The sequence below is a fragment of the Devosia sp. MC521 genome, assembly GCF_014127105.1.
Classification (GTDB): domain Bacteria; phylum Pseudomonadota; class Alphaproteobacteria; order Rhizobiales; family Devosiaceae; genus Devosia.
In genome coordinates, this window is sequence record NZ_CP059902.1 from 1,490,144 (window position 1) to 1,951,516 (window position 461,373).

Sequence of the window (461,373 nt, forward strand, 5' to 3'; positions counted from 1 at the left end):
CACAGCGTTCCTCTTCATCACCCACGACATCGCCTTGGCACGCCACTTCTGCGACCGGCTCATAGTGTTGAGCGAAGGCCGTATCGTTGAGCACGGGGATGCGGACGCTGTCGTCCAAACCCCACAACATGACTACACGCGCAAGCTGATCGCAGCGGCCTGACGCACAGAAAGACAAAGATGAGCGGACGTTTTCTCTATTTGCAGAATAGTTACGGTGGCCCCCCGCCTGCGCTTTTGCGTGTCGCAGACCACACTCTTGATATCTACCAGCAGTACGACACAGACCGGCTCGATTGGTCAGTCTACGATGCAGTCATCATTTCCATGAGCGCCGATCAGCTTCACCTTGTGGAGATTACGGCGAAGCTGCAGGCCTACCTCAATGGCGGCGGCACGCTGGTCATCAATGGTCACGTGGCGCGCCCGTTCTTGCCCGAATTGCAGCGCTACGAGCCGATGGAAAAGCGCGGCAAAGCCGAGCTGGTCATTCATCGCGAAACCGAGCACCCAATGTTTGCCTCCGTCACTGCCGAACAGCTCACCCTGCGCAAGGGCGTTGCTGGCTTTTATGGACGAGGCACCAATCCTGCTCCCGCAGGCGCGACAGTCATTCACTCGGTTGGCCCTGATCATGTAGCCGTCGATTGGCTCTACGAGCGTCCCGAAGGCGGTCGCATCTTCGTCCACTCGGGCGTCGAGCTCTGGGCGGTTCTGATGCTGGAAGGTCCCGAGCAGGGCATACCTGTCATTCAAGCCATTTTCGATTGGTTGGCGCAAACCTCGCAGGTGGCAGCATGAGCACAGTTTTGAAGCCTATTGTTGCCGTTATCGACGGCGGCCAGCACTATCATCATGACGCGATCACCCGGGAGCCATTTGCCTCCTATTTCGACCACATCATCTATCTGCGCGATGTCGCCAAAACCGATCTCACCCAGTTCGATATCGTCATCATTCCTTGCCGCACCAATGCCTATTATCTGGCGCCTCTGAGCCGTCAGTTCCAGGCCTTCATGCGCAATGGTGGCACCCTTGTTGCCATGGGCGAGACCTTCCCCAATACATGGCTGCCCAATATTGGCCTGCGCGAAATGCCGACCAACTTCTGGTGGTGGCTGACCCCCGGTGCCGATCTTGGCTTGCGCATGAGTGATCCCGATCACGTGGTCTGCGATTACCTCAAAAAAGAAGACGTCACCTTCCATCTCCACGGCGCTTTCGAGCCGCTGCATGAAAACCAGAAATCTCTGGTCGAGACAGCCGAAGGTGAGTGCCAGATGTTCGAGGACGAGGTGTCCTATGCGCCAGGTCGCTTGATCGCCACGACGCTCGATCCATTCTTCCATCACGGCGCGTTCTTCATGCCTGCAACCACCCGCATGTTGGCCGGTATGTTGCCTTGGCTGATCGATACCGAAGCCGAGCGAAAGGCTGCTCTGGCCGAATGAGTACTGCAGATTTGGAGGCCGCTCCGGCGGCCGTTCCTCCGCGGCAGGCGTTCTTGAACGCCATGTCGCAATTCGCCAATTCGGTTTGCATCGTGGCCACGGACGGTTCCGCTGGCCGCGATGGCACCTGCGTTTCGTCCATGACATCAGTCGCCGCCGATGGCGACAAGCCGACACTCCTGATCTGTCTCAACGAAAAGAGCCGGGTGACGCCAAAACTACTCACCAATGGGCGGTTTAGCGTCAATCTCCTTACCGCGAGCGAGCAGGGGATTGCTGACCTCTTTGCCGGTCGCTGCGGCGGCGTTGCCGAGGGATGGTTTGACGATCCGCGCTGGATGCTGGGAGAGACCGGCTTGCCAGTCCTCAACCCAGCCCTCGCCAGCTTTGAGTGCTCGGTCTTCCAGACCAGTTTCGTGGGCACGCACCACATCATCATTGGCGCCGTTGAGGCGGTTTACACCACCCAGAGTGGCACACCGCTCATCCATTCGCAGCGCCTCTATCGCTACCTCGCTTAGGCGAAAACCTGTACGTTGAAGGGTACACAGAACGATGACTGAACCGACAAGCGGCAAACTGCTGCTGATCCATTCGCACTACGGCACACCGCCGGGCCTATTTGATTTGGCGATGCAGCGTGGCGACGCCATTATCGTGCGCGAGAAAGACCTCACACCTGAGCATTTCGCTCAGGCCAAGGGCTTGATCACCACCAGCCACATCGACCAGTTGAACTTCCTTGCTCTACGCCCGCATCTTGAGGCTTTCCTCGCGCGTGGCGGCAATTGGTTCTTCAATGGCCACATCCTGCGCGAACTGGTTGGCGGGCTCAAAATCTACCAGCCGATCATCAAAGCCAAGCGTGCTGATCTGGTGCTCACGCGCATTAACGAACACCCAATTTTCGAGGGCGTCGATCAGCCTTCTTTTGAAGAAAACAAGGGCGTCGCAGGCTTCTATGGTCGCGGCCACAACCCGCTTCCCGAAGGCGGTCTCGTGGTCAATGGCATTGGCCCAGACAACTTGCCGATCGATTGGGAATGGAGCCTCCCCACCGGTGGTCGCATCTTCAGCCACGCTGGCAATGACATTGGTGGCATGGGCGGACCGAACCCGAACCACGCCCTTGTCGCCCCCCGCATCATCGCTTGGACCATGGGAGAACTCTAATGGCCATTCTCGCCATCAATCCCGGCACTTACTACCACCTCGAAAGTTTTGAAGCGCCCCGTTACGCGCAGTATTTCGATCAGCTCGTGCGCCCCGAAGATCTGCCGAACGTCGACCTCAACGCCTTCAATGTCGTGCTGATCCCGTGCCGCACACCAGCCGACCGCATGGAGCCGCTCAAGCAGCAATTGCTCGATTATCTCGATAAGGGCGGCACCATCATCGCCACCGGCGAGAGCGACAGCGAACTCTTCCTGCCCAATATCAGGGTCACCCCACAGCCGACCAATTTCTGGTGGTGGCTCACCCCCGGCGCAGACCTTGGCGTGCGCATCGCCAAGCCTGAGCACAGCCTCTTCCAATATCTCACCCAGAAGGACATCACCTGGCATTTGCACGGCTGGTTCGATGTTCCCGAAGGCGCTGAAGTGCTCGCTGTCAACGAAAGCGGCAAGCCCATTCTCTATATCGACGAAGTGACCACCAAGGGCCGGATGATCATCACCTCGCTCGATCCCTTCTACCACCACGGCAGCCACTTCATGCCTGCCACCACCCGCTTCCTCGACGGCTTCTTGCCCTGGATGCGCGCTGAACTCGATCGGGACTGCCTCTAATGACTGCCACAACTCTCACCGTTCTCGAAAACGGCAAGCCACTGACCTACACCTATGCCGATCTCATGGCCTATCACGGTCACGGCTTTTCCGGCGGCGTCGCCCACGGGTTCAAGGTGCTGGAGCGCTCGCTGCCACTCTTGGCCGATGGAGCAATCCCTGAGCGCCGCGAAATCTCCTTCCGCACCTCGTTCGGTGGTCCGGGCGGTCGCGATGCTTTGGAAATGGTCACCCGTTGCCTGACCGAAAATCGCCTCTCGATTGAGCCCGATCTGGCGCAGACCGAGCGCGGCTACACCATGGCCCGCTACGTTTGGCTGGTGAGCTATCGCGGCACCACGGTCAGCGTTCGTATCCGCGAAGGCATTGTCCGGGACGAGTTCATCGCCTTGGGCAAAAAGGCCAATCGCACGGACGACGAAAATGCGCGTCTCGAATATCTAAAAAGCGAAATGGCGGAGCGGATTTTATCCCTCCGCGCCACCGAAGTTTACGAGACCTTCTAAGCCTAGCCGACCAACACGGTGATCATCAGGTGCAGTTCGCTCAAACGAACTGCACCTGTTTTGCTTACGCGGTGTGCGGCAACACGCGTTTGAGAATGTCGGCCATGGTGACGACACCCAGAATACGGTCTGCTGCGGTGACGATAGCGAGTTGCTCGCCGTCCTTACGCATACGGGCCAGAGCTTCGTAGACCGATGTGTGCTCTGGCAAAGCCAGAACGTCACGCGCGAATTTGTCGGCTGGCGCCGACCCACCCTCGAGGAGAGTGTCGCGAACGTGCACAACCTTGGGCCCGGATGCGCCCTCGTCGAGCAGCAAAATCCGCATGTGTCCCGAAGTTTCGGCAAGCTTGCGCACCTCGGCAACACTGGCTTTAGGGCCAACCGAGACGGGCTTGCGACCCGGAGCGATCAAATGGCTCACGGAAGCACTACCCAGATCGATCAGGCTCGAGAGCTGTTGTTGCACTTCCGTTTCCAGCACGCCCACTTTCGCCGAATGTTCAACGAGTTGACGGATGGTCGCCGCGTCCTGCCCACCGATAGCTGTGCTTTCGACAGGCTCAACGCCTGAGGCACGGACGAGAGAGTTGGCAATGCGGTTGATCACGCCGAGCACAGGGCGCAGCGGCCAGATGTAGCTTTCAGCGGCCAGACCAATTGCAACGGCCGCCTTTTCAGGATGCGCAATCGCCCAGGACTTTGGTGCCATTTCGCCAACAACCAGATGCAGGAAGGTGACGAAGAACAGCGACAGCAGGAATGCCGCGCTATCAGCCAGCCAGAATGGAGCACCGGCATTGAGCAGGATAGGGCCGAGCGCCGCGTCTACGGCTGGCTTGGTGATCGCACCCAATGCGAATGTGCACAGGGTAATCCCAAGCTGCGCGCCCGCAAGCATGAGGGTCAAGTCGTTCATGCCGCGCAGCGCTGCGCGGGCCGAAGCACTCTGCGGGGCCATTTCTTCGAGCTGACGACGACGTGCGCCGATCAGTGCAAATTCGATGATCACGAAGAAGGCGCTGAGAACGATGAGAGCGATAGTCGCTAGAATGACGAATGTTGGGTCTTTCATGGCCATCACTCCGCCTGCTCGATGAGCTGGACGCGCACTCTGGTGGGCACATGGCGCTCCACTTCGAGCACAGTCACAGACAGGCTACGGCTAATCAGAATACCCTCTGCGACTTCAGCTTGATCGGCAGGGAGCTGCACAACCACAATTTCATCAACAGTTGGCAGCTCACCTGTTTCCGCAATAAGCAGACCGGCAATGGTTTCGACGTCGCCTTTCTCAATCGGGCGACCAATCGTGCGTTCGACTTCGTCGAGGTGCACATCGCCTTCCATGATCCAGATACCGTCGCCATCAAAGGTCACGGCATCTTCTTCATCGCTGTCGTGCTCATCAGTGATTTCGCCGACGATCTCCATGGCGATATCTTCGAGCGTCAAAACGCCAGCAAAGCCACCATATTCGTCGATGACACAAGCCAGTTGGTTATTGGTCCCAACGAGCTTATCGAAGGCGTCGGGCAGGTCCATCAATGTCGGTACAACCAGTGCAGGGCGCATGATGGTGGTCACCGAGGCGTTCGGGTCCGCGGTTTCCAGTTGCGGGAGCAGGTCCGACAGATGCACCACGCCAATTGGCGCTTCTTCATCGTCGACCACTGGATAGCGCGTATGCGCACGCGCCATCATCTCACGCACTTCAGCGATAGTCGTTTCCGGGCCGATCCAATCCACCTGAGAGCGTGGCACCATGGCGTGCTCGACGTCGCGCTCTGGGAAGTCGACAATACGGTCCATCATCCAGGCCAGTTCGGCTGGCAGGTCGCCGCTGTTCCGAGAGTCCGCGATAATGCGTGGCAGATCCTCGCGCGAAGCGCTGACGTCGATGTCGTGAACAGGCTCGATCCGCAGCAGCTTGAGCAGCACGTTCGCAGACATGTCGAAGAAGCTGATGATCCAGCCCATCGCCTTGAGATAGAACAGCGTCGACGTCGCCAGCATTTTTGCGAGCGGCTCTGCATTCGAGATGGCGAGGTTCTTTGGATAGAGTTCGCCAAAAATCATTTGCACGACAGTCGCGAAGAGCAGCGCCAGAATGGTGCCGGTGGCAATACCGACTTCTGTGGGGATACCCACCCCGCCAAGCATGGTGCCGAGGGCACCGCCAACGAGTGGCTCAGCCACATAGCCAACCATAAGGCCGGTTACAGTGATGCCCAGCTGCGCGCCGGAGAGCATGAAGCTCGTTTGCTTGGTGACAAGCAAGGCACGCGCAGCGGCTTTGTCGCCCTGTGCCGCTTGCGCCGCGAGCTTGGTGCGGTCGACGGCCATATAGGCAAATTCTTGAGCGACGAAATAACCGCCAACAGCGATGATCATAATGATGATCGCTATGCCGAGCAGCAGATTCAATATTGGTTCGATCATTTGTGACACCTGATGCACGCTAAAAGAAGCGGCACATATTTCTCCTGTAAGGCTTCGTCAGTTGGATATTGGGTGCTGTCATTCATAAGAACGACAGATGATGTCGATCTGTTCATTTCAGATCGCCTGATTGGGTTGATGGCACTGGCTGCGGTCGTTTCAAAAGATTGCCGATATCGCCAGCCATGCAGCAAAGGCGAAGGCTGCGATAACGCCGGAGACAATCACGAGGGAAACAATGCCGGTCACTGTTCCGGCCAGAACCCAGATTCCGTCTTGCTGAATAAGACCCAGCGCGAGGATGCAAATGGCGATGGCGGGCAGCATATTGCCCAGCGGAATTGGCAGAAACAGTACGATAGCGAGAATGAGTGTGAGCGCGCCGACCAGATATTCTGCCGGTGGCTTTGTCAGTATGGAAAAGCGCGGGCGCATAAGCCGCTCGGCTTTCTCCAGCCATGGCCCAACCTTGGCCAGAATGCGGGCAAAGTCTGCGCGCGCAAAAGAGCGATCAGCGATGATGGCTGGTAGCCATGGAGTGCGTCCCAACATCAGCTGAGCCGCCAGAAATAGGAGCGGCGCTCCAAGCACGCCTGACACACCCGGCGGCACCGGGATGGTATTGGGCACGGCGAACACAAACAGCATGGCGGCGATAGCGCGCTGATCGAGCTCTAGCAGCAGGTCGCGAATATAAATGCGATCCCGGTCAACGCGCCCGGCAATCTGGCCCAGCTTGGCTGAAAGACTAAACGTTTCATCGTCGCCGCTTATCGCGGTCTCTTTTGTCGACATAAAATTCCCCCTCTCGGCAAAGGCGCGCCACCGACCATCGGTCGGCAGCGCCCCTCAGCTTTACTCGTCTTGTTGGCCTGTCAGGCTGAGCAGCAGCTGGAAGATATTGATGAAGCTCAGATAGAGCGACAGTGCGCCCATAACGGCGAGCTTCTGGTTGCCTTCAGCACCATTGTGCTCTGCGTACTGATCCTTGATCGACTGTGTGTCCCAAGCGGTCAGGCCGAGGAACACCAGAATGCCGATGATCGAGACCGCGAACTGCAGAACGCTGGAGCCGAGGAAGATATTGACGATCGAGGCAATAACGACGCCGATCAGGCCCATGATCAGGAACGAGCCAAACTTGGCGAGGTTCGCTTTGGTCGTATAACCGTAAAGGCTCATCACGCCGAACATTGCAGCGGAGATGAAGAACGTACGGGCGATGCTCGACCCGGTAAAGTTCAGGAAGATGGAGGCCATCGACAGGCCCATCACCGCACAGAATGCCCAGAACATGCCTTGCGCTGCAGCAGCGGAGAGGCTGTTGATCTTGAACGAGAAGAACATCACGAACGCCAGCGGCGCGAACATGACAACCCACTTCAATGGCGAGGAGAAGATCGGCACGTAGAGGGCTGGTGTCGAGCCGACGAAGAAGGCTACGAGGCCGGTGATGACCAGGCCAAGGCCCATGTAGTTGTAGACGCGCAGCATATGCTGGCGCAGGCCTTCGTCGTAGACGGCGGTGTTCTGCGAAGCGGTGGCCGAATTACCCCATCGCATGTTGGGCTGGGATGACATCTGTCTCGTCTCCATTAGTATAAGGTGTCAGCGAGCATGTGCGCTGCGTTCAGTATTTCTGTTTCATCGCTGGCGCCGACGAGCGCATAGGCGATTTCCCCGATTTGCCAGTGCGCGAGAACAGCATTGCCCTCGCTGATAGCGGTGGGGTTGTGCGCAGCGAAGTCGCCGGGGCGCGCTGCGAATATGGAAACCCGTCCCAAATCTGATGCACTGAGGGACATCTCGACACTGGGGCCAAACCGGGACGGATAAACCTGTACGTCTTCGACGGTCCAGCTCTCGGGCAGGGTCGGCATGACGATGGCTGTCGCCGCGAGCAGTTCCGCCGGATCGTATTCGGGAACCTCTGGCTGCGATGTCATGACCGCGCGCACCTGACTAACTTCGTGGGCGCGCAACGCTGCCTCAAGATAATCGGGCATCGGGGAGGGGCGCGAGAGTGCCGAAGTGGTCAGTGCGCCGATAGACGCTCCCACCATCACCAGACCGCAGGCCGCTGCGACGGGACGCAGGCGGTTGAAAAAGACCCGTCGACCAATTGAGTTTTGTAGACGCCGGGCGAGATCCTGCGAAGAAACGCGGATCGCCTCTGGCGCACCAACACTGCTCAAATAGAGCTCGTGGTTGACCCGCAGCTCATCAATAACCTGCGCTGCCAGCTCGGGATTGCGTGCGAGGTGCTGTTCGACGACCACACGCCGCAGCGGATCAATCTGGCCATCGATGTAGAGAGTTAGATCCTCGTCAGTGACGTGCTCAGTCATTGTCGGCACTCCCTACGATCTTGAGATGTCTTGGGGGATTGAGAAGCTCGCCAGAGCGCAGCGCCTTGCGGGCACGGGACACGCGCGACAGCAACGTGCCTTCCGGCACATTGAGAACCTGTGCCGCCTCGGGATAGGTCAGCCCTTCAATGGCAATCAGATGCAGCGCCTCGCGTTGCTCATCGGAGAGCAACAGAAAGCCGCGCCGGACTTCGCTCAATTGGACGGCATCGTCCTGATTGGGTGGGTAGCTTACGCTGCCAACACGCGCCTTGTCGGCACTCGTGCGAACAACGCTGCGACGATACCCATCGACGAAGCAATTGTGCATGATCGACATGAGCCAGGTTTTGAGAGAGCCACCAATTTTGAAGGACCGGCGCTTTTCATAGGCGCGGACCAGCGTTTCCTGCACCAAATCCTCGGCATTCTGCGGCTCGCGCGTTAGCGTCAGCGCGTACCGTCGCAGGTCTGGCAGGTGGTCAATCACTTTGGCGAGGCGGTTGCTCATCCAATATATACGCGCGACTTGCCCAACCCTTCCAATAGGTCATGAAAATAATTGAGCGATCGCAGGTGAGAAATGAGCGTCAGGTCTTCCATCCTGACGCCCACAAGGTTCTGGTCTATGCCGTATGGACTGTGCGAGGCAGGGACGAGAGGATTTCCGCCCCATCGGCGCGCAGAATGACGATGTCCTCAAGGCGAATGCCAAATCGGCCTGGCAGGTAGATACCCGGCTCGATGGAGAACACCATGCCTTCGGCCAGAACAGTGTCCGACGACGCGGTGATATAAGGGGGCTCGTGCCCGCCAATGCCCATGCCGTGACCGGTGCGGTGGACGAAATATTCGCCATAGCCCGCCTCGGTAATCACCCCGCGAGCCGCCGCATCAACGTCGCGCGCCAGTGCGCCGGGAACCGCGGCCTTCAACGCAGCCTGCACCGCACGTTCCACGATGTCGTGGATTTCCGCATACCCATCCGGACCCTGGCCGATGATGGCCATGCGCGTGATATCGCTTGGGAAACCATCCGTTCGCCCACCGATGTCGAGAACTACCGCGTCGCCATCGGTAAGCTTGCGCTCACCAGTGTGGTGGTGCGGGAATGCGCCATTGGGACCACTGCCGACCACGGCAAACTGCATGGGTGCGTTTTCAGCACTAAAGTGATCGCTGATGATCGCCATGAGTTCATTTTCGGTCATGCCGGGCCGAATAGCCTTGAACGCCGCCTGCATGGCACGGTCCGCGATCAGCGCATTCTTCTTGAGCGCCGCATATTCGCGCTCATCCTTGCGCATGCGCAAATAGCTCAAGGTCTCATCGGTAAAGCTGCGCTTGGCCGAGGGTAGGGCGTCGAGCAGCAGCATGGCAAAGTCGATGCGCATGGTTTCGTCAAAGCCAATGTGCTTTGCCGCAGTCGCACCAACATCGGCCAGCGCTGCCAGAAACGCCTCCTTCGGCCCAATATCATCGGACCAGACATGGAAGGCGATGTCCGTCTCTGCCCGCGAGCCTTCCGCATTCAGCGCCGGCATCACAAACGCTTCGCGCTCAGGGCCGATCAGCAACAGGCACGGGCGTTCACACAACATGGGGTGAAAACCCACCAGCCAGTCCATGTGGGAGCTTGGTGCAAGCGCAATCAGATCAACATTTTGCTCGGCCATACGCTCACGCAGGCGCGCGAACTTGGCCTTAGTATTTTCGGTCACAGAATGCCCCTATGGCTTTGAAATCGCGTCGAGAATGCGGATCCAGCCGCGAATGCCCTTCTCGAACGAGCTGAGGTTGTATTTCTCGTTTGGCGCGTGCCCGCGGTCGTCCGCCGTACCCCAGCCGACCAGTAATGCATCCATGCCCAGAATAGAGCGGAAATCGCCGACAATCGGGATCGACCCACCACCGCCGGTGACAATCGCCGGATTATCCCACTCGCCCTTCAACGCCTGCTTGGCCTTGTCGAGAATTGGCGCGTCGTAAGGCAGCTGCACCGCTGGCGCCGCGCCATGATCGCCGAACTCAACGCGGCAATCCGCCGGAACCTTCGAACGCACATAGTCTCGGAAAATCGCGCGGATTTTGTGCGGGTCCTGATCATGCACCAGGCGGAACGAAATTTTTGCGGTGGCTTCCGCCGGAATGACGGTCTTGAAGCCTTCACCCGCATAACCGCCGCTGATGCCGTTCACTTCCGCTGTTGGGCGCGCCCAATTCAGCTCCAGCATCGAGCGACCCTTTTCCCCGACCGGTATCGAGAGCCCAACCTGCTCGAGCATATGCGGGCGAGACGCTTCCAGCGCATCCCAGACCTTCTTCAGCTCCGGTGGCGTCTCGTGCACGCCATCATAGAAGCCGGGCAGGGTGATGCGGCCCGTTTCATCATGCAGTCCGGCGACAATCTTGCCGATAATGTGCAGCGGATTGGCGGCAATCGCCCCAAACCCGCCCGAGTGCAAATCGTGGCTTGCCGCGTAAATCTTGATTTCTTCGCCCACCAGCCCGCGCAACCCAGCGCAGATAGACGGCGTCTCGTCGTCCCACATGCCCGTGTCACAGACGAGGACATAATCGGCCTTAAGCTCGTCCTTATTGGCCTCAAGGAATGGCCGCGCCGATGGCGAACCGCATTCTTCTTCACCTTCAAAGATGATGGAAATCCGCGCTGGCAGCTTGCCATTGACCTCCTTATAGGCGCGCACCGCCTCCACAAAAGTCAGCAGCTGAGCCTTGTCATCGCAGGTGCCGCGACCGGAGATAATCTTCTGCCCCTTCGCCCCAATGCGGATCGCAGGTTCAAATGGCGGATGGTCCCACAGGTGCAACGGGTCGACCGGCTGCACGTCGTAGTGGCCATAGAACAGGTAATGCGGGCTCTCGTCGTCCGGGCCCGCATGATGGGCAACAACCATTGGGTGCCCGGTGGTGTCGCGGACCGAAGCGTCAAAACCGAGCTCAGTGAGATAGTCCGACAGCGCCTGCGCGGCCCGTCGACAGTCGGCGGCATGGGCCCGATCGGTTGAGATGGACGGTATGCGGACCAGATCAAACAGGGTCTGCAGGCTTGATTCGAGGTTAGCATCGGCCTGACGAAGGACCGGTTCGAGCTCAGACATGGGCACCGTATCGCTTTGCAATGTATAATTTTTTGAAGCCGCAAACACCGCCCGCCGTACTCAAGCAATACACTCTGTACCCTTGTATGTAAGCGGGCCTTAGCAACTTCCAGCATGACGATTTTAATTGTCTGACATCTCTTGGAAACCCATTTCTGATCGATGATGGCGCTTGTCTGGGCTTGACAGCGGACGGGACATGAATTTGTCTGACATATGTCTATTTCTGCTGAAATGGTCTTGGCTTAAGTTTTCCTGCGCCTTGTGCAAAGGGCAAACGCGGCGGGCCAATAGGGACAGCGGGATGCACGAATTTTACCGGGTGTTGCGGTTTGGCAGGGGGCCAACCGCACGCTCTCGGGTAATTTTGAGGGAGTTTAGTGGTGAGACGTATTATTCTTTTGGGCACGACTGCGCTTGCGATGGCAGCGTCGTCTGCAGGTGTGTCGCTCGGCTACGAAGGGCTGGAACTGGTCGCGCCAAACTGTGACGCTGGCAATAAGATCAGCGCCATCCGTGCTGTCGACGCACACACGGTCACGTTTGAGATGTGCGGCTCCGATCCGGCTTTTGAACCTAAGGCCGCTTTCGTGTCCTTCGGCATCCAGCCTTCGGAACACATCAACACTGTTGGTACCACTAAGGACATTCTGTCCAACCCAATCGGCACCGGCCCATACAAGCTTGAATCGTGGAACCGCGGTGACTCGATCATCCTCAAGCGCAACGACGCTTACTGGGGTGACAAGGCTAACGCCGAAACTCTGGTTTTCCGTTGGAGCACTTCGGGCGCCAGCCAGCTCAACGAACTCCGTTCCGGCACTGTTGATCAGATCAGCACGCTCAGCCCAGACGATTTTGACGCCGTAAAGAACGATCCAGATCTGCAGTTCCTGCCGATTTCTGGCCCAAACACCTTCTATGTCGGCATGAACAACAAGTTCGCGCCATTTGACAACGTCAAGGTCCGTCAGGCGATTGCCATGGGCATCGACCGTCAGCGTATCGTTGACAACTACCTGCCTGAAGGCTCGGACGTCGCCAAGTTTTTCACCCCATGCACCATTCCAAATGGTTGCGTAGGTGACGAATGGTATGGTTTTGACCCAGTGGCCGCTAAGGCTCTTCTGGCGGAAGCTGGCTTCCCAGAAGGCTTCAAGACCAAGATTTTCCTCCGCGACGTCTTCCGCACCTATCTGCCTGAACCAAACACCATGGCTGTTGAACTGCAGTCGCAGCTCAAGAACAACCTCGGCATTGAAGCTGAAGTTGTGGCTCTGGAATCCGGTGACTTCATCGGTCAGGCGAGCGCCGGTGATCTGGATGGCTTCCACCTGCTCGGCTGGGGTGCAGACTATCCGCACATCACCAACTTCCTCGATTACCACTTCGGTGCTGAGGTAAAGCAGTTCGGTAACTCCTTCCCAGAAATCTCTGGCCCACTGGCTGAAGGCGCGACCGTTGCGGACGTTGAAGCGGCTAAGCCACTCTACGAATCTGCCAACAACGCCATTCGTGATCTCGTTCCGATGATCCCGATCTCCCACGCGGCTGCGGCTTCGGCTGCGCGCTCCTATGTCGAGAATGCCGGCTATCGCCCATTCGGCGCTAAGCAGTTCAGCCTGGCAAACCCCGGCAAGGACACCATGGTCGTTATGCAGAACGCTGAGCCAATCAGCCTGTACTGCGGTGACGAGTCTGACGGCGAGTCGACCTTGGTCTGCACCCAGATCATCGAAACCCTGCTCGACTACGCTCAGGACAGTGGTTCCATCGTCGGTGGTCTCGCAACCAGCTGCGATGCGAACGCAGACGCCACTCTGTGGACCTGCAACCTGCGTGAAGGCGTAAAGTTCTCGGACGGTTCGGACTTCGACGCAAATGACGTCGTTGCTTCCTATGCTGCCGGTCTTGACGTGACCAACCCTGCGCACGTCGGCAACACTGGTACGTTCAACTACTACTCGTACCTCTGGGGCCTGATTAACGCTCCGGCCAAGTAAGCGATTATCGCTTCGAGCGAAGCGGGTGCTCCGGCACCCGCTTCATCAGACTTCTGCTCTTTTAGAAAAAGCCCGATGCTTGGATATGCGATAAAGCGTCTACTGAGCGCCATCCCTGTGCTGTTTGGCATTCTGCTGGTCACGTTCTCACTCTCTCGCCTGATACCCGGCGACCCCTGTAAAGCCATGCTGGGTGACAAGGTCAGCGAAGCGACCTGTATCGAGTTTGAGCGCAGTTTTGGGCTGGATCAGCCTATATGGGTGCAATTCTTCTATTATATCCGTGACGTCGCCCAGGGTGACTTCGGCAATTCCATTCGCTTTTCGCGTCCGGTAACCCAGATCATCATTGAGCGTCTGCCGATGACCATGGAGCTGGCACTGTCGGCTCTGGTGATCGCCACGATCTGCGGCATCGCTATCGGCATTTTCGCCGCTCGCCGTCACAACACCGCCGCTGACGTCGGCACCATGGCTATCGCCAATGTCGGTATTGCTATGCCGGTGTTCTGGCTTGGTCTGATGATGGCCTATGTCTTTGGCGTTATGCTCAAAGGTACCCCGTTCTGGCTTCCGCCCTCTGGGCGTTTGACGGCTGGTTTGGTGTCCGTGCCCTTCTATGAGGCATGGGGTTGGGAAATCACCAAGGGCACGTTCTTCGGCCAGATCGCCGAGTTCATCTCCAACTTCTTCATTTTCAACGCGCTGATCACCTTCAACTGGACCGTCTTCAATGACGCGGTCCGCCACATGATTTTGCCTGCAATGGCCGTGGCGACCATTCCAATGGCGGTTATCGCGCGTATGACCCGGTCCTCGCTCCTCGACGTCCTCGGTCGCGACTATGTCCGCACCGCGCGCGCCAAGGGTGTGCCCGACAATAAAGTCGTTCAGCGCCATGCGCTTGGCAACGCCATGCTGCCTGTCGTCACCATTCTGGGCCTGCAAATGGGCGCGCTTTTGAGCGGCGCCGTTCTCACCGAGACCGTTTTTGGCTTGGCTGGGGTAGGGCGCATGTTGATGGAGGCGATCTTCGCCCGCGACTACCCAATCGTACAGGGTTTCACCGTGCTCATCGCCACCATTTACGTGGTCGTGAACCTCATCGTGGACCTCTCCTATACCTACCTCGATCCGCGCGTACGGCCGCAATAGGACCCTGATATGAATAGCCTAAATACTGTAACTGCCAGGGCCGCTGAAATCGTGCTGGAAGAGGGCCTGCTCGGCGATCCAGTGCCGCTATGGAAGCAGACGTGGAAGCGTCTCCTGCGTAAGCGCTCGGCCCAAGTGGGCATGCTCTTCATCGGCTTTATGGTGTTGGTCGCAATCTTTGCGCCGCTCATTGCGCCCTATGATCCAAATCAGGTGCTGCTTGGCGTTGAGGATATCAAACGCCGCGAAGCGCCATGTATCCATATGTTCGGCTGCGATGTTGCCAAGCCCCAGCATTTGATGGGCATTGACGGCAACGCTCGCGACGTCTTTTCCCGTATTGTCTATGGCTCCCGCATCAGTCTGATGATCGGCATTGTCACCGTTTCTGCGGCTCTCGTTATGGGCGTGCTGCTCGGCGCAATCGCTGGCTACTTCGGTGGCTGGCTCGACAACATCATCATGCGCATCATGGACGTCATTCTCGGCTTCCCATCTCTGCTTCTGGCTATCGCCATTGTCGCCGTGCTGGGGCCTGGCATCGTCAACGCGCTATTGGCCATATCCGTGGTCTCTGTGCCCGGATACGCCCGTGTGACGCGGGCCAGCGTGTTGTCGGTAAAGTCACAAGACTTCGTTGCTGCCAGCCGCGTCCTTGGCGCGAGCAAGTGGCGCATTCTGTTCACCCGCGTTCTGCCGAACTCGCTCACCCCGATTGTGGTTCTTGCCACTATGGGCGTCGCTGGCGGCATTCTTGAAGCTGCGGGCTTGAGCTTCCTTGGTCTTGGCGCTCAGCCGCCAATGGCTGAATGGGGCACCATGCTCGGTAGCGAGAAAGACCAGATCTTCTCCGCACCGCACTTGGTCTTTTTCCCCGGCATCGCCATCGTCATCACCGTACTCGGCTTCAACCTGCTGGGTGATGGTCTGCGCGATGCGCTCGACCCACGTTTGAACTCGTGAGGCGGCGATGAGCGAACCAATCCTTCAGGTCCGAGACCTCAGCACTCTCTTCACCACGCGCAACGGCAATGCCCTTGCCGTCGATAAAGTCTCGTTTGATTTGAAAGCGGGGGAGACCCTGTGTGTCGTCGGCGAGAGCGGTTGCGGCAAGTCCATTACCGCCCTGAGCATTGCCGGCCTTGTCCCCTATCCGGGCAAGGTCGTCGGCGGCGAGGTCATGCTTGGCGGCATCGATCTGCGCCGTATGACCGCAGCGGAAACCTCAAGAATCCGCGGCAATCGCCTGTCGATGATCTTTCAGGACCCGTCGTCTGCGCTGAACCCGGTGCACACTGTCGGGAAACAGATCGCAGAGGTCTATCGCCTACACAAAGGCATGACCGAGGCCGAGGCCAAAGCGGCGGCCATCAAGCTTCTTGCCGCTGTCGGCATTCCTGATCCTGAGCGCCGCATGAAGGCCTATCCGCACGAAATGTCGGGCGGCATGGCACAGCGCATCATGATCGCCATGGCTCTGGCCTGTCAGCCTGAAGTGCTGATCGCCGACGAGCCAACCACAGCCCTCGACGTGACCATTCAGGCGCAAATCCTTGAGCTGATGCGCGAGCTGCAAAAGGATTTTGGCACTGCCATTATTCTGATCACCCACGATCTGGGCGTCGTTGCTGAAATGGCTGACCATGTAGCGGTCATGTATGCGGGGCAGGTGGTTGAATATGCCGACGTGCGGACCTTGTTCCGCTCGCCTCAGCATCCCTACACCAAAGCGCTTCTGCGCTCGATCCCGAGCATGGATGCCGGGCAGGAGATGCTCGAAGTCATCGAGGGCCGCGTCCCGCAACTGACGCACCTGCCGCAGGGCTGTCGTTTTGCGCCGCGTTGCACGGCGCGCCGCGAAGTCGATGAGCCGCGCTGCACAAGTCTCGTTCCGGACCTGCTGCCCGTTGCCCCCGATCACCATTCCCGGTGTTGGCTGACGGCGTCGTCCGCTACCGAAATGCATAAACAGGCTGAACTACTATGACCGCCTTGTTGGAATTGCGCGATGTGAAAAAAGAGTTCGCCGTCACCGGCGGTCTCTTCCAACGCGTCGTTGGCAAAGTCGCGGCGGTGAACTCCGTCAATCTCGCCATCGAAAAGGGCAAAACCCTTGGGGTGGTGGGCGAGAGTGGCTGCGGAAAGTCGACCCTTGCACGCGTTGTTGTCGGCCTTCATCCCGCCACCGGCGGCGAGGTCATCTTTGACGGCAAGCAGATCAACAAGGGCGACGCTGGCGTCAGCTTTGAAGCCAGCCGCCGCATCCAGATGGTCTTTCAGGACCCGTACTCATCGCTCGATCCGCGCCTGCCGATTGGTCGGTCAATCGCCGAAGGCCTGGCTGTCCACGGCATCGGCAATGAGGCGAGCCGCCGAAAGGCCGTCGGAGAGATCCTCCAGCGCGTCGGCTTGCCAGCGCAAGCGGCGGATCGTTATCCGCATGAGTTCTCTGGCGGTCAGCGTCAGCGCATCGGCATTGCCCGGGCGCTGATCCTCGAGCCCGAATTGCTGGTCTGTGACGAACCCACGTCTGCCCTCGACGTCTCGGTTCAGGCTCAGATCCTCAACCTGTTGCGCGTGCTCAAGAGCGAGTTGAACCTCACAATGATGTTCATCTCGCACAATCTCGCCGTCGTCCGTCACATCGCCGACGACGTCGTGGTGATGTATCTCGGTCACGTCGTCGAGATGGCGCCATCGGCCGAGCTCTTCGCTAATCCCCGCCACCCCTATGCGCAGGCATTATTGTCCGCGACCCCGGTGGCTGACCCAGACCGTCGGGGCACACGACTGCGTCTGACTGGCGAGCTCCCCTCGCCAATGAACCCGCCAGCCGGATGCCCCTTCAATCCGCGTTGCCCATTGGCCAACGATCGTTGCCGGAGCGAAGTGCCGACACTGGCGCAAGCCGGTGCCGCCCGCGTCGCCTGCCACGCCGTCCAAGAGGGGCGGGCCTCTAAGCTGGACTCCCTCATTCCAGCTTAAACCAGGGCCAAGCACCGCAAAAGCTCAAGGCGTCTCCATTGGAGGCGCCATTTTTTCGTGTTCTGGAGAGGGCATGCCCCTCGATAAAGCCCCCGTCAAGCCCTTCACGGCGCCCAAAAGTGCCAGCCAAGTGCCAATGATAGGCCCATCGACGCCACAGATGTTGAAAAGCTTTGAGAATTTTCTTGGGCCCGCTTTACAGGCGCAAATCACGCCCCTATACAGAGCCCACGTTGCGCCGAACGAGAGTTCGCAAGCGCTGCGGGAGTAGCTCAGTTGGTTAGAGCGCCGGCCTGTCACGCCGGAGGTCGCGGGTTCGAGCCCCGTCTCTCGCGCCATTTTCTTTCATGAAATTGCTGTTCTGAAGACAGGGTGCCCTTGCTATGTCCTTGCCCTTTAGTGGCTTTCGGGCAGTCGGAATGTTGACTGGAATGTCTGTCGCTTGAAGCCTGTAATTCGCACCGTTTTGGGCAGTGCGTCACCAAGACGAGTGCGATCCCTTACAGTCTCGTTTTACCTTGTGAAGAATGGTGCCTCCCAGATACTCGTCGGCCAACCGGGGAGGCTTGTTTGGTGTAGGCTCTCTAGTGACTGATCATCCAAGGTCTGGCGGCAGGGAAGCTCTTGGAGCCGTCGGCTCGGACCAAGGTGGAGCGCCCCTTCTTTCCGGTGCTGCTGCAACACGAGCAGCCTGGTCCATGCGCTGATCCACCCCGTTTGGGCTCGTGGCGCGCCCGCTCATTGGTGGCAAAAGCCTGCCGCTGTGAGGCCTCCATGCCCGCAATGTAGGGGACTGTAAGGAAAGCCCGCGGCGCGGGCCCTCCACAGCTTGGGCAGGCACAGGGCTCTGCCGATTGGGCCATGGGACGCACAGCCGAGAACGGGCCGCAGTCCTGACATTGATAGTCATAATTGGCCATGATGTTCCCCTAGAGGTCGCGCGCCAGCGGCATGTCCACCGAGCCATCGAGGAACTTCTTTGGCCCCTCGGAGCCGGGCATGATGTCGAACTCGAAGATGTCCGTCGGCAGCCATAGTGTGGCGCAGGCATTGGGAATGTCGACCACGCCAGAGATATGGCCCTGCACCGGCGCTGTGCCGAGGATCGAATAGGCCTGAGCGCCCGAGTATCCGAATTTCTTGAGATATTCTATGGCGTTGAGGCAGGCCTGGCGATAGGCCGTGGTGACATCGAGATAGTGCTGGGTGCCGCTCTCGTCGACAGAAATGCCTTCAAAGATGAGGTAGTCATCATATTTAGGGGTGATTGGAGAAGGGCGGAAGATCGGGTTTTTGATCCCATATTTGGCCATGCCGTCTTTGATCAGACTGACGCGAATATGCAGCCAGCCCGCCATCTCGATAGCGCCGCAGAAGGTAATTTCGCCGTCACCCTGACTGAAGTGCAAATCGCCCATCGAGAGGCCCGCACCCTCGGTATAGACGGGGAAATAGATCTTGGAGCCGCGGGAGAGGTCCTTGATATCGCAATTGCCGCCGTGTTCGCGCGGCGGCACCGTGCGTGCGGCCGTTTTAGCGGCGGCGTCAAAGGCATCGCCCTTCAGCGGGCCAAGATGGGCGGCATTGACCTCTGGGAGTTTGGCGAGCGAAGGGACGCGGGTTGGATCGGTATCGTTGAGCTTTTTCTCGCGCGTGTTCCACAGGTCGAGCATTTTATGATCGGGCAGGCAGCCGATCAGGCCGGGGTGTATGAGGCCTGCATATTTGACACCCGGAATGTGGCGGGACTCGGTGAACATGCCTTTGAAATCCCAGATGGATTTCTGAGCACTCGGAAAATGCTTGTCGAGAAAACCGCCGCCATTGTTGACGGAAAAGAAGCCGTTAAAGCCCCAAAGGGAGTCTTCAAAAGCGCCGATGTCGAGAATGTCGACGACGAGCAGATCGCCCGGCTGTGCGCCTTTAACTCCGATTGGACCTGAGAGAAAGTGGACCTGATTGAGATCGACATCGCGCACGTCGGCGGCGCTGTCGTCGTTTTTGATCTGGCCGCCAGTCCAGTCATAAGTTTCGACCTTGAAGTCATCGCCCGGCTCGACCCAACAGGCCATCGGAATGTCTGGATGCCAACGGTTGTGGATCTTCTCGTTGGTGTATGGGCTTTCGTTGAGATCGACCTTGATCAGTGTTTCGGTCATGTCTGCTCCTCTTTTAGGCGATGAATGGCAATGGCTAGACGGAAAGAAATGAGGAGACTTTCGCCTCATCGATGCCGGCGCGGGGGCTTTCGTGGACGATCTCGCCATTTTCGATGACCAGCACGCGGTCAGCGATATCGAGCGCAAAGCTCAGCACCTGTTCAGAAACGACGATGGAGAGGCCTTTGTCGTCGCGGATGCGGCGCAGGGTCCGGGCGATCTCTTTGATGATCGAGGGCTGAATGCCCTCGGTGGGTTCATCCAGCAGCAAAACTTTTGGACGCGAGGCCAGCGCTCTGGCGATTGCCAGCTGTTGCTGCTGGCCGCCCGAAAGATTGCCTCCGCGACGTCCCTTCATTTCGAGGAGCACGGGAAAAAGCTCATAGAGGTCGGGCGGCACCTCGCGGTCGTCGGTGACGGTGAGGCCGGTCTCGATGTTCTCTTTCACTGTCATGGTCGAAAAGATCATGCGGCCTTGTGGGACATAGGCGAGGCCAGAGCGGACGCGGTCGAAGCTTTCGGCGGTCTCCACCAGCTTGCCGTCAACGGCGATTGTGCCGCTCCGTGAGGGGACAATGCCCATGAGCGACTTCATAAGTGTGGTTTTGCCCATGCCGTTGCGGCCCATGATGGCGACAATCTCGCCGGGAGCGACATCGAGCGAGACGCCATGGATGACTTCACTCTGACCGTAGGAAACGCGCAGCTTGTCGATTGCGAGCATGATGGCCTCCTAATGACCGAGATAGACTTCGACGACTTTGGGATCGTTTTGGACATGATCCATGGTGCCCTCTGAAAGCACCTTGCCTTGGTGCAAGACCGTGACCCGGTGGGCGATGTCCTCGACGAACTTCATGTCGTGCTCGATGACGATCACGGAGTGCTGCTTGATGATGGTGTTGAGCAGCTCAGCGGTTTTGATGCGCTCGGCGACACTCATCCCGGCAACGGGTTCGTCCAGCATCAGCAGTTCGGGTTTCTGGATCAGCAGCATGCCGATTTCGAGCCATTGCTTTTGGCCGTGGCTGAGAATGGCGGCTTCCGTATCTAGGTGATCTTTGAGGAAGATCATCTCCGCGATCTCCTCGACCCGGTTGGTCACCTCATGATCGCGCCGAAAGGCCAAAGCACCCCAGACGGTTTTCCCGCGCGGAAACGAGAGTTCGAGGTTTACGAAAACCGTCAAATCCTCGTAGATGGATGGGTTCTGAAATTTCCGCCCAACCCCGGTGTGAACGATCTGGTGTTCCTTCATCATCGTCAGTTCCTTGCCGCGGAAACGGACGGAACCGGATGTTGCTTTCGTTCGACCGCAGATGAGGTCGAGAACGGTTGTTTTTCCCGCCCCATTGGGGCCGATGATGACGCGGATCTCGTTCTCATCGACGTAAAAGGACAGGTCGTTCACGGCCTTGAAACCATCGAAGGACACGGTGAGGCCTTCGACTGCGAGCAGGAAATCCTTCGGCGCTACGTCTGAAATGAACGTCATAGTTCGGGGTCCTATTCGGCTGCAGCTTGAGAGGGGATGGGAGCTATGGAGGCCACGGGCAGGGGCACAGGCGGCGCTGTGACGGGGGTAGTCGGAGCCGGGCGCGGCCGCTCCCGCAGGCGGGCCCAGATCGGCTCGACATAACTCTTCCAAATACCGGCCAAGCCGTTGGGGAAGGCCATGACAACGGCAATGAAGAGGCCGCCCATGGCAAAGAGCCAGAGTTCCGGAAAGCTCTCGGAAAACGTGGTCTTTGCCCAGTTCACCAGCAGAGCCCCGTAGACCGCGCCGAAGATCGACAGGCGTCCGCCGACAGCGCAAAAGATCACCATTTCGATGGATGGAACAATGCCGACAAAGGAGGGCGACATGAAGCCGACCTGGAGGGCGAACATGGCACCACCAATGGCGGAGAAGGCAGCAGCGAGGCAGAAGACGAAAATCTTGAAATTGGCGACGTCATAGCCCGAGAACCGCACCCGATCCTCCTTGTCGCGCATAGCGATCAGGAGGCGGCCGGCCTTGGAGCCTTTGACGTAAAGAGCGATCAGGATAACGCCCAGCAGCAGCGCTGCATTGACGAAATAGAGGATGAACTTGGCGCTGTCGGTGCGGATATCCCATCCGAGCAGGGTTCGCAGGTCGGTCATGCCGTTGATGCCGCCCGTATACCCCTGTTGCCCAACGATCAGAATGGTCAGAATGGCGGCGATGGCCTGGGTGATGATGGCGAAGTAGACCCCGCCGACCCGGCGTTTGAACATGGCCGCGCCGATGATGTAGGCAAACACTGTCGGGACGACGATGATCGCAAGGATCGCCACGGGGAAGGACTGGAACGGCACCCACCACCAGGGCAGCTCGGTCACCTGGTTCCAATCCATGAAATCGGGGATGCCCGGTGTCGACTGGATGGCCGTGTTTTCTGGCGATGACGCCTCGAGCTTGAGGAACATGGCCATGCAGTAGCCGCCAAGGCCAAAGAAGATGCCTTGGCCGAGGCTCAAAATGCCCCCTAAGCCCCAGCACAGAACGAGCCCTACGGCGACGAAGGCATAGGTCAGATATTTGCCCACGAGGTTGAGGCGGAAGAGATCGAGCGTTAGGGGCAAAACCAGCAGCAACAGCGCAGCGATGACTGCAAAGGCGAGGAGGTCTTTGTTTATCGGGCGTTTGGATGCAGAGGTCGCGAGTGACATAAGAGTGCTCCTTCAGCGACGAATTTTGAGAGTGAACAGCCCCTGCGGGCGCAGCATCAAAATGCCGACCACGGTCAGCAAGGTGAGGACCTTAGCCATGGAGCCCGACAGGAAAAACTCCATTGTCGATTGCGCCTGGCTGATGGCGAAAGCGGATGCAATGGTGCCGAGAAGGCTGGCAGCGCCGCCGAAAACAACGACAAGGAAGGTATCGACGATATAGAGTTGGCCTGAGGTTGGGCCCGTCGAGCCGATCATGGTGAAGGCCGATCCTGCGACCCCGGCAATCCCACACCCAAGACCAAAGGTCAGACGATCGACCCGCTTGGTGTCAATGCCAACAGCCCCCGCCATCACCCGGTTCTGGGTCACGGCACGCACCTGCTTGCCCCAACGGGATTTGAACATCAGCAGGAAAACGCTCGTGGCGATCAGTGTCGTCAGGCCCATGACGAAGAGGCCATTGATCGGCACTTCGATGATATCGGTGAGGGGAAGCGATCCCATCATCCAGTCGGGCAGGGTGACACCCACTTCGCGCGCACCAAACACGGTGCGATAGAGCTGTTGCAGAATGAGGCTGAGCCCCCAGGTTGCGAGCAGAGTGTCGAGTGGGCGTCGGTAGAGATGCCGGATCATCGACCATTCCACCAAAACCCCCAGCGTAAAGCTGGCGCAAAAGGCCAAGGCCATGGCGATAAAGAAATAGACTGGGAACAGTGCCGGGGCAAAACTGGTGACGAAAAGGCTGACGCCCCAAGTGGTATAGGCACCCAGGATCATGAATTCGCCATGCGCCATGTTGATGACGCCCATCTGTCCGAAGATGATGGCTAGGCCCAGCGCCATAAGCACGAAGACCGAAAACAAGCTCAGCCCGGCAAAGCCCTGCATCGCCAGGATCGAGAAAAACTGGTCATATGTGTAATCACCGATCATTTGCGCCTCGCTAATTGATGGAGAGTTTGGCGGCCCCTAAAGGGACCGCCGTTGGCGTCAGAAAATCGGCTTATTGGTAGCCTTCTGGGAACGGATCGGGTTCCATCAGGTCGGCGGTTTCGTAGACAACGTCATACTGCCCGTCGGTGCGGGCGTGTCCGATGCGCAACTTGCTCCAGAGGTGGTGGTTGTCGTGAACCTTGACGTAGCCTTCCGGGGCGGTGGTCAGTTCTATGCCCGGCGATGCTTCGCGCACTTTATCGATGTCAAAGCTGCCAGCACGCTCGACCGCGGCCTTCCAGAGCCAGGGGCCGAGGTAGGCCGCTTGCGTCACGTCGCCGATGACGATGCCGTCGCCCCAGCGCTCCTTGAACGCCTTGACGAAGGCGGCATTGTTGTCGTTCTCGATCGATTGGAAGTACTTCATCGCGGCATAGGCGCCGACGATGTTCTCGCCACCGATGCCGAGGATTTCGTCTTCCGTCACCGAAATGGTGAGCAGCAGTGGCGCTTCCTTGGTGAGGTCGATACCTGCGGCCTTGAGCTGCTTGTAGAAGGCCACATTTGAGCCCCCCACGACGATGGCATAGATGACGTCTGGCTTGGTCAGCTTGATCTTGTTGATGACCGAATTGAACTGGGTATGTTCGAGCGGGTAATATTCCTCGCCGACGACCTTGAGCCCCTTCATCTCGATATGCTTGCGGGCAATCTTGTTGGAGGTGCGCGGCCAGATATAGTCCGAGCCCAGCAGGTAGAAGCTCTTTGCGCCCTTGGTGTCGACCACCCAATCAATGCCCGCAAGGATCTGCTGGGTTGCTTCTTGGCCAGTGTAAATGACGTTCGGGCTCTCTTCGAGACCTTCGTAGAAGGTGGGGTAGTAGAGCATGCCGTTGTATTGCTCGAAGACGGGCAGCACTGCCTTGCGCGATGCCGAGGTCCAGCAGCCCATGACGGAGGCTACCTTGTCCTGTACGAGCAGCTTCTTGGCCTTCTCGGCAAATGTTGGCCAGTCGGAGGCGCCGTCTTCCTGAATATACTTGATCTGGCGTCCGAGGACGCCGCCAGCGGCGTTGATTTGCTCGATGGCAAGGATTTCCGCCTGCACCGAACCGGTCTCGGAAATCGCCATGGTTCCGGTCACTGAGTGGAGGATGCCCACAGTCACATCTGTATCGGTGACGGCGAGGCCGCTGGTGTTCACGGCGGCCGTCGATGTGTCGGCGAAAACGCGCGTTGTGCCCAGCACGCCCAGCGCTGGAATGGTTGCCATGGCCCCCAAGAGTTTGCGGCGGTTGAGTTTGAAGGGGCCTTGGCCCGTTGCATCAGTCATTGAAATGCCCTGTCCCTGTTCGCGGCTGCGGCGGGTTTCACCAGCAACTGAGTAAGGATTGGGCATTTTATTGCTTTGCCTCTCAACGGGGCATTTGACGTATTCCAGTGCGCGAGATTTCCCCCTAGTCTGCGTTATGTCGCGAGCGATCTGAGGGACGATACCCTCGCGACTACGATGAAATGCGAATGGCACGATACCCGAACGCGGTGGGGGCGCTCGGTTGGGAGAAACGATGACGGCGCATCCGAAAGTGACGCGGGTACGGCGGACCTATAATAAATGGGTCGCCAATCAGACGCTGGAAGACTTTGCCCTGCGCTTTACCGCACAGAAGGTGCGTCGCTGGTCGCCTGCACGCATCGCCAACACAGCGATAGGCGCCGCATCTTTTTTGGCCCTTGAAGCGATAGGCGGGGCACTGACGCTCAATTACGGCTTCCACACCACCGCTTGGGCCGTGCTCACAACCTGTCTCATCATTTTTCTGATGGGCATACCCATCGTCTATAACGCTGCCAAATACGGCGTCGACATCGATTTGCTGACCCGTGGCGCTGGCTTTGGCTATCTCGGCTCAACCATAACCTCGCTGATCTATGCCAGCTTCACCTTCATCTTCTTTGCCATTGAAGCGGCCATTATGGCGACGGCGCTGGAGCTCTGCTTTGGCCTGCCGCTGACCATTGGCTATTTTGTCAGCGCGCTCGTCGCTATTCCACTCGTGACCTATGGGATCACGCTGATCAACCGCTTCCAAATGTGGACCCAGCCCTTCTGGCTGGTTCTGCAAATCCTGCCCTTTGTCTTTATCGGCGCGCAAAGCATGCCGTCGGTGCGGGAGTGGACCGGCTATACCGGCCTGATGGGAGAGTTGGATGGGAGTTTTAATCTCTCGCTGTTCGGCGCGGCGTCGGCGGTCATGTTTGCGCTGGTCGCTCAAATTGGCGAGCAGGTGGACTATTTGCGGTTTCTCCCGCGCTCGACGCACAAAAACCGCCTGACGTGGTGGATTGCGCTCATCGGCGCCGGTCCGGGGTGGATCATCATCGGTGGCCTCAAGGTCATGGCTGGATCGTTCTTGGCCTACTACGCCTTCCGCCATGGCGTCGCCTTCGAGAGTGCTGCTGAGCCCACGCAAATGTATCTCGTGGTCTTTGGACAGATGCTGGCCAGTCCCGAACTGGCGCTGGCAGCGACAGGCATTTTCGTTGTCGTCTGCCAGCTCAAGATCAATGTCACCAATACCTATGCAGGTTCGATCGCGTGGTCGAACTTTTTCTCGCGCCTGACCCATAGCCATCCGGGCCGGGTGGTCTGGGTGGTCTTTAACGTCTTGATTGGCCTGATGCTAATGCAGTTCGGCATCTATCGAGCGCTTGAGCAAATCCTCGGGCTTTACGCCATTCTCGCCATTGCCTGGCTTGGGGCGATTGTCGCGGATCTCGTGATCTGCAAGCCGCTCGGACTGTCGCCCCGCCATATCGAGTTTAAGCGCGCCCACCTCTATGACATCAATCCAGTTGGCTTTGGCTCGATGCTGATTGCGGTGGCTTTGGCTGTCTTGTCCTATTTGGGCGTGTTCGGACACGTAGCGGCTGCGCTTTATTCCTATGTCGCTCTGGTGTCGGCCATGGTCTTTGTGCCGATCATCGCGCTGCTAACCGGTGGGCGGTATTATATCGCGCGCGAGAGTGAGCTTTCGGCACGCAGCGGTGAACCCATTCAGTGTCACGTCTGTGAGCATAGCTTTGAGCCCGAAGATATGGCTCGGTGCCCTGTTTACGGCGGCCCGATCTGCTCTTTGTGTTGCTCGCTCGATGCCCGGTGCGGCGACCGCTGCAAAGCCGATGCTCGAATTTCCGATCAACTCTCGAATGTGGTCACAAAACTCTTTCCCGCGCCCATCGCCCGCGCCCTCCGCAGCAGGCTGGGTCACTATCTGTTCCTCATGGCAATCGTTGGGGCGTTGATGGCGGCCGTTCTGATGGTGTTCGCCTATCAGGCCACGCTGGATGGGCTTTTGGCCCGCGCGGCCATCGATTCAATCCTGACAAAACTCTTTGTGGTCTTCTTCATAATCACGGGCATTGTTATCTGGCTTTTTGTCCTCAACCGCGAGAGCCGTGACTTCGCCGAGGAAGAGGCGCGGCGCCATACCGCCTTACTGGTGGAGGAGATCGAGGCGCATCAAGAAACCGACCGCAAGTTGCAGCGGGCGAAAGAAGCTGCTGAATCCGCCAATTTGGCAAAGTCGCGCTATGTAACGGGTCTGAGCCACGAGTTGCGCTCGCCGCTCAATTCCATCCTTGGCTACGCCCAATTGCTCGAACGGCAGCGCGAGGAGCAGCCCATGGTGACGCGAGCCGCCCGGACAATCCTGCGCTCGGGGGAGCATTTGTCGGGGCTCATTGAGGGGCTTCTCGATATTTCCAAGATTGAGGCAGGCAAGCTGTATCTGTTTCGCGACAAGACGGCATTGCCTGCCAATATCCACCAAATGGTCGAGATGTTTTCCCTGCAGGCACGGGAGAAGGGGATCGAATTCATCTTTGATCAGCAGACCCCGATCCCCGGTTATGTCTACACCGATGAGAAGCGTCTGAGACAAATCCTCATCAATCTCCTCTCCAATGCCATCAAGTTCACCCAGCAGGGGTCGGTGACCTTACGCATCAGCTACCGGAGCCAGATCGCGACTTTTGAAATTATCGATACCGGCATCGGCATAGCGGCCGACGAATTGGAGCAGGTTTTTCTTCCCTTCCAACGGGGCAGCTATCCTCCCGGCGCAGAGCCGCAGCCCGGAACGGGACTGGGTCTGACCATCACCAAATTGCTCGTCGAGATTATGGGCGGGGAACTGACTGTGCGCAGCGAGCCGGGCGTCGGCACGTGCTTTACAATGCGCATGTTATTGTCTTCGACTTGGATGCCAGACGAGCCCAAGCATTCTACTATTCGCATCACCGGGTACTACGGTCCGCGTCGTTCGATTCTAGTGGCTGACGATGATCCGGCCCAGCGCGAACTCCTCACCGACCTGCTCGGCGGGCTGGGGTTTGAGGTGTCAACCGTCGCCGATGGCATTGAGTGTTTGCGGGCGGTGCGAAAACATCGGCCAGACCTGCTTTTGCTGGATGTCTCCATGCCGGGGCAAAATGGGTGGCAAGTTGCGCGAAAACTGCGCGGCGATATCATGAAACGATTGCCAATCATCATGATTTCCGCCGATGCTGGAACGGACAGGCGTCAGTCCGAGCATAGCTCGCTTTACGACGGCTATCACATCAAGCCGTTCAAGATTGACGATCTCGTCCAGCAGATCGGCGCAACGCTGGCCCTGCAATGGATCGAAGCCGACGAAGCACTCCCGCCAAACATTGAGGATACGCTGATCAGATGATGACGCCGAGCGCGCCTAAAGTCCTGATTGTCGACGACCAGCCCGAAACGCTGTCCATGCTCTTTGATGCCTTGGAATTTGAGGGCATGGCCCCTCTGAAGGCGGTGGATGGGCGCGCCGCCTTGTCCTTGGTCGGTCAGGCCCGGCCGGACATCATCTTGCTCGATGCAATGATGCCGGGCATGGATGGGTTTGAGGTGTGCCGGGTGCTCAAGTCGGAAATGGGGTATGCGGACTTGCCCGTTGTCTTCATGACCGGTCGCAATGATAGCGAACATGTGGTCAAGGCTCTCGCCTGTGGCGGCGTTGATTTCGTCCCCAAACCTATCGTCTTGAACGAATTGTTCGCGCGCATGCGCGTTCACTTGGCAAATTCGCGCAAAACGCGCTCAGCGCGTGATGCTCTCGACGCCATCGGTCGGCCCATTGCTGCTGTTGGTCGCGATGGTGCCATCGCTTGGGCCACCCCGCAGGCGCAGGAATTGCTGACCCGTATCGGCCTGCGGTCGGATGAAGGCGCCGCGCTCCCCTGGGAATTGAAGCAGTGGCTGGTCGATAGCGAAGGCAGCGAGAGCGCGGCGCGGCTGTACCGGCGCTTTGACCGCGAAGTTGAATTCCGGATCATGGAGCGCGGCAACGAAGGGGCAGTGCTGCTCCGCCTGATCGATCGAGCCATTGGCACGGGCGAGGAGCGCCTTGCCGCTGCCTTCGGGATCAGCCTGCGCGAAGCGGAGGTGCTGCTCTGGCTGACCCATGGCAAATCCAACAAGGAAATCGCTGAAATCCTGCAGCTCTCCCCGCGAACGGTGAACAAGCACCTTGAGCAGATTTTCGAAAAGCTCGGCATTGAAAATCGCACGGCTGCCGCAACCATGTCGGTCCGCGTACTGTGGGATTGATCCGCGCCGCTAGAGCGGTTCAGTCATACTGCGGCAGGACCATGCCCGGGTCACGCGTGGTGTTGAATGCTGCACCCTCGAAGGCGAGCTCTTGGTTCGCCGCGGCATTGATGGCGATCTCCGCGCCGCGGTACCAAATAGTCCCAACCACCGTTCTGGCCGTAACGCCGATTACGCTGAGGAGCGCGCCGCTCCGATCAAGGCAAACGCGCAGCCCCGCTGGCGTACGGACGTGCAACGCGCCGTTCCGATAGATCTCGCTGCCCTGCGCTAGATTGATCAGCTCGTAGGTGACGCCGTCGATCACTCTGCTATAGGCAGTGTCCCAAGTCTGATGCTGATGCATGGTCGGTTTGGGGAGAAGGCTCGTGAACCAGACGGAGCCATCCGGTCTTGGCGCGATCCCGCACGTGCGCTCCAGAAAATCAAGAAGGCACAGAATGGCAGGGGAGTATTTTTCGGTAAAACCCGCCGCGCCTGTATAGGGATTGAGAGTCTGCGGGAAGCGCTCGGCATGGATCAGCGCGTCCAGCACAGGCTGCATGATCCACGTCAGCTCCGTGTGGTGCCCATGATGCTCGAAAGCATGCGGCGTGCGGATCAGCGTGAGGAAATTGGTGGGGCCATTCCAACTGTTTTGACCCGGATTGGGGTCAAAGCGCGGATCGTCGAGCGCTATGGATGTGAGCGGAAACCGCGCGAAGAATTTTCGCGTATTGAGCAAATAGCGCTTCAGCGACGTTCGGAAGAGGTCACCATCGCCGATCTCGCAGGCAAGGACACGCAGCAGCACATCCGATTGAATGCGAACGTGACGGTCATTGCGGTCCTTGTCGTAAAAGAGGGCATCCTCGTCATCAAAACACTCCCGGAACAACGCGTCAGTGCTGGCAGCGGCCTTGCTTGCCCATGCATCGGCATTTTCGCCCAATGTCGCCGCAATGGCCCCAAGGTAGTGCCGCTGGCTGGCAATATTGGCGGTCAGATCGGGGGCGACGAATGGCAAAATGGGGCTATCAGGATCAAAACGCGTTGGGTCGTTTTGAAACGGACTATCGTCCACGTGCCAGAAGCGCGAAGACAGGTCATGCCCTGTGTCGTAGGTCGAAAACGCCTCGACGCCGCCGGTCCCACGCGTATCGCGGTATTGCGCGATCCAAGAATCGTAACGTGCCATCGCCTCATAGATGGTGCGTAGCCATTCAGTATCGGTTTTATTGAGGCGCGCGTGGGTCCAAACACTGCGCGCCAGAGGCGACACCAGCTGGATCTGGCTAAATTTCGGGCCAGTCGCAGCAGTCATTTTATACGGAAAGAGCCCATCATCGCGCTGATGTCGGGCAAAGGCCGAAAAGGTTGCCTGCGCGATACTGGGCAGAAAGCGCGAGAGAATTTCGGCATTGATCGTGCCCGTGCTTTCGAGCCAGCAGCCGTGATAAATCCCGCCCTCGTGCAAAATAGGCGTGTCGTCGGCAGCGGGGCCAATGCAGTCAAACAGTTCGCGGACCGCTTGCTCATATCGCGCGTTGAGCCGCTCTGAAGACGAGACAAAATTGACGCCCGACTTTTGCCATTCCTCAAGCAGTTGCTGATGCTCGGCACGGGGCAGCGGCCCCAGCCGGTCGGCCAGTGGCGATGCTCGCAAAGTCTCAAGCAGAGATAGGCTCACGACACGCTCTCAATGCGCAGCCCGTCGGCATCAAAGAAATGCATGTCAGCGGGCGAGAATGAAATCGTCAGCTTTTCGCCGCGCTTGTGCGGCGCATTGCCGGGCGCTTGAACCAGAACACTATTGTTGCCTGGTAGGGAGAGGTGGAGAAAAACCTCGCTTCCGAGATATTCGACCAGCGTAATATCGCCCTCTACCGACAAGGCGCCGGTAGCGCCAATCTCGATATGCTCGGGACGAATGCCTACAGTGACAGCTCCGGCCTGCGGAAGTGTAACATTTACCTGACCAATCTTCTCCAGTTCTATCCCTGCAGCTCCAGCTAAGCCATTGAAAAAATTCATCTTTGGTGAGCCGATGAACCCAGCAACGAAGAGGTTTCTTGGCCTGTTGTAAAGCTCGTGCGGCGTTCCGATCTGCTCAAGATTGCCCTTGCTCAACACGGCGATGCGCGTCGCCATCGTCATCGCTTCGGTCTGATCATGGGTCACGTAGATCATGGTGGTGCGGAGGCGATTGTAGAGATTGGCCAGTTCGACACGCATCTGCACGCGCAGCTCAGCGTCGAGGTTGGAGAGCGGCTCGTCGAAGAGAAACAATTGCGGCTCGCGGACGATGGCCCGCCCGATGGCAACGCGCTGCTTTTGCCCGCCGGAGAGCTGGCGAGGCTTGCGCTCAAGCAATTCGTTGATCTGGAGAATTCTAGCCGCGTCCGCCACGCGCCGCTCGATCTCGTCCTTGGGCATCTTTAAATTGGATAGGCCGAAGGCAAGGTTCTTGCGCACGCTCATATGCGGATAGAGTGCATAGGACTGGAACACCATGGAGAGATTGCGCTGGCTGGCCGAGAGGTCGTTGACGATCCGATCGCCAATGGCGACCGTACCATCGGTAATTTCTTCCAGTCCCGCAATCATGCGCAGCAGAGTAGACTTGCCGCATCCAGAGGGACCGACCAGCACCAGAAACTCGCCATCTTCAATGGCCAGATCAATGCCGTGGATCACTTCCATATTGCCATAGGCTTTGCGGACTTCGCTGAGGGTGACAGAGGCCATGGTCAGACGCCTTATTTCAGTCCGCTCATCGCGATGCCGCGAATGATGAGACGCTGGAAGATAATGAAGAACAACAGGATGGGCAGGATGGAGAGGATCGACATGGCGAACATCGCGCCATATTGGCTGACCCCATCGGAGCTGATGAAACTGCGCAGCGCTAAGGGGACGGTATAGTCGGCCTGATCATTGAGATAGACCAGTGGTCCCAGGAAATCCTCCCAAGTCCAGATGAACGAGAAGATCGCCGCCGTCGCCATGGCAGGGAGCGAAAGGGGCATGATGATCGCCCAATAGATTTTGAAAGGCGAACAGCCGTCGATCATGGCCGCTTCGTCAAGTTCGCGCGGAAGCTGGCGGAAAAACTGGATCATCAGAAAGATGAAGAAGGCTTCGCCTGCGAGAAATTTCGGCACGATCAGCGGCAAATAGGTGTCGACCCATCCCAGCTGTAGGAAGAGGAGATACTGGGGGATGAGAACCACGTGATAGGGGATCATCAAGGTCATCATCATCAGGCCGAACCATATGGTTTTGCCGGAGAATTCGAGCCGGGCGAAAGCATAGGCAGCAAACGAGCACGAGATGACATTACCGATGACCGAGAGGACGGTCACGACGGTGGAGTTCCAGAAGAAGGTCGTAAAGCTGACGGGCAGGGCGTTCCAACCCTTGGTATAATTGTCCCAGCGGAACTCGCGCGGCCACAGACCCAGATCACCAAAGATCTGATTATCCGGCTTGAGTGAGGATGCGAGCATCCACAACAGCGGATAGATCATGATCAGCGAGGTTGCGATCAGGAAGGCGTGCTTGAGCAGCGCGGCGCGTTTCGCCCGTTTGGCCTTTTCGACGCGATAGGCGCGGGCGATTTCGGAAGTCGTGCTGGTCGATTGAGGCAGTGTCGCAGTCATGCTCATGGCTCAACCCCTCTCATTTTCGTAGTGGACCCAATATTTGGAGGTCCAGAAGGCAATGGCAGTGAAGAGCGCAATGATCAGCAGCAGAACCCAGGCCAGCGCCGAGGCATAGCCCATGCGAAGGAAACTGAAGGCTTCGTTGTAGAGATAGACCGTGAAGAACAAGAGGCTATCCAAAGGCGCACCGGTGCCGCCAGAAATGATGAAAGCTCCGGAAAAGCTCTTAAAAGCCTCAATCATCTGCAAGACGAGATTGAAGAAGATCACGGGGGCGAGGAGTGGCACGGTAATGGCGAAGAACTTCTTGCTTGGGCTGGCCGCGTCGATCTCTGCGGCTTCATAAAGCTCCTGCGGAATGGCGCGAAGGCCCGCCAAAAAAATCAGCATGGGGGAGCCGAACTGCCAAACGGCGAGGACCACCAGCGTCCAGAGCGAAAACTTTGGATCGGAGAGCCAATAGGGGCCGTCGATACCGATAAGGCTCAAGGCAGAGTTGATGACGCCATCATAGTTGAACAGCTGCCGCCATAGGATGGCCACGGCGATAGAGCCGCCGAGAATGGATGGTAGGTAAAACAGCGCCCGATACCAGCCTATGGCGCGAATGCCCTTATCGAGCGCCATTGCCACGCCGAGGGCGAAGATCAGCTTGAGCGGCACAGACACGACAACGAAGGTGAAGGTGACCTGCAGGGCTTTCCAGAACCGCTGATCAAATTGCAGCATATAGGCGTAGTTATCGAGGCCGATCCACTGCGGTGGACGCACCACATTGTACTTGGTGAAGCCGAGATAGAACGAGGCCAGAATGGGCCCGATCGACAGGAGGAAGAAGCCGATCAGCCAAGGCGTTAGGAAGGCGTAGCCAGCAAAGTTGCGGGCGAAGAATTTCTGCACCAGTTCAGTCCTCGATAGCGCTTCGTGCAAGGCTCAGGAAGGCTGCAGCACCTGCCCGTGACCAGTGGCAGAGCTGCAGCATCTCCCGGAGAAGCCGGCGCCACGGGAGAGAGGCGCCGGACGGGTTCAGGCGTCAGGCGCGCCGGAGAATGGCCTGAGCCTGGGAGACGAAGTCGGAAGCCACTTCTGAAATCGAGCGCTCTCCGAGCAAGACGCCGACGGCAAGGCGCTCAAAGGTCTGTTCGACTTCGCCCGAGCCACTCGGCGGTGGGGCGGTCAGCGCTGCGGTCTTGCCTTGGATTTTGTCAAAGAACTCGACCGAGCGGGCTTCAACTTCTGAAAGCTGCGGCTGCAATGCAGCGCGCACATCAGATTGGCTCGGAATACCGCGCTCCAAGCCAAGGATCTTGGTCATGTCGAGATCGTTGACGAAGGCACTCATATAGGCGGTGGCAGCTTCTGGGTTCTTGCTGTCGCGTGTCAGGCAGACGAACTGGCTGGGCTGCACGACAGACCCCGGACGCATTTCTGCCGTGTTCGGATACATGGCGCAGCCGAGTGCATCTTGCATCAGGCCCTGAATGCCGACCAATTGGTTGGACCACAAATAGGTCATGGCCGACTTGCCGGTGACCACGCCCTGGGCTGCGAGGTCAGAAACGCCCGACAGGCCTGCGCTTTCAGCACCTGCTGGCGTGCCACCCGCATTGCGGATTTTCTCCCAGGTCGCAAAGTATTCTTCGACGATTTCCTGCGTTGGGCCGTAGGAGCTGTCCTCATTATAGAGGTTGGCACCCTTTTGGACCGTGAAGTCGGAAAAATTCTGATAGTCGGCCGTGTTGTCGTCAGTGCCTGGAACGCCGGTTGCCTTCTTCACCTCGGCCGCGATCTCTGCGAGTTGGTCATAGGTGTAGCCATAAGGGTCGAAGTCTTCGCCCACCTTGATCCCAGCTTCTTCAAAGAGGCGGGTATTATAGACCGCCATATGGCTGTTGGCGCCGATGGAGAGGGCGTAGAATTTCCCATCCACAGTACCGGCGTCGATTGCGCTCTGGTCGATCTTGGAAATATCGAGGCTCTTGCCTACGAACTCATCCAGCGGAACCACCGCACCATTGGCGATGTATTCGAACAAAACCCCGTAACCTTGCTGTATCACGTCCGGCATGTTGCCGCCCGCAATCTGCGTGGTCAGCTTGGTGAAATAGTCCGCAAAACCAAGGGTCTCACCGGAGACCTTGATCGACGGATTCTTGCCATTGAATATGTCGATGACGGCTAAAGTGCGTTTGTCGCGCTCTGGATTGCCCCACCAGAAATGGCGGATGTCAGCGCTTTGCGCAAAGGCCGGACGGCCCATCGCCGCGAGCGCCAAAACTGAGCCCGAAGCGCCCAAGAATGTGCGTCTTGAAAGTCTGCTCATGTGTTCCTCCCTAGAACATTCTTCTGATCTCTGGGTGGTTCCTCCAAACCAGTCCCGGAAATCATGAGTTACGTACCTCTAAATTCCTCACGCCAGAATGCCCGAACGGTTCTGGCTCATTTTTAGTCTCGGGGAGAGGGAGGTGGGCTGATGCCGAACCGTTCTCTCGCTGTCTATCAGGGACAAACTGCGGTGCAGGGAACGGTAGTGCCCGCCAACCGCGACCGCACGGTTGTTACTTCGCAGGCAACTCAGAAGGTCGATACGAGCAGCTGTCCGTTACTCATCGGTCCGACAGCAGACGTACCGCGTAGCTCGCGCTTGACCACATACCCTGGCTGGACCCAAAAGGTCCATGACGCGTCTCCGGCCGATCCTGAGAGGAATATCCTGCTCAGATACCGCAACATTGCGCCGCCTTCCATACAAGTCAAGCGCAAAGATGGACGCCAAAACCCGGCCAAGTAAAATGGCGCTTTTTGCTAGTTCGCGTCGCGTGATGGGGCGCTCAGTGCCGCGGAAGGCGGCATGGTATGGGGGGCGGGGCGAAGCCGGGTGAGCCGGTCTTTCAGCATTTGGTTGCGGGGCACCAATTGGGCGGCTTTTGCATAGGTCAGATAGGCAGCATCCTCATGTCCCGTCTGCTCATATAATTGTCCGAGCCTATAGAGGATATTGACGGTATTGGGTGCCGATTGCAGGATTTGGGTATAGCCGGCGGCCGCTTGTTTGAAGCGCGATTTCTGGTGCGCGGCAGTTGCCAATACCGCGGCGCGATCAAGCACGGCTTGGGGCAATATCCCATTGGATTTGCGTCTCTTTACACGGACGCATTGGAGCTGTTCCAGCTTGGGGCCGAAGAGCAGTTTGTAGGGTTCGTCACCACGCAGGAAATTATACTCGCGGTAGCTGCGACTGATCATCTCCCTAATGGAAAAGGCGTGGAGCAAGAGGCCGGGCGAGGGGCCTTCATAGCTTTCGTCGCGACCTGTCATAAAGAAATTGGCGGTGCCGCGCACCGGGTCGAGAAAGGTGATGAGCCCAGCAACGAGCCGTCCGTCTACCGTGAGCAGCGGCATATAAAGCGACCCCGCCTGTAGGGCATTGAGGGTAATCCGCCGATTGGTCCGCAAGATGCTTTGAGAGCGTTCTGCTCCCTTCTTGTGGGACCATTTTTGCCACCAGAATTGGGCCAGTTGGTCATAGGCGGCGTTAAAAGTCTCGGCGGTCGGATAGGTGATTTCGACCGAATTCTGATCGTCGAGTGTGCGCAAGAGGCGGCGCAGCTTTTGCCTCATATTGGCGCTGAGCTGGCCGAGATGCTCGTCGAAGGTTGCTGGCAGGGAGACGACGGGACACAGGAGGTTGTTGGTGTGCTCTTCATTGGTCCGCACGCCTGCTGTTCGGTCAAATCGCCGAGCGGAAAACTCATCGAGCAGTTTTTCATAACGCGGGTCGGCGGCCTGGATGTAGTCGAAGTCTAGCTCTTGCCAGTCGAGGTGTCGGATTGCCTTGGCCAGCGCGGGGATAACATGACGCGTCTCCTGCGGACGGCAAATCAGCCCCGTATAATCAGCGCCATAGTTCCCGGCCATCAGCAGGGTGACATAGAATCTCCCCGAGGGCAGCGTGCGCAGGCGGAACCTCAAAGGAAGGAGGGCGACAATCTCGCCATCGGCCGTGTTTCGGGCAATTAAAACCTGCCAGCCGCCTTCAAGCGCCACCAGCCAATCGCGCATGAAACCATAGGAGAGGAAATAATGCGCATGGGGATCTTGCGCATAGAGCCTGTTCCACTGGCTCTCCAGCGCAGACAATTCAGTGGTGGTGGAAATGGCCGTGACGAGCATCGCGTTTCCCCTTGGGTTTAGGGAATATTACGTCGCAACCGATTTGCTGCTTAGTAGCTAGTCCGATGGGGGTATGCCCGCTGCGGGGTCAGTAGCTAATCCCTTTGGCTTGGATGAAGGCCAAGATCGCCTTGTTGACCGCCACAATTCTGGTTATGGCCGCGTCGATGCGCTTGAGCTCGGCGTCATCCAAAGCCTCTGTTTTCCCATAGCGAATATCGTCATGGAGATCGGAAATGCGCATCAGCTGCGTGGTGATCGCGCCATCTCGATCGAAAGAGTAGATGCAGTGGTTGAACTTGTTGCGAAGCGCGCTTTCTTTTCCCAGGCGATCTGTGATGGACAGCACAGCCTGCCGGTCATCCGGATCGACTGCGGGGAGTTTGGCCAAGCGCTGCAGGAGGTCGAGCCGCGCCCGCGTCGTGTTGAGTGTCAGAAAGACAATGATCGCACCGTCCTTCGATGCGCCAAGCAGATGGGCGATCAGGTAGATGAACAGGCTCTCGGTATTGGTCCAGACATAGTTCAGGCGACCGACGCGCTGTAAGGCACTCTCGAGAGTGCTCATGATGCAGTTTCCCTTCTGAGGTGATGCCTACTCTGGGTCGTCGGATCGGTTTCGGAACAGCCAAGCCACTTGGGTTCGGTTGTGAACGCCAAGCTTGCGGATGATGTTGTGGACGTGGATCTTGATCGTGTGTTCCGACAGGTCTAGGCGTGCGGCGATGATCTTGTTTTGAAATCCCTTCGATAAAAGCCGGAGGACTTCGCGTTCACGGATCGTCAGATTTTCGAGGTGGTTCGGGGCGATATTCAGGGCGGGGGAGAGAATTGAACTGGGCGCTTGCGTGAGCACCGGTGTGTCCAGTCCACTAAAGCTGGGTTCGGTTGCGTGCGTCCAAAGGCTGGGCGGAAGATAGCGCCCGCCGTTGAGCAGCAGCCAGACAGCGGCGAGCCAAACGCGCAGCGACAGGCTGATGGGCAAGACACCATGGGCGAGGTTTTGTGCCGCCGCTGCGCTCAGTACTTTTTCGTCGCAAGACTTGCCGTTTACAACCACGACTCCAATGATCGAGGCGGGATATTTCTCTTTGAGCGCGGCCAGCGTCGAAAGCAGATCATCGGATTTGTCGGCCGGCAAAAGAATAAGCGAGGGCGCGTGGGGAGCGTCCAATTTATCGTCAAAGCGCGCTGTGTAATTGGGGAATGCCAAGCTCATCGCATGGGCTAGTCCCTGAAATAGCGCATCCTCTTCTACCCCCAATATGATCGTGTTTTCGACCATGCCTGAGGTAGGCGCGGGGCCTAACGCCCCGACATTGGGAAAGACGTCTCCAAGCAGTGACACTGGTACCCTCCAATCCAGTCTTGCATGTCGCCCTGCACTAGGGAGATTTCCGTATCTAGACTTGGGGGTGACTATAGCTACAAGGATTTGCGAGGAATATAGTCTTATTGGGTAAAATATTTGCCCTGGCAGTCTTTGGGAAACAGTTTCGAAACCCAAGTCTTTGCGCCGTAATAGTTTCGTAAAAATCCGTATAGCCCGTTCTAGCTAGTCTTAAAGATCGTCTTAACTCTAGCCCGAAATCGATGCTCCAACGGTGATGTTCCGGGTGGGCCTCGGAATGGTGAGCTTGTCTTACCGACGCTCAGGATAGTTGTCCGAGATCGTCTTACTGCCCTCGGTTGAGTTCATGTACATAACGCTACGCCATCTGCGATCATTTCGCAGAGCCTATTGTGGTGTGCCTGATTCAGAGCCGGTCACCAACACCGTGACTATGGACCCTTTGGAAATGAGTTGGGTCTCGCCACAGTGTTATTCTCGTGGAGCGAGAAATGACTAGATCTAATAGAAACAACAACAATCACCACACTCCAAGCACCATCGACCCCTCCCAGGACCAGTCACAGGTGCAGGCCGAGTTGCAAGCCCAGCTGCAGGCGCAGCTAGAAGCCCAAGCTCAGGACCAAGATCAGAAACAGGATCAAGATCAGGATCAGAAACAAGACCAAGATCAAGACCAGAAGCAGGATCAGGACCAGGGCCAGTGGCAGCATTCGTCCAGTGAGAACCTTAACGGCAATCTCAATGGCAATGTGAACCTGAACGGCAGCAGCAACGAAAACGTCAACGTCAACGAAAACACATCGACCACTGATGTGAACGTCAATGTCGATGTGGACCTCGATCTGGACACACCACGTGTCCCTGACGACGCTGATTTTGCTGACATCGATATGAAGGACGTCGACTTCGACAATATCTTCATGACCAATGGTGGTGGCGATATCTCCTTCGATCCCGGTGACGATGTTAACTTCGAAAACATCTTCAACAATGCCTTCGGGACTGGTGACCACAACACCGCATTTGCGGTCAATCAGATCGCCGATCTGGTCGACAATGACAACCTGAGCAATGTGCAGCAGAATAACGGCGGCACCTTCGATATGACTTGGGATAGCGCCGGTGGTGACTCCAGCACAGGTGACGGCTTCGGTATCGGTGATGCAGACGGCAAAGACGGCTGGTCTATCGATGCTGGCGACGATATCGCAGCATCGGCAGCCTCCAGTGCTGCATCGTCGCTAAGCTCCACAGCATTCACGCAGGAAATCGTCCTTGGTGCGAACCTGCAGCAGAATGCGGTCGACGTCTCCGTAGTTGGTGGAAACAACAACTATACGAGCGTTGGTGGCGACGACGCCGAAGCGTAATTCACCCCGTTCAGTACTTACGACCTGCGCGCAAGCGCAGGTCGACCTGCGTTGAATGCCTGCGCAGGGAAGGGCCACGCTCATGTACGCTTACCTCCCGCCATACGACGAAATCATCGCGCACTTCATTGGTCACTGGGAATTCTCCGAGGAGACAGCACGCTTACGGCACGAGCTACTGACTTTTCGCTATCGCGAAAATGAAGTGCCGGATGAGGAGGCGCTACGCCTCCACGAGCTCGATGTCATCCAGCCCCATGCTATCAAGTATTTCCAACCTGGTGTTGAGCACACGCCGCACCCCTATGAGTTCTATGGTCATTCACCCATTGATCCCGCGCGGATCAAACTCGAGCCCAAGCCTGCCAAGCGTCCTGCGGAACAGGACGATAGTGAACCCTCACACAAATCCTTGCCCAGCGGGGTGATTGGCTATGTTCACCGGGAAGCGGGTCCAGACCTCGGTCCTGATCCGGGTGAAGTCCTCTTCGTCGTCAAGCAGCAGATTTTCCTCGAAGACAATGACGTCTTAGATCTCGGCGGCGCTGACCGTCCCTTGGTTGATCTGACCGTAACGCCACGACTTGCTGAAATGCTCGCGGACACAGTCGCTGTTAATCCGTTCAGCGCCCTCGATGTGCCGTCCGACGTCTCCTCGATGGGAGATTTTGTCATTGCCGTGCAGCAGACCATTGCTGCCGACGATTTTGCTCCGGATCACCTTGTTGCCTCTGGCGATACGCTCTCCGGCATCTACGTCAATGGCGAGATGGCCGAAGAGGCTCCGCTTCTTGATGATCTCTTGCCCGAACCGTTTCAGCCCCAAGATACGCCGGAGCCCGCAGAGGAAACCGTGCAGCACGAGGCTTCCTCCGGAGCGGAAGCGAGCCTTGATCTGATGGCGGGCGGCAACTTGCTCGTCAACGTCGCCCAGTTGAGCAATTCTGGCATGCTCACCGGTGTCATTGGTGTTCAGGGCGATGTTCGTCAGCTTGACGTCATCGTGCAATCCAATTGCGTGAGCGACCAAGACACCCTCGTGGGTGAAATTGCCGCCTCCGTGGCCCCGCCCACCATGGCGCTAAACGTCGCGACCTTCACCCATTCCCAACTCGACATTGCTAGCAGCACGCGCTCCGGCGACACTGAAGCAGGTCCTTCCAATTGGAGCGTGACGGTCGTCCAAGGTGATCTGGTTTTTGCCCAATGGCTGGTTCAAGCCACCTTCATCTACGACAACGATATCCACGTGCTCAACAGCACCGGCTCCCAGTCCAACTTCGTGACTGGTGCCGATCTGGCGCAGAACATCACCTCGTTCAGCGCGCTGGGGACGTATTACGATCTCATCATCATCGGTGGCACTCTCTACGACGCCAACTTTATCGTGCAATCCAATGTGCTGCTGGACGATGATTTTATCTCCGGTGATGGCTATGCGGGCTCGGTCAGCACCGGAGGAAACCTGCTCTACAATGGCGCGTCGATTTCCAACATCGGTGCGGGCGGGTGGGCCTTAGGCCTGCCGTCCCATTACCAACAAGCTCTTGAGGACGCTGAAGATGGCGACCGACCCGCCATGCCTTCAGGTTTTCTCAGTGATGCGGATTATGCCGGAATGTCCGGCCTATCGGTTCTGATCGTAACCGGGAGCATTTTTGATCTGCACTATGTGCGCCAGCTCAATGTGCTCGGCGATGCTGACCAAGTGGCCATCGCTCAGGCGGCGATATTGGATGATCAAACCGCCAATTGGCAGGTAACCACCGGCAGCAATGCTCTGATCAATCTGGCCGCAATTGTTGATGTGGATACCTTGGGAACCGGCGCCTATGTCGATGGTGTCGTCTATTCGGACGCGATCCTCATCCAGGCGGATATTCTCTCCGGTGGCGACGGCGGGCGTTTTGATCCTGACGTCTTGGTCACCGAGGCAATCGCATTCTTAGGCGCAGATGCGGGGGACGACTGTGGGGACAGCGACGGCGTAATCGCCGCACCGACACACCATGACGCCTCGCTCGACGCAATGCAGTCGATGCTGGTGTAAGGGAGACCTCTCGTGGGGGACGGCACAAACGACCGAGGCAATGGGCGTCCAGATCAATCTTATGGCCCTCAAACGAGGACGGCCGGAGATTTTCTCGATCAGGTCGATCGCGCTACACGCTCATTGGAAGGGATGATCACGGAAGGCGATCCACGCGCTGCTCGCGCGGGAGACGATATTGATACCAAGCTTTACGGTGCGGTATCCGGCGCTCTGGGCAACGGCAGCGCCCCGGTTCGTCCTACCGAAGAAATTGGCAGATCACGGCCGTTAGGGCCAACCATCGACATGGAGCGCGGGCCAATCCTCGCCGATCCTGAAACCGATGGCCAGGACGAGGACGAGCAGCGCCCGGTAACAATCGACAAGCCTGCAACCAATGACAATGGCGGCGGAAATTTCCATAAGCGCATGAAACCGATCAGCTTTGCTGACAGCTATCGGAGCGCCTTATCGACCATCAAACGCAATCTTGTGTTGGTTTTCGTCTTCACAATCTTCATCAACATCCTCGTTCTGGCGATCCCCATCTATCTCTTCCAGATGTCAGACCGCGTCCTCACAAGCCGCTCTCTCGACACGCTGGCGATGCTCACCATATTCGTGCTCGGGGCTGTCTTCTTACAAGTCTTTCTGGATGGCACCCGGCGCATCATCCTCATGCGAACGGCCGTAGAGGCTGAGGTGCAATTGGGCGCTCCGGTCTTGAGCGCTGCAGCGCGCGCCTCGCTCGGGGGTAATGGCCGGGAATATCAGGTGTTGTCAGATTTGCAGCAGGTTCGCTCGTTCATCACCTCAGGCACGCTGCTGGCGCTTCTCGACGCGCCGCTCGCGCCGCTCTTTATTGTGGTGGTCTATCTTATTCACCCAACGCTCGGGGTCATCATTGTGGGCGCCAGCTTGGTGCTGCTGGTGGTGGCCTTGCTCAACCAGCGCGCCACGGCCAAATCCTTTGGTGAGGCCAATGCCTTCCTCTATCGAGCCAATGCGCATCTCGACTCCATGTCTCGCAATGCTCAGATCATCAACGCTTTGGCGATGATCCCCGAGGCCGTGCGCATCTGGGGTAAAGACACTGCCGGGTCGCTTAAAGCGCAAGTGCGTGCGCAGGACATGAATACGTTTTTCTCTAGTATTTCCAAGCTCGTACGGCTGTGTACTCAAGTGGGACTTTTAGGGTGGGGCGCCTTCTTGGCGCTGGAGGGGCAGATGACCGGCGGCATGGTGATCGCCGCGTCGATCATCTCTGGACGCGCTCTCTCGCCGATTGAAGGGGCTATTGAAGGGTGGAACCACGTCGTCCATGTCCGCGCCGCTATCGGGCGCATCCGCGGCCTCCTGCAATCTTCGCCATTGAACTTCGCCCGCCTGCAGCTGCCCTCGCCAAGTGGCAAGCTTGATGTCGAGCGCGTGCTCTTCGTACCGCCGCCAAACAAGCGCGTTATTCTCAACGGCATCTCCTTTTCCCTGCAACCGGGCGAGTCTTTGGCGCTGATTGGAAGTTCGGGCGCAGGCAAGACGACGCTGGGAAAAATGCTCGTCGGCTCGATCCTTCCCACCTCGGGCAATGTCCGGCTGGACCTGATGGATCTGCGCAATTGGGATCAACGTCAGTTCGGTGAAAACGTCGGCTATCTGCCCCAGGACGTCCAACTCTTCCCCGGCTCCATCAAGGCCAATATCGGTCGAATGCGCGATGACGCGACCGACAAAGACATCTTCGATGCCGCTGTTCTGGCCAATGTTCACGAGCTGATTTCGAGCCTGCCGCAGGGCTACGAAACCTATGTCGCCGCCGATGGCGCGCCGCTTTCCGGTGGGCAAAAGCAGTTGATCGCGCTGGCTCGCGCCTTCTACGGCTCGCCAAAGCTCGTCGTTCTCGATGAGCCCAACTCCAACCTCGACACGCAGGGCGAAGTCGCGCTCGCCAAGGCGCTGACGGAGGCCAGAAAGCGCAAGATCACCGTCGTGACGATCACTCAGCGTCCATCTTTGCTCAGCGTCGTCGACAAGATCATGCTGCTCAACAACGGCAGCGTCGCCTTGTTCGGTAAGCGCGATGAGGTCATGGCGCAGATCAGCGCCAAGTCCAACGCCAATAAGAGTGTCTTGAACGGCAACACCGCCGTGCCGCTGGGAGACGCAGTATGAGCGTGAGCGAAGTCCGTTACCACGAAGTCGAATGGTATCGCGAAGTCCCGCGCTCCATCCGCAAACAGGTGCTGATTGGTGGCACGCTCATCCTTGTCACCTTTGGTGGCTTTGGGGCCTGGGGTGCCTTTGCTCCTTTGGCGGCGGCAGTCATTTCCCCCGGCACCTTTGTTGCCACGGGGGAGAACAAGGTTATCCAACATCTCGAAGGCGGGATCATCGCTAGTTTGAGCGTCCGCGATGGCGAAACCGTCGTTGAAAACCAGACCCTCATGACCTTGGATGACACAGCCGCTCTCACCAATATGCAGCAGTTGATGCAGCGCGAGATGCGGCTGCGCGCCATCCTCCAGCGCCTCAGCGATCAGGTTGCCGACAGTAAAGTCATGACGGAAATTCCGGTCGCGGCCTATGGCGAAGGGGCGACCGCCATGCAGGAGATACTGGTTGGCCAAAAAGCCCATTTCCAGGCTTGGCGGGAAAAACTCGACAATGATCTCACACTGCTGACGCGCAATGTCGAGGCATTGACCCATCGTCAGACCGGTGAGAGAGGGCAAATCTCATCGATGGAAGCCCAGCGAGACCTTCTCACCGCGGAATTGGAGACCAAAACAGTATTGCTCGATAAGGGCCTCATCACCCGTTCGGAAGTCCGCCAGATCCAGCGCGCCGTGGCCGATGCAGACGGCGACATTTCCCGTCTGATGGCCGAAGTGCAGGAGATCGACACCCAGATATCGCGCTATACTGGCGAGATGATCCAAGTTCGTGACGCCAATCGGCAAACCGCCCTTAGCGAAATCCAGAACGTGCAGATTGAGCTGGATAGTGTGCGCGAACAGATCCGGCAGGCGCGAAGCGTGCTGACACGCACTACCATACGCTCGCCCGTTTCCGGGGTCGTGGTGCGCACCTATTACCACACCACCGGTGGCGTGGTGGAAAGCGGTAAGCCGATCATGGAAATCCTGCCCAGCGGCGTGCCGCTCATCATCGAGACCTATATTCCGCGTCAGAAGATTGATGAAGTGAAACAGGGCGTTAAAGTCGCCGTGCGCCTGTCGGCGCTCAATCAGCGGACGACGCCAATTCTCGAAGGCACGCTCGACTACCTCTCAGCAGACTCCATGCTCGAAAACTCGACCCAAGGCGCTCAAGAAGTCTATGTGGCCCGTGTCAGCATCTCGCCTGAACAGTTTGCAGCGGTACCAAACTTCGTGCCCACTCCCGGCATGCCCGTCGAGGTTATGATCCAGACCGCCCAGCGGACCTTCTTTGAATATCTGTCACGGCCAATCGTCGACAGCATGAGCCGCGCATTCCGGGAAACCTAAACGCAGCCCGCCACATCGATGTGATGTCGCGGGCTGCAATATATCGACTTAGACGGCTTCGATCACCGCCGAAATGCCTTGGCCAACGCCAATGCACATGGTCGTCAACGCTCGCTTTTTACCGGCAAGGCCGAGTTCCAGCGCGGCGCTGCCGATGATCCGCGCTCCCGACATGCCGAGCGGATGACCCAGCGCAATCGCGCCGCCATTCGGATTGACGCGGTTATCGTCCGGCGAAATGCCAAGTTCGTTGAGAACAGCAATGGCCTGGCTCGCGAAGGCTTCATTGAGTTCGATCACATCGAGATCAGCGGCCTCGAGGCCCAAACGCTTCAGCAGCTTCTGGGTCGCTGGAGCTGGGCCAATGCCCATGACCCGTGGCGGAACACCAGCAGTGGCGCCGCCAACGATCCGCGCGATTGGCGTCAGTCCGTGCTTTTTGGCCGCGTCAGCCGAAGCGATGATCAGCGCTGCTGCGCCATCATTCACGCCCGAGGCATTGCCAGCGGTCACGCTGCCCGATGGGAACAGCGGGCGCAGCTTCTGCAGTGTCTCCATCGTTGTGTCTGCGCGCGGATGTTCGTCGCGGCTCACGACCGTATCGCCCTTGCGGCCCTTGATCGTCACCGGCACGATTTCGCGGTCAAAGCGACCATTCGCCTGTGCCGCCGCGGCCTTGGCCTGACTGGCCACAGCGAACTGGTCCTGTGCCTCACGGCTCACGCCGAAGTCGCGCGCAACATTTTCGCCGGTTTCCGGCATGCTGTCGGTGCCATATAGCTCTTTCATCAGCGGATTGATGAAGCGCCAGCCAATGGTGGTGTCATAGATTTCCGCCTGACGCGAAAACGCGGTCTCAGCCTTGGGCATGACGAAAGGCGCGCGGGACATGGATTCCGTGCCGCCCGCGATCATGAGATCGGCCTCGCCGCTGATGATAGCGCGCGCCGCCGTCAAAACCGCATCGAGCCCGGAACCGCACAACCGGTTGATGGTCGTGCCTGTCACCGCAAGCGGCATGCCCGCCAGCAGCAGGCTCATACGCGCCACGTTGCGGTTGTCTTCGCCGGCTTGATTGGCATTGCCAAAAATCACGTCGTCGACCGCTTCCCAGTCAACGCTTGTGTGCTCTTCCATCAATGCCTTGAGGAGGATAGCGCCAAGATCGTCGGGGCGCACTGCGGAGAGAGCGCCGCCAAAGCGGCCGATTGGGGTGCGCTTGTAAGCGCAGATATAAGCCTCACGCATTTATAGCTCCGGCACAGTCAGATCGAGAATGTCATCGGGCAGAACGAGTTCTGCGCCGGTGACGCTTTGCAGTTCTTCGACGCTCATCGAGGCAAGCTTTTCGCGCAGCACGAATCTCTCGTTCTCGATGTCGATCACCGCAAGGCTTGTGTACACGCGCGTGACGCACCCTAATCCCGTAACCGGCAAGGAGCAGCGTTTCACTAATTTGGGCTTGCCATCTTTGGTGACATGCTCGGTCAATACCGCAACGCGCTTGGCGCCATGCACGAGGTCCATTGCGCCACCAATGCCGGGAATGCCCTTACCGCCCGTGCTCCAATTGGCGAGGTCACCATTTTCGGCCACTTCATAAGTACCCAAAATCGCGACGTCCAAATGTCCGCCACGCACCATCGAGAAGCTGTCGGAGTGGTTGAAAAAGCTCGCGCCCGGCAGGAGGGTAACGGCCTTCTTACCGGCGTTGATCATGTCCCAATCTTCTTCGCCCTTGGCCGGGGCGCTGCCGAAGTTGAGAATGCCGTTTTCGGTGTGGAACACCGCCTGACGACCGGCAGGCTGGAATTGCGCCACCATTTCGGGAAAGCCAATGCCCAGATTGACATAAGCGCCGTCGGCAATGTCCTGCGCTGCGCGCCAAGCCATTTGTGCGTTTGTGAGCTTGCTCATACGTGTGACACTCCCTGCTGCATCAGCGTTTCTTCCTGCTGCGGGTCCGCCACTTCGACAACGCGTTGCACAAAGATGCCCGGGGTCACGACGATTTCAGGGTCAATCCCACCGGCGGGAACCACACGTGTCGCCTGCACAATGGTGACGCGGCCTGCGGTTGCCATCAGCGGCGAGAAGTTGCGCGCGGCAGCGCGATAGGTGAGGTTGCCGTGTGTGTCGGCCGTTTCCGCCTTGATCAGCGCAAAGTCAGCCTTCAGCCAACGTTCCTGCACATAGCACTTGCCGTCGAATTCGCCGACCGGCTTGCCTTCGGCAACGGTCGTGCCGTAGCTCGCGGGCGTATAAAATGCCGGAATGCCAGCGCCACCAGCGCGAATGCGCTCAGCCAGAGTTCCTTGCGGCACCAGTTCGAGTTCTATTTCACCAGCCAGATAGCGATCGGTGAAGGCTTTTGGGTCAGCAGAACGTGGGAAAGAGCAGATAAGTTTCTTCACCATCCCCAGAGCGATCATGGCAGCCAGGCCGATTTGTCCATTGCCCGCATTGTTATTGATGACGGTCAGTCCGGTCGGGTGCCCGGTTGCCTTAAAGCGTTGAATTAAAGCGTGGATCAGTTCGATTGGCGCGCCTGCGCCACCGAAACCACCAATCATCACTGTCATGCCATCCTCAATGTCCGCAACGGCGGCACTGAGGGCTGGGATAGTCTTATCCATGAACAGCTCCTTCCTGTTGCGCGGGAGAATGGTCATTCAGGGGATTTCCCGCAACTGCATTTGTGCGATATGTGTCCTTTGTTGAGTTATCGCACAAAAGGGGTTCGCGGTGCTGGAACGTGATATAATGGGGGGCTTGGCCAAAGGCTTGTTGGCTATAGAAACCTTCCGGGCGGATACGCCACGTCAGTCTATTTCTGAGGTTGCTGCGGCGAGCGGACTCGATCGCGCCACCGCGCGGCGCTGTCTGCTCACTTTAGCCCACTTGGGATACGCCACTTACGACGGCAAGTATTTCACCCTGACGCCGCGCGTCCTGCGCCTCGGTACAGCGTGCCTCGCCACCATGCCCATGCCGAGCATCATCCAGCCCATGCTTGATGATCTCTCCGAGCGTATTGGCGAAAGCAGCTCCGCCTCAATTCTGGATGGGTCCGAAATCGTCTATGTCGCTCGCGCCGCGCAGCGAAAGATCATGTCGATTTCGCTGATGGCTGGCTCGCGCCTTCCGGCTCACTGCACCTCGATGGGACGCGCCATGCTAGCGCAGCTTAAAGATCACGATCTCACAGCGCTGATCGGCGAAGGTCCGTTTGAGCCGCGCACGAAAAACACCATCACGACCCTTGAGGGTCTTCAGGCCGAATTCGCCAAAATCCGGGAGCAGGGGTACGCGCTCAACGATCAGGAAACAGAGATCGGCCTGCGCTCCATTGCCGTTCCGGTATACAATTCTCGCAAGGTCGTTATCGCCGCCATCAATATCGGCGTCTCGGCCTTCCACTACGAAAATGCTGAAGTCGTTGCGAAGTTCTTTCCGCAACTTGTTGAAATTCAAAATGAACTGTGCGGTCTGATCCACTAGCTCGCGCGCGATGAAGGGGAGGGCTTTGCTCTCCCTTGTGGGGCTTTATGCGCCGTATCCTTTTAAACTGGCTTTCCTTGCAATGATAGATATGTATACATCATAACAATTATACATCTGTTGTTTGCAGGGGAGGGCAATATGACGGCTCAAACATTTCCACTCAATGCGTGGTATGCCGCCGCTTGGGATGTTGAGGTCAAACGCGGACTTTTACCGCGCAAAATCTGCGACAAGTCAGTCGTTCTCTATCGCAAGCAAGACGGCACAGCTGTCGCGCTCGCTGACGCCTGCTGGCATCGCCTGCTGCCGCTCTCTTTGGGCGAACTGCACGGTGACAATGTCATCTGCGGCTATCACGGCCTTGAGTTCGACGATACCGGCCGCTGCGTATACATGCCCTCGCAGGATACGATTAACCCGTCCGCCTGCGTCAAATCCTATCCACTGGTTGAAAAGCACCGCTTCATCTGGCTCTGGATGGGCGATCCCGCTCTGGCTGATCCGGCTTTGGTCCCGGACCTCCACTGGAACGACGACCCGGATTGGGCTGCCGACGGCAAGCTCATACAGGTCAAATGCGACTATCGCCTCGTTATCGATAATCTCATGGATCTGACGCACGAGACCTATGTCCACGGATCGTCCATCGGTAATCGCGCCGTTGCCGAAGCGCCGTTTGAGGCGACCCATAGCGACACGACCGCCACGATCACCCGCTGGATGATCGACATTGACGCGCCGCCCTTCTGGCGCGGTCAGCTCGGCAAGCCGGGCAATGTCGATCGCTGGCAGATTATCAATTTCGAGGCTCCATCGACCATCGCCATCGACGTTGGCGTTGCACCAACGGGCACGGGCGCTCCCGAGGGTGACCGAAGCCAAGGCGTCAACGGTTTCGTGCTCAACACCATGACCCCGGAAACCGGTAAAACCTGCCACTATTTTTGGGCCTTTGCCCGTAACTATAAGCTTGGCGAACAATCGCGAACGCATAATCTGCGCGAAGGCGTGTCCTCCATTTTCCGCGAGGATGAGATCATTCTCGAAGCCCAGCAAAAGGCCATCGACGCCAATCCCGATCACGTCATTTACAACCTCAATATCGACGCCGGGTCGATGTGGGCGCGTAAGCTGATCGACCGCATGATTGCCAAAGAGAATGCGCTGGCGCAGGCCGCAGAATGAGCGAAACATCTGACCGTGCGATGCAATCACAGCGCGCCCTCATGGGCGTGCGCGATCTGATCATTCGCGGAGAAATCCAGTCGGGTGAGCGCTTATCCGAAGTCGCCTTAGCAGAGCGTCTGGGTATTTCGCGCACGCCTTTGCGGGCTGCTTTAGCGCGGCTGGAACAAGAAGGCTTGGTGGAGCTCAAGCCAACGGGTGGCTATGCCGTTCGCAGTTTTACCCGGGAGGACGTGGTCGACGCCATAGAACTGCGGGGCGTACTGGAGGGGACAGCCTTGCGCCGCGCGGCCGAGCGTGGTGTCGAGAGCGCAAAACTCGACGTGCTCCATAGCCTTCTCGCCAGCATTGATGCCGCGCTCAGCGCCAGCGTCGAGACGATGGAGTTTGAAGCCTATGTCGGGCTTAACGCCCAGCTGCACGCATTCTTCTGGAGCCTATCGAGCCAGACCATCCAGCGCGAGATAGCCCGCATCACCAGCCTGCCATTCGCGTCGCCGAGTGCATTTCTCGATAAGCAGGCTGATGTCCCGGCGTTTCGCCGTTCGCTGTTTGGCGCGCAAGATCAGCATCGGGCGATGGTGCAGGCAATCGCGCGGCGCGAAGGGGCTCGGGCCGAACATTTGGCGCGTGAGCACGCGCACTTGGCTCTGCAGAACCTTGAGTTCGTCCTCGATCAGGATCGGAGCCTGATCCGCCGCGTACCGGCGCTGTCATTGGTTGTGGGGTAGGGAATGCGCAACAAGATAGAGTGGCGCAACGCCAAGGTAAGCCAGGTCCGCCAGATCGCCGACGATGTGCGCTATATCGAATTTGCCGTCGACGGCGGGGTACCGCGCTTTGATCCGGGCTCTCACACCAACATCAAAATAATCATCAACGGGCAACACACCGTCCGCACCTATACGGTGGTCCCGTCACGTCCGGGCCACATCGCCGTGGCGGTCAAACTTCACCCGCAAAGCCGGGGCGGGTCCCGCTTTATGTGGAGTTTTAGCGAAGGCGATGCGGCGCGCCTCACCATTCCTGAGAACCGCTTTGAGCTCAGCTGGCGGGCAGGGCACTATCTCCTCATCGCCGGAGGCATTGGCATCACCCCGATCTACGGCATGGCCAAGGCGCTCGCCGCTCGAGCAGCCTCTCTTCGTGTGGTATTCAGCGCCCGTGAACAGGGTCTTATGGCATTCCGAGAGGAGATACTCTCCCTCCTCGGCGATCGGGTACAGTTCTGCGACAACAGTCGAGGAGAGCACGCCGACTTTGCCGAAGAGTTCGCTCAACTCCCGGCCGATGCCGAGTGTTACCTCTGCGGGCCCATCGGCATGCTGGAGGTCGCCAAACAGGCTTGGGCCGCGTCTGGTCGTCCGATTAGTCGTTTGCGCTACGAAGTTTTTGGCGACAGTGGGCTCTTCACCGAGCAAAGCTTTGAGGTCGACATTCTCAACCGCGATATGAGCGTCCAGGTTCGCCCCGATCAGACTCTCTTGGAGGCTTTGCTCGAAAGCGGCGTCGACATGATTTACGACTGCCAGCGTGGCGAATGCGGTCTCTGCGCTGTTCGAATTGTTGAGCACCAGAGCGAAGTTGACCATCGCGACGTGTTTTTCAGTGCCGAGGAAAAGTCGGAAGGGCATCGCATGTGCGCCTGCGTTTCCCGCTTCACCTCAGGTGGCGGCGTTATCGACGTCGGCTACCGGCCCTAAGCGCCACTTTGTGCCGCTGTGAAGCCAATGCTGGCGCCCCAAAGTGCCAGCATAGTGCCCACGATAGGCCAATCGGTGCCCCATCAAATCCCTCTTGAAACAATTTAGTTATGAAATATAACAATATGTATGAGGGAGGGACTCATGGACATTCAGGCAGCACCAATTCGCCATGTGCGATTGGGGTCTATGGCCGCTACGGCGCTGACCCGCGACGACGGCTCCATTGTCATTCGTTCGGCTGATCCGCTGGGGTCATACCCACGCTCGATCATCGACGCGCTCAAGCACTGGGCTGAAAAATCGCCGGATCGTGTGCTGATCGCTGATCGCGCCGGTGAGGGGTGGCGCAAGCTGACGTTCGCGCAAGTTGTCGATAAAATTCAACCGCTTGCCCAAGCTCTCCTCAATGCAAATCTCAGCCAAGAGCGGCCGCTGATCATCCTCTCCGGCAATGAAATCGAGCACTTTTTGCTCGGCATGGCCGCCTTGTGGGTGGGCATTCCCTATGCGCCGATTTCTCCGGCCTATTCCCTGATTTCGAGCGACTTTGGCAAGCTCAAGCATATCGCCAAAATCCTGACCCCCGGCATGATCTACGCCAGCGACGGCGCAGCCTTTAGCGCAGCAATCGACGCGACCGTTGATAGCCAAGTTCCTGTAGTTACGCGTATAAATCCAATCGGTTCACGCGCAGACTATTCGTTTGACGACCTGCTGAAGACGCCAGTTTCGCCTGCTGTCGCCGCAGCGAACCAAGCGATCACCCCAGACACGATTGCCAAATTCCTCTTCACCTCCGGCTCAACCGGCATGCCCAAAGGCGTCATCACGACCCACCGGATGATGGCCTGCAATCAGCAGATGATCTTGCAGGCATTAGCTTTTTTGGCAGACGAGCCGCCCATCTTGCTCGATTGGATGCCTTGGAACCACGTTGCCGGTGGGAGCCACAATGTCGGCATTGCCCTTTACAATGGCGGCACATTCTACATCGACGACGGTCAACCCACGCCGGCGCGCTTCGGGCGTACGCTCGAAAATCTCAGCATGGTGCAGCCGACGTTTTTCACCAATGTTCCAAAGGCTTACGAGGCGCTCGTTTCCGCGTTTAATGAGAACCCGTTGGCGCGCAAAAACCTCTTCGCTAATCTCAAGCTTATGCAATATGCCGGGGCGGGGCTCTCGCAAAACGTGTTTGATGGCCTCGCCAAAGCCTCGGTCGCTGAGACCGGTGAGCGGGTGTTGATGATCACCGGCTACGGCTCCACCGAAACAGCTCCTTTCGCATTTACAACGACTTGGCCGGTAGAGCAGGCCGGTCATATCGGGCTCCCAGCCGCTGGCATGGAGATCAAACTCGTCAGTAATGCCGAAAAGCTTGAGCTGCGGATCAAGGGGCCGAATGTCACCCCCGGCTATTGGCGCGATGATGAAAAGACCGCCGAAGCCTTTGACGATGAAGGGTATTATTGTATCGGCGATGCCGTCAAACTCGTCGATCCCCTGAACCTCGATCTGGGCCTCGTCTTCGACGGTCGCGTGACCGAGGATTTCAAATTGTCGACAGGCACTTGGGTGAATTTTGCTGCCGTTCGCAGTGCCGTTATCAGCGCCTGCCCCCCGCTCATTCGTGACGTGGTCGTCACCGGCCTGGATCGGAATTTCATCGGCGCCATGATCTTCCCAGACCTGCAAGCGTGTTGCCGCCATGCAGGCTTGGCCGAGGATACGGACGCTGCTCTCGTCGTCGGCCACGCCCGAGTTGTTGAGCGCTTTCAGACAGCGCTATCCGAGCTCGCGCTCAACGCCACTGGCAGTTCCAATCACGTCGCTCGGGCTATTCTACTGAGCGATCCCCCTGACATCGATAAGGGCGAGGTCACCGATAAAGGGTCGATAAATCAACGCGCTGTCCGCACCCACCGTGCCGAGCTAATGCAGCGTCTCTACGCCGAAGAGCCAGTGCAAGAAGTCATGATCTTTGACAGAAAGGGAGCCTAGGCATGTCCAAACCATTGGCCTTTACGTTTGAGGATGCCTGGCTGCTCGGCGGCGCGCGCACGCCCTTTGTGGACTATCGCGGGGCCTTCGCGGACATATCTCCAATCGATCTTGGTATTAAGGCCGCTCGCGCCGCTGTAGAGCGGGTTGGCGTTGACCCAAAGCATATCGGCCACACCATTGCTGGCTCAATGGCCCAAGCGTCCTACGATGCCTACTGCACACCGCGCCACATTGGCCTCTACGCGGGGGCGCCAATTGAAGCACCTGCCCACCTGGTCCAGCGCATCTGTGGCACGGGCCTGGAAGTCATTTCCCAAGCGGCGGACTCTGTCTCGCTGGGTCGGATGGATCTGACCCTGGCTGCCGGGTGTGAGTCCATGAGCCGCAACCCGATTGTGGCCTATACGCACCGCAATGGCTTCTCGCTCGGCAATGTCGAATTCCGCGATTTCCTCATGGAAGCCCTGTACGATCCTGCTGGCTTAGTGAACATGGGTGACACGGCCGAGAACCTGGCAAAGCAATACAATATCACCCGGCAAGACGTTGATTTGTTTGCGGAACGCAGTTTTAGTCGCGCGTTAGAGGCGCAGTCTGCTGGTGTGTTCTCTGAGGAAATTGTCTCGGTTGAAAATGAGATCTTCTCCGTTGAGGGCCTGGCAGATCGCGGCATTAAACTGCCGCGTGGCGTCACCACGGTGGCCGTCGATAGCCATATCCGCCCGTCGCCCTATGATGTTCTGGCCAAGCTCCGTCCTGCCTTTGGCGGAGTTCAAACTGGAGGCAATTCTTCGGCCATCGTCGACGGCGGCGCAGCCGTTCTGGTTGCCAATTCGGCCTATGCAAACGCCAACGGCCATAAGCCACTTGCCCGTATCCTTGCGAGTGCTGCTGTTGGCGTGCAGCCGCAATACATGGGCATTGGCCCAGCGCCAGCCATTCGCGCCGTTTTGGACAAGGCTGGCTTAACGCTCGAACAAATTGATCTCGTCGAGATCAACGAGGCTTTCGGTGCGCAAGTCATTGCTTGTGCGATAGAACTCGGTCTCGACATCGAAAAGCTCAACGTCAACGGCGGCTCAATTGCGCTTGGTCACCCCTTAGGTGTCACCGGTATCCGAATTGCGCTTACACTAGCCAATGAACTCAAGCGCAGTGGCAAACGCTATGGCATTGCCTCCGCTTGTATCGGAGGCGGGCAGGGCATGGCGCTGCTGATTGAGAATACGGAGTCTTAGGGGTGCAGGTTCACGGAAAGACGGTTTTTGTCACTGGCGCTGCCTCTGGCTTGGGCGAGGCAACAGCGCGCCACTTTGCGTCTCTTGGGGCTCGTGTCGCGGTCTTGGATCGTGATGCGGAAAAGGGTCTGGCCGTCGCCAAGGCAATTGACGGGGCGTTTTTCGCGCTCGATGTTGCCGATGCCGCCAGCGCGGAAGCGGCCGTCAATGCTGCAGTTGCAACGCTTGGCGCACCAAGTGTTTTGGTCAATTGCGCCGGTATTGGCACTGCAGCACGCATTGTGGGACGTGAAGGTCCTGCAGAACTTGCCGCCTTCCAGCGCGTTATCTCGGTCAACCTCGTCGGCTCGTTCAACATGATGCGCCTTTGCGCCCATGCGATGTCGACTGCGGAAGCTGATGAAAACCGTCAGCGCGGCGTAATCATCTCGACCGCCTCTGTGGCAGCCTTTGATGGTCAGATCGGACAGGCGGCCTATGCGGCCTCCAAGGGGGGCATTGTTTCCATGACCCTGCCTGCCGCGCGCGAATTGGCCCGCTTCGGAGTTCGGGTCATGGTCATCGCCCCCGGGCTATTTTTAACGCCGCTTCTGGCAGAATTGCCTCAAGAGGTGCAGGAGGGTCTTGCCGCCGCCATCCCCAACCCGCAACGCCTGGGAGCGCCCAAGGAGTTTGCCGATCTCGCTGCTGCCATTGTCGCAAACGACTACCTCAACGGCGAAGTCATTCGCCTTGATGGGTCGTTGCGCATGCAGGCTAAGTAGGGGCGAACTATGTTTTCCAACTCAACCCGCGTCTTTATCCAGTTCGGGGACTGTGATCCCGCCGGGATTGTCTATTACCCGAACTACTTTCGCATGTTCGACAATGCGACCGCTGCGCTCCTGTCTGCGGCGTTCGGCATGAACAAGCGCCAATGGGTCGCGCACTACGGTATCGCTGGCATCCCAATGGTCGACACCAGTTCGCGTTTTCTCATTCCTTCGCAATATGGCGACGAGATCGAGATCCGGACGTCGATTTCTGAGCTCGGACGCTCGAGCTTTGGTGTGCTGCACCACGTCTATCGTGACGACGCTCTTGCGATTGAAGCGCGTGAGAAACGCGTGTGGGTGCAGCGCGATGAGACCGGCGCGATCCGCTCTGCGGCCTTGCCCGATGACGTGCGCGAGCGTCTATCTTCCTGATTTGTTTGCGCGTCACGCGCAGTTCACTGCCACAGTGAAAGGTTGGTCTATGACCCAGTCTGACGTTTTAAAAATACAAAATCACGGGGCAATAGCGCATATTGCGTTGAACCGGCCCGAAAAGCGGAATGCCCTAAACGACGATCTGATTGCAGCGCTCGACGCATTCTTCTCCAGTCTTGGGGATGAAACGCGCGCGGTGATCGTTTCTGGTGAAGGCGGACATTTTTCATCTGGACTAGATCTGTCCCAACACGTCGCTCGGGCGCCGCTTGAAGTGATGGCGCATTCGCGCAATTGGCATCGGGTCATGGCTCTGGTTGCGCAATCTCCGCGTCCCGTGATTGCCGCAATGTCTGGAGCCGTCATGGGGGGCGGGCTGGAGTTTGCCGCGACCTGCCACGTTCGCGTGGCGGAGGAGTCGGTCCGTTTTCAAATGCCTGAAGGCCTGCGTGGGATTTTCGTTGGCGGCGGCGGTTCGGTGCGCATCTCTGGTCTAATTGGGGCCGACCGCATGACGGAGATGATGCTGACAGGGCGGAGCTACACAGGCGTTGAGGGGGAAAGGCTGGGGCTGGCCCATCATTGTGTGCCCGAGGGGCAGGCGTTGACCAAGGCCTTCGAATTGGCGGAGAGGATCGTAAAGAACTCACCGACGATCAATCAATTTATCATTCAAGCCATCGCTCAAATCGCAGCCATGCCGCCTGAAGCGGGTCTCTATGCCGAAAGCCTTGTGGCAGCACTAAGTCAGACAGGCCCAGATGCGGAGGAGGGGCTGCGCGCCTTCCTCGAAAAGCGTCAGCCGGTATTTGTCAGGTGATCTTCTTGAGCAGGCTCAGCAAGGTGTCACGTTGTTCCGTCCCGCCAAGCCTGGCGACGAGGTCATCCTCAAGCTTGGCGTGGACGTCGCGAGCGTCTGCCAAAAATCTGGTGCCCTGTTCAGTCAGATACAGAGCATTGGCGCGGCGATCATTGGCCACGACTTCGCGGCTGATCAATCCGCGTTTTTCGAGCCCGTCGACAAGGGCCACAAAATTGGCGCGCTTGATAGAGAGTGCCGCTGCAATCTCACTTTGTTTGCGCCCAGGGTTCTCTTCCATGAGCACAAGAACAGAATACTCGGCCGGCCGGAGGTTTAGCGTCTCGAAGAAGCTCAAGAATTGCTGGAATACGCTGAGCTGTGCCCGGCGCAGACGGTAACCAATCATACCCAGCGTCGCCTCTGTGCGGAGGTTTTCGTCGGATGTGTTGGTTAGAGCCTCATGCTCGTTCATTGCTGGCTCCGAAGATGCGGGCTGTGCTTGTGGCGAAGTCGGTCATTTGTTATGCTTGATAACATTGTTGACATCTGGTCCGTCAAGCTTAGCCTTTTATAGACCTGCAACTCGCTTATCAATCTGGTTGAAATAGTTATATATATCGCGCCGATGTTGGTGTTGTATCGATGTAAATTACATGCGGGGCGGTAAAGTAATAACTCTGTGGTTATAATGTGGGGATCTTATATCATTTTACACTACCGCGCCTGAGGCGTTTAATCGCTATCGTTGGAAGAGGGGGGAGCCGTGTTCCAAGATACTTCACTACTCGGCAGGTCCGCGCATGGGCTGGCGCGATGGACCGCTTTGCTCGGTGGCTTCGTGCTGCTGGCGATGATCGGTATCGTTGTTTTTAGTGTTATCGGTCGTGCCTTTATCTGGGCCGGAATGAAGCCCATTCTTGGCGATTACGAGCTCATATCGGTGGGGATGGGCTTTGCCGTTTTCGCGTTTTTGCCTTGGGCGCATCTAACTCGTGGTCACGCACTTGTTTCGCTCGTCACCGACAATTTCGGTGACCGCGCGAATATGTGGATCCTGGTGGTGACAGATCTTCTGATGCTGCTTGCATCGGCATTCATAGCCTGGCGCCTGTGGCTCGGCATGCTGGATAAATTCAACTATCGCGAAACGACCATTCTGCTCGGCCTTTCAATGGGCTGGGCCTATGCGGCAGCCGTCATCGGGGCCGTCGTTATGGTGATCGTTTCAGCATACGTACTGGGCCGATCGATTGGCGATGCGATTGCGGGACGTGCTGCGCCAAAGCACGCGGGGAGCGAACATTGAGCTTTAACGTCATGTTGGGGCTGCTTGGCATCCCCGTTGTTCTCATTCTCGTCTTTCTGCGTGTCCCCATCGGCTTGGCGATGATGATCGTCGGTATCTTTGGCTCCTGGATGGTGACCAAGACCTTCAATCCGGTGATGTCGCAGTTCAAGTCGCTCAGCTACAGCACTTTTGCGTCCCATAGCCTCTCGGTTGTGCCGCTGTTTTTGTTGATGGGGCAGTTTGCAACGCTGAGTGGGCTGTCGAGTAAAATCTTCACGGCTGCAACAGCTTGGCTCGGCCATCGCAAGGGCGGGGTCGCGATGGCTGCCATCGGTGCCAGCGCGGGCTTTGGCTCAATTGTTGGCTCATCCTTGGCGACGGCAGCCACGATGGGGCGCGTTGCGTTGCCAGAGCTAAAAAAGCATGGCTATTCCAACAGCCTTGCCACCGGCACGGTTGCTGCGGGAGGGACACTTGGGATTTTGATCCCGCCCTCGGTGATCTTGGTCATCTTCGCAGTGTTGACCGAGCAAAATATCGCCAAGCTCTTCATGGCCGCCTTTATCCCAGGGATCCTTGCTGCGATCGGCTATATTATTGTTATTGCGATCTATGTTCGCGTTAGGCCGGGCGCTGGCACCACTCTAGAGCGCAAGCCCTATGGTGAGCGCTTTAAGGCGCTGTTCGAGATTTGGCCCGTGCTTGCCGTCTTCACGCTGGTTATCGGCGGCATTTATACAGGCCTCTTCACGCCGACTGAGGCGGCCGCTATTGGCGCGGCGGGCACAGGGTTGATTGCTCTGGCAAACCGGAGCCTGACGTGGGCCAATGTGCGCGATGCACTGCTCTCGACCGCAGCCTCTACAGCGATGATCTTCTTGATTGTTTTTGGCGCGGCGGTCCTGAACAGCTTCCTGGCGTTGTCACAGCTGCCACAGATGTCTGCTAACTGGATTGGCGAACAGGCGTTCAACCCTTGGGTCGTGCTGGCGATTGTCCTCGTGTTCTATCTCATCCTGGGCTGCGTCATGGACTCCCTGTCCATGATCCTGCTGACCATTCCGATCCTCTACCCAATGATGATGGTTCTCGATTTCGGTATGACACCAGATGAGTTCGGTATCTGGTTCGGCATCATTGTTTTGATCGCGGTAGAGGTTGGCCTGATCACACCGCCGGTGGGCATGAACCTGTTCATCATCAACTCAATGTCCCCAGAGACCAAGCTCTCAGATACCTATGCTGGGGTTATTCCTTTTGTCATCAGCGACATAGTTCGAACCATAATCCTGGTGGCGTTCCCTGCCATAACCTTATGCTTGGTTTGGTGGGTGTATTAGCGATTTGCCTGCGTGGACTTGGAGGAAAGGGCACGCAGGCATTTAAGCCGGGACATTTCTCGGCCTTTTAAAGGGAGGAAGATTATGAAAAAGACCACTCTGCTTCTGGGCGCACTTGCGGCGCTGGCCATGTCATCCACGAGCTTTGCTCAGGAAGTGACACTGCGCATTCACCAGATGCTCCCGGCGCAGGCAACGATCCCTGCGCAAGCAATCGAACCTTGGACCAAGATTGTGAGCGAGGCCTCGGGCGGCCGTATCGCTTTTGAACTCTATCCTGCCATGCAGTTGGGTGGCGTTCCTGCCGACTTGTACGATCAGGCTAAGGACGGCGTCGTCGACATCATCTGGACTATTCTGGGCTACACACCAGGCCGTTTCCCCAAAGCCGAAGTCTTCGAGCTGCCGTTCATGCTGACGTCAGGTGAAGCGTCTTCTGCTGCGTTCTATAAATACGTGATGGAGAATGCTGCCGACGAAATCGCCGATACCCATGTTCTGGCGCTGCACACCCATGGTCCTGGCCTGTTCCACTCCAACGATCCGATCACTTCGTTGGAAGATTTGAAGGGTATGAAGGTCCGCGGCGGATCGCGTATTATCTCCAACATGTTGCGTCTCTTGGGGGCGGAGCCGGTCGGCATGCCGGTAACGCAGACTCCAGAAGCTCTTTCCAAAGGCGTGATCGAAGCGACCACGGTTCCGTGGGAAGTGACGCCATCGCTGCGCATCGCCGAGCTGGTCAAAAACCACACCGGTTTTACCAGTGACTATGGTCTCTACAGCCAGACATTTGGCATGTTCATGAACCATGACAGCTACAACAACCTCACCGATGATTTGAAGGCGATCATCGATGAGCACAGCGGTCTTGAACTGTCCCGCCAGTTCGGTCGTGTGATGGACAATGGCGATGCCACCGGTCTTTCTCTTGCGGTCAAGGCTGGCAACAATATCGTTCAGATCGATGCTGAGCAAACCGCCCAGTGGGTGGCCGCAGCTGAGCCAACCTACGCGGATTGGTACAAGGAAATGGAGGCCATCGGCGTTGATGGCCCCGCGCTGGTGGGAAAGGCCCGCGCGTATATCGCTGCTGAAGGCAAATAATCTGCCGCAATGAACTATGAAGCCCCGCCCGTGTTGGCGGGGCTTTTCTATGAGAAACTCTAAGATCTTAAGCCTGTATAGTTCTCAGCGAGCGAGCGTTGAGCATGAGTGGAGCTAATGAGATAGTCGAACTCCGCCCGCTGCATGTTCTGCTCAAACGCGGTGTGCTGTGGGAAGACATGGAGCAGGTTTGTCATCCACCAACTAAAACGTTCTGCCTTCCAGATATGGGCGAGTGCGCGGGGTGAATAGTGGTCGAGGCCTGCCGTGGATTTTCCGATAAGTGCCTCCGTCAGAGCTTCCGCCAACAGAGCCACATCGGACATGGCGAGGTTGAGGCCCTTCGCCCCTGTGGGTGGCACGATATGGGCTGCGTCGCCGGCCAAAAACAGCTTGCCGAAACGCAGCGGCTCTACAACAAAACTGCGCAGCTGCGCGATCGACTTCTCCAGTGAGGCGCCAGTGACCACCTGTTCGGCGATTTCTGGAGAGAGGCGCGAACGCAGTTCATCCCAGAAGCGATCGTCGCTCCAATTCGATACATCTTCCGAGGCGTCGACTTGGACATAATAGCGACTCCGGGTTGGCGAGCGCTGTGAGCACAGGGCAAAGCCTTGGTGGTGGTGCGCGTAGATCAATTCATGCGCGACAGGGGGCGTATCAGAGAGTAGGCCCAGCCAGCCAAAGGGGTAGACCTTCTCATAAACGTTGAGCGCTTTCGGCGGCACACTTGCTCGGCTTACGCCGTGATAGCCATCGCAGCCCGCGATGAAGTCGCACTCCACTGTCTTGCGCACGCCGTGTTCTGTCCACGAGACACTTGGGGTGTCATCTAGATCGTGAAGTTCAACGTCTTCCGCTTCATAGATTGTCGTTTCTCGCGGACGTAGTGCCATGAGATCGCGTGTGATTTCGGTCTGACCGTAAACAGTCACATGTCGTCCGACGAGCGCGGTGAAGTCGATGCGATGGTGGGTTTCGCCGTAGCTGAGCGTGGTGCCGTGATGGACTATGCCCTCTCTTTGTAGGCGGTCGGCCGCCCCGACTGTCTTGAGCAGATCGACAGAACTCTGCTCCAGCACGCCAGCCCGGATTCTCCCCAAAACATAATCAGCGGTCTTGCGCTCCAGAATAATATTGGCAATGCCCACTATGTCTAAAAGGCGCCCGAGCATGAGGCCAGCTGGGCCGGCGCCGATAATAACGACCTGCGTACGCATAGAACGATCCCCCTCGCTTGCAGGATGCGCTCCAAATATGGTCAGGTGAATGGATCAGAGCGACAAAAAGCTGGACGATCTGAACATGTCGCATATTCCGACTTACACGCTTTATGGTGAGCTGACCGACCCGCACGAGTTGCTGCATTGGGAGACTATCCAAGCCCGCAGCCGGCTACATGGCTTCCACATCGATAAGCATCGCCATGAGCAATTGCTGCAGGTCTTGGTGATCGATGGTGGCACGGCGACGGCGGTGTTGGACGGCGTTCAAGTCTCGTTGCACTCTGGTGATCTGGTGCTGATCCCGACAATGGTCGTGCACGAATATTGGTTTTCGGAGGATGTGGACGGACTTGTCCTCACGCTTTTCGAAACTGATATTCGCGCCTTAGGCTTCGCTTTTGACCAGGCTTTGGTCATTCACGGGGTGGTTGACGCGCGCTCATTGGTCGATCAGGTGCTTGGTGAACTGCGCAGTCCGGGTGCGAAGCATGAACTCGTACAAAACGCGCTTCTAACGCTGCTATTCGCTGCGATTGAGCGTGCTTCAGCAGCGTCCATCCAGTCCGATAACCCATTGCAACGCAATCAGCTTCTCTTCGATCGATTTCGAGGAATGGTCGAGCAAACCTATCGCAGCTCACGCAGTGTCTCGGTTTTGGCCCAACAGCTGGGGGTCAGTCATACCCACCTCAACAGGGTCTGCCACGCCATGCTTGGCGGTTCCGCGCAATCAGTGATCAATCGACGACTGGCGACGGAGGCACGGCGCTATCTCATGTTTTCAGATCTGTCCGTCAAACTTGTGGCGTCCGAACTCGGGTTTGATGATCCGGCCTATTTCGCGCGGTTCGTGACGCGACATTTGGGGAAGTCTCCACTGCAAGTGCGGGCGGATCGGCAAAACATCATTCGGCGTTAGGAGGCATTCGAATCTCCTCAGCGCGCTCGCGCACCATGTTCATCAGCGTCGTGACATCGATCGTCGGATCGACATCGGTGCGGGTGGTGAACCCTAAGGGCCCGACTGTTTCACTCAAATCGAAGGGGAGTTTGACGAGTTGATGTTCAGCCAGATCGTTGGCAACGACACCTTCGGATATAAACCAGATTGCGTCAGTGCTGCGCACATAGGCGCGCGCAAATGCATCTGATACGGTTTCGACCCGGCGCTTATGATCGATGACATTGTGTGCCAAAAACAGCCGCGACACCAACGGATAGATCAAAGCGTCTGGCGGCGGCAATAGGACTTCGTAGTCCGCCACGGCAGACAAATCGAGGTGGTCACGGGCGAGCAGCTCGTGATCTTTGCGCACGACCGCGACGGCGCACTCAGAGTAGAGATGCTCGAAGGAGAGGCCGAGCATATCAGCCGGATCCGCCATGCGGCCGATGACAAAATCCACATCGCCGGTACGCAGAAGCGAGAGCAAGTGTCCATTCGGACCGGTAATGATGCGGGTCACGACATCGGGCACGGCTTGGGCGAATTGCTGAACGGCTTTGGGCAAAATGCGCGCGGATACTGAGGGTAGGGCGCCGACCCGCAAAGTCGTCGCCTGGGATGAGCGGCGCGTGGCGTCGATCCCTTGCCGGAGCGCTGACATGCTGGTCGAGGTGTAGCGATAGAAGACTTCACCTAATCCTGTCAGCGCAAGCCGACGTTTACTGCGATCAAAGAGTGCTTCGCCCAAAATCTCTTCGAGGTCCTGAACGGTTTTCGTAACCGCCGGCTGACTTATGTTCAGAGCCTCAGCAGCCCCGACAATCGAGCGAAGGCGGACCACTTCGAGGAAGCAGACTAGGTGGCGAATTTTTATCCGTGGGTCTACCAAGCGGCCGCTCAAACTGTCCTCCTAGTTATAAAAGGCGGGTGTTTATTGAGGATCGCTGCGTTTCGCTCGCTCGTCAAATAATTTGAGGGTTATATTTAGGGCTGAAGTTATCATTTTACCTTCGCGCGTGTTTCTCTCTAATCTCAGGGTCGGGGGACGGTATGGCTTTCTTAGAACGATATTCAGGCGCGCTGTACTATCGCCTCTGTGGTCCAAAGCTCGGTCCAGCGCTGGTCTTGGTCAACTCGCTCGGCACCGATAGCCGAATTTGGGATGATGTGATCTCCCATCTTGCTCAGCGCTATCGTGTTTTGAGTTATGATCTCAGAGGTCATGGTTTGAGCGCGGTGCCGCGCGGACCATATACTCTTAACGATCAGGTCGACGATTTGCTGGCGCTGGTTGACCATGTTGGTTTCGACCGCTTTGCTCTGTGCGGCGTGTCGATTGGTGGGCTTATCTCGCAAGGCGTGGTGCAGCGCTGCGCTCAAAGGGTTGATGCGCTCATCCTCTGCAACACCGCGGCAAAGATCGGCACCGATGCCTTCTGGAATGAGCGGATGGAGACCGTATTGGCTTATGGGGTGGAGCCAATCGCTGATGCAATCATGACGCGCTGGTTCAGCCCTCGATTTGAGCGAGATAATACTGCAGCTTGGAGTGTTTGGCGTCGGCAGTTCTTGCAGAACAGCGCGCAAGGTTATGCTGCAACCTGCGCAACATTAAGGGACGCTGATCTGACATCGGCCCTTGATCATATCTCAGTGCCGACACTTGTTTTCGCGGGTTCTGACGATCAGGCAACCCCGCCTGTGCTGGTAAAAGCAAGTGCCGATCGCATCGCGGACGCCAGCTATATTCTGCTTGAACACGTGGGGCATCTTCCGAGCCTAGAGACGCCGGGCCAACTGTCTCGTCATATTCAATCTTTTTTGGAAGGGCATGGTCATGCCTAACTCAGCACCATTCGAGCAAGGTATGAAAACGCGTCGCGCCATTTTGGGCGACAAGCATGTGGATGCGGCAACAGCTCGAATTTCCGATCTGGATCGGGATTTTCAGACTTTTATCACCGAAACCGCGTGGGGCACGGTTTGGTCCAACCCTGATTTGACGCCACGTGAACGCTCTTTGATCACCTTGGCAATCCTCGCGGCATTGGGCCGCGAAGAAGAATTCGCCATGCATGTACGCGCAACAGCCAATACAGGCGCCACGCAAGAGGACTTGGCGCAAGTTCTGATGCATGTTGCAATCTACTCAGGAGTTCCGGCGGCGAACGCAGCGTTTCGCTTGGCTAAAGAAGAACTCAAAAAGGTCCAGGGGGAGGACAGATGAGCGGTATAATCTTACCCGGAGATGACGGGGTATTGTTTCAGCGAGATCGCGACTGGCATCCGCCAGCGGCGACACCGGGGTACAAGAGTTCCACCTTTCGCTCCCCTCAGCACAGCCTCATCGCTTTGGGGCCAACCAAGTCGGAGATGACTGGTCCGACTTTCGGTCATGAGCCAATCGGTGCGCTGGATAATGACCTCATCCGCAACTTTACTAAGGATGGGAATGAAGCCATTGGTCAGCGCATGATCGTCTATGGTCAGGTGTTGGACGAGAACGCGCGCGCGGTTCCGAACACTCTGGTTGAGTTCTGGCAGGCCAATGCCGGCGGGCGCTATCGTCACAAGAAGGAAGGCTATCTCGCCGCTCTTGATCCCAATTTTGGCGGGTTTGGCCGCGCTATTACGGACCAGAATGGCTTCTATAGTTTCCGCACAATCAAGCCCGGTGCATACCCTTGGCCCAATACCGGCAATGACTGGCGCCCGGCACATATCCACTTCTCGGTGTTTGGCCATGCCTTCGCGCAGCGGCTCATCACTCAGATGTATTTTGAGGGCGATCCGATGATCTGGCAGTGCCCGATTGTGGGCACGATTCCTGACAAGAGCGCGATTGATCAGTTGATCGCCCGATTGGACAGAATGAATACGACGCCGATGGACGCCTTGGCCTATCGTTTCGATATTGTCTTGAGAGGCCGCCGCTCCACCATGTTCGAAAACAAGTTGGAGGGGAACTGATGCTGCACCCAATCCCTGTTTTGAAAGAATCCCCCTCGCAGACCGCCGGCCCATATGTCCACATCGGCATGACGCCCAACTTCTGTGGCATTACCGGCGTTATCGCCGAAGACACCGGCAAGACTATGTTGGGTGAGGGCTATAACGGCCCGCGCATTGCTTTACGCGGTCGGGTTATCGATGGTTCCGGAGCGCCAGTGTCCGATGCTGTGCTCGAAATTTGGCAAGCTGATGCCGAAGGCAACTTTCCCCAGCAAGGAGACTCCCCACCGTTGTTTACCGGATGGGGTAGACAGCCTACCCAGGAGGACGGATCGTTTCTTTTCGACACGGTTAAGCCCGGTCGCGTAAAGGCGCCGGATGGCACTCTCATGGCTCCGCATATCAGCGTGTGGATCGTGGCGCGTGGCGTCAATATTGGTCTGCAGACCCGTGTCTATTTTGACGACGAGGCAGAAGCCAATGCTGCAGACTATGTCCTAAAGAAAATTATGGACCTACGCCGTCGGGCAACTCTTGTTGCAAAGCGAGATGACGCAGATGGCACGCTCGCGTATCATTTTGACATTCGCCTGCAAGGCGAAGGTGAAACCGTGTTCTTTGACATCTGATTTTTGGGTCACTGGCTATGAATAACCTGCTGTCGGCCTTTGCCAGTGACCCGGTAATCGAGGCGCTGCTCAGTAACGAAGCGCTCGTCAGCGGTTATTTGGCGTTTGAAGTCGCATTGGCGAAAGCTAGCGCCATTTCCGGCTTCATTCCTGAAGCCGCAGCGCAAGAAATTGAAACAGCGCTCGCACAGTTCTCGGTGGATTGGAACGACCTCAAACTCGGCATGGCCCGCGATGGCGTACCCATTCCCGCACTGATTAGGCAGCTCAAGCCTCGGCTTTCGCCGTCTGCCGCTGTGTATCTGCACAAGGGCGCGACGAGCCAAGATGCTGTCGACACCGCACTTATGTTGCAATTGGCGAAGGTGATTGCCATTTATGAGGAGCGGATCTCTCTGCTTCTGACCAGACTAGGCGAGATGAAGGCTGAATTCGGAAACAGGCCTTACCTGGCGCATACGCGTATGCAAATTGCCCTAGCGTCCACATGGAGCGCCAAACTCGCCACTTGGAGTGAACCGCTCGCGCGCATTTTGAAAGCCTTAGGCCCTTTGCGACAGTCGCTTTTGGTGCTCCAATTGGGTGGCCCAGTGGGTGATCGCGCCAGTTTTGACGGGTATGGCGATACTATTGCTCGGCACATGGCGGAAATGCTGGACCTCGGTCTCGCAGAGCCTTGGCATAGTCAGCGCGACCAAATCGTCAGCTTCGGCAATATCCTCGTGCAGATAACGGGCATTTTGGGGAAGATCGGCATGGATGTGGCCCTTCTTGCGCAGAATGAAATCGGCGCTGTCCGCCTGACTGGCGGCGGATCGTCATCTGCGATGGCCCATAAATCTAATCCGGTAACTGCCGAAGCTTTGGTGACCTTAGCCAAGCAGGTTGCGGGGCATGCTGGCACGCTCAATCTCGCGATGATCCATGAGAACGAGCGCTCAGGCGTTGCTTGGGCTCTGGAATGGCTGACACTACCCACAATGCTGATCTCAACCGGCGCAAGCCTCAATCACGCGGCTTCTCTGCTCGGGCGCTTGGAGGTTGTACCGAGCTAATGCTGCGCTCATGCAGGTGGATCGCAGGAACACAGGCCTTTGACGGAGTTTTCCACGTCTAAGGCACAGTGATCTCGATATATTTTTGTCAGCACCTTTCCTTTGGCCGAATAGTGCAGTAGATGAGTTTCACGTTGCGCCGAACGAGAGTTCGCAAGCGCTGCGGGAGTAGCTCAGTTGGTTAGAGCGCCGGCCTGTCACGCCGGAGGTCGCGGGTTCGAGCCCCGTCTCTCGCGCCATTTTCTTTCATGAAATTGTTGCGGTTATTAGTTCATCCCTCGTGGGATGTTGTGCCGCGTTAGTATTTTGCTCGGGCGCGAGCGGGCCACCTCGACCGGACCTCGCGGACCTCAGCCTCCATGGCCGTGAGCTTCTTATAAGACACCTCAAGCTCGATATTTCTATTATCTGGGTCCATCCTCGGTAGAGGCGGGACCCGAAGGTCGAGCGCGAGCTTAGGGTGCGGTGCGGTGTGCCGACTGTCGTTTGTCGAGATGATTGGTGATGTAAAGCGCCGATAGGATAATGGCGATGCCAATAGCGGTTGACGCGGATGGTATCTCACCAAAGGCAAGGAACCCTGCGGCGGTTGCGGCTATAATGGAAAGATAGTGAAAGGGCGCCAGTTGATTGGCTGGGGAGCTCTGATAGGCGCGGAGAAAGCAATATTGTCCAACTTGCGCGAGTACACCGATCGCTATCAGGACTGGCCAATCGCCAAGACGCACCGGTTCCCACATGATGATCGCTGGGGCGGATGTGAATACAGTCAGCCCAACGGTATAAAAGACCATCAATGTGGTTGTGTTCTCTCCTGCCAATGCACGGGTTTGCACCGTGGATAGCGAACCGAACACAACAGTGCCAAGAGCGGCTAATAGGCCTAGGTTCCATTCGACTTGATTGGGGCCAATCATGATCAGCACGCCAAAAAAACCGATCCCAGTGCCTATCCAGCGCCACGGCCCCGAGCGTTCTTGAAGGAGCCAGCTGGCCAGCGCCAGAGTGACGAGCGGCCTGGTAAAGCCGATGGCGTTTACGAGCGCCAAAGGCAGTGCCGTCAGCGCTGCGAAATTGCAGTTAAGGGCAAGCGTATTGCACAATACCCGAAAACTGTGTTGTCCCAGTCGCTTGGTGCTTTTGAGCGCAGTGCGGTGTTTCCATGCCAGAGGCAGCACGCTCACGAGACCGATGAGCGAGCGAATAAAAACAATCTGCACCGATGGGTAACTGGCCCCGCTCATTTTGACGAGGACGGTCATAACAGTGACCAGAACCATGTCGGAAAGAAGCCACGCTAGCCCAAGGGGCAGCGCACGCGCTTGGGCCATTTTAGGCTCTTTGCAAGAGGTTAGCCATGATGCGGAAGGCGCCCGGAACCAGCTTATCGAGCTGGTGGTGCAGCACGAGGCTCGTGTGGGTATGGCGCCCCTTACCGATCCTCCCTGAGACGAGAGAACCAAAGAGCGGATTTTCGCCGACATCGTTCATACTTAGGAGGGGCTCATAAGCTTCATCCCAGTGAGAGGCGAAATAGAGACCGCGCTCTTTATCCCAGCCGTCAAAGTCGGCGCGGGTGATGGTATTGGGGCCAGCAAAGAGCGGATGGTTGGGCTGCAGGATTTCGACTGTGCTTGATGGGTTGTTGACGCGCCAGCGAAGCGAAGGCGAGCCGATCGTCAGCGGGCGAGGGGGGGTAGCTTGCTTGTCCCAGCCGTCCGTTGGGCGATGGTAGAGGGTGACCAAGTGCCCGCCGTTCTCGACGAAAGTGTGTAGCTTGCTGGTTACCGCTTTCAAGTCTGGGCGCGTGCCGAAAGCAAAGAGGCCGACGATGATAGTGTCATAGACTGAGAGGTCGCCCGCAAGTGCTTCAGCGTCTAGGTCGATGACATTGGCGCCCATGCGTTTAAGCCAGAAGCTGACATTGTCGGCCCCGCCGTTGATGATGCCTACCTTGGTGTCAGGCACTTTCAGATCGAGCGCCAATATGTCGAGTGTGAGCGGGCGGACATAGCGCGATGTGCCGATATGCTCGTAGGCAATAGGGGTGACGACGTGAGCCGAAAGTCCGTCAACGCTCAGTGGCAGGTGGTATTTACCGGGAGTGAGGTCAGGAGTTGCTGTGAGCTGCAGCGCATCGCCCGCAAATTTGACGCTGAGCCCAGAGGGGGTATTCTCAACTGATACAGACGATGGAGCGCCGGTGCTTTTCACAGTGAAGCTGTGCTGGCCCTGTGCGGGAAGCGCTAGAATGAGCGCCTCGGGCGTGATTGCGGCCCTTTTCGCTGGGGCGATTTGGACGGCTTCTTCCGTATCGAGTGCAAAGCGAACCTTGGTCCCGCTGACCTCGGCTTCGACTTCGAGCCAGAGCGCGCCGTTGCCGCCTAGGCTGAACCATTTTGGGTAGTAGGGATTGCCGACGTCGGCATGCGGATCGGCCTCAACAGTCAGGATGGCCGTGCGGGCGCTAAAACTGACAGGAACGCCGGAAGCAAAAGCTTTTGGCGCTACTGGTGTCACGGTGACAGTGCTGTCCAGTGGATGTGCACTTTCGATAGTGATCGTTACACTCGATCCGGGAAGGACATCGCGGGAGGATACGGACGCAGTCAGGTCCAGACCAGCGGCCAGTACGATTGCAGCGTCGAGTTCGACAATTTTTCGAGTGATGCGGTGCGCGTGATGGTCAGCGATTGCGTCAATACTGCTGAGTGCCTGCTTGGCCTCAATTAGGGCGCTTAAAATTTCATCCGATTTTGGGAAGGCTGCAATAGCGCTCGCAATAGCCGCGTCAGCCCGGGCCAATTCAGGCTGGGACCCAAGATCCGACAGTTTTGTCGGGAGGGCGTCAAAGACACTAATTTCAGCGGTTCCGCCAACGAGGTGGAGGTCCCAACGCGAAGCGTCATAGCGCCAGTCGCCCATATTCTGGGTGGCGTGATAAGCCCGCGAGACTTCGCCGAGACGAGCAAAGCTCAAGCCCGTGACCGGGTCGCATGCGCCCGCAATAATCGTCGTGGTTGCGGGAGGTGGAGGAACTTCGTCGTCATAATAGTCGCCGCCGCCGGACCATGCGGGGAGATAATATTTGCTGACCTTCCAAGGGGTGAGGCCGGCGATTTTATACGTCGGATCGGCTGACAGAGCGAGTGCGGTTTCGGCTGCTTCAGTCATGGCACGGTGGTGACCGTGCTGGCCCGGAACGTCGAGGAAGGTTGGAATAACGATGTCAGGGCGGAATTCGCGATAGGCGCGAACGAGCCGATCGATTGTACGTTCCTTGCCCCAACGGGCGAGTGTGTCTGGGCCGGATTTGGAAAAGCCAAAGTCGTGAACGGGGTCATTCGGTCCGTGCCCGAGCCAAGCGATGTCGGCATCAATAACTCGGGCGGCCTCTTCAAGCTCGCGGCTGCGGACAACACCCAGGGCTCCCAAACGCTCTGGACCGAGCGTGTTCTGACCGCCTTCGCCACGTGTCGAGCAGGCGACAACAATGCGTGCGCCGTGTTCATGGCGCAAGGAGGCGAGCATGGAGTTGTGCTCATCGTCCGGATGGGCGCCGGTGTTCATAACGGTCACTGTGGACTTGAGCCGCGTGAGGGCACGGTACAGCGCGACGAAGCGTGGCGATTTTGCTCGGTTATGAAGACGGTCGCGGGAAGAAAGCATGATCGACTAGTCCTTGCGTCGAAGATGGGTCAGTTTGCAGGATCGGAAAGGCTGAGGTGTGGGGAGACGGTGTCGAGCAAAGGTAAAGCTGCAGCACCGAGGGCGGCCGTTAGTTGGCCGGTTTGCCCGCCTAGAACGCGCGGCAAGACGCGTTTGTCACGTGTGGCCACAGTAACGGGCAGAGGATTGATTGCTGAAATTACTGCTTCCAGAACGGCGTCAGGGAGGCCGCCACCAAAGATAATGGTTTCGGGATCGAAAATGTTTTCGAGTAGGGCCACGGTCGGCGCGAGATAATCTGCAGCGGTCTCAATCCAATCGAGCAGAGTTGGATTTTGCGCCTCGTGCAGGCGCTCGATATCTTCCACGGTTTTGGCATAGATGCCCGCCATGGCCAAACGCTCACGCAGAGCGAAAACGGATACGAACCGCTCGAGTGCGCCAGCCGGGCCTGCCTTGCCAGCGCCATTGCGCGGCACTAGGCCGATGTGACCGATTTCGCCAGCGTTGCCAAATGCACCGCGCAATGGGCGGCCATCGTGTATGACGCCGAGCCCAAGCCCAACGCCGAAATAAAGGTAACAGAAATTGGTAAGCTGGCGACCGGCGCCATAGAGGCGCTCGCCTACGACGGCGGCGGTCGCGTCGTTTTCGACAACTACATCGTGACCAGTGGCTTGGGCGAAGAGTTTTCTTGGGTCGTGGCCAGTCCAGCCTGGGAGGGTCGCCGGACCGACAGAACTCATACCCTCAATTTCAAACGGTCCGGGCATTACCACGCCGATGCCCAAAAGTTTGGGGGGCGGTGTTACGGAGAGTTCGGTTTGAAGACGGGCCACTTCATCTGCGACAAGTTTTGGCACGACCGCCGGGCCGGTATCCTCAAGTCGACTGATCGACTGCGCACGCACGCGACCAGAGAGATCGAGAAGAACGCACACCATATGGTCGGCGGCGATTTCGACGCCTGCGGTGAGTGGGCCGTCGGGATTGACTGCAAATTGGATCGGGGGCTGACCACGCCCAGAGCGAAGCCGTCCCAATTCTATCAGCATCCCCTCGGCGAGCAGCTCTTCAACGATATTGGTCACCGCTTGGGCGGTGATTTTGGCGTGGCGGGCAATTTCAGTGCGGCCCAAATGACCGTGTAATCTGATCACTTCAAGGACGACGCGGCGATTGTGCGCGCGGTTACGTTCTGGGTTGGAGCCGATAGCGACCATAGGCGGTACGGGTTTTTTGCTGCGGCTAGTCACGAGTGATCTCCGAAGGATGCGCTCAACTCATAGCACCAAAAGTCGAATGTCAAAACAATAACTCAAGTAGATTATGTTATTGACAATCGCTTGGATTCTGGGGGACGTTGAAGGCAAGCTTGGAAGGGGACTTTCAGGTCACATGGAGAGCTGTCGCTTAGGCCGACGGTCGTATGGAGGATATATACCAATGCTTCTCAAAGCAAAAATGGCCGGCCTCGCCGCTGGCATCAGCATGTTGGCACTCGGCTCCGCCCAGGCCGTTGAAATCGAATACTGGCAGTATGTGTTCGATAGCCGTGTTCAGGCTATGGACAAGCTGATCGAGAATTTCGAGGCGGCTAACCCAGGCATTACCGTCAAGCAGACCACCTTCCCTTATGCCGATTACCAGACGCGCGTTGTCGCTGCTAAGGTTGCAGGGCAGGGTCCGGATGTTGTGCAGCTCTTCTACGGTTGGACCGATCAGTTCGTGAACGGTGGCCTCATTCAGCCACTTGATCCGGCTGTGTTCCCGCACGATGAGATTGAATCAGAATTTTTCCCAATCGTCTCTGCGATGAAGCGTGGCGAAGACTATTATGGTCTGCCGACGGCGGTGCGTTCGCTTGCACTGTTCTACAACAAGGCGCACTTCGCTGAAGCTGGCATCGAGCCTCCAAACAATCTGGAAGAGCTCGTCGCTGCCGCTAAGGCCACCACCAAGGTTGATGGTAGTGGCAACATCACGTCCGCTGGTATCACACTCGATATGGCAGGGCAGGATCACCATTGGTGGCGCGAAGTACTCGTTCGTCAGTTCGGCGGCGTCCCATATGATGCAGAAGGCAACGTCGCTTATAACGACGAAGCTGGCGCAGCAGCGATGAAGTTCTATACGGACCTGCAGACCGAGCAGAAGGTTGGCCTGGTTGGTTTCATGGATGAAGGCCAGGCAGCATTCCGTGCAGGCCTTGCTGCTATGACCATCGACGGTACGTTCCGCCTCGGTGCGTTCGCTGCCAACCCATTTGAATGGGGTGTTGTCGAGCTGCCAGCCGATGCAAACGGTATGCGTTCGAACTACTCGTCCTACTTTGCTAACGGCATCGGCGCGACTGCTCAGGGTGAAGAGCTCGAAGCTGCGCAGAAGTTCCTGCAGTACATTTCCTCGGAAGAGGCAATGAACATCTGGCTGGAAACGGTTGGCGAACTGCCAGCGCGTCGCGACGCTGCACTGACCGAAGCCAATCTTGCTGACCCAATCCGCGCGCCGTTCTTGAAGGGCCTTGAATACGCGCACACCACCCGCTTCTACGACGAAGCTGGTCAGCGTACGACGGCGATCGATGCGGTTAATCGTATTCTGCTCGAAGGTCAGTCGCCAGCCGACTCCGTTGCCGCTGCAGCTGCTGCAGAGCAGGCGATCATCAACGACAACCGCTAATCGTCGGGCTTAGAGCTCGCGATTATCTCCAAAAAATCGGTCCATCCCGGTCCTTGTGATCGGGGTGGTTCGTCAGGCGGTGTGGATCTGTGGCTCTAGCGCCCGGGTGCCCCACAAGGAGCAAACATGGCGTCAACGAACGCACTTCCACAGTCAGGACCGGTTCGGCTTTGGGACCGACTGACTATCGGCCAAAAGCGTGTGATCTGGGCTTGGGTGTTTCTCATCATCCCGATCTCCTTCTACGCAGGCATTCGATTTTATCCAACGTTTCAGGCGTTTTGGCTATCGCTGACCAATTGGGACCTCTTGCGTCCGGCCAAGTTTATCGGCTTTGCGAACTATCAAAAAATGTTCGCCGATCCAGCTTTCTGGAAAGTGTTCAACAACACCTTCCTCTATCTCATCATCGGTACGCCACTGAGTTTGGTGATCTCTTTCTTGATCGCCTACTACCTCGACCGCGTCCGCTTCATGCATGGTTTCATCCGTGCGCTCTATTTTCTGCCCTTCCTAACCACGGCTGCCGCTATGGGTTGGGTATGGCGCTGGTTCTATCAGCCGGTTCCAATCGGCGTGATTAACTCCGTTCTGAGCAGTGTTGGGATCCCGCAGCAGCCATTCCTGCGCTCGGTCGATCAAGCGCTGTTCTCAATTCTCATTCCAGCCATTTGGGCAGGATTGGGCTTCCAGATCATCATTTTCATGGCAGGTCTGCGGGCTATTCCATCGACCTTTTATGAGGCCGCGCGCATCGACGGCTTGGGCGATGGTGCTATCTTGCGCAAGATCACCATTCCGCTGCTGAAGCCGACCACTGTGTTCCTCGTCGTCTTCTCGTCCATCGGTTTCCTCCGCATCTTTGATCAGGTCTACAACATGACCACCAATGATCCGGGTGGTCCGCTGAACTCGACTAAGCCACTGGTGTTGATGATTTATCAGACCGCGTTCTCGTCCTACCAGATGGGCTATGCCGCTGCGCAGACAGTGGTGCTGTTCACCATCCTGCTCATCGTCTCTCTGCTCCAGCTCTATGTGCTGAGGGAAAAGAAATGACCGCTACAACCGTTTCCTCTGAATTGGCGGCCAACCGCCGCGATATTCGTCCCGGTCGTTACATTGCATGGACGCTGCTGTTCATCGGTGGGCTGATCATGATCACGCCATTGCTGTTCATGTTCTCGACCTCGCTCAAGACGTCGGGCCAAGTCTATGACCTCAAGCTGATCCCATCCGCACCGACCTTTGACAATTATTTGAAGGTTCTGCAAGATGGCCGCTTCCTGCAGTGGTTCATCAACTCGACTTTCATTGCTGTCGTTGTGACCGCGTCGAACGTCTTCTTCGACAGTCTGGTTGGCTACACGCTGGCGAAGTTCCAATTCCGTGGCCGCTACTTCATCTTCCTCGCCATTCTGTCGACCTTGATGATCCCGACCGAAATGTTGGTGATCCCGTGGTATTTGATGTCGAGCCAGCTGGGTTGGCTGAACTCGTATTGGGGGATCATGTTCCCAGGCCTGATGACGGCATTTGGCACCTTCTTGATGAAGCAGTTCTTTGAAGGCGTGCCGAACGACTTCCTCGAGGCGGCGCGCGTTGATGGGCTGAACGAATTCACCATCTGGTGGAAGATCGCGATGCCGATGGTGGTTCCTGCCATCTCGGCTCTGGCCATCTTCTCCTTCCTCGGCAACTGGACTGCCTTCTTCTGGCCGCTGATCGTGACGACCTCCAAGGAGCTCTACACACTGCCTGTGGGTATCTCTTCGTTCTCGGCGGAAGCTGCGATCCAGTGGGAGTTGATTATGACTGGCGCGGCGATCGGCACAATTCCGACGCTGCTCGTCTTCCTTGCTCTCCAGCGCTACATCGTTCGCGGTGTTATGCTGGCCGGTCTGAAGGGCTAAGGCCATGACCGATCCACGTCTCACCGACACCTCGGTCTTTCCGGACCCAGTTTACATAGAAACCGTTCTTCGCCCCCTCTTTGATGGGGCGAAGGATCACCACGTCGAAGGTTTTCGCGCCATCGACCGTGCGCATTTGGTGATGCTGGTTGAAACCGGCATTCTCACCGAAGAGCAGGGAAGCGACATTGCTAAAGCGCTCGAGAGCATTGATGCCGAAATTGAGCCATCGTCCCTTGTTTACACCGGTGAGGTAGAAGACTTCTTCTTCCTGATCGAACGCGAATTGAAAAAGCGCGTTGGCCCGGACCTTGGTGGGCGTTTGCACACCTCCCGTTCGCGCAACGATATCGATCATACTTTGTTCAAGCTGGGTATCCGCGAGCGGTTGAACGTGTTGCTCGAGAAGGCACTGGCGCTGCATGCAGCGCTCATTGATGCGGCTGAACGGGAAAGGGCGACGCTGATAGTCGCCTATACTCATGGCCAGCCAGCGCAGCCAACCACCTTTGGTCACTACCTTTCTGCAGTCGTAGAGTTTGTTGGTCGTGACATCGAGCGGCTGTTCGAAGCATACCGCATTCTCGATTACTCGCCGATGGGTGCGGCTGCGATCACGACCTCGGGGTTCCCGATTGATCGTCACCGCGTTGCCGACCTTTTGGGCTTTTCAGAGCCTTTGCAGAATTCTTATTCCTGCATTGCGGGCGTGGATTACATCACCTCGACCTACTCAGCCATTGAACTGATGTTCCTCCATCTTGGTCGTGTCATTCAAGACTTCCAAGTGTGGACGAGCTTTGAGGTCGGGCAGATCTATGTGCCAAATAGCCTCGTGCAAATCTCCTCGATCATGCCGCAGAAGCGCAATCCGGTGCCGATTGAGCACTTGCGTCATCTTTCGAGCCAGACCGTTGGTCGCGCTCATGCCATGCTGACCGTGGTGCACAACACCCCGTTCACCGATATGAACGACAGCGAAGGGGAAACGCAGTCGATGGGCTATGGCGCTTTCGCCAGTGCCTATCGCGTGCTCGACCTGTTGGCCGCTCTGGTTGCACAAATCCGCATCAACCCTGATCGTGTGCGCGAAAACATCTCGCGCTCCTGCATCACCATCACCGAACTGGCGGACAGCCTAGTTCGGCGCGAGGGCTTGTCGTTCCGCGAGGGACACGAGATTGCGGCGGCAGTGGCCAAGTCGGTTGTCGCCCAAAAGGGCGATTTGGCCAAGGACGGCTACGCTTCATTCCGGGAGGCCTTCTTGTACGCAACCCAGCGCGAAACGGCACTGAACGAAGCCAGCTTCGCTGAAATCGTCTCGCCTGAATATTTCGTCGCTGTGCGGACACGCTACGGCGGTCCGGCACCTGAGCCGCTGAACGCGGCCATTGCTGGCTACAAAACCAAAGCAGCAGAACTTGCTGCAAAACACGAAACATTCTTGCGCCGACAGGCTGACGCCGCGCGCACGCTCAATGAGCGATTCAACGCATTAAAGGGAGCAGTCTGATGGCCAGTATCGAACTTCAGGGCTTGATCAAGGCTTACGGCAAAACCCAAGCCGTTCACGGTATTGACCTTAAGATCGAAGACGGCGAGTTCGTTGTCTTTGTCGGTCCATCGGGGTGCGGCAAATCAACGACACTGCGCATGATCGCAGGCTTGGAAGACATTTCCGGCGGCAAGCTGCTGATCGGTAATGAGGTCGTGAACCAGCGCGAACCAAAGCAGCGTAACATCGCTATGGTGTTCCAGAACTATGCGATTTACCCGCATATGACGGTGGGCCAGAACATCGGTTTTGGGCTTTATACCTCAAAGCTCTCGAAGGCTGAGAAGCAGCAGCGCATCGAAGAAACTGGCAAACTCTTGGGCCTGTCCCATCTGCTCGATCGCCGTCCTGCAGCTCTCTCTGGCGGTCAGCGTCAGCGCGTCGCTATCGGTCGCGCGATGGTACGCGACCCCGTTGCGTTCCTTTTCGACGAGCCGCTCTCGAACCTTGACGCGCAGCTGCGTTCGCAGATGCGCATGGAAATCAAAGCGCTACATCAGCGCCTTGGCACCACCATTGTTTACGTAACGCACGATCAGGTGGAAGCCATGACCATGGCCGACAAGATCGTGGTTATGCGTGATGGTCATATTCTGCAGGTGGGGTCGCCGACCGAGCTTTATGAGAATCCTCAGGATGTGTTCACCGCGCGCTTTATCGGTAGCCCTTCAATGAACATGATCGATGGCCAACTGACAGCGTCGGACCTCAGCGTCGCCGGTGCCGCCATTTCCGGGCTTACCCTTCCCGGCCATGACGCCAAGGTGCTGGTTGGCATCCGTCCGCATGATCTTGTGGTCGGTGAAAGCGACGGCAATGGTTTTGTCGCCAGCGGCCTGGTGGAGGCTGTTGAGCCGCTTGGTTCGGAAACTCTGGTGCACATTGGCCTGAATGGCAAAACCGTCATCGGTACGGCACCAGGCCGCGTTGTGCCTGCTGTGGGGGCGTCGGTGACAGTACGGGCTGAGCCCGGTTCGCTTTATCTCTTTGATGCCGTGACCGAAAAGGCTATTGGCCGCGCATGACATCGACTTCGAACAAAGCCGGGGCTGTTCTCAGCCTCGGCCGTATATATTGCGACATGGTGTTTCGCGGCCTCGACGGCATGCCGCAACTGGGGCGCGAAATCTTCGCTGATGATTTCGCTTTAACCCCAGGTGGTGGTGCGCTGATCACGGCTGCTCATGTTGCAGCGCATGGTCGGCCCTCAGCAGTCGTGGCACGCTTTGGCACGGATCCGCTTTCGCGCACCTTGGGTGGTGAGATCGAGACGCTTGGGCTGGAATTGCAGTTCCTTGATCGGCACGAAACTGCTGGTCCGCAGTTGACTGTGGTTATCGTCAATAGCGGTGATCGCGCCTTTCTCTCGCGTCGTGCGGGCTATGCACGCCCGGAAACCTTTGAGACCGCAATCGCCTGGGATCAGGCAGCGCATTTGCATATTGCCGAATATGCAACGCTTTACGAAATGCAGGATGCTGTCGCTCTGGCGAAGGCGCAGGGACTGACCGTGTCTCTCGACCCGAGTTGGGATGACACGCTTATCAAGGATCCATTGTTCTTTGAACGTGCAAAAGATGTGGATCTGTTTTTGCCAAATCTGGAAGAAGCGCAGGCCCTGACCGGGGATACAGATCCGGCCGCGGCACTGGCTAAGCTGGCATCGCATTTCCCCGTTGTTGCACTCAAGCTAGGGGGCGACGGGGCTATGCTGGCCTGCGAAGGTGAGGTGATCGCCCGCAGCAGTGCAAAGGTTGAGGTGGTCGATACGACCGGCGCTGGCGATGCCTTTAATGCCGGGTTTATCGACGCTTGGCTGAATGGCCAGCCGAAGGAGGTATGCCTCGAGGCGGCGATACTGGCGGGTACGCGTTCAGTCCAAGCGTCTGGCGGTACGGGAAGCCTGCGTGCGGCGTCCTAAAATCTGATTGCCTGGCGTTCGGCTAGCTCGTTTGGCCTTCGATGCCGGGCAGTATGAAATCTCTTGGCGTCGCTATTCTTCGGGATAGCGACGCATTCACTTGCGCAGCTGGGGCAGGGTACTACGACTTCGCCTGCTTCTGCAGCATGCGCACCAGTGGATCATAGTGAGCGATCACGGCATGGCGGTAGCCTTCATGGTCTCCGCGTTGTGCCGACCAATAGAGGTCGCTATGCGCTTGCGCTGTTTGGCGCATGTCGTCTGGAAGGGCCAGATCAAGTTTCGGCAAGACGGCCGTATGGATGTCCCAGAAAGCTGCGACGAGTTGAACGGCCAACGGATTGCCAACCGGTGACAGCATTTCAGAGTGGAAGAGCCTGTCGTCACTCAAAAAGGGTTCATTGTTATTGGAGCGCTCAACCATGTTCGTGACGAGCCGTTCGATGATCGGGTTCGCCTTGCCTTTGTGAGCGTCCACCACAGCGTCGGTGAATGCCAAGTCCAGCACTCGACGAAGTTCGATCACTTCACGCAGCGCCTCAAGATCATCGCCGGGTGTTAGCGCGCCGCGAAACACAAGTGTCTCGACAAGTGGGGTCAGGCTCATATTCCCCACGACTGTGCCATGACCATGCCTGACTTCCACGATGTCGAGTGTGGCCAAAGTGCGAATCGCCTCGCGCACCGATGAGCGGGAAACCCCAAGATCGTTACAGAGCTCCGCCTCGGTCGGGATGGCATCCCCTGGCCGCAAACCCCTTTGCATAATCAGGTGCTTGATCTGTTCGGCAGTGGTCGAGCGGCGCATCCGCAATGGGCTATTGGTGCTGTCAGTCGGTTCGCTCATTTTCCTACCATGCGTGTATTTTCGCCGTAGCGTGCCGCGATATTCCGCGTATTTCGCTTGGATACAAGGCTTGCGTGCAGCCATACATTAGGATAGAAGACGTCAGACGTCTGATGTCAACTGGAGGGAATAAGTGACTTCGCGTTCTCAAGGGATTTCTCGCCGCGCTCTCTGCCTTGCTGCAGGTGCTTTCGCCTCAATGTCGCTGTTTGGCGCATCGGCCAGCTTTGCGCAGGTAAATACTGATAATATCGACCTCGATGCCACCATTCAGGCCGGTATCGCTTACGGTCTCTCTGGCACTTTCGATCCGCTCAATGCGTCGGGTGCGGTCACTGTGGCTGCCAATTGGCACACCATGGAAGGCTTGGTTGATCTCGACCCGGTCACCCGTCAGCCTTACGCTGCCCTGGCTGCAGAAATGCCGACCAGTGCTGATGGTCTCGAGTACATCGTTAAGCTGCGTGAGGGCGCTGTTTTTCATGACGGCACCCCAGTCACTGCAGAAGACGTTGTCTTCTCGGCTCAGCGTGTGCTGGATCCAAACTCGAACTCGCTGTTCCGCTCATTCGTAGCGTTCATCGATAAGGTGGAAGTCGTTGATGCAACGACTGTAAAGTTCACCAACAAGTACCCATTCTCGCTTTTCAACGAGCGTATCGGTTCGATCAAGATCGTTCCGAAGGCACTGGTTGAGGCAGATCCGGAAGCGTTCGGTAAGCTCCCGACTGGTACGGGTCCTTACAAGCTGATTTCGGCAGTGCCGGAAGCGGAAATTGTGTTTGAACGTAATGAGGCTTACACCGGCAATCGTCCTGCGCTTGCAGCCGATATGGTTTGGAACCTCATCGCCGATCCTACTGCGCGTGTGAATGCTCTGTCGTCTGGCACAATTCAGGCGATGGAAGACGTTCCTTACATCGACGTTGACGCGGTAGCTGCGACTGCTGAGCTTGAAAAGGCCCAGTCGTTCGGTCTGCTCTTCGCGATGTTTGACACCACGAAGGCGCCGTTCAACGATGTTCGTGTTCGTCAGGCGTTTATGTATGCGATCGACATGGATAAGGTCATTGGCACTGGCATGCTCGACAACGCATCCGCTGCTAAGGGCTTCCTTCCAGAAACGCACCCGAACTTCCACGAAGCTTCGACGGTCTATTCGCTGAACCAAGAAAAGGCCAAGTCGCTTCTCGCTGAAGCGGGTGTTCCTTCGCTTGATATCACGCTGATGAGCACTGATCATGGTTGGGTGAAGGATGTTGCGCCAATCATCAAGGAAAGCCTTGATGCTGTTGGTATCAACACCACGCTCGACATCGGTCAGTCCGGCGGTCAGTACGTTAAGGTCGATGCTGGCGAAATGCAGGTCATGATCGCCCCTGGTGATCCATCTGTGTTCGGCAATGACCCAGACATTCTGATGCAGTGGTGGTTTGGCGACAACATCTGGCCAACCACGCGCTACCGTTGGGCTGAAAGCGAAGGCTACGCCGAGCTGACTCAGCTGCTTGCCGACGCACAGAAGCTGTCCGGTGAAGAGCAGACTGCAAAGTGGAACGAAGCCATGGATCTTCTTTCTGAAGAAGTCGTGCTCTATCCGCTGCTGCACCGCCAGCTGCCGACGGCTTGGAACCCAGACGAACTCGAGGGCTTTGCACCAGTTCCAACCACTGGTCTGTCCTTCCTCGATGTTGGCGTGAAGAAGTAATAGCCAGTCGCGCACATTGCGCCATTCGCAAATACGGACCTCGGGTTATCCCGGGGTCTACTTCCCCGTCACGCTTACCCAGAAGAGAGCCAAGGCGGAATGCTAAACGTGCTCAATCTGATCGGTCGCCGCTTACTGCAATTGCCGATCATGATCCTAGGGATCACCTTCCTCGTCTTTTTCGTCATGTCCTTTTCGGGCGTAGATCCAGCGATCACCGCGCTGGGCGAGGGCGCATCGATGGAGGCGCGCGCTGCCTATCGGTTGCAGCATGGGCTCGATGAGCCGTTATTGTCCCGCTACATCGATTTCCTTTTCGGCATGATCCAGGGTGATCTGGGCACGTACTCTGCGCGCCAGTTGCCAGTGATTGACGAAGTTGCTCGCGCCTTTCCAATCACGCTGCAGCTGACCTTCCTTGGGTTGATAACTGCAGTCTTCTTCTCGCTATTGCTCGGTGTGATCGCTGCGATTTATCGCGATCGTTGGCCTGACCAGCTTATCCGTGTCTTCTCGATTGCGTCGCTGTCCACCCCCAGCTTCTGGCTTGCTGTTCTTCTTATCCAAGCGCTTGGGCACAAAGTCGGTTTGATTTCTCTCCTTCCGACATCTGGCCGATTGCCAGACATGTTTGACAATTTCGGCGGTTGGTTCCTCCGCATGTTGCTGCCTTCTGTGGCGCTTGCTGTGCCTGTTGTCGGCCAGTTGTCACGTGTTGTCCGCACTGCCGTTGTTGAAGAGCTCGACAAGGACTACGTCCGCACAGCTCTCGGGGCTGGCATTCCGCGACATGTCGTTGTCGGTCGTAATGTTCTGCGCAACGCGCTTATTACACCGATCACCGTTTTGGGGCTCCGCATCGGCTATCTTATGGGCGGTGCCGTCATCATCGAGATCATCTTTAACATCAACGGCATGGGCATGCTGATCCTCAATGGTGTCAGCAACAATGAACCAAACTTGGTGCAGGGCGTGACCCTGACCGTGGCGGTCGCCTTCATCGTGATCAATGTCGTGGTCGATCTGCTTTACGTGCTGGTCAATCCGCGCATCCGGGATATCTGACGTGATCCGTACTGAAACCACCAAAAAGCTTTCTGTTCCGGGTTTAAGCCTGGTAGGCCTGAAGAACCTTCCGTTGACGTCCAAGATCGCGCTCTTTGTGCTGGCGCTCGTTGGTTTCGGCGCTGTTTTTGCGCCGCTTGTCTCGCCGTTTGATCCGCTCGCCACCGGGCTAACACGTGGCCCAGCCGGGCCGGACGCAACGCACTGGTTCGGCACTGACCGACAGGGACGCGATATCTTCTCTCGTCTTGCCTATGGCGCCCGCTATTCTCTGATTATCGGTATAGCTGCGACCTTCGTTGCGCTCATTGCCGCCTCTGTCTTGGGCGCAATTGCTGCAACCGCTAGTAAGCTCGTTTCCGAGACGCTTATGCGTGTCCTCGACATGGTCATGTCGTTCCCGGGCATTGCTCTGGCAGTTGTATTCGTCACCGTGTTTGGCCAGAACCTGCCAGTCTTGGTCTTCACCATTGCCTTCCTCTATGTGCCGCAGATGACCCGTGTCATTCGTGCAAATATCATTGGCCAATATGGCGATGACTATGTTGCTGCGGTGCGCGTTATGGGCGCCTCCACACCGCACATTCTGATCAAACACGTCGCTCGAAATTGCTTGGCACCAGTGTTGGTTTTCGCAACCATCCTTGTTGCCGATGCGATTGTGTTTGAAGCTTCGCTCTCCTTTATTCAGGCTGGTGTTCCCGACCCGGAGCCAAGTTGGGGTAATGTGATGGCCGCCGGTCGTCAGCTCGTCATGTCCGGCAGCTGGTGGTCGACTTTCTTCCCCGGCATGATGATTACGATTACAGTTTTGGCGCTCAATATTCTTGCCGAAGGCATGACGGACGCCATGGCGGCACCTCGTGCTCGCGCAGCGATCAACCAGAGCCAAGTTGCAGCCGCGATCGATCAGCTCACTGCGCCAAAGGCCCAGGGTAATGAGGCGGTAGCGGGTGACGCGGTCGTCCCACTCGAGGATCGTCTTGCCGAACTCCGACGCATTGAGTTGGCCCGAACGGATCGCCTCGTGGGTGACGACAGCAAGGCTCCACTTCTCGAAGTTAAGAACCTTTCGATAGCCTTCCCAAGACACGGCAATGTCAACGTCGTGGACGAGATCTCCTTCTCGGTTCGTCCGGGAGAGACCGTTGCGCTCGTTGGCGAAAGTGGTTGCGGCAAGTCCATCACGTCGCTTGCGGTTATGGGTCTTCTTGATCCGAGGGCGAAAATCACGGGCGAGATTCTGTTTGAAGGTAAGAACCTTCTCACCATGACCGAGAAGGAGCGCAATGCTCTGCGCGGTAAGGGCATCGCCATGATTTATCAGGACGCGCTGTCGTCGCTGAACCCGGCTATGTTGATCCGCAGCCAGATGGCCCAGCTCACCTCGCGTGGTGGGACCCGCACGGCTGAAGACCTGCTCACCATGGTTGGACTTGAGCCACAGCGTATCCTCAATTCGTATCCGCATGAGCTTTCGGGTGGACAGCGGCAACGCGTACTTATCGCCATGGCGCTTACCCGCAATCCGCGTCTGGTCATCGCCGACGAACCGACTACGGCACTCGACGTGACCGTACAGAAGCAAGTGGTTGAACTGCTCAATCGTCTGCGCGAAGAACTCGGCTTTGCAATGCTCTTCGTGTCTCACGATCTGGCCTTGGTTGCTGAAATCTCCCACCGCATTTCGGTGATGTATGCTGGCCAGATGGTTGAGCAGGGTAAAACCCGTGAGGTTCTGACTCAGCCGGTGCACGAATACACCCGTGGCTTGCTTGGTGCTGTTCTCAGCATCGAAGCGGGTGCTTCCCGACTTCACCAGGTGAAGGGCACAGTACCTTCTCCGCGTGAATTCCCGGAAGGCGATCGTTTCGCACCACGGTCATCTGACCCTGAGCGCAATGCGGGTGTGCGTCGGGTCTTCCGCCAAATACCAAACATGCAGCATTTTTATGCAGCTCATCCCGATGACGCCTTGGTTCAACCTTTGGAGCAAAACGCATGAGCACGGATGCATCCGAAAAGGGCGAGGCCCTTATTGAACTGCGCAACGTCTGCGTCGACTTCCGTATCCGGTCGTCCATTCTGAAGCCGGTTTCGCTTCGTGCACTCGATACTATTTCCCTTGCGGTTCATCGCGGCCGCACCTTGGGTGTAGTGGGCGAATCTGGTTCAGGAAAATCGACCGCTGCGAAAGTGTTGATTGGTCTTCTGGCACCGAGTTCGGGTCAGATTTTCTTTGGCGGCGAAGAGGTCAAGAAGTTCGACGCGAAGACGCGCAAGCGTATTGGTCGGGTGGTGTCGGTTGTGTTCCAAGATCCGGCTACCGCACTCAATTCGCGAATGCTTGTCAGGGATGCGCTGGTTGATCCATTGCAGGTCCACGGCATTGGCGACGACAGCTCGCGTCAGCGTCGCGTCTCTGAGTTGGTTTCTTTGGTCGGTCTGCCGCAATCCGTGCTTGACGCAATTCCAGCTCAACTCTCAGGCGGGCAACGCCAGCGTGTTGCGATTGCTCGCGCTCTCGCACTAGAGCCTCAGGTGATTGTTGCCGATGAGCCGACGTCGGCACTCGACGTTTCGGTTCGGGCGCAGATTCTCAATCTTCTCCAGGACCTCAAGCGCGAGCTTAATTTGGGGATGGTTTTCATTTCCCACGACATTCAGACCGTACGCCACATCTCGGACGATATCGCCGTGATGAACCGCGGCAAGGTCATCGAATATGGACCGGGCGCTCAGGTGCTCGGCTCTCCGTCCCAAAACTACACCCGTACTCTGCTCGCGGCAGCGCCAAGCCTGCTGCACGTTTAGTCGGATCCTCCTTAACCTCCTGACCCTTGGTCCTCTCATGTCTAAGCACGTTTATCACGGCATCGTTCCTCCAGTCGTCACACCGCTCAATGCGGACGGCACCGTCAATTTTGACGATCTCACCAACCTCGTCGAGTACCTGATTGCCTCCGGCGTGCACGGCCTATTCGCCCTCGGCTCGACCGGCCAGGTCTGCTATTTGTCTGAGGAAGATCGCGTCGCGATCGTTCGCCACATCGCCAAGGTCAACGCTGGTCGCGTTCCGATTATCGCTGGCGCGATGGAAGTCTCCCCGCAGACCGTCATTCGCACCGCCAATAAGATGATTGAAGCCGGCGCAGACTCCATCGTGACCACCGCGCCAATGTACACCATCAACGATGAAGCTGAAGTGGCTGACCACTTCCGCATCATCAAGGCGGGTATTTCGGTTCCACTGTTCGCCTACGACATTCCGGTGCGCGTTCACAAAAAGCTGTCGCCTAAGCTGCTCGTTCAGCTCGGTAAGGAAGGCGTCATTGCTGGCGTGAAGGACTCTTCGGGCGACGACGTGTCGTTCCGTCGCCTCATTGCCTACAACGAAGCTGCCGGTAAGCCATTGGTACTGTTCACCGGTCACGAAATGGTTGTTGATGCCATGGCTCTTATCGGTGCCGATGGTGCCGTTCCTGGCGCTGCGAACTACGAAGCAGCGGCGTACGTCCGTTTGTGGGACGCTGCTAAGGCTGGCGACTACGCGACTGCCGTCAAGGAACAGAAGTTCATCAACGATCTTTTCGAAGTCGTTTTTGTACCGGCTGGTCGCTCGGGTGACGCTACCGGTGTTGGCGCGTTCAAGGTCGTTATGGCCGCACGCGGCATTATTTCGTCGGCAACGATGACCGCGCCTCTGAAGGGTTTGGATGCGGAAACTACTGCCAAGATTGAAAAGATCGCCCGCGATCTCGGCGTGATCAGTTAATCTGAATACCGTTTCCGGCGGCGACACGTTCGCCCGTTGCCGCCGGTACTCTCGTTTAAAGGACTAGATCGTGGACATTTTGAGCCGCATCCGTGGGGGCCTGGTGGCCTCGTGTCAGCCAGTAGATGACGGTCCGATGGATCGCCCAGAGATTGTTGCGGCCATGGCGCAGGCCTGTGTCGCCGGTGGCGCTGTTGCTCTTCGCATTGAAGGTGTCGACAATCTCAAGGCGACCCGCCCGCTGGTCAATGTCCCGATCATTGCCATTGTAAAATCTGATCTCGAAGACAGCCCTGTTCGCATTACCGTGCGTGTTTCGGAAGCTATCGCTTTGGCAGAAGCCGGTGCCGACATAATAGCCTATGACGCGACTGACCGCGCGCGTCCTGACAGCAAGGAAGCAGTGCTGGCTGCTATTCTCGGAGCCGGGAAAATTGCGATGGCAGACAGTTCGACTCTTGCTGATGGCAAGCTAGCGCTCGCTGGTGGTGCGCAGATTTTGGGCACGACCATGTCCGGCTACACCGAGGCAACAGCCGGGAATAACGATGGACCGGATTTCCGGCTTATCCGCGACTTCAAAGCCTTAGGTGCATTTGTTATGGCTGAAGGCCGCCTTAATTCACCTGACTTGGCCGCAGCAGCCATGCAATCTGGTGCAGACGCGGTTACCGTTGGTAGTGCCTTGACGCGTCTCGAACATGTTACCTCTTGGTTCGCTGACGCCATTCGGAGCGCAAAATGAGCCTAAGCGGGTTCGCGGTTGATCTGGGCGGCACTAAGATCGCAGCAGCGCGCATTGAAGACGGTCGCGTGGCCGTAAAAGTGCAGGATATGACAGATCCCGCTGCGGGTCTGCACGCGCAAATAGATAAGATGGCGGACCTGTTGAGAGGCATCGGTCATTCAGAAGGTCAGCCTGTTGGTGTCGCTGTCGCAGGGCGCGTTGATCACCAAGGCAATTGGCACGCGGTTAATACCAAAACTCTCAGTGCAATTACGGCGGCGCCGTTGGGCGCCTTGCTCGGCGAGCGCTTTGGCCACAAAAGCTGCGCAATAAATGATGCGGCGGCGGCGGCAGTTGCTGAAGCGAAGTTGGGGGCTGGGCAGGGGGCGTACAATTTTGCTTATATCACAGTGTCTACTGGCGTTGGCGGCGGCCTTGTCCTCGGTGGGAAGCTTGTCGAAAGCTCTAACGGCCTTGCCGGCCACGTTGGTTTCGTCTCATCGCCGTATGGCTCAGCGCGTTGCGGTTCCGGGCGTGTAGGAACTGTTGAGAGCATTGCCGGTGGTAAGGCTTTAGCCGCGGCGGCTGGGCTTGCAGATGCGAAAGCGGTTTTTGAAAGTGGCGAGCATGAAGGCGTTATCGCGCTCGCCGCTGCTAGCGTCGGCACACTGATAACGGATCTCACTTCAATTTTGGGGTTGGACCGCGTTGCCATCGGCGGAAGCATCGGCTTGGCACCAGGATTTCTCGATCGGGTGAAAAGTCAGGTTGCCGCTGAGCCGGAGCTGTTCCGCACCGAGATTTGTGCTGCTGCACTAGGGCACGACAGTGGGCTGCTCGGAGCATTGATGCATTGCCAAGACAAGTCGTGAGCGGATTGCTCTAAGGGTCAGCTTTCGTCCTGCGCAAAGACTAAGGCGCGGCCGCGGGTACTGTTGATGGCGTAAGCCCGCAGTTCCTCGGCGGCGTCACGAGCCACAGCAATTGTCAGGTTCGCACCTGTCGCGGTGAAGTCTTGTGCCGAAATGCTGGCATAGGGAAACGTAGGGATGCGCGCTTGAAGGAGTGCTACGTCCTCGAATGGCACCGTAATCTTGACGGTGCTCATTGCGATCAACTGAGCTTTCTCGGCGTTTCGCAAGCATTGGGCGGCGGTTCCGCCATAAGCTCTGATTAGTCCGCCACTGCCGAGGAGTACGCCCCCAAACCATCGCGACACGTTGACGACGACGCCATCTAAATTCTGACCGTCAATGGCCTGCAGTATCGGCTTTCCTGCTGTGCCACTCGGTTCGCCGTCATCACTGAAGCGATAGGCTTGGCCGAGGCGCCATGCCCAACAATTATGCCCCGCATCAGTTGCGGCACTCTCCGTTAGAAATTGCTTCGCGTCCGCCTCTGATGCAATGGGAGCAGCCAGGGCGATGAAGCAACTCTTCTTAATGTCCTGCCGAAATGTTGCAGTGTTGATGAGCGTGAAACGGTCCGTCATTTACCAAGGGTACCATTCCTTGCTCAGGTGCGGAAATAGCATACCGTTTTCCGTTCACAGGCAGCGTTTTACGTTTTGCCTGCGAGTTCACGTTGGCGGTGAATGAATTTGATGGCTGTGGAATAGCGATTGTGCAGCTTTCGGTAGCTGACCAGTATGCCTTCGCTCACTTGCGCGTTTTCGAGCTGAACGTAGATCGCTTTGAATTCCTGCTCGATCTCGTGAGCATCCTCAAGCAAGCTTTGAATTTGTTTCTCAGTTAGTCGTACGACAGTCGCCATTGTTCGCCTCCATTGAATGGAAAAATGGGCGGGGCCGTTGTCGGTTCCAACGAGGGCGAGAGCGCAGAGGCTATTCAGGCAGCACGAAGCTCAAGCCAATCGATCCTTGCGCCTGCCAAATCACGCGACACGGTTCAAGTCGATGCGAGAAGAGTAGATAGCAGTCAGCGGCGACCTTAGTTTCTTCATCCAGGCGAACTCGAGCACCGCCGGATGATTGCTCGATAATCGTCCCGGCTGCGCGCAGAAGCCCGTCACCCCAGACGAGCGTCGCTGGCAATCGCACTCTATCTCGTTCTTGGTCGCGCCGGTCGTTTTTCATGGACGACTGATTTGGGCCGAGTCGGCGAACGAGAAGCTAAAGCAGTGACTAAAATTGTATCTTTATCGCTCTATCCACAGTGTTGAATTCTACTAAAGTGATGTTAAATATAAGGAATTATGCTCTTGTGTAAATCTTGCGCCGTTGATTGAGGATACCGATTGCATTCTAAGTAATTGGAACCGAACGCGCGCCACTTCGTTTTTCGACTGCAGGCACCTCCCTCCCTGCGACCTCCAGTAGTCCCCGGTTCATGCACACAAGGCCGGGGACTTTTTTTTGTCTTGAGGGCATGGAGACGATTTGGAACTCCGCCATCGCTGCTGAGTTAGAGGTATAGCAAGGGCCGCACCGCAGGGGGTGCCAGATGAAATCGCAAATTCGAATTCTCATTCTGATACTGAGCGCGGTGTCGAACACTGGCTTGGCTGGTGCTGCTGAGCCTATTGCGGTGCCCATATCCACCTCTGCTTCTTTGCCTATCTACGATGAAGCCGACTTTGATTGGTCTGGACTCTACGCCGGGATCAGTGCTGGCCCTGCGCTCGATAATGACGGTGGAGCGTTAGCGCTGGGTGCGCAGCTTGGCATTCAAACCCAGTTCGACTTTTACTTAGTTGGAGCGGAAGTTGCCGTCCGTGGGCTTCCTGGCACCACAGGTCATGACGCTATGGCCTATGGTGAGATCCTTGGCAGGGCAGGGGTTATCGCGACTGATAGCCTACTCGTGTACACAGCAGCCGGGTACGGGCTGGATTTGGGACCTCAGCCAAACCAACAAGTCCTATTAGGCGGCGGGCTCGAAATTCCGATTTCGGACTCGGTTTCCTTGGGTGCGCAATATCTCCGTGGTGTCCCGATCTCCGGTGGGGAGCCCACGAATCTGATCACTTTTGGCGCTAATTGGCATTTTTGATCAAAGTGATAACGAATCTTAAATGAATGCGCGCGGCGGCGTGCGTTCGAATGTTGCAAACAGGGCGGAAATGTGTCACTACTGTGATCTGCCGCCCTATTGTGCTGCGCCATCTGGCTGCAAGGGGTGTGGATGGACGCAAAAGCTAGGATTTGTCTCAAATTGGAGCGAATCCGTAGTTTCTTTGCAACACCATGGGCCAATTGGTCATGGATTCTTAGCCTCACTGGCTAAAATGCGCTTTGACGCACTTGTATCTTCCCTCTGTCTGAGTCATTTACAGGGCGACTACGGTTAACTCTATTGGGAGTGCAAGATATGTTTGTACGTTCTCTGGCTATCGGCGTTTCGGCCGCAGCTCTTATGGTTGGTGGCGCTCAGGCAGCTGACCTCATCATCCCAACCACCCCACAGCCAATCATCGAAACCTCTTCGGGTTTTGATTGGGAAGGTATCTATGCTGGTGCTCGCGTTGGCGGCCAGTGGGTTGGTACTCAGCAGTACGGTAACGCAGGTCGTATCGACACCACCAATGGTGTTCTCGGCGTTGCAGCTGGCGTGAACTTCATTCCAATGGACCCAGTTCTGGTTGGTCTTGAAGTGACCGGTGACTGGCTCTGGAACGACTCGTACTCGTCCGGTGAATTCTTCGCTAACCTCCGCGTTGGTGCTGTCGTAACCGACAACGCACTCGTATACGCAATCGGTGGCGTTGGCTTCCAGGCTCGTGAAGGCGTTGACAATGCTGGTATCTACCAGCTCGGCGCTGGCGTTGAATTCGCTGTAACCGACGCAGTAACCGTTCGCGGTGAAATCGTTGGTCAGGGCGCATTCGACAAGAATGGCTCGGACGACTTCTTCCGTGCGACCAAGGCAACCGTTGGTGCCTTCTACCACTTCTAAGCCAAGATAACGTATCGGGGCGCTTCGCGCGCTCCGATGCTTTACTTGCACCCAATTCGGCGGACCGCTCGCGCGGTTCGCCGTTTTGTTTTTTAGGGTGCCCTACACTAACGAGCGGTGCGTAAAACGCTCGCGAGAAAATTGGTACATGTGATCGATTCTCTTCGGCTTGAGATTTCGGCCTGTCGTTGCCCGTTTAGGGGCTGAATGGTGCTCGGCTAGTGCAATATAATGCAGTCGGCTGGGAGAGATTTGCCGGTCAATGCGACAAATTGCACTGGCTAATGCCAGAGAAACTGCACTAATTTCCAGTATTCGACAGCAGTCCGATTACATGATTGTGGTGGTCATGTTTTCTTTCCCTTGAAACAGGATGGGGGAAGGTCTAATCGGTTTCGCATCACCGGCGTGTCGGTACACTCGCCCCAATTGCGATGCTACCCGCATGCCAAACGGCCGCCCTGGCCGGAACACAGTTTTTAGGCTGCTCGCATGACTGATTTGCTCAGCGATTATTTGCCCATTGTTATCTTCATCGCCTTGTCGGGCCTTATCGGCGCGGCATTGCTGATTGCGCCATTCTTGATCGCCGTTAAACGTCCCGACCCTGAAAAGGTGTCGGCTTTCGAAGCTGGCTTCGAGGCGTTCAGCGACGCGCGCATGAAGGTTGATGTGCGTTTTTATCTGGTCGCGATTCTGTTCATCATTTTTGACCTCGAAGTCGCCTTCCTCTTTCCTTGGGCTGTAGCCTTCCGGGATGTCGGTTGGTTCGGTTTTTGGTCGATGATGGTTTTCCTCGCGGTGCTGACCATCGGGTTTATTTACGAATGGAGTAAGGGAGCTCTCGAATGGGATTGAGCCACGCAGATACCACGCTGGTTACGCCCCGTCCGACAGGTGCTCTGGACCCGGCGACGGGCAGGGCAGTTGGTGCTGACGATCCGTTCTTTGTCGGCGTGAACAACGAGCTGGCCGACAAGGGCTTCCTTGTGACCACGGTCTCTCAATTGATCACTTGGGCGCGCACTGGTTCGCTGATGTGGATGCAGACAGGTCTGGCTTGTTGCGCTGTCGAGATGATGCAGATGTCCATGCCGCGCTATGACGTGGAGCGCTTCGGTACGGCGCCCCGTGCGTCGCCGCGCCAGTCGGACGTTCTGATCGTCGCCGGTACGCTGACGAACAAAATGGCGCCCGCTCTGCGCAAGGTCTATGACCAGATGCCCGAGCCGCGCTACGTCATTTCCATGGGCAGTTGCGCCAATGGCGGCGGCTACTACCACTATTCCTATTCGGTCGTTCGCGGTTGCGATCGCATTCTGCCCGTAGACGTCTACGTTCCAGGCTGCCCGCCCACTGCTGAAGCGCTGCTCTACGGCATTCTTCTTTTGCAAAAGAAGATCCGCAGAGACGGCACGATCGAAAGATAAGGGCAGGGTCATGGACGAAACTGAAATTTTGGACACTGCCGTCGTTGTGGACCCGCAAGTCGCACTGGGGGAATATATCGCCGCATCTCTGGGAGACGCAGTGATTGGCTTTGACGTCGCTTTCGGGGATCTGACGGTTTCCATAGCGAAGGATGCCGTTGTAGATGTCGCGCGGTTTCTGCGCGATGACGCAAAATGTCGCTTCATCTCTTTTGTGGATGTCTGCGGCGCGGACTATCCAGAACGCGAACAGCGGTTTGACGTGGTTTACCACTTGCTGAGTCCGCACCTTAATCAGCGTATCCGGTTCAAGCTGCAGACGGACGAGAATAGCCTTGTGCCGTCGATTTGCGACGTGTTCGCCGGGGCAAACTGGTTCGAGCGCGAGGTCTATGACCTCTACGGCGTTTTGTTCTCAGATCACCCCGATTTGCGTCGCATCCTCACCGACTACGGTTTTGACGGCAATCCGCTGCGCAAGGACTTCCCGCTCACCGGCTTTGTAGAAGTTCGCTACGACGAAGAGCGTCGTCGCGTTGTCTATGAGCCGGTTAAGCTCGCGCAGGAATTTCGTGCGTTTGATTACCTGTCACCATGGGAAGGCACGGACTATGTGCTGCCCGGCGACGAAAAGGCGAAGAACTGATGAGCGAAGTAGACGTTCGCAACTTCACGCTAAACTTCGGCCCTGTGCACCCTTCGGCGCACGGTGTGCTGCGTATGATCTTGGAGCTCGACGGTGAAATCGTTGAGCGCGTTGATCCCCATATCGGCCTGCTGCACCGCGGAACTGAAAAGCTAATCGAGCACAAGACCTATCTGCAGGGACTGCCGTATTTCGATCGCCTGGACTATGTGGCGCCGATGAACCAGGAGCACGCCTATGTGCTGGCAGTTGAACGCATGCTCGGCATCGAAGTGCCTCGCCGTGGCCAGCTTATTCGTGTCCTGTTTGCCGAAATCGGCCGCTTGCTCGCGCATTTGATGAACGTGACCACGCAGGCCATGGACATTGGTGCGCTCACGCCCCCTGTTTGGGGGTTTGAACAGCGCGAAAAGCTGATGATTTTTTATGAGCGCGCATCGGGCGCTCGTATGCATGCCGCCTACTTCCGTCCTGGTGGTGTGCATCAGGATCTGCCGCAGGCGTTGGTCGATGATATCGGCCAATTCTGCAAGGATTTCATTCAGCCACTCGAAGACATTGACCGCCTTCTCACCAACAACCGCATCTTTAAGCAGCGTAACGTCGATATCGGTGTTGTCCCGCTCGAAGAAGCTTGGGGGCGTGGGTTCTCGGGGGTCATGGTTCGTGGTTCGGGCGCTGCTTGGGATTTGCGCAAGGCACAGCCTTACGACGCCTATGCCGAAATGGATTTCGACATCCCAACTGGCCAGAATGGGGACTGCTACGACCGCTATCTCGTCCGTATGGAAGAGATGCGTCAGTCGACCCGCATTATGGCGCAGTGCGTTGATAAGCTGAACGCTCCGGACGGGAAGGGGCCAGTGGCCTCTACTGATGGTAAGGTCGTTCCGCCTAAGCGCGGTGAGATGAAGCAATCGATGGAAGCGCTCATCCATCACTTCAAGCTCTACACCGAAGGGTTCAAGGTACCTGCCGGTGAAATCTATGCCGCCGTCGAAGCGCCAAAGGGCGAGTTCGGCGTTTATCTGGTGTCTGATGGCACCAACAAACCCTATCGTTGTCACATTCGTGCGCCGGGCTTTGCCCATCTAAGCGCCATGGATTACCTGTGCCGTCACCACATGCTGGCTGACGTTACGGCAATTCTCGGATCGATCGACGTTGTGTTCGGAGAGGTTGATCGCTGATGTCGGTGCGTCGCCTTGCGGAAGAGTCGGTACAGCCGGCAAGTTTCGCCTTTACTGCAGAAAATCAGGTCTGGGCTGAAAAGCGCATTGGCCTCTATCCCGCGGGACGCCAGCAATCAGCTGTGATCCCTCTGTTGATGCGTGCCCAAGAGCAGGATGGCTGGGTCACTCGCGCCACGATCGAAAAGATCGCTGAAATGCTTGGCATGCCCTATATCCGGGTGCTCGAAGTCGCCACCTTCTATACTCAGTTCCAGCTGCAGCCTGTGGGCACACGTGCTCATATTCAGGTCTGTGGCACCACGCCTTGCATGCTGCGCGGCGCAGAAGGACTGATCGAAGTTTGTAAGAACAAGATCCACCACGAACCGCACCACCTCAACGAAGACGGCACGCTGTCTTGGGAAGAAGTGGAATGCGCTGGCGCGTGTGTGAACGCACCAATGGTTGCGATCTTCCAAGACACCTACGAGGATTTGACGCCGGAACGCCTCGAAGAAATCATCGACGCTTTCCATGCTGGTCGTGCTGACACGATCAAGCCAGGCACCCAGATCGATCGTCTGAACGCTGCGCCTGCTTCAGGCTTGGTTGTTCTCACTGAGGAGCCAACTGCCAAGCGCGAAAAGTTCGTACCGCCTCCGGCTCCAGACGCTCCAGCAGCCGTGCCCGCCGCTGGTGCCGCGCCGCAAGCGCCGACTACGGCCGCGCAGCCCAAGAACATCGCGCCTGAGGCGGCACCTGCGCTCAAGGGTGCGCCTGTTGAGGCCAAAGTTTCGACCGCTCAGGCCGAAAAGGACCGTAAAGACGCTGCTGTCTCAGCAGGGGCAGACGGCAAGCCGAACACAGCAATGCGTGAAGGCGCCACCGGCGCTGAATCGTCAGCAGGCAAGGTCGACGGCGGCAAAGGCGTTGGAAGCGACAACGAGCCTGCTGTGGTTGCAGCCTCCGCTAACCCCAAAGAAGTCACTCCGAATGCTGAGAAGGGCGGCGTGATGCCACTCTTTGTGGCTCCCTCGGGCGCTGCGGATGATCTCAAGCTTATCTCCGGTGTCGGCCCCGTCATCGAAAGCAAGCTCAACGCGCTTGGCGTGACCCGTTATGATCAGGTTGCCGCTTTCAGCGACGAGGATTTTGCCAAGGTTGAAGCTGCACTGTCCTTCCCCGGCCGTGCCCAGCGCGACAATTGGAAAGGTCAGGCTGAGGCTTTGGCCAAGGGCGGGATTGAAGAATATCGGCGTGTCTTCGGGAAGGATCCCCGTTGATGGCTGATGGCAAAGTTGACCTAAGCAAGCTGACCATGGTCGAAATCCTCCTTCTGGTGGCATTCGCGATTATGGGGACAGCTATAGTCTCAGGTCTCGGGATCGTCGCAGGCATTCAGCTCGATGGGCTGGTTGCTGCGGTGATTGGGGCGGTCATCGGTATGACCGCCTGGTGGTTTTATGTAGTGAAGCGGAAAGCTGATCATCATGCTCGCTGACAAGGATCGCATTTTCACCAACCTCTACGGCCGCCACGACTGGCGTCTGGAAGGCGCGCGGAAACGTGGCGCTTGGGTTGGCACTAAGGAATTTATCGAGTCCGGGCGTGACTGGATCACCAATGAAGTGAAGGCCTCTGGCCTACGCGGTCGTGGTGGTGCAGGCTTCCCGACGGCACTCAAATGGACCTTCATGCCAAAGGTCAATGACGGCCGGCCACACTATCTTCTGGTGAACGCCGACGAATCCGAACCGGGCACATGTAAGGACCGCGAAATCCTGCGCCACGATCCGCACCACCTGATTGAAGGGTGTTTGTTGGCGGCGCGCGCCATGGATGCGCACCTCGCGTTTATCTATGTGCGCGGCGAGTTCATCCGTGAGCGTCAAAACCTCGAACATGCTGTGCAGGAGGCCTATGACGCCAAGCTGATCGGCAAGGATAATATCCACGGTTGGGACTTGGATATCATCGTCCACCACGGCGCAGGTGCTTACATCTGCGGCGAAGAAACGGCGTTGATGGAAAGCCTAGAGGGCAAGAAGGGGCAGCCACGCCTCAAGCCGCCATTCCCAGCGGGTATGGGCGTTTATGGCAACCCAACTACTGTCAATAACGTGGAATCCATCGCCGTAGTGCCGGAAATTCTCCGTCGTTCCGGCGCTTGGTTCGCCAATATCGGCCGCGCCAATAACACGGGCACCAAGCTCTTCATGGTTTCGGGGCACGTCAACAATCCCTGTACCTTTGAAGAAGCCTTGGGTGAGAACTTCAAGGACATCATCGAAAAGCACTGCGGCGGCATCCGCGGCGGTTGGGATAATTTCCTTGCAGTGATCCCGGGCGGTGCCTCGTGTCCGATCGTGCGGGCCGAAAACATGATGGACACCATCATGGACTTCGACGGTCTTCGTGAGAAGAAGTCGAGCTTCGGAACCGGCGGCATGATCATCATGGATAAGTCGACCGATGTGGTGAAAGCCATCTGGCGCATTTCGGCTTTCTTCAAGCACGAAAGCTGCGGCCAGTGCACGCCATGCCGAGAAGGCACAGGCTGGATGATGCGCGTTCTTGGCCGAATGGTTGAAGGCCGTGCACAAAAGCGCGAAATCGACATGCTGTTTGAAGTCACCAAGCAAATCGAAGGGCACACAATCTGTGCGCTCGGCGACGCTGCGGCCTGGCCTGTTCAGGGCTTGATCCGTAATTTCCGTGACGTCATCGAAGCGCGCATCGATCAATATACCTGGTCTTCGACCAGCGACGGCGCTGTGCCGTCGATTGCCGCGGAGTAAGCCGATGGCTCAGATCAAAGTCGACGGTACTCTCGTCGAAGTCCCTGACTACTTCACACTCATGCAAGCCGCTGAGGCAGCAGGCGCGGAAATTCCACGATTCTGCTTCCACGAACGTTTGTCTGTGGCCGGCAACTGCCGCATGTGTCTGGTCGAAGTTAAGGGTGGGCCGCCAAAGCCACAGGCCTCTTGCGCCATGGCGGTCAAGGACTTGCGTCCAGGCCCCAATGGTGAACCGCCAGAAATGTTCACCAACACGCCGATGGTCAAAAAGGCCCGCGAAGGCGTGATGGAATTCCTTCTGATCAACCACCCGCTAGATTGCCCGATTTGCGATCAGGGCGGCGAGTGCGATCTGCAGGATCAGGCCATGGCCTATGGTGTCTCTGGTTCGCGCTTCTTTGAGAACAAGCGCGCAGTCGAAGACAAGTACATGGGCCCGCTGATCAACACAGTGATGAACCGCTGCATTCACTGCACGCGCTGCGTTCGCTTCACCACAGAAGTGGCGGGCATTTCTGAACTCGGCCTCATCGGTCGTGGCGAAGACGCAGAAATCACTCCGTATCTGGAACGTGCACTAACCAGCGAAATGCAGGGCAATGTCATCGACCTTTGTCCTGTTGGTGCGCTCACCTCCAAGCCCTACGCTTTCCATGCGCGTCCTTGGGAACTGAACAAGACCGAGTCCATCGACGTGATGGACGCTGTCGGTTCGGCCATTCGCGTCGACTCTCGTGGTCGCGAAGTGATGCGCATTCTTCCGCGCATCAACGAAGCGATCAACGAGGAATGGATTTCGGACAAGACCCGTTTCATCTGGGATGGCCTCAAGAGCCAACGGCTTGATCGTCCTTATGTCCGCAAGAACGGCAAGCTCCAGCCCACAAGCTGGGACGAAGCGCTGTCGGCAGTTGCTGGCAAGATCAAAAAGGCCGGTAACAAGGTCGGTGCGATTGCGGGGGATCTCGCAGCGGTCGAAGAAATGTATGCCCTCAAGGGCCTGCTAGCTTCCATCGGCTCTGGCATGACCGACGTTCGTCCGGCCATGTCCGGCATTGATCCGTCCATGCCGCGCTCGGCCTATATCTTCAACCCGACCATCGCCGGGATCGAAGAGGCCGATGCTATTCTGATCATCGGCGCCAACCCGCGCCATGAAGCAGCTGTTCTGAATTCGCGTATTCGTAAGACTTGGCGCGCCAAGGGTCTTCCAATCGCCGTCATCGGTGATCAGCCAGACCTGAACTATGATTACACCTATCTCGGTGCTGGTTTTGAGACCTTGGCCGACCTCGCATCCGGTAACGGTGCGTTTGCCAATACCCTGGCTTCTGCCCAGCGTCCGCTTATTATTGTTGGCGAAGGTGCAGTGTCGAACGCTGAAGGTGGCAAACAAATCGGTCGCGATGTCATCGCACTAGCCGCCAAGTTGGCGACTGGCGCGAACGTCGCCGAAGGCTGGAATGGCTTTGCGCTTCTGCACAATGCGGCAAGCCGCGTTGGTGGTCTCGACATCGGCTTCGTGCCGCATGACGGCGGCGTTTGCTCAGCTGACCAGATCGCTCTGGCAGGCAAGGGCGAACTCGATGTGCTCTTCCTGCTGGGTGCAGACGAATACGACACTTCCGCCATGGGTAAGGCATTCGTGGTCTACATCGGCTCGCATGGTGACAAGGGGGCCCATCGCGCCGACGTCATTCTGCCGGGTGCGACCTATACCGAAAAGTCTGGTACTTATGTGAATACCGAAGGGCGCGTGCAGGTCACCACCCGTGCAGTGTTCCCGCCCGGCGATGCGAAGGAAGATTGGGCCATTATCCGTGCGCTCTCGGGCGCCATCGGGCAGGCTCTGCCGTATAATTCGCTGACCCAGCTGCGCGCGGCGATCTATGCTGAATTCCCGCATCTGGCCAAGATTGACCAGATCACTCCGGGCTCGGTGAAAGATGTCGCCAAGCTCGCCAAGGCCACTAAGACCAAGTCGGCACCGCTTTCGAGCATCAAGACCGACTTCTACCTCAGCAATCCGATCGCGCGGTCCTCCGCCGTCATGGGCGAATGCGCGGCGATGGCTGCTGGCCTGCGTCAGGCAGCGGAGTAGGGGAGCACAATGGACTTTATTCTTTCGGCCCTCGATTACCTGCTTGGCATCCCTGTCCTCGGATGGGGTGTGCACATCGGTTTCGTCTACAAGGCACTTCTGCTTCTCGTTGGTCTGCTGCTCTTCACGGCCTTTATCCTCTTGGGCGACCGTAAGGTCTGGGCTGCCGTTCAGCTGCGCCGTGGTCCCAATGTTGTTGGTCCCTTCGGTCTCTTCCAATCCTTTGCGGACTTGCTCAAGTTTGCGTTCAAGGAAGCCATTATTCCGGCGGGCGCAGACAAGGTACTGTTCATCGCCGCGCCCCTGATCACCGCCACTCTGGCTCTTGCGGGTTGGGCCGTTGTCCCCGTCGCTGACGGGTGGGCCATGGCCGACATCAACATCGGGATCCTGTACCTACTCGGTATTTCCTCCCTTGGTGTTTATGGCGTGATCATTGGTGGTTGGGCGTCCAACTCCAAATATCCATTCCTCGGTGCACTTCGTTCTGCAGCGCAGATGGTGTCCTACGAAGTCTCCATCGGCCTCGTTATCATCACCGTTCTGCTGTGCGTGGGCTCGCTCAACCTCAACGACATCGTCCAGGCGCAATCCGAGATGGGGATCGCCCATGCTCTAGGCGTGCCGTGGCTCTCGTTCCTGAATTGGTTCTGGATCCCGCTCTTCCCGATGTTCGTAGTGTTCTACATCTCGGCTCTAGCAGAAACCAACCGGCCGCCATTCGATATGGCCGAAGGTGAATCCGAACTCGTTGCCGGTTTTATGACCGAGTATTCCTCCACCCCGTACCTGCTGTTCATGTTGGGCGAATACATTTCGATCCTTCTGATGTGCGCCATGACCACCATCCTCTTCATGGGTGGCTGGGCATCACCGATCGATTTGCCACCGTTCACCTGGATTCCGGGTGTGGTGTGGTTCTTCCTCAAAGTGTCCTTTGTCTTCTTCTTCTTCGCCATGGCCAAGTCGATTGTGCCCCGCTATCGCTATGACCAGCTGATGCGGATCGGTTGGAAACTGTTCCTTCCGCTGTCACTGATCATGGTTGTTATCGTAGCTTTTGTACTTCAGCTCACCGGCTGGGGCTGGCACGGGGGAGCCGTCTAATGCGCGCCTCGCAGATCCTCAACACGCTTCTTCTGAGAGAGTTCGTCTCGGCCTTCTTCTTGGCCATGCGCTACTTCTTCTCGCCGAAGCCAACCATCAACTACCCCTTCGAGAAGGGTGCTGTGTCGCCTCGTTTCCGCGGTGAGCATGCGTTGCGCCGTTATCCCAATGGGGAAGAACGCTGCATCGCCTGCAAGCTGTGCGAAGCCATTTGCCCGGCACAGGCAATTACCATCGAAGCCGGTCCACGCCAGAACGACGGTACTCGCCGTACCGTTCGCTATGACATCGACATGGTGAAGTGCATCTACTGCGGCTTCTGTCAGGAAGCCTGCCCGGTGGACGCAATCGTGGAAGGCCCGAACTTCGAATTTGCAACTGAAACGCGTGAAGAGCTCTACTTTGACAAAGCGAAGCTCTTGGCCAATGGAGATCGTTGGGAGCGCGAAATCGCCGCCAACATCTCTGCTGACGCGCCGTATCGCTGAGAGGGAAGAGCATGACACTTCCATTGTTCTTCTTTTACCTGTTTGCGGCGGTGACCATCGCCTCCGCATTCATGGTGATTTCTGCCCGCAATCCGGTTCACGCCGTGCTGTTCCTCATTCTTGCTTTCGTGAACGCCGCAGGGCTGTTCATGCTGGCGGGGGCTGAATTCCTCGCGCTGATCCTCATCGTTGTCTATGTGGGCGCTGTCGCGGTTCTCTTCCTCTTCGTTGTGATGATGATCGACGTCGATTTCGCGCAGATGCGCCAGGGCATGCTTCAATACGCGCCTATTGGCGTGGTTGTTGGAGTGGTTCTGCTGCTCGAGCTTCTCCTAGTGGCGGGCAGCGCATTTATCGCTCCTGCTGTTGGGACGACCTCTGCGCTGCCAATTAACGACGCTATCGATAACACTCGTGCCATCGGGCAGGTGCTCTACACGCGCTATGTCTTCCTGTTCATGGGAGCAGCGGCTGTGCTGTTGGTTGCCATGATCGGCGCGATTGTACTGACACTGCGCCATCGTCCGGGCATCAAGCGTCAGAGCACTGCGGCGCAGCTGGCGCGTGACCCGAGCAACACGCTCAAGGTCAACAAAGTTAAAACTGGTCAGGGACTGTAGGGGGTTAACATGGGCTTGGGTATCGGGCTCGGTCATTTCCTGACCGTTGCAGCCATTCTCTTCACACTCGGCGTTTTCGGGATTTTCCTGAACCGCCGGAATATCATCACCATCCTGATGTCGGTCGAATTGATCCTTTTGGCCGTGAACCTGAATTTGGTGGCATTCAGCGCGCATCTGCATGACCTGCAGGGTCAGATTTTTGCGCTGATGATCCTCACCGTTGCCGCAGCCGAGTCTGCGATCGGTCTGGCAATCATCGTCATCTTCTACCGTAATCGCGGCACCGTTGCCGTCGAAGACGCTAACTTGATGAAGGGCTAAGAGCACCCGCTATGATCATTCAAGCGATTGTTTTTCTTCCCCTCATTGGGGCGCTGATCGCCGGACTACTCGGTCGACAGATAGGCCACAGGGTCAGTGAATATCTAACGACTGCACTGCTGCTGATCGCGGCCGTATTGAGTTGGATCGTCTTCATTCCGGTCGCCTTTGGCGACGGTTTGGTAGGCGCTGTGAGCGATGGCCACTCATCTGTGGTCAAGGTTGAGGTCATGCGTTGGATCCAGGTCGGTGACATGGATCTGCGTTGGATCCTGCGTGTCGACACGCTCACGGCCATTATGCTGGTCGTCGTGAACACCGTTTCGGCCCTCGTGCACCTGTACTCGATTGGTTACATGCACGAAGATCCGCATCGTTCGCGCTTCTTCGCCTATCTCTCATTGTTCACCTTCGCCATGTTGATGCTGGTGACAGCCGACAACTTCCTGCAGATGTTTTTTGGCTGGGAAGGCGTTGGTCTTGCGTCCTATTTGCTCATTGGTTTCTGGTACACTAAGCCAAGCGCAAATGCGGCCGCAATGAAGGCATTCGTGGTCAACCGTGTGGGTGACTTCGGCTTCGCGCTCGGCATTTTCGGTTCGTTCTTCGTGCTCGGTCACATCGATTTTGATGGTGCCTTCAACGCGGTCGGTGAGTTCGGAACTACCGGACTGCCAGTTTTCAACTTCTTGTCGTGGCAAGTCGACGCCATGACCGTGATCTGCCTGTTGCTCTTCGTTGGCGCGATGGGCAAGTCGGCGCAGTTCCTGCTTCACACCTGGTTGCCTGATGCGATGGAAGGTCCGACTCCTGTGTCGGCGCTTATCCACGCGGCAACCATGGTGACGGCTGGCGTGTTCATGGTCGCGCGTTTGTCGCCGATGTTTGAGACCTCGCCGACTGCGCTCACAGTGATCATCGTCGTCGGTGCCATTACTGCTTTCTTTGCGGCCACGGTTGGTCTCGTTCAGAACGACATCAAGCGCGTCATCGCTTACTCGACCTGTTCGCAGCTCGGTTACATGTTTGTGGCGCTTGGGGTAGGGGCCTACTCGGCCGGTGTTTATCACCTCTTCACCCACGCCTTCTTCAAGGCTCTGCTGTTCTTAGGGGCTGGTGCGGTCATTCATGCCATGCACCACGAGCAGGACATGCGCTACATGGGTGGACTGCGGAAGAAGATCCCCATCACCTATTGGATGATGATGATTGGTACTCTTGCGCTTACCGGTGTCGGCATTCCCGGCACAAACTTCGGCTTTGCAGGGTTCTTCTCGAAGGACGCCATCATCGAAAGCGCATACGCCTTCGGCGGCAACGTTGGGTCCTTTGCCTTCTGGATGCTCGTCATCGCGGCGCTGTTCACGAGCTTCTACTCGTGGCGCCTCGTTCACCTGACCTTCCATGGGTCGCCGCGTGAAAATCCACATGCGCACCACGACGATCATGCGCATGATGATCACCACGGCCACCATGGTTCCGCCTACGACAACGCCCATGAAGCGCCAACTGTTATGCTTGTTCCGCTTTACGTTCTTGCCGTGGGCGCGGTATTGGCTGGCTTTGTGTTCTACGGAATGTTCTTCCACGACGTGGAGCATATCCAGCACTTCTTCGCTGGCTCGATCTATGTCGATGAGCAGATTATTGACGATGCCCACCATGTTCCGACTTGGGTCAAGTGGAGCGCAACCATTGCAATGATCACCGGCTTCGTCGCCGCTTGGTACATGTACATCAAGCGCCCAGACATGCCGGGTCGTGTGGCTGCGACCAACCCAGGGCTTTACAAGTTCCTCTTGAACAAGTGGTACTTCGACGAGCTCTACAACTTCATTTTCGTACGACCGGCGGTTTGGATCGGTAACGCGGTCTGGAAGGGCTTTGACGATTGGCTGATCGACAGCAAACTCACCGAAGGCCTGGGTCGTCGCGTGCAGAATGTCACCAGCTGGGTCGTTAAGCTCCAGTCCGGCTATCTTTATCACTATGCATTCGCGATGCTGATTGGTGTTGCCTTGCTGCTGACCTGGGCCATTACGGCCGGGGGGCTACTCTGATGACCTTTGCCAATTCTATTCTCACGATACTGACTTGGCTGCCGGCACTTGGCGCAGCCCTGCTCCTGCTCACGCCAAAGACCTCGGTCAGTGCGATCCGTTGGATCGCCTTGACCGTAACTCTTCTGGTTCTCGTCGGGGCGCTCGCGCTCTGGCAGAGCTTTGATACGTCAAACGCTGGTTTCCAATTCGTGGTCAACACCCCGTGGATCGGAGACAGCATTGGCTATCGCGTCGGCGTTGACGGCATCTCGGTGCTGTTCGTCGTGCTAACCGCACTGCTTATGCCATTCGCCATTCTCGCGAGTTGGGAAGTAGATACCCGCGTCAAGGAATACATGCTTGTCTTCCTTGTGCTGGAAACGCTGATGATCGGGGTCTTCACGACCCTCGATCTGGCCATGTTCTACGTCTTCTTCGAAGGCACGCTGCTGCCGATGTTCCTGATCATCGGCATCTGGGGCGGTTCGGCTCGCATTCAGGCGGCGTATAAGTTCTTCTTCTACACCTTCGTAGGCTCGGTCTTCATGCTTGTGGCTATGATGGCCATGTATTGGGACGCAGGCACCACCGACATCATGGTTCTTCTGAACCACGGCTTCCCGTCGGAAATGCAGCCTTGGCTCTGGATTGCCTTCTTCGCATCCCTGGCTGTGAAAATGCCAATGTGGCCGTTCCACCGTTGGTTGCCGGAAGCGCACGTGCAGGCACCAACAGCCGGTTCTGTCATTCTGGCGGCAATCCTTCTGAAACTTGGCGGTTACGGCTTCCTCCGTTTCTCCCTCCCAATGTTCCCCGAGGCTTCGGCTCAGTTCGCGAATTTTGTCTTCATTCTCTCGGTTGCTGCAATCATCCTGACCTCACTGGTCGCATTGGTTCAGACCGACATTAAGAAACTGATCGCTTACTCTTCCGTGGCGCACATGGGCTTTGTCACCATGGGCATCTTTGCTGGCAACGCTCTGGGTATCCAAGGCGCCATGTTCCAGATGATTTCGCACGGCTTTGTTTCCGGCGCGCTCTTCCTCTGCGTAGGCGTCATTTATGATCGCATGCACACCCGGGAGATCTCAGCTTATGGTGGTCTCGTCGAACGCATGCCGCGTTACGCCTTTGCTTTCATGGTCTTCACCATGGCCAATGTTGGCCTCCCGGGTACTTCTGGTTTCGTCGGTGAATTCCTCACCATGGTCGGCGTGTTCCAGGTCAACACTTGGGTTGCTTTCGGTGCTGCAACTGGCGTCATCTTCTCGGCCGCCTATGGCCTGTGGCTCTATCGCCGGGTAATTTTCGGCGCGTTGACGAAGGATAGTCTCAAGGGAATCTTGGACCTCAACCTGCGCGAAAAGATCATGCTTTACCCCATGATCGTGCTCACGCTGGTGTTCGGTTTCTATCCTGCACCAATCCTCGACACGACCGCAGCGGCCGTGGACAAACTTGTGGCGCAGTATTCGACCGCCGTTGGCCGTGATGTGGCCGTGGATCAGGCCGATGCGCGTGTCACCCTGGACTATGTAGCACCCGCAGATGGTGCCGCTGAACCGGCTCCGGCCGCCTCAGCATCGCACTAGGAGACTGACGTGAACTCAGACATTACCGATTTCGCGAGCCTTGCTCCTGCCTACCCAGAGATGATCATCTCGGTCGGCGTGCTGGTGCTGTTGCTCTTGGGCGTGTTCGTCAACAAGGAGCGGTCCGCACTGGTCTCTTGGCTGGCAATTGCTTTGCTCGCCGGGACTGCGCTCTTAACAGCGTTCCAGAACGCCGATGGTATCGTCTTCAATGGCCTCTTCATGGCCGACAGTTTTGGTCGGTTCATGAAGGTTCTGGTGCTTGGCTCGTCCGCTTTGGCGCTGGTGTTGGCCGTGTCTAACGCCGAAGAGAACGGTGTCCATAAATACGAATATTCTATTCTGGCGGTTCTTGCGACGCTGGGCATGATGATCATGGTTTCAACCAATGATCTGATGTCGCTCTACATTGGTCTCGAGCTGCAGGCACTTTCCATCTACGTGATGGCAGCGATCAAGCGCGACGATCCACGTGCGTCCGAAGCGGGCCTGAAATATTTCGTTTTGGGCGCTCTGTCTTCGGGGATGCTGCTCTACGGCGCGTCGCTGATTTACGGCTTTACCGGCCATACCAATCTGCAGGAAATCGTCCGCGCCATAGCCATCGAAGGCCGTTCCATCGGTCTTATCTTTGGCGTTGTCTTTGTGCTGGCAGGCATTGCCTTCAAAATTTCGGCCGTGCCATTCCACATGTGGACCCCCGACGTCTACGAAGGTGCACCGACACCAGTTACCGCCTTCATGGCGATGGCGCCAAAGGTGGCAGCAATGTCGCTCATGATCCGCCTCGTCGTCGACGCATTCTCGCCCATCACTGCCGACTGGCAGCAGATCGTTATCTTCCTCTCGATCGCCTCGATGGTCCTCGCGGCTTTTGCAGCGATCGGCCAGAAGTCTCTTAAGCGCCTTATTGCATATTCTTCGATTGGCCACGTTGGCTTTGCCCTGGTTGGCCTTTCGTCGGGTTCGCAGGTCGGCGTTGAGGGTGTGGCAATTTACATGGCGATCTATGTGTTGATGTCTGTGGGTCTTTTTGCCTGCATTCTGTCACTGCGTACAGATAAGGGCTATGTCGAAAGCATCGAAGATCTCGCTGGTGCAGCACAGACGCGTCCCTATGTGGCGGCTGTAATGCTGATAATCATGTTCTCTCTGATCGGCCTCCCGCCGCTCGCAGGGTTCTTTGCCAAGTGGCATGTCTTCCTTGCTGCTGTTGAAGCAGGGTTCTTCGTCTTGGCCGTGGTCGGTGTTCTGGCTTCGGCCGTCAGCGCCTACTATTATCTTCGTGTGGTCAAGACGATGTATTTTGATGAGCCCAAGCACCAGTTCGCTGCCGTGCCTAATGAACTCAACATCATTCTCGGTGTCAGCGCCTTCCTGCTGGTGACGTACTACTTCATCCTTGGCAATCCGCTCACCTCTGCTGCGCAGACGGCCGCGGGCAGCCTGTTCTAGGTGGCTCAGTTCTATCTGGGCGAAAAGGCCCGTTCAGCCGGCTATCGGCTAACGGGCTTTGACACTATCGGGTCCACAAATTCGGAAGCGCTCGCAGCGGCAGCTGCGGGCGATTTTGGTGGACACTGGTTCGCTTCACTACATCAATCCGCAGGGCGCGGGCGTCGTGGGCGAGAATGGTTCAATCCCTCCGGCAACCTTGCCGCTAGCCTGCTCATTATTCCTGATGCTGAACCAGATCAGATCGCCACACTCGGCTTTGTCGCCGGCGTGGCTATCGCCAGCGCATTGGATGGAATTTTGCCTCAGGGTGTTGTGAAAACCGAGAGCCATAGCGAAAATTTTGGGGAGCAAGTCGCGCTGAAATGGCCAAATGATGTGTTGGCTGGCGGCTCCAAACTCTGCGGTATTCTTCTGGAGGCGTGTAAAACGCCGTCCGGTCAGACCGCTGTTGTCATTGGTTGCGGAGTAAATGTTGTCGCGGCACCCCAAGGTGTGCCATACGCTACAGCGTCTCTTGCAGGCTTGGGATATGTCCGTAGCGCCGAAGACGTGCTTGCGGCTCTATCCGATGCTTGGGTAGGGGCCTTTGCAATCTGGGATGATGGTCGCGGTACGGCGGCGGTTCTGGAAAAATGGCGTCAATCTGCTGCTGGAATCGGCGGCCCAATCACTGTCCAACAAGACGGCGCAGTGCGACGTGGAATATTTGAGACCATCGACTCCACAGGTCGATTGATCATGCGCGACGACGACGGCGCGCGGATCACCATCACTGCGGGCGATGTGCATTTTGGGGCAACGGCCAGCGCCCGAAGCTGACCATAACGAGGTGCGAAGCGACCGACGGCCAGAGTTCGTTCGGCGTCACAGCGCTCAATAAAGGAATAAGAACCCATGGCGAAGAACCAACGGGATGAACTCGTATTTGTGCCGCTCGGTGGCGTTGGCGAGATTGGTATGAATATGGCTGCTTATGGCTTCGGCCCTGAGCGCTCCCGGAAGTGGATCGTCGTGGACTGTGGCGTAAGCTTCGGTGGTCCGGAGTTGCCGGGCATTGAGCTGATTATGGCCAACCCGGAATTTCTGGAAGAGAACGCCGACGACGTTCTGGCTCTAATCCTCACCCATAGCCACGAAGATCACTACGGCGCGGTGCTTGATCTGTGGCCCGTCTTTGACAAGCCGGTTTATGCAACACCATTCACAGCGGCCATGCTGGCCGCCAAGCGGGCAGGGGATGGCATTGTCGAAAACGTCGACATCTCCATCATGCGCCCGGGCAAAGCGTTCCAAGTTGGCCCTTTCACCATTGAGCCGATCAACGTAGCGCACTCAATTCCAGAGTCGAACGCACTACTGATCACCACCCCAGTTGGTCGTGCCCTGCATACTGGTGACTGGAAGCTTGATCCAACCCCAGTGCTCTCTGCACCGACCGATTTTGATCGCCTGCAGTCACTCCGCAACGACAGCGAACTGCCGCTGGCGCTCGTCTGTGACTCGACCAATGCGATGAAGGAAGGCGAAAGCCCCTCCGAGCAGGAAATCGGCGAGAACCTCGAAAAGCTCATTCTCGACGCTCCCCATCGTGTGTGCGTCACCACTTTCGCGTCAAACGTTGGGCGTGTGGTTTCGATCGTGCGCGCGGCCCATAAGGCAGGCCGTGAAGTTGTCCTCTCGGGTCGTTCGCTCCACCGCATCATGGGTATTGCCCGTGAACTGGGAATGCTGGAAGGCATTCCGACGTTGCACGATCAGGACATGTATCGCTCGATCCCGCGCGACAAATGCGTTCTCATCTGCACGGGTTCACAGGGCGAGGCGCGCGCCGCTATTGCTCGCATTGCGCGTGGCGATCACCCGGTTATCGACCTCAACGCTGGCGACCGGATGATCTTCTCGTCTTGGGCCATTCCGGGCAATGAGCGCGAAGTCATCGACATTCAGAACCTGCTTATCGATAAGGGCGTGGAACTGATCACCGCCAATGACGCGCTTGTTCACGTTACAGGCCACCCGCGCCGTGGCGAACTCAAGAAGCTCTATTCTTGGGTCAAGCCGGAAGTGCTCGTTCCAGTTCACGGTGAAGCTATGCACTTGGCTGCGCATGCTAAGTTGGGTCGCGCCGAAGGCATTCCCAATGTTTGCGAAGCGCGCAATGGCGATATGGTGCGGCTCTTCCCTGACCCACTTACTATGCCGGCAGAAGTGCGCGTCGGCGAACTGTACCTCGATGGTCTAGTGCTCTGTACCCCTGACGAGTCGGGTGTCAAAGGGCGCCGCCGCTTGTCCTTCGGTGGTATGATCATCGTCAGCATGGCCGTGAACAACAACGGTCAGGTTGTCTCCGGACCCGACATTGTCATCGAAGGCCTGCCGGAAACTGACGAAGAGTCCATTGGCGAACTCGTGCACGACACCGTTCACGGCGTTATCAATTCAATGCCTCCAAAGCGTCGCCGGGATACAGAGATTTTGAACTCGGCCTTGTTCAAGGGTATACGCGGGGAAGTGAACGCGTTCTGGGGCCGTAAGCCAAACGTTTCGATCTTCGTACACCGCGTGTAACTTTATGTCGCTGCCCCGGCTCTGGGGCAGCGATCTGCTTTTGGGGTATGATATCTCCCACTAAGCCTTTCTTCTGCTCTCGGACACGGATATCTCGCCATGCAAATCGGCTCCTTACTCGCAATTTACTTCGTGGCATGGTGGATCATTTTCGTGGCGGTCGTGCCGATGGGCTCCACTAGCCTTCACGAGGTGGGCGCCAAGGTTGAGCCTGGGCATGAGCCAGGGTCGCCGGTGAAACTACAGCTGATTAAGAAGGGCTTGCTCACCACCGTAATCGCGGCTTTCGTGACCGCAGGCCTGATCTACTTGATGACCCAGACCATTGTTGCCGACTATTGGAACCGCTGAAGGCGTCACTTCGTCACTCGGCATCACAATCGTGTACTGCTTGGGGATTTCGCACACTACGTCCGGAATGATCCACGCAAAGTTATCGTAATTACAGAGCAGAAAATTGTAGCGCGTAACTGGAGCTTCCGGTGCGCGCTATTTTCTTTATCTCTGCCATCGGAATTGATCCCGCCTGCTGACTTCGCCATGCGATAGGGTATTGGCTGATTTAGCTTTTGTTAGGGAATTTCGGTGCGTGGCCGCTCGCCGCGCTAACGTCCCCTAGCATATATGCTGTCGATCATGAGAGAACGCTTTGGATGAGGTGTAGCAGCACACCGCGAACTGATGTGTCACATTAACTAAGCGTGATATCCTACTGTTCTGCAAACAAAAAAACAGGGCCAAAGGCCCTGTTGGAAAGAGTTTAATCGACAATACGTTGGTCTTAGGCACGCTAAAAAGCGGCGGCCAACGCTCCTCCCTTGACGCTGTCGACGTCCAGCGGTTTTATTCCGCCGTAATATTATTGTTACAGAGCCTAACAATAGAATTTCGTCCTGCCAAGTAAAATCTGCATAGCTTGCATGCTTGCATCGAATGGACGAACGGGGTTTGAGTGGGCATCAACAGAACCACGAGTCGAACAGCGTATTCGGAGTAGCTATGCGCCTTTCCCGTTATTTCCTTCCGGTGCTGCGCGATGTGCCGAAGGAAGCCGAAATTGTATCGCATCGCTTGATGCTACGTGCAGGCATGATCCGTCAGCAGGCTTCTGGACTCTATTCCTGGCTGCCCGCAGGCTACAAGGTCCTGATGAAGGTCCAGCGCATCATCGAAGAAGAACAGAACCGCTCGGGTGCTGTTGAGTTGCTGATGCCGACCATTCAGTCGGCCGACCTCTGGCGTGAGTCTGGTCGTTACGATGCGTATGGCAAAGAAATGCTGCGCATCGAAGACCGTCACGAGCGTGAATTCCTCTATGGGCCGACCAATGAGGAGATGGTCACGGACATTTTCCGTACCTATGTGAAGTCATACAAGGATCTGCCGCTGAACCTCTACCACATCCAGTGGAAGTTCCGCGACGAAGTGCGCCCGCGTTTCGGCACCATGCGTAGCCGCGAGTTCCTGATGAAGGACGCCTATTCCTTCGATCTCGACAAGGACGCAGCGGTTGCCGCTTACGAACGCATGTTCGTGGCTTACCTGCGCACCTATGCTCGCATGGGGCTGACCGCCATCCCGATGCGCGCCGACACCGGCCCAATTGGTGGCGATCTCTCGCACGAATGGATCATTTTGGCAGAAACTGGCGAAAGCCAGGTCTTCTGCCACGCCGACCTTCTGCAGAAGCCAATTCCGGGCAAGGACGTGGATTTCCGTGGCGACCTCAAGCCAATCTTCAACGATTGGACTTCGCTCTACGCCGCGACCGAAGAAATGGTTGATCACGCCGAATACGAAGCCACTGTGCCGGAAGACAAGCGTGTCTCTGCCCGTGGTATCGAAGTTGGTCACATCTTCTATTTCGGCACAAAATACTCGGCCCCGATGAAGGCAAATGTCACCGGCCCGGACGGCAAGGACGTTACTGTGCACATGGGCTCGTACGGCATCGGCCTGACCCGCGTCGTTCCGGCGATAATCGAAGCTAACCACGACGAGAACGGCATCATCTGGCCGGTTTCTGTCGCCCCATTTGAAGCTGTGCTCATCAACCTCAAAAAGGGTGACGCTGACACCGACGCCGCTTGCGACAAGCTTTATGAAGAGCTTAACGCTGCTGGCCTCGATATGCTCTATGATGATCGCGATCAGCCAGCCGGCTCGAAGTTCGCGACTGCCGACTTAGTCGGCATTCCGTACCAGATCATTCTTGGACCGCGTGGCCTTAAAACCGGCGAAGTTGAGATCAAGCATCGTAAGTCGGGCGAACGTGAGACGCTGCCAATCGCAGGAGCTGTTGAGCGCCTCGTTAGCCTTATTGTACCGCAGCGGATGACCGACATTTGACCACGAGAGCCGAGGACGCAGCGACAAGCCGGCACACACGCCCGTTTGCGCGTTTCGAATGGATGATTGCTGGGCGCTATTTGCGCGCCCGCCGCAAGGAAGCTTTCATCTCCGTTATTGCCTCCCTCACCATGGTGGGGGTGGCGATAGGCGTGGCGACATTGATTGTCGTCATGTCCGTCATGAACGGGTTTCGTGGGGAGCTTCTCGACAAAATCCTCGGCCTTAATGGGCATTTCACCGCCCATCCTATCGAAAGCCAGTTCACCGACTATCAGGAGACGGTGAGCAAGATTGAAGCTGTCAACGGGGTTTCCTATGCAGTGACTTTCGTAGAGGGTCAGGTTTTGGCCAGTGGTCGCGGCGCCTCTTCAGGCGTCGTGGTCCGTGGCATTGACGAAGCCAACCTCAAAAAGCTCAATCTGCTGTACAACTCGGCAGAGCAGGGCGGTTTTGACCAATGGGATGATAGCCGCGGAGTCGCTATCGGCTATCGCCTGGCCCAACAGCTGGGCGTCGGGCTTGGTGACGAAGTGCAGATCATTAATCCCGATGGATCAATGACGCCCTTTGGCTCCACGCCGCAGATCCGCTCTTACACGGTCAATGTCGTCTACAATGTCGGCATGGTCGAGTTTGACAGCCTCTACATGTACATGCCGCTCGAGCCCGCTCAGGACTATTTCAAAATGGTCGACGAGGTGCTCAAGCCCGGGCAGGAGCCACTCGACCCGCTGGCCAGCGACGAAGAAATCGACGCTGCCTATGAGCGTATTGGTCGCGTGTCAGCTATGGAAATTTTCATCGACGACCCCGACAACATTGCCGTGATGCGCGACCGTATCGCCGCCGTCGATGGACTGCGCCCGTTAATCCTCACTGATTGGCGTCAGCGCAACGAGACGTTCTTCTCTGCCTTGCAGGTCGAACGTGTGGTGATGTTCACCATTCTCTCGATGATCATCCTCGTTGCCGCTTTCAACATCATCTCCAGCCTCATCATGCTGGTGAAGGACAAGGGTGCCGATATCGCCGTGCTGCGCACAATGGGCGCAACACGGGGTTCGATCATGCGCATCTTCTGCATTACCGGCACAGCCATTGGTTTTATTGGCACCATCACTGGCTTTTTGCTGGGCTTGGTCATTGCGTCGAATGCCGAGAATATTCGCTTGTTTATCTCCAACACATTCGGTGTGACGCTCTTCCCACCAGACGTGTTTTTCCTCTCGAGCCTGCCAAGCCGCGTTGATTACACAGAAGTCACGGTAATCGTGGTTATGGCGCTGAGCCTGAGTTTCCTCGCGACGCTCTATCCAGCTTGGCGTGCGGCCCAGTATGACCCAGTGGAGGCTTTGCGCTATGAATAAGCCTCACCTAAAACTCTCTGCTGTTCACCGTCACTACGGCGAAGGGGAGCGTTTGGTTCGCGTACTCGACGCTGCCGATCTCACGGTCGAAAGCGGCGAGCTCGTCGCCTTGGTCGCCCCTTCTGGTGCCGGCAAGTCGACCCTGCTGCATCTCTGTGGTCTTCTCGAATCCCCGCAAGAAGGGGAAGTCGAAATCATTGGGGAGAAGACCAGCCAAATGGGGGACCGCGCCCGCACGCAGTTGCGCCGTACCACTGTTGGCTATGTCTATCAGTTCCATCATCTGTTGCCAGAATTCACCGCCTTGGAGAATGTAACTCTGCCACAGTTGATCGCTGGAGTGGATCAGAAGGCGGCCGAAACTCGGGCTATGGAACTGCTCAGCCTGCTCAATGTCGGCCATCGTGCGTCGCACCGTCCGGCAGAGCTTTCCGGGGGGGAACAGCAACGTGTCGCCATCGCCCGCGCCGCAGCGAACCGTCCTCGCGTTATCCTTGCCGATGAGCCGACCGGCAACCTAGACCCTGAGACCAGCGATCTGGTGTTTGAAGCCCTCAAAAGCCTCATACGCAACGAAGGTGCAGCCGCGCTGATCGCAACGCATAATTATGATCTCGCGCGACGTGCCGATCGTATCGTCACCATCCGGAACGGATTGGTCGTCCCGCACACGGTCTAACCCCGACACTCATTTGCGCAAAACTCGCCCCGGCATGGTTTCCTGCCGGGGCTTTTCTTTTGCCAATCCGTGTCGCCGAATCTTAACGGCCGTACGCGGTTCCTAACGATTTCCTAACCAGTTTCGCGGTGTTCCCGGTTTCACCAGTGTTCCCATCTGGACTAGAACATAAATGGAACATATAAGAACAAACAGTGAAACACGGAGTTCAAAAATGCTCGATTTCGTTAAAGACCTCGCTGCCTTTGTCACCCTTGGCGCTTTCACCGTCGCGTCCCTGACTTGGGTCGACATTCTCACCCATTTCGCGTGATCGGTTGTGGAAGTCGGTAAACCGTGGTTTGACCAAAGAGGCTGACTGTCTGAAGGTCAGACTCAGGAGAACCTCATGCGCGGCCCTGGCTTTATTCACCTTCACGTACACTCTGCCTTCTCTCTGCTCGAAGGCGCGATCCAGCTTGAGAACATTCTCAAGATGGCAGTCGAAGACGAGCAACCCGCCTTGGGGCTGGCAGACACAAGCAATCTTTTCGGTGCCTTGGAGTTCTCCGAGAAGGCCACGAAGAAGGGCATCCAGCCGCTGATCGGTATGGAAATGCAAATCGACTTCGCCGCTGCGGAAGAGCGCATAAGTGAGCGCGGACATGTGGCGTGGTCCGGAAAATCCAGCGTTGTGCTGATGGCGCAATCGGAGGAGGGGTTCGCCAATCTCTCTCGACTTGTGTCTAAAGCCTATATGGAAATGGACGGCGAAATTGGTCTGGCGCGGGCCCAGCTCGATTGGCTTAACTCCGACAGTCTTGCTGGCCTGATCTGTCTCTCTGGTGGCCCAGAGGGCGCCATTGATATGCCATTCGCCATGGGCCAGGACGCTAATGCAACGCGCCGCCTCGATCGGCTGGCCGATCTGTTTGGCGATCGTTTCTACATCGAAGTTCAGCGTCACGGCCGCACCAGCGAAGCTATTGTTGAACCGAAGCTCATCGATTACGCCTATCGTAAGGGCATTCCGCTCGTCGCGACGAATGAGCCTTTCTTCAAATCTGCCAAAGAATACGAGGCGCACGACGCTCTGCTGGCAATCGCCGGTAGTTCCGTTATCGCGCAAACCGAACGGCGCAAGCTGAACGACCAATATTATTTCAAGACTCGTGCGGAGATGATCGAGCTGTTCTCGGATCTTCCAGAGGCACTCGATAGCACGATTGAGATCGCCCAGCGCATGGCCTATCGCCCGCGCACACGTGGGCCCATTCTGCCTAAATTTGCTGCTGGATCGCATCAAACTGAAGATGAGGTTGTAGCGGCTGAAGGTGCGGTCCTCCGGGAGATGGCCGAAGCAGGGCTAAACATGCGTCTCCAGACGACGGGGATTGCGCCAGGTAAAACCGAGCAGGAGTATCGCGACCGGTTGGATTTCGAGCTCACCATTATCGAGCGCATGAAATTTCCGGGTTATTTCCTGATCGTGGCCGACTTTATCCAGTGGTCCAAAGCGCAGGATATCCCGGTGGGTCCTGGGCGTGGTTCAGGTGCTGGCTCCCTCGTCGCGTTCGCGCTGACGATTACCGACCTTGATCCCCTGCGTTACAATTTGCTGTTCGAGCGCTTCCTTAATCCGGAACGCGTGTCGATGCCCGACTTTGATATCGACTTCTGTCAGGATCGCCGTGAAGAGGTGATCCACTACGTTCAAGACAAATACGGCGCCGAACAGGTGGCGCAGATCATTACCTTCGGTACGCTGCAGGCTCGCGCTGTGTTGCGCGACGTCGGACGCGTATTGCAGATGCCTTACGGGCAAGTTGACCGTATCTGTAAGCTCGTACCGGCGAACCCTGCTGACCCTTGGTCTGTGGAGCGCACGCTCAAGGAAATCCCGCAGTTTAAGCAGATGGTCGACGAGGATGAGACCGTCGCCCAACTGGTTGAGATTGCGCAGTCACTCGAGGGCCTGTTCCGTCACGCATCGACCCACGCGGCCGGTATCGTGATTGGTGACCGTCCACTCCAAGAGTTGCTCCCGCTCTACCGAGACCCGCGCTCGGTCATGCCGGTCACCCAGTATAATTTGAAGTGGGTGGAGCCCGCGGGCCTAGTTAAGTTCGACTTCCTCGGCCTCAAAACGCTGACGACCATCCGTTACGCCGTCAACATGGTCAAAAATCGCGGCATTAACATCGATATCGACACGATACCGATCGATGACGCTGCAACCTACAATCTCTACTCTCGTGGCGACACCTACGGCATTTTCCAGTTTGAAAGTCCCGGCATGCGTCGCGCGTTGATGGACCTCAAGCCCGACCGTATTGAGGACTTGATCGCTATGAACGCGCTCTATCGTCCGGGTCCGATGGATAATATCCCGAGCTTCATTGATCGTAAGCACGGCAAGGAAGAGGTGAAGTATCCCCATCCGGCATTGAGTGAAGTGCTCGACGAAACCTATGGGATTATCGTCTATCAGGAGCAGGTGATGCAGATCGCCCAGCTTCTGTCCGGCTACTCTCTGGGTGAAGCAGACATGCTGCGCCGCGCGATGGGTAAGAAGATCAAAGCGGAAATGGATAACCAGCGTATCCGCTTCCGGGATGGTTCTGGTCCGCAAGGCGTAAGCGCAAAGCTTGCCGATGAAATCTTCGATCTTCTGGCCAAGTTTGCGAACTATGGTTTTAACAAGAGCCACGCGGCCGCTTACGCTTGGGTTTCCTACCAGACAGCCTATTTGAAAGAACACTTTCCGCACGAGTTCTACGCGGCGTCCATGACCCTCGATATGGCGCAGACCGATAAGCTTTCTGACTTCCGCCGTGAGGCAGGCAAGAAAAAGATTGAGGTCGTTTCTCCGTGCGTGAACCAATCTGAGGTGCTGTTTTCGGTGAAGAATGATCGCATCCATTACGGCCTTTCGGCCGTGAAGGGTGTTGGTCGTGCCATGGCAGAGCATATTGTTGAAGTTCGTGGTGATAAGCCTTTCAAAGACTTAGGTGATTTTGCTCGCAGAATAGATCCGAAAGCGTTGAATAAGCGCACGTTGGAAACTCTGGTGAGCGCGGGTGCCTTTGATGGCATATCGCCAAGCCGCGAGATCGCCTTTGCAGCAGTCGAAACCATCATTGGTACGGCACAGGCTCTCAATGCCGATCGTAACAGCGGCCAGGTTTCGATGTTCGACAGCGCCGAAGATCAGCAGTTCCGCCTGCCGACCAATGTTCCAATTTGGAACTCAACAGAGCGTGCCGACAAAGAGCGTGCTGCCATCGGTTTCCACCTTTCAGCACACCCGCTCGATGCCTACACAGACATGTTCGAAAAGCTCCGGGTACAGAAGTGGGCGGATTTTGAGCGCGCGGTAAAAGATGGCGCAGGGGCCGGGCGCTTGGCAGGTACAGTGGCGTCTCGACAGGATCGGCGGACCAAAAAAGGTACGCCGATGATGATTTTGTCGCTGTCCGACCAGACGGGGACCTTTGAATGCATTGCATTCTCAGAACAGATCAAGGACTTCGGTGAGCTTTTGCAGCCCGGAAGGTCCGTGGTCCTGCAGGTTGGAGCTGATGAGCGCGATGGCAACGTCAGTCTTCGTCTCGTGTCTGCGCAGCCTATCGAAGGCATGGCGGAGCGTATCGAGCGCCAGTTGACCATCTTTGTTGAAGATCGCGAGGCCCTTGGGCCGACAGCCGCACAGTTGAAGCGGGGCGGGAACGGCGCTGTGAATTTCGTTGTCATCAGGGATGGTGGAGCGCGTGAGTACGAGATCGAACTGCCTGGGAAATACCAAGTGACGGCTGAAGTGGCCGGCGGGATCAAGTCTCTGCCTGGTATTACGGATGTGCGCTTCGCATAAAACAACGCGGGGGAGGTGAGCCGATAGCCCCTCCTCCCCCACTTAGGGGTTTTCACCCTTGTCCCCGTGATCTCGCACGGGTCTATGTTTGAACAATGCCACGGCTGATGTTCTGTTCCCCTAATCAGTCGGGTGAAATTGAGATAAACTTGTCTCGGCACGTCGTAAGCAAGACGTGAGACGCTTGCCAAAATAGAGCTTCTAGCCTATATGGCGCACGCGTTCGGCCCAAGGTCGAGCGTGATCACACACACAAGGCAGGGCTTTTCTTTCGGGGGAAGCCAACCGGTGACAGTCCTAACAGACGGTCGCAATTGTCTTGTGGAGGAATCAACCGGTAAAAGGATAGCCCAATGGCACTCCCAGAATTCTCCATGCGTCAGCTGCTCGAAGCTGGCGTGCACTTCGGTCACCAGAAGCATCGCTGGAACCCGAAGATGGAACGCTTCATCTTTGGCGTACGTAACGACATTCATATTCTCGACCTGTCGCAGACCGTTCCGGCTCTGCAGCGCGCTCTTCAGCTGGTGTCTGACACCGTTGCTGATGGCGGTCGCGTTCTGTTCGTTGGTACCAAACGCCAGGCAGCTCCGCTCGTTGCAGACGCTGCAAAGCAGTCGGCTCAGTACTTCGTCAACTCGCGTTGGCTCGGTGGTACTCTGACCAACTGGCAGACGATCTCGAACTCCATCTCGCGCCTGCGCGAACTGGAATCGATGTCTGATGCTGACAAGGCGCTCCGCACCAAGAAGGAACGTCTGATGATGTCCCGTGAACAGGAGCGTCTTGAGCGCGACCTGGGCGGCATCAAGGACATGGGCAACCTGCCGAACCTCCTGTTCGTGATTGACACGAACAAGGAAGAGAACGCGATTAAGGAAGCTCGTCGTCTGGGCATTCCGGTTGTCGCAATCGTCGACACCAACTGCGATCCGGATATCGTTGATTACGCTATTCCGGGTAACGACGACGCAAGCCGCGCTCTGGAACTTTATGTTTCGCTGATCTCCCGTGCAGCTCTCGACGGCATCGCCCGTTCGTCCAGCGCACTGGGTGCAGACCTGGGCGCTTCGAGCGAAGCTCCGGCAGAAGACCTGTCGGAATAAGCTGCTAACTAATCGTCACAAGGCGTGCCTCCTTCGGGAGGCACGCTGACCCTTTAGGGTCTTCCAGATACACATTGCGGTTCCGCGAGGGGCCGCCAAGAGGTGAACCCCATGGAAATCACTGCTGCAATGGTCAAGCAGCTCCGCGACTCGACTGGCGTCGGGATGATGGACTGCAAGAAGGCACTCGCTGAAACCAACGGCGACATGGAAGCTGCAATCGATTGGCTGCGCACCCGTGGCCTCGCGAAGGCTGCAAAGAAGGCTGACCGCGTTGCTGCGGAAGGTCTCGTCGGTGTTGCGACTGCTGGCGCGAAGGCTGCTGTCGTTGAAGTGAACTCTGAAACCGACTTCGTTGCTCGCAACGATCAGTTCCAGAACATCGTGACTGCAATTGCTAAGCTTGCACTCGACGCCGATGGCGACGTTGCTAAGCTCGGCGAAATGCCATTCCCAGGCGCTGGCCACTCGGTTTCTGCTGAACTGACCGAAGCGATCGCTAAGATCGGTGAAAACATGAACCTGCGCCGCACCCAGACCGTTTCGGTCTCGGATGGCGTGGTCGAAAGCTACATCCACAATGCGGTCAAGCCAGGCATTGGCAAGATCGGTATTCTGGTTGCTCTCGAATCGACCGGTGACAAGGCAGTCCTGTCTGCACTCGGCAAGCAGCTTGCGATGCACATCGCAGCAGCCCAGCCACAGGCAATTGCTCCGGAAGAACTGGATCAGGAAGTTGTCGCTCGTGAGCGCGCGATCATTCTTGAACAGGTCAAGGAATCGGGCAAGTCCGCTGAGATCGCTGAAAAGATGGTCGAAGGCCGCATGCGTAAGTACTTCGAAGAAGTCACGCTGCTGAGCCAGACTTTCGTCATCGACGGCGAAACCAAGGTTGCAGACGCAATCAAGAACGCTGAGAAGGACGCTGGCGCCCCGATCAAGCTGACCAAGTTCGTGCGTTTCGCTCTCGGCGAAGGCATTGAAAAGGTTGAAACTGACTTTGCTGCTGAAGTCGCTGCAACTGCAGGCGTAAAGTAAGCCATAGTTACGGCGGGTGGACCTTCGGGCCCGCCCGCTGCTCTCCGGCTGCGGCTAAGCGTCGGATTGAGCCAGTCTATTGTCTCGTTAAATACCTTGCGCAAACTTTGCCTTCCTTTTTGAGGGCGATTTGCCATAGGGTCTGTCTGGTGTTTCGCAGACACCGGTTTTACAATTTTGAAAAAGGGTTCGCCGATGTCTTCTGCTTACAAGCGCATACTGCTCAAGGTTTCGGGCGAGGCGCTAGCGGGTGATAACTCATTCGGCATAGAGCCAAAGTTTCTCCATGGTGTTGCTGAGCAGATCGCGCAGGTTGCGCGCGATGGTGTTCAGGTGGCCATCGTCGTTGGTGGCGGTAACATTTTCCGCGGAATGTCTGGTGCTGCTGATGGCACTGACCGCGTCACTGCCGATGCTATGGGCATGTTGGGGACCATGATCAACGCTCTGGCACTGTCTAACGCGATCTCGCGGCAGGGCCTCAAGGCTAAGCCATTCAGCGCGGCGACCATGCCGTCGGTTGCAGATACATACACCGCCCGTGATGCCAAGCAGGCCCTTGAAGAGGGATTTGTCGTGGTGCTGGGTGGCGGTACGGGTAATCCCTTCTTCACAACTGATACGGCCTCGACGCTTCGCGCGATCGAGCTGGAATGCGATGTTGTTCTCAAGGGGACCAAGGTCGATGGCGTGTATTCCGCTGATCCGATGAAGGACCCTACAGCGACGCGTTACGACGCAATCAGCTTTGAAGAGGTGATTGCTCAGAATCTTAAGGTAATGGACACGTCTGCATTCGCTCTTGCGCGTGACAACGCCATGCCGATCATCGTATATGCGCTGGATGACGCCGCAGGTCTTACCGGCATCTTGGAAGGTAAGGGCCGTTCCACGATCGTTGGTAAGTCTGCATAAGCCAGCAGCAGAATCTGTCGATGTGCGCTATGATTTGCGCACTCGAGAATAGGACTGGAAGGATAACCGACCATGGCATCTGCCTATAACCTCAGCGATCTCAAGACGCGCATGCAGAAGTCGATCGCGTCGCTCAAGGACGAATTGAGCGGTCTTCGTACGGGTCGCGCAAGCGCCAGCCTCTTGGAGCCAGTTGTTGTTGAAGCCTATGGCTCGCGCATGCCGCTCACCCAGGTGGCGACCGTGACTGTCCCTGAGCCGCGTATGCTTTCGGTGCAGGTGTGGGACCGTTCAATGGCTAACGCCGTTGAAAAGGCCATTCGCGATAGCGGTCTCGGTCTGAACCCAATGGGTGAAGGTCAGGTGATCCGCGTTCCTCTTCCGGAGCTGAACGAACAGCGCCGTAAGGAACTCGCTAAGGTCGCTCACAACTATGCAGAAGCTGCGCGCGTTGCTGTGCGTCATATTCGACGTGACGGTATGGATGCCCTTAAAAAGGCTGAAAAAGACGGCGACATGAGCCAAGATGACTCGAAGAAGCAGTCTGAACTTGTTCAGAAGGCCACTGACGATGCTGTTGCAGAAATCGATACGGTCGTAGCAGCAAAAGAACAGGAAATTCTACAGGTTTAAGGCTTGTAGGTTCCGAGCCTGGAGGGGCTTATGGCTGGGGAACCCGCCGCAAAGATCAACGCTGTTTCAGGGTCGGGATGGAAAATTCCGGCCCATATTGGCGTTATTATGGACGGCAACGGACGCTGGGCTAAGCAGCGCGGAAAGATGCGAACGGAAGGACACGTCGAAGGCGTGAAGTCCCTGCGTAACTGCGTCGAGCTCTGCATTACGCACGGCGTGGATTACCTCACCGTTTTCAGTTTCTCATCGGAGAACTGGACGCGCCCTCCCGAAGAAGTGTCCTTTATATTCAATCTTCTACGCCGCTTTGTTGCGTCGGATTTGCAGAAGCTTATCCGGAACAACGTCCGTGTCCGGATCATTGGGTCGCGCCATCAGCTGGACGCGTCGATGGTTCGCTTGATCGAAGATGTTGAGGCAAAAACGTCTGCCAATACCGGGCTGACACTTGTCGTAGCTTTCAACTATGGCAGTAAAGCTGAATTGGTTGAGGCGACACGTCATCTCGCGGCAGAAGTCGCTGCCGGCCGGTTGAAGCCCGAGGACATCACAGAGCAACACGTCTCCAATGCTCTCTACACTGCGGGTATTCCGGATCCTGACGTCATCATTCGCACAAGCGGCGAGCAACGTCTTTCAAACTTTCTGCTGTGGCAGTCGGCATATGCTGAGTTCGTTTTTGTGGACGAACATTGGCCTGATTTCGACGAGCAGAGTTTTACCCGAGTACTAGAGATTTATACCAAGCGAGATCGACGCTTTGGCGGTATTGGAGCTGTGGCCAGTTGAGTAAATCAAAAGGCCCCGCGTCGAGCCAAAACACGCCTGTTCGTCGCTCTTGGGCAGATGTGGGACCGCGCCTTGTTTCTGCGTTGGTCCTTATCGCCTTGACCGTTGTGTCTCTCTATTTGGGTGGAATCTGGTTTGCGCTGGTGGTCAGCGCAGTCTTCGCCGGTTGCTATCGCGAGTGGGAGACTATGGTTTCTCGCCAGCCGATCACCCCTAGGGGCATTGCCATTGTGGCGCTTGTTGCTCTGTCGGGGGTGGTGTTTCCATTCTTCGGCTTTGTCTGGTCTCTCGCTGCTGTGGCGATTGCATGCTGTGTGGCGTTGACCATGGGGCGTGGGGAGATCCTGTGGCGTATAGTCGGCATTGTGCTGTTCAGCGCGCTCATCATCTCGGCGCTGTTAATGCGCGGTGTCGGCGATCTGGGTATCGTTGCTGGCGTGTTTCTGGGTACCTGCGTCTGGATGACGGACTCAGCGGCGTTTTTTACAGGTCGCCAGATCGGTGGCGAGAAATTGGCACCAGCCATTTCGCCGTCTAAGACTTGGTCAGGTGCTTTGGGTGGCTTGGCTCTAGGGACGATTGCGGGCCTTGCGGTCTGGATGGTTCTTACGCCATCGCCGTGGTGGATTGGTTTGATTGTCGCTGCTTCTATCAGTGTACTGGGGCAGGTGGGTGACCTCACCGAAAGCAGCATAAAGCGCTGGTTCCGCATTAAAGACACAGGCGACATCATTCCTGGCCACGGTGGTCTGATGGACCGCCTTGATAGCCTCACATTCGGCTTGTTCTTGGTGGTGATTATCGGTGCCACCCATCAGGGCTTTGGCTCGGTCGCTGAAGGCCTGCTGCACTGGTAGTTTGCCAGTGCCACTATAAGGAATACCATGTTCGACGCCTTTTTATGGCTCAATGCCATTTGGATCATCGCTGCGATCGTCTTCATCCACGAGATGGGGCATTATCTTGTCGCGCGTTGGAATGGCGTGGCTATCCAGGCATTTTCTGTCGGTTTTGGTCCTGAGATTATCGGGTGGAATGATAAGCACGGCACTCGTTGGAAGATTTCAGCGATCCCGCTCGGTGGTTATGTTCGCTTCCTTGGTGACATGAATGAGGCCAGCGCGCCCGATCCTGAGGTCATGAAGAATATTGACCCGGCTCTGGCGCCGCGCTTGTTCATGAATAAGAATGTTTGGCAGCGGATCTCCATCGTTCTCGCTGGTCCCGTCGCAAACATCATCCTGACATTCGTCATCCTCTATGTGCTGCTCATGAGCTATGGGCGCTACATTATTCCGCCCACGATCGGCGACGTGTTGCCAGCCTCTGTCGCGGCTGAAGCAGGTTTTGAGCCGGGCGATATGATCATCTCTGTGGACGGTTACAAAGTTCGCGGGTTTGACGACTTCCAGCGATTCATCGCGACCAGCCCTGAGCGCGAAGTCAGCGTTGTCTTGGAGCGGAACGGTGGCGAACGTGCTATTGCACTAACACCAGAGGCTGTTTCGGTTGAAGATCGTTTCGGCAACAATCAGCGTATCGGCCGGATCGGGGTAACGCGTGACGTTACTCAAGAGGAAGTTGCGCTGTACAAGCCGGGTCCAGTCGAAGCCATCGGCATGACCTTTGAGGAAATCCGCTTTATTATTCAGCGCACTGCGGCGTTCCTGGGTGACTTCTTTGTTGGCCGCGGAGACGTGGAGCAGCTTGGCGGTCCTGTCAAAGTTGCGAAGGTTTCCGGGGAAGTAGCGACCTTGGGATTCGTCGCGCTGATCAATCTGATGGCGCTGCTGTCCCTCAACATTGGCATATTCAATCTCCTGCCAGTTCCCATGCTTGATGGGGGGCACTTGCTCTATTACGCCGTTGAAGCGGTCAGGGGTAAACCTCTGAGTATGAGGGTGCAGGAGATCGGCTATCGCTTTGGATTTGCTTTGGTTGTCGGCCTTATGGTCTTTACGCTCTTTAATGATACACTTTTCGCATATTTCGGAATTCTGCGCTAACTGCGGGTTAACCTTAACTGGCAGTGTGTTGCGTGAATACAAGGGTTGAGACGAATAACTTGCGTTCTGCGTGGTACGGGGTTGTTCCAAATTCAAAAAACAGTAAAACACTTCAATGGAGTTTGCTTGGGGAGGCGCTGTGCATGGCGATTCCCCGGGCGGTCGCAGAAGGCAAAAACAATATGATCTACCCCACCAAGCTGATGCGTGGCGCGGTTTCCGCGATCGCCATACTCGGGGCTTCGTCCCTCGCTGCTGGTGTTCCTGTTGTCGGCGCTGTCGCTGCCTACGCTCAGGAACAGCTGGTTGCCTCGGTTCTATTTGAAGGCAACCGTGCAATTCAGGACAGCAAGCTGGTCGACATGGTTGACCTGTCGAGTTCTGGTATTTTCTCGCAAGCACGTCTTGCTGCCGACGTTGAGAGTATCCGTCGCGCTTATGATGCGCAGGGCTATCGCGGTGTTACCGTGACGGCGCGCACTGAAGCGACTGCTGATAGTCGTGTTCGTGTTATCTTCCAGATTAATGAAGGCAATCGCTCTGGCATTGCTGGGATTAATTTCACCGGTAACAACGCGATTGGTTCTGGCAACCTTAAGGGTGCCATGCTGACCAAGGAAACTGGTCTGCTGAGCTGGTTGGTTCGTGATGACTCCTACGATGAGCGTAAGCTTGCCGTGGATCGTGAACGCCTTCGTCTCTACTACGCAAACCGTGGTTACCCAGATGCTCAGGTGAACTCGGTTGTTGAATTTGACGCTGCGCGCAATGCGTACTTCATCAACGTCACTGTTAATGAAGGTCAGCGTTACAAGATTGGTAATGTTGGTATCGAAACCAGCATCAGTGGTCTGAATACTGACGCGCTGCGCGGTGCGGTTCGTACAGGCAAGGGTTCGACCTATTCGGCTGATGCGCTGCAGAAGTCCATCGAGACGATGGCGTATGAAGCGACGGCGCAGGGTTATTCCTTTGCTGACGTTCGTGCTCGCCTTGATCGTGACGTTGCGACCGGCACGTTTAACGTAACTTACCTGGTTGATGAGGGTGCGCGCATTTATGTTGAGCGCATCAACATCAGTGGCAACGTGAAGTCGCGTGACTTTGTTATTCGCCGTGAATTTGACTTCGCAGAAGGCGATGCGTTCAATCGCTCGATGGTCGTTCGCGGTCGTCAGAATCTCGAAAATCTTGGCTATTTCACTAAGGTCGATATCTCGACCGCGCAGGGTTCCTCTGCCGATAAGATCATCCTCAACATTAATGTTGAAGAAGGTCCGACTGGTGAATATGGCGCAACCGCAGGTTACTCCACTTCAGATGGTATCCTTGGTGAGCTGTCGCTGACCGAGCGCAACTTCCTTGGTCGTGGTCAGTACCTTCGTGCTGCAATCGGTGCATCGGAGTCGGGCCGTACGTTCGACTTCTCCTTCACCGAGCCGCGTTTCATGGGTACCCGGGTTTCGGCTGGTATTGATGCGTATCACCGCATTAGCGACGAAAACTCGAATAGCTTCTACGGTACGCAGGCAACCGGCGGGCAGGTTCGCTTCGGTGTTCCGATTACCAGTGCTCTGTCGAGCTCGGTATTCTTCGGTGGTGAGCATAAGGTTATCGCTGACGCGAAGGATCCGTACTCGGCTCTCGTGGATGATGGTCAGGTCTTCAACAAGGCATTTGTTGGCTACTCGCTGACTTGGAATTCTCTGAACGATCAGAAGAAGCCAAGTGAAGGTCTGCTTGCAACCTTCACACAGCAGTACATTGGCTGGGATCATAACCTGCTCAAGACCGAAGCACGCGGTCGCTACTTCATGCCTCTGATCCCAGATGCTGGTGTGGTCGGTAGTGTGCGCGCTCAGGCCGGTATCATCAATTCCATGGACGGTGGTGCCGTTCATGCGGTTGAGGCCTTCTCGGCTGGTTCGTCGCTTGTTCGTGGTTTCCAGGGTCGTGGTGTCGGTCCGCGCCTCGACAATGGCGAATACCTCGGCATGACCTACTATGCTGGTATTTCGGCTGAAGTTCAGTTCCCAATCCCTGGTCTGCCAGAGAGCTACGGTCTGAGCGGCGCAGTGTTCGCTGATGCGGCATATGTCGGTAGCGAACATCTTCCAGGTCTCGGCGGCGGCGCACTTGCTGCTGGCAGCGTTGATGAGCCTTGGAAGGCTTCGGTTGGCGCGTCCCTGATCTGGGATTCACCATTCGGCCCGCTCCGTGGTGACGTTGCTCACGTGTTGAACAAGGCCACAGACGATCGTACTCAGGTGTTCCAGTTTACGATCTCCAGCTTGCTCTAATCAGAGCAACGTGACAGATATTTTCGAGCCGCGGCGCGGTCGCCCGCGGCTCGTTTATTTTGAGTGACAGTATGGTTGATACGCGTTTCCACCGTTTTGCCGGGCCTGTCCAGTTGGGCGCGCTGCTTACTAGCATCGGTCGTGAGGATCTTGTTCCAGACCTTAGCCGGCCGGACTACCTTGTAACGGGCGTTTCAGAACTAGAACTTGCAGGGCCAGGCGAGATCGCATTTGCGGCTCATCCGAGCTACGCGAGTGAGTTACGCCAGTCGTCTGCTGGCATTGTGTTGGTTTCCCCAAATCTGGTTGATGACGCTCCTAAGGGAGCGATTGTCGTTGCGACCACGGGTACCCATAACGTTTTTGCAGACATTCTGGACGCGCTTTACCCATCCAACACGCGGTCGATCATTGCTGGTCTGCGTGACGATCTCGCAGAGCCGCTGATTGAGGCTGACGTCTATCTCGGCGCTAATGTCGCTGTTGGGCAAGGCGTTGAAATCGGTCGCGGAACGGTTATCGGCGCCAATGCCGTCATTGGGGCAGGGGTCACCATCGGGCGCAATTGCGTTATTGGCGCCAATGTCACTTTGGAATGCGCGCATCTGGGCAATGGCGTTGTGCTGCACCCCGGTGTGCGGATCGGCACGGAAGGCTTTGGCTGGTTGGATCATGGCCGGACGAACCGGAAGATCCCGCAGCTCGGTCGCGCCATTATTCAAGATCGCGTTGAAATTGGTGCGAATTCGACAATTGATCGTGGCGCGCTTGGGGATACCGTGATCGGCGAGGGCACAAAGGTCGACAACCTCGTGCAGATCGGTCACAACTGCAAAATTGGTCGCAATTGTCTGATTGCGGCGATGTCCGGGCTCTCTGGGTCTACTATCGTTGAAGACAGCGTGCTTCTTGGTGGTGGGGTCGGGACCTCAGGGCACCTGAGAATTGGTACTCGCTCCGTGGTTCATGGCCGCGCTGCGGTGACTAAGGATTGGCCAGCAGATTCGAAGCTAGCTGGTGCGCCAGCTCAGGATATTAGAGATTTCTGGCGAGAACTCGCCATCATGCGCAAACTAACAAAGGGTGAGAAGCGGGGATGACTGAAACTACCGCCGTGACCGAACTCGATGCGATGAGCATTGGTGAAATTCTGGAAGCCCTCCCACACCGTTACCCGTTCTTGATGATCGACAAGATCATCGAAATTGACGGTGACGAGAGTGCTGTTGGTGTGAAGAACGTCACCTACAACGAGCCTATTTTTACCGGCCACTTCCCCGGTAATCCGATTTTTCCTGGTGTGCTCATCATCGAAGGCATGGCCCAGACGGCCGGTGCTATCGTGATTAAGCACGATTCCAATGGCGGCAAGAAAAACGTCGTTCTGATGCTTGGCGTTGATAAGGCCAAGTTCCGCAAGCCAGCAGGTCCGGGCGACACGATTGAGTTTCATATCGCTAAGATCCAGCGTCGTCGCAACGTCGGGCGCTATGGCGCGCAAGCCAAGGTCAATGGTGTGGTGATTGCCGAAGCGGAAATCACTGCCATGATTGTTGGTGCCGACGAGTGAGCAGTTTGACTATCCATCCGACAGCAATCGTTGATAAAAACGCTCAGCTCGGTGCGGGCGTCCGTATTGGACCGTATTGCATTGTCGGACCTAACGTCAAACTGGGCGACAATGTGGAACTGGTGTCCCATGTCTCCATCGACGGCCGCACCACAATCGGTGCCGGTACAAAGATCTTCCCCTTCGCTTCGATTGGGCATCAACCTCAGGATTTGAAGTTCCACGGCGAAGAGTCCTATCTCGAGATCGGTGAGCGCAACACCATCCGTGAGTCCGTCACCATCAACCCGGGAACGGAAGGTGGCGGTCTATATACGCGGATTGGCAATGACTGTTTGCTGATGGCCTGTTCGCATGTGGCTCACGATTGCCAGGTTGGCAATAATGTGGTGCTGGCCAATTACGTTGGTCTGGCCGGCCATTCGATTGTCGGCGATCACGTCGGCTTTGGCGGCATATGTGCGGTACGCCAGTTCGTGCGTATTGGGCATCATGCCTTCATCGGCGCGCAGAGCATGATTGATGCTGACGTCATTCCTTATGGCTTGGCTGTCGGTAATCGTGCGCGACTGGGTGGGTTGAACCTCGTTGGTTTGAAGCGTCGCGGCTTTGATCGTGATGCAATTCATTCATTGCGAGCTGCCTATCGCATGATCTTCTCGCAAGAGGGGACGCTTCGTGAGCGCGTCGAAGACGCCGCTGAGATGTTTAAAGACAAGCCGCTGGTGCAGGATGTGGTGAACTTCATTACCGCTGAAGATCGCCCCCTTATTCAGCCGCGTGATCTAGACGAAGAGTAAGAGTAGAGAACATGACGAGCCCGCTTCGTCTCTTTATCCTTGCGGGCGAGCCATCTGGCGACCGCATTGCTGCAGATCTCGTTTCGCGATTGCAGGCGCGTGTGCCACTTGAATTTGCCGGGGTAGGGGGTGAAGCACTCTCTTCCCTAGGCCTCAAATCATTCTTTGATATGAATGAGCTATCGGTCATGGGCTGGGCTGACGTGTTACCACGCTTGCCCAAACTACTCTGGCGGTCGCGGCAGGTCGCACGGGCCATTGTTAAGGCTCGGCCCGATGTTGCGGTGTTGGTCGACTCTCAAGTTTTCAACGCCATTGTTGCCAAGCAGGTCCACAAGCTGGCTCCCGAAATACCAGTGGTGCTTTGTGTGGCTCCCGCCGTTTGGGCTTGGAAGCCTGAGCGGGCCAAGTCCCTGAGCCCGAAATTTCGCGAGATACTATCCGTCTTGCCTTTCGAACCAGCGTTTATGCGCGCGGCTGGCGGACCTGAAACGAATTATATCGGTCACCCGGCGACAAGCGTATTCAAACAGCGTTCAGAAGTGCCCCAGAGCGGGCCGCTGATGCTCTTACCAGGCAGCCGCGAGGGCGAGTTGCGTCGCCATCTGCCACTGATGGCCGAGGTCGCCAAGCAATTGGCCGACCATCCGCGTGTAACTGGTTTTGTGCTTCCGACACCGAGCCGTCTTAAAGCGCGCGTAGAGCGTGAAACCAGCCAGTGGCCGGTTGCCGTTGAGGTGATCACAGGAGATGAGCGCCGGGCTGCTGCACTGGATAGCGCCGTGGCGGCTGTCGCGGTGACTGGTACCGTCACGCTTGAGCTGGCGCTTTCTGGTGTTCCCATGGTCACGACCTATGTTGCCGATAAGGGGCAGGCCAAGCGTTGGGTGAAGTATAAGGTGAAGTACGCGTCACTCCCCAACGCGATCCTCGATCAGCCGCTGGTGCCCGAGGTTCTGCAACTCGAAGCCGATCCTGCAGCACTGGTCGCGAAGATCACTCAGCTTCTCGACGAACCGGCAAGCAGCCAAGCGCAGTTGGTTGGCTTTGCACGCATTCGCACTCTTATGGAACATGGAGAAGAGGGTGAGGCACGGGTTGATCCCGTTGAACGCATCCTTCGCTACTATAATCCGGAATGAAAAAAGGCCCCGCAATGCGGGGCCTAATTTTATGATGATCTGACCTGTGATTACCGGGTTTCGATCGGAGCGTAATCGCGTGCGGTCGCGCCTTGGTAGAGCTGGCGCGGACGGCCGATCTTCTTCTGAGGATCGCCGATCATTTCCTTCCACTGGCTGATCCAGCCAACGGTACGAGCCACCGCGAACAGAACGGTGAACATCGAGGTTGGGAAGCCGATCGCATCGAGGATCACGCCCGAATAGAAATCGACATTTGGATAGAGCTTGCGATCGATGAAGTACTGATCTTCCAGCGCAATGCGCTCGAGTTCCTGAGCAACCTGCAGGGTTGGATTGTTCTCAACGCCAAGGATGGCCAGAACTTCCTTCGCTGTCTGCTGCATGACCTTCGCACGAGGGTCGAAGTTTTTGTAGACGCGGTGACCAAAGCCCATCAGGCGGAACGGATCGTTCTTGTCTTTCGCACGAGCGATGAACTCGGGAATGCGATCAACAGTGCCGATTTCGCGGAGCATGTTCAGGCATGCTTCGTTGGCGCCGCCGTGAGCAGGTCCCCAGAGGCAAGCAACACCGGCAGCGATACAGGCGAATGGGTTCGCGTCCGACGAGCCGGACAGGCGCACGGTCGAGGTCGATGCGTTCTGTTCGTGGTCTGCGTGCAGGGTAAAGATCAGGTCCATCGCACGGGCGATTTTCGGATCGACCTTGTACTGTTCGGCAGGAACCGAGAAGCACATGTGCAGGAAATTCGCTGCGTAATCCAAGTCGTTACGTGGATAGACGAAGGGCTGACCGACCGAATATTTATACGCCATAGCTGCGAGCGTTGGGATCTTCGCGATCATACGGATCGAGGCGATCTCGCGCTGCTGTGGGTCATTGATGTCGGTGGAGTCGTGGTAGAACGCCGCCATAGCGCCCACGACACCGGTCATGATGGCCATAGGATGAGCGTCGCGACGGAAGCCGCGATAGAAATAGTGCATCTGCTCATGCACCATTGTGTGGCGGGTAACGACCTCGTCGAAGTCTTTCAGCTGAGCTGCGGTTGGCAGTTCGCCATAGAGGAGGAGGTAGGAAACTTCGAGAAAGCTGGAGTGCTCGGCCAGTTGTTCGATTGGGTAACCGCGATAGAGAAGCTCGCCTTTGTCACCATCGATATAGGTGATGGCGCTATCGCAGGCGGCTGTCGAGGTGAAACCGGGGTCGTATGTGAACAGACCGGTCTTGGCATAGAGTGAACGGATATCAACCACATCTGGTCCGACCGACCCGCTCAGGATCGGGAACTCATGGGTTTCATCTCCGATGACGAGTTTGGCGACTTTGTCGGTCATAGAGCACTCCTCGATTCATCGCAGGCACAAAAGCAAAGCTGGTGCATCGTGCCGGCACCGGCGCCTGACCGCGCCGTTTTCGAGGGTAGAGGTATCAGGTTCTAGGCCTGAGAGGCAACCGATAGGTATGCGCTGGTGCGGTATCGGCGCGGGTGAACCGCGCCGATATTTAAAGGTTTTAGTTGACGGTTACGTCGCCGAGTCGAGCCATGCTTTCTTCGCGGCCGATCAGCACCATTACCTCGAAAATCCCCGGAGAAACGGTGCGTCCGGTGAGTGCAGCACGCAGTGGCTGAGCAAGCTTGCCGAGCTTGAGACCCTTCTCTTCGGCCAGTTTGCGCATGACCGCATCGATCTCTGGCACTGACCAATCGGCAAGGCCCCCTAACGTATCAGCAACGCTTTTGAGCATCTCGCGATTTTCAGGGGTCAGCAATGCTGCAGCGGCCGAGTCAGGCGTGATCGGGCGGGTCGCGTAAATGAACTGCGCCAGGTCGATGAGCTCGAGGACAGTTTTCGCACGTGGCTGCAGTTCTGGCAGCGCGGCGAGCACCGAATTGTGGTTGGCAACCAGACCGGCGTGGTCTTCGGTGCGGCCGGTTTCAAGCGCGGTCGCGACCATGACCTCGTAGAGATACGCAGGCTCAGCAGCACGAATATAGATGCCGTTGATGTTCGCCAGCTTATCGAAGTCAAACCGTGCCGCGCCCTTGTTGAGGGCTTCTAGGCTGAACCACTCAACCATCTGCTCGGTCGAGAAGATTTCTTCGTCGCCGTGGCTCCAGCCTAGGCGCGAGAGATAGTTGCGCATGGCTGCGGGCAGGTAGCCCATCTGGCGGTATTGTTCAGCGCCGAGTGCACCGTGACGCTTGGAGAGCTTAGCGCCGTCAGGACCGTGGATCAGCGGAATATGCGCCATTTCCGGCACAGTCCAACCCATGGCGTTGTAAATGATGATTTGGCGGGCGGCATTGGTGAGGTGGTCGTCGCCACGGATAATGTGGGTGACGCCCATGTCATGGTCGTCGACAACCACGGCATGCATATAGGTCGGGGTGCCGTCCGAACGCAGGATGATGAAATCGTCGAGGTTTTCGGTCTTGAAGACGACATCGCCCTGGACATGGTCCTTGACGACGATTTCGCCAGACAGCGGAGCCTTGATGCGCACGACTGGCTTTACGCCTTCCGGCGCTTCGCTCACATCGCGGTCGCGCCAATAGCCATTGTAGCGCGGAGGCTTACCGGCAGCGCGCGCGTCTTCGCGCATCTTGTCGAGTTCTTCTGGCGAGCAGTAGCAATAGTAAGCGTGGCCCATCTTGACCAGCTCGTGAGCGACTTCCGCGTGGCGCGGTGCGCGTTCAAACTGGCTGATCGGTTCACCTTCCCAGTCGAGGCCCAGCCAAGTCAGGCCATCGATGAGCGCGACAACTGCAGCTTCGGTGGAACGCTCGCGGTCGGTGTCCTCGATACGCAGCAGCATCTTGCCGCCGGAGTGCTTTGCGAAAGCCCAGCTAAACAGGGCGGTACGAGCACCACCAATGTGCAGGTAACCGGTGGGGGATGGGGCGAAACGGGTTACGACCTGAGACATGGTTCCAAGGAATTTTGAGGAAGTGTGCGGCGTGTGTACCATAGCCTTGGGGCAGCGCAAGGGCGAGGGCGCGCGTGGGGAGCGAACGAGTACCGATTTGGTCTCGGTTTAGGCCGATAAATGCCGGACTTTCCGGTGTTTTCGGTCAGGTTTTCCTGCGCCAAATGATCGCTCACCCTTTGGCGACTGCGTATCAGAGACTTGTCGCGGAATTTGGCGCGGCCTTTGAGCAAAGGCGCGGTTTCGTGCTGCTGCCATTTTCGCTCATCGCGGGGATGATTGCCTATACCCTGCTGTTGGGGGAACCGCATTGGCTGGTTCTGGCGACCGGAGCGGTTGTTTGCGCTCTCGGTCTCGTCTGGGCAAGCTGGCGCGCGCCCATTGAGGGTATCCGGCTTATGGTGCAGCTATCAGCCCTGTGGGCCGGGTTTTGCCTCCTGCCGCTGCATGGAGCCCTCTTTGGTACAGATATGCTGCGCACGCCTTTCTACGGGACCTATGAGGCGCGCGTTGATGAGGTGCTCGGTAGTGACGGCGGGCGGGCGCGGGTCATCATTTCAGCCATCACCCCGGATGCAGAGGCGCGGGCGGTGCCGATCCGCCGGGCGCGGTTGATCTTGCCGGTGGATGTGCAGGTGGAGCCCGGCGACATCATTCGCGCCGCAATGCGCTTTGCGCCTATTCCGGGCCCCGTGTTGCCGGGGGCATTCGATGGTCAATTCCATTCGTATTTCAACGGCGTAGGTGCATATGGAAATGTAACGAGCCAGTTTCAGCTGGTACGGAGCGGCGACGGTTTCGCGCTGGATCGGCGCGTACTGGCGCTCCGCACAGCCATTGCGGATCGGATAGACATGCACCTTGATGACGCAACCGCAGCGATTGGCAAGGCCATGGTCGTGGGGGACCAGAGCGATATTGATGATGAAACACGGGAGGTTATGGCTGCATCGGGGCTTGCCCATATCTATTCGATTTCGGGCCTCCATCTCTCCATCGTCGCGGGAGGGATCTATTTCCTTGTGCGCCTGCTTCTTGCGTCTATTCCCCTCGCGGTCGGCTTGCCGGTAAAAAAGATTGCGGCGGTTGTCGGCTTGCTGTCCGCCTTTGCTTATCTGGCGCTCGCGGGTGGCATCGAAAATGTCCCGGCATTTCGCTCCACATTGATGCTGGCGCTGGTCTTTGGGGCGGTGTTGGCGGGGCGACAGGCCTTGACGATGCGTAACGTTGCGATTGCCGCTCTTGCCATTTTAGTCATTGATCCAGCGAGCATTTTCCGCCCGAGCTTTCAGCTGTCATTCGCCGCTGTCGTGGCATTGATCGGCGTTTATGAAATGCCGCTTGGCAAAATCCCCAAGTCCAGTGGGCGGTTCAGCCGGGTAGTGAGCCTTGTCTCGGCGACCGCTTGGACGAGCTTCATCGCCGGGGGCGCGACGATGCTTTTCTCGGCCTATCATTTTCAGCAAACAGCTCCATTGGGCGTGGTGGGCAATGTCTTGGCTTTGCCGTTTGTTAGCCTGATCATTATGCCGTTTGGCGTGGTGTCGGCCTTGGCCATTCCGCTCGGCCTTGATGCTGCGCCTTTTCAAATTATGGGCTGGGGCATCGACCGGATGGTCGATGTGGCAGAACTGGTCGCTGGCTGGAGTGAAGGGTTTACTGGTAACCCATTGCTTGCAGAATGGACCTTGGTCGCTAGTGTTATCGCATTGGCGTGGTTTGCTTTTCTGCAAACGCGATGGCGATTTTTGGGCCCTATTGTCCTCGTGCCTCTGGTGCTTTTTTATGGCTGGGTACCACGGCCGGATATTCTAATCGCCGACACCACCCAGGCCGTCGCAATCCGGGATGGTGACGGATATGGGCTCGTTACGGGACGCGCTGGGAGTTTTGCCGTGGAAGTCTGGGAGCAGCATTTTCAGACGGAAATCAGCGCGCAGCACAGCACCACAAGATGCGACGACCTTGCGTGTGTTTCCGATCAGAACGGCTATAGCGTCGCGACAATAAAGAACGCCGCCGCCTTTGCCGAAGACGGCGGGCGGCATGATCTCGTCATAACCCGCCTTAGAGCGCCCGTATTCTGCACTAGCGCAGGCCAGATCATCGACGCGGATCAGTTAGCCCGAGGTGGCGTACACAGTTTGGTTTGGAATGATGAGGCAGGCCGTTTTGATCTTCGGCCTGCGCTCACAAATCTCAACCGCCCGTGGAGAGCCTTGCAACGGTAACACCAGCGCTTTCGATTTCTGGTCCGCCCAAAGCATAACCGCTCTCATCTGGTGCGGGGATAAGTGTTTGGGTCGTGGTGCCGTAGTTGACGTAGATGCGGAACTTTCCACGGGTTCGGCAGCGCACGCCCGCAGGAATATTCAGCACCGGCACATCGGCCTCGGCGATCAGGTAATCGGCAATGCGCTGGACCAAAGCGCGGTCGCCGCTTGCGGTCTGGTAGAAGATCTTGCCCTGCGAGAGGAGAACCGGAACGCCTTCAACGTCCTCGATAATGACCTCGGCACCGCCTTCGGTTTTTTCCCGCCAAAGCTGTGTCTCGCCGCCACCGCGAACGGTAACCGAGACGCCACGCGGCAGGCTGTCGACCCGCGCAACTTTCACGTCGAGAAGGTTTTGCGGCAAGTCGGGCCCGAGACGCTTGGGCGTGATGTAGTTCTGATCCTTAGAGCCCGTGCGTGGCCCGATGAGGAGATGCCCCTCAAAGCTTTCTACAGCGGTGCGTAGCGCGTCGGTCCAAGCGAACAGGGCTGGCAGAGCGACGATGTCATAACCCTCAAAACTCGTGGTTTTGGGTGAAAGGACATCAACGTCGAGGCCGTGTTTGCGGAAAGCCGAATAGAGTTCGCGCACGTGATTGCCGTGCTTAAACCCTTGCGCTTGCGGCATGATCTCCCATGCCCATTCGCTCTGGTAATCATAGACCAGCGCGACGCGGCCCTTATTGGCGAGGCCATCCAAGCCGATGTCGCGTAACTCTTGAGCGACCTGTGTCGCCTCGTGATAGGCCGGGGCTGGTTCGCTATCGGGACGGAGCAGGCCCGCGTGCATCTGCTCTTGGGCCATGGGGGCCTGCCGCCAACGGAAGTAAGAAACCACTTCTGCGCCGTGTGCAAAGGCTTCCCACGCCCAAAGACGTGCCATGCCAGGCAAAGGGTCGGGATTAGCAAAAGCCCAGTTCACCGGGCCAGGTTGCTGCTCCATGATCCACCAGCGGCCATGCCCGACCGTGCGGTAGAGATCATGGTGGAAGGCAGCATTGTCCGGATCGCCTTGGCGCAGGTACTGGCGCTTGGTTTCCGCACTCTCATCGGACATCGCAAGGTGACCGATGGGATAGCTGTCCCACGAGGCGATATCGAGTGTTTCGGCCACATCATAGTGGTCGAACTCGGCATAACGGCTCATGAAATTATGGATGACCGGCAGGTCTGGGCGCTGGGCCTTGAGAATGTCGAATTGGACAGCATTGAAAGCCGCGACCTGATCGGAGGCATAGCGGCGGAAATCTAGCTCATGGCCCGGTGTGGCTTCGCAGACCAAAAGATTAGGCAGCTCGATCTGATCGAAGCGATTGTATTCCATCGACCAGAAGACATTGCCCCACGCCTGATTAAGCGCGTCGATCGTGCCGTATTTCTTTTCAAGCCAGAGGCGGAAACCAGCTTCAGCAGCAGGTGAATAGGAATAGGTCGTGCCGTGGCAGCCATATTCATTGTCGGTCTGCCAGCCAATGAGGGCAGGGTGATCGCCAACGCGTTCAGCGACGATCCTTGTGATCCGTGCAGCCTCTTCACGATAGCCAAGGTGAGAGAAATCGTAATGGCGGCGGGAGCCGAAGCCACGCCGCCGTCCCTGCGCATCCACTGCGAACATATCTGGGTGTTTGTCCGCCATCCAGCGCGGCGGGGTCGCCGTGGGTGTGCCGACAATGACCTTAAGGCCATGTTTGTGCAGTACGTCCATCGACCGAATAAGCCAATCGAACTGTAAATTGCCGGGCGTAGGCTCAAGGCGTGACCAGGCGAATTCGCCGATCCGCACGATTTTGATCCCGACTTCGGCCATGCGGCGGGCGTCTGCGTCCCACCAATCTTCTGGCCAATGTTCGGGATAGTAGCAAACGCCCAATGCAGGGTACATCTCGTCCTCAGAGCTCTATAGTTGGTTCCGGTAGTCCCGCCACGTCGAGGTCGATGTAGAAGAGGCCACCGGCAACTTTTTCTGCGGCCAGTTGGTCTTCCGACAACGTCTTATTGGCGGTCGTGATGAAGAGGCGCTTCAAGTCCTTGCCGCCAAATGCGGGGCAGGTGACCTGACTGACGGGCACTTCAATAATGCGGTCTATTGTGCCGTCTGGGGCATAACGGATGACACAGTTGCCGCCCCAGCGGGCGTTCCAGAGATATCCTTCGCTGTCGACAACAGCGCCATCGGGATAGCCGCGGTCGTTCGAGACGTCAGCGAAAGCTTCCCATTCGCCGACAGGCAGGCCTGTTTCCGGGTCTGTCGCGACGATGAGGATTTTCTGGGTTGGTGTGTCGGTCCAGTAGGCGCGCTTTCCGTCGGCGGTGAAGCAAGCAGCATTGGGAATGGCGGCCGCAGAACGGATTTGCGTCAGCTTCCCCTTACGGAAGTGATAGAGCGCGCCTTCGGCTGGGCCTTCATCCTTGACCATGGTGCCGATCCAATAGCCGCCTGATGGATGGAGGCGACAGTCATTGGAGCGGTTACCCGGCTTATCGGCTTCAATAGCGACGATGAGGCGGCTCTCACCGGTGACGAGATTGAAACGCTTTAGCCCCGTTTCCGTCGCCAAGGCGAGTTCATCCGCCGAGATGATTGCAGCGGCGGTGACGATCTCGTCAAATGCCCAGCTTTCCTGATCCTTGCCATTTTCGTCGACGGCAAAGAGGGTTTGATTATTGATATCAAACCAGAAGAGTTTTTCGCGGTGTGGGTGCCAGAATGGCCCTTCACCAAGGGCGCATTGGCTATCTAACAGTAACTGTGCGGTATCGCTCACGCCTTAGCTCCTTTGTCATAGGAGGCCACGGCTAGTTTGGCGCGTTCCGAAACCTCGGCGACACTCATGCCGGGCTTAAAGATGTAGGTGCCAAGGCCAAAGCCAGTGCAACCGACAGCGAAGAACTCGTGGAAGTTATCCGGGTTGGCGCCGCCCACAGCATAGGTTGGAACGGCAGGCGGCAGGACGGCCTTAACAGCCTTGATGCCTTTGGAGCCCAGAACTTCTGCCGGGAAGAATTTTAGGCCTGTCGCACCATTGCGAATGGCGGTGAACGCATCGGTGGGTGAGAAGACGCCGGGATAGGAGGCCATGCCTTGGGCTAGGGTTTCCTTGATCACCTCCGGATTGGTGTCAGGCGAGACGATGAAGACGCCACCGGCAGCCTTGACGTTACGGACGTCTTCAACGGAAAGCACCGTGCCTGCGCCAATGTCCGCACGGTCTGAAAGCGCCTCTGCCGCACGGCGAATGCTTTCGAGTGCGTTGGGCGAATTGAGCGGAACTTCAATCAGGGTAATGCCAGCATCCACGAGCGCGGTGCAGACGGCAACAGCTTCGTCGTTCTTGAGGCCACGCAGGATGGCGATGATGTGACGGTGGTTCATACTTATACTCCTGCGATGCCGGTGCGCGCGGCCTTAAGGCCTGCGAGCATGACGTCTGTAACATTTACGATACGGCTCGAAGCGCCGGTCATGCCCAGCACGCGGGCATAAAGCGCGCACAGAGTGTGTGAGCCGATGAGGGGGACGGGGTCGTAACCGATCTTGGAACGGTTGGCGGCGATCTCAGAGCCAATGAGGAGGCCCGAGAGATAGCCTGCGCACCATGCCGAGCTCCGACCGGAGAGAAGAGCGCTGGCGCGAGCGGCGAACAGCTGCCCGATCAAATTCTCGGGGTGTTCGAGGCCCTTGCTGGCGCCATAGACAAACCCGTCATCGCGATCCGCAGTGGTGAGGTCGCCCTGTAGGGAATGGCGAAGCACGGAATGGGTCTTGAGTAGATCAAACATCTCGCCGGTCATGGCCGTCGAGAAGCTCTCGATCTTGGTGCCGGAGAGCTTGGCCCACTTGGAGTGGGTGCCGGGCATGCAGACGAGACCGGAATAGTCGGGAGAGATTGCCGCGAGCCCAAGGAGCTGAGTCTCCTCGCCGCGCATGACGTCATCGCTACCGTGGCGCTGGCATACGCCGGGCAAAATGGAGACGCGCAAGCCGCCAGCCATTTCGGGATGGACCGCACCCGCGGCCAAGTCTTTAAGGTCGGTAGGGGCTTCAAGGTAAGGCGCTTCGAGCCAGCCTTGGCGGGCGCCTGCCATGCCACAGATCAACACTTCGTCTGGCGATGTCGCCAAGCCTAACTGGCCGATTGTTTCTGTTAGTGCGCCAGGGAAAGCATCGGGGGTCAACTTGCCCATGCCTTTGTCCGAGCTTGCTGTTCCGATTACGGAACCATCGCCGTCCAGCGCCCAAGCCCTTAAATTTGAGGTGCCCCAGTCAACAGTGACCCATGCTCCTGATTGCATCACTTCGTAGTCCCTCCAAGTCTGCGGCGCGAACGTAAAGCCGGAGACCGACACTGACTAGCCCGTTCTTGTATGGCTTAACCGCAACTGCCCGATTGCACCGCGCGCTGAGTAAGGTGGAATGCGCCGAAAATCAGATTCTCACGGTGTTTAGAGTCATTTGTATGATTTTAAGCTACGGCCCCGTTCCATTCCAGAATTGCCGTGCTAGAACAGGAGCAAACAGACCCCAGTGCTCCGCAGGGCGGAGAACCAAGGAATTGATCTATGACGGTAGATAACAGCGGCAATGGCGGCCGGAAGCTGCGCTCGCGTGCGTGGTTCGATAATCCCGACAATCCAGACATGACCGCGCTCTATCTTGAGCGCTACATGAACTATGGTGTGTCGCGCGAAGAGCTGCAGTCCGACAAGCCGATCATCGGCATCGCGCAGACCGGCTCCGACCTAAGCCCTTGTAACCGTCACCATATCGTTCTGGCTGAACGTCTGCGCGAAGGTATTCGCGAAGCAGGCGGTATCGCCATTGAGTTTCCGGTTCACCCGATTCAGGAAACCGGTAAGCGCCCGACGGCAGGTCTTGACCGTAACCTGGCCTATTTGGGCCTCGTGGAAGTTCTCTACGGCTATCCGCTGGACGGCGTGGTGCTGACCATTGGTTGCGACAAGACCACACCCGCCATGCTGATGGGCGCGGCGACGGTCAATATTCCGGCGATTGCTCTCTCGGTTGGCCCGATGTTGAACGGCTGGCATAAGGGCGAACGCACGGGTTCTGGCACCATCGTCTGGAAGGCCCGCCAGCTGCTCGCCGCTGGCGAGATCGACTATCCAAAGTTCATTGAACTGGTTGCGTCTTCGGCCCCGTCGACTGGCTATTGCAACACCATGGGAACAGCGACAACGATGAACTCGCTGGCTGAAGCTCTCGGAATGCAGTTGCCGGGTTCAGCAGCGATTCCAGCGCCTTATCGTGACCGTCAGGAAATGGCCTATCGCACTGGCAAGCGTGCGGTAGAGATGGTTCGTGAAGACCTCAAGCCATCGGACATTCTGACCAAGGAAAACTTCCTCAACGCTATCGTGGTCAATTCGGCCATCGGCGGCTCGACCAATGCGCCAATCCATATCAATGCGATTGCCAAGCATATTGGTGTCGACCTCAATATCGACGAGTGGCAGGAGCATGGGCACAAGGTGCCGCTCTTGGTGAACTTGCAGCCAGCGGGTGAATATCTCGGTGAGGACTATTACCACGCGGGCGGTGTGCCTGCGGTGGTGAATGAGCTGATGAAACAAAAGCTTATCCACGAGAACGCCCCAACCGTGAACGGCAAATCGATTGGCGAAAACTGCCGAAATCGTCCGATTGAAGACGACAAGGTCATCCGTCATTTCGACAATCCGATGAAGGCGGAAGCGGGCTTCCTCGTGTTGCGCGGGAACCTCTTCGACAACGCCATTATGAAGACTTCGGTGATCAGCCCCGAGTTCCGCGAGCGCTATCTCTCGGATCCGCAGCATCCGGGCATGTTTGAGGGCAAGGCGGTGGTGTTTGATGGTCCTGAAGACTATCACCACCGGATCGACGATCCCTCGCTCGCTATCGATGAACACACGCTGCTGTTCATGCGCGGTGCGGGGCCAATCGGCTATCCAGGCGCTGCGGAAGTCGTGAACATGCGTCCGCCTAGCTATCTGATTAAGAAGGGCATTTCGTCCCTTGCTTGTATCGGTGATGGTCGTCAGTCGGGCACGTCGGGTTCGCCTTCGATCCTCAACGCGTCGCCTGAAGCGGCGGCTGGTGGCAACCTCGCGATCCTGCGGACGGGCGACCGGGTGCGGATCGACCTCAATAAGGGGGAAGCTGACATCCTCATCTCGGACGAGGAAATCGCTGCTCGCCGTTTGGATCTGAATGCAGAGGGCGGATATAAATTCCCCAAGCATCAGACCCCTTGGCAGGAAATCCAACGCGGCCTGGTCGGCCAATTGGGCGACGGCGCCATTCTGCGTGGTGCCGACAAGTACCAGCGCATTGCCCAGACCGAAGGTCTGCCACGCGACAATCACTAAGCGCGATATGCGTGAGAAAGGGCCCGCGAAAGCGGGCCTTTTTATGCGTCCAGCCAGCGTGGCCGCGATTGGCCTATCTGTGGCTTTTGGCTGGCACTTATGGGCGTCAGCTTTGGCGCGGACATGGCCTTTTAGGGCGCGAAGGGGCGCGTTCTTTAGAGCGGGGATATATGAAAATGGAGGCGGCGCTCGGGCTTAGCCGTGAGCGCAATGCTCGGCTTTGCGCGTGTACTGGCTCAGCGCCTGTGATGTCGAAGGTCGGCGAGCGGGCGTTGGAAGAATATACGCCACTCCGGGGCGCGGGGAGTATCGTGGAGGCGTGTTACAAGAACCAACGCTGCGCAGAACAAAGGGGCAGAGTTTTTCAACTTGCCCCTCCGCCAATTCAGTACTTCCGCATCAGGCCGACCAGACGGCCTTGAACCCGGACCCGATCGGGCGGGAAGATACGGGTTTCATAGGCCGGGTTTGCCGCTTCCAGAGCGACCGTATCGCCCTTGCGGCGCAGACGCTTCAGGGTTGCTTCCTCATCGTCGACAAGGGCCACGATGATTTCGCCGTTTGAAGCCGTATCCTGCTTTTTGATGAGGACCGTGTCGCCATCAAAAATGCCTGCGTCGATCATCGAATCCCCGCGCACTTCCAATGCGTAGTGTTCGCCTGAGCCGAGCATTTCTGGCGGTACAGCGATGGTGTGCGAGTGGGTCTGGATTGCCTCAATGGGCGTGCCTGCTGCAATGCGGCCCATAACCGGAATGGAGATGGGGCGCGCATAATCGTCAGCGGCGGATGGAAGTGCACGCGCTGGGGGCGCGGCGACCTTGCCGAGAGTGCCTTCAATGACGCTGGGCTCGAACTTTGCCTTGCGGCCGCCCAAGGTCGGGTTCATCGAATCCGGTAGCTTCACCACTTCGAGCGCACGGGCGCGATTGGGAAGGCGGCGGATAAAGCCGCGCTCTTCGAGGGCAGTGATGAGACGATGAATGCCGGATTTGGACGCCAGATCAAGCGCATCCTTCATCTCGTCGAATGACGGAGGAATACCGCTCTCCTTCATCCGCTCATGGATGAACATCAGCAATTCGTGTTGTTTTTTCGTCAGCATCGGCCCCAGACCCCAGAATCGGAACATAGACGGAACGACTATATGTGTTCCTCAAATGTTCTGCAAGTGTTGCCATGTTCCTGTCAGAACTGCCAAACGGCTGTAATATGCGCATGCATAGATGTGTGATTTTGGCCGATCCAAGCCCGAGCCCCAAACATGCGTAAACGCGTCACAGGCACAGTGCGGCGTTGAGGAGCAAATGCGACTCGTCAGCAAGACGGAACAGATTTAAAAAACCTTAATTTTCAACTTGCCAACCAAGCGTGTTCGCTCGCTAGATAGGCAGGAGAGATTTTTGTTCGTTTTTTGCACACTCATTGGGGGTTAAAATGACCGCTCTAACGAAATTCGGTCGACGCGCCTTTCTTTCGGCGGCCGCACTCGGCGTCGCAGCTCTGTCGCTGACCGGGTCGGTATTGGCGCAGGATGTGACCAAGATTGCAGCTGTGTGGACCGTTCCGGTTGAGCAGCAGTGGGCATCGCGCCTCCATCTCGCGCTGATCGCAGCGCAGGAACGCGGCGAGATCGAATATGTGTATTCGGAAAACGTGTCGAACACCGACTATGAACGCGTCATGCGCGAATATTCGGAGCAGGGCGCTAAGCTGGTGATCGGTGAAGCCTTCGGCGTTGAACAGCCAGCGCGTGCCGTTGCGGAAGAATACCCAGAAGTGATGTACCTGATGGGGTCCTCGCTCCAGCCAGTTGAGCCAAACTTCGCCACCTTCGACAACTTCATCCAAGAACCAAGCTATTTGACCGGCATGGTTGCGGGCATGAAGACCGAAACCAATAAGATCGGCATGATCGGTGGTTACGCTATTCCAGAAGTGAACCGTCTGATGAATGCCTTCATGCAGGGCGCACTCTCGGTCAACCCAGAGGTGAAGTTCTCGGTGAGCTTCATCAACTCTTGGTACGATCCTCCGAAGGCCAAGGAATCGGCATTCGCTATGATCGATGCGGGCGCTGACATTCTTTACGCAGAGCGTTTTGGCGTGTCTGACGCTGCCAAGGAACGCGGCGTTCTGGCCATCGGCAACGTGATCGACACCGCAGCGGATTACCCAGGCACCATTCTGGCGTCGGCGCTGTGGCACGGCGAGCCAATGATCAACAAAGCAATTGCCGACATTAAGGCTGGCAGTTTCACCGCTTCGGATTACGGCATTTATGCCTTCCTCGAGCACGGTGGTTCGAGCGCAGTTTATGATGAAGCGCTTGCTGGTGCGGAAGCAGTAGCTGCCGCTAAGGCCAAGGAAGCTGAAATCCTTGCTGGTACTTTCAAGGTCGACATCAACGACGCTGAACCAAGCTCCAGCATGTAATCCTTTTTCTGGCCGGGTGTGGGTTTTCCCACGCCCGGCCTATTCTATTTTTTGGGGGCGGCAATGACCGACCAACAGGGGGATGTGGTGCTCTCACTTGAGGGTATCACCAAGCGCTTTGGCAAACTCACCGCGAATGACGGGATTAATCTCAGTCTCAAGCGGGGCGAAATCCTAGCCCTTCTGGGGGAAAATGGCGCCGGCAAGACGACATTGATGAACATTCTCTTCGGGCACTATGTGCAGGATGAGGGTGTGGTTCGTGTTGCGAGCGAGGCTGGCCTTCAAATTTTGCCTGCCGGTTCGCCTGGCGCGGCGTTGAAAGCCGGTATTGGCATGGTCCACCAGCATTTTACGCTGGCGGAAAACCTCGGCGGGCTCGACAATATTCGTCTTGGCACCGAGGGCATGTTTGCGCTTGGCGGCAAATCTACGGCGCGCAAGAAGGTGGAAGCCATTATTGCGGAGAGTGGGCTTGATGTGGACCTCGACCGTCCTGTCGCCAGCCTCACCGTAGGCGAAAAGCAGCGCGTTGAAATCTTGAAGGCGCTCTATCGCAATGTCCGCGTGCTTATTCTGGATGAACCCACCGCGGTTCTGACCCCACAAGAGTCCGAAGGGCTCTTCACCGTTCTGCGCCGCTTGGCTGCGAATGGGCTGGGCGTTATTTTTATCTCTCACAAGCTGGGAGAAGTGCTCTCCGTATCGAGCCGTATTCTGGTTCTGCGGGGCGGCCGCAAGGCGGGTGAGCTCGTCACTGCAAATTCTGATCGGCGCGATATTGCCGATTTGATGGTGGGCAAGGCTGTGGCTGAAGTGAAGCGCACGCCCGCAACGCCGCGCGAGCCGCTGATGAGCTTTGCCAATGTGTCGCTCAAGCAGGGCTCGACCCGTCAATCGCTGCGCAATGTCAGCTTTGAACTCAAGGCTGGCGAAATCATCGGTCTGGCCGGTGTGTCGGGCAATGGCCAATCGGGCATTGCGGCACTGATCTCGGGGCTTGCTGTTCCGGATGCTGGCGAAGTGCGTCTTTACGGCGAAGCGCTGACCAAGGCGGACCCGCGTGCGCTGGTTCAGGCTGGTGTGGCGCGTATGCCGGAAGACCGCCAGCATGACGGCGCTGTTGGCACGATGAGTGTTGCCGACAATATTGCCATTGAGGAAGTGCGCAGCGCGCCGTACTCGCGCTATGGCCTGCTCAATCGTAAAGCCATGCAGGAGCGGGCGACGGAAGCGATTGCGGCCTATGACGTGCGTTGCCCGGGGCCGGACGCCGAAGCGCGGCTGCTCTCTGGCGGCAATGTGCAGAAGCTGATTTTGGCGCGCGTTTTGGAGCGTTCGCCGCGCGTTATTCTGGCGAACCAGCCCACACGCGGCCTCGACGTTGGCGCGCAATCGGAAGTCCATCGCCGCATTATTGCAGCGCGTGACCGTGGCGCCGCCGTGATGGTGATTTCGGAAGACCTGGACGAATTGTTCGCGCTGGCGGATCGCTTCCTTGTGGTTCACGCCGGGGAGGTCAGCGACGCTGGCCCTAGCGAAAAGCTCGACCGCGGTACGATTGGTTTGTTGATGGCAGGGCAGGCAGCATGAGTTTGCGTCTTGAAAACCGCGCTGACGCTTCTGTCGCGCTCAAACTGCTGGTTTCGCTTGGCTCCGGCATTGCCGCGCTCTTGCTGGTGGCTATTCCTGTTCTGGCTGCGGGGCAAAACCCGATTACGGCCTATGGCCTGATGGTGCAGGGCGCGTTTGGCTCGATGTTCGCGTTTTCCGAAACGCTGAACCGGGCGACGCCGCTTATCCTGACCGGGCTCGCCTGCGCAGTCGCGTTCCGGGCGAAGCTTTGGAATATCGGCGCGGAAGGCCAGCTCTATATAGGCGCGCTCGCGGCGGTGCTCGTTGGGAGCGGCTTGCTGCAGATGCCGCCAGCGTTGATGATCCCAACGGTGATGATCGCGGGCTTTATCTGCGGCGGCATGATGATGGTGGTGCCAACCATGCTCAAGCAGCGCTTTGGCGCTGATGAGGTGGTAATTACGCTACTGCTGAACTTCGTCGTTATTCTCTTTGTGCAGATGCTGATCGAAGGGCCGTTGAAAGACCCTCTGGCGATGGGCTGGCCGCAATCCATCCCGCTCGACGCGGAAGCAAAATTCTCCAAGCTCATTCCCCGTCTGCGGATGCACTGGGGGCTGATCGTCGGTATTGGCGCGGCCATTGTTCTTTGGATTCTCGTGCGCAAGACCGTGCTCGGCTTCGAGATCAAGGCCGTGGGCGAGAACCGCGATGCGGCTAAGTTCGCAGGCATCCCGGTCAATGCGACCATGCTGAAAGTGGCGCTAATTTCGGGTGGTCTCGCCGGTCTTGCCGGTGTGTCCGAGGTTGCAGGCGTAAAGGGCTATCTCTCGGCTGATCTCTCGCCGGGCTTTGGCTATTCGGGGATTGTCGTGGCCATGCTTGCGGGGCTTTCGCCGATTGGCACCGTGTTTGCGGCGCTGTTCGTGGCCTCGGTCTTTGTGGGTGCGGACTCGATGAGCCGTGCGACCGGCATTTCGAACTATCTCGCTGACCTCGTTGTGGCGCTGTCGCTGCTCTGTGTGCTGGTCGGTACATTCTTCCTGCGCTTCCGCGTTCGCTTTGAACGCAAAGCCAAGTCTGGTGCGGAGGCGTAAGAATGGACGTCGTATTCGAAATCATCGGTTCGGCCAATTTCTGGGCTGCAGCAATCCGTATCGCCACGCCGCTGATCTTTGGCGTCTTGGGCGCGCTGATCTGTGAGCGGGCAGGGGTGCTCAATCTCGGGATTGAGGGCATTTTCGTTGCTGGCGCCATGGCCGGTTGGCTCGCCGTGTTCCTCGGAGCAGGGCTGTGGGGCGGCGTTATCGTTGCCATGCTGGTTGGTGCGATCTTCGGCCTGCTGCATGCTGGGCTGACCGTTGTGCTCGGCCTATCGCAGCACGTGTCGGGCATTGGCATTACGCTTTTGGCGACCAGCCTATCCTACTTCACCTATCGCACGGCGCTGCCGAATGTGACCTCGCCACCGCGTATTACCCCGTTCCAGCCGCTTGATATTCCGGTGCTTTCGGACCTGCCATTCATCGGCCCGGCGCTGTTCCAGCAGACTTCTCTGACCATGCTGGCGATTGCCTTCGTGATCCTTGTGGCCTTCGTGCTCTATCGCACCCCGCTTGGGCTGGCGATCCGCGCTGTGGGCGACAACCCGGCTTCGGTTGAAGCGCAGGGGCTTTCGGTGCAAGCGCTGCGCATTGGTGCGGTTGTTGCTGGCTCGGCGCTGATGGCGCTGGGTGGGGCGTTCCTCACCATGTCGGCCTTCGACGCCTTCTTCTTTGGCATGGTCAACGGCCGTGGCTGGATCTGTATCGCGCTCGTGGTGTTCGCCTCCTGGCAGCCGGGCAAGGCTTTGCTCGGGGCGCTGCTGTTCGGTGCTTTCGACGCCTTCCAAATCCGTCTGCAGGCCGAAATCGGCCAAGTTGTTCCCGGGCAGGTGTTCCTGATGCTGCCCTATTTGCTGTCCATCGTAGCCTTGGTTCTGGTTGCGCGACGTGCGGACTATCCGCGCGCGCTGTTGCAGCCATGGTTCAAAGGCCAGCGTCACTAATTTCCTGCGAGTACCCTTATGTTCGATCTCAAGATTATCAATGCCAACCTTCCTGATGGCCGCACGGGCGTGGACATTGGCGTGAAGGACGGCCGCATCACTGCCATTGAGAAGAACCTCGGTGGTGAAGCGGGCGAAATTATCGACGCCGGCAATCAGCTGGTGGCGCCGCCATTCGTCGACGTTCACTTCCATATGGATGCGACGCTATCGCTCGGCCTGCCGCGCATGAACGAAAGCGGGCTGCTGCTCGACGGGATCAAGATCTGGGGCGAGCTTAAGCCGCTTCTTACGCAGGAAGCCGTTATTGAGCGCGCGCTGGCCTATTGCGATCTTGCGGTTTCGCAGGGTCTGCTGGCGATCCGTACGCACGTTGATATTTGCGATGATCGCCTCTTGGGCGTGGAAGCGCTGTTGGAAGTGAAGCGCCTTGTCGCGCCCTATATTGATCTGCAGCTCGTCGCCTTCCCGCAGGACGGCTATTATCGCTATCCGGGCGCTGTGGAGCTGCTGAACCGCGCGCTCGACATGGGTGTTGAGATCGTGGGCGGTATTCCGCACTTCGAACGCACCATGGAAGACGGTGCTAAGAGCATGAAGGCGCTGTGCGAAATCGCTGAAAAGCGCGGGCTTCTCGTCGACATCCACTGCGACGAGACCGACGATCCAAACTCGCGCCACATCGAAGCGCTGACTTATGAAACCCAGCGTTTGGGCCTCAACGGTCGTGTGAATGCTTCGCACCTGACCTCGATGCACTCCATGGACAATTACTATGTGTCCAAGCTGCTGCCGATGATGGCTGAAGCGGGTGTTTCGGCGACGGCGAACCCACGCATCAACATCGTTATTCAGGGCCGTCACGACAGCTATCCAAAGCGTCGCGGCATGACCCGGTTCCCCGAACTCCTGAGCTACGGCATCAACAGCGCCTTTGGCCAGGACTGCGTGATGGACCCGTGGTATTCGCTCAACCATGCAGACATGCTCGAAGTCGCGGATATGGGGCTGCACGTGGCGCAGATGACCAGCCGCGCCGCGATGCGTCAGTGCTTTGAGGCGATCACCACCGCTCCGGCAAAGATCATGCATCTGGAAGGCTATGGCGTTGAAGTAGGCTGCAAGGCCGACATGGTCCTGCTGCAGGCCTCAGACAGCATTGAAGCGATCCGCCTCAAGGCAACGCGTCTGGCTGTAATCAAGGGCGGTAAGGTGATTTCCCGCACCGAACCGCGTATCGCCAAGCTCAACATCGCTGGCCGTCCAAGCCAGATTGATGCGAGCAAGGTTGTGCCGCAGATCTAAGCGGACGCACTTGTTGAATTGAAAAGGCCGGTCTCAATTTTGAGGCCGGCCTTTTCGTTTGCATTAGCCCTTAACGGCTCCGCCTGTGAGCCCTGAGATAACGTAGCGTTGGGCCGCGAGGAAGAAGATGATGGCGGGCAGAATAGAGAGGGATAGATAGGCCAGAACGCGTGGCCAGTCGGTTCCGTATTGTCCCTGATACTGCATGATGCCCAAGGGCCAAGTGTATTTGGCCTCTGAGTTCAACATGATTGTAAGGTGCAGGTACTGTCGGGTCAGCTCTGGGTGGGATTATAGCTTTTCGCGAAGCGGTTCGTAAGGTGTCTTGCTATTGAACGCGCCATGTGGCCTGGCGAAGTTATAAAAGCGCTCCCATTCATCTAGTTTGGCTTCTAGGTCGACGTCGCCCTTGTAGTCGAGCAGTTGGTAGAACTCCTGCTGATCGCATCGATGCGAACGCTCGACTTTGCCATTCAGCTGCGGCGTGCCGCGCTTGATATAGGCGTGGCGAATGCCGTGGTCCTCGACATGCCAGTGGAACTTCGCCTGGATTTCATGACCATTGTCGGTTCTGATCTCGCGGATGCGCAATGGGAAAGTCTTGATGATGTGGTCGGCAAAGTCGATTGCGTTGGCCTGGGTGTGCTTTTCATAGATCTTGAGCGCCCGTACGCGGGTTGCGTCATCGATGGCGGTAAATTGGAAGCGGCGGAATTTCTCTCCCTTTTCTCCTTTAAATGTCAGGAACTTGACGTCCATCTGGATATGGTGACCAGGTACCTGCTTGTTGTACCACTTGGTGTGTACCTTCCGTAAACGGGTACCTCGTGGAAGGCGGTTTACGCCGTTGCGCTTGAGTATCCGTGAGACCGTTGCGACTGAAATTTTGATGCCATCGTAGCGCGCCAGATACCAGACGATCCGAATGGGACCTAGGTGGTACTGGCTTCGAAGATGAAGCACCTTCTCCTTGATCTCGATCGGCGTCCGATTGGCGTGCCATTTCGGAAGCGGGGGCGGTTTACCAAACCTGAACCACCATGCTTTCGGTAGGCTGCTTGCCAGCGTTCGAAGCTGCTGCGGCCAATACCAAAATAACGACAGGTCTTGGAAACATCACCAGCCTGGTCCGCATGTTGAATAATGCGAAGCTTGCGCGCGATCTCGCGCTGATCCTTGTTCATGACCACCTCCTTGTCCCAAAATTGGGAGCTTATCGGAGATATTCCGCGAGTACCGGCATATTTACAGGAAAAGCAGTGCTTGGGCAAAAGGTAACAATTGGCATACGGCCCGAGCATTTCTGCGCGGTCGAGGAGAGTAGCGAACGCCTGACGGCAACTGCGCAGGTGGTCGAGCAGCTCGGCGGCGTTTCCTATGTTTATGCCGTCGGCAGTGACGGAGAGACGAAGCTGACCATTCAACAAAAGGGTCACGCACGGATTACCAATGGTGCGCACATAGATGTTGGCATAGAGGCTGGGGCCGCATTGGCTTTTGACACTGACGGGGCGCGATTGTGAGGTTGTAGCGCTAAGACCGCCGATAATATTGGCCGCCTAAGCATCCATCCTTGAGCCAGCTGCGTAGTGTCTCTGACACAGGAGATATTACGCGATGGCGAACATCCAAAAAGTTTGGATTATTGGTGGCAGTAGCGGGATCGGTGCAGCGCTTGCGCAGGCCTATGCCGACGATGGGGCCGAGGTTACCATCAGTGGGCGCAATGCCGAGGCGCTAGAGAAAGTGGTCGCTATTCTCGGGCCGCGGCATAGTTTTGCGGTTGCCGATGTGGTTGATCCGCAATCGCTTGAAGACGCGGCTAGGGCACATGGCCCATTCGACTGCATCATCACCACGGCGGCGATCTATGATCCTGGTCCAGTGCTGGCAGCCGACCAGAAAAAAGCTGAAGACATTATCGTCGCCAATCTGACCGGAACCTACAATGTTGCGCGTGTTGGCGCGAAGAACCTCAAGCCCGGCGGGCAGTTGGCGCTCTTTGGTTCGGCTGCAGCAATTTTTGGATTGCCCAATGGGCAGGTCTATTCAGCGACGAAGGCTGGGATCGTCAATCTGGCGCAGAGCCTGCGCGTTGAGCTGGAGCCCAATGTCGATGTGCGGTTGATTACGCCGGGCTTTGTTCGGACCCGTCTGACCGATCAGAATAACTTTGAGATGCCGTTTATTTTGGAGCCCGAAGCTGCGGCACAGCGGATCTTGAAGGGGCTCAAGGGTAAGCACTTTGAGATCGCTTTCCCGCGTCGGCTGATCTGGCCTTTGCGGGTTCTGGCATGGCTGCCAAAACCCATTTCGTTTGCCTTGACTAAGCGGCTCAAACAGTGAGCCGCGCGGCGAAGTAACCTGCAACGGCGGCGCCACCAGTGATTGCGCCGCCCCAAATCAGGTCGACAACGGTTACCTTCCAAGACCAATCTTTCAGTGTCGCCAGATTGGTGAAGTCGTATGTGCCATAGGCAATCAGACCCAGCGCAACGCCTGCGACCAAAGCCCAAACCCAAGAATTGGCGTTGAGGGCCGGCAAAATGGCGAAGCCGACAATCCCGATCACATAGAAGAGATAGAACACCACTGCTGCGGTCATGTTCGGCTTGTCGAGCAGGAGGTGGCCGATCTCGCTACGGTAAAAACCGATAGCGAGGAAGCCGAGCCAGATAAAATCAACCGCGAAGAATAACGCAGCCGCGCCGAAATAGGCCGCTAACAGCGTGCCGATAGAGAAACCAGCCATTTTGCACTCCTTAGATGCCGAGGTACGGTTGCATAAAGCGAACCAGTCGCGAGCTAAATTTGAGCGGTGCGTCAGTAACCGCTAGGCAGATACAGTCCATGTCCGTGCCAGCGATGGGCTGGTGCGTGAGGGAGCCGTCTGCTTCTTCAAGATCGCCGGGGCCGAAACGATCCACTTCATCGTGAAAACTGCCCTGGAGAACGAGTGTAAGCTCGCGCCCGCCATGGCTGTGTTCAGGGACAGGCTTGCCCGCAGGGATGCGGAGCAGGCGAACCATGGTTTCCCCATCATTGATGGGCAAAATGACCTGATGCGCATTGCCGATGCGCTTCCACTTGATCTGATCGAAACGCCCAACATAGTCGCGGAGAGGCTGCGGGATTTCGCCAACAGTAACCTGTTCGTCACGTACCGGTTTGGCAGCTCGTGGTGCGGGTTCGACTTCCAAGCGTTCGGCAAAGCTTTCCCATGCGTCAGCAGGACCGGCGACGGGCGCGATCTCGGCCAAAAGCGCGCCAGCAGTGGCTTCGATGATGTCGAGGCGCTGGCGGCACTCTGGGCACATGGCCAAGTGTGTGGCGATTGCCAATGACCAACCCTCGGCCAGATTGCCGGATGCGTAATCGAGCAGTAGCGCTTCGCTTGTGTGGTGATGAAGGCTCATTTCAGGTCCTCCAATGCCGTGCGAAGGCGCCCGAAGGCGAGGCGAATGCGGGATTTTACGGTGCCGATCGGCAAGCTCAATTGCTTGGCAATGGTGCTGTGCGACGCTTCTTCGAAAAACGAGAGCTTGATCAGGTCGATCTGTTCCTGTGGTAGAGTTTGCATGGCCTTTTGAACTGCGTCTTGTCGTTGCCTCTGAACTAAGATGTCCGTCGGCTCCGGTTCCGGGTCGGCCATGAGGGCAGGGTCATTCAGGTCGAATTCAGGACGCTTCTGGCGGCGCCAGGCGTCGATATAGGTGTTGCGCGCGATGGCGAAAATCCATGCACCAGCGGACCCGCGCATGGGGTCAAACTGCTCGGCTTTGCGCCATATGGCGAGCATGACCTCTTGCACCAAATCCTCGGCCGCCTGGACGTCCCGCGTATGCTTGATGAGATAGGCACGAATGCGAGGCGAATAGAGAGTGAATATCTTACGTAAGGCCGCCACGTCGCGGCTTTCGGCGACCGCTACCAGGCAACTGGTAACCAGCTCGTTCTCTGTCGCATCGCTCGTTTTCGGGATGTTACTCGTCACGCGGCCACGCCCATTTGCAGCGCGTAACATGTTGTTACGGCTAGGTGGAAAAGCAGCACTCTCGCACGGTCCCGTATCGGGGTAAATCGCAAGTGTCATGCCTCAATTACGGCATCACATAAAACTTGGATCACTCGCCGCTCAGGAAAAAAATGGCGGCAGCGAGAAAGCTCTGCGTCACCTTTGATGATCCAATCGCGTTGTATCTGCGTAGTGCTGATGACACTTCAAGGGACCTCTATATATGTATCACGAACCTGCACCGTTCTCTGGCGCTCAACCGCTCCGTCAAAGGATCGCTGTTGTGGGGAGTGGTATCTCCGGATTGTCGGCCGCCTGGCTCCTGAGCAAAACCAACGACGTCGTCTTGTATGAAGCGGCAGACCGTTTGGGTGGGCACTCCAACACCATTGACGTGCCAGGCACCGGGCCGGTGGACACAGGGTTCATCGTCTATAACAACAAGAATTACCCCAATCTCGAAGCCATGTTCGATCACCTTGGCGTTGCTAGTGAGCGGACGGTTATGTCGTTTGCGGCTTCGCTGGATAATGGCGAGTTTGAATATTGCGGCGAGGGGCTCAATGGCATGTTGGGTCAGCGCCGGAACATGTTCCGCAAGCGCTTCTGGCAATTGTTCCGCGATATTCTGCGTTTCTATCGCGAAGCGCCGCGCGATCTCTCGCGCAGTGAAATTCGCGGACTGACCGTGGACGAATATCTGCGACGCCAAAACTATTCGGACTCGTTCGTTGACGGTCACCTGTTGCCGATGGCGGCGGCGATCTGGTCCTCCAGCGCTGAAGACATACGCTCTTACCCGCTGCTGGCCTTCGTGCGTTTCTTTGAAAGCCACGGCCTGCTGACGTTGTTGCAGCGCCCCGATTGGCGCACGGTGACAGGCGGGAGCCGTAATTACGTGCAAACTCTTGCACGTGAATTTGCTGGCGAAATCCGGCTCAATACGCCAGTCGCCAAGGTGGTTCGTGACGGGCGTGGGGTGACCGTTATTGACGGGTCTGGGCACTCTGATCGTTTCGATAAGATTTTGATCGCCAGCCATGCGGATCAGGCTCTCGCAATGCTCGATGCGCCAGATGGTAGTGAGCAGGCTTTGCTCGGTGCGTTCCGCTACACCCACAATTTGGCTGTCGTCCATAAGGACAAAAGCTTTATGCCGCGCCGCCGTAATATCTGGTGCTGCTGGAATTATGTCGGCGAAAATGACGGCCACACCGAAAGCCTTTGCGTTACCTATTGGATGAACGCGCTGCAGAATTTCAAGGGTGACGATATTTTTGTGACCCTCAATCCGGCGCGCGAAGCGCAGGGGGAAATCGCCCGTTTCGATTACACCCATCCCTTGTTCGATTCCGCTGCTATTCACGCGCAGGAAAACCTCTGGCGCATTCAGGGCCTGCAGAACACGTTCTACGCAGGCGCGCATTTCGGCCGTGGCTTCCATGAAGATGGTTTACAGTCGGGCCTTGCGGCGGCGGAAGCCATGGGGTCGCTGCCACGGCCTTGGTCGGTCAAGAACCAGTCTGGCCGGATTACGCTGGCACCGGCGGAAGCTCTGGTGGCATGACGCAAATCGTCAATTCGGCGATCTATGTTGGGGAGGTGGTGCATCAGCGCCATCGCCCCAAGAAACACGCGCTGAAATACCGTGTTTTCTCTCTGCTCATCGATCTCGACGAGCTGCCATTGCTCAATACGCTCAAGCACTTTGGGCATAATCGGCGGGCTCTGTTCTCGTTTCTCGATGCGGACCATGGAGATGGTGGCAGTCTTCGGGACTGGGCAGAAGGGCGGCTGACGGAGGCAGGGTTTGCCAAGCCGAGCCGGATTCGCGTTCTATGCTATCCGCGCATTTTGGGTTACGTGTTTAATCCGCTGACCGTCTGGTATTGCGACGATGAAAATGGCGCGCCGATAGCCACCATTTATGAGGTCCATAATACATTTAAAGAGCGGCACACCTATGTGTTGGGCGCTAACGATATCGAACAGAGCGCCGAGAAGGGTTTTTACGTTTCGCCCTTCATCGATATGGATTGCGTCTATAATTTCCGTCTGGTTTTGCCGGGCGAGCGGGTGATGGTGGCCATCAACGAGACGCAAAATCGGGAACCACTGCTTTACGCGGCTTTCACCGGAACACGGCAGGATTTCTCCGATAAAGTTCTGAAGTCGCTATTCTTTTCGCACCCATTGATGACGCTCAAAGTTACGGGTGGGATCTATGTGGAGGCGCTAAAGTTGCTCTCCAAGGGGATCAAAATTCGTTGGCACACGGGACGGAAAAAGCCCGCAGCGGCGAGCCAGCGTATCTCTTAAATCGGCAGGGCGCGGACCAGCGCGCCTTCCGCTTGGCCAGGGTCGTGCTCGGGCTGAATGATCAGCATATCGGCTTGAGAGAGCGCCGATGTATGGCCGCTGTCGGTCTGGGAAATTGGTAACAATTTCGGACCCATAGCGGTGTGGATGAGCTTGGCGCGCATAAAATGGCGGCGGGCTGTGTTCGGTGGCGTTGGTGCCGCCAATGGTAACGTCCAGGCTTCGGCCTGAGCCTGTCCAAGCCAATGACGAAGCGCTGGCACGATGAACACGAGCGCGGTGACCATGGCCGAAACCGGATTGCCCGGAAGGCCGAAGACGAGTGTTCTGCCGCGTGTACCGAACATCAGCGGCTTGCCGGGACGCATGTTGATGCGCCAGAAATCCAGTTCGACACCGAGGTCTTTGAGCGCGCCTTGAACGAGGTCGTGTTCGCCGACCGAGGCACCACCGGTGGTGATGACAATGTCGGGTTCACTGGCAAAAACAACAGCAAGACGGTTACGCAACACATCGTCATCATCCGGGATGATGCCGAAATCGTCGACGCTCGAGGCGTAAGGCGTGAGCAGAGCGCTCAGGCCAAACGAGTTCGACGCGACGATCTGATCAGGGCCGAGTGGATTGCCGGGAAGAACGAGTTCGTCGCCGGTGGCGACCAGAGCGATCTTGGGTCGTTGGGCGAGGGTGAGCGTGGCGCAATTGGCGGCGGCCGCGACTGCGATCTGCATGGGCGTCAGCTGGGTTCCGGCTTCCAGCAACACTTGTCCGGTGTGAAAATCGTTCCCCTTGGGGCGAACGCTGTGGCCAAAGCGGGCAGGGGCGGTGAAGCGGACGAAATCCCCTTCGCGCACTGCTTCTTCCTGCATGATGACTGTATCGGCGCCGGGTGGAACGGGCGCGCCGGTGAAAATGCGCACGGCTTCGCCCGCGCCAACTGTACCCGAAAACCCCGCGCCCGCTTGCGACATGCCGATGACGCGCAACAAGGCGGTTTCGGTAACATCCGCAGCACGCATGGCGTAGCCGTCCATGGCGCTGGCGTCAAAAGGAGGCTGGTCATGCAGGGCCATAACTGGGCCCGCGAGCACACGACCAAGAGCGTCCTGTAAGGCGACTGTTTCCGATTGGACCGCAGGAACGCGGGCCAAAATAGCGGTTAGGGCGTCGTCGACAGGGAGAAGGCTCATGGTGTGCGCTGATAATCGCCGGATTTGCCGCCGGATTTTTCCACCAAGCAGAGGTCTGAGATGACCATAGCGCGGTCGATACCCTTTGCCATGTCGTAAAGGGTCAATGCTGTGGTCGACGCGGCGACCAAAGCTTCCATTTCGACGCCGGTCTGGCCCGTGGTCTCGGCGGTGACGCGGATGAGAATAGAGGTGTCGCTATCGCCCTCGATCTCGACGCTAACCTTGGTTAGCGGGATCGGGTGACAGAGAGGGATGACGTCGGCGGTCTTTTTCGCGGCCATGATGCCAGCCACGCGCGCAACGGCGAGGGCGTCGCCCTTTTTAAGGCCGCCACCGAGTATGGTCGTGATGGTGCTGGCTTCGCCATTGAGCCGCGCCTGTGCGACGGCACGGCGGCGTGTAACCGCTTTGTCACCAATGTCGACGATGTGGGCCTCGCCCTTGGCATTCAGGTGGGTAAGGCCCTTGGTCATCAAGCTGCGCTGCCGGTAAGAAGGGTGCGGGTTGCAGCGACGACGTCGGACTGACGCATAAGGCTCTCGCCCACGAGGAAGGTGGTAACGCCACAAGTCTGGTCGAGCATTTTGATGTGCTCGTGATTGACGATGCCGCTCTCGCTGACGAGGAGCACATCATCGGGGACGCCGGTGGCGAGTTTGACGGTGGTATCGAGGGTCGTCTCGAAAGTGCGCAGATTGCGGTTGTTGACGCCGATGAACTTGCCGTCCAGCGCCAGAGCGCGGTCGAGTTCAAGCTGGTCATGCACTTCGATCAGCGCGTCCATGCCCCACTCATTGGCGCTATCGAGAAGATAGCGCGCCGTGTCGTCGCCAACCGCCGCGAGAATGATGAGAATGCAGTCCGCGCCCCAAGCGCGGGCTTCGGCGACCTGATAGGTTTCAAAGAGGAAGTCTTTGCGCAGGGCCGGCAGATTTGTAGCGCCGCGCGCTTCAATCAAAAACTCTGGCTTGCCTTGAAAGCTCGGGCCGTCGGTGAGGACGGACAAACAGGCCGCGCCAGCGGCTTCGTAATCCCGGGCGTGTTGCGCTGGGTTGAAGTCGGGGCGAATGAGGCCCTTGGAGGGGCTCGCCTTTTTGACTTCTGCGATCAGGCCGTATTCGCCGGCGCGACGCTTGGCTTTGAGCGCATTGAGGAAGCCGCGAGGCTTGGGCTGATCGTGCGCTTGGGCCACGACCTCGTTCCAAGGACGAGCCGCTTTGGCGGCTTCAATTTCCTGGCGCTTATAATGCTCGATCTGCTTGAGAATATCAGTCATCACGCTCGTCCGTTCGATACCGCCACGAGGCGGGCGAGGGTTTGTTTTGCGTTCCCGCTGTCGATGGCATGTGCGGCCATTGCAGCGCCTTGTTCTAGGTCTTCGGCCTTGTCGGCCACAATCATCGCCGCAGCGACGTTGAGGAGGACGATGTCACGATATGCGCCGGGTGCACCGTCCAGCAAAGCGTGGATGGCCTGAGCGTTCTCTTCAGGAGTTCCTCCCAGAATCTCCTCCAGCGGATACTGCTTGAGCCCCGCTTGCTCAGGATAGACCTCAAAGCTGCGCAGGTCGCCATTGGCAATTTGGCCTACAAAACTCTTGCCGGTGATGGTGAGTTCGTCCAGCCCATCCGAGCCATAAACGACCCATGCCTTGGTGGCGCGATTGGCGAGAAGGGCTTGCGCGACCGGCTCGACCCATTCTTCAGCGAAGACGCCGAGAACGTAACGGCGCACATTGGCTGGGTTCGACTGTGGGCCCAAAAGGTTGAACATGGTGCGAACACCGAGTTCAGTGCGGGCCGGGCCAACGTGTTTCATCGATTGATGGTGATTGGGCGCAAACATGAAGCCGATCCCGGCTTCGGTGATGCAGCGGGTAATTTCGGCAGGTGCCAGATCGAGCTTGATTCCGAGGGCTTCAAGCGCTTGCGAGGAGCCGGATTTGGACGACAACGCGCGATTGCCATGCTTGGCGACAGGAACGCCGAGCGCAGCAGTGACGATGGCGGAAGCTGTCGAGATATTGAGGGTGCCGTGACCATCGCCGCCTGTGCCGACAATGTCGACGGCGTCTTCAGGGGCTTCGACTGGGATCATCTTTTCGCGAAGGATCGAGACCGCAGCGGCGATTTCGCCAGAGGTCTCGCCCTTGATGCGCATGCCCATGAGGAATGCGCCAGTCTGGGCGGCTGTCGCTTCGCCGGACATGATGATGCGCATCACTGAGCGCATTTCTTCGCCGGTGAGATCCTTACCGGAAGCGATTTTGCCGAGAGCTTGCTTGATATCCATCACGCAGCCTTTCGGGCGTTGAAATCACGGGCAAGGTTCAGGAAGTTTTGCAGCATGGCGTGGCCATTTTCGCTGGCGATGCTTTCCGGGTGGAACTGCACGCCGTGAATGGGCAGTGACTTGTGCTGCATGCCCATGATCAGGCCATCATCGGTGGTGGCGGTGACTTCAAGCTCATCAGGCAGCGTGTCGGCCTTGACGATGAGCGAGTGATAGCGCGTGGCGTCAAACCCAGCATTGAGGCCACGGAAAAGCCCCTTGCCGGTGTGATTGATCTTGCTAGTCTTGCCATGGAACAGGGTTGGGGCGCGGACAACATCGCCGCCGAGAGCCTGGCCAATGGCCTGATGGCCGAGGCAGACGCCGAGCATGGGGATTTCACCCTTGAAGCGCTCGATAACGTCGAGGCAGACGCCGGCTTCGGTGGGTGTGCAGGGGCCGGGCGAGAGCACGATGGCCTCGGGGGTCATTTCGGCGATCTCATCGAGCGTGATCTTGTCGTTGCGCTTGACGGTGATGTCAGCGCCGAGCTCGGCGAGATAGTGGACGAGGTTGTAGGTGAAGCTGTCGTAGTTATCGATAACGAGGGTCTTGGTCATTGCACTCAAGTCCTGAGGGTGTCTGAAAACGAAAACACCGGGCTCTCTCGCCAAAGCGAAACGCCCTGTTTCAGCACCAGCCTCGCCATCGAAAATCCATGTCAGACCTATCTCTTGCGTCTACAACCACGGAATGAGCCAGCATTATTGGCCCACTCTCGGTTCGCCTGCATATCGTAGCGCTTCTTCAGCAGCGCTGAAAAGGGCTCTTGCCTTATTCTGGCATTCTAGTTGTTCAAGTTCGGGCTTGCTGTCGGCAACAATGCCCGCGCCAGACTGAACGTAAAGCTTGCCGTCCTTCACGATGCCGGTGCGCAGGACGATACAGGTGTCCATTGTGCCATCGGCGCCGAAGTAGCCGACGCAACCGCCGTAAATGCCACGACGGGACTGTTCCAGCTCGTCGATGATTTCCATCGCACGGACCTTTGGCGCGCCAGATACCGTGCCAGCCGGGAAGCCAGCAGAGAGCGCATCAACGAAGTCGTTGACGGGGTCGAGTTCACCCACAACGTTGGAAACGATGTGCATGACGTGGGAATAATATTCGAGGAAGAACTTGTCCGTGACTTTTACCGTGCCCGGCTTGGCGACACGACCAACGTCGTTGCGGCCCAGATCGAGCAGCATGAGGTGCTCGGACAATTCCTTTGGATCGGAGAGCAGTTCTTCCGCCAATTCCTGATCGCGGATCGGCGTCGCGCCACGCTTACGCGTGCCTGCGATTGGACGAATGGTGACTTCGCCATCCTGCACGCGCACCAGAATTTCGGGGCTGGAGCCAGCGACTGCAAAACCACCGAAATCGAGGAAATACATATAGGGGCTTGGATTGGTTCGGCGCAGCGCCCGATAGAGCGCGGTCGGGGGCAGGGTGAACTCAGCCGAGAATCGCTGGCTGAGGACGACCTGGAAAATATCGCCAGCCGTGATGTAGTCCTTGGCCTTGGCGACCATGCCGAAGAATTCTTCCTCGGTGGTGTTGCTGGTGACCTCAATCGACTCAAGGTCAGCGACGGCGGGCGTGGCGGGGAGAGCGCGTGACAGGCGCGCTATTGCATCATCGATACGATCTTCGGCCGCTGCAAGCGCCTGCGCCGCCGAGACGCCGTCTTTCACATAGACGGGTGCGGTGAGGTAAAGTTCATCCTTGAGCGTGTCGAAAATCGCCAGCAGGGATGGGCGCATCAGCACGGCTTCAGGGGTGCCGAGCTCATCGGGATTGCTATTGGGCAGGCGCTCCATATAGCGCACCATTTCATAGCCCAAATAGCCGAAGACGCCTGCCGATTGGGGCGGCAACTGGCTCGGCATGTCGATGGCGCTTTCGGCCACGAGATCACGCAGAGCATCGAGCGGAAGTGCGTCGACAGGCACGAAGGCGTCGGGATCGGTTTGGGCGGAGCGATTGATCGAGGCGGTGCCGTTTTCGACCTTGAGCAGCAGATCTGGCTGAAGACCGATGATCGAATACCGACCACGCTTGGTGCCGTCCTGAACACTTTCCAAAAGGAAGGTGTGGGTGCGGTCGGCTGCCAGCTTCAGATAGGTGCCGATCGGCGTCTCAAGGTCTGCCACGATGCGACGCCAGACGATGCCAGACTTTCCTGCGTCGTATTGGGCGCTGAATGTCTGAGCAAAGTCGGGCGTCATTTTGTAGTTTCCGAGAGTTGAAAGGAACCGTTACTGGCCGAAGTTCTGGGTGATGATGTTGGTCATCGCCTGTTCGTTCACACGAACGCCAGCGTCATCACGTACGGCGCTGATAAAGTCACCGAAGAGATCGTTCTGGACTTCAGCGTTGAGATTATCAACGATTTCCGCCTGCAGAGGTTCTGCTGGTGTGGACCTGTCCATCACTTCGAAGACGATGAATTCGCCGTTCTGATTGATGACCGTACCGCGGTGCTCAGCGCCGCCAGCGAAGACGGCAGCGGCTGTGACCTGATCAATCGTGCCATCTTCCGAGCCAAAGCGCGTGAAGGGGGAGCTGATCTGCGGGAAGGTCGAAAGGCTCATCGCGATGTCGGAGAGTGTTTCGCCGGCGTCGAGACGCGCGACGATGTCTTCGCCAAGCGCAGTCATTGCCGCTTCAACGCGTTCCTGCGTGATGGCTGCAGTGATTTCTTCGCGCACTTCCTCAAACGTTTCGTCGCGGACCGGTGCGATGTTGAGCAGGTCGAACCAAACGTGGGCGTTGCCAGTGACCGGGATAGCTGGGGTCAGCTTGTCCATCTGAGCGGCAAAGATCGCCTGCGAAACGCGGTTGCGGTCGTCGTTTGCAAGGTTCGGCAAGACGGAGAGCTCAGCACCCGATGCGGTGAGATCAACTTCATAAACCGGCAGGTTGAAGCGTTCGGCAATTTGGTCGAGTGGCTGGAAGGCTGCACGCAGTTCTTCAACCTGATCGAGGATTTCGTTGACTTCGGTACGGGCCTTGGCCTGAGCCAGGCGGGTCTTGATCTGCTCGCTTGCTTCTTCCAGCGTTGGGCGGGCTTCAGCAATGATTTCTGATGCGAAGACGGCGCGTTCGCCACCAATGCCTGGGATGATCGCAAACTCACCCGCGTTGAGAGCGAAAGCCGCGTCGCCAAGGCGAGCGTCGTTGATGGCGCTGCGTGGCAGGGTGCCGAGAGTGGTTGGGGTTACACCCGCCTGGGCAACGAGGTCTTCAAACGTCGCGCCGCTGGCAAGGCCCTCTGCAAAGGCGGTCTGCAGTTCAGGAGTGTTGAGAACCAGCTGCTGAATAGTCCGCTGCTCTGGGGTCGTCAGGTTCGCGCTGGTCGCTTCGTACTCGGCCGCAATGTCAGCTTCCGGCACGTCGATCGTCGCGGCGAGCGCCGGAATCGACAGGTCGAACAAACGAACCTTACGGGTTTCGATGGTGCGGTATTCGTTCTGATGCTCGGCGAGATAAGCCTTCAGCTCTTCCTCGGTCGGCTCAGCTGGCGTTTCGATATTTGCATCGGTGAGCGCAAAGTAGTCGATAGCGCGGGTGGTGTTGGCGTAGCTGTTGATGAGGTCAGCGGCCACACTCGGCAGTTTGGTGTGGACAAACATAGCCTGGGTTAGTTGCTCGCGCTGCGCCATGCTCGTCGCGGAGTCAAAATATTCGGCTTCCGTCATGCCAGAGTTTTGCAACACGGCGCGGAAAACCTGCGGATCAAAATTGCCCAAGGTGCCGAAGAAGGATGGATCTTCACGCAGAAGCTGCGCGAGCTTGGCTTCAGTGACGCCCAGACCAAAGCTGTTAGAAAGAGAATCAATCGCAGCTTCGTTTGCCAGACGCATCAGCACCGAAGAAGGTACGCCCATTGCGCTTGCCTGACTGGTCGTCGGCATAGTGCCCATGGTCTGTGTCAGCTGGTTCAGCTGCTGCTGATAAGTGCGGAAAAAGTCTTTGCCGCTGATCTCTTCATCGCCCACTCGGCCTACGGTATTGCTACCAAGATCGAGGATAACATTGTTGATCCCGAAACCTGCGACGCCCACGAGCAAAAACGCGCCCATGATCTTACCAGGCCAAGATTTTGCAAAACCGCGCAAACCATCGAGCATTTCGTACGTTCCAGTTCCTTGCCCAGTCCCTTACCAAACGTGTAAGGGCAGATGAGTAGAGACAATCCGACTTGCGGGGTTATGGCAAACCCCTCGTCGGCGCAAGAGGTAGGAGCACTTCAATTGACCACCATTACACCGTTGATCGCGGGAAATTGGAAGATGAACGGGCTCAAGCAGTCCCTCTCAGAGATTAGTGAACTCGCACAATTATTGACAACAGGCGAGGCTCCACGCGCTTTGGTATGCATTTGCCCGCCCGCAACTTTGTTGCATGCAGTGGCGGAGCAGGGCGCTTCTAGTGGCATTTTGGCCGGTGGACAGGATTGTCACACGGCAAATGCTGGCGCGCACACGGGCGATATTTCAGTTTCGATGTTGGCTGACGCTGGTGCCCAATATGTGATCGTGGGCCATTCTGAGCGCCGTGCCGACCACGGCGAAAGCGATGACATGGTCCGCGCCAAGGCAGAAGCTGCAATTGGTGCAGGTTTGAAGCCGATCGTATGTGTTGGTGAAAGCGAAGCACAGCGCGATGCTGGGCAAGCCGTGACCGTTGTCGCTGCACAGTTGGCAGCGTCACTGCCGGATGCGGCCGGGCAGCACAGTGTTGTGGTGGCTTATGAGCCAATCTGGGCGATTGGAACGGGTCGCACTCCGAACTCGGCTGACATCGCAGAAATTCACGACGCTATCCGTGCGCAGCTGGTTGATCGCTTTGGTGAGACCGGCGCGACGATCCAGATTCTTTACGGTGGATCGCTGAAACCGCAGAACGCTCGCGAGATTTTGGCCATTGAAAATGTCAATGGTGGGCTCGTCGGGGGCGCAAGCCTCTTGGCAAAAGACTTCTATACTATTATCTCGGCGGTATAGATCAGGCGAAGCGCCACTCGGTTCCGTTGAAAATTCACGGACCGGCTGGCATTTGCCGTTCGACGGGTGTAAGAGCCCGACATCCTTTTCAACCTGAGCAGTGCCTTGGCATGCTCAGAATGACGCGAAGACAGAAGTTCAATGGCCAACGTCCTGCTAGTCGCCTATCTGCTGATCGTGCTGGCGCTGATCGTCGTTATCTTGATCCAGCGCTCAGAGGGCGGTGCCCTTGGTATTGGCGGTAGCAACTCCGGTGGGGGTCTCGTATCCGCGCGCGGATCGGCAAACCTGCTGACCCGCACGACCGCTATTCTGGCAACCCTGTTTTTTGTTTCTGCAATCGGCCTGACCATTCTGGCAGAGCTGGATCGCGGCACCTCAAGCATTCTCGATAATGCTGTCACCAACTCCGATGGCTCCCAGCCTTCGACCGTTCTTGACGCATTGAATGCTCTGCAAGGTGATCTTCCTGTTCCTGCGGCTCCGGCGCAGTCGGCCACAGACCTACCGGTCCCAGTGGCTCCGGCTGAAGCTCCGGCAGCACCTGCAACAGGTAACTGATCTGCCGAAAGGCTAGTTTGAACAAGGGGATGGAAACATCCCCTTGTTTCTTTTGTGTAGTGCACGAAAACGTGCTCTGCGAATCGTCAATATTATGCTTATGGTGATCGCCCATGGCTCGGTACGTTTTTATCACCGGAGGCGTGGTTTCCTCCCTTGGCAAAGGTCTCGCTTCAGCAGCACTCGGTGCTGTTCTGCAAGCACGCGGATATAAGGTCCGCTTGCGTAAGCTTGACCCCTATCTCAACATTGATCCCGGCACGATGTCGCCGACACAACACGGCGAAGTGTTTGTCACCGACGACGGCGCGGAGACCGATCTCGATCTCGGTCACTACGAACGCTTCACTGGCCGCGCGGCCAATAAGCGTGACAACATCACGTCAGGTCGAATTTATTCGGACCTGCTGAGCAAAGAACGCCGGGGCGAGTTCCTGGGCGCGACTGTTCAGGTGATCCCGCACGTTACGGACTCGATCAAGAATTTCGTTCTCGAAGGCAACGAAGACTTCGACTTCGTTCTGGTCGAAATCGGTGGCACTGTCGGTGACATTGAAGGCTTGCCCTTCTTTGAAGCGATCCGTCAGCTCGGCAATGATTTGCCGCGCGGTCACACCTGCTATCTGCATCTGACCCTGATGCCGTACATTCCGTCCGCAGGTGAACTCAAGACCAAGCCGACGCAGCACTCCGTCAAGGAACTGCGCTCGATTGGTATTGCGCCAGACGTTCTGCTGGTCCGTTGCGATCGTCCGATCCCAGAAGGCGAAAAGAAGAAGCTGTCGCTGTTCTGTAACGTGCGTGAAAGCGCCGTTATTCAGGGCCTCGATGTCGCCTCGATCTACGACGTTCCAATGGCCTATCACAACGAAGGTCTCGACCGCGAAGTGCTGGCCGCTCTGGGCATCTCCGATGCGCCAGAACCTGATCTGACGGCCTGGAACGAAGTCTCCAAGCGCTTCCACAATCCAGAAGGTGAAGTGAACATTGCCATCGTTGGCAAGTACACCGGCCTCAAGGATGCCTATAAGTCGCTCTCGGAAGCCCTGATCCATGGCGGTATCGCCAACAAGGTGAAGGTCAACCTGCAGTGGATCGACTCGGAAGTCTTCGAGCGTGATGATCCATCGCCATATCTCGAGCATGTTCACGGCATTATGGTGCCGGGCGGTTTCGGCGAACGTGGCGCGGCTGGCAAGATTGAAGCTGCACGCTTTGCGCGCACCAAGGATGTTCCGTACTTCGGTATCTGCTTTGGGATGCAAATGGCTTGCGTTGAAGCTGCGCGGAACACCGCTGGCATCAAGAACGCTTCGTCGACCGAATTCGGTCCGACCAAGGAACCTGTCGTCGGCATGATGACGGAATGGGTCCAGGGCAATGAGAAAGCCACCCGCGAGGAAAATGGCGATCTCGGCGGCACACTGCGTCTCGGCGCTTACCCAGCTCAGCTGGTTCGTGGCTCGCGCGTTGCGGACATTTATGGCACCACTCGCATTACCGAGCGCCATCGTCACCGCTACGAAGTGAACATGGACTACCGCAAGCTTCTGGAAAAGAACGGCCTGCTGTTCTCCGGCGTATCGCCAGATGGCACGCTACCGGAAATCGTTGAGCGCACGGATCACCCGTGGTTCATCGGCGTGCAGTTCCACCCAGAACTCAAGTCCAAGCCATTTGAGCCGCATCCGCTGTTCACCAGCTTTATCGCTGCGGCAATGGACCAGAGCCGTCTCGTTTAAGACGAAACGCACACTCCAAATTTTAAACGTCGGGCTTCTCACGAAGTCCGGCGTTTTTGTTTTGATCCAGTGACTTGTGGCTTTTCTCGCAACGTTTCGAGGCCTAAACTCGTCGTGCAATTCTTATTGGACGCGTCATGACCCACCCGCGCTTTATTCAGGCTCTCAACCTCGGCACCATTACCAAGCTTCCAGACTGGTCTGCGGGGCCGAAGGGGAGTGCCGCCGAGATCGCGCAAGTGCTGCTGGGGGCGGGGTACACAGGCGTGCAGGGGAGCGATGATCCTGCCTATGGCAAAGCTGGATTGATTACCTATGGATCGAGCCGTGTGGCAGCGCCTGGCGAGGCGTTGGAGGTGCTGCAGCGCCAAGTGGATGCTGGGCACGAGCAGACGACGTTGCATGTCGGTACTGGCTTTGAAACGAATGAACAAGCCTATGCGCTGATCGAGGATATTCTGAGCGCCAGCCAGAAGCTCAAGCACGCTGCGCACATTGAAACCCATCGCGCGACGATTACACAGGATATTTTCCGCACCCTTGGATGGGTCGAAAAATTCCCCGAAATGACGATCAACGCGGATCTCTCGCATTATTACACTGGGCTTGAGATGCAATATGGCTCGATCCCGGAAAAGCTCGAGATCATGAAGCCAATCTTTCGGCGCGTGCGCTTTGTGCATGGGCGGATCGGATCAAGTGGCTGCATCCAAGTGCCGATTGGTGTGGGGCTGCGCGACGAGCCGCATGTCACCCGCTTTGGCTGGATGTGGCAGTATTGCTTTGCGGGATTCTTGGAAACAGAGGCGGCGGGTGCCGCTATTCCGTTTGCGCCTGAAATCCTGCCCGAAACGGTCGACACGCCGGACGGACCGCTGCACATCGAGTATGCGTTCCCCAATTTGGGCGCCGATGGAACGCTCCGTGAGCTAGGCGACCGTTGGGATCAGGGATTTAGGCTAACCGATATTGCCAAAGCCGCGTTTGGGCGGGCTGTGGGGCAGGGGTATCGGCTCGATACCGCCTCGCTTTAAAACTCAATGCGGCGCCTCCACGGTGCGGACAGCGCGTGGAGGCTGCAAAGTGAGGCGGGTTGTGGCATAGTTTTGGTCCACCCTGTTTCGCTCCCTAATGTATTTTGGAGACTTTCCATGGCTGAGATTCTATCGCTCTCAAAGGCGCGCAAGGCTAAGGCGAAAGTCGAAAAAGAGACGACCGCCGAGGCGAACCGCTTAAAATTTGGGCGCACCAAGGCCGAGCGCGAGTTGGAAGAGGCAAAGAAATTGCTATCTGACAGACAGATAGACGCGCACAAACGTGACGAATGAACTTTGCTAAATCGTTGAACTAAAAGTGTAAAACTGTCGCAGTTGCTCTGGGGCGTACTCTGCGGTACTCCGGCCGTAACCGAGGGTTCGGGCGCGCTTATCGGGGGAAGGTGCTTTCGACCTCGTTCCGTTTCGATAGCAATCTGGATTTCAGATGACCTCCGTTAGTGCCTCGCCGAATGCAGCGCCGCAGAAGAACTCGCCCACGCGCGTTCTTGCAGCCAGCATGATCGGCACCACGATCGAATTTTTCGACTTCTACATCTACGCAACAGCTGCGGTTATCGTTTTCCCGCATCTGTTCTTCCCAGCAGGGGACGACACCACTGCGCTTCTGAGCTCGCTGGCGACCTTCGCGATTGCGTTCATCGCGCGTCCTGTGGGCGCTGCGTTCTTCGGCCACTATGGTGACCGTATCGGCCGTAAGGCAACGCTGGTTGCGGCGCTGCTGCTGATGGGCATTTCCACTGTCGTTATCGGCCTGCTGCCGACCTATGATCAGGTGGGTGTATGGGCCGCGCTGTTCCTTGCTCTGTGCCGTCTGGGTCAGGGTCTGGGTCTTGGCGGTGAATGGGGCGGCGCTGTTCTGCTCGCCACCGAAAACGCTCCGGAAGACAAGAAGGCCTGGTACGGCATGTTCCCACAGTTGGGCGCGCCGGTTGGCTTCTTCCTCGCGACGATGATCTTCATCGTTCTCGATAAGGTTCTGGGCAACGACGCCTTCATGGACTGGGGCTGGCGCGTGCCGTTCCTGCTCTCGTCGGTTCTCGTTATCGTTGGTCTGATGATCCGTCTCAAGATCACCGAAACGCCAGAATTCGCGAAGGCGATCGAAAAGGCTGAACGCGTTGAAGTGCCGTTCTTCGACGTCTTCAAGAAGCATAAGATGAGCCTTGTGCTCGGCACTATGGCAGCGCTGGCGACCTTCGTGCTGTTCTACATCATGACCGTGTTCTCGCTGAGCTACGGTACTGCGAACCTCGGCTATGCCCGCGAAGACTTCCTGCTCCTGCAGATGGTCGGCGTGGTGTTCTTTGGCCTGTTCATTCCGGTTTCGGCCGTGCTTGCTGACAAGTTCGGCATGCGCAAGGTGATGATCGGCGTTGCAATTGGTATTGCAGTCTTCGGTCTGGTTCTCGCGCCAATGTTCGGCTCGGGCAATGTCTGGGGCGTACTTGCATTCCTCTGCGTAGGCTTTGCGCTTATGGGCATGACCTACGGTCCGCTCGGCACCGCACTGGCAGCACCGTTCCCAACTTCGGTTCGCTACACCGGCGCATCGCTGACCTTCAACCTTGGTGGCATCTTTGGTGCGTCCTTCGCGCCTTACATCGCGACGCACCTGGCCAATACCTATGGCCTGCACACGGTTGGTTACTACATGATCATCGCAGCGGTGATCACCTTGGTCGCGTTCGGCTTTATCCGCCAGACGTCCGACTAGGCCTAAGCCAAGCTGACCTTTGCGAGCGGCCTGTCCTTAACTGGGTAGGCCGCTTTCTGTTTGGACCGTTAGTGCCCGCGTGGAGCCGAGCACGTATTTGAGATAGGCCATGTTCTGCTCTGCGGTACTGGAAACCACGTGCCCCCCGTTTTTGAGAGGGAGTACGGGGGAACCGGCAATCACTTCTGACCCATCCGCTGCGGTAAGCTTTGTTCCTGCCGCCGCCAATTCGGGATTGTCGGAGAGGTCGAATCCAACAAAGTGCGCCAAAACATGGATGCGCATCTTGCCGTGACTCCCATAGACATCGACGTGATGATGTCGGCTCGTGCCGTAATGGGAGGGCGAGGTGTGCTCCCAAGCGATTTGATGGGCATGGCTCAGCGCACCATAAGGCATGGCCTCGGCGGCGGTGAAATGATCTTCGCCCTCATGCATGCCACTGCCTTCGGCAGCCAGCGCCCGATCATGGGCAGCATTTGCCTGAATCCGGTTATAGGTCGCGGCATCGTCAAGCCAGCGCGTCATCCGCGTGCAGGTGATCCGGAATTGGACGAGCCCATAAAGACTATTGGGAAAGGCTTGCGACCATTCAGAATTGGTGACAAGCCACTCAACCAAATAGCGCGACTTGTCCGGCCCCAAAACCTGCGGCTCAACCTTTGCTGTCGCCTCGGTCAGAATACTTAGGCCACAACCAGGAAGGTCCAGAGTGGTGCCCGGCATGCTGAACGCCGACGCGGCCAAGTTCACGGGCTCAGCATGTCCCCAGCTGGTCCCATACATGAATAGACAAAGCGCTGCCGTTGAAACTCGCAAGTCGCGACTCCAGCTTGATGTAGCTATTAACTTAGGGCGAAAATCTTTCGCGATTATGCGCTCTCATGGTGCGTTTTTATCTTTCCAGCGGGTAGGATGCCTACCAATCCACCTGACAGACGACCCCAGATGGTCCGAACTGCATCGACTTTTCGGTGTATTGGAAAATCTCGATTTTGACACCGCTCGGGTCCGCCAACCAGCACTGCCATGTGTGGTCTACGCCGAGCTTCTTTGGCGTGACGGCGACGCCATGCCGAGCGGCATTGGCCATGAAGGCATCAATATCGTCGGTCTCGAAACAGATGTGGTTGATCTGATTGCGATCCTCGAATGCCGAATCGCCGCGCAGAAAGACTTCAACGAAGGTGCGATTGCCGAAATCGAGGTAAAACCCGATGCGCTCTTCACCACGCTTGAAGTCAAACTTGGGGCTTACACCAAGAATGTCTCGATAGAATGCCTCTACGGCGCGCAAATCCCGAGCAAATACGCAGGTATGGGCGACCTGTTTTACGAGTGGCTTAGTCAAAACTGTTTCCTCCGCGCCGTTCATCCTCCACAGCACTGTGACATGTTAGTATGCTCTTTGCGGTTATGACAACGTTTCAATCCGGCAGATTTGGCTTTTTTCGTCTGTCCCCCTTCCTTCTGTCACACACTGGGTCTAGAGAGGCACACATCACCAGCGCAACTTCTGGAAGGGCACTCATGGCATCGATTATCCACGTCAATGGCCGTCAAATCTTTGACAGCCGCGGCAATCCCACTGTTGAAGTCGATGTGGTTCTGGACGACGGCAGTTTCGGCCGCGCCGCAGTGCCATCAGGCGCTTCTACCGGTGCCCATGAAGCCGTAGAACTGCGCGACGGCGGCAAGCTCTTTTCCGGCAAGGGCGTGACCCAGGCCGTTGAAAACGTGAACTCCGCGCTGTCCGAAGAAATCCTCGGCATGGACGCTTTCGATCAGCTGGCAATCGACCAGGCAATGATCGATCTCGACGGCACCCACAACAAGGGCCGTCTTGGCGCTAACGCCATTCTGGGCGTGTCGCTCGCTGTTGCGAAGGCCGCTGCTGAATCGGCTACCCAGCCACTCTACCGTTACATCGGTGGGCCAAACGCCCATGTTCTGCCTGTGCCGATGATGAACATCATCAATGGCGGCGAGCACGCTGACAATCCAATCGACATGCAGGAATTCATGATCCTGCCAGCTGGCGCAGATTCCATCGCCGACGCTGTCCGTATCGGTTCGGAAATCTTCCACACCCTCAAGAAGGGTCTGTCGGCTGAAGGCCACAACACCAACGTGGGTGACGAAGGCGGTTTCGCACCAAACCTTGGTTCGGCTGACGAAGCGCTCGGCTTCATCATGCGCTCGATCGAAAAGGCAGGCTATCGTCCAGGCGAAGACGTCTTCATCGGTCTCGATTGCGCGTCGACCGAATATTTCAAGAACGGCAAGTACGAGATGGTCGGCGAGGGCAAGTCGCTGTCGTCCGACGACAACGTACGTTTCCTCGAAGACCTCGTGAACCGCTTCCCAATCATCACCATCGAAGACGGCATGGCCGAAGACGATTGGGATGGCTGGAAGGCGCTGACCGATGCAATCGGCAAGAAGGTTCAGCTGGTCGGCGACGATCTGTTCGTGACCAACACCGAACGCCTCGTATCGGGCATCAAGATGGGCGTCGCGAACTCGATCCTGGTCAAGGTGAACCAGATCGGTTCGCTGTCCGAAACGCTGAACGCGGTCGATACCGCTCACCGCGCAGGCTACACCTCGGTCATGTCGCACCGCTCGGGTGAAACCGAAGACGCGACCATCGCTGACCTCGCAGTTGCGCTCAACTGCGGTCAGATCAAGACCGGCTCGCTCTCGCGTTCGGACCGTCTGGCGAAGTACAACCAGCTCATCCGTATCGAAGAAGAACTCGGCACGGCAGCGAAGTATGCTGGCTACTCGGTGGTCAAGGGCCGCTAAGCGCTCTTATCGAGTTTTGTAGAATTGAGGCTGGGCAGAAATGCCCGGCTTTTTTTTGTTTTGGGTGGTGGAGCGGTCTCAAGGTGCCGCTCGTGAGCGCTTGCGCTCCATGCTGTCTTCTGGGTGGGGGCAGAGGGCGTGAAAGGGGGAGGAACACCGCTGCGGATTTCGATCCTGAAGTCGCGCGATGTAAAACTCCGGCCCATCAGAGAATAGCGCTGCGCAAATTAGATCGTGTTTTATTTGTTTTGCTGATTTCGGAAATTTTAGACAGCATATCCAAAGCAGAATCACCTGCTTGGAGTGAGAAGGCCATGATTAAGCGTCTTTCAGCTGAAGCATTCGGAACGTTTTGACTTGTCTTTGGAGGGTGTGGCTCAGCTGTTCTTGCGGCGGGCATTCCGGAACTTGGAATTGGCTATGCAGGTGTCTCGCTGGCCTTCGGTTTAACTGTGCTGACAATGGCTTACGCGGTCGGGCACATCTCCGGCGGGCATTTCAATCCTGCTGTTTCTCTCGGGCTCGCTGTCGCTGGTCGGTTCGATTACAAGGACCTCGTGCCTTATTGGGTCGCTCAGATCATCGGCGGTGCGCTCGGGGCACTGGTGCTCTTCGTCATTGCGTCGGGCGTGACTGGTTTTGTCGCTGGCGGCTTTGCTTCGAACGGCTATGACACGCTTTCTCCGCATGGCTATGGGTTGGTGTCCGTTATCGTAGCTGAAGTGGTGCTGACGGCGTTTTTCCTGATTATCATTTTGGGATCGACGCATAAGAATGCCGCGGCTGGTTTCGCGCCAATCGCTATCGGTTTGGGGCTGACCCTGATCCACTTGATCTCGATCCCGGTGAGCAACACTTCGGTCAATCCAGCACGCTCCATCGCGGCCGCCTTGTTTGCGGACAATGGGGCTTTGGGCCAAGTCTGGGTGTTTATCCTCGCCCCACTTGCAGGCGCCGCTATTGGCGGGATCATTTGGAAAGCACTGCTAGAGCGCGACTGAGGTCGTTGCGCTAGGTGCCTTCAGCGTCGTCGTCATCACCGGGCTTGTCCCGGTGATCCTGTTTTGTGCGAGGCCTGTCTGGATTGCTGGGACAGGTCCGGCAACGACGGTGGGGTGGATCGAATAAATGGTCTGAAGCACTATTGGCTCACGCCTATAGATCTTTACCGGCCCGCTACGCCCTGAAGGTAAAAGCGTTTGGCGACAGTGTGGTCGCGAAGGGCTTGGGCAGGCAGCTTGCCCGTTAAGGCGAACATGACCTGCAGGGGCTCAGGGATAGCGCTGGCATCCACGATAACGCGGGTGAAATTGTCAGTACCGTTGTCGCGGTCCAACAGCAGATTGTAGAGCAGGGCACGGACATCTGTCTGAGAGGAACAGGCCACGCAGCTGGCGCCATCGGCGTGACCGTGGCCGGAGTTGCGGGGTAAGCGCAGAAGCCTGTCGCCGGGTGCGAGTTGAGGCAGCGCGTCCGCTTGGGTCACAACCAGAACTGGAATTTGGGGAGCCAACATAGTGCTACCTGAGAGGGGGTTCTGAAGGAGACGTGTGAGGAGGCGAAGGGTTCCGAAGGGTGAAGAAATAAGGCTCCCGACAGCGCCGGGAGCCTGCTCCTATATCCTAAGTTACTTACCCGGAATGTAGTTCAGCACAGGGCCGAGCCAACGTTCCACTTCGGCAACCGCCATGCCCTTGCGTTCCGCATAGTCCAGAACCTGATCGCGTTCGACCTTGGCGACGCCAAAATAATAGGCGTCAGGATGGCTGAAATAGAGACCGGAAACGGACGAGCCTGGCCACATGGCATAGCTCTCAGTGAGTGTAACTCCGACTTGAGCTTCTGCATCTAGTAGATTGAAAAGAGTGGTCTTTTCAGTGTGGTCTGGCTGAGCTGGGTAGCCCGGAGCCGGGCGAATGCCGGCATAGGGTTCGCCAACCAACTCGTCTGGCGCAAACGTCTCGTCCTTGCCAAAGCCCCAGTGCTCCTTACGGACGCGCTCGTGCATATATTCGGCTAGGGCTTCGGCATAACGGTCCGCGAGGGCCTTAACGAGAATGGACGAATAATCGTCATTCGCCTTTTCGAAGCGCTCTGCAATGGCGACTTCTTCAAGGCCTGCGGTGACAACAAAACCACCAAGATAGTCGGGCGTGCCGACGGGAGCGACGAAGTCGGACAGGGCGACATTGGCGCTATCGGTGCGCTTGGACAGCTGCTGGCGCAGGGTGAAGAAGGTATTCAGCTCAGTGGCGCGATCTTCGCCGGTAAAGAGACGGATGTCGTCCTCGACGCGGTTTGCGGGCCAGAAGCCGATGACGGCCTTCAGGTTGAACCATTTTTCGCCAATGATCTGCTTGAGCATTTTCTGAGCGTCAGCCCAGAGCGCACGAGCGGCTTCGCCCTGTTTCTCGTCTTCAAGGATGGCCGGGTAGCGGCCCTTGAGTTCCCAGCTCTGGAAGAACGGGGTCCAATCGATGTAGCGGGCGATTTCGCCCAGGTCGAGATCGGTGATGGTCTTGGTGCCGAGGAAAGTCGGCTTTGGTGGCGTGTAGCCATCAAAGTTGGACTTGAACGCATTGGCGCGGGCAGTGGCCAGCGGCAGGCGCTTTTTGTCCAGTTCAGCACGTTCGTGCGCAGCCGCCGCCTTGGCGTATTCCGCGCGTGTGGTTTCGACGAATGCGGCGTTCTGATCGTCCGAGAGGAGCGCAGAGACAACACCCACAGCGCGGCTGGCGTCGTTGACGTAAACGGCCTGACCACGGTTGTAGCGCGGGTGGATCTTTACCGCCGTGTGAACGCGGCTGGTCGTAGCCCCACCAATCAGCAGCGGGATGTTAAATCCTTCGCGCTCCATTTCGGCGGCGACATGGACCATTTCGTCCAGCGAGGGGGTGATGAGACCCGAAAGGCCAATGATGTCGACGTTCTCGGCCTTGGCCACTTCCAAAATCTTCGCCGACGGGACCATAACGCCGAGGTCGATGATTTCGTAGTTGTTGCAAGCCAGAACCACGCCGACGATGTTTTTGCCGATGTCGTGGACGTCGCCCTTCACGGTTGCCATCAGAACCTTGCCCGCGCTGGAGCGGCCAGTGCCGCCATTGGCAGCCTTTTCCTCTTCCATATAGGGCAGGAGATAGGCAACGGCCTGCTTCATGACGCGGGCGGACTTTACCACCTGCGGCAGGAACATCTTGCCCGAGCCGAAGAGGTCGCCGACGACATTCATGCCGTCCATCAGCGGGCCTTCGATGACGTGCAGCGGGCGGTCATAAGCGAGGCGGGCTTCTTCGGTGTCTGCCTCGATGAATTCGGTGACGCCATTGACCAGCGCATGGGTAATGCGCTGACCGACGGGGAGTTCGCGCCAAGAGAGGTCCTTGGCCTTGCCCGCTGCGCCGCCCTGACCGCGATAGCGTTCCGCCAGCTCGAGCATACGATCCGTGGCATTTGGCGTGCGGTTGAGGATCACGTCCTCGCAGGCATCGCGCAGTTCGGCGTCGATGGTTTCGTAAACCGCCAGCTGACCGGCGTTGACGATGCCCATGTCCATGCCGACCTTGATGGCATGGTAGAGGAAGACCGCGTGCATGGCTTCACGCACCGGCTCATTGCCGCGGAACGAGAAGGAGAGGTTGGAAATACCGCCCGAGATGTGAACATGGGGCAGGGTCTCAACAATCTCCTTGGTCGCTTCGATGAAGTCGACGCCGTAATTGTTATGTTCTTCAATACCGGTCGCAACCGCGAACACGTTCGGGTCGAAGATGATGTCTTCTGGCGGGAAGCCGACCTGCTCGGTGAGGATCTTATACGCACGGGTACAGATTTCGACCTTACGCTGCTTGGTATCGGCCTGACCGCTTTCGTCAAAGGCCATCACCACAACCGCAGCGCCATAGGCGCGAACGAGCTTGGCGTGATGAATGAAGGCGTCTTCGCCTTCCTTGAGCGAGATCGAGTTGACCAGCGCCTTGCCCTGAACGCATTTCAGACCAGCTTCGATGACATCCCACTTGGAGCTGTCGATCATCAGCGGAACCTTGGCGATATCGGGTTCGGCGGCGAGCAGGTTGAGGTAGTCAACCATGACCTGCTTACTATCGATCAGGCCCTCGTCCATATTGATGTCGATGACCTGAGCGCCATTCGCGACTTGGTCCCGCGCAACGTCGAGCGCTGTGGTGTAGTCGCCAGCGGTGATCAGTTTTTTGAACTTGGCCGAGCCGGTGACATTGGTGCGCTCGCCAACGTTGACGAAAGGAATGTCCGCGGTGAGCGTGAACGGCTCTAGGCCCGCGAGACGCAGCAGGCGCTCGATCTCGGGAACTTTGCGTGGCTCATACTGCGCGACCATCTGGGCGATGGCGCGGATATGGTCTGGGGTCGAGCCGCAGCAGCCGCCGACGATATTGAGGAGGCCTTCGGAGGCAAAGCTTTGCAACTGACGCGCCATGTCGTCCGGCGTTTCGTCGTAAGCACCCATTTCATTGGGCAGGCCAGCGTTCGGATAGGCGCAGATAAAGGTATCGGCGACCTTGGAGAGTTCGGCGATGTGATCGCGCATCAGATCGGCGCCGAGCGCGCAGTTCAGCCCGATGGTGATCGGGTTGGCGTGGCGGATCGAGTACCAGAAGGCGGTCGGGGTCTGGCCCGAGAGCGTGCGGCCCGAACGATCGGTGATGGTGCCCGAAATCATGATCGGCACATCGATGCCGCGCTCGTCAAAAATCTTGCGAGCAGCGAACAGGCCGGCCTTGGTGTTGAGCGTGTCGGTGATGGTTTCAAAGAGCAGAAGGTCAGCGCCAGCGTCGATCAGGCCGCGCAGGGCTTCTTCATAGGCGATTGCCAGCTCGTCGAAGCTGATGGAGCGGTGACCGGGATTGTTGACGTCGGTCGACATGGAGGAGGTTTTTGTGGTCGGTCCGAGGGCGCCCGCAACATAACGGCGACGACCATCTTCTGCCTCAGCGCGCCGTGCAGCGCGGCGGGCAACGATCACGCCTTGGTAGTTGATGTCGTAGACAGCGCTTTCGCAGGCATAGTCGGCCTGCGCCACAGAGGTGCCAGAAAACGTGTTGGTTTCAACGATATCCGCACCCGCCATATAATAGTTGTAGTGGATGTCCTCGATCATTTTCGGTTCGGTGATGACGAGGAGGTCGTTATTGCCCTTGAGTGGGTGCGACCAATCCTTGAAGCGCTCGCCGCGGAAGTTTTCCTCCGTCAGGCCGAGACGCTGGATCATCGTCCCCATAGCGCCGTCGAGAACGAGGATACGCTCCTCCATAGCCTTTGAAAGTGCGGAGCGCACTTCGTTCCAATCCTGGGAAACTGGGCTTGAGATGTTCAGCTCGGAGGGGCTCATCTACCGTCCTCTATACACTTAGGAAGTCTGTGCCGCGTACCGGCTCGTACGCATATAAAGATATCTTTATATCTGAGCAAGCTTGATGCTCGCTTTGCCCATAATTGTGTTCATGCGCCGCAGGCGGATTGGTGGTGCGAGCGGGGGTTGGTGAGATTAGGGGTTTATAAACCATCAAAACTGTCTTCAATTTTATGCATCGGCGCAGGCGTGTAGGTTAACGCGCGATAGGCTCCATTTAAAAAGAAGCGCGAACAGTGACGAAACATTACCGCAAATACGCACGGTTTTTGGTTCTAACCTCTCTGCTCGTCCCGGCTATTGCCGCATGCAACATGGGGAATCTCGGGCCGACAGTGAAGCGTGGTGCCTTCACTTCGGCCAAGTACGGCGTCACCTCCTCGCCGCGCGTAACGACGAATCCTCATCCTCCGCGTGGTGGTGGTCGCTATCAGGTCGGAAAGCCCTATACGGTTGCGGGCAGGACTTATGTTCCGCAACACGATCCGGCCTATGTTGCTGCTGGTACTGGCTCTTGGTATGGCGCTGATTTCCATGGTCGCAAAACTGCGAACGGCGAAATCTTCTCCGCCAATGCTATCACGGCAGCGCATCCTACTCTGCCTTTGCCCTCCTATGTTCGTGTGACGAATAAGGATAACGGTCGCTCGCTCGTGGTGCGCGTCAACGATCGTGGTCCTTATGTTGCTGGTCGCGTGATCGACCTTAGCTATCGCTCGGCGGCCATGCTTGGCTATGTCGAGAATGGCTCTGCCAATGTCGAGATCGCTTATGTTGGCGAAGCGCCGCTCAATGGCGATGATACGCGCCAATTGATGGCGAGCTATAATGGTCCGCAGGAATTCGGGAAGCACACGCAAGTGGCGACCGGCAATTTCGGTGTGACGAACAATATTTTCGGCATGTTCGGCGGTCTGTTCGCTTATGCCGAGGCTGGTGCTGTTCCGGATAGTTCGGCGCAGGCTGCCACAAATGCAATGGCAGCAGGCGGGCTCGACCTCGCGGCCTTCGCAACGCCAGGCGCTGTGCCAGTCAATGTGGATCTCGGCGTTTTCTATGACGATGCGAGTGCGCAGTCTGTCTCGGAGCGCTTCGCTGTGCTCGGTGCTGTTACAGAAAGCGCTTTGCCGTTGAGCTCTGGTTCGGCTTTAAAACTGACGCTGACCAATTTAAAACCGGGCGTGACCGAAGAAGACGTTCGTAACCTCGCTGCCGAGGTTGGAATAGTGCTCTGACTTTGATTTAAATGCGAGCAACGGATTAATTTCCATCACGGAGGGGCGGACGTGAGAGTGTTGTTTGCTACGATCGCTATGCTGGGCCTGATTTCTCAGGCGAACGCTCAGGTGGCGTTTGACAGTAAGGCGAAGTTCGCCATTTTGACCGACCATGAATCTGGCACCGTCCTTTACCAGAAAAGCGCAGATGAGCGCCTAGAGCCAGCGAGCATGACCAAGCTCATGACGCTGGCAGTGGTGTTCACTGAGGTTCGGGCAGGGCGTTTGTCCCTGGACGATGAGTTCTGGGTTTCCGAAAATGCTTGGCGTACGGGCGGGGCTGCCTCTGGTGGCTCCACCATGTTCGCCGTTTTGAACTCACAAATTCGCGTCGAAGATTTGGTGCGTTCGGTCATTATCCAATCGGGTAATGATGCGGCAATCGTTCTGGCGGAAGGCATTGCTGGCTCCGAAGGCAGCTTTGCGGCGATGATGAACGAGTTGGGCGGGCAGATTGGTTTGTCCGGTTCGAATTTCGTGAACTCGACCGGCCTGCCTGATCCTGATGAGTATTCCACGGCGCGCGATCTTGCGGTGCTAGGGAGCTATCTCATCCGCGAGTTCCCCGAGTTTTATCACTACTTCTCTGAGCCGGAGATGGAGTGGAACAAGATCAAGCAGCCTAACCGAAACTCGCTCGTCGAAATGGGTATTGGCGTCGATGGTCTGAAGACTGGACATACGCAAGCGTCTGGCTACGGCTCTGTGACGTCGACCAGCCAAGGCGATCGTCGCCTCGTGGCCGTGGTTCACGGGCTGGAGTCGATGCGCGAGCGCACCGAAGAAGCGCGTAAGCTGCTGACCTGGGGCGCGCGCGCCTTTGAAAAGGTTACGCCTTATGCGGCGGGGCAGATTGTTGGCACCGCAGATGTGTATGGTGGCGAAGTCGCCAGTGTCGGCCTTGTCGGTAACGGCGAAGTTGCGCTTTACCTGCCGCGTGGGACGAAGCAGTGCCTCGCTGCAACCATCAATTATACCGCGCCGCTCATGCCGCCCGTGGAGCAAGGACAGAAACTTGCCGAACTGCGTGTGTTCTGCGACGATCAGCTCATTCAATCGACGCCGCTTTATGCTGCTGAATCAGTAGCGCAGGGTGATATTGTTCGTCGCGCAACCGATGCGCTCAAACAGCTCGCCCTTGGCTGGCTCTGACCGGAATGACACGAGACCATGCTAAAAGCGCCAAATCGAGGCACAGCACGATTTATCACCTTTGAAGGTGGAGAGGGCGTAGGAAAGTCTACGCAGGTCAAGCGCTTGCTGCAGAATTTGGCGCGCAATGACATTGAGGCGGTGCGCACACGCGAGCCCGGTGGCACGCCAAAGGCCGAAGCAATCCGCGCTTTCATTCTCCAGGGAAAGTCCGAGAGCTGGGGGCCGGGGGCAGAAGCGATTTTGTTCGCGGCAGCGCGCTATGACCACGTCCACCAACTTATCGCGCCCAATCTCGAGCGCGGCACCTGGGTGATTTCCGACCGTTTCTGTGACTCAACCCGCGCCTATCAGGGGCTGACGGGTGGTGTTGAAGACGGGCTTATTGATGCGCTGGAAAATCTCGCGCTCGATGGTCATACGCCCGATTTGACTCTTGTTCTCGACATGGACCCCAAACTGGCTTTCCAGCGCGTTGAACAGCGCGCCGTCGAGGATGGTTTGCAGCTCACAGGGGATCGCTTTGAGAAGGAAGATCTCGACTGGCACGAACGTCTGCGGGACAATTTCCTCGATATAGCGTCGCGGAATGCCGACCGTTGTGTCGTGCTGTCGGCGCATCAGAGCGAAGAGGCTCTCGAAATGGCCATTTGGTCCGTCGTGACCCAGCGTTTCCCCGAACTTCAGGGTAGGCCGCAGGCGTGATCGATCCAAACGCAATCGAAGATCTCCCGCTGCCAGAACAGCGGCAGCTTGCCGTTGGTCATGACAAGGCGCGACAAGCAATTTTGGCGCAATTGGCCGATCACCGCCTACCGGGCGCGATAATGATTCACGGGCCTGAGGGGATCGGAAAAGCCACGCTCGCTTTCGAGTTGGCTGCTGCGATATTTACCGCCACTGGCGATGAAAGCGCCGAGCGCGTACGCGAGCAAATCGCGGCTGGCTCGCATCCGAACCTGAGCGTGCTTCGACGCCGAATGAAGGAGGCTAAGGGGTTCTATACGGTGATCCGCGTCGAAGATGTGCGTGAGCTGCGCGAAACCTTGCAGCAGACGCGCGGTCGCTCGGGGCATCGTATCGCTGTTCTTGACTCGATCGACGACTGCAATCCATCCGCTGCCAATGCTCTGCTCAAGACACTCGAAGAGCCGCCAGCAGACACGACCTTCTTCCTGATTTCCCATCGCCCCGGTGGCCTGCTGCCGACGATCAAATCGCGCTGCCACAATATCGCTCTCCGTCCGCTGAGTGATCAGCTTGTGGCAGATGTGGTGATGAACAATCATCCTGAGCTTGATGCTTCAACCCTAGACCGCGCCGTGCAATTGGCAGGCGGTCGCCCGCGTCGGGCGTTTGAAACACTGGCTCTCGCTGAAACTTCCCCCGTTGGGGCGCTGATCACATGGCTGCAGAACCCGGCCGCCATGCCAACAGAAGCGCACCTAAAACTCGGTGACGCGCTTGGGAGTGATCCCAATGGCCCCGATATGTCCTTTGCGCGCGAGATCCTGAGTGATTGGCTGGCATCAGAAATGCGCGATGCGGCAATGCACGGGCCAGATCGTAGGCGACTTGCCTCCGCAACTGAGCTATGGGAGAAGGCAAACGCGCTTCTGTCCGAGGCCGATAGTGTCAATCTTGATTTCAAGCAGACACTGGTCGTGATCTTCGATTGGATCCGGAAGCATAGCGCCCTGTCCGCAAATTCCGCTGAGCAAGAATGACCAAGCCCTTTTACGTCACGACCGCGATTTCCTATCCCAATGGCGCCCCACACATCGGGCATGCCTATGAAATGATCGCGACTGACGCCATCGCGCGTTGGAAGCGTCTGGAAGGGCGCGATGTCTATTTCCTCACCGGCACGGACGAGCACGGCATCAAGATGGTGCAGACCGCTGCCGCCAAGGGTGTTTCTGTTCGCGAGCTGGCGGATGAGAACTCAGCGCAGTTCCAGAAGCTGGCAGGACTGCTCAACCTCTCTAACGACGATTTCATTCGCACCACCGAAGAGCGTCACCATAAGAGCGCGCAGGCCATCTGGAAGCAGATGGAAGCGAGCCACAATGGCGATATCTTCCAGTCCACCTATAAAGGCTGGTATTCGGTTCGCGACGAAGCTTATTTCGACGAAGCTGAGCTGACCGAAAAGGACGGCAAGCGCTTTGCTCCGTCGGGCGCGGAAGTGGAATGGGTCGAAGAGCCTACTTATTTCTTCCGTCTCTCGGCTTATCAGGATCGCCTCCTCAAGCTCTATGAAGAGAACCCAGACTTCATCGCGCCGAAGGAACGTCGCAATGAAATTATCTCCTTCGTAAAGGGCGGGTTACAGGACCTTTCGGTTTCGCGCACTACCTTTGATTGGGGTATTCCGGTTCCGGGCGCTGAAGGCCACGTGATGTATGTGTGGGTCGATGCGCTCACCAACTATATCACCGGCGTTGGCTATCCGGACGAGCAGAGCGAGCTGTTCAAAAAATTCTGGCCCGCTGACCTGCACGTCATCGGCAAGGACATCATTCGCTTCCACACCGTCTACTGGCCAGCTTTCCTGATGAGCGCCGGTCTGCCTGTGCAGCACCGCGTCTTCGCCCACGGCTTCCTGACCGTTGACGGCCAGAAGATGAGCAAGTCGCTCGGCAATGTGATCGACCCGTTCGAGCTGGTCGAAACCTTTGGTCCAGATGCTGTTCGCTACTTCTTCTTGCGCGAAGTGTCTTTCGGCAATGACGGCGACTACAGCCACGAAAAGCTGGTCAATCGCGTCAATGCAGATCTCGCCAACAACCTTGGCAACCTTGCCCAGCGTTCGCTGTCGATGATCAACAAAAACTGCGAAGCGAAGGTCCCTACGCCAGGGCCGTTGACTGCTGAGGATGAAGCTCTCATCACCGAAGTGAGCCAAGCGCTTGAGGTGGCACAAAAAGCGATGGATGAGCAGCTTGTGCATGAAGCAACTGGTGCGATCATCGCTGCACTTAGCTCCGCTAATAACTATTTTGCTGGCCAAGAGCCGTGGGCACTGAAGAAGACTGATTTCGCCCGCATGGAAACGGTTCTGTTTGTTACCGCAGATACTGTCCGTCGATTAGCAATCCCCATGCAGGCGTTCGTGCCTGCGTCGGCGACCCGCCTTCTTGATCAGTTGGGTGTGCCAAATGATCAGCGTTCTCTGGAGGCCGCTAAGACCCAGAATAGTCTTGTTTCGGGCACCGAACTGCCGGTTCCGCAGGGCGTCTTTGCGCGCGTCGAGAAGCCTGCTGAATAATGCTGATCGATAGTCACTGCCATCTCGACTTTGAGGCGCTGTCCAATGATTTGGACGGCGTTCTCGCCCGAGCCGAAGCCGCTGGCGTCACCGGAATGGTGACGATTTCCACACGTGTGGAAAAGTTTTCAACATACACAGACCTTGCCGAACGATACCAGAACATCTGGTGTTCCGTTGGGACACATCCGCATAACGCCCACGAAGAACTCCATATTCAAACGGAAGACCTTGTACGGCTAAGTACCCATCCGCGTTGCGTTGCTATCGGCGAAGCCGGTCTCGACTATTTTTACGACAATGCTCCGCGCGAAGCGCAGGCCATCGGATTGCGTCGGCACATTGCAGCAGCTCGGATCACCGGTCTTCCACTGGTTATCCACAGCCGCGCAGCCGATGAGGACATGGCCGCTATCCTGCGCGAAGAAACAGAGCAGGGGGATTTCCCATTCCTTCTGCATTGCTTCACGGCGGGTAAGGCTTTGGCTGAAACTGCGCTAGAGCTGGGCGGCTATATCTCGTTCTCGGGGATCATCACCTTCAAGAACGGCGAGGAAATCCGCGAGGTCGCCAGAATGGTGCCGGCGGATCGTTACCTCGTCGAAACCGACGCGCCTTATCTCGCGCCGATCCCGCATCGGGGCGAAAGCAATGAGCCAAGCTATGTCCGTCACACCGCGGCCAAGGTCGCCGAAGTGCGTGGCATCAGCCTTGAACAGTGCGGCGTGGAAAGCACGGCGAATTTTGCGCGTCTGTTTTCCAAGACCGGGCTCAAATAACTCATGGCCAAACCCGACCGGATCATCGCGACCATTCTGGGATGCGCATCATCCGGCGGCGTGCCGCGTTTAGGCAATATCTGGGGCGCGTGTGATCCACTCGAGCCCCGCAACCGCCGTACCCGTTGCGCCTTGCTGGTTGAGGCCTGGCAGAACGGCGTGGATGAACCGACGCGCGTGCTCATCGACACCGGCGCTGATATGCGCGAGCAATTGCTTGCTGCAAATGTGGGGCGTCTTGATGCCGTGCTGTATTCGCATGAGCATGCCGACCACACTCATGGGATCGACGACCTGCGCGTGCTGGCACTACAGAGCCGCAAGCGGGTCGCCGTTTATTACTCTGAGGCGTGCGGCGAACGCCTGAATCTTGCGTTCGGCTATTGCTTTAAAACTCCTGCAGGCAGTTCCTACCCGCCAATTCTCGACGCCCACGTCATTGCCGATGGTGACACCGTGAGCATTGACGGGCCGGGCGGCACAATCGACTTTCTCGCCTTTGACATGGTCCACGGCGATATTATGTGCTTCGGGTTCCGCGTCGAAGATTTTGCTTATTGCTGCGATCTCTCAGCACTGCCGCAAAGCTCCGAGGCTGGCATGACCGCGCTCAAGACGTTGATTATCGATGCTTTGCGACCGACACCCCACCCGAGCCATTTGAGCCTGCCCGAAGCCTTGGACATGATCGAGCGCTTTGCCCCGCAGCAAGGCATTCTCACCAATCTGCACATTGACCTCGACTATCACACGACGGACGACGAAACGCCGCCCAATGTGACGCCTGCCTTTGATGGCATGTGCATCGATGTGCTGACCGGCCACATTCTCAATCGCTGACAAAAAAAGGGCGCCTCGGATATCCGAAGCGCCCCATTCATTTGGCTATGCGCAGTGCTTACCAGCCTGCGAGTATCGAACCCTTGAATTCGGTTTCGATGAACGCCTTGATTTCATCGTTGTGGTAGGACGCGACCAGATCCTTGACCCACTGCAAGTCCTTGTCTTCCGAACGGACGGCAATGACGTTTACGTATGGGCCGGTTGGGCTTTCGCGCAGGATCGAACCGTTGACTGGGTCGAGACCAGCGTCTTCAGCGTAATTGGTGTTGATGCCAGCAGCATCCAGATCGGGCAGAGTGCGCGCGAGCTGAGCAGCGTCGATTTCGAGGAACTGCACGTTCTTCGGGTTTTCGATAACGTCGATCACCGAAGCCTTCGTACCAACGCCTTCCTTGAGCTTGATCAGGCCAGCGGATTCCAGAAGCAGCAGAACACGACCGCCATTGGTTGGGTCGTTCGGGAGGCCGATCTTTGCGCCTTCTGGCAGGTCTTCAAACTTCTCGAACTTGTCCGAGTAAACGGCGATCGGGAAGTTCACGGTGACAGCGACGGTTTCGATCTTGTAGCCGCGATCAGCGATCTGGTTGTCGAGGTATGGCTGGTGCTGGAACGAGTTGGCGGTGAGGTCGCCGGTCGACAGCGCTTCGTTCGGAATGACGTAATCCGAGAACTCCAGGATTTCCAAGGTGTGCCCCTTGGCTTCGAAGATCGGCTTAACCTGTTCCATGATCTGGGCGTGTGGGCCAGGGGTGACGCCAATCTTGACGTCTTCAGCAAAGGCTGGGGCTGCGATCAGCGATGCACCAGCGATCAGGGCAGCAGTAAAAGTCTTGAGGCTCATTTGAACAATCCGACTATTGGGAGAAAGATTAATGACGCGACCGCTTGTCGAAGCGGTTTGCGAGGAAGTCGCCCAGGCTTTGTACGCTCTGGACAATGACGATGAGCACCAGCACCACAGCCAACATGACGTCTGGCATAAAGCGCTGATAACCAAAACGAATACCCAGATCGCCCAAACCACCACCACCAACAGCGCCGACCATGGCCGAGAAGCCAATGAGGCTCACAATGGTCAGGGTCAGGCCGAGGGTGATGGCAGGAAGCGCCTCTGGGAGGAGGACCTTTTGCACGATCTGCAGAGGGCTTGCGCCCATTGAACGGGCCGCTTCGATCAGGCCGCGGTCAACGCCACGAATAGCGCCTTCGATGATGCGGGCGATAAAGGGCGCAGCTGCGATTGTGAGAGGGACAATCGCTGCCGTGGTGCCGATGGAGGTCCCCGCGATAAGTCGGGTCAGCGGCACGATGGCGACGACGAGAATGATAAATGGGGTCGAACGCGCGGCGTTGACGATAAGGCCAAGAATGGCGTTGAGGGCAGGGGCCGCAAACAGTTCGCCCTTTTGGCTGGTCGCCAGAAAGACGCCCAGCGGCAAACCGATAGCCGTCCCGACGATGCCGGACACCAAGACCATGTGGAACGTCTGGACAAGGCTATTCCAGAACAGGTTCAGCATTTGAGGCGAGAAGATCTCAAGCATAGCCAAGAACCTCCGTTTCGAGACCTAAGGTGCTGGCCTCTGTTTGCAGTGCAGCCAGCTTTTCCGGAGTTGCGTCGGCGCTGATGACCAGTGTGCCGAAAGGTTTGCCGTGGATATGGTCGACCTTGGCTTGAATAATACCGAAATCGAGACCTAGGCGGCGGGTTAGGACCGAAAGGAAGGGCTGCGCTGCGCCTTCACCCTTGAACGTGAGGGTGACATAGGCCTGCTTGCCAACCGCAGGAGCGGAAACGATCCGGTTGCGGATGTGCTCGGGCAGGGCGGTGCCTGTTAATTCGGACACGAACTTGCGCGTCGTCGCATTGGTTGGCTGGGTGAAGACGTCATAGGTCGGGCCTTGCTCGACGATATGACCGCCTTCGATGACCGCGACACGGTCTGCCACAGCCTTGATCACGCTCATTTCGTGGGTGATCAGGAGAACGGTGAGGTTAAACTCGGCATTGACCTGACGCAGGAGCGCCAGAATAGATTCCGTAGTTTCTGGGTCGAGCGCTGATGTGGCTTCGTCCGACAGCAGAACCTTGGGCTTGGTCGCCAAAGCGCGAGCGATACCGACACGTTGTTTTTGGCCGCCGGACAGTTCGGACGGATAGCGATCGGCCTTATCGGCCAGCCCGACCAGATCGAGCAGCGGCAGGACGCGCTTTTTGATCTCGGCGGCCGGAACGCCAGCGATTTCGAGAGGCAACGCAACATTGCCATAGGCCGTGCGTCGCGCCAGCAGGTTAAAGTGCTGGAAGATCATGCCGATTGAACGACGTTCATCGCGCAGCTGCTTTTCGGACAGCGCAGAAACCTCAACCCCATCAACGATGACCTTACCCGCGGTTGGCAGTTCAAGGCCATTGATGAGCCGGATCAGGGTCGACTTGCCGGCGCCGGACTTGCCGATGACACCGACAATGTTCCCACGCGGGATATCGAGATTGATGCCGCGCAGTGCGAAGACCTGATCATTCCCACCACGGGCAGCATAAGTCTTCTCTACGCCTTGCAGTCGGATCGCGATATCGGATGCCTCATGTGTGGGAGGCGATGTGTGGTCTAGATGGTCAGGCACAGTTATTCCTTTGCTCGACTAACTTTGTCGTCTTTATGCGCCAATCTGTCGAGCGAACGAAATTCAAATGAACCGTTCACCTCAGGATTTTTGTCTTTAGAAGACGCCTTCTGCGCAAATTTCCTCTCAACCCTTTGAATGGGCGGGGTTTATAGCCAAAACGACTATAGCAGATTGCGCGTAAAAGTGGCCAGCACAGTGACTGGCCACGCTCGGCTTCGTGAAGCTGTGCGGGGGAGGCGACGCTCGAGTTTTTGGCCTACCGAGATTCTTAGGAAGGGATATCACCGATGCGGTGACCACTGGTCGTATCGAAGAGTATCATCTTCGATACATCGGTGCGCACAGACATTGGTGAGCCAATTGATCCGAACAAGCGATCCCGTGTGAGTACGGTGAGATCATGCGCACCAGCGTGCACAACGAGATGGGTTTCCGCCCCGGTCGGTTCTATGCTCTGCAACGTGCCGGAGATTGGCCCGTCGCCAAGCGCGATGTGCTCGGGACGTATGCCTGCGGTAATGGATTTTCCGTGTAGGCCACGCGCGCTAGCTGGAAGCGGCCAACGAAGCCCATCTGCGTCAACCAAGACGGGTTCGTTCGTTGCATCAACCTGCCCAATGAGAAAGTTCATTGCAGGCGACCCAATGAAGCTGGCGACGAAACTATTGGCCGGTTGATCGTAGATATCTAAGGGCGAGCCAACTTGTTCAATGACGCCAGCGCGCATGACCACGATGCGGTCTGCCATCGTCATAGCTTCCATCTGGTCATGGGTGACATAGATCATTGTCGCGCCGAGGCGGCTATGCAGCGCTTTGATTTCACTTCGCATTTGAACGCGCAACTTGGCGTCGAGATTGGACAGGGGTTCGTCAAAAAGAAACACAGCAGGATTACGCACAATGGCGCGTCCCATCGCAACACGCTGCCTTTGGCCGCCGGACAATTGGCGCGGGTAGCGATCCAGCAGAGGTTGAAGGTGGAGGATTTCGGCGGCGCGGTTCACCTCTGACGCAATGTCAGTCTTGCTCTTTTTGGCGAGTTTTAGGGAAAACGCCATGTTGTCGTAAACGGTCATGTGCGGGTAGAGCGCGTAGCTCTGGAACACCATCGCGATGTCGCGCTCTTTGGGTTCGAGGTCATTGACCACGCGATCGCCTATGGCAATTTCGCCATCAGTGATGGTTTCGAGACCCGCGATCATACGCAGCAGGGTCGACTTTCCGCAGCCCGATGGTCCCACGAGCACCACGAACTCGCCATCCTCGGCGTTGACGGACACCCCATGCAATACCTGGGCAGCGCCGTAGGCCTTGACGACATTACGAATTGAAACACTGGCCATGATGACCTCCTGTTTTCGCGCCTATCGACCGCCCATGCCGGCATTGAGTGCGATGGACTTGTAGATGAGTTTTTGGAGCAGAATAGCGAGAGCAATGCCTGGCACCATGGACAGGGTCGCGCCCGCCATGATGAAGTTCCATTGCGTACCCGCTTGGGTTTGAAATTGGGTCAACCCCACAGGCAGCGTGGCATTCTCGGTGCCGGTCATGACGATCAGCGGCCAGAGGAAGTTGTTCCATTGACCAATGAAGGTGAAGAGCGACAGCAGGCCGATCGCTGGCATGGAGAGCGGCACGATAATGGAGATGAGGATACGCAAACGCGAGGCGCCATCTATGCGTGCAGCCTCCTCAAGCTCCATGGGTATGGAGAGGAAGAACTGCCGCATGAGAAACGCGCCGAAGGTGCCGAAGGCAACGGGTAGGATAACCCCTTGGAACGTGTTCACCATGCCCAGTGCGTTGACGATAAGAAACAGCGGAATGATCAGCATGATCCCCGGAACCATAAGCGTGCCAAGGTAGCCCATCAGCAAGAGGTCGCGCCCGGGGAAGTTCAGTCGGGCAAACGCGTAACCAGATAGGCACGAAACAATGACGGTGATGATGGTCACACTCACGGCGACAATCATGCTGTTGAGAAAAAACCGCCCGAACGGCAACTCGGTCCAAGCCCGCACGAAATTGTCCCATTCGAACTGATGGGGGATCAGGCGTACGGGTGTTGCCAGAACCTCCACATTGGAGCGCACGGCATTGGACACCATCCAGAAGAATGGGAAGAGGAAGATGAGTGCCACGATGATCAGCAACACATGGCTGACCAGTTCGGCCGGGGTAAAGTGCAGGTTTTCGCGCTTAGTTGTCATAGTGCACCCACTTGCGCTGTAGCCAGAATTGGAAGGCGGTGAGCGCCATGATCATGGCAAACATCACCCACGCGATCGTTGAGGCATAGCCCATCTGGAAGTTCTGGAAGCCACGCTGGTAGATGGCGTAGCCCAGGGTCGCCGTGGCATTGCCGGGACCGCCGCGGGTCATGACATAGATCTGATCAAACACCTGCAGCGAGGAAATCGCCGTCATCACCATGCCAAAAAACAGCGTAGGGGAAATCAAGGGGAGGCGGATCTTCCAGAACCGGTCCCAAGCGGTAGCTCCATCAATACGCGCTGCCTCAAGGTAGCTTTGAGGAACCATATCGAGCGCAGCATTGAACAAGACCGTGTTGTAGCCGACGCCAGCCCAAAGCGAGACGATGATCACGGCCTGCATGGCCAGACCTTGATTGGTCAGCATGTTTGGCATGGTGACGGAAATGGCCTGCATCACCCCATCAAAAAAACCGCCCGGCATGAAGATCAGCAGCCACACTATGGAGACAGCAATGCCGGGCGTGAAGGTGGGGAGAAAGAAGATGACCCGGAACCATTTCTGGCCGAACTTGGCGCTCGATATCCATGTCGCAAGGGCCAATGAAATCACGAGGTTGAGGATCAGATACTCGACCGTGAAGAACAAGGTGTTGCGCAGAACGGGCCAAAACTGCGGATCAGCAGTGAGCAGACGTTGATAATTGGCGAAACCAACGAACTCTGGCGTGCCAAGGAGCTTCCAATTGGTGAAACTCAGAACCACCGAGGCCAGAATGGGGAGCACAAGGAAGAGGATCATGCCGATGAGGCCGGGCAGCAGGAAGAACAATGCTGTGCGGGCTTCCCGCGCCGCAATGCGGCTCTTCTTGGGGTTCACTGGCACAACTATGCGCGTTGCGCCCGTTTCTATCGCTGTCATGGCTCCGTCCCTTGCTAAACTGAGGGTGACCCCGCGGAATTGCTCCCGCCGGATCGGGGGGAGAAGGTTTTAGAACGGCAGCTGGTTCTGAATGTCAGTCAGGACAGCTTCGGTCGTTGAGTCACCCTGCAAGGCCAGTGGCATGTACTGGGTGATCAGATTTTCAAAATCGTTGTACTTTTCGTTCAGACGGAACTTGGTCGAGTGCTCAAAAGCGTAGGTGAGCGCCTCGCGTGCGCCGACGACATCCTTTGCGGCCTCGTCGTACCAGAATTTTTGGGCGTCGAGACGGCCCGGCAGCGCCCGGCCAGCGGTTGCAAGGATTTCGGCAGCTTTCGGGCCGGTGAGAACGGCGAGAGCCTTAAAAGCCTCATCCTTGTGCTTGCTGGCGGCGGCAACACCCCAGCCAGAACCTGCAGTGATGAAACGAGACGGCCCATCGCCACGCGGCAGTGGCGCCACGCCGATTTTGAAATCAACGCTGTCTTTGGTCTGGACCAGCACCCAAGGACCATCGATGTACATCGCTGCTTCACCGGTCGCAAATCGACCACTCCCAGTGATTGCGCCTGCCCCTGAGGCGAAGACTGGCGACGTCTTGTCGACATTGACGAGATCAACATACTTTCCGACGGCCTCGACATAGCCAGGGTTAGCTGCGTCGAACTCATCGGCGTCATTAAGGTATTCGGCGCCCAAAGCGACCGGACCGGCAATGAAGTCAAATGCCTGAGTGGCGTAACCGTATTTGCCATCGCCGGTAAGCTTGAGCGCGGCATCGCGGAAGTCGTTGAAGGTCCAGTCTGGGGCTGGGGTCGGAATGCCCGCTTCTTCAAAACGGTCTATATTGTAGTAGACGACCCAAGGGCCAACGTCATAGGGCAGGGCGTATTGCGTATCGCCATGTGAAAGCCCCTCCATAATGGAGCTTTCGTAGAGATTGACGTCAAACCCTTCCTTCTCGAAGTATGGATCAAGCGGCTCAAGAATGCCGTAGAAGGTGGGCATGCGCATCGACTGCATGGCGACGATGTCAGCAATTTGCCCGGATGAAGCAAGAACGGGCAGGCGCGTCCAATAATCCGTCCAACCCGAGAACTGTGGCGTCACCGTAATATTCGGATACTGTTCGGTGACCAGTGCTGCAAGGCTTCCGAACAGGGCGCTGTCTTTTTCATCGCCCCACATTTGCCAGGTCAGATTGACCTGTTCCTGACTGTAACTTGGGGCAGCAAACAGGGATGCACTGGCTAAGGCCGTTGTGGCCAATAAAACAAGATGTCGTCTCACGATAGTCTCCTCAAGCCTACGAAAGATCTCCACGGGCCTCCGGCCGCAGCTCCACGACTGCGGATGGAAGTTTTCGACCGACCTCGGCCGATATCAGGGTCTCCACATCGTTGATCATGGAGACAATATTTTCGCGTTGGCGATGCCACCGATCCGGGGCGTTTCCCGGTTCGACAATTTCGACCATGCGTTCAACAAAATGCGGGGGCAGCTGTGGCAGTTCATGGGCCAAGACTAGGTTCCAGCCATCGCCCGGGAAGTATCGCCGGTTAAAGGCGAACACGACCTGCATGATGGCATTCACCAACTTGCAAGTGATGCCAGCGAGAAACACGAGGTCGAGCCGGATGACCTTACTGGTGTAATGGTAATCGCTCTTCCAATAATCCAAGATTTTGCGGTAATGCGTAAAGATCGCGCTACGCAATATCTCCGGAAACACCGCGAGCTCCATCCTCCAGGATTGCAGCTCTCCGCGGGGATCGTAAGCGATAAGCTGGGTACTGAGGTCTGTTGGGAGCTGATACCCCCAGATCGTCCACTCGAACTGCTTTTCGACCACTTGTCCGGCCAGCCAACCATTCAGATCACGCCGCACGCCTTGATAGCTGCGCATCCAAATGCCATCCATGCGGGCACCAAGCTTCTGAAAGCGCCGCTGCTCCAGCAAGAAACGCTGCCATTGTGGGGTTTGCTGCAAGTGCGGACGATAGGCGTCCGAATAGGCGCGGAAATCATAATCCGACAACGCATCGGCACGCCCTTTACCGTGCGAGCCGGCCAGCGCGACCGCTGCCGCACCGTCTTCCGCCAGATCGGCGATCAGCGGTACCATGACAGCGATAAGTTCGTCGCGCAGGCTCATTGTCTTATGCCTCGTCGTGGAGAATGAGTTCTACGACGGGCGACACCATGTCTGGCTTGAGAACCGGTAGCTCCAAAGTCAGCATATTGGCGCCGACAGCGACGCCGATATTGCTATCAACTTCCGCCTTAGGGTCCAGCCAGTGGATCTCGCTCGCATCGTGCAAGAGCTGGGCATAGCGCACCTTGCCGCCCAGATTGGCGATGTGAACATGACGGAACGGCCAAGTCTGCAAATGCAGATAGAGCCTGTTACCCTTTTGCGTGAATTTGCAGCCGTTCGGTGCCTGATATTTGGACGGCCCAGCGCCATAAATGGAGCGGCTATTATAATGCAACCACTCGCCATAGGTCTGAAGCGCAGTGACGGCGCGCTTGTCGAAGGTGCCACGACCTGTCGGGCCAACATTCATAAGTAGATTGCCGCCGAGAGCAACGGTGTCGACGAGGATATTGATGAGCTGATCAGCATCCTTCCACGTGCTTTCGTCGCGGTGATAGCCCCAAGAGCCCGAGAAGGTATGGCACACTTCCCAGCGCACCGGGCGGCCATTGATGGTTGGGGCTTCGCGCGGCGTATATTGCTCCGGGGTCGCCAGATCCTTCGGGAAATTCCCATCGGTTGGCAGGTCGAGACGGTCGCCGACAATAATGTCGGGCTGGAGCTGGCGCACGAGGCCAATGAGTTCCTCGCTTTCCCAATCAGTCCGACCTTTTCCGGGCATGCCGCGATAGTCGCGATTGGGATAAGAGAAGTCGAACCAGATGACCGAAATTTCACCGAACTCTGTCAGGAGCTCAGTCACCTGATTGCGCATGTATTCAGCGTATTTGCGGATGTCGCGGCTCTTGTTCATCTCGAGCGCATCAGGGTGATTGCGCAGCGCATGAATGCCGTCGATCGGGAATTCCGGATGATGCCAATCGATCAGCGAATAGTAGAAGCCGACCTTTAGGCCTTCGGCACGAAACGCTTCGACATATGGCTTCAAGAGGTCCTTGCCATATGGAGTGTTGGTCGCCTTGTAGTCCGTAAACTTACTGTCCCAAAGACAGAAGCCTTCGTGGTGCTTGGCAGTCAGCACCACATATTTCATCCCCGCTTCACGGGCATGACGTGCCCATTCCTTGGGGTCGTATAGGTCCGGATTAAAATTCTCAAAATACTTGGCGTAGTCTTCGGGCGATGTTTCCTCGCGGTTCATGACCCATTCGTGCCGAGCGGGCAGGGCGTATAGACCGAAGTGGATGAACATCCCAAAGCGATCTTCTGAAAACCAGGCCTTGCCACTTGCGCCATCATCGGCGCGGCTCAGCGTCAGCGAGCTATCCATCAATTCCTCCCAGAAGCATATCGAACCGGTTCGATATAATAGTTTGCCGAGATGTTAACTTTGTCAAGAAGGGTAAGATCAAAAATCGCACGTCACTGAAATGGGGCTTGAAGTCTGGCCGATTTTGCCTAGAAATGCGCAGGAAAGCGGTACGTATATCATTCGAAGTTCGCAGCGCTCTAGCAATTGAAACGGTTCGATAAAAGCATGGCCACGATACGTGACGTTGCCAAAATTGCAGAAGTTTCTGTTTCCACCGTGTCGCTTGCGTTCAGCAATCCGGGGCGGGTGAGTGCGGCTACCTTGGAGAAAATTCGTGCCGCTGCTGCGACCGTTGGTTATGCGGCTGATCCGCTGGCGCAGAGTCTGGCGCGCGGCCGTAGTCGTATGATTGGGTTCGTTGTCGGTAATGTCGGTAACCCGTTTTTTGGCGATATACGACGTGAGCTAGAGAACTACGCACTCACCCATGAGCACTTCGTTTTGGTCACGGATACCTCGGGCCAGCCGGAGCGGGAGCGGGCGCTCATTGAGCATCTTGTCGGGCTCAAAATTGCCGGTCTAGCCCTGGCGCCGGCCAGCTCGGGCAAGGATTACGTCGATTTTATCCAATCCCTGAACATTCCCGTGGTTTGTTTTGACCAGAAGATCGCCGGTCTGGAACGCGACTTTGTGGGCTCGGATAACTTTATGGCCGGCGCGATGCTCACTGAGCATCTTCTACAACTCGGTCACAAGCGCATCGCCTTCATAAAAGGACCGGACCATTTCAACACCGCTGCGGAACGCTATCGGGGCTTTGTGCAAACGATGGCCGGAGCGGGCGCTGATGTTAATCCCGCCTATGTGGTGGATGGCAAATTCACGCGATCTGGCGGCTATGCGGCTGCAATGAACCTCTTGGTGCAATCGCAGCGGCCCACAGCCATAATCGGCGCGAACAATACGGTTGCGCTGGCGGCCTTGCAGGCTATGCAGGAACTTGGCTTCCGATGCCCGGACGATATTTCGCTGGCAATGATCGACACCGTGCAATGGGCCGACGTAATCACGCCGAAGATCACCACCGTGGTTCAGGATTCCGTGCAGCTGGGCAATATCATCGCGCAACGGCTTGTGCATCGCATAACCAAACCAGAGTTTGCAGCAGAGCCTGCGCAGGACTTTACACTGACACCAAGATTTGTCGCTGGCGCTTCGTGTCGCAAGCTTTAGTGACGGCTCGGTGCAGCAGGCGTCACATGAGCCGTGACGGAGCAAGTTAGCCAACCAGTTCGCCTTAGCTTTCTGCGCTGTCATTTGCCAAATCGATGGGATGTCGATCAGAATTCACCAATCAGATTGTTCCATAATATATATTATGCGCTATTTTATATAATGTCCCCCTACGGCAATCAGTGTCCCCTGCAATGGAATCTGGCACTGGCTGTCATTCAAATCTGGCACTGAGCGTCTTCGACGGGTTCCCCGCATCGCTGAAGCTATCAGGCGGCGCTGGTGCCTCCCTCGGTTCTCTTCCTCGACACAATCGGAAACCCATCGGGTCGAACTTCATGTGTGTCCTCTGCTATGGAATTTTGGCACTGGCTCATGAGCTGCGCTAACGGCCCGTGCTCAGTGCTTGCGGTTAGGTCGGCGAGTCCTGCTTTTCCTTAGGCCACGGCTCTGTCGGTTACGTACACGTGCGGAACCCACGGCGCGGTGGTCTCCTCCACCGCCGACCGGCCAATCTCAATGGTAATGAGTCTGTCGTCCAGGAACGCCGGACTTAGCTCCAGGGCCAGGTAATCAAAAAGGTCCTTCTCGTGCACAGCAATGATGATTTGACGATTCAGCTGTTTGGAGAGCGTACGGAGCAACGCCGCAAACTGAGCGATATGAACCTCATCCATGCTCTGGACGGGATCGTCGATCACGAGCCACGGTAAGGTGGGATGGACCGACAGATGGAGTGACAAAAAGAGCGTCAGCGCAGCGGTATTGAGGTTACCAGCACTTAGCATTGCTCTTGGATTACCGCCCTCGCCACCATCACGATGGATCGTTTTCAACACTGCCTCAACTGGCCCTGTTGATTTAGGGATCGCAAAAGCAGGTATGAAAGGTTCATCGGGCGCCAACCGGACAAAAAGATCCTTCCAAACAGCGTTCAGGTCTTCGTTGAACACCCGGCGGACAAGGGAGGTGCGTGCGCTAATCGCACGGTTTGACAGTGATCTCGCTACATCAATTCTTCTATCGGCCTCCGCCTTGCGCCGCTTCAGTTCCGCTAGGCGCGTCCGGACCGCCTCGGCCTGTTTGCGGGCAATGGTAGCTTGGGACGAAGCGGACACCCACCGATCCAGGCTATCGGTAGCCCTCTTTCTTGCGGCCTGCTTGGCTTCGAGAATCGCCTCACGTGCGGCCAGCCCGTCCAGCAAACGTGCGAAAGCATCCGTCATTGATTCTTGCTCGGCCAGCGGAGGCGCCCCCAGCTTCTTTGACGTCTCTCGAAGTGTGTTTCGCAATGCATTGACGGTCTCACTCGCGCCCCGCGAGACACGAGTTTGTTCACGGACCTCCATGAAGCGCCGGTAGGTCGGGTCCACCTCCTCGCAACTGCCCCTGAGCTGGTCAAGGTGAATGGCTATTTCCAACAAACGAGGATGCTTCGTCTTTGCCCTGTTAAGGTCGTCTGGGGACAGTCGCCGCGATTTGACAAACTCACGCTCACGTTTGGCCTCGGATACCGCCGAAGTCGTGGTGCGTTTATCAACGACCAACGCCTGCAGTCGACCGGAAGCTTCTACCAGACGTGCAATCTTCAGGGAGACGTGCGCTGCCAGATCGCCCTGCCCGGTCCGGCCAAACGCCTGATCACACACCGGGCAAACATCGTCGTGTATGTGAGGCTGCAACGCCGCCAAAATATTGGCGAGGCTATCAGCGTCTCCGGCAGAGCTCGCTATCTGATCGTCGAGCGTGGCCAGTCGTGCTTCGCCCTTCAGTACGGCTTCATCCAACGCCGCTATCTGTAAGGCCTGGCCCGCGTCAGCCGCTAGCAGATCGGCTAAACGGCCCAGCTCCGTTGTCAATCTCAAGGCCGCTTCAGAACGGACTGTTTCTGGAGAGGCACTGTCCAGCAGTTTTAGCTCAGGGAAATCCTTCTTAAGCTCGGCGACCACGCTAGTGAGAACTACGCCAACACGGCTGTTCCACTCGACCAACGCCTTAGACAACTCGCTGTATTCTGCCTCAAGCACTGTCAGGTCGGATTCATGTCCGGATGCGGCGGCCCTACCCCACTGATCACGCATGGCAATGAGATTGCGACGCTCAGTAGCTATTAATTGCAGCTCACTCTGCTCATCAGTAGCGTAGAGATGGGACCTCAACGCGTCTGGATTATCTCCGTCAAACGTCAGATTTGCGCTGAGTGACTGGGCGTCGGCATGTAGCTGTGTGCTGACAGCCGTGAGGATGTCGCTTTGACTGCCGATCGCCACCTCTAGCCGCTCAAGTTCGTCTTCTAGGCGTGGGATGTCCTCTCGCGCCCCCCAAAACTCTGGGACGGGCTCACGCAGGCGCGTTACATTGCCTGCCGGGTAAAGGCCGTCGATTAGCGCGTCGAATTGGTCAAGCCCGAGCAGATCCTTCACAAATTTGGTGAGGGCGGAATCTGCTTTCTTCTCCTGAGCCTGATAAATATCGAGCAACCTGCCCATTGCGGACTGCGCTAGGTAGCACCGTTCCGAATAGAAATGGGCATGATCCGCCGAAAGCAGAGGTGTCCCAGAGATGCCCGAATTGGTGACAGCGATGTCGGACGTTCGAATGAGACCGGCGTCTTCGATTTGCAGGCTGATCTTGCCAGACGTCACGACGGAGCCTGACGACTGATGAAGCAGATTTTTTTCGTAGTCTTGATCAACCCTCGCCAACGCAGCGGAGCGGCCAAGAAGACCGATTTCGATAGCTGAAAGGAGGCTGGTCTTCCCTGCCCCGTTGGGGCCGTGAATAAGGATAACCGGTGCATCAAGGCCGACAGTGATGCTACCGTTGATGCTTCGGAAGTTCTCAATCGTTATGGATTTCAGTCGCATCAGACGTCCTCTTCATCATCAGGATCGTCTGAGAACGGTGCTGATACAAGGTCAAACAATAGCTGCTTGACCTCCTCAGTCCCATTCGCAGCCTCTTCTAGGAAACGGAGGGCCAAGGGGTCTTCATCGTCAGTCAGGTCCATCAAGCCGACGATATCGGTTATAGGTGATTTTAGAGGTGGAAGCTCCAGAGGAAGCAGCACTGCGATACGCTGTTTGATCTCGTCTTCCGATGCCCCCCCATCTGTAACCAACACCCTACAAACGCTCGCCATCGCATCCAACGTCTTGGTTGTCGGCCTTGTGCCCGTGAGAACCAGGGTCAAGGGCCGCACCGAGGAAACCGCATCTAGGGCCCTCGCCAAACCCTCGATCTGGCTCAAGATTTTAGCATCGCTCGTTTCGGTTGTGTCCGAGACGACGACCAAATCCGAGCTCCGATCGGTACCAACGACGGCGGCGGAGAAGTTGAACGAGATCCCTGCAACCGACAGGGGCATTCGCAAAGATTTGTAATCTGCCTTCTCAAGCACCTGAACGATGCGGTCTGTTGGGACGGTGAAGCTCACAGCACTGCCTCATGGCGAAACCTACTGATCAGGTCCTCAAGGGTGCCACTAGAGGCGACTAGATCAACAATGCTGAACTCTCGTAAGGACGGGCGCCCCTTTCGAATTGAGTTCGAGCGGGGTGATCGCTGTTTCGTTTCGGCCATAGGCTGACTATGCACCACAACCGCATCGTCTTCTCTTGAAACGAGACCGTCGGCTTTCAGGTTAAGGGCACTTGTTTGGTTCGCCGCGAAGAAAATTTCTGAAGCACGCGATGGAGAGGATACCCTTATGGCCCCTGGCCGAGCCCCCCCGCCCTGCTCAATCGTCCAGTCAAATTCGCCCGACCCGATGCCAATCACGCCGAGCGCCACCGATGCTTCGCCCAGCCCACTGGTGGAAATGAGCGGGTCGTTTACGGTGGAAGTTATAGGCACCTGAGACACCGGATGATAAACCGGGCCGTTGTGTGCAGGCGCCTTCCCGGTTCTGAAAAGGCTCATGCCGCGCCCCATAGCCGCAAGTGTATTGCGAGCGAAGTTTTCCTCGGCGTCCACAACGGATAGTTCGGCCGCCTGATTGCGCAGCGAGATGATGCCCGCCTTTATCTTGTCCAGCTCGGGGGCTGCAAATTTTGCAGCAGCCAATTCGGTCAACGAGGCAAGCTTCGCGCCCACGACATAAAGCCATAGTGCGGGCAGAAGCGCTTTGCCAAACGACCTAAGCAAGGCGGAATTTTCCACGTCAGCTTTGTTCGCAGGCGTGATCAGGCCGTTGTATACGTTTGCAAGCAGCCCTTTCTGATTGAGGCCAACTTTTTCTTCAGAAAATACGTAGGCGGGCGGATAGCTTGGTAGGGTCCAACTCATGCGTTGCTGGGCCGCAACGAAGATACCCTGGATGTTCGAATCCTGTGCCGAAAGACCTAGCATTAGCGTTGGCTTGGCAGTCACTATGTCCACCAGGCGGGCGCCGATGACCTTGTTCTCGCCCTTCTCTGTCCAGCCATCAATCTGTGTCTTGCGAGCTACGAGCCTAGGGCGGTACTTACTCTCGTCCTCGCCTGCCAGAATAGCACAGCCGTGAAATTTGTAGAGCTGGGCACGTCTTGCAGGTTTGCGAACGTCTTCGGGCAAGACAACGACATTAAGGATATCCCCTCCGCCAGACAGTTCGGCCACTGCGCTTTCGACTAAGCCGTCCCAGTTAGCGCTTACGACGTCAGCGACTACGCCCTCCATTATCAGAGCGGCAATCCCGAGATGTTCTCCTCCAGGTTTTTTGGTTGGGTCCGCATAGGTGGCAACGACATCGACTGCGTCCCACAGCAAGTAATCGGGCTCCTCTCCCGAGGGGGCCTGATCCATCATGCTGGCGTACTGATTTACTAGCCGTGTGGTGACGGAGGAGACGTCAAGCCAGGTGTCAAGAGGTTGTGCAAGATCGACCTTTGCCCATTCATCGTCAGAAAGAGCGGCAACGCCCAGTACGTCAGTCAGAGCATTCGCAAAGCGACAGTTCGGGTCATCAGGATCGCATTTCTGATGTAGGTGCCGCAGTACCTTTTCAGCGATCGTTTGCAGCTTCGGCACCTTTCCCATAGAGATGCCAGAGCCAAGCCAAAGAGCATATCCACCTTCAGTAAGGGCGTCGGCGGTGGGCTTGAAATCCCCATCCAACAAAGCGAGCGTCTCGACAACAGAAATCTCCCAGGCTGTAGGCATTGTGTTCTTTTTACTCACGTCCTGCAGATGTCAGAGAAGCAGTGCTGGGATCATATTGGACTGCAGAGATCGAACCGTCTTTTATTTTCTCTACAGCCTCATCGATAACATTGAGAGGCACAAGAAACCACTCCCGCGGAACCACGGGATTGCCGAAGCGGTCCTTGATAGAAATGTTCAGCTTCGCCGGGCCGAACACCCGATGGATGATGTTCTCGAGCTTGGACCGGTTGATGTTGTAAAGCCGGTAACTGGCGACGACCTCGACATCGGCGAGCAGGAAGGTCGGATCCAGCTTGGCATTCGAAATGCGGCGTTCGACACTACCACCGGTGACGCCGATCTTGTGCAGCACCATCCGGTTCGCGGCGACATCCGGATGGTCAGACTTGCTGCGGAGTACGTAGATCGTCCCGCTCTTTTCGTCTCCATCCTCGGCTTCACCGGAGAATAATGGCCCGGCGTGAGGCTCGATGATACGGCGCCCGTTCTCGTCCTGCTGCAGCGCCTTCTGGAGCGACCGCATGAGCAAGTTGCTTTCGGTGCCGTTGTCGAAGATCACCCGCAGGCGCGCGTCGCGCATGCCATGTTCGTTGGTCGTTGGCTCTTCCATCTCGGCGACGTAGGCCTTCTGGCCGGCCAGGATGTAGAACCTGCCCTTCTCGATCTCGGCCTTCCGCTCAAAGCGCCGGGTTTCGCGCAGTCCCGTATCGAGCTCCTGCTGCACCTTCTCGAACAGCGGCTTGAAGGTCGCGAAATCCTCGCACTTCTGCCGGTTGGCGATTTCCTCGGCTGCCTTCTTCTCGGCCGAGGAACGAACGTGTGTGAGATTGGTGATGGAGTCCGGGTCGGTGTCATCACCCGAGAGGCCAAGCTCCGCGAGCAAGGCGTCATCATCAAGGTCGTCGATGGTGGTGGTTGCCGGCGAAACGTTGGTCAGCAGCCCCTGGCGATCCAGGGGTTGGAGCAGGGAGACGCAGTCCTCTTGTTTCCGGAGCTGATCGAGCCGCACCGCGTACATCCGCTCGAAGATGTCACGCCCCTCCCCGTGCTGCGGGTGGCGGCCGTGGGCGTCGACGAACTTCTGGATGTCCTCAAAGCCGGCAATGATCCGCTCTTCACGGGGGGACCTGGAGGAAGCAGTCTGGGTTTCGGTGACGACGCCGAGCTCCTCGAGAAGGGCATCGTCTTCCTCGGTAAACTTACCCACGTTCCGCCTCCGCTTTCATGCGCTGCATGAACGCCACGCCTTCGGCCATCTTCACTTCCCATGGATCCTGCGAAGTTATGGACGGCAGGCGGCCACGCTCCTGCTTGAACTGCACGGCGCGCTTGGTCAGATCACGGGCCTCCTCGATCGAGAGCTTCACCTTCTTGCCGGCGATAATCGCCTTGATCTGCCGGAGGCGCTCCTCGCTCATGGTCTTCGACATGATGGAGTAGGCCTCGCCGAACGGGTTGATCCGGTCGATCAGATCAATGTCGAGATCCTTCACGTTCAGGAACTTGCGCACGCCATCCACGAATGCGGTGTTCGGGCCGCGATCTTCCTCGCCAGGAATTAGCTGTGGGCCGGACCTTTCCTCCTCAGCCGCCTTTTTCGCCTGCTGTACCAGGTTGAAGGCCGCCATGGCATGTTGCCTGATGGCTTCGAGATCCTCGGCGTCGGCCCCGGGATATGCATCCTTGATGATCTTGCCGAACCGGACCTGCGTCAGCTCTTCAGGAACTAATTCCTGGTCGAACAGGCCACGCTCGATCGCGGGCTTATCCTGCACAAAGCTGGCAATCAGCTCATTGAGGTCCTCGCGGCACACCCGCTTGGCCTCCTCGCTTTTCGGTTCCTGCAGCCCCTTGATCTCGACCTCGATCTTGCCCGTGTCCTCGTTGAAGCCGACGTTGCACTTCTCGGGGTCGTATCCGCCCTCGCCGTAGTCGAAGCCGGGAGTGGCCTCGTTCTGAGGTTTCTTGGGCTTGAACTCGAACCGAGGCGCCAGCACCTGCTCCATCAACAGGCTGGCCGCGATTGCCTTGAGGGTATCGTTGACGGCGTCGGAGACCTTCGCGCTCTCGACATCCGGCTCGGCGATGAGGTTGCTGAACCGCGCCCTGGTCTTGCCGGGGGCATCGCGCGTGGCGCGGCCAATAATCTGCACGATCTCGGTCAGGCTGGAGCGGTACCCGATGGTGAGGGCGTGCTCGCACCATATCCAGTCGAAGCCTTCCTTGGCCATGCCCAGCGCGATGATGATGTCGACATGGTCGCGGTTGTTCTTCTGCGCCGGATCCTTGAGCGAAGCCGACACCTTATCCCGGACACCGACGTCGTCGGTCACCAGATCGGCAATCCGGAGCAGTTTACCTTCGGGCGTGCGAACAAGCTGGAAACCGGTGGCCTGGTCGACGCCTTCCCAGTCACCCAGCGAGAACAGGATGTGCTCGACCTCCTTGATCTTGTCCTTGGTGCTCTCCCGCGAGTTGACGCTCGGGATATGCACGATGGTCTTTTCGTTGGGATCGAGGACCTTCAGGATGTCGTCCGCATAGGAGCCGGAATAGAAGTAGTACCCGATGTCGAGCTGCTTGAGGTGCTCATAGCCGTTGAGCTGCTCATAATAGGTGTAGGTGACAGACTCGAACTTCTGCTCGTCCTCCGGCGTCAGCACAGCCTCCGAGTCGCCGCGGAAGTACGATCCCGTCATGGCGACGATGTGGGCGCGATCCCGGGCCATGAACTGCACCAGGTGCGAGCCCAGCTTGTTGTCCGGGTTGGCGGAAACATGGTGGAACTCGTCAATGGCTATGAGGCGATCGTCGAAAGCCTCGACGCCGAACTTGTCTACCGCGAAGCGGAACGTGGCGTGGGTACAGACCAACACGCGGTCGCTGCTCGCGAGGAACGTACCCACAGCACCGACTTTGCCGTCGTCACCACCAGGCGCGTTGCACAGGTTCCACTTCGGCACGACCGTCCAGTCCGCCCAGAAGCCGTAGTCCGACAGCGGCTCGTCATTGAAGCTGGCACCGATGGACTTTTCGGGCACCACGATGATCGCCTGCTTCACGCCCTGGTTGTGCAGCTTGTCGAGCGCGATAAACATCAGCGCCCGGCTCTTGCCCGACGCCGGAGGCGACTTGATCAGCAGGTATTGTTCGCCCCGCTTCTCATAGGCGCGCTCCTGCATGGTGCGCATGCCGAGTTCGTTGGCCTTGGTTGACGCACCGGTGCGGCCATACGCGACGGAAACAGTGGGAACGGACTTGATGTTGATGGTCATGCACGTGCCCTCCTGGTTCGCCCGGCGGATGCCTGCGAGTTGGCGGTCATCTTGGTGTAGAGGTCGAAGAGCTTCTCGAGGCGCTCGGTATCGTTCCGGAAGCGCCGGCCGATGTAGATGCGCTCCAGCACCTCGTCATTGCGGTCATGAGCCGCGCGGAGGTCATCCGGCATCTGTTCCGGGTCGTACAGGTCGGCGATTGTCTTCGGGAAATGAGCCTCCCGCGCCAGCAAGATGTCCTCAGCGCATTTGGTCAGGTCGGCCTTGTTCTTCTCGGTGAGCTTTGGGAGCGGGAAGGTGTTCCAGCCCAGAGTGTTGGAGTACGAAAAATCCGTTCTCATGCGGACGCAAACTGTACCAACCCACACCCAGTGCAGACGCGAGGCGATCAACGCCAAGTTCCAGATCGGCCCGTCATAAATCGCGAAGTTCCGGTCTCCAATGATGGCGTCGCTATTCATCAGCCCAACTGGGAGATAGGGCCGATTCTCAGAGCTGACCCGTGGCGTAACGATTACGCTCGAGGCTGCTCGCCGTGGGCTCTTAAATTGATGGGACCGTACCGCCAAACTACGAGCGTATGCATCTTTGCTGCTTAAACGCGCTTCACGGACCTTGTCGATTTTGCTTGCTAAGTCTGGTTCTTCAAGGGCCGCGTCGACTTGATCGTCTTCGATCCAGATGCAGTGTCTGGTTTCACCATTGATGAACTCGCGAGATCCATAGAACTTCTTGATAAAGTTCGATTTCGCTTCAGGAGAGAGCTTCATAGCCTCGAGCTGAGCAGGCGTCAGCGTTAAGTGTCCGCCATCATCGGCTTTGTTGCCAAAGTCCATTGTGGCGAGTTCGTTCATCGGGCGCATTGCTTTTTCCACTATGATGTTGGGCGCCGAGACTAGATACGGGTTGATGTTCTGAGCTTCTTTCGCAGCAGTCTCACCATTGTCTGCGATAGTATAAAGGCGCTTGTCTGCCTTGTGAGTGGCGGAAATCCCCACAATCACTACGGTGACTCCCGCCTTGTTGCTGGCGAGATTCGACCACTTGAACGATGCATATGCGAAGCTGATCTCATTTCCAGTTTGGAAGATCAGTGGCCAAAGGAATGATACCTGCTGACCTTGACATATTGAGTTGGTCGCAACGAAGGCGGCGGCACTCTTAGTTCCGCTCGTGTAGTCGGCGGCTTTCATGAACCAACCGGAAACGTAGTCGAGAGACTTCCAGGTGCTGGTTCGGTGCGCGAAGATGCCTTGAAGATCAGATTTCTGTTCTGTGGTCTGCCATGTAGACCCTAAGTACGGCGGGTTGCCGCAGATGTACGTCTCCCCGCCCTCGTTCTCGAAGTCAATTTCCGGCTGATCCAGCGGCGTCTGTAGCAGGTCGTCCGACCTGTGCTTGACGACGCTACCGGTAGGCGGGCAGATGCTCAGCCAATCGAGCCGCAGCGCATTGCCGCAGGTGATCCAGTTGTCCGAGTCGAGCGGGAGGAACTCCTGTAGAGCCTCCTTCTGACCGCGGTACAGCACATCGCACTGGTACTCGGCGATGATGAGCGCCAGCCGGGCTATCTCTGCCGGGAATTCCCGCAGTTCAATGCCACGGAAGTTCGTCAGCCGGATATCGGTTCGTCGCTCTTGGTCGCCCAGCCGCCGGTTGATCTCGGCCTCGATCTGCCGAAGCTCCTTGTAGCTGATCACCAGGAAATTGCCTGATCCGCATGCCGGATCGAACACCCGGATCTTGGCGAGGCGCTTCCGCAGGTTCCGGAGCTTGGCAGGGCTGTCGCCGGCCGCTTCCAGCTGGGCGCGCAGATCGTCAAGGAACAGCGGGTTGAGGACCTTCAGGATGTTCGGCACGCTGGTGTAGTGCATGCCGAGGGCGCCACGTTCCTCATCGTCGGCAACAGCCTGGATCATCGACCCGAAGATGTCCGGATTGATCTTGCGCCAGTCGAGATTGCCGATGTGCATCAGGAAGCTTCGGGCAATCCGGCTGAACCTGGGCGTCCTGGTGTCGCCAGCGAAAAGGCCGCCGTTCACATACGGGAACGCTGCTGCCCAACGAGGCAGGTCAGCACCACGCTTGGTGTGGTGCGTGTTCATGGCGCGGAAGATTTCGCTGATCACCTCGTGAGTGTTCGTCGAGTCCCTGTCGCTCATCCTCTCAATGGTGGACGTGAACAGCTGGGTGCCCTGGAAAATATCGGTGTCTTCGGCGAAGAAGCAGAAGATGAGGCGCGCCATGAAGTGGTTCATGGCGGTTGGGTCTTGTGCCCAGTCCTTGTTGTCCTTGAGCAGCTCGACGTACAGGCGGTTCAGCCGGCTGGTTGCCCGGATGTCGAACGAGCTTTCGCGGATCTGCTTGACGGTGGTGATTCCAGCCAGAGGCAGGAAGAACCCGAAGTGATTGGGGAAATCCGCATAGTCACAGGCGATCGTTTCCCCGCTGACCAGGTCCTCGGCTTCCAGCGTGTCGCCATCGGTGGCGAGGATGAACTTGGCCTTCGCCTTGGTGGTCGCGGGGCTGTCGCGCAGCGTCTGCAGGACAGCACCCACCTGCCCCGCTGGGGCAACGGCGATATGGATATTGTTGGTCTGCAGCACGCCACCAACGTCGGACTTGTTGGTGTTGCCGGCGCGGAGCTTACGAAGGGTCGTTTCCTTGTTCCCGAAGGCCTGGAGGAAGGCATACGGGAATTCGGGACCGTCAAAAGGCGCCTCCGCGAGCTGTGATACAGCCTGTTCGATCTCTACGGCGTTCATACTACCCCTACCCCGCCCAATTCAGGCACGCGAACTTTGACTCAGCCCTGCTTCGCTGCAAGCTTCAACACCTTGGCGGTCTGCTTCTTCACGAAATCGTCTTCGTCTTCGAACTCGAACCCAAAATGACGGGCAAGATCGAAGAACCCCGGTCCCGGACGGGTGACCCCTGCCGTTTTCCGGTGAACCAGGACGGAGAGCATTACCCTGCCCGTTTCCATGGAGTTCTCGGAAACCCGGCCCAGGATTGCGCCAATGCGGTTGCGCTCGGCGGGCACACGAGGCGTCAGTCCGACTGTCGCCATGACCGGCTCATAGAAGATTGCCGTTACGCCGGCTTTCGCCTGTTTCCATAGATAGCGCTCCACTGCCCGGACGTCGGCAGCCATCTTGTCCTCATCGTTGAGGAGGCTCTGCAGCGCGACGAAGGAATGCCGGCCGATGCGCAACCCCTCCAGGGAGCCGCTGCGGACTCTGGCGGTCACCGCGGCCGGCGAAAGGCCGAGATGTTCAGCAACGACGGGCACCGGCAATCCAACGATCGACGGGTCTGCCCGGTATGCTGATATGTAGTCGGCTAGGGTCTCGAACTGCACGTTGCGATTCCTACGTTTTGGATTGGCATAATCAAGAAAACACTGAAGTGAGTGCCGGTCAACGTGAGAAAGTGGACCTGGACCGAATTTGGTGTTGACGGGACTTTCCAAGTTCTCTATCTGTTCTCGCCATGAGCCCGCAGAAGACTATATCCAAACGCGAGAACCTACAGGCGGCGCCGACCGGCAGCCGCACGGATCGCGTTGTCCTCCAGCGTTCCGGACTGCACCTCTAGCTGCAGTGTTCGGGAGGACCTCACCGGGTATCCTCCCATGTTCATTTCAACCATCATCGACGGCGAAGCTGATCCCGAGACGCGAAAGCGGCTCTCGACTGCTTGCGTCTCCGTGCGTCTGGTCCGTGGCCGGATAGACCACCGACTATGGGGCAAACGTCCCCTTTTCTGAGCATCCCATGAACATCTTTAATCCCGGGCGCAGATCGCGCCCCTGCAACCGGCCAGGAGAGGCGGGCGCGTAGTCGCTCGGCCATTTGCCTGCCGGAGAACGAGGCAGCAATGGCTGACAATGACGACTACGATGACATCTCCGTTGAAGAGATGGACGCGATCGATGCCGAGGTGATGCAGAGCAAGTCCTTGCATCGACCGGCCATCCACACTCTCCCCGAACTCATGATCCGCCTGGCATTGATGCCGGGTCATATCGCTCGCCTGAAGCGTGACCGCACCACCAGCATGATCATCGAGGCGCCCAGTGCCGAGTGGGTGCAACCGCTGATGCGCGCAGCCAAGCGGCTGGGTGAGTGGAAGTTTGCTCACGCGGTGAGCGAGCCGCCCCGCAAGTCCACGCATGGCATGACCACCTCTGATCAGGCTGTCTTCGCCATGGCGAACGGCGGCCGCATCATCGGCGTCACGCAGAACCTGGATTATCTGCCCAAGGCCATGACCGCCTCGGCCGACATCCGGATCAAGATCGATCATCCCGATGACGAGCTCCTGCGCCAGGCCATCAAGATGGCCACCGGTCGGTATCCCCGCTCCATGCCTGCTGGCGTCTCCCATGGCCTGGACTACTCGGACATCTGCGGCGCCATCCGCACCGGCAGCACCGCCAAGGCCTGCGTCGAGCGTCTGGTGGCCGCGTCCAAGGCGAAGTCGGAGGCCGCGCCCGGGCTCGAGGACGTACCTCCTGTCGAGGAGCTGTTCGGCTATGGCGAGGAACTGGAGGGGTGGGCCAAGGCGCTGATCACCGACCTGGACGCTTGGCGTGCCGGTAAGCTGGAGTTTTCGGCTATCCAGCGCACCGCGGTGCTGGCATCCGAGCCCGGCTTGGGCAAGACCACGTTCGCCCGCAGCCTCGCCAAGTCTGCCGGCATCCCGTTCTTTCCCACGTCGGTCAGCCAGTGGTTCGCCAACAGTCCCGGCTACCTCGACAGCATCATCAAGCAGATCGATGAGTTGTTCGCCGCGGCCGCAGCGGTAGCGCCGGCCATGATTTTCCTGGACGAATGCGAGGGGATTCCGAGTCGTGCGAATGCTGATCGGCATTCATCGTGGTGGATCCCGGTTGTCGGGCACATGCTGCTCAAGCTGGACAGCGCCACCTCGGGTGACAGCTCGAAGCTGATCGTCATCGGTGCCACCAACCATCCCGAGAAGCTCGACGCGGCTCTGGTTCGTCCGGGCCGATTGTCGAAGATCATCCACATCGAGAAGCCGGACGCCAAGGCACTTGAAGGCATCATTCGCCAGCATCTCGGCAAGGACCTGCCAGATGTTGACCTGAGCGTCGTTGCCAAGCTGGGCGTGGGCTCCAGCGGTGCCGATGTACATGACTGGGTGAAGTCGGCTCGCCTCGCGGCGCGCCAGCAGAACCGCCCCGTCGCCCTGCAGGACCTGTTCGCGCAGGTGGCGCCACCGGAGACACGGCCGCCGGGTTTGGTGCGGCGGATAGCTGTCCACGAAGCCGCCCATGCCGTGGCCAGTCATGTGCTGATGCCCGGTTCGGTGGACGGCGTCACCACCATCAGCCGTCAACCGTCGGAGGGCGGTCGCACCAGCATGTCGGTAGTGTTGGAAGACGCCATCGCACGGCGCGACATCGACCACCGTGCCATGGTGCTCCTGGCGGGCCGGTGTGGTGAAGAGGTGCTGCTCAACTCGGTCAGCAGTGGCGCCGGCGGCGACGAGACCAGCGACCTCGCGCAGGCCACCTACATGCTGGCCCTGGTGCACACCTCGCTTGGTCTCGGTGATCGGCTCCTGCACCGCTCCTCACCGCAGGAGGTCAAGCAGCTGCTGACCCTTGATCCGGTGCTGGCGAAGACCGTCGAAGAGGACCTGCAGCGGCTCTACGCCGCCAGCCTCGAGATCGTCCGTGACAATGCCACGCTCGTTCAGGCCGTCGCCGATGCCCTGGTCAAGCAGCGGCATCTCACCGGCGAACAGTTCGTGGCGACCTGCCGCCGCGCTCAGCGGACCGACGCTGTCAAGCTCCTGGGAGGCAGCAATGGATGAGTTGCTGATCCGGGTCCTGACCCGCCTCCTCCGTGTTCATGAGGAACTCGGTGACAAGAGTTTTGAGGAGGCTGCCCATCGCGCCCTGCTGGCGATTGCCATGACGGTGCGTGATGAAGCCGAGGCCCGCGCCGGGGACCGTCCCAAGCGGAACGCTGCTGTCGTCAACTTCCCGTTGGCGAAGGCGCTGGCCACCCGTTCGCAGGATCTGCCAGGAGGGGACAGATGAGCCGCTCGTTGGTTGACGAAAGAGCATTGTGCCTGCCCCTCCTGGTCGAGCACCTGGCTGATCGCCCCGCCTCGACGCGCGAGGGATATATCGGTGATCTCAGGCGCGTCGCCGAAACGATGGAGCAGATCAACGGGCGCGTGGCAATCGCCGCGGATATCCTGGAACTCGATACGTCCGCCCTGCAGCGTCTCGTTGAAATGTGGGAGCAGGATGGCGTTTCCGTCTCTACCATCCGGCGGCGGCTCGTTTCCTTGCGAACGCACGTCCGGCTCCTGGCTCGCGAGCTGAGAACCGGCGGCGCCATCCTGACGGCCGACTTTCCGCGCCCGCAGCCGCAGGGCGATTGGTTGCCCCCTGCCCCCGACCTGCTCGATCTCGAGCGCGCCGTGGCAGCCAGCCAAGAATGGCAATGGTCTCGGGATCTGGCTGTCACTGCCTTGGCGGCATATCTCGGGTTGTCCACCGGGGAGATGGCGCCACTCGACCACAAGGCTTTGGGTAGTGGCTTCCTGGTCGTTCAACGGCCTGGCGGCTGTTTCCGGATCGTCGACATGGAACATCCTGTCGCCAGCGCCATCGGCCGCTACCTCCAGCTCGTACCAACCTCGATTGGTCGCAATGAGCCGCTGTTCCTGAACCAGTACGGCGGCCGGATGTCGCCAAGGCTGTTGCAGATGGCGTTGCGGCGCGTCCGGCAGGAGCTGGGCTGGCCGAGCGATGCCGTCGCTGGCCTGTTCCGTCGGCATCGGATCCGCAGCCTAGCCGCGCAAGGCAAGACGGTGACCGAAATTTCGACGGTGATGGGCATCGGCATCGAGACCGTTGTCCATCATTTGCGACCTTAGCGGAAACTAAACAGAAACCACTCGGGCCAACGCCTCGCCAACCATCCCCGTGAACGCGTTGGCAACCAAAAAAGCAAGCAACTTCAACATACAGGAGCGAAGCAGCAAGTCATAAACCCTTGCCGCTGCAGAAGTCTCCGGAACGGGCCAGAAGAGCCCAGAGTAGCAGGTGCGTTATGGTACAGTTTGGCAAGTCATGGGAGGCAGAAAGTCTCGCACTTGCAGAACCACACTGGGAGCGACTGGTCCCGGGTGTGGAGCGGTTCAGGCTTCCCGGTAATGAGCCGGTGCGGCGTATCATTACTGGCCGTAAGCCTAACCGCGTTGGTGGTTTCTATAGCTGGAAGAACGCTGGCCACGTGGTTCACGAGTCGGTCGGCGAGGAGCGTGTCGCCCGCCTTCTCGAGGTACATCAGTCAGTGACCGAGTATTTCGGCCAACCGGAAACGCTTCGGGTAACGCCCGACGGTGAAGTCGAATACTTCGAGTACACGCCGGACTTCCTGGTGCTCATGGGGCATGCGGAAATCCGGGTGGAGTACAAGCGGCTCTGCGACATCCGGCCTGAGAAGCCTGCCCCTGGTGACGAGCGCGGACTGCGTCGATACCGCAAGGCCGCTCTGATGCGTCACAGGCTGCGCCTGGTGAGGGACGCCTATACCCGCTGTGGGCTTATCTGGGACCTTTGGACAGACGTCGACGTGGCGGGCATGGCTGACCCTGATGTCGTCGACGAAATCCTTGCGAACTCCGGTCGGCCGATCACGGCTGAGAATTTGGAGCGGCTGCTGAGCACCCTCCGCAATCGCCCCGAGCAAACCGCGACGATGGCAGAGTGCGAAGCGGCACTGGAGAACACCGACTTCGCCCGCGGTGACATTCTTTCGCGGATCACGGAGCGCCTGATCGCAATCGACCTGTTCGAGCCCATCGGCCCCGACACGCCGGTCAAGCTGACGAGGGTCCGGCCATGAACATTGTGCTGACCAAGAACTCGATGCAGCCTGACCCCGGGGCGTTTCCTTTGGGCAAGCTCGACGACCTCATGGCAGACGACCTCAAGCCGAATGACGTCGTCATGATCGACGAGGTAGCGCACAAGTTCCTTATGAAGGTACCGCACGGGCCGCACCTGTTCTGGAACGGCCACGAAGAAAAGCAGTGTTCCTTCACTACGACTGAGCTGTTCAAGCTGATGGACGAGCGGCGCTACTACCGGCCCGGCCGGGACGCGCCAACCTTCAAGTCAGATACCCATGAGGCCGAGCACCGGCAGCGCCTGGAGGTGGCCTACAACCTGTTCAGGAAGGGGCCAAAGCTCAAGGCGGAAGCTCGCTGGCTGTTCGTCTCTGAGTTCCTCAACCGCATCAAGCAGGCGGAGGAAAGCGGCGAGCAGTATGCCCGGAACGAGGACAATGCGAAGGCAGTGATTGAAGCCGTCGAGGCTGCGATCGAACGCCACAACCAGCAGGTATTGGCCGAGGACAAGATCGAGCTGCCGCGGAACCGCGCCCCGCGCACGGTTCTCCGCTGGGTGGCTCGCGAGTTCAACCTCCAGATTCAGGAAGCCGGGTTACTGCATGGAAATGCTGTCACGCCGCGCGCCAGAACCTTGCCGCCACGGGTGTTCGAGATCATCGGAGAACAGATCCGCGAGATGGTGGAATTCTCGCATGCGCTCGGGCCGCTGAAGATCCACACGCGGGTCGAGGACAAGATCAAGACGGAGAACGCCGAGCGCGGCACTTCGCTTCCTGTACCGTCCTATTCTACCGTGAATAACGAGTACCGCAGGTTCGATGCCTGGGTAAGGATGGCGAAGAAGGAGGGGGTCGCAAAAGCCGACCTCGAGTACGGATCTGTCGGCAAGAATCCGCGGCCAAAGCGTATCCTGGATCTGGTGGAGATCGATCACCACCTTTTCGACTTGCACCCGACCCCGGGTGCACTCGGCCAGACCACTCTGGGTCTGGAACTCGCCCAGAAGGGGCTGGACCGCTTTTGGGTGTGCCTGGCCCTCGACGTGCACTCAGGATACCCGCTCGGTTTCGCGATCACCTTCGAGCCTGGCGGGCTCACCCCTGCCCTGATGTGTATCGATCATGCCATCCGTCCCAAGACGTATGTCAGGGAGCGTTGGCCAGACATCAACGGCGACCTCATGGGGTTCGGCAAGCCGGTGAAGGTCCGCTACGACAATGCCAAGGAATTCGTGTCCTTGCAGTTGCAGCAGAACCTTGCTCGCATCCAGGTCGGTTTCGAGCTCTCGGTGCCGAAGAAGCCCAACAGCAAGCCGTATGTCGAGAGGCATTTCGGTACGATCGAGCAGGACTTCGTCCACTGGCTGAAGGGGTCGGTCGGTTCCGGACCGCATGATCGTGGTGACCGGCGCCCGCAGCATGAGGCAGCTATCGGTCTCGACGACTTCAACATGCTGTTTCACCAGTACCTGATCGAGGTCTATGCGCGACGTCCGCAGGAGGATCTGGACTACGAGACCCCGGAACAACGTTGGATCCGAGGGGCTAACAGTCCGTCGCATCGTCCCCGGCGCCTTGCTCAGCATGAGCTGGACAGATGGGACTTGGTGACCACCATCGAGGTGGACGCCGTTGCCACCGATGAGGGTGTCACATGGCGCAAGCTCAAGTACCGGTCTGACGAACTCCAGCAGCTTCGCCGAACTGGTGGCGCTCACGGTCATCGGGGCATGAAGCCAACCCCGGTGACGCTCCGCATTCCCCTGCTGGATGTCAGCAAGGCTTATGTGTCCCTGCGTTCGGATGAGCTGCCCGGTGGACGAGCGTTTCCTCCAGCCGAAATTCTCGTGCGGGCGGAAAACCCGCATGTGGAGGGGCGAACTATTTGGCAGCATGAGGCGGTATGCGATTTCCTTCGCCGGCAGAAGAAGGACGCCAGCAATGTTGCTGATTACAAGCAGGGCTTCCTGCGGCTCTTTGAGAATGCCTTGCGGGCCATGGGAGCCAAGCTCGATGATAAGAAGCCGAAGGTGAAGCTCACAGGTGGCCAGGCACCACGTATTGCAGGGCTGATGCTGGATGGCCCAGCCAGCGTGTCGACGGTTGGGGCCAGGAAAATCATCGACCGTTACGACTTGCTCAAGGAACACGACGAGGAAGCCAATGGCGGGCAAGTCGTCGCTGAGCCTGCCGAACGCAAGAAGCGCAGCGTGTTGGACGTGTCAGATGATGAAGATCTGTTCGAAAACTTCGCAAACAGAACGAACTGGACACACGATATTATTGAGGACGACTAATGAGCGGCGAGACTGTTGATGACGGAAAGGCTCGCATTGCGGCACTCAAGGGAGAGATGTCTACGTGGGACAAGGAGCGGCGCCGCACGAAAATCCAGCGCATTTTCGTGGCGCATGCCAACAACCTGACCGCCACGCTTGCGCTTGAGGATGCTTACGACAATGCAATTCGGATGCGTGAGTCTTCCCCTGCATTTCTCGTGGGCGACAGCCGGTGTGGGAAGAGCGAACTTATCAAGCGGTTTATGTCTGCCAAGACCTCGCAGCCCGTGCCGGATGTACCGTTTGGCTGCTCCAAGATTTTGGGCAGCCCGGCTCGTGCCGTCTACCTCAATTGCCAGAATGGGGCCACTCCTCGGCAAGCCTGTAACACAATGCTCGAGGAACTGTTCAAGCACTGGTTGTCAGCCCGAGGGCCGAGTCAGCAAGAGGCAAGCTTGCTGCTCATGAAGCATTTCCAGCGTGAAAAGATCGACATGCTCGTCATCGACGAAGCACAAAAGATGTATGACGGCCAGTCACCCAAGGACCTCGTCAACTGGATCGTTTCTATGCGAGATGCGGGTTTCTTCCGGATCTTTGTCACTGGTGATCGTAGCCTTCTGGAATTGATCGACACGCACAAGGTCCTGAGAGACAGCAAGCATTCGCTGGTTGAGTTGCGGCCCCTCGGGTACCAGACGGAAAAGCAAAAGGGGCAGTTTGCGGCATTCTTGAAGAAGTTCGACGAGGAAATGCCGTTTGTGTCTACGCCCCTTGCCGACGAGGGATTAGAGGAAGCTTTCTTTTTCGCCACCCGCGGACGACCGGGGGTACTTGCTAATCTTCTTGAGGGAGCCACGGTAGAGGCGTTCCGTCGATTGACCGACGACGACGGTAACCTCAAGGAGATGCCTCGAACGATGACGGTTGGGGACCTCGCTCGAGCTTTCAAGATCAAGATGGCGACCGAAACCCGCATGCTGAAGATCAACCCTTTCACCCATTCTGGGCCTTTCCCCAGCTATCCGAAGACGCTTGAGGGTGAGCTCGATGAACTTCAGCGAGCTCTCGCCGCCAAGGCGGCGCGTGGACGACAGCGTGCAAGCCGTCTCTACGATGACCCCAAGTGAATCATCTCAGCCGCCGACCGGACCGCTCTGGGACTTCCCAGAGCCCGCTCATGCTGATGAGGATCCGGCCTCCATCATCGTCCGTGTTGCAGAAGGTCACTTCTTCCGGACGAGCGACCTTTTTTCTCGGTATTTCCAGCTGCCGGCATACCGGTTAGCGGACGTAGGGAATCATCCGGGAATTCTGGACCAACTCGATGTTTTGGCGGGATGCGGTTCCGAATTTCTCCGCTCGCTGGGTTGGCAGCGCCAGGCGGGCAAGAAGGTCGTATTCCGGGGGCAGGCTCTCCCTTCCGATTGGATCGGGGAAGGGAGACGGGTAGCTCCAGGCGTTCTGGCGGCCGACGGTGATCAACCGTACATCCGGTTGGCTTGGCGATTCCCCGCCATTCCCTTCGATCTCAACACGAACGAGATGCTGATCGATCGCTGCCCATTGTGCTTTAACTTTCTCACGTGGACGCGAATCCGGTCCGTCTGCCATTGTCAGAACTGTCAGTTCGATTTGCGCGAAGCTCGTCCAGTTTATGCACGAGGCGAGTACGTTCAGCCTGCTTTGAAGCTGGCGGCTCATCTCGGTTTGCTGCCTGGCGAAAAGATTGCTCTCCCGCCCCCCTTCGCCACAGAAGATTCAGTGGTAGCTCTGAAAGTTCTGGAGTGGTGCGCGTGGTTCGCCGGACGGTGTGAGGTAGTGCCAGTCGCGCAGTCGGCTACGAATGCTCATCGAGGTGTTGCAGTTGCGGAAAGTTGGCCAGCAACGCTGGAACTCGCTGCTGACCTAGTCCTTCGCCAGGTACTCAAGAAAGAGCATGCGATGAGTACTCTTCAGGGGGCGTTCAGATCGTTGCCGAACATGGAGATGCGCAAAGGCGTATCGACGCAACTGGCCGAAATCATGCAGCGACTGAACGTTCAGAGGGTACAAGATTATCTGGTGGTAAACCGCTGGAAATACTTCCAGCGTGGATGGCTATAGCTATTCCAGCAGGGCCAGCCAGTCCTTGATGCGGCCCAGGGCCGGTCCGCCCAGCTCCCACCTTCCTCCCTGCCCTTTGACGAACCCCACAAGCTGAAGCTCTTTGAGGATAGTCCTCATGGAGTCATTGGGGATGCCAACGTGAGCGTTGAAATCTCGAAGGTCGCGTGGTGCCACGGCGAGAAGCTCGAGCACTCGACGGCTCGGCGGATTTGCGAGCGCGATGAACGCAGCATTGGTGTGAACAAACTCGGGATCGTCATCCTTCAAGATCGGTAGAGTGCCGTCGAACATGTGCCTGCCTGTGAAATGCAGCAGGATATTTGTATAAAACTGTCAGCATTCCGTTAAGCTTTGGGAAGCGTTGCTGACTCGCGTCTCCAATGCTCCGGCCAGTGCCAGATTCTGATGGCTGCTTTTGTCGGCCAGTGCCAATTTCTGGAACTTTGGTGCCAGAATTGGGGAATATTCCAACATTGTTTTTGTTGCTGAATTCCCGACGGCCAGTGTCAGATTGCGTTCCAGGGGACAATCAGACTGGCGATGGCTCCAAAACGGTGAAGGATTGTTGGCTGCGGCTAGTCGAGTGATGGCAGCTGATGGAATGCATCTTTGAGCGCAGCGCCCCAGCCTTCAGATATCGCCACGTAATATGGATCGTTCCGCTCAAACCGCCTTTGCGCCTCGAGGTCGAAGCTATCCTTGTTGTAGATCTGCAGATCGAGCGGCAGCCCCACCGAGAGATTGGATTTGAGCGTAGAGTCAAAGGAAACCAGCAAGAGCTTGATCGCCTGATCAACGCTCATTTCTCGCTCATAAGCGCGCACCAGGATTGGCTTTCCGTACTTATGCTCGCCGATTTGGAAGAACGGCGTGTCAGCGGAGGATTCAATAAAATTGCCCTCTGGGTAGATGTAGAACAGCCGCGGCTCTTCACCCTTGATCTGCCCACCGAGGATAAACGACGCCCCAAAAGCATCTGCATTCTGCCCACCCGGCGCGGCATCGCGGATGACTTCTTTGACCACTGAGCCGATGAGCTGTGCTGTCTGGAACACGCTTCCAGTGCTGTGCAGTGTCGGTTGCCCAGGTTTTGGCGTGCGAATACGCTCGTCCAAGAGGCTTGAAACAGCTTGCGTCGTCGCCAAATTTCCCGCTGACAGCAAGACGATAGCACGCTCTCCGGGAACGCTCCAGTTACGCATTTTCGAGAAGACAGAGATGTTGTCGAGCCCTGCATTGGTGCGGGTGTCGGACATGAAAATCAGCCCACGATCCAGCTTCATACCAACGCAATACGTCATGGGTCTTCGTCCTATTCCTACTGTTCGACGCTGATATGGACGTCTAGCGTCTCGCCAGCTGCCCCCATCCGCACGCCTGAGACAGGAGCGGCCGAACGATAGTCTAGGCCGACGGCGATTCGAACATAATTGTGGTTTGGACAGATATTGTTGGCGGCATCGAAGCCAACCCAGCCCAGACTGTCCACATAGGCCTCGGCCCAGGCATGGCTCGCTGTCTGGTCGGTTACGCCTTCCATGCGCAAATAGCCCGAAACATAGCGCGAAGGAATCCCGAGGAGCCGCGCCGCTGAGAGGAAGATATGGGAATGGTCTTGGCAGACCCCTGCTCCATTATCGAGCGCCACTTCAGCCTCAGTTGCGACGCTCGTTGTGCCGGGCGAATAGACTACGCGGGAATGGATCGTGTTCATTAGAGTGTGCAGTAAGGCGAGCTGATCGGCCTGTTCATCGCGAATGCCCTCTGCCAGCTCGCGAATATGCGGGCCTGCTTTGGTGAGGTCGGTCACGCGCTCATAAATCCAAAGTGGAGGGCCACCAGCACTCTTGCCAACGACCCCTGCCCGATCCTCCGTCTCGACTACACCATGGGCCTGCACGATGATGCTGTCGGCACTGCGCTCGTGCTTGAACAGCTCGACCTTGTTGCCAAAACCGTCGACATAGCTGACCTCCCGATCAGCTCCACTCACTTCGACGCTCCATTCACGCACAACCTGCCCCGCGATATTTTGCGGCCACAAGCGAAGCCGCTGCAGCGCAAAATTGACGGGCTGGTCATAGTCATAGCGAGAGGTGTGATTGATGGTGAGCAGCACTTTGGATCAATCGAAGTTGTAGACTTCGGCGATTTCCACGCCCAGCCGATTGTTGCATTCAATAAAGTCGGTGAGGAATTCGTGGAGACCGCCGTCGAAAATTGGCTCGATAGTGGTGTCGTTCAGCGTCGCCAACGTCCGTTCAGCAGAGCTGTGGCACACATGCCGCTCACCATAATCCTTCGCCAGAAAATTGAGATTTTCGACGATATTGCGATACGCAAAATTCAGCGATCGCGGCATGCGGCCATCAAGAATGAGATAGTCAGCAATCTGCGCCGGGCGATAATCCCCCGCATAGACCCAACGATAGGATCGGTGCGCCGAAACCGAGCGCAGGATCGACTCCCATTGATAATTATCAATGGTGGAGCCAACATAAGACACAGCCGGCAAGAGCACATAATACTTCACGTCAAGAATACGAGCCGTATTATCCGCTCGCTCGATGAAGGTGCCAATGCGGGCAAAATTGAAGATCTCATTGCGCAGCATGGTGCCGTGAAAAGCCCCGCGAATAAGCGAGGTCTGTCGCTTGATATGATCAAGCACCGGCGGAATGTCGCTCTGCGGTACTGGATCGCGCAGCACGTCATTGAGCGCCATCCACGCCTCGTTGACCGCTTCCCAAGCGTCGCGCGTTAGCGCAGTTCGTACCATGCGGGCATTAGCGCGAGCAGACTCGATTGTGGCGAGCACACTCGACGGATTATCCCGGTCCCGTAGGATGAAGTCCGAGACATTCGCCGCATCAAAACTCTTGTACTTATCGGCAAAACGCTGGTGCGCGCCCGCCGAGGACACCACGGAGGACCATTCCTCTGAGGCATTGTTCGTGCGCGTCAGCGCCATGCGCAGGCCGGCATCAATAATACGGGCTGCGTTTTCCGCTCGCTCAATATAGCGATGCATCCAAAATAGACCGCTCGCGGTGCGTCCAAGAAGCATTAGTCAGGTCCCCTCGCCCGCTTAATCGTCCAGTATCCAAGTGTCTTTGGTGCCGCCGCCCTGGCTGGAATTGACGACGAGCGAACCCTCTTTCAGAGCCACGCGCGTCAATCCACCGGGGGTAATGCGTACCCGATCAGACACCAATACAAAGGGGCGCAAATCCACGTGACGCGGGGCCAAACCCTTTTCGGTCAAGATGGGTGTCGTCGACAACGCAAGGGTCGGTTGAGCAATGTAGTTGCTGGGCCGCGCCTTGAGCTTTTCAGAGAAGGCTTCCAGCTCCTTCTTGGACGCTGCGGGACCGACCAGCATGCCGTAACCGCCCGAGCCGTGGACTTCTTTTACGACCAGCTCATGGAGGTGTTCGAGCACGTATTTCAGGCTATCTGCCTCCGCGCATCGGTAGGTCGGCACATTCTCCAAGATCGCTTTGCGTCCGGTATAAAACTCAATAATTTCGGGCATATAGCTGTAGATTGCTTTGTCATCGGCAATGCCAGTTCCGGGCGCATTGGCAATCGTGATGTTACCGGCGCGGTAGACATCCATAATACCCGGAACGCCCAGAGTGGAATCGGGCCGGAAGGTCAGCGGATCGAGATAGGCGTCGTCCACACGCCGATAGAGTACGTCGATTGGTTTGAAGCCCTGGGTCGTGCGCATTGCTATGCGCCCATCCATGACCTTGAGGTCTCGCCCCTCAACGAGCTCCACGCCCATTTGGTCGGCAAGGAAGGCGTGCTCATAATAGGCAGAATTATACATGCCGGGCGTTAGAACGGCGATGGTTGGGTTTTCGCGATTGCCGCCCCGCGGCGCCACTGCGGCCAGCGACTGTCGCAAAAACTGCGGGTAATTCTCGACCGGCAAGACCTTGTTCTGATGGAACAACTCCGGAAAGAGCTGCATCATGGTCTCGCGGTTCTCCAGCATATAGGAGACGCCAGATGGCGTGCGAGCATTGTCTTCCAGCACGAAAAACTGGTCTTCAGCGGTGCGCACAATGTCCACGCCAATAACGTGCGTGTAGACATTTCCCGGTGGCCGAAAACCGATCATTTCCGGCAAAAATGCCTCATTATTGGCGATGATCTCGCGCGGAATACGCCTCCGGCTTTGACGATCTCTTGGCGATGATAAATGTCATCGAGGAAAGCATTGAGCGCCATAACCCTTTGCTCGATCCCCTGAGAAAGCTTCCGCCATTCCCGTCCGGTTATGATGCGCGGGATGATGTCAAAAGGAATAAGTCTTTCAGCAGCTTGCTCGTCTCCGTAAACTGCAAAGGTAATGCCTGTTTTACGGAAGGCCCCCTCTGCATCGGAGACCTTGCGGCTCAGCTTCTCTGGCGTCTGCGTTTCATACCATTGCTGGAGACCCGCATAAGGCGCTCTGACTCCCTGACCTGCGGTCAGCATTTCGTCAAATGGGTTCACTCAATCCCTCCCAGTCCTTCGATATTCAAACGGGAAATTGGGAATGGCAAGTCTTTGTTTAAACGATAGGCACATAGCGGCCATGACTAACATCTGTGCAGTCACGCGCTGAAGGCGAGGCCCGAAGGGCTAAAGCCGCATGGGTTTCTTGGAAAATACTGCCATGGCAGGAAAAACTACATCCAAGGCTGCGGCCTACTAAGCGATGATTAGCGCAGTGGTCGGACGAGACACTCGCCATCCGTATCGGAGATTTTGCACTCAAAAACAGCGCCCCTGACTATGGTAGGCACGACGATTCCCTCCCGTTGGAGCATTCTATGCAGCCCTCCCGTGACCTTTCCCGCCTTATCGAAATCATGGCGCGGCTACGCGACCCCAATGGCGGCTGCCCCTGGGATCTGGAACAGGATTTTCGATCTATCCGGCACTACACGATCGAAGAAGCCTATGAAGTCGCTGACGCCATCGAACGCGAAGATTTCGCCGATCTGCGCGAAGAACTTGGCGATCTCATTCTTCAGCCGATCTACCACGCGCAAATGGCCAAGGAAGCCGGCCATTTCGATATTGGCGACGTCATCTTTGCCATCACCGAGAAATTGATCCGGCGCCATCCGCACGTGTTTGGCGATGTGGATGCGGATAGCGCGAGCGATGCGCAGGTCAAATGGGAAGCCATCAAAGCGCAGGAACGTGCCGCAAAGGCCGCGCGCAAGGGCGAGCAAACACCTTCGCTGCTTGACGATGTGCCGGAAGTTCTTCCCGCCCTAATGCGTGCAGAAAAGCTGACCAAGCGCGCCGCAAAGGTTGGATTTGATTGGGAAAATCTGGAACAGGTCCGCGCAAAAATTTCGGAGGAACTCGACGAAGTCGCCGAAGCAGAAGCGTCCGGAAATGCTGACGCGATCCGCGAGGAAATCGGTGACCTGTTGTTTGCTGTTTCCAATCTCGCGCGCAAGGCAGGGGTTGATCCTGAGGCTGCGCTGCGTGATGCCAATGCAAAGTTCACGCGTCGCTTCCACTATGTTGAAGCCCGCTGCCGTGAAGACGGGGTTTTGCCGGCCGACGCTGGGCTTGAGCGCATGGACGGGTATTGGAACGAAATCCGGGCGAAGGACAAGGGCAGCCTTTAAGCGAAAAAAACGGCTACAACGGAGGACAGCGGTATTCCATTTTCAACCACAAAGGGTGCCCCTCGCTGCCCGCCCCCATGTCTCCGAACGGAGTTCCGCGCCTCAACGTGGGCAACAAAAGCACCGCTTTCGTAAATCACACCATCTAATGTTCGCGTCAGGATGCACCGTAGGCCGTCTTAATTGTTTGACGGATTGGATAAGCCAAAATGCTGCATGCGCTGCCTACGTAGAGTACATAAGATATTGCGACTGCCACAGATAGTATGCGTGCCAAGACGCGGGGAGCACGGTGGAGAATGGACATCGTCGCCGCATAGCTGAGCACGACACTGGAAATACCAATTCCGACTAAGCTGACATCCTTAAAACTCTCGACTACGGTCTTTATGTAGGGTGCGTATTGATACCAAACTTTATCATATTTCACGATAGCAGATAGTGTCATTGCCACCACGCCACCAAATATGAGGACCATAGTAGTTGCCAGCGCCCTCACGAAGCCGCTTGCGATTATCTGTGCAGTTTTTCCCTTAGTCTCCGCCATTCCCGCCCCTGTAGATCTGGAATATTCTTTAGTGGCAGATATCTATCACCAGATAGGGCGTAAACGTCAATTTGTGGTGGGAGCACTCTGGTACATCCAAAAAAACCCCGAACTCTCGTCCGGGGTTCCTTGATTTCGCTTTCTTAGGCTTCTATCCGGCCATTGAACCGCTCGAGAAACTCATCACGGTGCCGGGCGTCAATGCGAACAACAAAATCCGTGCCTTTTTCGGTCGGGTCTTTTTGCTCGATCACTTCGCCGTTCTTGTGGAGCCAGCCGATATCAGCACCCGCCGCGTGCGGGACGAAGACCTGATAGGTCCGGCCTTGCTCGCCAAGCGTTTCTTCGATCTTGGTGAGAAGAGCATCAACGCCCTGCCCTGTATGCGCCGACACTGGAATGGATGCGAGAACGCGACCTGCCGGATGCGCGGCAGCCAGCTGCAAGGCCGGGTCTTCGAGAAGATCGACCTTATTCCAGATCTCGATGACCGGCTTTGTCTCCGACGACACGCCAAGCTCATCGAGCACGGTGAGAACGTCCTGGGCCTGTGCGGCGTGGTCTGGATTGGCGATGTCCCGAACGTGCAGAATAATGTCTGCGTCCGTGACCTCTTCCAGCGTGGCGCGGAAAGCGGCGACAAGATCGTGCGGAAGATCGGCAACGAAGCCTACAGTGTCTGACACCATGACCTCACGGCCATGCGGCAGAGCGATCTTGCGAACTGTCGTATCCAGTGTCGCAAACAGCAGGTTTTCTGCGAAAACGCCCGCATTTGTGAGGCGATTGAAGAGGCTGGATTTGCCGGCGTTGGTGTAACCCACCAAAGCCACAACCGGGATTTTGGCCTTGGTCCGCTGTGCGCGTTGCTGAACACGCGTCTTGCGCACCTTATTGAGGCGATCTTCCAGCAGGACGATACGCTCAGTGATCTGGCGGCGGTCGCTTTCGATCTGGGTTTCACCCGGGCCACCCATAAAGCCAGTGCCGCCCGAGCCGCGCTGACGTTCCAAGTGGGTCCAGGAGCGCACGAGGCGCCCCTTTTGGTAATTGAGATGCGCCAACTCAACCTGCAACACGCCTTCGCGCGTCGCAGCACGTTCCCCGAAAATCTCGAGGATGAGCGCAGTGCGATCCAGCACTTTGGTGCCTGTTTCGCGTTCCAGATTGCGTTGCTGAATAGGGGTCAGCGCTGCGTCGACGAGCAGAAGCTCAATCTTCTCAGCTTTGACCTTCTCGGCGATGGTTTCGACGTGACCTACGCCAAGATAGGTTGCGGGCCGAATTTCTCGGACCCGCATGACCTCAGCGAATATGATGTCGAGACGTATAGCACCAGCCAAGCCGACAAACTCGGCAAGGCGTGATTCAACATTGTGATATGTGGCGCGTCCCCGAACATCAGGAACGACCAAACCGGTGCGTGTCGGCTGTTCTTGCCGATCTATGTACGGCTTGGGACCGGTAGCCCAGCCGTCCTCCTCAAAATCATCCATATATGGTCAGTCGCTGTCTTGTGCCGTTTCCGGATCGAACAGCTGGATCGGCGCGCCTGGCATGATGGTCGAGATGGCGTGCTTGTAAACCAGTTGAGACTGGGAATCGCGACGAAGAAGAAGGCAGAAATTGTCAAACCAGGTGATCACACCTTGAAGTTTAACGCCGTTCACCAAGAATATAGTGACTGGTACTTTCTGTTTACGCACGTGGTTCAGGAATGAATCCTGTAAGTTCTGCTGCTTTTCGCTAGCCATTTTTGGCCTCTTTCGCGGCTTTATTGTCGCTGTTGTTTTCGCATTGTGTGCGCTGGACTTTGAAGGACTGCCGCACAGGCTTCAAAACCCTAGTCTTCAGTAGTCAGTTCAATATGACATAAATACCCGAACATGCCTACCCGCTCGCGCGCATGGCTGTCCGGCATTATCTGTCACAACCCCAACGACTTGATCTTACGGTGAAGCGCACTGCGCTCCATACCAACAAACTCTGCCGTCTTGGAAATGTTCCCGCCGAAACGCTCGATTTGCGCCAAGAGATATTGGCGTTCGAAAACTTCGCGAGCTTCTCGCAACGGCAGGCTCATCAGATGCGCCGACGAATCGGTGTCACCTACGGTCGGTAGGACTTCACCAATATCTGACGGCAACATAGTGGCAGTGATTATGCCATTCTCAGGTTGCTGATCTTTCATCAAGATCAGCAAGCGTTCGATCGAATTGCGCAGCTGGCGCGCATTGCCGGGCCACTCTTGTGTCTGCAGAACCGCCATCGCGTCATCGCCAATCGTGACGCGCTGCAAATTATGCATACGGCAAACTTGGTCGATAAAGACCTGCACCAGTGGTGGTACGTCCTCGCGGCGCTCCCGGAGCGGCGACAAAGGCAGAGGCACAATAGACAAACGATGGAAGAGATCGGAGCGGAATTCGCCAGCGTCGATCTGCGCAGCGACATTCTGGGACGAGGCCGCAATGATGCGAACGTCGATCGCCACCGATTGTGCACCACCAACGCGGCTGAACTTGTTCTCAACCAAGGTGCGCAGCAGCGTCTGTTGGACAGGTGCTGGGAGAGCGGTCACTTCCGAAAGATAGAGCGTCCCACCGTGCGCGCGCTCAAGGGCGCCCACTTCGACTTTCAGGAGACCGGACTTGTCGCGAGCCTCGCGCCCGAACAACACGACGGCAACTTCATCGGGCGCATAGAGCGAGGCGTTGATCTCGATGAACGGCGCATCAGAACGCGGGCTACGCGTGTGGATGGCGCGCGCAACGAGGCCCTTGCCTGAGCCAGACGGCCCGGAAATGAAGATGCGCGAATTGGTCGGGGCCGACTTTTCAATCAGTGCACGCACCTGCTGGAGCGCGTTAGAATTGCCGACCATTTCGGAGTTTTTGGACGGCGTACGTTCTTTGAGCTCCGCAACTTCTGTGCGCAGTCGCGTAGCCTCCAGAGCCCGTTGGGTGACATGCAGAAGGCGGTCAATCTTGAACGGCTTTTCGATGTAGTCGTAAGCGCCGCGCTTGATCGCCGAAACCGCGGTTTCAACATTGCCGTGACCCGAAATCATCACCACGGGCATGTCCGGGTGTTGGCTCTGGATCACATCCAAAAGCTGCAGACCGTCGAGGCGGGAGCCCTGCATCCAGATGTCCAAAAATACAAGGCTTGGGCGACGACGTGCGATTTCATTGAGCCCAGAGTCAGCGTCATGCGCCTGCCGGGCGTCGTAACCTTCGTCTTCGAGGATGCCTGCGATCAGATCGCGGATATCGTCTTCATCGTCGATAATGAGAATGTCGAGTGCCATCTACTTGTGAACAACCGCTGTATCCAGCGGTTCCTCCTTTTGGGGCGTCTGGTCAGCTGGGGTGTCTTCCCCTTCCGACGGGCCGCTAATTGCGGGGTTCTGCAAAGGCAGGGTGAAAGTGACACAGGCGCCAACACGACCGTTGACGTCTGGTTCTGCATCGACCAATTCGACGATACCGCCGTGTTGTTCGATAATTCTAGCGACGATCGCAAGGCCCAGGCCGGTGCCTTTTTCGCGGGTCGTCATATAAGGCTCAAGCAGGCGCTGGCGATTGTCCTTCGGCCAGCCCTTGCCGTTGTCCGACACAGAGACGCGCGCGTTACGTCCCTCGATATGCGCGTCCACTGTGATTGTTGGCTGCCATTCGGCTGTGAGGGGGATGCCCTCAAAGGCCTCGACGGCGTTCTTGATAAGATTGGTCAGCACCTGCGCCATAAGACGCGCATCAAACCAAGCCACGATGGTTTCATCTGGGAGTTGGGTGGTGATGTTGACCTCAGGCAAGCGCACGCTTTCGAGGAACACGGCTTGGCGAACGGTGTCCGTCAAATCGGAGCGCTCAGGCGCTGCCTCTGGCATACGCGCGAACGCAGAAAATTCGTCAACCATGCGGCCAATGTCGCCGACCTGCCGGACAATGGTGTTGATGCACTTGTCAAAGACTTCCCGATCATCATCAAGCTTGTTGCCATAGCGGCGGCGCAGTCGCTCTGCTGAAAGCTGGATCGGTGTCAGCGGGTTTTTAATTTCGTGGGCAATGCGTCGGGCTACGTCTGCCCAGGCCGAGGTACGCTGCGCCGATTCAAGATCGGTAATATCGTCGAAGGTAACGACATAGCCCTTGGACTCGGTGATGGTGCCCTCGCGCGTGAGCTGAACCTGATAAATACGGCGGTTGGTTTCATTACCGATTTGGATTTGGTCACGCACCTGCCCACGGCGCGCCGAACGCGCCTTCTCAAGTGTCGGTGCCATCTCGGGCAGGATGGCTTCGATGCGTTCGCCCATCAGCTCGATTTCCGAACGCCCCAGCATGTCGCACGCACGCGCGTTGACCAAAGTGACCGATCCGAATGCGTCCAAACCGATGATCCCTGCGGACACGCCTTCCACCACGGCCTCAGTAAACTGCCGGCGCTTTTCGTTGACGTCGTTCGCTTTGAGCAATTCCTCGCGTTGACTGCGCAACTGCTCGGTCATGCGGTTAAACCCAGAGGAAAGATCATGGAGATCTCCCCGCTCCTCTTTGACCGGCACCCGAATATCCAAATCACCCGCAGACACATGGCGCGATGCGATCATGAGATTACGAATTGGGTCGACGAACCGATTGGCCAGTGCAATCCCGATCCACAGAGCGCCGAGCAGAAGAACCACGGCCAGACCGATGTACATGATTGTAAAGGTGATCTGGAACACGAGGCGATTGGACGTGTACTGGCGGTACTCGGAGATATTTTCGTCGGTCAGACGCATATATTCGAGCACTTCAGGGTCAACCGGGCGCACCACAAAAAGGAACGCATCGGCATAGCCGCGCAATTTGACGACCGAGCCTACAAACTGCGTTGAGCCCGGTGCAATTGCCGTCGGCACACCTTCAATCACGCCATCCGTAACCCCCGGAGGCGGCTGCGGATACGACCCAGAGACATTGATCTGGGCGCGAGCTAACGTGTTGCCATCTTTGTCGATGAGCGAGGTGAATGGGAGCGAGCGTGTAACCGCGAGCGCAGTCAAAATGCGTTCAAATCGCTGCGGGTCGGCATCATAGGTCTGGACGGCTTGCTCAAGCTCCGTGGCAACCCAGATAATGTCATCGCGCAGCACCTGAGCATGCTCGAGCATGTAGGACCGCGCCACGAGGCGCGAGCTTTCCACCATCGCGCGCGTGCGTTCGGAGAACCATTGGTCGAGACCTTGGTTCAGCGAGATCGACGCCACAACAGCGACTAGCACCGCAGGCGCTGCCGCTACGAAGGCGAACATGGTGACCATGCTGACCTGGAGCCCCGCCCCTGGCGTGCGGCGGCGATGTGCTTGCACCAGCAGAACGGCCTCGGTGACCACAAGGGCAATGACGAGCAACACCAAAACGGCAGTGACGATCCAAATGATCGTCCACACCATCGGTGATGGCTCAATATTGGTAGCACCGGATAGAATGAGGAAGGAAATAGAGGCGAGGATGACCGATGCGGTGACGACCACAAAGCCCAGCACGCGCAGGCCGTTGTTCTGCTGCGTGAGCAAAAGAGTGCGGCGCTCCGGACGCAAAGCGTCCGAGGTCAATTCGCGTTTCTCTGTGGCCGAAATCCATTCGGTCATTAAGCGCCTAACACCCCTATCGTCGGCGCAAGAGGGCTGCGCCGCCAGTTGTCTCCCGCAGTCAATCAGTGACTTCTTATGGGAGATGGCAAAGCCTGACCCAATTCGAGCAACCCTTCAAGATAAATGTTGCCAAAATGTGACAGTGCCTGTGGGCGATCCGATCGGAGGCCTAAAGCCCCCGACGGCTGTGCTTAACAATCTCGATGGAATGGGTGCGGATCTTCTTGCGTAAAGTGTTGCGGTTGAGCCCTAAAAGGTCCGCGGCCTTAATCTGATTGCCACCACAGGCATTGAGGGCCATTGCGATCAACGGTGCTTCGACACGATCAATTACGCGCTGATACAATCCTGCTGGCGGCAGGTTCGGCTCATACTCACGCAAGACTTCGCCAACGTGAGTCTCAACCGCCATCGAGAGATCGACGGGGCCAGCAACCATCGTCGGTGCCGAGATGCGGTCAGCAATATTGAGCTCATTTTGGACGATTTCAGCCGAAATCTGCTCGTCGGCATAAAGCGCTGCAAGCCGACGCACGAGGTTTTCAAGCTCGCGGATATTACCCGGCCAAGAGTAGTTCTGCATGAGGCGGATGGCTTCAGGCGAGACGGTCTTTAAGGGCTCGCCTTCACGCTGCGCTGCACGGAGGAAATGTGCGACCAAATCCGCAATGTCATCGGTGCGCTCGCGCAGTGGTGGCAAGCGGATGGGCACGACGTTGAGGCGGTAGTACAGATCCTCACGGAAGAGACCCTGGCGGATCATCTGGCTAAGATCACGGTGCGTCGCAGCGACGATACGGACGTTGGTCTTGATCGGGGTGCGCCCGCCGACCATGGTGTATTCGCCCTCTTGCAAGACGCGCAGCAAACGGGTTTGCGCATCCATCGGCATATCGCCAATTTCGTCGAGGAACAGCGTGCCGCCTTCGGCTTGTTCAAAGCGCCCCGATGACCGGGCATTTGCGCCCGTAAAGGCACCCTTCTCGTGGCCGAACAATTCGGCTTCGATCAAGTCGCGCGGAATGGCGGCCATGTTAATGGCAACGAAGGGGCCATTGCGCCGCTTACCAAAGTCATGAAGCGCACGAGCGACCAGCTCCTTACCCGTCCCGCTTTCGCCCGTCACCATGACCGTGAGGTCGGTCTGCATCAGGCGTGCGAGCGCGCGATAAATGTCCTGCATGGCCGTGGAGCGACCAACCAAGGGCATGGATTCTGATGGCTCTTCCGCTTCGCGCTCAGCTTTGGCTGGCTTCTTAGCATCGGCCAAAGCGCGCGATACGACAGACAAAACCTCAGTAATATCAAAGGGCTTAGGAAGATATTCGTAAGCACCAACTTCAGACGCGCGGATCGCAGTCATGAAAGTATTCTGGGCGCTCATCACGATCATCGGAAGCTCGGGACGGAGCTTTTTGATTTTCGGCATGACGTCGAAAGCACTGCCGTCGGGCATGGCAACGTCGGTGATCAGAATATCCCCTTCGCCACGGCTCACCCAATTCCACATGGTCGAGATATTGCCTGTGGGGCGCACTTCATACCCTGCACGGGTCAACGCTTGGTTCAGCACCATACGGATCGCCGCATCGTCATCGGCAAGCAGAACGACATGGCTCATGAATTCGCGCCCTCTTCAGCTTCAACAGAGTCCTGCAAATCGCCTTTAGCGACCGGCAGAAGAATTCGGAAACGGGTACGACCCGGCCGGCTTTCGCAATCAATGACACCGCCATGATCGCCGATGATCTTTGCCACCAAAGGCAGACCTAAGCCTGAGCCGTTCATCTTCGTCGTGACGAAGGGGTCGAATAGGAATGGCATAATATCTGGCGGTACGCCGGGGCCGTTATCCTCAATCAAAATTTCAAGCGGCAGCGAAATGCGCTGCGCCACACCAGACACCGCTATGCGGATGCCGGGCCGGAAGGCTGTCGAAATTCGGATTTCAGGATTATGTGTTTTTTCAAGGGCTTCCGAGGCGTTCTTGATTAAATTCAAGAAGACTTGGATCAGCCGATCGCGGTTTCCCAGAACAGGCGGCAGCGAAGGATCATACTCTTCGTAGAAGGTAATGCCGCGAGAGACGCCATTTCGAGCGAGCAGTTTGACCCGGTCAAGAACGACGTGAATATTGATCGGCTCACGCTCCAGCGGGCGTTCATCGCCGAACACTTCAACGCGATCAATCAGATGAACAATACGATCGGTCTCATCCCGAATGAGACGCGCCAGCGGCATTTCCTCTGGCGGGATAGAGGATTCCAGCAACTGTGCTGCGCCGCGAATACCAGAGAGTGGGTTCTTAATTTCGTGTGCCAACATCGCCGCGAGGCCCGTCACCGATTTTGCCGCGCCGCGAGACACCATCTGGCGGTCGATCTTATCGGCCATGGTGCGCTCTTGGATAAGAATGGCGATGCGGTCGTCACTGTCGGTTAGCGGACTAGCGAAAACGTCAGCAACGCGTTCGTCGCCAAAACGGGACGAACCAACCAAGACGCGGTACTCAGTCATTGGTGCGCGACGCTGGATCACACTTTCGACCAGCGAGATGATGGGCGACCCAAACGCAATAAGATCGTCTAGCGTCTGGCGCGACAGCACGCTCATTGATGCGCCGAAGAAGGCCTCAGCGGCATAATTGGCAAAGCTGATGTGCCGCTCTGCGGTGAGAACCATGATCGGCTGTGGCAGAGCCTGAAGGACAGATCGGGCTGCGATCGAGTCAACATCAGAGATAGTCGCATTTGTCATGCAGCGGCACTCCAATGGCCGGAAAATACGTCACCAATCAGTGCTATAACTGCACTCGGATTGTCGTTGTCTAGCAAAGCCTTACGGGTCGGCTTATCAAGTTGAAGATTGGCTGCGTCAGCATACCAATCGAGATGCTTGCGCGCAGCGCGCAGACCAACTTCGATGCCATAATCGCTCAGCATATTCTCGTAATGCTCTCTGATGAGCGCAATAAGGGCGTCGCCGGTTGGCGCTTCTGGCCCCACCTGCCCCGCCAAGGCCGCCCCGATTTGCGCAACCTTCCACGGTTGCCCCTGCGCGCCACGCCCAAGCATCACTGCGGCTGCACCAGATTGCTCAAGTGCTGTTCGTGCGCTGGCTTCATCGACGATATCGCCGTTAACGACGACAGGAACCGAAACACTTTCGACAACTTCGCGCACCAGCGCCCAGCGGGCCGTGCCCTTGTAGAATTGCTGGCGAGTACGGCCGTGAACGGTGATCATTTGCGCCCCTGCACTCACAGCAAGGTTCGCAATCTGGGGTGCATTGAGGCTGTCATCATCCCAACCGAGGCGCATCTTGACGGTCACCGGCTTGGATGTCGCGGCCGAAACCGCCTCGACAATAGCCAAAGCCTGGTCTGGAACGCGCATCAACGCAGAGCCGGCGTAACCCGTGGTGACGCGCTTGGCAGGACAGCCGAAATTGATATCGATAATATCGGCACCCGCATCTTCGGCAATGCGCGCACCCTCAGACATCCAATGCGGGTCGCAGCCCGCCAACTGGACCATATGAGGCAAGGAGCCCGCTCGCCCGAGCTTTTGAACCATGCCGCTGTGGCCGGTGGTCAAGGCCGCGCTGGCGACCATTTCTGACACAACCAAGCCCGCGCCAAACCGCTCCGCAATCTCGCGGAAGGGTCGGTCCGTGATACCGGCCATCGGCGCCAATATTGCACGATTGCGCAATGCGTGGCCCCCGATGCTCAACGGGCGTGCATTTGAAGACAAGAATTGCACCAGTTTTGGTCAGGAGTAAGGAAGTGCCTGCACAATAATCATTTTCAGTCAGGGCGCAACACGTACTGGCTGTAAAACTTGAGCAAATCAGCCCTGCTCTTGCCGCATGTCGGGCGGAGGGCTAGACCTTTAACCAATAGCGGTTCTTGTGAGTGCCTACATCGACATGTCTTCAAAATCCATAGCCGTTATCGTCGTTGCGGCCGGAAAAGGCGAACGTGCCAATGCCAATGGGATCGCCGATCCCAAGCAATACCGAGAAATCGCCGGAAAATCGGTATTGTCCAGAACCATAGAAGCGTTTCTAGGCCACGAATCTGTGACCCTCGTATTGCCCGTAATCCACCCAGATCATGCGCAACGCTATGCCGATTTGGGCTTGCACCATGAACGGCTACACGACGCAGTGCCTGGTGGAGCGACTCGTCAAGCCTCTGTGCTGGAAGGCCTAAAAGCGCTTGCCAAACTCCGCATTGACCGCGTGCTGATCCAAGATGCCGCACGTCCATTCGTTTCGCATCGCATCATAGATGATGTCATTGAAGCCCTTAAGGAGCACGATGGCGCATTGCCGACACTTCCAACAACAGACACGATCAAGCGCAGCCTTGGTGACGGTCTGATTTCCAAAACTGAAGACAGAAATCTGCTGTTCGCCGCCCAAACACCTCAGGGTTTCCGGTTCGGTCCAATCTTTTCTGCCCACATGCGCACCGGCACTGTCCGTCGAGAATTTACCGATGATGCCGAAATCGCCGAATGGGCGGGTATGCGGGTCAAAATGGTCCCTGGCGACCGCGACAATTTCAAAATTACACACCCGGAAGACTTCGCTCGTGCAGAGCGATTGCTGGCAGGAGAAACCATGTTCGAAACGCGTGTTGGCACCGGCTATGACGTGCATTATTTCGAGCCCGGTGATGCCGTATGGCTTTGTGGCGTCAAAATTCCGCACCATTCGAAGCTCAATGGCCATTCCGATGCCGACGTTGCGCTCCATGCTTTGACTGACGCTATTCTCGGGGCAATTGGCGCGGGAGACATCGGCATCCACTTCCCACCAAGTGATGAGCAGTGGCGTGGTGCTGCTTCTACAATATTCCTCAAACATGCGGGCAAGCTTGTCGCTGAACGCAAGGCACGTATCGTAAATCTGGACGTGACAATTGTTGCAGAAGCGCCGAGGATTGCAAAACACGCACCAGCCATGTGTGCAGTTATTGCTGAAACTCTCGGGATCTCGCCTTCGCGTGTCAACGTTAAGGCGACAACCAATGAAAAGCTCGGTTTCATTGGGCGAGAGGAAGGCATGGTTGCCATGGCCAGCGCGAGCATTGAGGTACCCAGGGAGGACTAGTTGGCTTCTAAATCTGCACCACTCAGCACTGCAAAACGGGTTATTTCCGCCCTTTCGGACCGGAAGCTTTCGATTGTAACCGCTGAAAGCTGCACAGGCGGCATGATCGCCGCCGCGCTGACTGATGTTCCCGGCTCTTCAGCCGCTCTCTTCGGTGGTTTCATCACCTATTCCAACGAGGCTAAGGCGAGCATGATCCATGTTCAGCCTCGCCTCATTCAGGACTATGGCGCGGTCAGCAATCAAGTTGCCCGCGCTATGGCGGACGGCGCGCGGAACACGGCCAATGCCGATATTGCCGTGTCGAGCACGGGCATTGCCGGGCCGGATGGCGGTTCAGACAAAAAGCCCGTTGGCTTGGTCTATGTCGCGGTGTCGACAGAGCTCGCCACGGTCGTCATTGAACACCAATTCGGCGACATCGGCCGCGACGAGATCCGCAAAGCAACCGTAGAGGCCGCGCTGGAACTCGTCCTGCAGGTTGTAAGCAGCGACGACGATTGATCAAGGGCTTCGTCTGTCACGTCGGCGAAGACGGCAGCGCGGTTGTGAGGACGATGGTCCAGACCAATCCCCCGCCCCTCCCATCGACATCACCCGGCGCGACCGGGTGATCCGGCCTGCCCCCACACTGATCATAATAGTCTTAGAAGCGCACCAGCTGCGTATCGCCACGAAGATAGAGCGGGTGTTTTGGGGAGCCATCGCCGTTCTTGCCGAAGCAATAAAGCGGCACTTTGGCGGCTTCCAGCGCACTCACCAGCTGCTGCCCGGCAGGCGCGAGCGCCTTGTTGAGCTTGCCGTGGCAGAGCACGACCCGCCCCGCCTTCGTTGCCAGACCTAATATGGTCGGCAGATTGACTGGCGACACTGCTTCCACGCCGTCTTCGAGCAGCATTTTGGGGTGTGTCGCGCGATAATCGCCGACGTTGCACTTCACCATGCCCTCAAAGCCTTCGCGGCGGGAGAAGCCCCACTCGCGCGCGCAAGTTGGATCATCCACACTCGCGTCGGCGGTTGATGGGTTCATGCCAATAAACAGAATATAGCGCTCGGGAAATTGCTCCCCGAGCCAACGGCGCATGACTTGTCTATAGCGGCCATCCTCGGAGATCACCGCATCGCCATTGACCCCGGCACCAAGGCGCAACCGCACCTTACCGCCCGGATCATGCGCGTCCGGCTCATATCCGAAGAGATCACTCATGCCGTGAGATCGCTCGGTGGCACAAGGCCGTTAATCAGCGATGCCGTCGTGATCGTGTTCGCCAGAAGGCACGCGATGGTCATCGGACCAACGCCACCGGGAACCGGGGTAATCGCACCCGCGACTTCCGCCGCAGCGGCGGTATCCACGTCGCCAACGAGGCGGGTTTTGCCTTCGCCCTTTTCCGGCGCCGGAATGCGATTGATGCCAACGTCGATGACTACAGCGCCTGGCTTGATCCAATCGCCCTTGACCATGTGCGGACGGCCAACAGCGGCGACCACAATGTCAGCGGCGCGGACAACGTCGGCAAGGTTTTGGGTGCGCGAGTGCGCCACGGTGACAGTGCAATTGTCGCGCAGCAACAGCTGCATCATCGGCTTACCAACAAGGTTGGACCGACCAATGATGACAGCGTTCTTGCCTTCGAGCGAGCCGAGTTCATCGCGCAGCAGCATCAGGCAGCCAAGGGGCGTGCAGGACACGGGGCCCGGCAGGCCAATCTGCACCTTACCAACGTTTTCAGCGGTAAAGCTGTCGACGTCTTTAGCCGGTGAAATCGCCTCAATGACCTTATTGCCGTCGATGTGCTTTGGCACCGGCATTTGCACCAGAATGCCATGCACGGCCGGATCATTGTTCAGCTTATGAACCAGCGCGATGAGTTCGGCTTCCGAAGCGTCGGCTGGCAATTCGTGCTTGAACGAAGCCATGCCCACTTCAGCCGTCTGCTTGGCTTTGTTGGTGACATAGACTTGGCTTGCCGGATCTTCGCCGACAATCACCACAGCGAGGCCCGGCGTAATACCGTGTTCCGTCTTGAGGCGTTCGACGTGACCTGCGACCCGCTTGCGCAAGTTTTCGGCGAAGGTTTTGCCATCGATGATTTTTGCGGTCATTTTGGCCTCATTCTGGTTCAATAACGGAAGTACATCGCGAGTCCTGCGCGATGCGCACGACATAAGGGAAGAGAAATGATCCGTCCATTGCTTTGGCTGCCTTTGATAGCGCTTTCGGTCAGCGCTGCTGCCGCAAACGATATCGACCTCAGAGAAGCTGCAACCAAATTGCACCAAGCCGCGGGCGGCGAAGTCTGTTCAGAACCAGACGAGTATTTTCAGGACGACGCTTATGGGGCCTGGGAGATTTCCTATCAGCCCAGCTGGACAGACGACGAGGAGCAAAAGCAAAAAGTCACGCTCATCAGCATGTTCTGCATGGCCGGAGCCTATAATATAACGGACAGCTACTACCTCTACACCGACACCGAAGGCCTGCGCCCCATCGCTTTCGCCCAGCCGGATATCGATGTTCGCTATGTCAATGATGACTATGAGGGCGAAGTCGAAGACATCTCCGTCAAGGGCATGGGCACGACCCTAGGTTTGGTCAATTCTCACTTCGACGAAGAGACTTTGACCATCACCGAATATTCGAAGTGGCGCGGCCTTGGCGATGCCAGCTCTGCCGGTACCTGGGTGTTCAGCGACGGCACATTTTCGCTAAAGAAATACGACGTCGACGCGAGCTATGACGGCGAAATGAACCCCGTTACGATCGTTGACTACTCAGGCGAAAACTAAATCCAAGAAAAGGCCGTCCCGCATTACTGCCGGACGGCCTCTGGGATCTTGCCTGCCGCACTGTTGAGGGCTTGGGGGACAAGCGGCTGACTTCATCCCACTCATCGCTTGCATGGGTCGTTTGCCACTGCGATGAGATGCACCAGTAGATGGCTAAGAATTACGGCAAGAAAAGTAGTGCTCACGCAAGCGTGAAGGCCGGACTTATCTCCGCCTACCGTTGAGCCAATGTCATACGGCGACTATAGTTGTGGCGCAGTTCAGAGAAACACTCTGATGAGTCCAATGAGGTATCCATGACCACGCTGTCTCCGCCGCGTCTCGAAAAGCAATCTTTCACAGATCCGGAGGCCGCTTGGGCATGCCTAGCCCAACTCTATCACCGCAACTGCGCCTTCATCCGCAGCCATCTCGAGGCTCTCACCAAGGGCACGGTGCCCGCTGGCCGCGTCCGCGCCTACTACCCGCAGGTGGAAGTGCGTTCGACCAGCTATTCCAAGCACGAAAGTACCCTTCCCTACGGCTATCTGCATACGCCGGGCATCTATCGCACCACCGTTACGGCGCCTGACCTGTTCAAGGGCTATCTCATTGACCAGTTCTCGGTGATCCTCACCAATCACGGCGGCACCATCGACATCGTTGAAAGCGACACGCCGCTGCCCTTGCACTTCGCGCTCAACCCCAATGACCATCTCGATGGTCAGGCGATCAACGCGCTGAACGTACCGCTGCGCGATGTGTTTGACGTGCCCGACCTGGCCAATACTGACGATGAGATCGCCAACGGAACCTATGTCCCGCCACGCGGTGGCCCATACCCGCTGTCAGCCTTCACAGGCCCGCGCGTCGACTATTCGCTGCAACGCCTGTCGCACTACACAGGCACCAGCCCTGAGCATTTCCAGAACTTTGTGATCTTCACGAATTACCAGTTCTACATCGACGAGTTCTGCGCCATCGCCAAAAGCCATATGGCGAAAAATCACCCGGATTATCTGCGGTTTATCGAGCCAGGAAACGTCTCGACCGACAACATGCTGACCGGCGGCGCGGTCACTGGCTCGCCACCGATCCGCACACCGCAAATGCCGGCCTATCACTTGGTGGGTGAGCGCGGTCGCGGCATCACCATGGTCAATATCGGGGTTGGTCCGTCGAACGCCAAAACCATCACCGACCACATTGCGGTGCTGCGCCCACATGCCTGGATCATGCTGGGCCACTGCGCGGGGCTCCGCAACAGCCAGGAACTGGGCGACTATGTCCTCGCCCACGCCTATGTGCGTGAGGACCACGTGCTCGACGCTGACTTGCCGCTCTCCGTGCCAATCCCAGCCTTGGCCGAAATTCAGGTCGCGCTCGAGCAGGCCGTGCACGAGATCACCGACACAGAAGGCGTCGAAACCAAGAAGATCATGCGCACCGGCACGGTCGCGACGTTTGACAACCGCAATTGGGAACTCTGGGATCAGGCCCAGATCACGCGCCAGCTCAGCCAATCACGTGCTGTGGCCCTTGATATGGAAAGCGCCACCATCGCCGCCAACGGTTTTAGGTTCCGCGTTCCCTACGGCACCTTGCTCTGCGTCTCCGACAAGCCTTTGCATGGCGAGCTAAAGCTCCCTGGCATGGCCTCCGACTTTTACCGCACACAGGTCAATCGTCACTTGCAGGTTGGATTGCGGGCGATGGAAATTCTGCGCGACCAACCCGCCGAGCGCCTGCACTCGCGCAAGCTGCGTAGTTTTGCCGAAACCGCTTTCCAGTGAACGAAATGGGCTCCCTTCGGGGAGCCTAGAGTTTTTATGGCCCGACGAGCACGAAGACGTTTCCGTCTGGCGCTTTCATTACCGCAACATGGCCGCTCTCGGTCGCAAAAGGCTCCCGAATCCATTCGACACCCGCGGCACCATGAAGCTCGGCGAAGGTCTGGCGCACGTCATCGCACAACAGCTCCACCTCGACGAGCCGAACATCAGAATTATTGCTCAAGACCATTTCTGAACTCTGAGCTTCAGGAAATTTGAGGCCAACCAAGGTCCACATTTCGCCAACTGCGAGCGGACGCTCGATGCTCCAAGCGCGAGTCAGACCAAGTTTGAGATAGAACGCCTCCGAGGCAACGATATCGTCTGTCGGAATGCAGACGCATTCGAGTTTTCTAATCATGTCGCCCGCCGCGGATCAGTGGAGCGACGCTAGCGCATTTCGACGATTTTGTAATCGCGTTTGATATGAGCGCCCTCTTGGCCCCACTTGGACGCCCGCACACGAGCCTGATGAGCGTCGAAAGATGCTCGGTCCGAAAACTGCTCGAAAACGCTCCACACCAGGGGAACGTCAGTTTCCTTCACTTCAAACACCAAACAACCCGGCTCGGCCAGGGTCAGTTCTATGTGCAGGGGCAGCAGTGAGCGAACGAGGGCCGCTTCGGTTTCATTTGCGCAAATGAGGCTACCGGACAGCTCGATCATCACGCACCAAACCGTCGATCAGCTTCGTCAGAAAATGCCCGCATGATCTCTTCCTGCTTGGCAGCAAAAGCTGGCTCTGCAACGGTAGCAATAAATGGGTTGGAGATCTTAAAATCGATCTCAAATTTGACGCGCGTGCCCTGCCCTTCAGGCTCAAAGCTCCACACGCTATCGAGATAGGAAAACGGCCCATCAACCGCTTTGGCGCGAATGGTCAATGCCTCAGGGTCCATGGTCACTCGGCTGGTGTAGCCTTGCGTGATGGGACCGAAAGCAATGGTCATTTTGGCGAGAACGACGGTATCCGACTGTGCTGTCGGATCGGGGCGAACCTGCATGGCTGCGCAATTCGGGATAAAGCGCGGATAGTCGTTAAGGTCCGCCACGATCTCATACATGCGCTGGGGCAAATGAGGGACGTGGCGGTCATAAAAGCGTTTCATTCAGTGACCGAGCTTCTGCATGCGGTTGGCCTTGAGGCGCGCAAAGTCTTCGCCGGCGTGGTGAGACGAGCGGGTCAGCGGGCTGGACGATACCAACAAGAACCCCTTGGCCGTCGCAACTGTGGCAAACGACTTGAATTCTTCCGGCGTTACAAAGCGCTGCAGCGGATAGTGCTTCTTGGTCGGCTGCAGGTATTGCCCGATAGTCAAGAAGTCGACGTCGGCCGAACGCAGATCGTCCATCAGCTGCAAAACTTCGTTCCGCTCTTCGCCCAAGCCAACCATGATGCCAGACTTGGTGAAAATGGTTGGGTCGAGTTCCTTCACCCGATCCAGCAGACGGATCGAATGGAAGTAACGCGCACCCGGACGTACCTTCAAATATTTTGACGGCACGGTTTCAAGATTGTGGTTGAAGACGTCTGGCTTTGCCGCCACGACGATTTCCAAAGCCCCTTCCTTGCGGAGGAAGTCCGGGGTCAGAATTTCGATGGTGGTCTTCGGATTGAGCGCACGGATCGCCAAAATCACATCGGCAAAGTGCTGCGCACCGCCATCAGCGAGATCGTCACGGTCTACCGAGGTGATCACCACATGCTCAAGACCAAGTTTGTTGACGGCCTTAGCGACGTTTTCAGGCTCGAGCGGATCGAGTGGCCCAGGCATGCCGGTGCGGACGTTACAGAATGCGCAAGCACGGGTGCAGATTTCCCCCATGATCATCATGGTCGCGTGCTTCTTGCTCCAGCACTCACCGATATTAGGGCAACCCGCTTCTTCGCAAACCGTAACGAGATTGTTCTCGCGCACGATCTGCTGGGTTTCCTTATAGATTGGCGAGCCCGGCGCTTTCACGCGGATCCAGTCCGGCTTGCGCAAGACGATACTATCGGGGCGATTGGCCTTTTCCGGGTGACGCGGCTTGGCCGAATTGTCGATGAGCGTGACCATATCAGTCCTGACTGGGAAACTTCCCGTTATATCGCTCCCTTGAGCGGCGGGTTCAACCCCAACTCACTCAGCTATTGGGCTACCCCCGCCAAAAGCGGGAGCAGCAAAGCTTGTATCGAACTTAGATGTTCAGAGCCTTACCATAGGCATCGAGCACGGATTCCTTCATCGACTCCGACAGGGTCGGATGCGGGAAGATCGTGTGCATCAGGTCTTCTTCAGTGGTTTCGAGGTTCATCGCCACCACAAAGCCCTGGATCAGCTCGGTCACTTCCGCGCCGACCATGTGCGCGCCCAAAAGCTCGCCAGTCTTGGCGTCAAAAATGGTCTTCACAAGGCCATCAGGCTCGCCCAGAGCAATCGCCTTGCCATTGCCCACGAAGGGGAAACGACCAACACGGATCTCGCGACCAGCTTCCTTGGCCTTAGCTTCGGTCAGACCGACACTAGCCACCTGTGGCTCGCAATAGGTGCAGCCCGGGATTTTGCTCTTGTCGAGGCCATGCACTGGTAGGCCCGCGATCTTTTCGACCGTGATAACCGCTTCATGCTCGGCCTTGTGCGCCAGCATTGGTGGGCCAGCAACGTCGCCGATGGCCCAGATGCCCTCGATATTGGTCTTGCCATAACCGTCGGTGACAATGGCACCGCGATCGAGCTGCACACCAACGGTCTCGAGGCCGAGGCCCTCGGTGTTGCACTGCACGCCAACCGCCGAGATCAGCTTGTCGCCAGCGATCTGCTGGGTCTTGCCGTCCTTGGTTTCAACGTGAGCGATAACGCCCGTCGCGGTCTTTTCGACCTTGGCCACCTTGGCTTCAGTGATGATCTTGATGCCGCGTTTTTCCAAACGCTTGCGCACGAGACCGGAAATTTCAGCGTCTTCCACCGGCATGATCTGCGAAAGCAGTTCGATAACGGTCACTTCCGCGCCAAGCGAACGGTAGAAGGATGCGAACTCGATACCAATCGCGCCCGAGCCCATAACCACCAACGACTTCGGCATGGCGGCAGGCTTCAGCGCTTCAAAATAGGTCCAAATCTTATCGCCATCGGCTTCAATGCCCGGCAGCTGACGCGGACGTGCACCAGTGGCGATAATGATGTTCTTGGCCTTGTAGGTGCCCTCGCCCAGCGCATTCTTCGGCACAGGGCCCTGCGGCTGAACAATCGCCTTCTTGGTCGGGGAAACCTTGACTTCACCGGCCTTGGTGATGGTCGCTTCGCCCCAGATGATGTCGACCTTGTTCTTCTTCATCAGGAACTGCACGCCATTGTTCATCTGCGCAGCAATCGCGCGCGAACGGGCCACAATACCGTCGAGGTCAAAGCCGAACTTTTCAGCCGTAAGGCCATAGTCTTTGGCGTGGGTCATGTGACCGTAGATTTCGGCAGAGCGCAGCAGCGCCTTGGTCGGGATACAGCCCCAGTTGGAGCAGATGCCAGCCATATGCTCGCGCTCAATGATCCCCACCTTCATCCCGAGCTGCGCGCCACGAATGGCTGCGATGTAACCGCCGGGACCGGCGCCGATAACGAGAAGGTCGTATTGGTCAGCCATGAGGGCCTCCACGAATTTTTGAGTCAAAGACCCAGTGTCTGTTTAACAAGCGGCACAAGACCGAGACCAATCGCGCGTGTATTCGCTTCATCGAGGTGAACACCATCACGCGGGTCTGCCTGCGCAACTGTCGAAGCGTCGAAAAAGCCCGTGTTCAGCTCAGCCGCGCGACGCGCATAATGCTCGGCGAACAGCTGTGACTGGCTCGACGCATGCGCAAAGCCACCGAAATGGCCGATCATATCGGCATGGTCGGTGTCACAAATATGAGGTGGCGCGGCGATGATGATCGCAGGCGCAGCAATCGCCTTGCCTGCTGCATGCTCGCGAATGATCTGAACCAGCCGCCGGATACCAAAGGATGCCTGCAAGGCCGAGCCATTGATGGCTGGCTTGAGGTCATTGGTGCCGAGCATGATGATGACGAGATCGAGCGGGGAATGGCTTTCCAGCAAGGTCGGCAGAATGCGCCCACCATTGCGATCGCCCGGAGCAAACCAGTCGTCGCAAACGGTGGTGCGACCACCCATGCCCTCGGCAATCACCCGTGCAGCCCCGCCAAGCCCCTGTTCAAGCGCAGTCGGCCAGCGGTGTTCATAGGCGTGACGCGGGCCACCCGTTACCGGATTGGCCCCGTACGTCAGGCTGTCGCCAAAGGCGAGAATAGTCTTCATCGCCAAACCCCTTTACGCCAGCATCATCACCGGGTTTTCAATCAGGCTCTTGAACACGCCCAAGAGTTCCGCACCCAGCGCGCCGTCAACGGCACGGTGGTCACAGGAGAGCGTGACGGTCATGAACTGACCGATCTTGATCTGACCGTTTTCTGGGTAAACGCGCTCTTCGCCCGCACCCACAGCCAGGATCGTGCCATGCGGCGGGTTGATCACAGCCGAGAAGGTTTTGATGCCGAACATCCCGAGGTTCGACACAGAAGACGAACCGCCTTGATATTCCTGTGGCGCGAGCTTCTTGTTCTTCGCGCGGGTCGCCAGATCCTTCACCGCATCAGAGATTTCGCGCAGCGTCTTGGTATCTGCCGAACGCACCACTGGGGTGAAGAGACCACCTGGCACCGACACGGCAACCGCCACGTCCGAACGCTTGTGATAGAGGATCGCGTCACCTGCCCAAGTCGCATTGGCCATTGGCACGCGCTGCAGCGCCACAGCCCAAGCCTTCATGACGAAGTCATTGACCGAGAGCTTGAAGGCTGGCTTGCCGTCCTTGTTCTTCGGAGCCGAGGCATTGATCTGCTCGCGCGCGGCCATGAGCGCATCGATCTTGCAATCGAGCGTCAGGTAGAAGTGCGGAACCGACTGCTTGCTTTCGGTGAGGCGCGCCGCCACGACCTTGCGCATGCCATCGGCAGGAACCAGCTCGTAGGTGCCTTCTTCGTAAAGCGCCAAGACCTGAGCCTTGGTCATGCCTGCCGAAATCGTGCCAGCAGAAAATGGGGTCGAAGCTGGAGCAGAAGCCGCAGCCTTGAGCGGGGTCTTGCCCGACTTTGCCGCTTCAACGTCAGCCTTGATCACGCGGCCCTTTGGACCCGTGCCCGAAACCGAACCGATTTCGATGCCAGCTTCCTTGGCAAGGCGCTTTGCCAATGGCGAAGCGAAGACGCGACTACCTTCGGCCTTGGCCGGAGCCGGAGCTGCCGCCTTTGGTGCTTCTGCCATCGCAGCAGGCGCTGGCACAGGTGCAGCGGCTTTTGGCTGTTCAGCCTTTGGCGCTGGCGCTGCGGCCGGAGCCGCATCTGCCGCCGAAGCCTCTTCACCGTCCTGCAGGAGAACCGCGATAACCGCGTTCACCTTGACGTTGTCAGTGCCTTCGGCAACCAAGATCTTACCGATCTTGCCTTCATCGACAGCTTCCACTTCCATGGTCGCCTTGTCGGTTTCAATTTCCGCGATAACGTCGCCGGAGGAGACGCTGTCCCCTTCCTTAACGTGCCACTTGGCGAGCTTGCCCTCTTCCATCGTCGGAGAGAGCGCCGGCATGGTGATGTTAATTGGCATCCGGCTTCTCCTTAAGAGCGATAGGTCACAGCATTGACCGCTGCGATCACATCGTCAACGCTTGGCAGCGCCAGCTTTTCAAGGTTCGCAGCGTAAGGCATTGGCACGTCCTTGCCAGTCACGCGGGTCACCGGCGCGTCGAGATAATCGAACGCCTGTTCCATGACGACGGCAGCGATTTCCGCGCCGATACCACCCTGCGGCCAACCCTCTTCAACCGTCACCAAGCGCCCGGTCTTCTTGACCGATGCAATAATGGTATCGGTGTCCATTGGGCGGAGGGTACGCAGGTCAATCAGTTCAACGTCAACGCCAGCCGCGACCAGCTTTTCGGTTGCCAGAGTAGCGTAGCGCATGCCCATGGAGAACGACACGATGGTGACGTCCTTACCCTGACGGGCAACACGAGCCTTACCGATTGGCAGAACGAAATCATCCATCTTCGGCACGAGGCCAGTGGAGTTATAAAGGATTTCGTTTTCGAGGAAGATGATCGGGTTTGGCGACTTGATCGCAGCCTTCAACAGGCCCTTGGCGTCAGCGGCGCTGTAAGGCGCGATAACGGTCAGACCCGGAACATGGCTGTACCATGCCGAGTAGTCTTGGCTGTGCTGCGCGCCCACGCGTGCTGCCGCGCCGTTCGGGCCACGGAACACCATAGGTGCCGTCACCTGACCGCCGGACATATAGAGCTGCTTTGCAGCCGAGTTGATGATCTGGTCGATGGCCTGCATGCCAAAATTCCAGGTCATGAATTCAACGATTGGCTTCAGGCCAGCAAAGGCCGCACCAACCGCGAGACCGGCAAAACCGTGCTCGGTAATCGGGGTATCGATAACGCGCTGCGGCCCAAATTCCTGCAGCAGGCCCTGAGTGACCTTATAGGCGCCCTGATATTCAGCGACTTCTTCACCCATGATGAAGACGTTGCCATCAGCGCGCATTTCTTCGGCCATGGCTTCGTTCAGCGCCTGACGAACGGTGAGCTCCACCATTTCGACGCCTTCCGGCAGGTCCGGATCGTTCTGCGCGACAAACTTTGGCGCTTCCGTGGCTGGTGCCGCCGCAACGGGCGCATCAGCGGCAGGAGCCGCAGTGTCCGTAGTGGTCGCTTCAACGGCAGCCGGAGCCGCCTTTTCGCCGGCCACTTCGCCTTCAGCCAGAATGACGGCGATCGGGGTGTTGACCTTTACGCCTTCAGTGCCGTCGGCGATCAAGATTTCCGAAACAGTGCCTTCGTCGACCGCTTCAACTTCCATCGTCGCCTTATCGGTTTCGATTTCCGCCAGCACATCGCCAGACTTTACGACATCACCAACTTTTACCAGCCACTTGGCCAGCTTGCCTTCTTCCATAGTGGGAGACAGGGCGGGCATGAGGATTTGGGGCATATTTGCTCTCCAGAATTTCTAACGCCGGGCTTTTTGAAGCCGCACGGCGAAACTCAACTTGTTTGGGGGCTCGGCGCGCGGCCGAGCCGGCTCATGCCTCGATAGTGATATCGGTCCAGAGCTCCTTAGGATCGGGCTCTGCATCATTGGTCGCGAAGTCCGCCGCTTCAGTGACGACAGCGCGGATATCGGTTTCGATCTTCTTGAGATCATCTTCCGTCACAATACCGGCTTCCAGCAGACGCGCGCGGACCTGTTCGATCGGGTCACGTTCCTGGCGATACTTCGTCACTTCGTCCTTGGAGCGATATTTCGCCGGATCGGACATGGAGTGACCACGGTAACGATAGGTCAGCATTTCAAGAATGAACGGGCCCTTGCCCGAACGAGCATGCTCGATGGCGCGCTTGGCGGCATCATAGACCATGCGGACGTCCATGCCATCGACCTGCTCGCCGTCGATGCCGAAGGAAGCGCCGCGCATGGAGAAATCGGTTGTTGCAGCAGCACGCTCGATGGAGGTCCCCATGGCGTACTTGTTATTTTCGATCACATAAACGACCGGCAGGTTCCAGAGCTTGGCCATATTGAAGCTCTCATAGACCTGACCTTGGTTGGCCGCGCCGTCACCAAAATAGGCAATCGAAACACCGCCATCACCCTTGTACTTATTGGCAAAGCCCAGACCGGTGCCGAGCGCAACCTGCGCACCCACGATACCGTTGCCGCCGTAGAACTTGTGCTCGTTCGAGAACATGTGCATCGAGCCGCCCTTGCCGCGCGACAGGCCGCCCTGCCGACCGGTCAGTTCAGCCATGACGCCCTTAGGGTCGAGACCCATAACCAGCATGTGCCCGTGATCACGATAGCCGGTAATCTGCGCATCAAGGCCCTTTTCCGAGGCCATGGTGATGCCGGTCACAACAGCTTCCTGACCGATATAGAGGTGGCAGAAACCGCCGATCAGGCCCATGCCATACATCTGGCCGGCCTTTTCTTCGAAACGCCGAATAAGCAGCATTTCGCGGAACGCTTCGAGGTCCTGCTCGCTAGAAAACTGAGGGACGTTGGGCTGTGAGGCCGTTGCCTTGCGCGCCATGCTGCACTCCGCTTGGGTCGGGGTCGTATGCGATTGGCCCATCAGGCCATTTCACGCACCTTACCGCAAGCGTCTCTATAATAACATTCCGCAATGCGAATTTAAAAAACTCTATTAGAGCGTTGAATCCGCTTCAATAATAGACCTTAACTCAGAATCGATTAATTCTTGGAATTTACCGGAAACTGGTTTACCGTTATCTGGGTTCACCATGACCAAAATATCGTCGGTATGCGCCATGTTGAGCAATGCCCGCGCCCGCTCCGTGATAAGGTCTGGATCGAGATGTTTTGGGTTCATCAACTGAACGCGATGCTTAAAGGCGTCGATCTCGGCTTGCAGTGCAGAGGATTTATCCTCAAGCACCTGAATGTCCTCAATTATCTGAGCACGATTTTCGATCCCGAACTGCCCGGAAATAGCCGAATAACCAAGATACCCCTGCACGCCGAGCAGAGCCGCTGTCAAAGCAAGATGGCGCCAGAACGGCGGGCGTTTAAGACGTGTTGGCATGGCGAAACCTTATAGATACGCCATTATCCGCGACGAGCCTTAATGTCCGGTTAGGGACCACACAGCTTATAGCGCTGTGTAGTCGATCTCTTGGAACCCCAACACTTCGGGCACCCACCGATCCCGCACGAAAGCGACGTGATGCGGGTGGTCGTTATAGAATTGATAGGCCTCAGAATTTGCAAATTCCATTGAGAACCCAAAGGCGAAGTCCGCCTTGGGGCTGACCTGACGGAGCTGCTGGAAAGCTTCAACACCCGGAATGTCCGCAAGAATTTTCGCTGCAGTCAGGAAGTCGGCCTCTTCAGCAGAGCCCGACTCATGACGCAGAGTGAATACAACCGTATGACGGATCAAAGCCTTACCCCTGTACAGCTTCATTGGCCGCGATAGCAGCCATGTTGACGATACCACGACTGGTCACTGAGGGTGCCAGAATATGGGCTGGCGCTTTGGTCCCCATCAGGATCGGCCCAACAGCCAGAGCATTGGTCATCTCCTTGAGCAAGGTCGCCGACAGGTTTGCAGCGTCGAGATCTGGGAAGACCAGCAGATTGGCTTCGCCCTTTAGTACCGAATCCGGAATGTAGCGCTCGCGCAACTCTTCGTTCAGCGCCAAATCGCCCTGCATTTCGCCATCGACAATGAAGTCCGGCGCGACGCGTTTGAGCTTTTTGTAGACCTCGCGCATTTTGTAAGCGCTTTCGCCATCGCGCGACCCAAAGTTCGAATAGCTGAGCAAGGCAGCTCGCGCCTCAATGTTGAAGCGCTTGAGGTGCTGACGTGCCTGCAAAGCAATTGCGACGATTTCATCAGCACTTGGGTTCTGATTAACGTAGGTGTCCGTAAGGAAGAAGGCACCGCGCGGCATGATCAGCATCGAAAGCGCTGAAACCGTGTTCAGCCCGTCCTGCAAACCAATGACAGAGCCAATGTCGCGGGCATGTTTGATAAACCGCCCTTGCAAGCCACAGAGCATCGCATCAGCCTCGCCGCGCTTTACGGCCAGCGCGCCAATCACCGTCGTATTGGTGCGCACAATATGGCGCGCTGTGTCGGGCGTCACGCCATCCCGGCCAACCAGTGAATGGAAGAGACTGACGTAATCGCGGTAACGCGGATCGTCTTCGGGATTGATGACTTCAAAATCCCTGCCCGGCTTAATCGACAGACCGAAGCGCTCGATACGCGCTTCAAGAACCGCCGGACGTCCGATCAGAATTGGCCGCGCAATCCGCTCTTCGAGCAGCACTTGAGTGGCCCGCAGCACGCGCTCATCTTCACCATCGGCGAAGGCCACGCGCTTTTCCTGCCCCCGCGCCCGATCAATGATCGGCTTCATCACGAGGCCAGAGCGGAACACAAAGCGGTTGAGACCGTCGAGATAGGCAGCCCAATCTTCAATCGGCTTCTTGGCCACGCCGGTTTCCATCGCGGCGCGCGCCACAGCCGGCGCGATGCGCAAGATCAGGCGCTGATCGAAGGGATTTGGGATAATGTGCTCCGGCCCATAGACGGCAGGCGCACCGGAAGGCGAAACCTCTAATCCCGGTTCGTGCGCTAACTTGGCAATCGCCCGCACTGCAGCCAGCTTCATTTCTTCGTTGATCGTCGTGGCGTGCACATCCAGCGCGCCACGGAAAATGAAGGGGAAGCAGAGGACGTTATTGACCTGATTGGGATAGTCCGAGCGCCCAGTACACACCATGGCGTCTGGACGAATTTGCTTTGCAACTTCCGGCATAACTTCCGGCGTCGGATTAGCCAGAGCCAGAATGAGTGGATTAGACGCCATCTTGGCAATCATCTCTGGCGAGAGCACGCCGGGAGCGGAGAGCCCCAGAAAAACGTCTGCGCCGTCGATTACTTCCGCCAGCGTTGTCGCCTCAGAGGTCCGGCGGAATCGCGACCGCCATTTGTCATTCACGTCGTTGCGCTTGTGGGTGACGAGGCCGTCTTTGTCGGCCACCCAGATATTTTCGATTTTGGCGCCAAGACCAACCAGAACATTGAGGCATGCAATGGCCGCTGCCCCTGCCCCTGATGTGCAGATTTTGACGTCTTCAATACGCTTGCCCGCCAGCTCCAGGCCGTTGAGCACTGCGGCACCGACAATAATTGCCGTCCCGTGCTGATCGTCATGGAACACCGGGATTGGCATGCGCTCGCGCAGCTGCTCTTCAATTTCGAAGCAATCGGGCGCGCGAATATCTTCGAGATTAATGCCGCCAAATGTCGGCCAGAGCGGCGCTACCGCGTCAATGAACTTCTGTGGGTTTAGCTCGTCGATTTCGAGATCGAAGACGTCGATGCCTGCGAACTTCTTGAACAGAACCGCTTTGCCTTCCATCACAGGCTTAGATGCCAGCGCACCAATATTGCCTAGGCCGAGCACAGCAGTTCCGTTGGAAATCACTGCAACAAGGTTTTGCCGCGAGGTGTAGCGGGCCACGCTATCGGGATTGGCAGCGATCTCCTCGCAAGGCGCAGCAACGCCCGGGGAATAGGCGAGCGCCAGGTCGCGCTGATTGCCCAAAGGTTTTAGCGGCTGAATCTCGAGCTTGCCGGGTTTGGGAAACTCATGAAAATGCAACGCTGCATCACGCAGCGCTTTGCGCTGTTCATTCACATCCGAGGACACGACTTATCTCCCAAACTCTCGTCTGGGAGCGTACGTGCCACCGATTCACGGCAATGAAAAGACCAAGTGCGGCATTTTGTGTCGCACCAATGCAATCGGGTTAATTGGCTGTCGCAACCCGTGCGAGAACGTCACGCGCATTTCCACCCGAGCGATGGAGGGCCGTGGCCAATTCGATGAAGATTTTAGCCTTGAGTGCGGGTGCAAAAATATAGCCCTGAGCATGAACGACGCCATGCGCGCGAAGGTAGAGCGCTTGCTCTTCCGTTTCGACGCCTTCAGCAACAATCTCGCAATCAAGGTCTTTGCCCATGGCAATCAGGCCATCGAGCACTGGCACCTGGGTGGTGTCTTTCTTGATCATATCGACAAAGATGCGATCGATCTTAATCACGTCAACGCCAAGCGTCGCGAGGTACGCAAGGTTTGAATGCCCCGTACCGACGTCATCCATCGCCAGACGGCAACCCAGCGCGTGGAGACCTGAAATCACGCTCGTCGCGGCTAGTGTATTGCGCAGCGGACGGCGCTCAGTGATTTCAAAAACCAGCTGACGGTAGCTAATCGGCGAATTGCCAAAAATAGCCTGAACGTCCTCCACAATCCCGCCATCGCGGAAATGACCCTCAAACAGATTTATGGAGATCTTGAAGTTCGGAATCGTCTTGCAGAGTTCCGAGAGATCGCCTCGAACCTGCTGCATCAGCGAAACCGTCATCGGAATAGCGAGACCGGTATTCTCAGCGTATTCGATAAAACTGTTCGGCGGTACAACGCGGCCATTAGGCTTTTCCCAACGGCACAACACCTCACAACCAACCAGATCGCCCGTGCGAAGATTGATGACGGGCTGATAATACGGCTTGATTTCATTCCGCTCGATTGCACGTTCCAGATTGAAAGCTGGAACGCGGGAGCGACGGAAATAACTCAGGACCCCGAGCAAGAACGCGCCGCTGAGCAGTGCCGCAAGAACGGTAAAGACGAGGTCCAAATCGCGGTAATGCGAACGGGCAACGTCAAACGGGATCGCAAGCTCAACCTTAATCGGGAACTGAGAGGCGTAACCTGCAGCGAGAATAAAGTCGTCCGGCGCCTTGTCGGCCTCAAACTCACCGCTAGTCCCCAGCACCAAAACAGGTTGGTTATTGGTCAGCGAGAACCGCTTCATCGTTGAAGGCGCCATGGTCCGCAGATGCGATTCAATGCTCTGTGGCAGAAGCGGCACAAACACAGAGAGCTTGCGAGTTTCCCCGATCTCCTGTGTGATCTTCAAAACTGGCGCGTCCATCGCGCCATAGCGCACGACAGTCAGTGTCTCAGACTGGCCTGGAATTGGCAGCGCTGTCGAAAGCGGAGCATAGGTGACGCCTGTACCGAACGCGTCGCAATACTGGGTGCCATCACTATTCTCGACGACGAATTGAAGCACGCTGACATTGTTCTGAACCGCCGCCTGAGCGTTCTGGACAAAGGTCTGTGCGCACAAGGACGGGCTGTCGGACCATACTTTACGAAGCGCGGCTACACCCTCTGAAGCCGAGGACGCAACAGTGGAACTGTCCACGCTGACGTGCCGCTCGGCCACCGACTTTTCCCAATGCTCTACATAGGCGTCGATGACAAAATCGACGGCGACGATTGGCACCAGCGCTACGGCCGCGCCGAGTAACATCAGCAGGTGCGAGATGTTGAACTTCACGACCGAGAATCCGTTTCAGAGGAGAACGTTAGCTTTTTATGCCGTGTTGGCTTTCCGAGCAATTAACACATGGTCGGGGGGCCAACGTATGCACAAAACAAAAGACGCCCCGGAGGGCGTCTTTCAAAAAACACTTCGCGTGAAGCTTAGCTTTGTACGTTCAAGCGGATGCTGAGCTCGCGCAATTGCTTGTTGTCCGCGGGGCTTGGTGCGCCCATGAGAAGGTCTTCCGCCTGCTGGTTCATCGGGAAGGCCGTGATTTCACGCAGGTTTTGCGCGCCACACAGCAGCATCACGATACGGTCGATACCAAAGGCTGCACCGCCATGCGGAGGCGCACCGTACTGGAACGCACGATAGAGACCACCGAACTGCTCTTCGACTTCCTCCCGGCTCTTGCCGGTGATTTCGAAGGCCTTGACCATGGTTTCCGGCTCCTGATTACGGATCGAGCCAGAAGCAATTTCAAAGCCGTTGCAGACAGCGTCGTACTGGTAAGCCTTGAGCGAAAGCGGATCCGCCGAGTTCAGGGCATCAATGCCACCCTGCGGCATGGAGAACGGATTGTGCGCAAAGTCGACGCGCTTTTCTTCTTCGCTCCACTCGTAGAATGGGAAGTCGACGATCCAGCACAGTGCATACTGTTCGGTGTCGACGACGCCGAGATCGGTACCGACCTTGGTGCGGGCTTCACCTGCGAACTTGTAGAACTTCTCTGGACGACCAGCGACGAAGAACACAGCATCCCCATCGGTGAGGCCGAGCTGAGCCGCGATAGCTGCTGTGCGTTCTTCACCAATGTTCTTGGCGATCGGACCAGAACCAGCACCTTCTTTGAAGAAGATATAGCCAAGGCCTGGCTGACCTTCGCCCTGCGCCCATGCGTTCATACGATCGCAGAAAGCACGGCCGATTGGCTCAGCACCCGCCTTGTTCTTGGCCGGAACAGCCCAAACTTCAACCTTTGGATCAGCTTCGATCTGGTTTGCAAAAACCTTGAAGCCTGAACCAACGAAGTGCTCGGTAACGTTCTGCAATTCGATCGGGTTACGCAGGTCTGGCTTGTCCGAGCCATACTTACGGATCGCGGTATCGTAAGGAATACGCGGCCAGTTCTTGGTGACGCGCTTGCCCTCGGCGAACTTTTCGAACACGTCGGTGATGACGGGCTCAACAGTGTTCCAGACGTCTTCCTGAGTGACAAAGCTCATTTCTAGGTCGAGCTGGTAGAACTCGCCCGGCAGACGGTCTGCACGTGGATCTTCATCGCGGAAGCATGGTGCCACCTGGAAGTAGCGGTCAAAGCCAGCAACCATCAGCAGCTGTTTGTACTGCTGCGGAGCCTGCGGCAGCGCGAAGAACTTACCGGGGTGGATACGGCTTGGCACGAGGAAGTCGCGCGCGCCTTCTGGGGACGACGCGGTCAGAATCGGGGTCGAGAATTCGGTAAAGCCAGCGTCACCCATGCCCGAACGCATCGCCGAGATAACGCGGGTGCGCTTCAGGATGTTGTTGTGCAGCTTCTCGCGACGCAGGTCGAGGAAGCGGTAACGCAGGCGAATGTCTTCTGGGTATTCCGCGTCGCCGAAAACGGGCAGCGGCAATTCCTTGGCAACGGACAAAACTTCGATGTCGCGGATGAAAATCTCAATCGCGCCAGTCGAAATATTGGTGTTCACTGCCGATGGATCACGTGGCTTCACTTCGCCATCGATACGCAGAACCCATTCAGAGCGTACTTTTTCAGCGGTGCTGAATGCAGCAGAATCGGGGTCGATCACGCATTGGGTGATGCCATAGTTGTCGCGAAGGTCGATAAACAGCAGACCGCCGTGATCGCGAACACGGTGCACCCAGCCTGATAGGCGCACATTATTGCCAGCATCATTCGCTGTGAGGGCACCACAGGTGTGGGAACGATAGCGATGAAGTGTCATGTCAATGCTCGGAAATAGCTTACGGGAAGGCCGGAAAGGCAGTCGGGAAAAGCGCATGGCCACTCCCATCTGTCAAGCTCGGGGGATTAGCGGCTTTCCCCCGCTACAAGCAAGGAAAATCGACGGTGGAGCTATTGAGTAGACCCTGATAGGAAGAATATCGACCATAGTAAGACGGTAGACGCATGGACATTATAGTCTCCACAGAGGCGCTCGCCGCGTTTTGCGAGCGCGCTGCCCAGTATGAATTTGTCACCGTGGATACGGAATTCCTGCGCGAAACCACCTATTGGCCGCGCCTTTGCCTGATCCAAGTTGCCACAAATGACGAAGCGGTTCTCATCGACCCGCTTGCTCCCGATATCAAACTCGCGCCCTTTTTCACGCTTCTCGCGAATCCAGACGTGACCAAGGTTTTCCACGCCGCTCGGCAGGATGTGGAAATTTTTGTGAAGTTGACGGGCGCGGTACCCAATAACATTTTCGACACTCAGATAGCGGCCAGCGTCTGCGGGTTTGGCGATAGCGCCTCCTACGACAGTCTTGTGCGCGCCATCTGCAAGGTCGAACTCGACAAATCATCCCGCTTTACCGATTGGTCGGCTCGCCCGCTCAGCGATAAACAACTCACCTACGCGCTCGCTGACGTCACCTATCTGCGTGACATCTATCGCGAGCTCAAAAAGCAGGTCGAACAGACCCGCCGGTGGGATTGGGTCGAAGACGAACTGGGTGTTCTGCGTTCTATAGACACTTATGTCGTCCAGCCTGAAAATGCTTGGGAACGCCTCAAGATGAAGCTCAATCGCCCGCGCGATTTGGCTGCTATGAAGGCGCTTGCTCAATGGCGCGAACGACGCGCACAGGAATCAGACCAGCCGCGAAGCCGCATTCTCAAGGATGACGTGTTGAGCGAGTTGGCGACTCAACGTCCGCTGACCCCTGAAGCCTTTGACAAACTGCGTGCGGTACCGCGCGGCTATGGCCGCTCCAGTGCCGCCGCTGAAATCATCGCGCTGATGAAAGACGTGGAGGCTATTCCAAAGTCGGCTCTTCCGGCCATGCCTGAGCGCTATCGCGGACCATCCCCTAAAGGTGCTGTTGGCGATCTCATCCGTGTTCTGCTCAAGTCTGTCGCGGAACAGCACGGCGTTGCGGCAAGAATCATCGCCACATCGGACGAAATCGACGCCCTCGTGCTCGACGACGATGCAGACGTCCCTGCTCTCAAAGGCTGGCGTCGCAAGTTGTTTGGCGAAAAAGCGCTTGCCATCAAGCACGGCCGCGTTGGCCTCGTGGCCACCCGCAAGGGCGTTATCGAGTTTGATGTACCAGAAGAAGAATCGGCTGAGTAATCAGCCGACCTTCACTCTCCACGTTTCGAACCCGGCCTCATCGGCGAGCTGACGCAAGCGATTGCGTAAATGGTCGCCGTTGAGGAACGCGTAGTCGGTCGGCAAACTCAGCACCAAAGCCTCATCAACGACTGATAGTGACGTGCGCCCTAACACGCCCGGCATAGCCGCTGTCATTGGATAGGCAACGCGGAACAAAGCGCCGATCAAACGCGCGCGCGCCGTCATCTCAGATGACGTGAGGCCGGCAATCGCCAGAGCCGACTTGCTCTTGAGCCCATCATACCGAACCGCCATGGTCTGGGCTAAAAAGCTACGACCGACGTGATCAATCCCCGTCAATGAGCCATAGGCAAGCGCATTGACGCTTTGCTCGCCGCGATAGTCGGGATGTGAGCGCCAGCCTATATCGGCCAATAGACATGCGACGAGGCGCAAGCGACGCTGCTGGCCAGTTTCTTCAACGGCTGCCGAGCGGAAATAGTGCGTGGTGAAATCTATTAGATCCGTAGCGTGTTCAGGGGAGCGCGAGCGCAGAATTGAAAGCTCCTCGGCCCCTTGGATCAACGGATCGACCACACGTTCGGTATCGTCCAACATGCCGTAGAGATAGCCTTCGCGCACGCCGAGCGCCGAGAAGACCACCGATGCAAACCGACCGGCTTTAAGAACTTCCATCAAAACGGCCGCGCCAAAAGGCACGAGTTCTCGCCGCGAGTTCGACACCGAGTTCGAGCCTGGATAGTTTTTGAGGGAATCTGCTTTCACGATGTCGCTACAGAAAGCGATCATCTCATCTGCCGACACCACATAGTCTTGCACCATATGCAGCGGATAATTGCTGCGCGCTTGATGAAGCTTCGCCAATGAGCGCCAAGTGCCGCCAATGGCCGCGAAACGCTGTTCCTCGCCAGTGTTTTTCAACATGGAGCTACTAAGCTGTTTGCGCACGATTTCCGCAGCAGTCGCGGGAGAACCGTTCGAATCGTCCTGCAGGCGAATGACACCAAGCTCGAAGGACTGATTATTGCTGTCTGAACCGTTCTGGAGTGCTGAAAACTCGAGGCTACCGCCACCAAGGTCGCCGACAACGCCGACAAACCCGGGGATACCGGCAACGACCCCCAATGCCGCAAAGTGCGCCTCATCCTCGCCTGAGAGAACACGAACCTCGGTGTTCATAATCTCTTCGACTGCCGCGACGAACTCATCGCGGTTTGCGGCGTCGCGTACGGCAGAGGTCGCCAGCACAACCACAGTGCCAACGCGCATCATGCGCGCAACAAGGGCGAAACGCTTCATCGCCTCAAGCGCCGTCGCCATATTGGCTTCGGCCAAACGCCCAGTCTGGCCGACCCCACGTCCGAGGGCGCAGGAGGCCTTTTCGTTGTAGAGCGGTGTTAGTGAGCGGGCGTGCCGCTCATAAACGACCAAACGAACTGAGTTTGATCCGATATCAAGGACTGCGACAGGGCGCGCCCCCTTCAAACGACCTTGGGCAGTAGGATCGGCGTCGACGCCCCAGAATTGGGTCAAACTTAAGCCTCGTCGTTATCAACCATCCCGGCACTACCGCGCCCAGACAGGGAGGGATTAGTCATAAAATACTTATGAGCGCTGAAGGCTTCTTCACCCTCAGAGCGCTTTATGCGGTGTGAACTGCCATCCGGCAAGACTTCCCAGCTTTGTTCGTTGTCCTTGAGATAGGCACCAAGGATCTGATCCAGTATCTGCTTGTGCACGGTCTTGTTCAGGATCGGGACCATAACTTCCACACGTCCATCCAAGTTCCGGCCCATCAAATCTGCCGAGGAAATATACACTTTTGCCCGAGGGGACGGCATCATCTCCCCGTTGCCAAAACAGTAAATTCGGCTGTGTTCGAGGAACCGGCCGACCACAGATTTTACACGGATATTTTCTGAGAACCCGGGAATACCGGGGCGCAGACAGCAAATCCCACGAACAATCAAGTCAACTTTCACCCCTGCCCGACTCGCGTCATAGAGCGCGTCGATGACCTGCGGATCAACCAGCGAGTTCATCTTCAGCAGAATATGGGCCGGCTTACTCTCGCGCGCGAACTCGATCTCGCGTGCGATGCTCTCGACCAATGTCTGGCGCAAATTGACCGGCGAAACAGCGATGGTTTCGAGTTCGGTCGGCCGCGCATAACCCGTTATAAAATTGAACACGCGCGCAACGTCACGGGTGATCGAGGGATCAATCGTGAAATAGCTGAGGTCTGTATAAATCTTGGCTGTAATCGGGTGATAGTTGCCGGTGCCAATATGGCAGTAGCTAACCAGCTTGCCCTTCTCACGACGAACGACCTGGCTCAGCTTGGCGTGGGTTTTTAGCTCAATGAAACCGAACACAACCTGCGCCCCTGCACGTTCAAGGTCGCGGGCCCAGCGAATATTCGCCTCTTCGTCAAAACGCGCTTTCAGCTCCACGAGGCACGTAACGGACTTGCCCGCCTCTGCCGCCATAACCAGCGCTTTGACGATCGGGCTGTCTGAAGACGTCCGGTACAGCGTCTGCTTAATCGCCACCACGTCCGGGTCCCGCGCTGCCTGCATCAGGAACTGAGCGACGACGTCAAAACTCTCAAATGGATGGTGAACGAGGATGTCCTTAGCGCGGATAGCAGCAAAGCTATCCCCGTTATAGTCGCGGATACGTTCTGGGAAACGCGCGTGATACGGCGGGAATTTTAGGTCCGCACGATCAACGTCGCAGATTTTACGGGCATCGGCGAGGCCGAGGAACCCCTGTACCTCAAAGACATCCGCCTCTTTGACGCTGAGCTGTTCGCCAATCTGCCGCTTCAACGCACGGGGCATCGACCGCTCGATTTCTAGGCGGATGACCTGACCTCGGCGACGTTGCCGAAGTGCAGATTCGAACTCGACAACGAGATCGGCAGCTTCGTCGTCAATTTCAATTTCGCTGTCACGGATGATGCGGAATGCACCCGAACCAACAATCTCATGGCCAGGGAACATTTTGAGAAAGAACAGCTTCACCAGCGTGTCGATCGACACGACCTCAGTCCGGCCCTCAGAAACCAGAGCCGATGGCAGCGTGATAAAACGATCGAGATTACCCGGGATACGCACGAGCGCCGTCAGGTTTTGATCCCCGGTTGGACGCTTGAGTTCAAATGCGAGGGCTAGCCCGAGGTTCGGGATGAACGGGAATGGATGGGCTGGATCGACCGCGATTGGGGTCAGGACGGGGAAAATTTCTTCACGGAACAGCTTTTGCAGATAAGCAATTTGTTCCGGCGAGAGGTCGTCCTGCTCATGGATGACGACATTCTGCTCGACCAGCAATTCGCGCAAATCTTGCCAGTGGTCCTGCTGTTCCAACTGCAAGTGCTGAGCGAGCGTCGCAATTTCTTCCAGCTGCTCGCTCGGCGATAGTCCGTCGGCCGATTGCTTGGCCAAACCGGCCCGAATTTGGCCCTTCAGCCCCGCAACACGGACCATGTAGAATTCGTCGAGATTGTTCGCCGAAATAGACACGAAACGGAGGCGCTCTAACAGAGGATGAGCTTCGTTCCCGGCCTCCTCCAGAACCCGCATGTTGAATTGAAGCCAGCTGACTTCTCGATTAACGAAACGCGCCGGGCTTTTGCGCAGCGCCTCCACATCTGGGTTGGCACCATCCAGTTCGGCGATTTCGCTCATCTCATTCATCGTCGTCTGCGTCCCAGTCCAATTTCAGCGCCGAATCTGCGTCTTGCCGTACGGCAAGAGCTTCACCCGCTATCGCACGCGTAATGGCCGACCCTTTCGCAAGAGCCAGCTTGTCCATCAAATCAACCAGACGTTCGGCCTCTTCCGGGCTCCGCTCCATGCGCGGCACCACATAGCCGATTATCTTTGGGTCGACTGTGATCTGTCGATCACCGAACAACTTCACAAAAATCTGTGACAACGCGATGTCATCACTGATTTCTAATGTGAACACAGGCGCACGCCGAATGCGAGAGCGGACATCATCGGTCCGCAAATCCCATTTGGCAACGTCTTCGCGCGCCGTCAGCAACAGAGTTCTGTCGCCGCGCATGGCTTGGTTCAGCAGATGGAAAAGATCATCCTCATTATAATCAAGCCGATCAACGTCCTCTAGCACCAGAGGTTCATTGCCATGTGCGGAAGCAACCGCCGCTATCGTTTGGGGCGTTACCAGCACAGCTCCGCTGCGCTCAGCAAAAATGCGCGCGACATGAGATTTTCCCGACGAGGTGGGACCAATCAACATGGTCACCCCGTCAGGCCAATGTGGCCACGCTTCGATACGGGCATAGGCTAAGGCGTTTCCTGCACCAACGAGATAGTCATCTTCAGCGTGCGAGGGTTCGTGAACGAACTCCAGCGGAAGTTGCCGGGGTCCGTTCTCAGGCAAAGCCATTTAATTCTGGTCCTTGTGGTCGATTGGAGCTGGCGCATCTGTCCCAAGATAGAGCGCACTTTCCTTATATTTTCGCACGCCATACCGCACGAGTACCGAGGCAATGGCCGCCATTGGAACAGCCAGCAGGAGCCCGGTGAATCCGAACAGCGCACCCAGAGCGAGGAGCGCAAACATCATCCATACAGGGTTGATGTTGATCGATGAGCCCACGAGCTTTGGATAGAGAATATTGCCTTCGATGAACTGCCAGAACAGGAAGGCCGCGCACACGAGGCCTACCATCCACATGTTTGGCCAGAACTGCACGAGCGCAATGCCCACTGATAGCCCGAATCCGACGGCCGCACCGACGAATGGAATAAAGCTCAGCAGGCCGCCGATAATACCCACGGCCAAACCAAAGTTCAGCCCAATCAGCGATAGCGCGGTCGCATAGAACGCAGCATCGAGCAGGAGAACCGAGCCCTGCCCGCGGATAACGCCGGCCATGGAATCGTCAATCTCGCGCAGGATGCCTTTGATCTCGCCTTTATGCTGGCGTGGCAAAAGCCCTTCGACCCCATCAACCATCCCCTGCCAATCGAGCAGCAGATAGAACGCCACCACCGGCGCCACGACCAGAAACGCGACGACGGACGCGCCAGACATGCCGATATTGACCAATTCGGCAGGCAGTCGCGTAATCCAACCGAGCAAATTGCGCGCAATCTCGTTGATACCACGCTCAACTTCGGCGGCACGTTCAGGCCCGAGCCATGCGCTGACCTCAGGCGAATACTGATTTATGAGCCCCTGAAGGTCGCGATACAGACTCGGCGCGCGCTGAATAAGGCCAACAATCTGCTGTCCGATCATCGGAACCAGCATGAAGAACAAGCCGATGATCACGACGATAATCGCCGTCAACACCAATGCCGTCGCCCAAACGCGCTTAAATCGCCAGCGCTCAAGCTGGTTTACCACCGGATTGAGCAGATAGGCCAAGGCCGCCCCAACCACGAATGGAAGCAGGATGCCCCGGAAAATCCAGAGCGATAAAAGCAGGGCAGCCAAGAGGCCGATCCAGATGGTCACTTGATTTCGGAGCGTCATTGCTGCGTGTAGCCCTTGCTTATAGGAAATCGAGAAGCTATCAGCCGTCTAACGGCCAACACCGAAAGTTTCAACCAACCCCGGTGGCGCGCGGTTCACTCTGCCCGCTATCCTCAGCATTTGGCACCAGGCTCATGTCCGACACACCACACCTGCCACCTAATGGGCTTTCTTACAAGCAGGCAGGGGTCGATATCGACGCCGGCAATGCTCTGGTAGAGGCCATCAAGCCCGCAGTGAAGTCCACCCGACGCCCCGGCGCCGACGGCGAGATCGGCGGATTTGGTGGTCTTTTTGATTTAAGGGCCGCAGGTTTCAAAGATCCAGTTCTGGTTGCCGCCAATGATGGTGTCGGGACCAAGCTCAAGATCGCTATCGACACGGGCAAGCACAACACCATCGGCCAAGATCTGGTCGCCATGTGCGTCAACGACCTTGTCGTTCAGGGTGCCGAGCCCCTTTTCTTCCTCGACTATTTCGCCACCGGCAAACTTGACGTGGCTCAGGGCACGGCGATTGTCGAAGGCATTGCCCACGGTTGCCGCCTGGCCGGTTGCGCACTGATCGGCGGCGAAACCGCTGAAATGCCCGGCATGTATCATGGCAATGATTATGACCTCGCAGGCTTTGCCGTTGGCGCCGCCGAACGTGGCACCCTCCTTCCACGCGCCGATATCGCCGCTGGTGATACGCTGGTTGCCATCGCCTCGTCTGGCGTCCACTCCAACGGTTACTCGCTCGTTCGCAAGATCGTTGACCTCTCCGGCCTCGCCTGGGACGCACCAGCACCATTTGCTGAAGGCAAAACCCTCGCAGAAGCCCTGCTCGAGCCGACCCGCATCTATGTGAAGCCACTGCTGGCTGCGCTCAAGGAAGGTCTGGGTATTAAAGCCCTCGCGCACATCACCGGCGGCGGCTTCATCGACAATATCCCGCGCGTACTGCCTGACCACCTCGCCGCTGACGTCGATCTCGATGCGGTCACCGTTCCTGCCGTCTTTAGCTGGATGAGCAAGGTTGGCGGCATGGAAGAGCGCGAAATGCTCCGCACCTTCAATTGCGGCGTCGGCATGCTGGTTGCTGTCGCGCCGGCAGATGCTGAGAAGCTGGTCGCCTCGCTCACCGCTAATGGTGAAATCGCAGCTGTCGTCGGTCAGTTGACCGAGCGCACGGGCGAACCTGTGACCTTCCGCGGCAAGCTCGCTCTATGAGCAAGAAAAAGGTCGCCATTCTGATCTCGGGGCGCGGCTCAAACATGAGCGCGCTCATCGAGGCCGCAAAGGCTCCCGATTTTCCAGCCGAGATCGTCGGCGTGCTGTCCAACAAGGCAGCCGCGCCCGGTCTTGAGATCGCGGCGAGCCACGGCATTGCCACAGCCTCGCTGGCGCAGAGCAAGTTCCCCAGTCGGGAAATGTTCGAAGACACCATGACCCTCATGCTCGAAAGATGGGAGGTCGATATTGTCTGCCTCGCCGGTTTCATGCGCGTTCTGGGTGAGGACTTCGTCAACCGCTGGGAAGGTCGGATGATCAACATCCACCCCTCCCTGCTCCCAGCCTACAAAGGCCTCGACACCCATGCCCGCGTTCTCGCGGCGGGTGAAATGGAACACGGCTGCACCGTCCACTTTGTGACGCCCGGTCTCGACGAAGGCGACGCGATCCTGCAAGCCCGCGTCCCCGTTCTGCCCGACGACACAGAAGACACCCTCGCGGCTCGCGTTCTGGTGGAAGAACACCGCATCTACCCCGAGGCGTTGAAACAACTCGCCCTTGGCAAAATGTAAAATAGGCCGGAGCGATCCGGCCTTTTCTTTATCCATCACCAAAATCGATCGCCCCCATTGTCAAAATCGGTTCGACGCCACTCCAGCGCAGGCGTAGACCAACGCATCTATTGGAGTGGCGATAATGAGTCTGCGTGATTGGTGTTGGATTGTTCTCTTAGGATCTATCTGGGGCTGCTCATTTATTTTCAATGCCGTTCTCATTCGCGAACTCAGCCCGCTCTGGATCACAACCTTGCGGGTCGGCATTGGGGCCATCGGCTGTTGGGCAATCCTTTTCCTGCTGAAAAAACCCGTTCCGCGCGATCCTAAGCTCTGGGGGCAGTTGGCCCTTCTCGGCGTCATCGCCTATGCCATTCCTTTTGCGCTGTTTCCAACGGCACAAGCCCACCTCGCCAGTGGTGTTGCCGCCATCATCAATGCGCTCACCCCAATGATGACTGCGATCATGTCCCACTTCTGGCCCGGCGGTGAAAAATCCGGCCCCCGTAAATTCATCGGTGTAGGCATTGGCTTCGTTGGCGCTGCCATTCTGGTGTCACCCGCCCTGCAAAGCGACGGCAACACGGCACTATGGGCCGTCGGCGCCTGTCTCGCGGCAACGCTGTGCTATGCGCTCTCACTCAACATCACTCGCTCCTACAAGCATGTCGAGCCGACCGCCTTCGCCGCCATCGCGCTTACGGGCTCGGCCATATTGAGCCTGCCGGTGGCGTTAAGCCTCAACGGCCTGCCACAGATTACGCAGATTGAAACACTCGGCTCCTTACTCGGCCTGGGCCTCTTATCGACGGCCCTCACCTTTCTGATCATGTATCGAATTCTTCCGCGCGTTGGCGCGACCAATTTCGCCACCACAACCTTTATTGCGCCAATCTCCACGCTGATTTTGGGCACCTTCCTTTTGGGCGAGGCGATCTTGCCCATCCAAATCCTAGGCATGTTGGTGATCTTCTTCGGCCTGCTTTTCATTGACGGCCGCATCCAGACACTCCTGCGAAAACGCTAGGAACCCTTCGGGTTTGGACCCGTTCGCTTCCCAGCAAAGGAGCGCGCCATGCCAGACCCAATTCCAGTGCCAGAGCCAATCCCGGGTGTACCGCCGCAACCTGAACCGCCCCAACCCCAGCCCGTAGATCCTGTGCCTCCAGAGCCCCAGGAGGTGCCGCCACACCAGCCGCCGGTGGAAGACCCCATTCCGCCCACGCCGGGGCCCGACGTGCCGCCGCCGCCCTCTCCAGGCACTGTGCCGACGATGTAAAAACAAAAACCCGGCTCAGTGGCCGGGTTTTCCATTCATTCAACGTTCTGACTGGATCTGCATCCAGACCCGCGTTCTTACTCGATCCCGAGCTTCTGCTTCATGAGATCGTTGAGAGCCTGCGGATTGGCCTTGCCACCGGAAGCCTTCATCGCCTGACCGACAAACCAGCCCATCATGCTTGGCTTCGCCTTAACCTTCTCAACCTGTTCCGGGTTGGCGGCGATGATGTCGTCCACGATCTTTTCAATCGCGCCAAGATCGGTCACTTGCTTTAGGCCACGGGCTTCAACGATAGCTGCCGGATCACCGTCTTTCTCTTCCGAGATGATGATCTGCAGCACGTCCTTGCCGCCCTTCGACGAGATCGTGCCCGCAGCAATCAGGTCAACCACACCAGCAATCTGCGCTGGGGTGATGTGGGTTTCGTAAACTGCCTTGCCTTCGCTGTTTGCGAAAGCAGCCACGTCACCATTGAGGATATTCGCAACAGCCTTGCCGTCGCGCTTGCTGCCGCCGTGCGCCACGATGCTTTCGAAGAAGTCAGCGGTTTCGCGTTCGAGCGTCAGCACATGCGCGTCATACTTGGTGACACCAAAATCGCGCACAAAACGTGCCTGCTTTTCGTCTGGCAGTTCTGGCAGATTTTCAGCCAAAGCCGCGACGAAAGCATCGTCGAATTCAAGTGGCAGCAAGTCTGGATCTGGGAAGTAGCGATAATCGTGCGCTTCTTCCTTCGAACGCATAGCGCGCGTTTCACCGTTCTTCGGGTCAAACAGGCGCGTTTCCTGATCGATCGAGCCACCATCTTCCAGAATGTCGATCTGGCGACGGGCTTCATATTCAATCGCCTGACCCGCGAAACGGATCGAATTGACGTTCTTGATTTCGCAACGCGTACCGAATTCGCCACCCGGACGACGTACCGATACGTTCACGTCAGCACGCATGGAGCCCTGCTCCATATTGCCGTCGCAAGTACCGAGATAACGCAGGATAGCACGAAGCTTGGAGAGATACTCCTTGGCTTCTTCGGACGAACGCAGGTCGGGCTTGGAGACGATTTCCATCAGGGCGACGCCCGAACGGTTCAGGTCAACAAAGCTCATGTTTGGGTGCTGATCGTGGATCGACTTACCCGCGTCCTGCTCAAGGTGCAGACGTTCGACACCGATCTCAATGGTTTCCCCATCGACGTCGATGGTGATCACACCTTCGCCAACGATTGGGTCCTTGAACTGCGAAATCTGATAACCCTGCGGCAAGTCAGGGTAGAAATAGTTTTTGCGGTCAAAGACCGAGCGCTTGTTGATCTGAGCCTTCAGACCCAGACCTGTGCGCACAGCCTGACGCACGCATTCTTCGTTGATGGTCGGCAGCATGCCGGGCATGGCGGCATCAACAAAGCTGACGTTCGCATTAGGAGGATTACCGAAAGCGGTCGACGAGCCAGAGAACAGCTTGCTTTCGCTGGTCACTTGCGCGTGCACTTCCATACCAATGATCACTTCCCAATCGCCGGTCGAACCGGAGATCAGACGCTTTTTGTCGGGAGTACGGGTGTCAACGAGTGTCATGTTTCGGCAGTCCTATGCCGCTTCCGGCAATGCCTTGCGGAAGCGAATCTTGTCGAGTTCGTAGTTCAGGCTGGCGGAAAACTTCATACCGCGCCACACCGGAATATATCCGTTGCGCTCGTAGAAGCGTACCGCCCCGGTGTTGCCGGCCGAGGTTTCAAGCTCCACGAAAGTGTAGCCTGCGTTGGCGATAACCTCTTCCAGCGCTGCAAGCAAGGCCGCACCGATGCCTTGGCTTTGCGCAAATGGTGCGACCCACAGGTCAGAAATCACATTATCGGAAAATTCCCTTGCGCCCCAGCCCACTGGCACATCGCCGATTGTCGCAACATGCATGGTTTCCGACTTGTCGCGACAAAAGGTGCAAAACTCTGCAAACAGCTTTTCGCGATCACAGCGCCCAGCATCCTGCGCTCCAAATTCGCTTTGCTGCCAGGAGGCAAAAGCCAATGAGCCCAGTGCTTCCCAGTCAAGATCACGATCCGGCTGAGAGACACGCATGGAAATTTCCTATTTTGCCCGGCGACGGGCGGCAATAATGCCCTTTTCGAAATTGATGTTCCAATCGATCAGCGTCCGCCAAATCAGCTCGGCCTGATCTTCATCCAAGTCCTGCTCAACGCTGAGCGCGCGAACCTTAGAAATAATTGCTTCGATACGCACCGGGTCAAACGCTTCATGCGGATCGGTTTTAATCTCAGCCATGCGCGTGACATAAGCGTGGCGTTCCGCAAACAAATTCAACAGCGCCCGATCAATGCGGTCGATCTCGAAACGAACGTCTTCTTTTGTCTCGCATTGCGCGGGAAGTTTAGCGGCAGTCACAAGCGTATCCAGTCAAAAAAGCTCGGAAAATTGTGACATGTATTCCACCCGCTTTTCAATGCCACCAATGGCGGTTTCGGTACGCTCGGTCCGGCAGGGAACAGAAAAAGCCTAGCTTGCGGCCCCCATCCGCACAAAGCATCCCTTCATCTCTCCTCAGCGTTTACTTCTGAGGTAAAATAAGCCCCCGAGGCCCCTCTCGGCTGCCTGCCCAAGCTCCCCTCTTCAAGCACTTATTCCCATTACGCTTTCGCGTCCTATGGGCTTGGCTCGTGCGCGCAAAACGCCAAATAGAACGACAACGGTGCCCCTCCACAGGCCCATAAATGCCAGCCTAATGCCACTTTCAGGCCCCTGTGCCTTCGTCAAAAGAAATTGCCGCCCCCTGTTCCCAGAGAGCGGCAATTCAATCACGGGTTACGCGTGCACTTAGTGCTTGGTCACTTCGCTTAACGCAGCGGCCATGTGTTCCCATTCTGTGGAAACGCTCGCCGTCGCGCGGCGCTTACCGGCGCGGCGATACCAATAGTCGGCATTGGCGAGATCGGCTTCAATCCAATGCATCAAGGCATGGACCCAATCGAACGCCTGCACACCTTCCATCGACTGGACGATCGCGTGCGCGCGCTCCCATTCCATGCCAATACGGAACTCGCCTTTCTTGAGCCACCAGAGCGCCTGCAACGGCTTACTCATATCCTTCGGCGGCTCAGACCAGTCGAGCGTCGTAAAAATATCTGCGGCCATCGGTGATGTTCCTGTTGGCCCGGGCGCCTCGGCTGGAGGCGTCATTACCAGTTTCAACTTGTGCATGACCCGGAAATAATGCGGAAAGGCGGCACAATCAAGCGCCGCCACCTGATCTAGGGGTTTAGTGGGGTCTTACCACCACTGCTTGGGTGCAAAATCACCACCGGCGCTCTTCTCGATGACGCGCGCTGCGGCGAAGAGAGTCTCTTCGTCAAATGGCTTACCGATCAGCTGCAGACCGAGCGGCAGACCCTTGCCATCCTTACCGGCTGGCACAGCAATACCCGGCAGACCTGCCATGTTCACAGTCACGGTGAAGATGTCGTTGAGATACATCGCAACCGGATCAGCGGCCAGCTTTGCATCGCCAATAGCGAAGGCAGAAGATGGGGTCGCTGGGGTCAGGATCGCGTCAACGCCTGCGTTGAACGAATCCTCGAAGTCCTTCTTGATCAGCGTGCGAACCTTCTGCGCCTTGACGTAGTAGGCATCATAGTAGCCTGCCGACAGCACATAGGTGCCGATCATGATACGACGCTTCACTTCGCGACCGAAACCGGCAGCGCGGGTGAGTTCGTACATGTCGGTGATGTCCTTACCGGACACACGGAGACCATACTTCACGCCGTCATAACGCGCGAGGTTCGAGGAAGCTTCTGCTGGCGAAACAACGTAGTAGGCCGGGAGGGCATACTTGGTGTGTGGCAGCGAGATGTCCTTGACGGTTGCGCCTTCAGCCTTGAGCCATTCGAGGCCCTGCTTCCAGAGGTTTTCAATTTCCTCTGGCATGCCGTCCATGCGGTATTCGCGCGGAACACCAATGGTGATGCCCTTTACGCCACGCTCAACCGCAGCCGCGAAATCTGGAACCGGGATGTTGACCGAAGTCGAATCCTTGGCGTCAAAGCCGGACATCGAGGTCAGCAGCAGCGCTGCGTCTTCAACAGTGCGGGCAATTGGGCCAGCCTGATCGAGCGAAGACGCGTAAGCAACAGTGCCCCAACGCGATGCACGACCATAGGTCGGCTTAATGCCAACAGTGCCGGTGAAGGCAGCTGGCTGACGGATCGAGCCACCAGTGTCGGTTGCGGTCGCGCCAGCGCAGAGCCAGCCAGCAACAGCCGCTGCCGAACCGCCCGATGACCCACCGGCAACCAATTTTTCTTCCGAACCTTCAGCGCGGAAAGGATTGATCGCAGGACCGTAGTACGAGGTTTCGTTGGACGAACCCATGGCGAACTCGTCCATGTTGAGCTTGCCCAGCATCACGGCACCATCGCGCCACAGGTTTGCGGTGACGGTCGATTCGTATTCCGGCTTGAAGCCATCAAGGATGTGCGAAGCGGCCTGGGTGTGGACGCCCTTGGTCGCAAACAGATCCTTCACGCCCAGTGGAATGCCTTCAAGCGTGCCAGCCGTACCGGCAGCAATCTTGGCATCCGATGCTGCCGCCATTTCGCGCGCCTTATCCGGCGTCGTAACGACATAGGCATTCAGCGCCGCATTGCCTGCGTCGATAGCCGAGACATAGGCCTCAGTCAGCTCGGTCGCAGTAAACGTCTTTTCGGTGAGGCCCTTGCGGGCTTCGGCGATGCTCAGACGGGTAAGATCGGTCAATGGAGTTTCTTTCTCTTCAGCGTCGGCTGCGCTCAACCAGCGAAGGCGGGTGCCGTCAGCTTCAATTCAAAAAAGTTGGACCAGGGGCTTTCTGGATAGTCGAGAAACGGACCGCGACGGGAGAACCCGTAACGCCCATAAAGACGATGGGCGTCCGCCATGCCGTCTTCTGGTCCAGTTTCGAGCATGACGATGGGAAGATCCTTCTCCCGCGCCAAGCCGACGATTCGGTCGAGCAATAGAGTGCCAACACGCTGCCCGCGAACGGACGGCAGGGTGAACATGCGTTTGACTTCGCCAAGCTCGGGACCATGCACCTTGAGTGCCCCCATGCCGACAGCCACGCCGTTTTCGTCGCGAGCGACAAAAACCGTCGTGTCCTCACCCGCCATTTGTTCCACAGTCATCTTGAACTGGAATTCAACTGGCGAGGTGGGCAGCAGGAAAGCGTTGAGCTGAGCGACGAGCTCGCGCACGTCGTCCTGCAAAGGGGTCTCAATGGCGATGGAAACCGCCATATTATTCAACGACCTTGGGGACCATGAAGAAGTTATCTTCGGTCAATGGGGCGTTCTTGACGATCTTTTCGGCGATGTTGCCGTCGGTGACCGCGTCGTCACGGCGGCGCAGGGTCATCGGCATGACCGATGTCATTGGCTCAACACCATCGACGTTAATTTCAGACAACTGCTCGACAAAGCCGAGGATCGAATTGATTTCGGTCTGGTAGCCAGCGACTTCGTCTTCTTCGATGCGGATGCGGGCAAGGCGCCCGATGCGCTTGACGGTATTGGCGTCGACAGACATGGCAAACTCCAGCGAGAACGGCGTATTGGGGCGTTATTAGCAATGCCCGGTATCAAAAGACAATCGAAATGGCACCGTGGCGCGATTACGCTTCCACAGCAAGCCCATGTTCCAGCGCCACAACGCCGGTGCCATCCAGTTTAGATCTTAGAATTTCAAAGGCGGCGCCAATCTCTTCATCGCCTCCAGCTAGGGCGATCAGTCGCGGCGCGGCGGCATCCGTCAGCGTGTCGGCAAGCCCTGCCAAATCGCCCCCGGCAATAAGAACCACAGCCTTATCGGCCCATTTCCCGAGCTCGGGCACAGACTCGGAGAGAAGCAACAAGGGCGGCTCATCCTCTGAATCAAAGACAAACGCCCCCTGCCCGAGCTTTGCGACCACAACCTCACGGAGCGCCCCATCCGCATCGAGCAAGCGCTGCCGCGGCATCGGCTTCCAGCTGCTGCCAGAGATCACGTCGACCGGCGCGCTCGTCTGCAGCAGCACATCCGCTCCGGAACACAGTTCCTTATGGTCAACCCCAACTGCGCCTTGAGCATCAATGACGAGGATCTTCCCACCTGCATGTATGCGAAATGCCGTATTGCCGAACCAAGTGAGTTTCATAGGGAAGTCTTTTTCATCGCCATTTTGCCCCGCACCCTATAGGACAGACCCAATCAATCCAATGAGTACCCATTCAGTGACCGACGACAATAATCCGCTCTCCGACATTCCGCCTTCCGGCAAGATTTTGGGGTTGGACCTCGGCACGAAAACCATTGGTGTCGCGATCAGTGATGGCATGCGCTACTCCGCGACCCCGATTGAAACCATCAAACGAACCAAGTTCACTCAGGACGCTGAGCGCATCATCGAATTGATCGCACAGAATCAAATCGTTGCGATCATTTTGGGTCTCCCCCTCAATATGGACGGCTCGGAAGGCCCCCGCGTGCAATCGACACGCGCCTTCGCCCGCAACCTCGCCCCCAAGGTCAACTTGCCCATTGCTTATTGGGATGAGCGCCTCTCCACATCTGCCGTCACGCGCATGATGATCGACGCAGATATGCGCCGTGACCGTCGCGCCGAAGTGGTCGACAAACTGGCCGCCAGCTATATTCTGCAGGGGGCGCTGGACCGGCTCCGGCGGGGATAAATTCGTGAGGGGCTTGCTCATCGCGCCCCCAGCCGATAGACCGCACCAAATCGCTAGGGATGCGACATGCCGCAGGACACTTCTCCATCCGTCGCCGGGCAATCCGGTGACTTCCCGCCCTTCCGCCAGCGCCATCTGATTTCTATTGCCGACCTCAAGCAGCACGAGATTATCGAACTGCTTGATCGTGCCGAACGGATGATTGCTGTCAGCCGCCAAGAGCGTAAGTCGCTCAACACTTTGGCGGGGAAGACACAAATCAACCTCTTCTTCGAGCCGTCGACGCGGACCCAGTCCTCGTTCGAAATCGCGGGCAAGCGCCTCGGCGCTACGGTCGTGAACATGTCGGTGAAGACCAGCTCCGTCACTAAAGGCGAAACGCTGATCGACACCGCTGCCACGCTCAACGCCATGCGCCCCGATGTGCTGGTAGTGCGTCACGGTTCTTCCGGCGCGGTCGAACTGCTCAGCCAGAAGGTTGGCTGCTCGGTGGTCAACGCGGGCGACGGCGCGCACGAGCACCCGACCCAGGCTCTCCTCGACGCCCTCACCATTCGCAACCACAAGGGCACACTTGCGGGCCTGACCGTTGCAATCTGCGGCGACATCGCCAATTCGCGTGTTGCCCGCTCGAACTTACTGCTCCTCGGAGCGCTCCATGTTCGCACCCGGGTCATCGCACCAAAAACCCTCCTGCCCTCCGGCATAGAACACCTCGCGACTGAGGTTTATACCGATATGGAACAGGGCCTAAAGGGCGCGGACGTGGTGATGATGCTGCGCCTGCAGCATGAACGCGCTAGCGGCAAGATGATCCCCTCGGTGCGTGAATACTTCCACTTTTACGGCCTCGATGAACGCAAGCTCGGCTTCGCGAAGTCCGACGCGATCGTCATGCACCCCGGTCCAATGAACCGCGGCGTCGAAATCGACCCAGCGATCGCCGATAGCGCGCGCTCAGTCATCACCGATCAAGTGGAAATGGGCGTTGCCGCACGCATGGCCGTGCTCGATGCTCTGCTCAATAGGAACGACGCATGACCCGGCCCGTCCTCATCGAAAATGCCCGCATTGTTGATCCAGCCTCCGGCACCGATCATCCCGGCGCGGTTCTGATTGAAAACGGCGTCATCACAGACATCGCACTCAACGGTCCCGTTGGCGTGCCAGACGGCGCCGAAGTCATCAACGCAAATGGTCAGGTGCTTGCGCCCGGCCTTATCGACATGCGCGTCTTCGTCGGAGAACCCGGCAAAGAGTATCGCGAGACTTTGGCTTCGGCCGGTAAGGCCGCCGTCGCCGGTGGCGTCACCAGCTTCGTCATGATGCCCGACACCACGCCTGTGGTGGACGACAGTGCAATTGTCGACTTCCTCATCCGTCGCGCAGAAGCACAGTCTCTCGCTCGCGTGCTGCCCTCTGCAGCCATCACCCGGGGCCTTCAGGGCAAGGAAATCACCGAGTTCGGCCTTCTTAAGGAAGCTGGGGCTGTGTGCCTCACCGATGGCGCAAGTTCGATCCAGTCGAATTCGCTCCTCCGCAGCGCCATGAGTTACGCTGCCAACTACGACATGCCTTTCGTTCACCACGTTTTCGACGCCGATCTGGCTGGTGAAGGCGTAATGAACTCAGGACTCTTTGCCACCGTTCTGGGCTTGAAGGGCCTATCGCGCGAAGTGGAGACCGTGCCATTGGCGCGCGATCTTCAGCTCGCACTCGCGACCGGCGTTCGCTACCACGCAGCGCAAATCTCGACCGAGAACTCGCTTACGCTGCTGAAGTTTGCGAAGTCGCGCAATTCCAAGGCAACCGCGGGCGTTTCGATCAACAACCTCTGCCTGAACGAAAACGACATCGGTCGCTATCGCACCTATTTCAAGGTAAACCCTCCGTTGCGCAGCGAAGACGACCGCCGTGCGCTCATCGAAGGCCTGCGGTCTGGCGTCATTGACACCATCCATTCCGATCACGATCCGCAGGATAGTGAAGTGAAACGCCGTCCATTCGCTGAAGCCTCGAATGGCGCGATTGGTTTGGAGACACTCTTGGCCGCGGCGCTGCGCTTCGTTCACTCGGACGATCTGGACCTGCATACCGTTTTGAAAGCTATGACAATCCGCCCAGCCCAGATTCTCGGCCTTGAAAGCGGTCGCATTGCTAAAGGCGCGCCGGCAGACCTGGTCCTCATAGATCTCGACTACCCCTGGCAGGTGCAAGAGAGCGCTCTGGTTTCCAAGTCGCGCAACACCGCCTTTGAAGGCGCGCGCATGACCGGCAAGGTGATGCGCACTTTGGTGGGCGGTAAAACCGTCTTCACCCACCAAGACTGAGTTCAAGCTTTACATGAACACCGCCGCTTCCTTCGGGAGGCGGCGTTTCATTATTGAGCGTCCGTTACTCAACTTCACCACAAGAAGCGGCTACCGTCTTGGTCTGACGGAGACGATTCGATGACCATTCCCTTTTTCGACGGCCACAACGATACCCTGCTTCGCCTGGTAGACAGCTCGCGGCCCGACAAAATCGCAATGTTTGTCGACGGCACAATAGATGGCCAGCTCGATCTTCCCCGCGCCAATCAGGCCGGTATGACGGGTGGCTTCTTCGCCATTTTCCCGCCGCCGCTCAAGGCCGACGCGGCTTCAGTTGTCTCCAGCCCCACGAGTTCCGCTGGTCAACTCCCTCCCAATCTCTTTGTGCGCGATGCGCTTGCCTCGACCATCGAAATGGTTTCGCTGCTTTACAAACTCGAACGCGCTGGCGCCCTAGCCGTCTGCCGCACCGCAGGTGACGTGCAAAATGCCATTAAAAACAAAAAATTAGCGGCAATTTTTCATATCGAAGGCGCGGAGGCGATCGATGTGAAATTCGATAGCTTTGAGGTGCTCTACGCCGCAGGCCTACGCTCCATTGGCATTACCTGGAGCCGCGGCAATGTTTTTGGCACCGGCGTCCCCTTCCTACACAATGTCGATCCTGACATCGGCCCGGGCCTTACGGACGCGGGCAAGGACCTCATAAAACTCTGCGACAAGCGCGGGGTAATGATCGATCTCTCCCATCTTAACGCTGCTGGTTTCCGCGATGTAGCGCGCCTTTCCACCAAGCCTTTGGTCGCCACCCATTCCAACGTCCACGCCATTTCCCCCAGCGCTCGCAATCTGACCGCTTGGCAGCTAGCCGCGATCAAGGAGTCTGCGGGCGTTGTTGGCCTCAACTACGCCACTGGCTTCCTCCGTCCTGACGGCAAATGGGACACCAACACACCGCTTGAGATTATGGTCCGCCATATCGACGCCCTCGTTGACGCTTTGGGTGAAGACGGCGTGGCGCTCGGGAGTGACTTTGACGGCGCGCAAATGCCTAAGGAGTTGAAAGACGTTACCGGCGTCCCAAAACTTCTCAAAGCCCTCCTCGACAAAGGGTACGGCCAGACCCTGGTCAGAAAGATCGCCCAAGACAACTGGCTCTCGGTCATCGAACGCACCATGGGCTAGAGCTAACACCAGGCCCAAAACAAAAAAGCCGCCGAGAACCCCGGCGGCTTTTTCAATTTCGTTCGACCAAACCTCAGAACGGTACGTCTTCTGGATCGATTGCCTTTGGCGCGGCCTTCTTTGCCGGGGCCTTTTTCGCAGCAGTTTTCTTGACCGGAGGTTCCACCCCGTCTTCGGCAGCAGCGGCAGCCTTCTTGGTTACACGCTTCTTAGGCGCAGCCTTTTCGGCACCATCTTCAGCCGCAGCGGCTTTCTTGGTGGTCGCCTTCTTAGCGGCAGGCTTCTTAGCAGCCGCCTTCTTCGGCGCGGCCTTCTTCTTGGTACCTGCCACTTCAGCGCGCGCCGCAATCCAGGCAATCGCCTGATCAAGCGTTACGGCCTCTGGCGCAACATCCTTCGGAATGGTCGCGTTGATCTTGCCCTGGTTCACATAGGGGCCATAGCGACCCGCGCGAACCGTAATCGGCCCACCGTCGTGCTCAAATGTTTGAATGGCTGCCACAGCCGTGCCGCCACCACGCTTAAAGCCGCCAGCGGCCTTCTGCGCGATCAGATCAACCGCACGGTTGATGCCAACAGTGAACACTTCTTCTACGTCCGGCAAATTGGCGTATTTGCCGTCATGCAGAATGAACGGTCCATAGCGACCAAGACCAGCTTGGATTGGCAAGCCGCTTTCCGGGTGCAGACCAACTTCACGTGGCAGACTCAGCAATTGCAGAGCCTTTTCAAGCGTCAGAGATGGCGCATCCCACCCCTTCGGCAGCGATGAGCGCTTTGGCTCTTTGCCATCGCCGAGCTGCACATAAGGACCGAAACGACCGGTTTTGAGGAAGACGTCCTCGCCCGATTCTGGGTCCGTTCCCAACACGCCGTCGCCTGCCATGGCTTCCGAGCTCTGGCCATTGGCCGCGTCCGAGAGCTGCATAGTGTGCTTGCACTCAGGATAATTCGAGCAACCAATAAAGGCACCGAATTTACCGAGCTTCAGCGAAAGCTGGCCTTCACCACAAGTTGGGCAAACGCGCGGATCTGATCCGTCTTCCTTTGGCGGGAAAATGCGGCTTGCGAGCATGTCGTTGAGTGCGTCAAGCACCTCTGAAACGCGCAGATCCTTGATCTCTTCAGTGGCCGCTGTGAAATCCTTCCAGAAATCACGCAGCAGCACCTTGTATTCCAGCTCACCCGCCGAAACTTGGTCGAGCTGCTCTTCCAATCCGGCGGTGAAGCCATATTCGACATAGCGGTTGAAGAAGCTTTCGAGGAAAGCGGTAACAATGCGCCCGCGATCTTCCGGATGCAGTGCTTTGCCTTCGAGCCGCACATAATCGCGGTCCCTGAGTGTCGACAGCGTTGCAGCATAGGTGGAAGGACGGCCAATGCCGAGTTCTTCCATCTTCTTGATCAGGCTCGCCTCGGTGTAACGGCTCGGCGGCTGAGTGAAATGTTGTTCAATATCAACGGACTGAAGGCTTGGCTTATCACCAACTGCGAGTGGCGGCAGCTCGCGATCGTCTTCGTCTTCGTTGTCTTCGTCAGACTTCGCTTCAACGCCCCAGAGCTTTAGGAAGCCCGGGAAAGTGACAACAGAGCCAGTCGCACGAAGGCCAACGACACGGCCCGGCACGTTCACCGAAATATCGACCGTGGTGCGGTCAATTTCAGCCGATTTCATCTGCGAGGCCAGTGTACGACGCCAGATCAAACCATAAAGCTTGGCTTGATCCGCATCGAGATGCAGCTGTTCTGGGCGCTTGAACATATCCGTTGGGCGGATCGCTTCGTGCGCTTCCTGTGCGTTCTTGGCCTTGGTCTGATAAATGCGGGCCTTTTCCGGCAGGAATTCGTCGCCGAAATATTTGCCAATGACCGAGCGCGCCATGGCGATCCCCTCAGGGGCCATCTGCACGGCGTCGGTACGCATATAAGTGATTAGACCGTCTTCGTAGAGGCGCTGGGCAATCTGCATCGTCCGCGAGGGCGACAGCCCCAAACGCGATGACGCATCCTGCTGCAGAGAGGACGTCGTGAACGGCGCGTACGGATTGCGCTTGGTTGGCTTCTTTTCAACGTTGGAGACGTTGAACTGGCCAGCCTCGACGAGCTTTTTGAGCTCCGCAGCATTCTCGCCGGTCTTGATATCGAGCTTATCGGTTTTCTTGCCGTCAACCGACAAAAGGCGCGCCAAGAAGCTCTTACCCGATTGGGAAAGCTTGGCTTCCAGCGACCAATATTCTTCGGCCTTAAATTTTTCGATTTCGGCTTCGCGGTCCGACACGAGGCGCAAGGCCACAGACTGCACACGGCCCGCCGAACGCGAACCGGGCAGCTTGCGCCAGAGAATCGGGGAAAGCGTGAAGCCGACAAGATAGTCGAGTGCGCGTCGCGCCAGATAGGCGTCGACCAGTGGCATATCGATATCACGCGGCTTCGCCATAGCCGCCGTCACCGCGTCCTTGGTGATCGCGTTGAACACAACGCGCTGCACCGTCATATCTTTTTTCAGCGCCTTCTTCTGACGCAGAACATCGAGAACGTGCCAAGAGATGGCTTCGCCTTCGCGATCAGGGTCAGTCGCCAGAATAAGGCCATCGGCCCCCTTCAGCGCGGAAGAAATATCGCTCAACCGCTTTTTTGAAGCAGTGTCGACCTCCCAAGACATGGCAAAATCTTCGTCCGGACGTACCGAACCATCCTTCGCTGGCAGGTCACGAACGTGCCCGAAGGAGGCTAGAACTTCATAGTCCTTGCCTAAATATTTGTTGATTGTCTTGGCTTTAGCCGGACTTTCAACGACGACGACCTTCATGGGTAAGCGTTCCGCAAATGCCTAAGGGAAGAGGCCGCAACATGGTCAAGCCGCAATTAGAAGTCAACGTATCCTTATAGACATGGTCTTGCCCTCGGGGCCCGAACAATGATTTTTAGGCCCGCAATGACTGAAATTCATGACCGCTTGATTCCCAATTTCGACCTGACCCATCGCAACACTTTAGCGCTGCGCTCCAGCTCGAGTTTCGGCATCGAAATCACCGATATCGACGACTTGCCTGCGCTTTTTGCGCACGCCAACACATCGGGCATCGCTGTCCAAGTGCTTGGCGGCGGGTCCAATGTGGTACTCGCTCCGCGCTTTGAGGGCATCACCGCCGTCATTGCCCTTAAGGGGCGCCAGCTTGTTGAAGAAACAGAAACACACATCGTGGTTGAGGCGGCCGCCGGTGAAAATTGGCATGACTTCGTCGCATTCACCGTAGGCCTCGGTTTCGGCGGGCTTGAGAATCTAGCGGGCATTCCAGGCACCGCAGGCGCGGCTCCGGTCCAGAACATTGGTGCTTATGGCGCCGAACTGGCTGATAGTTTCCTCGAATTGTCGGCTTGGGATCGGCAAACCGGCACCACGCGCACCTTCTCAAAAGAAGAGTGCAAGTTCGCCTATCGCCATTCCGTCTTTAAAGAAGAGCCCAATCGTTATGTTGTGCTCGCAATTCGCTTGGGACTAGCCAAGGCTTGGCGCGCCAACCTCGGCTTCGCTGGGCTCTCGGATTTGTCCGAAACTCCGCTGGTGACGCCTGCAATCGTCATGGAACGGGTCGTTGCCCTACGCAACTCAAAGCTGCCCGACTACCGCACCGAACCCAATGCAGGCTCCTTTTTCCAAAACCCCATCGTTGGACGCGATGCCGCGGCTCCGGTTTTGGCCGAGTTTCCAACAGCACCGAACTTTCCGCAGTCCGATGGTCGCACAAAGTTATCAGCGGGCTGGTTGATCGAAAAAACGGGGCTTAAGGGCTACAAGCTCGGGCCGGTTGGTATTTCCGAGCGCCACGCATTGGTTGTGGTCAACCACGCCCATGGCGAACAGGCCGATGTGGCCAAATTGGCTGAACACGTCAAAACCGAAGTTAAAAACCGCTTTGGTATCCAGCTCCACGAAGAGCCGATTTTCACATAAAACGAAGAGCGACCAACTGGCCGCTCGACCATTCGATTTCGCCAGCAATGTCGAGTTCGAGCAGCAGCATTTGTAGCGCGGCGGGCGACACCTCGATCTGGGCCAGAATATCATCAACTGGGGTGGGCACGACGGATAGTGCCTGCCTCAGCCGTGCACGCACATCCTCGCCCGGTTCAACATCGTCTACCCCCGTAAAGTCAGGGTGCCATTCCGGCTCGAAGAGGGCTGTCCGGACCGGATCAAAGTCTTGCAGAACCTCGACAATGTCTTGCGCGCAACTGACCAGCCGCGCACCCTGTTGGATGAGCAAATTTCCGCCCTCAGCGCGCGGATCAAGCGGAGACCCCGGCACTGCAAAGACGTCACGGTTTTGCTCCAAGGCTAGGCGCGCGGTGATCAGCGAACCTGACCGCTTGGCGGCTTCGACAACGACGACGCCCAACGACAGCCCAGAAACCAAACGATTACGTCTCGGAAAATCCTGCGCCCTAGGCTCCCAACCCATTGGCATTTCGCTGACCAGCGCCCCGCCACCATCGACTATCTTTTCAGCCAACTGAAGGTGCTCGCGCGGATAGATCCGATCCAAGCCGCCCGCCAACACGCCGACTGTGCCGGTTTCAAGAGCCGCCCAATGTGCCGCCGCATCAATGCCTCGGGCCAGTCCAGAAACGACGGTGAAACCTGCCTGTCCTAAACCTTCCGTAAGCAGCCGCGTCATTTTTATGCCTGCCGACGAAGCGTTGCGCGCCCCAACAATGCCCGCTGTGCGTTGCCAATTAAGTTTCTCCCCACCGTGAACAGTGAGAACCGGCGGCGCACCGCCAATGTGGCTGAGGAGATTGGGATAGTCGCTATCCCCCTCAATCACCAAACGCGCCCTGAGCCGCTCTATATCGGCAAACTCGTCTTCGGCGCGCGCCAGCGTACACGCGACCATGGGCCGGCCGGCGCGCTTCGCAATTTGAGGGAGTGCTTTGAGGGCCGCTTCCGCTGAGCCAAATCGGCTAAGAAGCTGGAGAAACGTGATCGGGCCAATATTATCCGTACGGATAAGTCTGAGTATGGCCAGTCTTTGCGCCGGAGAGGGGTTTCTATCCCCTTCCCGGCGCCAAGTCATCAAGCAGGCTTTTTGCTTCCGCCGATCTTGGGCTCCGTGCCGTTAATCAGACGTGCGATGTTTTCACGATGCTGGAAGAACAAGAGCAGCGCCAAAATCAGCACCACAATCGCCAGCCCTGCGCCCACGAACAGATAGGCAAAGATCGGGGCTGTTGCAGCGGCGGTTAGCGCCGCCAGCGACGAGATTTTGCGAACATAGGCCAGCAGCAACCAAACAGCGCAGAAAATCAGCCCCACCGGCCACGCGAGAGCCAGAAGCGAGCCAATCATGACCGCAACGCCCTTGCCACCCTTAAAACCGAGCCAAACAGGAAAACAGTGCCCGAAGAAAGCACCAACAGCGGCAATGCGTGCAGCGTCTTCACCCCAAAAGTGGCGCGCAAGCAGAATAGGAACAACTGCCTTCAATGCGTCCAGAATGAGGGTCAGCGCGGCAATCTTCTTATTCCCGGTGCGCAACACATTCGTCGCGCCGATATTGCCAGAGCCGATCTGACGAATATCGCCAAGCCCCGCCGCACGGGTCAGGATCAGCCCAAATGGAATCGAGCCAAACAAATATCCCAAGCCGACGGCATAAAAGAGGGTGAGAATTTCAGCGGACATACACGCGCTCTCGCAGTTTCGTTAACCAACACCTAACCTTTGAAAGTCGCGGTTCACAAGGGGTAGAGGCCCGTTTTACCGGGACTGATAAGCGCTGCCGGGGTCGCACTCGGCACTTATTGCCCAGCAAATCACCCGTATGCGTTGGAAAACCACCCTTATTCGCCTACATAGGGAGCAACTCCCAAAGAATAGACCATGGCCAAGACACCAAAAGCAAAAAACACATCCGGCCCAAAGCGCTCCCGTCAGCCCGCCGCCGATGCCTTGCCGACCAAGGAACAGATCCTAGAAGCATTGGCGCAGGAAGACGATATTAAGGGCAAGCGCGATCTGGCCAAAGTTTTTGGCATTCGCGGCGACATGCGTCGGCCATTTAAAAGACTGCTCTCTGACCTTGAGGGTGAAGGCGTCATCACGCGCACCCGCAAGGCGCTGCGCCGTACCGCCGCCCTGCCCCATGTAACCGTCCTCGACATTCCGACGGACGCAGACCCAGACAACCTCCACGCCTTCCCAGCGCAGTGGAACCCGGAAGAAGGTGAAATCCCACGCGTTCGCGTGTTGGTGGATTCGCATTCTCGCGTTGCACCCGCTCCAGGCGACCGCATCTTGGCCCGCATTGACGCTGGCGAAGACATTGTGCCCGATTACACCGCTAAGCCGATGAAGGTGCTCGACAAGCCCCGTCGCGGCCACATCGGTATTGTCCGCATGGATGAGGAAGGCGCTCGTCTCATTCCGGTTGATCGCAAGCAGAAAGAAATGCGTATCCCGCTTGGCGACCTTGGCGATGCCTCAGACGGCGATCTCGTAGAGGTCGACGTTAAGCTCTCCGGGCGCCTGATGATCCCGCGTGCTCGCGTCACCACCGTCATCGGCAATCCAAAGTCCGAAGGCGCGGTGTCGCTGATTGCAATCCACAATCTCGATATTCCCAACAAGTGGCCCGCCTCTGTCACCCGCGAAGCAGAAGAGGCCGAGGAAGCAACGCTCAAGGGCCGTGAAGACTGGCGCGACTTGCCGCTGGTTACCATCGACCCACCAGACGCCAAGGACCATGATGACGCGGTTCACGCTGTGCTCGATACCGATCCAGCCAATCCTGGCGGCTATGTCGTCACTGTCGCGATTGCCGACGTTGCAGCTTATGTCCGCCCAGGGACCTCGCTCGATCGCGAAGCCTATCTGCGCGGCAATTCGGTCTATTTCCCGGATCGGGTCGTGCCCATGCTGCCCGAGCGCATCTCCAATGAGCTCTGCTCGCTCAAGCAAGGCGAGTCGCGCGCGGCCATGGCCGTTCGTATGGTCCTCGACGCTGGCGGTCGGAAGACGAGCCACAGCTTCCATCGCATTCTTATGCGCTCAGCAGCTAAACTCAGCTACCAGCGGGCACAGGCGGCCATTGACGGCAATCCGGACGATCAGACGGGGCCTTTGCTGGAGCCGATCCTCAAGCCTCTGTGGATGGCCTACGGCGCCATGTCAGAAGCACGCGATGCCCGTGGCCCCCTCGACCTTGACCTGCCCGAACGCAAAATCAAGCTCGACAAGACCGGCATGGTCGCGGACATTTTCATCCCTGAGCGTCTCGATGCGCATCGTCTCATCGAAGAGATGATGATTGCGGCCAACGTCGCTGCTGCCGAAACGCTGGAGCAGAAGCGCACTGAGCTGCTCTATCGCGTTCACGATGAACCATCGTCCGAAAAACTCCACGCGCTGCGCGAGTTCTTGGGCAGCCTCGATATCAGCGTCAAGAAGGCCGACAACATCCGCGCTGTCGATTTCAACCGCATCCTCGGCAAGGCCCGCGACATGGGCAATATCGAGCAAGTGTCGGAAATGGTGTTGCGCTCCCAGGCTCAGGCTGAGTACTCCAAGGAGAACTACGGCCACTTTGGGCTCAATCTCGACCGCTACGCCCACTTCACCTCGCCCATCCGCCGCTATGCCGATTTGATCGTGCACCGAGCGCTTATCCGCGCTTTGGGCCTTGGTGACGATGGGATGACGGATCAGGAGCAGACCAAGCTCAGTGGCATTGCTCAGCACATTTCGACGACTGAGCGCCGCGCCATGTTGGCGGAACGCGAAACTTCCGATCGTCTGCTTGCGCAATTTCTTTCGGAGCGGATCGGCGCACGCTTTGAGGGTCGTGTCTCCGGCATCACCCGCTCAGGCCTCTTCGTAAAATTGATCGAGACCGGTGCCGATGGCTTTATTCCTGCCTCGACACTTGGCAAGGACTACTATCGCTACGTCGAAGAACGCCAGGCGATGGTTGGCGAGCGCACAGGCGAAAGCTTCACGCTTGGCGACCGAGTCGAAGTTCGCCTCGTCGAAGCCTCCCCCGTGGCCGGCTCATTGCGCTTTGAGTTGCTTTCTGAGGGCAAGCGCGGCAATAAGCCGCCTACACGCCCCCTGCGTAAGGGCGCATCTAATAGCTTCGGCCCCAAGGGACGCAGAAAGAGGTAGTCATGACTGAAAACAGCGCAGTTCTTCCCGAACGTACCGTTGGTCAGGCCATGTGGCGTGGCGCGTTATGTCGTTGCCCGCACTGTGGCAAGGGCAAGATGTTCGCCGGCTATCTCAAAGTTGCAAACGAATGCAATGTTTGCGGCGAGGAACTCAGACATCACCGTGCTGACGACCTGCCTCCCTACGTCGCGATCACCATCGTGGGCCACATTATCGTCTTCCTGATGTTGCACCTCGACATGACCCATCAGATCCAGCCCATCACCTATGTGCTGACGATGATTCCGCTCGCAATCGTTCTTCCCCTGATTATGCTTCCCTCCATTAAGGGTGCAATTGTAGGCCTACAGTGGTCTTTGCGCATGTATGGCTTTGGAACAGGTCAGAAGGACTGACGCCAACACTTGACTTTCGACCGCAAATTAGTAGTTTGCGGCCAAATTCGGCGCTGCCCTGCTGCAGCGCTTTCGCTTTGTGAAGGACCACAATCATGGCTAAGGCCGCCACTATCAAGATCAAGCTCGTCTCGACGGCCGACACCGGCTTCTTCTACGTGACCAAGAAGAACGCACGTACCCAGACTGAAAAGCTCGCTTTCAAGAAGTACGATCCAGTTGTCCGCAAGCACGTGGAATTCAAGGAAGCCAAGATCAAGTAATCTGGCTATTCCTTATCGGAATAAACAAAGCCCCGCAGTTTCTGCGGGGCTTTTGTTTTGCGCTGTTGGATTAAAAAGAAGAGGTGGCTGGTTCGGGATACAACGACAACAAGGCCACTCTGTGCGTCACCGAACCAGCCGTCCCAGGGCGACTCAGGAGTTGCGGCGGACCTGAGATATGCCTAGGGAACTTCACGGGTATAGATGCGCTAAATCACGCCCTAACCGTCATGAAGACCCTAGCGCCTCACTGGCTGAGGGCCAATGAGTTCTTACCGTTAATTATAACAGCTAACCCTAACGGGACTTACGCCGCGTCGACCATGACGCGGTTGCGACCTGCGTGCTTGGCCCTATAGAGCGCCACGTCAGCCCGCTTGATGATGACCTCCGGCGTATCATCCATGTTCTCATAGAGCGCCATGCCGATGGATATGGTGATCGAGATAGGACGGCTCAGGCCAACCTCAAATGGACGGTCAGCAACCGCCTCACGCACGCGCTCTGCCACCAATTCCGCTACGCGAACGTCTGTGTCCGGCATCAGCACCAAGAACTCTTCACCGCCAAAACGGCACGCCATATCGACGCCACGAAGATTGCGGCGCAACCGCGCTGCGAATTCACGGATCACCGCATCGCCAACGTCATGACCATAGTTGTCGTTGACCGACTTGAAGTGATCGATGTCGAGGATCATCACCGCAACATCGCGCTCTTGCTCAAGCGACTTCGCCATCACGAGGCTCATGTGCCGATCAAAATAGCGACGATTGTAGAGGCCCGTCAGCTCATCGGTTATCGCAAGAGCGATGGTGGAATTGACACTGTCTCGAAGAACGTCCGCGTAGCGTTGGCGGCGGATCTGGGTGCGCACCCGCGCCATCAGTTCGCTGCGTTCAACAGGGCGCGATATATAGTCGTTGATCCCCAGATCCAGCCCACGCACGACCTTGGGCTTGTCCGCCTCATCGGCCATCAAAATAATGGGCAGGCCACGGGCTTGATCAACCGTACGAATTTGCGAGCACACACGGAGCGGATCGAAGTCCTTGAGGCTCATGCTGACCAAGGCCAGCTCATAACTGCCACCAGCGACTTGGAACACCGCGTCCATAGGCTCGGTGAGAATTTCGACACGATGCTCAGCTTGCAGATAGCCTGCAATGCGCTCCGCATGACGGCGATCGGTATCAACGATCAAGATCGAGCCATCTTTAGCGGAAATAGAGTTCATCGCCTGCAGCGCATCTTCGGCTGCAATCTGCTGGCTGGTTTGCGCCCGAGCCCGCAGCTCATCGGTCAGCGATTTGAGCCGCACCAGGCTCTTTACGCGCGCCAGAAGCTGCGTGTCATCCACAGGCTTTGACAGGAAATCATCAGCTCCGGCGTCGAGCCCCTGCACCCGATCCGAGGTCTGATCGAGTGCTGTGATCATCAGCACAGGCACGTGCTGCGTCTTAGGGTCAGCTTTCAGCCGACGGCAGACCTCAAAGCCATCCATCTCAGGCATCATCACGTCCAAAAGGACGATGTCGATATCTTGCTCTTGGCAGATGGCGAGCGCTTTCGCGCCCGAATTGGCCGTAACCACGTCGTAATATTCAGCCAGCAGCCGCGCTTCGAGCAGCTTCACATTCGTTGGAATGTCATCGACGATAAGTACGCGCGCGGTCAAACCACTACCCCAGATAAATGCGACCCACGAACAAGCTCCCCCCGTTCGTGTCGAGCCACTAAAACCTCGCTAGATTTCCCTGCAAGGAAAATCAGGCTGGCCCAATATAACCGGCAATGGTTTCCAGAAAGTGAGACACGGAGATTGGCTTAGAAATGTATCCCTCGCAGCCGCCCTGAAGAATTCGCTCTTCATCGCCCTTCATGGCGAAAGCAGTGACCGCGACAACTGGGATATGCGCCAGTTCTTCATCGTCCTTAAGCCACTTAGTGACAACAAGGCCCGAAACCTCTGGCAGTTGGATATCCATCAAGATCAGATCAGGCATATGCGCACGCGCCAAATCGAGCGCTTCGACGCCATTGCGAGTCTGGATGACCGTGTATCCACGCGACTCCAGAAGATCGTTGAAGAGCTTCATATTCAGCTCATTGTCTTCGACGATCATCACAGACTTAGGCATATTCCCTCACTTGGGTACAAACTACGCACCCCAAAAACGGTGGCTGAACGCTGCTCGGTTCTTCGCTTCGCCACGCACATCAGCTAGCATTGAAACCGTTACAAAAAACCAAATGAGGCCGGACGGTGCCGATTTCTGAGCGCGTTACCCCAGATTTGTCGAGCACAGCCGACGCCTGCCTAGCCTATCTGGCCGAGCATCCCGAAGAGCTTTTGGCATTTATGCAGCATGCAGGCATCGACCCACAGGCTTTACGCAATGCCGTCGGCACGAAAATGCTGCAACATGGGCTTATCGACTATTTTGCATCAAACGAAGCGATTCTGCTCGCCCTATGCGCGAACACCGGGATGACGCCGGAGAACTTCATGCGCATTTGGCACAAGCTTAATCCCGAGGGATAGATGAGCGCTTGGCTTTGTCGCGATTGCCTGAGCACCGGAGCGGCAGCAGCAGCCCCCAATCGCTGCCCTCGCTGCGGCTCGCCGCGCATTCGTAGCCACGCCGAGCTGTTTGACCTTTCCATCGCCCACGTCGACTGCGACGCATTTTATGCGTCAGTGGAGAAACGCGACGACCCCTCGCTGCGTGACAAGCCGCTGATCATCGGCGGGGGCACGCGCGGCGTCGTCTCCACATGCTGCTACATTGCCCGCCAGTCGGGGGTGCGCTCGGCTATGCCGATGTTCAAGGCCCTGCAGCTCTGCCCCGACGCCGTTGTCATAAAACCCAACATGGCCAAATATGTTGCCGTCAGCCGAGAAATTCGCACGCTGATGGATACAATGACGCCAGTGGTGGAGCCCTTGTCGATTGACGAAGCGTTTCTCGACCTCACCGGAACTACGGCGCTACACAAAGCGCCTCCAGCTGTCATGCTGGCCAAGTTCGCCAAAGCTGTTTCGGATCAGATGGGCGTCACCATCTCGGTCGGCCTAAGCCATAACAAATTCTTGGCTAAAATCGCATCCGACCTCGATAAACCGCGGGGCTTCGCTGTTATTGGGGCGGAGGAGACGCTAAGCTTTCTGCATGACAAGCCGATCAGCATTATCTTTGGCGTCGGCAAGGTTTTCGCGGAAACGCTTCAACGCGATGGCTATTACACCATCGGCCAGCTGCAGGCAGAAGACCCGCACCGGCTCATGCGGCTTTACGGAGAATCGGGCGCGCGCCTGTCGCGCCTTGCCCAAGGTCAGGATGCCCGAAAAGTCTCGACGGACCGCTCGATGAAGTCGGTGTCATCAGAATCCACCTTCCACCACGACCTCTCCGATATAGAGGCACTCTCAACAGAGCTTTTGCAGTGCTGTGAGCGACTTTCGGAACGGCTCAAAACCAAAAATCTGGTGGGTGATACCGTTACCCTAAAGCTCAAAACAGCTGGATTTAAGTTGCGAAGCCGCGCGCGACACCTGATGATGCCCACACAGCTGGCCAATGTCCTCTACGAGAACGGCCTGAGCCTGATGCAGAAGGAGGTGGATGGAACCGCATTCCGCCTCATTGGCATTGGCATTTCAGGGCTCGACGAGGCCACTGGCATCGACCCGATTGACCTCCTTGAGCCCCAAGTGGCGCGCAAGGCGGCAGCTGAAAGGGCCATGGATCGTGTTCGATCCAAATTTGGCCGAACCGCGGTTATGCGCGGAAAACTCTATAATGCTCGCACCGGCACGCCGCCGGAGGCGAGTTCGGAACAAGAAGCAGACGACTTGGAAGGCAAGATCAGATGACCACCCCCATCGAGAAGCTCCGCGAATATGGCTACGAACTTCCTGCCCCAAAGGCACCAGTGGCCAGCTATGCCCCTGTCGTTCGCACTGGCAATTTGCTGTTCATCTCCGGCCAAATTTCCAGCGACGCCAATGGCATCGTCCAGGGCCTGCTTGGCGACACGATGAATGTGGTTCAGGGCGGCAATGCTGCGGAGCTCTGCGCCGTCAATATTCTGGCCCACATCGTCCACTCGGCCGGCATTGCGCTGGAAGACGTCAAGCGCGTCGTCAAGCTGACCGTTCTGGTCGCTTCGACACCTGACTTCACCGAACAGCACCTCGTCGCCAATGGCGCGTCCAACCTCTTCGTCGGCGTGTTTGGCGAGAAAGTCAGCACCCATGCTCGTGCCGCCTTCGGCGTAACCTCGCTGCCGCTCGGCGCAGCTGTCGAAATCGACGCCGTAATCGAAGTCTAAATTTGCATTTCATTTAAGTTTCAAGGGGCTGGGTAGCGCGAGACGCACCTGGTCCTTTGCTTTCCCTTGAAGCTCCGGCCTGCAGATAGCATATTCAAACATAAGCAATTTGAGACGTGGAGTGCGGCGTGAGCTTGAACGAATTCTCGGCGCACATTCACCCCACGACAGCCAGCATTCCAGCCGATGTCTGGAACAGCCTTGTGCCCTCAACCAATGGCGTTGTGGACAATCCCTTTCTCGACCACGCTTTCTTTCTGGCGCTGGAGCAATCCAACTGCGCCACAGCGGAAACCGGCTGGTTACCGCAGCACATTGTGTTGCAGGACCAGAACAGCGCGCCAATCGGGCTTATGCCGTTGTTTTTAAAATCCCATTCCATGGGCGAATATGTCTTCGACCACGGCTGGGCTGACGCCTTGGAACGTGCTGGCGGGAAATATTATCCCAAGCTTCAGGGTTCTGTACCTTTCACGCCAGCAACAGCGCCTAAGCTATTGGTTCCGAATGGTGATTTGGATGCGCAGGCCGCCCTACTGCAAACCGCACAGCAGTTGACGCACCGCCTCAACGCCTCCTCCACCCACCTCACCTTCGTACCCGAGAGCGAAGCCGAATTGGCGGGCAATTTGGGCTGGCTCCGGCGCACTGACACGCAATTTCATTGGTTCAATCGCGGTTACGAGAGTTTCGACCACTTCTTGGAAACATTGGCGTCCCGTAAGCGCAAAACCATCCGCCGCGAACGCAACGATGCCCTAGCCGATGGCCTGACTGCCCGTTGGCTAACCGGCTCGGACATTAAAGAGCACCATTGGGACGCCTTCTACGATTTCTATGAAGACACTGGTGCGCGCAAATGGGGGCGGCCTTATCTCAATCGCGAGTTCTTCTCGCGTCTGGGCGAGACCATGGCCGACCGCATCCTGCTCATCTTCGCCTATGACGGCGATGAATCAATTGCCGGCGCGATCAACTTCATCGGCAAGGACACGCTTTACGGCCGCAACTGGGGCGCCACGCGTGACGTGCCCTTCCTGCACTTCGAGATCTGCTACTACCAAGCCATTGATTTCGCGATACAACACCGCCTCGCGGTGGTGGATGACTTCCTCATTCATGAGCGAAAAGCGGTGCTGCGATCTCAGATCGAGTTAGAAGAATACACCCCGTTTCGCAAAGGCGAGCGGCAGTAGTATCCCGCTCCTCCGAGCGATCCAGATCGCCCCGCATCGCGCTGGATTGCCCGATCATGTCGGGCAATGACGGAGGTGGAGGACAGAGGGAGGATGGGTAAGGGCGTGCGAACTGATCCTTGCCAGTCCCCTTTGCTAAAGCCCCTTCCCTCAAGCCGCAACGCCCGCCTACATAGAACCAAACGCTTCACTGCACAGAGTCTTCGTCATGACCTACGATCCAACCAATATTTTCGCCAAGATCCTCAAGGGCGAGATGCCGTGCCACAAGGTCTATGAGGATGAGACCGCGCTGGTGATGATGGATATTTTTCCGCAAGCCAAGGGTCACACGCTGGTCATCCCGAAGGCTCCAAGCCGTAACCTACTCGACGCCGATCCTGCTGCGCTCTCGGCCGTGATACCACTGGTTCAGCGCGTCGCCAATGCGGTGAAAACCGTGACCACTGCCGACGGTATTCGCCTTGCGCAGTTCAATGAGGCACCGGCTGGGCAAACCGTCTTCCACCTGCATTTCCACGTTATTCCAGCCTATGAAGGCCAAGCCCTAGGTGCCCATGCCTCGGGACGCGGCGATGATGTAGAACTGGCCGAATTGGCAAAAACCATCGGCGCAAGGCTCTCTGCGTAAACACCAATGACTCCGGCGAAACACCTCATCCTCGGAATGGTGCTGACCGGAGCCGCAGGATTAGTCGACATTGTCGGCTTTATCGAACTGGGCGGCTATTTTACGAGCTTCATGAGCGGCAACACCACGCAAGGGGCTGCCGCTCTCTTTAACGGCGAATATTCGGTCCTCGCCCTGACCTTGACGCTCATCGCGCTTTTCTTCTTGGGCAGCACCATTGCGACGTTTCTGGCCACAGCACAGACTCGATGGTCCTCAACTTTGGTTACCGGCTTCACCGCTTTAGCCGTCGCAGCGGCGCTCGGCCTCATGGTGGCAGGCATTCCACCCGAACAATCTCTTTTGCTGTTATCGCTGGCCGCTGGCGCGCAAAACGCCATTCTCCCCGCACGTGGCACGGTGCGCCTCGGTGCCACCTTCGTCACTGGAACGCTCTATGTGGCGGGCCAGGATTTGGCTCTTGCACTTCGCGGAAAAAGCCCCAAATGGCGCTGGCTGCAACACATCGCCATTTGGTTCGCCTTATTTGGCGGCGCAGCATTGGGGGCTTGGTTCTATAGCCACATGGGCATCCGAACCCTGTTCATCGCCCTAGCGGTCTATAGCGCCTTCTTCCTTGCCCAAACAATCCGCGCCAACCGGTCCCGACATTAGTTTTCGAGCAAAATGTCTGGATTTTTGGTGTGCTTCGCGCCCAACTCATCGACGATGGTCGCGCTGGCTTTATTCATCCCCGAGATTTGAACCTGCGTGCCAAGGGAACGGAATTTGGCCACGACCTTATCGATGCTGGCGACGCTGGAAATATCCCAGATATGAGCATGGGTGAGATCGATCACCACGCGTTCCAGTTTTTCGGTGAAATCAAAGGCCCCGACAAAACGCTCCGCTGAGGCAAAGAAGAGCTGGCCTTCGACGTGATAGACCCGCGTGGTCTGGTCGGCACTCAATTCCGAACGCACTCCAAAAATCTGCGCGATTTTCCAGGCGAAAAACACTCCCGATAACAAGACCCCAACCACGACGCCAATGGCGAGGTTATGGGTGTAAAGCACCACAGCAACCGTCGCGAGCATGACAATCGAGGAGGACCGCGGATGATCCTTCAAATTACGCACTGACCGCCAATCAAACGTCTCAATCGACACCATGATCATGATAGCCACAAGCGCAGGCATGGGGATAACTTTGAGCAAGTCCCCCGCAGCGACCAACAAAACCAGCAGGTAGAACCCTGCAAGGAATGTCGATAGGCGGCCACGGCCACCGGAGCGAACGTTAATCCCGGACTGACCAATCATGGCACATCCGGCCATGCCGCCGAAAAATGCCGACACAATGTTGGCAATGCCCTGTCCGAAAGTTTCCTGACGTTTTGAGGAATTCGTATCGGTTTCCTCATCGATAATCTGTGCCGTCATCAGGCTTTCGAGCAAGCCAACAGCCGCCACGCCCACCGAATAAGGCAGGATGATCAGGAGGGTTTCGAGGCTTAGCGGGACATCGGGAATGAGTATATTTGGCAAGGCATTAGGCAACTCACCAATGTCTCCGACATAGCGAATGTCGAAGCCCGCGAAATAGGCCACCACCCCAATGATGAGAATTGTTGCCAGCGGCGATGGGATCGCCGTGGTCAGGCGCGGGAACAGATAGATGATGACCAGCGATACCGCGATCAGCGGATAGGTGAGCCACGGCACACCCACGAGATGGGGCATTTGCGCCATAAAAATCATGATGGCGAGGGCATTTACAAAGCCGGACATGACCGACTTCGAAACGAACCTCATGACGTTTTGCAGGTTCAACCACCCGGCGACCAACTGCAGAACCCCTGCCAAAATAGTGGCCGCCAGCAGATAATTGAGCCCGTGATCGCGCACCAGCGACCCCATCAGGACCGCTGTCGCCGCCGTCGCTGCCGAGATCATCGCCGGACGCCCGCCTAAAAACGCGATGACGATGGAAATCACCACCGACGCGTATAGTCCGACCTTCGGATCAACGCCAGCAATCATCGAAAACGCAATGGCTTCAGGGACTAGCGCGAGCGCAACGACCAGACCAGACAAGAGGTCCGCCCGCACATCCCGCACCCATTCGGCGCGGTAGTTGGCAAAATTAAACATGCAAAAACCGGATTGGCCCGAGGGCAGAAGACGAGAATTTGCCCCGCTTATACGGTCGAGCCAGCGCCCACACAAACAAAAAAGCCGGAGCAGAGCCCCGGCTTTCCTAGCAAAATTAGTGCTGCGGAGCAGCGCCACCCTGCTTGTGCGGCGGGGCGAACTTGAATGCAATTTTGAACGCGATCGGGTTGATAATGCGGGTCCAGATGAATGCCAGCGGCCAAGCGATGAAAAACATTTTTGGCCAATGGCTTAGGAAGTCTGTTCCGGCAGTAATAAAGCCGAGCGAACCCGACATCACAAAGGCCATCATGAAGGTCATGCTCAGCTGCAGAACCAGAGTTGTCTTTTTCGGAAGCATGCGCCTCTCCAATACAAAATGCACCAGCCCGGACCTAGGCCCTTGCCGTGCAAACTAAAAATCTAATGGAGCCGTTGGGACGCAGTGCGACGAGTACTGCAAAAGCAGCGCCGGGATACCCAACCGGCGACCTCAATATCGGCAGAGGGCCGTTATACACCGTCCAACAGAGCGAGACACCCCGAGAGCCGTCAATGCTCTTATGCGCTGCCGGGGCTTCCCTTTTAGGCTGAATCAATAGCAATGCTTTGGAATAGCGGCCCTTTTCGCGTGCTTGGGGCTACGCGACCACAGTGGCACCAATTGGCCTCATATGGGCGTCTTGCTGGCCTTTAAGGGCCGCACGATGGGCGCTGTGTTGGCATCTGGAGTGGCGCAGACACCGCACTGTTGTGCAGCGCGACTGCCAATAAAGGCGGCTCAGCAGCAACATCAATTTCCTACGTTGCCCTGAAAAATTAGATTGATTTTCCAGCAAGCTACTGCTGATCTAGTAGGGTAGATCGGCCCTCGAAATTTCTGAATTGGAACAGACGACCAATGCAGTCGTATATATTGCAACGTCTGGGCATGATGGCGCTCACGCTTTGGGCCATTATAACTTTGACTTTCTTCCTCATGCATTCCGTTCCAGGTGGTCCGTTCGTTTCTGAGAAGATGCTTGCGCCGGAAATTGCCGCTGCGCTGAATGCCAAATATGGCCTCGACCAGCCGATCTGGCAGCAATATTTCAACTACCTCGGGGGAATGCTGCGGCTCGATTTCGGACCCTCGTTTAAATACCCCGGCGTTTCCGTGAACACGATGATTGCATCGGGCCTGCCGGTCACGCTGCAGACGGGCCTCTTGGCCGTTATCTGTGTTGTAGCATTGGGTGTGCCACTGGGGATTGTTGCGGCGCTGAACCGCAATCGCTGGCCGGACACGACGGTAATGTTCATCGCCACGCTCGGCGTTGCCATTCCCTCTTATGTGATTGCCACGGTATCGCTTTATGTCTTTGCGCTGCGCCTAGGCTGGGTCCCGACCTTTGGTCTGGATGACTGGCGCGGCTACATCCTGCCGGTCTTCGCGCTATCGGGCTTTTGGATTTCTTTTGTCTCGCGGCTGACGCGCTCGTCGCTGCTGGAGACGCTTGAACAGGACTATATGACCACGGCGCGCGCCAAAGGCCTGCGACCAGGTCAAATCCTGATCAAGCACGGTTTGCGCAATTCGTTGCTGCCTGTCGTCACTGTGCTCGGGCCAGTTGTCGCCAATCTGATCACCGGCTCTTTCGTCATCGAGCAGATTTTTGCCCTGCCCGGCATCGGTCGCCAGTTCGTGCTCTCGATTACCAATCGCGATTACACGGCGATCATGGGCATTACCATTTTCTACGCTGCCATTCTGATGGTCATGATCCTCATTGTCGACCTGCTCTACGTTTGGCTCGACCCACGCATCAAGTTGAGCAAGGCCAAAGCATGACCGAGATTTCTCCCGATATGTGGGCCAAGCTTCCGCCGGAAGCGCTGGCCGCGCCGGTTCAACCACCCGCGCCGACCTATGGTCAGGAAGTGCGCCGCCGCCTGCTCTCCAACAAGCTCGCCGTCGCCAGTATCGTCTTCATCATCGCTTTGGTCTTGGCCGCATTTTTTGGCCCGATGCTGTCGCCACACACCTATTACAAGCAGGACCTCAAGCTCGCGAATATTCCGCCCGCTTTTGAAACCTATACGCTGACCAATGCCGAAGGCGAAACTGCGCGCGTGTTCCTCAACGCATCGAACTTCAACATCTATGAGGTCGATGAGAGTGGGTTTGTGCTGGGCCTTGTGCGGGGCGAACGGCGCGACATGATCAAGAAGCAGCAGGCCTTCGAAATCGGCGGCCAGCCCATTACGCTTGATTATAGCAAGCTCCCTGCCCGCATTCTGCTTGAAGATGGCGCGGAGCTAAGACCATCCGGCTGGAGCTGGAACCGCACCTATCTCTTTGGCACGGATCAGCTTGGTCGCGATATTCTCGTGCGCCAGCTTTATGGCGCGCAGATCTCGCTGACCGTGGCCTTTGTGGCGACGCTGGTGAATTTCTTCATCGGCGTCTTTTACGGCGGCATAGCCGGTTATGTCGGTGGCAAGGTCGACGCCGTGATGATGCGTATTGTCGAAATCATCTCGACCATCCCGCTGACGCTCTATGTTGTCCTGCTGATGGTGGTGTTCAACTCCGGTCTGCTGTCGATCATTATCGCGATTGGTTCAGTGTTCTGGGTGGACATGGCGCGCATTGTGCGGGGCCAAATCCTCTCGCTCAAAAGCCTCGACTATGTGGCGGCGGCCCGCACCATGGGCGCGTCTCCGGCGCGGATTTTGACGCGCCACCTGCTCCCCAATGCGCTGGGGCCAATCATTGTCACGCTGACCATGCTGATCCCGTCGGCCATTTTCATTGAAAGCTTCATGAGTTTTATTGGCCTTGGCGTGACGCCGCCATTGGCTTCTTGGGGTTCGCTGACATCGGAAGCTGTCGAAACCTTGCGCGCCTATCCGCACCAATTGTTCTTCCCAGCAGCTGCCATTTCGCTGACGATGTTCGCCTTCAACTTCCTTGGCGATGGAATGCGCGATGCACTCGACCCGAGGTTGAGCGCATGACCCAGCCCATTTTATCAGTCAAAGACCTGACCACATCGTTCTTTACCCGCCGTGGCGAGGTGCAAGCAGTGCGTGGCGTCAGCTTTGACGTGCGCCCGGGAGAAATGCTCGGCTTTGTCGGCGAGAGCGGCTCGGGCAAGTCGATTACCTGCATGTCGGTGTTAAAACTGCTCAAGGCCGGTGGCCGGATCAAATCGGGCTCGGCCCATTTTGAGGGCCAAGACCTGCTCAAACTCGACGAAGCAGAGCTGGCCGATATTCGCGGCGACCGGGTCAGCGTTATTTTCCAAGACCCTATGACCTCGCTCAACCCCACACTCAGCGTGGGTGAGCAGGTGATGGAAACCATTCTGCGCCATCGAAAGGCGACCCGCGCCGAGGCCCGGGCACGCGCAATCGAACTCTTTGAATTGGTGCGCATCCCTTCGGCGGCCACTCGGCTCAAGTCTTATCCGCATGAGTTTTCAGGCGGAATGCGTCAGCGCGTGATGATCGCTATGGCGCTGGCCTGCGACCCGAAACTGCTGATCGCCGATGAGCCAACAACGGCTTTGGACGTGACTATCCAGCGGCAGATTTTGTCGCTGTTGAAAGACCTGCAAACGCGTTTGGGCATGTCCGTTATTCTGATCACGCATGATCTCGGTGTCATTGCAGAAGTGTGCGACCGGGTGCTGGTCCTCTACGGCGGCATGGTGATGGAAACCGCCAATGTTCGGGACCTGTTTGCGGCTCCAGCACACCCTTACACCCTCGGCCTAATCGGCGCGGTTCCGGACCTGCGCGATGATAGCCACCAGCGTTTGACGCCAATTCCAGGCAGCCCACCCAATATGCTCGCTCCGCCGCCCGGCTGCCCCTTCGCACCACGCTGCCCCCACGCCATGACCCAATGCGTCGCGGCCCTGCCCCCGCTGTTTGGCGACAGCCATCAATCCCGGTGCTGGATCCAGCACCCCGAGGCACCCAAGGTCGCAGGACTGCATGAGGTGGTCGCATGACCCAGCCTCTCCTCTCGCTGCGCAATCTCAAGAAGCATTTTCATCTCCCGGCTCCACCATTCACACAGGCCCCAATCCTGCGCGCGGTAGACGGCGTAGACTTGGATTTGATGAAGGGCGAAACCCTCGGCCTAGTCGGCGAATCCGGTTGCGGAAAATCCACATTGGCTCGGACGGTGATCCGTCTGCATGAGCCGACCTCTGGCAGTCTGATCTTTGACGGCCAGGACGTGGGCGCATTGCCAGAGCGTCGGTTGGCAAAGTTCCGGCGTCGCGTGCAGATGATTTTCCAAGACCCCTATGCCAGCCTTAATCCGAGGATGAGCGTTGGCGAGCTGATTGCCGAACCGCTGGAAATCGCGGGGGTCGGCACGCCGGCTGAACGAAGGGCTAAGGTCAGCAAACTGTTGGACCGTGTTGGCCTGCCTACCGACGCCGATGCGCGCTTTGCCCATGAATTCTCGGGCGGTCAGCGCCAGCGTATCGGCATTGCCCGCGCTATCGCGCTTGAGCCGGATCTCGTCATTTGCGACGAGCCGATCTCGGCGCTGGACGTTTCCGTTCAGGCGCAGGTGGTCAACATGCTTGAGGACCTGCAAGACGAACTCGGGCTGACCTATCTTTTCATCACCCATGACCTCTCGATGGTGCGCCACATCTCGGACCGCATCGGGGTTATGTATCTGGGCAAGATTGTTGAATTAGCGCCGAGCGCTGATCTCTATCATCGCCCGTCGCACCCTTATACGCGGGCGCTGCTCTCGGCCATTCCCGTGCCGGACCCATCAGTGACCCGCAAGGTTGAGCCGATGCAGGGCGAAATTCCGAGCCCACTCGACATTCCCACTGGCTGCCGCTTCCGCACCCGCTGCCCGCTCGCCACCGAGCTGTGCGCGAGGATCGAGCCGCCATTGGTTGATATTGGCGGAGGCCATGTCTCCGCCTGCCATTTCGCCAAGGAATTGGCGGACAGGCCAAACGAGGTCTTTGCGACCTCACAACAGGAGAGAACGTCATGAACAAGATGCTTCTGCCGATGATAACGGCAGCGCTGCTGGCGACGACTGGGGGAGTCTTCGCTGCTGGGGAATTGACCTATGTGGTCAACAACGAAAGCGCCAAATACGATCCCGGTACCACTGCGGAAACCTTCGCAGCACCGATCATCGGCAACACCTTTGAAGGCCTGATCCGCTACAGCCCAGAAGGCGAAGTCATTCCGGCACTGGCCGAAACCTGGGAAATTTCTGAGGACGGCCTCACCTATACCTTCAAGCTGCGCGACGCCAAGTGGTCGGACGGCGAGGCGGTAAAGGCTTCGGACTTCGTCTATGCGTGGAAGCGCGTGCTCGACCCAGCCTCCGGCGCGATGAACTCGCAGATGCTCTACCACATCGTTGGCGCTGAAGAGGCTTATAACGGTGGCGACGCTGGCGCAATTGCAGTCTCGGCTCCAGACGACAAGACCCTCACCTTCACGCTCAAGCAGCGCGTCCCCTATATGATGCAGCTCCTGAACTACCCGGCATTCTACCCGGTGCGTGAGGACGTTGTTTCGGCTGACCCTGAAGGCTGGACCCGCAACCCGGCGACCTTTATCGGCACCGGCCCATTCCGCGTGACCGCGTTCAATCAGGGCGAGTCCGTCGTCTTTGAGAAGAACCCGAACTATTACGACGCCGACGCTGTCAGCCTCGATAAGCTCACATTCCGCCTGATCCCAGACCCAGCAACCGCGCTTGCCGCTATGGAAGCTGGCGACGTTGACGGCATCGAAGCTGTGCCATCGCCAGAAATTCCACGCCTGTCGGTTGAATCGGACGCCTTCATGGTCGTTCCGGCGCTGGGCACCACCTATGCGTTCTTCAACCCGAACCAAGCACCACTCGACAATCTGAACGTGCGTAAGGCCCTCTCCATGGCCATCGACCGCTCGGAAATCATCGAATTCGTGCTGCAGTCGGCTGACACGCCAGCGCTAGGCCTCGTACCACCCGGCATGAGCCTTGGCGGCGAAGACTATACCGAAGGCCGCGACAATTTTGGTCTTTCGGAAACGGCAGACGTTGAAGGCGCGAAGGCCGCCCTTGCTGAGGCTGGCTATCCGAATGGCGAAGGCTTCCCTTCGACCGTCTTTGTGACCTACACCTCCCCACCAATCGAAAAGCTGCTCGAAGCTATTCAGCAGATGTGGAAGGAAAATCTCAACATCGACGTCGAGATCCAGGCCACCGAATGGCAGGTGTTCTATCCAGAAGTGCAGAAGGTCGAATACCAGATCGCACAGATGGGCTGGGGCGCTGACTATCCGCACCCAATGACCTTCCTCGACAATTTTGTCACCGGTTCGGCCAACAACCTCAACAACTGGTCGAATGCCGAATATGACGCTGAGATCGAAGCGGCAAAGCAGGCAACCGATGAAGCCACGTCACGCGACCATATGCGTGCGGCTGAGGCGATCCTGATGAACGACCACGCCATCCTGCCGCAATATCATCGTTACAATTACATGATGATGAGCCCGCAGGTGTCCGGCTTCTGGCGTTCGTCGCTGAACGTGCCGTACTTCCGCGACGCCACCATCGCTGAATAAGTGCTCAATGCCCTCGCCGCTCTTTCGGCGGGGGCACCCATTCTCTTGAAAGTCATCGCATATGATTATGGTCCGCGTCGAAACCGAGCTGGGCAATTTCACCCTAGGCCTAGAGCCGGAACGGGCTCCGATCACGACAGAGAATTTCCTCGCCTATGTCGACGGCGGGCACCTCGACACGGCGCGCGCCTATCGGGTTGTAACGCTGGGCAACCAAGCGCCGGAGCGTGACCCGAAAATCGAAGTCGTCCAGATGGGCATCGATCCCAAGGATGACCAGCCGCAAATCTTCCCACCCATCGCCCATGAGCCGACCTCTGTGACAGGAATAAAGCATCAGCACATGACGGTGTCGATGGCGCGCCTTGACCCGGGCACGGCGACATCGGAGTTCTTTATCTGCATTGGCGATCAGCCAGAGCTGGACTTTGGTGGCCGACGCAACCCGGATGGTCAGGGCTTCGCTGCCTTTGGCAAGGTGGTCGAGGGCGAAGACATTGTGATGAAGATTTTCGCGACCGCTGAGCCAACCGAATATCCGCAGACGCCGGTGTCAGCGCAAAAATTCACGCGGGTCTAGTCCACACCCCCGGTGTGTCTCAGACGAGGCACACCACATTGCCCGGCTGCTTTGGGGCTTCTACGGCTTCATGCGCATCGGCAATTTCGCGGAGGGCGAAGGTCGCAGCGATGGTTGGACGAAGCTGCCCCATCGAGAGCGCAAAGTTGATGTCCGCAAGCCCACGCAGACTGTCGCCCTCCGAAATCATAAAGATCGGCGCGAGCCGAATATGGGCATTGGTGAACTGTAGCGGATAGTAAGGGATGGCCGGGGTACGGTCGGATGGCGAGGAATAGCTGGCAATCTGACCGCCGAGTTTCAGCACGGCAGCGTCAATGGCAGCGTTCGCGCCGAAATCAACTTCAATAATGCGATCAACGCCTTGCGGGGCGATGCTGCGAACGCACTTCACCACATCTTCGGTCTTGCGGTTGATGATGTGGTGGGCTCCAGCCGCACGTGCGACCTCGGCTTTTTCTGGCGAAGAGACTGTCGTGATGACGGTCGCGCCAGCGGCTACGGCGAACTGAACGGCCAGCTCACCAACGGCCCCAGCCCCGCCTTGCACGAGGAGTGTTTTGCCGGCGACCGGACCATCGCAGAAGGTGACGTAATGCGCGGTACGGGCGGGAATGCCGAGGCAAGCTCCAACCTCAAACGAGACATTATCGGGCAGAGGCACGACATGGGACAGCGGCAGGCAGCTGTAGGTGGCAGCAGTGCCTGCTTCCGGGCCCGAACCACCATAGGAGGCGGCGCCCTGTGCGTTAAACACCCAGACGCGGCGACCGACCCAATGCTCTGGGACACCGGCACCGACGCATTCGACCACACCCGCGCCATCGCTGTGTGGGACAATGGGCTGAGCAGGAGGCATTGTGCTGCCCCAACCAGACCGCTTTTTGACGTCTGACGGATTGATGCCGGAGGCGTGGATGCGGACGACCACCTCACCCTTTTGAGGCGTTGGGCGGACTTGCTCGGAGAAAGAAAGCACCTCAGCGGCAGAACCGACGCTGGAATAGCTGGCGACAATTGAGGTGCTCATGTCGGAAAAATCTTTCATCAGCGGCCGATGGCATAGCCCTGGGAGGTGCGTGGGTCTGCACCGCCCTTGAGGATGCCGTCCTTTTGCGAGACCGCACAGAGGCGACCTTCGGACCAGACAGGACCAACAACCACGTCGTGACCGCGTTCACGCAATTTGGTGACAGTGGCTTCCGGCATCTGACCATCGACAACGACGGTGTTGGGCTTAGCGGCGCGTGGCCAGAACGAGCTTGGGAAGTGATCCGTGTGCCAGTTAGGCGCTTCGATGGACTGCTGCAGGTTGAGCCCCGAGACCGCGTGGCGGAGGAAGAGTTGCAACGACCACTGATCTTGCTGATCACCGCCCGGCGTGCCCCAAGCCATATACGGCTTGCCATCACGATGGGCGAGCGAAGCCGACAGTGTTGTGCGCGGGCGCTTATAGGGCGCAATCGTGCTCGGCAGACCGGGCTGGAGCCAGAACATTTGAGCGCGCGAGTTGAGCGGGAAGCCCAGCTCCGGAATGACCGGCGAGCTCTGCAGCCAACCGCCGCTTGGGGTCGCAGAAACCATATTGCCATGACGATCCACGACACAGATGTGGCAGGTGTCGCCACGCTCGGCTGGTGGCAGAGCGACTGTTGGCTCACCAACGCCGAGGACCGGAGCAACAGTGGGTTCGCCTGCGCCCGCCGCGGCCTTGGTCTCGCGTGTGTGAATGGCGGCGAGATGCGCCTCCCAAGCAGCGTCGGTTTCAATACCGGGCTGCAAATCCTGCGAAGCTGTCTCGCCCATCAGGCGGCGGCGCTCTTCGGAGTATGATTTGGAGAGCAGGTGTTCCATCGGAACATCGCTGAATTTCGGGTCGCCATAAGCGGCCTCGCGGTCGGCGAAGGCGAGCTTGCCGGCCTCGAGGATCAGGTGGATGTATTCATCCCCTGATGGGTCCATGTCTTCGAGGGCAAAACCATCGAGCAGCGACAATTGCTGCAGCATGACCGGCCCCTGGCTCCATGGGCCAGGCTTAAAGACTTCAAAGTCCCGGAACTTTAGCGACAGTGGCTTTTCGTAGCTGGCTTCCCAACGCCCCATATCGTCGGCGGTGAGAAGACCCTTGTGCGGGACGCCGTCGACATCGAGGACATCGCCGGATTGGCTGAAGCGATCCATCGCCTCAGCGACAAAGCCCTTGTACCAAGCGCGACGCGCGGCCTCGATCTGGCGATCACGATCGCCGCCGACAGCGTCGGCCTCAGACAGAATGCGCTCATACGTGTCGGCCATGACCGGATTGCGGTGCATAGTGCCCACTGGCGGCAGATCACCATTCTTGAGGTAGACATCGCGCGAACCATGCCAATGGTTCTCAAAGACGGTCCGCATCCCGGCCACAGCTGAATTGATGCGCGGCAAAACAGGAATGCCATTGCGGGCATAGTGAATAAGCGGCTCGAACACATCGCGCAGACGCATGGTGCCATGATCGCGCAGCATCACCAGCCAAGCGTCGAATGCGCCGGGAACAACGGCAGCAAGAAGGCCGGAGCCGGGAATAAGGTCAAGACCAAGATCGGTAAAACGCTCTGGCGTCGCTGCGCCGGGTGCTACCCCCTGCCCGCACAAAACTTCAGTCTGCTCGGTGCGCGCATTGTAAAAGACAATCGGAACTTCACCCGCCGGGCCATTCAAATGCGGCTCAACAGCTTGCAGGGTAAGACCACCGGCAACCGCAGCATCAAACGCGTTGCCGCCACGCTCAAGAATGGACATTGCCACGGCGCTGGCGATCCAGTGCGTGGACGAGACCACCCCGAAGCTACCAACAATTTCAGGACGCGAAACGAAACTCGGTTGGGTTGGAGACAACAGACAAAGCCTTGAGAAGTTGAAGTTCAGAACTAGTCCTGATCGGACTCGAGGTATTCAAACCAATCGCCCCAGGTCCAGGAGCTCTTGGTGACCTCAGCAATTTGGAAGGTGTCGGTGCTGGTCACTGCAGGGGCAACCTTGGGCACCACTTCCGACACGAACCGATGGAGATCTGCCACATCCTTATGGAGGGATTGTATCATCACATCGGCTGGGCCAAAGGAGAGACCAACAAAGCGAACATTGCTTTGCTGACCCAGAATTTCGGCTGTCTCGCGCGTGTGTCCGGGCTTTACCCGCAGCAATGTCATCGCTGACACCCCAACGCCCAAAGCAATAGGACTACCCACCAGGGTCACGCGAATAAGGTTTTCGTCTTGCAGGCGCGTGAATCGCAACCGCACCGTCCCCTCCGAGACGTTTAACTGTCGCGCGATTTCACGAAATGAAACCCGACCATCTTTCGCCAGCAAGGCGATGATGTCTTGATCAAGCTGATCCAAAACCACTTTTTGCATCCCGCATCCTCCCTGCAATAAAATTACGCATTTCGCATCATTCTGCAAACTCATTCTTGACTATGCGCAATTTTCGTATCGTATTTATACGAGATGCGCAGTGCGTGCCCCACGCGCCGCGCATTCAAAAGGGTCGGGAGACGTGAGTACACGTCCCCATACGGAGACTAAGTATGATACGTATTGCAGCGCTGACGGCAGCACTCCTTGGCGGCGTAGCCGTCGCTCCCGCCGTATTTGCCCAAGACAAGACTGAAATTACCTTCTTCATCTGGGCTGGTTCGAACCAGGGCGTTGTCCCTACTGAAATTATCGAGGCCTATCGCGCCGCGAACCCGAATGTGACCATCAACATTCTGGAATCGAACAACGCGATCACCTACCCGCAGATGGTCGCGGCACGCCGCACCACCCCGGACAATCCGCTGGTTCACTGCGGCTTCTTCAATGCTGACGCCATCACTAAGGGCGACGCAGAGGGCATGTGGGATGTTCTCGACGTTGCCTCTGTTCCAAACCTCACCAACGTCATGGAAAACTTCCGTCGCGCTGAAGATCGCGGTGTTGGCTACCAGATGAACGCTGTCGGCATCCTCTACAACAAGGATGCGGTTCCAACCCCACCGACCTCGTGGGCCGACCTTTGGAGCGAGGCCTATGAAGGCCGCGTGACCATGTTCGACTACGACACCCGCATGATGGCTGTTGCTGCAAAGCTCAACGGCGGTGACGAATTCAATATCGATCCGGGCTTCAAGGTCTGGGCCGAAAACGCCAAGAACTTCCGCGCGCTGGTTGATTCCAACGACGCTGTGAAGAACCTGCTGGTGAGCGGCGACGCCTGGGCTGCGCCATGGTTCTCCTCGATCTCCAACGTATGGATCGAAGAAGGTGGCCCATTTGCCTTCGCAGTTCCAAAGGAAGGCGCGATCGCGTTCCCGAGCTACCTCGCTATCGTTGACGGTTCGGACGAAGCTGAAAAGGCCGTCTGCGCGTCGCTGATCAACTCGCTGCTCGAAGCTGAAAACGCTGGCCGCTACGGCGATCTGACCTCGTCCATCCCGGTTGTGTCCAATGCTGTTCTTACCGAAAAGCAGAAGACCAACCCGATGCTGCAGCTCAGCCTGGCTGAGGAATCCATTGTGTTTGACTACGGCCACATCGGCGAAGTGACGCCTGATTGGCGTCAGCGCTGGGATCGTGAAGTCAAGGTTAACATGCGTTGATCATGAGAGGGGCGCTCTGCGCCCCTCCGCATGTTTGCCGTGCATTCCAAGCGAGTTACAAATGAATTTTGACGTCGAGTTCCAAAATGTCAGCAAAGTTTTCGCTGACTATCTTGCGGTAGACGACATCTCGTTTTCTGTGCCCAAGGGTAGCTTCTTCTCCCTTCTCGGCCCCTCCGGCTGCGGGAAGACAACAACTTTGCGCATGATGAGCGGGTTCGAATGGCCAGATAGCGGCCAGATCCGTATTGCGGGCAAAGACATGCACAATGTTGCAGCTTACTCGCGCCCCACCAATATGGTGTTCCAGCGCTGGGCGCTGTTCCCCCATATGACCGTCGCTCAGAACGTCGCCTTCGGCTTGGAAGTGGCAAAGCTCGAGCGCAACGAAATTCGTAAGCGCGTCGCCGATGCACTTGAAATGGTTAGCCTTTTGCCGATGGCAGAACGCAAGCCACGCCAGCTTTCGGGTGGCCAGATGCAGCGTGTGGCCCTTGCCCGCGCACTGGTCAACAAGCCTGAGGTTCTGCTGCTCGACGAGCCGCTCGGCGCGCTCGATCTGAAGCTGCGTCTGCAAATGCAGATGGAGCTCAAGCGCATCCAGCAAGAAGTCGGTACCACCTTCATCTACGTAACCCATGATCAGGGCGAGGCATTGACCATGTCCGACCAGATCGCCGTGATGAACAAGGGCAAAATCGACCAGCTTGCTTCGCCCCAAGAAATCTACGACCGCCCTTCGACCCGGTTCGTCGCCAGCTTCATTGGCAACACCAATTTGCTGCCGGTCGAAATCCTCGAAGTCTCCGGCCAAACCGCGATGGTCCGTGTCGGCGAAGCCAGCTTTGCCACGCCAATCGGCCAGATCGGCAATGGCAAGACCGGTGTCGTGTCCGTCCGTCACGAGCGCGTCCGCGTTGGCGATGCTGCTGCCAACGCGCAGGTGCGCCTCTCGGGCCTCGTCAAACAGACCGTGTTCTCAGGCTCTTCGATCCTCGTCACGGTTCAAATTCAGAACACCCCAATCGACCTAACGGTCGAACTCCACCACGATGGTACCAGCGCTGCCCCTGCGGTTGGGACCATCGTGGCCCTTGGCTGGGAGGGGGCGGCAACGACGCTTTTCGGCGATGACTGATGCCGTCTCCAACACCTCGGGCAAGCTGGCGATAACACCAGCAAAGCCGCCGTTCACCCGTCGCATCATGCCTTGGCTCCTGCTGTCACCGGTTATGACCGTGATGCTCGGCGCCTTCGTAATGCCGCTGCTGACCTTCTTTCAGTACAGCTTCTACCGCTTTGAGCGGGGTCGCCTGATTGAGGATTTCAGCTTCGACACCTATATCGAGTTCTTCACGGACTCCTATTACCACATGGTCATTCTCGACACGCTCAAGATGGCCTCAGTGACGACCTTTGTGTCGATCGTGATTGGCTATCCGCTGGCCTATGCGCTCTGGCGCATGCAAAAGCCGTGGATGCAGAAGTGGTTCGCTGTGATCATCTTCTCGCCGATCCTCGTTTCGGTCGTCGTGCGCACCTATGGCTGGACCGTGTTGCTGGCCGATCAGGGCCCGATTAACTGGTTCTTGCAGCAGATCCTGCAGTTCCCTGAGCCGGTCCGCCTCGTCTTCAATCTGACCGGCGTCGTCATCAGCTTGACGCATGTGTTCCTGCCGTTCGTTGTCTTCCCGATCTTCTCGGTGATGCAGCGTATCGACCCCAACCTGCGCGAAGCCGCAATGGACCTTGGTGCCGGTTGGTGGACCACATTCCGTCGCGTGACCTTCCCCCTCACCCTGCCCGGCCTGGTTTCTGGTGCGCAAATCGCCTTTACCCTGGCGCTTGGCGCTTTCGTGACGCCACAGATTTTGGGTGGCGGCCGCATCCTGATCCTGCCGCTGCAGGTCTACACCGCGACCACCGAAATCAACTGGCCACTTGCGGCTGTTGGCGGCATCGCACTGCTCGGCTTGGCTATGATCACCGTGATGATCTCCAACCGCTTGCTGCGCTTTAGTGAGGTATAGTGATGTCTGATAAAACTATCCCCCATTATCGTTATTTGCTGCTGGGCCTGTTCGCGGTGATGGGCGTGTTCTACGTGCTCGCGCCGCTGGCGATTGTGATCCTCAACTCGTTTTCGAGCGTGGCGCACAACGTCTTCCCGCCTGAGGGCTATTCGACCCGCTGGTATGAAAACCTGTTCGCACAGGACACGTTCTATCTCGCTGCAGGTCGCAGTGTGATGCTCGCGCTGTTGGCGACAGCGATTGCGATGGTCATTGGCACCATGGCGTCCTATGCCATCGTCCGCTACCAGCCCAAGCTGGCAAACCTGATCCGTGCCTTCCTGCTCTCGCCGATCGTTCTGCCGAACATCGTTTTGGGCGTTGCTGCGTTCATGTTCGTTGTTCGCATCGGCATGTTTGGCAATTACGCCAGCCTGCTGTTCGTGCACGTCGTTGTGGTTCTGCCCTTCATCGTGACCGTCATCACCGCCTCGCTCGCCAATTTCGATTGGTCGCTGCAGGAAGCGGCAATGGATCTGGGCGCCAAGCCAGTCCGCGCTTTCACAAAGGTGGTGATGCCGCAGATTTCGGTGAGCATGGTGGTCTCGGCGCTGTTTGCTTTCATGACCTCGTTCGACCAGGTGGAAACAACGCTGTTCCTCGTTCGCGCGGGCGCCAACACCCTGCCGATTGAAATGTTCCTCTACCTGCAGAAATGGCAGGACCCAACCATTGCTGCGCTGTCCAGTCTCTTGATTTTGTTCGCGATTATCATCGTCGCGATCCTGAGCCTGATCATGCGCAATAAAACTATTCCGCTTGCGTCGCTGCAGGCGAAGGAGGCATCAGAATGAAGGCGATCGTCCCCCAAGATCTGCTCAATTCCATCAACGGCCCATTGATGTGGGAACACCTCGTCGAGTTCTCAAAGTGGCGGAAAGAATCCGGCATCGATGAAGAGCTCAAGAGCTTGGCCTATATCCAAGCGCAGATGAACTCTTACGGTTTTAAGACCGATCTCATCCTGCACGACGCCTATATCAGCCTTCCTCAAAAGGCGCGCATCGTCACCCCAGACGGTGAACACCGTTGCATCACCCACTCCTTCTCGCAGTCCTCGCCTGCTGAAGGGATTACGGCGGGTCTCGTCGATGTGGGTTCGGGCTCTGCGGCTGAATTCGCTGGCAAGGACGTTCGCGGCAAGATCGTCATCGTTGATGGCGTTGCAGGCGCTGTCGTTTCACAGCGCGCGACTGAAGCTGGCGCACTTGGCCAGCTCCATGTCAGCCCACACGAGCACACGCACGAAATGTGCATTTCACCGGTTTGGGGCAGCCCGACCGAGCAAACTGTCGGCAATCTGCCACAGACCGTTGTCGTCAGCACGCCGCTCGAAAACGGCACGGCGATCCGGGCGAAGCTGGCTGAAAACCCAGACTACCAGGTCACATTGCACGCGGACGTCGATACCCGCTGGCGCAAGACCCCCATTCTGGTGGCCGACCTGCCAAGCGCGACGGGCGATGACGAAGAGCCATTCGTCTTCTTCACCGGCCACCACGACACTTGGTACTATGGCGTGATGGACAATGGCGGCGCCAATGCCACCATGATGGAAGTTGGTCGTGTTGCCGCTGAGCGCCGCGATCTGTGGCAGCGTGGCCTGCGCATCGTCTTCTGGTCTGGCCACTCGCAGGGTCGCTACTCCGGCTCCACCTGGTACGCTGAAGAGCATTGGGAAGAGTTGGAAAAGCGCGCGCTTGTGCACGTCAACGTCGACTCGACTGGCGGTAAGGGCAACATCATCGTGACCGACACGACTGCTGCGGCAGAACTGCGTGCATTGGCCGTTGAATCGATCTGGGACCAGGCTCAGCAAGAGTTCTCCAATCGCCGCATGGCCCGCGCTGGCGACCAGTCCTTCTGGGGCATCGGCGTTTCGGCCATTTACGGCAATATGAGCGAACAGCCAGCTGGCGCGGATGCGAACGCATCGGCAGCCGTTTTCGGCGGCGGCAACCGCAAGGGTGCTGGCACCGGTTGGTGGTGGCACACGCCCGATGATTTGCTCGACAAGATGGACGAAGAGATTTTGGTGCGCGACACCAAGATTTACTTCCACACGGTCTGGCGCCTCCTCGCCGACAAGGTTCTGCCGCTCGATTGGGCCGAACACGGTCGTTATCTCTCTGAAGAGCTGAACGCTATCCAGGCAGGCATTGTTGGCAAGTTCGACATGTCGGTGCTGATAGAGCGCGCTAACCGCCTGACCGAAATCGCGACGGCATTCAATGCACGCCTTGCCACTCTCTCGGACGAAGCCGGCTACGCCAGAGCAAACGCGGCGCTGATCGGTGTTTCTCGCCAATTGGTCATCCTCGACTACAGCGAGGCGGACCGCTTTGAGCAAGATGCGGCGATCATGACGCCGATCTATCCGTCGCTCCGTCCGCTTCGCGACATGGCGCAGGTTGAGGCCGGTACCGACGCGTTCAAGTTCCTAACCGTTGGCGCATCGCGTGCCCGCAATCGCGTGGCGTGGGGCCTGAAACAGGCCATCGAAATTCTCGAACAGGCTTCGGCCGAACTCGACTGCAAGCAGAACTGATCTCAAAAATGCTTCTTGAAAACAAAATCGCGCTGGTTACCGGCGCTGCAGGTCGCTTGGGCCGTGCGATCACCGAAGTTTACCTTCGCGAAGGCGCCATTGTGGTCATGGCCGACCTCGATGGTGGTCGCGTGAAGGCTGTTGCCGCAGAAATCGCTGAAACCTACCCCGGCAAAGTGTTCGCCGTACAGGGCGACCAGTCGCAGTTTGACGAAGTTCAGCGCATGGTGGCGGAAGCAGAAGCTTTCGCCGGCCTGCCAGACCTCTTGGCCAATGCGCATGGTATTTTCCCAAACTGCTCCATGCTCGATGTGACCGTTGAAGAATGGGACAGCGTGTTCAACGTCAACACGCGTGGCACCATGCTCACCTGTCAGGCGCTGTCCCGCAAGTGGATCGACGCCGGCGTCAAGGGTTCCATCATCAACATCTCCTCGGGCGCGGCGCGCTCGGGTCGTGCCGGTGGCGCGCATTACAGCGGCTCGAAGGCTGCGGTTGAACTGCTCACCCACATCTTCGCCATCGAGCTGGGCCAATATGGCATCCGCGTCAATGCCGTTGCTCCGGGCCTGATCCTCGACAATATCGTCACCGAAACCGACGATAGCCTGCACCCATATGTCAACCTGACCCTCGAAGGCACGCCAATCGGCCGGACCGGCGCGGCAATCGACGTTGCGGAAGCGGCAGCTTTCCTGACCTCGGACCGCTCGTCCTGGACCACAGGTGCGATCCTCGAAGTCACCGGGGGCACGCACACCGGCCGCACCCACATGCCCTTCTCGCGTCAGTTGCGCTAAATGGGTCAGTCTATTCTCGTTGTCGGCGCTGGCGCTATCGGCGCCATCGCTGGCGTGCATCTGATCGAACAAGGTCACACTGTTGATCTCGTTGACGCGAACGCGGCCCATGTGGCGGCGGTGCGTGCCAATGGGCTGCGTCTGAGCGGCGTGCGCGACGTGAGTGTGCCCGCAAACATCATACTGCCGGAGGACGTCTCTGGCACCTACGATATCATTCTGCTGGCCGTTAAGGCTCCGCACACGGCAAGCACGCTCGACATGGTCAAGCGCGTTCTCGCGGCGGACGGCTGCGTTGTCTCGCTGCAGAACGGGCTTGAAGAATACCGCGTCGCCGACGCTGTTGGCGCGGACCGCACCATCGGTGGGTACCTGACCTTTGGTGGCTTCTTTGTCGAACCGGGTCACATCAAGAACGGTGGCAGCGGCAGCTTCAAGATTGGCGAAGTTGACGGCCAGATCACTGACCGGATCAAGGAACTGGGCGAATTGCTCGCGCCGGTTCATAAGGTCGATATCACCGACAATATTTTTGGCTATCTCTGGGCCAAAATGGCACTTGGCGCGGTCTACTTCGGCACTGCAATCGCCGATATGGACGTCGTTGACGTTTACCAACGTCCAAAGGCGCGCGCGGTTCTGGCCAAGATCTGCGCGGAAGTCACGGCCGTTGCTGACGCCAAGGGCATTCGCATCGAAAACAGCGATGGGTTTGATCCAAAGGCGTTCCGCGCTGGCGGCACTGAAGCCGAGATGCAGGCCTCCTGGGACGCCCAGACGCGCTATTGGAACTCCCATGACAATCGCCGCACTGGCGTGTGGCGCGATCTAGCGACCTTCAAGCGTCCGACGGAAGTTGATTTCCAAGTTCTGCCAGTTATCGAGATTGGCGAACAGCTTGGCGTCCCAACCCCTTGGCTGCGAGCGCTGCGCAATGCAGTCAAGGCAGTGGAAGCGGGTGACGCCGAACTCGGCATCGCCCTGCTCGAAGCTCTGGAAGGCTAAGCACCACCATGGAATTTTTCGCAGATTACGGGCTCTTTGTCGTCGCGATGATCTTTGCCGGGCTCATGGGCGGGCTCGTTGCCGGCCTTTTGGGCGTCGGTGGTGGTATCATCATTGTCCCAGTGCTCTATTTCGTTCTGGGCGGCCTCGGGATCGATGAGGGCCTGCGTATGAAGATTGCGGTGGCGACTTCGCTCACCACGATCATTTTCACCTCGCTCTCCTCAGCGCGCTCTCACTACAAAAAGGGTGCCGTTGACTTCGATCTGATCAAGTCTTGGTCCCTGCCGATTGTGATTGGCGTGATCGCTGGCGCGATCTTCTCCGCCTATGTTTCGGGCATTGTGCTCACGGCGATCTTCGCCGTTGTGGCACTGCTCGTGGCGATCAATATGACGCTGCGCGCCAACAGCCCGGCTGTCGCAACCGACTTCCCGCATCCGGCTCTCAAAGCCGCATTCGGCACCGTTGTCGGTCTGATTTCGTCGCTGATGGGCATTGGTGGCGGCACGCTGAGCGTTCCGATCCTTACAACCTTCGGTTACGATATCCGCAAGGCTGTCGGCACGGCATCCGCTCTGGGCTTCGTCATCGCCATCCCTGGCACCATTGGTTACATCATCACCGGTTTTGGCGCTGAAGGCCTGCCAGCAGGATCTATCGGCTATCTGAACCTGATCGCACTGGTGGCTTTGATCCCGCTCACCATGCTGGTGGCTCCCTATGGTGCAAAGCTGGCGCACAGCATTCCCCGCAAAACGCTGTCCTACTCTTTTGCAGCCTTTCTGACCCTCACGGCCCTCCGTATGGGCTGGGACGTGATCCAGAATATCTGGCTGTAAACCAGTCATCCCGGCTCTGCCCCATTGAGCCGGGATACCTTTTTCGCGCCGAGGCGCGAACGCTGAGTTTTCTAGCGTTCAATACGGCGGCCGTCTTCAGCCGCAAACAGATGCGCCAGCTCACGCTGGAAACTGATACCAATGGACTGGCCGGGTTGCGCCTCGATGCGCTCGCGGAACACCCCGACAATATCCTTGCCCCCGAGGCGCAGCGTCACCTGCGTTTCCGATCCAGTCGGCTCAATGAGCACGACCTCGGCCTGAACCCCTTGGGGATCGAGGGTAAAATGCTCGGGTCGAACACCAAGGCTGATTGGTCCATTTACCACGCCACTCGGCAAGGCACCGAGGTCAACTCTTTTGCCGTCCGGGAAGATGAAACTGGTGCCATCCAACGCGCCCGAAATTATGTTCATGGCGGGTGAGCCAATGAAGCTGGCGACGAACAGGTTTGCCGGACGATCATAGAGCTCCAGTGGCGTGCCGATCTGCTCGATATTGCCCGAATGCATGACCACAATCCGATTGGCCATGGTCATGGCTTCAATCTGATCATGCGTCACATAGATGGTAGTGGTCTTAAGGCGCTGATGGTTCAGCTTGATCTCGCTGCGCATCTGCACGCGCAGCTTTGCATCGAGATTGCTTAAAGGCTCGTCGAATAGAAAAACCTTGGGGTTTCGGACAATCGCCCGGCCCATCGCAACGCGCTGGCGCTGCCCACCTGACAAGTGTCGCGGATAGCGCTCGAGATAATCTTGGAGCCCTAAAATCTGCGCGGCATTGAGCACGCGACGGCGGATTTCATCTTTGGGGACACGGCCCAGTTTGAGCGAGAACGCCATGTTCTCCTCGACCGTCATATGCGGGTAAAGCGCGTAGGACTGAAACACCATGGCGATATCGCGATCTTTGGGCTCCAGATCGTTGACCAGCTGTCCGCCGATCTCAATGTCGCCGCCAGTGATGTCTTCCAGCCCGGCAATCATGCGCAGCAGTGTCGACTTTCCGCACCCCGACGGGCCGACGAGAATGACGAATTCGCCATCCTCAATATCGATGGAAACGCCGTGCAGCACCTCGACTGCGCCATAGGCCTTGCGAACATTGCGGATCGTTACGGCACCCATCTAGTCCTCCCAGAACGATGATTTGCGGTTTTGTCAGCCCAAGAACGGCAAATTGTTCTTTAAATAGAACTGACAAGTTGTTCACGCCCGCCTCCTCAAACCGGCAAGAACAACATAGCTAATGCCAATTTGTTAAAGCGCGAACTTCCAAGCATCAAGTCTTTTGTGGGACAAATGTTGACTCAAACCCCATCCTGCGTCAGTCATAGTGCATATTCGGGCCTATTGATGGGACAAAAGCCTGCTTTTGGCGCGGATAGGTGAAGGCAAGGAGAGTCTTCACACGGGAGGTTAAAGCGCATCGCAGTATTCATCGCCGCCTTTACTGGCTCAGCGAGCGCGCAGTCATGTCCAAAAGGAGGAATAGGACGAATGACTTTTAAGAAGATCAATCGCCGTGACGTGCTAAAAAATGGTGGTGCTGCAGGCCTAGGCCTATGGGCAGCAAGCAATGGTATGCCGCTGCTGGCGCAGGAAGCTGAGCAAGCTCTGCCGGAAGGCGCAGCAGGCAAGCTCACCGTTATTCACCGCACAGAATACTTCGAAGCGGCCCAAAACCTTTTCCGCGACACCGTGACAAAATTTGCCACCACCAACGGTGCCCAACTCGACATTTCAACCACAAATCCGGAGTCTTTCGGCGACTTCTTAGGCAAAATGTCGGCCGCCGTACGTGCTGGAAACCCGCCAGATCTGGCTTACACCAGCACGATCTCGGTGCCTCAAATGCAGCTTCTGGGGCTGCTCGAAGACGTCACCGACGTGGTGGAAGAAGCCACAAAACGCTACGGCAATGTTATGCCGGGGATCAACGCAGAGCAGAACGGCAAGGTCGACGGCCGCTGGGCTGCGGTCCCGTTCATCGCCAATTCAACGGGCACCTTCTTCCGCAACGATAAATTGCTCGAAAAGGGCATTGATTGGCGCACGCTGGACACGTGGGGGAAGCGCCGCGACGCGGCTCTGGCCATCTCCGATCCGGCCAATGGCTTTTATGGTTGGGGCCTGACCGTCAACCAGTCCGGCGACGGCTGGGGCGTTGCCTCGGCAATTCTCAATGCCTTCAACGGCCACTTCACCGACGCCACTGGCACTAAGGTTGAATTCGACAACCCGAACACCGTGGCTGCGTTCGAGTTCGTCCGCGAAACCTATGATCGCAACGGCAAATATGCGGCCATGTTGCCGCCGGGCGTAGAAAGCTGGGGCGATATTTCCAACAACGAAGCCTATCTGGCGGGCAGTGTTGGCTATACCGCAAACGCCTTCTCGCTCTATGCGGCCGCCAAGCGCGACAACAATCCGGTGTTCCCCAACACGGTTCTTCTCCGTCAGCCCAATGGCAACGATGGCGGTAGCCGTGATGGCGGCGCAGTGGGCGGGTGGCTCACCATCTTCAAGGGCGCGCCCAATGTCGATTTGGCCAAGCAGCTTGCATTGGACCTGCTCGACCCGGCCAATTTCACGCAAATGTCTTCCGTCGCAGGCGGCCTCTTCATGCCAGCCTATGAAAACCTTTGGACACCAGAACTTATTGCCTCTGACCCGAACTTTGAGATCATCAAGAGCCAGGTCAGCGTCAAGGATCCATACATCGGCGCATCTTGGCCAGCCCAACCTGCCGCACAGATCGACGCGATCCGTGCTCAGGGCGTGCTCGAACAAGCCATGAGCAATGTCATCTCCGGCCGTATGACCTCGCAAGAAGCCGTGACTGACGGACACAACAAGATCGTCCAGATCTTCGAAGAAGGCGGCATCCTTTAAGCCAGCACAAGCGATCAGTGGCGGTCCTATCGGGTCGCCGCTGTCTCCCTTTCTTCCCGGAGCGGCGAGGCCCTGCCACCCAGGGTCTCGTTGCGCCATAGCGATCTGATGGAGCGCCTTTATGGACGACCGTATGAGCCTGACCACACAATTGCCCCGACCAAAGCTGACCAGCAAGAAGCAGCTCGAAGGGCTCTTGGGGCGTGACTGGAAGGTTGGTTACGCCTTCATCCTTCCACTCGTGATCATCATGGCCTTGCTCATATTCTGGCCATTTGTCAGCGCCATCTTCATCAGCACCACTTCGCTTAACTTTCTAACCGGTGAGACAACCCAGGTTGGCGTGCGCAATTACCAGCGCCTGTGGAGCAGCAGCGATTTTCTGCAGGCGATGCAGAACACCATCCAATTCACCTTCTGGTCGCTCAGCCTGAAATTCGTCATCGGCATGACCGTGGCGCTTATCCTCAATAGCCGCCTGCCCTTCCGCGCACTGCTCAGCGGCATCATGCTGCTGCCGTGGATTGTTCCAGAGATCGTCACCGCACTCGCCTGGAAAAGCATTTATGATCCGATGTTCGGCGGGCTTAATCCGATCCTGCAAGGGGTTGGCGTAATCGACCGGCCACTGGGTTGGCTGTCGGATCCGACCATGGCCATGGGCAGCATTATTTCGGTCAATGTGTGGAAGGGTATTCCCTTCTTTGTCCTCTTGCTCTTAGCCGGGCTGAAGGCGGTCGACCGCGAGCAGATTGAGGCCGCCCAGGTCGATGGTGCCAATGCTGTCCAAAGGTTCCGTAGCGTCACCCTGCCCAGCCTTCGCTATGTCGTCGTCGTAACGCTGCTCTTGTCCTTTATCTCGACCTTCAATCAGTTTGGCCTGCCCTTCCTGATGACCCAGGGGGGACCGGGCGGCGCGACAAAGCTCTATTCGATCCTCGCCTATGAGAAAGCTTTGGGCTCGCTCCAATATGGCCCCGGCATCGCCATAGCCTTCAGTGTTGCGCCCTTGATGGCGATCCTGATTTGGCTCTTGGCGCGGTTCATGCGCCACGACGATAAGCGCGATGGCGCCTCGGCAAAGCGCAGCGGCACCGGTCACAGTGTCATGAAAATTGCAGCGCGGGTGTTCACCGGCTTCATCGATCTGATCTTCCTGCCGATCAATCTGGCCTTTGCCGGTATCGAATGGTTGATCCGCCGGGTGCGCGTCGCGACGGGCCGCTCACCCGTCCAGCCGATTTTCCGGAAATCGGCGCGCTCCAATGCGGGGCCCATAGCGCGGGTGATCGTCCTCTTGCCGCTCCTCGCCTTTGTGCTCTTTCCCTTTTATTGGATCATCACCACCTCGCTCAAATCCACGGCGCAAATCAGCGAGCGTCGGTCGATCTTTTGGCCAGAGCCAGCGACCTTGGAGCAATATCGCTCACTCGTCGGCGACACGCCCTTCCTGACCTGGCTGCTGAACTCGGTCTTCGTTGCCGCTGTCAGCACGGTGATTTCGGTCGCGCTAGCGTCCCTTGCCGCCTATGCCCTCTCACGGCTGCGCTTCCGCGGCGCAGGGCTTCTGACAACGCTGCTGCTGATCACCTACCTTTTGCCCGGCACGCTTCTGTTCATCCCGCTGTATCAGACACTCACCACCATTGGCGTGATCAATTCACACATCGCGCTCATTATTACTTACCCTACCTTCCTTTTGCCCTTCGCGACTTGGGTATTAATGGGTTACTTTCGGTCCATCCCGGTCGAACTGGAAGAAGCGGCCCGTATTGATGGTGCAAGTCGTCTCTATATCTTCTGGCGCATTACGCTTCCTCTGGCAGCTCCGGCGATCCTTTCCGTCACCTTGTTTGCGTTCACCAACGCTTGGAACGAGTTTCTCTTTGCCTTCGTCTTCATCACCAGTGAATCTCTGCGCACGCTTCCCATCGGCCTGCAGTCGCTTGTGGTGGGCGATATTCTCCCTTGGGGTAAGCTGATGGCAGCATCCTTATTGACCGCCGTGCCGGTCGCAATTCTCTACGTCTATGCGCAACGCTTCTTGTCCGAAGGCCTCACCGTCGGGGCTGTTAAAGGATGAGCGACGCTACAACACGGTCGTCTGATGGGCAGTCGCTCAACGACACTATTGTTCGCAACTCAATCCCGTCCGCTGTGGATGCGATGGTTCAGAACATCAGGGGACTGATCACAGACGGCAGGCTGACCGTGGGCGATAGCCTGCCTACGGAGCGCGAGCTGTGCGAACGCTTTCAAGCCAGCCGCAATACTGTGCGCGAGGCCATGCGTATCATGAAGGCCTACGGCATGGTGTCCGTTCGACCCAAGATCGGGGCGATCATCATCGATGACCGCATGGAACGCGCACTGGACCTGTTTTCGTTCAACACGCTCGATATTTCGCGTCAGACATTCTCTGACGTGCAGGGCCTACGGCAATTGATCGAAATCAGCTCGGTCGACATCATCTTTGACCGGATTACCGCCACCGATATTGTCGAGTTGCGCGACATTAATGGCAAGCTGCGTGATGCAGCCACGATTGTTCAGGCGTCGGAGATGGACTTTCAGTTTCACCTCCGTCTGGTCGCCATTCTCAACAATCGCGCCGTTCTCGACGTCTATCGCATCATGAAGCCGGTGATGCTGCGGATTATGGAACGCGCCAAGGAACTCCGCGATTTCACCGGCGTCACTTTTGAGCAGCACGACAGCGTCATTGACGGCCTCGCCCTGCGCGATCGCATCCATTTTCAATATGCCCTGCAATCGCATTTGCAGATGGGCAAGAAGGCGTTCAACGACCGCGAAGAAGCGGAGAACACGCTGTCTGCCAACAGTCGCAAGGGCACATCCACACCATAACAAGACGAGGAGTGGCCGAGGGAGCCCACCTTCGGCAGAGGGGGAACAATGAAAATCACGTCGGTCAAAACAGCGGCCACCACCGGCCACTGCATGCACCTATGGGTGAAGATTGAAACGGACGCCGGTATTACCGGTATCGGCGAATGCGTTCATGGCGGGCATCAGGCCATCGCCATTATCCAGCATGAACTCACCGAAATGCTGATCGGGCGCGATCCCTTTGCCATCGACGCATTGTTTGAAGACCTGCGTCGCCGCCGCGTTTTCGAGGGCGGGTTCGCAGGCGCCCTCATCACCGCCCTGACGGGCATTGAAATCGCGCTATGGGATCTCAAAGGCAAAGCGCTCAACGTCCCAATTTATGAACTGCTGGGAGGCAAGTTCCGCGACGACATCCGTCTTTACTGCGATTGTGAAGTTTCTCCGGGCATGAATATGGCTGAAGTGCAGGCCGTGGTCGATGAAGTGCTCGAAGCAGGGTTTTCTGCCCTCAAAGTCGATCTCGACATTCGCGCCTATGGGCACACGGGCAGCGAAACCGGCTGGTACCAGAAAGACGCCTTCAACATGACTCCCAATAAGTGGGAGCACGAGCGCATGGTCGAGCTCGCCCATATGGTCGTCGCCGCAGCGGGCCCATCGGTAGATGTAGCGTGCGATCTGCACACGCGCCTCGACAAGCACAGCGCCATTCGCCTCGCCCGCGATCTCGAACCGCTCAAGCTCATGTGGCTTGAAGAACCAGTGCCGCCCGAGAATATCGACGTCATGGCCGAAATCACGCGCAGCACCTCAACCCCAATCTGCGCTGGCGAAAACCTCTATCTCCGGCACGGCTTCCGAAAACTGCTCGAACAGCAAGCGGTCGACATCATCATGCCCGATATTCCCAAATGCGGCGGGCTCTCGGAGTGTCGCAAAATCGCGGAAATGGCGGACCTCTATTCCATCCCCTTCGCGCCCCACAATGTCTCGTCGCCGATCGGCACCATGGCCTCGGCCCATGTGTGCGCGACCGTGCCGAACTTCCTCGTGCTCGAGTATCACTGGTTCCACCGGGACTATTGGTCGACGATCACCGACGGTGGCGAGATCATCAAGAACGGCAAAATCACCCTCTCCGACCGCCCCGGTATTGGGCTTGAGCTCAATGAAGAGGTCGCACGAGCGCATCAATATCCCGGCACGACTTGGTTCGCCTGATATTTCGCAAAACGGATTGCATAGGAGGGATTTGACATGATCGAGATTGCAAAAATCACCCGGCCACCACGCCACATTATTGAAGCACTGCGCAGCCTCGGTACAGCAACAATTGCAGGAACGCTGGGACACATGGGTTTCCGCAATCCGCATATGACCGGCATTCTACCGCAGACCAAGGGTAACGTGATCTGTGGGCCAGCCTTGACCCTGCAGTGTCTGCCGCAGCGCCCCGACCTCTACAACCATGGCGAGTATGCGGACCCGGAGACGCAATTGCATCGCCATGTCCTCTATCAGGTTGAAGAAGGCGACGTTGTCGTCGTCGACGCCCGCGGCGACATGCGCTCCGGCATTTTCGGCGATATGATGTCCACCTATTTCAAAGGTCGTGGCGGCGCCGGTATCGTGATCGATGGCGTAATGCGCGATAGGCCCAATGTCGAAAAGCTGGACTTGCCGCTGTGGCTAAAAGGCTGGTCGCCCAATTTCCACGTCCAGACAGATATTTACCCCAATGCGGTCAATGTCACTATCGCCTGTGGCGGGGTTACCGTCGTGCCCGGCGACATTATCGTTGCTGATGATGACGGCGTGGTCGTGGTCCCCCTTTCCATGGCTCAAGCTGTGATCGAAGACGGCCAGAAGCACGCCGAATGGGAAGAATTCTCACGCATGAAGCTGATGGCGGGCGAGTCCCTGCAGCGCTACTACCCGCTCCATCCCGACGCTGAGGAAGAATACCAAGCCTGGCGCAAGCTAAACAGTTAGGCAGCTCGGGCTGTGGTGCAAGACGGTCGTACCCTATTCATCGGCACCCATAACGCTTGCTGCTTGGCCCAGCTAAACTCCTAGAAATTAGCAATCATTTTTTCCTGCTCGATACGTCGAGCAGGGGTCTTTTCTGCCTGCTTAAACGACACACCAAAGCCGCTTCGTGACGACATTATTTGGCCCGGCGCCAAGGCCGATTCATCGGTCCTGGCCCGTTCGTCCAGACCTCGATTACCGCGAAAACGACACACCTTTGCATACAGTTTTGCGGCTGGTCGATTAACTCACCGCACATCGCCAACCGTTTGGTTGAGCTTATCAATTCACATTCGAGAGCCTGTTCTACGGGCTACCGACACCCCTAATCCTGGTATCCCAACGCCACGTCCCTATTGCTAATGCGTATAAGCGCTGATACGTATCAGCACATTGGAGAACTCGTATGGCAGCCCACAAGAGACTCACGCAAAAGGATATTGCCCAGCTCGCTGGCGTCAGCCAGGCGACTGTGTCTCTCGTTCTGAATGGTTCGCCTTCTGATGCGCGTCGCATTCCTGATGATACGCGTGAACGGGTTCTCAAAGTCATTCGCGACACAGGCTATGTGGCAGATCCTGTCGCGCGGCGCATGGTCAATGGGCTCAATCGCATTCTGGGTGTGTTCACCTACGAACCTGCCTTCCCGTCCGATCAGGCCGACTTCTTTCTCCCCTTCTTGCTGGGCATTGAAGATGCCGCGCAGGAGCTGGGTTATGACCTGCTGCTGCTGACCGGCGCTGGCAAGAAGCGCAAAATTTTTGGCGACAATGTCCGCCTGCGCTTGGCCGATGGCTGCATTGTTCTCGGACGCCAATTTGATCGCGATGAACTGGCGCGCCTCGTCGGTGGCGACTTCCCCTTCGTGGCTGTTGGCCGACGTGATGATGCGGGTGGGCCGGTGCCCTATGTCGGCAGTGATTATGCGGAAGCCACGGCGGAGCTCGTGGCGCGCACCAAGCGCATGGGCCACCAAAAACTTGGGTTTATCGGCTTCAAAGAAGGCGCTGAATCGAGTGCCGACCGTTGGACAGGCTTCCAGCAGGAAATGGCTGGGGCGGAACTCGCCTTTACCCATCACCATGTCGGCTCAGACGCCAATGCCCTGCTTGATGGCCTGCTGGCCGCTGGCGTGACCTGTGTGTTCTGCACCGAACTGGTCGACGCCATCGGGTTGGAAGCGGCCGCCCGTGCGCGCGGCGTCTTGGTGCCCAACGCGCTCTCTATCGTGGTGCTCGGCAACCACATTCGGACCGAAGAGCCGGGCCGCAAATTCACCTCTTTCGCCATCCCCCGTGAAGCCATGGGGCGCGGCGCTACTCAGATGTTGGTGCGACGCTTGGAGCAGAACGAAGACGTTCAGCAACAGCTTCTCACTTGCCAAATGCTTGAGGGTGACACCCTCGGCCCCGTTTCTCGCTAACTCGACCGGAAATTATGATCAAAGAGCTTCACGCAGATATTCTTATTGTTGGCGGCGGCCTCGGCGGTGTTGCAGCAGCGCTCGGCGCTCTGCGCGCGGGCCGCTCTGTTATCATGACAGAGGAATACGACTGGATTGGTGGTCAGCTGACCAGTCAGGCCGTTCCGCCCGACGAGCACTCCTGGGTTGAACAGTTCGGGATTACCCGTTCCTATCGCAAACTGCGTTCGGGTATCCGCCAGTACTATCGCGATCACTACCCGCTGACCGAAGCCAGCCGCGCTTGGGATGACCTTAACCCCGGTGCGGGCTATGTCAGCCGCCTGTGCGCAGAGCCACGCGTTGGCCTTGCCGTTCTCGAAAGCATGCTCGCGCCCTCTATTGGCGGCGGCAAGCTGACCATTTTAAAGCCCTACCTGCCTATTTCGGCTGAAGTTATCGGCGACGAAGTGAAGTCCGTAACGCTGCGCCATCGCGACAGCGACCGTGTCATCACCTGCTCGGCTCCGTATTTTGTCGACGCCACCGAACTGGGCGATCTGCTGCCACTGACCGGCACTGAATATGCTTCGGGCTTTGAAGCGCAGTCAGACACTGGCGAACCCAGCGCGCCTGCTGAAGCGCAGCCAGACAATGTTCAGGCCGTCTCGGTTTGCTTTGCCATGGACCATGTCGACGGCAATCACGTCATCGATAAGCCGGACAATTACGACTACTGGCGCACCTACGAGCCGCACTTCTGGGGCGGGCCTATGCTGGGCTTTACCGCGCCGCATCCGCGTACGCTCGAGCAGACCACGCGTACATTCACCCCGAATGTGGATGACAATCCGCTGCTAGTGGATGCCGATCAGCGCCGCAATGCTGGCGACGGCAACCTCTGGACCTTCCGCCGTATTGCAGCGCGTCGCAACTTCGTGCCGGGCGCTTACAATTCCGACATCTGCCTCGTGAACTGGCCGATGATCGACTATCTCGATGGCAATATCATCGATAAGTCGGTAGACGAAAAAGCGCGCATGCTCAAGGAAGCTGCCGATCTTTCCTATTCGGTCTTCTACTGGCTGCAGACCGAAGCGCCACGCACCGATGGTGGCTATGGCTTCCCGGGCCTGCGCCTGCGCGGTGACATCACCGGCACCGAACATGGCTTGGCCATGGCCCCTTACATTCGCGAGAGCCGCCGCATTCTGCCGGTGACCCGTATCGTCGAGCAGGACGTTTCCATGCTCGTCCACGGCAATAATCTCTCGAAAAACTATCGTGATAGCGTCGGTATCGGCATGTACCGCATCGACCTTCACCCCTCTACCGGCGGCGATAACTATGTGGACGTTGAATCCGCACCGTTCGAAATCCCGCTCGGCTCTCTGCTGCCACGTCGCGTGAAGAACCTCCTCGCGGGTGGCAAGAACATGGGCACCACGCACATCACCAACGGCTGCTATCGCTTGCATCCGGTGGAATGGAACGTTGGAGAAGTGGCGGGCATGCTTGCCGCTCATTGCCTCAATAATGGCCTCACCCCGCACCAGGTGCAGGCCGACGACGGAAAACTCCAGGACTTCCAAGCTCAGCTGTATCGCGAGGGGATCGAGATCCGCTGGCCGGACGTCCGTGGGTACTAAGAAACTTTCAAGGGAGAGAATTATGAACCGTATTGCTCAGCTCAAGGCCACTGCGGCCCTCGCCGGCATCATGCTGCCGCTCGCATTCAGCGGCGTCGCATGGGCTCAGGACGCAGTGAACCTGCGTATGACCACATGGAGCGCGAACGAAGCGCACATGGCGCTGTTCAACGAAATCGCGGCAGCTTACACCGCTGAAAATCCAGGCGTGACCGTAACCTTCGAACCTCTACCGTTCGACAACTACACCACGACCTTGACCACTCAGATCGCAGGCGGCAACGCACCGGATCTGGCTTGGATCTTCGAAACCAGCGCGCAGGACTTTGTTGCCTCTGGCGCACTGGCTCCGCTCACCGATCGCTTCAACGCCATCGAAGGCTACAATCTGGCCGACGTGACAGAAGGCGCACGTGCACTTTGGCAGCGCGATGGTCAGCTCCATGCTTACCCATTCTCGACCTCGCCATTCGCGATGTTCGTCAACACCGATCTGATCACCGCAGCTGGCGCTAAGACTCCAGCCGAAATGATCGCGGCTGGCGAATGGACTTGGGACAATGCCATGGCATCGGCCAAAGCTGTTGCTGACGCAGGTAAGGATGGCATCATCATCCGCGACTTCAACTATCAGAACTGGCAGAACCTGACCGCCTTCTTCCGTGGTTGGGGCGCCGATGCATGGTCTGCAGATGGCAAGACTTGCGGCTTCAACACGCCAGAAATGGTCGAAGCCATGACGGCCTTCCACACCGGCATCTTCAAGGATGGCTCCTTCCCAGGCCCAGGTGAAAACGTAGACTTCTTCACCGGCGACGCAGCAATGACCGTCACGCAGATCTCGCGTGCTTCGCTGCTGCCAAAGGAAGACGCCTTCGGTTGGGACCTCGTTCCGCTTCCAGCTGGTAAGGTTGGCACCTATTCGGTTGTCGGTCAGGCCGGTGTTGGTGCCCTTGCTTCGGGCAAGAATGTTGACGCTGCTGTCGACTTCCTCGCTTTCTGGACCAACGAAGCCAACAGCGCAAAGCTGGCGCAGTTCTTCCCACCAGCGCGTGCGGCTCTCCTGAACACCGAAACCTTCACCGCGACCAATCCGCTGCTCTCGGCTGAACAGATCGAAACCGTTGTGATCAACGGCATCTCCACCGGCAATGTTGTGGCTGGCCACACCAACTATGCTCAGATTCAGCAGACCATCCGCGCATCGCTTGACGCTCTCTGGGTTGCAGAAGCTGACGTTGGCGCAGTTCTCGACAACGTCTGCTCGAGCGTTAGCCCACTGTTGATGCGCTAAGCACCACTTGAGCTTCGGCTCCTTCTTCTCTCCCTCTCGCAGGGAGGGAAGCTGAACAGGACCTGGCACGCCAAGTCCGTCGTGAACCAAGGTGGGGGTATGCCCCCGCACACACTGTGCCCGTGGCTAACCCCCACCCTTGATCCCTCCCCGCAAGCGGGAGGGAGACGCAGGAACCTCAATGTCTCAGCCAGTACAAGCGCCGCATAAGCCGCCCTTCTGGACCATCGCTCGTCGCGATGCGGCCGCCGGCTATCTCTTCATCGCACCGCAGCTTGTGGGTACGATCGTCTTCGTTCTCATCCCACTTGCGCTGGTGTTCTATTATTCGCTGCACGAGTGGAACGTGCTGGCGAATACCTTCACCTTTGTGGGTGACGCCAACTATCAGATGCTGCTGCGCGACCCAAACCTCCCCCCGGTTTTGTGGGCGTCGGCCGTCTTTAGCTTGGGCCTCGTCGTTCTCAATATGAGCCTTGCGCTGCTCTTGGCCATTTTGATGGATCAGAAGCTCAAAGGCATTGTCGTTTTCCGCACGCTGTTCTTCTCGCCAGTTGTGGTTTCTCTCGTCGCATGGACGATCGTCTGGAGCTTCTTGCTGCAGGTGAACGGCGGCATCAACGGCCTGCTTGCCATGATTGGCATCGAGGGTCCGAACTGGCTGCGCCACCCCAACACGGCCATGATCTCGGTCGTCGTCGTTCAGGTTTTCAAGAACGTTGGCCTCAATATGATCCTGTTCCTCGCGGCCCTACAGGGCGTGCCGAAGGAACTCTATGAGGCAGCACGCGTCGATGGCGCAGGCCAGTTCAAGCAATTCCGCCGCATCACCTTGCCGATGATCTCGCCAACCATGCTGCTCACCTCGATCATCACGATTGTCGGTTCGCTGCAGGTCTTTGCGCAGATCGCAATCCTGACCAAGGGCGGGCCGGGCGTGTCGACCACGGTGCTGGTCTATTACCTCTACCAGCAGGCGTTCCAGTTCAATTTCTTCGGCTACGGCTCCACTCTCTCAATCCTACTCTTTGTCATCGTTGCGGTCCTCACCGTCGTTCAGTGGCAGATGCGCAAGCGGATCGTGTTCTATGAAAACTGATCTTTCTCCCCGCATGAAGGTGGCGCTCTACGGCTTGCTCTGCGTGCTGCTGGTGCCGTTCGTATTCCCGACCTGGTGGATGATTACCTCATCGGTCAAACCGATCAGCGACATCTTCGCTTTCCCGCCCGATATCTGGCCCCGTCGTTTTGACTGGACCACCTATCAGAAGGTGTTTGAGCTCCAGCCCTTCGCACGCCAATATTGGAACTCGGCCTATATTGCAGCCATCGTCACGGCAGGCACCATGGTCATCTCGTCCATGGCGGGCTACGCCTTTGCTCGGATCAAGTTTCCCTTCTCAAACGCGATCTTCATGATCGTGCTGCTGGGCCTGCTTATTCCGTCCGAAGTCACCATCGTTCCGCTGTTCCAGCTGTTCCTGAGCTGGGGCATGGTCAACACTCATTGGCCCCTCATTCTCGTGCCGATTTTTGGTGCGCCATCGGTTTTCGCGACCTTTGTCATGCGTCAGTTCTTCATCTCCCTGCCGGGCGAACTTGAAGAAGCCGCGCGTGTTGATGGTCTGGGCCGGTTTAAAATCTTCTGGAAGATCGCCCTGCCCCTGGCCAAGCCAGCGCTCGGCGCGGTCGCCATCTTCACCTTCCTCCACTCGTGGAACCTCTACCTCGAGCCTATTGTCTTCATTTCCTCGACGCACATGTTCACCCTGCCCCAGGCGCTGACCCAGTTCACGGACGCCTATGGTGGAGCCATGTGGAACATTCAGCTCGCTGCCGCGACCATGACCGCTATTCCGGTGCTCATCGTCTTCATCGTGGCGCAAAAGCAATTTGTCGAAGGTCTTGCCCATACCGGTCTGAAAGGCTGATCCATGGCCAAAGTTTCTCTCAACGATGTCCGCAAGTCTTACGGGGACACTCACATCCTGCACGGGATCAATGTCGACATCACCGATGGTGAGTTCATCGTGCTCGTCGGCCCTTCTGGTTGCGGTAAGTCGACCCTGCTGCGCATGATCGCGGGCCTTGAAACCATCAGTGGTGGCGACATTTCCATCGGCGACCGTGTCGTCAATGAACTTGAACCCAAGGACCGCGACATTGCCATGGTGTTCCAAAATTATGCGCTCTATCCGCATATGACGGTTGCCACCAACATGGGCTTTTCGCTTGAGCACCGTGGCGCGTCCAAGGCTGAAATCGCCGAACGTGTGAATTGGGCGGCCGACATTCTCGGGCTCACCCCGCTCCTTGAGCGCTATCCCCGTCAGCTCTCGGGCGGCCAGCGCCAGCGTGTTGCCATGGGCCGCGCTATCGTGCGCAACCCGCAGGTGTTTTTGTTTGACGAGCCGCTGTCCAATCTCGACGCCAAGCTGCGCGTCGTTATGCGCGGCGAAATCAAGGGCCTGCACCAGCGTCTCGGCGTGACCACGGTCTATGTGACCCACGACCAGATCGAAGCCATGACCATGGCCGATCGGATTGTCGTCATGAATGGCGGCAAGGTTGAGCAGATCGGCGCGCCGCTCGATCTCTATGATCGTCCGGAAAATGTCTTTGTCGCGGGCTTCATCGGCTCGCCCGCAATGAACATCATTTCGGGGACCATCGAGGGCGGCAATTTCGTCGGCAATGGCGTCACCCTGCCAATTCCTACAGGCGTCTCACCAACTGGTCCGGTCAAATACGGTATCCGCCCGGACCACCTCTCGCTGGCGTCGTCCGGCATTGCCGCAGTGGTCGGTCTCGTCGAGCCAATGGGCTCTGAAACGCAGGTCACAATGACAATGGGTGGCCAAACAATCGTCGGCGTGTTCCGCGAGCGGGTCGGCGCCAAGCCCGGCGAAACCATCCATATTGCCCCTGAACTCTCTGCGGTCCACCTATTCGACGCCGCACTCGGCAACCGGATTAACTAATGTACGCGACTACCCCCTTTTATGCCTCGCTCACCAACGGCGATTTCCCAGTGATCGTGTCTTTGGCGCGCCATGACATCGATCTCGCAAAAGCAGCGCTGGATGCCGGTGCGACGGCGATCAAGACCCATTTGAACGCCTATCACCGCGCAACCGACCGCACCTTCGGCACTTTTGCGCAAGAAAGACCGTTCTTTGAGGAACTGGCCAAACTTGGTTGCCCACTATTGGTAATGGCCGGGCAAGAAATCGTGCCAAGCGAAGCGGAGATGGACGCGCTGTACGACCTCGGCTTTCAGGGGTTCAACGTTTATGTCGACCACCTCCAGCCGCATCTGCTGAAATCCAAACTGCGCCCGATGCCTGCTTTGGCCTCAACCAGCACGCCCGAAGATCTTCAGCGCATCGCCGCTATTCCCGGCTGCATCATCGAAGCGTCAATCATGACCTTTGACCGCTACCGCACCGCGATGACGGAAGACGATTTGGCGCGATACAAAGCAATTGTTGATGCGGTCGATGTGCCGGTCATTCTGCCGAGCCAACTCGCGCTCACACCCGCTGACGCCCGTCGCCTCCGCGAAATCGGCATCGCCGCCCCCCTCCTCGGCGCCATCGTCACCGGCGACACAGCTGAAAGCATGTTCAAAGCCGTAAGCGGCATTGTCTCGGCGTAAGTGTCCAAACTGTCCGCCTTTGCCGATCGCTCAGTATGAGTCCTGGCCGAGGCGGACAGTTCAATTGATATGACGCTTAAAATATACTGCCAGCCCGTCCCAGAGGACCGTAACTATCTGCCTACCAATTAACCCGAACGCCCAAAACGCCTTGTGTTGAGGCTGACGTTTGCCCTTCACCGAGGGACCAACGGTGATCGACGTGCCCGTATACGCTCGCTGTACGGCTGATTTTTGCGGTGAACCCGACGCCAACATCGGCTGAGGTGCTGCCGAAGGGCGTCTCCATGGCGTGACTGGCAAATGAGGTTGTGTCGATGCCCCGGAAACCGTGCCAAAGGTTTGCCTTCACATAGGGTTGAAGCTTTTTATCGCTCGCTGAGGAGCCTTGCCGGAGGCGGAACCCCACTCGACCTGTGAGCGCATCTGTGCTGCCAAACGAGACCGGAGAAATATCGTCCTCCGTAGAACCTAATCGCATAGTCTGATAAATCAGTTGCGCTTGCGGCTCGATCGTCCAGTTTTGATCCAGCGCAATGGGCTGCCCCGCTTCGACCGAAGCCGTTAGACCCAGCCCTTCTGTATCGAGACGCATGCCATAGTCTGAGATCGCGGCGACCTGTGTCCAATGCGCCTGCGCGACACCATCGATGTAACCACCGTTGGGCTCGTAATGTGTCCAATAGGCGCCGACGGCCGTGGCACCCAATTCCACTACGCCCACAGGGAGTTACGATGCTCCAAGCGCGTATCCGCTAACTTGCGCCTTAGAAGCAGCGAGCGCGCCATAAACACCGATATGATCGCGACGACCATCTTCGTGTTCGCCGCGATAGATATCAACGCCCGTTTGTAGGCCCAGCAGATGAACATCTTCTGCGTTAACATTGAGTTCGCCACCCCACTGTGCGCGGCCCCCTTCGACGATGGCACGAGTCCACACAGCATTCATGAGCCTTGCATCTGAGCTAGGTCCCATGCCTGCCTGCTCACCAACGCGCTCATGCAATGTTCCGACCAACGTCATGCCCATGCGGCGGGAAAGATCCGTTATAGGCGCGTATAGAGGAACTTCCGGCCTATAAAGTGGGATGTCCGCTTGAGCGGCAATGGGCACATGCGATCTCAAGAACCAATCGTCGTCGTCACCACCGGTCAAACTGCCGCGCTGCAGAACATATTCATAAGCGCCAGCGGCGACCCGACCGCCAAGCGCGAAAGCGTCTCGGGCAGTCATTCCGCCTGCCCGTGTGTCGATCACCAGAATGCCGTCACCGATAGTCTGCTGACCGGAACCACCTGCATTGTTTATGGAGACTGTGGTTTTGCCCGTCGCTGTACCGCCGTCAATAACGAGTAGGTTTGACGGAGAACCGTCCCCATCCAGCTGCGTGTTCAGGCGCAAGCGCCCATCTCGACCGAAATAGTCCCTGGCAACGAGGATCGGAAAACCAGCGGCTGCTGGGTCAAATCTTAGCTCACCCGCGTTGTCGACATAGGCCGCATTGGAGTCCCCCGTAATTGTCCAGACGGAGGGGTTGAGAGAAACTGTGCTGGCGTTAGTTGCCATACCGGTCCAGCGTGCGCCCTTGAGGGCAATATTGGCTGTGTTGTTGCTGTCAGCGAAGAGATCGCCGATCCACTCCGAGCCATCAATGGTAGCGTTCAGCACATTTCCAGCCCCAGTGACATCGATATCGCCATGAACGCGAGTAACGTCGGTAAGCGTCACGTCGACATCACTGGACCCAACCGATGACTCTTTTACGGCAAGTAGGACGGAACGAGGAGTTGAGGTAGGCGCGACAATATCAATGGCGCCGTTTAGAGCGATTGTTCCTGTGCCCCCATCTACCAACATCACTGGTGCCGCGGAGGCAGAAAGACTGCCTCCATTGATGGTCACACTATTGGTATCCGCCGCTGATACATTCCAAATGGCAATGGCGGAGGCATCAGTTCCTGTTACCGCGATATCGACATTTGACGCCTCGACCACACCACCATCAAATGCCGCAATACCATGGGCAGAAGCACCCGACGTCGTGAAGGTGCCGCCGAAAGCTTGGATTTTCCCGGCGAGCTGCGCTTCAAGCGAATATGACGCCGACCCTTGCGTCTCAACCGTCACTGCTCTGAGGTCCACGAGTGACCCTGCGCCCCAAGCATAGACACCGACTGCTCCACCACCAGACGTGGTGATTGTAAAATGTTCCATGGAAAGTTCGGCACCAGCGCCTGCGCCCGCACCGTAGGAATTGCTGCCCTTGGTCTCAATAGTGCCAGAACCTAGCCCCCCCCCCCCCACGCGCCCGCACCATATACATCGACACCAGTAGCATTAGCGCCATCAGTCGCAATCTGGATACCGCTTGCGTCGAAGACGCTCGTGTCGACCAAAATCCCCCAAGAGTCACTGCCCAGAACGGAGATATCTGCGTCAACCAAGGTCATCTCGGAACCGTTTTCGACACGGATAGCTTCGGAAGCTCCGCTTCCCTCGGTAACAATAGCAATCTGTTCAGCACTGACGAACGCACCGTCCAACACCCGAATGCCGCGCGCCGAAGGACCTTGCGTTACAATATCTAAGTTGCGGAGCGTTATTTCAGTACCTGTGTTCTGAGCGAGAACGCCGTCAGCTCCGTCATCACTTGTGGTAATTCCCACTTTTTCGGCGACGAACTGTGCGCCCGAGGTAGCTGCAATTCCATAGCTATGGCTCCCGGCCGTGCTGATGGTACTGTCACTCAGCACTGCTGAACTCGTCGCTCCGTCCAGCTTTAATCCGATGGAGTGGGTACCCAGACTGCGCAGGACCACACCCTGCCCAGTATAATGACCACCTGTCACGTCGACGACGGCACCTGAGCCGGATGTTTTCTCCCGCGTGACATCCCGATCAGAACACGAACCAATGGTAATACTGAGCGATCCAGTTTGGGGTTGGCAGGCGGATTGCGCGTATCCCTGACTGGTCGAGACACAATAGGTCAGCATTGAAAGGATGCCGGTGGATGCAAGCCTACAAATGCGAATGAGCGTTCGGCTAGCGACGTGCATTGGTCATCTCCCAACCCTCCTGCGCCAACTTGGTAAAGCAAGGAGGAATTAACGGTAATGAAGGAGGAAGAACCAATAACGCAAATACAAAGTTAACTACAGGCATCGCCATAAAATATCATTTACAGAAGTACCGCGCGAATACTAATTATTTTTGCTTAATGACGACCCCTTAAGGCAAGCATTCAATCTCTGAAATAATATCACAGAGCCAAGGAATTGAGTAATTGCACAATTCTTTGACAAATACATTCTGATCGACACACACCAATAGTTCATCACAAACAGAAGCGACTCATGTTGCCGAATGTGATTTGGCGGCGGCCCGCTGTTTGCTCTGGCTCGTGTGCAACTCTCTCGGAACTAAGCTGCATGGTGCATAGCCAAACCAGATGCCTCGCTCCTAAACGCATATTGCATACCAAATACACTTAATGTTAGCTATTGTGACAAGCGGCGAGGAGGAGGAGCTCTGACGTCGCGATCTGGGAGGATCACATGACATTTCGTTTGAGCAGCCTTGTTGCTGCATCGCTGGTTGTCGCCACGGCTCTGATGCCAGTGGCTGGTTCGGCGTCCGATAATAAGATCGCTATCATTTCGGGCGGCCCGCACCCATACTTCACGCCATGGGAACAGGCAGCGGCCGATGCAGCCAAAGATTTTGGCATTGCCACTGTGGAATTCAAAGTTCCATCGGATTGGAAGCTGGAGCTGCAGACCGAGCTGCTCGAAAGCCTCGCCGCGCAGGGTTACACCGGGTTCGGTATTTTCCCCGGTGATGCGGTTGGGATCAATTCGACCGTTGCCGAACTCAAGGACAATGGCATCCCCTCGCTCGCCGTCGCGGGTTGCGCTCAGGACCCAACACAGGTCGAGTTCTGCTTCGGGACGGACGTGTATCAATCGGCTTACCTCGGCACTAAGGCATTGATTGAGGCCATGGGTGGCAAGGGCGCAATCGTGCATCTTGCAGGCCTGCTGGTCGACCCAAACACCACACTGCGCAGCGACGCGGTACAGAAGGCGGTTGATGAAACCAATGGCGCGGTGACGCTCCTGCAGACCGTTGCGGATACCGATGCGCAGGAAGCTGCGGACCAAAAAATCAACGCCCTACTGGCCGCGCAAAAGGATGAAATCGGTGGCATGATTGCGACCGCTTATATCCCGTCGGTCGTATCCTCAACGGCGCTGCGCAATCTCGGTGACAAGTGGATCAAATTCGTCGGTATTGATGATGACCCAATTGTTCTCGATGCGATCCGTGACGGCTTTGTTGCCGGAACCATGGCCCAGAACCCCTATGGTCAGGCCTATATCAGCGCCTATGTGCTCGACCTGTTGGCCTCGGGCAGCTGCACGGTTAAGGCCGATGCGCCGTTTGTGACAACACCACAGACAGCCAAGTTCATCGACTCCGGAACCCTGGTGATTTCGGCGGCCAATATTGACGCCTACCAGAACGACCTCAAGGCACTGACCACGGAAATCCAGTCGGGCTTCAAGGACAAGTATCTGACCTGCAACTAGGCCTTGACGCGATGCCGCTCCGTTGTTGGTGCGGCATCGCCTTTCCGGATTATTGCCATGACCGCCACTGATAGCGCGCTGACACCGCGCCGCTCGCTGCTGGACTTTTTGGGCAAAGGCTCGACACAACTGGGCCTGTTTGTCATCGTCGCTGCGTTTTGGATCATCTTTTCAAGTCTCGCGCCGGGATTTCTCTCGCGTTTCAATCTCAATTCGCTGGGGCGCTCCCTTGCGGTCGATATCGTCATTGGCTTTGCGCAAATGGCGGTGCTGGCCACAGGTGGAATGAACCTCTCGGTGGGAGCCATTGGTGTCTGCGCGGTGATGCTCACCGGCTTTCTGCTACAAACCCTCGGCCTGCCGATACCCATTGCTTTGGCAGGCGCCCTGCTCGGCGGAGCGGCGCTGGGTTGGCTCAACGGTTTTACGATTGTCAAAACCGGGGTGAACAGTTTCATCGTCACCCTTGCCAGCGCCAGCCTCTTTTCGGGCGGCATGCTGATCCTGACCAAGGCGGTGCCGTACAATGCCCTGCCCGTGAGCGTCGGCGAGTTTGGCAAGTCGAGCTTTCTCACCCTGCCCTCGCTCTTGTGGGTCGCCATCGGCATAGGCGCGCTGCTTTTCGTCCTTTATCGCTTCACCCGACTTGGCCGGGAAATCCTGGCGACGGGGGCCAATACGCGGGCGGCGCAGATGTCGGGGATCAATACCGGCCGGGCCATTATCATCTCACACGCACTCTCTGGCGTGCTGGCGGCCGCAGCGGGGATCATGCTGACCTCGCGCCTTGGCGCAGCCATGCCTTCGGTTGGCGGCGATGATTGGCTGCTGCCTTCGTTCCTCGCTCCGGTACTCGGCGGCACGGCCTTAGCTGGCGGCATGGTCTCGGTGATCGGCACCATGCTTGGTGCGGCGCTGGTCAGCACTATTCGCAGTGGGCTGCTGGTGCTGCAGGTGGGTAATTTCTGGCTGCAACTTTTCCTCGGTGTGATCCTGCTCTCGGCGGTGCTGCTCGAACGCTATCGCGCCAGCCAAGCGCTCAAACGACAGGTGCGCCGCGCATGACTTCTTTCAATCGCGTTTTGCAGGTGGAGTGGTCGGGCATTCTGCTCGCCATTCTGGTGGGCATGGTCGCGCTCGCCATCGCCGCACCGTCATTTCTGACGGAATTCAATCTTTTCGTTCTCCTGCGCAGTTTTTGCGTGGCGCTACTCGTTGCCTATGCGCAGATGGTGACGCTGGGTGTGGGCCAGATGAACTTGGCTATCGGGTCGCTCGGAGGCCTCGTCGCCATCACGGTCGGCGGGTTGATGGACGCGCTGGGCGTGCCCGTGGTCCTGGCAGTGCCGGCGGCGATTGCCGTTGGCGGCCTCGCCGGATTTATCAATGGTTGGCTGACCGTGCGGACCGGCATCAACGGCTTTATCGTTACTCTGGCCACCGGCTCGGCTTTCGCGGGCATCAATCTTGGCATTACCCGCTCAATTCCGTTCTACAATTTGCCTGCTGAATTCGTGTCTTTTGGTACTGGCCGTATTGGCATTTTGCCTCTGCTGCTGATTGTGCCGCTGATCGTCACCGGATTACTGGCGCTGTTCTTTTCGCGTGTACCAACGGGGCGACACATGTTGGCGGTTGGTGGCAATGCCAATGCCGCCCAGCTCTCGGGCATTTCGCTGCCGCGCACGATCATCAAGGCTCATACACTGTCGGGCCTCCTAGCAGCGGTGGCGGCCGTCTTGGCGGTTGCACAGCTTGGATCAGCGCAACCAACTATTGGCTCCAACTGGCTGATCATCTCCTTTGCCGCGCCGATCATCGGCGGTGCGTCGCTGTCGGGCGGGCATATCTCCATCATCGGCACTTTGCTCGCCGTAGTGCTGATTGCGCTGATCGAGAACGGCATGGTGCTGGTCAAGGTCGACCCATATTGGGTCCAGTTTATTCTCGGTGCGCTCATTCTCGGAGCGGTTGGGATCAATCGGCTCCGAGCCATTCGGACAGGGGGCGACTGAAATGGTGCTGTCAATTGAAGGCGCAACCAAAGCCTTTCCGGGTGTTAAAGCGCTCGACACCGTCTCACTCGACCTTCGTCCGGGCGAAATTCACGCCCTGATGGGCGAGAATGGCGCCGGCAAGTCAACGCTGATCAAAATCATCACGGGCGTTCACCGACCTGACAGTGGACGTGTGCTGCTCAACGGCAAGCCGATTGAGCTACACTCACCGCGAGACGCCATTGCCCACGGCATCTCGGCAGTGCACCAAGAGCGCAATCTGATCCCTCGGTTCAGCGTGGCCGAGAACATCGTGCTCGAGCATTTGCCGCGCAAAAACGGACTTGTCGATTACGCGGCGGCGCATGCCGAAGCGCGCAAGTATCTCGATCGCATTGGGTTACCAATCGACACCCATACGCAGGTGCGGAACCTCTCGGTAGCGCAGATGCAGATTGTCGAAATAGCGAAGGCACTGCGCCACGAAGCGCAGGTCTTGCTGCTCGATGAGCCAACAGCTTCAATCAGCGAAACCGAGGCCGACGCCCTGTTCGCCCTATTGCGGCAATTGCGAGATCGGGGCGCCGCTATCGTCTTTGTCAGTCACAAACTGGAAGAAGTTTTTGCCATTTGCGATCGTGTGACTGTCTTGCGGGACGGCAAGATTGCGGCCAGTGGCGAGCCCATGTCGGAGATGACACGAGGCAAGCTGGTGTCCCTGATGATTGGCCGCGAAGAGAAGGAGACGGACTATAAAAACCGTAACCTACCCGAGAACACGCCAACCAAGCTCTTACTGCAAAGCCTCTCAACGAGCCTAGGCCATAAGGACATTACGCTTTACGTCAAGAAAGGCGAGATAGTTGGCCTTTACGGCCTTGTTGGTGCGGGCAGATCGGAGCTGGCTCGAGCCTTGATTGGTGATGCAAAGATTACCAAAGGCGTCGTCAAAATTGATGGCAAGCCGGTGCGGATTTCATCCGTCGAGGAGGCCCTCACCCGGCATCGTATTGGCTATCTCAGCGAAGACAGGAAAAGCGAAGGACTGATCCTCTCGCACCCGATCCGCTCCAATATCGCTGTAACCATCTGGCGACGCTTGGCCAATGCCTTCGGTTTCCTTCATGCGGGTGCAGAAACGGCGGCGGCCAAACCACTAGCCGCGCGGCTAGAAATTCATACGCCAAGGTTAGAGCAATTGGTGGGCAATTTGTCCGGCGGCAATCAGCAAAAGGTGCAGCTGGCCAAATGGCTGGCGGCTGAGGTCGACATCCTGATTATTGATGAGCCCACCGTGGGCATCGACATCAAAACCAAGGCCTATATTCACGAGCTAATCGTGGAACTGGCCGATAGCGGCATGACCATAATCGTCATATCGAGCGATATGCCGGAAATGATCGCGCTGGCGGACCACATCGTGGTGATGAAGGATTTTGCCATCGCCGGTCAGTACAAGAACGACCACATCTACAAAAATATGAGCAGCCAAATCATTGCTGCCATCCACAATTCCGAAACATCGCCGGAGGAGATGCTCGCATGAGCAAAATCGATCGCATTGAGGTGCTGATGGTCGATCTGGTGCCGAAGGTGAAACGGACCGATGCCATTCAGAGTTTTGTGAGCCAAGAGACGCCCATTGTCCGGATCTATTCCGACGACGGCCAGGTTGGCACTGGATACAGCTACACCATCGGCACCGGCGGCCATGCCATCGTTGATCTGATTGCCCGGCACCTGGCGCCACAGCTCATTGGGCATGACCCGGAGATGATCGAAGAGATTTGGAAAAAGCTCTTTTTCCATACCCACGCGACTGCCGTGGGCGCGATTACCGCCTTGGCTTTGGCGGCAATCGATACCGCGCTGTGGGACATGCGCTGTCGCAGGGCAAACCGACCGCTCTACAAAGAGGCCGGGGGTGCGCAGCGCTCCGTGCCGCTTTACACCACCGAGGGCGGCTGGCTGCACATCGAGCCTTCTGAACTCATCGAAGACGCGCTGCGCGCTAAAGAGGCCGGTTTTGGCGGCTCGAAAATCAAGGTCGGGCGTCCGCCGCAAGAAGACGTCAAACGGTTGACGGCGGTGCGGGAAGCGCTGGGGCATGATTTTGAGATCATGGTCGATGGCAATCAAGGCGCCAGCGTTGACGAAGCCATTCGGCGCGCGCGGCTCTATGAGCCGCTGGATCTTGGCTGGTACGAAGAACCCCTGCCCGCCGAAGATCTCGACGGCCACCAGCGGCTTTCGGCCTCGACAACCTTGCCCATTGCTGTCGGAGAGTCGATCTATCACCCCTCCCATTTCCGCGAATATCTGCAGCGGCGGGCCTGTTCTATCGTGCAGGTCGATGTGGCTCGGATCGGCGGGATCACGCCCTGGCTGAAAGTGGCGCATCTGGCGGAGACGTTTAACGTCGCGGTCAGCCCGCACTTTTTGATGGAGCTCCATGTGTCGCTGTGCTCGGCTGTGCCGAATGGTCGGTGGGTCGAATATATTCCGCAGCTCGATGGCCTGACCCATATCGGCATGATGATCCGCAATGGGCGCGCCGTGCCCTCTGAGGAGCCGGGGCTGGGGATTGATTGGGATTGGGATGCCATCAAAAAGCAGACCAGCGAAGGCACGCATATCATTGTGCGTTAGGGGGCGGGAATGAACAGCCGCAGCATTGGCTCGACAGGGGTCGAAGTGAGCGAAATATCAATGGGCTGCGCATCAATCGGGAACCTAGCAGTTGCGATTAGCGATGAGCAGGCGCAACAGGTTTTGCAGCTCGCGTGGGATCGAGGCGTTCGTTATTTCGACACCGCACCGCGCTATGGCAGTGGGCGATCCGAGGCGCGCTTGGGACAGTTTTTGGCGGGCAAGCCGCGCGATCAGTTTGCGGTTTCGACCAAGGTGGGGCGGGTATTGACCCCCGGCCCACAGCGCGCCGAGGCCTATGGATTTATCGATCCACTGCCCAATGATGTGCACTACGACTATACGGCCGCCGGAATAGAAAAGAGCCTTCGAGGCAGTCGAGAGCGATTGGGGCTTGAGAAGATCGATATTGTGCTCGTGCATGATATCGGCACTTACATGCTCGGGGCGGAGCACAATCCGGCCCATATGCGGGACTTTTTAGAAAGCGGGCTACCCTATCTGGCGGAGCTGAAAGCCAAGGGCCTCGTCGGCGCCTATGGGCTGGGCGTCAATGAAACGGAAGTGTGCCTTGAACTGCTACAAGATCATGCGCTGGACGTGATCCTGCTGGCGGGCCGCTGGACTTTGCTCGACCGCAAAGCAGAGGCAGAACTGGTGCCGCTGTGCCGGGAAAAAGGCACAAAGCTGGTGCTGGGCGGCGTGTTCAATTCGGGGATTTTGGCCGTTGGGCCGAAACCGGGTGCTTGGTTTGACTACGCGCCAGCGTCGCCAGATCTATTGCAGCAGGTCGCAGAGCTCGAAAACCGATTTGCAGCCGCTGAGACGGGATTGGCCCATGCAGCGCTACAATTTGCGCTGACGCGGCCGCAGGATGTGGTGGCCAGCGTGCTGCTAGGCGGTGCAGAGCTTTCAAATCTCAAGAAGAATCTCGACTTGCTGGCCAAGCCGCTGTCTAATCCAGCACGCCATTTGCTCGGTTAGGAGGAACCATGCAGATCATCGATACCCATTTGCATCTGGTCTACCGCCCGCAATTTGATGTGCCCTGGCTGGCCAATTATCCGGCGATAGATCGTGCGTGGACGGCCGATGAGTATTTTGCGGCAGCGGAAAAGCTAGGCATCGTCGCGGCGCTGCATATGGAGGCGGATGTTGCCGAAGGGCAAATGCTCGCCGAAGCCGAGTTTATGGCGACCGCGCATCCGCGCGTGAGCGGGGCGATTGCCGCAGGACGGCCGGAACATGCGGATTTCTACCAACATGTTCAGGCACTACAATCCCTGCCCCACGTCAAAGGCGTGCGCCGAATTTTACACACCATGCCCGATGAGCTGAGCGAGAGTTCGCAGTTCGTGGAAAATGTGAGGCTGTTGGCAGAGGCAGACTTGAGTTTTGATCTCTGCGTGCGGGCCAACCAATTGCATCTCGCCTATGAACTCGCGGCCTCAGCTCCAAAAGTCCAGTTTGTTCTCGACCATTGTGGCAATCCCGATATCGCCAATGAGGGTTTTAAGAGCTGGAGCGTGGGGCTGAAGAAGATCGCCAGCCTGCCCAATGTTGCAGCGAAGGTTTCTGGCATTGCTGTCAACGCAGCGCCGGGATGGAGCACTGAGACGCTCAAGCCCTATGTTGAACACCTCATCGAAGTTTTTGGCTGGGATCGCGTTGTCTGGGGCTCGGACCACCCGGTGCTGCTGCTCAACGGCAGCCTGGAACGCTGGGTGGAGGCATCCCTCGCCATCACCGCCAGCGCGGCGGAAAGCGATCGCGCAAAACTGTTCAACGGCAATGCCAGGCGGATCTATCGTCTGGAGGCTGCGCGATGAAACGCGTGGGATCAGTGATCGGCGTCAAGCCCGAAGAGATTGCGGACTATAAGGCGCTCCATGCCGCGGTTTGGCCCGGTGTGCTGGCCAAAATTGAAGCCTGCAACATCACCAATTATTCGATTTTCCTGCGCGAGCCGGAGAATTTGATGTTCTCGTATTTTGAGTATGTTGGCTCAGACTTTGAGGCAGACATGGCCAAAATGGCGGAGGATCCAGAAACGCAGCGCTGGTGGGCGGTCTGCGGGCCAAAGCAGGAACCACTGACCACGCGCGAGCCGGGCGAATGGTGGGCATCGACGGAAGAAGTTTTTCACGTCGACTAAACCTCATCCTCGAAGAAGCAATCCATATCGCCCCACTCAAAGCTGAGGACCGTGGAAATCTCGTCACAGGTTGATAGCCGCCCAACGGCACCCGGAAAACGCTCCGATGCCATTTACGCTGTTCTGAACGATCACCTGACGCGCGGCATTTTTAGCCAAGGTCTGGTGCTGACAGAATCCGCGATTGCCCGAGCCTTCGGTGTCAGCCGCTCGCCTGCTGCAGCGGCTCTGGAAAAGCTGGCCCAAGACGGCTTGATCTGCAGCTTTGATGGTCGCGGATTTCTGGTCGGCTCAACGACCAATATCCCTTTACGCCTCGATCTCTTCGAAGCGGGGTTATCGCTTGAGGCCGACAAGCTCGACGAAATGCAGCAACGCGGCTGGCGTGACCGTCTCTATCCGCTTGTTGAGCGCGATGTGGCCGCCTCCATGGCCTATGGCCCCTTCCAAATCGTTGGCACCAGCTTAGCGGAAACTTTTGGCGTCAGCCGCACCGTGGCCCACGAAGTGCTGACACGCCTTGAGCGCGTCGGCCTCGTGCAGCAGGGCAACAATGGCCGCTGGTACGTGCCGCGGCTCACGGTCCGCGATGTTGAAGAACACTATGAAGTGCGCTCGGTGCTTGAGCCGCTCGCCTTGGTTCAGGGCGCTAGGTCACTGGAAAAAGAGGACATAAAGGTCCGCTTGGACAGAGCTCGGTCACTCGTCGCGCGTGGCACGGCATCAAGTGAGGCGGAAATCGTCCAGCTCGAAAACGATTTACACCGCGACATCGTCCTAGCGTGCTCAAACGCCCAATTCCGCCAAATCATTGAGCGCAGCCAACTGCCCCTGATCGCGACGCATCTCACTTTCGAGCGCTATCTCAACGACGAAGAAATACTGCCCTCGGCCGAACAGCACCTCAAAATCCTAGAGGCACTCTACAAAGGAGACGACGCGACCGCTGCGAAAGAAATGGTCCACCACCTCCAAGCAGCGCTCGTCAGCACCGTAAAAGTGCTCGAGGCATCCGTGACCACACCCACATCCCGCATTCCAAGCTACCTCATCCAGCCGCAACAGGGATGAGCAAGCTCGTCACAGAACAACGGCATATAGGTCCGAAGCGGAAACTGAATCAAAATCGGCAGCACTGACGCTCAGCATCCGGTCGCCGAAAGTCCATAACTCATGCCAAACACCCCTACCCGGCGGCACTATTGAGCTGGAATTGCGAAAGACAAGAACACTACAGACTGCGTCTGAGAGTGTCAAAATGCGACAATTTCAATGAAAGAAAATGGCGCGAGAGACGGGGCTCGAACCCGCGACCTCCGGCGTGACAGGCCGGCGCTCTAACCAACTGAGCTACTCCCGCAGCGCTTGCGAACTCTCGTTCAGCGCAACGTGGGCTCTGTATAGGGGCGTGATTTGCCCCTGTAAAGCGGCCTCTAGAAAATTCTCAAAGCTTTTCAACATCTGTGGCGCCGATGGGCATATCATTGGCACTTGGCTGGCACTTTTGGGCGCCACGCGTGGCCCGGCAAAGGCATGTCCGGCCCAAAAGGCGCAACAATAGGCTTGCCATATATTAGATATTGCGTATATACGAATGAAAATACTGCGCGAAAATGCCGGAAAATCGGGCCACACGCTCTGTAAGCAGACGTCGGCTTCCACTCGGCCCGCCAGCGCGCGAATATTTCTGCGGCCTCTGGGCCAGATTGAACAGCCAGGAGCCCGAGCGTGCGCCTCCAATCCTACCTCCCCATTCTTGACTGGGGTAGAAAATATAATCGCCAGACCCTGACCAGCGACATGCTCGCGGCGGTGATTGTCACGATCATGCTCATTCCGCAGTCGCTAGCCTATGCTCTGCTGGCGGGGCTGCCGCCGGAGGTTGGTCTCTACGCGTCAATTCTGCCGCTTATCGTCTATGCGATTTTCGGCACTTCCTCGGCGCTGGCGGTTGGGCCTGTCGCGGTGATCTCGCTGATGACGGCGACAGCGGTCGGTCGCGTGGCGGCCGAAGGCACGGCGGATTATGCCAGCGCCGCCATCATTCTGGCGCTGATGTCTGGCGCGATGCTGACGTTGATGGGCCTATTCCGCCTCGGTTTTCTGGCAAACTTTTTGTCCCATCCGGTGATCTCAGGCTTCATCACCGCCTCGGGCCTGATTATCGCGACGAGCCAATTGGGCGGACTTCTGGGCATTTCAACCAGTGGACACGCCCTGCCCGGCTTGTTCAGCTCCATCGCGAGCAGCATTGGCGCGATCAATCTCTATACCTTTGGCATCGGCGCGCTTTCGCTCGGCCTCTTGCTCTGGATCCGCTTCGATCTCAAAAACTGGTTGAAGCGGCTCCATGTGCCGAAGGGAGTGGCAAACGTCATCGTCCGCGCCGGTCCGGTGTTTGTCGTCTTTCTGACTATGGCGCTATCGGTGATTTTCGATCTCGGCGCTAAGGGCGTCGCCCTAGTCGGTGATGTGCCGCAAGGCCTACCCATGCTGTCACTGCCGAGTTTCTCGCTCGACACAGTGCAACAGCTGCTGGTTCCGGCGCTGATCATTTCCATCGTTGGGTTTGTCGAAACCATCTCAGTTGCCCAAACGCTGGCCGCCAAGCGCCGCGAGCGCATCTCGCCCAATCAAGAATTGATTGGCCTCGGCATTGCCAATGTGGCGGCAGGCATTGGTGGCGGCTATCCGGTGACCGGCGGCTTTGCTCGATCCGTTGTCAATTTTGATGCTGGCGCGGCCACCCCAGCGGCGGGTGCATTCACGGCCATCGGCATTGCTCTCGCAACGCTCCTGCTGACGCCCTTCCTCGCCGTTTTGCCCAAGGCAACACTGGCGGCGACCATTGTGATCGCGGTGCTGACGCTGGTCGATTTCTCAGTATTCAAACGCGCCTGGGCCTATTCCAAGGCCGATTTTGCGGCTGTCGCCATTACGCTGATCGGAACGCTTCTGCTCGGCGTTGAAACCGGCATCGCTCTGGGCGTCGGGACTTCAATCCTGATCTTTCTCTACCGTTCGTCAAAGCCCCACGCCGCTGTGGTCGGCCAAGTGCCCGGCACCGAGCATTTCCGCAATATCAAGCGTCACACGGTGGAAACGCATCCGGAAATCCTCTCCATCCGCGTCGATGAAAGCCTCTATTTTGCCAATGCGCGCTTCTTGGAGGATTTGGTCACCGATCAGGTCGCGGGGAATGATCGGGTGAAACATGTGGTGCTGATGTGTTCGGCGGTGAATTTCATCGACCTATCAGCCCTCGAAAGCCTCGAAGCGATCCAACATCGCCTCGACACTCAGGGCGTTAAACTGCACCTCTCTGAGGTGAAAGGCCCGGTTATGGACAAACTCAAATCCACCGACTTCCTGCGTGATTTGTCCGGCAAGGTTTTTCTCAGTCAGCACCAGGCAGTGTCTGCGCTGCGGAGCTAGCCGAGCCATTGCACAGCCGCGAATTTGGTGACTATCCTCCTTATAGGGCCGGAGAGTCCGGCCCGGAGGGAACGCAAATGGCATCACGCATTGCACTCGGCCTTGGCCTAGCCCTGCTGCTCACCAGCACCGCTTTCGCCGCGCCGGAAACTAAAAATGTTTCATATGAGGTCGACGGCATGAAAGTCGTCGGCACACTCGTCACCCCCGAGGGCGACCCAGCCCCTGTGGTTCTGCTGTTCCACGGCTTTGGCGGCTCCCGCGATGAGCTGGAAATCCCATCCGTGGGCAAGGGCATTTTCACCTAAACCGCCGACAAGCTCGCCGCCGAGGGGATCGCGAGCCTGCGCATCGACTTCCGCAATTCGGGCGAAAGCGATGGCGAATTCCCTGACACGACCTATTCCGGCCAGATCGCCGATGGCCTCGCCGCGCTGGATTTCGTCAAGACGCTCGACAGCGTCGACGCCGACAACATCGGCATCATCGGTTGGAGCCAAGGCGGCCTCGTCGCCTCTGCCGTTGCGGGCCGCAGCAATGTCCCAAAAGTCACAGCGCTCTGGGCCGCCGTCGCAGACCCGAAACAGACTTTTGACACCCTGCTCACCCCTGAAAAGGTGCAAGCGGGCCTGACGACCGGCGACACGCCGCTCGAACTCCCCATGCCATGGGGTTTCTCGCTGTTCCTGAAACAAAGCTATTTTGAAGAAATCGCAACCACCAAGCCGACCGAAGAAATCGCGGCCTACAAGGGTGCGCTCTTCGTGGCCGAAGGCACGAAAGACGAAGCCGTGGCCTTTGGTGGCGGTCAACTGTTCATCGACGCCCACGAGGGGGACGAAGAGCATTTCGTCCGCGATATGGACCACAGTTTTAATGTGTTCACCGACACCACGACGCTGGATGAAATGCTGGAAAGCACCGTGGCGTTCATGAAGCCGTTTTTGGGGAAGTAGGGTTTTGAGGAGGGTCGTTGCGGCCCTCCTTTCTAAGTACAGGGGACTAGCCGTTAATAGGCGGCAGCCCAAAAATATGCGCGCGCTCAGCCCATTTATATGCGCCGGCCATTGCCCGAACCACAAAATTGGCGATTAGCCAACTTTTCCTTCCGCAGCAAGCATTTAGCCTTTCGACCCACATGAAGAAAACGTTAGATTCGCCACCATGGATGATACATTAAACGCGAAACTGATGCGTATACTCAAGTGCGCACAGAGTCCGCCACACTACGGATTAGAAAGTAGTTTTCTCCACGCATACGTTGCATGCCTAACACCAGACGAACTATGCGATTCTATTTGGCGCACACTTGAGTCCGACGCAACGGTGAGAATGGCTCTTCGGAGCAGGCTATTGAGACTTTTGCGCGCGTCTGATGACCGACTTGCAGTGCAGGTTTCAGTTCTGGTGGATAAAGCATTAGCACTATCTACTGCGAGTCCTGCCTTGCGCACACGCGTAGATGCACTTCTTGCCGCGATTTACACGTGGCTGCCACTGCCTCATCGCCACGCAGTGCTTGAGCGATGGATTGATAGCGGCACGAAGACATCCGCGGCCAGATGGCTCAAAGCAATGGCGTCCGACCCGTCCTTGTTCGACGCAACAGCGATATTCGATTATTGGCTCGTCTCAAACAGTATCCCGGCGGCAAAGATATTGGCTTATCAGGCAGAGCCGGCTTTTTTGGATGAAGTACTCGCTCGACTGGTAGCCCGATGCTCTGAAGGATGGATCATCAGCAAAGCCGCGCTGAGAGCGACTTCGGTACCTCCTGATGTATGGCCTGTACTTCGCCAAAACCATCCTGCTACGTACGCCTACCTCTGTGCTGTACTAGGACGGAATATACCAGAAGAAGAAGCCATAGCTCTGTTTCAGGATACGAAATCCAGCATCCTTGATGAGCAACGAAGACTCGTGATCTGGTCTATTGGTCAGATGGGACTATTCTCTGTGCTTGACCATCTTGCAGACAACTTCCTCGGGAGTAGCCCAACACGTTGAACCGTTTCCTCTACCGCTCCCAAACACTGGGCGCTGCGTGATCCTGTTTGCAATCGATTGCATCAACATAGAGTGGATTAGTCAAGGGTAGCCCCCTCGGCTCAAGGCCGAGGGTGACCACTGGATATGGAAGGCTGGGGCATCGGTTTCGGTGGAGGTGTTTCTGGGCGGAGGATGATTGCCTGCGTCACGTCGCCCCTGCTTTACCGTCATTGCCCGACTTGATCGGGCAATCCAGTGGGATGCCGGACCGATCTGGATCACCCGGTCAAGCCGGGTGATGACGATGGGAAAGAATGCCTGCTCACGTTTACTGAGACAGTTCGGCCGGGCTCTCTACTACACTAGTCCCACAAAGGCCCCCTCACCCGGCCTTTGGTCGACCAAGCCATTCGAGCATAGCTCTCATGGCCTTCTCACCTAAAATCATCCCACAAGGATGGTTTTACCTCCGGCCGGCTCGAAGCCCCCAGAGGGAAAGGTAAAGAAGCGTGCGGGGAGGTGAAAGAGCGGGAGTGAAGTTTCCCCCACCCAACCTCCCCCTGAAAAGGGGGAGGAGTAAGAAAGTGTAGGCCGAGAGAACACGCTACGTCAGCCGACTGAACTCTAATGCGTGGACCGGTGAGAACTGTGCACGCCGAACGAACGCGGTCTGTCCCTCCCTCGCTTGCGGGGGAGGTTAGGTGGGGGATTGGCACTGGGCTGATCCTGCGGAGGCCCCCTCACCCGCCCGTCGGCCGACCAAGCCATTCGAGCATAGCTCTCATGGCCTTCTCACCTAAAATCATCCCACAGGGATGATTTTACCTCCGGCCAGCTGAAGACCCGCAAGAACTGGCTCGCTGAGCCTGCGGCTGCGATTGTGGTCGTCTGATTTCCGTGTTTGAGCAGATTTGGCGCGGCGTTTGGCGATCGGCGGTGCCCATTGACGGCGTTTCCCGGTCATCCGGGCAGACTCATGGCGCGGTTGCGCGCTTTTCGTGGAAGACGAGGCGGTCGGTTGTAGGTAGGCCAGATTGGCCAAGGTGAGTTTGGCCTCGGCCCGTGCAATGCCGATGGTGCGGATGAACAGACCGAACCGGTTCTTCTGATGAGCGAAGACATGCTCGACCCTGGCACGTATCGCGGACTTGGCCGCATTGGCCCGTGCGGTCGCGATCGGCATCGGCTTGCCCTTGGGCTTGCGTCGATGAATGCGGCTGGTCAGCATACGATCAGCCAGCCAGGCCTCATTGCTCTGTGATCTGTAGGCGCTGTCGGCCCAGACCTCGCTGCCGGTGTTTTCCCGATCGATCACATGGCGCAGCATCCGGCCGTCAGGATGGGAGGCGGAGGTCACCGCTGCAGCCCGGATGAAGCCATAGCGCCGGTCGATGCTGATGTGACTTTTATAGCCGAACACCGGAGTGGCGATCATGGGCAGGGGCGAGCCGTCTGGCCGGTAGCGCACCTTGCCGCCGATCTTGAGCGTCCAGCGGGCGTCGGTATCCTTCTGTGCGGCTTTAGCCGGCTCGTTCGGCCAGATCTCGTCAGCCGACTGGCCTGCCTTGATGGCCTCCCGCTCGCCATCGGTATTGCGCTGTTTGGGTGCCGGCACCAGCGAAGCATCCACGATCTGCCCCGACATCGGGATGTAACCCTTCTTGTGCAGTTGCCAGTCGAACGCCTTCATCACCCGCTTGAGCGTGCCGGTCTGGGTCATGCGGTTGCGGAAATGGCGGATCGTGTTCTCATCGGGCGTGCGATCGCCGAGCGAGAACCCCAGGAAGCGCATCCAACTCAGGCGGTCCCGGATCATGAACTCTGTGCGGGCATCGGACAGGTTGTGCTGTGCCTGCAGGATCAGGATCTTGAACATGGCCACCGGATCGAACGGCGGCCGACCGCCTTTGCTGCCGTCACTGTAGCCAAGCCCCTCCACCAGCCAGGACCGGAAATACTCGAAATCCACCGTCCGCTCCAAAACCTCGAGCGGATCGCCGTGTTGGCTCAAGGCTTCGAGGTGATCGTTCAGGCTGAAAAGCGAATGCGGGTCCATGATGACGCTCCATGATCGGGCGACATCAATGAATCATGACTGCATCAAAGCCGCCAAGGGTTTTTGCGGACGTCCAGCTCGAAGCCCCCAGAGGGAGAGGTAAAGAAGCGTGCGGGGGGGGGGGAAGAGCGGGAGTGAAATTACCCCCACCCAACCTCCCCCTTAAAAGGGGACTGTTCATTTGGGACTCCTTATGAGGTGTCTGTTGAAGAACAGATTGAGCGTAATCTCGAGCATCTGCACTGTTTTGGAGACGCGCTTTGTCCGCCGATTGAACCGCGCAAGATTGTCCCTGATTGAGGAATTGGAGGACTCAATCAGGTGGGTTTGCGCCTTTGTTTCCAGATGTGGCACGGTCACGCCATTGCGCTTGAAAGCGAGTGCGTAACAAGAGTTGGCATCGGTAAAGATGGCCCCGATCTCACCCACAGCCTGAAGGGCCAAGCGATAGGCCGTGATCGCACTTTCTACGCCTTTGTCACCGATGTGGTGGGCAACAACGCGGCGCTGTCTTCGGCTATAAACGGTCCAGATAACCGCTCGCTGCTGTTTTTTGGACGTAGGTATAGATCTCGTCCATCTCAATAATATCGGGCCCGCTCGCTGGCGTACCGCGCTGAGCCGCAATCCGCTCTTGCAAGATGTCGTGCTCCTTGCGGATCCATTTAAGGACCGCGGCTGGGGAGGCCGAAAGGACGCGCCCAATGGCCCGAATGCCGGTGCCGTTGAGATACATCTGAACGGCCTGCGCTTTTGTCTCAGCGCTGAATTTAGGGGCGCGATCAGTAAAGTACCGACCACACTGCTTACAGCTAAATCGCTGGTAACCCGCCTTGAGGCCGCGCTTGACCGTGGCAGTGCTAGAACAATCTGGACAATCCATCTCAAACCCTCCGGCAAATCACCCCCAAGCAATCAAACTAGAATCCCAAATGAGCAAGTTGTAAACAGTCCCCCTTAAAAGGGGGAGGAGTTAGAAAGTGTAGGCCGAGAGAACACGCTACGTCAGCCGACTGAACTCTAATGCGTGGACCACTGAGAACTGTGCACGCCGAACGAACGCGATGCGTCCCTCCCTCGCTTGCGGGGGAGGTTAGGTGGGGGATTGGCACTGGGCTGATCCTGCGGAGGCCCCCTCACCCGGCCTTTGGCCGACCAAGCCATTCGAGCATAGCTCTCATGGCCTTCTCACCTAAAATCATCCCACAGGGATGATTTTACCTCCGGCCGGCTCGAAGCCCCCTGAGGGAGAGGTGAAGTGGTATGCGGGGTTGTGATGGCAGAGTATGATCCAACGCGGAGCGTGCCCGGGCCGCGAAAGACCACCGACCTTCCCTACCCCTGCCAGATCGACTATATTTAACGCCGTTATCACCTTCCGATGGAGCGCGTGATGCCAGCAGTGACGATACAAAACCTCTCGGAAAACACGCATAAAGCTTTGCGCTTGCGTGCGGCGCAGAACGGCCGGAGCACCGAAGCAGAGATCCGTTCGATCCTTGACGCTGCCGTCGACGCGCCCAAAAGCGTGCCATTGAGTTCTGCACTCTATAAGCTGGGCCGTGATGCCGAGCTTGAGGACGGCGACGTCGACGCGTTAGAGCAAAAGGCCAAGACTGCCGCTGAGCCAATAAGCTTGCGATGATCGGACTGGATACGAATGTCGTTTCCGAAGCACTGCGTCCAACGCCATCATCACAAATCGTCAACTGGCTCGACAGGCAAGACCCACAATCAACCTTCATCACCAGCGTCACCTTAGCTGAACTCTTGTTCGGCGTTGCGGTCATGCCTGATGGTCGGCACAAGGCGGCGCTGACTGAGGCAGTCAACGGGATATCCGAATTGTTCGCTGGGCGGACGTTGGCTTTCGATGCGATTGCAGCCCAGCACTATGCCGATTTAGCCGTTTCTGCCCGACAGGCAGGCTTGGGTTTTCCAACGCCTGACGGCTATGTCGCAGCTATCGCAAATGCCCAAAACTGCTCTGTCGCCACTCGCGATAAGGCCGCGTTTCTAGCCGCAGGCCTCACTGTCATAGACCCTTGGCACGAAACCTGAGCTAGGGTTTGCACTAGACAAAAAGGCCCGGGTTGCCCCGGGCCTTTTGTTTGTTCGATCAGCTAAGAGCCAGCGGAAATTAGCTGTCCTTGCTCGCCGTTGCCTTTGGCTTTTTGGGCTTGGGCAGGGCTTTGGGCTTGGCGGGGCGTGGGGGCACGGCCACCAGCTCTAGCTTTGCTTCGCGGCCTTCACCAACAACGGCCACAGTGACAGAACCACCGTTCACCAACTCGCCGAACAGCAGTTGATCGGCGAGTGGCTTTTTGACGTGTTCCTGGATGACGCGACCCAGAGGACGCGCGCCCATGCGTTCGTCGTAGCCGTGTTCAGCCAGCCAATCGGCAGCTTCGGGTGTCAGATCGATGGTCACGCCGCGTTCGGCCAGCTGGCCTTCGAGTTGCAGCACGAACTTTTCGACCACACGACGCACGGTTTCGCGCGGCAGTGGCGCAAAGGAGATGATCGCGTCCAGACGGTTGCGGAATTCTGGCGAGAACTGGCGGTTGACCGCTTCCTCGTCGTCACCCACCTCGCGCTTGCGGCCAAAGCCGATCGGCGCACGAGCGAGTTCCGCCGCACCCACGTTGGAGGTCATGATCAGGATCACATTGCGGAAGTCGACCGACTTCCCGTTGTGGTCCGTGAGCTTGCCGTGGTCCATCACCTGCAACAGAATGTTGTAGAGGTCCTGATGGGCCTTTTCGATTTCGTCGAGCAGCACAACGCAATGCGGATGCTGATCAACGCCATCGGTGAGCAAGCCGCCCTGATCAAAGCCGACATAGCCCGGAGGGGCACCAATCAGGCGCGAGACCGTATGGCGCTCCATATATTCCGACATGTCGAACCGCAGGAGTTCGACGCCAAGCGTATCGGCGAGCTGTTTTGCGACTTCGGTCTTACCCACGCCGGTTGGACCGGTGAAGAGGTAAGAGCCGATTGGCTTTTCAGGTTCACGCAGGCCCGCACGCGCCAGCTTAATGGCGGACGAGAGCGCGGTAATGGCATTGTCTTGGCCAAAGACCACGGTCTTGAGGCTCTTTTCGAGACCCGAGAGCAGTTCCGCGTCAGACTTGGAAACGGTCTTAGGCGGAATGCGGGCGATGGTGGCGATGGTTGCTTCGATGTCTTCGACGTCGATGATTTCCTTGCGCTCGCCTTCGGGCAGCAGCTTTTGGCTTGCGCCGGTTTCGTCGATCACATCGATGGCCTTATCGGGCAGCTTGCGATCATTGATATAGCGCGCGCTCAGCTCGACGGCGGCCTTGAGGGCATCGTCGGTGTACTTGAGCTTGTGGAACTCTTCAAAGTAAGGGCGCAGGCCCTTCACGATTTCAATCGCATCGGGAACGGTTGGCTCGTTGACGTCGATCTTTTGGAAACGACGGACAAGTGCGCGGTCCTTTTCGAAGAACTGGCGATATTCCTTATAGGTGGTCGAGCCAATGCAGCGGATCGCCCCGGAAGCCAGAGCTGGCTTGAGGAGGTTCGACGCATCGAGCGCGCCGCCCGAAGTGGCGCCAGCGCCGATCATGGTGTGGATTTCGTCGATGAACAGCACGGCTTCCGGCTGCTTTTCGAGTTCCTTCATCACCTGCTTGAGGCGTTCTTCAAAGTCACCGCGATAGCGCGTGCCAGCGAGCAGTGCGCCCATGTCGAGCGAATAAACGATGGCGTCCTTGAGAACGTCAGGCACATCGCCTTCGACGATTTTGCGGGCCAGACCTTCGGCGATGGCGGTTTTACCAACCCCGGCATCACCCACATAAAGCGGGTTATTCTTGGAGCGGCGGCAGAGGACCTGAATGGTGCGGCGCAGCTCAGCGTCACGGCCGATCAGCGGGTCAATCTTGCCCTTCTTGGCCTTGTCATTGAGGTTGACGCAGAACTCAACGAGCGCAGAGGTCTTCTTGCCTTCCTGCGCATTGTTGATGCCACCTTCCCCATCTTCAGCGCCGTTGACGCGGCGATCTTCATTAGGGCCGGATTTGGTGATGCCGTGCGAGATGAAATTGACGGCATCGAGGCGGCTCATGTCCTGCTGCTCGAGGAAATAGGCAGCATGGCTTTCACGCTCGGCGAAGATCGCCACGAGCACGTTGGCACCGGTCACCTCTTCGCGGCCGGAGGATTGAACATGGATCACCGCGCGCTGAATAACGCGCTGAAAAGCAGCGGTCGGGCGCGCTTCCTGGCCGTTATGGACGACAAGGCTATCGAGTTCTTCGTTGATAAAATCTTCGAGGTCGCTTTTAAGCGCATCAATATCGACGTCGCAGCCGGTTAGCACGGCGATGGTTTCCCGATCGTCGGTCAACGCCAGCAGCAGATGCTCAAGCGTTGCGAACTCATGGTTGCGCTCACGGGCAAGGTTCATCGCCTGGTGCAGGGCCTTTTCGAGTCCGCGCGAAAATGAGGGCATATGATGTTCCTACTGTTTTTCCATCACGCATTGCAGCGGATGCTGGTTTTTGCGTGCCGTATCCATGACGCGAGTGACCTTGGTTTCAGCCACTTCGTATGGATATACGCCGCACTCACCGACCCCCTTTTGGTGAACATGCAGCATGATGGTCATGGCGTCTTCTCGTGACTTGTTGAAGACGTCCTGAAGCACCGAAACGACGAATTCCATCGGCGTGTAGTCGTCGTTGAGAAGCAGCACCCGATAGAGGTTCGGACGCTTGGTTTTGGGACGCGTTTTGGTCACCGTCCCGGTTTCGAAATCTGCGTCGTTTCCGCCCGATCGGTCATCCCCATCATCCTTCGGCCCGAGCCAAGGCCCATCGGGCCCAGCAGAGCGTTGGGAATAAAAGGAAACAGGGATCTGCGTAGAGAGTGTTTTCATAAAGTAGACTGTCGCCAGACAAAACGAAGCAGCGGGTTGGACCCATTATGTAGGTAAGAATGGACCCATGTTAAGGGCTCGGCCACCCCGAACTGGCGAGAGTGCAGAACCCAGCTCAAACTTGCCCATAGAATAGCTCAATTCGCCGCACATTGAAGCGACAAAACAGCAAAGCGACACGTCACCCATCACATTGCAGAAAAACTCTCGTGACATTGATTCAGCAGTGCCGGTGAAAAAGCTTTGCATTTTACGAAATCGTAACCGCCCCACCGTAGCTTACAAAAGGCTGCTCAGTCAGGTTTGGGGGACAAACCCCGATTGGACGGCCGCGTTAGTTGTGTTGCGTACGGGCATTTTTCGCCCGAGTGAGTAAACGGAGTACCGGGTGGCTTCCCTGGCAAAATCCCCTTGGCGCGGCATTATTGCCCGCGCAGCCGCTGCCTTTGTCGTTGCGCTAACTGTCAGCATCTCTGCTGCAGCGCCGACCTATGCAATTGAAAACCTACGCAAATATGCCGGTATCGTGGTCGACGCGAAATCGGGCAAAATCCTATATGAAGATCAGGCTGACTCTCGTCGCTATCCGGCATCTGTCGCGAAGGTGATGACGCTCTACGTCCTGTTCCAAGAATTGCAGGCGGGCAATCTCTCGCTCAATTCCAAGATGACTGTGTCCCGTCATGCTGCTGCGGCCGTTCCGACTAAGCTCGGCCTGCGCGCTGGCGCCACTATTTCGGTGGAAGACGCCATCAAGTCTCTCGTCACCCTGTCGGCCAATGACATGTCGCGCGTTATCGCGGAACATATCTCGGGAACTGAAGCCAAGTTCGCTGAGCGTATGACCGCAACTGCGCGTGCTCTGGGCATGGGTAGCACCACCTATCGCAACGCTTCGGGCCTTCCCGATGGCGGTCAGGTCACCACTGTGCGCGATCAGGCTATTCTGGCGATTGCTGTCTACCAGCACTTCCCGAACTATTACGAATTCTTCCAGACCCGCTCGTTCTCCTATGGCAAGCGCACCTACGGCAACCACAACCGCGTTCTCGGTTACATGGGCGCTGTGGACGGCATCAAGACCGGCTTCATCAATGCGGCTGGCTCGAACCTGATGACCGCAGCCCGCAAGGATGATCGCCACGTTGTCGTTATCGCTTTCGGCTTCAACTCTGCCGCATCGCGCGACGAGAAGGTCCGCCAGCTGGTCAACACCTATTTCAACAAGGGCCGTTCCGGCGGCTACTTGCAGACCGCTATGGTTCCAGTGCCTGGCCGTCAGGGCAGCACCCAGTTCGCACTGGCGCAGCCTAATCAGCAGCGTAAGGCAACCTTCGCCATGCCAACGCCAATGCCTGAGTTCCGCCTCGCTGCACTTGTTGCCGCCAATGGTGCACAGCCACAGGCAGCAGTTGCGGTCGCATCGGCCCCGGCTCCTGCGGTCTCAGTTGCGATGCCAGCGCCTGCCCCTGCAGACCTCGGCCTCGTGCCAGCCGCACAGGCAGCCAATGCTTTGGCAGCGCCAAGCGTGCCGGACTACAATTCGGACGTGATCGGCGCTTGGCTGAGCGACACCTATAAGCTGGGTGCGCCGCCATCGGCCCTTGGCCAGACTGCGCCATCGGCACCGCTCGGCATCGGCCCAACCAGCTCGAACACCCAGACGCCAAACGTCGACCCAATCAATACAGCTTCGGCACAGACGGGCTCTGCCCAAGTCGCTGGCTGGATCGTGCAGATCGGCGCTGGTCCATCGGAAGACGGTGCACGCACCATGCTTTCTGATGCCGCCCGCAAGGTTGGCTCTCTGGGCGACTTCCGCTCCTTCGTCGAACCGTTTGATCGGAACGGCAAGACCTTCTACCGCGCCCGCTTCGTCGGCTTTGGTGACCGCAGTGCCGCCAACGCCATGTGCGAGCGCCTAAAGGGCCAGGATATGCAGTGCCTGGCCATGCAAGGCTAATGAACGAACGACGTGGCGGCTTCCCGCCAAACCATACCACCGGGATGATCAGCTCATTTGAGCCCCATCCTATAGGAAACAAAATTGGTGCTTGTGTACGGAGTAGCCCAATGAGTGACCGTAAAGCTCTCGTCGAACTGGCCAGTTTCATTGGTCGCTCGCCGCTCGCCTCCCCTGATATGAAAGTGCGCAATAAGGCACTTTCGGGCATGACTGAACGCATGCTGCCCAAGAAGCGCTCGGTGAGCGACCTGCTTGGTGTGGTGATGACGCTCTCGGCTCGAACCCGCCGCATGGCGCAGGAGCCGGCCTTCGTCGAACTCGACGTGTTTGCCCCAGGCGGGAAGCGGGCCATCCGCCTCACGCTGGGCAACAAATCCTAAGCAGAAGTTTTGATGTGGCGCTCTAAACGAGCGCCACAATCTTTTTGCGCTTCCAGACGAACTGATACCAGGCCGCCTGCAAGATCAGCATGGCCGTAAAGCTGGCAGCGTAAGCAATCCAAATCCCACGCAGACCCAGTTCGGTGCCGCTGAGCCAGATCGCTCCGGGGATTTCGATCCCGATGATACAGAACAGCGAAATCACCATTGGCATATAGACGGTGCCGCTGGCGCGCATCACGCCCGAGAACACGACGCTGCCACCAAAGCAGATGATGCTCCACAGCACGACCCGGAGCAGGTCTTCCGTCAGCTGTACGACTTCAGGATCGGTCAGGAACAGCGCCACAACAGCTTCACTGAAGAGATAGGCCAGCACAACCAGCGTACCGGTAACGATCAAATTCATGATCAGCGCAGTACGGGTGATAGGGCCAAGCTGATCCTGTTTGCGGGCACCAATGGCCTGTGCCGCAAAGATCGAGGCCGCGATACCAATCGACATGGCCGGGAACTGCACATAGCTCATCACCTGCCCCAGTGCACCATAAGCGGCCGTTGCGTCAGAGCCGAAACGGTTGACCAGCCCTACGACCACAATCCCGGCAATGGAAGAGATGATCATCTGCAGACCTGCCGGAATGCCCAGCTTCAAGGTCAGGCGCAAGAGCTTCCAATCAGGACGCAGGATGGAGGCCAGCAAGTCACGGTCTGGAGCGAGCGGCATATTGCGCGCGCGCATATAGACGAAGAGGAAAATCAGGACGGTCACAAAGCCCGCAATGGTTGCCCACGCTGCAGCGGTGACACCCAATTGGGGTAAACCGCCCCAACCGAGGATCAGCGCTGGCGTCACCAGCAAGCTCACCACCATCGACATGATCAGCGAGAGCAGCGGCGTAATGGTGTCACCCACACCCCGCAGGATCGAGGTTGCCACAAGAAAGAGGAAGAATGCCGGCATGCCAAACAGCGAAATGCGCGCGTAGCTAATCGCCATATCCCGGATATTCTCGGGCGCACCCAGAGCCATCATGATCTGCTCAGCGAAGGTTCCGCCCAACACACCAACAATAAGACCGAAGACAATCGTCGCCGCAAAGGCAGAGCCCGCGATCACCTTGACCTTGGCAATATCCCTCGCGCCCCAAGCCTGACCGATAAGCGTGGTCGCGCCAGCGGAGAGACCGATCATGAAGCTCATCAGCAAGAAGATCAGCGGGAAGTAGGTCGCAATAGCCGCCAGCGCCTCCACCCCAATCATTTGCCCAACGTAGATCGAGTTCACGGTTCCTGACAGCGCCTGCAGGATATTCGACGCCATAAGCGGGACGAGAAAAATGGCGAACCTCTGCCAGAGAGGGCGCGCAGAAAAGGGATTCATGAAACGCTCCGAAGGGCCAAAGTGCGACTGGCCCGGCTCAGCAAACCGTAGAAACAGTCATTGAGTCGAAACAATCGCGCCCAATGACTACGTCGCGTCTCTACGCCCGGATTAACAAAGCGTCAATTCAGCCAAGGCCATCCACACCTAAGGCGTGCATCACTTTGCGAGCGGGGCATCTTTCCGTTCTCAACTACCATGCTAGACACATGAACGATGTCACACCTTGCCCAAGCCCCCGATTCCCTCAGCAATCAGTTCCTAGCCGGCGCCCGCGCCTGCGTGCCCGTCGCCATTTCTGTTGCGGCCTATGGCCTGGTGTGGGGCGTGCTCGCCCGCTCAACCGGTCTCAGCGCCCTCGAAGTGGTTTTGATGAGCACCATGGTCTTTGCCGGTGCCTCACAGTTTCTCGCTTTGGAATTGTGGAGCACACCGGCCTCAACCCTGCCCATAGGGGCAATGGTGTTGGCAGCGCTGATCGTCAACCTGCGCTATCTGCTGCTCACTGCCACCCTGCGCCCGCTCTACCCGCCCGGCCCTCTCGGCTTTAAAGCCCTGCAGATGTATCTCGTCACCGACGAGAACTGGGCGATGACAGTCTCGGCCATGGCCCATGGCAAGGGCTCGGTTGCCTTCCTTTTGGGCGGCGGCACTTTGGCTTGGCTCTCGTGGATGCTGACCAATCTCATTGGCTATGGCCTCGGCTCAGCCATTGATGACCCAGCGCAATGGGGCCTCGACTTCGCCTTCACAGCGACCTTCCTCGCCCTGCTCCTTGGCATGTGGAAGGGCAAGGCCGACCTCATTCCATGGATCGTCGGGGCACTCGTCGCCATCATCGCGTCAAAACTGATCGATGGCAGCTGGCACATTCTCATTGGCGGCATCGCCGGTTCGCTCGCGGGCGCATTTTTTGAGGTGCGCAAGCATGCACATCTCCCCTGAAGCTTTCCTCGCCATCCTCGGCATGGCCTTTGTCACCATTGCGGTGAAAGTCTCGGGCCTGCTCCTAGCGGACCGGCTCCCCCGCGACGGTTTTGCCGCCGCCTGGCTGAAACATATTCCCGGTGCCGTTCTCGCCGCACTGGTCGCGCCTGCCCTCGTCACCGGCAGCCCAGCGGAACTGGTGGCGGCTGTTGCAACGGCCTTGGTGTTCGTCGCCACAAAAAACCTGTTTGCGGCCATGGTTGCAGGGGTGGGCACGGTGTATTTGGTAAGGATGTGGATTGGGGCGTAACGCTTTTCGCGCCATAGCACGCTGCCCTACGAGGAGAGGCTAGCTGCGGGTCAAAGCTGACCGCACTTAAGGCCGCGGCATTGGCCAGCAAAAAACAAAGAAGCCGACCCGTTTCCGGATCGGCTTTCTTTTGATTTCAGTTCTAGCGATAACTGAATGGTGCCCCCCGCCGGACTCGAACCGGCACACCTCTCGATACTTGATTTTGAGTCAAGCGCGTCTACCATTCCGCCAGAGGGGCACGCTTAGGGTGTTACCGTAAGCCATTTTGCTACGCAACAGATTCTGTGCGTTTTTCCTGCGGTTCAACACCTACGCACAGATTTTGCACCCTCGCCTTACCAGCCGAACAACGTGCGGCGCGGTTGCGGCTCAGGCTCGGGCTGTGGAGAGACGATGCCGCCGTTATATTGCTGCTGCAGCATTTGATCGCGCACCAGCGCGTCGTTGGCGGCGTGTCCAACACCGATCACCGACGTCATCAGGTTCGGGCCCGTCCCGGGCTTAAAGGCTTCGGCAATGCCACTTTCGCCTTCATAGGCGGCCGTCCCGGTATCGGGATTGATGCGCACGCGATCCATGCCGGTCGGCACGTTAAACGGCGTGGCAGGCTTGCCTTCCAAGGCATTCGCCATAAAGCCAGCGAAGACGGGAACGGCCATGCCCGCGCCCGAGCCGGCCGAACCCATGGAGCGCGGCTTGTCATAGCCAATGTAAACGCCCACGGCCAATTCCGGCGTGAAGCCGACGAACCAGGCGTCCTTGTAATCATTGGTGGTACCGGTTTTACCCGCCACTGGACGATTGAGCCGCGCGGCGGCCGTACCGGTGCCGCGCAGGACCACGCCTTCCATCATGGACGTGATCTGATAGGCGGTCATCGGATCAAGCACCTGCTGACGCGTATCGATGATGCGGGGTTCGCCCTGCCCGTTCCACGCTTCGGCATTGCAGCCTTCGCATATGCGCTGATCATGTCGGTAGACGGTTTTGCCGTAGCGATCCTGAATACGGTCGATGAGTGTTGGCTGAATTTTGCGACCACCATTGGCCATGGTGGCATAGGCCGAGGTCATCCGCATCGCCGTGGTTTCGCCTGCGCCCAGGGCCATGGAGAGCACTGGCTGCATGGTGTCATAAACGCCGAATAGCTTGGCATAATCCGCAACCAGCGGCATGCCGATTTCACGCGCAAGACGTACTGTCATCACGTTTCGCGAGCGCTCAATGCCGCGACGCAGGGTCTGCGGGCCATAGAACTGCTGGGAGGCGTTTTCAGGCCGCCATACGGACCCGTCTGCCATGCGCATTTCAATCGGCGCATCGAGGACGATGGAGGCTGGCGTATAGCCGTTATCGAGCGCCGCTGCATAAACAATCGGCTTAAAGGAGGAGCCCGGCTGACGCAGGGCTTGGGTCGCGCGGTTAAACTCACTTTCGGAGAAGGAGAAGCCACCCACCATGGCCTGAACACGGCCCGTGCGCGGATCCATCGCCACCAATGCGCCTTCAATTTCAGGCACTTGCTGGAGGGTATAGGAGCCAGACTTACCGGCGACCGGCGACACATAGATCACGTCACCGACAGCCAAAATGCTGTCGAGGCGCTGCGAGACCCAGCGCACGTCGCCACCCGCCAGTGTCCCGGTCAAACGGTCAACACCGGGCTTGCCGTCCGCGTCGCTTTCGGGACGCAGGCCAATTGTCAGCTCATTGCCATTGGCTTCCAGCACAACTGCGAGCTGCCATTCCGGCACGTCACTGAGTGGCTTAATGGCCGAGACCGCCAAGCCCCAGTCCTCGCTGAGATCAACAGAGGCCACAGGCTCGCGGAACCCGCGCTGCTGGTCAAATTGGATGAGGCCATCCATCAAGGCGCGGCGCGCATATTCTTGCAGACGGGGCTCGAGCGTGGTGCGCACCGAGAGGCCACCACCATAGAGCTGGTCTTCGCCGTAAAGCTTGGCCAGTTCACGGCGCACATCCTCGGTAAAATACTCAGCCGAATAGAGCTGGCTGCCGGCGGCGCGCGGAATAACGTTGAGCGCTTCTTCCTTGGCCTGAGCAGCCTCGGCGGGCGCGACATAGCCGTTTTCGACCATACGATCGATCACCCAGTTGCGGCGCTCAATAGCGGCCTGCGGGCGACGGAAGGGGTGATAATTATTTGGGCCTTTGGGCAGCGCAGCAATGTATGCGGCTTCCGGCAGGGTCAGCTGATAAAGGGCCTTATCGAAATAATTGAGCGCCGCGGCGGCCACGCCATAGGAGTTCAAACCAAGGAAAATCTCGTTCAAGTAAAGCTCGAGGATTTTGTCCTTAGTGAAGGTGCTTTCGATACGAATGGCCAGCAAGGCTTCCTGCAGCTTGCGGTCCCAGGTCTGTTCCGAAGTCAGAAGGAAATTCTTCGCCACCTGTTGGGTGATCGAAGAGCCACCACCCTGAATGGAGCTATTGCCATCCATACGCGCCAGAACGTTGTCACGCAGCGCGCGGATAATGCCGTCGAGCGCGATGCCATTGTGGCTGTAGAAATCTTTATCTTCAGCGGAGAGGAAGGCTTCAATCAGCAACGGCGGGACGGTTTCAATCGGCTGGAACAACCGGCGCTCGCGCGCATACTCAGCCAAGAGCGTACCGTCGGCAGCATGAACGCGCGTCGTTACTGGCGGCTGGTAATCCTTGAGGACAGTGTAATCGGGCAGCTCGGCCGTCACAGTGGACAGATACACGGCCGCTGCGCCCACGCCACCGAGAGCGAGGAACATTCCAAAACCGAACAGCCAGCCGAGTAGACGAAACATCCCGTCAGACACTCCAAACGCGGATTACCCGCAAAACATTATCCCACACGCCCTGAGTCGGAAGGCGTCACAGGGCCTCTTCATCCAAACTATCGAAATAGGTCGAAATTCCGCGCGCAATGGCTTCTGCGGTGCGATCGCGCCAGCTCGATTGCGTCAGGTTTGTTACGTCTGCGGGGTTGGACATATAGCCCAATTCCACCAATACCGAAGGTACATCCGGGGCTTGCAACACAAAGAAGTCCGCCTGTCGCACAGGAAAACGTCGTAGTTGCACGCTTGGCTCCAGCGAATGCACGATGGCCTGTGCCGCCGCAAAGGACTGCGCCCGCATTTCGCGGCGCATGAGATCAACCAGAATGTCCACCACCTCCGGCGCCATCACCTGCGGCATGACAAAGCCCGCGATCACATCAGACGTGTTTTCATTGTCGGCGAGAACTTTGTCGAGAATGTCGGTCGCCCGCTCGTCGCGCGTGTAAATGCTCGCGCCGCGAATTTCAGGCTGCTGGAAACTATCGGCGTGGATCGAAACGAAGAGATCAGCCTTGTTGGCGCGCGCTAGGGCAACGCGCTCTTCGAGGCGCAAATAGCTGTCGTCCTGACGCGTAAGCGCCACGTCAAAGCGTCCCGATTGCACCAGCAATTCTTGCAGCTTGAGCGAAAACGCCAGGACAATGTCCTTTTCGCGGAAGCCGCCCGGGGCTTCGGCGCCGCTATCAATACCACCATGACCGGGGTCAATGACCACGAGAGGCCGCGTAGCGATGGGCAGCTCGGAGCCGCCTGCTGGGGTCGATTCGCTGGTGGCCGCGGAGATTTGCTTATCGCGCGCAACATTGGCGGCGAACTCTTCGGGTGTCGCAGGAATGATGTCGACGACAAGGCGAGCGGGTTGTCCGTCATAGGGTTCAAGGACATAGGCCTGCTGCACCTGTGCCGGAGCCGAGAGACTCAGCACTGTGCGAACACGGTCGCCTGCCGCCTGTTCAATGGCAAAACGAGTGACAAAACCCTCGCCCGCAGGCTCCCCTTCAGTCTCTTGAACCGTGAAGGTCCCTGCCCGTACGTCGACGGCCAAGCGATTTGGTTCATCGAGCGAAACGAATGCGAATTCGGTCTTTGCAGCCAGATCAATCACGAGGCGCGCCCGTTCGGGCGTGATCGTCACTCGTGCATCTATGACGTTTGGTAAGGCAGCACTTTGCGCCAAAGCAGGCCCGCACAGCCCACCCAAAACGACGATCAAACCTATGACACGCTTAAAAATAGCTCTGGTCAAAACTGGACCTTGCCTCGCACTGATTTGACACCCAAATGCACCGCGCTTGCGGCGATTCTTCGGCATAGAACGAGCCTTATGCGATGATTTGTGCGCTGCGCCAACCGATGCCCATGACAATGCCATGACGGAAGGGCGTTTCGACTTTCTTGTTGCTAATCGGTCCCAACTTTCTTACACGCTAAGGATGAAAGCGCGCGTGTTTCGTGACTAGTTCTGAGTGCCCTAGCACTCTCTGTGGTCCGAGACGGACGTTGCGGTTGCGCTTTCAGTTGAAGAATTTCGGCTTGTACCAATAGCCGGACGGCCTGCTGCACTGACGTAGCGGCCTAACAGGAAGAGGTCATATGGCCCTCAGGCGAGAACAGCGCGACGCGATCGAAGAAGTCGATTGCCGTCCCCTTTCGCCCAGTGAGCCAGCCTTTGCCATCAATACAACTGCGCCGAACGTGAGAGGTTCGCGCATTACCACACTCAACCCATTCGCCCCGCAACGCGCTACATGCAGACAGCCTATCTCACGGCGTGTCTCTGTCGGCGCGCGGGTGCGCGGAGCTTATTATGGCGACCAAGAGAATGCTGGTGGATGCCATCCACCCCGAAGAAACTCGGATTGTAGTCACTGAAGGAAACCGTCTCGAAGAGTTCGATTTCGAATCGGCAACCCGCCGCCAGCTGCGCGGCAATATTTATCTAGCCAAGGTTACTCGGGTTGAACCCAGCCTGCAGGCAGCCTTTGTTGAATATGGTGGCAATCGCCACGGCTTCCTCGCGTTCAGCGAAATCCACCCCGATTACTACCAGATCCCGGTAGCCGATCGCGAAGCCCTGCTGCTCGATGAAGAGACCAGCGAAGACGAACACTTCGAAGAAGCCGCGCCAGCGGCTAAAGCTGTTTCTGAAACAGAAACTTCGGCTGAAGCCGACGCAGACTCCGAAGGCGATGCCAGCCACATTGAGCAGGCACCAGCCAATACTGAGCCAGTCGAGTCCATCGGCGGCGCAGACGCGCTTGAAGAAGTGCCAGAGCGTCGTCGCTCCAGCCACCAGCGCCGTCATCAGTATAAGATTCAAGAAGTTATCAAGCGCCGCCAGGTCATGCTGGTTCAGGTGGTCAAGGAAGAGCGCGGCAATAAGGGCGCTGCTCTCACCACCTACCTCTCGCTTGCTGGCCGTTATTCGGTGCTGATGCCAAACACCGCCCGTGGTGGTGGTATTTCGCGCAAGATTACCAACGCTGCTGATCGCAAGCGCCTCAAGGAGATCACCTCCGATCTCGAGGTGCCACAGGGCATGGGCGTCATCCTTCGCACAGCCGGTGCTTCGCGCACCAAGGCTGAAGTGAAGCGCGACTTTGAATATTTGATGCGCCTTTGGGAAAGTGTCCGCACGCTGACCCTTGAGAGCGAAGCGCCATGCCTCGTTTACGAAGAAGGTTCGCTGATCAAGCGCACCATTCGTGACCTCTATAACAAGGAGATCGATGAAGTTCTCGTGGCTGGCGACGCTGCCTTCCGCGAAGCCAAGGACTTCATGGCAATGATCATGCCGAGCCACGCTAAGAACGTGATGCTCTACAAGGATGATCAGCCGCTGTTCTCCAAGTACGGCGTTGAAGCCCAGCTCGACCAGATGTTCTCTCCGGTCGTCACCCTGCCCTCCGGCGGCTACATCGTTATCAACCCAACCGAAGCGCTGGTCTCCATCGACGTGAACTCGGGTCGTTCGACCAAAGAGCACAACATCGAAGACACCGCTCTCCAGACCAATCTGGAAGCCTCCGACGAAGTGGCGCGCCAGCTGCGTCTGCGCGACCTTGCCGGTCTCATCGTTATCGACTTTATCGATATGATGGAAAACCGCTCGAACCGTGCTGTTGAGCGCCGTCTTAAGGACGCCCTCAAGGACGATCGCGCGCGCATTCAGGTTGGCCGCATTTCGCACTTTGGCCTCATGGAAATGAGCCGTCAGCGCATCCGCTTTGGTGTTGTTGAAAGCTCGACCCACAAGTGCCCAATCTGCGATGGCACGGGTCTGGTTCGTTCGACCGAAAGCCTAGCGCTGATGATCATGCGCCACATTGAAGAACACGTCATGCGCAAGCCTGGCCAGTCGATCAATGTCCGCGTTCCGGTCGAAGTCGCTCTCTACATTCTGAACTACAAGCGTGACACACTCACGCTGCTGGAAGCCCGCAACAATCTCTCCATCACCATTACGGCTGATGGCAAAATGACCGGCCACCAGTTCGCGATCGAAAAGGGCGAAACCCGCGTCGCGTCCTATGTTGATCAGCGCGCAGCAGCGCACGTGCGTGTCGACAGCGCCGTCATCGAAGACGCAGCGGACGAAGACGTCGCCGAAGCTGAAAGCGACGACGAAGAAGAAGAAATCCCGGCCAAGTCTGCCGACGCCGAAGAAGGCGAAGGCAATAATCGCCGTCGTCGTCGTCGCCGCCGTCGCGGTGAACGTGGCGAACGCAATGGCGACAGCAATCCTGCGGCGCAACAGGTTGCGGCCAATGACGATGGTGAAGAAAGCGAAGAGGCAAGCGCCTCCGAAGCGACCCCATCTGAAGCGGAAGCAGCCGATGACGCGGATAGCGAAACCCGCCGCCGCCGTCGCCGTGGCCGCCGTGGTGGTCGTCGCAACCGTCGTGACGGTGAAGCTGAAGCCGCACAGGCCATCGGCGAAGCTGTTGCTGCAGAGGTAAGCACGGTAGAAGCTGACATCGCACCAGAAGCAGATACCGCTTCTGAACCGACGCCAGTCCTCGAAGTCGCTGCCTCAGCACCACACGCTGAACCTGCGACACCTGCTGCTAGCGAAGCTCCGGCAAAGCCAAAGCGCACGCGCCGCAAGAAGGTCACCGAAACCGAAGAATCTGCACCAGCAGAAACCACTCCGGTCGATGCGACCCCAGCTGAGACAGCCGCTCCGGCCGCCGCCGAAGCAGAACCGGCTGAAAAGCCAAAGCGCAAATCTCGTGCGCGCAAGCCAAAGGCCGACGCCGCTGATGCTGCGCCAGCGGCCGATGCGAGTGCAGCCGCTCCTTCCGTCGCTGAGGCCGCGCCCGTTGTCGCCGCGTCCGCTACAGAGGCCCCAGCGGACTCTGACAAGCCGAAGCGCAAGCCACGCGTGAAGAAGGAACTGCCGCCAGAAGGTCTGGTCGTCACTTCGTCCGCGCCTTCTGAGGCAGCAGCGCCAGAAATTGAGAACGCCGAAGCGCCCGGCGAAAAGAAGAAGGTCGGTTGGTGGCAGCGCCGCCTTGGCCTGAACTAAAACACAAAGGGCGGTCTTCGGACCGCCCTTTCTTTATGCCCTCTGCCCAATCGGCGCGGCGGATAGGAAGACTTCGCGCCGGACAACCGCTATTCCCTCTTTCACAGAGCGATGAATCGTAAGCCGGCTATGATCGAAATTCCCCTGCCGCCGCCCGGAGTACTGGTGCCCACTGGGCTCCATTCGGCGCCGGTCCGGGCCGAGATAATTGGCCGTTTCGATATAGAGCTGATCATTGCCAATCTGCGAGGTTAGACGCGACTGCAGAATGTGCTGATTTTCCGGCAAGCTAATGACATCGTCAAAGCCCATTTCGATATGGGCGAGGACGTCTTCGCTCGGGCCGTCGGGAAGGAAGGTAATGATAGGGGCAAAGCGGACCTGGTCCAAGCTTGATACCCTCAATTGCGCCAAGAGGCGCTGTTTCGCCGCGACGCTAATGTTGTAGTGAACAAGGAAGAAGACCACCAAGGGCTCATCATCAGAGCCGCCATCGACAGTGTCGTGGGAAACAACTTGGCCGAAGCCCATTTTCCGCGCCAATTGCATAAGCTCAACGTGACCGTGGGCCTCATTGGCCACAATGATCGCCTTACAGTTTCCCAGCATCGTCGGCACCACTTGTAGCACTTTGGCTAGATCCTATGGGCTGTCGCAGATCCGATAGAGAAAGACTGTTGCGCTAAAAAAGTTCCAATCTCGCTAAAGCGACGTGAGGAGGCTCAGCCCGCCAGAATGTCGAAACATTCAGCGAGCTGTTTCATTTTAGGCCGTAAGGCCTTGATTATAATGGCGATAAACAACGTCCTCAGGATGTTGCCTTACGCAGTTATCGTCACGCACCGCCCCCATGCGCTCGGCGAGCTTAATCGAGCCCGCATTGCGGTCATCGATATAGCTCACGAGGTCCGGCAGCTTGAGGGCATCAAAGGCCCAAGAGCGGAACGCCAGCGCCGCCTCGAAGGCATAGCCCTGCCCCTCATGCCCGTCGTAAAGCATCCAGCCGAGCTCTTTTTCCGGATAAAACGGACCGGCATTAATCCCGAGTTCGCCGATGCATTGGCCGGTGGATTTGAGCTCGATCATCAACGAGCCATGCCCATACATCTGCCACAGCGCTAAGCCGTGACAGAACATGCCCCAAGCAGCCTTCTTGTCGAATGGTCCGCCCATGAACTCGGCCCGCTCCGACGCCATCAACTCGGCATAGGCCGGAAAATCCCCGGCCCGCGGCTCACGCAGGATCAGTCGTTCTGTTTCGATTGTGGGTATAGCCACGCGCCCCTCCTCACTTCAAATAGGTCCGCATCCGCACGAGTGCCTCCTCGACACTGGCGCGGGTGCCAGCAAAGCTGAACCGAACGAACCGATTGCCGTCGACACGGTCAAAATCGATCCCCGGCGTTGCCGCGACACCAATGGCGTCGAGCATTTTCTCGCAGAATTTCATCGAGTTATTGGAGAATTTCTCAATGCCCGCATAAGCGTAAAACGCGCCGTCGCTGTCATGCGGCAGCGAGAAGCCGATCTCGCGGAGCCCATTGAACAGGACATCGCGCGTTGCCGCGTAGCCCGCCTTTTGCTCTTCGGAATAGTCGACTTCGCCAAGGGCGACAGTTGCCGCAATCTGGCTGAGGGTCGGCGCGGAAATGAAGAGGTTCTGCTGCAAAATTTCAGCGCGACGCACCAAGGCTTCGGGCATGACCATCCAGCCAATGCGCCAACCCGTCATGCAATAGTATTTTGAGAAGCTATTGATAATAATGGCGTTCTGCGTGAGCTCCAAGGCACTGACGCATGGCCCGGTGTAGTCGAGACCGTGGTAGATCTCGTCTGAAATTAGGGTGACACCCAGCTTTTCGCAGGTGGCGATGATTTCGGCCAATTGCTCACGCGACACACACGCGCCTGTCGGATTGGCCGGGCTGGCGAACAGCAGTCCGTCAAATTTTTCGCGGGCGTAGGCGGCCTCAATATCGGCGCCAGTCAACCGCCAGCCGTTCTCGGCTGTGAGCGGGATTTCGGCAATGCCAAAGCCCAAGCCAAACAAGGTATTGATATAGGCCGGATAGCCGGGACGGGTGATGGCAATGCGTGCGCCGGGCTTGAAGGCCGTGTGGAAGGCCAGAATAAAACCTGCCGAAGAGCCCATGGTCGCCAGGATCAGTTCAGGATCAACGGCGACGCCGTGATTGCGCTGGTAATAGGCGGCAAGCCCTTCGCGCAGCTCAAGCAAGCCCTTAGCATTGGTATAGCCCTGCGGATTTTCGACGGCCTTGGCCACAGCCGCGCGCACGGCTGGCGCAGGGGCCGATCCCGGTTCGCCAACTTCCAAATGGCAGACTGTGCGTCCCTGCCCTTCAAGCAGCTTGGCCTGCTTGAGAATATCCATGGCGAAGAACGGCATTAGCCCGTCAGCAGCAGTCGAAGTCATGAGGCCTCCAGAAATTACACTGGTGCTAGCCCGCCCCGAACAGCGCTTCAACCGAAATGATCGACTTGACCTTCACTTCGCCATCATGGGTACGCATCACCATAGTCCTCTGCTAAAAGCAGTGAACTGAATCAGCGCCCTGAGGAACATCCATGGCTAGGACGACGATTACTCTCACCGCTCTCGCTGGTGTTTTGGCTGGAGCCTTGGGCTGGGCCGTCATTGATCGTCCCGCTGCGGCTCTTCCAGAGGCCGAGCTGCGCGCCGTGGTCGAGAGTGTTGTCACCGCAAAGCTGGCCGACGCCCTGCCAGCGCCACAAGTTCTCTCGCCGCCGCCACTCGACGCAGGTTTCCTCAATCCGATGATTGAAGACTATCTGATGCAAAACCCCACGGTTCTGCGCCGCATGGTGGCGAATTTGGAGGCCACAGAGCGCACCGAGGCCATGGCCAAGGCCGAAGAAGGTCTCGCAGCCAATGCGGACCTTATCTACAACGCCCCCAATCAAGTGGTGCTCGGCAATCCTGATGGCGACGTCACGCTGGTCGAGTTCTTCGACTACAATTGCGGCTACTGCCGCAAGGCGATGCCAGACCTCGTGACGCTGATGGCCGAAGACCCCAATTTGCGCGTCATCCTCAAAGAGCTTCCAATCCTTTCGGACGATTCCGTCGATGCGGCCCGAATTGGCGTTCTCGTTGCCGAGTCGGATGCCGACTACTGGACCTTCCACGAGGCGCTCTACACAGCCCGCGGTAAAGTGACCAAAGATACCGCCATTGCCGCAGCCCGTGGCCTTGGCTTGTCACCTGTCGATCTCGAACTTCGCATGAAGGACGAGAGCGTCGCCACAGTCCTTCAGGATTCCTATAAGGTTGCCCAAGCATTGGGTATTTCGGGAACACCTGCTTATATCATCGGCAATGAAATCATCCCTGGCGCCATAGGCGTCGATGCATTGCGGGAACGAATTGCAAACATGCGCGAATGCGGTAAGGCACAGTGTGTTTAAAACCGGCCAACGCCGTTTTCCTTGGCGTTTTCGGTGCATTTCGTATAACCGCCCTTGCAGCTACTATGAATGGCAATGCACAAGACTAAGATCATGACGAAACGCGTTCTTGTCCTCAATGGCCCGAACCTCAACCTGCTCGGCACGCGCGAGCCGGGGACCTATGGCTCGGAAACTCTCAAAGACATTGAGAACCTTTGTCTCGCGACTGCAAAAGACGCGGGCATAGCTATCGATTTTCGTCAGTCTAACCACGAAGGTGAGCTGGTCACCTGGATTCAAGATGCCCGGAAAACGGCCGACGGCATTTTGATAAACCCAGCCGCTTATTCCCACACCTCAGTCGCCATCCACGATGCCTTACGCGCCGTGGCCCTTCCGGTGGCTGAAGTTCACTTGAGCAATATCCATCAGCGCGAAAGTTTCCGACATCATTCCTATGTGTCGTCGGTGGCTTTCGGCGTTATTTGCGGCTTTGGCGCACTTGGATATAAACTGGCCCTCATGGCCTTGGCCGACAAACTCAAATAACGCTTCAACGCGAGAAGCGGGAGACCGACAAGAATGACCAAGTCATCGTCAGTGGATCAGGATCTGATCCGCGCCATCGCCGAACTCCTCAACAAGGAAAACCTTGCTGAGATCGAAATCGAACAGGACGAAATGCGCATCCGCGTAACCCGTTCCTATCCGAACGAAGCTCCCGTCTATGCTCAGGCGCCGATCCAGTACGCAGCGCCAGCTCCGGCCGCTGCTGCACCGGCAGCGCCTGCTGGCTCCGTCCCAGCCGCTGCGCCGAAGGCAGAAGATCTGGCATCGAACCCAGGTACGCTGACCTCCCCAATGGTTGGCACTGCTTACTTGGCTCCCGAGCCAGGCAAGCCAGCATTCGCTGCTATCGGCACCAAGGTTTCTGAAGGTCAGACCGTCCTCATCATCGAAGCGATGAAGACCATGAACCAGATCCCAGCACACCGCTCCGGCACCATCACCCGCATTCTGGTCGAGGATGCTCAGCCCGTTGAATATGGCGAGCCGCTCGTCGTCATCGAGTAAGGGGGCGACCATGTTCCAGAAAGTCCTGATCGCCAATCGCGGTGAAATCGCGCTGCGCATTCTGCGCGCGTGTAAGGAATTGGGTATTCAGACCGTGGCGGTTCACTCCACGGCTGACGCCAATGCCATGCACGTTCGCCTTGCGGACGAAAGCGTCTGTATAGGCCCGAACGCCGCCAAGGACAGCTATCTCAACATTCCAGCTATCATGGCTGCATGTGAGATCACTGGCGCCGACGCTGTGCACCCGGGCTATGGTTTCCTTTCGGAAAACGCGCGCTTCGCCAAGATCCTCTCCGAGCACAACGTCACCTTCATCGGCCCCTCGTCGCACCATATCGAAATCATGGGCGACAAGATCACCGCAAAGAAGACCGCTGTTGAGCTTGGCATTCCAGTTGTTCCGGGTTCTGCCGGTGCCGTGGAAACCGAAGAACAGGCCCTCGAAGATGCACGTCGCATCGGCTATCCGGTCCTGATCAAGGCAACCGCTGGTGGCGGTGGTCGTGGCATGAAGGTGGCGCAGACTGAAGCTGACCTGCTGGTCGCTTGGTCCACTGCCCGCTCGGAAGCCAAGGCCGCGTTTGGCAATGACTCTGTGTACATGGAAAAGTACCTGGGCAAGCCACGCCACATCGAAGTTCAGATCCTGGGCGACGGTCAGGGCAATGCCGTGCACCTCGGCGTGCGCGATTGCTCGCTCCAGCGTCGTCACCAGAAGGTCTGGGAAGAAGCTGGTGGCCCGACCATCAAGCCGGAAGAACGTGACGAGATCGGCGAAATTTGTGCTGCCGCTATGCGCAAGCTCAAGTACTCCGGCGCTGGCACGATCGAGTTCCTCTACGAAAACGGCGAGTTCTATTTCATTGAAATGAACACCCGCCTGCAGGTGGAGCATCCGGTCACCGAACGCATCACCGGCATCGACCTCGTGTACGAACAGATCCGCGTTGCTTCGGGCGAAAAGCTCTCGATGACGCAGGATCAGGTCAAGTTCACTGGCCATGCGATCGAAGTGCGTATCAACGCCGAAGATCCGCAGACCTTTGCGCCGTCACCCGGCACGATCACCTTCTACCACCCCGCTGGTGGCGTTGGTGTGCGCGTCGATAGCGCCGTCTACCAGGGCTACAAGATCCCGCCCTATTATGACTCGCTGATCGGAAAGCTGATCGTTTACGGTCGCACCCGCGAAGAATGCCTGCAACGTCTGCGCCGTGCGGTTGATGAATTCGTCATCGATGGCGTCAAGACCACCCTCCCGCTCTTCCAGCGCCTGATCAAGGAAGCCGATATTCAAAACGGCAACTACGACATCCATTGGCTGGAAAAGTTCTTGGCTGAGAACAAGGTCTAATCATTTGAGGGGCGCGCAAGCGCCCCTTATCATATTCCCATGACCGACCCTCAAGACCCGTTCGACATCGAACTCACTCCAGAACTGATCATCCGCGCCTATTGCTCGGGCATATTTCCGATGGCGGAAGATGCTACCGATGAGAACGTCTTTTGGGTGTCTCCAGAAGAGCGCGGCATCATTCCGCTCAAGAAGTTCCACGCCTCCAAATCCCTCCGTAAAACCATGCGGAAATCGGGCTGGACCATTCGCGTCGATAGTGATTGGGACGGCATTCTCGATGGCTGTTCCACTGTCGGCAAAGATCGACATTCGACTTGGATCAACTCGACCATTCGCTCCGTCTATGGCGAGCTATTTGAGCGCGGCATTGCCCATACGGTTGAGGTTTGGGACGGCGAGCAATTGGTTGGTGGACTTTATGGTCTCGCCATTGGCGGCGCCTTCTTCGGCGAGAGCATGTTCCATCGTCAAACTGACGCTTCAAAAGCGGCTATGGCCCATCTTGTGGAACGCCTCCGCGCGGGAAATTTCGTTCTCCTCGACACCCAATTCCTCACGCCACATCTAGCCTCGCTAGGCGGAATTGAGATACCACGCGAAGACTATGAGGAACGCTTGGCTAAATCTCTCGAACACATGGGAGATTGGTGGGCATGGGAAGAAATAGATGAGCAAACCGACCGACCTGCCTGAGAGCTTTGCGCCTCTCAAAGACCTCGAGTGGCAGAAGATTACCATCGGCAAGTCTGCCGCTGCGGTTTGGCAAATCGCGCTTCGCGACGGCAATTCTGTTTTCCTGAAATCGGAAGCCAACCACCCTCTCGCCGAACTCCCCGGCGAGATCGAGCGGCTGAACTGGCTCACCAAAATGGGCTTCAAATCCCCGCGCGTCATCGACGCCGAACAGAGCGCCGACCGTGTCTGGCTGCTGATGAGTGCCGTGCCCGGTTCAGACCTGACCCACCTGCGCGACAAACCCGAACTGTTCATCCGCGCCTATTCGCAGGGCCTCAAGCGCATGCATGCGCTCGACCCGCGCCAATGCCCCTTCGATCACTCCATCGAGGCTCGCATCGCTCTCGGCACCCAACGCGCTGCGGCAAAGCTGGTTGACGAAAGCGATTTCGATCAGGACTGGATCGGTTCCACGGCGGAGGACGTGATCGCTTGGCTCAACGTCAATAAGCCCACGGAGAGTGACCTGATCGTCACCCACGGCGATCCTTCAGCCCCAAATATTCTGAGCGACGACGAGCGCTTTTCCGGCATGGTCGATTGCACCCGCCTGGGAACGGCCGATGTGTGGCAAGACCTTTCAATTGCCTGCCGCTCCATCGCGTACAATGTCGGCCAAGAGCACGTCCGGCCCTTCCTCGACCTTTACGGGGTCGAGTGGAACGCAGAAAAGTTCCGATTTTACAACACACTAGACGAGCTTTACTGACTCAACGCATTAAGCGGAAAGCGATCTCGGTGACGGGCATTCCGCTGGGATGCTCGCCGGGGTCGAGGTGATAAATCTCAAGACGCGTGCTATCGCTCCACGAGCCCTGCCCGTCGCGCCGGCCATCAAGCTCCAAGCCTTCCCGTTCAACCCACTCGCCCAAGACGCGATTGGCATCATGCAACTGGTGATAGTCGACATTAGCGTGCAGGGAGGCGTAGCGCCCGGCGGGCAAGATTGCCGTGCTCACCTCCCCTGATGGTGTCATCATGGTGGTCGTCGGTACGCCAACGATCACTTCCATGCCGCCATCTGAATAGCAGCGCGGGTAATTGAAGAAGGATCGGCCGGCGACGGTCCCACCCATCTCTTCAATCCAAGCAATAAGCTGATCGACAAGCGGCGGCGCGACACGGCCAATCTCAGGCTGAGGTACAACCACGCGCATAAAGGCGAAGGTCTGCGCTTCGCGCGCGACAATTTTGGGTTCAGTCAGCATCTCACTCCCCGATCAAACGCTGATCGGGTCAGTATGCCTCCAAATGCGCGGCGAAATCCAGACTATCTATTCGCTGGTGGCGGAACGTCGGTCGAGGTCTTGCACTCAATCAGCCAGACGTCATAAACGGCATGATCGACTGCGTTGAGTGCCGGACTATCGGCAAACATCCAGCCCGTAAAAATTCGCTCTGCAGACCCGTCGAGGCTGCGCTGATCGACTTCCAAAAACGCTGAAGTGCGCTGCACCGTGTCCTTGCTCGACCGATTGTAGCAGGCACGCGGCGTCATCTCGAGGGCGCCGAACAACACCGTCTCATCAATATAGACGTCAAAACGGGTAACGCGCCCCGTAATTTTATCGAGCCCAGCAAAGGTCGCGATGGGGTTGGCAATCGGCTGCGCGAATGCGGGGGGCGAGAAAGCAAAAACGGTCGCTGCCAGCAGCGACCGAGAAATGAGACGACGGAGAAAGGGCAAGCCCAAAATCCTTATTCGGGCGACCACGCTTGGTAGTCGCCGGTAACCTGCGGACGTTCACCGGACTTCAGCAAGCTACCTTCAGGACGGTAGGCTGCGGCAGTGCCAGTGAGATTCTTCTCATGCGGCTTTTCCCACGCGCGAGGCTGGTAATTTGCGCCACTCGGCACGGTATCCGTGCGGTGATGCATCCAACCATGCCAACCAGGCGGAATCGCCGAGGCGTCAGCAAAGCCACCAGCATAGGTAACATAGCGACGGTTCGCTTTGCGATCCTGATAATAGCGATTGCCGAACTCATCGGAGCCCACATACTCGCCAAAGCGCTTGATCCAAAGGCGTGTCCCCCAGGTGTTGCCACCCCACCACGCAAAGATTTCACTCAGGAATTGCTTGATACCGGACTTGGCCACTTGTCGATTCCAGAAGAATTGGTCGTCAATACTCTGGGCGGTTTAGCATGGCCTGCCCCCTGATCCAATTCTTTCTTGCGGCAATCGGACCCACCAAAGGGCTTTTTCTATCCCCGGCCTATTACCGCAAGACCATTGACCAAATTGTTGCGCTTGACACCCCCGCGCCTGATTCAAGGCCGAAAGCCCAATCTGAATTCCGCAACTGGCGTCGCGCACTATGGGCAAAACCTCAGCCTTTACGCTGCATCCGCGCGCCCTCAATTAAGGAGTGCGAAGGCTTGTGAAGCGCGCTCCCTATATCCATATAAAATACTAGATTTTGACGTTGTATCAAAATTCACCACTAGGGATGGTGTGATCGCACTCGCAAAATAGCGTCTCGACTCTCACGCCATTCGGGCTTTTCATACCGTTCAATACTCCTGTGTGAGCCGTCCAACACCAGAGCCCAGAGACCGAAATGCGTATCACCCGCCGTTTTACGACCGCCACCTCTGATCGCTATGCGACCATCGACTTCCGCTCCGCCACTAGCGAAATTCGGAATCCCAATGGCTCGACCGTTTTCAAGCTCGAAGACATCGCCATCCCAGCGAGCTGGTCGCAGGTCGCCACCGACATCATCGCCCAAAAATACTTTCGCAAAGCGGGTGTTCCCGCAGCGCTCAAGCGTGTCGAAGAGAACGCGGTCCCCTCATGGCTCTGGCGTTCGGTTCCGGACGAAGCCGCCCTCGCCCTTATGCCTGCGGACCAGCGCTATGGCTCCGAGCGCGACAGCCGTCAGGTCTTTGATCGCCTCGCAGGCACATGGACCTATTGGGGTTTTAAAGGCGGCTATTTCGACACCGAAGACGACGCCCGCGCCTTTTATGACGAGCTGTGCTACATGCTCGCCACCCAGCGCGTTGCGCCGAACTCGCCGCAATGGTTCAACACGGGCCTCCACTGGGCCTATGGCATCGACGGCCCCGGTCAGGGCCACTATTACGTCGATCCCTTCACCCATGAACTGACGGCCTCCACATCGGCCTATGAGCACCCGCAGCCGCACGCCTGCTTTATCCAGTCGGTCGACGATGATCTCGTCAATGAAAACGGCATTATGGACCTTTGGGTCCGCGAAGCGCGCCTTTTCAAATACGGCTCCGGTACCGGCACTAATTTCTCCGCCCTGCGCGGCTCAGGCGAAAAACTCTCGGGCGGCGGTAAATCGTCCGGGCTGATGAGCTTTCTCAAAATCGGTGACCGCGCTGCGGGGGCGATCAAATCGGGCGGCACCACACGGCGCGCCGCCAAAATGGTGGTTGTCGATATCGACCACCCCGACATCGAAGAATTCATCAACTGGAAGGTCAAGGAGGAGCAAAAGGTCGCCGCTCTGGTGACCGGCTCCAAAACCGTTTCCAAGCATTTGAAGGCCGTCATGAAGGCTGCCATCAATTGCGAAGGCGGGGTGGGCGATGACTGCTTTGACGTCACCAAAAATCCCGCCCTCAAGCGTGAGGTCCGCGCCGCCAAAAAGGCGCTCGTCCCGGAAAACTACATTTTCCGCGTCATCCAATTCGCCCGCCAAGGTTTTACCGACATCGACTTCCCGGTCTACGACACCGATTGGGACAGCGAGGCCTATCTGACGGTTTCCGGTCAGAACTCGAACAATTCCGTTCGCGTCACCGACGCGTTTTTGCACGCCGTCGACGCCGACGCGGATTTTGCCCTCACCGGCCGCCGCGATGGCAGCACCTTCAAGACGCTCAAGGCGCGCGATCTCTGGGATCAGATCGGCCACGCCGCCTGGGCTTCGGCTGATCCGGGGCTGCAATTCCACACGACCATCAACGAGTGGCACACGTCCCCCGCTGCAGGCCCTATCACCGCTTCCAATCCGTGCTCGGAATACATGTTCCTCGACGACACGGCCTGCAATCTCTGCTCGGTCAACCTGCTGCCCTATCGTCAGGCCGACGGCAGCTTTGACACCGAAGCCTTTGAGCATACCGTCCGCCTCTGGACGATTGTGCTCGAAATCTCGGTGATGATGGCGCAATTCCCCTCGCGCGCCATTGCCACCCGCTCTTTCGAATACCGCACGCTCGGCATTGGCTACGCCAATATCGGCGGCTATCTCATGACCTCGGGCATTCCCTATGACAGCGCCACCGGCCGCGCCATCACTGGGGCCATCACCGCCGTCATGACCGGGGTCAGCTACGCCACCTCCGCCGAAATGGCCAAGGAACTCGGCCCCTTCGCCGATTATCCCCGCAATGCCGCGCATATGCTGCGCGTCATCCGCAATCACCGCCGCGCCGCCCATGGTCAAACCTCTGGATATGAAGGCCTTTCCATCGCGCCAGTCGCCCTCGACCACGCCAACCTCTCTGACGCCACGCTCGCCGCGCGCGCCAAGCAAGCCTGGGACGACGCGCTCGCCTTGGGCAGTGAGCACGGTTTCCGCAATGCGCAGGTCTCCGTTATCGCCCCCACGGGCACCATTGGCCTCGTCATGGATTGCGACACCACCGGCATTGAGCCCGATTTTGCGCTGGTAAAATTCAAAAAACTCGCGGGTGGCGGCTATTTTAAAATCATCAACCGCGCCGTGCCCCCGGCCCTGCGGACCCTAGGCTATTCCGAAAGCCAGATCGCGGAGATGGAGGCCTATGCCGTCGGCCACGGCAATCTCAACCAAGCCCCGGCCATCAATCCGTCCAGCCTGAACGCTAAGGGTTTTACTGAGGACAAGATTGAGGTCCTCAACGGCGCGCTCGAGTCGGCATTCGACATCAAGTTCGTCTTCAACCAATGGACGCTTGGGGTCGACTTCCTCAATACCCTTGGGGTTACAGACGCCCAGCTGGCCGATCCGGGCTTTGAGCTTCTGCCCTTCCTTGGCTTCTCCAAGGCCGAGATTGAAGCCTCCAACACCCATGTCTGCGGAGCCATGACGCTCGAAGGCGCGCCGCACATCAAGGCCGAACACCTGCCCGTCTTTGATTGCGCCACCCCCTGCGGAAAAATCGGCAAGCGCTACCTGTCCGTGGACAGCCACATATTGATGATGGCCGCCGCCCAGCCCTTCATTACCGGGGCGATTTCCAAGACCATCAACATGCCCAATGACGCGACGGTCGAGGACACGAAAAACGCCTATATGCAGTCCTGGCGCTTGGGGCTGAAAGCCAATGCGCTCTATCGCGACGGCTCCAAGCTGAGCCAGCCGCTCAATGCCTCGCTTCTCGCCAATGATAATGACGATGAAGACGACGTGGTGGAAACCTTTGCCGCCATGCCCGCCGCTGCGCGCACCGAAGTCATTGTCGAGAAAATTGTCGAGCGCCTGCGCGAACGCGAGAAAATGCCGGACCGCCGCAAGGGCTACACCCAAAAAGCGGTCGTCGGCGGCCACAAGGTCTATGTCCGCACGGGCGAATATGACGATGGTCGCTTGGGCGAAATTTTTATCGACATGCACAAGGAAGGCGCCGCCTTCCGCGCCATGATGAACAACTTTGCCATCGCCATTTCTCTGGGCCTGCAATATGGCGTGCCGCTCGATGAATATGTGGAGGCTTTCACCTTCACCCGCTTCGAGCCCGCCGGCATGGTCCAAGGCAACGACCGCATCAAGAACGCCACCTCCATCCTCGATTACGTCTTCCGCGAGCTGGCTGTGTCGTACCTCGACCGAGACGACCTCGCCCACGTCAACCCGGACACGCCCACGGCGCTGGGCAAAGGCGTCGCCGAAGACCACGACGCCCGCACGGCCCCAACACCCGTTCCTGCGGCACAATTTGTCTCGCGCGGCATGACCCGCGGCCGCACGGCGAACACGTCACTCATGCTCGTCCCGACAGCCGAAATTTCCCGACTGTCCCCCTCGGGCACCAACACCAGCACGGTGACGGCGCTCCGCTCCGGCACAGCCCTCAAAATTGAGCCGAGCCCAACAGCGCTCAACGCCGCCGAACTCTCCCCCCTCCCAGCCCCGCCGCCCTCAAAGGACACGGGGCTCCTCCGCGCCGAAGCTCAAATGAAAGGCTACACCGGCGACCAGTGCACCGAATGCCACAACTTTACGATGGTGAGAAACGGGACGTGTTTGAAGTGCGACACGTGCGGAACGACGACGGGGTGTAGTTGAGGGGAGTTTACGCAAGAATATAGATGTGACGCGACCGATAGAATTTCCATAATTCGGGCAGTCGTTTCCATCATCGAACCGATAGTCCTTCCATAAAAAGTAAAAGGCTGGTGAGAGACCCAAAGTTGTGAATTTGGCCTCAAAGTTCTGAACTGACCTGAACAGTCCAAGATGGTTGTTCGGATTATCTAAACGGCGGCGAGATTTTCTCGCCGCCTAATACCTGAGAGAACATTTAGTGAATCTGCGTTTTTGCCCGTGAGTTGAGGCTTGGAAACTGGTCGCTCACAACCAAAAGGATAACTCCTGTGAAGAGACTCGTTTTCTGTTTCGACGGTAGCTGGAACCGCATCGACGCCGCTCACCCCACCAATGTCCTGTTCACTGCGCAAAGTGTTTTGCCCCAAACGAGAGATGGCATCTCGCAGGTCATCTATTACGATGAGGGGGTCGGCACCGGTGACAACGACAAATTCCGTGGCGGCCTGTTTGGCCAGGGCTTGGTCAAAAACCTGTCGGATGCGTATCGCTTCCTGATCTTCAATCACACACCTGGCGACGAGATCTACGTCTTCGGTTTTTCCCGAGGCGCCTTCACAGCAAGATCGTTTGCAGGCCTGATCGGCACATGCGGTATCTTGCAGCGTCCATCGGCAGGCAGATCGAACGAGGCCGTTGAGCTTTATAAGAAGCGCGACGATACCGACGCCTTCCGTCAAAAGCTCCTTGAGTTCCGTCGAGACGTCGCGCCCCACATCAGCGTCTCAGATGCTGAAGACCAGTGGCGTGCTGCAAATGTGCCCGACTACCAACTTGGGCAAAGCCCGCTGCTGAAAATCACCTATCTCGGTGTCTGGGACACGGTGGGCGCCTTGGGCGTGCCTGACTACATTTGGAACGCTGATGGTTTCAACAAGGACCACCGGTTCCACGACACCAACCTCAGCCCAATGGTGAAGTCAGCACGACACGCTGTCGCCATCGATGAAAGCAAGGCGGACTTCAAGCCGACCCTTTGGGAAAACCTGGAAGAGCTGAACACCGGCCGCGGTAAAGATCCCAAGGCCGAGGATGCCCCCTATCAGCAGAAGTGGTTCCCCGGTGTTCATGGCGGTGTCGGTGGCGGCGGGCCCCGTCGTGGTCTGTCCGACCAAGCACTCGAGTGGATCTGGGATGGCGCCGGCAATGCTGGGCTTGTCCTCGATAGCTCGAAAGGCTCACCCATTTACGGGCTGTCTCCATCGCATCTCGAATATCTGGAGAACTCTCAGGAAGACGGGGGCTTCAGCATCATTGGCACGTTGATGAAGTACATGCCGAAAACGGTTCGCCAGCCAGGCCCCCAGGCATTGCACGAAGTCAGTGTTAGCGCTCAGCGCAGATGGCATGAGAAGGAAGAGAAGCTTCCGGAAAAGTCTCGTTATCGCCCTAAGCCGCTGGAGCATGTTCAAGCTGATCTCGATGGGCTAGACGTCGTCGCCTTGGGCATGGGCGAGGATGGCATCGAGCTGGCCCCAGACAATTTCACGGCTCATATCGTAGAGCCTGGAGATACCCTGTCTGGGCTAGCCAAGCGCTATCTGGGCGACGCCAAAAGGTGGCCAGAGATTGCTTCGGCCAACCGCTACAAGATCACAAACCCTGACCTGATCTATGTCGGCCAGGCTCTACGCATCCCGCTGGCCGCTAGTGGATCGGAACCGACTGTATGAGCGCGACACAGCAGAAATCCGTGTACGAAACCATTTTGGAGTGGGCGAAAACCCGCCCGCTTTGGCAACAAGACGCTCTTCGTCGGATCGTGGTTGGTGGCAAACTAAACGATGCTGACATCGGTGAGCTTCTGCTCATTTGCCTTGGGCGACCACGCTCGGACGGCAGTTATGTTCAGCCAACGCCCCTGGCGATGGAGCATCTTCCGTCAGCTCAGGGCAACGATTCATCTATTACCATCGCTTCCATCAGTGCAGTGACCGGAGCCAACCGGCTCGCGTCCGGGCAGACACTACCATTCGTGGAAGACGGACTCACAATCGTCTACGGCGATAACGGCGTCGGAAAATCCGGCTACACGCGTATTTAGAAGAAAGCTTGCAGAGCACGCGTCCGCACTGAAATACTGCCAGACGCCTTCGACATCACTGCCAACAAGGGAGCGAAAGCGACCCTCACGTATTCAATCGGAGGGCTGAGAGCGGCACCACTGGATTGGGTTGATGATGACATCCCTCATCACATGTTGTCGGCCATCAGCGTGTTGGACAGAGACTGTGCAGCAATTCATGTTCGCGGTGCCAATGAGGTCGCCTTTCGCCCTCTAGGCCTAGATGTGCCGGACGAACTTGCCGCTGCCTGCCAGTCCATAAAGGATGCGCTTACCTCCGAACAGGAGCATTGCCAGCAGTCTCAAGACAAAGTTTTTATCAAGCCAACTTTTAGTTTGGCGACCGCTGTGGGCCAGGTGATGACCAGTCTTACGGCCAAGACTGACCTCAGCACGATGCACCGTATAGCATCGCTGTCGGTCGATGAAGAGGCTCGCCTACAGCGTTTGGGCGAAGACCTTCTTCGAGACTCCGCGAAGGTGGCGAGCGAACAGAGGGGGCTGGCCCACTCTCTCCAACGCTTCTCACAACAGCTGGAGACCCTTCTTCAAAACTTCAATGATGTCGAGATATCGGCAACGAACTCATTGCGTGCCGACGCAGCCACAAAGCGCGGCGCCGCCAAAATGGCCACGCAAATGGCAATGTCAGGGTCGACCATTGCGGGCGTTGGCGAGGCTTCCTGGAAAGTTTTGTGGGAGGCAGCTCGGCAGTTTGCGGACCAACACTCTCACCCTGGCTACCACTTCCCAGATGGCCCTCCGGATCAGGCCTGCGTGCTATGCCAGCAAGAACTGTCTGGTGAGGCCAAATCTCGAATGAATGCATTCGAGGCTTTCGTTAAGGACAAGACTGAGGTGGATGCCGACAACGCTGACGCAGCGCTTAAACGCGCTTTGAAAGCCGTTAAAGACAGCACAGTGTGTTTGGCAGCCTTCCCAATGCATCATCAGTTGAAATCGATTGATCCAGCTCTAGCGAAGGTCGTGCGCCGTAGCCTTGCGGTCGCCCGATCGCGCCGTAGCGCACTTCTCTCAATCAATGGTCGGGACGTCCCTACTGTGCCGGGTTTCCCAGGAGGCGCCGTTGAAGGCATTCAATCGCTGATCGCCAAGGCACTCGCATATGCGAGCGAACTCGATGGAGCAGCCGACCAGGTTGGCCGGAAGAAACTGGAGGACGAACTTGCTGAGTTGCGAGATCGCAAAGCGCTGTCAGATCTGATTCCGAAAGCTGAGTTAGAGATAAGGCGGCTGGCAATGCTTGATCGCATCGAGACCTGCCTTGGGGAGACGGCAACCAGAGCGGTCACCACATTGGGAAATGCCATTGCAGATGACGTAATCACACCAAAGGTGAGAGATCGTTTTCAGCTGGAGATCCAGAAGCTGGCTTCCACCCGAGTGCGGGTCGATATCGTAAGATCTGGAGGAAGGTTTGGCTCTCCTCAGTATGCGGTCCAACTGTTCGCAAATCAAAAGGCGAAGGTCGCGGCGGTGCTGAGCGAGGGCGAGCAGACCTGCGTTGCAATCGCCGCTTTCATGACAGAGCTGGCAACAGCGCCCCATTCATCTGCCCTGGTGTTTGACGATCCAGTTTCCTCGCTGGATCATCGCTGGCGGCAGAAGGTGGCCGAGCGGTTGGTCGAAGAGGCGTCGGTACGGCAGGTCATCGTGTTCACACATGATCTGGTCTTCCTCAATGATCTTGAGACGGCCGCTGTGAGCGCAAATACTCCCCACGGCGTGGTTTCATTGAGCCAAGGTGTTGATGGCGCAGGGATAGTTGAAGAAGGCTTGCCTTGGGTAGGGGCTAAAATCCCCGAACGCATCGACACTCTTGAAAAGGAAGCTCGGGCCGCGGCAAAGCTGTTCAACGCAATGGATGACCAAGGCTACGCCGCAGCGGCCGCACAATTTTACTCGAAGCTGCGCAGTAGTTGGGAACGAGCCTTGGAGGATGTTGCCTTTTGTGGCGTCCTGAACCGCCACAGAGACTACATCAATGCCAAAAATCTTCGGAACGTGGTTGCCCTGACCGAAGACGATGTCACGGCATGGGCCGCCGGCTTCAAAATCTGTTGCGACCAGACAGACGCTCACGATCCGTCCAGAGGACGAAATGCTTCCCCACCACCACCTGAGGACCTTCTTAAACACGTCGGGGAATTGTCGGCCTGGGTTGCAGTGCTGAAGGGGCGTCAGAAAGATTTGACCAGCCCGAAGAGCAGGAATCCAGCGGATTCAGCAGCAGCGTGATGATCACGCACTACTTGGATGGTAAGACAATGGAACTTACCTACCGACACATGACCACAAATTTGAGGTTGCCGCCTGGGAGCCTGTTAGGTCGACCGTGACCTGATCTCGCCCTACTCTAAACACCAGCTGAGAGCTGGATTCGAAGGGTGGTTGGAAACCTTGTTCCTCGCCTGTACTGGAAAGGGTCAACACCTTCGAGTTACGGACTTCGATGCCGGTTAAAGGAAAGGGAACCCCGTCAAAGGGCGTCGATATCGAACCAGCTTATGACCCGGATGACTTTAAGGTCTGGATCTATGACCGCCATGCGATCGAGGACGTCTTGAGGGAGCGACCGAAATTCTGGAACTACGACAAGGAAAAGGCGCTGGCGGCCGCCAATTAGCAGAGTTCCGATACTGATTTGCATCGCAAAACTCCGTAGATACTTGCAATTTCGTCTCGATGCTCAGACGATATTCCTGTGAACATTGTCGGGAATAACCATGGCGACCCTCCGGTCAGTCTGTCGCAACGCACTTCTTGTTGGCCTGTGCTTCATCGGTCAGCCGATGGCCATGGAATTTCAAACTCATCCGAATGCAGCCAGCATGCCCGCCGTAACGGCTGTCCTTGCTACAGGCCAGATCGAAGAAGGTGATGTCTCCCGGCTAAACGCATTCCTGTCGAATGCAGAAATACGCAAGACAATTGCTGTCTACCTCGCGAGCCCCGGTGGCTCCCTTTATGAGGGTATGCGCCTGGGCCGGTTCTTCAAAGACCATCACATAAAAACGGTGGTTGAAGGCAATGAGGTGTGCGCCAGTGCATGTGCGCTCGCCTTTCTCGGTGGACGCGACAATGACGGCAAGCCGTGGCGGTCGAGTTCTTCGAACAGCTCTCTCGGCTTCCACGCCTTTGCATCTGCTGACAGCGCTTTCCAGGACGAGAACGAAACTCAGATGGTGGTGTCTCATGTGCTCGACTACGGCCGCGAAGTCCAAGCACCCCTCGAGCTTTTGATCCTGAATTTTGCCACCCCCTCCAGCTCTATTTACTGGCTCACACAAGATGAAATCTGCTCGCTCGGCATCAAGCTTTGGGACGTCCCGGGAAACAAGTTCACATGCTGATTGCTTCCCAATGAAGGTGTACACGGCGCTACTCACCGCAACCGGGCTAGCTATCGCTCTTGTTGCGGCATCCATGCCGGTCAGCCATGCGGCAGACATATCGCGGTCGCGAACGCCAGGGTGTGCCATTTAGCTCTCAGGCGAGATTGTTGAAGGCGATTTCCAACGACTTGCCGCCGTGGCTGAGACAGCCGGATTAACCGGTGAGATCGATAGCGGCGAACCGAAAAACAGCGCTGACATGGCCCTGTGTCTCGACAGCCCGGGCGGCAATTATATGACTGGCCGAGACATGGCTCAGTTCGTTCATCAGCATGGTATCGCGACCAGAATCCTTGCCGGCAGCGAATGTTTTTCGTCCTGTGCCTTTCTATTTATGGCCGGTCATTCACTTGGTGCCGAAGTTGACGGTCCTCGTAGAATTCTCACGATCGGCGGCGCACTTGGTTTTCACGCCCCCTATCTTGACCTCAAGCCAACCGAAACGTTCGACGGGGCAGAGACAAGTGAACTGGCAACCCTGACGCTGCAGTTGATCGCCGACTTCATTGACTTCTCCTCATACTCATCGGTCTTCGATCACCGGCCAATGTTTTCCATGTCATTGCTTGAAGATACGCTTCGAATGGGGCCCTCAGAAATGAGCGTGGTCGACACGGTCCAGGAGGTCGCACGCTGGAGCATAGAGCTTGATGGCCAGCGCGAAAATGCTGTCCTCAGCGACCAACAACTCGTTCAGGCATGCATGAACTTTCAAGCCTGGTCTTTCGACAGACCCTCCGAGCGGGTGACCGATTTTTCCTGGTATTTGCCGCTGCAGAAATCGACCCAGGTTGTATACGGCGACGAGACCGAATTCGGCCTGGTCGATACCGGAGGCATGGAAGTCCGCAACTGCTCGGTCGAGGTGAATACCGCCCCCCAGACTGGCTTTCTGATCTGCAGCAGAGATGACTTCACGGGGGTGCAATTAGGCCAATGCGACGGTGGCTACGGCTTTTGGCAGCCTTGGTATTACGCTTTGCCTCCGGCGACGCCGCTAATCGATCTCCGCTGACCACTTCACGCCGACGAAAGCAAAAATAAAAATTATGGCAAAGCTAAAACCGCATGCTGCCACCAATGATAACTTACTGACCCACGGCCTTGCGCCGGCCATGCGTTTTTTGATCGCTGTAGCCCTGGATGGCTCTGTCATAACTTACGGGGAACTGGGCGAAAAACTCGAGCGCCAAGCCGGATTTTCGCGCATTTTCGACACCCGCATTGGCTTTGTTGCGGGATCTCTCATGGGACTGATACACGATGTCGACCCCGATGCACCTTTGATCAATGTGCTGGTGGTCAACCAGAATGATAGGCAACCGAGCAAAGGGGCTGGACCCTTTATGGCCCGTCGGTTCGACGAAAAACGTCTTGGCCGAGAAGATGCAAAGACCAAATTTCCGTTGCTGTGGGAGCGCAGTTTCGATCGAGCTGCTGGAGAGGTCTACAAAGTGTCGGCCGAAGAGTGGGCATCACTTTATCATCATGCCTTCGGCGAGCCGCTCTCGCTTGATACGATCGATAAAACGCGCCAAAAACGACAGTCGGGTACAGAAAAAGACGGTATTCCAAGCGGTCGAAAATATGGAAATGGCGGCGAAGGTCCTGAGCACAAAGCGCTGCGACTTTGGGTGAAAGATAACCCCGGTTCTGTTGATAAGTCATTCGCCCAAGCTACCGCTGAGACGGAGGTAGACCTCGACTCGGGTGACCGGGTTGATGTGGTCTACAAACTGGTAGACCGCACCGTGGTGCTGGAGGTTAAATCCAAAATTTCAAACGAAATTGACCTCAACCGGGGTGTCTTCCAATGCATCAAATATCGCGCAGTGCGAGCGGCGATGGACGTTCGAAGCGATGCGCAGATCGAAGCCGTTCTTGTAACTGAGGAAGCACTGCCGACCCGAATTGCAAAATTGGTGAAGCTTCACGGGATCAGGCACATTCGTGTCCCGGCTGATAGATCGTGACCGAGGTCGCTGCTGACACAGGCGCCGGTATCGCGCCGTTTTCAATGCAGCCAATCTGTCGGCCTCAACTCACCATCGGTCGAGTGCGGCTGTAACGCAATTGCGGAAATAAGGGCTGACTCCTGGCCCACCAGGAAATACGTGTTCGACTACATGTCCTCCATGATGTTTGACCAATGGACGAACGGCCGGTGACGCCTCGTTCTTTGCGACCAAAAAAGGTTCAATGCCGGGGCAGTCTTGACCCAAACCGACGATCCCGCGGCCAATTCCCAGAGACAGATCGCTTTTGTGGAATTTAGCTTCAATATGGAAACGCACATCACTGAAGTCGGGCTGCGCATGGGCAGGTCGGCTTCGATAAGACTGGTCCAAACCCAAGACATCAAACTCATGAAGTGTCGCTGACACACCCATGACGCGAACTCCAATGTGCAGCTCGCCCGCCTTGCTTCCTTTGCTGATCAAAGCGTAGGTGTAAGTGCCATTTGTAATCAGGCCGGGCCCCATGCGAAACGTGAAATGGTCGTTCGAGGGGCCAGCATTGATGAATTTCACCGACCATAGATTCACTCGGGCAACGTCTATTGTCTCAGCCCACAAATAGGCTTCGTAATAGTCGTCGAGCTTCGGTTTCTTTCCAGGCCAGAACTGTGATGAGTGGCCCAGCACGGAGCTCAGCTGATTTTTCAGCGTCTGTAAATCAGACATCGAATGCTTTCCTGAGTTGAGAGATTGTCTCACGCGCTAAAGCTGCATCATCAGCCCACAGGCGAAGCGTTTCACGAGATATGGCCACTATGTCCCCGCTGTCGCGCTCCCGCCGAACTGCACGAGCATCTAATTGGCCATCTCCAGTGTCACTTATAAAAACGAGCTTCTCGGCTCCCAAGCTATCCATCGTGAACTTCAGGATGCTAGGGCCATCCACCAATATGCTCTCGAGCTCATCGAGTAACAGGGCAAGTTCACCGCGTGTATCAAGCGGGGGTGTGCTCTGTCGTGCGGCTCGGTCGACCGCAGCCACACGATCCAACCCACCGTGCTCAATCAAAAGCGCCCTGAGCCAGTTCAACTCCTCTTCCATATCCCCTCAATTCGGTATGGGCCAAAAACACTTCTAAAATACGATGATCGAGGATGACGTGCTTAGACGAACAAAGCCGATCACAATTACTCTCCTCTGAATTCTACAAAGACTCGCACATCCTCACACTTGCAATTTTTTCATATTGCTCTGAGCATTCATTAATAGGAACTTGACGAGGAAATCTCCTCTGCATGCACGGGTCTTGGGATAATCAATGTCAGCATCAGGTAGAATATTTGCCGCCACGACTTTACTGAGCTGCTTAGCTACATCGCTTCCGGTATTGGCTGACGACATTTGGAAGAGCGGCTTCGGGCAAGGTATCCATGAGGCTTCAGTGGATAAAGGCCCAGGCAACCAAATTTATGTCGCGTGCAGCGCAGGTGCAGCACGCCCGTCAACCTCTATAAGCTTCATGCTATTAGGCGACGGTCCGCCGGATCGATCTCTGGTCACGTTGACCTTCAACGACGACACGCCAATCGACGTTAGCGTTGGCGATGCAGGGCTACTGCGATCAGATTGCCATGCATGTGCGTCAACGTTCGACATGGTCTTGGAGAAGTTCAAGGTCAAACAATCGGTGCACGTTCGCTTTGCGGATGGGCTCAGCACGACATTTCCGCTGGCCGGCGCCGCTGATGCAATCGGCGGTGAATGTGTTGCAGACTTTTGGTCGACCTATTGAGCGCGACCGGGTCGATGGAGGAAATGCTTTGTCAGGCTCAACAGTCAACTACGTAATGGCTACGTTCGAGAGCGCCGTTGACGTCGATAACATTCGATCTCGACAGTGTTTCGCTTGCGGCGGGAAGCCTTCATCCGGCGTAGGTGAGCACGTTTTTCCGAAATGGCTTCAGACTCGGTTCGACCTCTTCGATGAACGACTGACCCTGCAAAACGGCACTCTCATCCCCTATAGAGCGCTGACAGTGTCGTGCTGTGCGAAATGCAACAATGGCTTTCTGTCCGGTATCGAAAGCAAGGTGCAAACGATCATCGAACGGGGAACTGTCGATGGAGACCCAGACGTCCTGAGCTTGGGCCGCTGGATGTCGAAGATCTTCGTGGGCATCTTGGTAAAAGAAACGGCTCTATTGCTCGATCGAAAAGATCCCTCGCTGGGCCACATAATGGCTGCCGATTTCATCGGTGAGTTCGCCAATTGCCAGCTCATTTTGCAAAGCGCTCGAAAGCCGACCCTGTTTTGCTCTCTTCATGGCAAATTCCCCTTTTCACTCTTTTGGTATCGCATCGATACAGAGCGCGGCTTTGACATCTCCACCGACATTGTCGGCCAATCAATCGCTATGCGCCTTGGGGCGCTGGGCATCATCTTCGTAAACGACGGAGGGCTCCAGTTGAACGCCGGCGTTGACGGCCCTTTTGGGCTTCAAGGGCTCACTGTGACGCCGCTGCAGTTCAATGAGTTAGCGGCTCGCGTGCACACAAAAGCATCTTTGCGGGACGCCACACATTCCTATGCAAATTCAGAAACGCCAGAGCACCTCACCATAGAACAACAGGACGTCCACCCCTACACCAGCACAATTCTTGCGGGCGGCGAAATGCAGGTGTTCGAGCCTTGGAACTCCGAGATGTTTGCAGTCAGAGCCTCTCGCATCACCCGCTTGGATGAGAGCGTTTTCCTTGATCCGGTTACAAGGCACGAAATGACGTTGCTCACCAATTTGATCACTTCAAAGCCAAGCGACTTTGAACAATGCGCATGACCAGGAAAGAGAGGCTGAAGCGCCGTCTGTCACTTATCTTCAACGGCCATTATGTGCACGGAAATGGTCTGCTTGAGCTTGATATCGATGAAAAGGCCGGCGTCGATCCCCTTTCCGAGGACGATCAGAAAAATGACCAGAAACCGAACAGGATCGAGATGTTCGACGTATTGTCGCTGATCTTCGCCCGCATGTCGTCAATCGCAAGCGACACCCTGGTTCCACGGTCCGATCCCAACTTAGAAGGGCAAAACAACATCCTCGAAAACGGTCAGGTGGATCCCACCGGAGGTCAAGGACACCGGATGTCTGCTCAAAATCGGCTTAGTGAGCTACACCCATTGCCGGCTGTTTACCCGGGCTATTCGGTGCAGTTCTTCGTTGCGGTCCACGACGATCCACCGCAAAGTTAAACGGGGATTTTGCCCGACCAAATAGAAGGTTAGGCGTCGAGGGGGATGGATGGAGCGCCTAAGACCGACACTAGAGGATGTCTCGCAGGAGTACGTCCTGATCCAGGCCTGGAAGAAGGCTTCGGCCTGGATCAGGTACCACAACTGGTTTTCCGACACTCTCGAGCTGGACTACGCCACGGCAAACCTGCCGGCGTTCCTGAAATCCATCGGCGACGAGCTGCGGACCGGGACATGGACTCCCCAGCCCCTTCGCCTGGTACCTGCACCCAAAAGTCAGAAATGGTACGTGGCCAAGGATGGCATCTGGAAGCCTGATGACCCCCGGGAGGTGAACCTGCGGCCATTGGCTCACGTCAGTCTGCGTGACCAGGTTGCTGCCACCGCCCTCATGCTCTGCCTTGCGGACCGAGTAGAGACGCTGCAAGGCGACCCCCGCCCGCCTGAAGACAAGGAGAAAGCCTGGAGCGCCGTCATATCCTACGGCAACCGGCTATTCTGCGATTCAGATGGGGTCGGCGGGCTCCATCACCGGTGGGGGTCGTCCAAGCTCTACCGTTCTTTCTCGATCGACTATCGCAGCTTCATCGGTCGACCGGAGGAGATCGCCCGGGCGCTGGACGCCGAGGGTCGCCGAGTTGTCATCGTCAGCTCCGACCTGAAGCAGTTCTACGATCGGGTTCGTCCGGCGATGCTCATCGAGCAGCTGGATGGCATAAGGTCCGAAGGAGACGACCCGGACTTCTATTCGCTCGCGGCCCAGGTACTGAACTGGCGGTGGCACCAGGACGATCAGGCAGATGTCGACGAATATGCCGAAAAGGGCATCAAGATACCGGACTTCGGAGAGATCTGTCTCCCTCAGGGTCTCGTTCCCGCGGGCTTCTTCGCGAACCTTGCTCTCCTAAACTTCGATCGGCGATTGGCAGCTTGCAGGAAGACACCGATCTTCGCCGGCGCCACGCTTCGCGACACGTCGCGTTATGTCGACGATGTTCGGCTGGTTCTGACTGTCCCAAAGGAAATGTCCCTCAAGGAGATCAAGGACGCGACTTTTGCCTGGCTTCAGGACGTCCTGACCGAAACTTCTCCTGGCCTGCTGGTATCCACGGATAAGACCGAGGCAGTTGATTTTCGAGGGGGCAATCGACCACTGCTTCGCCAGGGTCGAAAGATGGCCAGGATTCAGAGCGCTATATCCGGCGGGTTCGATGCTGCCGGAGGTGAGGAAATCATCGACGCTGTGCAGAGCCTCGTTCGGGCTCAGGAGCACTATACCCAAAGCCAGGAAACCGCCAAAGATCGATTGCTGCCGGTTCCTGACGTGCGCGATGCCACGGTCGCCAGATTTTCGGCCGCGCGCTTCAGGAGCACTTTCAGGTCTCTCCGACCGCTTCTGGAAGACGGCCAGGTAGCAGAAGCCGACGCCGATCCGCTCGCGGACGACACGCCGTTTCGCCGTGGAGGCATGACCCGTTCGGAGCTTGACGACGAAGCGCGCAACTTCGCATTCGCGCTTGTCCAGCAATGGATGGACGATCCATCGAATGTGCGCCTTCTCAGGATCGGGCTGGACATATGGCCGTCCCCGGACGTTCTGAAACAGGTTCTCGAGCTGCTGCGCCCCTACCTTAAACGTACGCAAGGCCAACCACGCCTCGTCGCCTTGTATTGCCTTTCTGAACTCTTCAAGGCCGGCGCGACGGAAACCGGCTTCGTCGAGGACGACGAGTGCCTCCCGAGTGCCGTCGACGTCGACGAGTACCGGGCAATCCTGGCTGACGAAGCCATCCTGGTGGTGTCGACGGCCACCCCAACGACCCCTTGGTAACTGCGTCAACAGGCGCTGCTGATGTTGGCGGTGACCCGGTCCCGGATAGCGACCCAGTTCGACGATCGCCTCCGTATGCCGGAAACTCGGCTTTATCTGGAATTCCTCTCGTTCCTGAACCGCGATCGGGAGGCATCCACCTACGACGATTTCGCCATTCTCGCGGTGATGGCACGGCGTTCGGTTCTCGACGAAAACGATGCTCGCCAATTGCTCGTCGGTAACGTTGACAGGGATGTCTTCGAGAATATCGCCATGCGCGACCCGGCATTCGCGGCGGAACTTCGCCCCACCTGGATCTTGGAGGAACCGGAAGGATCTCCGTCGGATGGGTGGGTACCCCTGGTACACTGCCTTTCGTCCCGAGGGTCGGGCGGGATCGACCTTCGTAACGAGATCGGCGTCCTCAGTTTCATGCACGCATTCGCGGCGCTGATCCTGAAGGGGGAGCTGCCCGATATCATCCCGCCATCGGTCATCGAGATGAGGGTATCGGACGACCCCCGACACCCGGAGGTGCTGGAGCTTCGGATCGCTGCGGAGGCAAACAGGTCGCGCCAAAGACGGTTCAGGCGCTCGTTGAATTCGCGTCGAATGATGTTGGAACGCACGGTATCGACGGTGTTCCGTATCTGAACCGCCTGGCTTCGCAAGTTCTGTGCCCGATCAAGGGCACGCCCTTTCCGCTCCCAGTGACTTTTGTGGTCGTTGATGTCCCGCTCTACCTTGGAGGCATGTTCCACTGCAAGCTTGATGGCGCTGATCAAATCCTCGGCAGCCACGCGATTTCTGACTCGCACCTCCAACCTGTTTCGCTCCTGGTCGAACGCCGCATCGAGCCGCTCTGCGAATACCTCTACCGTTTCGTCGGCCAGCCGGTGAATGCCGACCGAAATAGCGAGTTCGTCGAGTGACTGACCAATTGCCAGTCGACGCGTGTTGCTTTGTTGTGCACCGCTTAGGTTTCTTTGAGCCGTAACCTCAGCATCCAGAAACTTCTGGCCGTCTATCAACGCGGTTGCTGTCGCCTCCAGCGCCAAGAGAGCGGAGCTGACCGCGGCGGCCCTGCGACCTATCTCGGCTAAGGCCGCGTCGCTTACCTGGCGAGATTCGCGTCCAAATAGTTTGCTGGCACGCGGGCTGATCATCCTTCTGATGATCGTGACCCTGCTGCCGTTCCTGTCCATGCTCTCTGCGGCCCTTGCGCCGCAGGGAACTTATCCCAATGGCCTGCAATGGCCGGCCGAACCGCAGTGGGGCAATTTTGTGCGCGCTTTCGAAGTCGCCAAAATGGACCAGCTGCTGCTTTCGAGCGTTCTGATTGTGCTCGGCGTGGTTCCGATTTCGGTGCTGCTCGCCACCATGGCTGGCTATGGCTTGGCCAAGCTCACGACCAATCGTTACAAGTGGCTCTACCTGATCTTCGTTTTCGGGCTCACCCTGCCGTTTGAGGCGGTGATCACCCCACTCTACTACGAAATTCGGGCCTTGGGCCTGCTCAACACGCGCTTTGCAATCATTCTGCCGCTCATTGGTCTTTATATGCCCTTTGGCGTTTATTGGATGCGCGCGCACTTCCTCAACGTGCCAAACGATTTGACGGAAGCCGCACAGCTTGATGGTGCGACCCGCTGGAAAGAATTCTGGCATGTGCAGGTGCCGTTGGCGCGTCCGGCGATCATGTCGCTGACCATTCTGCTGTTCCTCTGGACCTGGAACCAGTTCTTGCTGCCTGTGGTCTTGGTTCAGGACCCAATGCAGCGCTCCATGGCCGGTGCACTCGGCGCCTTCCAAGGCCAGTGGGGCACGGACGTTCCGCTGCTTTGCGCAGGCGCACTGCTGATCCTGACGCCGACCATCCTCATCTTCCTCATATTCCAACGTCAATTCGTTGCTGCCCTGATGCAGGGCGCGGTGAAGGGCTAAAGGAGAGCACTCATGGCTGGCTTGACCATCCGTTCCGTCCATAAGAATTACGGCGATGTCCCGGTAATCAAGGGCGTTGACCTCGATATTTCGCATGGTGAGTTTGTCGTCTTCGTCGGCCCTTCGGGCTGCGGCAAGTCCACCCTATTGCGCATGATCGCAGGACTTGAAGACATTACCGATGGCACTATTGCCATTGGTGATCGCGTGGTGAACGACGTGGAGCCGCGCGACCGCGGCGTTGCCATGGTGTTCCAGTCCTACGCGCTCTACCCGCATATGAGCGTTTATGACAACGTCGGTTTCGGCTTGAAGCTGGCGGGGCACGCCCAAGGACGTCCGCGACGCGAAAATCCGGGAAGCGGCAAAGGTCCTGCAGATGGAACATCTGCTCGAGCGTAAGCCTGCACAGCTTTCGGGTGGTCAGCGCCAGCGCGTCGCCATCGGCCGCGCCATTGTGCGCAAGCCTGATGTGTTCCTCTTTGACGAGCCTTTGTCCAATCTAGACGCGGCCCTGCGCGGCGACATGCGCATGGAGCTGGCGCGTCTGCACAAAGACCTCAACGCAACCATGATCTATGTGACCCATGATCAGGTTGAGGCGATGACCTTGGCCGACAAGATTGTGGTGTTGGATGGTGGCGTGGTTCAGCAGGTCGGCTCGCCGCTCGAGCTTTACAACAAACCAGCCAACCTTTTCGTCGCGGGCTTCATCGGCGCGCCAAATATGAACCTGGTCGAGGGCAAGATTGCCGCAATCGATGCTGGTGTCGCTACGCTTGCACTAGGCGATACGCCAGTGTCGGTTTGCCTTGGACGGCTCTACCACCCTCAAGAGCAACGATACCGTCACGCTAGGCATTCGCCCACATGCGCTCGTTGCCGATCCGAACGGCCCACTCAAGGGCATCGTTCAGCTCATCGAGCAGCTCGGCAACGAAACCGTTGTGCGCGTTAAACTCTCTGGCGGCACCGAGATCACCGCTGTGCTCCCGGGCCAATCGGGTCACGCCGTTGGCGCGCCGATCACCCTGGCGTTTGATCCAAGCAATGCCCATCTATTCGACGCAGACCAGCGTCGCGTGAATTAACGACACGAGAAAGCCGCCCAAGTGCACACAATGCTTGGGTGGCTTTCCGCTATGCTCCGATGGGAAGATTAACCGTTTGCCGTCGCGGCAACAACTTGACGGAGCCACCCGCTCAGAGGCACGTCGACATCGGTTAGTGTCATCATCTAAAAAACGGCACGGTCGGGCGGAGTTAGCCGCACAAAGGACGGGCGCTCTGCTCTCATAAGCGCTAGACTCGTTGCGTGCGCTTCAAATGTCGTCGCCGCGCATATTACCAAGCATAAGTACACACCCGAGACCTCCTGTCCGGCATCAGCACTTGTGCCTCAGGATAGCGCTTAAAAGGTAGGGGCAGTTCTGGCCCAAAGCTCCATTACTTCGGATGGCACTGTGCAGCATGCCAACCATAGTAACAGACAACAAGGTGACGCAGTTAAAGACGCCGCCGCCGCTAGGCCTAAGGGCGTCAAACCGGGGCCCAGGGATGCGGCCGTTCAAGTAAGGAATGCCGCGCCTGTCTCGGCCAACCACGGGGTCGAGGGCTGGGACGAGGTCGATGAAGCGGTGAACGAGAGTTTTCGCGAGCGACCCAAGCGCCAAATACTCGGGCGCACGACGTTTGCCTGTAGACCGCACTTTCTCCTACCGTACCAGCGCCATTTGCAACTGAAAGATAACGCCAGCCACGTGGATCGGCTTGGTGAAAACCGGTGCTGTGAGGGGCTCTGGCAGATCCGCGTCTCTATAACCCGTCGTGAATAGATAAGGGATCCGATGGCGGTCCAGCTCTTCTGCAACGGGGAAAATCATTTCCCCGCCGACACTCACATCAAGAACCGCAGCAGCTATGTCGTTCGTGTGCGCTAGCGCGTCTTCGACGCTCAAAACGGGTCCGACTACGTCTGCGCCCAGCGCTTGGAGCTGATCAATTAAGTCGGCGACAAGGAGGACGTCGTCCTCAACGACCAACACACGTCGTCCGCCAAATGCATTGTTTTCATTCATACTTCAGTCTCCCGTTCATGAGCGCTAACGCGGAACGAAAAGAGCTGTTGCTTGGACGTGTGTTTCTCCACTTCGATCAAAGTTTATTCTGACGAGATAATCGGGACGACCTTGTGTCCGCCTAAGTCCGGCCACCTTGCAAGACATTCCCTGGGCCCTACTGGCAACTGCGCTTTGTCCCAATGCAGCCTGATCGCGGGCCATTTCACGTCAATATTGGCGATATCGTTCAAACATCTTCCGCTTGAATATTAACACAAGTCAATGAAGCTTTTTTAGGAACGCTTCTGAGGAAATCAGAGTATTAAACTGACACCGATGGAGAACACCCCAGCGCGTGCTGTGGCGTTGCCTCATGAGGAAGCATCGGAACGGTGGTTCAGCTAAGTGTTTGTTTAGTTGCAGGGCGGCATTCGGTGCCGCCCGACGATTCATAGAGACTTGGTGGACTAACGCACTGAACAAATAAGAAGACGACATATGCCGGGAGTATCTGAGTGCCGACGCCAGCAAACGCGCTAGAAAGTGTTTTCCCGGGTAACAGCGAGATGGCCAAGCTCATGCGGGCGACAGACTGGAGCCAGTCCGCTTTAGGCGCGCCTGCATCATGGCCAATTTCGCTCAGAGTGGCATTGGGTATCCTGCTAACGTCGCGCTTTGAGATGTGGCTCGGTTGGGGACCGGACGTCTCGTTTTTTTATAACGACGCCTATCGGCCGACACTGGGTATCAAGCATCCCAATTCCCTAGCGCAACCCACGGCAAAATTATGGGCGGAGATTTGGGACGACGTGGAGCCCCGCATACGTCAAGTTTACGACACCGGCCAAGCAACCTGGGACCGGGCGCTGCTCCTCATTTTAGAGCGCTCGGGCGAGCCAGAAGAGACCTATCATACCTTCTCTTACAGCCCAATTCTGGGAGAGAGCGGCAAAACCGAAGGCCTTCTGTGTGCCGTGACGGAGGATACACTCCAGGTCATTTCCGAACGCAGGATGGAAACGCTCCGCAATCTCTCCCTGCGCCTCGCGGGAGCGACCGATGCGCGTTCTGTGCTGAGTGCTGCCCATGAAGTCATAGGCACCAACGCGCACGACCTCCCCTTCACGCTCGCCTATCTCTTTAATGACGGTACGCCGGAACTCGCATTTACGACTGGGATCGCGGAAGACGAATTCCCCGCAGCGCTCTGTGAGATTGTCTCCCTCGACGTCAGGACGCCGCAGGATGTGCAGTCGCTAAGCGCCACCCTGCCCACTGGCGCATGGGACCGAGCTGCGCGCGAAGTTATTGCGGTGCCACTGGTTGGCCAAGGTGCGGAGGCCAACCTTGGGGTGATCCTGGTCGCGCTGAATCCGCTTCGCCCTTTCGACGAAGACTATGCAGGTTTCCTCAATCTTATTGCGGGCCAAGTGGCAGCGGGCCTCGCCGGCGCTGACGCCTATGAATCTGAGCGACGCAGAAGCCGCGCGCTGTCCGATGCGCTCCGTATGCGTCAAGACGCAGCCGAAGTTTTGGAGCGCGCCAATCTTCGCCTCGCGACGGAAATTGACAAGCGTACTGGCGAGCGAGACCGACTTCGCGCGCTGTTTCAGAACGCACCGAGTTTTATGTGCATTTTGAGCGGACCGGAACATACGTTCGAGTTTGCCAACCACGCCTATAGCGAATTGGTGGGACAACGAGACTTGGTTGGCATGACCATCCGGGAAGCACTGCCCGACGTCGAAGGCCAAGGCTATTTCGAGTTGTTGGACGAAGTCTACAACACGGCTACGCCTTTCGTTGGCCGAGAGATGGCCGTCACCATTTATCGTGATAGCAGATCTCTGCCTGAGGAGAGGTTTGTTAACCTGGTCTATCAGCCAATTTTTGACGAGAAAGGCGCGGTGACCGGCATCTTTGCCGAAGGCCACGACGTCACAGACCAAAAGCGTGCCGAGGAAAGCCTCCGGCAAATCAACGATAATTTGGCTGATCTCGTCACGGCTCGAACGCACGAGCGCGACATGACGTGGCGGGTGAGCGAGGATCTATTCATTGTCTGCGGCTTTGATTACGCCATTCGGAACGTCAATCCCGCTTGGTCGGCAGCCCTTGGCTACACTCAGGACGAGCTCACCCGGATGTCGTTCTATGACATTTTCCATCCTGACGACTTGATGAGTGTACGAGACCAAACGAAAGCTCTTTCAGAAGGACGTACGATCAAGGATCTCGATTGGCGTTTGCGCAGCAGCGATGGAAAATACCTCTGGTATTCGTGGTCCTGCGTTCCCGAGGGCGATCAATTCTATGGTGCAGGTCGCGACGTTACTTCCCGCAAAATACTTGAAGAGCAGCTCCGCCGCTCCCAGAAAATGGAGGCCTTGGGCCAACTGACCGGCGGCGTTGCTCATGATTTCAACAACCTCCTGCAGGTGATCAGCGGCAATTTACAGCTCCTGAACAAAGATGTTGCTGGAAACAGTCGCGCCGAAAGTCGCGTCCAAAACGCGCTTGCGGGGGTCACCCGCGGTTCAAAACTCGCCAGTCAGCTTCTCGCCTTTGGCCGCAGACAGCCGCTTGAGCCGCGAGTGGTCAACGTTGGTCGGTTCCTCAAGGGAATGGACGACATGCTACGGCGGACGCTGGGTGAAGAAATCGAGCTTGAAACAGTCGTTTCGGGCGGTCTTTGGAATACCATGATCGACCCGAACCAAATCGAAAATGCCGTCCTCAACCTAGCGATTAACGCTCGCGATGCGATGAACGGCCGAGGACGCCTCACCGTTGAGGCGAGCAATGCGGCCCTCGATGAAACCTATGCCCGCGCAAACGACGCTGAGCCCGGGCAATACGTGTTGATTGCAGTTACAGATACCGGAACCGGCATACCGGAAGATATGCTGGAGAAAGTTTTCGAGCCCTTCTTCTCGACAAAACCCGAAGGCAAAGGCACAGGCCTTGGACTTTCCATGGTCTATGGCCTTGTTAAGCAATCCAATGGTCACGTCAAAATTTACAGTGAGCTCGGCCACGGAACGACCGTTAAAATCTACCTGCCGCGCACTCAAGCCACTGAGGATATCTTGCTCGACCTGCGGGACGCACCCGTGCAAGGAGGGACTGAAACAGTCCTCGTCGTGGAAGATGATGATGAGGTCAGAGAAACGACGGTCGTCCTGCTGACCGACCTTGGCTATCGTACGCTTCGCGCCAGAGACGCAGCCAGCGCTCTAACAGTTATTGAGAGCGGCGTTCCGATCGATCTTTTGTTCACCGACGTGGTCATGCCAGGGCCACTGCGCAGCCCAGAGCTTGCTCGTAAGGCGGTCGAACGACTACCGCACCTCGCTGTCCTCTTCACCTCGGGTTACACCGAGAATGCCATCGTACACGGTGGCAGATTAGACGCTGGCGTTGAACTTCTCCCAAAGCCGTATTCCCGCGAAAACCTCGCGCGGAAAATTCGCCATGTTCTGGTCAATCAGCAACAACGTAACGCAGCCGCACAGGCACTCAATTCCGAGCAGGCGGATCGACCCACTTCTGTCACTAGCGTCTCGCTCAATATCTTGCTGGTGGAAGATGATCCTCTTATCCAGCTGAACACTGCTGATATGCTTGAAAGTCTGGGCCATGTGGTGCTGAGCGCCGCAACCGGAAGACAGGCTCTCGGCCTGATTGGCAGGGATATCGATTTGCTCATGACCGATTTGGGCCTGCCCGATATGCATGGCACTGACCTCGTCACAGCCTACCGCGAACAGCGGCCAAACCTGCCCGTTTTGATCGCGTCAGGCGATGTGGCCGCAGCCCGCACAATCGATAATGTCAGTATTCTTCTCAAGCCTTACAGTGCGACAGATATCGCCAAAGCCCTGCTTGCGCTTCCTTCTCAATCTGAACGCTAGGACGGGGTGTCATACCACAGACGGGAAGCGCAAACTTGGTCCCAGTTAAACTGCCCGCGAACTAGGCAAAGACCGACCGTGGGCGCGAGAAGAGAGCACGCTCAGACCGCGCCCCTTACAAAGGTAACTCATTGCGTCCAAGCGTAGATTTCGAGGTTTTTTAGCTTGGTGCGCACTGGACGATCGGCCCAGAGGTCAGTCATAAATAGCTCATGGTATTAATACGGTAACGCAATGTGATGGCGCATAACGAAGACAGCAGAGCCCGAGATTTCGCTGATCTGTCTTCGCGGATGAGCAGGCTCGAAAACCGCTATCGCACGCTAATCGACAATGTCGATGTGGGGATCTGCATCGCCAAGATGAAGTTCGACGACAATCTGCGCGCTGTCGACTATTTCATCCTAGACGGTAACTCAGCTTACGAGCGCCACACGGGGCTCTACGGCACCGTCGGTCGTTGGGTCTCTGACTTTGCTCCAGATCTGGAGCGGGCATGGTTCGACACCTATGGCCGTGTCGCCTTGACCGGTACACCTGCTCGTTTCGAGCTACAGGCCGCGCCCTTAGGAAACAGATGGTTTGAAGTTGAAGCCCATCGCGTTGGAAATCCAGTGGATTTCGAAGTCGCGATCCTCTTTACAGACATCACAGACAAGCGCGCTGAGCGTGAGAGCCAGCAAACGATTAATCGCGAACTCGCACACAGGATGAAGAATTTCGTCTCGATTGTGCAATCTATGATCTCTCAGACACTGCGCCGATCGATATCCACGCAAGAAGCGGAAAAGGCAATTGACGGCCGTCTGCTCGCCTTTGCGCGCGCGCAGGATCTTCTGGGCGACGAAATCCTCAACGGCGCTGACATCTTGCCGGTGGTTCTCTCGTCCATATCACCGCACCAGACGCATGATCGACGCATTAAAATCTCGGGTGAAGCCTTTGCTCTCAGCGCCAGGCGCGCCCTAGCCCTATCGCTTGCCCTACACGAGCTTGCGACCAACTCCATCAAGTACGGGGCCCTATCCAACGAGGTCGGACAGGTCAACTTAAACTGGAGTTTCGACGACAACCGCATCGATATTTTTTGGCGTGAAATCGGCGGCCCGCTCGTCGTGCCCCCGTCCTCCCAAGGGTTCGGATCGCGGCTGATCGAGATCGTCGGAGCCAATTTCGATGGCACGTCTCATTTGGAATTTGCACCAGACGGGGTGATTTTCTCTCTAAGCGCCCCTGCCCGTCCCAGCACCAGTTAAAAAGGTGCGGACTGAACTCGCTTCTATGCGGCTACTTACGCTGCTCAGTGGCGGCGAGCACGGCTTTCTCTAGTAGGCGTTTGAGTTCGTCGCGCTCCTGAGCGTCGAGCCCGCGTACGAGCTGGTCCTGCGCGTTGGCTACTGCGCGATGCGCAACCGACAAAGCAGCCTCGCCCTGCTCGGTCAAAGTCAACACTTTGGCCCGCCGGTCCTGCGCGTTGGTTTGTCGTGACACGAAGCCCTTATCGACCAAGCGATCAACGACGCCGCCAATTGTCGTTCGGTCGTAAGAGATAAGTACGGCCAATGTCGCTTGGTCAATTGTTGGCTGATCACCAATGGCACCCAGCGCGGAATATTGAACCGGCGTCATATCCAATCCCACACGCCGAAATTCCGCGTCGATCAACGCGGTGGAGATTTGGTTGAAGCGACGGGCCAGCTGCCCCGGGTAACTCGTGACCGACAAAAACCTCTCCAAAATTGACACGCATACTGATAATCAGTACGCTTACTAATAGCGCAAGAGCGTAACCTCTATGGCCGAGACGTTCGCCTTTATCATCTTGATCGCATTGGACCTCCCATGCAATTGCCGCCAAGAGTAAAACCTGCCCAAATCCCGGCCCATGAAACGGCTGACCCCGTTTCTATCGTCGGTCAACGAGCACAAACTTTGGCTGTTACACGCTGGCGTATCCAACTGCTCGTCTTGGCAATAGTCCTCGGTTTTCTCGTGATCGCGCTCCGGCTGTGGTCACTGGGCGCGGCTGAGGTGAATAGTCAGGCGCGGGGCAGCGCACTGAACGCCGCTCTGGCGTCGCGGCCGGTCGTCTACGATCGCAATGGCATCATCATGGCCATTGATATTCTCGTCCCCTCCTTGTTTGCAGAACCGCGCCGTATTGTGGATGTCGAAGAAGCCGCACAAGCGGTCCACACAGTGCTCCCCCAGCTCGAGTTAGCGTGGTTGCGAAAACGATTGAGCGGCGATAGCGGGTTTGCATGGATCGCCCGTGAACTTACGCCAAAAATCCAGACCGACTTAATGCGTCTTGGAATACCTGGCCTCGATTTTGTCACCGAGACCAAACGCTTTTACCCCGCGTACCGACAAGCGGCTCACGTGATGGGCGCGGCGAACATAGACAACATCGGCATTGCGGGCATCGAGCACTATATCGACCGATCTCGAGACGTCGTCCTCCTGCAAGAGCTTGGGCTGGCTCGTGCGGCGACCCTAGAGCCCGTATCGTTATCGCTAGACATGCGGGTTCAGAACATTCTGCACAATCAGCTCGCGGACGCCCTGATCCGGTATCAAGCGATCGCCGGTGCGGGGGCACTCATAGATGTCCAAAGCGGTGAGATAATCGCCCTCGTGTCACTCCCCGACTTCGACCCTAACCATCCCTCGCAAATGCTTGAATCAGGGCGATTTAACCGGATCACTGCGGCCAAATTCGAACCCGCCTCCATTTTCAAGCCCCTCACGATCGCTGCGGCTCTCGATGCCGGTGCCGTTACCTTGCACGACCAAGTTGATGCTCGAACCCCCGTGCGGTTCGGCCGACATTCCATTTCCGACTACTATGGAAAATACCGCCACCTGACGGTGCCGGAAGTGTTAGTGCATTCATCCAACATCGGCACGGTACGGATTGCAGAGCGCCTAGGAGCGGAGAATTTTCGGGAGTTCCTGACCCGCATCGGCATGGATGTCCCCCCTGTCATCGAACTGCCAGAAGTCACCGCCCCGGTCGTGCCTAAGGCATTTTCGGCCGTTACAGCGGCAACCGTCTCCTTCGGTCACGGCTTGAGCGTCACGCCACTTCAAATGCTCACGGCAACAGCAGCTTTAGTGAACGGGGGCCACCTGCCAACGCCAACATTGATCGCTAATGCGGGCGATAACACGAGCGAGATGAAGCGCGTCATCAAAGCTCATACGAGCCTTCAAATGCGCTACTTGCTGCGCCTGAATGCACTTGATGGCTCAGCGCGTCGGGCAAACAATCTTGCCGAAGGGTATCGCTTGGGCGGTAAAACAGGCACCGCCGAAAAAGTAGTAGCTGGCCGATATTCAAGCGAGAAAGTTACCACGTTTTTCTCATCTGCCTTTCCCCTTGATGCGCCTCGATATGCCATGCTCATCATGATCGACGAACCAAAGCGCGAGCAGCCCGGAAGTGGTCGCACAGCCGCCTACAATGCCGGCGATGTCACTGGCCGAGTCCTTCAAAGGATTGCTCCCATGTTAGGCATAGTCCCATCCGAGTGGACAAATGTGCCCGCGGCCCTCTTAGAGCGATAAGCGGCTTATCTGCTTTCCAACATTGTTTGGACATTTAGAAGGCGCGAAGGCTCTTCACAGGACTAAGTATTAGTCGTGGCAGATGTCGCGCCTTAGTGTCCCCTCAATCCGGACGGAACACCTTGTTCGTCCCATAACGACCGTTGCACCGGCGCGGCCATCTTGGAATACGCCGGTATCACAATATTCTTTTCCGTCAATGCGTTAAGGCGGTAGTCTTTCTTACCCCTGAACCAAGTAGGCAGGTCCTGAATATCGAATTCGACTCTGCCTTCCAAATTGCTGAGTAAGCCAGAGTATTTTTAGCGACTTCACGGCAGTACCGCTACATCTCGCGGATATCCGTGCGACCTGCGGTCGACACCCGACAAGAACGCACCACTGCGCCTGCAACACGCCATCACCATGGCTTTCTCCCCTCGGTGGAATGACCGTCTCAAGACCTTCACTGCGAGACTGCGCGTGAGCGCCTGGTTGTCGAGCGGATTGCGTGCAATGACGTCAACGCCCTCCAATCCAGTATTAACTGCGCAAGCTCTGTAGAGTACCTGCAGCACTTCAGCCCCGGCAGGACCCTTCCAATGTGATTGCGAAAATACAGGGCGGATAAGGCAGTTCCGTCGTCGCCAAGGCTTTCCTTCCAGCACTCAGCAGACCCGTGGTAAAACCACGATCAACGAAGAACATCTCGCAAACATTTGACCCATGTGACAGTCTAGAGCAATATTTTCCGCCTCCGATGTCACCCACGGAGCAACTTTCCCCTGCATGCGGAAAATGACTTAACTCTCTCGATCTGCACTTCCCCAAAAACTGACCAAAGTCTGCTGGGTATCTGGTTAATGCGTGCCGTATTGAGAATGAGGCATCCGCCATGTCCCGAGACAGCAGAGTTCACCGCGCTATTTCCAGCAGCATTCATCAATCTCAAGTTGAACGGCGTCATGATGTTCGCTGGCCCGCATACTATGCCGTGCGGTGTGCCGTCATTCTCTAGGGGCCGGGTGCCCACAAACCTCAAGCTAGTACGCCGGAGCCGAACTTAAAGCCCGGCTCCGGCGGATCGCTTATTGTGCAGCTGCGCGCGCGGCAGTCAGCCAAGTATCGACCAATTCGCGGTTTTCAGAAATCCACGCGGCCGCCTGCCCTACGACGTCGTCGTCACCAGCGTTCATCGCCGCATTTTGTGCATAGACGTCAGCGATAGGAATCTCGCCGTTTTCGAGCAGAGAGCGTACCGCTGGGTTGTCATCAAGGAACGCCTTATTGACGACAGCATCAATGCTGTTGGCCGGGAAGCCAAGCACGCAGGGATCACTGACACATCCCTCAACGCCGTCGCGGATCGCCGCGTCGGTGAGCTCAGCCAAATTGTCAGGAAGGTTCACTTCCGGAACGTTGATCCACACAACGTCTTCACCAGGAACGAGCTCGTTGACGGTCCAGTTCGGGGTCCAAGTGTAGAACAGGATTGGGCTGCCGGATTCATACGAAGCAACAGCGTCGGCCATTGCCGCAGGATAGCCTGCCTTGATCAGATTGACGTGGTCATTGAGCTCATAAGAATTCATGTGGTGCTCAATAACCAGCTCGCATCCCCAACCGGGTGGACACGCGACCAGATCAGCCTTGCCATCCCCGTCACGGTCAAATGCAGCTTTCACATCGTCGCGCTTGAAATCGTCAAGTGAGGTGATGCTCAGGGCTTCGGCACTAGCCTTGTCGACAAGATAGCCTTCGATAGCGCCTCCGCTAACGACCGACCCGATGATCTCGGCTGTACCCTCAATTGCGTCCTTGTATGGGTTGTGGATGGGGAACCACCCGTCGACCCAAAGCGTAACGTCGCCATAGCCAACAGACTGGTAGAACGCGGGGTTATCGAGGGTCAAAACAGAGCTGACAGAATATCCAAGCTCGCTCAGAAGTTGGCGGTAGATCTCGGTATAGAACCAGCCCGTGTCCCAGGTCGGCTGAGCCATAATGACTTCTGTGTCTTTCCCCGGCTGCTGCTCTTGAGACAGCGCGGGAGCGCTGAGGCTGGTGGTTACAAGCATGAGCATGGCTAGGGAAGGAATTGTCTTGAGACGGAACATCACTGTTTTTGTCTCCTTTGCTTTGCTTTTCGTGGATCCGCCGATCGAGCGGAGGCGAAAGGGGTTATGGTCCCCAGGGGGCGGCCGTTGGTCTTAGGCCGCTTTTCTGTCCGTGGGCATCGGCGCTATTGCGCGTGGCCGGAACATAGAAAACAGAGTTTGGCGAAGAGAGATGGCTGGCACATTGCTCTGCGCGCCGAACCCTTGAGTGATCCGGTCGAGCACGATGGCGAGAATGACAATACCAACGCCACCCGCTGTCGCCTGCCCAACATCAAGACGTCCCAGGCCGGTGTTCACCACCAGGCCAAGCCCGCCCGCACCGATCAGTGCAGCGATGACGACCATCGACAAGGCGAGCATCAGCGTCTGGTTGAGACCGGCCATGATGGTGCGCATTGCCAGAGGCAACTGCACTTCGACCAATGTCTGCAGCGAAGTTGCCCCAAACGCATCAGAGGCTTCGATCAGGTCGCCGCGCACGTTGCGGATGCCCAGATTGGTCAAACGCACGATTGGCGGCAGCGCGAAGATCACGGTGGCGATAATCCCAGGCGCCATGCCCACCCCAAACAGCATAACGATGGGCACCAGATAGACGAAACTCGGGATGGTTTGCATGACATCCAGCGAAGGTCGTAAGACCTTCCACGTCATATCGTTGCGCGCGGCCAGAATACCCAGCGGAATACCGATTAGAGCGCAGAACAGCACCGATGTGATAATCATCGCGAGCGTCGTCATAGTCTGCCCCCACAGCCCGATCATGTCGATAAAGACGAATCCCAGCACCGTGAATATAGCCATGCCACGCCCTGCGAATTTGAGCGCCAGAACGGCAAAAACCAGCGTCGTCGCGAGCATCGGCACAAAGGCCAAAAAGGCGTCGAGTGCATTCAGCACTTGTGAGATCGGCACCTGTAGGGCGCGGAAAAACGGACGGAAATTTGGGACCAGCCAGCCGCGAACAAAGCCGTTCACCCATTCATCGAACGGTATAATCATAAAATCGGATGGGCTCATCGAGCGCCTCCTTCTTGGGTGCCCATCTGCGCTTCGGCCTGGGCCGCTTCGGGCGTTTCTGCCTCAACCTGATCAGCAGAGATCTGTGCGAACACGGCCTCAGGCTCGACTACGCCAAGCAAGCGATTGTCGTCGTCGGTAATTGCAATCGGCAGGCCAGCACTGGCCGCGCCATAGAGCGCCGAGAGCTGCGTGTCGCGATCTGTCGTTGGGTAGTCCGTGACCATCACATCGGCGAGTTTTACGTCGTCATCGCCACTGTCTCGGTCTGCGACTGCCGCCTGCTGATAGGTAACGAGCCCGGCAAGGTCCTCCCCGTCCATAACGTAAACCGCATTGAGGTTCTCATCTTCCATACGCCTAACAGCGTCTCCCGCCGTATCTGTGTCGAGCTGCATAACCGAGGGGACGCTCGCCACCGTCTCGGCGGTGAATACCCTGCCGCGATCAATATCGGCAACAAACGCAGCGACGTAGTCATCAGCTGGGTTGGAGACGATGTCCTGCGCCGTACCGATCTGAACGACCCGACCATCTTTCATGATCGCAATTTTGTCGCCCAGCAGCAGCGCTTCGTTGAGATCGTGGGTAATGAAGATGATTGTCTTTTTCAGCGCGCTCTGCAGCGCCAACAACTCGTCCTGCATTTCTCGGCGGATCAGCGGATCGAGTGCGCCGAACGGTTCGTCCATGAGCAATATTTCGGGGTTGGTCGCAAGTCCGCGTGCCAGCCCGACGCGCTGCTGCATGCCGCCAGACAAATCAGCCGGCTTGCTGTTGGCCCACGACGCTAACCCAACTTGCTCCAGCGCCGCCATCGCCTGCGCCTGCCGTTCACTCTGAGGCACACCCTTCACCTTCAGGCCAAACGCTGCGTTTTCAAGAATTGTGCGGTGCGGAAACAGCGCGAAGTGCTGGAACACCATGGTAATCTTGTTGCGTCTGATGTCGCGCAGCTTAGCGGCTGAACACGATGCAACATCATCACCGTCAATGAGTATCTTGCCGCTCGTTGGCCGGATTAGCCCATTGAGCATCCGCACCATCGTCGACTTACCCGAACCTGAGAGCCCCATGATCACGAAGATCTGGCCCTCTAGGACGTCGAAGCTGGCGTCCTGAACGCCAATCGTCTGCCCCGTCGCCTGAAAGATGGCTTCTTTGCTTTCACCACGCTTCAAAAGATTGAGCGCTTCATTCGGTCGGCTACCGAAGATTTTGAAGACCTTTTCGACCCTCAACTTGATATTCATAAGACCTCGTATTCTAACACAGCAAGAATACAGATAAGCACTACCCCAATATTCTTACGAACTTCTCAAATACAAAATATATTCACCCCGAAAGGATGGTCCTTTCAGAGAGAAGTTCTAAACTCTGTCGCTTGTTTGTGCACATGGTAGGCCAGCACAGTTGTCACATCAACCATAAAACTGCCAAAATTTATCCTTGACACCGTTCCAAGAAACCACAACCACGCCAAAACTTCTGACAAAATACAAGGAAACCGCTAGTTATACTGAGACTTCACGCCCCCCCCTCCCATCACCAAAGGCAGGCAGTTCTGGTCAAAAAAAGTTCGTCGCCGGAGTGAATTTGAACCAGACCACCGCCGGACATGGCAGCAGCCACCTCATAATCAGGTGCGCACGCCCCCGAAGTCGAAGATCCCATTACGAAGCAGAAAGCACGGGGTGGAACCGCTCAATATTCGCCTCGAAGCAACCCTCGGGGCGCTGGCGACCATCCTGCCAAGCAAACGCCTCACATCGAAACCGTAGCTACGGTCGTGGCGAAGGGCATTCGTAGCCGCAAAGAGTTCGTTCTGGGTCTACGATGCTCGAGAAAATCAGCTCTCAGGGCCGATAGCCCGATGGAACAGCCGTCCTCATGGCGCGCGCAAATTGGCATCACATCGCGGCATCGATGATGTGTTGACCCAGTTCTGATGTCGTCAATGGCGTTGACAACTCAAGCCACCATTTCGGACCTTCAGTCAAAGACTTGCTGAAAGCTGTCATTAGGTTGGGCGACAGCTATGCGCCCTCGTTTCCGCCGTCGAGACGCACGCGTTACCATCCCAAAAGCGGACACCTGAGGCTCTGCCTGGTCGAAGGCCACGACTAACTGAAGCAGGCCCCAATTCGGTCGTTCGATCATCTATGGCCATTTAGCGAGGCAGCTGTTCGGCGTCGAAATTTTGATGGGATCTAGGCAGCCCTTCGTTCACCTGTAGCGGGGCAGCAATGATGGCCAGTTCGCCTTTGGCCACTTCCCCCTAGACCGCTGGACACTCGACCACGCAAACCAACAGGATACACCCAATAGAAAGAAAAGTCGTATCGCGGTGCCCCAAACCTTCCAGGTCGTACGTGCCGATTTTCTATTAATCATGTCCTTAATCGCGAGATCACCGATGTGCGTAATTCTGACCTGATCGACGCCCGTCCAAGATTGTCGACGCAGGAATTAAACCTTTTGTCGTTCGATATACCGCTGAAAGCGTTTACCTAGCTGGCCTTGCTAGCCCCCCTTTCCTTGCCCATATTCGGTGACATGGCACGCCATCAAGGAGCGGGATATGTCTTTTGAGCGTAAAGTTGCCTTGGTTACCGGGGCTGGTTCGGGCATCGGCGAAGCGATAGCAAAGGAACTCGCCTCGCTCGGCGCGCGGATTGTCGTCACCGACATCAATAAGGGTTCGGCGGAACGCGTTGTAGGCGAGATCAAAGCCAGCGGAAACGAGGCCGCGTCCTTTATCATGGATAGTGCTTCACCTGAACAGAACGAAGCTGCTGTCGCCTTCGCCGTCAAAACCTACGGCAAGCTGAACTATGCCGTGAACAATGCCGGCATTGGCGGTAAGGCCGCACCCTCGGGGGAAATCGACATTACCGACTGGCAGCGCGTTATCGACATCAACCTCAATGGCGTCCTCTACGGCATGCGCTATCAGATTCCGGCCATGCTGCAGGCCGGCGCGACCGAAAGCGCCATCGTCAACATGGCGTCGATCCATGGCGCGGTCGCGGCTATCAACAACTCTGCCTATACCGCCGCCAAGCATGGCGTCGTGGGGCTAACCAAGAACGCAGCTGCTGAGTATGGTCCGCAGGGCCTGCGCATCAACAGCGTTGGCCCCGCCTATATCAACACGCCGCTGCTCGCCAACCTGCCGGACGAGTTCCGCAGCGCGCTGATCGCCCGCCATCCGCTCGGTCGGTTGGGCAGGCCCGACGAGGTCGCCAAGCTCGTCCGCTTCCTGCTCTCGGATGACGCCTCCTTCATGACCGGCGGCTACTACTTGGTCGACGGCGGCTACACCACTGTCTAGCCATCAATACCTGCAGCCCGCATGCTATGTGTTTCGGGCTGCCCCCTCCAAAGACGACAGAATCCCGGCAACGCCAGCGTCGACCTTCAGCGATATTGATTTCGTAAGCCGGTTCAGGGTTAGATAAAATTCCAAAGGCTGCCGTCACTCCGCGGAAGTCAGGCCGGGGACAAGACGTCCAATGCAATTATCACTGCAAAGCCGATTGAATGTAGCGCTTCTGACAGTGGCATTGGTCGGGCTTGCTGCGGGCGTGGTTCTGATGCTGGCTGGCAATAACGAACTCGCGAGGATAGTCTGGACCGCGGGCGTCGTTCCCGTGCTTGCCGCCCTTTTGGTGGAGATCTCCCGCAGCCTTCTCAAGGGTGAGGTGGGTCTCGATATCGTCGCCGCCCTCTCTATGTCCGCCGCCCTGTTCTTTGGCGAGACGCTGGCGGCTGCCGTGGTAGCGCTGATGTATTCGGGCGGGACCTTCCTCGAAAGTTTTGCTGAAGGCCGTGCCCGTCGCGAGATGAGCCAATTGCTCTCGCGCGTGCCACGCACTGCTACAAGGCACGCGAATGGCAGACTTGAAGATGTGCCGCTCGATGCTATCGAGCCGGGGGACCTCCTACTGATCCGCCAGGGCGACGTTGCACCCGCCGACGGCGCCATTGCAAGTGATGGCGCCGTGCTGGACCAGTCGGCCCTGACCGGTGAATCCATGCCGGTGCGGCTCAGCCGCGGCCAGGATGTGATGAGCGGATCGACCAATGCCGGCGAGGCTTTTAATCTTCTTGTCTCGCGGCGCGCTTCGGACAGTACCTATGCCGGCATAGTGCGGCTGGTAGAGGCCGCACATACTTCAAAGGCGCCTATGGCGCGACTTGCAGACCACTACTCGCTGCTTTTCCTTTTGATCACAGTTGTTCTGGCCACATCTGCGTGGTGGTTCACTGGCGACCCCATCCGTGCAGTGGCCGTGCTTGTCGTCGCCACCCCCTGCCCTCTTATTTTAGCTGTCCCAGTTGCTCTGGTCGCCGGGCTGTCGCGCGCCGCGCAGTTTGGCGTGTTGATCAAGGGCGCACGGCCGCTAGAGGCCCTTGCCAGCATTCGGACATTGGTGCTCGATAAGACCGGGACCCTCACCGATGGCCGTCCGCAGATAGTTTCGCTCGAAACTCATGGAGACTTTACTCAGGGGGAACTCTTGTTCCTAGCAGCCTCACTCGAGCAGGCCTCCAAGCATCCTATGGCCAGAGCCATCGTGACTTCGGCCCGCGAACGCGGGGTTGAGTTGACGGTTCCAGACCAAGTCGTTGAAGTCCCCGGAGAGGGGCTTTCCGGCACCGTAGGCGGTCGCACGGTAGTGGCAGGCGGGGTGAGCTTCGTCGCAGCGCGGATCGGCGCCGTTGCCCCTGAAGAGAGCATCCTCGGCGTCGGCGCGGCCCTCGTTTCGGTGGCAATCGATGGCAAGCTAGCCGGTCGCCTTGTAATGGCAGACGCCTTGCGCTCCGGCACTCCACATCTACTTGCAGGGTTACGGAGTCTCGGTATCAACCGGATTATGCTCGCCACCGGAGACCGGCATGCAGTGGCCCAGCAAATTACCGCTGGACTCGACCTAGACGCCGTCCACGCCGATCTGACACCGAACATGAAAGTGCGGCTGGTCCAAGTCGAACGGGAAAGGCATCCACCAGTGATGATGGTGGGCGATGGCGTCAACGATGCGCCCGCGCTGGCTGCCTCCGATGTCGGTGTCGCCATGGGTGCGCGCGGCGCAGCTGCTTCTTCCGAAGCGGCCGATGTGGTCCTCCTTGTTGATCATCTTGACCGTCTGCTCCCCGGCATCGAGATTGCGCAGGGTGCCCGGCGGATAGCTCTTCAGAGCGTCGCGGCGGGCATCAGCCTCTCGGTCCTCGGCATGGTGGCCGCAGCATTCGGCTACCTTACGCCGGTACAAGGTGCTCTGTTGCAAGAGGCGATAGACGTGGCAGTCATACTCAATGCCTTACGCGCTTTGCGCATTAAGCCTCTCATGCCTTCTGCTACCAACACAGCCGCCACATCCTAGGAGCACCTGATGAGCCGCCTTTCGCATTCCGAGGTCCACATGGTGCACCGTATCGGCTGGCTCCGCGCTGCCGTTCTGGGCGCCAATGATGGACTCGTCTCCACCGCCAGCTTGGTCGTCGGCGTGGCAGCCGCCGGGTCCGGTCGTCCGGAAATCCTCATTGCCGGCCTTGCCGGTCTGGCTGCAGGCGCCATGTCCATGGCGGCAGGAGAATATGTGTCGGTCAGTTCCCAAACCGATGCCGAACAGGCCGACCTCGCCCGCGAGAGGACTGAATTGGCATCCATGCCCAACCACGAACTCGACGAGCTGACGCAGATCTATGTCAGTCGCGGTCTCGACGAGGAGCTCGCCCGCAAAGTGGCTGTTCAGCTGACCGAGCGTGATGCGCTTGCGGCACATGCCCGCGACGAACTGGGAATTTCCGAAACAGTCACTGCCCACCCAGTGCAGGCCGCGCTTGTCTCGGCGCTCACCTTCGCAGTCGGCGCAGTCATTCCGCTCATCGTGGTTTGGCTTTCCCCCGCCACCCAAATCCCGCTCACAGTGGCGGCCAGCACCATCGTAGCCCTGATGACCCTCGGTGCAATGGGCGCATCGGCAGGCGGCGCCGGGATCGTGAAGCCTGCCATACGCGTCACATTCTGGGGCGCATTGGCTATGGCCGTTACCGCCGGCGTGGGGTTAATTTTCGGGGTTAGCGCTGCCTAACGGGCTGGATGGAAGCGCAATCAACCGTCTCTGTCGAAACAGCGTTCTGTTGTGCGAGATACAAGCTCATGCGGCATGAATATTTTGGGACACTCTCAAGGGTGTCCTCCAAACTTCGTAATAAGAGTCGCCATATCAATAGGCCCAACATAGGGCGGGAAGTGTTGTCTCAGAGCCTACACCGCTGAAGCATAACCTTAGTCTATATTCGGATCGTTCCGCCGTGGCACTCATTGAGTGGCCAGTCCAAGGAGACTTTCCATGAAAAAACAGATTGTTCTTATCGCCTTTGCCGCGGTGGCTTCCGCCGGCTTCTCCGGTACCGCCCTAGCTCAGAGCACCACGGCCACTGCGACCACCGAACTCAACATCCGCTCGGGCCCGGGACCCCATTTCCCTTCGGTCGGCTTCATTGTGGCCGGCGGTTCAACTATGGTTGAGGGGTGCCTGCAGGGGAGCAAATGGTGCCGCGTTAATTATGACGGGGTTGTGGGCTGGTCCTATTCGGATTATTTGAGCGCCGACCTTTCCGGTCAGGCCATTGTGCTCACTGATCGCTATCCGGATGTCGGCGTGGCGACGGTCACCTACGAAGCCAGCGACGCTGCAGCAGGCGGCGCAGTTGCCGGAACCGTCGGCGGCGCCGTGGCCGGCGCTCTGATCGGGGGTCCCGTCGGCGCCGCGATTGGCGGAGTGATTGGTGCCACAGGCGGCGCGACCGCCGGTACTGTTATTGATCCGCCGGAAGTGGCCCGCACCTACGTCACATCCAATCCGCTCGATCCGGTCTATCTCGACGGCGAAGTGGTGGTTGGTGCCGGCCTTCCGGACACGGTGACGCTTCAGGCAATTCCCGACTACAACTACCAGTATGTTTATATCAATGGTCAGGCAGCGCTGGTCGACCCAGGCTCCCGCCGCATCGTTTACGTGGTGCGCTAAACCGGTCTAGGTCGGCCTTCGGGCCGGCCAATCGCTTTTAGCCCAGCTGGCCCGAGCTACAAGAAAAGGGCGCAGCTCAGTTATTTCATTACTGGCCGTTGCCGACATCCTCAGCCGCCGAAAACGTGGCGTTTAGTCAAAATAGCGCACTTGCTTGATGTGTCTGTTTTAGTGGCCACATCCACATCTTGAGCGTCGCGAATGCGGTCATTAACTGATCCCCCCTGTTTGTCAGGTAAGCGCCTGATTTCGGCCGCTCAGCACGTTCTACAGCTCTTCTAGAAGCTGCAGTTCTTTAAATATCACCAAATGTCTCTAGTGGGGTGGGTTGCGGACTGGCCGCTTTTGGACGGCGATACCAACTAGGCAGCCGCTCTATGACTTCGTCGACGCCGCACGCTACAGCAGCATTGTGGATGTCGCCGTCACTTGCATCCCTGACTCCACCATACCGAGCGGGGACTTTGGCGGAACCTTTCCGCGCAGCGACCTGAAACCAAACGCAGGTCGCAACCGGTGTCCGCCTTTCAAGCAACTATAAACTGGCCCGGAAACGCCCGGCTTAAGTTCTTGACCTCCTCGTCCATGGCCTGACGAAGGACGGCATACATTTCGACCTCATGCCGCTCCCACTCTGTTCGTAAGCGGTGTCCTACCTCCACCTTCCATGCTGGTGTCGGCCATGAGATTGCGCACTGATTGATGTCAGTGCGGGAGTTTCTCCATGGACGCTCCAATGGAGCTTCTCACAAACAGCGCGGGACGGCGTCGCAACCGGCAATGGCCCGATGAGGTGAAGGCGCGGATTGTCGCCGAAACGCTTCGGCCAGGGGCGACTGTCGGTCAAGTTGCGCAGCGACATGGGCTGAAGGCCAACCATCTGTCGTCGTGGCGGACCCTCGCCCGGAATGGGAAGCTGGTGCTGCCGGCTCCGGAAGGCCCTGTTGAGTTTGCGAGTCTAATGGTCGCTCCGGTTGAGGAGGTGACGGCCGAGGAGCCGTCGGCGTCGGCTGGGCCAGAGATTGTGTTGGGGGCGGTGTCCATCCGCTTGGAGCCGGGTGCTCCGGCGAGCCGGATTGCCTCGGTTGTACACGCCCTGATGGCGACCTCATGATCTTTCCTTCGAACCGGGTGCGGATCGTGGTGGCGACCAAACCCATCGACTTCCGCAAAGGCCACGACAGCCTGGCCGCTTTGGTGAAGAACGAGCTGCACAAGGACCCGTTCACGGGAACGGTCTTTGTGTTCCGTGCCAAAAAGACCGACCGATTGAAGCTGCTCTACTGGGATGGCACCGGACTGGTTATGGCCTACAAGCGACTGGAAGAGCACAGCTTCACTTGGCCTGCGGTTAAGGACGGACTGATGACACTCAGCCACGCGCAGTTCGAGGCCCTGTTCTCCGGACTCGACTGGCGGCGGGTTCGGGCCGTTGCAGCCAGGGCTCCAGAAGCCGTGGAATGACTGCGGCAGGATGACTCAGGGCTTGTCTTTTTGCGGGCATGCCGGCGCCTGATCTGCTAGGGTTCTGGTCATGCTCGAGACCGCCGAACTTCCCGACGATGTTACCGCCCTCAAGGCGATGCTCGTCGCGGCGGAGGCGCGCAATCAGCGCAAGGATGAGCGGATCGCACAGCTGGAAAAGCTGGTCGCAGCGTTCAGGCAAGCGGCCTTCGGGCGCAGGTCGGAAAAGAGCGATCCGGACCAGTTCGAGCTGGCGCTGGAGGATCTGGAAACAGCCATCGCGGCAGTCCACGCCGAGGAAGATGCAGAGGATCGCGCGGCCCGGCGGTCGGCCAAACCGCGCAGCACCAATCGTGGTTCGCTCCCCAAGCACCTGCCGCGGATCGAGGAGATCATTGAGCCCGATAGCCTGATCTGTGGCTGCGGCGGCGGTCTGCACTGCATTGGCGAGGACGTCTCCGAGAAGCTCGATGTGATCCCGGCCCAGTTCCGGGTGATCGTGACCCGTCGCCCCAAATATGCCTGCCGATCCTGCACGGACGGTGTGGTGCAGGCGCCGGCGCCCGTTCGACTAATCCCTGGCGGGCTCCCAACTGAGGCCATGGTCGCCCATGTTCTGGTCAGCAAATACGCCGACCACCTTCCGCTCTATCGCCAAGCGCAGATTTACAGCCGCCAGGGTATTGATCTGGACCGCTCAACACTGGCCGATTGGGTCGGTCGGGCCGCCTTCGAGCTGCGTCCGGTCTATGACGCCCTGCTGGCGGACCTCAAACGGTCCTCAAAGCTGTTCATGGACGAAACCCGCGCTCCGGTGCTTGATCCTGGAGCCAGAAAGACCAAAACCGGATACTTCTGGGCCCTGGCCAGAGACGAGCGTCCCTGGAATGGCACCGCACCACCCGGTGTTGCCTTCACCTATGCCCCTGGCCGAGGTGGTCTTCATGCCGAACAGATATTGCAGGGCTTCGGCGGCATCCTGCAGGTGGATGGCTATGCCGGCTACAACCGGCTGGTCTCGCCCAGCCGTGTCGGCGCGGGTATCCAGCTCGCCTATTGCTGGGCCCATGCGCGCCGCAAGCTGATTGATATCACCCGCACTGGTCCTGCGCCGATCGCCCAAGAGGGGGTGCGGCTCATCCGCGAACTCTACGCCATTGAGGCCGATATCCGAGGCCGGGGCCCGGATGACCGCCTCGCCGTGCGCCGGGAGCGGTCAGCTCCAGCCCTGGCGCGGATAAAAGATTGGCATGATCACCATCGCAGGCGCGTCTCGCCAAAAGCGCCGCTCGGGGAAGCATTGAGCTATATCGCCAAATACTGGGCTGGGCTCGAGTTGTTCCTGACCGATGGGCGCATTGAGCTCGACAACAATGCTGTCGAGCGGACCATCCGTCCCATCGCACTGAATCGGAAGAACGCGCTCTTTGCCGGTCATGATACCGGTGCTGAGAACTGGGCCGTCATCGCCTCGCTGATCGAAACCTGCAAGCTCAACAGCGTCGATCCCAACGCCTGGCTGGCCGCGACACTCCACGCCATCGTCACCAGACATAGGCAGAGCCGCATTAACGAACTGCTCCCGTGGAACTATCCTGCCATCGTGGGTGATTGACGCTGTTGGCTCTGGCGGCATAGTCAGAAAACCACCAGCAACGAGGCCCCTCCCATGAACGATCAAGACCACCCTAACCTGGTCACATCAGGAAAAAGCCAGCGGGTAGTGGTCGAAGGTTATGCCTTCTTGATCAATATCCATCGGCTCGAAACGGACGATACCTGGACCCTCGAGGTCGTGGACCACCACAACGACAGCCACGTCTGGGACAATCAGTTCCAGACCGACAGCGAGGCGCTTGACGCTGCCTTGAACGCACTGAACAGCGAGGGAGCCGGCGCCTTTATGCGCGGCAACAACGTCGTGCAGTTCCCGCGACCCTGAACCTAAGTGGCCGCAGAACACCGCTTACCTCTGTTCTGTCGGTTAGCTTGATGCTTCGCCCAGATGGCTGGCACAACGGCGAATAGACATATCCGGTACGCGCCTGGAGTAGGCATATGCCCCTCACCGGAATGTCGCTCTCCGAATGAGGCATCACCGACAACTGAAAATGTCCCTCACCGCAATAGACCTCTTCTACCGATTGATGCGTCTCCTCTCCCCACTTCAAGGCCGGGAATTTGAAGGTACAAAATCCCGAACAGCCAAGATATCGGTGTCCCTCCGAGCCGGCCTGCTACTTGCTAAACCGGGTTGCGCACAATGTATCTCCCGAGGTCGTTCAAAGCTGCCAACTCGGCCTGCTCTGACGCCCACTTCGCAAAATTGGTCATGGTCCCCCTGTGAACATGGTATCGCACGTGCTTGCCGTCACGCGTGGTTTCGAGCACCCCTGCATCGACTAGCAGCTTGAAGTGATGCGACATAGTCGATGCCGATTTTTCGCTTTTTCAGGTCAGAAGACGATAATCCGACCGCCTGCTGAACCTTTCGAAAAATATCGAAGCGTGTAGAATCGCCAAGCGCCGTAAGGACTTTTAGGGCTTCGTCATCGGTCGATTCGAAATCCTTCGACGCTTTTTCCGTTTTATCGCCCAGGTGCCATTAACCATTCTTAACGGTTTGCGATGACGGCCGGGATCGCTTGATGCATCCTGCTTTCAGGACTCCGCCCGGATTCCCGGTTGTCATCAAGGCAGCCGCCAGAGTTGCGTCAACAACTCCAGCGGCCTGACCAGACGACCTTACCTGCGCAAACAGGAGTGGCCGAATGGCTATGCTCATCTATCGCGGCGATTGGATTCGCTGCAACTCCCTCCCTGATATTTTCGATGACGGTAACAGCTGGCTTGCTCCTCGCAGCAACTCGGCGCGCGCTAAGCGCTAGCCCCCGCTTCCGTCGATCATGCTGCTGACCCTCGCGAGCCCTGCGCTCGCATGAACCCGGCTGCGTGGTCCGTCCCAAAACTCTGCCTGCTTGCCGTCCGCACCCTCGGACCGGCTTGCGCTGGAGTCTGTCGAAAATGTCCAAATCTGCAAAAAATGCGCTGCCACCGGCAACGCCACCTCTTGAGTTTGACGATCCTGCCGATCTTGGCGATGGCCCCAATCCCGTGGAACGCCTGCTCAATGACGCAGAGCTCGACACGCTCAACCGCACAGCAGTGGGGCGTCCTCGCATGCTTTGGGGATCGGATACGGCTTTTGTCCGTCTCAGTCCTGAACCGGACCCGTCCGCATATAGCGGAAAGCGCAGCGATCGCGGGCCCGATTTTCGCGCCATCGAGATCGCCCGCGCGCTGAGTGACCCTCTGGCTCTCAAAGGCCCGGCAAAGGCTCACGCCATCGACGAGCTGGTCGCAACCGTCTTCGAGGCGGCTCCAAATTTTGCCCGGCCGCTCGAAGCGATCCGGCAGAGTGCGCAGTCCATGGTGCGCCGGGGCGCACCCCACTTCCAGTTCAAGCCGATCCTGATCGAAGCACCACCTGGGTGTGGCAAGACTACGATGGCGATGCGCCTGGCTGCGGCCAGTGGGCTGCCGGCGCTTTATCTCGACGCCACCGCCATGACCACCGGCACGCCGATCGTCAGTGCAGACAGCGTCTGGAGCCATGCCCGGCCTTCCGAAGTTGTGCAGTTCCTGGCGAACGAGCAGGTGGCCAATCCAATCATCATCGTCGACGAGTTCGACAAGCTGCAAAACCTCTCGGCGCACGCCCGGTCCGATGCCACCGAGATCATGCTGCCGCTTTTGCAGCGCGACACCGCGGCCGCGCACGTCGACCATTTCCTGCAATCCAGAGTCGATCTCAGCTTCATCAACTGGATTCTGCTCTGCAATGACCTCAATCGCATCGCCAGGCCCGTCCGCGATCGCTGCACCGTCATTCGTCTCAATGCGCCGGACGTCGATGAGATTGCCGAAATCGCCCGGCGCGAAGTGCAGCGCCGCGGCCTGCCCGACGAGCTTGTCGCGCCGCTGATCCGCGCCGTCCGCACGGGCCGCCTCACCTCGCTTCGCAAACTCCACAAAGCCCTGGACCGCGCCGATGCGGCAGCGACCCGCCCTCTTCTCAACTGATTTCTTGATAAAACGCAAAAAAGGACGCAGACCATGAACAAGACCATCCAGCTTCGCGCCATCGAAACCGTCACCGACACCACGATGCCTCCGGGCCAGCAGGTCCGTCTGGCCCGAAATATCCTCGATCCTCTGACAGAAGTTGGGCTTAGCGAACTCCGGGCCGATGTGCGCACGGCTTATGTCGCCGGTCATCCGCGCTTTCGGTGCCCCGGCTGCAACGAGCCTTTGTTTGTTGCCCAGAATCCGGCATCCGCGAACACCCCGCGTGACGGCCGGGGTGCGCACTTCAAGCATCATGCCAACGTGGATGCCCCACCCTGCCGGAAACGCACCGCTGCAAATCTGCACGACATCGGTGCAGTCAAGTTCCCCGGGCTGGGCGAAGGCGCTGACCATTCCAATCTCAAGCACATGCTAGCCTTCTGCTTGTCGCAGGATCCCAACGTCACGGACATTGAGGTCGAACGCCAGATCAGGGCGCTCGACGGCTCCTGGCGCCAGCCTGACGTGAGCTTCGTGCTCGACGGCCAGGCCGTGGCGGTCGACGTGCAACTGGCGGCCGCGTCCCTCGCGACCATTCTCGAGCGGGGCACCTTTTACGCGGCCAACAAAATCCGTCACATCTGGGTTACGGATACCGCTGACCTCGACCGCCTGAGTCAGCTGGCCTTCCGCGACAGTTACCTCAATATGGGTGGCCGAATCTTTGCTCTCGACGCCGACGTCGTCGCCGCCTGCGTCGAGCAGAGCAGGTTCCAGCTCTGGGAACTGAGCATCATGCCCAGGCTTGCCCCGCCCCTGCCCCTGCACAACGTCTGGGAACGCGACGTGGTTGACCAGGAGACCATCCTCATGGATCCGGCAGCGCGCAAGGCGGAAGGGCAAAAGCGCTATCGCCGGTCTTTGGCCAGCCAGGTCGGCCAGCATTTTGGCCCTCAGCGGGCATCCATGCGCGCGGCTCTTGCCGAGGGCAAGCCGCTCGAATGGATGCGGCCGGAATGGACAACGATCGCGCGTCAGATCAAGGGCCGAGATATCGACACCGCGATCACTCAGGGCGTTGGTGCGGTTCTGGCTTGGTTGTATGCGGCGGAAGCCTATGCATCCTGCGCCGAACCCACGGCACGCCCCGTGGCCCTCGCCGCAATGCATCAGGCGACCGCAACCGTGCTGACCATTCGTAACGCCAAGGACTGGGCGCCGCTGGTGGAAACCGTGTGCACGATGTCGCCTCCGGTTCAGGCTGCGCTTACCCCCGATCACCGCGACCAGCTCAACACGTTGCTCACGACCGCCGAGCCCACAACATCGGTCATTCGCAACCACGCCCAGATGCTATCGGTGCTGTTTCCCTGGGTCGCCTTCAAGCTGCTGGTCAAGGCGCCAAAGTTCGGCCCCTCGATCAACCGCCGCAACTCTCACTAAAAGAGAAGAGAAGCAGCCCGGGACATTCCGATGTCGCAGGCTGCTGGCATCTGTTTACTCCGCTCGACAAGCTCGGGGTAAACAGATGCCAAAGAGGCCGCCAAAGGCGGCCTTCTCCGGGACAATAAGAAAGAAAAGAGAAGAAAGAGAAAGGGGGCGCCCGCGCGCGTCCTTGAGAAAGAGGCATACCAGCACAGAGGTTGACGCCAGATCAGGCCGCCTACCCTTCCCCCAACCAGCTCCATCGGAGCTGGTCTACGCCGAAGGCGATGAGCGGCCTGATCTGGGGTCAAGGCCAGCTCAAGGCTCCAGTTTCCAATGCATGCGCAGCATAGCGATAGCAGACCCCCTATCCCGTCCAAGCACTAGCTGGACGGGTCCATCCCTGCGGGCATTTGAAAGTGGAAGAGCTGGCCGTACTTCTGAGCGACACACGGTAAGGAAATACTCTTTCCAATCCAACGAGCAGAAAAAGACCATGTTATAACAAAGACTTCGCTTCAATTTGTGAAAAATCCACAAGGGCGAGAATCGCAAGTCTAAAATTGTGTCAGGAAGGCAATTTCTCGATGTTTCTACAGACTTTTCTGCAGGAGGGTCCTTGCTCGGGAAAAAAGAGCAAGTCCACCAGTGCATACCACCCTACAACTTCGCGACGTCGAGAAGACGAATTCTTTAACTACCTACCCCAAGGCAACTTGAAGCCATGGGGATCCGATTTCACGTTCAGCCCAGATGCGTGCCGCCGGCCAAGGCCGCGCACCGGATCGGCGTGACCGAGATGCGCTTTAAAGAGGTTTATGCAGAGCTACTTAAGTACGGCTTTCCGCTGCCCGACCCTGTGACAGGCAACTTCGATTTGGATGCCATTGATCGCTACATCGCGAAGCGAAACCCAAAGCTAATGGGGGAACAAGACGACGGAGAAGCGATCACGGACGAGGCAGAAATGCTTCGACGAATTAAGAAGCTGAGATGAAGCATGGGACGCGGCACGCCACGGCACTACAAGCTAAAACGAAATAATCGCGCGTTCTGGGAACCGACCGCGACTATGAAAGCGCATGGCTTTGTGTCGGTTCCTCTCGGCCCGCACGGACCGGACGCCTTTAGAACTGCTGAGGAGTGGAACCAGCGCTGGGATGATACCCGGACCGGCAAGCACCCATCGCCAGCTGCAAGTCGCGAACAGAATCTATCGCCGGAGCGGGCAGAAGAACTCACGGTCTATCCCTCCGGGAGCCTGGGCGAGGCATTCAAGGGTTTCCGCGGAACCGACGAATGGGCCAAAAAGGCTCCAAGAACACGCGAGGACTGGTGGCGTGCATGGAAGCAAATCAAGCCTGTCTTCGGCGATGTACGCCCCAGCCGTGTCACGCTTGTGACTATCAGCGCCTTTAGGTCCATGGTCGAGCGCAAAGTAAGCCTTCGAGAGGCTCATCGCGTAATCAAGATATGGCGTGCGCTATGGAAGGTTGCGGCCGCTATGGGCTACTGCGTCCGTGACGCTGATCCATCCATGGGCGTGCGTAACGACGCTGCAAAAGGCCGAAAGGAGACTTGGCAAGAGGGTGAGGCTGTTCGTCTGGCGAAGAGGGCATGGCGCATGGGCTTCTTTGGCCTTTCCGCCGTAATAGCTGCTGCCTGGGACACACAACTCAACCCTGGCGATATTCGTCTGCTGACAGCTTCTCAGCTAGCAACGGCTGGTCACGGAGAACTCTTCTTCACTGAGCGTGGGAAGACCGGCAAGCCCGTTGGAGGAGCTTTGAGCATCCGGTCAGTCTTCGTGCTTCAGTCATACCTAACCCAGCTAGGCGTGGAGCTCCACGGCGATGCGCCGGTCTTTCGGAATCGTTCGGGCCAGCCCTATAGCAAAGACACGTTGGGTGATGATTTCCGCGATGTTCGCCGCGCTGAATTTGGAAAAGAAGAACGTCGAACGCTTGGCCACGACTTCCGGCGCTCAGGAGCTGGCGAGGCCATTGTCGGTGGCGGAACAGCCGAGGCTCTGTCCCACGCTATGGGGAACACGCTGAGCGCATCTAACACGCTGTTCGCTACGTACGTTCCAGTAAACGCAGAGACGATCCGTTCCGTCTCCGGGGCCCGCAGGCGCGGCAGGGCCAAACTGCGGTAAGGAACGGACCACGATCAAAAGTGGGAACACGTCAGACGAAAAAGTGGGAACACGCTGCAGTCGCTAAAGGCGACAGTCAAAAAACGCAACGATTTCTATGAGAAAAAGTGGCGCGAGAGACGGGGCTCGAACCCGCGACCTCCGGCGTGACAGGCCGGCGCTCTAACCAACTGAGCTACTCCCGCAGCGCTTGGAGAACATCAGTTCCGCGCAACGTGGGCTCTGTATAGGGGGGTGATTTGCCCCTGTAAAGCGGGCCCAAGAAAATTCTCAAAGCTTTTCAACATCTGTGGCGCCGATGGGCATATCGTGGGCACTTGGCTGGCACTTTTGGGCGCCGTGAACGGCTTGGCCGAGGCCTTCTCGATGGCAGCGCCCGGCAGGAAACAAAAATGGCGCCGTCCGGTGGAGACGCCACACATTTTCTATGCAGCATCGGAATCGCTGAACGTGAATCAGATCACCGCCCTGCCCGTTGCGACGAGAATGACGCTGACAAGATTCTAGAACCGAGTTGAGCAGAGACCAAAAAACAAAAAACCGCCGAGGCGGTTTTGTTTGGTCGTTCAGGAGAAGTGAATGGTGGGCGATGACGGACTCGAACCGCCGACATTCTCGGTGTAAACGAGACGCTCTACCAACTGAGCTAATCGCCCGTGCCATTATCACGGAGTGCTTTTTCTAACGCTGACTTGGTGGTCAGAGCACTGGCACCAAGTAAAGAAGACCACTCTTCTTCGCCGCTGGTGAGCGGCAATGGTGGGCGATGACGGACTCGAACCGCCGACATTCTCGGTGTAAACGAGACGCTCTACCAACTGAGCTAATCGCCCGTGCCATTATCACGGAGTGCCTTTTCTAACGCTGACTTGGTGGTCAGAGCACTGGCGCCGCTTGCAGAACCGTTGTTCTTCAGCGACGAGCCACTGAATATGCGGACACGGGTTTCAGGTCAACACCCGAAAAAGTTCTCCACATAACAAAAAGGCCCCGGCTGTGAAGCGCGGGGCCAAATGCCGAGAGGCGAAGTCGCAATCAAGCGTTGATCGCGTCCTTCAGGCCCTTACCGGGCTTGAACTTGGCCTGGTTCGAGGCCGGAATCTGAATTTCAGCACCCGTTGCAGGGTTACGGCCGGTCGAAGCCTTACGCTGCGAAACGGCAAAGGTGCCGAAACCAACCAGACGAACTTCGTCGCCGGCCTTCAGGGCTTCGGTGATAGCTTCGAACACTGCGTCAACCGCTTCGGCGGCCTGTGCCTTGGTGATCGTTGCCTTGTCGGCGACAACGCCAACCAGATCGTTTTTGTTCATAGCGTTTCCTCACAGTGAATGCTCGCCGCCACAAGCGGCTCTTGATGCCTGATAGCTAGTCGCGATCACTCGCAAATCCAGACTATCCGGCCGATCAGTGCCCCGACGGTAGTAGCAGTTAATGGACCGGAAATATGGCTCTCGCAAGCCCCATAACCCCGAAAAGCCCGGTTTCCGGGGGAATATGGTCCCATTTCCACGCCGACATCGGTTTTGACCGACTTGCTCGCACCAAATGAATTCGCAGAATTACCAAGGAGATAGGATGCATGGAACGCAGTCCATCCGAGCGACGATTGCCAGTCATGCAGTCAAAAGCAGCCTCGATTTTACGGGCAATTTTTGAAAACAAAATCCATTGAGTCCCTTGGATTTTGGCAGTTTTCGCAGACTCAGCAACACTATTGGAGCAAGGCCAAGACGAGGCCGATGATTCTTGGATTTGAGCCCTATTCCAAAGCCTCAACTGCCGTCTTGGTGCTCGATAGGCTTACTCTTGATTGTCAGCATCAGCGGCAAGGCTGCGAGATAGATCACCATGGCAACCAGCCAGATTCCGCCCGGCCAAGTTCCACGGATGGAATGATAGATATTGCTGAACAGCAATGGCCCAAAGACCGCCGCCAAGCTGACCACGCTCGCCAACACGCCCTGGAGCTGTCCTTGGAGTTCAGAGCTGACTTGGCGGGTTGTCAGAGACTGTAGCGCGGGCATGCCAATGCCACCCAGTGCAAAGATCGGCGCCATAATAAAGAGGGCCGCTCCATGGGTGGCAAAAGCGAGAGTGAGCATCGCGCCAATTTCAAACGCCATGCCGACAACCAAGGCCCAGCGCTCGCCGAGCTTGGCGACTGCGGGACCGGTGACGAAGGCCTGCGCCAAGGCGTGGAAGAGCCCGAATGCCCCAAGGGACAGACCAATCAGCATGCCGTTAAACGCGTAGACGTCTTCAGAGAAGATGGCCCAGGTTGAGCCATAGACCGTGCCGACCAGATTCATAATCAGATAGATGGCGATCAGGGGCAGCAGGGCTTTGAAAGCAAAGGCCCATGCCAATGGCTTGAACGGATTGAGCGTATCCAAGGTAAAGCGCGTATCACGCTGGCCTTTGCGCGACTCGGGCAGGACGAAGAGTGCCATCGCGAAATTGACAGTGTTGAGCAGCGCTGCCAGCAAAAACGGCGAGCGCAGCCAGATATCGCCTAGGATGCCGCCAACCACAGGTCCGATGATAAACCCGATGCCGAACATAGCATGGAACAGACCAAAGCGCCTAGCGCGCTCCTCTTCGGTGGAAATGTCGGTGATATAGGCTGTGGCCACGGCCATGTTTGCGCTGGTGATCCCAGCGATGGCGCGACCGAGCACGAGCAACCACAGCTCTGGTGCAAAGGCCATCACCACATAATCAATCGCCGCGCCAGCAAGCGAGATCAGCAGCACCGGACGGCGCCCAAATCTATCACTCAGCACGCCCAAAATCGGTGAGAACAAGAACTGGCACGCTGAGTAAAGCGCCAGCATTACGCCCAATATTGTTGAGATATCAGAAGTATGCCCAACTTCACGCAGCAACGCTGGGAGAATGGGAAAGATGAGCCCAATCCCAATGGCGTCCAGCATGACTGTTAGCAAGATAACGAGAAGCGCTTTGTTCATCAGAAAGCTCCAGCTCTAGCGTCACCACTCAAACTGGAGTTAATGCAGCGCCAGATTTCTATGAGCTTCACAATTTCTGATCAAGCGGCTCCGCGCCCCTCAACTCTTCACTTTCTCAGCCAGGGCCTGAACCACATTGGGGATGAACCCCGGGAGATCTTCGCTGATCATGCCGGTGCCGCCAAAGGCACTTCCCGCAGCGCCGTGAATCCATGCGCCCGCGGCGGCGGCATCGAACCCGTTCATGCCTTGCGCCATCAGGCCCGCTATGATGCCAGCCAAAACATCACCTGAGCCCGCTGTCCCCAGCCACGCAGGCGCGTTGTCGTTGACGACGATTTTGCCATCGGGCTCGGCGATGAATGTGTTTGCGCCTTTCAGCACCACAACCGCACCCGAGACGCACGCTGCCTGATGTGCGCGCATGGCCTTGGACGCATCTTTCGCGTCAAACAGCCGTGCGAACTCTCCTTCATGCGGCGTCATAACGACATGCCCAGACGGTCTTGCCTTTATGGCTGCAAACAGAGTGTCGGGGTCTGATGCGAAAACGGTCAGCGCATCGGCATCCAGAACGATATTGGCCTTGGATTTTAAGCCCGCCAACACCCGCTCCCGAGTACCCTCGCCTACCCCAGCTGCCGGCCCAATCACCAAGGCGTTGATCCGCTCGTCTGCGAGCACCGTGGCAAAGTCTGCGGGAGTTTCAGCGACGTGCAACATAATTGCCGTGACATGGGCGGCGTGCACCCTCAGTGCCGCTTCGCTGCCGACCAATGTGACCAAGCCCGCCCCGGCGCGGAATGCACCATAGGCTGAAAGGCGCGAGGCTCCTGTTTGCAGTGGACTGCCGCTGAGGACGAGGACATGCCCACGGGTAAACTTGTGACCCTCTGAATCAATCTGCGGCAGTTGCCACAACGCCGGACTGTTCTGAACGGACTGAACATCAGCAGCGACGGAAGGCATAGAGTGTGCCAAGTGCGTTCTTCCCTATCATGCGGTCTGGTGCGTCGTGATGAGCACGGAACCCTACCAGCTTGGCAGTTTTACGCGGTCCTGTCCGTTCATTTCCCGCCGAGGGTCAGCACGAAGCGGAACTGAACCGTTCCGTCCCACCACATCGGGAAATTCGTGCCCCATTTATTGTTATAGAGATTGAACCGAAGGCCATGACTGAAATCAGGAATTTCCGGCTGGAAGGGAATGAAGTCGCTGCCTGCGGGGCAAACCAGTGCGCTATCAATGGGCTCAATTGTCAGATCGATCTGATCGAGCGTCGTGCGCGCCGCCTCGATGGCCTGCAATTGACCGCCACCGGCGCGAACAATATGCGCACTGTCCTTCCACGATGCCATTTTGCGCAGTGACCATGCCGCCGCGCCCGCAGGGGTGAACGCGAAAAATCCGGCTTCGGGTATGCGATTGGCCGGCTTTTCTCGCAGTGTCAGGGAGACCTCGACCGCCTTATGCGATATGCGCCGAATGGCGATGTCGTGACGCGCCGGGATGCCGACATGCGCTGCCTCATCCCGCGAAATGGCAGCAATGGCGACCTGCGCATTGGCATCGACACCGATATGAGTGGGCGCGAACGACGCGGTGCGCGCGGTTTTGGCATTCTGCAGACCCGGCTTGTCATGGTCGAGGATGGCCCATTCCTGCCGATGTTGAAGATAGCTATCGAGGTGCCTTTGTAGTTCAGCCCAATCATAGGTTTCGTGGCGGTAGCCAAAGAGCGCGCCTTGGCTGCCTGCGATCTCAATGCCCTCCGGCGACACCAGACGAGCAATGTCGCCCGTCGACGGATCAAGATCGGCCACCCAGCCGCCGTCGCTGATTTGATTGCCGGCCCGTGGCGCACGCTGTGCGATCGGAACCAGTTCGGCGAGCGCCTGCGAGGCTGCGGCGCGATCTTCGGCAGACAAGGCCGCGAGCGCATCCTGCATATAGTCGCGCTGTTCCTGCCAAGATTGCTCGGCATATTGGAATCGATAGTCAGTTTTGCGGGCGTGTTCGAACTGGGCCTGATCAAAGGCCTGGTCGTCGCGCAGATAGGTTTTGATATCCACGCCCCAAGTGTGTTCAGCCACCATGGCGAGCCGACGCGCGAACGTCTCGCGCCCCTCCGTCGACTGATCCAAATTCTCGTAAAATCTCTCTAGTGCTTTGTACTGGCTTAATTTTATCGGATCAGTTGCCGCGCCATGAATCCAGCTGTCGCCGATTTCTTTGTCGATAATTGGGAAGTCTTCGCGCCGATCCCACATCGCCTGGCCGAACGCATCAAGTGTAGAGGCTTTGATCAACGCCCCCGGATTCGCATGATGGAGCTCGCGCAGGGCCTCGACGGTCTGCCCGACGCTCTGCGGCCCGATATTGTCATTGGTGTGCGCAAAGCTGAGGCCCAAGTCCGGACCTGCGGGAAAGTCCGTAGCGCCATAGGAATTCTGATACATGACGACAATCTCGCTGCCGTCTTCGGCCCGCCAGCGGAAAATTGGCGGCACGTCTGGGACTGGGCTCGCGGTATTGACCCCAAGATGGAGGAAGCGAAGCCCTGCTTCGGCCATGAGTGGTACCATGCCCAGCGTGTGACCCGGCACGTCCGTCATTTTTGCGGCAATTGTCGTTTTGCCAAAACGCTTGTCGAGCTCGCGCGAAAAACTCAATGCCGCGCGGAACATTTTTGGGCTCATCAGTTCAGTATGCGAGGTAAATGGCAAGCCATGCCAAGCGATGAGGCCCTTCCTGATCGCGTCTTCTAGCCGTGCGACTTTTTCTGCGCTTTGGGTCTGGAGGTGATCCCAAATCAGCCAAGCGCCAGTGGTCCAGATGAATTTGGGGTTGGCAGGATCTTCGGCATAAAAATGCGCGCCGGTTGCGATCGCCTGCGGGATAAATTGCTCATGATACTGCTGGCGCACGCGCTTGGCGTGATCGGTGAAGCCAATGTCCAGATGGGTCTTGAAGATCAGATGGATCTGCTGCTCAGATGTTTGCGTCATGAAAATGCCCAGCTCAGCCCACCGTGCCACGCACGACGAGACGGGTGTTTAATGTTTCTTCTAAACTTGGCGCGTCCGGCGCATTGAGCCGCCGCAAAATCAGGCGAACGAGGCAGCGCACGCGCTCATCGAGGTCAAACTTGACCGTCGTGAGGTTGAAGCTTTTCCAGTGTGACTGGGCGATGTCGTCGAAGCCAACGACCTTCACATCCTCAGGGACGCGCAGGTTCAACTCGTGGCGCAAAGCGTCTAGAACGCCAAAGGCGCCGACGTCATTGGCCGCAAAAATTGCATCAGCACCCTGCCCGATGCGGAACAGATCGACAGTCGAGCGATAAGCGGTGTCGTAGGTGAAATCGCCTGGAATAATCTGCGGCTCGCCCATTCCGCGCTCACGCATAACGCGCCGGAGGGTCCGTTCGCGAGACACGTTAGCGCGCGACTTGCTCAGCCCAGAAAGATAGGCAATCCGCTTCGCCCCAAACCCCTGAAGCAGCGCTACGGCTTGATCAATGCCATTGTGCTGGAAGACGTTCAGGCGGTCGTACAATGGCTCGGCAACCGGCGTATCGTCTTCATTTTCAAAAGGGTAGTTGACGTAGATCGGCACCGCACGACCGAGGAAGCGCACGAGGGTTTTCGGCTTCACATTCTCGACGAAGGCGATCACCGAGTCTGGGTTGAAGCCGCGCATATAGGCGAGCAACTGCTCATCCATGGAGTAGTCAGTTCGGGTCTTAAACAGGAGCGTGGCAAAACCCTCGTTCTGGAGCGCCGTCGTCAAAGCGTCGATCTCTTGAGATTCCCAATGACTGCACACGTCTGGAACGATCACGCCAACAAGGTGCGAGCGGCCGCTCACCAGCGCTCGCGCTGCGCGATCGGGGGTGTAGTCCAGCTCTTTGGCGATCCGGAGGATGAGCTCGCGCTTTTCCGGCTTCAGCGAGGTGTGCGGATTGAACGCCCGTGAAACAGCCACCCGCGAGACGTTAGCCTTCGCAGCGACCATTTCGGCCGTCGCCCTACCCCGTCCCGGCTCGCCCGCAATACTCACAGACACACTCCACACAGATGAAATCGTGTTCATTTAAGAACAGAACCCAAGCGGAACTGTCAATGCAGACTATCGCGGGACCAAGTTCTCCACACCCCAAAGACGCGACAATGCAATGAAAACAGGGCTTTTCAGCAAGTGATCCGGCATCACAAAAGTTAACACGACCATGCCTGCCATTGACGAGCAGTGAAAACGTGTTCAATCTGACAGTGTCCGCAAGCCAAGGGAGGCGCGGGCCAACAGCGGCTACCGGAGAATCCGGAGCCACTACATGGGAGGAATCTGCGATGAGCAATCGCATACGCGCACTTGCGCTCGGCCTCGTCTCTGCCACCGCTATGGCAGTGCCGGCATTCGCCGTTGATCTAGAAATCACCTGCCGCTGCGTCATCGGCGGCGTTAATAGCGCCACCGCGCAATGGATCGAAGAGAGCGTTATTCCTGGCTTCACGGCTGCCAATCCGGGCATCAATGTGACGCTGAACCAGTTTGGTGGCGAAGACGCCCAGCTCACCCAGCAGCTAGCTCTCGACTTCTCGACCGGCGCAGGCCCAGACATCTCGGGCTTCGACGGCTTCCTGATCCCCTCATTTGCTGAAGGCGGCCTCCTAAAATCTCTCGATGAGCTGATTGGCGAAGATTACGCCAATTGGGAAGGCTGGGACCACATTTCGCCCGGCATTCGCTCCATCCTCTCCTATGGCGGCGAAACCTATGGCGTCGGCCTTGGGACTGACGTGCGCATGGTCTTTGTCCGCAAAGACCTTTTCGACAAGGCTGGCATCGACACCGCGACGTGGAACCCCACCTCTTGGGCCGATCTGATCGACGCTGCCAAGAAGCTCAAGGAAGCCGGTGTCGAAGCCCCACTGCAGCTGAACGCTGGTGTGGCCATGGGCGAAGCGACCACCATGCAGGGCTATTGGATGGCACTGCTGGGCACGGGCGAAGGCGTCACCAATGACGACGGCAAGTTCATCGTTGGCTCCCAAGCCATTCTCGACACGCTCAACCTCTACAAGACCATCTATGTTGATGACGGCCTAGGCGATCAGCGCGCGCAGCTTCTGGCAGACGGTCGCAACCGCACCTTTGCCAATTTCCGCGATGGCAAGACCGCCATGCTGGTGGAAGGCGACTGGTTCTATCGCTCTGTCACCGCGCCCGGTGCAGAGTTCGAAGTCAAAGACCGCGACAACGTCATGACTTGGAAGAAGATGCCCGCTCAAGAACCGGGTAAGGGCATTCGCGGACAAGATGCTGTCTCGATCTCCGGTGGTACGGGCTATGTGATCAACCCGAATACCGACAGCCCGAAGGAAGCCTGGCAGTTCTTGTCGTTCATGATGAGCCAAGAACAGATGACGGCGTTCCAAGGGTTCTCACCGGGCATTCGCTCGCGTGATGACGTGGCGATCCCGGACAATGCGTTCTTGACGGAAACCAGCCAGGCCCTGCTGCCAATCACCACCGCGCGTCCGAACAATGCGCACTACAACGCAGTCAGCCAAGAAATCCAGCGCATGACCGAAGCCGTGGTTTCGGGTGAACTATCGCCTGAAGATGCAATGGCTCAGTACCGCTCGGCAGTCATCGCCATTGTTGGCGAAGAGAACACTGTCTCCACGCTTTAGAACTCCCTAGTGCCCGGCGTCTTTCCTCGACGCCGGGCACACCAGCACATTTCACACTCCTCGCCTTGCCCCTAGGCGTTTTTATCCGTGCCTCGATCCATCGATGGCGGCCGTTTCTTGCCGTCCGCGCGAGGTATTTTACTTAGCCTCACTCACCTGAGTAGGACCTAAATGACCACCGACGTCAGCGCATCACCACCTAAATCGAAGGGCAAAAACTTCGCCCTACTTTCCAATAGAACCGGAGCGGCATTTTTCGTCCCGGCGGGCCTTTTGGTGTCGGTCTTCGTCATCATCCCGTTTTTTTGGGTGATATTTGTTTCCTTTACCAACCGGACCCTGCTGGGCAAAACCGCCCTCAGTCCAGAGTTCGTTGGCCTTGCCAATTATTTGACGCTGTTCGATCCGGCGTCCTTTTTCCAGCGTGGTCAGTTCGGCTTCTCGCTGATCCTGACCACGCAATTTGTTCTCTGCTCCGCCCTCCTCGGCCAAGCACTGATCGGCCTCATTCTGGCCTGGCTCATCCAGACCGTTCCTCCGGCCGTCAAGCGCATGGTCGAAACCTTTGTCATCGGCGCGTGGATCTTGCCTGAGGTTGTCATCGGCTTTGCTTGGTTTGCCTTTCTCGACTACGACAATGGCACGCTGAACATGATCCTCACGAACCTTGGCCTGCCCAAGGGCGACTTCCTGTTACAGCAGCCATTCTGGGTCATCGTCATCTTCAACACCTGGCGCGGCGCGGCATTCTCGATGATGCTGTTCAACTCGGCTTTTGCCTCTATCCCGCCCAGTTATTTCCAAGCTGCTGACGTTGCGGGTGCAAGTTCGTTCCAGAAATTCCGGGACATTGGCCTCCCGCTGATCAAGGGTCACATCGTCACCGATTTGATCCTGATCACTATGTGGACGTTCAACGTGTTCACGCCGTTCCTGCTGACCAATGGCGGGCTGAGCTACAAGACCGAACTTGTTTCCATCTACAATTACCGCGTTGCCTTCCAAGACTTCCAGTTCGGCAAGGGCGCGGCCGTTGGCGTGATCATGATGCTCATCAACCTTGCCTTTGCGCTGATCTATCTCAGCATCGGCAAGAAAAAGACGCCGAAGACGTGAGGAAAGCCACCATGAAAAACCTTCCGTTCCACGCAGTTCTGAGCCGTATCGCCTTCTCGGGCCTCGCCACGATCATCGGCATTGTCTTTGCTCTGCCGCTGGTCTGGTTCATCTTCTCGCCCTTCAACGCGAGGGCGGAACTGGGTCTCGAAATTCCAGATCCTTGGACGCTCTCGAACTTTTTCACCGTCTTTGGCAATGGCTTTGCCATGCAGGCGCTCTGGAACAGCTTTATTCAGGCCGTCGGTGGCGTGATCCTCGTCGGTTCCGCGGCAACGCTGGCTGCCTATGCGCTGTCGCGCTCCTCGATCCCCGGCAAGGGCGCAGTCACCTATATTCTGCTGCTGTTCTCGTCAGTCGTATCGGGAACCGCAGCCATGGTGCCGATCTTCCTGATCGTTTCGGCCGCTGGATTGATGGACACCCATCTTGCCGTGATCCTCACCTTCGCTGGTGGCCTGCTGCCAACGGCCATGTTCATCCTGCGCGACTTCATCGATGGCATTCCAAAATCCTATGAGGAAAGCGCCATGGTGGCCGGAGCCTCGCCCGTGCAGGCCTTCTTTGACGTGGCTTTGCCAGTCATTCGTCCGGGCATTGTGGTTGTGGTCGTCTGGGCCTTCGTCAACATCTGGGGCTCGTTCCTCATCCCCTTCATTCTGCTGCGTTCGAGCGAGAACATGCCTGCGTCTGTGGCCATCTATTCCTTCTACTCCGAAGCGGGCACGCCGGTCGTGACCCTGTTGGCGGCCTATTCGCTGATCTACTCGCTCCCCGTTATCGCGCTCTACCTCTTCGTCAGCTGGAAGTTCGGCTTCCGGTTCTTCGGCGGCATCAAGGCTTAACTCCCATGGCATCTGTACAATTCAAGAACATCTTCAAGAGCTTTGGCAGCTTCAGCGCGGTCGAAGACGTCAGCTTTGACATTGCCGATGGTGAGTTCGTCTGTCTCTTGGGCCCCTCGGGCTGCGGCAAGACCACATCGCTGCGCATGATCGCAGGACTCGAAACGCCGACCTCCGGCCAGATCTTTATCGACGGCAAAGAGGTGACCCACCTCCACCCGAAAGATCGCAACATCGCCATGGTGTTTCAGGACTATGCGCTCTACCCGCATATGAACCTAGCCGATAACATCGCCTACCCGCTCAAAGTGCGCGGCGAAGCGGTCGAAAAACGCCATGCCCGTGCCAAGGAAGTGGCCGATGTGCTCAAGATCGGTCATTTGATGAACCGCGTCCCGAGCCAGATTTCAGGCGGCCAGCAGCAGCGTACTTCGCTTGCTCGCGCCCTCGTCTATCCAGCCAAGGTTTATCTCTTTGACGAACCGCTCTCCAACCTCGACGCCAAGCTGCGACTTGAAGCGCGTGGCTTCCTCAACCACCTGCAACGCGACATGGGCATCACCGCCGTTTACGTGACACACGATCAGGCCGAAGCCATGGCGCTGGCCTCACGCATAGCTGTGATGGATGCGGGCAAGATCGTGCAGTTCGCCTCGCCCATCGAAATCTATCGTCGCCCAGCCACCACCTTTGTCGCGAACTTCGTCGGCAACCCGCCGATGAACCTTGTCGAAGTCGAAGGCGCGCAGGTCGATGGTCAATTGCGCCTCAAGGCCAGCGATCTCAAAATCGTCGATCTGCCAATGACCGACGCGATTGCCAGTGCCCTCAGCACCAGCCCCAAGCTTACCCTCGGCATCCGCCCTGAGCATCTCCACATCGCCAAGGCCGGTGACGAAAACACTGTGACGGCAAAGCTCTTTGCCAATGAGAACATGGGCCCCGAAAGCCTTGTGACCTTGGATCGCGGCGATAGCGCGCGCATCACTGCGCGCATTTTCATCGATGATCACCTCGAGCTGAGTGACACGGTGAGCCTGAGCTTTGGCGTAGAACACACCCATTTGTTCGACAGCAGCGGCAAGCGTATTCCGGCCGTTGGGGAATAAGATGCTGACGATCACGCACCACATCACCCGCGCCGACCAAGAGCGGAACCCCTATTACTACATCCCCTATGAGGTGCCCGCAGCCACCTCACGCATCGACGTCACTTTGGCTTACGCCAAGGCGGAAGATGCCATTATTGATCTGGGCGCTTTCGACCCACGCGACACGGGCTATCCCACCGCAGCAGGGTTTCGCGGCTGGAGCGGCGGCGCGCGAGACACGTATTTCATCGCTACGGACGATGCGACGCCCGGCTATATTCACGGGACCATCCAACCCGGCACTTGGACTGTCGTTCTCGGGCTCTATAAGGTTCCGCTTGCTGGCCTTGATGTGACTGTAACGATCACACTCGACAGCAGTGCCCGTCCGCACGCACCCCAACCGGCTCGCAGTTTCCCGGTGCGCCAAGGCGCTGGCTGGTATCGTGGCGATCTGCACTGCCACACATTTCATTCTGATGCGCGCGGCGCGCCAGAACTGCTGCATGCTGCGGCCAAGCAGGCGGGGCTCGATTTCCTCGCCATCGCCGACCACAACACCATTACCCAGCGCCGCTATTTCCACCCTCAGTCCTCACCGGAATTGGTGTTCATCCGCGGCATGGAGATCACCACGGCCGTCGGCCATGCCAATGTTTTTGGCGTCGACGAGTGGATCGACTTCCGGATGACCAAGCCAAGCGACGCCCATGTTCTGGCAAAGCTGGTGCATGACAAAGGCGGCCTGCTGTCCATCAATCACGACAAGCCGACAATCCCTTGGGACTATGATTTTCCGGCAGCCGACTGTCAGGAAGTTTGGCAATCCACCTGGCTGGCGTGGAATTGGGTCGCCCTCGAAAAGTACCAGAAGCGCCTCGCCTCCGGGCTAAAACTCTCGGCCATTGGCGGCTCGGATTTCCACCAGCCGGATCGTTTGATGCCGGAAGGCCCGCTGGTTTTGGCGCGCCCAACGACCGTGTTTTACCTGCCGGAACTCTCAGAAAATGCGGTTCTAGCGGCGATGAAGTCCGGATACGGATATGTTACCGAAAGCCCAACAGGCCCACATCTCGAACTTCGCGCTGGCGACAGCGTCATGGGCGGCACGTGCGATGCCATCTCGGAGATTGAGGTGACCATCCGCGGCGCGGCAGGCGACACTCTCTCGCTCATCGACGCCAGCGGCGAAATCGCTTCCGTCACCATTGAGAGCGACGCGTGGAACGCTACGCTGTCTGTCTCACCCAAGATGTTTATCCGTGCCGAAATCATCGCCAAGGCGAGCCGCGCCGATCTGATCGAGACTTTCAAAGCGGCGCTCGATGGCAAGGAATTGCCTTGGCAACTCAAGGGCACCGACCTTGAGAGCCAGCCCATTCGCCGCGCGCTCTCTAACCCCATTTATCTCGCCCGCTAATTCCGGACCCAATCCATGCTTATCGGCAACGCGCCCTGCTCTTGGGGCATCGCCTATCCAACGGGCAATTCATACACTTGGGCGACCTATCTCGATGAAGTGGCCGCCGCAGGCTATCGCGGCACCGAACTCGGCCCATTTGGCTTTCTACCCAAGGACGCCGATGTCTTGCGCGAAGAATTGGCCAAGCGCGATCTGACACTGATTGGCGCAACCCATGTTCATACGTTTGGCGACGCCAAGTCAGCTCCCCAACTTGTGGCGACTTTGCGTGAGCTGGCACCTCTGCTCAAAACCCTGGGCGCAAAACATCTCGTCATTATGGACGAGAGCAATTCTTATCCGGCGGGCCAGGAAGGCGTGCTGGATGAGGCAGGTTGGCAAGGGCTCGTGGGCATGGTGCGCGATGCTATTGCGGTGGTCGAGGGCGACTATGGCCTAAAACTCAGCTTCCATCCGCACATCGGCACTGCTGTCGAAAAAGAAGCCCAGATTGATCGCCTCTTGGATGAGACCAGTATCGACCTCTGTTTTGATACCGGCCACCACGCCTTTTGGGACCAAGATGCCCTCGCCTATATGGAGCGCCGGTTCGACCGTATCGCCTATATGCATCTCAAGAACGTCGACCCCAAAGTGCGCGCTCGCGTCCTTTCTGGCGAGCTCTCAATAGCGGCGTCTTATGGCGCTGGGGTCATGTGCCCCTTGCCGGATGGAGCCGTAGATATTCAGGCGGTGATGCGCCTGCTGCAAACGCGGGGCTTTACCGGCCCGATCGTCGTGGAACAGGACGTCGCCACCGACGCCAAAGAAACGCCGCTGCAGCTGGCAAGGCGCAACCTGATCTTTATGAACGAGATCAAGTGACGACCATGCCCCGCAACGGCCACGCGACGAGATCAGTGGCCCTTGACGGGGCGCAGCGACTTAGACCAAATCCTCCCCCTCGATAGGGTGGATGCGATGTCCGGCAAAAAGCGTAGCTTTGTGAGTGCTCAGATGGTTGCCGACCGTGCCGGGGTCTCGCGATCAGCCGTATCACGCACATTCACCGACGGCGCCAGCGTATCCGAACCAACGCGTCGGAAAGTTCTCGAGGCAGCGGCAACGCTCGGCTACCACGTCAACCATCTCGCCCGCGGATTGCGCGAAGACAGCAATATTGTCTGTCTTGTGGTCGCGGATATGACCACACCCATCCGCGCGCTGATGGTTGATGAACTGACACGAAAACTCCAAGCGGCCGGTAAGATCACCATGGTGATCAACACCGAGACGGATACTGCAAGCCTGACCAAGGCGCTGCATCAGACGCTGAACTATCGCGCCGACGCCACGGTGGTGTTGTCGGGAACACCCCCATCATCCTTGATTGAAACCTGTCTCAGCAACGGCCAGCAGGTCATCTTGATCAATCGCGACGAGCGGCTGTCCGGCTCGAGCAATCTGGGCGTCGACAACGCCTTTGCGGGGCGCGAGGCGCTGTTCCTGCTCCGCCGTGCCGGCTGCGAACGGATGGGACTGGTGACCTCGACGGCCCGCACGGCCAGCCTTGTCGAACGCGAACGCTTTTTCATAGCGGCAGCAGAGGACGCCGGTCTGGCTGTCACAGCCATTGCCGGCGGGCCAACCAGCTATGCTTCAGGGCAAGACGCTGCCCGCCGCATGTTCGGTCGATCCAACGCACCGGACGGCGTATTCTGCGTCACCGACTTGCTGGCGCTTGGGTTCATGGACGCTGCTCGGCGCGAGTTCGGGCTCGATATTCCGCGCGATCTTTGCGTCGTCGGTTTCGACAATATTGAGCAATCGAGTTGGGATTCGTACCAGCTGACCACTTTTGCACAGCCTCTGGACGAGTTGAGCACCAAAGTGGTGGAATTGCTCGGCGCTGCGACCCCAAGCAGCTCTGCACGCACCGTGATCGAGCCTATTCCCGTGTGGCGCAAGTCGGTCCGCCCCGGCAAAATCTAAGCTCTTTAAAAACAATACCTTAGCTCGCGAGAACTCTTAAACGCTGAAGACACCAGCGATTGCACAGCTGTGCACTAAAGAACTGTCATATGAGCGTTATGAAGCCACAATATCCCTATCCGCACTTCGTAAGCAAATATGCACTTGTGTGCATTGGCTATTAGGTGTTGTCTGTTCTGTGTGAAGAGTGCGCTCTTGGACAGACCCACCATCGAAGAGTGGGCGTCCTTCCGCAATTCACAAGGGAGGAGGCCCATGAGGCGCGTCGTTGAGAGCCGATCTCAACGACTGACCGACATTGATCGGACGCCGCCTCCGCACATCGGCAGTTTTTGCGCAATGACTTCGACAGTCATTTGGGATGGGAGATTTGAATGAAACGTCGTGCATTTATGCTTTCGGTCGCGGGTCTGGCGGCCGGCATTTCGATGTTGCCACAGGTCAGCTTGGCTGCTGAGGGGACCATTGATTGGTACACCAGCTCGGACAGCAATATTCTCGATTTCTGGACCAACACGGTTAAGCCCGCATTTGAAGCGGCGCATCCAGAATACAAGCTGAACCTTGTGGACGCCGGTGACGGCGCGGGCATCATCGCCATTGGTGAGCGCGCGGTAGCCGCTAAGGCGACCAATACTGATCCACAGGCAGACTTCTTTGAATCGGCTGACCCGCTGCTACCAGCTGGTGCAATCGAAGCTGGCATTTTCGTAAACATCAAGGAAGCTGGCCTATCGAACTACGACAAGGTCAATCCTGCCGGCATTCAGTCCGACTATTCCTTGCCTTATCGCGGCAGCCAAGTGCTCTTGGCCTATGATACCACCAAGCTTGACCCAGCCAACGCCCCGAAAACTTGGGATGAGCTAGTCACATGGATCAAGGCAAACCCCGGCCAGTTCGTTTACAACCGTCCTGACAAGGGCGGCTCAGGTGGCAACTTCGTCCGTCGCGCCATTCACCAAGCCAACGGCCTCGACCCATCCAAGTTCACCGTCGATAATTACGACGAGACTTTCGGCAATGAAGCGCTCGGCAATGCGTGGGCTATTCTGTCGGACATCGCACCGTCCCTTTATGACAACGGCGCGTATTCCTCGGGCAACACCCAGTCGATCCAGCTTCTGGCACAGGGCGTTGTGACCATGACCCCGGTTTGGTCGGATCAGATCCTGCAGGCAATCGATCAGGGCGTTCTGCCAGAAACGACCGGCCTCGTGCAGCTACAGGACCTTGCCCTGGTTGGTGGTTTCACGCGCTCCGTCGTACTTGAAACCGGTACCAACCGTGATGCAGCGCTCAAGCTCGCGGACTTCATGCTTTCCGAAGAAATCCAGAGCGCCATTCTGACCGAGCTCGGTGGCTTCCCGGGCGTAAGCTGGGACCATATCTCTCCAGAACTGCGCGAAAAGTTTGCTGACATCATTCCGCAGCAGATCCCAACCTTCCCGGGCGGCGCGTGGGAAGCAGCGATCAATGATGGCTGGTATCGTAACGTCGCTCCAAACGTCGATCGCACCCAGTGACCAACGTCGTGGAAGGGGGAGCACGCCCTCTCATGGAAAAGACCGACAGCAGGAGGCCAACTGGCCTTCTGCTCGTCGCCGTGCCTGTTCTTCTCATGGCTTGGCTGATTATTTGGCCGATCTTTAGCGCGATTGGGCGCACCATCTGGCGCCCTGACGCCAATGGCGAAACCGGATTTACGCTTTCAAGCTATGTGTTCTTTTTCTCAGATCAGTACAGCATCAACAATTTGATGATCACGCTGTGGACGACGGGCGTTTGCGCCCTGTTCCTGCTGCTCATTTGCTTGCCCATCGCCATATACCTGCGCTTCTCAACCGGCAAAATCCCGGCCTATGTGCAGGCCCTCGCGATTTTCCCGATGTTCGTCCCATCGATCATTCTGGCCTACGCGTTCATCCGCGTTTTGGGGCCGAATGGCATGGTCGACATTCTGCTCAATTCGGTTGGTCTTCCCAAAATCCGCACGCCATATCTGACCCCGTGGGGTCCGGTCATCGGCATGGTTTGGGATAATATTCCGCTCACCGTTCTGATCTTGCTTTCCGGCCTTGGCAGCGTTTCCAACCAGTCCATTGAAGCCGCGCGCGATGTTGGGGCCAAGCGCTTGCAAGTGCTTTGGTACATCATTCTGCCACGCATTTCGAATTCGGTCTTGGTCGCGATTTCCTTCGCAGTGCTAGGCATTTTCTCAAGCTTCACCCTGCCCTATTTGCTGGGTCCCGCTTCGCCAGAAATGATGGGCCCGTTCATGAACCGCACCTTCCGCGAAGTGAACGACCCCATCAACGCCATCACGCAGGCAGTCATCACCTTCTGCTTCTGTATCGCCTTCGGGCTGTTCTACGTGCGCTCCGTCGCGCGCAATCAGGGGAAGTGACATGACCACCATCGCTCCCACGCGCCCTCGCCTTGACTGGACCGGGATCGTTTTCGCGGCCGTTCTGTCGATTGCGATCATCTTTCCGCTGCTCGTTGTCGGCACCTGGGCTTTCACCGAGGTCTGGCGGTATCCGAACGTCATCCCGCAACAATTTGGTTTCCGTTTCTGGGGCCAGACGTTAGGGCGTCCCGACGTTTGGGCCGCGCTGACGCTGAGCCTACAGCTCTCGACAGTCGTCACCCTGTTGTCTGCCGCAATATGTCTACCCGCTGCCTATGCATTTGCGCGGCTGGACTTTCCGGGTCGCTCGATCCTGTTTTTCTCGTTTCTCGCCGGTCATGCCTTCCCAAAATTTGGTCTGCTGATCGCCATTGCAGCGATCTTCCTCCAACTTAATCTCATTGGCACCTTCTGGGGCGTGGTGCTGATCCAGCTCGTCGGCACATTGCTGTTCATGATCTGGATTCCGGTGGCGGCGTTCCAATCGGTAGACCGGCGCATGGAAGAAGCGGCACGCGACGTTGGCGCTGGCCCATTCCGCGTGTTCTGGTCCGTCACGCTCCCGCAGGCGGGTCCGACGATCGCCGCTGCGGTGCTGTTGAGTTTTGTCGGTACCTTCTACGAAACCGAAGGCGCTTGGCTCATCGGCGCACCAGGCATCCGAACCATGCCGGTTCTGATGATTTCCTTCATCAACAATCAGATGGTCATCCAGTTTGGCGCGGTACTGTCCGTGCTGCTGTGGGTACCCTCGTTTATCGCTCTTATCTTTGCCCGCCGGGTTATCGGCGGCGGCGCCTTCGCGCGCGGCTTCGGGGGCTAGGAAACCATATGTCCGTTCTCAAGATCACTGATGTCACCAAGCTCTTTGGCTCCTCCATTGTGGCGGTCGACAAATTTTCGCTCGATGTTGCCGATGGCGAACTGGTGTGTCTCCTCGGCCCTTCTGGGTCGGGTAAATCAACTCTGTTGCGCATGGTTGGCGGGTTCGAACGCGCCTCCTCAGGCGTCATCTCCATCGACGGCGAAGACATCACCTACCTCGCGCCTGAAAAGCGCCCGACAGGCATGGTATTCCAGAGCCACGCCCTGTGGACGCATATGAATGTGTTCAACAATCTCGCCTTTGGCCTCAAACTGCGCAAAACCCCTTCCAAAGAGATCAAAGAGCGCGTTGAAGGCATTTTGGAGCTCGTTGGCCTGCCGGGCTATGGCACGCGCGGCGTGGGCCAGCTTTCGGGTGGCCAACAGCAGCGCGTGGCGCTGGCGCGTTCGCTCGTCCTCGAGCCAAAGATCCTCTTGCTCGACGAACCGTTCGCCAGCCTCGACCAGCATCTGCGCGAGCGCCTTCGTGAAGAAGTGCGCGATATTCAGCAGCGCCTCAAAATCACAACGCTTTTCGTCACCCACGGCCAGGACGAAGCCCTTGCCATGGCGGATCGCATTGTCGTCATGCGCGATGGCCGGACTGAGCAGATTGATCGGCCAGAAACGGTCTATCGCGAGCCACTGACGCCTTTTGTGGCTGGCTTTATCGGCCAGATGAACCTCGTGGACGGCAGTGTAACCAACGGTCAATTTGAGCGCTCTGGCTTCACAGTCGCTCTGCCCATCCCCGATGGCGCGGCAACCCTGGCTATGCGTCCTGAAGCGCTGGATCTCGAAGTTTCAGAAACTGACTGCGCCGTCGTCCATCGCGTCACCGATTTTGGCACGCACGGGCTCGTTGACGTCCATTTGAGCGACAACACGCGGATCAAATCCATGGTCAACCATCCGGACCTCTTCAGCAACGGCCAACGCGTCACCCTCAAGCCCAAAGCCATCGCGGCCTATCGCGACAATGCGCGGGTGTATCGAAGCTAAATGACCTTCCCGCTTTACATCGAAACAAACGGCCACCGGACGTGGCTGAAATGGCACCGAGGGCGACGCAAGGCGGATGATCCCGTCTTTGGCGCGAGCCGCATCATCGAAGCCATGCGGATTGGGGCGAGTGTCGAAATCGACCTCGTCATCCACGCCGATCACGGCTGCGCTGTGTTGCACAATTTTGAACTATCGGAAGAAACCACGGGCCGCGGCTTAGTTCGCGAGACGTCAGCTGACGTTCTGCGCCAACTCAATCTGCGCGACAACAGCGGCGTGGTTCTGCCGGAAAAAGTGCTTTTGCTCGAAGACCTTTGCGCCCTCCTCGACACAGAGCCCGCTCACCCAGAGGCCTTACTGCAACTTGATTTCAAAGAAGGGCGTGCGGCGCTCGACGAGGAAACGGTGCGCAGCGTCGCCGCAACGATCAAAAATCATGTTGGAGCAATGATCCTCTCCGGCGGCGACTTTGCGGCGATCGATCTGCTCGCCAATGCAACTCCGGGTCTCAAGATTGGCTATGACCCCTGCCACGGCGACAGCCTTGAGCAACTTAAACAGAGCGGCGACTACGATGGCTTCATCCAGGATGCCCTCGCCACGGCACCCGACGCCGAATTGATCTATCTGCATCACGAAATCGTCCTTCAGGCCGACCGCGAAGGCTTCGACATGATCGCTGCTGTCCACGCTGACAACCGCCGTGTCGATGCTTGGACCCTCAACAAGGTCGACGCACCATCGCTCGAGAAGGCCCGTCTCCTCATCGCTCTTCGCGTTGACCAAATCACCACCGATGACCCGGAGGGGCTGCATTCAGCCCTCACATCATGACCCTCAACTACGACGCTATTTTGGACCGTATGGTCGACGCTGCCCGCGAAGCCGGCGTGCTTACCCAAGGTCATTTTAAGAATTTTCGCGATATTGAGATCGGTGTGAAGGGTCCTGGCGATTTCGTCTCCGACGCTGACCGCCAGTCCGAAACGCTTATTCGCGAACGACTTTTCGCTATCGATCCGAGTTGGAGTCTTACCGGGGAAGAGTTCGCACCCGTCGATGGCGCCGATCCTGAACACCGTTGGCTCGTCGACCCGATTGACGGCACAACGAACTTCCTCTTCGGCCAACACTACACCATCACAATCTCCCTGCGTCGCGGCAGTGAGACGGTATGCGGGCTCGTCTACAATCCCGTCTCCGACGAGATGTTTACGGCAATGAAGGGCGGCGGCGCCTTTCTCAACGGCGCAAAACTCGACGTCAGCAAACACGCCGATGTCGGCATGATGTGCATCGGCACGGGCCTCGCGCAACCGAGCCACAGCCTCTACCCCGGCGCCTATGAGCGCCTTGACCACGTCCGTAACCAAGTGGGCGCGGTTCGCGTCGTGGGGAGCGCTGCAAACTCCTGTGCCTATGTGGCTTGCGGACGGTTGACCGGCTATTACGAGGAGACCGGATTTGTCGATACCGCGGCGGGCATTCTACTGGTGCAAGAAGCGGGCGGGATCGTCACCGACTGGTGGGGCCGCGGGGAAGAGCACTATGCGAAAACAGGCGCTCTAATCGTCGCCAACCCCGCAACGCATGCCTTCCTGCTGAACGAATTCGCAGCAGTACCACCCAAAAACGCTTAAGCAAACCGCACCACCATAACCCAGCGCGCCTCCCATGGCCGCTGGGCAATTGGCGTATGGAGCACGCATTTGAAGTGCCCCGCATGGGCTCCAAAGCATCAAACCATCGTACGACCGAATACATTCAGTACGTACGAAGCGAACGTTTTCAAATCAGCGATGTCATGAAAGAAAATGGCGCGAGAGACGGGGCTCGAACCCGCGACCTCCGGCGTGACAGGCCGGCGCTCTAACCAACTGAGCTACTCCCGCAGCGCTTGCGAACTCTCGTTCGGCGCAACGTGGGGCTGTTTAGGGTGACCTGCTTGGGTGTCAAGCGAGCGAGTTTGAGGATGATGGTTTTACACAAACCCTTGGCAAACCATTAGAAACAAACCCCGCCCGTGTCCGAGTTCAAAACTGAACTCCAGACCCACGACGTGTAGTGGTGTCATGTCGAGAGACGCTTTTTGACCCGCAGGATAAGGCGTGGTCGGAGGCAGAGATTTCGATCCGCACCTGTCGGCCAGTTGTCCTGCGCCAGATTTTGTAGGTCTACAGGCAATTTAATTTATAGTGAGAGCCCTGCCTGCCGCGTCGAACAGATGTACTGCGTCAGGCGGGATTTTGGCCGAGAGTGTTTGGTGCAATTCCAGCTCTGGCGCGCCATCAATTTTGAGCGTGACCAGATCGCCGTTTGCAAGCTCGACATAAGCAAGAGCGTATTCGCCAAATTGCTCGATCACAGTCAACCTACCTGAGAGGTCTCCCTGCCCTTCGGCGGCGACCTGCAAATGCTCTGGCCGGATGCCAAATGTTTTGGCTTCGCCGAGCTTGGGATGATCGAGGCGTACCGTTCCGCCCCCCGGCAAGCTAAACCCGCCAGATGTCGGGGTGATCTCGATAAAATTCATTCGCTGGCTGGCGATAAAGCCGGCGACGAAAGTGTTGACCGGATGGCGATAGAGCTCAAGTGGCGAACCAACCTGTTCGATCTTTCCGGCATTAAGCACGACGATGCGATCGGCCAAGGTCATGGCCTCAACCTGATCATGGGTGACATAAATCATCGTCGCATCGAGCGCATCGTGCAGCTTGGCAATCTCAATGCGCGTTTGAGCGCGTAATGAAGCGTCGAGATTGCTCAGCGGCTCATCAAAGAGAAAGACCTTGGGGTTGCGGACAATGGCGCGCCCGATGGCCACACGTTGGCGTTGCCCACCGGACAGCGCTTTAGGCATACGATCGAGATAGGGCTCGATTTGCAGAATACGCGCCGCTTCGCGCACCCTTTGCTCGATCTCTGCCTTCGGCGTTTTGGCCAGTTTCAGGCCAAAAGCCATGTTGTCGAAGACGCTCATATGCGGATAGAGCGCGTAGGACTGGAACACCATGGAAATGCCACGCTGCGGCGATGGCACATCGTTGACGACTTTCCCACCAATAGAAATTTCGCCACCCGAAATCGGCTCGAGCCCCGCGATCATGCGCAACAGCGTGGACTTACCGCACCCAGAGGGGCCGACGAACACGACGAACTCACCGGACTTAATATCGAGATCGACGCCGTGGATGACCTCGAGACTCCCATAAGATTTCCGTACATTCCGTAGCGTAACGTCAGCCATATCGGCCTCCTTAAACTTCGATCAGCAGTGTTGCGATCTCGAAAGGTCGCAAGGCCAGTTTGACGCTATTGTTTGCGAGCGGCAGAGGCTTGGTGGGGCCTTCTTCCATAAGATTGACCGTGCGGACAGATTTCACCGGCAGGCCAAAACTGATGGTTGCATCGGCCCGGATATTGGCGTGCTCAAACAGCCGCAAGACCAAGCGATTAGACGCCTCGGCCTTTTTGACAGTTTCAAGCGCAACATTGGGCACGTCGACCGAGGCAAAACTAAAGCTGTCCAATCCCTGCGCCGGCGCAGACGCAATGGTTCGGGTGCCAACGACAGCCAGAGGATTGTTGAAGCGTTCGGCGGCGCGGTGGACTTCGTGCAAATCAGCCACGCCATCATGCACGAGAAGTCCATAGCGCAGGCGATGTTCGCCCAGATCCGCATCGGGCGCGGGGAAGGTTGACCCGCGCACCAGCGTCAGCCGCACCGATTGCTCGTGGCAATCATAGGCATATTTGCAGTCATTGATCAGCGCCACGCCGAAGTCGGTTTCGCTGATATCCACCCACCGGTGCATGGAGGCTTCAAAGCGCGCGCGGTCCCAAGTGGTGTTGCGATGGGTCGGGCGTTTAACGTGGCCGAACTGAATTTCCGAGCGAATTTCGGAGATATTGAGATCAAATGGGAACTGCGCCTTGAGAACCGTCTGCCGCTCCAGCCAATCGATATAAGTATCGAACTCGATCTGCCGCTCGCCGGCAACAAGGGAGATTACTTGCACAATGGTCGAGCTTTGATACTTGCGCTCGATGCGAAGGGCGGCGCGATGAGGACCGGTTTCCGCGACGGAAATCGTCGCAGCCGTATCGGCCAATGGCCAGAACTGCTCTTCAAAATAACGGTCTATGTCCCAAGCATCCCACTCCATCGGCTTGTCTTCATAGGCGATGAGGCGGTTGGCTTTTTCTCCAGCGGCCAGGGTTTCGCGCTGACGAGCCTTGTCGAAGATTGAAGTAATTTCGCCGGACTTGTCGAAAGTCACACGCAGAAGCTCATTTTCAAGGTGTGTCTTTGTGGCTGAAACAGCCGAACGGACAGCGCCTTGCTGAGCAACAAGCTGCGTCCGTGTCCAGCCAAGCGCAGCCACGTTCGAGACCGGTGCGGCAAAGCTGGATGTGCCATCGGCACGACTGATTTTCTGAAGAGGTGCGGAGCCAGAGGCTGAAGTGACAGCCGCACCGGCAAGCTGCGCATCGGAACCGAAATCAACGAGATCGTTACGGGTCTGCCCGGTAAAGTTGAAAATAGAGAGCGCACCGTCGCCCGACTTTGCAAGGGTTTTGGCAGCGGTGTGCCAAGGCCCATTCTGCGAATTGAGCGTCGAGAAAATCTCGGCATATTCGCGGTCGCTGTCGACATAGACTTCCGGGATCGAGGTGCCGGGCAGAATGTCGTGGAACTGATTGATCAACACCAGTTCCCAGAATTTGGCCAAAGTCTCGCTTGGATAGGCGTGGCCAGACTGACTGAGGGCCAACGCGCCCAAAAACTCCAGCTCGCGCAGCATGCGTTCGGCGCGGCGGTTGTTGGCCTTATTTTTGGCGACCGAGGTCAGCGTGCCCCGGTGGTATTGCAGGTAGAGTTCGCCATTCCAGGTCGGAAACTTGCTACCAGGCTTATCCATGGCCGCGCCGAGGCGGTCGAGATAGGGCACAATGCCTTCCAGCTTGACCCGTGGCGCACCCGGAATACCGCGTTCTAGGCGAATACCGCGCTCGATCATCGCCCGTGTCGGACCGCCACCACCATCGCCATAGCCATAGGACATAACGACTTCATTGTGCACCGCCTTGGGCTCGTAACGCTTCCACGCACCCATGGTCTCGCTCACGGACAGATCGCCATTATAGGTCGTGAAAATCTGCTCGCTTTCGTATTTTTGAGCGGTGATCAGCTGGGCTTTGGTGACAGTGCCGTCGATCCCGCGCCAATGGAAACTGTCGTAGGGGTGGCGATCTGTGTCGTTCCAGCTCAGCTTGGAAGTGACAAAATATTTGAGCCCGGATTTATCCATGATTTGCGGGAGGTTGGCCGAATAACCAAAGGTATCGGGTAACCAAACGGTTTTCGGATCGACGTCGAAATGATCGAGGTGGAAGCGCCGCCCGCGCATGATCTGGCGCACCAGACTTTCACCCGAAACAATATTGACGTCTGGCTCCACCCACATGGCGCCTTCGATCTCAAACTGGCCCGATTTCACGCGCTTGATCATTCGTGCCCAGAGCTCTGGATAATCCTGCTTGAGGAAATCGAAGAGCACGGACTGATTGTACATGAAGATGAACTCAGGATACTCCTCCATGAGGTTCAACACTGTCGCGAAAGACCGACCAGTCTTGTCCCGCGTGTGCATGACCCGCCAGAGCCAGCCCACATCAAGGTGGGTAGAGCCAACGGCCGTGATCTGGGGCTGTACCTCAGTGTCGACGAGCGCATAAATCTCGGCAGCAATCTTCTCGGCGGCGCCCAGCGACGCCTCAAATTCGGGGGTAAATCCGGCGCGGCGATCCAGTGCCCGCAAAGCCCTGTCGACAATGTTGAGAATGGCTTGGCGGCGCGCGTCGTTTTGATAGAGCCGAATGGCGACGTCGAGTGGTGTTTTTAGGTCCCAATAGAGTTTTTCGGCACGCTCGCTACGGGTAAAAAACTCGACGGTAAACCCAACGAGCGGGCGGTCGAAAAACGTAAAGGCATTGACCAGCAGCGTGTGCTTTTTACCCGGTTTGGCTTTGCGCTCGATAACCAGTTCTGTGTGGTTGCCGTCGAGCGCCTGCGCTATGTGGCCATCAATATAGGCGAGGCACTGCGGATCAGTGGACCCCGGCCGATCCTGCCACTGGCTCTTGAATTTGAGCACGAAGGTTTTCCCGGCCGCCGCCTCGGGCACAGTTACCTCAGCGGCGAACCACGTGTGGCCCTGCTTTTTCGCCCAGACGGAATGGGAGCCAAAGGTCTCCCATGATCGCCAATCTGCAGAAAGGGCGTCCCCCGCCGAAATATCTGCGCGCTGGATGTGCCACTGCCAACCGACATCGGAAACGGGCGTCAGAATTTTGGCTTCAAGATCTGCGCAGAGGCGGATGAGCTTGCCCTCCATTTTGAGGTCATCATCCAACAAGCCCAGCTTGGTCGATTGGGGATTGGAATAGGTCATCCTTTAACTCCGACACCGGCGAACCCTGTGTTCATGTTCCGCCTGAGAAGAAAATACACGCCGATCGCCGGCGCCGCGTAGATGATTGAAAACGCTGTAAGAAAACCGTAGTTGATCGCGCCCTGCTGGCCGAAGGCAGCGTAAAGGCCGACGGACATTGGGAAAGCATCCTGCACGCGAGCGAAGATGAGCGGCAGCAGGAACTCATTCCATGCACCTGTGAAACTATAGAACCAGACCACTGCAATGCCCGCGCGAGACATGGGCAGAACAATTTTGGTGACGATCTGGAGGAGGCTCGCGCCCTCGACATAGGCAGCTTCTTCCAATTCAATCGGCACTGTGTCGAAGAAGTTTTTGAGCAGCAGCAGCGTGAACGGTAAGTTCAAAATCGTCAGGGATATGATGACACCGAGCTGGTTGAGCAGGCCAGAGCGCTGAGCGGCAAAATAGAGCGGCACCAGCACGCCAACAGACGGCAACATGCGCAACAGCACGAGGGTCCACAAAAAGGCGTTGCGCCCCGGGATGCGGAGCCGCGACAGCGGATATGCCGCCGCAATGCCGACGAGAACGCTCAGCGTTGCAGTACCCGCAGCGATGATTAAGGAATTGAGGAACTGTCGTCCGGCGTCCCCACTCACCGCCTCTGCGAAATTATCGAGCCCAACGGACTTTGGAATTTCCAGAAGGCCGCTGGCATCCGGATTAAAAGCATTCAGGATTAGCCAGGAAAACGGGCTGACCCAGATGACCGCCATAAAGCTCAGTGCGATGGCCGTCATGCGCGAGGTTGTGGCGTTGGACTCCATTATTTCGGCTCCCGCAGCAGGCGCAGATAGAACAGCGAGAGCACGCCAACAATAATCAACATGGCGACAGAAATGGCGCTGCCGAAGCCCAAGTTCCCGCGCGAAAAACTCTGATTATAGAGGAATAGCGCAAGGGTCTGGGTCTGTGTGCCAGGCCCGCCTCCCGTCATCGCGTAGATGAGCGGGAAATAGGTGAAGGTCCAAATGGTGATGAACAGCATATTGGTCGCAATGTGCGGTCGGATAATCGGCAATTGCACAAGCAAGACACGCTGAAGCGGTGTCGCCCCATCGACTTTGGCCGCTTCCACCACTTCGCGGCTGACGCTATCGAGCGCGGCAGAAAAGAGCAGATAGGACCACGCCGTGCCTTTCCACACATTGGCGATAGTGACGATGGGCAGCGCGTATTCATTGATGAAATTGATCGGCTTAAAGCCAAGCGGCACGACGATCAGCTGATTGATGAGGCCAGTCTGACTTGTGGTGGCGGACCAGAGAAAGGCCGCCACAATGTCTGGCAGCAACCAGCCCAGCATGATCGACACTTCAATGATGGTGCGCAGTTGCGAACGCGTACCACGCAGGACGGCCGCCAGCATAAATCCGAGGACGGACTGCCCCACGATGGCTGAGAAAAACACAAAGACAACGGTGGTCCAGAGAGATTCAAGAAAGCCGCGACGGGTAAACAGCCGCTCAAAGTTTTGTAGACCAACCCAGCTCCACTCGACAGATTTGCGCCCGACGAGGGCCAGATCCGTGAAGCTGAAGGCGATGGCCCAAGCCGTAAAATAGAGCAAAGCGCCAATCAGGAGAGCGGCTGGTAATAGCGCTAGCCCGAGCACCCAAATATTGCTCGTCAGCCAGGGATTGGATTGGTTGGTCATGCAGACACCAGCCCATGTCTAGGACGGAACTAAAGGGAAGTGCGACGGCATCCGGAGGTCAGGTGGATGCCGTCGTCTCGGGAAAAGATTATTCGTAGGTAATCACATTCTCAGCGCCAAATTCATCGACGAGAGCATCATGATAGGTCGTGATCACCTCATCGACGCTTGCCCCATCGAGAATGTCAGATGTGGCCTGCTGGATAAGTGCGGATACGGTCTGATAACCCGGAATAGTGTCGCGACCTGTGGTGTCCGCTGCCAGCTTTGTGGCTTCGGCCAAGAACGGATCGGCTGTGTATTCGGGCGATTCAGACACGTCGGTTCGCACCGCCATACGGTGGGTCGTTAGCGTCCACGCCTTAAAGTTTGCCTGATCAAAGATGGTGGTCAGGAGCTTGAAGGCGAGTTCTTTGTCAGCGGCCTTAGAGCTGATGCCCATGGCCCAGCCACCGGAAATATTGGTAGTGGCTTTGGTGCCCGGCTCGCCAGAACCCGGCCATGGCGTCCAAGCCACGAGCGCATCACGTTCTTCGCGGCTAGGCGGATTGTTGCAGTCCCAGATACAGGCATCTTCCCAAGAACCAGAAGCCATAATGCCCATATTGCCGTCACGCAGTGCCTGACGCACGGCGACACCAATGTCGGTCGCGTAGTTCAAGTCTGCAGGCTGGAGTTGTTTTTCGACGAATATCTGATGGTAGAGATCGAATGTGCGGCGCAGGGCCGGACTATCGCCAATCCATTGATTAGTTTCCCGGTTCAGAAGTCGATTGCGATCCCCCTCGGGGACGTCGGCACCCAGTAGGGCCATATAGACGCCCTGCATAGTGGTGGCTTCGCCCTGCTTTATCCCTGCCGGTATCTGAAACGGATACTGTACGCCTGCGTCTTTGAGTTTTTGTGCTGCATCGAGAATGTCGGCCCAGCTCTTAGGCTGCCACGGCAGGGCAATGCCCGCCTTTTCGAAATTACCCTTGTGATACCAGAGCATGCGCACGTCGGTATCGGTCGGGAATGCGAATAGCTTGCCCTGGTAAGAAGAGACTTCCAACAGGCCGGGCATGTAATACTGATATTGGTCCCACGTCTTGGCGAGATCATCCAACGGTTCGAGATAGCCAGCTGCAGCCAATTCGGACACCATAAAGCTGTCCATCAGATTGACGTCAGCGGCGGTGCCAGCAGCAAGATCGAGCGCGATACGCTGATCATAACCCTGCCCCGGCAGTTTGATGGCGTTCACCGTCTCGCCGGTGGCCTCCTCAAATGCCTTGATGCCCGGCTCGACGAGTGCGCTGGTCCATTCTGCATACATGAAAGATACTTCCGCCTGTGCCGGCAAAACCGAGGCGGCCAGCAGTGACGCAGCGGCCACCGTGGTCAGAAACCTAGTCCTTAGCATCTACTCCTCCTCAGAAGCTGTCATCTCGTTGGACGACCGTGGACCAGGCCTCACCCAGCCACAGGCCCAGCAAAGCACAAGTATTGCAACGTTGCAATTTCTATTAACGATTTTTTAATTACACTCTATCGGGCGAGTTTTCCTCCTTTAACCTAAGGTCATTAGCGACACATCTTGAATGTATGTTTGGCATCAGCTCTGTTATATCGTTGCAAAACGCAGGTTGTTTTCAGGTCCCCTGCCCTAGACGTTTCGGATCTCACCTATGGCACCGCGCAAACCAACAACGCCCCCGCAGAGCGCCTCCCGCGTGACGCTCAAAACTATTGCCGAAATGACAGGATTAAGCCTGTCGACGGTGTCCCTGTCGCTGCGCGATGGCAGCAAACTCAAACAAGAGACGCGCGACAAGGTCGCGGAGGCAGCCAAGGCGCTCGGCTACGTGCCCGATCGCGCCGGGGTAAGACTGCGCACCGGCAAAACCAATGTCATAGCGCTGGTTCTTGATAGCGCTGAAGACTCAATCGATTTCGCCCGGCAAATGATCCAGGGCATCGGACAAGGCATTAGGGGTACTCGCTACCACCTGACCGTTATCCCTGAATTTGAGCGCTCGAACTCAGACGAAACCATACGCTATGTTCTGGAAAACAGAACAGCGGACGGCGTTATCATCACCCACACTCGGCCCCGCGACCGGCGCGTTCAAATGATGATGGACGCCAATTTTCCGTTTGTCAGCCACGGGCGGACGGAGTTTTATGCGCCTCATCCCTACCACGATTTTGACTCCCATAGCTTCACGGTGATGGCCGTCGAGCGGCTTGTCGCCAAGGGCTGCCGCTGCATTCGTCTGGCCATGGGGGATGATCGTACGACCTACTTTCACACCGTTCAGACGGCATTTTTGCAGGCAACGGCGAAGGCGGGCGTTGAAGCTTTCGTCCATGAAAGCCTCATGGGACGATCGCCGAACGAGACGCGCGCAATTGGCTCGGCTCTGGCCAAAGAATGCAAGACGCCCTTCGGGATTATCTGTGACAGCGAAATGCGCACAATTGCGCTTGTCGGGGGAATGCAGGAAGCCGGCGCTGTGATGGGCCGCGATTTCCACGTTGTCTATAAGCAGACATCGGGCATTTTACCTGCCTTTTTCCCGAATATGGACAGCCTACGCGAAGATGTTTTCAGCGCCGGCCAAGAGCTAACGCGCATCCTGCTTGAACGGATAAATGGCGAAAAACCGTCTCAGCTGCAAACTCTCGCAAGTCCTCAACCCCATTGGCGGCCACAGCCAGCAGAAGACCTCAGCACTCACGATCCATTGTGAGAGCATTTCTGCTGTACCGATCCCGATATGCGTCACAAGAATTGGTTTGCCCGTTCAACCTCTTACCGACGACCTAATTTCCCGAACACCGCCGCACTCCCACGCTGCAACTACGCTGCACTCTCCACACCGCGTTCAAAATCACAGAACGGAGTAATCGATTAAATAGCAGCGCCGCAACACACCCAAACCCAGTTCATACAAAGTTCAAAGATCAAAAATTCTATCGAAAATAATTATCAAGAATATAGGCACAACTAATACCGACCCCATGATCCGATATAAACTTACCGACGCAAATCGGACCGCTCATCTACTCAAATGAATACGCTCTGCATCGTTCATTTCCCAGATATTCCAGAGACTTGAACACGGCGCCAACCCACCATGCGGCAGGTTGACGCACTGCCATACAAGACTTAGGCTACTGCTGTTAGGACCGATTTTATTGCAAATATTCAAGCAGAATACGGACCGGTTCAGCAAACTGAGGAGGAGTGCTGATCATGAAGCGTGGTTTACGGCTTACTTTACTCGCGACACTAGCAACGACATTAACGTCGAGTTTCGCAATTCAGGCTGCAGTGGCGCAGTCCCCAATCGACTCCATCACCCCCGTCACGGACGAAATGCTGCTCAACCCGCCGGATGGCGACTGGCTGATGTGGCGCCGTACCTATGACGGCTGGGGCTATAGCCCGCTTGATGAAATTACCAAGGAAAACGTTGGTAAGCTGCAGCTGGCGTGGTCTTGGGGCATGTCTCCAGGTGGCCGCACCCAGGAAACACCATTGGTGCACGACGGCGTGATGTTCATCCAGAACTCCAATCACGTCATTCAGGCGCTCAATGCTGCGACCGGTGAATTGATCTGGGAATATGAGCATCCGCTGCCAGATGGCGTTGCCCCGAACGGCGAACGCAACAAGGCGATCTACGGCGACAAGCTGATCTTCGCGACCCGCGATGCCCATCTCGTTGCCGTCGACATCAAAACCGGCCAGCTCGCTTGGGATCAGCAGGTTGCTGACCACAAGAAGGGTTACGCATTCACCTCCGGCCCTCTCGTGGCTGAAGGCGTTGTCATCCAAGGCATGACCAACTGCTCGAACGCTCAGCCGGGCGGTTGCTTCTACACCGGTCACGATGCTGACACAGGTGAAGAGCTGTGGCGCTTCCAGACAATCGCCCGTGGCGATACACCTGAAGGCAACAGCTGGAACGGCCTGCCGCTCGAAAGCCGTCACGGCGGTTCGGCGTGGATTTCTGGTTCATACGATCCAGCACAGGGTCTGTTCTTTGCCGGCGTTGGTCAGCCTTATCCATGGCCAGCAGTGGTCAACGGCCTGCTGCCGAAGAGTGATGATCCAAACGTCACCAATGACGCTCTCTACACCAACGCCACCCTCGCGCTTGATCCTAAGACAGGCGATCTGAAGTGGCACTTCCAGCACATGCCAAATGACTCGCTGGATCTGGACTATGTCTATGAGCGCTTGATCATTGACGGCAATGTCGATGGCGAAGACCGCCAGATGGTCATCACCACCGGCAAGACTGGCATTATCGAAGCACTGGACCGCACCACCGGTGAATGGCTCTGGCACAAGGAAACGGTTCCACAGAACGTCGTTCTCGAAATCGATCCTGAAACCGGCAAGAAGACCATCAACCCAGACGTTATCCCGCAGATTGGTGAAACCACCTTCAACTGCCCGGCTGACCCTGGTGGCAAGGCATGGCAGGCAACGTCCTACAGCCCACGCACCGAAACCATCTATCTGCCGCTGGTTGAGTTCTGCTCGAACACCACCCCGCAGCCGATCGATCCAGGCACCATCTACACCAGCGGTGGCCGCGCGATCTTCTCGCGTGTTCCAACCCCTGAAAGCGATGGCAACTACGGTCGTCTGGACGCTGTGAAGGTCGCCGATCAGTCGACCACTTGGTCGCACCGTCGTTATGCTCCACTGACCACCTCGACCCTGCCAACCGCTGGCGGCCTGGTGTTCGCTGGTACGCTGGATCGTAAGATGATGGCGTTTGACGACGAAACCGGTGACGTGCTCTGGGAATCCAGCACTCTGAGCAACGCTCTTGAATCCTTCCCGATCTCCTATGAAGCCGATGGCAAGCAGTACATTGCCGTGGTCTCTAACTGGGCATCGGGTCTGGGCCGTCTGCAGTCGCTCACTCCAGACATCAAGCTGCCTGCGCACAACCCGGCCACCGTCTACGTCTTTGCTCTGCCAAACGAATAAGACCTGACGACACGATCTCCGTTTGGGCGGACTTGGCACACGCTAGGTCCGCCCAGACCACCTCAAGAGGTCCGGAACATGACTAAGACTAAATTGGCTTCGCACCTCGCATCAGCCGTCTCCAAACTCCCCCGCATCGCTGCGTTGCTTTTCGTATGCTGCACGCCTGTTGCCGCTCAACCCGAACCTGAGTTTTTTGATAGGCCTTACGTCTACGGCCAGTGGGAAATCGGCCGCAAAACCGATGAATCCAAACTGCGTTACTGCGTTGATCCACGAGACGGCGAATGGCAAGTCGCTGCGGCCATTGGCGAGGCTATCGCCAACGCGCTTCTGCTAGAACCCGTCGAAATCGTGGTCGAAAGCGATTTCGAAACCGAAGACATCACCCGCGTCTATCGCCATTTGCTGGAACAATGCAGCCTCTACATGGGCTTCAAACTCCTGCCCGAAGGCTATGATCCGTGGTCCATGCCAACGCGCGGCTTCTACGATGCAAAATATGCCTTCGTCACCGACGACCCGAACATAAAAAGCCTTCAAGATCTCGCGCCTAAGCAGATCATTGGCGCGGCCCTTGGCACAACGGGCCACGTCCGCTTAGCTAATTACAACAACGCGCAGGCCTCAGAGCGCCGCTGGCGAATTTTCCCAATCGGCACCAACCCTCTAGCGCTCGACGCTGTACTGTCTGGCTCCGTCGATGTCGCTCTCGTCTGGGAGCCATCCTTGTGGGCACTCCAGCACGCCGATGACAAATATAAAGCGCTCAGCGTACTCTCGTCTGCCCCCCTGCCCGAGACCTCACTGCCGGTCGGCGCACTCATGCTGTCGAACGAAACTTTCCTGCGCAATTCCATCGACGAAGCCGTAGCGGCCCTCGTCAGCGATGGGACAATCGATGCCATTTTGGCTGAGTTCAATTTCCCCGGTCAAGGTTCGCGCTAATGACATCATCTCAAGAGGGCATTCGCGTTGCCGACGTGAGCAAACGTTATGGCCGCACGCTGGCGCTTGACGGCGTCAGTTTCGAGGTGAAGCCACGCGAGCTCTTTGCGCTGCTTGGCCCCAATGGCGCTGGCAAAACCACGCTCATGCATATTTTAAGCACGGTTCTGCGCCCCGATAGCGGCACAGCGGAACTGGCAGGCCACAATGTGGTCACCGCACCGCTCGAAGCTCGCGACGCACTCGGCATCATCTTTCAGGAACCAAGCCTGGATGATCGCCTGACCCTGCGCGAAAACCTCAATTTGCACGGCTTGGTCTTTGGCATTCCCCGCCGACATAGGCTCAACCGCATCAACGAAATGCTCGCACTGGTGGAGCTGACAGAATGGGCCGACAAGCCCGCCCGTGCACTCTCATCAGGCATGAAGCGACGCTTGGAAATTGCGCGCGCACTCATGCATGATTCAAAAATCCTACTGCTGGACGAACCCACAGTGGGGCTTGATGCGCAAACGCGCGAGCGCATCTGGGGCTATATCCGCAAACTACAGGCCGATCGTGGCCTGACCGTTCTGGTTACAACCCACTATATTGAGGAAGTTGAGGCCTGCGACCGGGTCTGCATCATCGATCATGGCAAAGTGCTTGCGCTAGACACGCCCGATGCGCTGCGCGCGGCGCATGGCCAGCAAGTGCTGCATGTCACACCACGGTCCGAGGCGGATCGTGCCGCCATCCTGAGTCAATATGCGGACCGGTTGATCTCCCAAACCCCCGTCGACGTGACGCTGCGGTCCGACGAGGCCTTTGTTGAGACCTTCCTTGGCGCCTACGGCACGAGAGTGTCAAACTTCGTCAATGCCATCCCAAGCCTTGAAACAGTGTTTTTGACTCTCACCGGACGCGAGTTGCGCGACCGGGCGGCGACCGCGCGTGAGCGCACAGCCGCCTTTGGCAAACGCGGCGGGGAGCACACACGATGAGCATGCAAGAAAAGTCACTGCCAACACGCTACTCCTCGCGCTTCCTGATCCAGCTCAATGGGCTTTACGGCCTCTGGATGCGCGAGGTCATGCGCGCCTTTCGCGATAAGGGACAATTGATCGGTGGCGTCAGTCGCCCGATCTTGTGGGTGCTGATCCTCGGCATTGGCCTCAACCCCTATTTCCGCGGTGAAGTGTATGGCTCGGTTACGTTTGTCGTACCCTTCACCTATCTCCAATTTATCTTTCCTGCCGTGGTCGCATTGAACATCATGTTCACCTCGGTCCAATCAGCTGTCTCGGTCATTTGGGACCGGGAGTTCGGCTATCTTCGCGAAGTGATGGTGTCGCCACTCTCTCGTGCCACCGTGCTCTTGGGCAAAATCCTCGGTGGGGCAACGGTTGCCGTTCTTCATGGCTGCCTTGTGCTCATTCTCGCGCGCTTTGCCGACGTGACTCTTACCTTTCAGCAAACACTCCATGCCCTTGGTTTAATGTGTCTTTTAGCTTTCACATTAACAACACTTGGGGTTGTCATCGCCAATCGCATCCGCACCTTTGAAGGCTTCGGCATCTTCTCAAATGCGGTGATCTTGCCGCTGTATTTCCTCTCCAGCTCGATCTTCCCGCTCGACCCGGCCCTCTCCCAGGCACAAACCAAAATCACCTATCCTGAGTGGCTCGTGACCTTGGTGCAGTGGAACCCACTCACCTATGCGGTGGACGCTTTGCGTGGCGCGCTGATCAATTACAACCAGTTCGACCCGCTGATCGGCATTTCGATCCTTGTTGGCAGCGGCGCTGTGCTCTTCGCTATCGCACTCTATGACTTCAGCCGGAACTAGCCGCCATGTCTCGCTATAAGCGTGCGCTGCAAACATTCGGCCCAGTCACCGCAGTGGTCGCTCTTCTTGTCGGCGTATCAACGCTACCGCCAGACACCTCTCTGCGCGACATTCAAAACGTCGGCACCCTAAGAGCCTGCGTTCCCACCAACTATCCGCCGCTGGTCACGAATGATCCAGCTGCGCCCGGCGTCGATATTGAAATCCTCAGCGCCGTGTCGGCGAAGCTAAATGTAACGCTGGTCTTGAGTCCCAGCGCTGAGATGGGCCGTGACTTCAATCCACTGAATTGGAACCTCAACCGCGCGAAGTGCCAGATCGTAGCGGGCGGCGTGGTTGCGTCTAGCCAAACACGGTCCTTCCTCGAAACTTCGCCCTCTTATGCGCAAACCGGTTGGGCGATCGTTTCCAAGGAGCCACTGCCTACGCTTGAGGGCAAAACCCTTGGTGCCCTAACCCTGGTCTCTGGCCTCAACCGCATCGAGTTGGCAGGCTATCTCCGCAATCAGCAAAGCACTGTGCGCGTTGTTCCCACCGAGGCGGCCTTCGCGGACAACATCAATAGTGGCACTTTTGATGGCGGTGTCACTGAGGCACTTCTCGCCAGCCAACTGGCGACCGAAAACAATTGGCATGTGGCACCAGTCTCAGATGCGCTCGCCAGCTACCCGATCGTTCTCGGCTTGTGGAAGGGTGATCTCACGCTCAAGCATCAGGTCGATGCAGCGATCTTGGATATGAAGGCCGATGGCACGATGGATGCCATTTTGGCCAAATATGGCGTCAATCAACAAACCACCGGTGCGTCTCTCTAAAACGAGACGCTCCGGTCACGTCCCCACAACAAAACTGACGACGGCGTTCCACGCTGGAGACAGCAGAAAACGCGTCACCCCGAGGGCCGTGATAGCAAACAGCACCCAACTGCTGATCAGCGTCATGCGGTCAGAAAGCTGCGCCCCAAAAATCTGGAGGAGAAATCGCCCGGCCAAGCTCGGCAGCGGGAGAAGCGCCAGAACAGCCATCGCCAAATAAATCCGTGCCGCAGTGCGCAAAAACGCTGCAATCGTAATGCCGGCCGTGTGAGGCAATGAGAGCAAGACCGGGGTGATTAGCTGCATCGCCAGCCAAGCCAGCGCCACCATGGTCAGACTGCCGCACAGTGTCAGCAGGACCAAAGCAAACTTGCCGGATTTGAGCTCGTGCCCATTGACGACAACGGGCTTGGACCACCCAAACCCCGTCAAGACGAGCGCTAACAGGCCCGGCAAATCCGTATGCACAGCGGGGTTGAGCGTAGTACGCCCGTCATAGCGCGGACCCTTGTCGCCCAATTTGACGGCAAGATAGGCGACCGCAAATCCTTGGATTGGAAATGCGATCAGCGCAGCGATAATCCGCACAGCAATGAGCTGCAGGTTCAGTTCCCAAGCAATCATATTCTGGTCTGCCTACAGCCCAAGGATCGTCGCGGTCTTGGCTTACTTCTGCATCACCAGTTCATATAGCGCGTCGCTATTTGCTGGCAGGTCCATGCCATCCTTATAGCCATTCACCTTGAGGATATAGGCCATTAGATCAGCATAGATTGCTGGCGCATAACGCCCGGGCGAGCTTGGCGGCATCGTGCCGACCATGACGTCGAACAGTGCGCCGGCAGGACCGCCGTCCGCATATTTCTCGTCAAAGCTTGGGCCACGCAGGACCGGACCACCGAGGAGACCGCCCTTGAGATCGTCGCCGTGGCACTCGGCGCAATCTGCTTCATACTTCTTCTTACCGCGCGTTGCCTGCGCTTCAGAATAGCTAACGGGGCGCTCTGCTTGCGCAACGAGAATACGGTCAACGCTCACTTCGGTTGTAGCCGGGGCTGGCTTCAGGCTGGCGGGGGACCAGGCTGTAAGCAGTACGGCAGCGGAAGCGGCGATCCCAACGCCGACAACTCGACGCAAAATGCTTGATGATCCAATAGTCAAAACAACCTCCCTAGTCTGTGCAACCCGTCCTGACGAAGCGCTGCCCGGTTAGACTAGAATGGTAGTTTGCCTATGTCGAGCAATGTTTTAGCGAATTCTTTCTGCTGCGCCACAGGCATTTGAATTTATCACCCCCCCGTCCCGGCCGATTAATATGAACCCCATGGGCAAGGCCGATTGAACGAGGATCATCGATCCGAGTTAGGAGGTTCTTACTGCCGCGGGCGACCCGACCCAGCCCGAAATCGCCGCAACCGACCACTCGGCCTCCCTATCGCCCTGCCCCTATTCAATTACCGGGATCGATGACTTTATAAAGCCCGGAGTGGTCCTTTTCTCCCAGCCCTTGCGCAATGGCGCTGTTCATCAGCTGATGTAGGCTCGCGGAATGCGGCAGGAACAGATCAAGCGCTTTGGCGACGTCCAGAGCCAGGCCAATGTCCTTGCGATGCAGCCGAATACGGAAACCGGGGTCAAAGGCTTCCCTAATCATCCGGTCGCCATGCACCTCCAATATGCGCGACGAGGCAAACCCGCCCATGAGAGCGTCGCGGACCTTTGCGGGATCAGCCCCCGCAGCCTTTGCAAGCGCAAGCCCTTCTGCAACGGCCTCGATCGTGAGGCCAACAATGATTTGGTTGGCGACTTTAGCGGTCTGGCCGGAGCCGACGTCGCCGATATGGGTGATGTTTTTGCCCATAAGCTCAAACAAAGGACGGGCGCGCGCGAAATCGCTGGTCGTGCCACCGACCATGATCGTCAACGAAGCCGCCTTCGCGCCGACTTCGCCGCCTGACACTGGCGCATCAAGATAGCCTGCTCCAAGAGCGGCGATCCGTGAGGCAAATTCCTTGGTTGCCACCGGTGAAATCGAGCTCATATCAATGACGAGCTTGCCCGGCGACAGAGACGACGCCACGCCATCTTCGCCAAACAGAACCGCTTCAACATCTGGCGTATCCGGCAGCATCAGGATGACAGTGTCGGAAGCGGCAGCCACTGCTGAAGCGCTTTGCAAGGCGATTGCACCGGCCTCCACAAGATGCTCCGACACCTCTTTCACCCTATGGAGATAGAGCGTGTGACCCGCAGCAATGAGGTGCCCAGCCATGGGCCGCCCCATGACCCCAAGACCAATAAAACCGATCTTCATACTCTGCTGCTCCACTCTGTAAACCATCCCAAACCGGCGCTCGTACCTGCTTTGGGCTTGTATTCAGCACCAACCCAGCCGCTGTAACCTGCATCGTCTAGCGCTCTGAAAATATTGGGGTAATTGATCTCGCCCGTACCGGGTTCATGGCGGCCCGGATTGTCGGCTACCTGGACGTGAGCAATCCGGGACTGCAAGCGCTTAAAGCCCGGGATCAAATCCCCCTGCACGATCTGCATGTGATAGAAATCATACTGTAGATAGAGGTTGTCATGCCCAACGGCATTGGCGATCCTCTCATAGTCAACGGTGGAGTTGATGAGAAAACCGGGAATGTCGCGGGTATTGATCGGCTCGAGTAGGAGCTTGATACCGGCGGACGAAAGGCGCGGTGCTGCGTAGCGGAGATTGTCGATGAGCACGGCTTCCAGCTCGTCCCGCGCCATGCCAGTCGGCGCAATCCCAGCCAAGCAATTGAGCTGCGTGCAGCCCGTCGCCTGTGCGTAGATAATGGCCCGATCAACGCCCTCGCGGAACTCTGCAATTCGGTCTGGGTGGCAGCCGATACCGCGTTCGCCTCCGCCCCAATCGCCCGCTGGCAAATTGAACAGCGCCTGCGTTAAACCATGGGCTTCCAGCTGAGCCTTGATGTCTTCCGGCTTGTGCTCATAAGCCCCCACATATTCGACCGCTTCAAAGCCATCAGTCGCCGACGCCGCAAATCGCTCCATAAATGGCAATTCGCCATAGAGCATCGACAGGTTTGCAGAAAATCTTGGCATGTTAGGCGTCCTTCAACGGCCCTGGATAAGGGATAAACTCGCCGCCACGGCAAGATTTCAAATAGTTCAAAGCGTGGACCTGACCGACCATTTCCAACTCGTCGCGATAGACCGGATCGTGCCAACCTTCGATATCGATTGCGCCTGTGTAGCCCGCCAGACGCAGCTCGGAGATGACATCGCTCCAATTGGTGTCACCAAAGCCCGGCGTCCGCATCCAGACCGCTTTTTCTTTGCCGCCAAAGCCGTGCTTTTTGATCACATCCCAGCGAATGGTCGCGTCCTTGCCATGGACATGGAAGAACTTGTGGCCCCACTCGCGGATCTGCGGGATTGGATCAATGAGATAGGCCATCTGGTGGCACGGTTCCCATTCGAGCCCCAGATTGTCTTCCGGCAACTCATTGAACATCATCGACCAAGCATCGAGATTATGGGCGATGTTCCAATCCCCGGTCTGCCAATTGCCGCCATTCATAGCGCAGTTCTCAAAGGCAATCCGGACACCCTTGTCCGCAGCGCGTTTAGACAGCTCCCCCCAGACTTTCTTAAACTGAGGCAAGCTCTCCTCGATTGGTCTGCCGCGAACACGACCGGTGAAGCCTGCGATGCAGGTCGCGCCGAAATGGTGCGCGTTATCAATCAGCATTTCCCAGCCGCGCAGCGTTTCGACATCCTTCTCGCGATCTTCGAGCGGATTGCCGAACATGCCCAAGGTCGAAATGGTAACATCACGATCACCGATGACATCCTTGAGGCGCTTTGCCAGCTCCGGCAAATCCTTATTCACGGTCTGCCAGAAATAGGGCTCGATGCTCTCAAAACCATGCGGCAGGATTTTTTGCAGATAGCCAGCGGGATCGGGCTCATGGCCGCGGATCATGGTGCCGATACGAATTGCTTTGGGGTCAATAGCCATAGTGAATTCCTCTAAATATGTATTTCGACGCGACGGCCAAGCGTCGAGCTATCGATGGCACCGAGCACCATGGCGAGGCTTTTGATATTCTCGCTGCCGACGGTTTCGGGCAAAGGCCCGCCGCGGGTGGCGGCTAGGAAATCTGTAATGACCCCAAGGTGCCCACCGATACGATCCGCAGGATCAAGCGCCGGGATTTCAAGCATGGCCGTGTCTGGCAGCAACTGCCCACTCACATGCGCGTTCGAGCGTGCCGCGCGAATATCATCGGCACCATCCCAGACAATGCTGCCCTCGGTTCCGGTTATGCGCCAGTAGCTCTCCCAAGATGTCCTTAACCCCGGCGCCGCCCATGAGCCGCGATAGGTCATGACCGCCCCACCAGCGAAATGAAAACTGGCGAAGGCAGAGGCATCACGCTCATACCATGAGCCCGCCGGGTTCCACTCTTCGGCATAGGCCGAGGAGGCAATGTCACCGATGACGTAGCGCGCCGCATCAAATGTGTGGACCGCCATGTCGAGCAGCAGAACGTGAGGCATTTGCTCGCGGAAACCACCGAAATGGGGATCAAGGAAGAAGTCACAATGCACCCCCGTCACCTCCCCAATAGCCCCCGAAGCCACGAGGCGATGAATGCGGCGGAGCTGTGCGAGATAGCGGCGGTTTTGAATAACGACGTGCAGCCGATCTGCGGCCTTGGCGCGCGCCACCAGATCCCTCGCCTGCTCTAGCGTTTCAGCCATCGGCTTTTCAGACAAGACATGGGCCCCGGCGGCGAGCGCAGCACTGACGATGTCGTGACGAACCGCGGGAATGGCGACGTCAAAAACAATCTCCGGCGCCAATCTGGACAACATGGCGGGAAGATCCGTCCCGATTTCGGGATTGATATTGCGCTCTTTGGCACGCGCTTCCGCATTGGCGGGATTGATGTCGACAATGCCGACGATGTCAACACCGCCAACGGTTTTGATGGCTTCGAGCCACTTGCGGCTCATTGCGCCAGCGCCAGTAAGGACAGCGCGTTGATTGATGGTCATGAAACTAGCCAACTGCAGAGGGGGACAGAGACGACAGACGCGTGCGGTGCAACATGCGCTTGTCACGAGGATCCGGATTGGGCACCGCCGAAATCAGCGCGCGCGTGTATTCCTGGTCTGGCTGAGTGCATATCTTTTCTGCATCGCCCACTTCCACCAACCGTCCGCGATGCATCACGGCCACCCGGTCGCAGAAATAGCGAACCACGGAAATATCGTGGGAAATGAAGATGAAAGACAGATCAAGCCGCTCCTGAATCTCCAGCAGCAGATCCAGAATTTGGCTACGGATCGACACGTCCAGCGCTGACGTCGCCTCATCAGCGATAACAATGCGGGGGTCGAGCGCCAAAGCACGCGCAATGCCAATGCGCTGGCGCTGTCCGCCGGAAAAGGCGTGCGGATATCGCTCCATGACGTCCGGCGACAGCCCGACGAGGCGAAGGAGTTCGGCAGTTTTATGCTCAATCTCCTGAGCGCCCAACTTGCCCTCAACGATCAGCGGATCCGCAATGATCTGCCGGACCGTCATGCGGGGATTGAGGGAGGCAAAGGGGTCTTGGAAAATCAGACGTACATCTGCATGGAACTTGCGCAGCTCAGCCTTGGACAAGCTGGTGACGTCAATTTCAGAACCGTCGCGCTGGCGGTACAGCACTTGACCAGCGGTTGGCTCCACAACACGCAGAATGAGGCGTCCGAGCGTGGTTTTGCCCGATCCGCTCTCGCCAACTATGCCGAGGTTCTCGCCGGCATGGAGCACAAGATTGACGTCGTCGACGGCCTTTAGAGCAAAAGATTTGCTTCCCAAAAAACCCTTGGCCCCGCCATAGACCTTGGTGAGGCCATTGATGGTAAGGATGGGCTGAGGCGCAACGACCGCTTCGGCGCGCGCGGCGGCAGGCTGTTCAAGCTTCACGGTCGAAGCCAGTAGCCGCTTTGTATAGGGGTGTTGGGCCGCATGGAAAATGGCATCCACCGTCCCCTTTTCGACGATCCGCCCAAAACGCATCACGGCCACATCGTCCGCAACTTCCGCCACGACGCCCATGTCATGGGTAATCAGCAGCATGGCCATGCCACGCTCGATTTGCAGGCGTTTGATTAGGTCCAGGATTTCAGCCTGAGTGGTGACGTCTAGGGCAGTTGTCGGCTCGTCCGCGATTAGTACATCCGGATTGCAGGCCAGAGCCATGGCAATCATGGCGCGCTGACGCATTCCTCCAGAAAACTCAAACGTGTAACGGTCCGCCATCTCTGCGGGGTTTGGAATTTCCACCTGACGCAAGAGTTCAACGGTGCGGTCCCGCGCCGCGCGCTTACTGAGTTTGACGTGAAGGCGTAAAACCTCGTCGATTTGGCTGCCAATGGTGTGGACCGGCGACAGCGAAGACATTGGCTCCTGAAAAATCAGGCCAATGCGGGCGCCCCGAACGGCTCGCACTTCCTTGCTGCTCGATGACAGCTGAGCAAGATCGGTTTCTGTCCCATCAGAGCTCAAGATGATCTTACCACCAACCATCACTCCGGGCTTATCAACGATGCGCATGAGTGACCGCGCCGTTACCGATTTTCCGGACCCGCTCTCGCCAACGAGCGCCAGCGTGCGTCCCCGATAGAGATCAAAGCTTACGTCCCGCACCGCATGCAGAATGTGTGTTCGAAGGTGAAAATCGAGCGATAGGTTTTGAACGCTCAGAACAGGCTTTTCCATTCCGCGCTCCTCAGCTCTCATAGGGGTCGGCAGCATCGCGAAGTCCGTCACCGAAAAAGTTGAAGGATAGAACCGCAATCACCACCGCCAGACTGGGCCAGATCAGTAGCCAAGGTGCCGTCGAGATCGACCGGATGTTTTGCGCGTCTTGGAGCAGCACGCCCCAGCTCACGACCGGCGCCTTGAGCCCCACGCCCAAGAAGGACAGTGACGTTTCGGCGATAATCATCGAGGGGACCGCAAGCGTCGTCACCGCCAATATGTGGCTGGTGAGAGAGGGAAGAATATGCCGGAAAATGACGCGGGGCTCGCTCGATCCATCGAGCTTGGCTGCCGTGACAAAATCCTCATTGCGAAGCGAAAAGAAGCGTCCTCGGACCTCGCGGGCCAACCCGGTCCAGCCCAATAGTGATACGATGACCGTTATGACGAAATAGACATGCAGCGGCGACCAGGTGAGCGGGATTGCAGCCGCCAGGCCAAGCCAGAGCGGAATGGTCGGCATGGCGCTGACGACCTCAATGATGCGTTGGATCACAGTGTCGACGATGCCACCGAAATAGCCTGAGACCGAGCCAAGCACGACGCCCAGCACGAGCGACATGCACACCCCGATTAGCCCGATCGACATGGAAATACGCGTGCCATAGACCAGCCGGCTCAGCAAATCGCGCCCTAGGCGATCCGCCCCAAGCAAGTAGACGGTCTCGTTGGGATCAATAGGACCAAAAAAGTGTCGATTGGATTCAAATAGGTTCCAGAACTTGTAAGTTGGTCCCTCCACGAAGAAGCCAACGGGAACAATCACGCTGTCGTCGACAACGAAAGTGCGCCTGAGTGCCTCCTTGTCGATGGTGACCGAATAGCCCTTTGCATGGATCTGGAATTCACCTTCGGGAGTGAAGAGCGCCAAAGTTTGCGGGGGGGCATAAGTGTATTGAGCGCGACTGGTGTCCGGCAGGCCTGGCGCGAGAAACTCTGCCAGTGCACTGACCAGATAGAGGGCCAAGATCACGCCGCCGCAAAAAACGGCGACTTTCTGCGCGAGGAACTTGCGCCAGATCAGTGTCCATTGCCCAGCACCGGCATCCGAGATTGGTGCCATTCCCGGCGCGAGTCCGGAGATTGCCGGACCATCATCAACGCTTGTCGGATCGAAGACAGGTGTCATTGTCATGCCAGCACCTCAATTATACCGAATGCGCGGATCGAGAAGCGCGAGCAAGATGTCTGAAATGAGCATGCCCACGAGGGTCAGAACGCTCAACAACAAGATGAAACTGCCCGCCAAATACATGTCCTGTGCCACTAGCGCCCGCAGCAGCAGTGGCCCGGCGGTCGGCAAATTCAGAACAATCGCCGTGATGGTGACGCCTGACACCAATTCCGGTAGCACCCAGCCAATGGCGGAGATGAACGGGTTCAGCGCTATCCGCACGGGATATTTGACGATGACCTTGTATTCCGGCAGCCCTTTGGCGCGCGCTGTGGTGACATAGGGCTTGGAGAGCTCATCGGTCAGATTGGCCCGCAAAATGCGGATCATGGACGCCGTGCCTGAAAGGCCGATGACGAGTATGGGTATCCACAGGTGCAGGATGAGATCCCAGACCTTGCCCCAGCTCCAGGGCGCGTCAACATATTCGGGCGAGAACAAGCCACCAACAGACTGCCCAAACACCCTGAACGACACATACATCAGCGTCAGCGCCAAGATGAAATTTGGCACTGCCAAGCCGATGAAACCAAGGAAGGTGAAAACGTGATCGCCAATGGAATTGCGGCGCACTGCCGAATAGATCCCGATTGGCAATGAGATCGCCCACACCAGCAGGAGCGCCGCGAATGAAATGGCCAGCGTCGACCCCATCCG

At 57.4% G+C, this 461,373-nt stretch carries 407 protein-coding genes, 8 tRNA genes and 7 pseudogenes (2 of these 422 only partly in view); 247 read left to right on the forward strand and 175 right to left on the reverse strand.

The window, feature by feature from the left end; all coding sequences use genetic code 11:
* The 7 genes in view from nikE to H4N61_RS07185 are tightly spaced (at most 34 nt apart) and all read left to right on the forward strand, a layout consistent with a single transcriptional unit that may run on beyond the window.
* A protein-coding gene (nikE, locus tag H4N61_RS07155) for a nickel ABC transporter ATP-binding protein NikE (RefSeq protein WP_182395576.1) crosses the window boundary here: on the forward strand, positions 1-163 show its end. It extends 2,339 nt beyond the left edge of the window; only the last 163 of its 2,502 coding nucleotides appear in the window; its start codon lies beyond the left edge, outside the window; the stop codon is at positions 161-163.
* A gap of 17 nt (positions 164-180) precedes the next feature.
* Positions 181-801: a hypothetical protein gene (locus tag H4N61_RS07160; protein ID WP_182395578.1), complete on the forward strand. Its 621-nt coding sequence runs from the start codon at positions 181-183 to the stop codon at positions 799-801.
* Positions 798-1,451 carry a hypothetical protein gene (locus H4N61_RS07165; protein ID WP_182395580.1) on the forward strand — a complete coding sequence of 218 codons (654 nt, stop codon included), beginning with the start codon at positions 798-800 and terminating at the stop codon, positions 1,449-1,451. Before H4N61_RS07160 ends, H4N61_RS07165 begins: the two co-directional genes overlap by 4 nt.
* Positions 1,448-1,972 carry a flavin reductase family protein gene (locus H4N61_RS07170; RefSeq protein ID WP_182395582.1) on the forward strand — a complete coding sequence of 175 codons (525 nt, stop codon included), beginning with the start codon at positions 1,448-1,450 and terminating at the stop codon, positions 1,970-1,972. Before H4N61_RS07165 ends, H4N61_RS07170 begins: the two co-directional genes overlap by 4 nt.
* Positions 1,973-2,006: 34 nt before the next feature.
* Positions 2,007-2,624, forward strand: coding sequence for a hypothetical protein (locus tag H4N61_RS07175; protein WP_182395584.1), 618 nt, complete (start codon positions 2,007-2,009; stop codon positions 2,622-2,624).
* Complete coding sequence (locus tag H4N61_RS07180; protein ID WP_182395586.1) at positions 2,624-3,241, forward strand: hypothetical protein; 618 nt, start codon at positions 2,624-2,626, stop codon at positions 3,239-3,241. Before H4N61_RS07175 ends, H4N61_RS07180 begins: the two co-directional genes overlap by 1 nt.
* Positions 3,241-3,747, forward strand: a complete 507-nt coding sequence (locus tag H4N61_RS07185) for a hypothetical protein (protein WP_182395587.1) — start codon at positions 3,241-3,243, stop codon at positions 3,745-3,747. Before H4N61_RS07180 ends, H4N61_RS07185 begins: the two co-directional genes overlap by 1 nt.
* Before the next feature lie 64 nt (positions 3,748-3,811).
* Here H4N61_RS07185 and H4N61_RS07190 read toward each other — a convergent pair whose 3' ends face one another.
* From H4N61_RS07190 to H4N61_RS07225, 8 genes are all read right to left on the reverse strand, one after another.
* A complete protein-coding gene (locus H4N61_RS07190) occupies positions 3,812-4,822 on the reverse strand; it encodes a hemolysin family protein (RefSeq protein ID WP_182395589.1) in 1,011 nt (336 codons plus the stop codon).
* Between the two features lie 5 nt (positions 4,823-4,827).
* Positions 4,828-6,189, reverse strand: a complete 1,362-nt coding sequence (locus H4N61_RS07195) for a hemolysin family protein (protein WP_182395590.1) — start codon at positions 6,187-6,189, stop codon at positions 4,828-4,830.
* A 159-nt stretch (positions 6,190-6,348) separates the two neighbouring features.
* The gene (locus H4N61_RS07200; protein WP_182395592.1) at positions 6,349-6,984 is read right to left on the reverse strand and encodes an exopolysaccharide biosynthesis protein; all 636 of its coding nucleotides are present in this window, start codon (positions 6,982-6,984) and stop codon (positions 6,349-6,351) included.
* Between the two features lie 60 nt (positions 6,985-7,044).
* On the reverse strand, positions 7,045-7,770 hold the full coding sequence (locus H4N61_RS07205) for a Bax inhibitor-1/YccA family protein (protein WP_248305855.1): 726 nt from the start codon (positions 7,768-7,770) through the stop codon (positions 7,045-7,047).
* A 14-nt stretch (positions 7,771-7,784) separates the two neighbouring features.
* Complete coding sequence (locus H4N61_RS07210) at positions 7,785-8,537, reverse strand: anti-sigma factor (RefSeq protein WP_182395593.1); 753 nt, start codon at positions 8,535-8,537, stop codon at positions 7,785-7,787.
* The gene (locus tag H4N61_RS07215) at positions 8,530-9,048 is read right to left on the reverse strand and encodes a sigma-70 family RNA polymerase sigma factor (protein ID WP_182395595.1); all 519 of its coding nucleotides are present in this window, start codon (positions 9,046-9,048) and stop codon (positions 8,530-8,532) included. Before H4N61_RS07215 ends, H4N61_RS07210 begins: the two co-directional genes overlap by 8 nt.
* A 115-nt stretch (positions 9,049-9,163) precedes the next feature.
* Positions 9,164-10,258, reverse strand: coding sequence for a Xaa-Pro peptidase family protein (locus H4N61_RS07220; RefSeq protein ID WP_248306579.1), 1,095 nt, complete (start codon positions 10,256-10,258; stop codon positions 9,164-9,166).
* A gap of 9 nt (positions 10,259-10,267) precedes the next feature.
* Positions 10,268-11,659 carry a M20/M25/M40 family metallo-hydrolase gene (locus H4N61_RS07225; protein ID WP_182395597.1) on the reverse strand — a complete coding sequence of 464 codons (1,392 nt, stop codon included), beginning with the start codon at positions 11,657-11,659 and terminating at the stop codon, positions 10,268-10,270.
* A gap of 383 nt (positions 11,660-12,042) precedes the next feature.
* Between H4N61_RS07225 and H4N61_RS07230 the strand changes: the two genes are divergently transcribed.
* From H4N61_RS07230 to H4N61_RS07255, 6 genes are all read left to right on the forward strand, one after another.
* Positions 12,043-13,662 carry an ABC transporter substrate-binding protein gene (locus H4N61_RS07230; RefSeq protein ID WP_248306580.1) on the forward strand — a complete coding sequence of 540 codons (1,620 nt, stop codon included), beginning with the start codon at positions 12,043-12,045 and terminating at the stop codon, positions 13,660-13,662.
* 75 nt (positions 13,663-13,737) lie between these two features.
* On the forward strand, positions 13,738-14,817 hold the full coding sequence (locus H4N61_RS07235) for an ABC transporter permease (protein ID WP_169194043.1): 1,080 nt from the start codon (positions 13,738-13,740) through the stop codon (positions 14,815-14,817).
* 9 nt (positions 14,818-14,826) lie between these two features.
* Positions 14,827-15,780: an ABC transporter permease gene (locus H4N61_RS07240; protein WP_182395598.1), complete on the forward strand. Its 954-nt coding sequence runs from the start codon at positions 14,827-14,829 to the stop codon at positions 15,778-15,780.
* Between the two features lie 7 nt (positions 15,781-15,787).
* Positions 15,788-16,804: an ABC transporter ATP-binding protein gene (locus H4N61_RS07245; RefSeq protein ID WP_182395600.1), complete on the forward strand. Its 1,017-nt coding sequence runs from the start codon at positions 15,788-15,790 to the stop codon at positions 16,802-16,804.
* The gene (locus H4N61_RS07250; protein WP_182395602.1) at positions 16,801-17,802 is read left to right on the forward strand and encodes a dipeptide ABC transporter ATP-binding protein; all 1,002 of its coding nucleotides are present in this window, start codon (positions 16,801-16,803) and stop codon (positions 17,800-17,802) included. Before H4N61_RS07245 ends, H4N61_RS07250 begins: the two co-directional genes overlap by 4 nt.
* 261 nt (positions 17,803-18,063) lie before the next feature.
* Positions 18,064-18,140: transfer RNA gene (locus H4N61_RS07255), tRNA-Asp, on the forward strand.
* 246 nt (positions 18,141-18,386) lie between these two features.
* Here the strand turns inward: H4N61_RS07255 and H4N61_RS07260 are convergent.
* From H4N61_RS07260 to urtA, 7 genes are all read right to left on the reverse strand, one after another.
* Positions 18,387-18,722, reverse strand: coding sequence for an FmdB family zinc ribbon protein (locus tag H4N61_RS07260; protein WP_169194039.1), 336 nt, complete (start codon positions 18,720-18,722; stop codon positions 18,387-18,389).
* 9 nt (positions 18,723-18,731) lie between these two features.
* The gene (fmdA, locus tag H4N61_RS07265) at positions 18,732-19,961 is read right to left on the reverse strand and encodes a formamidase (RefSeq protein WP_182395604.1); all 1,230 of its coding nucleotides are present in this window, start codon (positions 19,959-19,961) and stop codon (positions 18,732-18,734) included.
* A 34-nt stretch (positions 19,962-19,995) separates the two neighbouring features.
* Entirely contained in the window at positions 19,996-20,685 is a 690-nt protein-coding gene (gene urtE / locus H4N61_RS07270; protein WP_182395605.1) for an urea ABC transporter ATP-binding subunit UrtE, read from the reverse strand.
* Between the two features lie 9 nt (positions 20,686-20,694).
* The gene (urtD, locus tag H4N61_RS07275; protein ID WP_182395607.1) at positions 20,695-21,456 is read right to left on the reverse strand and encodes an urea ABC transporter ATP-binding protein UrtD; all 762 of its coding nucleotides are present in this window, start codon (positions 21,454-21,456) and stop codon (positions 20,695-20,697) included.
* A gap of 11 nt (positions 21,457-21,467) precedes the next feature.
* Positions 21,468-22,655: an urea ABC transporter permease subunit UrtC gene (urtC, locus tag H4N61_RS07280; protein ID WP_182395609.1), complete on the reverse strand. Its 1,188-nt coding sequence runs from the start codon at positions 22,653-22,655 to the stop codon at positions 21,468-21,470.
* A gap of 12 nt (positions 22,656-22,667) precedes the next feature.
* The gene (gene urtB / locus H4N61_RS07285; RefSeq protein WP_169194034.1) at positions 22,668-23,594 is read right to left on the reverse strand and encodes an urea ABC transporter permease subunit UrtB; all 927 of its coding nucleotides are present in this window, start codon (positions 23,592-23,594) and stop codon (positions 22,668-22,670) included.
* Between the two features lie 70 nt (positions 23,595-23,664).
* Positions 23,665-24,927 (reverse strand): urea ABC transporter substrate-binding protein, encoded by a 1,263-nt coding sequence (gene urtA / locus H4N61_RS07290; RefSeq protein ID WP_182395611.1) that lies wholly within the window; start codon positions 24,925-24,927, stop codon positions 23,665-23,667.
* Positions 24,928-25,162: 235 nt separating this feature from the next.
* Here urtA and H4N61_RS07295 point away from each other — a divergent pair, with 235 nt between their 5' ends.
* Together H4N61_RS07295 and H4N61_RS07300 are read left to right on the forward strand one after the other, a co-directional pair.
* Complete coding sequence (locus H4N61_RS07295; RefSeq protein ID WP_182395613.1) at positions 25,163-28,333, forward strand: ATP-binding protein; 3,171 nt, start codon at positions 25,163-25,165, stop codon at positions 28,331-28,333.
* Positions 28,330-29,232 carry a response regulator gene (locus H4N61_RS07300; protein ID WP_182395614.1) on the forward strand — a complete coding sequence of 301 codons (903 nt, stop codon included), beginning with the start codon at positions 28,330-28,332 and terminating at the stop codon, positions 29,230-29,232. The genes H4N61_RS07295 and H4N61_RS07300 overlap by 4 nt, the downstream gene beginning before the upstream one ends.
* 19 nt (positions 29,233-29,251) lie before the next feature.
* On the opposite strand, the gene H4N61_RS07305 is transcribed toward H4N61_RS07300, so the two are convergent.
* The 8 genes from H4N61_RS07305 to H4N61_RS07340 form a co-directional block, all read right to left on the reverse strand.
* A complete protein-coding gene (locus H4N61_RS07305; protein ID WP_182395616.1) occupies positions 29,252-30,901 on the reverse strand; it encodes a hypothetical protein in 1,650 nt (549 codons plus the stop codon).
* Positions 30,898-31,959 (reverse strand): sn-glycerol-3-phosphate ABC transporter ATP-binding protein UgpC, encoded by a 1,062-nt coding sequence (ugpC, locus tag H4N61_RS07310; protein WP_182395618.1) that lies wholly within the window; start codon positions 31,957-31,959, stop codon positions 30,898-30,900. The genes H4N61_RS07305 and ugpC (H4N61_RS07310) overlap by 4 nt, the downstream gene beginning before the upstream one ends.
* Before the next feature lie 11 nt (positions 31,960-31,970).
* Positions 31,971-32,741 carry a carbohydrate ABC transporter permease gene (locus H4N61_RS07315; protein WP_248306599.1) on the reverse strand — a complete coding sequence of 257 codons (771 nt, stop codon included), beginning with the start codon at positions 32,739-32,741 and terminating at the stop codon, positions 31,971-31,973.
* Positions 32,742-32,882: 141 nt separating this feature from the next.
* A complete protein-coding gene (locus H4N61_RS07320; RefSeq protein WP_182395621.1) occupies positions 32,883-33,776 on the reverse strand; it encodes a sugar ABC transporter permease in 894 nt (297 codons plus the stop codon).
* A 133-nt stretch (positions 33,777-33,909) separates the two neighbouring features.
* The gene (locus H4N61_RS07325; RefSeq protein ID WP_169194026.1) at positions 33,910-35,199 is read right to left on the reverse strand and encodes an ABC transporter substrate-binding protein; all 1,290 of its coding nucleotides are present in this window, start codon (positions 35,197-35,199) and stop codon (positions 33,910-33,912) included.
* 482 nt (positions 35,200-35,681) lie between these two features.
* Positions 35,682-37,049, reverse strand: a complete 1,368-nt coding sequence (locus H4N61_RS07330) for a GNAT family N-acetyltransferase (protein WP_182395623.1) — start codon at positions 37,047-37,049, stop codon at positions 35,682-35,684.
* 88 nt (positions 37,050-37,137) lie between these two features.
* Positions 37,138-37,617 carry a hypothetical protein gene (locus tag H4N61_RS07335; RefSeq protein WP_182395625.1) on the reverse strand — a complete coding sequence of 160 codons (480 nt, stop codon included), beginning with the start codon at positions 37,615-37,617 and terminating at the stop codon, positions 37,138-37,140.
* Between the two features lie 27 nt (positions 37,618-37,644).
* The gene (locus H4N61_RS07340) at positions 37,645-38,397 is read right to left on the reverse strand and encodes a response regulator transcription factor (RefSeq protein ID WP_182395626.1); all 753 of its coding nucleotides are present in this window, start codon (positions 38,395-38,397) and stop codon (positions 37,645-37,647) included.
* Between the two features lie 494 nt (positions 38,398-38,891).
* On the opposite strand from H4N61_RS07340, the gene H4N61_RS07345 reads away from it, so the two are divergent.
* From H4N61_RS07345 to H4N61_RS07360, 4 genes are all read left to right on the forward strand, one after another.
* Positions 38,892-39,773 carry a hypothetical protein gene (locus H4N61_RS07345; RefSeq protein WP_182395628.1) on the forward strand — a complete coding sequence of 294 codons (882 nt, stop codon included), beginning with the start codon at positions 38,892-38,894 and terminating at the stop codon, positions 39,771-39,773.
* 82 nt (positions 39,774-39,855) lie between these two features.
* On the forward strand, positions 39,856-41,823 hold the full coding sequence (locus H4N61_RS07350; RefSeq protein WP_182395630.1) for a hypothetical protein: 1,968 nt from the start codon (positions 39,856-39,858) through the stop codon (positions 41,821-41,823).
* Between the two features lie 12 nt (positions 41,824-41,835).
* Positions 41,836-43,974, forward strand: a complete 2,139-nt coding sequence (locus H4N61_RS07355) for a type I secretion system permease/ATPase (protein WP_248306581.1) — start codon at positions 41,836-41,838, stop codon at positions 43,972-43,974.
* A complete protein-coding gene (locus tag H4N61_RS07360; protein ID WP_182395632.1) occupies positions 43,971-45,311 on the forward strand; it encodes an HlyD family type I secretion periplasmic adaptor subunit in 1,341 nt (446 codons plus the stop codon). The genes H4N61_RS07355 and H4N61_RS07360 overlap by 4 nt, the downstream gene beginning before the upstream one ends.
* A 48-nt stretch (positions 45,312-45,359) precedes the next feature.
* Here H4N61_RS07360 and pcaF read toward each other — a convergent pair whose 3' ends face one another.
* Genes pcaF through H4N61_RS07375 form a run of 3 tightly spaced genes read right to left on the reverse strand, consistent with a single transcriptional unit; the run spans position 45,360 to position 47,947 of the window.
* On the reverse strand, positions 45,360-46,559 hold the full coding sequence (pcaF, locus tag H4N61_RS07365) for a 3-oxoadipyl-CoA thiolase (RefSeq protein ID WP_182395634.1): 1,200 nt from the start codon (positions 46,557-46,559) through the stop codon (positions 45,360-45,362).
* Positions 46,560-47,228, reverse strand: a complete 669-nt coding sequence (locus tag H4N61_RS07370) for a 3-oxoacid CoA-transferase subunit B (RefSeq protein WP_182395636.1) — start codon at positions 47,226-47,228, stop codon at positions 46,560-46,562.
* On the reverse strand, positions 47,225-47,947 hold the full coding sequence (locus H4N61_RS07375; protein WP_182395637.1) for a 3-oxoacid CoA-transferase subunit A: 723 nt from the start codon (positions 47,945-47,947) through the stop codon (positions 47,225-47,227). Before H4N61_RS07375 ends, H4N61_RS07370 begins: the two co-directional genes overlap by 4 nt.
* 127 nt (positions 47,948-48,074) lie before the next feature.
* On the opposite strand from H4N61_RS07375, the gene H4N61_RS07380 reads away from it, so the two are divergent.
* From H4N61_RS07380 to H4N61_RS07420, 9 genes are all read left to right on the forward strand, one after another.
* Positions 48,075-48,812 (forward strand): IclR family transcriptional regulator C-terminal domain-containing protein, encoded by a 738-nt coding sequence (locus H4N61_RS07380; RefSeq protein WP_182395977.1) that lies wholly within the window; start codon positions 48,075-48,077, stop codon positions 48,810-48,812.
* Positions 48,813-48,953: 141 nt separating this feature from the next.
* Positions 48,954-50,000, forward strand: coding sequence for an aromatic ring-hydroxylating dioxygenase subunit alpha (locus tag H4N61_RS07385; RefSeq protein ID WP_182395639.1), 1,047 nt, complete (start codon positions 48,954-48,956; stop codon positions 49,998-50,000).
* Entirely contained in the window at positions 49,997-50,731 is a 735-nt protein-coding gene (locus tag H4N61_RS07390) for a GntR family transcriptional regulator (protein ID WP_182395641.1), read from the forward strand. The genes H4N61_RS07385 and H4N61_RS07390 overlap by 4 nt, the downstream gene beginning before the upstream one ends.
* Positions 50,732-50,734: 3 nt before the next feature.
* Complete coding sequence (locus tag H4N61_RS07395) at positions 50,735-51,703, forward strand: PDR/VanB family oxidoreductase (protein WP_182395643.1); 969 nt, start codon at positions 50,735-50,737, stop codon at positions 51,701-51,703.
* A 144-nt stretch (positions 51,704-51,847) separates the two neighbouring features.
* Positions 51,848-53,707, forward strand: a complete 1,860-nt coding sequence (locus H4N61_RS07400) for a feruloyl-CoA synthase (protein ID WP_182395645.1) — start codon at positions 51,848-51,850, stop codon at positions 53,705-53,707.
* 2 nt (positions 53,708-53,709) lie between these two features.
* Positions 53,710-54,948 carry a thiolase family protein gene (locus tag H4N61_RS07405; RefSeq protein ID WP_182395646.1) on the forward strand — a complete coding sequence of 413 codons (1,239 nt, stop codon included), beginning with the start codon at positions 53,710-53,712 and terminating at the stop codon, positions 54,946-54,948.
* 2 nt (positions 54,949-54,950) lie between these two features.
* Positions 54,951-55,712 carry an SDR family NAD(P)-dependent oxidoreductase gene (locus H4N61_RS07410; protein ID WP_182395648.1) on the forward strand — a complete coding sequence of 254 codons (762 nt, stop codon included), beginning with the start codon at positions 54,951-54,953 and terminating at the stop codon, positions 55,710-55,712.
* Positions 55,713-55,721: 9 nt separating this feature from the next.
* The gene (locus tag H4N61_RS07415) at positions 55,722-56,135 is read left to right on the forward strand and encodes a thioesterase family protein (RefSeq protein WP_182395650.1); all 414 of its coding nucleotides are present in this window, start codon (positions 55,722-55,724) and stop codon (positions 56,133-56,135) included.
* 49 nt (positions 56,136-56,184) lie between these two features.
* Positions 56,185-56,958, forward strand: a complete 774-nt coding sequence (locus H4N61_RS07420; RefSeq protein WP_182395652.1) for a crotonase/enoyl-CoA hydratase family protein — start codon at positions 56,185-56,187, stop codon at positions 56,956-56,958.
* Here the strand turns inward: H4N61_RS07420 and H4N61_RS07425 are convergent.
* On the reverse strand, positions 56,951-57,412 hold the full coding sequence (locus H4N61_RS07425) for a MarR family transcriptional regulator (protein WP_169194008.1): 462 nt from the start codon (positions 57,410-57,412) through the stop codon (positions 56,951-56,953). The two genes, H4N61_RS07420 and H4N61_RS07425, sit on opposite strands and share 8 nt — an antisense overlap.
* 291 nt (positions 57,413-57,703) lie before the next feature.
* Here H4N61_RS07425 and H4N61_RS07430 point away from each other — a divergent pair, with 291 nt between their 5' ends.
* The 3 genes from H4N61_RS07430 to H4N61_RS07440 all read left to right on the forward strand — a co-directional run bounded on the left by H4N61_RS07430 (position 57,704) and on the right by H4N61_RS07440 (position 60,675).
* Complete coding sequence (locus tag H4N61_RS07430) at positions 57,704-58,246, forward strand: TRAP transporter small permease (RefSeq protein WP_169194007.1); 543 nt, start codon at positions 57,704-57,706, stop codon at positions 58,244-58,246.
* Between the two features lie 11 nt (positions 58,247-58,257).
* Positions 58,258-59,568: a TRAP transporter large permease gene (locus tag H4N61_RS07435; protein ID WP_169194184.1), complete on the forward strand. Its 1,311-nt coding sequence runs from the start codon at positions 58,258-58,260 to the stop codon at positions 59,566-59,568.
* Between the two features lie 84 nt (positions 59,569-59,652).
* Positions 59,653-60,675 carry a TRAP transporter substrate-binding protein gene (locus H4N61_RS07440; RefSeq protein WP_182395654.1) on the forward strand — a complete coding sequence of 341 codons (1,023 nt, stop codon included), beginning with the start codon at positions 59,653-59,655 and terminating at the stop codon, positions 60,673-60,675.
* A 59-nt stretch (positions 60,676-60,734) separates the two neighbouring features.
* Here the strand turns inward: H4N61_RS07440 and pobA are convergent, their stop codons facing one another.
* Positions 60,735-61,895 (reverse strand): 4-hydroxybenzoate 3-monooxygenase, encoded by a 1,161-nt coding sequence (gene pobA / locus H4N61_RS07445; protein WP_169194005.1) that lies wholly within the window; start codon positions 61,893-61,895, stop codon positions 60,735-60,737.
* A 49-nt stretch (positions 61,896-61,944) separates the two neighbouring features.
* Here pobA and H4N61_RS07450 point away from each other — a divergent pair, with 49 nt between their 5' ends.
* Positions 61,945-62,820, forward strand: a complete 876-nt coding sequence (locus H4N61_RS07450; protein ID WP_182395656.1) for a helix-turn-helix domain-containing protein — start codon at positions 61,945-61,947, stop codon at positions 62,818-62,820.
* On the opposite strand, the gene pcaQ is transcribed toward H4N61_RS07450, so the two are convergent.
* On the reverse strand, positions 62,807-63,748 hold the full coding sequence (gene pcaQ / locus H4N61_RS07455) for a pca operon transcription factor PcaQ (RefSeq protein ID WP_169194003.1): 942 nt from the start codon (positions 63,746-63,748) through the stop codon (positions 62,807-62,809). The two genes, H4N61_RS07450 and pcaQ, sit on opposite strands and share 14 nt — an antisense overlap.
* A gap of 149 nt (positions 63,749-63,897) precedes the next feature.
* Between pcaQ and pcaD the strand changes: the two genes are divergently transcribed.
* From pcaD to H4N61_RS07485, 6 genes are all read left to right on the forward strand, one after another.
* Positions 63,898-64,692, forward strand: coding sequence for a 3-oxoadipate enol-lactonase (gene pcaD / locus H4N61_RS07460; protein WP_182395657.1), 795 nt, complete (start codon positions 63,898-63,900; stop codon positions 64,690-64,692).
* On the forward strand, positions 64,679-65,074 hold the full coding sequence (gene pcaC / locus H4N61_RS07465) for a 4-carboxymuconolactone decarboxylase (RefSeq protein WP_169194001.1): 396 nt from the start codon (positions 64,679-64,681) through the stop codon (positions 65,072-65,074). The genes pcaD and pcaC overlap by 14 nt, the downstream gene beginning before the upstream one ends.
* Positions 65,071-65,817, forward strand: a complete 747-nt coding sequence (gene pcaH, locus H4N61_RS07470; RefSeq protein WP_169194000.1) for a protocatechuate 3,4-dioxygenase subunit beta — start codon at positions 65,071-65,073, stop codon at positions 65,815-65,817. The genes pcaC and pcaH overlap by 4 nt, the downstream gene beginning before the upstream one ends.
* Positions 65,817-66,428, forward strand: coding sequence for a protocatechuate 3,4-dioxygenase subunit alpha (pcaG, locus tag H4N61_RS07475; protein ID WP_169193999.1), 612 nt, complete (start codon positions 65,817-65,819; stop codon positions 66,426-66,428). Before pcaH ends, pcaG begins: the two co-directional genes overlap by 1 nt.
* 17 nt (positions 66,429-66,445) lie before the next feature.
* Positions 66,446-67,483 carry a 3-carboxy-cis,cis-muconate cycloisomerase gene (locus H4N61_RS07480; protein WP_182395658.1) on the forward strand — a complete coding sequence of 346 codons (1,038 nt, stop codon included), beginning with the start codon at positions 66,446-66,448 and terminating at the stop codon, positions 67,481-67,483.
* 162 nt (positions 67,484-67,645) lie between these two features.
* A tRNA-Asp gene (locus H4N61_RS07485) sits at positions 67,646-67,722 on the forward strand.
* Positions 67,723-67,938: 216 nt separating this feature from the next.
* On the opposite strand, the gene H4N61_RS07490 is transcribed toward H4N61_RS07485, so the two are convergent.
* From H4N61_RS07490 to H4N61_RS07500, 3 genes are read right to left on the reverse strand one after another with little or no spacing between them, the layout of a single operon-like run.
* A complete protein-coding gene (locus H4N61_RS07490; protein WP_182395659.1) occupies positions 67,939-68,814 on the reverse strand; it encodes a DMT family transporter in 876 nt (291 codons plus the stop codon).
* Position 68,815: 1 nt separating this feature from the next.
* Positions 68,816-71,152 carry a PIG-L family deacetylase gene (locus tag H4N61_RS07495; protein WP_182395660.1) on the reverse strand — a complete coding sequence of 779 codons (2,337 nt, stop codon included), beginning with the start codon at positions 71,150-71,152 and terminating at the stop codon, positions 68,816-68,818.
* A gap of 29 nt (positions 71,153-71,181) precedes the next feature.
* Entirely contained in the window at positions 71,182-72,375 is a 1,194-nt protein-coding gene (locus H4N61_RS07500) for an ROK family protein (RefSeq protein ID WP_182395979.1), read from the reverse strand.
* 223 nt (positions 72,376-72,598) lie between these two features.
* Between H4N61_RS07500 and H4N61_RS07505 the strand changes: the two genes are divergently transcribed.
* The 6 genes from H4N61_RS07505 (at position 72,599) to H4N61_RS07530 (ending at position 79,223) form a co-directional block, all read left to right on the forward strand.
* Complete coding sequence (locus H4N61_RS07505) at positions 72,599-73,834, forward strand: extracellular solute-binding protein (RefSeq protein WP_182395661.1); 1,236 nt, start codon at positions 72,599-72,601, stop codon at positions 73,832-73,834.
* Positions 73,835-73,960: 126 nt separating this feature from the next.
* A complete protein-coding gene (locus H4N61_RS07510) occupies positions 73,961-74,893 on the forward strand; it encodes a sugar ABC transporter permease (RefSeq protein ID WP_182395662.1) in 933 nt (310 codons plus the stop codon).
* Complete coding sequence (locus tag H4N61_RS07515) at positions 74,890-75,747, forward strand: carbohydrate ABC transporter permease (RefSeq protein ID WP_182395663.1); 858 nt, start codon at positions 74,890-74,892, stop codon at positions 75,745-75,747. Before H4N61_RS07510 ends, H4N61_RS07515 begins: the two co-directional genes overlap by 4 nt.
* Positions 75,748-75,751: 4 nt before the next feature.
* The gene (gene argH, locus H4N61_RS07520; protein ID WP_169193992.1) at positions 75,752-77,260 is read left to right on the forward strand and encodes an argininosuccinate lyase; all 1,509 of its coding nucleotides are present in this window, start codon (positions 75,752-75,754) and stop codon (positions 77,258-77,260) included.
* Positions 77,260-78,327: a sn-glycerol-3-phosphate ABC transporter ATP-binding protein UgpC gene (gene ugpC / locus H4N61_RS07525; RefSeq protein WP_169193991.1), complete on the forward strand. Its 1,068-nt coding sequence runs from the start codon at positions 77,260-77,262 to the stop codon at positions 78,325-78,327. Before argH ends, ugpC (H4N61_RS07525) begins: the two co-directional genes overlap by 1 nt.
* On the forward strand, positions 78,324-79,223 hold the full coding sequence (locus H4N61_RS07530) for a sugar kinase (RefSeq protein ID WP_169193990.1): 900 nt from the start codon (positions 78,324-78,326) through the stop codon (positions 79,221-79,223). The genes ugpC (H4N61_RS07525) and H4N61_RS07530 overlap by 4 nt, the downstream gene beginning before the upstream one ends.
* A 121-nt stretch (positions 79,224-79,344) precedes the next feature.
* Here the strand turns inward: H4N61_RS07530 and H4N61_RS07535 are convergent, their stop codons facing one another.
* A complete protein-coding gene (locus H4N61_RS07535; RefSeq protein ID WP_199368487.1) occupies positions 79,345-80,070 on the reverse strand; it encodes a GntR family transcriptional regulator in 726 nt (241 codons plus the stop codon).
* A gap of 133 nt (positions 80,071-80,203) precedes the next feature.
* Here H4N61_RS07535 and H4N61_RS07540 point away from each other — a divergent pair, with 133 nt between their 5' ends.
* The 7 genes from H4N61_RS07540 (at position 80,204) to H4N61_RS07570 (ending at position 88,217) form a co-directional block, all read left to right on the forward strand.
* Positions 80,204-81,778 (forward strand): ABC transporter substrate-binding protein, encoded by a 1,575-nt coding sequence (locus H4N61_RS07540; protein WP_199368485.1) that lies wholly within the window; start codon positions 80,204-80,206, stop codon positions 81,776-81,778.
* Positions 81,779-81,877: 99 nt separating this feature from the next.
* Positions 81,878-82,843: an ABC transporter permease gene (locus H4N61_RS07545; RefSeq protein ID WP_182395665.1), complete on the forward strand. Its 966-nt coding sequence runs from the start codon at positions 81,878-81,880 to the stop codon at positions 82,841-82,843.
* A 1-nt stretch (position 82,844) separates the two neighbouring features.
* Positions 82,845-84,848, forward strand: coding sequence for a dipeptide/oligopeptide/nickel ABC transporter permease/ATP-binding protein (locus H4N61_RS07550; RefSeq protein WP_199368483.1), 2,004 nt, complete (start codon positions 82,845-82,847; stop codon positions 84,846-84,848).
* Positions 84,845-85,657 (forward strand): dipeptide/oligopeptide/nickel ABC transporter ATP-binding protein, encoded by an 813-nt coding sequence (locus H4N61_RS07555; protein ID WP_169193987.1) that lies wholly within the window; start codon positions 84,845-84,847, stop codon positions 85,655-85,657. The genes H4N61_RS07550 and H4N61_RS07555 overlap by 4 nt, the downstream gene beginning before the upstream one ends.
* Before the next feature lie 37 nt (positions 85,658-85,694).
* Positions 85,695-86,618: a dihydrodipicolinate synthase family protein gene (locus H4N61_RS07560; RefSeq protein WP_182395668.1), complete on the forward strand. Its 924-nt coding sequence runs from the start codon at positions 85,695-85,697 to the stop codon at positions 86,616-86,618.
* Between the two features lie 70 nt (positions 86,619-86,688).
* Positions 86,689-87,363, forward strand: a complete 675-nt coding sequence (locus H4N61_RS07565) for a putative N-acetylmannosamine-6-phosphate 2-epimerase (protein WP_169193985.1) — start codon at positions 86,689-86,691, stop codon at positions 87,361-87,363.
* The gene (locus tag H4N61_RS07570) at positions 87,360-88,217 is read left to right on the forward strand and encodes an ROK family protein (RefSeq protein WP_169193984.1); all 858 of its coding nucleotides are present in this window, start codon (positions 87,360-87,362) and stop codon (positions 88,215-88,217) included. The genes H4N61_RS07565 and H4N61_RS07570 overlap by 4 nt, the downstream gene beginning before the upstream one ends.
* Positions 88,218-88,234: 17 nt before the next feature.
* Here the strand turns inward: H4N61_RS07570 and H4N61_RS07575 are convergent, their stop codons facing one another.
* Both H4N61_RS07575 and H4N61_RS07580 read right to left on the reverse strand, forming a co-directional pair.
* Entirely contained in the window at positions 88,235-88,837 is a 603-nt protein-coding gene (locus H4N61_RS07575) for a YigZ family protein (protein WP_182395669.1), read from the reverse strand.
* Between the two features lie 68 nt (positions 88,838-88,905).
* A complete protein-coding gene (locus tag H4N61_RS07580; RefSeq protein WP_169193982.1) occupies positions 88,906-89,118 on the reverse strand; it encodes a hypothetical protein in 213 nt (70 codons plus the stop codon).
* Positions 89,119-89,807: 689 nt separating this feature from the next.
* Between H4N61_RS07580 and H4N61_RS07585 the strand changes: the two genes are divergently transcribed.
* The 36 genes from H4N61_RS07585 (at position 89,808) to H4N61_RS07760 (ending at position 130,158) form a co-directional block, all read left to right on the forward strand.
* Positions 89,808-90,356, forward strand: a complete 549-nt coding sequence (locus H4N61_RS07585) for a porin family protein (RefSeq protein ID WP_182395670.1) — start codon at positions 89,808-89,810, stop codon at positions 90,354-90,356.
* 318 nt (positions 90,357-90,674) lie between these two features.
* Positions 90,675-91,259 carry an outer membrane beta-barrel protein gene (locus tag H4N61_RS07590; RefSeq protein ID WP_169193980.1) on the forward strand — a complete coding sequence of 195 codons (585 nt, stop codon included), beginning with the start codon at positions 90,675-90,677 and terminating at the stop codon, positions 91,257-91,259.
* Between the two features lie 492 nt (positions 91,260-91,751).
* Entirely contained in the window at positions 91,752-92,117 is a 366-nt protein-coding gene (locus H4N61_RS07595; protein WP_169193979.1) for an NADH-quinone oxidoreductase subunit A, read from the forward strand.
* Positions 92,108-92,689 (forward strand): NADH-quinone oxidoreductase subunit B, encoded by a 582-nt coding sequence (locus tag H4N61_RS07600; RefSeq protein WP_169193978.1) that lies wholly within the window; start codon positions 92,108-92,110, stop codon positions 92,687-92,689. The genes H4N61_RS07595 and H4N61_RS07600 overlap by 10 nt, the downstream gene beginning before the upstream one ends.
* Positions 92,690-92,699: 10 nt before the next feature.
* Positions 92,700-93,335, forward strand: a complete 636-nt coding sequence (locus H4N61_RS07605; protein ID WP_169193977.1) for an NADH-quinone oxidoreductase subunit C — start codon at positions 92,700-92,702, stop codon at positions 93,333-93,335.
* Positions 93,335-94,525: an NADH-quinone oxidoreductase subunit D gene (locus H4N61_RS07610; protein WP_169193976.1), complete on the forward strand. Its 1,191-nt coding sequence runs from the start codon at positions 93,335-93,337 to the stop codon at positions 94,523-94,525. Before H4N61_RS07605 ends, H4N61_RS07610 begins: the two co-directional genes overlap by 1 nt.
* Positions 94,525-95,790 (forward strand): NADH-quinone oxidoreductase subunit NuoE, encoded by a 1,266-nt coding sequence (nuoE, locus tag H4N61_RS07615; RefSeq protein WP_169193975.1) that lies wholly within the window; start codon positions 94,525-94,527, stop codon positions 95,788-95,790. Before H4N61_RS07610 ends, nuoE begins: the two co-directional genes overlap by 1 nt.
* Positions 95,790-96,008 (forward strand): hypothetical protein, encoded by a 219-nt coding sequence (locus tag H4N61_RS07620; protein WP_169193974.1) that lies wholly within the window; start codon positions 95,790-95,792, stop codon positions 96,006-96,008. The genes nuoE and H4N61_RS07620 overlap by 1 nt, the downstream gene beginning before the upstream one ends.
* On the forward strand, positions 95,998-97,305 hold the full coding sequence (nuoF, locus tag H4N61_RS07625; protein WP_169193973.1) for an NADH-quinone oxidoreductase subunit NuoF: 1,308 nt from the start codon (positions 95,998-96,000) through the stop codon (positions 97,303-97,305). Before H4N61_RS07620 ends, nuoF begins: the two co-directional genes overlap by 11 nt.
* A 4-nt stretch (positions 97,306-97,309) precedes the next feature.
* The gene (gene nuoG / locus H4N61_RS07630; RefSeq protein WP_169193972.1) at positions 97,310-99,409 is read left to right on the forward strand and encodes an NADH-quinone oxidoreductase subunit NuoG; all 2,100 of its coding nucleotides are present in this window, start codon (positions 97,310-97,312) and stop codon (positions 99,407-99,409) included.
* Between the two features lie 9 nt (positions 99,410-99,418).
* Positions 99,419-100,516 (forward strand): NADH-quinone oxidoreductase subunit NuoH, encoded by a 1,098-nt coding sequence (gene nuoH, locus H4N61_RS07635; RefSeq protein WP_169193971.1) that lies wholly within the window; start codon positions 99,419-99,421, stop codon positions 100,514-100,516.
* On the forward strand, positions 100,516-101,004 hold the full coding sequence (gene nuoI, locus H4N61_RS07640; protein WP_169193970.1) for an NADH-quinone oxidoreductase subunit NuoI: 489 nt from the start codon (positions 100,516-100,518) through the stop codon (positions 101,002-101,004). The genes nuoH and nuoI overlap by 1 nt, the downstream gene beginning before the upstream one ends.
* Before the next feature lie 11 nt (positions 101,005-101,015).
* On the forward strand, positions 101,016-101,624 hold the full coding sequence (locus H4N61_RS07645; RefSeq protein WP_169193969.1) for an NADH-quinone oxidoreductase subunit J: 609 nt from the start codon (positions 101,016-101,018) through the stop codon (positions 101,622-101,624).
* A 15-nt stretch (positions 101,625-101,639) separates the two neighbouring features.
* The gene (gene nuoK / locus H4N61_RS07650; protein ID WP_169194180.1) at positions 101,640-101,948 is read left to right on the forward strand and encodes an NADH-quinone oxidoreductase subunit NuoK; all 309 of its coding nucleotides are present in this window, start codon (positions 101,640-101,642) and stop codon (positions 101,946-101,948) included.
* An 11-nt stretch (positions 101,949-101,959) separates the two neighbouring features.
* Positions 101,960-104,008 carry an NADH-quinone oxidoreductase subunit L gene (gene nuoL, locus H4N61_RS07655; protein WP_169193968.1) on the forward strand — a complete coding sequence of 683 codons (2,049 nt, stop codon included), beginning with the start codon at positions 101,960-101,962 and terminating at the stop codon, positions 104,006-104,008.
* Positions 104,008-105,582, forward strand: a complete 1,575-nt coding sequence (locus tag H4N61_RS07660) for an NADH-quinone oxidoreductase subunit M (RefSeq protein ID WP_169193967.1) — start codon at positions 104,008-104,010, stop codon at positions 105,580-105,582. The genes nuoL and H4N61_RS07660 overlap by 1 nt, the downstream gene beginning before the upstream one ends.
* A 9-nt stretch (positions 105,583-105,591) precedes the next feature.
* Positions 105,592-107,037 (forward strand): NADH-quinone oxidoreductase subunit NuoN, encoded by a 1,446-nt coding sequence (gene nuoN, locus H4N61_RS07665; protein ID WP_169193966.1) that lies wholly within the window; start codon positions 105,592-105,594, stop codon positions 107,035-107,037.
* Entirely contained in the window at positions 107,038-107,859 is an 822-nt protein-coding gene (locus tag H4N61_RS07670) for a biotin--[acetyl-CoA-carboxylase] ligase (RefSeq protein ID WP_248306582.1), read from the forward strand. It abuts the gene before it with no gap.
* Between the two features lie 75 nt (positions 107,860-107,934).
* Positions 107,935-109,608 (forward strand): ribonuclease J, encoded by a 1,674-nt coding sequence (locus tag H4N61_RS07675; protein WP_169193965.1) that lies wholly within the window; start codon positions 107,935-107,937, stop codon positions 109,606-109,608.
* A 99-nt stretch (positions 109,609-109,707) separates the two neighbouring features.
* Positions 109,708-109,959, forward strand: a complete 252-nt coding sequence (locus tag H4N61_RS07680) for a DUF1467 family protein (protein ID WP_169193964.1) — start codon at positions 109,708-109,710, stop codon at positions 109,957-109,959.
* A 648-nt stretch (positions 109,960-110,607) separates the two neighbouring features.
* Positions 110,608-111,957: a proline--tRNA ligase gene (gene proS, locus H4N61_RS07685; RefSeq protein ID WP_169193963.1), complete on the forward strand. Its 1,350-nt coding sequence runs from the start codon at positions 110,608-110,610 to the stop codon at positions 111,955-111,957.
* A gap of 62 nt (positions 111,958-112,019) precedes the next feature.
* Positions 112,020-113,327 carry an ABC transporter permease gene (locus tag H4N61_RS07690; protein WP_182395981.1) on the forward strand — a complete coding sequence of 436 codons (1,308 nt, stop codon included), beginning with the start codon at positions 112,020-112,022 and terminating at the stop codon, positions 113,325-113,327.
* Positions 113,320-114,006 (forward strand): ABC transporter ATP-binding protein, encoded by a 687-nt coding sequence (locus H4N61_RS07695; RefSeq protein ID WP_169193962.1) that lies wholly within the window; start codon positions 113,320-113,322, stop codon positions 114,004-114,006. The genes H4N61_RS07690 and H4N61_RS07695 overlap by 8 nt, the downstream gene beginning before the upstream one ends.
* A 388-nt stretch (positions 114,007-114,394) precedes the next feature.
* Positions 114,395-117,856, forward strand: a complete 3,462-nt coding sequence (gene dnaE / locus H4N61_RS07700; protein ID WP_169193961.1) for a DNA polymerase III subunit alpha — start codon at positions 114,395-114,397, stop codon at positions 117,854-117,856.
* Between the two features lie 353 nt (positions 117,857-118,209).
* Complete coding sequence (gene rpsB, locus H4N61_RS07705; protein ID WP_169193960.1) at positions 118,210-118,962, forward strand: 30S ribosomal protein S2; 753 nt, start codon at positions 118,210-118,212, stop codon at positions 118,960-118,962.
* Between the two features lie 111 nt (positions 118,963-119,073).
* Positions 119,074-120,000: a translation elongation factor Ts gene (tsf, locus tag H4N61_RS07710; protein ID WP_169193959.1), complete on the forward strand. Its 927-nt coding sequence runs from the start codon at positions 119,074-119,076 to the stop codon at positions 119,998-120,000.
* Between the two features lie 195 nt (positions 120,001-120,195).
* Positions 120,196-120,915, forward strand: coding sequence for a UMP kinase (pyrH, locus tag H4N61_RS07715; protein ID WP_169193958.1), 720 nt, complete (start codon positions 120,196-120,198; stop codon positions 120,913-120,915).
* Between the two features lie 72 nt (positions 120,916-120,987).
* On the forward strand, positions 120,988-121,548 hold the full coding sequence (gene frr, locus H4N61_RS07720; protein ID WP_169193957.1) for a ribosome recycling factor: 561 nt from the start codon (positions 120,988-120,990) through the stop codon (positions 121,546-121,548).
* A 30-nt stretch (positions 121,549-121,578) separates the two neighbouring features.
* Positions 121,579-122,340 carry an isoprenyl transferase gene (locus H4N61_RS07725; RefSeq protein ID WP_169193956.1) on the forward strand — a complete coding sequence of 254 codons (762 nt, stop codon included), beginning with the start codon at positions 121,579-121,581 and terminating at the stop codon, positions 122,338-122,340.
* The gene (locus tag H4N61_RS07730; protein WP_169193955.1) at positions 122,337-123,197 is read left to right on the forward strand and encodes a phosphatidate cytidylyltransferase; all 861 of its coding nucleotides are present in this window, start codon (positions 122,337-122,339) and stop codon (positions 123,195-123,197) included. The genes H4N61_RS07725 and H4N61_RS07730 overlap by 4 nt, the downstream gene beginning before the upstream one ends.
* Before the next feature lie 27 nt (positions 123,198-123,224).
* The gene (rseP, locus tag H4N61_RS07735; protein WP_169193954.1) at positions 123,225-124,346 is read left to right on the forward strand and encodes an RIP metalloprotease RseP; all 1,122 of its coding nucleotides are present in this window, start codon (positions 123,225-123,227) and stop codon (positions 124,344-124,346) included.
* 143 nt (positions 124,347-124,489) lie between these two features.
* Positions 124,490-126,646, forward strand: a complete 2,157-nt coding sequence (gene bamA, locus H4N61_RS07740) for an outer membrane protein assembly factor BamA (protein ID WP_169193953.1) — start codon at positions 124,490-124,492, stop codon at positions 126,644-126,646.
* Between the two features lie 71 nt (positions 126,647-126,717).
* Positions 126,718-127,746 (forward strand): UDP-3-O-(3-hydroxymyristoyl)glucosamine N-acyltransferase, encoded by a 1,029-nt coding sequence (gene lpxD, locus H4N61_RS07745; RefSeq protein ID WP_182395671.1) that lies wholly within the window; start codon positions 126,718-126,720, stop codon positions 127,744-127,746.
* Positions 127,743-128,216: a 3-hydroxyacyl-ACP dehydratase FabZ gene (gene fabZ / locus H4N61_RS07750; RefSeq protein WP_169193951.1), complete on the forward strand. Its 474-nt coding sequence runs from the start codon at positions 127,743-127,745 to the stop codon at positions 128,214-128,216. The genes lpxD and fabZ overlap by 4 nt, the downstream gene beginning before the upstream one ends.
* The gene (gene lpxA, locus H4N61_RS07755; RefSeq protein WP_169193950.1) at positions 128,213-129,016 is read left to right on the forward strand and encodes an acyl-ACP--UDP-N-acetylglucosamine O-acyltransferase; all 804 of its coding nucleotides are present in this window, start codon (positions 128,213-128,215) and stop codon (positions 129,014-129,016) included. Before fabZ ends, lpxA begins: the two co-directional genes overlap by 4 nt.
* Before the next feature lie 11 nt (positions 129,017-129,027).
* Entirely contained in the window at positions 129,028-130,158 is a 1,131-nt protein-coding gene (locus tag H4N61_RS07760; RefSeq protein ID WP_169193949.1) for a lipid-A-disaccharide synthase, read from the forward strand.
* Positions 130,159-130,208: 50 nt separating this feature from the next.
* Here H4N61_RS07760 and gltA read toward each other — a convergent pair whose 3' ends face one another.
* Positions 130,209-131,498, reverse strand: coding sequence for a citrate synthase (gene gltA, locus H4N61_RS07765; RefSeq protein ID WP_169193948.1), 1,290 nt, complete (start codon positions 131,496-131,498; stop codon positions 130,209-130,211).
* Between the two features lie 178 nt (positions 131,499-131,676).
* Positions 131,677-133,092 (reverse strand): glutamate--tRNA ligase, encoded by a 1,416-nt coding sequence (gene gltX / locus H4N61_RS07770; protein ID WP_169193947.1) that lies wholly within the window; start codon positions 133,090-133,092, stop codon positions 131,677-131,679.
* Positions 133,093-133,337: 245 nt separating this feature from the next.
* Here gltX and H4N61_RS07775 point away from each other — a divergent pair, with 245 nt between their 5' ends.
* Positions 133,338-135,323, forward strand: coding sequence for a ComEC/Rec2 family competence protein (locus H4N61_RS07775; RefSeq protein ID WP_182395672.1), 1,986 nt, complete (start codon positions 133,338-133,340; stop codon positions 135,321-135,323).
* On the opposite strand, the gene H4N61_RS07780 is transcribed toward H4N61_RS07775, so the two are convergent.
* The 4 genes from H4N61_RS07780 to H4N61_RS07795 are packed head-to-tail and all read right to left on the reverse strand — an operon-like array spanning position 135,292 to position 139,658.
* Positions 135,292-137,247 carry a beta-galactosidase gene (locus tag H4N61_RS07780; RefSeq protein WP_169193945.1) on the reverse strand — a complete coding sequence of 652 codons (1,956 nt, stop codon included), beginning with the start codon at positions 137,245-137,247 and terminating at the stop codon, positions 135,292-135,294. The genes H4N61_RS07775 and H4N61_RS07780 overlap by 32 nt on opposite strands.
* Positions 137,248-137,254: 7 nt before the next feature.
* A complete protein-coding gene (locus H4N61_RS07785; RefSeq protein ID WP_182395673.1) occupies positions 137,255-138,130 on the reverse strand; it encodes an SMP-30/gluconolactonase/LRE family protein in 876 nt (291 codons plus the stop codon).
* Complete coding sequence (locus H4N61_RS07790; protein ID WP_169193943.1) at positions 138,127-138,738, reverse strand: 2-dehydro-3-deoxy-6-phosphogalactonate aldolase; 612 nt, start codon at positions 138,736-138,738, stop codon at positions 138,127-138,129. Before H4N61_RS07790 ends, H4N61_RS07785 begins: the two co-directional genes overlap by 4 nt.
* A gap of 2 nt (positions 138,739-138,740) precedes the next feature.
* Positions 138,741-139,658 carry a 2-dehydro-3-deoxygalactonokinase gene (locus tag H4N61_RS07795; RefSeq protein WP_182395674.1) on the reverse strand — a complete coding sequence of 306 codons (918 nt, stop codon included), beginning with the start codon at positions 139,656-139,658 and terminating at the stop codon, positions 138,741-138,743.
* A gap of 267 nt (positions 139,659-139,925) precedes the next feature.
* On the opposite strand from H4N61_RS07795, the gene H4N61_RS07800 reads away from it, so the two are divergent.
* Positions 139,926-141,734, forward strand: a complete 1,809-nt coding sequence (locus H4N61_RS07800) for an IlvD/Edd family dehydratase (RefSeq protein ID WP_169193941.1) — start codon at positions 139,926-139,928, stop codon at positions 141,732-141,734.
* Positions 141,735-142,119: 385 nt separating this feature from the next.
* On the opposite strand, the gene lexA is transcribed toward H4N61_RS07800, so the two are convergent.
* Entirely contained in the window at positions 142,120-142,839 is a 720-nt protein-coding gene (gene lexA, locus H4N61_RS07805; protein ID WP_169193940.1) for a transcriptional repressor LexA, read from the reverse strand.
* Between the two features lie 332 nt (positions 142,840-143,171).
* Between lexA and H4N61_RS07810 the strand changes: the two genes are divergently transcribed.
* The 5 genes from H4N61_RS07810 to H4N61_RS07830 all read left to right on the forward strand — a co-directional run bounded on the left by H4N61_RS07810 (position 143,172) and on the right by H4N61_RS07830 (position 149,097).
* Positions 143,172-144,170: a BMP family protein gene (locus H4N61_RS07810; protein ID WP_169193939.1), complete on the forward strand. Its 999-nt coding sequence runs from the start codon at positions 143,172-143,174 to the stop codon at positions 144,168-144,170.
* A 63-nt stretch (positions 144,171-144,233) separates the two neighbouring features.
* Positions 144,234-145,763, forward strand: a complete 1,530-nt coding sequence (locus H4N61_RS07815; protein ID WP_182395675.1) for an ABC transporter ATP-binding protein — start codon at positions 144,234-144,236, stop codon at positions 145,761-145,763.
* Positions 145,760-146,842: an ABC transporter permease gene (locus tag H4N61_RS07820; protein WP_169193937.1), complete on the forward strand. Its 1,083-nt coding sequence runs from the start codon at positions 145,760-145,762 to the stop codon at positions 146,840-146,842. The genes H4N61_RS07815 and H4N61_RS07820 overlap by 4 nt, the downstream gene beginning before the upstream one ends.
* Before the next feature lie 2 nt (positions 146,843-146,844).
* The gene (locus H4N61_RS07825) at positions 146,845-147,792 is read left to right on the forward strand and encodes an ABC transporter permease (protein WP_169193936.1); all 948 of its coding nucleotides are present in this window, start codon (positions 146,845-146,847) and stop codon (positions 147,790-147,792) included.
* A gap of 18 nt (positions 147,793-147,810) precedes the next feature.
* A complete protein-coding gene (locus tag H4N61_RS07830; RefSeq protein WP_169193935.1) occupies positions 147,811-149,097 on the forward strand; it encodes an amidohydrolase family protein in 1,287 nt (428 codons plus the stop codon).
* Positions 149,098-149,160: 63 nt separating this feature from the next.
* Here the strand turns inward: H4N61_RS07830 and H4N61_RS07835 are convergent.
* The 3 genes and pseudogenes from H4N61_RS07835 to H4N61_RS07845 all read right to left on the reverse strand — a co-directional run.
* A pseudogene (locus H4N61_RS07835) lies at positions 149,161-149,349 on the reverse strand (carbohydrate ABC transporter permease); the annotation flags it as partial.
* A gap of 39 nt (positions 149,350-149,388) precedes the next feature.
* Positions 149,389-150,091 (reverse strand): annotated as a pseudogene (locus H4N61_RS07840) (integrase core domain-containing protein); the annotation flags it as partial.
* The gene (locus H4N61_RS07845; protein ID WP_248306600.1) at positions 150,030-150,260 is read right to left on the reverse strand and encodes a helix-turn-helix domain-containing protein; all 231 of its coding nucleotides are present in this window, start codon (positions 150,258-150,260) and stop codon (positions 150,030-150,032) included. The pseudogene H4N61_RS07840 and the gene H4N61_RS07845, both read right to left, overlap by 62 nt.
* Between H4N61_RS07845 and H4N61_RS18360 the strand changes: the two genes are divergently transcribed.
* Both H4N61_RS18360 and H4N61_RS07855 read left to right on the forward strand, forming a co-directional pair.
* Positions 150,156-150,620, forward strand: coding sequence for a TOBE domain-containing protein (locus H4N61_RS18360; RefSeq protein WP_248306583.1), 465 nt, complete (start codon positions 150,156-150,158; stop codon positions 150,618-150,620). The genes H4N61_RS07845 and H4N61_RS18360 overlap by 105 nt on opposite strands.
* A gap of 94 nt (positions 150,621-150,714) precedes the next feature.
* Positions 150,715-151,443, forward strand: coding sequence for an SDR family NAD(P)-dependent oxidoreductase (locus H4N61_RS07855; protein ID WP_169193932.1), 729 nt, complete (start codon positions 150,715-150,717; stop codon positions 151,441-151,443).
* Here H4N61_RS07855 and H4N61_RS07860 read toward each other — a convergent pair.
* The 3 genes from H4N61_RS07860 to H4N61_RS07870 are packed head-to-tail and all read right to left on the reverse strand — an operon-like array spanning position 151,433 to position 153,091.
* Positions 151,433-151,849: a DUF2177 family protein gene (locus tag H4N61_RS07860; protein WP_169193931.1), complete on the reverse strand. Its 417-nt coding sequence runs from the start codon at positions 151,847-151,849 to the stop codon at positions 151,433-151,435. The two genes, H4N61_RS07855 and H4N61_RS07860, sit on opposite strands and share 11 nt — an antisense overlap.
* 10 nt (positions 151,850-151,859) lie before the next feature.
* On the reverse strand, positions 151,860-152,513 hold the full coding sequence (locus H4N61_RS07865) for a ChrR family anti-sigma-E factor (RefSeq protein WP_182395678.1): 654 nt from the start codon (positions 152,511-152,513) through the stop codon (positions 151,860-151,862).
* Positions 152,510-153,091, reverse strand: coding sequence for a sigma-70 family RNA polymerase sigma factor (locus H4N61_RS07870; RefSeq protein WP_248306584.1), 582 nt, complete (start codon positions 153,089-153,091; stop codon positions 152,510-152,512). The genes H4N61_RS07865 and H4N61_RS07870 overlap by 4 nt, the downstream gene beginning before the upstream one ends.
* Before the next feature lie 244 nt (positions 153,092-153,335).
* On the opposite strand from H4N61_RS07870, the gene H4N61_RS07875 reads away from it, so the two are divergent.
* Positions 153,336-154,679 carry an FAD-dependent oxidoreductase gene (locus H4N61_RS07875; protein WP_169193928.1) on the forward strand — a complete coding sequence of 448 codons (1,344 nt, stop codon included), beginning with the start codon at positions 153,336-153,338 and terminating at the stop codon, positions 154,677-154,679.
* The gene (locus tag H4N61_RS07880) at positions 154,676-155,431 is read left to right on the forward strand and encodes a DUF1365 domain-containing protein (RefSeq protein WP_169193927.1); all 756 of its coding nucleotides are present in this window, start codon (positions 154,676-154,678) and stop codon (positions 155,429-155,431) included. The genes H4N61_RS07875 and H4N61_RS07880 overlap by 4 nt, the downstream gene beginning before the upstream one ends.
* On the opposite strand, the gene glp is transcribed toward H4N61_RS07880, so the two are convergent.
* The 7 genes from glp to H4N61_RS07915 all read right to left on the reverse strand — a co-directional run bounded on the left by glp (position 155,428) and on the right by H4N61_RS07915 (position 163,073).
* A complete protein-coding gene (gene glp / locus H4N61_RS07885; protein WP_182395682.1) occupies positions 155,428-156,621 on the reverse strand; it encodes a gephyrin-like molybdotransferase Glp in 1,194 nt (397 codons plus the stop codon). The genes H4N61_RS07880 and glp overlap by 4 nt on opposite strands.
* Entirely contained in the window at positions 156,618-157,097 is a 480-nt protein-coding gene (moaC, locus tag H4N61_RS07890; protein ID WP_169193925.1) for a cyclic pyranopterin monophosphate synthase MoaC, read from the reverse strand. Before moaC ends, glp begins: the two co-directional genes overlap by 4 nt.
* Positions 157,097-157,900, reverse strand: coding sequence for an indole-3-glycerol phosphate synthase TrpC (gene trpC / locus H4N61_RS07895; protein ID WP_169193924.1), 804 nt, complete (start codon positions 157,898-157,900; stop codon positions 157,097-157,099). Before trpC ends, moaC begins: the two co-directional genes overlap by 1 nt.
* Complete coding sequence (gene trpD / locus H4N61_RS07900) at positions 157,900-158,916, reverse strand: anthranilate phosphoribosyltransferase (RefSeq protein WP_182395684.1); 1,017 nt, start codon at positions 158,914-158,916, stop codon at positions 157,900-157,902. The genes trpC and trpD overlap by 1 nt, the downstream gene beginning before the upstream one ends.
* Positions 158,916-159,515, reverse strand: coding sequence for an aminodeoxychorismate/anthranilate synthase component II (locus tag H4N61_RS07905; RefSeq protein WP_169193922.1), 600 nt, complete (start codon positions 159,513-159,515; stop codon positions 158,916-158,918). The genes trpD and H4N61_RS07905 overlap by 1 nt, the downstream gene beginning before the upstream one ends.
* A 144-nt stretch (positions 159,516-159,659) precedes the next feature.
* Complete coding sequence (gene trpE, locus H4N61_RS07910; protein WP_182395685.1) at positions 159,660-161,168, reverse strand: anthranilate synthase component I; 1,509 nt, start codon at positions 161,166-161,168, stop codon at positions 159,660-159,662.
* Between the two features lie 30 nt (positions 161,169-161,198).
* A complete protein-coding gene (locus tag H4N61_RS07915) occupies positions 161,199-163,073 on the reverse strand; it encodes a peptidylprolyl isomerase (protein ID WP_182395686.1) in 1,875 nt (624 codons plus the stop codon).
* A 123-nt stretch (positions 163,074-163,196) separates the two neighbouring features.
* Here H4N61_RS07915 and tpiA point away from each other — a divergent pair, with 123 nt between their 5' ends.
* From tpiA to H4N61_RS07945, 6 genes are all read left to right on the forward strand, one after another.
* Positions 163,197-163,949 carry a triose-phosphate isomerase gene (gene tpiA / locus H4N61_RS07920; RefSeq protein ID WP_282567625.1) on the forward strand — a complete coding sequence of 251 codons (753 nt, stop codon included), beginning with the start codon at positions 163,197-163,199 and terminating at the stop codon, positions 163,947-163,949.
* Positions 163,950-164,090: 141 nt separating this feature from the next.
* Positions 164,091-164,510: a preprotein translocase subunit SecG gene (secG, locus tag H4N61_RS07925; protein WP_169193918.1), complete on the forward strand. Its 420-nt coding sequence runs from the start codon at positions 164,091-164,093 to the stop codon at positions 164,508-164,510.
* Positions 164,511-164,623: 113 nt separating this feature from the next.
* A complete protein-coding gene (locus H4N61_RS07930; protein ID WP_169193917.1) occupies positions 164,624-166,252 on the forward strand; it encodes a CTP synthase in 1,629 nt (542 codons plus the stop codon).
* 137 nt (positions 166,253-166,389) lie between these two features.
* Positions 166,390-167,286, forward strand: coding sequence for a hypothetical protein (locus H4N61_RS07935; protein ID WP_169193916.1), 897 nt, complete (start codon positions 166,390-166,392; stop codon positions 167,284-167,286).
* Positions 167,287-167,403: 117 nt separating this feature from the next.
* Positions 167,404-167,580: a DUF4169 family protein gene (locus tag H4N61_RS07940; RefSeq protein WP_169193915.1), complete on the forward strand. Its 177-nt coding sequence runs from the start codon at positions 167,404-167,406 to the stop codon at positions 167,578-167,580.
* A 154-nt stretch (positions 167,581-167,734) separates the two neighbouring features.
* Positions 167,735-169,024, forward strand: a complete 1,290-nt coding sequence (locus tag H4N61_RS07945) for an MFS transporter (protein WP_182395687.1) — start codon at positions 167,735-167,737, stop codon at positions 169,022-169,024.
* A 36-nt stretch (positions 169,025-169,060) separates the two neighbouring features.
* Here H4N61_RS07945 and H4N61_RS07950 read toward each other — a convergent pair whose 3' ends face one another.
* A complete protein-coding gene (locus H4N61_RS07950; RefSeq protein ID WP_182395688.1) occupies positions 169,061-169,777 on the reverse strand; it encodes a hypothetical protein in 717 nt (238 codons plus the stop codon).
* A 166-nt stretch (positions 169,778-169,943) separates the two neighbouring features.
* Positions 169,944-170,375 (reverse strand): VOC family protein, encoded by a 432-nt coding sequence (locus H4N61_RS07955; RefSeq protein WP_248305852.1) that lies wholly within the window; start codon positions 170,373-170,375, stop codon positions 169,944-169,946.
* Between the two features lie 179 nt (positions 170,376-170,554).
* Between H4N61_RS07955 and eno the strand changes: the two genes are divergently transcribed.
* Both eno and aqpZ read left to right on the forward strand, forming a co-directional pair.
* Positions 170,555-171,832, forward strand: coding sequence for a phosphopyruvate hydratase (gene eno, locus H4N61_RS07960; RefSeq protein WP_169193912.1), 1,278 nt, complete (start codon positions 170,555-170,557; stop codon positions 171,830-171,832).
* A 314-nt stretch (positions 171,833-172,146) separates the two neighbouring features.
* Positions 172,147-172,833 (forward strand): annotated as a pseudogene (gene aqpZ, locus H4N61_RS07965) (aquaporin Z).
* Here aqpZ and H4N61_RS07970 read toward each other — a convergent pair.
* From H4N61_RS07970 to metH, 3 genes are all read right to left on the reverse strand, one after another.
* A complete protein-coding gene (locus H4N61_RS07970; protein WP_169193910.1) occupies positions 172,819-172,974 on the reverse strand; it encodes a hypothetical protein in 156 nt (51 codons plus the stop codon). The pseudogene aqpZ and the gene H4N61_RS07970 overlap by 15 nt on opposite strands.
* Positions 172,975-172,997: 23 nt before the next feature.
* The gene (locus H4N61_RS07975; RefSeq protein ID WP_169193909.1) at positions 172,998-173,348 is read right to left on the reverse strand and encodes a hypothetical protein; all 351 of its coding nucleotides are present in this window, start codon (positions 173,346-173,348) and stop codon (positions 172,998-173,000) included.
* Positions 173,349-173,459: 111 nt separating this feature from the next.
* Positions 173,460-177,203 (reverse strand): methionine synthase, encoded by a 3,744-nt coding sequence (metH, locus tag H4N61_RS07980; RefSeq protein ID WP_182395689.1) that lies wholly within the window; start codon positions 177,201-177,203, stop codon positions 173,460-173,462.
* Positions 177,204-177,538: 335 nt separating this feature from the next.
* Between metH and H4N61_RS07985 the strand changes: the two genes are divergently transcribed.
* Genes H4N61_RS07985 through H4N61_RS08015 form a run of 7 tightly spaced genes read left to right on the forward strand, consistent with a single transcriptional unit; the run spans position 177,539 to position 184,543 of the window.
* Complete coding sequence (locus tag H4N61_RS07985) at positions 177,539-178,459, forward strand: septal ring lytic transglycosylase RlpA family protein (RefSeq protein ID WP_182395984.1); 921 nt, start codon at positions 177,539-177,541, stop codon at positions 178,457-178,459.
* 57 nt (positions 178,460-178,516) lie between these two features.
* A complete protein-coding gene (locus tag H4N61_RS07990; protein WP_248306585.1) occupies positions 178,517-179,653 on the forward strand; it encodes a D-alanyl-D-alanine carboxypeptidase family protein in 1,137 nt (378 codons plus the stop codon).
* Positions 179,654-179,671: 18 nt separating this feature from the next.
* On the forward strand, positions 179,672-180,358 hold the full coding sequence (tmk, locus tag H4N61_RS07995) for a dTMP kinase (protein ID WP_169193907.1): 687 nt from the start codon (positions 179,672-179,674) through the stop codon (positions 180,356-180,358).
* A complete protein-coding gene (locus H4N61_RS08000) occupies positions 180,355-181,380 on the forward strand; it encodes an AAA family ATPase (RefSeq protein WP_182395690.1) in 1,026 nt (341 codons plus the stop codon). Before tmk ends, H4N61_RS08000 begins: the two co-directional genes overlap by 4 nt.
* Positions 181,377-182,924 (forward strand): methionine--tRNA ligase, encoded by a 1,548-nt coding sequence (gene metG / locus H4N61_RS08005; protein ID WP_182395691.1) that lies wholly within the window; start codon positions 181,377-181,379, stop codon positions 182,922-182,924. Before H4N61_RS08000 ends, metG begins: the two co-directional genes overlap by 4 nt.
* Entirely contained in the window at positions 182,924-183,703 is a 780-nt protein-coding gene (locus H4N61_RS08010; RefSeq protein WP_182395692.1) for a TatD family hydrolase, read from the forward strand. Before metG ends, H4N61_RS08010 begins: the two co-directional genes overlap by 1 nt.
* A gap of 3 nt (positions 183,704-183,706) precedes the next feature.
* A complete protein-coding gene (locus H4N61_RS08015) occupies positions 183,707-184,543 on the forward strand; it encodes an MBL fold metallo-hydrolase (RefSeq protein WP_169193903.1) in 837 nt (278 codons plus the stop codon).
* A 58-nt stretch (positions 184,544-184,601) separates the two neighbouring features.
* Here the strand turns inward: H4N61_RS08015 and H4N61_RS08020 are convergent, their stop codons facing one another.
* From H4N61_RS08020 to H4N61_RS08060, 9 genes are all read right to left on the reverse strand, one after another.
* Positions 184,602-185,387 carry a MetQ/NlpA family ABC transporter substrate-binding protein gene (locus tag H4N61_RS08020; RefSeq protein ID WP_169193902.1) on the reverse strand — a complete coding sequence of 262 codons (786 nt, stop codon included), beginning with the start codon at positions 185,385-185,387 and terminating at the stop codon, positions 184,602-184,604.
* 28 nt (positions 185,388-185,415) lie between these two features.
* The gene (locus tag H4N61_RS08025) at positions 185,416-186,090 is read right to left on the reverse strand and encodes a methionine ABC transporter permease (RefSeq protein ID WP_169193901.1); all 675 of its coding nucleotides are present in this window, start codon (positions 186,088-186,090) and stop codon (positions 185,416-185,418) included.
* A complete protein-coding gene (locus H4N61_RS08030; RefSeq protein WP_248306602.1) occupies positions 186,083-187,123 on the reverse strand; it encodes a methionine ABC transporter ATP-binding protein in 1,041 nt (346 codons plus the stop codon). Before H4N61_RS08030 ends, H4N61_RS08025 begins: the two co-directional genes overlap by 8 nt.
* A gap of 322 nt (positions 187,124-187,445) precedes the next feature.
* Positions 187,446-188,522, reverse strand: a complete 1,077-nt coding sequence (gene ugpC / locus H4N61_RS08035; protein ID WP_169193900.1) for a sn-glycerol-3-phosphate ABC transporter ATP-binding protein UgpC — start codon at positions 188,520-188,522, stop codon at positions 187,446-187,448.
* 21 nt (positions 188,523-188,543) lie between these two features.
* Positions 188,544-189,392, reverse strand: a complete 849-nt coding sequence (locus H4N61_RS08040; protein ID WP_169193899.1) for a carbohydrate ABC transporter permease — start codon at positions 189,390-189,392, stop codon at positions 188,544-188,546.
* Complete coding sequence (locus H4N61_RS08045) at positions 189,382-190,317, reverse strand: sugar ABC transporter permease (protein WP_182395693.1); 936 nt, start codon at positions 190,315-190,317, stop codon at positions 189,382-189,384. The genes H4N61_RS08040 and H4N61_RS08045 overlap by 11 nt, the downstream gene beginning before the upstream one ends.
* 69 nt (positions 190,318-190,386) lie before the next feature.
* The gene (locus H4N61_RS08050) at positions 190,387-191,607 is read right to left on the reverse strand and encodes a sugar ABC transporter substrate-binding protein (protein ID WP_169193897.1); all 1,221 of its coding nucleotides are present in this window, start codon (positions 191,605-191,607) and stop codon (positions 190,387-190,389) included.
* Between the two features lie 16 nt (positions 191,608-191,623).
* Positions 191,624-192,472, reverse strand: coding sequence for a DUF4037 domain-containing protein (locus H4N61_RS08055; protein ID WP_182395695.1), 849 nt, complete (start codon positions 192,470-192,472; stop codon positions 191,624-191,626).
* Positions 192,473-192,476: 4 nt separating this feature from the next.
* The gene (locus tag H4N61_RS08060; RefSeq protein ID WP_169193895.1) at positions 192,477-193,805 is read right to left on the reverse strand and encodes an alpha-L-fucosidase; all 1,329 of its coding nucleotides are present in this window, start codon (positions 193,803-193,805) and stop codon (positions 192,477-192,479) included.
* A gap of 207 nt (positions 193,806-194,012) precedes the next feature.
* Here H4N61_RS08060 and H4N61_RS08065 point away from each other — a divergent pair, with 207 nt between their 5' ends.
* Positions 194,013-195,020 (forward strand): LacI family DNA-binding transcriptional regulator, encoded by a 1,008-nt coding sequence (locus H4N61_RS08065; RefSeq protein ID WP_169193894.1) that lies wholly within the window; start codon positions 194,013-194,015, stop codon positions 195,018-195,020.
* Between the two features lie 437 nt (positions 195,021-195,457).
* Here H4N61_RS08065 and H4N61_RS08070 read toward each other — a convergent pair whose 3' ends face one another.
* Genes H4N61_RS08070 through H4N61_RS08100 form a run of 7 tightly spaced genes read right to left on the reverse strand, consistent with a single transcriptional unit; the run spans position 195,458 to position 206,801 of the window.
* Positions 195,458-197,887 (reverse strand): AAA family ATPase, encoded by a 2,430-nt coding sequence (locus H4N61_RS08070; RefSeq protein ID WP_182395697.1) that lies wholly within the window; start codon positions 197,885-197,887, stop codon positions 195,458-195,460.
* Positions 197,887-198,456, reverse strand: a complete 570-nt coding sequence (locus H4N61_RS08075; RefSeq protein WP_182395699.1) for a hypothetical protein — start codon at positions 198,454-198,456, stop codon at positions 197,887-197,889. The genes H4N61_RS08070 and H4N61_RS08075 overlap by 1 nt, the downstream gene beginning before the upstream one ends.
* Positions 198,453-200,162, reverse strand: a complete 1,710-nt coding sequence (locus H4N61_RS08080; RefSeq protein ID WP_182395700.1) for an SIR2 family protein — start codon at positions 200,160-200,162, stop codon at positions 198,453-198,455. The genes H4N61_RS08075 and H4N61_RS08080 overlap by 4 nt, the downstream gene beginning before the upstream one ends.
* Before the next feature lie 10 nt (positions 200,163-200,172).
* Positions 200,173-201,372 (reverse strand): GIY-YIG nuclease family protein, encoded by a 1,200-nt coding sequence (locus H4N61_RS08085; protein ID WP_182395702.1) that lies wholly within the window; start codon positions 201,370-201,372, stop codon positions 200,173-200,175.
* Positions 201,365-203,440 (reverse strand): DEAD/DEAH box helicase, encoded by a 2,076-nt coding sequence (locus H4N61_RS08090; protein WP_182395703.1) that lies wholly within the window; start codon positions 203,438-203,440, stop codon positions 201,365-201,367. The genes H4N61_RS08085 and H4N61_RS08090 overlap by 8 nt, the downstream gene beginning before the upstream one ends.
* Positions 203,437-206,205 carry a class I SAM-dependent DNA methyltransferase gene (locus H4N61_RS08095; RefSeq protein ID WP_182395705.1) on the reverse strand — a complete coding sequence of 923 codons (2,769 nt, stop codon included), beginning with the start codon at positions 206,203-206,205 and terminating at the stop codon, positions 203,437-203,439. The genes H4N61_RS08090 and H4N61_RS08095 overlap by 4 nt, the downstream gene beginning before the upstream one ends.
* Before the next feature lie 41 nt (positions 206,206-206,246).
* The gene (locus tag H4N61_RS08100; RefSeq protein WP_182395707.1) at positions 206,247-206,801 is read right to left on the reverse strand and encodes a hypothetical protein; all 555 of its coding nucleotides are present in this window, start codon (positions 206,799-206,801) and stop codon (positions 206,247-206,249) included.
* Positions 206,802-207,319: 518 nt separating this feature from the next.
* Between H4N61_RS08100 and H4N61_RS08105 the strand changes: the two genes are divergently transcribed.
* From H4N61_RS08105 to H4N61_RS08135, 7 genes are all read left to right on the forward strand, one after another.
* Positions 207,320-209,284 (forward strand): AAA family ATPase, encoded by a 1,965-nt coding sequence (locus H4N61_RS08105; protein ID WP_182395709.1) that lies wholly within the window; start codon positions 207,320-207,322, stop codon positions 209,282-209,284.
* The gene (locus H4N61_RS08110; protein ID WP_182395711.1) at positions 209,277-209,513 is read left to right on the forward strand and encodes a hypothetical protein; all 237 of its coding nucleotides are present in this window, start codon (positions 209,277-209,279) and stop codon (positions 209,511-209,513) included. Before H4N61_RS08105 ends, H4N61_RS08110 begins: the two co-directional genes overlap by 8 nt.
* A complete protein-coding gene (locus tag H4N61_RS08115) occupies positions 209,510-210,361 on the forward strand; it encodes a hypothetical protein (RefSeq protein WP_182395713.1) in 852 nt (283 codons plus the stop codon). The genes H4N61_RS08110 and H4N61_RS08115 overlap by 4 nt, the downstream gene beginning before the upstream one ends.
* Before the next feature lie 176 nt (positions 210,362-210,537).
* Positions 210,538-211,335 (forward strand): hypothetical protein, encoded by a 798-nt coding sequence (locus tag H4N61_RS08120; RefSeq protein WP_182395714.1) that lies wholly within the window; start codon positions 210,538-210,540, stop codon positions 211,333-211,335.
* A complete protein-coding gene (locus H4N61_RS08125) occupies positions 211,332-213,638 on the forward strand; it encodes a DDE-type integrase/transposase/recombinase (protein ID WP_182395716.1) in 2,307 nt (768 codons plus the stop codon). The genes H4N61_RS08120 and H4N61_RS08125 overlap by 4 nt, the downstream gene beginning before the upstream one ends.
* Entirely contained in the window at positions 213,638-214,750 is a 1,113-nt protein-coding gene (locus tag H4N61_RS08130; RefSeq protein ID WP_182395718.1) for an ATP-binding protein, read from the forward strand. The genes H4N61_RS08125 and H4N61_RS08130 overlap by 1 nt, the downstream gene beginning before the upstream one ends.
* Positions 214,707-215,726, forward strand: a complete 1,020-nt coding sequence (locus H4N61_RS08135) for a hypothetical protein (protein WP_182395720.1) — start codon at positions 214,707-214,709, stop codon at positions 215,724-215,726. The genes H4N61_RS08130 and H4N61_RS08135 overlap by 44 nt, the downstream gene beginning before the upstream one ends.
* Here the strand turns inward: H4N61_RS08135 and H4N61_RS08140 are convergent, their stop codons facing one another.
* The 5 genes and pseudogenes from H4N61_RS08140 to H4N61_RS08160 all read right to left on the reverse strand — a co-directional run bounded on the left by H4N61_RS08140 (position 215,727) and on the right by H4N61_RS08160 (position 220,235).
* The gene (locus H4N61_RS08140) at positions 215,727-216,020 is read right to left on the reverse strand and encodes a hypothetical protein (protein ID WP_182395722.1); all 294 of its coding nucleotides are present in this window, start codon (positions 216,018-216,020) and stop codon (positions 215,727-215,729) included.
* Between the two features lie 284 nt (positions 216,021-216,304).
* On the reverse strand, positions 216,305-217,030 hold the full coding sequence (locus tag H4N61_RS08145; protein ID WP_169193893.1) for a proteasome-type protease: 726 nt from the start codon (positions 217,028-217,030) through the stop codon (positions 216,305-216,307).
* Positions 217,031-217,047: 17 nt separating this feature from the next.
* The gene (locus H4N61_RS08150; protein ID WP_169193892.1) at positions 217,048-217,848 is read right to left on the reverse strand and encodes a transglutaminase family protein; all 801 of its coding nucleotides are present in this window, start codon (positions 217,846-217,848) and stop codon (positions 217,048-217,050) included.
* Between the two features lie 6 nt (positions 217,849-217,854).
* A complete protein-coding gene (locus tag H4N61_RS08155) occupies positions 217,855-218,796 on the reverse strand; it encodes an alpha-E domain-containing protein (protein ID WP_169193891.1) in 942 nt (313 codons plus the stop codon).
* Between the two features lie 21 nt (positions 218,797-218,817).
* Positions 218,818-220,235 (reverse strand): annotated as a pseudogene (locus H4N61_RS08160) (circularly permuted type 2 ATP-grasp protein).
* A gap of 320 nt (positions 220,236-220,555) precedes the next feature.
* On the opposite strand from H4N61_RS08160, the gene mazG reads away from it, so the two are divergent.
* Complete coding sequence (gene mazG / locus H4N61_RS08165) at positions 220,556-221,371, forward strand: nucleoside triphosphate pyrophosphohydrolase (protein ID WP_169193889.1); 816 nt, start codon at positions 220,556-220,558, stop codon at positions 221,369-221,371.
* Between the two features lie 157 nt (positions 221,372-221,528).
* On the opposite strand, the gene H4N61_RS08170 is transcribed toward mazG, so the two are convergent.
* The 8 genes from H4N61_RS08170 to dusB all read right to left on the reverse strand — a co-directional run bounded on the left by H4N61_RS08170 (position 221,529) and on the right by dusB (position 231,326).
* Positions 221,529-221,918 (reverse strand): hypothetical protein, encoded by a 390-nt coding sequence (locus tag H4N61_RS08170; protein ID WP_169193888.1) that lies wholly within the window; start codon positions 221,916-221,918, stop codon positions 221,529-221,531.
* A 143-nt stretch (positions 221,919-222,061) separates the two neighbouring features.
* Positions 222,062-223,414: a GTPase HflX gene (gene hflX / locus H4N61_RS08175; RefSeq protein WP_182395724.1), complete on the reverse strand. Its 1,353-nt coding sequence runs from the start codon at positions 223,412-223,414 to the stop codon at positions 222,062-222,064.
* Between the two features lie 6 nt (positions 223,415-223,420).
* Positions 223,421-223,672, reverse strand: a complete 252-nt coding sequence (gene hfq / locus H4N61_RS08180) for an RNA chaperone Hfq (protein WP_169193886.1) — start codon at positions 223,670-223,672, stop codon at positions 223,421-223,423.
* 173 nt (positions 223,673-223,845) lie between these two features.
* Positions 223,846-225,228 carry a sigma-54 dependent transcriptional regulator gene (locus tag H4N61_RS08185; protein ID WP_169193885.1) on the reverse strand — a complete coding sequence of 461 codons (1,383 nt, stop codon included), beginning with the start codon at positions 225,226-225,228 and terminating at the stop codon, positions 223,846-223,848.
* Positions 225,229-227,559 carry a PAS domain-containing sensor histidine kinase gene (locus tag H4N61_RS08190; RefSeq protein ID WP_169193884.1) on the reverse strand — a complete coding sequence of 777 codons (2,331 nt, stop codon included), beginning with the start codon at positions 227,557-227,559 and terminating at the stop codon, positions 225,229-225,231. It lies immediately after the preceding gene.
* Between the two features lie 172 nt (positions 227,560-227,731).
* Positions 227,732-229,183 carry a nitrogen regulation protein NR(I) gene (gene ntrC / locus H4N61_RS08195; RefSeq protein ID WP_182395726.1) on the reverse strand — a complete coding sequence of 484 codons (1,452 nt, stop codon included), beginning with the start codon at positions 229,181-229,183 and terminating at the stop codon, positions 227,732-227,734.
* Positions 229,180-230,319 carry an ATP-binding protein gene (locus tag H4N61_RS08200; protein WP_169193882.1) on the reverse strand — a complete coding sequence of 380 codons (1,140 nt, stop codon included), beginning with the start codon at positions 230,317-230,319 and terminating at the stop codon, positions 229,180-229,182. Before H4N61_RS08200 ends, ntrC begins: the two co-directional genes overlap by 4 nt.
* Complete coding sequence (gene dusB, locus H4N61_RS08205; protein ID WP_199368481.1) at positions 230,316-231,326, reverse strand: tRNA dihydrouridine synthase DusB; 1,011 nt, start codon at positions 231,324-231,326, stop codon at positions 230,316-230,318. Before dusB ends, H4N61_RS08200 begins: the two co-directional genes overlap by 4 nt.
* A gap of 166 nt (positions 231,327-231,492) precedes the next feature.
* Here dusB and H4N61_RS08210 point away from each other — a divergent pair, with 166 nt between their 5' ends.
* Together H4N61_RS08210 and H4N61_RS08215 are read left to right on the forward strand one after the other, a co-directional pair.
* A complete protein-coding gene (locus H4N61_RS08210) occupies positions 231,493-232,683 on the forward strand; it encodes a bifunctional 2-C-methyl-D-erythritol 4-phosphate cytidylyltransferase/2-C-methyl-D-erythritol 2,4-cyclodiphosphate synthase (protein WP_169193881.1) in 1,191 nt (396 codons plus the stop codon).
* Positions 232,684-233,187 (forward strand): CinA family protein, encoded by a 504-nt coding sequence (locus H4N61_RS08215; protein ID WP_169193880.1) that lies wholly within the window; start codon positions 232,684-232,686, stop codon positions 233,185-233,187. It abuts the gene before it with no gap.
* Positions 233,188-233,329: 142 nt separating this feature from the next.
* Here the strand turns inward: H4N61_RS08215 and H4N61_RS08220 are convergent, their stop codons facing one another.
* Both H4N61_RS08220 and folD read right to left on the reverse strand, forming a co-directional pair.
* On the reverse strand, positions 233,330-233,890 hold the full coding sequence (locus tag H4N61_RS08220; protein WP_169193879.1) for a DUF1643 domain-containing protein: 561 nt from the start codon (positions 233,888-233,890) through the stop codon (positions 233,330-233,332).
* Positions 233,887-234,789 carry a bifunctional methylenetetrahydrofolate dehydrogenase/methenyltetrahydrofolate cyclohydrolase FolD gene (gene folD, locus H4N61_RS08225; protein WP_182395727.1) on the reverse strand — a complete coding sequence of 301 codons (903 nt, stop codon included), beginning with the start codon at positions 234,787-234,789 and terminating at the stop codon, positions 233,887-233,889. The genes H4N61_RS08220 and folD overlap by 4 nt, the downstream gene beginning before the upstream one ends.
* Positions 234,790-234,864: 75 nt before the next feature.
* On the opposite strand from folD, the gene H4N61_RS08230 reads away from it, so the two are divergent.
* Together H4N61_RS08230 and H4N61_RS08235 are read left to right on the forward strand one after the other, a co-directional pair.
* Positions 234,865-235,473, forward strand: a complete 609-nt coding sequence (locus H4N61_RS08230) for a DUF1176 domain-containing protein (RefSeq protein ID WP_169193877.1) — start codon at positions 234,865-234,867, stop codon at positions 235,471-235,473.
* 296 nt (positions 235,474-235,769) lie between these two features.
* The gene (locus H4N61_RS08235; protein ID WP_169193876.1) at positions 235,770-237,245 is read left to right on the forward strand and encodes an AMP nucleosidase; all 1,476 of its coding nucleotides are present in this window, start codon (positions 235,770-235,772) and stop codon (positions 237,243-237,245) included.
* 34 nt (positions 237,246-237,279) lie between these two features.
* Here H4N61_RS08235 and H4N61_RS08240 read toward each other — a convergent pair whose 3' ends face one another.
* The 14 genes from H4N61_RS08240 to aspS form a co-directional block, all read right to left on the reverse strand.
* Positions 237,280-237,645, reverse strand: coding sequence for a VOC family protein (locus H4N61_RS08240; RefSeq protein WP_169193875.1), 366 nt, complete (start codon positions 237,643-237,645; stop codon positions 237,280-237,282).
* A gap of 29 nt (positions 237,646-237,674) precedes the next feature.
* Entirely contained in the window at positions 237,675-237,950 is a 276-nt protein-coding gene (locus H4N61_RS08245; protein ID WP_169193874.1) for an antibiotic biosynthesis monooxygenase, read from the reverse strand.
* Positions 237,950-238,393, reverse strand: coding sequence for a type II toxin-antitoxin system RatA family toxin (locus H4N61_RS08250; protein WP_182395729.1), 444 nt, complete (start codon positions 238,391-238,393; stop codon positions 237,950-237,952). Before H4N61_RS08250 ends, H4N61_RS08245 begins: the two co-directional genes overlap by 1 nt.
* Entirely contained in the window at positions 238,394-239,344 is a 951-nt protein-coding gene (gene lipA / locus H4N61_RS08255) for a lipoyl synthase (RefSeq protein ID WP_169193872.1), read from the reverse strand.
* A gap of 121 nt (positions 239,345-239,465) precedes the next feature.
* A complete protein-coding gene (gene lpdA / locus H4N61_RS08260) occupies positions 239,466-240,905 on the reverse strand; it encodes a dihydrolipoyl dehydrogenase (protein WP_182395730.1) in 1,440 nt (479 codons plus the stop codon).
* Between the two features lie 23 nt (positions 240,906-240,928).
* Positions 240,929-241,579: a GDSL-type esterase/lipase family protein gene (locus H4N61_RS08265; RefSeq protein WP_169193870.1), complete on the reverse strand. Its 651-nt coding sequence runs from the start codon at positions 241,577-241,579 to the stop codon at positions 240,929-240,931.
* 12 nt (positions 241,580-241,591) lie between these two features.
* On the reverse strand, positions 241,592-242,923 hold the full coding sequence (locus H4N61_RS08270) for a pyruvate dehydrogenase complex dihydrolipoamide acetyltransferase (RefSeq protein ID WP_182395732.1): 1,332 nt from the start codon (positions 242,921-242,923) through the stop codon (positions 241,592-241,594).
* An 11-nt stretch (positions 242,924-242,934) separates the two neighbouring features.
* On the reverse strand, positions 242,935-244,314 hold the full coding sequence (locus H4N61_RS08275; protein ID WP_169193868.1) for a pyruvate dehydrogenase complex E1 component subunit beta: 1,380 nt from the start codon (positions 244,312-244,314) through the stop codon (positions 242,935-242,937).
* A gap of 91 nt (positions 244,315-244,405) precedes the next feature.
* On the reverse strand, positions 244,406-245,413 hold the full coding sequence (gene pdhA / locus H4N61_RS08280) for a pyruvate dehydrogenase (acetyl-transferring) E1 component subunit alpha (RefSeq protein ID WP_182395734.1): 1,008 nt from the start codon (positions 245,411-245,413) through the stop codon (positions 244,406-244,408).
* Between the two features lie 114 nt (positions 245,414-245,527).
* Positions 245,528-245,926, reverse strand: a complete 399-nt coding sequence (locus tag H4N61_RS08285) for a septum formation initiator family protein (protein ID WP_182395736.1) — start codon at positions 245,924-245,926, stop codon at positions 245,528-245,530.
* 66 nt (positions 245,927-245,992) lie between these two features.
* Positions 245,993-246,283: a Dabb family protein gene (locus H4N61_RS08290; RefSeq protein WP_182395738.1), complete on the reverse strand. Its 291-nt coding sequence runs from the start codon at positions 246,281-246,283 to the stop codon at positions 245,993-245,995.
* A 4-nt stretch (positions 246,284-246,287) separates the two neighbouring features.
* Positions 246,288-248,567, reverse strand: a complete 2,280-nt coding sequence (locus H4N61_RS08295) for an NADP-dependent malic enzyme (RefSeq protein WP_282567626.1) — start codon at positions 248,565-248,567, stop codon at positions 246,288-246,290.
* A gap of 100 nt (positions 248,568-248,667) precedes the next feature.
* Positions 248,668-250,269: an EAL domain-containing protein gene (locus H4N61_RS08300; RefSeq protein WP_182395740.1), complete on the reverse strand. Its 1,602-nt coding sequence runs from the start codon at positions 250,267-250,269 to the stop codon at positions 248,668-248,670.
* A gap of 146 nt (positions 250,270-250,415) precedes the next feature.
* A complete protein-coding gene (aspS, locus tag H4N61_RS08305; protein ID WP_169193863.1) occupies positions 250,416-252,206 on the reverse strand; it encodes an aspartate--tRNA ligase in 1,791 nt (596 codons plus the stop codon).
* Positions 252,207-252,391: 185 nt separating this feature from the next.
* Between aspS and rnd the strand changes: the two genes are divergently transcribed.
* Positions 252,392-253,561, forward strand: coding sequence for a ribonuclease D (rnd, locus tag H4N61_RS08310; protein WP_169193862.1), 1,170 nt, complete (start codon positions 252,392-252,394; stop codon positions 253,559-253,561).
* On the opposite strand, the gene H4N61_RS08315 is transcribed toward rnd, so the two are convergent.
* Genes H4N61_RS08315 through H4N61_RS08330 form a run of 4 tightly spaced genes read right to left on the reverse strand, consistent with a single transcriptional unit; the run spans position 253,562 to position 259,078 of the window.
* The gene (locus H4N61_RS08315; protein ID WP_169193861.1) at positions 253,562-255,097 is read right to left on the reverse strand and encodes a Ppx/GppA phosphatase family protein; all 1,536 of its coding nucleotides are present in this window, start codon (positions 255,095-255,097) and stop codon (positions 253,562-253,564) included. It abuts the gene before it with no gap.
* A gap of 2 nt (positions 255,098-255,099) precedes the next feature.
* Positions 255,100-257,265 (reverse strand): RNA degradosome polyphosphate kinase, encoded by a 2,166-nt coding sequence (locus H4N61_RS08320; protein ID WP_169193860.1) that lies wholly within the window; start codon positions 257,263-257,265, stop codon positions 255,100-255,102.
* Complete coding sequence (locus tag H4N61_RS08325; RefSeq protein WP_169193859.1) at positions 257,258-257,983, reverse strand: hypothetical protein; 726 nt, start codon at positions 257,981-257,983, stop codon at positions 257,258-257,260. Before H4N61_RS08325 ends, H4N61_RS08320 begins: the two co-directional genes overlap by 8 nt.
* On the reverse strand, positions 257,984-259,078 hold the full coding sequence (locus tag H4N61_RS08330) for an AI-2E family transporter (RefSeq protein ID WP_182395741.1): 1,095 nt from the start codon (positions 259,076-259,078) through the stop codon (positions 257,984-257,986).
* Positions 259,079-259,212: 134 nt separating this feature from the next.
* Here H4N61_RS08330 and purM point away from each other — a divergent pair, with 134 nt between their 5' ends.
* From purM to H4N61_RS08345, 3 genes are all read left to right on the forward strand, one after another.
* Positions 259,213-260,289, forward strand: a complete 1,077-nt coding sequence (gene purM / locus H4N61_RS08335) for a phosphoribosylformylglycinamidine cyclo-ligase (protein ID WP_169193857.1) — start codon at positions 259,213-259,215, stop codon at positions 260,287-260,289.
* The gene (purN, locus tag H4N61_RS08340) at positions 260,286-260,864 is read left to right on the forward strand and encodes a phosphoribosylglycinamide formyltransferase (protein ID WP_182395743.1); all 579 of its coding nucleotides are present in this window, start codon (positions 260,286-260,288) and stop codon (positions 260,862-260,864) included. Before purM ends, purN begins: the two co-directional genes overlap by 4 nt.
* Positions 260,865-260,988: 124 nt before the next feature.
* Complete coding sequence (locus H4N61_RS08345; RefSeq protein ID WP_182395745.1) at positions 260,989-261,873, forward strand: DMT family transporter; 885 nt, start codon at positions 260,989-260,991, stop codon at positions 261,871-261,873.
* Positions 261,874-262,202: 329 nt separating this feature from the next.
* Here the strand turns inward: H4N61_RS08345 and gatB are convergent, their stop codons facing one another.
* The 8 genes from gatB to H4N61_RS08385 all read right to left on the reverse strand — a co-directional run bounded on the left by gatB (position 262,203) and on the right by H4N61_RS08385 (position 268,308).
* Positions 262,203-263,702 carry an Asp-tRNA(Asn)/Glu-tRNA(Gln) amidotransferase subunit GatB gene (gene gatB / locus H4N61_RS08350; protein ID WP_169193854.1) on the reverse strand — a complete coding sequence of 500 codons (1,500 nt, stop codon included), beginning with the start codon at positions 263,700-263,702 and terminating at the stop codon, positions 262,203-262,205.
* 12 nt (positions 263,703-263,714) lie between these two features.
* Positions 263,715-264,203, reverse strand: coding sequence for a GNAT family N-acetyltransferase (locus H4N61_RS08355; protein WP_169193853.1), 489 nt, complete (start codon positions 264,201-264,203; stop codon positions 263,715-263,717).
* Between the two features lie 9 nt (positions 264,204-264,212).
* On the reverse strand, positions 264,213-264,527 hold the full coding sequence (locus H4N61_RS08360; protein WP_169193852.1) for a chorismate mutase: 315 nt from the start codon (positions 264,525-264,527) through the stop codon (positions 264,213-264,215).
* Positions 264,528-264,956: 429 nt separating this feature from the next.
* Positions 264,957-265,274 carry a hypothetical protein gene (locus H4N61_RS08365; protein ID WP_169193851.1) on the reverse strand — a complete coding sequence of 106 codons (318 nt, stop codon included), beginning with the start codon at positions 265,272-265,274 and terminating at the stop codon, positions 264,957-264,959.
* A gap of 135 nt (positions 265,275-265,409) precedes the next feature.
* Positions 265,410-266,894: an Asp-tRNA(Asn)/Glu-tRNA(Gln) amidotransferase subunit GatA gene (gene gatA, locus H4N61_RS08370; RefSeq protein ID WP_182395747.1), complete on the reverse strand. Its 1,485-nt coding sequence runs from the start codon at positions 266,892-266,894 to the stop codon at positions 265,410-265,412.
* Positions 266,895-266,926: 32 nt separating this feature from the next.
* On the reverse strand, positions 266,927-267,412 hold the full coding sequence (locus H4N61_RS08375) for a GNAT family N-acetyltransferase (protein WP_182395749.1): 486 nt from the start codon (positions 267,410-267,412) through the stop codon (positions 266,927-266,929).
* Between the two features lies 1 nt (position 267,413).
* Positions 267,414-267,701 carry an Asp-tRNA(Asn)/Glu-tRNA(Gln) amidotransferase subunit GatC gene (gene gatC / locus H4N61_RS08380; protein ID WP_169193848.1) on the reverse strand — a complete coding sequence of 96 codons (288 nt, stop codon included), beginning with the start codon at positions 267,699-267,701 and terminating at the stop codon, positions 267,414-267,416.
* 85 nt (positions 267,702-267,786) lie between these two features.
* The gene (locus H4N61_RS08385; protein WP_182395751.1) at positions 267,787-268,308 is read right to left on the reverse strand and encodes a hypothetical protein; all 522 of its coding nucleotides are present in this window, start codon (positions 268,306-268,308) and stop codon (positions 267,787-267,789) included.
* A gap of 61 nt (positions 268,309-268,369) precedes the next feature.
* On the opposite strand from H4N61_RS08385, the gene ruvX reads away from it, so the two are divergent.
* The 4 genes from ruvX to H4N61_RS08405 all read left to right on the forward strand — a co-directional run bounded on the left by ruvX (position 268,370) and on the right by H4N61_RS08405 (position 272,340).
* A complete protein-coding gene (ruvX, locus tag H4N61_RS08390) occupies positions 268,370-268,843 on the forward strand; it encodes a Holliday junction resolvase RuvX (protein WP_169193846.1) in 474 nt (157 codons plus the stop codon).
* A gap of 66 nt (positions 268,844-268,909) precedes the next feature.
* Positions 268,910-269,884 carry an aspartate carbamoyltransferase catalytic subunit gene (locus H4N61_RS08395; RefSeq protein WP_169193845.1) on the forward strand — a complete coding sequence of 325 codons (975 nt, stop codon included), beginning with the start codon at positions 268,910-268,912 and terminating at the stop codon, positions 269,882-269,884.
* Positions 269,881-271,173, forward strand: a complete 1,293-nt coding sequence (gene pyrC / locus H4N61_RS08400) for a dihydroorotase (RefSeq protein WP_182395752.1) — start codon at positions 269,881-269,883, stop codon at positions 271,171-271,173. The genes H4N61_RS08395 and pyrC overlap by 4 nt, the downstream gene beginning before the upstream one ends.
* A gap of 120 nt (positions 271,174-271,293) precedes the next feature.
* Positions 271,294-272,340 carry a dipeptidase gene (locus tag H4N61_RS08405; protein WP_182395754.1) on the forward strand — a complete coding sequence of 349 codons (1,047 nt, stop codon included), beginning with the start codon at positions 271,294-271,296 and terminating at the stop codon, positions 272,338-272,340.
* Between the two features lie 73 nt (positions 272,341-272,413).
* On the opposite strand, the gene topA is transcribed toward H4N61_RS08405, so the two are convergent.
* Positions 272,414-275,149, reverse strand: a complete 2,736-nt coding sequence (topA, locus tag H4N61_RS08410) for a type I DNA topoisomerase (RefSeq protein ID WP_169193842.1) — start codon at positions 275,147-275,149, stop codon at positions 272,414-272,416.
* 126 nt (positions 275,150-275,275) lie between these two features.
* On the opposite strand from topA, the gene murB reads away from it, so the two are divergent.
* A complete protein-coding gene (gene murB / locus H4N61_RS08415; protein WP_169193841.1) occupies positions 275,276-276,295 on the forward strand; it encodes a UDP-N-acetylmuramate dehydrogenase in 1,020 nt (339 codons plus the stop codon).
* Here the strand turns inward: murB and dprA are convergent.
* The gene (dprA, locus tag H4N61_RS08420; RefSeq protein ID WP_182395755.1) at positions 276,288-277,418 is read right to left on the reverse strand and encodes a DNA-processing protein DprA; all 1,131 of its coding nucleotides are present in this window, start codon (positions 277,416-277,418) and stop codon (positions 276,288-276,290) included. The two genes, murB and dprA, sit on opposite strands and share 8 nt — an antisense overlap.
* A complete protein-coding gene (gene plsY, locus H4N61_RS08425) occupies positions 277,418-278,026 on the reverse strand; it encodes a glycerol-3-phosphate 1-O-acyltransferase PlsY (protein ID WP_169193839.1) in 609 nt (202 codons plus the stop codon). The genes dprA and plsY overlap by 1 nt, the downstream gene beginning before the upstream one ends.
* A gap of 198 nt (positions 278,027-278,224) precedes the next feature.
* Here plsY and rnr point away from each other — a divergent pair, with 198 nt between their 5' ends.
* The 3 genes from rnr (at position 278,225) to rpmG (ending at position 281,165) form a co-directional block, all read left to right on the forward strand.
* Positions 278,225-280,504: a ribonuclease R gene (gene rnr, locus H4N61_RS08430; protein ID WP_182395757.1), complete on the forward strand. Its 2,280-nt coding sequence runs from the start codon at positions 278,225-278,227 to the stop codon at positions 280,502-280,504.
* A gap of 2 nt (positions 280,505-280,506) precedes the next feature.
* Entirely contained in the window at positions 280,507-280,902 is a 396-nt protein-coding gene (locus tag H4N61_RS08435) for a DUF983 domain-containing protein (protein ID WP_169193837.1), read from the forward strand.
* A gap of 95 nt (positions 280,903-280,997) precedes the next feature.
* The gene (rpmG, locus tag H4N61_RS08440; protein WP_046104197.1) at positions 280,998-281,165 is read left to right on the forward strand and encodes a 50S ribosomal protein L33; all 168 of its coding nucleotides are present in this window, start codon (positions 280,998-281,000) and stop codon (positions 281,163-281,165) included.
* A 307-nt stretch (positions 281,166-281,472) separates the two neighbouring features.
* On the opposite strand, the gene H4N61_RS08445 is transcribed toward rpmG, so the two are convergent.
* Together H4N61_RS08445 and H4N61_RS08450 are read right to left on the reverse strand one after the other, a co-directional pair.
* On the reverse strand, positions 281,473-282,843 hold the full coding sequence (locus H4N61_RS08445; protein WP_182395759.1) for a PleD family two-component system response regulator: 1,371 nt from the start codon (positions 282,841-282,843) through the stop codon (positions 281,473-281,475).
* Between the two features lie 91 nt (positions 282,844-282,934).
* Positions 282,935-283,306, reverse strand: coding sequence for a response regulator (locus H4N61_RS08450; RefSeq protein ID WP_169193835.1), 372 nt, complete (start codon positions 283,304-283,306; stop codon positions 282,935-282,937).
* A 125-nt stretch (positions 283,307-283,431) separates the two neighbouring features.
* On the opposite strand from H4N61_RS08450, the gene H4N61_RS08455 reads away from it, so the two are divergent.
* From H4N61_RS08455 to H4N61_RS08480, 6 genes are all read left to right on the forward strand, one after another.
* Complete coding sequence (locus H4N61_RS08455; RefSeq protein ID WP_182395761.1) at positions 283,432-283,710, forward strand: DUF3572 family protein; 279 nt, start codon at positions 283,432-283,434, stop codon at positions 283,708-283,710.
* Positions 283,711-285,042, forward strand: a complete 1,332-nt coding sequence (locus tag H4N61_RS08460) for a DNA polymerase IV (RefSeq protein WP_182395762.1) — start codon at positions 283,711-283,713, stop codon at positions 285,040-285,042.
* Positions 285,039-285,500, forward strand: a complete 462-nt coding sequence (locus H4N61_RS08465) for a RidA family protein (RefSeq protein WP_169193832.1) — start codon at positions 285,039-285,041, stop codon at positions 285,498-285,500. Before H4N61_RS08460 ends, H4N61_RS08465 begins: the two co-directional genes overlap by 4 nt.
* A gap of 176 nt (positions 285,501-285,676) precedes the next feature.
* Positions 285,677-286,696: a GNAT family N-acetyltransferase gene (locus H4N61_RS08470; protein ID WP_248306603.1), complete on the forward strand. Its 1,020-nt coding sequence runs from the start codon at positions 285,677-285,679 to the stop codon at positions 286,694-286,696.
* A gap of 208 nt (positions 286,697-286,904) precedes the next feature.
* Positions 286,905-287,327, forward strand: coding sequence for an HIT family protein (locus H4N61_RS08475; protein ID WP_182395766.1), 423 nt, complete (start codon positions 286,905-286,907; stop codon positions 287,325-287,327).
* 6 nt (positions 287,328-287,333) lie between these two features.
* The gene (locus tag H4N61_RS08480) at positions 287,334-287,981 is read left to right on the forward strand and encodes a YoaK family protein (RefSeq protein WP_182395768.1); all 648 of its coding nucleotides are present in this window, start codon (positions 287,334-287,336) and stop codon (positions 287,979-287,981) included.
* On the opposite strand, the gene H4N61_RS08485 is transcribed toward H4N61_RS08480, so the two are convergent.
* Positions 287,978-289,459 carry a SulP family inorganic anion transporter gene (locus tag H4N61_RS08485; protein ID WP_182395770.1) on the reverse strand — a complete coding sequence of 494 codons (1,482 nt, stop codon included), beginning with the start codon at positions 289,457-289,459 and terminating at the stop codon, positions 287,978-287,980. The two genes, H4N61_RS08480 and H4N61_RS08485, sit on opposite strands and share 4 nt — an antisense overlap.
* A gap of 115 nt (positions 289,460-289,574) precedes the next feature.
* Positions 289,575-289,820: a DUF2798 domain-containing protein gene (locus H4N61_RS08490; RefSeq protein WP_169193827.1), complete on the reverse strand. Its 246-nt coding sequence runs from the start codon at positions 289,818-289,820 to the stop codon at positions 289,575-289,577.
* Between the two features lie 540 nt (positions 289,821-290,360).
* On the opposite strand from H4N61_RS08490, the gene H4N61_RS08495 reads away from it, so the two are divergent.
* From H4N61_RS08495 to H4N61_RS08520, 6 genes are all read left to right on the forward strand, one after another.
* Complete coding sequence (locus H4N61_RS08495; RefSeq protein ID WP_182395772.1) at positions 290,361-291,290, forward strand: ABC transporter permease; 930 nt, start codon at positions 290,361-290,363, stop codon at positions 291,288-291,290.
* Positions 291,287-292,459, forward strand: coding sequence for an ABC transporter permease (locus tag H4N61_RS08500; protein WP_199368479.1), 1,173 nt, complete (start codon positions 291,287-291,289; stop codon positions 292,457-292,459). The genes H4N61_RS08495 and H4N61_RS08500 overlap by 4 nt, the downstream gene beginning before the upstream one ends.
* Complete coding sequence (locus tag H4N61_RS08505) at positions 292,456-293,460, forward strand: ABC transporter ATP-binding protein (protein WP_169193825.1); 1,005 nt, start codon at positions 292,456-292,458, stop codon at positions 293,458-293,460. The genes H4N61_RS08500 and H4N61_RS08505 overlap by 4 nt, the downstream gene beginning before the upstream one ends.
* A complete protein-coding gene (locus H4N61_RS08510; protein WP_182395774.1) occupies positions 293,457-294,479 on the forward strand; it encodes an oligopeptide/dipeptide ABC transporter ATP-binding protein in 1,023 nt (340 codons plus the stop codon). Before H4N61_RS08505 ends, H4N61_RS08510 begins: the two co-directional genes overlap by 4 nt.
* Positions 294,476-296,056, forward strand: a complete 1,581-nt coding sequence (locus tag H4N61_RS08515) for a peptide ABC transporter substrate-binding protein (protein ID WP_169193823.1) — start codon at positions 294,476-294,478, stop codon at positions 296,054-296,056. Before H4N61_RS08510 ends, H4N61_RS08515 begins: the two co-directional genes overlap by 4 nt.
* A gap of 61 nt (positions 296,057-296,117) precedes the next feature.
* On the forward strand, positions 296,118-296,636 hold the full coding sequence (locus tag H4N61_RS08520) for a peptidylprolyl isomerase (RefSeq protein WP_169193822.1): 519 nt from the start codon (positions 296,118-296,120) through the stop codon (positions 296,634-296,636).
* Positions 296,637-296,655: 19 nt separating this feature from the next.
* Here H4N61_RS08520 and H4N61_RS08525 read toward each other — a convergent pair whose 3' ends face one another.
* The 3 genes from H4N61_RS08525 to H4N61_RS08535 form a co-directional block, all read right to left on the reverse strand.
* Positions 296,656-297,666, reverse strand: coding sequence for an NADPH:quinone reductase (locus tag H4N61_RS08525; RefSeq protein ID WP_182395775.1), 1,011 nt, complete (start codon positions 297,664-297,666; stop codon positions 296,656-296,658).
* A gap of 17 nt (positions 297,667-297,683) precedes the next feature.
* Entirely contained in the window at positions 297,684-299,417 is a 1,734-nt protein-coding gene (locus H4N61_RS08530) for a gamma-glutamyltransferase family protein (protein WP_182395989.1), read from the reverse strand.
* A gap of 128 nt (positions 299,418-299,545) precedes the next feature.
* Positions 299,546-300,034 carry an Lrp/AsnC family transcriptional regulator gene (locus tag H4N61_RS08535; protein WP_169193820.1) on the reverse strand — a complete coding sequence of 163 codons (489 nt, stop codon included), beginning with the start codon at positions 300,032-300,034 and terminating at the stop codon, positions 299,546-299,548.
* Between the two features lie 173 nt (positions 300,035-300,207).
* Here H4N61_RS08535 and H4N61_RS08540 point away from each other — a divergent pair, with 173 nt between their 5' ends.
* From H4N61_RS08540 to H4N61_RS08575, 8 genes are all read left to right on the forward strand, one after another.
* Positions 300,208-301,260 (forward strand): extracellular solute-binding protein, encoded by a 1,053-nt coding sequence (locus H4N61_RS08540; protein WP_169193819.1) that lies wholly within the window; start codon positions 300,208-300,210, stop codon positions 301,258-301,260.
* 61 nt (positions 301,261-301,321) lie between these two features.
* Positions 301,322-302,398 carry an ABC transporter ATP-binding protein gene (locus H4N61_RS08545; protein ID WP_169193818.1) on the forward strand — a complete coding sequence of 359 codons (1,077 nt, stop codon included), beginning with the start codon at positions 301,322-301,324 and terminating at the stop codon, positions 302,396-302,398.
* On the forward strand, positions 302,391-303,290 hold the full coding sequence (locus tag H4N61_RS08550) for an ABC transporter permease (protein ID WP_169193817.1): 900 nt from the start codon (positions 302,391-302,393) through the stop codon (positions 303,288-303,290). The genes H4N61_RS08545 and H4N61_RS08550 overlap by 8 nt, the downstream gene beginning before the upstream one ends.
* A gap of 2 nt (positions 303,291-303,292) precedes the next feature.
* On the forward strand, positions 303,293-304,126 hold the full coding sequence (locus H4N61_RS08555; protein WP_182395777.1) for an ABC transporter permease: 834 nt from the start codon (positions 303,293-303,295) through the stop codon (positions 304,124-304,126).
* Complete coding sequence (locus tag H4N61_RS08560; protein WP_182395779.1) at positions 304,123-305,880, forward strand: M28 family peptidase; 1,758 nt, start codon at positions 304,123-304,125, stop codon at positions 305,878-305,880. Before H4N61_RS08555 ends, H4N61_RS08560 begins: the two co-directional genes overlap by 4 nt.
* An 8-nt stretch (positions 305,881-305,888) precedes the next feature.
* Positions 305,889-306,680, forward strand: a complete 792-nt coding sequence (locus tag H4N61_RS08565) for an SDR family oxidoreductase (RefSeq protein WP_182395781.1) — start codon at positions 305,889-305,891, stop codon at positions 306,678-306,680.
* Entirely contained in the window at positions 306,681-307,685 is a 1,005-nt protein-coding gene (locus H4N61_RS08570) for a 2-dehydropantoate 2-reductase (protein ID WP_182395782.1), read from the forward strand. It abuts the gene before it with no gap.
* Positions 307,686-307,693: 8 nt separating this feature from the next.
* The gene (locus H4N61_RS08575; RefSeq protein WP_169193812.1) at positions 307,694-308,527 is read left to right on the forward strand and encodes a sulfite exporter TauE/SafE family protein; all 834 of its coding nucleotides are present in this window, start codon (positions 307,694-307,696) and stop codon (positions 308,525-308,527) included.
* 71 nt (positions 308,528-308,598) lie between these two features.
* On the opposite strand, the gene ugpC (H4N61_RS08580) is transcribed toward H4N61_RS08575, so the two are convergent.
* Positions 308,599-309,657, reverse strand: a complete 1,059-nt coding sequence (gene ugpC, locus H4N61_RS08580; protein WP_169193811.1) for a sn-glycerol-3-phosphate ABC transporter ATP-binding protein UgpC — start codon at positions 309,655-309,657, stop codon at positions 308,599-308,601.
* A gap of 372 nt (positions 309,658-310,029) precedes the next feature.
* On the opposite strand from ugpC (H4N61_RS08580), the gene H4N61_RS08585 reads away from it, so the two are divergent.
* From H4N61_RS08585 to H4N61_RS08640, 12 genes are all read left to right on the forward strand, one after another.
* A complete protein-coding gene (locus H4N61_RS08585; protein ID WP_169193810.1) occupies positions 310,030-311,424 on the forward strand; it encodes an extracellular solute-binding protein in 1,395 nt (464 codons plus the stop codon).
* Positions 311,425-311,545: 121 nt separating this feature from the next.
* Entirely contained in the window at positions 311,546-313,507 is a 1,962-nt protein-coding gene (locus tag H4N61_RS08590) for an ABC transporter permease subunit (protein ID WP_182395784.1), read from the forward strand.
* A complete protein-coding gene (locus H4N61_RS08595; protein ID WP_169193808.1) occupies positions 313,504-314,292 on the forward strand; it encodes a GntR family transcriptional regulator in 789 nt (262 codons plus the stop codon). The genes H4N61_RS08590 and H4N61_RS08595 overlap by 4 nt, the downstream gene beginning before the upstream one ends.
* Positions 314,293-314,340: 48 nt before the next feature.
* Complete coding sequence (locus tag H4N61_RS08600) at positions 314,341-315,498, forward strand: mandelate racemase/muconate lactonizing enzyme family protein (protein WP_169193807.1); 1,158 nt, start codon at positions 314,341-314,343, stop codon at positions 315,496-315,498.
* Positions 315,499-315,534: 36 nt separating this feature from the next.
* Positions 315,535-316,269 (forward strand): ribonuclease activity regulator RraA, encoded by a 735-nt coding sequence (locus H4N61_RS08605; protein WP_182395786.1) that lies wholly within the window; start codon positions 315,535-315,537, stop codon positions 316,267-316,269.
* A 445-nt stretch (positions 316,270-316,714) separates the two neighbouring features.
* Positions 316,715-317,731, forward strand: a complete 1,017-nt coding sequence (locus H4N61_RS08610) for a LacI family DNA-binding transcriptional regulator (RefSeq protein ID WP_182395788.1) — start codon at positions 316,715-316,717, stop codon at positions 317,729-317,731.
* A 14-nt stretch (positions 317,732-317,745) separates the two neighbouring features.
* Positions 317,746-319,359 (forward strand): FAD-dependent oxidoreductase, encoded by a 1,614-nt coding sequence (locus H4N61_RS08615; protein ID WP_210337003.1) that lies wholly within the window; start codon positions 317,746-317,748, stop codon positions 319,357-319,359.
* Positions 319,360-319,381: 22 nt separating this feature from the next.
* Positions 319,382-320,653 (forward strand): sugar ABC transporter substrate-binding protein, encoded by a 1,272-nt coding sequence (locus H4N61_RS08620; protein ID WP_182395789.1) that lies wholly within the window; start codon positions 319,382-319,384, stop codon positions 320,651-320,653.
* Between the two features lie 181 nt (positions 320,654-320,834).
* Positions 320,835-321,752 (forward strand): sugar ABC transporter permease, encoded by a 918-nt coding sequence (locus tag H4N61_RS08625; protein WP_182395791.1) that lies wholly within the window; start codon positions 320,835-320,837, stop codon positions 321,750-321,752.
* A complete protein-coding gene (locus H4N61_RS08630; protein WP_169193801.1) occupies positions 321,742-322,584 on the forward strand; it encodes a carbohydrate ABC transporter permease in 843 nt (280 codons plus the stop codon). The genes H4N61_RS08625 and H4N61_RS08630 overlap by 11 nt, the downstream gene beginning before the upstream one ends.
* A 3-nt stretch (positions 322,585-322,587) precedes the next feature.
* Positions 322,588-323,634: a sn-glycerol-3-phosphate ABC transporter ATP-binding protein UgpC gene (gene ugpC, locus H4N61_RS08635; RefSeq protein WP_182395793.1), complete on the forward strand. Its 1,047-nt coding sequence runs from the start codon at positions 322,588-322,590 to the stop codon at positions 323,632-323,634.
* A complete protein-coding gene (locus H4N61_RS08640) occupies positions 323,634-324,311 on the forward strand; it encodes a hypothetical protein (RefSeq protein ID WP_169193799.1) in 678 nt (225 codons plus the stop codon). Before ugpC (H4N61_RS08635) ends, H4N61_RS08640 begins: the two co-directional genes overlap by 1 nt.
* 121 nt (positions 324,312-324,432) lie before the next feature.
* On the opposite strand, the gene H4N61_RS08645 is transcribed toward H4N61_RS08640, so the two are convergent.
* The 3 genes from H4N61_RS08645 to H4N61_RS08655 form a co-directional block, all read right to left on the reverse strand.
* On the reverse strand, positions 324,433-325,035 hold the full coding sequence (locus H4N61_RS08645; RefSeq protein WP_182395795.1) for an autotransporter outer membrane beta-barrel domain-containing protein: 603 nt from the start codon (positions 325,033-325,035) through the stop codon (positions 324,433-324,435).
* A 6-nt stretch (positions 325,036-325,041) separates the two neighbouring features.
* The gene (locus H4N61_RS08650; RefSeq protein WP_182395797.1) at positions 325,042-326,529 is read right to left on the reverse strand and encodes a pertactin-like passenger domain-containing protein; all 1,488 of its coding nucleotides are present in this window, start codon (positions 326,527-326,529) and stop codon (positions 325,042-325,044) included.
* 71 nt (positions 326,530-326,600) lie between these two features.
* Complete coding sequence (locus tag H4N61_RS08655; protein WP_182395799.1) at positions 326,601-327,068, reverse strand: hypothetical protein; 468 nt, start codon at positions 327,066-327,068, stop codon at positions 326,601-326,603.
* An 804-nt stretch (positions 327,069-327,872) separates the two neighbouring features.
* On the opposite strand from H4N61_RS08655, the gene H4N61_RS08660 reads away from it, so the two are divergent.
* Genes H4N61_RS08660 through H4N61_RS08700 form a run of 9 tightly spaced genes read left to right on the forward strand, consistent with a single transcriptional unit; the run spans position 327,873 to position 336,779 of the window.
* Positions 327,873-328,907: a sugar ABC transporter substrate-binding protein gene (locus tag H4N61_RS08660; protein ID WP_182395801.1), complete on the forward strand. Its 1,035-nt coding sequence runs from the start codon at positions 327,873-327,875 to the stop codon at positions 328,905-328,907.
* A 57-nt stretch (positions 328,908-328,964) separates the two neighbouring features.
* Positions 328,965-329,972, forward strand: a complete 1,008-nt coding sequence (locus tag H4N61_RS08665; RefSeq protein ID WP_182395803.1) for an ABC transporter permease — start codon at positions 328,965-328,967, stop codon at positions 329,970-329,972.
* Positions 329,969-330,922: an ABC transporter permease gene (locus H4N61_RS08670; RefSeq protein WP_182395804.1), complete on the forward strand. Its 954-nt coding sequence runs from the start codon at positions 329,969-329,971 to the stop codon at positions 330,920-330,922. The genes H4N61_RS08665 and H4N61_RS08670 overlap by 4 nt, the downstream gene beginning before the upstream one ends.
* Position 330,923: 1 nt before the next feature.
* Positions 330,924-332,450 carry a sugar ABC transporter ATP-binding protein gene (locus H4N61_RS08675; protein ID WP_182395806.1) on the forward strand — a complete coding sequence of 509 codons (1,527 nt, stop codon included), beginning with the start codon at positions 330,924-330,926 and terminating at the stop codon, positions 332,448-332,450.
* Positions 332,447-333,553, forward strand: coding sequence for a mandelate racemase/muconate lactonizing enzyme family protein (locus H4N61_RS08680; protein WP_182395808.1), 1,107 nt, complete (start codon positions 332,447-332,449; stop codon positions 333,551-333,553). Before H4N61_RS08675 ends, H4N61_RS08680 begins: the two co-directional genes overlap by 4 nt.
* 9 nt (positions 333,554-333,562) lie before the next feature.
* Entirely contained in the window at positions 333,563-334,537 is a 975-nt protein-coding gene (locus tag H4N61_RS08685) for an aldo/keto reductase (RefSeq protein ID WP_182395810.1), read from the forward strand.
* A gap of 8 nt (positions 334,538-334,545) precedes the next feature.
* The gene (locus H4N61_RS08690) at positions 334,546-335,382 is read left to right on the forward strand and encodes an amidohydrolase family protein (protein WP_182395811.1); all 837 of its coding nucleotides are present in this window, start codon (positions 334,546-334,548) and stop codon (positions 335,380-335,382) included.
* Positions 335,379-335,708: an L-rhamnose mutarotase gene (locus H4N61_RS08695; protein ID WP_182395812.1), complete on the forward strand. Its 330-nt coding sequence runs from the start codon at positions 335,379-335,381 to the stop codon at positions 335,706-335,708. The genes H4N61_RS08690 and H4N61_RS08695 overlap by 4 nt, the downstream gene beginning before the upstream one ends.
* Positions 335,709-335,759: 51 nt before the next feature.
* Positions 335,760-336,779 carry a GntR family transcriptional regulator gene (locus H4N61_RS08700; RefSeq protein ID WP_182395813.1) on the forward strand — a complete coding sequence of 340 codons (1,020 nt, stop codon included), beginning with the start codon at positions 335,760-335,762 and terminating at the stop codon, positions 336,777-336,779.
* A gap of 212 nt (positions 336,780-336,991) precedes the next feature.
* Here the strand turns inward: H4N61_RS08700 and H4N61_RS08705 are convergent.
* Positions 336,992-337,068, reverse strand: a tRNA-Asp gene (locus H4N61_RS08705).
* A 368-nt stretch (positions 337,069-337,436) separates the two neighbouring features.
* Between H4N61_RS08705 and sulP the strand changes: the two genes are divergently transcribed.
* From sulP to H4N61_RS08720, 4 genes and pseudogenes are all read left to right on the forward strand, one after another.
* A complete protein-coding gene (sulP, locus tag H4N61_RS08710) occupies positions 337,437-339,143 on the forward strand; it encodes a sulfate permease (protein ID WP_182395814.1) in 1,707 nt (568 codons plus the stop codon).
* A 77-nt stretch (positions 339,144-339,220) separates the two neighbouring features.
* The gene (locus tag H4N61_RS18365) at positions 339,221-339,451 is read left to right on the forward strand and encodes a hypothetical protein (RefSeq protein WP_248306586.1); all 231 of its coding nucleotides are present in this window, start codon (positions 339,221-339,223) and stop codon (positions 339,449-339,451) included.
* A gap of 21 nt (positions 339,452-339,472) precedes the next feature.
* Positions 339,473-340,099, forward strand: a pseudogene (locus tag H4N61_RS08715) (alpha/beta fold hydrolase); the annotation flags it as partial.
* A gap of 397 nt (positions 340,100-340,496) precedes the next feature.
* Positions 340,497-341,150 (forward strand): hypothetical protein, encoded by a 654-nt coding sequence (locus H4N61_RS08720; RefSeq protein WP_182395815.1) that lies wholly within the window; start codon positions 340,497-340,499, stop codon positions 341,148-341,150.
* A gap of 1,006 nt (positions 341,151-342,156) precedes the next feature.
* On the opposite strand, the pseudogene H4N61_RS08725 reads toward H4N61_RS08720, so the two are convergent.
* Positions 342,157-343,188: pseudogene (locus tag H4N61_RS08725) on the reverse strand (IS5 family transposase); the annotation flags it as partial.
* Between the two features lie 517 nt (positions 343,189-343,705).
* Positions 343,706-344,071: an IS1 family transposase gene (locus H4N61_RS08735; protein ID WP_182394575.1), complete on the reverse strand. Its 366-nt coding sequence runs from the start codon at positions 344,069-344,071 to the stop codon at positions 343,706-343,708.
* 510 nt (positions 344,072-344,581) lie between these two features.
* Here H4N61_RS08735 and H4N61_RS08740 point away from each other — a divergent pair.
* Both H4N61_RS08740 and H4N61_RS08745 read left to right on the forward strand, forming a co-directional pair.
* Entirely contained in the window at positions 344,582-344,833 is a 252-nt protein-coding gene (locus H4N61_RS08740) for a plasmid stabilization protein (RefSeq protein ID WP_182395816.1), read from the forward strand.
* Positions 344,830-345,249 (forward strand): type II toxin-antitoxin system VapC family toxin, encoded by a 420-nt coding sequence (locus H4N61_RS08745; protein ID WP_182395817.1) that lies wholly within the window; start codon positions 344,830-344,832, stop codon positions 345,247-345,249. Before H4N61_RS08740 ends, H4N61_RS08745 begins: the two co-directional genes overlap by 4 nt.
* Before the next feature lie 79 nt (positions 345,250-345,328).
* Here the strand turns inward: H4N61_RS08745 and clpA are convergent, their stop codons facing one another.
* Positions 345,329-347,671: an ATP-dependent Clp protease ATP-binding subunit ClpA gene (gene clpA / locus H4N61_RS08750; RefSeq protein WP_182395818.1), complete on the reverse strand. Its 2,343-nt coding sequence runs from the start codon at positions 347,669-347,671 to the stop codon at positions 345,329-345,331.
* A gap of 9 nt (positions 347,672-347,680) precedes the next feature.
* Positions 347,681-348,097, reverse strand: a complete 417-nt coding sequence (gene clpS / locus H4N61_RS08755; protein WP_169193783.1) for an ATP-dependent Clp protease adapter ClpS — start codon at positions 348,095-348,097, stop codon at positions 347,681-347,683.
* A 388-nt stretch (positions 348,098-348,485) separates the two neighbouring features.
* On the opposite strand from clpS, the gene H4N61_RS08760 reads away from it, so the two are divergent.
* Positions 348,486-350,060 (forward strand): SPOR domain-containing protein, encoded by a 1,575-nt coding sequence (locus H4N61_RS08760; protein WP_182395819.1) that lies wholly within the window; start codon positions 348,486-348,488, stop codon positions 350,058-350,060.
* Between the two features lie 110 nt (positions 350,061-350,170).
* Positions 350,171-350,443 carry a hypothetical protein gene (locus H4N61_RS08765; protein WP_169193781.1) on the forward strand — a complete coding sequence of 91 codons (273 nt, stop codon included), beginning with the start codon at positions 350,171-350,173 and terminating at the stop codon, positions 350,441-350,443.
* 22 nt (positions 350,444-350,465) lie between these two features.
* Here H4N61_RS08765 and H4N61_RS08770 read toward each other — a convergent pair whose 3' ends face one another.
* Positions 350,466-351,827 (reverse strand): MATE family efflux transporter, encoded by a 1,362-nt coding sequence (locus tag H4N61_RS08770; RefSeq protein ID WP_169193780.1) that lies wholly within the window; start codon positions 351,825-351,827, stop codon positions 350,466-350,468.
* A 216-nt stretch (positions 351,828-352,043) separates the two neighbouring features.
* Between H4N61_RS08770 and H4N61_RS08775 the strand changes: the two genes are divergently transcribed.
* Positions 352,044-352,772, forward strand: coding sequence for an AzlC family ABC transporter permease (locus tag H4N61_RS08775; protein ID WP_182395820.1), 729 nt, complete (start codon positions 352,044-352,046; stop codon positions 352,770-352,772).
* Positions 352,756-353,064 carry an AzlD domain-containing protein gene (locus H4N61_RS08780; RefSeq protein WP_182395822.1) on the forward strand — a complete coding sequence of 103 codons (309 nt, stop codon included), beginning with the start codon at positions 352,756-352,758 and terminating at the stop codon, positions 353,062-353,064. The genes H4N61_RS08775 and H4N61_RS08780 overlap by 17 nt, the downstream gene beginning before the upstream one ends.
* Positions 353,065-353,221: 157 nt before the next feature.
* On the opposite strand, the gene H4N61_RS08785 is transcribed toward H4N61_RS08780, so the two are convergent.
* The 3 genes from H4N61_RS08785 to H4N61_RS08795 form a co-directional block, all read right to left on the reverse strand.
* Positions 353,222-353,305: transfer RNA gene (locus tag H4N61_RS08785), tRNA-Leu, on the reverse strand.
* Between the two features lie 97 nt (positions 353,306-353,402).
* Positions 353,403-355,868, reverse strand: a complete 2,466-nt coding sequence (locus H4N61_RS08790; protein ID WP_182395824.1) for a penicillin-binding protein 1A — start codon at positions 355,866-355,868, stop codon at positions 353,403-353,405.
* 67 nt (positions 355,869-355,935) lie between these two features.
* Entirely contained in the window at positions 355,936-357,039 is a 1,104-nt protein-coding gene (locus tag H4N61_RS08795) for an N-acetylmuramoyl-L-alanine amidase (protein ID WP_182395826.1), read from the reverse strand.
* A gap of 672 nt (positions 357,040-357,711) precedes the next feature.
* Here H4N61_RS08795 and H4N61_RS08800 point away from each other — a divergent pair.
* A complete protein-coding gene (locus tag H4N61_RS08800; RefSeq protein ID WP_182395828.1) occupies positions 357,712-360,432 on the forward strand; it encodes a ribonuclease E/G in 2,721 nt (906 codons plus the stop codon).
* 33 nt (positions 360,433-360,465) lie between these two features.
* Here the strand turns inward: H4N61_RS08800 and H4N61_RS08805 are convergent, their stop codons facing one another.
* The 3 genes from H4N61_RS08805 to H4N61_RS08815 all read right to left on the reverse strand — a co-directional run bounded on the left by H4N61_RS08805 (position 360,466) and on the right by H4N61_RS08815 (position 362,866).
* Positions 360,466-361,041 carry a hypothetical protein gene (locus H4N61_RS08805; protein WP_182395829.1) on the reverse strand — a complete coding sequence of 192 codons (576 nt, stop codon included), beginning with the start codon at positions 361,039-361,041 and terminating at the stop codon, positions 360,466-360,468.
* Between the two features lie 156 nt (positions 361,042-361,197).
* Positions 361,198-361,710: a GNAT family N-acetyltransferase gene (locus tag H4N61_RS08810; RefSeq protein ID WP_182395831.1), complete on the reverse strand. Its 513-nt coding sequence runs from the start codon at positions 361,708-361,710 to the stop codon at positions 361,198-361,200.
* 10 nt (positions 361,711-361,720) lie between these two features.
* The gene (locus H4N61_RS08815; RefSeq protein WP_248306587.1) at positions 361,721-362,866 is read right to left on the reverse strand and encodes an aminotransferase class I/II-fold pyridoxal phosphate-dependent enzyme; all 1,146 of its coding nucleotides are present in this window, start codon (positions 362,864-362,866) and stop codon (positions 361,721-361,723) included.
* 152 nt (positions 362,867-363,018) lie between these two features.
* Between H4N61_RS08815 and H4N61_RS08820 the strand changes: the two genes are divergently transcribed.
* From H4N61_RS08820 to H4N61_RS08845, 6 genes are all read left to right on the forward strand, one after another.
* Positions 363,019-363,879: a DsbA family protein gene (locus tag H4N61_RS08820; protein WP_182395833.1), complete on the forward strand. Its 861-nt coding sequence runs from the start codon at positions 363,019-363,021 to the stop codon at positions 363,877-363,879.
* A gap of 93 nt (positions 363,880-363,972) precedes the next feature.
* Positions 363,973-364,410, forward strand: coding sequence for a type II 3-dehydroquinate dehydratase (gene aroQ, locus H4N61_RS08825; protein ID WP_182395835.1), 438 nt, complete (start codon positions 363,973-363,975; stop codon positions 364,408-364,410).
* Positions 364,411-364,443: 33 nt separating this feature from the next.
* Positions 364,444-364,935 (forward strand): acetyl-CoA carboxylase biotin carboxyl carrier protein, encoded by a 492-nt coding sequence (accB, locus tag H4N61_RS08830; protein ID WP_169193770.1) that lies wholly within the window; start codon positions 364,444-364,446, stop codon positions 364,933-364,935.
* Positions 364,936-364,945: 10 nt separating this feature from the next.
* Entirely contained in the window at positions 364,946-366,292 is a 1,347-nt protein-coding gene (gene accC / locus H4N61_RS08835) for an acetyl-CoA carboxylase biotin carboxylase subunit (protein ID WP_169193769.1), read from the forward strand.
* 39 nt (positions 366,293-366,331) lie between these two features.
* The gene (gene aat, locus H4N61_RS08840) at positions 366,332-366,988 is read left to right on the forward strand and encodes a leucyl/phenylalanyl-tRNA--protein transferase (RefSeq protein WP_182395837.1); all 657 of its coding nucleotides are present in this window, start codon (positions 366,332-366,334) and stop codon (positions 366,986-366,988) included.
* Positions 366,963-367,739, forward strand: a complete 777-nt coding sequence (locus H4N61_RS08845; RefSeq protein WP_182395839.1) for an APH(3') family aminoglycoside O-phosphotransferase — start codon at positions 366,963-366,965, stop codon at positions 367,737-367,739. Before aat ends, H4N61_RS08845 begins: the two co-directional genes overlap by 26 nt.
* Position 367,740: 1 nt before the next feature.
* Here H4N61_RS08845 and H4N61_RS08850 read toward each other — a convergent pair whose 3' ends face one another.
* The 3 genes from H4N61_RS08850 to H4N61_RS08860 all read right to left on the reverse strand — a co-directional run bounded on the left by H4N61_RS08850 (position 367,741) and on the right by H4N61_RS08860 (position 369,115).
* On the reverse strand, positions 367,741-368,238 hold the full coding sequence (locus tag H4N61_RS08850; protein WP_182395841.1) for a GyrI-like domain-containing protein: 498 nt from the start codon (positions 368,236-368,238) through the stop codon (positions 367,741-367,743).
* A gap of 62 nt (positions 368,239-368,300) precedes the next feature.
* Positions 368,301-368,684: a DUF2155 domain-containing protein gene (locus H4N61_RS08855; protein WP_248306605.1), complete on the reverse strand. Its 384-nt coding sequence runs from the start codon at positions 368,682-368,684 to the stop codon at positions 368,301-368,303.
* A gap of 44 nt (positions 368,685-368,728) precedes the next feature.
* Positions 368,729-369,115 carry an NADH:ubiquinone oxidoreductase subunit NDUFA12 gene (locus H4N61_RS08860; RefSeq protein ID WP_182395992.1) on the reverse strand — a complete coding sequence of 129 codons (387 nt, stop codon included), beginning with the start codon at positions 369,113-369,115 and terminating at the stop codon, positions 368,729-368,731.
* A 478-nt stretch (positions 369,116-369,593) separates the two neighbouring features.
* On the opposite strand from H4N61_RS08860, the gene H4N61_RS08865 reads away from it, so the two are divergent.
* From H4N61_RS08865 to H4N61_RS08900, 8 genes are all read left to right on the forward strand, one after another.
* The gene (locus H4N61_RS08865; RefSeq protein WP_182395844.1) at positions 369,594-373,280 is read left to right on the forward strand and encodes a vitamin B12-dependent ribonucleotide reductase; all 3,687 of its coding nucleotides are present in this window, start codon (positions 369,594-369,596) and stop codon (positions 373,278-373,280) included.
* 308 nt (positions 373,281-373,588) lie between these two features.
* On the forward strand, positions 373,589-374,992 hold the full coding sequence (locus H4N61_RS08870; RefSeq protein WP_182395846.1) for a DUF2235 domain-containing protein: 1,404 nt from the start codon (positions 373,589-373,591) through the stop codon (positions 374,990-374,992).
* Positions 374,989-375,363, forward strand: coding sequence for a hypothetical protein (locus H4N61_RS08875; protein WP_182395847.1), 375 nt, complete (start codon positions 374,989-374,991; stop codon positions 375,361-375,363). Before H4N61_RS08870 ends, H4N61_RS08875 begins: the two co-directional genes overlap by 4 nt.
* A gap of 153 nt (positions 375,364-375,516) precedes the next feature.
* Complete coding sequence (locus H4N61_RS08880; protein ID WP_182395848.1) at positions 375,517-377,643, forward strand: AAA family ATPase; 2,127 nt, start codon at positions 375,517-375,519, stop codon at positions 377,641-377,643.
* Positions 377,644-377,857: 214 nt separating this feature from the next.
* Positions 377,858-378,031 carry a hypothetical protein gene (locus H4N61_RS08885; protein WP_182395849.1) on the forward strand — a complete coding sequence of 58 codons (174 nt, stop codon included), beginning with the start codon at positions 377,858-377,860 and terminating at the stop codon, positions 378,029-378,031.
* Between the two features lie 166 nt (positions 378,032-378,197).
* Positions 378,198-378,758: a hypothetical protein gene (locus tag H4N61_RS08890; protein ID WP_182395850.1), complete on the forward strand. Its 561-nt coding sequence runs from the start codon at positions 378,198-378,200 to the stop codon at positions 378,756-378,758.
* Between the two features lie 178 nt (positions 378,759-378,936).
* Entirely contained in the window at positions 378,937-379,815 is an 879-nt protein-coding gene (locus H4N61_RS08895; RefSeq protein ID WP_182395851.1) for a hypothetical protein, read from the forward strand.
* A gap of 34 nt (positions 379,816-379,849) precedes the next feature.
* The gene (locus tag H4N61_RS08900) at positions 379,850-380,773 is read left to right on the forward strand and encodes a hypothetical protein (protein WP_182395852.1); all 924 of its coding nucleotides are present in this window, start codon (positions 379,850-379,852) and stop codon (positions 380,771-380,773) included.
* A gap of 69 nt (positions 380,774-380,842) precedes the next feature.
* Here H4N61_RS08900 and H4N61_RS08905 read toward each other — a convergent pair whose 3' ends face one another.
* Positions 380,843-381,484 carry a hypothetical protein gene (locus H4N61_RS08905; protein ID WP_182395853.1) on the reverse strand — a complete coding sequence of 214 codons (642 nt, stop codon included), beginning with the start codon at positions 381,482-381,484 and terminating at the stop codon, positions 380,843-380,845.
* A 716-nt stretch (positions 381,485-382,200) separates the two neighbouring features.
* Here H4N61_RS08905 and H4N61_RS08910 point away from each other — a divergent pair.
* The 8 genes and pseudogenes from H4N61_RS08910 to ugpC (H4N61_RS08945) all read left to right on the forward strand — a co-directional run bounded on the left by H4N61_RS08910 (position 382,201) and on the right by ugpC (H4N61_RS08945) (position 388,857).
* Complete coding sequence (locus H4N61_RS08910) at positions 382,201-382,551, forward strand: hypothetical protein (RefSeq protein ID WP_182395854.1); 351 nt, start codon at positions 382,201-382,203, stop codon at positions 382,549-382,551.
* A complete protein-coding gene (locus H4N61_RS08915) occupies positions 382,505-383,596 on the forward strand; it encodes a hypothetical protein (RefSeq protein ID WP_182395855.1) in 1,092 nt (363 codons plus the stop codon). The genes H4N61_RS08910 and H4N61_RS08915 overlap by 47 nt, the downstream gene beginning before the upstream one ends.
* On the forward strand, positions 383,593-384,009 hold the full coding sequence (locus tag H4N61_RS08920; protein WP_182395856.1) for a hypothetical protein: 417 nt from the start codon (positions 383,593-383,595) through the stop codon (positions 384,007-384,009). Before H4N61_RS08915 ends, H4N61_RS08920 begins: the two co-directional genes overlap by 4 nt.
* A gap of 49 nt (positions 384,010-384,058) precedes the next feature.
* Positions 384,059-385,840 (forward strand): RNA-directed DNA polymerase, encoded by a 1,782-nt coding sequence (locus H4N61_RS08925; protein WP_182395858.1) that lies wholly within the window; start codon positions 384,059-384,061, stop codon positions 385,838-385,840.
* A gap of 21 nt (positions 385,841-385,861) precedes the next feature.
* Positions 385,862-386,476: a hypothetical protein gene (locus tag H4N61_RS08930; RefSeq protein ID WP_182395859.1), complete on the forward strand. Its 615-nt coding sequence runs from the start codon at positions 385,862-385,864 to the stop codon at positions 386,474-386,476.
* Between the two features lie 65 nt (positions 386,477-386,541).
* Positions 386,542-386,754 (forward strand): hypothetical protein, encoded by a 213-nt coding sequence (locus tag H4N61_RS08935; RefSeq protein ID WP_182395861.1) that lies wholly within the window; start codon positions 386,542-386,544, stop codon positions 386,752-386,754.
* Positions 386,755-386,995: 241 nt separating this feature from the next.
* The gene (locus H4N61_RS08940) at positions 386,996-387,766 is read left to right on the forward strand and encodes a carbohydrate ABC transporter permease (RefSeq protein WP_182395863.1); all 771 of its coding nucleotides are present in this window, start codon (positions 386,996-386,998) and stop codon (positions 387,764-387,766) included.
* Positions 387,767-387,778: 12 nt separating this feature from the next.
* Positions 387,779-388,857 (forward strand): annotated as a pseudogene (gene ugpC, locus H4N61_RS08945) (sn-glycerol-3-phosphate ABC transporter ATP-binding protein UgpC).
* Between the two features lie 624 nt (positions 388,858-389,481).
* On the opposite strand, the gene H4N61_RS08955 reads toward ugpC (H4N61_RS08945), so the two are convergent.
* Positions 389,482-389,844, reverse strand: coding sequence for a response regulator (locus H4N61_RS08955; RefSeq protein WP_182395865.1), 363 nt, complete (start codon positions 389,842-389,844; stop codon positions 389,482-389,484).
* Positions 389,845-390,392: 548 nt separating this feature from the next.
* Between H4N61_RS08955 and H4N61_RS08960 the strand changes: the two genes are divergently transcribed.
* On the forward strand, positions 390,393-393,740 hold the full coding sequence (locus H4N61_RS08960) for a response regulator (RefSeq protein ID WP_169194163.1): 3,348 nt from the start codon (positions 390,393-390,395) through the stop codon (positions 393,738-393,740).
* Positions 393,741-393,979: 239 nt separating this feature from the next.
* Positions 393,980-394,996 carry a sensor histidine kinase gene (locus H4N61_RS08965; protein ID WP_182395866.1) on the forward strand — a complete coding sequence of 339 codons (1,017 nt, stop codon included), beginning with the start codon at positions 393,980-393,982 and terminating at the stop codon, positions 394,994-394,996.
* Positions 394,997-395,027: 31 nt separating this feature from the next.
* Here H4N61_RS08965 and H4N61_RS08970 read toward each other — a convergent pair whose 3' ends face one another.
* Positions 395,028-395,465, reverse strand: a complete 438-nt coding sequence (locus tag H4N61_RS08970; RefSeq protein WP_248305846.1) for a MarR family transcriptional regulator — start codon at positions 395,463-395,465, stop codon at positions 395,028-395,030.
* A 207-nt stretch (positions 395,466-395,672) separates the two neighbouring features.
* On the opposite strand from H4N61_RS08970, the gene H4N61_RS08975 reads away from it, so the two are divergent.
* On the forward strand, positions 395,673-397,310 hold the full coding sequence (locus H4N61_RS08975; protein ID WP_248305845.1) for a penicillin-binding protein 2: 1,638 nt from the start codon (positions 395,673-395,675) through the stop codon (positions 397,308-397,310).
* A gap of 1,067 nt (positions 397,311-398,377) precedes the next feature.
* Here the strand turns inward: H4N61_RS08975 and proX are convergent.
* From proX to H4N61_RS08990, 3 genes are all read right to left on the reverse strand, one after another.
* Positions 398,378-399,406, reverse strand: a complete 1,029-nt coding sequence (proX, locus tag H4N61_RS08980; RefSeq protein ID WP_182395868.1) for a glycine betaine/L-proline ABC transporter substrate-binding protein ProX — start codon at positions 399,404-399,406, stop codon at positions 398,378-398,380.
* Positions 399,407-399,499: 93 nt separating this feature from the next.
* Positions 399,500-400,429 (reverse strand): proline/glycine betaine ABC transporter permease, encoded by a 930-nt coding sequence (locus H4N61_RS08985; RefSeq protein WP_182395870.1) that lies wholly within the window; start codon positions 400,427-400,429, stop codon positions 399,500-399,502.
* A complete protein-coding gene (locus H4N61_RS08990) occupies positions 400,426-401,682 on the reverse strand; it encodes a glycine betaine/L-proline ABC transporter ATP-binding protein (RefSeq protein ID WP_182393811.1) in 1,257 nt (418 codons plus the stop codon). The genes H4N61_RS08985 and H4N61_RS08990 overlap by 4 nt, the downstream gene beginning before the upstream one ends.
* A gap of 1,328 nt (positions 401,683-403,010) precedes the next feature.
* On the opposite strand from H4N61_RS08990, the gene H4N61_RS08995 reads away from it, so the two are divergent.
* The 12 genes from H4N61_RS08995 (at position 403,011) to H4N61_RS09050 (ending at position 416,587) form a co-directional block, all read left to right on the forward strand.
* Complete coding sequence (locus H4N61_RS08995) at positions 403,011-403,763, forward strand: glucose 1-dehydrogenase (protein WP_169193729.1); 753 nt, start codon at positions 403,011-403,013, stop codon at positions 403,761-403,763.
* Positions 403,764-403,944: 181 nt separating this feature from the next.
* Entirely contained in the window at positions 403,945-405,819 is a 1,875-nt protein-coding gene (locus H4N61_RS09000; RefSeq protein ID WP_182393812.1) for a heavy metal translocating P-type ATPase, read from the forward strand.
* Between the two features lie 9 nt (positions 405,820-405,828).
* The gene (locus H4N61_RS09005) at positions 405,829-406,530 is read left to right on the forward strand and encodes a VIT family protein (protein ID WP_169193727.1); all 702 of its coding nucleotides are present in this window, start codon (positions 405,829-405,831) and stop codon (positions 406,528-406,530) included.
* Between the two features lie 261 nt (positions 406,531-406,791).
* Positions 406,792-407,472, forward strand: coding sequence for a DUF1236 domain-containing protein (locus H4N61_RS09010; protein ID WP_169193726.1), 681 nt, complete (start codon positions 406,792-406,794; stop codon positions 407,470-407,472).
* A gap of 724 nt (positions 407,473-408,196) precedes the next feature.
* The gene (locus H4N61_RS09015; RefSeq protein ID WP_116655198.1) at positions 408,197-408,586 is read left to right on the forward strand and encodes a transposase; all 390 of its coding nucleotides are present in this window, start codon (positions 408,197-408,199) and stop codon (positions 408,584-408,586) included.
* The gene (gene tnpB, locus H4N61_RS09020; RefSeq protein WP_116655199.1) at positions 408,583-408,936 is read left to right on the forward strand and encodes an IS66 family insertion sequence element accessory protein TnpB; all 354 of its coding nucleotides are present in this window, start codon (positions 408,583-408,585) and stop codon (positions 408,934-408,936) included. Before H4N61_RS09015 ends, tnpB begins: the two co-directional genes overlap by 4 nt.
* Positions 408,937-409,006: 70 nt before the next feature.
* Positions 409,007-410,551 (forward strand): IS66 family transposase, encoded by a 1,545-nt coding sequence (locus tag H4N61_RS09025; RefSeq protein WP_116655200.1) that lies wholly within the window; start codon positions 409,007-409,009, stop codon positions 410,549-410,551.
* A gap of 54 nt (positions 410,552-410,605) precedes the next feature.
* Positions 410,606-410,878, forward strand: a complete 273-nt coding sequence (locus H4N61_RS09030; RefSeq protein WP_169196902.1) for a hypothetical protein — start codon at positions 410,606-410,608, stop codon at positions 410,876-410,878.
* A gap of 1,082 nt (positions 410,879-411,960) precedes the next feature.
* A complete protein-coding gene (locus H4N61_RS09035; protein WP_182393813.1) occupies positions 411,961-413,019 on the forward strand; it encodes an AAA family ATPase in 1,059 nt (352 codons plus the stop codon).
* 33 nt (positions 413,020-413,052) lie between these two features.
* Positions 413,053-414,447 (forward strand): DUF6035 family protein, encoded by a 1,395-nt coding sequence (locus tag H4N61_RS09040; RefSeq protein WP_182393814.1) that lies wholly within the window; start codon positions 413,053-413,055, stop codon positions 414,445-414,447.
* 739 nt (positions 414,448-415,186) lie between these two features.
* A complete protein-coding gene (locus tag H4N61_RS09045; RefSeq protein WP_182393815.1) occupies positions 415,187-415,426 on the forward strand; it encodes a hypothetical protein in 240 nt (79 codons plus the stop codon).
* A gap of 75 nt (positions 415,427-415,501) precedes the next feature.
* Positions 415,502-416,587 carry a hypothetical protein gene (locus H4N61_RS09050; protein ID WP_182393816.1) on the forward strand — a complete coding sequence of 362 codons (1,086 nt, stop codon included), beginning with the start codon at positions 415,502-415,504 and terminating at the stop codon, positions 416,585-416,587.
* Between the two features lie 108 nt (positions 416,588-416,695).
* On the opposite strand, the gene H4N61_RS09055 is transcribed toward H4N61_RS09050, so the two are convergent.
* Positions 416,696-416,772, reverse strand: a tRNA-Asp gene (locus H4N61_RS09055).
* 124 nt (positions 416,773-416,896) lie between these two features.
* On the opposite strand from H4N61_RS09055, the gene H4N61_RS09060 reads away from it, so the two are divergent.
* Positions 416,897-417,094: a hypothetical protein gene (locus H4N61_RS09060; RefSeq protein ID WP_169193721.1), complete on the forward strand. Its 198-nt coding sequence runs from the start codon at positions 416,897-416,899 to the stop codon at positions 417,092-417,094.
* Between the two features lie 73 nt (positions 417,095-417,167).
* Here H4N61_RS09060 and H4N61_RS09065 read toward each other — a convergent pair.
* From H4N61_RS09065 to H4N61_RS09095, 7 genes are all read right to left on the reverse strand, one after another.
* Positions 417,168-417,243: transfer RNA gene (locus tag H4N61_RS09065), tRNA-Val, on the reverse strand.
* 101 nt (positions 417,244-417,344) lie between these two features.
* Positions 417,345-417,420: transfer RNA gene (locus H4N61_RS09070), tRNA-Val, on the reverse strand.
* A gap of 202 nt (positions 417,421-417,622) precedes the next feature.
* Complete coding sequence (locus tag H4N61_RS09075) at positions 417,623-417,898, reverse strand: HU family DNA-binding protein (protein WP_169193720.1); 276 nt, start codon at positions 417,896-417,898, stop codon at positions 417,623-417,625.
* A 462-nt stretch (positions 417,899-418,360) separates the two neighbouring features.
* Positions 418,361-419,557: a TCR/Tet family MFS transporter gene (locus H4N61_RS09080; RefSeq protein WP_182393817.1), complete on the reverse strand. Its 1,197-nt coding sequence runs from the start codon at positions 419,555-419,557 to the stop codon at positions 418,361-418,363.
* A gap of 99 nt (positions 419,558-419,656) precedes the next feature.
* On the reverse strand, positions 419,657-420,538 hold the full coding sequence (locus H4N61_RS09085; protein ID WP_182393818.1) for an NAD(P)H-hydrate dehydratase: 882 nt from the start codon (positions 420,536-420,538) through the stop codon (positions 419,657-419,659).
* Between the two features lie 86 nt (positions 420,539-420,624).
* Positions 420,625-422,565, reverse strand: coding sequence for a DUF5054 domain-containing protein (locus tag H4N61_RS09090; protein ID WP_182393819.1), 1,941 nt, complete (start codon positions 422,563-422,565; stop codon positions 420,625-420,627).
* A 13-nt stretch (positions 422,566-422,578) separates the two neighbouring features.
* On the reverse strand, positions 422,579-423,619 hold the full coding sequence (locus tag H4N61_RS09095) for a LacI family DNA-binding transcriptional regulator (protein ID WP_248306500.1): 1,041 nt from the start codon (positions 423,617-423,619) through the stop codon (positions 422,579-422,581).
* Between the two features lie 290 nt (positions 423,620-423,909).
* On the opposite strand from H4N61_RS09095, the gene H4N61_RS09100 reads away from it, so the two are divergent.
* The 13 genes from H4N61_RS09100 to H4N61_RS09160 all read left to right on the forward strand — a co-directional run bounded on the left by H4N61_RS09100 (position 423,910) and on the right by H4N61_RS09160 (position 437,621).
* Positions 423,910-425,256 (forward strand): extracellular solute-binding protein, encoded by a 1,347-nt coding sequence (locus H4N61_RS09100; protein ID WP_182393820.1) that lies wholly within the window; start codon positions 423,910-423,912, stop codon positions 425,254-425,256.
* Between the two features lie 171 nt (positions 425,257-425,427).
* Positions 425,428-426,372: a sugar ABC transporter permease gene (locus tag H4N61_RS09105; RefSeq protein WP_182393821.1), complete on the forward strand. Its 945-nt coding sequence runs from the start codon at positions 425,428-425,430 to the stop codon at positions 426,370-426,372.
* Positions 426,373-426,383: 11 nt separating this feature from the next.
* Positions 426,384-427,217 carry a carbohydrate ABC transporter permease gene (locus tag H4N61_RS09110; protein ID WP_169193713.1) on the forward strand — a complete coding sequence of 278 codons (834 nt, stop codon included), beginning with the start codon at positions 426,384-426,386 and terminating at the stop codon, positions 427,215-427,217.
* Positions 427,218-427,222: 5 nt separating this feature from the next.
* Positions 427,223-428,326: an ABC transporter ATP-binding protein gene (locus H4N61_RS09115; RefSeq protein ID WP_182393822.1), complete on the forward strand. Its 1,104-nt coding sequence runs from the start codon at positions 427,223-427,225 to the stop codon at positions 428,324-428,326.
* A gap of 1 nt (position 428,327) precedes the next feature.
* Complete coding sequence (locus H4N61_RS09120) at positions 428,328-429,728, forward strand: CehA/McbA family metallohydrolase (RefSeq protein ID WP_182393823.1); 1,401 nt, start codon at positions 428,328-428,330, stop codon at positions 429,726-429,728.
* 15 nt (positions 429,729-429,743) lie between these two features.
* Positions 429,744-430,595, forward strand: a complete 852-nt coding sequence (locus H4N61_RS09125; RefSeq protein ID WP_182393824.1) for a sugar phosphate isomerase/epimerase — start codon at positions 429,744-429,746, stop codon at positions 430,593-430,595.
* A 96-nt stretch (positions 430,596-430,691) separates the two neighbouring features.
* Positions 430,692-431,702: a substrate-binding domain-containing protein gene (locus H4N61_RS09130; RefSeq protein ID WP_182393825.1), complete on the forward strand. Its 1,011-nt coding sequence runs from the start codon at positions 430,692-430,694 to the stop codon at positions 431,700-431,702.
* Positions 431,703-432,076: 374 nt separating this feature from the next.
* The gene (locus H4N61_RS09135; protein WP_182393826.1) at positions 432,077-433,228 is read left to right on the forward strand and encodes an extracellular solute-binding protein; all 1,152 of its coding nucleotides are present in this window, start codon (positions 432,077-432,079) and stop codon (positions 433,226-433,228) included.
* Positions 433,229-433,260: 32 nt separating this feature from the next.
* Positions 433,261-434,109: an ABC transporter permease subunit gene (locus tag H4N61_RS09140; protein WP_169193707.1), complete on the forward strand. Its 849-nt coding sequence runs from the start codon at positions 433,261-433,263 to the stop codon at positions 434,107-434,109.
* A gap of 1 nt (position 434,110) precedes the next feature.
* Positions 434,111-434,935 (forward strand): ABC transporter permease subunit, encoded by an 825-nt coding sequence (locus H4N61_RS09145; protein ID WP_182393827.1) that lies wholly within the window; start codon positions 434,111-434,113, stop codon positions 434,933-434,935.
* 8 nt (positions 434,936-434,943) lie between these two features.
* Positions 434,944-435,978: an ABC transporter ATP-binding protein gene (locus tag H4N61_RS09150; protein WP_182393828.1), complete on the forward strand. Its 1,035-nt coding sequence runs from the start codon at positions 434,944-434,946 to the stop codon at positions 435,976-435,978.
* Positions 435,979-436,815 (forward strand): glycerophosphodiester phosphodiesterase family protein, encoded by an 837-nt coding sequence (locus tag H4N61_RS09155; RefSeq protein WP_182393829.1) that lies wholly within the window; start codon positions 435,979-435,981, stop codon positions 436,813-436,815.
* A complete protein-coding gene (locus H4N61_RS09160) occupies positions 436,812-437,621 on the forward strand; it encodes an inositol monophosphatase family protein (protein WP_182393830.1) in 810 nt (269 codons plus the stop codon). Before H4N61_RS09155 ends, H4N61_RS09160 begins: the two co-directional genes overlap by 4 nt.
* A gap of 175 nt (positions 437,622-437,796) precedes the next feature.
* Here H4N61_RS09160 and H4N61_RS09165 read toward each other — a convergent pair.
* The 6 genes from H4N61_RS09165 to H4N61_RS09190 form a co-directional block, all read right to left on the reverse strand.
* Positions 437,797-437,873: transfer RNA gene (locus H4N61_RS09165), tRNA-Asp, on the reverse strand.
* A 293-nt stretch (positions 437,874-438,166) separates the two neighbouring features.
* Positions 438,167-439,228, reverse strand: a complete 1,062-nt coding sequence (gene ugpC, locus H4N61_RS09170) for a sn-glycerol-3-phosphate ABC transporter ATP-binding protein UgpC (protein WP_169193702.1) — start codon at positions 439,226-439,228, stop codon at positions 438,167-438,169.
* Positions 439,229-439,238: 10 nt separating this feature from the next.
* Complete coding sequence (locus H4N61_RS09175) at positions 439,239-442,436, reverse strand: glycoside hydrolase family 38 C-terminal domain-containing protein (protein WP_182393831.1); 3,198 nt, start codon at positions 442,434-442,436, stop codon at positions 439,239-439,241.
* A complete protein-coding gene (locus H4N61_RS09180) occupies positions 442,433-443,248 on the reverse strand; it encodes a carbohydrate ABC transporter permease (RefSeq protein ID WP_182393832.1) in 816 nt (271 codons plus the stop codon). The genes H4N61_RS09175 and H4N61_RS09180 overlap by 4 nt, the downstream gene beginning before the upstream one ends.
* Positions 443,248-444,138, reverse strand: coding sequence for a sugar ABC transporter permease (locus H4N61_RS09185; RefSeq protein ID WP_169193699.1), 891 nt, complete (start codon positions 444,136-444,138; stop codon positions 443,248-443,250). The genes H4N61_RS09180 and H4N61_RS09185 overlap by 1 nt, the downstream gene beginning before the upstream one ends.
* Positions 444,139-444,226: 88 nt before the next feature.
* On the reverse strand, positions 444,227-445,543 hold the full coding sequence (locus H4N61_RS09190; RefSeq protein WP_169193698.1) for an extracellular solute-binding protein: 1,317 nt from the start codon (positions 445,541-445,543) through the stop codon (positions 444,227-444,229).
* 265 nt (positions 445,544-445,808) lie between these two features.
* On the opposite strand from H4N61_RS09190, the gene H4N61_RS09195 reads away from it, so the two are divergent.
* From H4N61_RS09195 to H4N61_RS09220, 6 genes are all read left to right on the forward strand, one after another.
* The gene (locus H4N61_RS09195) at positions 445,809-446,873 is read left to right on the forward strand and encodes a LacI family transcriptional regulator (RefSeq protein WP_169193697.1); all 1,065 of its coding nucleotides are present in this window, start codon (positions 445,809-445,811) and stop codon (positions 446,871-446,873) included.
* A gap of 506 nt (positions 446,874-447,379) precedes the next feature.
* Entirely contained in the window at positions 447,380-449,134 is a 1,755-nt protein-coding gene (locus H4N61_RS09200) for a PQQ-binding-like beta-propeller repeat protein (RefSeq protein ID WP_169193696.1), read from the forward strand.
* Between the two features lie 78 nt (positions 449,135-449,212).
* On the forward strand, positions 449,213-450,082 hold the full coding sequence (locus tag H4N61_RS09205) for a transporter substrate-binding domain-containing protein (RefSeq protein ID WP_182393833.1): 870 nt from the start codon (positions 449,213-449,215) through the stop codon (positions 450,080-450,082).
* Positions 450,082-451,068, forward strand: a complete 987-nt coding sequence (locus tag H4N61_RS09210; protein ID WP_182393834.1) for an ABC transporter ATP-binding protein — start codon at positions 450,082-450,084, stop codon at positions 451,066-451,068. The genes H4N61_RS09205 and H4N61_RS09210 overlap by 1 nt, the downstream gene beginning before the upstream one ends.
* Positions 451,065-451,913 (forward strand): ABC transporter permease, encoded by an 849-nt coding sequence (locus H4N61_RS09215; RefSeq protein ID WP_248306501.1) that lies wholly within the window; start codon positions 451,065-451,067, stop codon positions 451,911-451,913. The genes H4N61_RS09210 and H4N61_RS09215 overlap by 4 nt, the downstream gene beginning before the upstream one ends.
* A gap of 5 nt (positions 451,914-451,918) precedes the next feature.
* A complete protein-coding gene (locus H4N61_RS09220) occupies positions 451,919-452,728 on the forward strand; it encodes a transporter substrate-binding domain-containing protein (protein WP_182393835.1) in 810 nt (269 codons plus the stop codon).
* Between the two features lie 15 nt (positions 452,729-452,743).
* On the opposite strand, the gene H4N61_RS09225 is transcribed toward H4N61_RS09220, so the two are convergent.
* The 9 genes from H4N61_RS09225 to H4N61_RS09265 form a co-directional block, all read right to left on the reverse strand.
* Positions 452,744-453,352 (reverse strand): hypothetical protein, encoded by a 609-nt coding sequence (locus tag H4N61_RS09225; RefSeq protein WP_182393836.1) that lies wholly within the window; start codon positions 453,350-453,352, stop codon positions 452,744-452,746.
* A gap of 42 nt (positions 453,353-453,394) precedes the next feature.
* Complete coding sequence (locus H4N61_RS09230) at positions 453,395-453,889, reverse strand: c-type cytochrome (RefSeq protein ID WP_182393837.1); 495 nt, start codon at positions 453,887-453,889, stop codon at positions 453,395-453,397.
* A gap of 289 nt (positions 453,890-454,178) precedes the next feature.
* Positions 454,179-455,042, reverse strand: coding sequence for a 2-hydroxy-3-oxopropionate reductase (locus tag H4N61_RS09235; RefSeq protein ID WP_182393838.1), 864 nt, complete (start codon positions 455,040-455,042; stop codon positions 454,179-454,181).
* Entirely contained in the window at positions 455,039-455,824 is a 786-nt protein-coding gene (gene otnI, locus H4N61_RS09240; RefSeq protein ID WP_182393839.1) for a 2-oxo-tetronate isomerase, read from the reverse strand. Before otnI ends, H4N61_RS09235 begins: the two co-directional genes overlap by 4 nt.
* A gap of 1 nt (position 455,825) precedes the next feature.
* The gene (locus H4N61_RS09245; protein WP_182393840.1) at positions 455,826-456,743 is read right to left on the reverse strand and encodes a sugar phosphate isomerase/epimerase; all 918 of its coding nucleotides are present in this window, start codon (positions 456,741-456,743) and stop codon (positions 455,826-455,828) included.
* Between the two features lie 11 nt (positions 456,744-456,754).
* Entirely contained in the window at positions 456,755-457,786 is a 1,032-nt protein-coding gene (locus tag H4N61_RS09250; RefSeq protein WP_182393841.1) for a Gfo/Idh/MocA family oxidoreductase, read from the reverse strand.
* Between the two features lie 4 nt (positions 457,787-457,790).
* Positions 457,791-459,500, reverse strand: coding sequence for an ABC transporter ATP-binding protein (locus tag H4N61_RS09255; RefSeq protein WP_182393842.1), 1,710 nt, complete (start codon positions 459,498-459,500; stop codon positions 457,791-457,793).
* 10 nt (positions 459,501-459,510) lie between these two features.
* Entirely contained in the window at positions 459,511-460,605 is a 1,095-nt protein-coding gene (locus tag H4N61_RS09260) for an ABC transporter permease (protein ID WP_248306606.1), read from the reverse strand.
* A gap of 81 nt (positions 460,606-460,686) precedes the next feature.
* On the reverse strand, positions 460,687-461,373 hold the 3' portion of the coding sequence (locus H4N61_RS09265) for an ABC transporter permease (RefSeq protein WP_182393844.1). 300 nt of this gene lie beyond the right edge of the window; only the last 687 of its 987 coding nucleotides appear in the window; its start codon lies beyond the right edge, outside the window; the stop codon is at positions 460,687-460,689.

What these genes read in the sequence shown, in the direction of transcription:
- H4N61_RS07160 (WP_182395578.1), top strand. Translation starts at nt 181, where the DNA reads ATGAGCGGACGTTTTCTCTATTTGCAGAATAGTTACGGTGGCCCCCCG.
- H4N61_RS07165 (WP_182395580.1), top strand. Translation starts at nt 798, where the DNA reads ATGAGCACAGTTTTGAAGCCTATTGTTGCCGTTATCGACGGCGGCCAG.
- H4N61_RS07170 (WP_182395582.1), top strand. Translation starts at nt 1,448, where the DNA reads ATGAGTACTGCAGATTTGGAGGCCGCTCCGGCGGCCGTTCCTCCGCGG.
- H4N61_RS07175 (WP_182395584.1), top strand. Translation starts at nt 2,007, where the DNA reads ATGACTGAACCGACAAGCGGCAAACTGCTGCTGATCCATTCGCACTAC.
- H4N61_RS07180 (WP_182395586.1), top strand. Translation starts at nt 2,624, where the DNA reads ATGGCCATTCTCGCCATCAATCCCGGCACTTACTACCACCTCGAAAGT.
- H4N61_RS07185 (WP_182395587.1), top strand. Translation starts at nt 3,241, where the DNA reads ATGACTGCCACAACTCTCACCGTTCTCGAAAACGGCAAGCCACTGACC.
- H4N61_RS07190 (WP_182395589.1), bottom strand. Translation starts at nt 4,822, where the DNA reads ATGAAAGACCCAACATTCGTCATTCTAGCGACTATCGCTCTCATCGTT.
- H4N61_RS07195 (WP_182395590.1), bottom strand. Translation starts at nt 6,189, where the DNA reads ATGATCGAACCAATATTGAATCTGCTGCTCGGCATAGCGATCATCATT.
- H4N61_RS07200 (WP_182395592.1), bottom strand. Translation starts at nt 6,984, where the DNA reads ATGTCGACAAAAGAGACCGCGATAAGCGGCGACGATGAAACGTTTAGT.
- H4N61_RS07205 (WP_248305855.1), bottom strand. Translation starts at nt 7,770, where the DNA reads ATGTCATCCCAGCCCAACATGCGATGGGGTAATTCGGCCACCGCTTCG.
- H4N61_RS07210 (WP_182395593.1), bottom strand. Translation starts at nt 8,537, where the DNA reads ATGACTGAGCACGTCACTGACGAGGATCTAACTCTCTACATCGATGGC.
- H4N61_RS07215 (WP_182395595.1), bottom strand. Translation starts at nt 9,048, where the DNA reads ATGAGCAACCGCCTCGCCAAAGTGATTGACCACCTGCCAGACCTGCGA.
- H4N61_RS07225 (WP_182395597.1), bottom strand. Translation starts at nt 11,659, where the DNA reads ATGTCTGAGCTCGAACCGGTCCTTCGTCAGGCCGATGCTAACCTCGAA.
- H4N61_RS07235 (WP_169194043.1), top strand. Translation starts at nt 13,738, where the DNA reads ATGCTTGGATATGCGATAAAGCGTCTACTGAGCGCCATCCCTGTGCTG.
- H4N61_RS07240 (WP_182395598.1), top strand. Translation starts at nt 14,827, where the DNA reads ATGAATAGCCTAAATACTGTAACTGCCAGGGCCGCTGAAATCGTGCTG.
- H4N61_RS07245 (WP_182395600.1), top strand. Translation starts at nt 15,788, where the DNA reads ATGAGCGAACCAATCCTTCAGGTCCGAGACCTCAGCACTCTCTTCACC.
- H4N61_RS07250 (WP_182395602.1), top strand. Translation starts at nt 16,801, where the DNA reads ATGACCGCCTTGTTGGAATTGCGCGATGTGAAAAAAGAGTTCGCCGTC.
- H4N61_RS07260 (WP_169194039.1), bottom strand. Translation starts at nt 18,722, where the DNA reads ATGGCCAATTATGACTATCAATGTCAGGACTGCGGCCCGTTCTCGGCT.
- fmdA (WP_182395604.1), bottom strand. Translation starts at nt 19,961, where the DNA reads ATGACCGAAACACTGATCAAGGTCGATCTCAACGAAAGCCCATACACC.
- urtE (WP_182395605.1), bottom strand. Translation starts at nt 20,685, where the DNA reads ATGCTCGCAATCGACAAGCTGCGCGTTTCCTACGGTCAGAGTGAAGTC.
- urtD (WP_182395607.1), bottom strand. Translation starts at nt 21,456, where the DNA reads ATGACGTTCATTTCAGACGTAGCGCCGAAGGATTTCCTGCTCGCAGTC.
- urtC (WP_182395609.1), bottom strand. Translation starts at nt 22,655, where the DNA reads ATGTCACTCGCGACCTCTGCATCCAAACGCCCGATAAACAAAGACCTC.
- urtB (WP_169194034.1), bottom strand. Translation starts at nt 23,594, where the DNA reads ATGATCGGTGATTACACATATGACCAGTTTTTCTCGATCCTGGCGATG.
- urtA (WP_182395611.1), bottom strand. Translation starts at nt 24,927, where the DNA reads ATGACTGATGCAACGGGCCAAGGCCCCTTCAAACTCAACCGCCGCAAA.
- H4N61_RS07295 (WP_182395613.1), top strand. Translation starts at nt 25,163, where the DNA reads ATGACGGCGCATCCGAAAGTGACGCGGGTACGGCGGACCTATAATAAA.
- H4N61_RS07300 (WP_182395614.1), top strand. Translation starts at nt 28,330, where the DNA reads ATGATGACGCCGAGCGCGCCTAAAGTCCTGATTGTCGACGACCAGCCC.
- ugpC (WP_182395618.1), bottom strand. Translation starts at nt 31,959, where the DNA reads ATGGCCTCTGTCACCCTCAGCGAAGTCCGCAAAGCCTATGGCAATATG.
- H4N61_RS07315 (WP_248306599.1), bottom strand. Translation starts at nt 32,741, where the DNA reads ATGATCTATCCGCTGTTGTGGATGCTCGCATCCTCACTCAAGCCGGAT.
- H4N61_RS07325 (WP_169194026.1), bottom strand. Translation starts at nt 35,199, where the DNA reads ATGAGCAGACTTTCAAGACGCACATTCTTGGGCGCTTCGGGCTCAGTT.
- H4N61_RS07330 (WP_182395623.1), bottom strand. Translation starts at nt 37,049, where the DNA reads ATGCTCGTCACGGCCATTTCCACCACCACTGAATTGTCTGCGCTGGAG.
- H4N61_RS07335 (WP_182395625.1), bottom strand. Translation starts at nt 37,617, where the DNA reads ATGAGCACTCTCGAGAGTGCCTTACAGCGCGTCGGTCGCCTGAACTAT.
- H4N61_RS07345 (WP_182395628.1), top strand. Translation starts at nt 38,892, where the DNA reads ATGACTAGATCTAATAGAAACAACAACAATCACCACACTCCAAGCACC.
- H4N61_RS07350 (WP_182395630.1), top strand. Translation starts at nt 39,856, where the DNA reads ATGTACGCTTACCTCCCGCCATACGACGAAATCATCGCGCACTTCATT.
- H4N61_RS07360 (WP_182395632.1), top strand. Translation starts at nt 43,971, where the DNA reads ATGAGCGTGAGCGAAGTCCGTTACCACGAAGTCGAATGGTATCGCGAA.
- pcaF (WP_182395634.1), bottom strand. Translation starts at nt 46,559, where the DNA reads ATGCGTGAGGCTTATATCTGCGCTTACAAGCGCACCCCAATCGGCCGC.
- H4N61_RS07370 (WP_182395636.1), bottom strand. Translation starts at nt 47,228, where the DNA reads ATGAGCAAGCTCACAAACGCACAAATGGCTTGGCGCGCAGCGCAGGAC.
- H4N61_RS07375 (WP_182395637.1), bottom strand. Translation starts at nt 47,947, where the DNA reads ATGGATAAGACTATCCCAGCCCTCAGTGCCGCCGTTGCGGACATTGAG.
- H4N61_RS07380 (WP_182395977.1), top strand. Translation starts at nt 48,075, where the DNA reads ATGGGGGGCTTGGCCAAAGGCTTGTTGGCTATAGAAACCTTCCGGGCG.
- H4N61_RS07385 (WP_182395639.1), top strand. Translation starts at nt 48,954, where the DNA reads ATGACGGCTCAAACATTTCCACTCAATGCGTGGTATGCCGCCGCTTGG.
- H4N61_RS07390 (WP_182395641.1), top strand. Translation starts at nt 49,997, where the DNA reads ATGAGCGAAACATCTGACCGTGCGATGCAATCACAGCGCGCCCTCATG.
- H4N61_RS07395 (WP_182395643.1), top strand. Translation starts at nt 50,735, where the DNA reads ATGCGCAACAAGATAGAGTGGCGCAACGCCAAGGTAAGCCAGGTCCGC.
- H4N61_RS07400 (WP_182395645.1), top strand. Translation starts at nt 51,848, where the DNA reads ATGGACATTCAGGCAGCACCAATTCGCCATGTGCGATTGGGGTCTATG.
- H4N61_RS07405 (WP_182395646.1), top strand. Translation starts at nt 53,710, where the DNA reads ATGTCCAAACCATTGGCCTTTACGTTTGAGGATGCCTGGCTGCTCGGC.
- H4N61_RS07415 (WP_182395650.1), top strand. Translation starts at nt 55,722, where the DNA reads ATGTTTTCCAACTCAACCCGCGTCTTTATCCAGTTCGGGGACTGTGAT.
- H4N61_RS07420 (WP_182395652.1), top strand. Translation starts at nt 56,185, where the DNA reads ATGACCCAGTCTGACGTTTTAAAAATACAAAATCACGGGGCAATAGCG.
- H4N61_RS07425 (WP_169194008.1), bottom strand. Translation starts at nt 57,412, where the DNA reads ATGAACGAGCATGAGGCTCTAACCAACACATCCGACGAAAACCTCCGC.
- H4N61_RS07435 (WP_169194184.1), top strand. Translation starts at nt 58,258, where the DNA reads ATGTTGGGGCTGCTTGGCATCCCCGTTGTTCTCATTCTCGTCTTTCTG.
- H4N61_RS07440 (WP_182395654.1), top strand. Translation starts at nt 59,653, where the DNA reads ATGAAAAAGACCACTCTGCTTCTGGGCGCACTTGCGGCGCTGGCCATG.
- pobA (WP_169194005.1), bottom strand. Translation starts at nt 61,895, where the DNA reads ATGCGTACGCAGGTCGTTATTATCGGCGCCGGCCCAGCTGGCCTCATG.
- H4N61_RS07450 (WP_182395656.1), top strand. Translation starts at nt 61,945, where the DNA reads ATGGATCAGAGCGACAAAAAGCTGGACGATCTGAACATGTCGCATATT.
- pcaD (WP_182395657.1), top strand. Translation starts at nt 63,898, where the DNA reads ATGGCTTTCTTAGAACGATATTCAGGCGCGCTGTACTATCGCCTCTGT.
- pcaC (WP_169194001.1), top strand. Translation starts at nt 64,679, where the DNA reads ATGGTCATGCCTAACTCAGCACCATTCGAGCAAGGTATGAAAACGCGT.
- pcaH (WP_169194000.1), top strand. Translation starts at nt 65,071, where the DNA reads ATGAGCGGTATAATCTTACCCGGAGATGACGGGGTATTGTTTCAGCGA.
- pcaG (WP_169193999.1), top strand. Translation starts at nt 65,817, where the DNA reads ATGCTGCACCCAATCCCTGTTTTGAAAGAATCCCCCTCGCAGACCGCC.
- H4N61_RS07480 (WP_182395658.1), top strand. Translation starts at nt 66,446, where the DNA reads ATGAATAACCTGCTGTCGGCCTTTGCCAGTGACCCGGTAATCGAGGCG.
- H4N61_RS07490 (WP_182395659.1), bottom strand. Translation starts at nt 68,814, where the DNA reads ATGGCCCAAGCGCGTGCGCTGCCCCTTGGGCTAGCGTGGCTTCTTTCC.
- H4N61_RS07495 (WP_182395660.1), bottom strand. Translation starts at nt 71,152, where the DNA reads ATGCTTTCTTCCCGCGACCGTCTTCATAACCGAGCAAAATCGCCACGC.
- H4N61_RS07500 (WP_182395979.1), bottom strand. Translation starts at nt 72,375, where the DNA reads ATGGTCGCTATCGGCTCCAACCCAGAACGTAACCGCGCGCACAATCGC.
- H4N61_RS07505 (WP_182395661.1), top strand. Translation starts at nt 72,599, where the DNA reads ATGCTTCTCAAAGCAAAAATGGCCGGCCTCGCCGCTGGCATCAGCATG.
- H4N61_RS07510 (WP_182395662.1), top strand. Translation starts at nt 73,961, where the DNA reads ATGGCGTCAACGAACGCACTTCCACAGTCAGGACCGGTTCGGCTTTGG.
- H4N61_RS07515 (WP_182395663.1), top strand. Translation starts at nt 74,890, where the DNA reads ATGACCGCTACAACCGTTTCCTCTGAATTGGCGGCCAACCGCCGCGAT.
- argH (WP_169193992.1), top strand. Translation starts at nt 75,752, where the DNA reads ATGACCGATCCACGTCTCACCGACACCTCGGTCTTTCCGGACCCAGTT.
- ugpC (WP_169193991.1), top strand. Translation starts at nt 77,260, where the DNA reads ATGGCCAGTATCGAACTTCAGGGCTTGATCAAGGCTTACGGCAAAACC.
- H4N61_RS07530 (WP_169193990.1), top strand. Translation starts at nt 78,324, where the DNA reads ATGACATCGACTTCGAACAAAGCCGGGGCTGTTCTCAGCCTCGGCCGT.
- H4N61_RS07535 (WP_199368487.1), bottom strand. Translation starts at nt 80,070, where the DNA reads ATGAGCGAACCGACTGACAGCACCAATAGCCCATTGCGGATGCGCCGC.
- H4N61_RS07545 (WP_182395665.1), top strand. Translation starts at nt 81,878, where the DNA reads ATGCTAAACGTGCTCAATCTGATCGGTCGCCGCTTACTGCAATTGCCG.
- H4N61_RS07555 (WP_169193987.1), top strand. Translation starts at nt 84,845, where the DNA reads ATGAGCACGGATGCATCCGAAAAGGGCGAGGCCCTTATTGAACTGCGC.
- H4N61_RS07560 (WP_182395668.1), top strand. Translation starts at nt 85,695, where the DNA reads ATGTCTAAGCACGTTTATCACGGCATCGTTCCTCCAGTCGTCACACCG.
- H4N61_RS07570 (WP_169193984.1), top strand. Translation starts at nt 87,360, where the DNA reads ATGAGCCTAAGCGGGTTCGCGGTTGATCTGGGCGGCACTAAGATCGCA.
- H4N61_RS07575 (WP_182395669.1), bottom strand. Translation starts at nt 88,837, where the DNA reads ATGACGGACCGTTTCACGCTCATCAACACTGCAACATTTCGGCAGGAC.
- H4N61_RS07580 (WP_169193982.1), bottom strand. Translation starts at nt 89,118, where the DNA reads ATGGCGACTGTCGTACGACTAACTGAGAAACAAATTCAAAGCTTGCTT.
- H4N61_RS07585 (WP_182395670.1), top strand. Translation starts at nt 89,808, where the DNA reads ATGAAATCGCAAATTCGAATTCTCATTCTGATACTGAGCGCGGTGTCG.
- H4N61_RS07590 (WP_169193980.1), top strand. Translation starts at nt 90,675, where the DNA reads ATGTTTGTACGTTCTCTGGCTATCGGCGTTTCGGCCGCAGCTCTTATG.
- H4N61_RS07595 (WP_169193979.1), top strand. Translation starts at nt 91,752, where the DNA reads ATGACTGATTTGCTCAGCGATTATTTGCCCATTGTTATCTTCATCGCC.
- H4N61_RS07600 (WP_169193978.1), top strand. Translation starts at nt 92,108, where the DNA reads ATGGGATTGAGCCACGCAGATACCACGCTGGTTACGCCCCGTCCGACA.
- H4N61_RS07605 (WP_169193977.1), top strand. Translation starts at nt 92,700, where the DNA reads ATGGACGAAACTGAAATTTTGGACACTGCCGTCGTTGTGGACCCGCAA.
- H4N61_RS07610 (WP_169193976.1), top strand. Translation starts at nt 93,335, where the DNA reads ATGAGCGAAGTAGACGTTCGCAACTTCACGCTAAACTTCGGCCCTGTG.
- nuoE (WP_169193975.1), top strand. Translation starts at nt 94,525, where the DNA reads ATGTCGGTGCGTCGCCTTGCGGAAGAGTCGGTACAGCCGGCAAGTTTC.
- H4N61_RS07620 (WP_169193974.1), top strand. Translation starts at nt 95,790, where the DNA reads ATGGCTGATGGCAAAGTTGACCTAAGCAAGCTGACCATGGTCGAAATC.
- nuoF (WP_169193973.1), top strand. Translation starts at nt 95,998, where the DNA reads ATGCTCGCTGACAAGGATCGCATTTTCACCAACCTCTACGGCCGCCAC.
- nuoG (WP_169193972.1), top strand. Translation starts at nt 97,310, where the DNA reads ATGGCTCAGATCAAAGTCGACGGTACTCTCGTCGAAGTCCCTGACTAC.
- nuoH (WP_169193971.1), top strand. Translation starts at nt 99,419, where the DNA reads ATGGACTTTATTCTTTCGGCCCTCGATTACCTGCTTGGCATCCCTGTC.
- nuoI (WP_169193970.1), top strand. Translation starts at nt 100,516, where the DNA reads ATGCGCGCCTCGCAGATCCTCAACACGCTTCTTCTGAGAGAGTTCGTC.
- H4N61_RS07645 (WP_169193969.1), top strand. Translation starts at nt 101,016, where the DNA reads ATGACACTTCCATTGTTCTTCTTTTACCTGTTTGCGGCGGTGACCATC.
- nuoL (WP_169193968.1), top strand. Translation starts at nt 101,960, where the DNA reads ATGATCATTCAAGCGATTGTTTTTCTTCCCCTCATTGGGGCGCTGATC.
- H4N61_RS07660 (WP_169193967.1), top strand. Translation starts at nt 104,008, where the DNA reads ATGACCTTTGCCAATTCTATTCTCACGATACTGACTTGGCTGCCGGCA.
- H4N61_RS07675 (WP_169193965.1), top strand. Translation starts at nt 107,935, where the DNA reads ATGGCGAAGAACCAACGGGATGAACTCGTATTTGTGCCGCTCGGTGGC.
- H4N61_RS07680 (WP_169193964.1), top strand. Translation starts at nt 109,708, where the DNA reads ATGCAAATCGGCTCCTTACTCGCAATTTACTTCGTGGCATGGTGGATC.
- proS (WP_169193963.1), top strand. Translation starts at nt 110,608, where the DNA reads ATGCGCCTTTCCCGTTATTTCCTTCCGGTGCTGCGCGATGTGCCGAAG.
- H4N61_RS07690 (WP_182395981.1), top strand. Translation starts at nt 112,020, where the DNA reads ATGATTGCTGGGCGCTATTTGCGCGCCCGCCGCAAGGAAGCTTTCATC.
- H4N61_RS07695 (WP_169193962.1), top strand. Translation starts at nt 113,320, where the DNA reads ATGAATAAGCCTCACCTAAAACTCTCTGCTGTTCACCGTCACTACGGC.
- dnaE (WP_169193961.1), top strand. Translation starts at nt 114,395, where the DNA reads ATGCGCGGCCCTGGCTTTATTCACCTTCACGTACACTCTGCCTTCTCT.
- rpsB (WP_169193960.1), top strand. Translation starts at nt 118,210, where the DNA reads ATGGCACTCCCAGAATTCTCCATGCGTCAGCTGCTCGAAGCTGGCGTG.
- tsf (WP_169193959.1), top strand. Translation starts at nt 119,074, where the DNA reads ATGGAAATCACTGCTGCAATGGTCAAGCAGCTCCGCGACTCGACTGGC.
- pyrH (WP_169193958.1), top strand. Translation starts at nt 120,196, where the DNA reads ATGTCTTCTGCTTACAAGCGCATACTGCTCAAGGTTTCGGGCGAGGCG.
- frr (WP_169193957.1), top strand. Translation starts at nt 120,988, where the DNA reads ATGGCATCTGCCTATAACCTCAGCGATCTCAAGACGCGCATGCAGAAG.
- H4N61_RS07725 (WP_169193956.1), top strand. Translation starts at nt 121,579, where the DNA reads ATGGCTGGGGAACCCGCCGCAAAGATCAACGCTGTTTCAGGGTCGGGA.
- rseP (WP_169193954.1), top strand. Translation starts at nt 123,225, where the DNA reads ATGTTCGACGCCTTTTTATGGCTCAATGCCATTTGGATCATCGCTGCG.
- bamA (WP_169193953.1), top strand. Translation starts at nt 124,490, where the DNA reads ATGGCGATTCCCCGGGCGGTCGCAGAAGGCAAAAACAATATGATCTAC.
- lpxD (WP_182395671.1), top strand. Translation starts at nt 126,718, where the DNA reads ATGGTTGATACGCGTTTCCACCGTTTTGCCGGGCCTGTCCAGTTGGGC.
- fabZ (WP_169193951.1), top strand. Translation starts at nt 127,743, where the DNA reads ATGACTGAAACTACCGCCGTGACCGAACTCGATGCGATGAGCATTGGT.
- H4N61_RS07760 (WP_169193949.1), top strand. Translation starts at nt 129,028, where the DNA reads ATGACGAGCCCGCTTCGTCTCTTTATCCTTGCGGGCGAGCCATCTGGC.
- gltA (WP_169193948.1), bottom strand. Translation starts at nt 131,498, where the DNA reads ATGACCGACAAAGTCGCCAAACTCGTCATCGGAGATGAAACCCATGAG.
- gltX (WP_169193947.1), bottom strand. Translation starts at nt 133,092, where the DNA reads ATGTCTCAGGTCGTAACCCGTTTCGCCCCATCCCCCACCGGTTACCTG.
- H4N61_RS07780 (WP_169193945.1), bottom strand. Translation starts at nt 137,247, where the DNA reads ATGTACCCTGCATTGGGCGTTTGCTACTATCCCGAACATTGGCCAGAA.
- H4N61_RS07790 (WP_169193943.1), bottom strand. Translation starts at nt 138,738, where the DNA reads ATGAACCACCGTCACATCATCGCCATCCTGCGTGGCCTCAAGAACGAC.
- H4N61_RS07795 (WP_182395674.1), bottom strand. Translation starts at nt 139,658, where the DNA reads ATGCAATCAGGAGCATGGGTCACTGTTGACTGGGGCACCTCAAATTTA.
- H4N61_RS07800 (WP_169193941.1), top strand. Translation starts at nt 139,926, where the DNA reads ATGACGGTAGATAACAGCGGCAATGGCGGCCGGAAGCTGCGCTCGCGT.
- lexA (WP_169193940.1), bottom strand. Translation starts at nt 142,839, where the DNA reads ATGCTGACGAAAAAACAACACGAATTGCTGATGTTCATCCATGAGCGG.
- H4N61_RS07810 (WP_169193939.1), top strand. Translation starts at nt 143,172, where the DNA reads ATGACCGCTCTAACGAAATTCGGTCGACGCGCCTTTCTTTCGGCGGCC.
- H4N61_RS07815 (WP_182395675.1), top strand. Translation starts at nt 144,234, where the DNA reads ATGACCGACCAACAGGGGGATGTGGTGCTCTCACTTGAGGGTATCACC.
- H4N61_RS07820 (WP_169193937.1), top strand. Translation starts at nt 145,760, where the DNA reads ATGAGTTTGCGTCTTGAAAACCGCGCTGACGCTTCTGTCGCGCTCAAA.
- H4N61_RS07825 (WP_169193936.1), top strand. Translation starts at nt 146,845, where the DNA reads ATGGACGTCGTATTCGAAATCATCGGTTCGGCCAATTTCTGGGCTGCA.
- H4N61_RS07830 (WP_169193935.1), top strand. Translation starts at nt 147,811, where the DNA reads ATGTTCGATCTCAAGATTATCAATGCCAACCTTCCTGATGGCCGCACG.
- H4N61_RS07855 (WP_169193932.1), top strand. Translation starts at nt 150,715, where the DNA reads ATGGCGAACATCCAAAAAGTTTGGATTATTGGTGGCAGTAGCGGGATC.
- H4N61_RS07860 (WP_169193931.1), bottom strand. Translation starts at nt 151,849, where the DNA reads ATGGCTGGTTTCTCTATCGGCACGCTGTTAGCGGCCTATTTCGGCGCG.
- H4N61_RS07865 (WP_182395678.1), bottom strand. Translation starts at nt 152,513, where the DNA reads ATGAGCCTTCATCACCACACAAGCGAAGCGCTACTGCTCGATTACGCA.
- H4N61_RS07875 (WP_169193928.1), top strand. Translation starts at nt 153,336, where the DNA reads ATGTATCACGAACCTGCACCGTTCTCTGGCGCTCAACCGCTCCGTCAA.
- H4N61_RS07880 (WP_169193927.1), top strand. Translation starts at nt 154,676, where the DNA reads ATGACGCAAATCGTCAATTCGGCGATCTATGTTGGGGAGGTGGTGCAT.
- glp (WP_182395682.1), bottom strand. Translation starts at nt 156,621, where the DNA reads ATGAGCCTTCTCCCTGTCGACGACGCCCTAACCGCTATTTTGGCCCGC.
- moaC (WP_169193925.1), bottom strand. Translation starts at nt 157,097, where the DNA reads ATGACCAAGGGCCTTACCCACCTGAATGCCAAGGGCGAGGCCCACATC.
- trpC (WP_169193924.1), bottom strand. Translation starts at nt 157,900, where the DNA reads ATGACTGATATTCTCAAGCAGATCGAGCATTATAAGCGCCAGGAAATT.
- trpD (WP_182395684.1), bottom strand. Translation starts at nt 158,916, where the DNA reads ATGGATATCAAGCAAGCTCTCGGCAAAATCGCTTCCGGTAAGGATCTC.
- H4N61_RS07905 (WP_169193922.1), bottom strand. Translation starts at nt 159,515, where the DNA reads ATGACCAAGACCCTCGTTATCGATAACTACGACAGCTTCACCTACAAC.
- trpE (WP_182395685.1), bottom strand. Translation starts at nt 161,168, where the DNA reads ATGACGCCCGACTTTGCTCAGACATTCAGCGCCCAATACGACGCAGGA.
- H4N61_RS07915 (WP_182395686.1), bottom strand. Translation starts at nt 163,073, where the DNA reads ATGCTCGATGGTTTGCGCGGTTTTGCAAAATCTTGGCCTGGTAAGATC.
- secG (WP_169193918.1), top strand. Translation starts at nt 164,091, where the DNA reads ATGGCCAACGTCCTGCTAGTCGCCTATCTGCTGATCGTGCTGGCGCTG.
- H4N61_RS07930 (WP_169193917.1), top strand. Translation starts at nt 164,624, where the DNA reads ATGGCTCGGTACGTTTTTATCACCGGAGGCGTGGTTTCCTCCCTTGGC.
- H4N61_RS07935 (WP_169193916.1), top strand. Translation starts at nt 166,390, where the DNA reads ATGACCCACCCGCGCTTTATTCAGGCTCTCAACCTCGGCACCATTACC.
- H4N61_RS07940 (WP_169193915.1), top strand. Translation starts at nt 167,404, where the DNA reads ATGGCTGAGATTCTATCGCTCTCAAAGGCGCGCAAGGCTAAGGCGAAA.
- H4N61_RS07945 (WP_182395687.1), top strand. Translation starts at nt 167,735, where the DNA reads ATGACCTCCGTTAGTGCCTCGCCGAATGCAGCGCCGCAGAAGAACTCG.
- eno (WP_169193912.1), top strand. Translation starts at nt 170,555, where the DNA reads ATGGCATCGATTATCCACGTCAATGGCCGTCAAATCTTTGACAGCCGC.
- H4N61_RS07975 (WP_169193909.1), bottom strand. Translation starts at nt 173,348, where the DNA reads ATGTTGGCTCCCCAAATTCCAGTTCTGGTTGTGACCCAAGCGGACGCG.
- metH (WP_182395689.1), bottom strand. Translation starts at nt 177,203, where the DNA reads ATGAGCCCCTCCGAGCTGAACATCTCAAGCCCAGTTTCCCAGGATTGG.
- H4N61_RS07985 (WP_182395984.1), top strand. Translation starts at nt 177,539, where the DNA reads ATGGGGAATCTCGGGCCGACAGTGAAGCGTGGTGCCTTCACTTCGGCC.
- tmk (WP_169193907.1), top strand. Translation starts at nt 179,672, where the DNA reads ATGCTAAAAGCGCCAAATCGAGGCACAGCACGATTTATCACCTTTGAA.
- metG (WP_182395691.1), top strand. Translation starts at nt 181,377, where the DNA reads ATGACCAAGCCCTTTTACGTCACGACCGCGATTTCCTATCCCAATGGC.
- H4N61_RS08010 (WP_182395692.1), top strand. Translation starts at nt 182,924, where the DNA reads ATGCTGATCGATAGTCACTGCCATCTCGACTTTGAGGCGCTGTCCAAT.
- H4N61_RS08015 (WP_169193903.1), top strand. Translation starts at nt 183,707, where the DNA reads ATGGCCAAACCCGACCGGATCATCGCGACCATTCTGGGATGCGCATCA.
- H4N61_RS08020 (WP_169193902.1), bottom strand. Translation starts at nt 185,387, where the DNA reads ATGAGCCTCAAGACTTTTACTGCTGCCCTGATCGCTGGTGCATCGCTG.
- H4N61_RS08025 (WP_169193901.1), bottom strand. Translation starts at nt 186,090, where the DNA reads ATGCTTGAGATCTTCTCGCCTCAAATGCTGAACCTGTTCTGGAATAGC.
- ugpC (WP_169193900.1), bottom strand. Translation starts at nt 188,522, where the DNA reads ATGGCCAGTGTTTCAATTCGTAATGTCGTCAAGGCCTACGGCGCTGCC.
- H4N61_RS08040 (WP_169193899.1), bottom strand. Translation starts at nt 189,392, where the DNA reads ATGACAACTAAGCGCGAAAACCTGCACTTTACCCCGGCCGAACTGGTC.
- H4N61_RS08045 (WP_182395693.1), bottom strand. Translation starts at nt 190,317, where the DNA reads ATGACAGCGATAGAAACGGGCGCAACGCGCATAGTTGTGCCAGTGAAC.
- H4N61_RS08055 (WP_182395695.1), bottom strand. Translation starts at nt 192,472, where the DNA reads ATGAGCCTGCGCGACGAACTTATCGCTGTCATGGTACCGCTGATCGCC.
- H4N61_RS08060 (WP_169193895.1), bottom strand. Translation starts at nt 193,805, where the DNA reads ATGGATAGCTCGCTGACGCTGAGCCGCGCCGATGATGGCGCAAGTGGC.
- H4N61_RS08065 (WP_169193894.1), top strand. Translation starts at nt 194,013, where the DNA reads ATGGCCACGATACGTGACGTTGCCAAAATTGCAGAAGTTTCTGTTTCC.
- H4N61_RS08070 (WP_182395697.1), bottom strand. Translation starts at nt 197,887, where the DNA reads ATGCGACTGAAATCCATAACGATTGAGAACTTCCGAAGCATCAACGGT.
- H4N61_RS08080 (WP_182395700.1), bottom strand. Translation starts at nt 200,162, where the DNA reads ATGCCTACAGCCTGGGAGATTTCTGTTGTCGAGACGCTCGCTTTGTTG.
- H4N61_RS08090 (WP_182395703.1), bottom strand. Translation starts at nt 203,440, where the DNA reads ATGACCATCAACATCAAGTCCGTTCCCACTGTTTCCGTCGCGTATGGC.
- H4N61_RS08095 (WP_182395705.1), bottom strand. Translation starts at nt 206,205, where the DNA reads ATGAACGCCGTAGAGATCGAACAGGCTGTATCACAGCTCGCGGAGGCG.
- H4N61_RS08105 (WP_182395709.1), top strand. Translation starts at nt 207,320, where the DNA reads ATGGCTGACAATGACGACTACGATGACATCTCCGTTGAAGAGATGGAC.
- H4N61_RS08110 (WP_182395711.1), top strand. Translation starts at nt 209,277, where the DNA reads ATGGATGAGTTGCTGATCCGGGTCCTGACCCGCCTCCTCCGTGTTCAT.
- H4N61_RS08115 (WP_182395713.1), top strand. Translation starts at nt 209,510, where the DNA reads ATGAGCCGCTCGTTGGTTGACGAAAGAGCATTGTGCCTGCCCCTCCTG.
- H4N61_RS08120 (WP_182395714.1), top strand. Translation starts at nt 210,538, where the DNA reads ATGGTACAGTTTGGCAAGTCATGGGAGGCAGAAAGTCTCGCACTTGCA.
- H4N61_RS08125 (WP_182395716.1), top strand. Translation starts at nt 211,332, where the DNA reads ATGAACATTGTGCTGACCAAGAACTCGATGCAGCCTGACCCCGGGGCG.
- H4N61_RS08130 (WP_182395718.1), top strand. Translation starts at nt 213,638, where the DNA reads ATGAGCGGCGAGACTGTTGATGACGGAAAGGCTCGCATTGCGGCACTC.
- H4N61_RS08140 (WP_182395722.1), bottom strand. Translation starts at nt 216,020, where the DNA reads ATGTTCGACGGCACTCTACCGATCTTGAAGGATGACGATCCCGAGTTT.
- H4N61_RS08145 (WP_169193893.1), bottom strand. Translation starts at nt 217,030, where the DNA reads ATGACGTATTGCGTTGGTATGAAGCTGGATCGTGGGCTGATTTTCATG.
- H4N61_RS08155 (WP_169193891.1), bottom strand. Translation starts at nt 218,796, where the DNA reads ATGCTTCTTGGACGCACCGCGAGCGGTCTATTTTGGATGCATCGCTAT.
- mazG (WP_169193889.1), top strand. Translation starts at nt 220,556, where the DNA reads ATGCAGCCCTCCCGTGACCTTTCCCGCCTTATCGAAATCATGGCGCGG.
- H4N61_RS08170 (WP_169193888.1), bottom strand. Translation starts at nt 221,918, where the DNA reads ATGGCGGAGACTAAGGGAAAAACTGCACAGATAATCGCAAGCGGCTTC.
- hflX (WP_182395724.1), bottom strand. Translation starts at nt 223,414, where the DNA reads ATGGATGATTTTGAGGAGGACGGCTGGGCTACCGGTCCCAAGCCGTAC.
- hfq (WP_169193886.1), bottom strand. Translation starts at nt 223,672, where the DNA reads ATGGCTAGCGAAAAGCAGCAGAACTTACAGGATTCATTCCTGAACCAC.
- H4N61_RS08185 (WP_169193885.1), bottom strand. Translation starts at nt 225,228, where the DNA reads ATGGCACTCGACATTCTCATTATCGACGATGAAGACGATATCCGCGAT.
- H4N61_RS08190 (WP_169193884.1), bottom strand. Translation starts at nt 227,559, where the DNA reads ATGACCGAATGGATTTCGGCCACAGAGAAACGCGAATTGACCTCGGAC.
- ntrC (WP_182395726.1), bottom strand. Translation starts at nt 229,183, where the DNA reads ATGAGCCATGTCGTTCTGCTTGCCGATGACGATGCGGCGATCCGTATG.
- H4N61_RS08200 (WP_169193882.1), bottom strand. Translation starts at nt 230,319, where the DNA reads ATGACAAATGCGACTATCTCTGATGTTGACTCGATCGCAGCCCGATCT.
- H4N61_RS08210 (WP_169193881.1), top strand. Translation starts at nt 231,493, where the DNA reads ATGTCTTCAAAATCCATAGCCGTTATCGTCGTTGCGGCCGGAAAAGGC.
- H4N61_RS08220 (WP_169193879.1), bottom strand. Translation starts at nt 233,890, where the DNA reads ATGAGTGATCTCTTCGGATATGAGCCGGACGCGCATGATCCGGGCGGT.
- folD (WP_182395727.1), bottom strand. Translation starts at nt 234,789, where the DNA reads ATGACCGCAAAAATCATCGATGGCAAAACCTTCGCCGAAAACTTGCGC.
- H4N61_RS08230 (WP_169193877.1), top strand. Translation starts at nt 234,865, where the DNA reads ATGATCCGTCCATTGCTTTGGCTGCCTTTGATAGCGCTTTCGGTCAGC.
- H4N61_RS08235 (WP_169193876.1), top strand. Translation starts at nt 235,770, where the DNA reads ATGACCACGCTGTCTCCGCCGCGTCTCGAAAAGCAATCTTTCACAGAT.
- H4N61_RS08240 (WP_169193875.1), bottom strand. Translation starts at nt 237,645, where the DNA reads ATGATTAGAAAACTCGAATGCGTCTGCATTCCGACAGACGATATCGTT.
- H4N61_RS08245 (WP_169193874.1), bottom strand. Translation starts at nt 237,950, where the DNA reads ATGATCGAGCTGTCCGGTAGCCTCATTTGCGCAAATGAAACCGAAGCG.
- H4N61_RS08250 (WP_182395729.1), bottom strand. Translation starts at nt 238,393, where the DNA reads ATGAAACGCTTTTATGACCGCCACGTCCCTCATTTGCCCCAGCGCATG.
- lipA (WP_169193872.1), bottom strand. Translation starts at nt 239,344, where the DNA reads ATGGTCACGCTCATCGACAATTCGGCCAAGCCGCGTCACCCGGAAAAG.
- lpdA (WP_182395730.1), bottom strand. Translation starts at nt 240,905, where the DNA reads ATGGCTGACCAATACGACCTTCTCGTTATCGGCGCCGGTCCCGGCGGT.
- H4N61_RS08265 (WP_169193870.1), bottom strand. Translation starts at nt 241,579, where the DNA reads ATGAAGACTATTCTCGCCTTTGGCGACAGCCTGACGTACGGGGCCAAT.
- H4N61_RS08270 (WP_182395732.1), bottom strand. Translation starts at nt 242,923, where the DNA reads ATGCCAATTAACATCACCATGCCGGCGCTCTCTCCGACGATGGAAGAG.
- H4N61_RS08275 (WP_169193868.1), bottom strand. Translation starts at nt 244,314, where the DNA reads ATGCCCCAAATCCTCATGCCCGCCCTGTCTCCCACTATGGAAGAAGGC.
- pdhA (WP_182395734.1), bottom strand. Translation starts at nt 245,413, where the DNA reads ATGGCGCGCAAGGCAACGGCCTCACAGCCCAACGTCCCTCAGTTTTCT.
- H4N61_RS08285 (WP_182395736.1), bottom strand. Translation starts at nt 245,926, where the DNA reads ATGCCAACACGTCTTAAACGCCCGCCGTTCTGGCGCCATCTTGCTTTG.
- aspS (WP_169193863.1), bottom strand. Translation starts at nt 252,206, where the DNA reads ATGACACTTCATCGCTATCGTTCCCACACCTGTGGTGCCCTCACAGCG.
- rnd (WP_169193862.1), top strand. Translation starts at nt 252,392, where the DNA reads ATGGACATTATAGTCTCCACAGAGGCGCTCGCCGCGTTTTGCGAGCGC.
- H4N61_RS08320 (WP_169193860.1), bottom strand. Translation starts at nt 257,265, where the DNA reads ATGAATGAGATGAGCGAAATCGCCGAACTGGATGGTGCCAACCCAGAT.
- H4N61_RS08325 (WP_169193859.1), bottom strand. Translation starts at nt 257,983, where the DNA reads ATGGCTTTGCCTGAGAACGGACCCCGGCAACTTCCGCTGGAGTTCGTT.
- H4N61_RS08330 (WP_182395741.1), bottom strand. Translation starts at nt 259,078, where the DNA reads ATGACGCTCCGAAATCAAGTGACCATCTGGATCGGCCTCTTGGCTGCC.
- purM (WP_169193857.1), top strand. Translation starts at nt 259,213, where the DNA reads ATGTCCGACACACCACACCTGCCACCTAATGGGCTTTCTTACAAGCAG.
- purN (WP_182395743.1), top strand. Translation starts at nt 260,286, where the DNA reads ATGAGCAAGAAAAAGGTCGCCATTCTGATCTCGGGGCGCGGCTCAAAC.
- H4N61_RS08345 (WP_182395745.1), top strand. Translation starts at nt 260,989, where the DNA reads ATGAGTCTGCGTGATTGGTGTTGGATTGTTCTCTTAGGATCTATCTGG.
- gatB (WP_169193854.1), bottom strand. Translation starts at nt 263,702, where the DNA reads ATGACACTCGTTGACACCCGTACTCCCGACAAAAAGCGTCTGATCTCC.
- H4N61_RS08355 (WP_169193853.1), bottom strand. Translation starts at nt 264,203, where the DNA reads ATGCGTGTCTCTCAGCCGGATCGTGATCTTGACTGGGAAGCACTGGGC.
- H4N61_RS08365 (WP_169193851.1), bottom strand. Translation starts at nt 265,274, where the DNA reads ATGGCCGCAGATATTTTTACGACGCTCGACTGGTCTGAGCCGCCGAAG.
- H4N61_RS08375 (WP_182395749.1), bottom strand. Translation starts at nt 267,412, where the DNA reads ATGGCGGTTTCCATCGCCATTGAGACCCCTTTGCAGGACGACGTGCGC.
- gatC (WP_169193848.1), bottom strand. Translation starts at nt 267,701, where the DNA reads ATGTCTGTCGACGCCAATACCGTCAAGCGCATCGGGCGCCTTGCCCGC.
- H4N61_RS08385 (WP_182395751.1), bottom strand. Translation starts at nt 268,308, where the DNA reads ATGAAACTCACTTGGTTCGGCAATACGGCATTTCGCATACATGCAGGT.
- ruvX (WP_169193846.1), top strand. Translation starts at nt 268,370, where the DNA reads ATGAGTACCCATTCAGTGACCGACGACAATAATCCGCTCTCCGACATT.
- H4N61_RS08395 (WP_169193845.1), top strand. Translation starts at nt 268,910, where the DNA reads ATGCCGCAGGACACTTCTCCATCCGTCGCCGGGCAATCCGGTGACTTC.
- pyrC (WP_182395752.1), top strand. Translation starts at nt 269,881, where the DNA reads ATGACCCGGCCCGTCCTCATCGAAAATGCCCGCATTGTTGATCCAGCC.
- H4N61_RS08405 (WP_182395754.1), top strand. Translation starts at nt 271,294, where the DNA reads ATGACCATTCCCTTTTTCGACGGCCACAACGATACCCTGCTTCGCCTG.
- topA (WP_169193842.1), bottom strand. Translation starts at nt 275,149, where the DNA reads ATGAAGGTCGTCGTCGTTGAAAGTCCGGCTAAAGCCAAGACAATCAAC.
- murB (WP_169193841.1), top strand. Translation starts at nt 275,276, where the DNA reads ATGACTGAAATTCATGACCGCTTGATTCCCAATTTCGACCTGACCCAT.
- dprA (WP_182395755.1), bottom strand. Translation starts at nt 277,418, where the DNA reads ATGACTTGGCGCCGGGAAGGGGATAGAAACCCCTCTCCGGCGCAAAGA.
- plsY (WP_169193839.1), bottom strand. Translation starts at nt 278,026, where the DNA reads ATGTCCGCTGAAATTCTCACCCTCTTTTATGCCGTCGGCTTGGGATAT.
- rnr (WP_182395757.1), top strand. Translation starts at nt 278,225, where the DNA reads ATGGCCAAGACACCAAAAGCAAAAAACACATCCGGCCCAAAGCGCTCC.
- H4N61_RS08435 (WP_169193837.1), top strand. Translation starts at nt 280,507, where the DNA reads ATGACTGAAAACAGCGCAGTTCTTCCCGAACGTACCGTTGGTCAGGCC.
- rpmG (WP_046104197.1), top strand. Translation starts at nt 280,998, where the DNA reads ATGGCTAAGGCCGCCACTATCAAGATCAAGCTCGTCTCGACGGCCGAC.
- H4N61_RS08450 (WP_169193835.1), bottom strand. Translation starts at nt 283,306, where the DNA reads ATGCCTAAGTCTGTGATGATCGTCGAAGACAATGAGCTGAATATGAAG.
- H4N61_RS08460 (WP_182395762.1), top strand. Translation starts at nt 283,711, where the DNA reads ATGAGCGCTTGGCTTTGTCGCGATTGCCTGAGCACCGGAGCGGCAGCA.
- H4N61_RS08465 (WP_169193832.1), top strand. Translation starts at nt 285,039, where the DNA reads ATGACCACCCCCATCGAGAAGCTCCGCGAATATGGCTACGAACTTCCT.
- H4N61_RS08475 (WP_182395766.1), top strand. Translation starts at nt 286,905, where the DNA reads ATGACCTACGATCCAACCAATATTTTCGCCAAGATCCTCAAGGGCGAG.
- H4N61_RS08480 (WP_182395768.1), top strand. Translation starts at nt 287,334, where the DNA reads ATGACTCCGGCGAAACACCTCATCCTCGGAATGGTGCTGACCGGAGCC.
- H4N61_RS08485 (WP_182395770.1), bottom strand. Translation starts at nt 289,459, where the DNA reads ATGTTTAATTTTGCCAACTACCGCGCCGAATGGGTGCGGGATGTGCGG.
- H4N61_RS08490 (WP_169193827.1), bottom strand. Translation starts at nt 289,820, where the DNA reads ATGCTTCCGAAAAAGACAACTCTGGTTCTGCAGCTGAGCATGACCTTC.
- H4N61_RS08495 (WP_182395772.1), top strand. Translation starts at nt 290,361, where the DNA reads ATGCAGTCGTATATATTGCAACGTCTGGGCATGATGGCGCTCACGCTT.
- H4N61_RS08500 (WP_199368479.1), top strand. Translation starts at nt 291,287, where the DNA reads ATGACCGAGATTTCTCCCGATATGTGGGCCAAGCTTCCGCCGGAAGCG.
- H4N61_RS08505 (WP_169193825.1), top strand. Translation starts at nt 292,456, where the DNA reads ATGACCCAGCCCATTTTATCAGTCAAAGACCTGACCACATCGTTCTTT.
- H4N61_RS08510 (WP_182395774.1), top strand. Translation starts at nt 293,457, where the DNA reads ATGACCCAGCCTCTCCTCTCGCTGCGCAATCTCAAGAAGCATTTTCAT.
- H4N61_RS08515 (WP_169193823.1), top strand. Translation starts at nt 294,476, where the DNA reads ATGAACAAGATGCTTCTGCCGATGATAACGGCAGCGCTGCTGGCGACG.
- H4N61_RS08520 (WP_169193822.1), top strand. Translation starts at nt 296,118, where the DNA reads ATGATTATGGTCCGCGTCGAAACCGAGCTGGGCAATTTCACCCTAGGC.
- H4N61_RS08525 (WP_182395775.1), bottom strand. Translation starts at nt 297,666, where the DNA reads ATGAGCACCTCAATTGTCGCCAGCTATTCCAGCGTCGGTTCTGCCGCT.
- H4N61_RS08530 (WP_182395989.1), bottom strand. Translation starts at nt 299,417, where the DNA reads ATGTCCATTCTTGAGCGTGGCGGCAACGCGTTTGATGCTGCGGTTGCC.
- H4N61_RS08535 (WP_169193820.1), bottom strand. Translation starts at nt 300,034, where the DNA reads ATGCAAAAAGTGGTTTTGGATCAGCTTGATCAAGACATCATCGCCTTG.
- H4N61_RS08540 (WP_169193819.1), top strand. Translation starts at nt 300,208, where the DNA reads ATGATACGTATTGCAGCGCTGACGGCAGCACTCCTTGGCGGCGTAGCC.
- H4N61_RS08545 (WP_169193818.1), top strand. Translation starts at nt 301,322, where the DNA reads ATGAATTTTGACGTCGAGTTCCAAAATGTCAGCAAAGTTTTCGCTGAC.
- H4N61_RS08550 (WP_169193817.1), top strand. Translation starts at nt 302,391, where the DNA reads ATGACTGATGCCGTCTCCAACACCTCGGGCAAGCTGGCGATAACACCA.
- H4N61_RS08555 (WP_182395777.1), top strand. Translation starts at nt 303,293, where the DNA reads ATGTCTGATAAAACTATCCCCCATTATCGTTATTTGCTGCTGGGCCTG.
- H4N61_RS08560 (WP_182395779.1), top strand. Translation starts at nt 304,123, where the DNA reads ATGAAGGCGATCGTCCCCCAAGATCTGCTCAATTCCATCAACGGCCCA.
- H4N61_RS08565 (WP_182395781.1), top strand. Translation starts at nt 305,889, where the DNA reads ATGCTTCTTGAAAACAAAATCGCGCTGGTTACCGGCGCTGCAGGTCGC.
- H4N61_RS08570 (WP_182395782.1), top strand. Translation starts at nt 306,681, where the DNA reads ATGGGTCAGTCTATTCTCGTTGTCGGCGCTGGCGCTATCGGCGCCATC.
- H4N61_RS08575 (WP_169193812.1), top strand. Translation starts at nt 307,694, where the DNA reads ATGGAATTTTTCGCAGATTACGGGCTCTTTGTCGTCGCGATGATCTTT.
- ugpC (WP_169193811.1), bottom strand. Translation starts at nt 309,657, where the DNA reads ATGGGTGCCGTAACGATCCGCAATGTTCGCAAGGCCTATGGCGCAGTC.
- H4N61_RS08585 (WP_169193810.1), top strand. Translation starts at nt 310,030, where the DNA reads ATGACTTTTAAGAAGATCAATCGCCGTGACGTGCTAAAAAATGGTGGT.
- H4N61_RS08590 (WP_182395784.1), top strand. Translation starts at nt 311,546, where the DNA reads ATGGACGACCGTATGAGCCTGACCACACAATTGCCCCGACCAAAGCTG.
- H4N61_RS08595 (WP_169193808.1), top strand. Translation starts at nt 313,504, where the DNA reads ATGAGCGACGCTACAACACGGTCGTCTGATGGGCAGTCGCTCAACGAC.
- H4N61_RS08600 (WP_169193807.1), top strand. Translation starts at nt 314,341, where the DNA reads ATGAAAATCACGTCGGTCAAAACAGCGGCCACCACCGGCCACTGCATG.
- H4N61_RS08605 (WP_182395786.1), top strand. Translation starts at nt 315,535, where the DNA reads ATGATCGAGATTGCAAAAATCACCCGGCCACCACGCCACATTATTGAA.
- H4N61_RS08610 (WP_182395788.1), top strand. Translation starts at nt 316,715, where the DNA reads ATGGCAGCCCACAAGAGACTCACGCAAAAGGATATTGCCCAGCTCGCT.
- H4N61_RS08615 (WP_210337003.1), top strand. Translation starts at nt 317,746, where the DNA reads ATGATCAAAGAGCTTCACGCAGATATTCTTATTGTTGGCGGCGGCCTC.
- H4N61_RS08620 (WP_182395789.1), top strand. Translation starts at nt 319,382, where the DNA reads ATGAACCGTATTGCTCAGCTCAAGGCCACTGCGGCCCTCGCCGGCATC.
- H4N61_RS08625 (WP_182395791.1), top strand. Translation starts at nt 320,835, where the DNA reads ATGTCTCAGCCAGTACAAGCGCCGCATAAGCCGCCCTTCTGGACCATC.
- H4N61_RS08630 (WP_169193801.1), top strand. Translation starts at nt 321,742, where the DNA reads ATGAAAACTGATCTTTCTCCCCGCATGAAGGTGGCGCTCTACGGCTTG.
- ugpC (WP_182395793.1), top strand. Translation starts at nt 322,588, where the DNA reads ATGGCCAAAGTTTCTCTCAACGATGTCCGCAAGTCTTACGGGGACACT.
- H4N61_RS08640 (WP_169193799.1), top strand. Translation starts at nt 323,634, where the DNA reads ATGTACGCGACTACCCCCTTTTATGCCTCGCTCACCAACGGCGATTTC.
- H4N61_RS08650 (WP_182395797.1), bottom strand. Translation starts at nt 326,529, where the DNA reads ATGGAACATTTTACAATCACCACGTCTGGTGGTGGAGCAGTCGGTGTC.
- H4N61_RS08660 (WP_182395801.1), top strand. Translation starts at nt 327,873, where the DNA reads ATGACATTTCGTTTGAGCAGCCTTGTTGCTGCATCGCTGGTTGTCGCC.
- H4N61_RS08665 (WP_182395803.1), top strand. Translation starts at nt 328,965, where the DNA reads ATGACCGCCACTGATAGCGCGCTGACACCGCGCCGCTCGCTGCTGGAC.
- H4N61_RS08670 (WP_182395804.1), top strand. Translation starts at nt 329,969, where the DNA reads ATGACTTCTTTCAATCGCGTTTTGCAGGTGGAGTGGTCGGGCATTCTG.
- H4N61_RS08675 (WP_182395806.1), top strand. Translation starts at nt 330,924, where the DNA reads ATGGTGCTGTCAATTGAAGGCGCAACCAAAGCCTTTCCGGGTGTTAAA.
- H4N61_RS08680 (WP_182395808.1), top strand. Translation starts at nt 332,447, where the DNA reads ATGAGCAAAATCGATCGCATTGAGGTGCTGATGGTCGATCTGGTGCCG.
- H4N61_RS08685 (WP_182395810.1), top strand. Translation starts at nt 333,563, where the DNA reads ATGAACAGCCGCAGCATTGGCTCGACAGGGGTCGAAGTGAGCGAAATA.
- H4N61_RS08690 (WP_182395811.1), top strand. Translation starts at nt 334,546, where the DNA reads ATGCAGATCATCGATACCCATTTGCATCTGGTCTACCGCCCGCAATTT.
- H4N61_RS08695 (WP_182395812.1), top strand. Translation starts at nt 335,379, where the DNA reads ATGAAACGCGTGGGATCAGTGATCGGCGTCAAGCCCGAAGAGATTGCG.
- H4N61_RS18365 (WP_248306586.1), top strand. Translation starts at nt 339,221, where the DNA reads ATGGCATCACGCATTGCACTCGGCCTTGGCCTAGCCCTGCTGCTCACC.
- H4N61_RS08735 (WP_182394575.1), bottom strand. Translation starts at nt 344,071, where the DNA reads ATGGATTGTCCAGATTGTTCTAGCACTGCCACGGTCAAGCGCGGCCTC.
- H4N61_RS08740 (WP_182395816.1), top strand. Translation starts at nt 344,582, where the DNA reads ATGCCAGCAGTGACGATACAAAACCTCTCGGAAAACACGCATAAAGCT.
- H4N61_RS08745 (WP_182395817.1), top strand. Translation starts at nt 344,830, where the DNA reads ATGATCGGACTGGATACGAATGTCGTTTCCGAAGCACTGCGTCCAACG.
- clpA (WP_182395818.1), bottom strand. Translation starts at nt 347,671, where the DNA reads ATGCCCTCATTTTCGCGCGGACTCGAAAAGGCCCTGCACCAGGCGATG.
- clpS (WP_169193783.1), bottom strand. Translation starts at nt 348,097, where the DNA reads ATGAAAACACTCTCTACGCAGATCCCTGTTTCCTTTTATTCCCAACGC.
- H4N61_RS08765 (WP_169193781.1), top strand. Translation starts at nt 350,171, where the DNA reads ATGAGTGACCGTAAAGCTCTCGTCGAACTGGCCAGTTTCATTGGTCGC.
- H4N61_RS08770 (WP_169193780.1), bottom strand. Translation starts at nt 351,827, where the DNA reads ATGAATCCCTTTTCTGCGCGCCCTCTCTGGCAGAGGTTCGCCATTTTT.
- H4N61_RS08775 (WP_182395820.1), top strand. Translation starts at nt 352,044, where the DNA reads ATGTCACACCTTGCCCAAGCCCCCGATTCCCTCAGCAATCAGTTCCTA.
- H4N61_RS08780 (WP_182395822.1), top strand. Translation starts at nt 352,756, where the DNA reads ATGCACATCTCCCCTGAAGCTTTCCTCGCCATCCTCGGCATGGCCTTT.
- H4N61_RS08790 (WP_182395824.1), bottom strand. Translation starts at nt 355,868, where the DNA reads ATGTTTCGTCTACTCGGCTGGCTGTTCGGTTTTGGAATGTTCCTCGCT.
- H4N61_RS08800 (WP_182395828.1), top strand. Translation starts at nt 357,712, where the DNA reads ATGGCGACCAAGAGAATGCTGGTGGATGCCATCCACCCCGAAGAAACT.
- H4N61_RS08805 (WP_182395829.1), bottom strand. Translation starts at nt 361,041, where the DNA reads ATGCTGGGAAACTGTAAGGCGATCATTGTGGCCAATGAGGCCCACGGT.
- H4N61_RS08815 (WP_248306587.1), bottom strand. Translation starts at nt 362,866, where the DNA reads ATGACTTCGACTGCTGCTGACGGGCTAATGCCGTTCTTCGCCATGGAT.
- H4N61_RS08820 (WP_182395833.1), top strand. Translation starts at nt 363,019, where the DNA reads ATGGCTAGGACGACGATTACTCTCACCGCTCTCGCTGGTGTTTTGGCT.
- aroQ (WP_182395835.1), top strand. Translation starts at nt 363,973, where the DNA reads ATGACGAAACGCGTTCTTGTCCTCAATGGCCCGAACCTCAACCTGCTC.
- accB (WP_169193770.1), top strand. Translation starts at nt 364,444, where the DNA reads ATGACCAAGTCATCGTCAGTGGATCAGGATCTGATCCGCGCCATCGCC.
- accC (WP_169193769.1), top strand. Translation starts at nt 364,946, where the DNA reads ATGTTCCAGAAAGTCCTGATCGCCAATCGCGGTGAAATCGCGCTGCGC.
- aat (WP_182395837.1), top strand. Translation starts at nt 366,332, where the DNA reads ATGACCGACCCTCAAGACCCGTTCGACATCGAACTCACTCCAGAACTG.
- H4N61_RS08845 (WP_182395839.1), top strand. Translation starts at nt 366,963, where the DNA reads ATGAGCAAACCGACCGACCTGCCTGAGAGCTTTGCGCCTCTCAAAGAC.
- H4N61_RS08850 (WP_182395841.1), bottom strand. Translation starts at nt 368,238, where the DNA reads ATGCTGACTGAACCCAAAATTGTCGCGCGCGAAGCGCAGACCTTCGCC.
- H4N61_RS08865 (WP_182395844.1), top strand. Translation starts at nt 369,594, where the DNA reads ATGCGTATCACCCGCCGTTTTACGACCGCCACCTCTGATCGCTATGCG.
- H4N61_RS08875 (WP_182395847.1), top strand. Translation starts at nt 374,989, where the DNA reads ATGAGCGCGACACAGCAGAAATCCGTGTACGAAACCATTTTGGAGTGG.
- H4N61_RS08880 (WP_182395848.1), top strand. Translation starts at nt 375,517, where the DNA reads ATGTTGTCGGCCATCAGCGTGTTGGACAGAGACTGTGCAGCAATTCAT.
- H4N61_RS08885 (WP_182395849.1), top strand. Translation starts at nt 377,858, where the DNA reads ATGCCGGTTAAAGGAAAGGGAACCCCGTCAAAGGGCGTCGATATCGAA.
- H4N61_RS08890 (WP_182395850.1), top strand. Translation starts at nt 378,198, where the DNA reads ATGGCCATGGAATTTCAAACTCATCCGAATGCAGCCAGCATGCCCGCC.
- H4N61_RS08900 (WP_182395852.1), top strand. Translation starts at nt 379,850, where the DNA reads ATGGCAAAGCTAAAACCGCATGCTGCCACCAATGATAACTTACTGACC.
- H4N61_RS08905 (WP_182395853.1), bottom strand. Translation starts at nt 381,484, where the DNA reads ATGTCTGATTTACAGACGCTGAAAAATCAGCTGAGCTCCGTGCTGGGC.
- H4N61_RS08915 (WP_182395855.1), top strand. Translation starts at nt 382,505, where the DNA reads ATGCAATCGGCGGTGAATGTGTTGCAGACTTTTGGTCGACCTATTGAG.
- H4N61_RS08920 (WP_182395856.1), top strand. Translation starts at nt 383,593, where the DNA reads ATGACCAGGAAAGAGAGGCTGAAGCGCCGTCTGTCACTTATCTTCAAC.
- H4N61_RS08925 (WP_182395858.1), top strand. Translation starts at nt 384,059, where the DNA reads ATGGAGCGCCTAAGACCGACACTAGAGGATGTCTCGCAGGAGTACGTC.
- H4N61_RS08930 (WP_182395859.1), top strand. Translation starts at nt 385,862, where the DNA reads ATGTTGGCGGTGACCCGGTCCCGGATAGCGACCCAGTTCGACGATCGC.
- H4N61_RS08940 (WP_182395863.1), top strand. Translation starts at nt 386,996, where the DNA reads ATGATCGTGACCCTGCTGCCGTTCCTGTCCATGCTCTCTGCGGCCCTT.
- H4N61_RS08955 (WP_182395865.1), bottom strand. Translation starts at nt 389,844, where the DNA reads ATGAATGAAAACAATGCATTTGGCGGACGACGTGTGTTGGTCGTTGAG.
- H4N61_RS08960 (WP_169194163.1), top strand. Translation starts at nt 390,393, where the DNA reads ATGGCCAAGCTCATGCGGGCGACAGACTGGAGCCAGTCCGCTTTAGGC.
- H4N61_RS08965 (WP_182395866.1), top strand. Translation starts at nt 393,980, where the DNA reads ATGGCGCATAACGAAGACAGCAGAGCCCGAGATTTCGCTGATCTGTCT.
- proX (WP_182395868.1), bottom strand. Translation starts at nt 399,406, where the DNA reads ATGTTCCGTCTCAAGACAATTCCTTCCCTAGCCATGCTCATGCTTGTA.
- H4N61_RS08985 (WP_182395870.1), bottom strand. Translation starts at nt 400,429, where the DNA reads ATGAGCCCATCCGATTTTATGATTATACCGTTCGATGAATGGGTGAAC.
- H4N61_RS08990 (WP_182393811.1), bottom strand. Translation starts at nt 401,682, where the DNA reads ATGAATATCAAGTTGAGGGTCGAAAAGGTCTTCAAAATCTTCGGTAGC.
- H4N61_RS08995 (WP_169193729.1), top strand. Translation starts at nt 403,011, where the DNA reads ATGTCTTTTGAGCGTAAAGTTGCCTTGGTTACCGGGGCTGGTTCGGGC.
- H4N61_RS09000 (WP_182393812.1), top strand. Translation starts at nt 403,945, where the DNA reads ATGCAATTATCACTGCAAAGCCGATTGAATGTAGCGCTTCTGACAGTG.
- H4N61_RS09005 (WP_169193727.1), top strand. Translation starts at nt 405,829, where the DNA reads ATGAGCCGCCTTTCGCATTCCGAGGTCCACATGGTGCACCGTATCGGC.
- H4N61_RS09010 (WP_169193726.1), top strand. Translation starts at nt 406,792, where the DNA reads ATGAAAAAACAGATTGTTCTTATCGCCTTTGCCGCGGTGGCTTCCGCC.
- H4N61_RS09015 (WP_116655198.1), top strand. Translation starts at nt 408,197, where the DNA reads ATGGACGCTCCAATGGAGCTTCTCACAAACAGCGCGGGACGGCGTCGC.
- tnpB (WP_116655199.1), top strand. Translation starts at nt 408,583, where the DNA reads ATGATCTTTCCTTCGAACCGGGTGCGGATCGTGGTGGCGACCAAACCC.
- H4N61_RS09025 (WP_116655200.1), top strand. Translation starts at nt 409,007, where the DNA reads ATGCTCGAGACCGCCGAACTTCCCGACGATGTTACCGCCCTCAAGGCG.
- H4N61_RS09030 (WP_169196902.1), top strand. Translation starts at nt 410,606, where the DNA reads ATGAACGATCAAGACCACCCTAACCTGGTCACATCAGGAAAAAGCCAG.
- H4N61_RS09035 (WP_182393813.1), top strand. Translation starts at nt 411,961, where the DNA reads ATGTCCAAATCTGCAAAAAATGCGCTGCCACCGGCAACGCCACCTCTT.
- H4N61_RS09040 (WP_182393814.1), top strand. Translation starts at nt 413,053, where the DNA reads ATGAACAAGACCATCCAGCTTCGCGCCATCGAAACCGTCACCGACACC.
- H4N61_RS09050 (WP_182393816.1), top strand. Translation starts at nt 415,502, where the DNA reads ATGAAAGCGCATGGCTTTGTGTCGGTTCCTCTCGGCCCGCACGGACCG.
- H4N61_RS09075 (WP_169193720.1), bottom strand. Translation starts at nt 417,898, where the DNA reads ATGAACAAAAACGATCTGGTTGGCGTTGTCGCCGACAAGGCAACGATC.
- H4N61_RS09080 (WP_182393817.1), bottom strand. Translation starts at nt 419,557, where the DNA reads ATGAACAAAGCGCTTCTCGTTATCTTGCTAACAGTCATGCTGGACGCC.
- H4N61_RS09090 (WP_182393819.1), bottom strand. Translation starts at nt 422,565, where the DNA reads ATGACGCAAACATCTGAGCAGCAGATCCATCTGATCTTCAAGACCCAT.
- H4N61_RS09100 (WP_182393820.1), top strand. Translation starts at nt 423,910, where the DNA reads ATGAGCAATCGCATACGCGCACTTGCGCTCGGCCTCGTCTCTGCCACC.
- H4N61_RS09105 (WP_182393821.1), top strand. Translation starts at nt 425,428, where the DNA reads ATGACCACCGACGTCAGCGCATCACCACCTAAATCGAAGGGCAAAAAC.
- H4N61_RS09110 (WP_169193713.1), top strand. Translation starts at nt 426,384, where the DNA reads ATGAAAAACCTTCCGTTCCACGCAGTTCTGAGCCGTATCGCCTTCTCG.
- H4N61_RS09115 (WP_182393822.1), top strand. Translation starts at nt 427,223, where the DNA reads ATGGCATCTGTACAATTCAAGAACATCTTCAAGAGCTTTGGCAGCTTC.
- H4N61_RS09120 (WP_182393823.1), top strand. Translation starts at nt 428,328, where the DNA reads ATGCTGACGATCACGCACCACATCACCCGCGCCGACCAAGAGCGGAAC.
- H4N61_RS09125 (WP_182393824.1), top strand. Translation starts at nt 429,744, where the DNA reads ATGCTTATCGGCAACGCGCCCTGCTCTTGGGGCATCGCCTATCCAACG.
- H4N61_RS09130 (WP_182393825.1), top strand. Translation starts at nt 430,692, where the DNA reads ATGTCCGGCAAAAAGCGTAGCTTTGTGAGTGCTCAGATGGTTGCCGAC.
- H4N61_RS09135 (WP_182393826.1), top strand. Translation starts at nt 432,077, where the DNA reads ATGAAACGTCGTGCATTTATGCTTTCGGTCGCGGGTCTGGCGGCCGGC.
- H4N61_RS09140 (WP_169193707.1), top strand. Translation starts at nt 433,261, where the DNA reads ATGGAAAAGACCGACAGCAGGAGGCCAACTGGCCTTCTGCTCGTCGCC.
- H4N61_RS09145 (WP_182393827.1), top strand. Translation starts at nt 434,111, where the DNA reads ATGACCACCATCGCTCCCACGCGCCCTCGCCTTGACTGGACCGGGATC.
- H4N61_RS09150 (WP_182393828.1), top strand. Translation starts at nt 434,944, where the DNA reads ATGTCCGTTCTCAAGATCACTGATGTCACCAAGCTCTTTGGCTCCTCC.
- H4N61_RS09155 (WP_182393829.1), top strand. Translation starts at nt 435,979, where the DNA reads ATGACCTTCCCGCTTTACATCGAAACAAACGGCCACCGGACGTGGCTG.
- H4N61_RS09160 (WP_182393830.1), top strand. Translation starts at nt 436,812, where the DNA reads ATGACCCTCAACTACGACGCTATTTTGGACCGTATGGTCGACGCTGCC.
- ugpC (WP_169193702.1), bottom strand. Translation starts at nt 439,228, where the DNA reads ATGGCTGACGTTACGCTACGGAATGTACGGAAATCTTATGGGAGTCTC.
- H4N61_RS09175 (WP_182393831.1), bottom strand. Translation starts at nt 442,436, where the DNA reads ATGACCTATTCCAATCCCCAATCGACCAAGCTGGGCTTGTTGGATGAT.
- H4N61_RS09180 (WP_182393832.1), bottom strand. Translation starts at nt 443,248, where the DNA reads ATGGAGTCCAACGCCACAACCTCGCGCATGACGGCCATCGCACTGAGC.
- H4N61_RS09185 (WP_169193699.1), bottom strand. Translation starts at nt 444,138, where the DNA reads ATGACCAACCAATCCAATCCCTGGCTGACGAGCAATATTTGGGTGCTC.
- H4N61_RS09190 (WP_169193698.1), bottom strand. Translation starts at nt 445,543, where the DNA reads ATGCTAAGGACTAGGTTTCTGACCACGGTGGCCGCTGCGTCACTGCTG.
- H4N61_RS09195 (WP_169193697.1), top strand. Translation starts at nt 445,809, where the DNA reads ATGGCACCGCGCAAACCAACAACGCCCCCGCAGAGCGCCTCCCGCGTG.
- H4N61_RS09200 (WP_169193696.1), top strand. Translation starts at nt 447,380, where the DNA reads ATGAAGCGTGGTTTACGGCTTACTTTACTCGCGACACTAGCAACGACA.
- H4N61_RS09205 (WP_182393833.1), top strand. Translation starts at nt 449,213, where the DNA reads ATGACTAAGACTAAATTGGCTTCGCACCTCGCATCAGCCGTCTCCAAA.
- H4N61_RS09210 (WP_182393834.1), top strand. Translation starts at nt 450,082, where the DNA reads ATGACATCATCTCAAGAGGGCATTCGCGTTGCCGACGTGAGCAAACGT.
- H4N61_RS09215 (WP_248306501.1), top strand. Translation starts at nt 451,065, where the DNA reads ATGAGCATGCAAGAAAAGTCACTGCCAACACGCTACTCCTCGCGCTTC.
- H4N61_RS09220 (WP_182393835.1), top strand. Translation starts at nt 451,919, where the DNA reads ATGTCTCGCTATAAGCGTGCGCTGCAAACATTCGGCCCAGTCACCGCA.
- H4N61_RS09225 (WP_182393836.1), bottom strand. Translation starts at nt 453,352, where the DNA reads ATGATTGCTTGGGAACTGAACCTGCAGCTCATTGCTGTGCGGATTATC.
- H4N61_RS09235 (WP_182393838.1), bottom strand. Translation starts at nt 455,042, where the DNA reads ATGAAGATCGGTTTTATTGGTCTTGGGGTCATGGGGCGGCCCATGGCT.
- otnI (WP_182393839.1), bottom strand. Translation starts at nt 455,824, where the DNA reads ATGCCAAGATTTTCTGCAAACCTGTCGATGCTCTATGGCGAATTGCCA.
- H4N61_RS09245 (WP_182393840.1), bottom strand. Translation starts at nt 456,743, where the DNA reads ATGGCTATTGACCCCAAAGCAATTCGTATCGGCACCATGATCCGCGGC.
- H4N61_RS09250 (WP_182393841.1), bottom strand. Translation starts at nt 457,786, where the DNA reads ATGACCATCAATCAACGCGCTGTCCTTACTGGCGCTGGCGCAATGAGC.
- H4N61_RS09255 (WP_182393842.1), bottom strand. Translation starts at nt 459,500, where the DNA reads ATGGAAAAGCCTGTTCTGAGCGTTCAAAACCTATCGCTCGATTTTCAC.
- H4N61_RS09260 (WP_248306606.1), bottom strand. Translation starts at nt 460,605, where the DNA reads ATGGCACCAATCTCGGATGCCGGTGCTGGGCAATGGACACTGATCTGG.